Raw genomic sequence first — 456,638 nt, forward strand, 5'->3', positions numbered from 1 at the left:
ATCAGTGGCAAAGATGCAAGCTGACCCACCGGTATCGCAGGCAAGCCAGCTCCCACATTTTTGACCGTGTTCCTTCAGTCAGGCATCACCACTCGGCAAAGCTGCCGTCGGCATGGCGCCAGATCGGGTTGCGCCAGCGGTGGCCGATGGCCGCGCGTTCGATCACGTATTCCTCGTTGATCTCGATACCCAGGCCCGGCCCGTTGGGGATCTTCACAAAGCCTTGGTCGTAGTCGAACACGCCCGGGTCTTTCACATAGTCGAGCAGGTCGTTGCTCTCGTTGTAGTGAATGCCCAGGCTTTGCTCCTGGATAAACGCGTTGTAGCAAACCGCGTCCAGTTGCAGGCATGCCGCCAGGGCAATCGGGCCCAGCGGGCAGTGCAGGGCGAGGGCCACGTCGTAGGCTTCGGCCATGTTGGCGATCTTGCGGGTTTCGGTGATGCCACCCGCGTGGGAAGCATCGGGCTGGATGATGTCAACGTAGCCTTCACTGAGCACGCGCTTGAAGTCCCAGCGCGAGAACAGGCGCTCGCCGAGGGCAATCGGCGTGCTGGTCAGCGGGGCCAGCTCTTTGAGCGCTTCGTAGTTTTCGCTGAGCACTGGTTCTTCGATAAACATCAGTTTGTAAGGGTCCAGCTCTTTCATCAGCACCTTGGCCATGGGCTTGTGCACCCGGCCATGGAAGTCCACGCCGATGCCGACGTTCGGGCCCACCGCGTCACGCACGGCAGCGACGTTGGCCAGGGCCAGGTCGACCTTTTCGAAGCTGTCGACGAACTGCAACTCTTCCGTGCCGTTCATCTTCACCGCAGTGAAACCACGGGCCACGGCCTCTTTGGCGGCACGGGCAGTGTCGGCCGGGCGGTCGCCGCCGATCCACGAATACACGCGGATCTTGTCGCGCACCTGGCCGCCGAGCAGATCGCTGACCGACACGCCGAGGGCCTTGCCCTTGATATCCCACAACGCCTGGTCGATGCCGGCGAGAGCGCTCATGTGCACGGCGCCGCCGCGGTAGAAGCCGCCGCGATAGAGTACGGTCCAGATGTCTTCGATATTTCGTGGGTCTTTGCCGATCAGGTAGTCGGACAGTTCTTCAACGGCAGCCGCAACGGTGTGAGCACGGCCTTCGACCACGGGTTCGCCCCAGCCGGTTACGCCCTGGTCGGTCTCGACCTTCAGGAAGCACCAGCGCGGTGGGACGATAAAAGTCGTCAGTTTGGTGATTTTCATCTGTTATCTCTCTTATAGATGCAGCGCCTGTGGGCGCGAAACTTGATCTCAGCTCAGGGCTTTCCAGGCGGCGACGTAAGCCTGGGCACGGCTCGCAACCTGATCCACTGTCATGCCCGGTTTGAACAACCCGGAACCCAGCCCGAACCCCTTGGCGCCGGCGTCGACAAACACCTGCATGTTGTCCGGGGTGATGCCGCCCACCGGCAGCAGCAACGTGCCCGCCGGCAAGACCGCCAGCCACGCCTTGATCACCGCCGGGCCCATTTGCTCGGCGGGAAACAGCTTCAATACGTCAGCACCTTCAGCCAGAGCAGCGAAGGCTTCGGTGGGCGTGGCAACGCCCGGCGACAAAAACAGCCCCGCCGCTTTCGCTGCGCGCAGCACCTTGGCGTCGCTGTGGGGCATGACGATCACCTGGCCACCGGCCGCCTTGACCTGCTCAACCTGCTCCGGCGTCAACACCGTGCCCGCGCCGATCAGGCAATCGGCGGGCAGACTGTCGCGCAGGGTGCGGATGCTGGTGTACGGGTCCGGCGAGTTGAGCGGCACTTCGATCACGCGAAACCCGGCCTCATACAACACCTGGCCGACGGCCTGGGCTTCGTCCGGGCGGATACCGCGCAGGATGGCGATCAAACCGTTTTGTGCGAGTGCGTGCTTGAGCATGTCAGGCCTCCGATGCAGGTTGAGTGAGCCCGGCGGCCACGGCCAATTGCCACAGGCCACGTTCGCTGGCCTCCGGCGCCAGGCTGACGTGGGCGAAGCCGCAGAGGGCGAGGGCGCGTTGGTAGCGGGTGCAGAGGGCGGCGGCGCCGACCAGGATGATCGGCTGCTGCCTGGCGCGTGTCGGCAAGCCGGCGAGTTCATGACCAATCAGCAATCCGGAAAGGTAATCCGGCTGCTGCTCAGGGGCGAGTTCGCCGGTCAGGCCAAGGGTGCGCGCGCTGAACAGGGTGGACAGTACGCCACGCTGGCCGTCTTGCGAGAGCGCCACCTGCACGCCACGGTCAAAGGCCTCGGCCTGGAAATGTTCGGTCGGCAGTTGGGTGCGCCCGAGGATGCTGTGCTTGCTCAGTACCGCGAAGACTTCGCCGGTCATGAAAGTATCGAAGTGGGTAATGCAGCCATCGACCACCTCGACCCACTTGGAATGGCTACCCGGCAGGCCGATCAACACCTCGGCACCGAGGCCTTGCAGCACGCCCAACACCTGGGTTTCTTCGCCGCGCATCACATTGGGCAAACCGGCCTGCTCGATCACGCCGGGCACGATATGTACATCCACACCGCGCAAGCTGCGCACACGATGCAGCGCCTGGCCCAGGCGGGCGACATCCACCGGCGTATGGCGGTAGGCCGCTTCGCTCCAGCCCTGGGCGCTGCCGACCATGCCGCAGGCAATCACCGGCAGGCCGGGCTGGGCGTCGAGCCAATCGCCGCAGGCCGCGTCGAAAGCCAGTTCGAAGCCATTGCTGCAACGCACGCCGGCAATGTCCCGGGGTTCGCTGGGCAAATGCATGATCCCGCACGCCAGCGCGCGGTGTTCCAGCACGACGCCTGCCGGGCCGAGTTTGTAAGCACGAAGGGAGCTGGTCCCCCAATCGAGCGCGATCAATTGCGCCTGCATCGCTTCACCTGAGTTCTGAGCGGATGCAGGAATATAAACCTACGCGAGCGGAAGTCTCAATATATAAATATCAATCCCATATTTAGGGATTACATCTAAGAAAAAGCTGACAAGTTCAGTTCCCGCATCGCCCCCATCCAGACCGCGTAGTCGGTGTGATCCTTCAGGTCATCGCCGGTATCGGGGTGCAGGAACACCACCAGCCCGTTGCGATGGATCACCAACCACGGCAGCACCACGCCGATGTACTCGGGATCGAACGCCAGTTGGCAGCTCCAATCCGGGTGCGGGCCGACGGGTTTTTCGTGGACACGGCCCATGCGCAGCGGGAACAGTTTGGCGGCGTCTTCGCACAAGGTGCGCGCTTGTTCGATAGTGCTCGCGTCGAAGTAGATATGGGCGTGGTAGCCCTTGATACGTTGCATGACGGACTCCGGATCCAGTAAGCGGCAAATCCTAGACCGCAATCGACGGCAGGGCCAGCCCGGTCAACGACTGCGCACTGCTGGCTTGCTCGGCCAGCAGCCACTCGACAAAGCGCTCCACCAACTGGCCCCGGCGTTTGCGCTGGGGTTGCACCACGTAATAGCCAAACCGCGAAATCACTGTGTCGCTGACCGGCCGGCACAACCAGTTCTGCTCCAGCAGGTTGTCCACCAGATGGCGCCAGCCAATGGCCACGCCCTGGCCGGCAATCGCCGCTTGGATCAGCAAGGTGTAGTTGTCGAAGCGCAGTTGGCCGGGCGTGGGCGCGGCACTGATGCCCAGTTCGCGGAATACGCCGCTCCAGTCGAACCATTGGCTGTTGTTTTCCTGGCGCAGGTGCAGCAGGGGGAAATCATGCAAATTACGTAGCGTCAGTGGCGTGACCTGCTCTTTCAGCCACTGCGGGCTGCACACCGGGAACACTTCCTCGTTGAACAGCCACAGGCTCTCGCCTTGCTTGAAGCGCCCGTCGCCAAACAACACTGCAACATCGATATCGCTACGCAGGGTGGCGTGGTTGCGCTCGCTGGTCACCAGGCTCACATCGACTTGCGGGTTGGCCTGGTGGAAGCGGTGCAGGCGCGGCATCAGCCAATAGGCGGCGAAGGCAAAGTCGGTGGCCACTTGCAGCACTTCGTGCTGGTCCTGCTGGGTGATAGCACTCAGGCCGGCGTTGATGCTCTGCAAGCCGCCCTGCACATGGTCGAACAGCAACGCGCCGGCGTCGGTCAACTCGATGCCGCGATAGATGCGATCAAACAGGCGGATCGCCAACTGTTCCTCCAGACGCTTGATCTGCTGGCTGATGGCTGGCTGGGTGGTGCCCAACTCCATCGCGGCGGCGGTAAAGCTACGGTGTCGCGCGGCCGCTTCAAAGGCGCGCAACAGGTCGAGGGATACGTCACCAAGGGCTTCATACATAAGCTGTGCTTATCCTAGACATTGCTTTTCATGGGCTTTACCCCAATTTGCATGGGCTGCATGCTCATTCGCATAAACACCGCCTATGGAATGCCGACAACCCATGAAGCGCAAGAACATTCTTTTCATCATGGCCGATCAAATGGCCGCGCCGCTGTTGCCGTTCTACGGTTCTTCGCCGATCAAGTTGCCCAATCTGAGCCGCCTCGCCGCCCAGGGCGTGGTGTTCGACGCCGCCTATTGCAACAGCCCGTTGTGCGCGCCGTCGCGTTTTACCCTGGTCAGCGGGCAGTTGCCGAGCAAGATCGGCGCCTACGACAACGCCGCCGATTTCCCCGCCGATGTGCCGACCTATGCCCACTACTTGCGTCGCCTCGGCTACCGCACGGCGCTGTCGGGCAAGATGCATTTCTGCGGCCCCGACCAATTGCACGGCTATGAAGAACGCCTGACCAGCGACATCTACCCCGCCGACTACGGCTGGGCGGTGAACTGGGATGAACCGGACGTGCGCCCCAGTTGGTTTCACAACATGTCGTCGGTGCTGCAAGCCGGCCCGTGCGTGCGCACCAACCAACTGGATTTCGACGAAGAAGTGGTGTTCAAGGCCCAGCAGTACCTGTTCGATCACATCCGCGAGGACGGCGACCAGCCGTTCTGCCTGACCGTGTCGATGACCCATCCCCATGACCCGTACACGATTCCCAAGCCGTTCTGGGACCTGTACGACGACGCCGATATCCCATTGCCTACGACGCCAGCGCAAGCCGATCTCGACCCGCATTCCCAGCGCCTGCTCAAGGTCTACGACCTGTGGGACAAGCCGCTGCCTGTGGATAAGATCCGCGATGCGCGCCGGGCCTACTTCGGCGCGTGCAGTTACATCGACAGCAATGTCGGAAAACTCCTGCAAACCCTGGAAGACACCGGCCTGGCCGACGACACCATCATCATTTTCTCCGGTGACCACGGCGACATGCTCGGCGAGCGCGGCCTCTGGTACAAAATGCACTGGTTTGAAATGGCCGCCCGTGTGCCGCTGCTGGTGAGTGCGCCGGGGCAATTTGCCTCGGGGCGTGTCAGCCAGGCCGTGTCCACCGCCGACCTGTTGCCAACCTTGGTGGAACTGGCCGGCGGCACGCTCGACCCGCGCCTGCCACTGGACGGCCGCTCGCTGGTCCCACACTTGCAAGGGCAGGGCGGGCACGATGAAGTGTTTGGCGAATACATGGCCGAAGGCACCATCAGCCCGCTGATGATGATTCGCCGGGGCGCCTACAAATTCATCTACAGCGAAGACGATCCTTGCCTACTGTTCGATGTACACAATGACCCGCACGAGCGGGAAAACCTCAGCCAGTCACCGGAACACCGGCCGCTGTTCGAGGCGTTTTTGAAGGAAGCGCGGGCCAAATGGGACATCCCGGCGATCCACCAACAGGTGCTCGCCAGCCAACGCCGCCGTCGCCTGGTGTTTGAAGCACTGACCCAGGGCAAGCTGAAGAGCTGGGATCACCAGCCACTGGTGGACGCCAGTCAGCAATACATGCGCAACCATATCGACCTCGACGACCTGGAGCGCAAGGCACGTTATCCACAACCCTGCCAAAACCAATAAGACTGAGGGAAGGCCATGCAAAAGTTGACTGTGATACTGGGCATGTTGGCGCTCGGCAGCGCCAATGTGTACGCGGACACAAGTTGTGAGACGGTGAAAATGGCCGATCCAGGCTGGAGCGACATCGCCGCCACCAATGCCATCACCGGTTTTCTGCTGACGGGCATGGGCTACAAACCCAAGGTCGATACCCTGGCGGTGCCGATCACCTTTGGCGGGCTCAAGGATGGCCAGGTGGATGTGTTCCTCGGCAACTGGATGCCGGCGCAGCAGGGCTTCTACGACAAGTTCGTCGCCAATGGCGATGTGGTGCAGTTGGCGAAAAACCTCGACGGCACCGAATTCACCCTCGCCGTGCCGGACTATGTGTGGGACGCCGGGGTGCATGACTTTGCCGACCTGAACAAATTTGCCGACAAGTTCGACAAGAAGATCTACGGCATCGGCTCCGGTGCGCCAGCGAACATCTCGTTGCAGGAGATCATCAAGAAGAACGACTTCGACCTCGGCCAGTGGAAGCTGATCGAGTCCAGCGAACAGGCGATGCTCGCCGAAGTGTCGCGGGCGGTGAAGAAACAGCGCTTTGTCACCTTCCTCGGCTGGACGCCGCACCCGATGAACGTGCAGTTGAAAATGCACTACCTCAAGGGCGGCGAGAAGTACTTCGGTGACACCGGCAGCGTGTACACCCTGACGCGCAAGGGGTACGCACAAGCCTGCCCGAACGTCGGGAAACTACTGACCAACCTGAGTTTCACCCAGGAGATGGAGAACAGCATCATGGCCGAGGTGGCCAACAACAAGGTCAGCAATGCCGAGGCGGCGAAGGCGTGGATCAAGGCGAATCCGGCGGTGTTGGATAAGTGGTTGGAGGGGGTGAAGACCGTGGATGGCAAGGATGCGTTGTCCGCAGTTAAAGCAAAACTCTAAGACCTTTGTGGGAACTGGCTTGTGTGGGAGCTGGCTTGCCTGCGATAGCATCACCTGTGTGTACCTGAAGTACCGCGGTGTCTGCATCGCAGGCAAGCCAGCTCCCACAGGGGCCTGTGTGTGCTGATACCCTGAGTCAAACCTTTCTACCCGAGTCTGCGATGCCCCGGCCCACCCGCCACACCCTCCTCCCCTTCCTGCGCTGGCTGCCGCGCCAAACCCGCGCCAGTGTCGGCCGGGATGCCATCGTCGGCCTCAGCGGCGCAGTGCTGGCCCTGCCGCAGTCGATTGCCTACGCACTGATCGCCGGCCTCCCTCCAGAATACGGGCTGTATGCCGCCATCATTCCGGTGTTGATCGCGTGCCTGTGGGGTTCGTCCTGGCACCTGATCTGCGGCCCCACGGCGGCAATCTCCATCGTGCTCTACGCCAGCGTCAGCCCATTGGCCGTGCCGGGGTCGCAGGACTACATCACATTGATCCTGTTACTGACCTTCCTCGCCGGGGTTTTCCAGTGGTTGCTGGGCATGCTGCGCTTCGGCGCGCTGGTGAATTTCGTCTCCCATTCGGTGGTGCTGGGCTTCACCCTGGGTGCCGCCGTGGTGATTGCCCTGGGGCAGTTGCCCAACCTGCTGGGGCTGGATCTCCCGAGCCAGGCCACGGCGATCAAGAGTCTGCTGGCGCTGGTGGATCACAGCGGCGAGTGGGACCACGCCTCCCTTGCTCTCGGGCTCGGCACGTTGATAGTGGGCGCGCTGCTCAAATACCTGCTGCCACGTTGGCCGACGCTGCTGATTGCCTTGGTGCTTGGCAGCCTGGTGGCGTGGCTGTGGCCGGCGATGTTCGGGCATGTGACGCGGGTCAGTTCGTTCGTGGGCAAGCTGCCGCCGTTCAGCCCGTTGCCGATGGACCTGGACATGCTCCTGCGCCTGCTGCCCAGCGCCGTGGCGGTGGGCATGCTGGGGCTGGTGACCAGCCTGTCGATTGCCCGCTCGCTGTCGGCCCGTTCGCAACAATTGCTCGATGCCAACCAGGAAGTCCGTGCGCAGGGCTTATCCAATATCGTCGGCGGATTTTTCTCCGGGTACTTGTCAGCCGGTTCCTTTACCCGCTCCGGGCTCAGCTATGAAGCCGGTGCGTGCTCGCCCCTCGCCGGGGTGTTCTCGGCCCTGTGGGTGGCGCTGTTTGCGCTGTTTGGCGCGGCATTGATCGCCCATATCCCGATCCCGAGCATGGCCGCGAGCATCCTCCTGATTTGCTGGGGGCTGGTGGATCACCGAGGCATTCGCGCCCTGTTTCGCGTGAGCCGCGCCGAGTTTGTGGTGATGGGCCTGACCTGCGTCGCGACCTTGTTGCTGGAGCTGCAAACGGCGATTTATGCGGGGGTGCTGGCCTCGTTGTTTTTCTACCTCAAGCGCACGTCGCAGCCGCGGGTACAGCAGTGGCGCGATGGTGATGAAGATGTATTGCGGGTCGGCGGCTCGATCTTTTTTGGCGCCAGCCATTACCTGCAAGTACGCCTGCAACGGTTACAGGGCGAGCGGGTGGTGATCGAGGCGCAGCAGATCAACTTTATCGACTATTCCGGGGTGGAGATGTTGCACCAGGAGGCGCGAAGGTTGCGGGGGGTGGGGCGGAGCTTGACGTTGCGCCGGGCCAGGCCGCAGGTTGTGGAGGAATTGAAGAAACTGGAAGGGACCGACAGGTGCCCCATCCACTTCGAAGACTGAATACGGTCAAAACTGTGGGAGCTGGCTTGCCTGCGATAACGGTGTGTCAGCTTGCCTATCTGGCACTGATACACCGTTATCGCAGGCAAGCCAGCTCCCACATTGACTATGCCCACTTGGGTTGGAGTTAAGCCAACTGGCGACGCAGTTCGGCCAGCACCGGCGCCGAATCCGGGCGCACACCGCGCCACAGGAAAAACGCCTCCGCCGCCTGCTCCACCAACATCCCCAAGCCATCCATCGCCACGGCGGCACCTTGCGCCGTCGCCCAGCGGCAAAACGCCGTCGGCTCCTTGCCGTACATCATGTCGTAGCAAAACGTCTTGCCCGGCTCGATCAGGCTGCCGGCAATCGGCGGTACATCGCCTGACAGGCTCGCGGACGTGGCATTGATGATCACGTCCACCGGCTCACGCAGCCAGTCGAAACCGCTGGCAGACACCGGGCCCAGGTCGTCAAACAGCTCGGCGAGCATTTCGGCTTTTTCCACGGTGCGGTTGGCAATGACCAGCGAGGCTGGCCGCTCGGCCAGCAACGGCTCCAGCGCGCCACGTACCGCGCCGCCAGCGCCCAGCAGCAGGATGCGTTTGCCTTGCAGGCTCACCCCGGCGTTGACCGTGAGGTCGCGCACCAGGCCGGCGCCGTCGGTGTTGTCACCCAGCAGGCTGCCATCGGCGAGCTTGCTCAGGGTGTTCACCGCACCAGCACGTTGGGCCCGTTCAGTGAGGTTGTTGGCCAGGCGGTAGGCGTCTTCCTTGAACGGCACGGTGACGTTGGCGCCACGACCGTGCTGAAAAAACTCACGGGCACAGCCGGTGAAATCCTCCAGCGGTGCAAGCAAGGTGCTGTAGTCCAGTTGTTCGCCGGTCTGCTCGGCGAACATCCGGTGGATCAGCGGCGACTTGCTGTGGCCGATGGGGTTGCCGAACACCACATAACGGTCCATCAGACCGCCGCCTCTGGCGCGGCAAGGCCGAGCCAGTCACGGTCTTGCAGGAAGTAGTCGGTAAGGCGCGCCTCTTCGCTGCCGGCCTCGGCTTTCCAGTCGTAGCTCCAGCGCACTTGCGGCGGCAGCGACATCAGGATCGACTCGGTACGCCCACCCGATTGCAGGCCAAACAGGGTGCCACGGTCGTAGACCAGGTTGAACTCAACGTAGCGGCCACGGCGGAATTCCTGGAATTCACGCTGTTGCTCGGTGTAGGCAGTGGCCTTGCGGCGCTGCACGATCGGCAGGTAGGCGTCGATGTAGGCGTCGCCGATGGCACGTATGAAGGCGAAGCAGGTGTCGAAGTCCCACTCGTTCAAGTCGTCGAAGAACAAACCGCCGATGCCACGCGGTTCATTGCGGTGCTTGATGTGGAAGTAGGTGTCGCACCAGGCTTTGTAACGCGAGTACACGTCCGGACCGAACGGCGCACAGGCCTGCTCGGCGACGCGGTGCCAATGAATGCAGTCTTCTTCGTTGGCGTAGTAGGGCGTGAGGTCGAAGCCGCCGCCAAACCACCACACCGGCTCTTCGCCTTCTTTTTCGGCGATGAAAAAGCGCACATTGGCGTGGGACGTCGGCACGTGAGGGTTGTGCGGATGAATCACCAGCGACACGCCCAGGGCTTCGAAACCACGGCCAGCCAGTTCCGGGCGATGGGCACTGGCGGACGGAGGAAGACCGCTACCAAACACGTGGGAAAAGTTAACGCCGCCTTTTTCGATCACCGCACCGTCTGCAATCACACGGGTACGACCGCCGCCGCCGGCAGGCCGGGTCCAGGCGTCTTCGATAAAGCGAGTGTCCGTCTCGAAGGTTTCCAGGGCGCTGCAAATGCGGTCTTGCAGGTCAAGCAGGTAGGCCTTTACAGCCTCGGTGCGGGTAGTCATGGCATCACCTTGAATCGGGCAAAGCTACGCGAGGCCATTGGGCGTCGGCGGCAAATGGGCGCACAGGATACCACCGCACCCCGTTGCGCCGCAGTTGACGAAGATCAAGCTTAGGAGTTCGATAGCCGACTACGCGAATTCGACCAGAGGAGAAGGCAGATGGCAAAACGTATCCAGTTCAGCGCCCATGGCGGTCCCGACGTGCTTGAGTATGTGGACTACACGCCAGCGGAACCAGGCCCACAACAGGTTCGCGTACGTAACCAGGCGATTGGCCTGAACTTTATCGACACCTATTTCCGCAGCGGTTTGTACGCACCGCCTGCGTTGCCATCGGGGTTGGGTGCGGAAGGTGCCGGCTTGGTCGATGCCGTCGGCAGCGAAGTCACCCAGTTCAAGGTCGGCGACCGCGTGGCCTACGGCAGCGGGCCGCTGGGCGCGTACAGCGAACTGCATGTACTGCCGGCCGCCAACCTGGTGCACCTGCCGGACGAGATCAGCTTCGAACAAGCGGCTGGTGCCATGCTCAAGGGCCTGACCGTGCAATACCTGCTGCGCCAGACCTATGAGTTGAAGGGTGGCGAAACCATCCTGTTCCACGCCGCTGCCGGTGGCGTGGGTTCCCTGGCCTGCCAGTGGGCCAAGGCCTTGGGCGTGAAGCTGATCGGTACGGTCAGCTCGCCGGAAAAAGCCGCCCTGGCCAAATCCCTCGGCGCCTGGGAAACCATCGACTACAGCAAGGAAAACGTCGCACAGCGCGTGCTGGAATTGACCGACGGTAAAAAGGTGCCGGTGGTGTACGACGGCGTCGGCAAGGACACGTGGCTGACCTCGCTGGACAGCGTGGCACCGCGCGGGCTGGTGGTGAGTTTCGGCAATGCGTCGGGCGCCGTGGATGGGGTGAACCTGGGGATTTTGTCGGCGAAAGGTTCGCTGTACGTGACCCGGCCGACCTTGGCCACCTACGCCAACAACCCGCAGAACTTGCAGGCGATGGCGGATGATCTGTTCTCGATGATCAAGAGCGGCAAGGTGCGCATCGATATCAACCAGCGGTATGCGCTGGCGGATGCGGCGAAGGCGCAGACGGAGTTGTCGGGGCGGCGCACGACGGGGTCGACGATTTTGTTGCCGTAAGGCTTCAGGACTCTACTGATTCAAGGGCCTCATCGCGGGCAAGCCCGCTCCCACATTTGACCGAGTCTCTCCAGTTGGAACCCGATCAACCTGTGGGAGCGGGCTTGCCCGCGATGGCCGCACCTCGGTCTCAAGAGGGGCGCATCACCTTACCCGTGGCCAAATCGCGAATCAGGCTCGGGTTCTTGCGCCCACCCAGGGCGCCACCCAACACCAGGTCCACCTGGCCACGGAAATACTGCTCCACGCGAATCCGCGTGCGCGCCGCCGGGCGGCCCTGCGGGTTGGCCGACGTGGAAATCAACGGCCCAACTTCTGCACACAAATCCCGCACCAACGGGTGATCACTGACCCGCAACGCCACCGTGTCGTGCACACCGGTGACCCACTCCGGCAGCAAACCCTGGTGGGGCACCAACCAGGTGTTCGGCCCCGGCCAGGTGCTGGCCATGCGGTCGATCCAGTCTTGCGGGAAGTCTTCGAACAAAAAGTCGAACTGGTGAATGCTATCCGCGACCACGATCAAGCCCTTGTCCACCGAGCGGTTCTTGATCGCCAGCAAGCGGTCCACCGCTTCTTCATTCCAAGGGTCGCAGCCCAAACCCCACACCGCCTCGGTTGGGTAGGCAATCACCGCACCTGCGCGAATTTCTCGTGCGGCTTCCAGTACACGCCACCTGTTGACCATTGTTTACTCTCCAGACCAAAGCTCTGGGCAGTTTACCGATCTCTGTTACAAAACCTAGCAGCGCGCGAGCCAGCGCCCGCTTTCACAGGTCACGCGGCCTTCCAGCTCCAGCTCGGTGAGGGTCGCCAGCACCTGGGACAACGGCCGCCCGCTGGCAGTCGCCAGGGCTTCGCTGGTGTGGGGCGCCGCGTGCAGCAGCGCCACCAACGGATGGGTGACTGGCACCGGTGCCGGGCGCGACAACGCCTGCCAGCCGCGCAAGCCTTCCAGGATGTGCTCGATGGTTTCCACCAGCACCGCACCCTCGCGGATCAGTTGGTGACAGCCCTTGGCGCCGGGATGGTGAATGGAGCCCGGGATCGCATACACCTCGCGGCCTTGCTCGGCAGCGAGCTTCGCGGTGATCAGCGAACCGCTGGCCATGCTGGCTTCCACCACCAGCACGCCGAGGGACAGGCCGCTGATGATCCGGTTGCGCCGGGGAAAGTTGCCGGCCTGGGGCCCGGTGTCCAGCGGGAACTCGGAAACCACGGCGCTGCCTTGCTCAATCATCGCCGCCGCGAGCCGCTTGTGGCGCTGTGGATAAAAATTTTCGAGGCCGGTGCCGAGTACGCCGATTGTCTGCCCCCCGACATCCAATGCCGCCTGATGCGCCGCGCCATCAATCCCCAGCGCAAGGCCGCTGGTGATGACAAAACCAGCGCCCGCCAAACTGCGCGAAAACGCGGCAGCGGTGTCCATGCCAGGGCGTGAAGCACGGCGACTGCCGACCACCGCCAGTTGCGGTTTTTCCAGGATCCCCGGGTCGCCGGCGACGAATAACAAGGGCGGCGCGTCGTCGATCTGGGCGAGCAACGCGGGGTACTCAGGCTGGTCCCACATCAACAAATGCTGGGCCGGGCGCGCCAGCCAGGCCAATGCAGCGCTGGCGCCATCGCGCACCTCGTGGCTGCGCCGGGCATCCGCGCTGATGGCTGGCAACCCGAGGGAACGCCAGGCACTGGCGGGGGCACTGATGGCTTTTGACGCATTACCGAATGCTTCGATCAACAAGCGAAAACGCTTGGGACCTAGTTCCGGCAGCCTGTGCAAGCGTAGTCGTGCTTCCAGTTCTGCTGGGGATATTTCATGGCTGTTTGTCGGATACATCTGATCATCCTTGACCGGAATAAGCTGTGGATAACTCTGTTGGTAACTTATTTAGCAGGCTATTTATTGTGTTTGATGGGCAGTCTCGAAACGGTCCATGACCGCCAGGGGGCGTGAGGCACTGAGGACAAGGCCGTAACTGAGCTTTTCGTAGGTGCGAAACACCAGCAGAGTGCCCGCGCGCTCATCGGGAAGTTTCAACGGTGCGCCGGTGAGAGGGTCGCGTACGCTGGCTCCGGTTTTGATCACTGCCAACCGTTGCCCTTCGATCAGGCCATCGCGCCGGCCTTTATTCAGGGTCACGGCATCCAGCACGCCGATCTGGGTAACGCCTCTGGGGATGTCGATGATTTTTCCTTCAATGAAGGTCGCAGGCTCCGACACCTCCAGGCGCGTCAGATCTACGGGCGACTGGGCGCGGAGCAAACGATCGCCGGGGCGTACCTCTTGGGTCATCCGCTGCACGGCCAGGGTGGAAAGGTCGCCCGCCGTCACAAAGCGCGCGGTGCCGATGTCATCGGCGTTGATACCCAGCAGTTCGTGGGTCTGTGGATCGGTGTAGACCTTGCCGCGCCGGAATATTCCGTAGATCGGCTGGGAAGAGTCCAGGACGCCCCGCGCATGCACCTGCTCACCCGTCGCGCCCAGCACCCGACCGGCGTCCGCCGCGACGATGTAGGGCGCGTTGTCCAGGTCTTGAAGGGCATCAAGCAGGCGGTTATGCAATAAAAAACGCTGGATGGCTTGTTGCATCGGTTGATCCAGACGCTGGCCAGGCGATGGCAGCAGCGCCATGGCGAACGGGGCCCACAACAGTAAGACGAGCAGCGATTTCCTCATGGGGTGAATCTCCTTTATTATGTGCGTTCGCGTGAAATGCCTTGGCCTTCGCGGCTTTTAAGGGTTTCACACCGGTCGTTTGGGTCCATCCCAACGCCGATTTGCCTTTACCTCACATGTGCAGCAATTACGCTTATGGCTATTTTGAACATCCTCGAATTCCCCGACTCGCGCCTGCGCACTGTCGCCAAACCGGTGGCCGTAGTGGACGACAAGGTTCGTCAGTTGGTCGATGACATGTTTGAAACAATGTATGAAGCCCCGGGCATCGGCCTCGCCGCGACCCAGGTCAACGTGCATCAGCGTGTCGTGGTCATGGACCTGTCGGAAGATCGCAGCGAGCCGATGGTGTACATCAACCCAGAGTTCGAACCGCTGACCGACGAGATGGGCGAGTACCAGGAAGGCTGCCTGTCGGTGCCGGAGTTCTACGAGAACGTCGAGCGCCCGCTGCGCGTGAAGATCAAGGCCCTGGACCGCGACGGCAAGCCGTTCGAGCTGATTGCCGAAGGCCTGCTGGCGGTGTGCATCCAGCACGAATGCGACCACCTCAACGGCAAGCTGTTTGTCGATTACCTGTCCACGCTCAAGCGTGACCGGATCAAGAAGAAGCTGGAAAAAAAGCATCGCCAGCAAGCTTGATGCCCGTCTTCCAAAGGCTTGCTGCGGCAAGCCTTTTTCTTTTGTGACTGTTTTTAACCGAGACCTCCCATGACCGAGCCACTGCGCATTGTTTTTGCCGGTACACCCGAATTTGCCGCCGAACACCTCAAGGCGCTGCTCGCCAGCCCTTATGACATCGTCGCGGTGTACACCCAGCCGGATCGCCCGGCCGGTCGCGGGCAAAAACTGATGCCGAGCCCGGTCAAGCAGTTGGCGCTGGAACACAATATTCCCGTGCTGCAACCGCCGACCCTGCGCAACGCCGAGGCCCAGGCCGAACTGGCTGCGCTGCAACCGGACCTGCTGGTGGTGGTGGCCTATGGCTTGATCCTGCCGCAAGTGGTGCTGGATATCCCACGCCTGGGCTGCATCAACAGCCACGCCTCCCTGCTGCCACGCTGGCGCGGTGCGGCGCCGATCCAGCGCGCCGTCGAAGCGGGTGATAGCGAAAGCGGCGTGACCGTGATGCGCATGGAGTTGGGCCTGGATACCGGCCCGATGCTGCTCAAAGTCACCACCCCGATCACCGCCCAGGACACCGGCGGCAGCCTGCACGATCGCCTCGCCGAGCTGGGCCCGCCGGCCGTGCTCCAGGCCATCGCCGGTCTCGCGGCGGGCACCCTGGAAGGCGAAGTGCAGGACGACAGCCTGGCCACCTACGCTCACAAACTGAACAAAGACGAAGCGCGCATCGACTGGAGCCGCCCGGCCGTGGAGCTGGAGCGCCTGGTGCGTGCGTTCAACCCGTGGCCGATCTGCCACAGCACCCTCAACGGCGAAGCCCTGAAAGTGCTGGCCGCGACCTTGGCCGAGGGCAACGGCGCCCCCGGTGAAATCATCGGCGCCAGCAAGGACGGCCTGCTGGTCGCCTGCGGTGAACAGGCGCTGTGCCTGACCCGTCTGCAATTGCCCGGTGGCAAGGCGCTGAATTTCAGCGATTTGTTCAACAGCCGTCGTGAGAAATTTGCCGTCGGCACGGTTCTCGGGGTGGTCGCGCAATGAACCCACGTCTGGCTGCCGCCAAGGCTCTCGCCGCCGTCCTCAATGGCAAGGCGTCGCTGAACAGTTCGCTGCCCACGCAGATGGACAAGGTCGAAGACCGCGACCGGGGTTTTACCCAGGACCTGGCCTTCGGCACCGCCCGCTGGCAGCCGCGCTTGTCGGCGCTGGCGGCCAAGTTGCTGCAAAAGCCGTTCAAGGCGGCGGACGCGGATGTAGAAGCGTTGCTGCTGGTCGGCCTCTATCAATTGCTCTACACCCGCGTACCGGCCCACGCCGCCATCGGCGAGACGGTCGGTTGCGCCGACAAGCTGAAAAAGCCCTGGGCCAAGGCCCTGCTCAACGCCGTGCTGCGCCGTGCCCAGCGTGAAAGCGAAGCACTGCTGGCCGAGCTGGAACATGACCCGGTGGTGCGCACCGCCCACCCGCGCTGGCTGCAAAAATCCCTGAAAGCCTTCTGGCCTGAGCAATGGGAAGCCATTTGCGCGGCGAACAATGCGCACCCGCCGATGATCCTGCGGGTCAACCGTCGCCATCACAGCCGTGACGCCTACCTGCAATTGCTCACTGCCGCCGGTATCAACGCCGCGCCGTGCGTATACAGCGTTGACGGCATCGTGCTCGAAGCCGCCACCGATGTGCGCAGCCTGCCGGGCTTTGCCGAAGGCTGGATCAGCGTGCAGGACGAAGCCGCACAACTGGCTGCCGACCTGCTCGACCTGGCACCCGGCCAGCGTGTGCTCGACGCCTGCTGTGCACCGGGCGGTAAGACGTGTCACATCCTGGAGGTGGAAAAAGACCTCGCCGGTGTAGTCGCCGTCGATCTGGAAGCCAAGCGCCTGGTGCGCGTGCGCGAGAACCTCGCCCGCCTGGGCCTCAGCGCCGAGCTGATTGCCGCTGACGGCCGCGACACCGCCACCTGGTGGGACGGCAAGCCATTCCAGCGCATCCTGCTCGACGCGCCATGCTCCGCCACCGGCGTGATCCGCCGCCACCCGGACATCAAGCTCACCCGCCAACCCGACGACATCGCCGCCCTGGCCGTGCTGCAAGGCGAACTGCTCGACGCGATGTGGCCAACCCTGGAAGTCGGCGGCATCCTGCTTTACGCCACGTGCTCGACCTTGCCGACGGAAAATACCGAAGTGATCGAAGCCTTCCTCGCCCGCACCAGCGGCGCACGGGAGCTGGACCTCGCGACCTCGGCCGGCATCAAGCAGCCCCATGGCCGCCAATTGCTCGCGCAAGAAGGCGGACACGACGGCTTCTACTACGCCAAACTGATCAAGATCGCCGCCGCGCGCGGCTGAAACGGGTTTAAGGGAGTGACCGGATGAAAATCATCATCCTTGGGGCAGGGCAGGTCGGCGGCACGCTGGCCGAACATTTGGCCAGCGAAGCCAACGACATCACCGTGGTCGACACCGACAGCGAGCGCCTGCGTAACCTCGGCGACCGCCTCGACATCCGCACCGTGCAAGGCCGCGCTTCGTTCCCCACGGTGCTGCGCCAGGCCGGTGCCGACGACGCCGACATGCTGGTGGCCGTGACCAACAGCGACGAGACCAACATGGTCGCGTGCCAGGTCGCCCACACCCTGTTCCACACCCCGACCAAGATCGCCCGCGTGCGCGAAGCCGCCTACCTGACCCGCGCCGGCCTGTTCGACAACGACGCGATCCCGGTGGACGTGCTGATCAGCCCGGAACAGGTGGTGACCCACTACATCAAGCGCCTGATCGAAATCCCCGGCGCCTTGCAGGTGATCGACTTCGCCGAGGGCAAGGCGCAACTGGTCGCCGTAAAGGCTTACTACGGCGGGCCGTTGGTGGGCCAGCAACTGCGCCAGCTGCGTGAACACATGCCGAATGTGGAAACCCGCGTGGCGGCCATCTTCCGCCGGGACCGGCCGATCCTGCCCCAGGGCGATACGGTGATCGAAGCGGATGACGAAGTATTTTTCATCGCCGCCAAGGCGAACATTCGCGCGGTCATGAGTGAAATGCGTCGGCTCGACGAGAGCTACAAGCGCATCGTCATCGCCGGTGGCGGGCAGATTGGTGAGCGCCTGGCCGAGGCCATCGAAAGCCGCTACCAGGTGAAGATCATCGAGATGAACCCGGCACGCTGCCGGCATTTGTCCGACACCCTCGACAGCACCGTCGTACTGCAAGGCAGTGCCTCGGACCGCGACCTGTTGATGGAAGAAAACATCGCCGACGCCGACATCTTCCTGGCCCTGACCAACGACGACGAGGCCAACATCATGTCGTCGTTGCTGGCCAAGCGGCTGGGGGCGAAGAAGGTGATGACCATCATCAACAACCCGGCCTACGTTGACCTGATTCAGGGCGGCGATATCGACATCGCCATCAGCCCGCAGCTGGCCACCATCGGCACCTTGCTCGCCCACGTGCGCCGTGGCGACATCGTCAGCGTGCACTCCCTGCGCCGGGGCGCGGCGGAAGCCATCGAGGCGATTGCCCATGGTGACGCCAAATCCAGCAAGGTGATCGGCAAGGCCATCCGCGATATCGGCTTGCCGCCGGGCACCACCATCGGCGCGATTATTCGCGATGAAGAGGTGATCATTGCCCACGACGACACGGTGATCGAGACCGGCGACCATGTAATCCTGTTCCTGGTGGATAAAAAACATATCCGCGATGTGGAGAAGTTGTTCCACGTGGGGTTGAGTTTTTTCTGATTTGACGGAGTGACCGACATGCTCGATTCCCTGGAAAAAATGCTCGCCAAGGGTGTGGATAACTCGTTGCTGCGCTTTGGTTTGGGCAAGGGGTATCTGGACTTGAAGGACAACGCCAAGGCGGCGGAGCATTTGCAGAAATGCGTCGAGTTTGATCCGAAGTATTCGGCGGCGTGGAAGTTGTTGGGCAAGGCGCAGGCGGGTTCAGGTGATGTGGCAGCCGCGCGGCTGGCGTGGGAGAAGGGGATCGAGGCGGCCCAGGCCCATGGCGATAAGCAGGCCGAAAAAGAGATGACGGTATTCCTGAAGAAACTCGACCGCCAGCCCTGAGGTGATCCCTGTGGGAGCTGGCTTGCCTGCGATAGCATCACACCGGTGTAACTGAAACACCGAGTTGCCCGCATCGCAGGCAAGCCAGCTCCCACATTTGACCTCCATTGGCAGGGAGGTCAGCGGTTAATCAGTACCACCGCTCTTCTCCCGGCGGGCGTTTCTTGAAGCGCTTCATGCTCCACATGTATTGGCTCGGATACGCGCCGACATACCGCTCCACCACCTTGCTCATCGCCGCGCAGGACGTGGCGGTGTCGGTGCTGTACATGTCTTCCGGTGCCGCTTCCAGGATCACTTTGTAACCCGAACCGTCCGGCAGCCGCAGGGCGTGCAGGAACACGCCCACGGCCTTGTGGCCGGCGAGCATGTTCGGCACGAACTTGCTGGTGAGGGCCTGGGTGGCAAAGAACGGTACGAAGATCCCCGCGGATTCGGCCGGCTCCGGGTCGGCGGGAATGCCCACCTGGCCGCCACGGCGCACTTCCTTGATCACACTGAGAATGCCTTCCTTGGTCGACGCCGCCACGCGGTTGCCCAACTGCACGCGCTGTTTGCGCAGCAGTTCATCCACCGCCTTGAGCTTGGGTGGACGGTAGAAAATGATCGGTTTGCACTGGCTGCAATAGAAGTGGTTCAACACCTCCCAGTTGCCCAGGTGACTGGTGATGCCGACCACGCCTTTGCCCGAGGCCAGGGCTTGGTGCAGCACTTCCAGGCCTTCGACTTCGCGGACCAGGTCGATCGAGCGTTGGGCCGGCCAGATCCAGGCACACGCGCTTTCGGTGAGGGATTTGCCGATGTCCATCAGGCTCTGGCCCACCAGGCGCTCGCGGGCGGCCGGGTCCATGTCGGGGAAGCATTTGGACAGGTTGATCCGCACCGTGTCGCGGGAGCGGTTGGGGGTTTTCCACATGACCCAGCCAATGGCCGTGCCGACGGCCTGGACGGCGCGCCAAGGCAGCAGGGCAAATAACCGGAGAGCGCCTACCAGCAAGGCGCCTTTCAACTTTTCCACAGGTCACTCCTGATCGTGTGTGGTGCGCAAAGCCGGCATTCTAACCGGCGTTGGCCAGGTCCGCGTAACGGTCGCAGTCCTGGGTGTGGTCCATGACCATGCCGCTGGCCTGCATGAACGCGTAGCAAATGGTCGGGCCGACAAAGGTGAAACCGGCTTTTTTCAAGGCTTTGCTCATGGCTTCTGCCTCGGCGGTGATCGCTGGGACTTCGCTGCGGTCCTTGAAGTGATTGACCTTGGGCACGCCGCCGACAAACGACCAGAGCAAGCCAACCGGATCTTCCAGCGCCAGCCAGGCGGCGGCGTTACGGCGGGTGGCGTTGAGCTTGAGGCGGTTGCGCACGATGCCCGGGTCGAGCATCAGCGCTTCGATTTCGGCATCGGTGAGCCGCGCCAAGCGTTGTGCATCAAAACCAAACAAGACCTTTCGATAATGCTCGCGTTTGCGTAAAACGGTGATCCAGGAAAGGCCCGCCTGGAACCCTTCGAGCAAAAGCAACTCGAACAAGCCCTGCGCATCGCGCAGCGGCGTTCCCCACTCCTGATCGTGATATGCCATGTACAGCGGATCTTCAGAACACCAAAAGCAGCGTGGCATAAGGCTCCAGGGGATGGTGGCGCGGCCGAATCGGGTATACTCCCGCTCTTTAAATCGCAGCCCAAGTAACAGGTGAATTTCGTGAGCCAGCCTACGCCAGCCGTGCGTACCTTCCAAGACTTGATCCTCGCCCTCCAGCAATACTGGGCCGAGCAAGGTTGTGTGGTACTTCAGCCCTACGATATGGAAGTAGGCGCCGGCACTTTCCACACCGCTACATTCCTGCGGGCCATCGGCCCGGAAACCTGGAACGCCGCTTATGTGCAGCCCAGTCGTCGCCCGACTGACGGCCGCTACGGCGAAAACCCGAACCGTCTGCAGCACTACTACCAGTTCCAGGTGGTATTGAAGCCGAACCCGGACAACTTCCAGGAACTGTACCTGGGCTCGCTCAAGCATGTGGGCCTGGACCCGCTGGTCCACGACATCCGTTTCGTCGAAGACAACTGGGAGTCGCCAACGCTCGGCGCCTGGGGCCTGGGCTGGGAAGTCTGGCTCAACGGCATGGAAGTGACGCAGTTCACTTACTTCCAGCAAGCGGGCGGTATCGAGTGCTACCCGGTTACTGGCGAAATCACCTACGGCCTTGAGCGCCTGGCCATGTACCTGCAAGGCGTGGACTCGGTCTACGACCTGGTGTGGGCTGACGGCCCGTTCGGCAAAGTGACCTACGGCGACGTGTTCCACCAGAACGAAGTGGAGCAATCCACCTACAACTTCGAACACGCCAACGTCGAGAAGCTGTTCGAACTGTTCGACTTCTATGAAAGCGAAGCCAAGCGCCTGATCGAACTCGACCAGCCGCTGCCGTTGCCAAGCTACGAAATGGTGTTGAAGGCGTCCCATACCTTCAACCTGCTGGATGCGCGCCGGGCGATCTCGGTGACCGCGCGTCAGCAATACATCCTGCGTGTACGCACCCTGGCGCGTTCCGTCGCCCAAGCCTACCTGCTGGCTCGCGCCAAGCTGGGCTTCCCGATGGCGACCCCGGACCTGCGTGATGAAGTGTTGGCTAAGCTGGAGGCTGCACAATGAGTGCTCAAGATTTCCTGGTTGAACTGGGCACCGAAGAGCTGCCACCCAAGGCACTGAACACCCTGGCCGAGGCGTTCCTGGCCGGTATCGAAAAAGGCCTGCACAGCGCTGGCCTGAAGTTCGCCGCGAAAAAAGTCTACGCCGCGCCACGTCGCCTGGCCGTGTTGCTGACCGCGCTGGAAACCCAGCAGCCGGACCGCAGCATCAACCTCGACGGCCCGCCGCGCCAGGCGGCTTTCGATGCCGAAGGCAACCCGACTCAAGCCGCACTGGGCTTCGCCAAGAAGTGTGGCGTCGAGCTGAGCGAGATCGACCAGAGCGGCCCGAAACTGCGCTTCAGCCAGGTGATCACCGGCAAGCCGACCGCGAGCCTGTTGCCGACCATCGTTGAAGATTCCCTGAACGACCTGCCGATCCCCAAGCGCATGCGCTGGGGTGCGCGCAAGGAAGAGTTCGTGCGTCCGACCCAATGGCTGGTGATGCTGCTCGGTGACCAGGTCATCGACTGCACCATCCTCGCCCAGAAGGCCGGTCGTGAGTCCCGTGGCCATCGCTTCCACCATCCAGAAGCAGTACGCATCACGTCGCCGGCCAACTATGCTGCCGACCTGCGTGCTGCCTACGTGCTGGCCGACGCCAACGAGCGTCGCGAGCTGATCAGCAAGCGCACCGAAGAGCTGGCCCGTCTGCAGGAAGGCACCGCCATCGTGCCGCCAAGCCTGCTCGACGAAGTGACCGCCCTGGTTGAATGGCCGGTGCCGCTGGTGTGCTCGTTCGAAGAGCGTTTCCTCGACGTGCCGCAAGAAGCCCTGATTACCACCATGCAGGACAACCAGAAGTATTTCTGCCTGCTGGATGTGGACGGCAAGTTGCTGCCGCGTTTTATCACCGTGGCCAACATCGAAAGCAAAGACCCACAGCAGATCATCGCCGGTAACGAAAAAGTCGTGCGCCCGCGCCTGACCGACGCCGAGTTCTTCTTCAAGCAAGACAAGAAGCAGAAGCTGGAAGACTTCAACCTGCGCCTGCAGAACGTGGTGTTCCAGGAGAAGCTCGGCAGCGTCTACGACAAGGCCGTGCGCGTTTCCAAGCTGGCGGCCTACATTGCGCCGCGCATTGGCGGTGATGCCGCCTGGGCCGCGCGTGCGGGCCTGCTGTCCAAGTGCGACCTGGCCACCGAGATGGTCGGCGAGTTCCCGGAGATGCAAGGCGTTGCCGGCTATTACTACGCCCTCAACGACGGCGAGCCGGACGATGTGGCCCTGGCCCTGAACGAGCAGTACATGCCGCGCGGTGCTGGCGCTGAGCTGCCAAGCACCCTGACCGGTGCGGCCGTGGCCATCGCCGACAAACTGGACACCCTCGTTGGCATCTTCGGTATCGGCATGCTGCCCACCGGCAGCAAAGACCCGTATGCCCTGCGCCGTGCGGCCCTGGGCGTGCTGCGTATCCTGATCGACAAAAAGCTCGACCTCGACCTGACCCAGGCCGTGGTGTTTGCGGTTGGCCAGTTCGGTGCCAAGGTCAAGCAAGCCGGCCTGGCCGAGCAAGTGCTGGAATTCGTGTTCGACCGCCTGCGTGCGCGTTACGAAGACGAAGGCGTGGACGTGTCGGTGTACCTGGCGGTACGTGCCCTGCAACCGGGTTCGGCGCTGGACTTCGATCAGCGCGTACAAGCCGTGCAGGCCTTCCGCAAACTGCCGGAAGCCGACGCCCTGGCCGCCGTGAACAAGCGTGTGTCGAACCTGCTGAGCAAGGCCGAAGGCCTGGGCAACGCAGACGTCGACCCTGGCCTGTTCGCCGACGCCAAGGAGTTCTCGCTGAACTCGGCCATTGCCAAGGCAGAGACGGCGGTTAAACCGCTGATCGCCGAACGCAACTATGCCGAAGCACTGGCGCGCCTGGCCACCTTGCGTGACCCGGTGGATGCGTTCTTCGAAGCCGTGATGATCAATGCCGAAGATGCGGGCGTGCGCAAAAACCGCTACGCCATGCTGGCGCGCCTGCGTGGTCTGTTCGTCAACATCGCTGACATTTCGACGCTGAGCTGACCATGTTGAAACTGCTGATTCTCGATCGGGACGGGGTGATCAATTACGACTCCGACGCTTACATCAAGTCGGTGGCGGAGTGGGTGCCACTGCCCGGTTCGATCGAGGCCATCGCGCAGTTGAGCAAAGCCGGCTGGACGGTGGCCATCGCCACCAACCAGTCCGGCATCGCCCGCGGTTACTACGACATCGCTACCCTGGACGCCATGCACGCGCGCTTGCGCGCGTTGGTGGCCGAGCAGGGCGGTGAGGTGGGGCTAGTGGTGTACTGCCCCCACGGACCGGATGAGGGCTGCGATTGCCGCAAGCCCAAACCTGGCATGTTGAAAACCATTGCAGAACATTACAAGGTGCCGTTGGCTGGGATATGGTTCGTCGGGGACAGCCTCGGTGACCTGGAGGCGGCCAAAGCCGTCGATTCTCAGCCAGTTTTGGTGAAGACCGGAAAAGGCGAAAAGACCCAGGCGAAAACCCTGCCGGTGGGCACCTTGATTTTTGACGATCTGGCGGCGGTTGCCGCAGAACTTATCAACAACTAGTCGCCCTCGACATCCTGACCAAGGAGTGTTCGGGAGTGCGCTTTTAACAGGCGGGCCATGCCCCGCAACGGTAAATGCCGCCATGTCGATCTTGCAGGCCATCAGAACCTTTTTCTTTTACCTGCTGCTGGGCACCAGTTCGTTTCTCTGGTGCACCCTGAGCTTTTTTATCGCGCCCTTTTTGCCGTTCAAGGCGCGCTATCGCTTTATCAACGTTTATTGGTGCCGCTGTGCGTTGTGGCTGTCCAAGGTGTTCCTGGGCATTCGCTTCGAGATCAAGGGCGCTGAAAACGTCCCGGACCAGCCCTGCGTGATTCTGTCGAACCACCAGAGCACCTGGGAGACGTTCTTCCTCTCGGCGTACTTCTCGCCCCTGAGCCAGGTGCTCAAGCGTGAGTTGCTGTACGTGCCGTTCTTTGGCTGGGCCATGGCCATGTTGCGGCCGATCGCGATCGACCGTGACAACCCCAAGGCTGCGCTCAAGCACGTGGCCAAGAAGGGCGACGAGCTGCTCAAGGACGGTGTGTGGGTACTGATCTTCCCGGAAGGCACACGGGTGCCGTTTGGCACCGTGGGCAAATTCTCCCGGGGCGGTACGGCATTGGCTGTCAATGCCAACCTGCCGGTGTTGCCGATTGCACACAACGCCGGCAAGTTCTGGCCCAAGGAAGGCTGGGCCAAGCGCGCCGGCACCATCACCGTGGTGATTGGTGAACCGATGTATGCCGAAGGCGAGGGCCCACGGGCTATCGCTGCGCTGAATGACCGGGCTGCGGCCTGGAATGAGGCTCAGCAACGCGCCATGGGCTCGCTGCCACCGGAGCCGGTAGCGACGCAGGTCCCTGCGGCTTGAGCTTCTGTGGATAACCTGTGTACGGATTGTTGGCGAATTGGCTTTTTTGCTTCATAACAAGCTGATTTACTTACATATTTCCCGAGGTCATAAAATTCGGAAAAAGGTGCATAAGTTTTTTCCCGCATAAAAAAACCGGTCCTTGCGACCGGTTTTTTATGCACAGCGAAAAATACGTTTTTCAGTCGTCGAGCAACGGCAATTGCAGGCTGAACGTAGTGCCCTTGCCCACCGTGCTTTCGCAACTGATACGCCCGCCATGGCGTTCCACGACGGCCTTGACCATGGTCAGCCCCAACCCCAGGCCATCGCTGCCCTGGGCCGATTCAAAGCGTCGGTATTGGCTGAACAACTCCGGCAAGTCCTCGGCGGCAATCCCCGGCCCCTGATCGCTGATGCGGCATTCCAGCCAGCCCTCTGTGGTGCCGTGGCGCAACCTGACGGTGGTGCCGGAGGGCGAATACTTGATGGCGTTTTCCAGGACGTTGAACAACGCACGGGTCAGCAGCGATTGATCGGCCGACACCATGCCCTCGTCAGCTTCATCCAGGTCATGGACCAGATGAATCCCCTTGAGCTGGGCCAGCAACGCGACCTGGTCAAACGCATCCATCACCAACATGGCGAACAGCGTCGGCTGGAAGTGGTAGCCGTCCGCCTCGGCCTTCGCCAACTGCACAAAGGATTCGGTGAGGCTCAAGGCACGGCGTACCTGTTGCTCGATCTGGGCGAATACCAGCGACTCGCTGCCGTGTACATCCAACAGCGCCAGGATCGCCGAGTGCGGCGCACGCAAGTCATGGGAGAGAAAGCGCAGCATCGTCTCGCGGTGCTGCTGGGCTTCGCGCTCCTTGCTCAAGTCCGTCAGGCTCAGCAGCCAGCCCAGGGCGATGTCACCTTCTGCGGGCAGCAGCGGCGCGAGCTCCATGCGCAGGCTGCGCTGGTGGATATCCCGGAACTCGATCAGCTCCAACGCCGAGAGGGCAGGGCGCACACCATTGTGCAGCGGTGGGTAGCCAAGGTCGGCCAGTTGTTCGAGGAGGTTTTCACTGACCAAATCATTGCCGAACACTTCCCGGGCGATGCGGTTAGCCAGCAGGATATTGCCCTTGGGATCGGTAATCAGCGTCGCCACCGGCAGGCACTCCAGGCCATCGGCCATGAAGCGCCGGGTGTCGCGTGTACGGCTGACGGCTTGCTCCAGGGCAAAGATACGGCCCTGCAAGACATCGCCTTTGCTGGCGGGGGCACGACGGCGTTCGGGCAGCACTTTGGGTTCGTTGTCCAGGCGCGCCAGTTCCCAGCCGAAGTAGGCCAGGATCACGCTGAGGCGCCGCCAGTTCCAGATCAGGTAGCTGAGCAGCAAACCGATCAGGCAGGCGGCAGGCGACCACCAGTGGCCCAGGCGCAACAGTGCCAGAGACCCGATCAGCGCAGCGGCCATGCAGCCCAGCGTCATCCACAGCGCGTAACGCGGCCGATAAAGCAGCAGGCCGAGCAGCAAGGCCACCAGGGAAGTCGCCATCAGCGCCGCGAGCCACCCAGGCAGATCCACAATGCTGCGCTCTTGCAGCAAACCGTTGAGCACATTGGCCTGGATCTCGACACCGGCTGTGGTGCCAAGCGTGGACGAAATGGGTGTAGCAAACCGATCACCCATTCCAGAAGCGGTCGCCCCGACCAGGATCAGACGGTTACGCAGCAACTCGGGGGAGACTTCACCGCGCAATACGCTGACGTAGGACACACTGGGGAAGTGGCTGTGGGCCGCGATAAACGGAATGCGAATGCCATGCTCACGGTGCCATTGTTCACTGACTTTGCCATGGGATTCAGCGGGCATCGGCGTGGGCTGCTGGGTGCCCATCTGATAGGCCAGCCAAGCCAGTTGCGGTGCCATGGCATCCAACGGACCTTCACGCAAATACAGGCTGCGCACGACGCCGTCATTGTCTGCCTCGACATTGATATGCCCCACTCCCTTGGCGCATTTGAGCAGCGGCTGCATTTGTTCAGCAGGTTGGATGTAACTCGCCGGCCCTTCACGCAGCAACGGCAACAGCACGTTGCCGGCGTTGCACACCGCATCGGCCAGGCGTTTGTCATTGGCAGGGTTACCCGGCTCGCTGAAGACCACGTCGAACAGGATCGCGGCCGGTTGCGCGGCACTCAGGCGGTCGATCAAATCGGCGTGCAAGCTGCGCGGCCAAGGCCATTGCCCCAACTTCTTAAGGCTGGGGCCGTCGATGGTCACCAACAGGATGCGCGGGTCTACCGGTATGGGTGTGAGGCGGCGAAGGCTGTCGTAAAGCGGGTTGTTCAACGCCAGGCCTGGGCTCATGGACAAGTACGCGGTGATGGGCAACAACAGCAGACCAATCCACAACCACTCGCGTACCAGGCCATGGAACAGCCGTTGGGCATGGGTGGGTTGGCGTTTTTCGGGCTTGCCCCAGAGCATCATAGGTCAACGTGCCTGTGCTGTTATCGAGTAGTGGACGAGGTCATGGACCGTGGCTTTGCTCATCGTAGGACGACACTGGAGTTTACGACAGCGCACGCGTCGGCTGATCCTTTTACTTACGGTCAGGAGCCGGTATCTTTCCCACACAGGTACCGCGGACTTTCAAAGGCTTAACCGCTGATTGATCCCAGCGTACCGAGAGATCCAAGGGGTCGATGAATCTGCGCACAATTCTTCAGATTCAACGACCGGCATCTACGCAGCACGTGCCCTTATTCGAAACAGGCCAACGGCTGCCATACTTTTCAAGACGAAAGGACCACCCATGCGTGTCGCAATACTGGATGACGAACCCGCCGAACTGCGCCGGGTGGAACAGACACTGCGACAGATCCCCAGCACCGCCGAACAGCCTTGGACCCTGCACTGCTTTGAACGCGGTGAAGACCTGCTGCGCCAACTGCGCCGGGAAACCTTCGACCTACTGATCCTCGACTGGCAACTGCCGGATATCACCGGCATCGCTTTGCTGCGCTGGACCCGCGAACACATGGAGTCGCCGCCCGCAGTCATCATGCTCACCAGCCGTGATGCCGAGAGCGATATCGTCACCGCATTGAACAGCGGCGCCGATGATTACGTCAGCAAGCCCTTTCGGCCCAATGAGCTGAAGGCGAGGGTGGCAGCGGTGTTGCGTCGGCATGGCCTGCAAAAGTCGGCAACCCATGAAGTACAGAGCTTCAATGACCTGACCTTTGACGACGCCGAATTGACCGTGACCCGTGCAGGAAAACCGATCAACCTCACTGAGCGTGAATACCGATTGGCCAGTTGCCTGTTTGCCAACCTGGCACGGCCGCTGTCCCGTGAGTACCTGTATGAGCGGTTTTGGACCCATGAAGAGATGGTGTCATCGCGGCCGTTGGACACGCATATCTACCGACTGCGCAACAAGCTGGGGCTCACGGCGGACAGGGGTTGGCAGCTGTTGACGATCTACGGGTATGGGTATCGGTTGGAGAGTGTGGCGGCGACTTCGCCGTGATGTTCCACGTGGAGCATTTTCGAATGAGCTGTGTTTTCACCCAATAAAAAAGGCCAACGCTAAGCGTTGGCCTTTTAGGTTTAGCGGTGTACCAGGATCAGAAATCCAGGTTAGAAACCGCCAACGCATTGCTCTCGATGAAGTCACGGCGAGGTTCGACCGCATCACCCATCAGGGTGTTGAAGATCTGGTCTGCGCCAATGGCGTCTTCGATGGTCACGCGCAGCATGCGACGCTGGCTTGGGTCCATGGTGGTTTCCCACAGCTGATCCGGGTTCATTTCGCCCAGACCTTTGTAGCGCTGGATGGTGTGGCGCTTGGTGCTTTCAGCCATCAGCCAGTCGAGGGCTTCTTTGAATTCCTTGACCTGCTTCTTGCGTTCGCCACGCTGGATGTACGCGCCGTCGTCCAGGAGGGTGCTCAGTTGAGCGCCCAGGGTCACCACGGTTTTGTAGTCGTTGCTGCCGAAGAAGTCGCGGTTGAAAGTGACGTAGTTCGACAGGCCGTGGGAGATCAGTTCGACCTCTGGCAGCCAGACGTTACGTTCACGGTCTTCGCGCAGGCTGGCTTTGTACACCAGGCCGGACTTCTCGGAGGTGCGCAGGCGCACTTCGTACTGAGCCAGCCAATCCTGCATTGCTGCGTGATCGCCCAACTGTTCCAGGCTTACGGCTGGCAGGTAGATGAAGTGCTCGGTCAGCTCCTGCGGGTACAGGCGCGACAGACGCTTGAGGGTCTTCATCACCATGCGGAAGTCGTTAACCAGGCGCTCCAGCGCCTCACCGGAGATGCCTGGGGCTTCGTCGTTCAAGTGCAGACTGGCATCTTCCAGGGCCGACTGCGTCATGTACTCTTCCATGGCGTCGTCGTCTTTGATGTATTGCTCTTGCTTGCCCTTTTTCACTTTGTATAACGGCGGCTGGGCGATGTAGATGTAGCCGCGCTCGATCAGCTCCGGCAGCTGACGGAAGAAGAAGGTCAGCAGCAAGGTACGGATGTGCGAACCGTCGACGTCAGCATCGGTCATGATGATGATGTTGTGATAACGCAGCTTGTCGATGTTGTACTCGTCACGGCCGATACCGCAGCCCAGCGCCGTGATCAAGGTGCCGACTTCCTGGGAGGAAATCATCTTGTCGAAGCGTGCCTTCTCAACGTTGAGAATCTTACCCTTCAACGGCAGGATGGCCTGGGTGCGACGGTTACGACCCTGCTTGGCGGAGCCGCCAGCAGAGTCACCTTCCACCAGGTACAGTTCGGAGAGGGCAGGGTCCTTCTCCTGGCAGTCAGCCAGTTTGCCCGGCAGGCCAGCGATGTCCAGCGCACCTTTACGGCGGGTCATCTCACGGGCCTTACGCGCGGCTTCACGGGCACGTGCGGCGTCGATCATCTTGCCGACCACCAGCTTGGCTTCGTTCGGGTTCTCCAACAGGAAGTCGGAGAAGTATTTGCCCATCTCCTGTTCCACTGCGGTCTTCACTTCGGAAGACACCAGCTTGTCTTTGGTTTGGGAACTGAACTTAGGGTCCGGCACTTTTACCGAGATAATCGCGGTCAGGCCTTCGCGGGCATCGTCACCGGTGGTGGCAACTTTGTGCTTTTTGGCCAGGCCTTCGGCTTCGATGTAGGTGTTCAGGTTACGCGTCAGTGCGGAACGGAAACCCACCAGGTGAGTACCGCCGTCGCGCTGTGGAATGTTGTTGGTGAAGCACAACAGGTTCTCGTTGAAGCTGTCGTTCCACTGTAGGGCGATTTCCACGCCGATGCCGTCTTCACGCTGGATGTTGAAGTGGAACACCTGGTTGACCGCAGTCTTGTTGGTGTTCAGGTATTCAACGAACGCACGCAGGCCGCCTTCGTACTTGAACAGCTCTTCCTTGCCGCTGCGCTCGTCCTTGAGGACGATACCCACACCGGAGTTGAGGAAGGACAGTTCACGAATACGCTTGGCCAGGATGTCCCAGCTGAAGTGGATATTCTTGAAGGTTTCAGCCGATGGCTTGAAGTGGATCTGCGTACCGGTGGTTTCGCTGTCGCCAACGATTTTCATCGGCTCTTGTGGAACACCGTGGACGTAGGTCTGTTCCCAGATCTTGCCGCTGCGGCGAACGGTCAGAATCAACTCTTCGGACAGTGCGTTCACCACCGACACACCTACACCGTGCAAACCGCCGGAGACTTTGTAGGAGTTGTCATCGAACTTACCGCCGGCGTGGAGCACGGTCATGATGACCTCTGCCGCCGAAACGCCTTCTTCTTTGTGCACATCGACCGGAATGCCGCGACCGTTGTCGCGCACGGTGATGGACTCATCCGGGTGGATGATGATGCTGATGTCGTCGCAGTGACCGGCCAGCGCTTCGTCGATGGAGTTATCGACCACCTCGAACACCATGTGGTGCAGACCGCTACCATCATCGGTGTCGCCAATGTACATACCGGGACGTTTGCGTACGGCATCCAAACCTTTCAGCACTTTAATGCTGGTCGAGTCGTACGTGTTTTCTTCGCTCATGCCTTCACTCCCGATGGTCGTGGGTCTGGGTGATACGGCCCTGTTCCACGTGGAACAAAGCGACTGGCGTTTCCGTCTGCCAGCCTTCCCTCAATAATTCGTGGTCTACACAAGTGATAAACACCTGGCAGCGTAAGTCTTCCAACAAGCGGCATAACGCGCGGCGGTGTTGCTCGTCGAGTTCGGACGGCAAGTCATCCACCAGATAAATACACTGACCGCGTCGGGCCTGGCTAACCAAATGCCCCTGGGCGATACGCAGCGCGCACACCACCAACTTCTGCTGGCCACGGGACAAGATATCCGCGGCATTATGTGCGCCTAATCTAAGGCGCAGATCAGCCCGTTGGGGGCCGGCCTGGGTATGGCCAATTTGCTGGTCCCGCTGCAAGGACGTGGCGAGCACTGCACTCAGTTCACGCTCTTTGTCCCAGCCACGGTAGTAGCTCAGCGTCAGCCCTTCGAGATCCAACAACTCGCTCAAGGTCTGCTCAAAGACTGGTTTCAAGGCTTTGATATAAGCGCGGCGGTATTCATCTATTTCGTCGCTGGCCAGGCACAGTTCCCGGTCCCAGGCCGCTTGCGAAGCGGCGTCAAGTGTACCATGCCGCAGCCACGAGTTCCGCTGCCGCAGGGCCTTCTGCAGGCGCTGCCAAGTGGCCATGAATCGCGGTTCCACGTGGAACACTCCCCAATCGAGGAACTGTCTGCGAATTTTTGGCGCACCTTCCAACAGGCGAAAGCTGTCGGGGTTGATCAATTGCAGTGGCAGGATTTCCGCCAGCTGGGCCGCACTGCGTGCATTTTGGCCGTCAATGCGGATCTGGAACTCACCACCGCGATCACGGGATATCCCCAAGGCACTGTTGCCGCCTTCCGCCAGTTCGACTTGGCCGAATACCGTGCACGCCAATTGTTCGTACTGGATAACCGGTAACAAGCGGGCACTGCGAAAGGAACGGGCAAGCCCCAACAAGTGGATGGCTTCCAGCACGCTGGTTTTGCCACTGCCGTTGGCGCCGTAGAGGATATTGATGCGGGGGGAGGGGGAGAAGGTCACCGGGTGCAGATTGCGCACCGCGGTGACCGAGACGCGACTAAGGGACATCTAGCTTCTATTACAGGCGCATCGGCATAACAACGTAAGCCGAGTCGTCGTTGTCGGATTCCTGCACGAGGGCGCTGCTGTTGGAGTCCGACAAAATCAGGCGAACCTGTTCGGTGGTCATCACACCCAGCACATCGAGCAAGTAGCTCACGTTGAAGCCGATTTCCAGGGAGCCGCCGTTGTAGTCAACGCCCACTTCTTCTTCCGCTTCTTCCTGCTCCGGGTTGTTGGCCTGGATTTTCAGCTGACCGTTGGCCAGTTGCAAACGAATACCACGGTACTTCTCGTTGGACAGGATCGCCGTACGGCTGAACGCTTCACGCAAGGCCTGGCGGTCGCCGATCACCAGCTTGTCGCCACCCTTGGGCAGCACGCGCTCGTAATCCGGGAACTTGCCGTCAACCAGCTTGGAGGTGAAGGTGAACTCACCGGTGGTGGCGCGGATATGGTGTTGGCCCAAGACGATGCTGACGTTGCCATCCGGCTCGGTGAGCAGGCGCGCCAGTTCGAGGATACCTTTGCGCGGCACGATCACCTGGTGACGGTCCGGTTGGCCGATGTCGGCTTTCATCGAGCACATGGCCAAGCGGTGACCGTCGGTGGCCACAGCGCGGATGATGCCTTCAGACACTTCCAGCAGCATGCCGTTGAGGTAGTAACGCACGTCCTGTTGCGCCATGGCGAAGCTGGTGCGTTCGATCAAGCGACGCAGCTTGCTCTGCTCCAGGCTGCAGGTCAGCGAGCCCGGGCCTTCTTCCACGGTTGGGAAATCATTGGCTGGCAGCGTGGACAGGGTGAAACGGCTACGGCCGGCCTTGACCACCAACTTGGCGTCATCAACTTTGATATCGATCAGCGCGTCGTTCGGCAGGCTTTTGCAGATATCCATCAGCTTGCGCGCCGGCACGGTGATCTCGCCAGGTTCGGCGGGTTCTTCCAACTGCACACGACCGACCAGTTCGACTTCCAGGTCGGTACCGGTCAGGGACAATTGCTGGCCTTCGACCACCAGCAATACGTTGGAAAGCACCGGCAAGGTCTGTCGGCGCTCGACGACGCCTGCGACCAGTTGCAGGGGTTTCAACAGGGCTTCGCGTTGAATGGTGAAATGCATGGTCTAGTCCCTTGCCTTAATAAGCTGCGCTGGTGTCATCACGTAGTCAGTGTACGCAGCAGGTTCTTGTAGTCCTCGCGAATATCCGCGTCGGATTCCTTGAGTTCGTTAATCTTGCGGCACGCGTGCAACACGGTGGTGTGATCGCGGCCACCAAACACATCGCCGATTTCCGGCAGGCTGTGGTTGGTGAGCTCTTTGGAGAGCGCCATGGCCACTTGCCGTGGACGTGCCACCGAGCGCGAGCGGCGCTTGGACAGCAGGTCGGAAATCTTGATTTTGTAGTATTCGGCAACCGTGCGCTGAATGTTATCCACACTCACCAGTTTGTCTTGCAGCGCCAGCAGGTCTTTCAGGGATTCACGGATCAACTCGATAGTGATATCGCGGCCCATGAAGTGCGAGTGGGCGATGACCCGCTTGAGTGCGCCTTCCAGCTCACGCACGTTGGAACGAATGCGCTGGGCGATAAAGAAGGCGGCGTCGTGGGGCAGGTCGACCTTCGCCTGGTCGGCCTTTTTCATCAGGATCGCGACGCGGGTTTCCAGCTCCGGCGGTTCTACCGCAACGGTCAGGCCCCAGCCGAAGCGCGACTTCAAGCGTTCTTCCAGGCCTTCGATTTCCTTCGGGTAGCGGTCACTGGTCAAGATGACCTGTTGGCCGCCTTCGAGCAGGGCGTTGAAGGTGTGGAAGAACTCTTCCTGGGAACGTTCCTTGCGCGCGAAGAATTGAATGTCATCGATCAGCAACGCATCAACCGAGCGGTAGAAACGCTTGAACTCGTTGATAGCGTTGAGCTGCAAGGCTTTGACCATGTCAGCGACGAAGCGCTCCGAGTGCAGGTACACGACCTTGGCATTCGGGTTCTTCTTTAATAGGTGGTTACCCACAGCGTGCATCAAGTGGGTCTTACCCAAGCCAACGCCACCATAAAGGAAGAGCGGGTTGTAACCATGCTTGGGGTTGTCGGCGACCTGCCAGGCTGCGGCGCGGGCCAACTGGTTGGATTTACCTTCGACAAAGTTCTCAAAGGTAAAGGTGCGATTCAGGTAGCTGGTGTGCTTGAGCGCGCCTTCGACTTGCACGGTGCGCTGCTCGGCGCGAACCGGTGCTTGCTGGGAGCTGGCACCGGCCATCGGGTCGAAGCTGTCGCGTGACGGCTCTTCGTTCTCGGGCGCGCTTTTTTGCGCGGAGGGCTTGGATGGCACGGGGGCTGGAGCCGGCGCAGCCGGTGCAGTCGCAACCTGGGCTTGCGACGCGGCAGCCGCCAGCGGCGCATTCGGCGCAGCACGAGGGGCGGAGCTACGTTTGCTACCTATTAATAAGGAGAGCACGGGCGCGACGCCGTTGCCGTGTTCATCGAGCAACTCGAGAACGCGGCTCAGGTACTTCTCGTTGACCCAGTCGAGAACAAACCGATTGGGTGCGTAGACACGCAACTCGTCGCCTTCGGCTTCGACTTGTAGTGGACGGATCCAGGTGTTGAATTGCTGGGCAGGCAGCTCCTCGCGCAAAAGCTCCACGCACTGCTGCCAAAGTTCCACTGACACGGATATCCCCTAAGTTGAAAGCCGGTGAGGCAAAAACAGCCGCCATTGTAGCGGCGCGCTGCCCACTTATCCACATGTAGGTTGCGCACAAGGCAGCCAAAATCAACGCGTTAACCACAAAAAAAGCGACCAATGGTCTGTGCATAAGCTCTGTGGATAAGCGCACCTAAGCTCGTTGCACAAGTGGGGGCGAAAGTCTGTGGGTAACTGACCTGTGGATAACAACCCATTCCACCCACAGCTTATCCGACAGTGCAGCACAGGCAGAGCCCAGTTTCTCCCCCGTGTTGTCATTCTCTGTACATCAGGTGGAATATGGCCTCAAGGCAGTTATCCACAGATGATCGCCGCCCTAGCTTTTATAAGCTTTACAGAAAAGCTTTAAATAACTTCCTTCTTTATTTTTATATCTAGGGCATTGCCCATGAAAGCCGAGCGGATAGAAAAGGGCGCTTTGCCGTATAGAGATCTAATTGAAGGAAAAGCTGGTTGGAAATTGACCTAGAGGCTTGCTTTCTCTAGAATCGCCGGTCTCTTAAAACGGGGGCCATTCCGGCCCGTTGTGGACGAACCAGGTAACAACGCCATGAAACGTACTTTCCAACCAAGCACCATCAAACGCGCCCGCACCCACGGTTTCCGTGCTCGCATGGCTACCAAGAACGGCCGTGCTGTCCTGTCGCGTCGTCGCGCCAAAGGTCGTGCACGTCTGGCAGTTTGATAATCCGGTACCTGTGGTGAGTCAGGACTTCAGTCGGGAAAAGCGTCTGCTAACCCCCCGGCACTTCAAGGCAGTCTTTGACTCCCCCACCGGCAAGGTTCCGGGGAAAAATCTCCTGCTCCTTGCGCGTAACAACGATCTGGATCACCCCCGTCTCGGGTTGGTGATCGGCAAGAAGAGCGTAAAGCTCTCCGTTGAGCGCAATCGCCTCAAGCGTCTGATGCGCGAATCGTTTCGCCTCCACCAGGACACTCTGGTTGGTTGGGATATTGTTATCGTCGCGCGCAAAGGCTTGGGGGACGTAGAAAACCCCGAATTGATTCAGCATTTCGGCAAGCTCTGGAAACGTTTGGCGCGTACCAACAAGCCAGCACCAGCAGTCAGCACCGAAACTGTAGGGGTAGACAGTCCTGATGCGTAAACTGGCAATCGTTCCGATCCAGTTTTATCGCTATGCCATTAGTCCCCTGATGGCCAACCACTGTCGTTTCTACCCCAGTTGTTCCTGCTACGCGTTAGAGGCCATAGAAAATCATGGTCTTCTGCGCGGTGGCTGGCTGACCTTTCGTCGTTTAGGTCGCTGTCATCCGTGGAATGCCGGTGGTTATGACCCGGTTCCACCTATCCCTACCTCCCGTTCTTCTTCGATGGCCGAGTAATCATGGATATTAAACGCACGATCCTGATCGTCGCCCTGGCAATCGTGTCCTACGTCATGGTCCTTAATTGGAACCAGGACTACGGCCAAGCTGCCCTGCCGACTCAGAATGTTGCTGCCAATGCTGTTCCAGCGGGGCTTCCCGATACAGTGAGTGGCACCAACACTGCCGCCAGTGATGACATTCCACGCGCAGCGGGCGAAACAAACGCACCCGCCGAAGTACCAGTTGCCGCCAGCACAGACCTCATCCAGGTAAAAACGGATGTATTGGACCTGGCTATCGACCCGCAAGGTGGCGATGTCGCCAAACTGACACTTCCGCTGTATCCGCGTCGTCAGGATCACCCGGAAATTCCATTCCAGTTGTTCGATAACGGTGGCGAACGTGTTTATCAGGCCCAAAGTGGCTTGATCGGCACCAACGGCCCTGATGCGAGCCCTACCGGTCGTCCGGTTTTCTCCTCGGAGAAGAAGAGTTATCAACTGGCCGATGGCCAGGACCAGTTGGTCGTTGACCTGAAGTTCAGCAAGGACGGCGTCAACTACATCAAGCGTTTCACGCTGAAACGCGGCCTGTACGACATCGTTGTCACCTACTTGATCGACAACCAGAGCGCGCAGCCTTGGACTGGCGCAATGTTTGCCCAGCTCAAGCGTGACGCCAGCTCCGATCCGTCGTCCAGCACCGCTACTGGCACCGCGACTTACCTGGGCGCAGCCCTGTGGACAAGTTCGGAGCCGTACAAAAAAGTGTCGATGAAAGATATCGACAAGGTTGCCGAAGACAAGCAAAAGGCCCCGATCACCTATAACGTGAACGGCGGCTGGGTTGCCTGGTTGCAACACTACTTCGTGACCGCGTGGATTCCTCAGCCTGGCCAGAACAACCTGGTCGCGGCGCGCAAGGACACCAAAGGCAACTACATCATTGGCTACACTGGCCCGGCGTTGACCGTCGCACCAGGTGCCAAGGCTGAAACCAGCGCCACTTTGTACGCCGGCCCGAAAAGCCAGGCTGTGCTCAAAGAGTTGTCCCCAGGTCTGGAACTGACTGTGGACTACGGCATTCTGTGGTTCATTGCCCAGCCGATTTTCTGGCTGCTGCAACATATCCACAGCATCGTCGGTAACTGGGGTTTCTCGATCATCTTCCTGACCATGCTGATCAAAGGGATCTTCTTCCCTCTGTCGGCAGCCAGCTACAAGTCGATGGCGCGCATGCGTGCCGTGGCCCCGAAACTGGCAGCGTTGAAAGAGCAACATGGTGACGACCGGCAGAAAATGTCGCAGGCCATGATGGAGCTGTACAAGAAAGAGAAGATCAACCCGCTGGGTGGATGCTTGCCGATTCTGGTACAGATGCCGGTGTTCCTCTCGCTTTACTGGGTTCTCCTGGAAAGCGTGGAAATGCGCCAGGCGCCGTTCATCCTGTGGATTACTGACCTGTCGATCAAAGACCCGTTCTTTATCCTGCCGATCATCATGGGCGCAACCATGTTTATCCAGCAGCGTCTGAACCCGACTCCGCCGGATCCGATGCAGGCCAAGGTCATGAAAATGATGCCAATCATCTTCACCTTCTTCTTCCTGTGGTTCCCAGCTGGTCTGGTGCTGTACTGGGTAGTCAACAACGTGTTGTCGATCTCTCAACAGTGGTACATCACACGTAAAATCGAAGCGGCTACCAAAAAAGCCGAAGCGTAATTTACTCTGTGGGTAACCACTCAAGACGCCCCCTAGTGGGGCGTTTTGCTTTCCGTCACTTTTGTTCTGGAACCTGCTGATGAGTGCTCCTCGTGAAACCATCGCTGCTGTCGCTACCGCTCAAGGTCGCGGCGGTGTCGGTATTGTGCGTATTTCCGGGCCGCTTGCCGGCGTGGCTGCCCAGGCCATCAGCGGGCGGGAATTGAAACCGCGCTACGCACATTACGGCCCTTTCCTCGATGCTGACCAAAGCGTGTTGGACGAAGGCCTGGCCCTCTATTTCCCGGGACCGAATTCGTTTACCGGCGAAGATGTCCTGGAACTGCAGGGCCACGGTGGTCCGGTCGTCCTCGACATGTTGTTGCAGCGCTGCCTGCAATTGGGCTGCCGTCTGGCGCGGCCGGGGGAGTTCAGCGAACGCGCGTTTCTGAACGACAAACTCGACCTGGCCCAGGCCGAAGCGATTGCCGATTTGATCGAGGCCAGTTCTGCACAGGCTGCGCGTAATGCGTTGCGCTCGTTGCAGGGCGCTTTTTCCCTGCGTGTGCATAACTTGACCGAGCAATTGATCAGCTTGCGCATCTATGTCGAGGCGGCGATTGATTTTCCCGAGGAGGAAATCGACTTCCTCGCCGATGGCCACGTGCTGGCGATGCTGGATAAAGTCCGCGAGGAATTATCCACAGTGCTGCGCGAAGCCGGGCAGGGTGCATTGCTGCGTGACGGTATGACCGTGGTGATCGCCGGGCGGCCCAATGCCGGCAAATCCAGCCTGCTCAACGCCCTGGCCGGGCGCGAAGCGGCCATCGTCACTGAGATTGCCGGCACGACGCGGGATATCCTGCGCGAACATATCCACATCGATGGCATGCCGCTGCATGTGGTCGACACCGCCGGTTTGCGGGATACGGATGACCAGGTCGAGAAAATCGGCGTGGAACGGGCGCTCAAGGCCATCAGTGAGGCCGATCGCGTGTTGCTGGTGGTGGATGCCACCGCGCCTGAGGCGGTGGACCCCTTTGCCCTGTGGCCGGAATTCCTCGAACAGCGGCCGGACCCGGCCAAAGTCACGTTGATCCGTAACAAGGCTGACCTGACGGGCGAGGCGATTGCCATGGAAACCAGCGAGGATGGCCACGTTACCATCAGCCTGAGCGCCAAGTCAGCGGGTGATGGCCTGGAATTGCTTCGCGACCATCTCAAGGCCTGCATGGGCTACGAGCAGACCTCGGAAAGCAGCTTCAGTGCGCGGCGCCGGCACTTGGAGGCGCTGCGCCATGCCAGCGCGGCGCTGGAGCATGGTCGCGCACAGCTGACCCTGGCGGGCGCTGGAGAGCTGCTGGCCGAAGATTTACGCCAGGCGCAGCAACTGCTGGGGGAAATCACCGGCGCATTCAGCTCCGATGATTTGTTGGGGCGGATCTTCTCCAGCTTCTGCATCGGCAAATAGCCGAGTTATCCACAGCGCTTTACCAGTTATACGACACCGTACCCAGTAAGGTACGGCTGTCGCCCCAGTAGCAACGCCCCGCATCGTTGCAACCGGATACATATTCCTTGTCGAACAGGTTCTTGGCGTTCAGGTCCAGCGACCAGTGTGGGTCGATCTGATAACCCACAACCGCATCCACCAACGTGACGCTTCCAGGGTCGAGCTTGCCGTACAAGCTCGGCTTGCTGTAGGAAAACGCGCTGTCGAAGTAACGCACGCCGCCGCCAAAAGACAGCCCCTTGAGTGGGCCATCGAGCATGCGATATTTGCCCCAGATCGACGCCTGGTTGCGGGGAACTCCCGTCATCTGCCGGCCTTCTACCAGGGAACCGACCGTATCCTTGGTTATCCGAGCGTCGGTATAGGTGTAAGCCGCCGTCACATTCAGGTTCGGTGTGAGGTTGCTGTTGATCTCGACTTCCGCACCTTTGGCGCGACTCTCGCCCACTTGGCGGTACGTGTTGGTCGTGGAATCGAGGTAGGTATCGTCCTCCTTGCGCAAGTCATACACCGACAGTGTCATCGCCGTGTCCCAGCCAATCGGCTCGTACTTCAAACCCACTTCATATTGACGACTGGTGATCGGCTTGAGCGGTGAGCCTGTCACCGAGATCTGCTGCACCGGCACGAATGCAGTGGAGTAGCTGACATACGGCGTCAGGCCGTTGTCGAATTGGTACATCACGCCACCTTGGTAGGTGAACTTCTGTTCCGTGGTGCTGGAGTCGGTCGAAGGCTTCACCTTGTCGCGAAAATCACTGTCTACCCAATCCTGACGACCGCCAAGCAAGAACAACCAGTGGTCATACTTACTCTGGATCTGTGCATAAACCCCTTTCATCTGCTGTTCCAGCAGGGTGTTTTGGATAGCGAGCGGTGTGGTCGGTTCGCGCAGGTAAACCGGGTTATACACATTGATCGTTCCGGCGAAACCAGCGTCCCAGTCCTGGTTGAACGAGGTCCGGTCGTAGCTCGCGCCGAACAGCACAGTGTTTTCCAGTTCGCCCAGCTGGAATTTTCCTTCCAGTTGGTTATCCAGGGAGTACACCATCGACTTGTTGTAGCGGTCGTAGGCGTTCATGTTCAGCCGGGTGCCGAAGCCCTGATTGTTCAGGTCGCCCGGCCAGGTCTCATGGCGGTTGATTCGTGACTGCATGTAACGCGAGTTCTGGCGGAACTGCCAATCGTCATTGAAGCTGTGGCTGAACTCGTAGCCCGTACTCCAGGCTTCCCGCTCAAAGGTGTTCCAATTCGGGTCGCCGAGCATGGTGTGCTTGGATAACTTGCCATTTGGGTTGGTCAGCAAAGTACCAGCCGCGGGTAAGCCAAGCTCCAGGTTGGTGTGGTCTTTCTGGTAGTTGGCCAACAGCGTAAGGGTGTTGTAATCGTCGAAATTCAGGGTCAGGGACGGCGCGATGTAGAGGCGATCATCCGGCACATGGTCCGTCTGGGTGTCGGACTTGCGGCCAAGCATCACCACGCGGCCCAGAATGTTGCCTGCGTCAGTGAGCGGGCCGGAGATATCCACACCTAGCTGGCGACGGTTATTCGAGCCATAACCCAGTTGCACTTCGCCCTGTGGCATGGCGGTTGGATGCTTGCTCACCAGGTTCACCAGGCCGCCGGGGGCGTTTTCGCCATAAAGCAGGGACGACGGGCCACGGAAGATCTCCACCCGTTCCAGGCCATAGGGCTCGCTGGTAGTGTCGTACCGATTGCCTTGTACGCGTAGGCCATCGCGCAGCAATCCGTAGCCGTAATCGGTGGCGTTGAAACCGCGAATGAAAAACAGGTCACCCGCCAGACCATCACCGGCGGCGAACGGCGGCGCGAAGATACCGGGCACATAACCGAGCACTTCGGTCAGGGTCTGGGACTTCTGGTCCTTGATGCGCTGGCCGGTGACCACCGATACCGAACGCGGAGTTTCCGACAAAGGCGTACTGGTCTTGGTGCCGACTCGGCTGTTTTGTGCCTTGTAGCCGACGTCTGCGGCGATCTCTTGAGTGAAACCAGCCTGTTGATAAGTACTGATGGTGGTCGGGGCCAGGGTTAATTCCCCGGTAGGTGCGGCTTGTAGTACATAACTGCCCGGCGCCTGGACGACGGCCTGTAGGCCAGATTCACGCAGTAACAGTGCAAAACCTTGCTCTACCGAGTAATCCCCAACCAACCCCGGACTGCGCAATCGTGCGGTTTGCTGTGGGGAAAAAGACAGAATGATATTGGCCCTGGCGGCGAATTGGCTCAAGGCGCTGTCCAGCGGGCCGGCGGCAATGCTGTAGTGCGCAGCCATCGCACTGGAAGGCAGGAACACCCCGACCGCAGTGGCGGCGCCCAACAGTAAACCGTAGGTAATGCCGTGGCAGGAGAGTCGCTGGCGAAGCTGGTTAGGAAGGCGCATGTATGGGGAAGCCCTGAAGGTTGCGTCGTAATTACCTGTAGGGCCGCGCCAGGCAGAAAAAAGATAACCCCCTTGTGGACTATTTTTTGTCAGCCGATTCGCTGCACCAACACCCAATAGCGGGTGAAGTATTTCACCTGGATCGGCAGCGTCGCCTGCAAGTTGGCCAGCACGGCATCGGTGGAATCCAGGCGGAACGTCCCGGACACGCGCAGGCGCTGCGCAGCCCGGTCGCACTGGAGGGTGCCGGGGCGGTAACGGGCCAGTTCGTCGATGACGTCACCGAGCCGCGCGTCCAAAACGATCAACTGGCCATCAACCCAAGCCGCTTGAGTACGAAAATACTGTTGATCCGGTCCTACGTTTTGCCGATCGAAGTCAGCGCTTTCGCCGGCGACGAGCACACGCCGGTGTGTAGGCTGATCACCCGGCGACACGCTTACTGTGTCCTCCAACACACCGACCCGTGTGGAATCCGCCAATTGGCGCACGCTGAATCGCGTGCCCAATGCCTGGACCCGGCCTTGGCGAGTGTCGACATAAAAGGGCGTTTGGCCGCCCAATTTGCCGGTGTGGATAAGTACTTCACCTTCGCGCAGGCGAATCAAACGCTGGCGTCCATCGAACGCGACATCGATAGCGGTGCCGGTATTGAGGTCAATTTGCGTACCGTCGGCCAGTTCGATACGCCGCCGCTGTCCTACAGCAGTGCGGTAGTCGGCCCATACATTGCCCAGGGACGTATGTTGCTGAACATTCCAACCGAGATACCCAGCGCCGCCGAGTGCCAGCATCCACTTGAGCACCTCCCGGCGTTGTTGCGTGGTCGACAATGCTCGGCGGGTAACGTCCTGGGGCAGGGCACCGAGACTGCGCTGCAATTGTTCCATCTGGTTCCACGCAGCCTGATGGGACGGATCGCCATTGAGCCATTGTTGCCACGCGTATCGTTCGGCAGGTGTTGGCGGCTGTGACTGAAACTGCACATACCAGCTGGCAGCCGCCTCGAAGGTCTTGCGGTCAGGCGCTGCCATCAGAGGCCGGCCATGATCAACGCGCACTCGGTCAGCGCGCGGACCATGTGCTTTTTCACGGTGGTCAGGGAGACCTGCAGTTGATCGGCGATTTGTTGATAAGTCAGCCCGTCGATCTGCGACAGCATGAATATCCGCCGCGCTCGCTCCCCTAGGCCAGACAGTGCTTTATCCACAGCCACCAGGGTTTCGATGATGATTGCTTTGTCTTCTTCACTGATGGCTGTGGCTTCAGGGCGTTCGGCCAGGGTTTGCTTATAAGCCTGTTCGACGGCATGCCGGCGATAACGGTCAATCACCAGGCCTTTGGCAATGGTCGCTAGATAGTCACGCGGTTCCATGATCTGCGCGGCATGGCGCCCGCCGAGGATTCGCACGAACGTATCGTGCGCTACGTCGGCCGCATCGCAAGCGTTATGCAATTTACCTTTGAGCCATCCCTGTAGCCACGAATGGTGCTGTTCGTAGATGTGCTGGACGGCGGCCGTGTGTGAAGGAGGGGACATAGGGCGCGACAAGGCAGGTTAATGATAATCGCTATTATTAACTGCCCTGCGGTTTTCTCACAATAGGTCTCTCTTTTACGGGCCCAGCTGCGAATCGAACGATTGCGGCGGCTTCGTCACGCCCGAAATACCCAGCGATTCATCGATTTCTGTGGATTAAGCCCTGTGAATAACCGCCCCTGTGCCCAGTTGATAACAGGGCTTGAAAACTGAAGATAAACCCGTCTGTGGATAACCACCTGTTTAATCCACAGGCTTAAAGCACTTATCCAAGGGCCTCATCGGTACATGACCACAGACTTTTGAATCGCTGTACACAACGTAAATAAAGGCCTGTAGAGATCTATCCACAGAAAGAAGGCTCAGTAGAAATAAACATAAAAACAAAGATTTAATAAATTTCTCTCTTTTAATTTCTATTGTCCGTGATTCATCCACAGCTGGTTAAATTTTGTGCAAAGGGTTCTTTAGGAAGGGCTAAGTCCCTATACTTGCCGCCAAAGCTCTAAATCTCTTTCAACAGACAATTCCTGATTACCTACATAAGCAGGCACGAGGTGCGTGGTGGATTTCCCTTCCCGTTTTGAAGTGATCGTCATCGGCGGCGGTCATGCCGGTACCGAGGCAGCACTGGCGTCAGCACGCATGGGCGTAAAAACCCTGTTGCTCACGCACAACGTGGAAACCCTCGGTGCAATGAGTTGCAACCCCGCCATTGGTGGGATCGGCAAAAGCCATTTGGTTAAAGAAATCGACGCCCTTGGCGGCGTGATGGCCATGGCTACCGACAAGGGTGGTATTCAATTTCGCGTGCTCAACAGCCGTAAAGGCCCAGCCGTGCGTGCCACTCGGGCACAAGCTGACCGCATCCTGTACAAGGCGGCTGTACGCGAAACTCTGGAAAACCAACCGAACCTGTGGATATTTCAACAGGCTGCGGATGACCTGATCGTCGAACAAGACCAGGTACGCGGTGTTGTCACTCAGATGGGCCTGCGTTTCTTCGCAGAATCCGTGGTGTTGACCACCGGTACGTTCCTCGGCGGACTTATCCACATCGGTATGCAGAACTATTCCGGCGGTCGTGCCGGTGATCCGCCGTCGATTGCCCTGGCAAAACGCCTGCGTGAATTGCCGCTGCGCGTCGGTCGCCTGAAAACCGGTACCCCGCCGCGTATCGACGGGCGTTCTGTGGACTTCTCGGTGATGACCGAACAAGCCGGTGATACGCCGATTCCGGTGATGTCGTTCATGGGCTCCAAAGAGCAGCACCCGAAACAGGTGAGCTGCTGGATTACCCACACCAATGCCCGCACCCACGAAATCATCGCGGCGAACCTCGACCGTTCGCCGATGTATTCCGGGGTGATCGAAGGGATTGGCCCGCGTTATTGCCCGTCGATCGAAGACAAGATCCATCGCTTTGCCGACAAGGAAAGCCACCAGGTCTTTATCGAGCCCGAAGGCTTGACCACCCATGAGCTGTACCCGAACGGCATTTCGACTTCCCTGCCGTTCGACGTGCAAATCCAGATCGTGCAATCGATTCGCGGCATGGAAAACGCGCACATCGTGCGTCCGGGCTACGCCATCGAGTACGACTATTTCGATCCGCGTGACCTGAAGTACAGCCTGGAAACCAAAGTGATCGGCGGTTTGTTCTTCGCCGGCCAAATCAACGGCACCACCGGTTACGAAGAAGCCGGCGCCCAAGGTTTGCTGGCCGGGACCAACGCCGCACTGCGTGCACAGGGCAAAGACAGCTGGTGCCCGCGTCGCGACGAAGCGTACATCGGCGTGTTGGTGGATGACCTGATCACCCTGGGTACCCAGGAACCGTACCGGATGTTCACTTCCCGGGCGGAATACCGCCTGATCCTGCGCGAAGACAACGCCGACCTGCGCTTGACCGAAAAAGGCCGCGAGCTTGGCTTGGTCGATGATGCGCGCTGGGAAGCCTTCTGCAAGAAACGCGAAAGCATCACGTTGGAAGAGCAGCGCCTGAAAAGCACCTGGGTTCGCCCGGGTACCGAGCAAGGCGATGCGATTGCGCAAAAATTCGGTACGCCGCTGACCCACGAGTACAACTTGCTCAACCTGCTGTCGCGCCCGGAAATCGACTACGCTGGTCTGGTCGAAGTGACCGGCGGTGGCGCAGAAGATCCACAGGTTGCCGAACAGGTCGAGATCAAGACCAAGTACGCCGGTTACATTGACCGTCAGCAGGATGAGATCGCTCGCTTGCGCGCCAGTGAAGATACCAAGCTGCCTGTGGATATCGATTACACCGGGATTTCCGGGCTGTCGAAAGAAATCCAAAGCAAGCTGGGGATAACTCGGCCAGAAACCCTGGGCCAGGCTTCACGTATCCCCGGTGTCACACCGGCAGCCATTTCGCTGTTGATGATTCATTTGAAAAAACGCGGCGCGGGCCGTCAGTTGGAGCAAAGCGCTTGAGTTCGTTGGTCACCTCGCAACACGCCGAAGAGTTATCCACAGGTGCGCGCCAGTTGGGCGTCGACCTGACCCCGGCCCAGCACGAATTGCTGCTGGGTTACCTGGCCCTGTTGATCAAATGGAACAAGGCCTACAACCTGACCGCAGTGCGCGATCCAGACGAAATGGTTTCACGTCACTTGCTCGACAGCTTGAGCGTGATGCCGTTTATCGAAAACGGTCGCTGGCTCGACGTCGGCAGTGGCGGCGGCATGCCTGGCATTCCGTTGGCCATCCTGTTTCCCGAGTCGCAAGTGACCTGCCTGGACAGCAACGGCAAGAAAACGCGCTTCCTGACCCAGGTCAAACTCGAACTCAAGCTGGACAACCTGCAAGTTATCCACAGTCGCGTCGAAGCCTTCACGCCTGAACAGCCCTTCAACGGAATTGTTTCCCGGGCCTTCAGCAGCATGGAGAACTTCAGCAACTGGACTCGCCACCTCGGCGACCGTGACACCCGCTGGCTGGCAATGAAGGGCGTCCATCCAAGCGACGAGCTGTTAGCATTGCCGGCAGACTTCCACCTCGATAGCGAACACGCCTTGGCCGTACCCGGTTGCCAAGGCCAACGCCATCTGCTGATACTGCGCCGCACGGCATGATTGGGAACACAAGCAAGAATGGCTAAGGTATTCGCGATAGCGAACCAGAAAGGTGGCGTGGGCAAAACCACCACCTGCATCAACCTCGCAGCATCCCTGGTGGCTACCAAGCGCCGGGTGCTGTTGATCGATCTCGATCCACAGGGCAACGCCACCATGGGTAGCGGTGTGGATAAACACGGCCTGGAAAACTCGGTCTACGACTTGCTGATCGGCGAGTGCGACCTGGCCCAGGCCATGCACTTTTCCGAGCACGGTGGTTACCAACTGCTGCCGGCCAACCGCGATTTGACCGCGGCGGAAGTGGTGCTGCTGGAAATGCAGATGAAAGAAAGCCGTCTGCGCAGCGCCTTGGCGCCGATCCGCGAGAACTACGATTACATTTTGATCGACTGCCCGCCGTCGCTGTCGATGCTCACGCTGAACGCGTTGGTGGCAGCTGATGGGGTGATTATCCCCATGCAGTGCGAATACTACGCACTGGAAGGGTTGAGCGACCTTGTGGATAACATCAAGCGTATCGCCGAGCTGCTCAACCCGAACCTGCAGATCGAAGGCCTGTTGCGGACCATGTTCGATCCGCGCCTGAGCCTGATGAACGACGTGTCGGCACAGCTCAAGGAACACTTCGGCGACCAGCTCTACGACACCGTGATCCCGCGCAACATCCGCCTGGCCGAAGCGCCAAGCTACGGCATGCCTGCGCTGGCGTACGACAAATCCTCGCGTGGCGCCATTGCCTACCTGGCCCTGGCTGGCGAGATGGTTCGCCGTCAACGCCGCAACTCACGCACCGCTGCAGCCCAGCCAACTTAAGGAATCCCCATGGCCGTCAAGAAACGAGGTCTCGGACGTGGACTGGATGCACTGTTGAGTGGTCCGACCGTCACATCGCTTGAAGAGCAAGCGGTGCAGGCCGACGAGCGCGAGCTGCAACACCTGCCCCTGGACCTGATCCAGCGTGGCAAATACCAGCCACGCCGGGACATGGACCCCCAGGCGCTGGAAGAACTGGCCAACTCGATCAAGGCCCAGGGCGTGATGCAGCCGATCGTGGTTCGCCCGATCGGCGGCGGGCGCTTTGAAATCATCGCCGGTGAACGCCGCTGGCGTGCCAGCCAGCAGGCCGGCAAGGACACCATCCCGGCGATGGTGCGCGATGTGCCGGATGAAACCGCGATCGCTATGGCGTTGATCGAGAACATCCAGCGGGAAGACCTCAACCCGGTCGAAGAAGCGATTGCATTGCAGCGCTTGCAGCAGGAGTTCCAACTGACCCAGCAACAAGTGGCTGACGCAGTGGGCAAGTCCCGCGTGACCGTGTCCAACCTGCTGCGCCTGATCGCACTGCCGGAAGTCATCAAGACCATGCTGTCCCATGGCGACCTGGAAATGGGTCACGCCCGTGCTTTGCTGGGTTTGCCGGAAAATCAACAGGTTGAAGGGGCGCGACACGTTGTCGCACGAGGGCTCACCGTTCGTCAGACCGAGGCCCTGGTTCGCCAGTGGTTGAGCGGCAAACCTGCACCGGTCGAAACGAGCAAACCTGATCCGGATATCGCCCGTCTCGAACAGCGCCTGGCCGAACGCCTAGGCTCTGCGGTGCAGATTCGCCACGGGAAGAAAGGCAAAGGCCAATTGGTCATCGGCTATAACTCTCTCGATGAGCTGCAGGGCGTCCTTGCCCACATCCGCTGAAACATTTACTCATGTAGCGTGTGATCGGAAATCACTACCCGGCAGTTGAATAGGGGCAGAACCGCCCCTATACTCTGCGCGCATTTTGTCGGCACAAATTATGCCAAGTTATTGATTTCCGGCAGCCGACCATTGAGGAGCAAGAGTGATGGAAACCCGCACGCCAAACACGTTGCCGTTCCATCGCTTGGCCGTTTTTCCGGTTTTATTGGCGCAATTTGTCATTTTGCTGATCGCCGCTTTGGCGCTTTGGTACTGGCATGGAGTCGTAGCCGGATATTCAGGACTCTGCGGAGGCCTGATAGCCTTGCTGCCCAATATGTATTTTGCTCACAGGGCCTTTCGGTTTTCCGGCGCCCGAGCAGCCCAGGCGATCGTCCGGTCATTTTATGCCGGCGAAGCAGGGAAACTGATTTTGACGGCAGTGCTGTTTGCACTGACCTTTGCAGGTGTGAAGCCATTGGCGCCGCTGGCTGTATTCGGCGTCTTCGTGTTGACCCAACTGGTCAGCTGGTTCGCTCCCCTGCTAATGAAAACAAGACTTTCGAAACCTTAGGGCGTTTGAGGCAACCATGGCAGAAACAACCGCTTCGGGCTATATCCAGCACCACTTGCAGAACCTGACCTTCGGTCAGCTTCCTAATGGCGGCTGGGGCTTTGCCCACTCCGCAGCAGAGGCCAAAGAAATGGGCTTCTGGGCTTTCCACCTGGATACTCTGGGTTGGTCGGTCGCATTGGGTCTGATCTTCGTCCTGATTTTCCGCATGGCGGCAAAGAAGGCGACTTCCGGTCAGCCAGGTGCTTTGCAGAACTTCGTTGAAGTATTGGTCGAATTCGTCGATGGCAGCGTGAAAGACAGCTTCCATGGCCGTAGCCCGGTGATTGCACCGCTGGCACTGACCATCTTCGTCTGGGTGTTCCTGATGAACGCCGTCGACCTGATCCCGGTTGACTGGATTCCTCAGCTCGCCATGGCGATCAGCGGCGACCCGCACATCCCATTCCGTGCCGTATCGACCACTGACCCGAACGCTACCCTGGGCATGGCCCTGTCGGTATTCGCGTTGATCATTTTCTACAGCATCAAGATCAAGGGCATCGGCGGCTTCATCGGCGAACTGACCCTGCACCCGTTCGGCAGCAAGAACATCTTCGTTCAAGCTCTGCTGATCCCGGTGAACTTCCTGCTGGAATTCGTGACCCTGATCGCCAAGCCGATCTCCCTGGCCCTGCGACTGTTCGGCAACATGTATGCCGGCGAGCTGGTGTTCATTCTGATCGCTGTGATGTTCGGCAGCGGCCTGCTCTGGCTTAGCGGCCTGGGCATTGTTCTGCAGTGGGCGTGGGCTGTGTTCCACATCCTGATCATCACCCTGCAGGCCTTCATCTTCATGATGCTGACCATCGTCTACCTGTCGATGGCGCACGAAGAGAACCATTAAGACCAGTCTCGACTAGTCTGATGTCCTTCCCGGTCAAACGGGAAGGTAGGCCCTACCGGGCTATGAAACGATTTGTTTTACCGCTTTAAAATCTAAAAAACCTAAACCATACGACGTAAAAGTCGGGAGGAAAGATGGAAACTGTAGTTGGTCTAACCGCTATCGCTGTTGCACTGTTGATCGGCCTGGGCGCCCTGGGTACTGCCATTGGTTTCGGCCTGCTGGGCGGCAAGTTCCTGGAAGGCGCAGCGCGTCAGCCAGAAATGGTTCCAATGCTGCAAGTTAAAATGTTCATCGTCGCCGGCCTGCTCGACGCCGTGACCATGATCGGTGTTGGTATCGCTCTGTTCTTCACCTTCGCGAACCCTTTCGTTGGTCAACTCGCCGGTTAATCACTCGTCTTTTCGAGTGATTGGTGTGTTGTGCAACGAATGAGCGAGGTATTGGCGTGAACATTAATGCAACCATTATTGGTCAGTCCTTAGCGTTCTTGATTTTTGTCGTTTTCTGCATGAAGTTCGTATGGCCTCCGGTCATCGCAGCTCTGCACGAACGTCAGAAGAAGATTGCGGATGGACTGGACGCTGCAGCACGAGCAGCTCGCGACCTGGAGTTGGCCCAAGATAAAGCGGGTCAACAACTGCGCGAAGCGAAAGCTCAAGCAGCCGAAATCATTGAGCAAGCCAAGAAACGCGGTAACCAGATTGTTGAAGAGGCTGTTGAAAAAGCCCGTATCGACGCTGACCGTGTGAAGGTTCAGGCTCAGGCCGAGATCGAGCAGGAACTGAATAGTGTCAAAGACGCGCTGCGTGCCCAACTGGGTGCCCTGGCCGTTGGCGGTGCTGAGAAGATCCTGGGTGCCACAATCGATCAAAACGCGCACGCGGAGCTGGTTAACAAACTGGCTGCTGAAATTTAAGCGAGGGCGATCATGGCAGAATTGACCACGTTGGCCCGACCTTACGCTAAGGCAGCCTTCGAGCACGCCCAGGCCCACCAGCAGCTGGCCTCTTGGTCAGCCATGCTCGGCCTGGCTGCAGCAGTGTCGCAAGACGACACCATGCAGCGCGTGCTCAAGGCCCCGCGACTGACGAGCGCAGACAAGGCCGCCACTTTTATTGAAGTGTGCGGCGACAAGTTTGATGTGAAAGTGCAGAACTTCTTGCACGTCGTTGCCGAAAACGACCGTCTCCTGCTTTTGCCGGAGATTGCCGCTCTGTTCGACCTGTACAAGGCCGAGCAAGAGAAATCGGTAGACGTTGAAGTGACCAGTGCTTTCGCATTGAACCAAGAACAGCAAGACAAACTCGCCAAGGTTCTCAGTGCACGACTCGACCGGGAAGTGCGCCTGCAAGTTGCGGAAGACAAATCCCTCATTGGGGGCATTGTCATTCGCGCCGGCGACCTGGTTATCGATGGCTCGATTCGCGGCAAACTCGCGAATCTTGCCGAAGCATTGAAATCTTGAGTTTGAAGGGGCAGCAGAGCAATGCAGCAACTCAATCCTTCCGAAATAAGTGAAATTATCAAGGGCCGCATCGACAAGCTCGATGTGACCTCCCAAGCCCGTAACGAAGGCACTGTCGTCAGCGTATCTGACGGTATCGTGCGGATTCACGGTCTGGCCGACGTAATGTCCGGCGAGATGATCGAGTTTCCGGGCGGCGTCTTCGGTATGGCTCTCAACCTGGAGCAGGACTCCGTAGGTGCCGTTATTCTCGGCGCATACCAGTCCCTGGCTGAAGGCATGAGCGCCAAGTGCACTGGCCGCATCCTCGAAGTTCCGGTTGGTAAGGAACTGCTGGGTCGCGTAGTCGACGCACTGGGTAACCCTGTTGACGGTAAAGGTCCACTGGGCAACACCGAGACCGACGCGGTCGAGAAAGTTGCTCCAGGCGTGATCTGGCGTAAGTCGGTAGACCAGCCTGTACAGACTGGCTACAAGGCTGTCGATGCCATGATCCCTGTCGGCCGTGGCCAGCGTGAGCTGATCATCGGTGACCGTCAGATCGGTAAAACCGCTCTGGCCATCGACGCGATCATCAACCAGAAAGACAGCGGCATTTTCTGCGTCTACGTAGCCATCGGTCAGAAGCAATCGACCATCGCCAACGTGGTTCGCAAGCTGGAAGAGAACGGCGCACTGAAGAACACGATCATCGTGGCTGCCAGTGCTTCGGAATCTCCTGCGCTGCAATACCTGGCTCCGTATGCCGGTTGCACCATGGGTGAATTCTTCCGCGACCGCGGTGAAGACGCGCTGATCGTTTATGACGATCTGTCCAAGCAAGCAGTGGCTTACCGCCAGATTTCCCTGCTGCTGCGCCGTCCACCAGGTCGTGAAGCCTACCCAGGCGACGTGTTCTATCTCCACTCCCGTCTGCTGGAGCGCGCATCCCGCGTTTCGGAAGAGTACGTAGAGAAGTTCACCAACGGCGCAGTGACCGGCAAAACCGGTTCCCTGACCGCACTGCCGATCATCGAAACCCAGGCTGGCGACGTTTCCGCGTTCGTTCCGACCAACGTGATCTCCATCACCGACGGTCAGATCTTCCTGGAATCGGCCATGTTCAACTCGGGCATCCGCCCTGCAGTGAACGCCGGTGTTTCGGTATCCCGTGTGGGTGGTGCCGCTCAGACCAAGATCATCAAGAAGCTCTCCGGTGGTATCCGTACCGCTCTGGCTCAGTACCGTGAACTGGCGGCATTCGCCCAGTTCGCTTCTGACCTGGACGAAGCGACCCGTAAGCAACTTGAGCATGGTCAGCGCGTTACCGAGCTGATGAAGCAGAAGCAATACGCCCCAATGTCGATCGCTGACATGGCGTTGTCGCTGTATGCCGCTGAGCGTGGGTTCCTGACTGACGTCGAAATCGCCAAGGTTGGCAGCTTTGAACAAGCGCTGATTGCTTACTTCAACCGCGATCACGCCGACTTGTTGGCCAAGATCAACGTGAAGGGTGACTTCAATGACGAAATCGACGCTGGCCTGAAAGCCGGTATCGAGAAGTTCAAGGCCACCCAAACCTGGTAAGCCGCAGCGGGGGCCGCAAGGCTCCCGCTTGCTAACCTGATAGGTGTTACATGGCAGGCGCAAAAGAGATTCGCAGTAAGATTGCGAGCATCAAAAGCACGCAAAAAATTACCAGCGCCATGGAAAAAGTGGCGGTCAGCAAAATGCGCAAGGCACAAATGCGCATGGCTGCTAGCCGTCCTTATGCGGAGCGTATCCGCCAGGTAATTGGGCATCTGGCCAACGCCAACCCGGAATACCGCCACCCATTCATGATCGACCGCGAAGTTAAGCGTGTGGGTTATGTGGTTGTGAGCAGTGACCGTGGTTTGTGCGGTGGTTTGAATACCAACCTGTTCAAGGCCCTGGTCAAGGACATGGCGGTAAACCGCGAAAACGGCGTCGAGATCGATCTGTGTGTAGTTGGTAGCAAGGGTGCGGCCTTTTTCCGTAACTTCGGCGGCAACGTCGTAGCAGCTATCAGCCACCTGGGTGAAGAGCCGTCGATCAATGATTTGATCGGCAGTGTGAAGGTGATGCTGGATGCATACCTGGAAGGCCGGATTGACCGCCTCTCCGTGGTATCCAACAAGTTCATCAACACCATGACCCAGCAGCCAACCGTGGAGCAATTGATTCCACTGGTGGCGACTCCGGATCAGGAACTCAAGCACCACTGGGACTACCTCTACGAACCAGACGCCAAAGAGCTGCTTGACGGCTTGATGGTGCGCTACGTGGAGTCGCAGGTGTACCAGGCGGTGGTCGAGAACAACGCAGCTGAACAAGCGGCGCGGATGATCGCGATGAAAAACGCTACCGATAACGCCGGTGATCTGATCAGCGATTTGCAGCTGATCTACAACAAGGCGCGTCAGGCTGCGATCACCCAAGAGATCTCGGAAATCGTCGGCGGCGCTGCCGCGGTTTAACGGTTCAAATATTCAGAGGATCCAGCTATGAGTAGCGGACGTATCGTTCAAATCATCGGCGCCGTTATCGACGTGGAATTTCCACGCGACAGCGTACCGAGCATCTACAACGCGCTGAAAGTACAAGGCGCGGACACTACTCTGGAAGTTCAGCAACAGCTGGGCGACGGCGTAGTTCGTACCATTGCGATGGGTTCCACCGAAGGCTTGAAGCGCGGTCTGGACGTTGTCGACTCTGGCGCAGCCATCTCCGTACCGGTCGGTAAAGCGACCCTGGGCCGGATCATGGACGTACTGGGCAACCCGATTGACGAAGCTGGTCCGATCGACACCGAAGAGCGTTGGGGCATTCACCGTCCAGCACCTTCGTTCGCGGAACAAGCTGGCGGCAACGACCTGCTGGAAACCGGCATCAAGGTTATCGACCTGGTTTGCCCGTTCGCCAAAGGCGGTAAAGTCGGTCTGTTCGGTGGTGCCGGTGTAGGCAAGACCGTAAACATGATGGAACTGATCCGTAACATCGCCATCGAGCACAGCGGTTATTCCGTGTTCGCCGGTGTGGGCGAGCGTACCCGTGAGGGTAACGACTTCTACCACGAGATGAAGGACTCCAACGTTCTGGACAAAGTGGCACTGGTTTACGGTCAGATGAACGAGCCGCCGGGTAACCGTCTGCGCGTAGCACTGACTGGCCTGACCATGGCCGAGAAGTTCCGTGACGAAGGTAACGACGTTCTGCTGTTCGTCGACAACATCTACCGTTACACCCTGGCCGGTACTGAAGTATCCGCACTGCTGGGCCGTATGCCTTCCGCAGTAGGTTACCAGCCGACCCTGGCCGAAGAGATGGGCGTTCTGCAAGAACGTATCACTTCGACCAAGGAAGGTTCGATCACTTCGATCCAAGCGGTATACGTACCTGCGGATGACTTGACTGACCCGTCGCCAGCGACCACCTTCGCCCACTTGGACGCCACCGTCGTTCTGTCCCGTGACATCGCTTCCCTGGGTATCTACCCAGCGGTCGATCCACTCGACTCGACTTCGCGCCAGCTGGACCCGAACGTGATCGGCCAGGAGCACTACGACACCGCTCGCGGCGTTCAGTACGTGCTGCAGCGTTACAAAGAACTGAAGGACATCATTGCGATCCTGGGTATGGACGAGCTGTCGGAAGCCGACAAGCAGTTGGTAAACCGTGCTCGTAAGATCCAGCGTTTCTTGTCGCAGCCGTTCTTCGTGGCTGAAGTCTTCACCGGTGCCTCGGGTAAATACGTTTCCCTGAAAGACACCATTGCTGGCTTCAAAGGCATCCTCAACGGTGACTACGACCACCTGCCAGAACAAGCGTTCTACATGGTTGGCGGCATCGAAGAAGCGATCGAGAAAGCCAAGAAACTGTAATCCAAGCGCCCGGAAACGGGCGCTCATCAGGTTGAGGCAATCAGATGGCTATGACAGTCCATTGCGATATCGTCAGCGCGGAAGGGGAAATCTTCTCCGGTCTGGTAGAGATGGTGATTGCACACGGCGAACTCGGTGACCTGGGTATTGCCATGGGTCACGCGCCGTTGATCACCAGCTTGAAGCCGGGTCCGATCACTCTGACCAAGCAAGGCGGGGAAAAGGAGGTGTTTTACATCTCCGGTGGTTTCCTTGAGGTTCAGCCGAACATGGTCAAGGTACTTGCCGACACCGTGCAACGTGCTGGCGACCTGGATGAAGCCTCCGCTCAGGAAGCCGTCAAGGCTGCCGAGAAGGCCCTGAACGAAAAGGGCGCGGACTTCGACTACAGCGCTGCTGCTGTACGTCTGGCCGAGGCTGCAGCCCAGCTGCGCACGCTCCAGCAGATCCGCAAGAAGTAAGCGGCCACGCCGTCTTGTTTCATGTGCGATTGATTAAAAAGGGTAGCCTCGGCTACCCTTTTTCTTTTTCAGCCATACACTTCTCTGGTCTGACGTCGGACCGCCCAGGATTGGTAGCCATTCATGTCTCTTGAAATCGTCATTCTCGCCGCAGGCCAAGGCACCCGCATGCGTTCGGCCCTGCCCAAGGTGCTGCATCCGGTTGCCGGCAACTCCATGCTTGGCCATGTTATCCACAGCGCCCGGCAGCTCGATCCACAGCGCATTCACGTGGTGATCGGCCACGGTGCCGATGTGGTGCGCGAACGCCTGGCCGCGGACGACCTGAATTTCGTATTGCAAGACCAGCAACTCGGTACCGGCCACGCCACCGCGCAAGCCGTGCCATTCATTACCGCCGACACCGTGCTGATCCTCTACGGTGACGTGCCGCTGATCGAAGTGGAAACCCTGCAACGCCTGCTCAAGCACGTGGTGCCAGGGCAGATGGGCCTGCTCACCGTCGAGCTGGATGATCCCACCGGCTATGGCCGTATCGTGCGCAACGCCGACGGCAAGGTCGCGGCCATCGTCGAGCATAAAGACGCCAGCGAAGCCCAGCGCGCCATCACCGAAGGCAATACCGGCATCATGGCGGTGCCAGCCAACAAGCTCGCCGACTGGATGAGCCGCCTGTCCAACCACAACGCCCAGGGCGAGTACTACCTCACCGACGTCATTGAGATGGCCGTGAGCGATGGCCTGCTGGTTGCCACCGAGCAGCCCCTCGACCCCATGGAAGTGCAGGGCGCCAACGACCGCAAGCAGCTTGCCGAACTGGAGCGTCACTACCAACTGCGTGAAGGCCGCCGCCTGATGGCCCAGGGCGTGACCCTGCGCGACCCGGCTCGTTTCGATGTACGTGGCGAAGTGACCGTGGGCCGCGACGTGCTGATCGACATCAACGTGATCCTCGAAGGCCGCGTGATCATCGAAGACGACGTGGTAATCGGCCCGAACTGCGTGATCAAGGACAGCACCCTGCGCAAGGGCGTGATGGTCAAGGCCAACAGTCACCTGGACGGTGCGGTGATGGGGGAGGGCAGCGATGCCGGTCCGTTCGCGCGGTTGCGTCCGGGTACCGTGATGGGTGCCAGGGCGCATGTGGGCAATTTCGTCGAACTAAAGAACGCCCGAATGGGTGACGATGCCAAGGCCGGCCACTTGGCCTACCTCGGTGATGCGGTGATTGGTGCACGCAGTAACATTGGTGCGGGCGCCATTACCTGCAATTACGATGGCGCCAACAAATACCAGACGACTATTGGTGAGGACGTCTTCATCGGCTCCAATAACTCACTGATTGCGCCTGTCTCTATTGGTGATGGCTCGAACACCGCCGCCGGCTCAACGATCAATCAGGATGTGGATAAGTCCCAATTGGCGGTAGCCCGCGCCCGCCAACGCAACATCGACGGCTGGAAGCGCCCGGTCAAAATCAAATAGACCTGAGTTATCCACAGTCTCACCCGCAACAAACCTCCAATGTGGGAGCGGGCTTGCTCGCGAATGCGGAGTGTCAGTCACAGATGATTCGACTGATACACCGCATTCGCGAGCAAGCCCGCTCCCACATTTGACCTGCGCCGGCGCAAAAATTTGCTGCATCCCGCTTGACGATCTTTCGCCAATAGGTTTTGATTACCTTCGTTATCTTTCGGAACGAAACTTATCATCACCATGTCGAAACGAAATACACCCCAACGCCGCCACAACATTCTGACCTTGCTCAATGAACAGGGCGAAGTGAGCGTGGACGAATTGGCCAAACATTTCGAAACGTCGGAAGTGACCATCCGCAAGGACCTGGCCGCCCTCGAAAGCAACGGCCTGCTGCTGCGCCGCTACGGTGGCGCCATCACCATGCCCCAGGAATTGGTGGGCGACGCCGCACAGCCCATCTCGGTATACAAGCGTGCCATCGCCCGTGCCGCCGTGCTGCGCCTGCGCGAACACGCGCGCATCATCATTGACAGTGGCAGCACCACCGCCGCCATGATCCCGGAACTGGGCCACCAGCCCGGCCTGGTGGTGATGACCAACTCCCTGCACGTGGCCAGCGCCTTGAGCGAACTGGAACACGAACCGGTACTGTTGATGACCGGCGGTACCTGGGACCCTCACTCGGATTCGTTCCAAGGCCAGGTCGCGGAGCAGGTGCTACGGTCCTATGACTTTGACCAGCTGTTTATCGGTGCCGATGGCATCGACCTGCAGCGCGGTACCACCACCTTCAACGAACTGCTGGGCCTGAGCCGCGTGATGGCCGAGGTCGCCAGGGAAGTGGTGGTGATGGTCGAATCCGACAAGATCGGCCGCAAGATTCCCAACCTGGAACTGCCCTGGAGCAGCGTCCATACCCTTATTACCGATGATCGCCTGCCGCTTGAGGCCCGCGACCAGATCCAAGCCCGCGGCATTACGCTGATATGCGCGGCAATCATCTAGGAGAAACATCATGTGTGGAATTGTTGGCGCAGTCGCCGAACGTAACGTAACCGCCATCCTGCTCGAAGGCCTCAAGCGCCTGGAATACCGTGGCTACGACAGCGCCGGTGTGGCCGTCTTCACCAACGCCGGCAAACTGGAGCGCATGCGCCGTCCGGGCAAGGTCAGCGAGTTGGAACAGGCCCTGGCCGGCGAGCCGCTGGTCGGTCGTCTGGGCATTGCCCACACCCGCTGGGCCACCCACGGCGCGCCGTGCGAGCGTAACGCCCACCCACACTTCTCCGGCGACCTGGCGGTGGTGCACAACGGCATCATCGAAAACCACGAAGTGCTGCGCGAACAACTCAAGGGCCTGGGCTACGTGTTCACCTCGGACACCGACACCGAAGTCATCGCCCACCTGCTCAACCACAAACTCAAGGACCACAGCGACCTGACCACCGCCCTCAAGGCCACGGTCAAGGAACTGCACGGCGCCTACGGCCTGGCCGTGGTCAGCGCCAGCCAACCCGACCGCGTGGTCGCCGCCCGCAGTGGCAGCCCGTTGGTGATTGGCCTGGGTCTGGGGGAAAACTTCCTCGCTTCCGACCAACTGGCCCTGCGCCAGGTCACTGACCGCTTCATGTACTTGGAGGAAGGCGATATTGCCGACATCCGCCGTGAAAGCGTGCAGATCTGGGACGTAAACGGCAACACCGTCGAACGCGAAGCCGTGCAGTACCGCGACGGCGCCGAAGCGGCCGACAAAGGCGAGTTCCGCCACTTCATGCTCAAGGAAATCCATGAGCAACCGGCCGTGGTACAACGCACCCTGGAAGGTCGTTTGAGCCAGAACCAGGTGCTGGTCAACGCCTTCGGCCCACAAGCCGCCGAGTTGTTCGCCAAAGTGCGCAACGTGCAGATCGTCGCTTGTGGCACCAGCTACCACGCCGGCATGGTTGCGCGTTACTGGCTGGAAGAACTGGCCGGCATCCCGTGCCAGGTCGAAGTCGCCAGCGAATTCCGCTACCGCAAGGTGGTGGTGCAGCCCGACACCCTGTTCGTGACCATTTCCCAGTCCGGCGAAACCGCCGACACCCTGGCCGCCCTGCGCAACGCCAAGGAACTGGGCTTCCTCGCCAGCCTGGCGATCTGCAACGTGAGCATCAGCTCCCTGGTGCGTGAATCCGACCTGACCCTGCTGACCCAGGCCGGCCGCGAAATCGGCGTCGCCTCCACCAAAGCCTTCACCACCCAGCTCGTTGGCTTGTTGCTGCTGACCCTGTCCCTGGGCCAAGTGCGGGGCACCCTCGCCGAAGGCATCGAAGCCACCCTGGTCGAAGAACTGCGCCGCCTGCCCACTCGCCTCGGCGAAGCCCTGGCCATGGACAGCACCGTGGAAAAAGTCGCCGAGCTGTTTGCCGACAAGAACCACACCCTGTTCCTCGGCCGTGGCGCGCAATACCCAGTGGCAATGGAGGGCGCGCTCAAGCTCAAGGAAATCTCCTACATCCACGCCGAAGCATACCCAGCCGGCGAGTTGAAGCACGGCCCATTGGCCTTGGTGGACGACGACATGCCGGTGGTCACCGTTGCACCCAACAACGAACTGCTGGAGAAGCTCAAGTCCAACCTGCAGGAAGTGCGCGCCCGTGGTGGCCAACTGGTGGTATTCGCCGACGAAAAAGCCGGCATGACCAACGGCGAAGGCACCCACGTCATCAACGTTCCGCATATCCACGACATCCTGTCGCCGATCCTCTACACCATCCCGCTGCAACTGCTGTCGTACTACGTTGCCGTGCTCAAGGGCACAGACGTTGACCAGCCGCGCAACCTGGCGAAGTCGGTAACGGTGGAGTAACTCCGCCTTCCCTGGAGGCCCGCCGGGTCTCCAGGACCATCACGACGAAAGGATTCGACCTCGATGCCAACCTCTTTTTCCCCAATCGGCGAGCGTTTGCACAATCGCCGGTTTGCGGTCGCCAACAACACCCAAGGGCTCTCAGGCGCCGGTACGGTGTTCCATTATCAAGTCGAAGGCGACGCCATCTCGAGCACCTACCAAGGCGGGCGGATTCGCACCGGCCAGCAGGTCGGCCGTGTAACCGGCCCGGATACCATCGAGCTGCTCTTTCAATGCCTGACCACGGAAGGGGAGTTGCTGGCGGGTTGGTCGCGGGGCACGGTTGGTGTTGATGATGTCGGGCGTACCACGCTGGCGTTTGTATGGGGTTGGTTATCTGGTGCAACCGGAGGCGGGGAGTCCAGTTACGTGGAAGTGGTCGCGTAGTCGTCCGATCACGGCACAAACTCCACCCGCAACCCGCGCCCCGCACTGCGTCCCTGATCATCCGTAACCCGCAACCGATACTCCCCCGACTTGCCCGGCCGCCAGTTCAGCGTGGCTTGCGGCGGGCCCTGGCCGATCAGCGTTTGGTCGGCAAACCAGTACAGCGTCGCCGCATCGCTGGCCGCGTTGGCGCTCAGCGGGATGCTTTCCTGGGGTTGGGACAGGCGCAACTGATAACTCACCTGGGTCAACGGCGAGCGGATTTGCGGCGCTTCGCTTTGGTCGCCGATTCGGTTGGGCTGGCAGTTTTTCATTACGCTGGGCGGCGTGCGCCGGGGCAGGCCGGCGGCGCGGTACAGGCGCTGCACGTCGCTGGGCCAGAACTCGAAGACTTCTTCACGGGTGTATTGCGCCTCGAACGGCGGGCAGGCCGCTTTGCCGGTGCGTGTGTCGATCAGCACCGGGCGGTGCAGGTTGGATACGCGAATCGGTGAGACGCCGGGGATGTACCAGGTCTTGCGGGTTTGCGGGCACCAGCGGTTGGGCAATTCGCCGGACGCCGCGCAGACCTCGATGCGCACCAGCCCGGGCGGCGCCTTGTCGGGTTTGATCACCACGTTGGGCAAGGCCAGGGGCAGGGCGTCGGCGATGCGAAAGAACAGTGGCGCGGCGGTCTTGGCGCCGATAAACGCCGGGTTCGGCCGACCATCGAAGTTGCCCACCCACACCACCAGCACGTAAGGGCCCACCAGCCCGGCGCTCCAGGCATCGTGGAACCCCCACGACGTGCCGGTTTTCCATGCGGTGCGCCAATGGCGACCGGGCAAGCCGTCCGGGCGCGGGTTGCGGCGCAGCATGTCGCGCACCATAAAGGCGGCTTGTGGTGTGAGCAGTTGTGCACCGGTGGCTGGTGGCTGCTCCTGCAAATAGCGCAACGGCCGCAGATGCCCGTCACCGGCCAGCATTACATACAGTCGCGCCAGTTCTTCCGGGGTCATCTCGCCGCCGCCGAGGGCCAGGGCCAGGCCGTAGTGGCTTTCGTCGCGCAGGCCCTTGATGCCGGCGCGTTGCAGCAACCCATACAAGGACGGCGACTTCACCTGGCTGGCCAGCCACACCGCCGGGATATTGCGACTACGGATCAACGCATCCCGAGCCGTCAGCGGGCCGACAAAACTGCCGTCGAAGTTTTCCGGCTGGAAGTAGCCGAAGTTACTGGGCAGATCCTTGAGGATGCTCATGGGGTGGATCACCCCCTGGTCCAACGCCAGCCCATACAGGAAAGGCTTGAGTGTCGAACCCGGCGAGCGTCGCGACAGCACGCCATTGACCTGGCCGTGAATGCCTGTGGATAAGTAATCGGCCGAACCCACCAGCGCCTTGACGCGCTGGTCGCGGCTGTCGATCAGGATTGCCGTGGCGTTCTCCACCCCGGTGCTGCGCCGTTCGGCGATAAAGCCGGTGATCAGGCGTTCGAGCAATTGCTGCAAGGGCAGGTTGAGGGTGCTGTTCAGCTCGTTGCCGGGCTGGGACGCCAGCAACTGTTCGCTCAAATGCGGCGCCAGGAACGGGATCTGCTGGCGGCTGCGCGCCTCCAGGGGCAACTCCAGCAAACTGTCGTTACGCGGGTCTTGTGGATAAGTCTCGCGCCAGTCAGTCATCAAGCGCAGCCGCGCGTTTTGCAGCGACGGCCCGAAGCGCGCACGCCGCCCCGGTTGCTGCGGGATCACCGCCAGCGCCAGCGCTTCGGACAACGACAACTGCGCCGCTGCCTTGCCAAAATAGATACGGCTAGCGGCCTCGGCGCCTTCGATATTGCCGCCCATGGGCGCCAGGTTCAGGTAGGCCTCAAGGATGTCGTGCTTGCTGTAGCGCGCTTCCAGCCACAACGCCAAGGCCATCTGCTGCAACTTGCCCGGCACCTGCCGGGTGTTCAGATCCCACAGGCGCCGCGCTAATTGCATGCTCAAGGTCGAGCCGCCCTGGCGCTGGCCACCGCTGTAGGTGGCCATGGCCGCGCGCAGCAACGCCGGGGGATTGATCCCCGGGTGCCAGTAGAAATTGCGATCTTCCTTGAGCAGCAACGCCTCAACCAATGACGGCGAGATCCGCTCCAGCGGTAGCCATAAGCGGTATTGGCCGTCATCCGCCAACGTCATGCGCAGCAGCGCGCCGTCGTCGGCCAGCACCAGCCGTGACGAGGTCACGGCCTGCTCCAGCGGGGCATGGGGCCACAGCCGCAGCCCCGCGAGAAGCGCCGCCGCTATCAGCAGCGGCGGCGTCAGGCGTTTAAGGCTTGGTAATTTCAAGCTCGCCTACTTTGCCGCGCCCTTGCAGGGTGGTTTCGTACATACCTTCGGCGTAGGCCGGTGGCGTGTTGAACGTGCCGGCGTTGGTGGCGCGCACGCGGTACACGAACGTGCCGACATCGCGCAGTGCGGTGCCGTACAACACCACTCGATCATCGCGTACGTCCACATAGTCCGGCTGCCAGTTGCTCAGCTCGGTTTCGCCGATGGGCGCTTGCCAGGCCGGTTCTTCCTGGCTGTCTTCTTCGACGTATTCAGACTCTTCGCTGTCCTCGGAGCTGGCGGCTTCCGGCTCCGGCGGCAAGTTATACACAGGCTCGACGCCACCCGGCAGCAGATCCACCACGGCCACTTGCTGAACCTGGTCACGGTCGGTCGCCCGCAGGCGCAAGCGCACCAGGAACTCATCGCCCACCGCGACTTTGCTCACAGGCTCGCCTTTGAGGTCGAGGTACTCGTGGATGATTTCCAGGCCATTGCTGATCGGCTTGAGCTTGGCGCCTTTGTCGAAACCGGCCTCGCTGAGCATGTAAAAGGCGGCGGGGCCGTCGGATTTTTCCATGACCAGTTTTTGCGTGCTCCCCGGCACCGCGGCACGCGGCGGCTGGCCGGCCATCTCCAGCAATTGTTGTTGTTTGTCACCCAACCAGGCGGTGGCCTTGAGGGTCATGTCGCTTTGCGCGCGCTGGCCATAGTTGTCCAGGGCCCGCAGCAACAGCGCCGCCGACAGCGAGTTGTAGCGCTGCTCATTGAGACGCTTGCCGAGCTTATCCAGCAGCGCCACGGGTACATCGTCCAGCAACTCGGGGAAGTGGCGCGCCAGCAGGTGCAGGTGTTCGGCATCGTGCACCAGCGGGTCGTAATACAGGCCGTCGCTGCTCCACTTATCCACAAGGGAGCGCCATGGGATCTTGCGGAACAGCGCATCGGCCTGGCGATCCTGCTTGAGCAACTTGTAGCTGGCGGCCAGGTAAGCGGCGCCCAGGTCGTTCTGCCAGCTGTCCTTGAAGTAGCTCTCGTAGCGCTCGCGGATATCGCTCAAGGCACCGCTCACCAGAATCCCCTGACGGCTCAGCAGGTAACTGGCGTAGGCGCGGTTGCGCAATTCCGACAGGCCTTCGCTAGGACCGTTGGCCAGGTCTGTCAGATACGCGTTCGAGCGCACCAGCAGGTCTTCCGGCACCGGCAGCCCGCGCTCCTTGGCTTCGATCAGGAAGTCGGTGGCGTACAGGCTGGCGTACGGCGCCACATCCGGGTTGGCCGCCCACAAACCAAAGCCACCGGCCTGGTTCTGGCGTTGACGCAGCATGCGCACCGCACTGTTGAAGGCTTGCTCGGCTTGCGGTGCGTTGCCGCCCCAGATCAACGCGGGCATGGCCTTGGACACCAATTGCTCGGTGCAGGCGTAGCCATAGTCATCCAGGTAATGCTTGAGGCCGTTGGCCCACACCAGCGGCGAGGCCGCCACGCCCAGTTGCACGTCGCGCAGTTGGCTGAACAGTTCGCGGGTTGGTTTCAACTCTTTGCTGGCGCTGTCGAAGCGGCCCAGGCTCAAGGCCACGCGGTGCTCGCTGAGTGGGCGGATCGACGTGGTCTCGGCCACCTGGATGCGCTTGCCATCCGGCAACACCGCGACAAAGCGCAGGTCCGCCGAACCGAGGGTGTCGCCAACCTTGATCTTGAACTCGGCGGTGCCTTCCTTGCGCGGTTGCAGGGACAGGGTGCTGCCCTTGTCGCCCTGCACCTTGAGGCCGTCGCTGGTCTGCACTTCAAACTTCACGTCCGCCGCCGCATCGAGGTTGCTGAACACCCCGGCGCTGACGTTGAACACATCCCCCGGCGCGACAAAGGCCGGTACGTTTGGCGTGATCACAATTGGCCCGCGTACGTCGGTCGTGGCTTCGCTGACGCCCACACTGTCGCTGTCCACTGCCACCGCAAACAGGTGCAACTTGCCGTTGAAGCTGTCCGGCACCTGGTAATGCAGCACGGTTTCACCGGCCGGCAAGTCCACCAAACCGGACCACCACGCCACGGGTGGCTGATGTTTACGCTTGAACGGGTTCAGGTGATTGGCCAGGGCGCCTTCCGTATCGCCTCCGGGCGCTGCCCCACTGAGCAAGCGGCTGAATTCCGGCAGGATCAGGTCAAGGATCTGACTGGTGCGGACCTCCAGCGCCCGCTTCTGGAAGAAGAAGCCCAGCGGGTCCGGCGTCTGGTAGCGCGCCACTTGCAGGATGCCTTCGTCCACCGCGTACACCACCGCGCGGCCTGGACGGTCGGCGTTGACCTTGATATCGAGCCGTTGCCCCGGCTCGATCTTCGCCGGGCCTTCGACCTTCAGCGCCATGCGCCGCGCATCCAGGTTGATGCTGAACGGCACCACACCGTAGGACAGCGGGCTCATGTACACCTCGGCCGAGCCCATATCCCTCACGAACTGCACGTTGACGTAGGCATTGCCTTCAAGCCCCGCAGGCACGCGGATATGTTGCACGCTGTTGGTGCTGTCGGCTTTGAACCATTGCTGGGTGTAGACCTTGTCGCGCTCGATGGTGATCAAGCCGGCGCCGGTGTAGGGCGCACGGATGCTGATCGCAATCTCGTCACCGCTGGCGTAGCTGCGTTTATCCAGGCGCAGTTGCAGCTCGGCGTTGCGCTCCAGGGAGCGCGAGGTGTTGCCACGCCCGGCCACGCTGTAGTCGATCTGGTTGAGCAGGTTGCCGTTGGCATCCTTAAGTTGCAGGGTGAAATCCCCCGGCGTGGAAGTGTTCAGGGCCTGCTTGGCACCTTCTTTCGTCATCACCAGCGGTGAGGCCGGCTGGCTGATGTTCTTGATGCGCGACTCGTACTTGTAGGTGCCGTTGGACTGTTTCACCAGCACCGACACGTAGCGGTGCTCGACCACTTCGCTGGTCAGGCCGTCCACCGCCACAGGTGAAAGGTCTGGCGCGACGGCCAGCCATTGCACCTGGCGTGGCGCATCCTTGGCGACGTACGACAGCGAGTCCTGACTTTTCACACCAACCAGATAGGGAGCGGACGACACCAGCAACGCACTTTGCGCCGCCACATTGCGACCGCCCTCGGCTTCGAACACCTGGGTCATCACCTGCAAACGATAGGTGCTGTTGGCGAAACGTTGCAGGTTGAGGTCGAGCACGGCCTGGCCGTTGTCGTCCACGGTGGTTTCGGCGAGGTCTTCGGTGCTGGCGTCTTCCAGGCCGTCGTTGAGACGGAAGCGGTAGTCGGGGTAGCGCTCGAAGGCCGCGAGCGTTGGGCTCAGGGACATTTTCGCGGTCACCCGGCGACCTGCTGCCGGGGCGCCGAACAAGTGCATCGCGGTGACTTTGGCCACCACCTGGTCCGGTGCAATCCAGCCCTGCACGGGAGTGTCGTGCAGGCTCAGGCTGACCTTCATGCGGTCCGGTTCGAAGTCGCGGACCTTGAAACTCACGCTGCCCAGGTCGGTGCGGGTCTGCTTCTGGCCAATCAACTGCAAGGTCGCGGTGTACTCCCCGGCGGGGGCGACTTCGCTGCTGGAGAAATCAAAGGTCTCAAAACCGCTGGCGGACAGCTTCAGCGGCTGGCGAATCACTTCCAGGCCACGCGGGTCGGTGATTTGTAGCTCCACCGGCAGGCCTTGCAAGGCACCTTGCCAGTTGCCGCTGCGCACGATCATGCCCAGGTGCGCGGTTTCGCCCGGCCGGTACAGGCCGCGATCGGTAAACAGGTAGGCGCTGAGGCGATCAGTCGCGCCGTCCTCTTCCAAACCGCCTACGTCGAAGCGCGACAAATCCAGCTGCTGGGACTGACGGGCAATCGGCAGGAAGGATTGATCGTTGCCGCGAGTGACGACATACATCAGCGGCGTTTTCTCACGGCGCAGTTCATCCAGCTTGGCGAAATGCGCGTGGCCTTCGGCGTCGGTGCGCCCGCTGCTGACCGGCAAGCCGTTGCGGCCAATGATGTCGACTTGCGCATCCGACACCGGCGAACCGTTGCCGATGGATTGCACATACACATCATGGCTGCCGTCGCTGGAGCGCTTGGCGATGATGCCCAGATCCGTCACCACGATAAACCGCAGGTCGCTGGTGCTGCTGCGGTCGTACTCGAAGGTGCGCTCGACCGGTTCATCCTGCGGGCTGAGCTTGAGCACAAAAATGCCGCGCCGGCCGCCGTTGGCGGTGAGGTAGTGGCCGAGGTCGACGTTGTCGTACACGGTTTTCGCCGGGTCATTGGACGACAGTGGAATGTCCAGTGACTGACGTTCCACCATGCGATCGAAGTACTCGTTGCCGAAATTCGGCCGGGCAAAGCTGCCGCTGCTCTGGTCCACCAGGTGTTGCAACTGGTTGGGTAGCAGGCGGGCGATTTCCACATGGGCGCCGGGCACGCCACGGGCCATGAAGCCCAGGCGTTTTTCGCCATTGAGGCTGAGCAAGGCGCCGTCAGACAAGAACTGCAACGTGCGCGGATACGCCGGCATGCTGATCAGCGACGCCGTAGGATTCTTCGCCAAATAGCCGCCGATGGCTTCCAGGTTGGCCGGAACGCGCACGTAGATAGCGCGGCCAGCTGGCGCCTTGAACTTGAAGGCGTGCAGGGTGTTCAGCGGTTCGACGCTGGGCACGTGGGTCAGGTTGACCTTGCTGCTGCGGGCGAGCAGGGCGTCGTCGATGTCGTTGCTGTTGTAAGGGCGCGTGTCGTCTTCGGCTTTTTCCGGCAGCAGCCAGGCCTGCACCTTACCGGCGATAGTGTCATCGGCTACCGCGCTGGAGCTGCTGAACATCAGCACCGGCTCGGGTTCGCCGCGTTGGTTGTCGACAAAGCTCACTTCGGCGCCGGTAAAGGTCAGGCGATAACGCCCGGGCACGGTGACTTCGGCCACCAGCGGCGCAGTGCTGGCGTTGCCGCCGTCGCGGGCTTTGAGGCCTTCGTCTAGTTTTGCGCTGACCGGCGTGCTTTCCAGCGGGGTGGCGAGGGCGGCGGAGCGCACGTAGGCGTTGAGTTTTTTCTCGTCGAAGGTGATTTCCGGGCGGTTGGGCAACTGGGCGTCGCGGTAGGCCAGGCCTTTGCCGAGGGTGACCGTCACGCGTTTGCGCAGGCTGTCTTCATCCACCGGGTGGGAAAAGTGGAAGGTTGCCACCAGCTGTTTCAGCGTCGGGTTGGACGGGTCTTGATACAGCTCGTTTTGCGCCAGGGTGGCGCGGAATGGTTGGGTGGAGAACTGCGCACTGTATTGGTCGAGCAATACGCCGTCGGCCAACAGGTTTTTCTTCGCCAGGTCCAGGGTGTAGCCGGTGTCGATGGGCCAGTCTTTTTCCGGCACGAACAGCAAGGTGCGGTCATCGGACCAGCGCCACGTGCCCGCCACGCTCGGTTTGAGGGTGATACCTGCGCTCACCGGCTTGCCAATCGCCGCCAGCGGAGCCACGGACTCGGCGAACCGCACCTGCAGGTTATCCACAACCGGCGTGGGCTGGGTGTAGTCGGTGAGGTTGGGTTTGTGCAGCGAATAACTCACGGTATGCGGCTTGGGCAGATGGGAGTACCACTGCCAGCCATAGAAACCGGCGGCGCCCAGCAGCACCACACCCAACACGCCAGCCCCTGCCTGGCGCGGATAAGCGCGCGCCTTGCGGCCGAGCGCCAGCACGCCATCGCCGATGGCACGCAGCCAGAATGGCGGACGCCATTGGCCGAACAGGGCACCCACCACCGTCGCTAATGCACCGAATAAACGGCGGCAGATCGTTTTGAACGAGTCGAACATGGTGAGCATCCCTGGCTAAGTGCGGCGTATCTTACAGCGTCTTTGATACAAAAGATGACGCCGATACGCCGCACACCAGGGCGCAGGTCGGGAAACGCACGGCGCCAGGGCTGGCGCCGTCGATAGCCTTAAAACTTGCCGTTGACGCCGATACGGAACGAATCGTTGCGCTCGTCACTGCCCAAGGCCGTTTTGTACGAGAAGCCCATCTGCCAGGCGCGCCCGAGGTTGAAGTCCAGGCCCAGGTCGAGATTGGCAAAGTCGCTGTCCAGCGGGTCGGGCTTGAGCCGGTAGAGCAGGCCGTCCTCGCCCTGGTCGGTGTAGCGCATCTTGTAATCGCTGCTGCCGCTGAAGTTGTGGCCCCAGGCCAGGCCGATCTTGGGCGTCATCACTCCGAGGCGGGTCGCCACGTCATAACCCGTACGCAAGCCGAGGAATGAGGTGACGTTCTGTTGGCGCTGCTCCTCGTATGACAACCCATAGATGCCACCGCCTCGTTCGCGGAAGGCGTCCAGGCGTGTAGTACTGGCGTTCAAGCGGCCGTAAGGCGTGAGCGACAGCGGGCCTTGGCGGTACTCGTAGCTGGTGGTCAGCGAGGCGAACAACTGGTCGGCATCCCGCGAACCACGTGCGTAGTCGTCGTTGCTGCCGGTGATGTAGCGCCGCGAATCGAAGCTGATGCGGTTGTAGCCCAGCAAGCCATCGACGAACACCTGGGAAGCCGGGTTGAGGCTCAGGTATGTGGCGATGCCGAGGGCGTCGCCGTCGCTGCGGGTCTTGTTGTCACCGATGTCGCTGCGGTCGTTGCTATAGCCGAAGCCGATACCGGCTATTGCAGTTGGCGACAGGCGGTAATCCACCCCGGCACTCAGGCCCATGGTGGTGAAGCTGTTGTCGCGCGCGCCACGGGCGTGGGTGGAACCGTTGTTGATAAAACCGTCGCTCCAGTAGGCAATGTCGTCTTGCTTGCAGCCTTCTTCAACCTCGGCGGCGGTCTTTCTTTTTTCCTCATCGGTGCTGTTGGCCGAGCCGCCCAGGTGCTGGGTCACGGCGCTGGCGACTTCCTGCAAGGGCACGTCCTTGCCGTCCTTCTTCACGCTGGCATTGAACGAATTGCGGTTGCAGGACACTTGGTGCAACTGCTCCAGGCGACGGTTGAAGTTGTCCATCTGCGTGCTGGCAAAGCGTTCGGCGGCACGGGTCTGGGCGTTGAGCAGGCCGATTACGTCCGCATCCTTGGTCGGGTCCGGGCGGGCGGCGATGATAAAACTCACCGAACTTGTCGCGATGGAGCCACTGCCGTTCTCCAGGCTGAAGCTGACAATCGCCGTGCCGGCAAAGGCCGCCGACGGTACGAAACGCATGGAGAACGCGCCAACCCGGGTCGCGCGGCCGGCCGACGCCGGGGTGACGGTGCCCACGGTCGCCTGGGTGAATGGGCCGCCGCTGGCGCCTTGCGTCAGGTCGACGGTTGCCGATTGCCCGGCGGCGAGGACTTGGCTGGAGGGCGCTACGTTGATCGGCATGGCGGCGATGTTGAATGTGTAGGCCTGCAAACCGGTGGCGCCGTTGGCGTCGGTCACCGTGATGGTCACGTTCGCCGCCTGGGTATTGGTGGGCGTACCGCTGAGCACACCGCTGCTGGCGTTCAGGCTCATGCCGGGCGGCAGACTGCCGCTGCTGACGCTGTAGGTGTAAGGCGCGGTGCCGCCCGCAGCGCTGAGGGTGGTGCTATAGGGAGTACCTGCCATGCCGGCGCCCAGCGACGCCGGGGTTACCAGCAAGGTCGGCGCGGTGACGGCCAGTGTGACGGTGGCCGGGCTGGACGTGCCGCTGCTGTTGGTAGCGGTGTAGGTGAAGCTGTCCGCACCGGAATACCCCGCCGTCGGGGTATAGGTGATGCCGGTGCCGCTGGCCGTGGCGGTGCCATGGCTCGGTGCGCTGGCGACGGCAACGCTGGTGGCCGCACCGCCGCTGAGGTTAAGGGTGATCGCATTGGCACCGCTGTTGGCGGCGACGGTGGCACTGTTCGCCCCGGCGATGGGCGCGGCGACGTTGACGGCCCCGGAGTAGGCACGCGAACCGGTGGCGCCGTTGGCGTCGGTGACGGTCACGGTGAAGGTGTATGGGCCGGCAGCCGTGGGGGTGCCGCTGAGGGTGCCAGTGGATGAGTTCAGAGTGACGCCCGCTGGCGTTGCGCCGCTACTGATGCTGTAGCTGTAGGGCGCGGTGCCGCCGCTCGCACTGAGGGTGGTGGCGAAGGTGACGTTTGCCGTGGCAGCCCCCAACCCCGTCGGAGCGATGCCAAGGGTGGGTGCGCTGATCGTGATGGCCACCGGCGCCGGGCTGGACGTGCCGCTGCTGTTGGTGGCGGTGTAGGTGAAGCTGTCCGTACCGGAATATCCCGCCGTCGGGGTATAGGTGATGCCGGCGCCGCTGGCCGTGGCGGTGCCATGGCTCGGCGCGCTGGCGACGGCCACGCTGGTGGCCGCACCGCCGCTGAGGTTGAGGGTGATCGCGTTGGCACCGCTGTTGGCGGCGACGCTGGCGCTGAGCGCCCCGGCGATCGGCGCGGCGACGTTGACGGCCCCGGAGTAGGCGCGCGAACCGGTGGCGCCGTTGGCGTCGGTGACGGTTACGGTGAAGTTGTACGGGCCGGCCGCAGTAGGCGTGCCGCTGAGGGTGCCGGTCGCGGTGTTCAGGGCCATGCCAGTCGGCACGCTGCCGCCGGTGATGCTGTAGGCATAGGGCGCGGTGCCGTTGCTCGCACTCAGGGTGGTGCTGAAGGCGACGCTTGCCGTGGCAGCGCTCAAGACCGTCGGGCTGATGCCGATGGACGGTGCGCTGATGGTGATGGCAACGGTCGCCGGGCTGGACGTGCCGGTGCTGTTGGAGGCGGTGTAGGTGAAGCTGTCCGCACCGGAATACCCGGCTGTCGGTGTATAGCGGATGCCGGTGCCGCTGGCCGTGGCGGTGCCATGGCTAGGGACGCTGGCGACCGCAACGCTGGTGGCCGCGCCACCGCTGAGGTTGAGAGTGATCGGGTTGGCGCTGCTGTTGGCTGCGACGGTGGCACTGAGCGCTCCCGCGATGGGCAGTGGGGCCTGGATTATCCCGGAGTAGGTGCGCGAACCGGTGGCGCCGTTGGCGTCGGTGACGGTCACGGTGAAGGTGTACGGGCCGGGGACGAGGGGCGTGCCGCTGAGGGTGCCGGTCGCTGTGTTCAGGCTAATGCCCGGTGGAAGGCTGCCGCTGCTGATGGCATAGCTATAAGGCGCGGTGCCGCCGCTGGCACTGACGGTGGTATTGAAGGCGACGTTTGGCGTGGCAGCCGGCAACGCCGACGGGCTGATGCCGATGGTCGGTGCGCCGATCGTGACGGTCACGGTCGCCGGGCTGGACGTGCCGCTGCTGTTGGTGGCGGTGTAGGTAAAGCTGTCTGCACCGGAATACCCCGCCGTCGGGGTGTAGGTGATGCTGGTACCGCTGGCCGTGGCGGTGCCATGGCTGGGCGCGCTGGCGACTGCAACGCTGCTGGCCGCGCTGCCGCTGATGTTGAGGGTGATCGGGTTGGCGCTGCTGTTGGCTGCGACGATGGCACTGACCGCTCCGGCAACGGGGGGCACCGCGTTGATGGTGAAGCTATAGGACCGTGCCGCTGTCGAGACGGGGGTGCCAGCGTCGGCAGCCGTCACCGTGAAGTTGAAATTGCCGCTGACAGTGGGGGTGCCGCTGAGGGCGCCGGCAGAACTCAGGCTCAAGCCAGTGGGCAGGCTGCCGCTGGAGACAGTGTAGGTATAGGGCGCGAGACTGCCGCTGGCGCTGATGGTCTGGCTATAAGCGCTGCCTATCGTCCCGTTGGGCAAAGAGAGCGGGCTGATGCTGATGGTTGGCGCCGCCACGGTAACGCTCACAGTGGCCGGGCTGGACGTGCCGCTGGCGTTGGTGGCGGTGTAGGTAAAGCTGTCCACGCCGTTATAACCCGCCGTCGGGGTATAGGTGATGCTGGTGCCGCTGGCGGTAGCGGTGCCATGGCTGGCCGCGCTGGCCACCGCGACACTGGTGGCGGTCCCGCCGTTGATGATGAGGGCGACCGAGTTGGCACTGCTGTTGGCCGCGACCGTGATATTCAGCGGCGCGGCGATGGGTGGGCCGGCGCTGACTGTTCCGCTGTAGGTGCGCCCTGCGGTTGCCCCGTAGGTGTCGGTGACGGTGACGGTGAAGTTGTAGGCCCCGGGTACGCTCGGCGTGCCACTGAGGAGACCCGTCGACGTATTCACGGACAGGCCTGCGGGCAATGCGCCGGACGTGATGGCGTAGCTGTAGGGCGCAGTACCGCCGCTGGCACCGAGGGCGACACTGTAGGCGACGTTTGCCGCTGGGGCAGTCAGGACAGACGGGGTAATGCTCAGGGTCGGTGCATTCACCGTGAGCGTCACGGTGGCCGGGCTGGACGTGCCGCTGGCGTTGGTGGCGGTGTAGGTAAAGCTGTCTGCACCGGAATACCCCGCCGTCGGGGTGTAGGTGATGCTGGTACCGCTGGCCGTGGCGGTGCCATGGCTGGCCGCGCTGGCGATGGCGACGCTGGTGGCCGCGCCGCCACTGAGGTTGAGGGTGATCGGGTTGGCGCTGCTATTGGCGGCAACCGTGACACTGACCGCCCCGGCGTTAGGCGCGCCGGGGCTGACGGTCACGCTGTAGGCGCGTGAGCCGGATGCGCTGTTGGCGTCGGTGGCGGTCACGCTGAAGTTGTATGTGCCAGCCAGGGTCGGGGTGCCACTGAGGGTGCCGCCACTGCTCAGGCTCAAGCCTGCGGGCAGAGCGCCGGAAGTAAAGGTGTAGCTGTAGGGCGCACTGCCGCCGGTCGCACTGAGGCTGGTTGTGTAGGCGACGTTGGCAGTCGGGTTGGGCAGGGTCGTTGGGGTAATGCTGATGGTCGGCGCGGCGCTGATCGTGAAGCTGTAGGCGCGTGCTCCTGTCACGCCGTTGGCGTCGGTGGCGGTCACGGTGATGTTGTACGTGCCGCTGGCGGTGGGGGTGCCACTGAGGGTGCCGCCACTGCTCAGGCTCAAACCTGCGGGCAGGGCGCCGCTGGTGATGGCGAAGGTATAAGGTGCGGCACCGCCGCTGGCGGTGATCGTCTGGGTGCTATACGCGGTGTTCTGCGCACCGTTGGGCAGCGTGGTCGGGCCGACGCTGACGGTGGGCGTGGCGTAGGTGTAGCCATTGGTGAGGGTCGCCGTACCGCCGGGCGTGGTCACAACCACATTCACCGCGCCCGCAGCGTGGGCCGGCGTGGTGGCCGTGATAGAGGTGGCGCTGGTGACGGTAAACGCCGTGGCCGCAGTGCCACCAAGGCTGACGCTGGTGGCGCCGGTCAGGTTGGTGCCGGTCAAGGTGACCGAGGTGCCCCCAGCGGTGCTGCCGGTATTTGGCGAGACCGCAGTCAGGGTCGGCACGCCGCCGCTTGTGACGACCAGGGTGTAGAACGCCACACCCGCGTCCTGGTTATTGTCATTGAGCGAAATCGCGAACGTATAGGTCCCCGCCGTGGTGGGTGCGCCACGCAAATGGGTGGTCGAGCTGTTGGGCGATGCATCGAGTACCAGCCCGTCGGGCAAGCATTTCTCTTCACCCGTATACAGTGGGTCTGAGGCGTCGCACTCGGCCCATTGGTCCAGGGGCATCGAACCACCGCTAGAGGTGATGGTGATATTCATCGACTGGCCCACCGCTACGGACGGCAAGGTGCTGCCAGTCACCGGACTTGTGATCGTCGGGGCCGCCGCCAGGGCCTGGGTGGCCATGGGCAGGGTCGCCAGCAACAGCAAGACTGACGCCAGTCTGCGTGCCATCCGGGCACCACGGGTGGTGAGCATTGTGATCATGTGTGGGCTTCCTGCCGTACGACCCGTTGGGGTTCGTGTCCAGTTGAAATGTCGATGAGTGTCGCGTCACCATTTATGCCACTTTGCTACTCCAGGACCGGGCGCGCGGGTCGCGTCATCTGCGTGTAAATACCGGCGTCGCCGCAGGCGCTGAAGCCGAGCCGGTGGTACAAACGGCGGGCCGGACTGCCTTGTTCGACGCTCAGGGAACAGGATCGGTGGGCCGAATCGGCCTGGGACAGCACCCACTGCAACAGGTCCGTGCCTATGCCCTTGCCGTGCCAGGCGGGCAGCAGTGCGATATCAACCACGCGCACATCCTCCGGTGTGTGGTGCACACACAGCCGACCTATCGGGATGCCAGCTTGCTCAATGATCAAGAAGTCCGCCGATGCGTAGTGCTTTTCGTAATGCTGGCGCTGCAACTGCTCCTGAGCGTGCAGGAACGTTCGGCGCTGGGCGTCACTCCAGCCCGGCACACGGCTGACTTCGGCCCAGCGCCGAGCCACGAACAGCGTCTGCAAGAAGACCAGGTCATCCCCGGTTTGCACGCGCAGCCCGGCGCTACAGCCCTGGGGCCATGTGGATAACAACGTGCCAGCCATCGGCATCGTCACGGCTTTACGGGGTATTCGCCGTAGAGGCAAATGCAGTAGGCCAAGGTCAGGAACGGTTGCAGTGTGCTGCGTGCCACAGTGCTGCCCGCCGCCAGTTCCCCGGCTGAGCCAATGGTGCCGGCAGCCAGCGTCGGGCCTCCAGCAACCGGCACCGTGTTGTTGTACAGGCGCAAATTGCGTGGCTGGGCCAGATACGCGGTGCTGTTCGGCGTGTCCAGGGAGGCCGAGGCTTCGCTGCCATCCTTCACCTGCACGGTATGGCTATGCCCGGCAATATTGGCCGGTTGCAGTGTCACCTGATCAGCTCCGGCAATGTTGCCGATGGGGCGTGGCGTGAGCCCGATGCCATTGCCCGCACCCATCGCCGCACGGCCATTGAGATTGGGCAGGTTGAAGGTTTGCCCGGGTGTACCGCCGTAGGTGTTAGCGATGACCGAGTAAAGCACGGTGTTTTGCTGAACCTGTAAGGTTGAACCGTCGCAAAGCGCCCAGTTCATTGGTGCGAAATTGAACGGGAACAGTCGGATTTCGCCGGTGAAAGCATCCATGATCGGTCGCTCCTGAGGGAAGAGGGTTACGGCCGAGTCGGGTAGATGCCCGACAGGCAGATGATGTAATTGATGGCCAGTGAACCCATCAAGTTGGTGTGCGGCACGGCCACGGGTGTGCCTGACGCGGTGTCGAGGAAATTCGGGTTCAGGCTGACGGCGGCCACGGTCCCGGTCCCCGCGCTGTACAGGCCCTTGACCAGGCCTGCAGGGGTGAACTGGCCGAAGGTCTGGCTGGAAGGCAGTACAGGGGCGGGCGGTTCAGGCGTCGCCGAGGTTGCGACGGTGCTGCTGACTACAAAGTCATGAGTGTGAGGCGGCGTGTTGGCCGCCACCAGGGTCACGGCTTCGACGCCAGTGGCCTGGCCGAGCACTCGTGGCGTCAGGCTGGGGCCGGTGCCTTTGCCGATGGGCAGTCGGCCGCGGTAGTCCGGCAGGCCGAAATCGGTCATGCCGTTGCCGCCATAGACGGTACCCAACAGCGTGAACAAGGCCGGGTTAGCATCGACGGACTGTAGCGAACCGTCGCATATCGCCCAACCTTGTGGCGCGTAGTTGCCGGCAAACATGCGGATTTCTCCGAGGAAAGCTTCAGACATTTCAGTTTCCTTACTTGCGAGTCTGTAGAGGAGGCAGCTATGGGCGGGGCGGGTAGATTCCGCTGGTCGCGATGCAGAAACAGCCGACCACCGAGGGCTGCATATTCTGTATCGGGGTACCTGGAGTGGGAACGACCGTGGCACTGTTCAAGGGCACCAGGGTCGAACCGGCGGCGGTGACATAAGTGGACCGTGAGACCACGGCCGCGGCGTTCGAACACACGGCCGGAATGCCGCCCGCAGGGCTGGCGTTGCTGCCAGCGCTGTCAGAAACATGTGTGCCGTGGGTATGTTTGACGAGGGTGTTGGTGCCTAGCGCGACCGTTTCTGAACCACCGAAACTGCCCAGGGGATGGACGCCGATGGGCGGGCTCACGGAAGCTACGAAATTTTGCCCCAGGGCGGTACGGCCACGCAGGTCCGGCAAAGCGAAGGTGGTTCTGCCATCGCCGCCATAGCGATTACCCAATAGAGAGGCCAGGGCAACATAGTTGCTGAACTGCAGGATCTGGCCTTCGCAAGGCAGCCAGCCGGAAGGCGCCCAGGCCCAAGGAAACAGACGGATTTCGCCAACAAATGGGTCCATGTTTTTCATCCTTGAAAAATTATTGGCGCCGGAAATCTGCCCGTCCTATCGGGTGGTAAACGGCGTGTTTATCCACAATAAGCGCATGTGAATTTAATACGCAAATATTATTTTTTGACGCCATAGAACTTTCGCGCCAAAGCGTTGTCATGCGTTTTCATTGGGTGAATCAGCTGCGTACAAAAGCCAATAAAAGGCCGTAGTCATTGGCATCTGCGGCGCGCAGCGCTTGGATATAGCGCTGGCGTACTTCGTTTACCGTCACCAGGTTGCCGCGCCCCCAGGAAAACGGTGCGAGACCACATTGTCTCAGCAGGCAGTCGGTTATCAGGCGGGCATGTCGGCCATTGCCATTTGGGAAGGCGTGTAACCACACCAGTTGGTGATGAAAGCGCACGGCGACTTCTTCTGGCGGGAAAACGCCGTGTTCCAGCCAGTACGTAACGTTGTCGAGGAGTTGGCGTAAATTAACGGCGATCTTCGTCCAATCGCAGCCGATGTTCTTGTCGGACTTGCGAAAAGTCCCTGCCCACTTCCAGGTATCGCTGAACATTTTCGCGTGCAACTCGCGGCAGAAGTGCCCGTTAAGCACATCTAGTTTCTTCTGGCGGCCAATCCACAGGGTCGCTTTGAGGATGTTTTGCGCTTCCCATTCGTCCAACGCGCCTTGAGTCGCGATATGTCTGGGTTTCAGGCCGGCCATCTCTTCCGGGTCCAGGGGCGTCTGGCCTGGCTTGAGTTGCAGTTCTATCGCCATAAGCGCGCCCATGAGCCATCGAGCAGTTCTTTACGACGTTCATCAATTTGGCGTTGGATGAAAGCGTCCGATGGGCGTTGATCCTCAAGACTCATGGAGTGTGCTACACCGAGAATTTCTTGCTTTGCCAACAGCTCGGCGCGGTCTTCGATCACTTCGTGCAGGGGTTTCTTGGGCACAAGGCCATAGACGAGTTCGCAGTCCAGCGCTGCGGCGAGTTTTCTGAGTTGCGCGAGTGAAATCCGATCCTCGGCTTCGGAGCGCTCTGATTTGGTCAAGGTCACTGACGATATGCCGGCGATTTCGGCCTGTGCACGTAACGAGCGGCCAAGCGACTCCCTGATTGAACGCAGCCAGCCACCGGGCGGAACCGAGGCGCCTTTGACGGTAGTGAAAGGCTCAATGGCTCGTTCCACTTGAGAGAGGCGCAGCTTATAGAGATTGGAAGTACCCACGGCGGATTACCTTATGAAAGCCTATAGGCTTTCAATATTGCAATAAATGTAAGCCTATAGGTATACAAATAATCAATAAAAGTAAGCCTATAAGCAAACAAAATACCTAATTTTGTTTGCTTATAGGCTTTTAGATTGATTCAGTTTGTTAATTTGAAACGCGGCTCAGGTCCACCAGTACCGCACCAGATGAAAGAAAATCGGCGCCGCAAAACACACCGAGTCCAACCGATCCAGCATCCCGCCATGCCCTTCGATCATATGCCCCCAATCCTTCACACCCCGGTCGCGCTTGATCGCCGACATCACGATGCCGCCAGCAAACCCCAGGAGGTTGATCAACAGCGCAATCAAGAACGACTGCCACGGGTTGAACGGTGTGGTCCACCACAGCGCCGCGCCGATCAGGGATGACAGCAGAATTCCGCCGACAAAACCTTCCACGGTTTTGGATGGCGAGAGGTTGGGCGCGATCTTGTGTTTACCGAACAACTTCCCACAGACGTACTGGAGCACGTCCGACAGTTGCACCACGATCACCAGGTAGGCAATCAGCAGCAGGTTGCGGCCTTCGTAGCCGGGGATGTCGAGGGTCAGCAGGGCGGGCACGAAGGACACGCAGAACACCGCGATCATCAGGCCCCACTGCACTTTCGAGGCACGTTCCAGGAAGTGCGTGCTGTCGCCGCCCAGGGACGCGAGGATCGGCAGCAGCAGGAACACGTACACCGGGATGAAGATCGAGAACAGCCCGTACCAGTCGGCGAAGATCAGCAGGTACTGCAACGGCAGCGCCAGGTAGAACGCGGCCACCAGCGCCGGGTAGTCGCTGCGGCGGGTAGGGGTGAGGGTGAGGAATTCGCGCAGGGCGTAGAACGACACCGCGTAGAACAGCAGGATCACCGCTCCCGTGCCGAGCCAGAAGGCGATGCCGATCACCACCACCATCACCCACCAGGCGTTGATGCGCGCGTTGAGGTTGTCGATCACTGCGTTGGGCGTGCCACGGGTGCGCAGTTTGAGGATCAGGCCGATCAGCGAGGCGAGCACCAGAATCGCGCCGATGCCGCCGAACAGCATTATGGTCTGGCTGTGCATATCAGGAATGCTCCGGGGCAAGGGCGAGCAGGGCGTCGCGGGTACGGGCGAGGAAGGCGGCTTTGTCTTCGCCTTCTTCCAGGTGCAACGGCGCGCCAAAGCTGGTGGTGCACAACAAAGGCAGCGGCAATACGCGGCCCTTGGGCATGACCCGGTTGAGGTTGGCTATCCACACGGGCACCAGTTCGGCCTGTGGGTAACTTTTTGCCAGGTGGTAGAGGCCGCTTTTGAATGGCAGCAGGCCGTCTTCCAGGTTGCGCGTGCCCTCGGGAAACAGGATCAGCGAGTCGCCGCCTTCCAGCGCGGCCAGCATGGGCTGCAACGGGTTATCCACAGGGTCCTTGCGCTCACGGTCGATCAGCACGCCGTTGAACACGCGGTTGATGATGTAGCGGCGCAGAGCGCTCTTGCTCCAGTAATCGCTGCCGGCTACCGGGCGCGTGAACTTGCGCAGGTTCTGCGGCAACGAGGCCCACAGCAGCACGAAGTCGCCGTGGCTGCTGTGGTTGGCGAAGTAGATGCGCTGCACCGGCACCGGCGCGCAGCCGAGCCACAGGCTGCGGGCGCCGGTGACGGTGCGGGCCATGGAGGTTATCAGCGTGGCGACCACGGGTTCGAACATGGGGGTTCCTTATCCGGCGAAAGGCAGCCAAGGGCTGGCGAGGATTACGCTGAGGGTCAGCAGCGCTTGCGCGCCCAGCAGCCAGGCTTGTTTGCGCAGCAGTTTGAGGGCGCCGCGACGGCGCTCGGTCCACGGCCGGCCGGCGCGCTTGGGCGCTTGCAGGCCGAGGGTTTGCAGGGCCTGGTCGAGGTCGGCGGTGCGTTCGGTATCGCGGGCGAGCAGGGCGAACAGATCGGCATCGAAAGCCACGCGCAGCGCCCAGTATTTTTGCAGCAGGCCGAGGACAATCATCCACAGGCTGAGCAGCAGGCAGATTGGCGTAATACTGGCCATCAACAGTTGGGCCAGGCCGAACAGGACGCCGAGCAGCGTCAGGCCTGTGGATAACTGATCCAGCGAACGGCCACGGCGCAGCAGGCTGGCAACGACCTGGAGTTCCATATCAGCGGGCATGAGGCAAACCCTCCAAAGCTTCACGGTGAGCGGGGTGCAGGACCACATCAGTCCGCGCTGTACGAATAGTAGTCAGCGCAGCTTCTACCGTCGCGGCACGTCCTGTATGCAGCAACCACGCGGCAACCGCCGTCGCGCTGCGGGAGTAGCCGAGGGCGCAGCACACCAGTAGCGGGCCATTGGAACGCAAGCGCTCGATGGCTTGCGCGGCGTGCAGGCATTCGGCGGGCGTCGGCGCGATCAGGTCCAGCACGGGGAAGGATTGATAGGCGCGGCCTTGTGGATCAATCGGCAATTCGGCGCAGAGATCGACGATGGCCTTGAAGGGCTCCTGCTCGCGAATTGTAGGAATACGCCCAAGCCAGACGTTATCCACAATCAGGTCGGGTTGTGGATGTTTGCGTGTCCACAGGCGCGAATTGATCCAGGCCGCAGCCAGATACGGCGCATACAGCCAGCGCGCGGCGGGCGTCAGTCGACCGTCAGCGCGTTTCTGAAAGCCCGCTGCGCCCAGCACAAAGTAGTTCGCCTTGATCAAGGCCAGGGCAACCGCCGGCCACAGTAGCCACAGCCAGGCGCCGCCCATGACAAACGCCAAGACCGCCAAGACCAAAGCCCCCAGGCCGTAACGTACGCCCAGTTGCCAGCGTTTGCGGTCCCGCGTCAGTGAACCATTCAGCAGCGGGCTGGGATGCTCCACCGGCCACAACCACACACACATCCACCCCGCGAGGGCGCCTGTGGGTAAGTCGATAAAGTGATGTTGATAAGTGGTCAGCACCGAAATACCGATCAAGGCGAACCAGCCGTGCACCAGCCAGCGCCACACACCCTGGGTATGGCGCTGGTACATGACCCACAGGATCACCAGCAGGGCGATATGCAGCGACGGCGCCTGGTTGAACGGTTTGTCGAACCCGGCCAGCACGGCAAACAGCCAGCCGAACACGCCGTCCAACTCCGGCCGTTCGAAGGTGAAACGTAGCGGCCAGATCAGGAAGCAGCTCACGGCAATAAGCTGCGCAGAGAGCAGCCGCAACGCGTGCTGCTTCAGCTCATGCCGGGTGTTGGGCAGCAGCAGGGAGAACCCGTAGAGCAAGTCGATGGACCAATAGGGCACGATGGTCCACGCCCAGAAGGGCATTTGGGTTTCCCAGCCGAACACCATCGTGCCAACGTCGCTGCGCTGGCTGGTGACCCAGGTGGCAAAGCCGTAGGTGCTGAAAAACAGCGGCGCCAACAGCAGCAGCCACAGGAACGCGGGTTTCAATAAGCCGGGTTCGCGCATGCTCAGATCTTCTGTGCCAGGGACACGGTAAAGATGCCCCACTCATCCACACGCTGGGTGATCTTGCGAAAGCCCGCCGCCTCGACCAGTTGATCCATTTCCGCCTGGCTGCGCCGGCGCATGACCCAGGCCTGGCCCTGGCGATGGCTGGTCAGGGCGCGGGCGATTAGTTCCAGCTGCGGGTGCCACGGTTGCCCGGTGTAGACCAGATAGCCACCGGGCTCCACCGCTTCGGCAAGGCCGGCCAGCGAGCCGCCGACCATGGCGTTATCGGCAAACAACTCATACAGCCCGGACACCACGGCCAGCGTCGGCTTGGGTTCCAGCGCCGCCAGGTCCGCACGGTCAAACGCATCGCCTTTGACGAATTGGGCGATATCCCCCAGGCCTTTTTCGCGGATCAGCGCACCACCGTCACGCACGTTGATGTCGCTGTAGTCGCGCAGCAGGATTGATTCCGGCAGCGGCGACACACCCTGCAAGGCTTCCAGGATGTAGCGCCCGTGGCCGGCGGCGATGTCGACGATGCGCACTTCGCGATCATCCCCACGCAACTTGGCCATGGCCAGGCGCAGCAATTCCTCGACGTTCAGCTTGCGCTGGCGAATGCCGCGCCAGCCGATGGAGTTGAGGTAGTTGGTGTCGATCATCCGCCCCAGCCCGCCTTTGCCGGTGGGCTTGTTGCGGTACACGTAGTCGAGGGTGCTGCCGGAGTCGAAGCCGGTGTCGAAGCCCAGCTTCACACCGTCCGACAGGTTCTTGCCCAAGCCCATGCTGGCGCGGGTCAGGCGCCAGTAGAGGTCGCGCAGGGAGTTGCGTGGCAGCGGCGCGGCGAGGGCTTCGGATTCGGCGCAGGTGGCGCCGATCTTGTCGGCGTCGAGCAGCGAGGCGCGGTCCAGCGGGTGGGCGAAGTTTTGCAGGATAAAGCGCTTGGCGCTGCTCACGGCGGTGGCGCGGTCACGTTCGCCGAGGGTGTCGTGGAAAAAGCCGGGGAGGATATGCAGCTCTTTTTTCAGGCTGCCGAGGCGGTCGAAAAATTGCTGCTGGGGTTTGCGATGCACCACGAAGTCGGAGCCGGAGACCAGCAACTGGGTCGGCACCTGGATCGCCTGGGCATCGGCGACAACCCGGTCGGCGGCTTCGTACAGGCCGAGCAGCACATTCACCGAGATCGCCTTGGTAATCAGCGGGTCGCTGTCGTAGGACGCCACGCGTTCCGGGTCATGGCTGAGGAACTTGGCTTTTACATAACTGTTGACGAAAAAGTTGCCACGAAACTTGCGCATCAACGCCAGGCCCGGGCGGGCGAAGGGCACGTAGAGCTTGACCTTGAACGCTGGGGAGGCGAGCACCAGGGCGCGGATCTTCGGCGCGTAGTCGTGCACCCAGGTGGCCGCGATCACCGCGCCGACGCTTTGTGCGATGACCGCGAAGTTTTCTTCTTCAATGCCGTAAGTGGCGCCGATGTGGTCGCAAAAGGTCTGCACATCGCGGGCGCTGGTGGCGAAACTGGGGCTGTCGCCGCGCTCGCCGGGGGATTGGCCATGGCCGCGGGCGTCCCAGGCGAAGAAGTCGAACTGCGGCAGGTCCAGCTCATCCACCAGGTGCGCAATCCGCCCCGAATGCTCGTGGCCGCGATGGAACAACACGATGGCCTTGCGCGGCCCGTCGTTCGCAGTGGCCGGCCAGTGGCGGTAGAACAGCTCGACGCCATCGTGGGTGCTGAAGGTGTGTGCTTGTTGTTCACGCATCGCAAAATCCTTATGCAGAAGGGGAAGTCGGTTCTTTGAGACCTTGGCGCACTCGATTGACCAGGGTGTAGGCGAGCAGGGCGGCCACCAGCCACATCACCCCGTCCACCCAGCCTGCGCCCAACCAGCCCAGGGCCACGCCGGTGGCCAGCACGCCGAGCACAAAGGCGCGGTCACTCTTGCCCATTGGCCCGTCGTAGCGGCGGGATGCGCCGACCATCGGCCCGAGCACCCCGGCGTATTCACTGAACACCGCCAGCAATGCCACCAGCAGCACCGGCGCCAGGCTCACGCCGGGGATCAGCGCAAACGGCAGGATCAGCGCGCTGTCGGCGATCACGTCGCACAGTTCATTGAGGTAGGCGCCCAGGCGCGACTGCTGGCCGAATTCCCGGGCGAGCATGCCGTCGATGGCGTTGAGGGCCATGCGCAGGATCATCCACAGCGGGATCAGCGCAAACAGCCACAGGTGGTGGGCGAAGCTGGCGATCAACAGGCCCACCAGCAGGGAGATCACGCCGGCGAGCACGGTGATCTGGTTGGCGGTGGTGCCGTTGTCGTAGAGGCGCTGCACGAGGGGGCGCAGCAGGTTTTGAAAACGCGGCTTGAGCTGATAGATCGAAATCATGGGAGGTGACGCTTCCTTGTCCGTGGACCCGCGAAAAACTGGTTTGGAGTGTGCCGCTTAATCTTGGGCTGCACCAGTGATGGCTCGTGTTTATGGGGGCTTGGTCACGCTCCCGAGCACAACGAGGTACAGAGGTGGTAGTGATCAATGTGGGAGCTGGCTTGCCTGCGATTGAATCACCTCGGTTTTGCTGGAAGACCGAGTTGTCAGCATCGCAGGCAAGCCAGCTCCCACAGGGATCGGTGGTCGGGTTCGAAAGCTGCATTCAGCGGACAAAAATTTCACGCCCCGTGTTATATCGTAACTAATTGTGTGCGAATGAGCGTGTTGGGATGCAAGTGGATCTAGAAGCTGACGGCGCTTCGGTAGAGGGCCTGCCGCGTTTTCAGCAAGGGCTGTTCCATGCCCGTCGATTGCGCCAGGCCGGTATCAGCCTGACCGCTATAGCCGTGTGCGGCTGGGTGCTGGCGCTGTTTGTTGCGCTGTTTGCGCCGCTGTCGATCTGGCCGGTGGTGTTGATCAACTGTGCCTCGGCGCTGCTGTTGCTGGTGGCCGGTTTGCAATCAGCGTGGTGGGTCGCCGATTGGCGCGCCCAGGCGCTGGAAGAGCCGCCGCAGGAAGCCCCCGTAGAAGACACCGGCCGTTACGCGCGCCTGGCCGGGCGCTTCGGCAAGCAGATTGGCACCCCGGTGTTGTGGCTCGGCGGTTGGGCGCTGCTGGCGCTGATCAGCATTGTCGAGTTCTGGAACCTGGCATTGCCCGCAGCGCCCGTCGGGCAATCCGCGAGCATCGGTGCCGCGCTGGCCTTGGCGCTGGCGTTCGGCTTGCTGGTGTTCGAACGCCGCCTCGCCCAGGAAACCGCCGCGCAATGGCCGGAAGCCTCGCAACTGGCGCAATTGAGCCGGGTGGCGATTATCTGCCTGTTGATCAGCGCGATTTGCCTGCTGTTTGCGGGTGCTGAATCGGTCTGGCCGTTGCGCCTGGCGGTGTTGATCGGTCTGCTGCCAGCGCTGGTCGCCGTGGAGTTTTTATTAAGAGCTGTTCTTTCACTGTTCAGCCCGCGCCAGCCACGCCTTGAACCGCGCCTGATGGCGCAAAGCTTTATCGCCGGGTTGCTGCGCTGGCCGCCACAACCCTTGCTCGCCTTGCAGCACGAATTGCACAACCGCTTCGGTATCGACCTGCGTCAGATCTGGGCGTTTACCTACATGCGTCGGGCGTTTCTGCCGGTGTTGTTGGTGGTGCTGGCGGTAGGCTGGGCGCTGACCGGTGTGCACGAAGTACCTCTGCAAGGGCGTGGGATTTATGAGCGCTTCGGTAAACCCGTCGAGGTGTTCGGCCCCGGCCTGCATGCCGGTTTGCCGTGGCCGCTGGGTCGTGTGATCAACGTGGAAAACGGCGTGGTGCATGAGTTGGCCACCAGTGTCAGCGAAGCCGCCGCACCGGAGTTGGCCGCCGCCGAAGGCCCGGCGCCGTTGATCGCCAACCGCCTGTGGGACGCCAGCCATGTGAATGACAAATCCCAGGTCATTGCCAGCAGCAGCGGCGACAAGCAGAGCTTCCAGATCGTCAACATGGATGTGCGTTTCGTTTACCGCATCGGCCTTACCGACCACGCCGCGCTCGCCGCCACCTATAACAGCGCGGATGTGCCGACCCTGATCCGCAGCACCGCCAGCCGCATCCTGGTCCACGACTTTGCCTCGCGCACCCTCGACGAATTGCTCGGCGAGCAGCGCACGAGCCTCGCCGACGAGATCGGCCGCGCCGTGCAAGCCGACTTGCACAGCCTCGACAGCGGCGTGGAAATCCTCGCCACCGTCGTTGAAGCGATCCACCCCCCGGCCGGCGCTGCCAACGCCTACCACGGCGTGCAAGCCGCGCAGATCGGTGCGCAGGCACTGATCTCCCGCGAGCGCGGCGCGGCCAGCGAGCAAACCAACCTGGCGTTGCTGCAAGCCAGCACCGCCCGCGACCGGGCCACGGCCACGGCGCGCGAAGTGAATGCCGGCGCCCAAGCGGCCGACCTGCGTTTTGCCGCCGAACAAAAGGCCTACGCCACCGCTGGCAAAGCCTTCGTGCTGGAGCAGTACCTCGGCCAACTCAGCCAGGGCCTGGCCCACGCCAAGCTGCTGATTCTGGATCATCGCCTGGGCGCCGACAGTGCGCCGACGATCGATCTGCGTTCTTTTACCTTGCCGGCCGATCCGTCGCTGCCGCGCAAAGCCGTTCAATAAGGAGTCGGTCTGTTGAGCGCTCATTCTCACGATCACGGTCATCATCATGGCCATCACCACCACCATCATCACGGTGACGAGCAAGCGGCCGGCCCATTTCCTTGGCGGCGCATGGCCTGGGCGGCGTTGCTGGTTTTGTTTGCGGTCGCGGCGGCGAGCCTGGTGCAAGTGCGCTCCGGCGAAGCCACGGTGATTACCCGTTTCGGCAACCCGGCGCGGGTGCTGTTGGAACCGGGCCTGGGCTGGCGCTGGCCGGCGCCGTTCGAAGCGGCGATCCCAGTGGACTTGCGCCTGCGCACCACTTCCAGCGGCTTGCAGGACGTGGGCACCCGCGATGGCCTGCGCATCATCGTGCAGGCCTACGTGGCGTGGCAGGTGCAGGGCGATGCCGACAATGTGCAGCGCTTTATGCGCGCGGTGCAAAACCAGCCGGATGAAGCGGCGCGGCAGATCCGTACCTTTGTCGGCTCGGCGCTGGAAACCACGGCGGCCAGCTTTGACCTGTCGAGCCTGATCAACACCGATGCCAGCCAGGTACGCATCGCCGATTTCGAGGCGCAGTTGCGCCAGCAGATTGATCAACAATTGCTCACCACGTATGGCGTGCGCGTGGCCCAGGTCGGTATCGAACGGCTGACCTTGCCGTCGGTGACGCTCACCGCCACCGTCGACCGCATGCGCGCCGAGCGCGAGACCATCGCCACCGAACGCACCGCCGTGGGCAAGCGTGAAGCGGCGCAGATCCGCTCTGCCGCCGAGCGCGACGCGCGCATCGTGCAGGCCGATGCCACGGTGAAAGCCGCCGACATCGAAGCGCAATCGCGGGTCGAAGCCGCGCAGATCTACGGCCGCGCCTACGCCGGCAATCCGCAGCTGTATAACCTGCTGCGTTCGCTGGATACCTTGGGCACGGTGGTCACGCCGGGCACCAAGATCATCCTGCGCACCGACGCCGCGCCGTTCCGTGCGTTGGTGGATGGGCCCAAGGACGCCCAGCCATGAACGAGCGTGACAGCCCGGACAGCCCGTGGATCCAGGCCGGGCGCCTGACCTTCATGGCGCTGTACGCGGTGACCGTGTTGGCGGCGTTGGCCTGGGCGTTTTCCAATGTGCGCCAGATCGACCCGCAGAACCGCGCCGTGGTCCTGCACTTCGGCGCCCTCGACCGTATCCAGAACGCTGGCTTGCTGCTGGCCTGGCCGCAACCGTTCGAACAGGTGGTGTTGCTGCCGGCGGCCGACCGCGTGATCGAACGGCGGGTGGAGAACCTGCTGCGTTCCGAGGCAGCGATCCAGGCCGACCGCGTGGCCAGTTTCGCCACGCCGTTGAGCGATGCCCTGGCCGGCTCCGGTTACCTGCTGACCGGCGATGCCGGCGTGGTGCAGCTGGATGTGCGGGTGTTCTACAAGGTCACCGAGCCTTACGCGTTTGTGTTGCAAGGCGCGCATGTGTTGCCCGCCCTGGATCGCCTGGTGACGCGCAGTGCCGTGGCACTCACGGCGGCCCGCGACTTGGACACGATCCTGGTGGCGCGCCCCGAACTGATCGGCACCGACAACGGCGCCGCCGAACGCCGCGAACGCTTGCGTGGTGATCTGGTGCAGGGCATCAACAAGCGCCTTGCCGAGTTGACCTCGACGGGCTTGGGCTTGGGTATCGAAGTCACTCGCGTGGATGTGCAATCAAGCCTGCCGAGCCCGGCGGTGAATGCCTTCAACGCCGTGCTGACCGCCAGCCAACAGGCCGACAAAGCCGTGGCCAATGCGCGCACCGACGCCGAAAAACTCACCCAGGCCGCTACCCAGCAGGCCGACCGCGTGGTGCAAGTCGCCCACGCCAAGGCCAGCGAGCGGTTGGCCGATGCCCAGGCGCAAACCGCCACGGTCGCCAGCCTCGCCCAAGTCAAAGACCCGGGCTTGCTGCTGCGCCTGTACCGCGAACGCCTGCCGAAGATTCTCGGCCAGGCCGGTTCCGTGACCACGGTCGATCCTAAAGACGACTCCCGCTTGATCATTCAGGGAGCCGAACAATGAGCGCACCCATGCTGACCTCCGCCGAGCAGCGCAGCGCTGCGCGGCAATTGACTCTGGCCATGTTGGCCCTTGGGTTGCTGGTGTTGGGCCTGGTGTGGCGCTGGCTGGCCCCAGATCAGACCGGCGTGAGCCAGTTGTTGCTGGGTGTCGCGTCGCTCTTGGTGGCGGTGCCGGTGATGCGTTCGGCGTGGTACAGCCTGCGTTTTCCCAGCCTGCATGGCATCACCGACCAACTAATCGCCCTGGCCATGCTCGGCGCCTGGGCCACCGGTGATCTGCTGACCGCGGCGCTGTTGCCAATCATCATGATCTTCGGCCACGTGCTCGAAGAGCGCAGCGTGATCGGCTCCCAGGAAGCGATTCACGCCCTCGGCAAACTGACCCGCAGCCACGCACGCTTGGTGCAGGCCGACGGCAGCATTGTCGAGGTGGACAACGGCACGCTGCACACCGGCGATGTCGTCGAAGTGCGCGCCGGTGACCGTGTGCCCGCCGATGGCGTGGTGCTGTCCGGGCAGGCCAGCCTGGACACGGCGCCGATCACCGGGGAGTCGGTGCCGCTGGAAGCGAGTGTGGGCGTGCAGGTGTTTGGCGGGGCGATCAACCTCGACGGCCTGCTGCGCCTGGAGGTGACCCGCACTGGCAATGAATCGACCTTGGGCAAAGTCATCGCGCTGATGCAGAACGCCGAGCGCTCCAAGCCGCCGATCACGCGGCTGCTGGAGCGTTACGCCGGCAGTTATATGGTGTTGGTGTTGTTGCTGGCGGCGGTCACCTGGTTTGTCACCAACGATGCGCAGGCGATGCTGGCGGTGTTGGTGGCGGCGTGCCCGTGTGCGCTGGTGTTGTCGGCGCCGGCCACGGCGATTGCCGGGATTGCGGTCGCGGCGCGCCATGGGATTCTGATTCGCAGCTCGGCGTTCCTGGAGGAGCTGGCGGACTTGACCTCGCTGGTCGTGGACAAGACCGGCACCCTGACCTTCGGCACCCTGCGCCTGCAATCCATCGAAACCACCGCGCCGGATCGGCAGGGCTTGCTCAACCTGGCGGCCAGCCTCGGTTCGGCCAGCAGCCACCCGGTCAGCCGGGCGTTGGCGGGGTTGGCCACGCAGGAACAACGGCTGGTGCTGACGGACATTCGTGAGCGCCAGGGCCTTGGTGTGGTGGCGCACACCGCGCAGGGCGAAGCGGCGCTGGGGCGGCCGGAGTTGTTCGAGCAACTGGGGATTGTCACAACCACAGTCCCGAACCACGACGGCCCGATTGCCGGGCTGGCGCTGGACGGGCAGTTCCTCGCCTGGCTGCTGCTGGCCGACAGCGTCAAACCCGAAGCCCGCCAGGCGCTGCAAGAGCTGCGCGACCTTGGCCTGGGCCGTCAGCTGCTGCTCACCGGCGACCGCCAAAGCGTCGCCGACAGCCTGGCGCTGGACGTGGGCATCAGCGACGTCGAGGCGCAGGCGTTGCCGGAAGACAAGCTCAACCGCGTGCTGGGGGAGATCGGCAGCGGTTTCCGCCCTATGGTGGTGGGCGACGGCATCAACGATTCCCTGGCGCTCAAGGCCGGCGTGGTCGGCGTGGCCATGGGCGCGGGCGGCGCGGATATCGCGCTGGCCTCGGCGGACGTGGTGCTGATCGGCAGCGACCTGCGGCGCTTGGGCACCTGTGTGCGCTTGAGTCGCCAGTGCCGGCAGACATTGCAGGTCAATGTGATTATCGGCCTGGGCTGGACGCTGGCCATCGTCGTGTTCGCAGCCTTTGGCTGGCTGGGCGCCGCCGGGGCCATGATTGCGGCGGTGTTGCATAACCTCAGCACCCTGCTGGTACTGGGTAATGCCGGGCGTTTGCTGCGCTTTCAGGAGCCTTTGTCGAAGCTCGAAGAATAAATTTTCGCGGGTGTTGTAACGCCAGCCGGGGACCTCTCTCTAGTGGTGTGTCGAGACTGAACAATCCGTTCAGACCGACACCCCTACTGTTATGAGGAATACAACAATGAACATCAAAAACGCCGTTTCCGGTGCTGCCCTGGCTATCGCTGCCGCCACTATGTTTGCCGGTGTCGCCACCCAGGTACAGGCTGCCGATGCGAATGTTCACTGCTACGGCGTGACCTCCTGCAAAGGCATGAACGACTGCAAGACCGCTGAAAACGCCTGCAAAGGCCAGGCTGTCTGCAAGGGCCACGGCTTCAAGGCCATGACCAAGGCCGCGTGCGATGCGGCTGGCGGCAAAGTCGGCGAGTAACCGAGTGCACCCGCAGCGGTTGCCTACCGCCGCTGCGGACACTTTGCCCAGGAGTGTCTTATGTCCACTGCCCTTGCAAGCCTCGGTTACGGCCTGGGTCTGCGCAGCGAGTACTACCAGCAGATCCTTGAACAGTCGCCGGCCGTGGATTGGTTCGAAGTGATCTCCGAAAATTACCTGGTGCAGGGCGGCAAAGCCTTGTACTACCTGGACGCGATTGCCGAGCGTTATCCCCTGGTGATGCACGGCGTGTCCTTGTCCATCGGCGGGCCCCATGCCCTCGATTTGGAATATCTAAAACAGATCAAGCAGCTGGCCGAGCGTATCCAGCCGGCGTGGGTGTCCGATCACCTGTGCTGGAGCCGTGGCAGCGCGCACCAATTGCATGACCTGTTGCCCTTGCCTTACACCGAAGAAAGTCTCTACCACGTGGCTGCCCGCGTGCGCCAAGTGCAGGACGTGTTGCAGCGTCCGCTGGTGCTGGAAAATGTCTCCAGTTATGTGCGCGCCAAGGCGGATGAGTTTACCGAGTGGGAATTCCTCAATGCCCTGGCCCACCTGTCGGGCTGCCAGCTGTTGCTGGACGTGAACAATGTGTATGTCAGTTCGCGTAACCATGGCTTCGACGCCTGGACGTTTATTCGCAACCTGCCGCCGCAGAGCATCCGCCAACTGCACCTGGCCGGGCATATGGACTACGGCGACTATGTGGTCGATACCCATGACCACCCGGTGTGCGATCCGGTGTGGGCGCTGTATCAGCAGACCCTGGAACACTTCGGGCCAGTGTCGACGTTGTTGGAGCGCGACGACCATTTCCCACCCCTTGAAGAACTGCTCACCGAGTTGGGCAAGGCCCGTGAACTGGGGGCCAGTGCCCTGGCCAGGAGGCCGCTATGCGCCTGACCGATTGGCAGTTGGCCTTTGAGCAGCATTTGCTAGCCGAAACCCCGCTGGCCAACAGTGGGTTTGCCGCGACGTTATTGGGTGGGCCCACGCTGGATGTGGACACTGGCCTGGCGATTTACCACAACGCCTATCGGGCGCGTTTGCAGGAGGTGTTGCGCAATGACTTCGGCGCCCTCTGGTACTGGCTGGGGGATGAGGAATTTGCCCTGCTCTGCGAGGCATATGTGCGCCGCTACCCGTCGGCCCATTACAGCCTGCGTTGGCTGGGCGAACGCTTTGCGGTTTTTATCGTCGAGCATTTGCTGGAGGAACAAAGCGCGCCGCTGGCCGAGCTGGCGCGGTTGGAGTGGGCGTTCACCCTGGCCTTTGATGCGCCCCAGGGCGAGCCGCTGGGCCTGGATGACATGGCGCTATTGCCGCCCCAGGATTGGCCGGGTTTGCAGGTCACCCTGGCGCCCTCGGTGCAGCAGATGCTTTGCCACTTCAATACGCTGGCGATCTGGCGAGCGGCTAAGGAAGAAGCGGATTTTCCCGGCAGCGCGGCGTTGGCATCGGCGCAGATTTGCTTGGTATGGCGCCACCAGAACGTGTGCCGTTACCGCAGCCTTGAACCCAAGGAAGCCTGCGCCCTGGCAGGGATGGTGGCCACCGGCTGGAGCTTTTCAGAACTGTGCGAGCACTTGGCAATCACTTATGCCGAGGACGCACCGCTGAAGGCTGTTACATGGTTGAAACAGTGGATCGAAGAGGGATTGCTTGAGCGCCGCGGCCATAGCGATGGGCTATCGGATCGATAGCCTCCTACTTGTCTCGGGATGGTCTACCCTCTTTTCAGACGTCTGAAACAAGGGGGGACTACTCATGCTCGCGCAACTTCCACCGGCCTTACAGAATCTTCAGCTGCCGTTGCGTCTTCGACTCTGGGATGGCCATGAATTCAACTTGGGCCCCGAGCCCAGTGTGACCATCGTGGTGAAGGACCCCACGGTCGTACCTCAGCTGACCCATCCGACGCTCAATTCACTGGGCGAGGCCTTTATCGAGGGCAAATTGGAGCTGGAAGGCTCTATCAGCGAAGTGATTCGGGTGTGCGACGAGTTGAGCCTCGCCCTGATCGAAGACGACGAGGAGAGTCGTCCGGTGCGCTCGATCCACGACAAGGCCACAGACGCTGCGGCGATTTCCTACCATTACGACCTGTCCAATGAGTTCTACCAGCTGTGGCTGGACCAGGACATGGCGTACTCCTGCGGTTACTTCGAAACCGGCAGCGAATCCATCGACCAGGCCCAACAAGACAAATTCCGCCACCTGTGCCGCAAGTTGCGCTTGCAGCCGGGCGAGTATTTGCTCGACGTCGGCTGTGGCTGGGGTGGGCTCGCACGGTTTGCGGCGAGGGAGTTTGGGGTCAAGGTGTTTGGCATCACCCTGAGCAAAGAACAACTGGCCCTGGCCCGCGAGCGGGTGAAAGCCGAAGGCCTGGACGACCAGGTGGACCTGCAACTGCTCGATTACCGCGACCTGCCACAAGACGGTCGCTTCGACAAAGTGGTGAGTGTGGGCATGTTCGAACACGTCGGCCACGCCAACCTGGCGCAGTATTGCCAGACCTTGTTTGGCGCGGTGCGTGAAGGCGGCCTGGTGATGAACCACGGCATCACCGCCAAGCACACGGACGGCCGCCCTGTAGGCCGGGGTGCCGGTGACTTTATCGAGCGCTACGTGTTCCCCAACGGCGAGTTGCCGCATTTGGCGATGATGACCGCCGAACTCAGTGACGTCGGGCTGGAAGTGGTCGATGTCGAAAGCCTGCGCTTGCATTACGCGCGCACGCTGGACCATTGGAGCGAGCGCCTGGAGGACAACCTGGAAGCGGCGGCGAAGATGGTGCCGGAGCAGGCGTTGCGGATTTGGCGGTTGTATTTGGCGGGGTGTGCCTATGCATTTGCGCGGGGCTGGATAAATCTGCATCAAATTCTTGCACTCAAGCCCCATGCAGATGGCAGTCATGAACTGCCGTGGACGCGTGACGATATTTATCGCTGATGGGATTTTGGATGAGGAATGTTATCCCAGTTGAGTGGACGCGGATCGGTGATGGTATTCGGGGTCATATGGAACGTGCCGTGCTGTTTGGGAATATTGGGGTCGGTTTGCAGGTAGGCCTGTTGCCCGAATGCCTTGAGGTCTTGATTGAAGGTGAGGTCGTGGCGAGCAACGTTGCCACCCCAGTCGGCATGAGGTATCGAAAGAAAGGTTATTTCCCATCGGGTTGAAGTGATATCACCCTTGATGACGTAGACGCCGTAGTGGTTTTCGCCGGGGGAAATGATCTTGTAGACGCCGTTGCTGAAGAGGTACACGACGGCATCCTCAAAGGGTTTCGGTTCGTAAAGCACCGCGTACTGCAGATAGATAATGTAGGTGGGCTCGCCGAACTCCACTTCTATTGAGGGGGCGGGTTGTTTAGGGTTGAGGATTCGGTCGATCAGTGTGCGTTTCATGACGGGCTCCAATTGTCGGAAGTGACAGGTTTGAGCCTAGAGCACGTGTCGGGTAGGGGAAAAAGCCATCGGTCGGCTATCGAATAATCGGCCTCCAATCGACCCTGGGTCTTACAAAATCGGCGAAATCAGCCGTGCCACCCGCATGCCCAGTTGCTGCAAGCGGCGGGTCTCGCGGCTTTCTTCCTGGCTGACCTCGTGGGCCAGGGCGAAGTCGTCCAGCAGCATCTGTTCCACTTCGTGGGCAAAGGCTTCGTCCACCGTCAGCAACATCACTTCAAAATTCAGCCGGAATGAACGGTTGTCCATATTCGCACTGCCGATGGCGCTGATTTCGCTGTCCACCAACACCACCTTCTGATGCAAAAAACCTGGCGTGTAGCGGAACACACGTACGCCGGCGCGTACGGCTTCGATCGCATACAGGCTGGAGGCCGCGTAGACGATGCGGTGGTCGGGGCGTGACGGCAGCAGCAGGCGCACGTCAACGCCGCGTAATACGGCCAGGCGCAGGGCGGCGAACACCGCTTCGTCGGGGATGAAATACGGGCTGGTGATCCACACGCGTTCGGTCGCCGCGTGGATGGCTTCGACGAAGAACAGCGAGCAGGTCTCATACGGGTCGGCCGGGCCGCTGGCGAGCAGTTGGCAGAGCACGCCGTCTTCGGGGTAGGCGTCCGGCAGGATCAGCGGCGGCAGCTCCCGCGCAGCCCAGAACCAGTCTTCGGCAAACGACTCTTGCAGGCATGCCACCACCGGGCCGGTGACCTGCACATGGGTATCGCGCCACGGCGCCAGCGGCGGTTTTTTGCCGAGGTATTCATCGCCGACGTTATGCCCGCCGACAAACCCGGTAACGCCGTCTACCACGACGATCTTGCGGTGGTTGCGGAAGTTGACCTGGAACCGGTTGAGCCAGCCGCTGCGGGTGGCGAACGCCTTGACCTGCACCCCGGCGTCACGCAGGGATTGCACATAACGATGGGGCAGGGCATGGCTGCCGATGCGGTCGTACAGCACGTAAATGCTGACGCCTTCTGCGGCTTTTTCCTGCAGCAGTGCGTGCAACTGCCGGCCAAGCTCGTCGTCATGGATGATGAAAAACTGGAACAGCACCGCAGTCTTGGCGTTGCGAATCGCCGCGAAGATTGCGCTGAAGGTGGCGTCGCCATTGATCAACAAACGCACTTCATTGTTGGCCAGGCACGGCATGCGCCCCAGCTTGGGCATGGCGCGCAGGGACGCGTAGGCGCTGGAGTTGCGTGCGGCGAGGGCTTCTTCGACCCACGGGCGCCAGTTCAGCTCGGTGATGGCGGTGTGCATTTCCTGGTTGGCCTGGCGCCGCGCCTGGATGTAAGCGTCAAAGGTGCTGCGGCCAAAGATCAGGTAGGGGATGAGCGTGAGATAGGGCATGAACATCAGCGACAGGGCCCAGGCGATCGAGCCTTGGGCGGTCCTGACGGTCAGCACCGCGTGGATCGCGGCGAGCGTGCCGAAAAAGTGCAGCGTGGCGATGAAGTAGGCGAGCAGGTGCGGGCCAAAGAAATCCATGGACGACGAGACTCCAGACAATCCAATGCCTAACAGACCATGTCTGGTGCCGAATGTCGCTATTTTATTTGCCGTGCAACACTGGCGGCTTTGCGGCGTCTAACGCCCACAATTACCCAGGAGTTACCCGATGAATGCACGTCTGCTCTGTTTGGCCATGGTTACTGGTTTGGCGCTGCCCGTAGCAGCACAGGCGCAGATGCTGGCGCCGGGCTTGTGGGAATTGACCACCAGCAACATGAAAGTGGATAACCAGGACCTGCCGGACTTGTCGCTGATCCTCGGTCAACTCAAGCAACAGATGACCCCCGAACAGCGCGCCATGCTGGAAAAACAAGGCATCACCATGGCCGGTAAAGGCGTGCAGGTGTGCCTCACTCCAGCGCAGGTCGCCTCTGACTCGATCCCCCTGACCGACCCGCAATCGGGTTGCAAACAGGAAGTGACCGACAAGACCGGCAACCAGTGGAAATTCCGTTTCAGCTGCCCGAAAGCCCAGGGCACGGGCGTGGCGACGTTCCAGAGCCAGAAGGAATTCAGCACCAGCGTCAACGGCACCTTCAATGCCACCGGCATTCAGCAGAAGGGCAGCCTGGACACCCACGCCCAATGGCTGGGCAACGATTGCGGTACGGTCAAACCCCGCGCTTAACGCAGAAAATGCAGGGGCAAGCCCTGGCAACTGTTGACCACCTGGCCGTTGTGCCACGCCAGATGGCCGGACACCAGGGTGGTGCTGACGCTGTGGCGGAAGCTACGCTCGGCGAAGGGCGTCCAGCCGCAGCGGCCGAGGATCGGCTGGCTGCTCACGGGTTTGCCTTGGGGTTCGGGCTGGATCAGCACCAGGTCGGCCCAATAGCCTTCACGCAAATAGCCGCGATCAGGAATGGCGAACAGGTCCGCCACGCGGTGACTGGTCTTCGCCACCAGCGTGGTCAGGGGCATATGCCCATCGGCCACCAACTCCAATAACGCCGGCAGCGCATGCTGCACCAAGGGCAAACCCGCCGGTGCCTGGCGATACTCCAACTGTTTTTGCGCCCAGGTATGCGGCGCATGGTCACTGCCGATCACATCCAGACGATCACTCAACAAGGCCAGGCGCAGCGCGTCGCGGTCGGCGCGGGTCTTGATCGCCGGGTTGCATTTGATCTGATGACCGAGGCGGTGATAGTCGCGGTCATCGAACAGCAGGTGGTGCAGGCAGACCTCGGCGGTGATGCGTTTTTCGGCCAGGGGTTTGTCCTCGAACAGCGCCAGTTCGCGGGCGCTGGTCAGGTGCAGTACGTGCAGGCGGGTACCGTGGCGCTTGGCCAATTCCACCGCAAAGGACGACGAGCGATAACACGCCTCGGCATCGCGGATCAGCGGGTGGGCGACGGCGGGGATGTGTTCGCCGAAGCGCTCGCGCAGGCGCAGTTCGTTGGCCTGGATGCTCGGCGTGTGTTCGCAATGGGCCAGCAGGATCGTCGGCACTTCCGCGAACAGGCGCTCGAGGATGCGCGGGTCGTCCACCAGCATATTGCCGGTGGAGGCGCCCATGAACACTTTGACGCCGGCCACTTCGCGCGGATCGAGAGCGGCGACGATGTCGAGGTTGTCGTTGCTCACGCCAAAGTGAAAGCCGTAGTTGGCCACCGAGTGCAGCGCGGCACGGCGCTTTTTATCGGCGAGGGCTTCGAGGTTGAGGGTGGCCGGGTTGGTGTTGGGCATGTCCATGAAACTGGTGATGCCGCCAGCCACCGCCGCGCGGGATTCGCTGTAGAAGCTGCCTTTGTCCGGCGCGCCGGGTTCACGAAAGTGCACCTGGTCATCGATCATGCCCGGCAGCAGCCACTGGCCCTGCGCGTCGATGGACACGGGCGCATTGCAGCCTTCGATGCTGCTGGCGATCTTCTCGATGCGGCCATTGGCGACCAGCACATCGGCGTCGAATTGCTGGCCTTCATTCACCAGGCGGGCATTGCGGATCAGCAGGCGGCTCATGGTTCAGAACTCGTTTTGCAGGGCTTTGTAGCCGCGCACCAGATCGACATTGGTGCGTGCCACGTCTTCGGAAAACTCCGAGGCGCTGACACTTACCGGTGGGAATTGCGACAGGTCGGTGTTGGGCCCGATGCGGGTGGTAGAGGGCACGTAGAACGCATCCGGCAAGTCACGGCCGTCCACCACCGAGTTGTGGCGCACCACGCAGCCGTCACCCACGGCGCAGTTGAACAGCACACTGTTGAAGCCGATAAACACGCGGTCGCCGACGGTGCAGGGGCCGTGGACGATAGAGCGGTGGGCGATGGAGGTGAACTCGCCGATGGTTACGGCGGCGCCGGATTTGGAGTGAATGACCACGCCGTCCTGGATATTGGAGTTGGCGCCGATGGTGATCGGATCCATGGCGCCGCTGGCGTCGACTTCGTCGGCGCGGATCACGGCGTAGGGGCCGACGAAGACGTTCTCGCCGATGATCACCTTGCCGCAGATGATTGCGGTTTTATCGACGTAGGCCGATTCGGCAATCACGGGCAGATCGCCGGACGGGTTCTTGCGGATCATGCTGAGGCTTCCGTAATGATGTGGACGTGGTCGCCATCGATGGCGTTGTAGAAGCAGGTGGGCCGACCGGTGTGGCAGGCGGGGCCTTGCTGATCGACGATCAGCAGCACGGCGTCGCCGTCGCAATCCAGGCGCGCTTCCACCAGTTGCTGCCAGTGGCCGGAGCTTTCGCCCTTGCGCCACAGCCGCTGGCGCGAGCGCGACCAGTAGCAGACGTGGCCGCTGGCGAGGGTTTCGGTGAGGGCCTGGCGGTTCATCCAGGCCAGCATCAACACCTCGCCGCTGCCGTGCTGTTGGGCGATGGCGGCGATCAGGCCGTCGCTGTTCCACGGCAGGGCATCGAGCACGGCTTCGAGGGGGAAGCGGCTGCCCAAGGCAGCCCCTTCCAGGTCGAGCATGCTCAGGGTCATGGCTTGGCCAGGGCCGCGCACAGGGTGTTGAGGTTGTATTCGAACAGCCCGGTAAAGGTGCTGGCCGGGCCTTCGGCAGCGAGGGCGTCGGAGTACAGCGTGCCGCCGATCTGCGCGCCGCTTTCGTCAGCGATCTGCTTGAGCAGGCGCGAATCCTTGATGTTTTCCATGAACACGGCCTTGACCTTGTCTTTACGGATCTGGGTGATCAGCGCGGCGACTTCGGCGGCAGACGGTTCACGTTCGGTGGACAAACCCTGAGGCGCGAGGAACTCGATCCCGTAAGCCTGGCCCAGGTAACCAAAGGCGTCATGGGAGGTGACGATGCGGCGGTTGCCCGGCGGCAGGGCGCCGAACTTGGCCTTGGCTTCGGCCAACAGGCGGTAGATCTCTTTCAGGTAGGCTTGGCTGTTGCGCTGGTAGTCGGCCTTGTTGGCCGGGTCGGCGGCGATCAGGGCCTTGGTGATGTTGTTCACATAGATTTCAGCGTTGGCCAGGTTGTGCCAGGCGTGCGGGTCGGGGATGGTTTCGCCGTCCTCGTCCATGGTGTGGGAAATCACGCCTTTGCTGGCGGTGACTACCGTGGCTTTGGTTTCGGTGCTGGTCACCAGGCGATCCAGCCACGGCTCGAAGCCCAGGCCATTCTTGATGATGACGCGGGCCTTGAGCAGGGCCTTGGCGTCGTCCGGGGTGGGCTCGTAGGTGTGGGCATCGGCGTCCGGGCCGACCATGTTGCTGATCTGGATGTGATCGCCACCGATCTGGTGGGTGATGTCATCGAGAATACTGAAGCTGGTGACCACCTGGAGTTTGCCGGCCGCCTGGGCCATCGACAGCGGCAGCAGAAGGCTGAACAGCACGAGTAAAGCGCGCATCGGGAAACACCTCATTGGGATGACAGCAAAGGCGGGCGGCGCAGCAAACCGTGCACCGGACCGAAGACCACGGACAGCAGATACCCGGCGCCCGCCACCAGCACGATGGCCGGGCCGCTGGGCAACGAGTAGTAGAACGACAACAACAAGCCCAGCCATACCGACAGGCATCCCAGCACCGCCGATACCGCGATCAACACCGGCAAGCGCCGGCTCCAGAAACGTGAAGCGATGGCCGGCAACATCATCAAGCCGACCACCATCAGCGCGCCGATGGCCTGGAAGCCGATCACCAGGTTCAGTACCACCAGCGTCAGGAACAAGCCGTGGGCGAGTGGGCCGAGGCGGCTGACGGTTTGCAGGAACAGCGGGTCGAGGGTGTCCAGCAGCAGCGGTTTGTAGATCAGCGCCATGGCGAACAGGCTGAACCCGGTGACCCAGAGCATGCCGGTGAGGGTGGTTTCGTCCACCGCCAGGGCGGAGCCGAACAGCAGGTGCAGCAGGTCCAGGCGCTTGCCGGCGAGGCCGAGGATCAGCACGCCAGCAGCGAGGGAGATGGGGTAGATGGCGGCGAGGCTGGCGTCTTCGCGCAGGCCGGTGCGGCGGGTGATCCACGCGGACAGACCGGCCATGCCCAAGCCGGCGCCGAGACCGCCGATTGTCAGCGCGGGCAGGCTGAGGCCGGCGAACCAGAAGCCGAGGGCAGCACCGGGCAGGATGCCGTGGGCTACGGCGTCGCCGATCAGGCTCATGCGGCGCAGGATCAGGAACACGCCGAGCGGCGCGGTGCTGCATGCCAGTACTAGCCCGCCGATCAGCGCGCGGCGCATGAAGACAAAATCAACGAAAGGCATCCACAAGTGGGCGGCGAAGTGCATCAGGCCACCTGCATTTGAGCTTGTGGGCGGATCAGCTCTTTGCTGTTGCCGAACAGGCAGCCGGTGCTTTTGATCTGTACCACTTGCTGGGTGTGCTGGCGTACCGAGGCGAGGTCGTGACAGACCACGATCAATGTGCGGCCTTCGTCGTGCCAGGCGTGGATATGTTTCCAGCACAGCGCCTGGCCGTCTTCGTCGAGGGCGGCGTGGGGTTCGTCCAGCAGCAGCACCGGCGCTTCGGCCAGGCTCATGCGGGCGAGCAGGGCGCGTTGCAGTTCGCCGCCGGACAAGGCCATCAATGGGCGATGTTGCAGGCCGTTGAGGCACCAGTCTTCCAGGACCGCTTCAAGGCGTTGGCTGCGTTGTTGCGGCGAGAGCTTCGTACCCCAGAAGCCAGCGGCGACCAGTTCTTGCAGGCTGATGGGGAACTGGCGGTCGAGGTGTTGTTGCTGGGGCAGGAACGACAGGCCACCACGGCGTGAGACGTCCACGCTGACTTTGCCCGCCAACGGTTTTTGCAGGCCGGCGATGACTTTGAGCAGGCTGCTTTTGCCGGTGCCGTTGGCGCCGATGATGCCAGTGAGGCTGCCGGGTTGCAGTGTGAGATCGAGGGCGGGCGTCAGCGGTTGGCCTGGCGCGCCCCAGCGTAATGCGGTGCAGGTGATCATGCAGGGTGTCTCGTCCAGCGGCTTTCAGCCACGGCATCGTGCGCGTGCAGGCTTTCGGCGTGGATCACTTTCAAGTGGAAGGCTTTGACGGCATCCGAGCGTTTCAAGGCGAGGTTCAGGCGGCGGGCGGCGTCTTCGCAGAACATCAGGTTCTGCCCGTTGGCCAGGGCGAAGGCTTGTTCGTCCGCACGTTTTACGGCGGTTTGTACGGCGGTGCCGAGAGCGGCTTCGGCGTGGTCGATCAACTCAGTCAGTGCCAGGTCTGAGCCTTGCAATTGGATATTTAACTGCGCAGTGCTGCGCTGGCTATGAGGCGTGGCGATGATGCCGCTGGCGCTGCCCAGCCAGTTCAGTACGTCTTCATGCTTGAGCGACGTGTTGCTGAAGTCGTCGAGAAATTGCTGCTGAATCAACTGCCTGGCGAGGGCGGCGGAGCAAGGGCAGGTTGACGAGTAGGTAACGTCAATTTTTAGTTCCACGTGGAACATCTGGTTTTCCAGGCGCGCTTCGAGGCTCACCGGGTAGGCTTTCCAGCCAGCCAAAGGGCTGATCAGCGCCGGGCGTTTGAGCAGCAAGTCGGTGTGGATGCGCAGGTAAGCGTTCTTAGATAAACCTTCATGTGTGTCGAGGAAACGCTGCAGTACATTACGCAGAAGTGCAGGCGTAAGCGGCTGCTGCTCAAGCATCTCCAGCGCCAGGTACAGGCGTGACATATGAATGCCACGGGCTTCGCCGTCGTCCAGGCTGACGCCGGCATCGGCGCGGGCGCTGAGGCGTTGGCCGTCGATCAGGATCGGCAGGGCGATGCCGCACATGCCCACCCAGTCGAGTGGCAAGGCTTGGCGTGAAGCCTGCGCGGCGATATCCGGCAGAGTCAGCGCATTCATAAGCAGGTCCATCGTTGGTAATAATTAGACATGTTATAGTATAACAATAACATCGACGATGAATATTCTGCTCCAGCCTTTTTTCAGCCCTGTCGAGTACGGACGCTCCTTTATCTGCGGTATTTGTCATGCACAGACGTCAGCTCCTCAACCTGCTCCTGGTCAGCCCACTGTTCACCTTGCCGTTTGCCGCCCATGCCACGCAGATCAGCAATGCGCGCCTGTGGCGTTCGGCGGACAAGCTGCGGCTGGTGTTCGACCTCAGCGGGCCAGTGCAGTACAAGACCTTTTCCCTGACCTCGCCGGAACGCTTGATCATCGACCTGAGCGGTGCCGGGCTCAGTGGTGATTTTTCGCAGTTGGCCTTGAAGAACAGCGGCATCACGTCGATCCGCTCGGGGCATTTCGGCAAGGCGGACACGCGCATCGTGCTGGACCTGGCCGCGCCGATGCAGCTCAACAGCTTTCTATTGCCACCGCAGGATGGCCAAGGCCATCGCCTGGTGCTGGACCTGACCAGCAGCACCCACGCGCCCCGTCAGATCGCGGCTGAGCCCGCGCCCATCACGGACAAGGCGCACCCCAAGCGCGACATCATCGTGGTGGTCGACCCTGGCCACGGCGGAAAAGACCCTGGAGCCATCGGCTCCAAAGGCCAGCGCGAAAAAGACGTGGTGCTGTCCATCGCCCAGTTGCTGGCCAAGCGTTTGAAGCGCGAGAGGGGCTTTGACGTGAAGCTGGTGCGCAACGACGACTTCTTTGTGCCACTGCGCAAACGCGTGGATATCGCCCGTCAGCACAAGGCCGATATGTTCATCTCGGTGCACGCGGATGCCGCGCCACGGCTGACGGCTTCGGGGGCGTCGGTGTATGCGTTGTCGGAAGGGGGCGCGACGTCTGCCACGGCGCGCTTCATGGCGCAGCGTGAGAACGGTGCGGATTTGCTGGGCGCCACCACGCTGCTCAATCTCAAGGACAAGGACCCGATGTTGGCGGGGGTGATTCTCGACATGTCGATGAACGCCACCATCGCCTCCAGCCTGCAATTGGGCAGCTCGATTCTGGGCAGCCTGGAAGGCATCACCACCCTGCATCAGAAGCGCGTGGAACAGGCTGGATTCGCGGTGCTCAAGTCACCGGATGTGCCGTCGATCCTGGTGGAGACCGGGTTTATCTCCAATACCCGCGACGCTGAACGCCTGGTCACGGCGCGTCATCAACAGGCGGTCGCGGATGGTCTGTTCGACGGGTTGAAAAAGTACTTCCAGAAGAATCCACCGATGAACAGCTACATGGCCTGGGTCCAGGAACAGAAGGGCGGCCAGGTCTAACAACCGGTAATTCGGCTGCAGGTGAACTTGGCGCTGGAGCCACCGGAGCTGGAAAACCGGTTGATCGTGGTCCAGCCCACACGCCGCGTGTAGCCCACCCACGCCTCACCGTCCGAGGCCAGCCCGGTAAAAAACGTCAGTTGTCCATATCGGCTGTTGGTCTGTGCCCAGCGGCGTTTGCCGACCACCTCGAAACCGCGCAAATACGTGGTGCTGCCCACCGTGGCCACGCTGTAGGCATTGCCTTGCGGGTCCACGCAGGCCAGCAGGTTGGCGCTGCGCGTGCATGTCGCCAGCAGGCTCGGCACTTGCGCGCAGGCCGGGCCTGCCACGGCCAATAACAGGGCGCACGCCAGGTATTTCATAGGGTTTCTCTGGGCTGGAAAGTGCTCAAGCATTGCGCCCTTCGTCGTGGCGAGCAAGGGGGATTGGCTTATTTGTATTGTTATACTATAACATAAAAGCACAGCCTGACCCGTGAACCGCTCCCCATGAATGAACAAGACCTGCTGGCACAACCGCCTGCCGACTACATGAACGAAGCCCAGCAAGGCTTCTTCCGCGAACTGCTGTTGGCCCAGCGCAATGAGCTGCAAGCGCGCATCGACGCTGAGTTCCAGTTGCTGCGCGAGCAGGAACCCAACAGCGACCCCGCCGATGTCGGCAGCGCCGAAGAACAGCGCCAATGGCAACTGCGCCTGCTGGAGCGCGAAAAGAAGCTGCTGGACAAAATCGACGACGCCTTCGAACTGCTGGCCCGTGGCGAATACGGCTGGTGCCGTGAAACCGGCGAAGCCATCGGCCTCAAGCGCCTGCTGCTGCGCCCCACCGCCACCCTGTGTATCGAAGCCAAAGAACGTGAAGAGCTGCGCGAACGCCATAAACGGGCGATTTGACCGGCCACCTGATGAGGAACACCTGATGCCCAATCGTCTCCCCGTTACTGTGTTGTCCGGCTTTCTCGGCGCCGGTAAAAGCACGCTGCTCAACTACGTCCTGCGTAACCGCGAAAACCTGCGGGTGGCGGTGATCGTCAACGACATGAGCGAAATCAACATCGACGGCAGCGAAGTCCAGCGCGATGTCACCCTCAACCGCGCCGAAGAAAAACTGGTAGAGATGAGCAACGGCTGCATCTGCTGCACCTTGCGTGAAGACTTACTGCTGGAAGTGGGAAAACTCGCCAAGGAAGGTCGTTTCGATTACCTGCTGATCGAATCCACCGGCATTTCCGAGCCGTTACCGGTGGCCGAAACCTTCACCTTTCGTGATGAAAACGAGCAAAGCCTGGCCGACATCGCCCGCCTGGACACCATGGTCACCGTGGTCGATGGCATGAACTTCCTGCTCGACTACCAGGCCGCCGAAAGCCTCGCCTCACGCGGCGAAACCCTCGGTGAAGAGGACGAGCGTTCGATCACCGACCTGCTGATCGAACAGATCGAATTCGCCGACGTGATCCTGATCAGCAAGATCGACCTGATCAGCAGCCGCGAACGCGAGGAGCTGATGGCGATCCTCGAACGCCTCAACGCCCAGGCCGAAATCATCCCGATGGTCATGGGCGAAGTGCCGCTGCACAAGATCCTCAACACCGGGCGCTTCGACTTCGAACGCGCCGCCCAGGCCCCGGGCTGGTTGCAGGAATTGCGCGGCGAACATGTGCCGGAAACCGAAGAGTACGGCATCGCCTCCACCGCTTACCGCGCGCGCCGGCCGTTCCATCCACAGCGCTTTTTCGATTTTATCGACCGCCCTTGGGTCAACGGCAAACTGTTGCGCTCCAAGGGCTTTTTCTGGCTGGCCAGCAAGCACCAGGACGCTGGCAGTTGGTCCCAGGCCGGCGGCCTGATGCGCCATGGTTTTGCCGGACGCTGGTGGCGCTTCGTGCCCAAAAGCCAGTGGCCGCAGGACGAAGAAAACGTCGCGGCGATCATGGGCAACTGGCAACTGAGCACCGGCGACTGCCGCCAGGAACTGGTGTTTATCGGGCAGAACATCGACTTCGCCGCCATGCGCGCCGAACTGGACGCCTGCCTGCTCAACGATGAAGAAATGGCCCTGGGCGTCGAAGGTTGGCGCTTGCTGGCCGATCCTTTTGGCCCTTGGTATGAGGAGGCAGCCGCCTGATGCTCGCCCCGGTAATCCCCCTGCGTCCCGTGATTCGCCAGACCCGCGGCGAGACACCGCTGGCCCTGTCCGACATCCTCGAAGACGGCGTGAACCTGGCGCTGTGGCAGCGTCAGTTGCCCCTGCACATCGCCGAGTTTGGCGCCTTGCTCGTATCGCTCAACGAGCCGTTGGCCGATTCCATGGTGATCGAACTGGATAACGAAGATGCCGCGCCGAATTTGCAGGATTTGGCGTCCAGTTGTCGTGATCTTGAAGGCTACGAGGGCTTTATCGCCGATGTCTCGTGGCTGGTCAGCGCATTTGCCTGCCTGCTGGGCGCCAAGCGCATTGGTGTGCGCCTGCGTCTGTTGGACAAGGCCATGTGCCCGCGTTTTCACGTCGATCACGTGCCGGTGCGGCTGATCACCACCTACGCGGGGATTGGCAGCCAGTGGTTGCGCGAAGGGGTGATGGACCGCCGCCAGTTGAGCCAGGCAGACGCCGAACCCAGCGAGCGCATCGAGCAGATCCACTGCGGCGAAGTCGCGTTGCTCAAGGGCACCAAATGGCACGGTAACGAAGGCCATGGCCTGATCCACCGTTCGCCGGCATTAAAAGCGGACGAGCGCCGCTTGATCCTGACGCTGGATTGGCTCGCATAACCGCGTAGGATCAAACCCTCTACACGGCCTGAATGATGCCTTCCATGTTGCAGAACATTCCCACCCACGTGATTGCCGGCCCCCTGGGCGCCGGCAAGACCAGCCTGATCAAGCACCTGCTTGGCCAACGTCCGGCCAACGAGCGTTGGGCCGTGTTGATCAATGAGTTTGGGCAGATTGGCCTGGACGCAGCGCTGCTGACCCTGGATGACGACGGCATTGCCCTCGGCGAAGTAGCCGGCGGCTGTTTGTGCTGTGTGAATGGAGCGCCGTTCCAGGTCGGCCTGGGCCGCTTGCTGCGTAAGGCCAAGCCGGATCGGTTGTTTATCGAACCGTCGGGGCTGGGCCATCCTGCGCAGTTGCTCAAGCAACTCAAGGCGGCGCCGTGGCAGGACGTGCTGGCGGTGCAGCCGTGCGTACTCGTATTGGATGCGCAGGCCCTGGCGGCCGGCAAACCCTTGCCGCAGGCGCAACAAGAAGCGCTGGCCAGTGCCGGGTTGTTGGTGTTGAACAAGGACGAGGGGCTGGATGCCGCACAACGCCAGGCCATCGAACGGCAGTTACCCGATTGCCCGCTCTACTGGACGCGGCAGGCGCAAATGCCTCTCGAACAGTTGCCAGGCTTGAATGCCCAAGGGTACGGGGCTGTGGATAACTTCGACGTGCCCAAAGGGTTGGCGCAAATGCCGGCAATCTGGAGCGACCCTGCGCTGCCAATCTGCATGAGCCAGGCCCAGGACGGCGGCTGGAGCATCGGTTGGCGCTGGCACCCGAGCCAGATATTCAATGCCGAGCGCCTGCATCAGTGGCTCACAGGCCTTGAATGGCGCCGCGCCAAACTGGTTATCCACAGCGCCGAAGCCTGGACCAGCGCCAACGCGGTGGATAACAGCCCGCTCACCTGGCAACCCAGCGAATGGCGTCGCGATTCACGTATCGAATTGATTTTCAGCGCGCCACAGGACGTGGCAGCGCTACAGGCCGCGCTGGCCGCCTGTCGTCAGTGACGGTTTTTGCTGGCGTGGTCCTGGCGCCATTGGCTGAGCTCGATCACCTCGGCGCTGGGCAGCGGCGTCTTGATCTCGAACGGGTAGGGCGCCAGTTCGATCTGCGCGCTGTGGGCGCCGAATTGGGTGATGGTCCCCGGATGACGGCTTTCGCCGGTCACGGTGAATTCGAAATTGTAGATGCGTGCCAGGCGTCGGCGGCCCTTGGCATCCTTCACAAACCCGATGCGCTTGAGCGCTACGGCGCCGTCGAGCAGTTCGATGTCGAGCTTGGCGCAATGCTGCTTGACCCGCTCCAGCGCGCGCTCGCGCAGGCCGTGGTTGTGCCACACCCAGGCGGCGCCGGTCGCCAGCAGCATCAACACGAAGATATTTCCCAGGGTCAGCATGCGAAAAACTCCAACAAAGTGAGAGCAGCTTAACTGTGTCGCCGGTCTGTCGTACAGGCTGCGTTTAGTCGCATACTGCGCGGCCAGAATTTCAACGGCTTTACGGAAATCCCCTGCATGAAACGCACACCTCATCTGCTTGCGATCCAGTCTCATGTGGTCTTTGGCCACGCCGGAAACAGCGCCGCCGTGTTCCCCATGCAGCGCGTCGGGGTGAACGTCTGGCCGCTGAACACGGTGCAGTTCTCCAACCACACCCAGTATGGCCAGTGGGCCGGCGAAGTGTTGGCGCCGCAGCAAATTCCGGCGCTGGTGGAAGGCATTGCGGCGATTGGCGAGTTGGGCAACTGCGATGCGGTGCTGTCCGGCTACCTGGGCAGTGCCGATCAGGGCCGCGCGATCCTGACCGGGGTGGCGCGCATCAAGGCGATCAACCCCAAGGCCCTGTACCTGTGCGACCCGGTCATGGGCCACCCGGAAAAGGGCTGCATCGTGCCCCAGGAAGTCAGTGATTTCCTGCTGGACGAAGCGGCGGCCATGGCGGACTTCCTGTGCCCCAACCAACTGGAACTGGACAGCTTTGCCGGGCGCAAGCCGCAGTCGCTGTTCGATTGCCTGGCCATGGCCAAGGCCTTGTTGGCACGCGGGCCGAAGGCGGTGTTGGTTAAACACTTGGATTATCCGGGCAAGTTGCCGGAAGGTTTCGAGATGCTGCTGGTGACCAACGACGGCAGCTGGCACCTGCGCCGGCCGTTGCTGGCGTTTCCGCGTCAGCCGGTGGGCGTGGGTGACCTGACGTCGGGGCTGTTCCTGGCGCGGGTGTTGCTGGGCGACAGCCTGGTGGCGGCCTTCGAGTTCACCGCAGCAGCGGTGCATGAGGTGCTGCTGGAAACCCAGGCGTGTGCGAGTTATGAGCTGGAGCTGGTGCGGGCTCAGGATCGTATTGCGCATCCGCGGGTGCGTTTTGAAGCCACGCCTATAGATCTATAAGTACACAAAACCCAATGTGGGAGCTGGCTTGTCGGGTCGCCGCATCGCTGCGATAGCGGTGTGTCAGCTTGCACATTGGGTACTGACCCGCCGCCATCGCAGGCAAGCCAGCTCCCACATTTTGATTGGGTTTACAGGTCGAGCTTGGCCGTGTCTCAGCCTTTGATTTCCTGATACCGCTTTTCCAGCTCCTGGCGAATCTGCCGGCGCTGTTGCGCCTGCACGAAGCGGCGCTTGTCTTCGCTGTTGTGCGGCTGCAACGGCGGTACGGCGGCCGGCTTGCGTTGGTCGTCCACGGCCACCATGGTGAAGAAGCAGCTGTTGGTGTGACGCACCGAGCGTTCGCGGATGTTTTCGGTGACCACCTTGATCCCCACCTCCATCGAGGTGTTGCCGGTGTAGTTGACCGACGCGAGGAAGGTCACCAGCTCACCGACATGGATCGGCTCGCGAAAAATCACTTGGTCTACGGACAAGGTCACTACGTAGCGGCCGGCATAACGGCTCGCACAGGCGTAGGCCACTTCGTCGAGGTACTTGAGCAGGGTGCCGCCGTGGACATTGCCAGAGAAGTTGGCCATATCAGGGGTCATCAGCACCGTCATCGACAGCTGGGCGTTTCCGGGTTCCATAGCACACTCACGGTTGTAGGCATTGGTTGGGGTGCACCTCTGCGGGTGCTGGAATCTTTGCAGCGCCATCCATAACGGGACGCAGGTGGGCGGCTTGCCGTCACGCCTGGGCCGATCTGTTTCCATATATTGCACCGGCTTTCTGCCGGAAGTCGCGGTGTTAACCTGCAAAAGCCCGTCTCAGGGCATTTCTTACGATTTAGGCAGACTTTTCCTTCCGCTCTTTGCGACTTTCCAAAGGCGCGTACGGAAGTGGGAAAAGCGCCGGTACCTTCAAGGAGCCCCTCGCCATGCACGCCATCAGCTTTATCCAGGACCTGGCCGTGATCATGCTGGTTGCAGGGGTGGTCACCATCCTGTTTCACCGCCTCAAGCAGCCGGTGGTGCTGGGCTATATCGTCGCCGGCTTTATCATCGGCCCCCACACCCCGCCTTTTGGCCTGATCCACGACGAAGACACCATCAAGACCCTCGCCGAGCTGGGGGTGATCTTCCTGATGTTCTGCCTGGGCCTGGAGTTCAGCCTGCGCAAGCTGTTCAAGGTCGGCGCCACGGCGTTTATCGCGGCGTTCCTGGAGATCATCCTGATGATCTGGATCGGCTACGAGATCGGCCAATGGTTCGACTGGAACACCATGGACTCGCTGTTCCTCGGCGCGATTCTGGCGATCTCCTCCACCACCATCATCGTCAAGGCGCTCAACGACCTGAAGATGAAAAACCAGCGCTTCGCCCAACTGATTTTCGGCGTGCTGATCGTCGAAGACATCCTCGGCATCGGCATTATCGCCTTGCTGTCGAGCATCGCCGTCAGCGGTACGGTCAGCTCCGGCGAGGTGTTTTCCACGGTCGGCAAGCTCTCACTGTTCATGATTGTCGCGCTGGTCATTGGCATTTTGCTGGTGCCGCGTCTGCTGGCCTACGTGGCCAAGTTCGAAAGCAACGAGATGCTGCTGATCACCGTGCTGGGCCTGTGTTTCGGCTTCTGCCTGCTGGTGGTCAAGCTGGAATACAGCATGGTGCTGGGCGCGTTCCTGATTGGCGCGATCATGGCCGAATCCAAGCAGTTGATTAAGATCGAGCGCTTGATCGAACCCGTTCGCGACATGTTCAGTGCGATCTTCTTTGTCGCGATTGGCTTGATGATCGACCCGCAGATCCTGCTGCAATACGCCTGGCCGATTGCGGTGATCACGGTGGCGGTGGTGTTGGGCAAGATGTTGTCCTGCGGCCTTGGGGCGTTTATCGCCGGCAATGACGGCCGTACCTCACTGCGGGTGGGCATGGGCCTGTCACAGATTGGTGAGTTTTCCTTCATCATCGCGGCGTTGGGCATGACGTTGCAGGTGACCAGCGACTTCCTGTACCCGGTGGCAGTGGCCGTTTCGGCGATTACCACGTTGCTCACGCCCTACCTGATTCGCGGCGCCGACCCGTTGTCGTTGAAGATCGCGGCGGTGATGCCCAAGCGCATGAGCCGGGTGTTCGGCATGTATGGCGAATGGCTGCGCAGTATTCAGCCCCAGGGCGAGGGCGCGATGCTGGCGTCGATGATCCGCAAGATCATCCTGCAAGTGGGGGTGAACCTGGCGTTGGTGGTGGCGATCTTCTTTACCGGCAGCTTTTTTGCAAAGCGCATCGGCGGCTACCTGGAAGGTTGGATCAGCGATCCAAGTTGGCAGAAGGCATTGATCTGGGGCGGGGCGTTGCTGTTGTCGCTACCGTTCTTGATTGCGGCGTATCGCAAGCTCAAGGCGCTGTCGATGTTGCTGGCGGAGATGAGCGTGAAACCGGAAATGGCCGGGCGCCATACCCAGCGTGTGAGGCGGGTGATCGCGGAGCTGATCCCGATCCTGTCGCTGCTGGTGATCTTCCTGCTATTGGCAGCCTTGTCGGCCAGTATTCTGCCGACCAACAAGTTGCTGGTGCTGATTGCCGTGGTCACGGCGGCGGTGGCGGCCGTGCTCTGGCGCTGGTTCATCCGCGTGCATACGCGGATGCAGGTCGCCTTGTTGGAGACGTTGGATAACCATAAGGATACGGCGGAGCACTAGTGGCGGATGTCGGGGGGCTGCTACGCAGCCCAGCGGGAGCAAGCTCCCTCGCCACAAGAGCACACAAGACTCAGCTTTCCAGCCAGACGTCCCGCGCCCAGTGCCACACCGATTCCCAGGTTTCTTCGGTGACCAGCTCTTCTTCGCCGGACCACAGCACCACGGTGCCGTCTTCTTCGACGCAGTAGTAGTCGTCGCCGTCCTGGCAGATCGGGATCATGCTGCGATCAACGCCGGCATCCCAGGCGTTGGCGGCCACGTCCGGCAGGTAGGTGTGGGACTGCGGGTCGGTGACGGTCACCGGCTCCAGGCTGCCGTAGACCACGTCGCTGACGGTCAGCAGGAACTCACGGAAGACAAACGGGATGTCGATGAACAGTTGTTCTTCGATTTCCACCAGTTGGTCTTCGTCAGGCAGCTCCAGAGGAACCGGGACCGGTTCGTTGGCTTCACGCAATTGTTCGATGATTTCTTCCACGGCCGGGATCCTCTTGCTGATGGCGCGGTTTATAGGGGCGTTTTATACAGTAGCTCGCTATAAGTGCAACCGTGAAATAGATATCTCAGCGCAAGCACAATCCCTGTGACAGCGGCGGACTAGAACTGTTTCTCCAGTTTTAGGCTGATGCTGTTTTTGTCGTAGGAATAAATCCAGTCGATGTTGCTCTGTACCTTGTTGTATTTGACCGTGAGGCTGGGCACCACGTCGTACACCGCCAACCGTGGCGCACGCAGGATGAAGGTGTAGCCTTGCTCGTCTTCATTGCGTCGGCCATCGACGATTGCGCTGTAGGCATCGTATTGACGCTTGCGGTACGAGGCGAACAGCACGGCGCTCACGCCGATGTCGAAATCCTTGGCGACGCCCAGGCGCACACCTTTTTGCAGGTACGCGGCGACGCGGTCGCGGGCGTTGCGTTCGGTGATGTCGACGCCGCCGAACAGCGTCCACTGCTGGGGCAATACTTGCCACAGGGTGGCGTAGACCGAGCTGATACCGCCGTCGAGGTTGCTGTTGATCTGGTGTTTGTACGTCATGTCCTTGTACTCGCCTTCGAGCTTGAACATGCGCGTGGCCGACAGCGTGTGAATCCACTCGCCGCGCAGGCCCCAGGCGCTGTACATGGCGTTGTCGCCGATCGTGTTGAACTCGTACGACGGCCCGAAGGCGTACTGGTTGCGCGCGTCGTGGTAGCTGTAGCCGGCGTTGTTGATCACGGTGGCTTCGTTGTACTTGCTCTCTTTTTCGTACGCTTGGCCGTACAACAATGAACGCACGAACAGCCCGTGATGGCCGCTGATGGCGATGCGTTTGTTGAGCGTGGCCTCGTAATCCTGGCCGTGGGCCGACACAGCCTTGGGCAGGGATTGCTTGACCAGGTAGGTTTCTTCAGCGGTGACATAACGGTAAGTCACGCTGCCTTCGGACGACTGGTTGAGGTTGTCGCTCCAGGTCGGGCCGATGGCGAACGAGCCTTGCCAGTCTTCGCGATGGTCGAGGGCCTGGATAAAACTGTCGACGGTCTTGCCCAGGCCCATGGCCTGGGCGTCTGACGGGCTGAGGCTGCTGCTGATTTTTTCGAACACGGCCTTGGAGTCGCGGTCCTTGCGGTTCTCGAACTGCACCCGCGCCAGTTCCAGGCGCCCGGGCAGGAAGTCGGGCTGGATGGCCAGCAGGTCCTGGTAATAACGTTCGGCGCTGTCCAGGTCGCCATCGGCACGGGCCAGGCCGCCTTTGGCGTAGGCGGTGAGCATCGGGTCGTGGCCGGGCAGGGCGGTGTAGCGCTTGAGGTAGTCGCGGGCGTTCGGCCATTGCTGGCGCTGGACACTCAGGTACACCGCGCGGCCCAGCTCGTCGAGGTTGTTGCCGACGGTGTAGGTCTGGCCGTCGATGGTCAGCGACGGTGCGGCGCCGTCACTGGGCAGTTCGTCCTTGAGCAACTCGCGCTCTTGCTTGTTGGCGCGGTACTCGATGCTCTGGTTCAGACGCAGGCTGGTGTCCTGGTCGGCGGCGAATACCGTCGGGGCCGTGAACAGCAGCAGGGAAAAGGGCAAAACATGCAACGTGAGGGATCGCTTGCAGTAGGGCTGGGGCATTGCCGGGCTCTCGGGATCGCTTCAAAACGCCAAAAGCAAGTGCCTGGAGGCCAGGCACTTGCTTGGTGGTGCTACGTCAGTTCAAGCCGCTGTTACTTGGCTACGCCGCCGAAAGCGGTGTCGTAGTCGCGGTTGGTGAACTTGGTGATACCGGCCAGCGACGCAGTGGAGCCTGCGCCGTAGAAGTTGCCATTGGTCGTACCGGTGGACAGCAGCGCATTGGTTGCGGCATTGCGCGCTGTGGCGCTGCCCGCGAAGCTGGCATCGCTGGTGCTGATGTTGGCGTTCACGCCGACTCGCAGGGTGCTGTTGGCAATAGAGCCGGTCAAGGTTGGTGCGGCAGTGCCGAAGGTGGCGGTCAAGTCACCGGAAAGCACGTTAGCCCCGGAGTAGTTGTTGATGCCCTGTACCGCGTAGGTCACGCTGGTCGTTGGCAGTACACGGCCGGTGTTGTCACCGGAGTAGTACACAACGCGAGTCGGGTCGTTGTTGGTGCCGTTCTGCGACCACTCGCCGTAGTAGACCTGCTGGCTGGCGACTTGCTTGAAGTCAAAGTTGCCCAGCGCGGCGTGGGAGGCTGGCATCATGGCCGGGGTAATGGTGGTGACGCCATTGGCGTCAGTGGCGACCATGCCTTTGAGGCCGCTGAAGCCGACTTTTGCACCGCCGTAAAACGCCAGCACGCCTACGGACGGTTGGCCAGCAGTGCCCGGGTGATTGGTAGAACCCGTGCCGCTGGAGCCTTCCACGACGATAGTGCCGGTATAGCTTTGGCCAGAAGAAGTATCTGCTTGAGCAACGCCAGCCAAACCAAGAAGAGCCACTGCCAATACTGTGTAGTTGAAAGTTTTCATTTCATCATCCATTGAGTGATTTTAATTAAGTCAACACGTCAAGCATCTGCCAAGTTTTCTTTAGCCTCCCATGGAACACCTCACACGTTAGAACGTATTCAGAATGTGGTTGTAAAGGCAACTTTCAAAGTTCGACCCGGAGCCGGCACCGCCGAACGTGTCAGTGGGTCGACGTAATAAAGGTTGCTCAAGTTGGTGCCGGTCAGTTCGATAGATGCATCGTCGGTCAACTTGTAGTTCACGTAGGCGTCATAGGTCACTATCTTGTCCCACGACATCGGGGTGTTGATGTAGTAACTGACCATGGCACTGTCGGCGTAGTTACTTTCAAACTTGCTCTCGTGTTGGCGGTAATAAATGGCGCGTCCGCCGACTTCGAGCTTGCGATTGAAGAATCGCGCGCCCAAGCCCAGATTGGCTGACCATTCCGGCTGGGACATGCTCACTAGGTAACCCCCGACAAAACCATCGTCCACACAGTTTGGGGTACTGCCGTTGGCGCTGATGCTGACGGCGGAATTTTCATCACAGACTCTGTTTTTCAGTACATGGGCAATGCTCAGGTCGGTGAAGAATCCGCCGTTGTCGTAGCGTCCCTGGAGTTCCACACCGGAGGTCGTCTGCTTCTCCAGGTTGCTGAAGAATAGCGAGGGGTCACGTTCAATCACATTTTTGGTGGTGTTGTTGTAATAGGTCAGCTTGATATCCGCACGCTCACTTCCACCCCAGCCCGCGAGGTTGTGAATGTAGGCAGCTTCATAGTTATAGGCATGCTCCGGCTCAAGGCCCCAGGGATTTATGGATGCCGAAAAGCCGAGGGTGCTTTCAAACATGCTTGGATAACGGATGGCTTCGCTGTAGCGCAAATAGAATCGGCCATTTTCCGAGGTATAAAACGTGGCCGATGCACTGGGCGCCCAGCCGCTGTCTTTCTGGTGCTTGGCTTTGACGTCTTTTACAACGGGCTGGTTTGTCGAGGTGGTACAAGCAATTACATTTTCCCCCGAGTTCGCAGCAATGATGCAGGGGTCAGTGGCGCGTGAGAAACGACCTTTATCATCGCTTGCCCAGTCGGCCGTGTTGTAAGTGTCCTGAATGCTTGTGGTTGTGCGTCTGATCTCTTCTGTGACAACCGCCTTATCTTCCTCGGTAAATCCCCAGGCGTCCCAGGTGGGTTGTTGTTCAGCAATTTTTTGCGCAATCGCTGCCTCTACCTCGCTGTCGGTCAATATTTTGCGCGTGGTGTAATTCACCCTTTTTCCAGTTTCATACACTTTGGTGGTCACACCCGACGCGTCTTGGGTTTCTTTCAAATAATCATCAAACGCCCAGTAAGACGAGTAGCGCGCGCCGGCCGTGAATTTGACAAAACTGACCGGCCGCCAATCGAAGTTGAAGTTGTACTCCCTTTCGTCCCGGCGCCCAGCGCGCGGGTTCATGCGCAAGAGGTCGAAGATAATGGGGTCGTAGTAGTCGTCCTTCGAGCTTAACTTTTCGTGCTGGTAACTGGCGCCTAACGTGAGGTCCAGGCTATCCAGCATCTTGAACTTGTTGCTGAGGGTCACGCCGGCCCGGTCATGTTGCGCGTTGGCCACGGCTGTATTTCTGAATGCCGGGTTGGCCATGCTGGTGGAGTTGGGCACACCGCCACTGGTATAGGTGTCGCTTTGGGTATTGGTGGCCCAGAGGTTGGAATAGAAATCCACCCACGGGTTGCCTTCGGGCTTGAGGTTGTATTCCAGGTTGTAGGCTTTGCTCTGCACATGACTTAGCGGCCACTGCGGTACGCCGCTGGATGCGGCGTCGTACTGGTCGCCGGGGCGGAAGAACGAAATGCGTGACGGCAGGATTTCGCCGTACAGCGAATCCGTGTCGCGGTAGCCGAACTCCAGGGATTGGTCGTCGTCGATCTTCAGCTTGGCCTTGGCTAGCCACGACTCCATCTTGCTAGAGGTATTGGGCACTTCATCCCCCGGCTTATAGATGTTGGCCAGGTTGGGGATGTAGTCGAACTGGCCATTGACCTGTTTGCCGGTGGCGTAGAACCCGCTCTTGTTCTTGCCCGCGTAGTGGTTGCCCTTCTCGCGGTAGGCGTAGGCGGCGAGCAGTTCGAATTTTTCCTGGCGGGTGCCGAGTGCCAGGCGGTAGGCCGAGTCGCCGCCGGTGATCAGGCTGTTGTCGCGGCTGGTGCGCGGGTGCTTGTACAGCGACGGGTCGTAGTAGGAATTAATGGGGATGTATTGATAGTCGGCGGGCGGGCTTTGGCCGGTCATCAAGTGCGGCAACTTGGGCGACACCGAGTTGTTGCTGCCTTCCATCTTCAGCTCGCCGCCGAACTCCTGGCCTTCCTTGAGGATGTCATCCACGTTCAAGGTGTTGGCGACCACCGCGCCGCCCACGCCGCTATAGACGTTGCGCTCCAGGTTCGGTCCCTTGAGCACCTTGATGCTGCCGATCAGGTTGGGGTCGATGTAGTTACGGTTGTTGGCGCCCATGTAGCCGCGATACACCGTCAGCGCCTGTTCGGTGCCGTCGATGGTCAGCGGCACCCGGCCGGGGCCCTGGATGCCGCGCACGTTGGGGTCGAGCGCGCCGCTGTTGCGGCCGTCACCGCTGTAGACGTTAAGCATGCCCTTGAACATGTCGGCGGGGGCGGCGCCTTTGTAGCGTTCGATCTGTTCCTTGCCGGAGTACACGGAGGACACGTCCTGATCGTAGATGTCGTTGTAGCCCTTTTCGTCGCGCGACTCTTTACCGTCCAGTCCATGCACGTAGATCGGGTGCAGGTCGCCCTGCTGGATGCCGCTCATGCCCGGCGCGGGTTGCACCTGGATGATCGGCCGCTCGGGCTGGCTGCCCAGGCTGTAGGTCAGCGCCTGGTTGGCGAGCAGTTGTTGCAGCGCAGCTTCCAGGGACAGTCGACCCTTGACCGGGTTGCCGTAGGTGCCGGTGAGGTCATTACTGCCCAGATAAACTTCGACACCCGCCTGGCGCGCCAGCAGTACCAGGCCTTCGTCCAGCGACAGGGCGGGTACGTCGAAGTCGTGGTAAGCACCTTGGGGTTGCACCTGTGCAGCGCTGCTGACCGGGCGGGTTTGCACCGGGTTGATGGCGGCGGCGTCGGCGGCCAGCGCGAACACGGCGAGCTGGATGCCCAGGCTCAGTCGCGTGCGATTTGCTGCCTTGCGCTTCTTGTTGTTCTGTTGCATCTGCAAAACCGGCCTCACTAAAGCAAATAAGAGTTATTCACATGTAGTAGAAACGCAGCAGCAGCAAAAACGCGATAGATCGTTATGATCTATGTATCTTGTTTTATATATTCATGATGTTAAAAGGCCCGCAGGCGGGGCCTTTCAGTAGATCAGCGTGAGTCCAGGCAGGTCGAGAATGCGCCCGTGGGCTTGCTGTGCGAGGTGTTTGAGGGCGTCGTCGAGATTGTCCAGACGCATCACCGCGCTGATGCGCATGGCGCGCAATGTATCGCCCTTGACCACGACCAGCCCCGGCCGGTAGCGATTGATGCGCGCCACCGCGTCGCCCAGCGGTTCGCGTTGGAACACCAGGCGACCTTCCTGCCAACTGGCCAGTTCATCCGGGCGCGTGGTGAGCGGCAGCAAACCGGCCTTTGGGCTGAAGCGGAGGCTGTTGCCTTGCTCCAGCAGGGCGGAGCCGGCCGCATCATCGCGCTGGGCGGGCGTCAGGTTGACCTCGACCTTGTGCTGCAAAACCCCGACCCAGCCTTCGCGATCCTGGCCGACACCGACCAGATAACGCGTGCCGCGTGCAGTGATGTCTGCGCCGGGCGCGCGCACGGTAAAAGGGCGGCGCTCTTGTTCATTGATCGGCGATGGGGTGAACACCGCTTCGCCCTGGCTCAGGCTGACGAGGCGGGTTTGCTCGTCATAGCTGACGTTCAGGATGCTGTGGCTGCCCAGTTCAACCTGGCTGCCATCTGCCAGCGTAATGTGGCGAACCTCGCCAAACCCGGTGTGATAATCGCTGTTCAGCGCTTGCAGCCAGAAGGGCGGCGCGAGCAGCATCCAGCAGCCCAGCGCGGCAGCACCGATGGCGCTGGCGCAGGTATTGCGGGTCCAGAGCTCGCGCGGCGGGCGTTGCGGTTTTACATAGCCGGGGTGGCGTTTGAGCGAGGCGGTGGCGCGCCAGGCACGGTCAGCCCGGCCGGCGGCGGCGGCATGTCTGGGGTCGGCTTCCTGCCAACGCTGAAAAGCTTCTAGCTCACGCGCCGACAGCTGGCCTTGTCGATGACGCATCACCCAATCGGCAGCTTTGCGCTCCAACGGGTCGGTCGTTTGTGGGGGAGCATTCACGGTTCTGACTGTTTACCTTCTTGCTTTTCAAGATACCCAAGGCTTAGCCCTCTTGGTCTGGATCAAGCGCCTTGCCAATCTTGGCCAGCGCCATCGCCATGTGTTTTTGTACAGAGCTTGTGGATATCCGTAAATAGCGGGCGGTCTCTTTGTGCGTCATGCCTTCCACCCGGCACAGCATGAAAATATCGCGGGTGCGCTCTGGCATGCGTTCCAGCAGGCTTTCCAACTGCTCCAGGGCCAGGGCGTCGAGCGCTTGCTCTTCCGGGCCGCTGGCTTCGTCCACCAGGGTGTCGAAGTAGGCGGCGGCGTCGCTGTCGAAGCGCTTTTCACCGTAGCGTCGATGGTGGTCGATCATGAGGTTGTGCGCGACGCGAAACAGGTACGACGGCGCGCACAGGATGCGTTCCATGTTCTCCAGCTGGGCGATGCGCAGGAACGTGTCCTGCACCAGGTCCGAGGCCAGGCTGGGGGTGCATTTCTTCCGCAACAGGTAACGATGCAGGGCGGATGCATGTTGATTGAAGAGTTTTTCCAGCACGGCGGCACGTTCCTATGCTCGGGCAGAACCGGGAGAGGGCACGAGTATAGTGAGAATGTTTCTCATTAATCCAGTAAAAACAACAAAGCATTTCTGACAGGCAAAAAAAGACCCCGGCGGTGTATTTCACTACACCGCCGGGGTCGTTTACTGCGCGCTCAAGGCGCCAGGTGATCAGCCGTTCTGGCGGATACCGGCAACCAGCCAAGGCTGGTTTTCGCCTTGTGGGCGTTCCATGTTCCAGCTTTCGCTGAACACTTCGCCTTGGTCAAAGCGCGAGTTTTTCGACACGCCGCTGAAGGTCAGGGTGGCGATGGTCTTGTCGGCGCGGTCATCCACGCCTTCCAGTTGTACGCGCAGGTCGTCGATGTAGGTCGACTGGAATGCGTCGCCCAGCTCAGCGCGCTCGCGCTTGAGGAACTCCAGCAGTTGCGGGGTCACGAACTCGGCGATCTTGTCCATTTCGTTGGCGTCCCAGTGTTGTTGCAGGGACTGGAAGTGGCTGCGGGCCGCTTCGACGAAACGCTCTTCGTTGAACCACGCCGGTGCGTTGATCACCGGGCGGGCAGCAGCAGGGGCTGCGGAACCACCAAAGATCGAACCCATGGCAGGCTTCTGCTCGAACACTTCACGCTGCATCGGCGCGCCGGCTGGAGCCATGTGCTCTTGCTGCTTGCGGCGACGGGCGGCGATAAAGCGGAAGATCACAAAGGCGATGACCGCGAGGATCAGCATGTCGAAGATCTGCATGCCCTCGAAGCCGCCGCCCATGAACATGGAAGCGAGCAGGCCACCGGCGGCGATGCCGGCCAGAGGGCCCAACCAACGCGAAGCACCGCCGGCCTTGGCAGCAGCGCCAGCAGCACCGGCCGCGCCTGCGGTAGCGGCTGCACCGCCCATGCCGCCAGCGGACGGAGCCATCTGGCTGGTTTGGTGAGTCGGTGCTGCGCCCGAACTTTTGCCGCCACCGAAGCGCTTGGCGTTGGCGTCGAGGCTCATCGTCAGGCCGATGCACAACGCCATGGCGATGCTAAGAAAACGTTTCATAAAGGGAATTCCCATTTGTGGATTGCACGCGCGCCATGTTGCACAGGTGTCGTGACAGTGGCTAGCGACATAATGTTTCGGGCTTTTGCGTAAGACGAAATCTGAATGGTCTGTAGGACGAATTACAGATATTGGCCCGCCCTCGCTAAAAACAAGAGCAGCTCCACCGATCGTTCCCACGCAGAGCGTGGGAACGCTCAGGGTCAGATGGCTTCGAGCTTCGCGTAACCCATCATCAGCCACTTGCTGCCTTCGGCGAAGTTCACCTGCACGCGTGCCTGGGCGCCGGCGCCTTCGAAGTTGAGGATCACGCCTTCGCCGAAGATCGCATGCTTGACCTGCTGGCCGAGGCTGAACGCGGTTTCCGGGATTGCTGAGCCGGCAAACAGGCTGCTGGCGCTCTGCTGCTGGCCGCCGCCGAACGGGCGGCTGACGCTGTTGGACAGGCGCACTTCCTGGATCAGCCCCTTTGGCACTTCACGTACGAAGCGCGACACCTTGTTGTAGGTCTCGCTACCGTACAGGCGTCGGGTCTCGGCGTAGGTCATCACCAGGTTCTGCATTGCCCGGGTAATGCCCACGTAGGCCAGGCGACGTTCTTCCTCAAGGCGGCCGGGTTCTTCCAGGCTCATCTTGTGGGGGAACAGGCCTTCTTCCATGCCCACCAGGAACACATACGGAAACTCCAGACCCTTGGCGCTGTGCAAGGTCATCAGCTGGATGCTGTCTTCATGCTCGTCGGCCTGGGTATCACCGGCTTCCAGCGAGGCATGGCCGAGGAAGGCGGCGAGCGGGGTCAGCTCCTCTTCGTTCTCGGTGTTTTCGAACGCGCGGGCGGCGCTGACCAGTTCCTCAAGGTTTTCTACCCGAGCCTGGCCTTTCTCGCCTTTTTCCGCTTCGTGGTAGGCAATCAACCCGGACTGCTCGATCACCGTCTGCGTCATTAAATGCAGGGGCATTTCCGCACACTTGGCGGCGAGGTTCTCGATCAGCTCGACAAACACTCCCAACGCCCCGGCTGCACGACCGGTCAGGCCTTTATTGGCGACGAGCAAGCGCATGGCTTCCCACATCGACACATCGGCATGGCGTGCGTGATCGCGAATCGCCTCGACAGTTTTTTCGCCGATGCCACGGGCCGGGATGTTGATCACCCGCTCCAGCGCCGCATCGTTGCCGCGACCTTCCAGCAAACGCAGGTACGCCATGGCGTTCTTGATTTCGGCGCGCTCGAAGAAGCGCTGGCCGCCATAGATGCGGTACGGGATGCGTTCGCGCAGCAAGGCTTCTTCCAGCACCCGCGATTGGGCGTTGGAGCGATATAGGATGGCGATATCGCTGCGCGCCAGGCCGGTCTTCAGCGCGCTTTCGATGGTTTCCACCACGTAGCGCGCTTCATCGTGCTCGTTGAACGCGGCGTACAGGTTGATCGCCTCGCCTTCGCCGCCGTCGGTCCACAGCTCTTTGCCCAGGCGCCCGGTGTTGTTGGCGATCAAGGCGTTGGCGGCCTTGAGGATACCGGCGGTGGAGCGATAGTTCTGCTCCAGGCGGATGGTGACCGCGTCCGGGAAGTCTTCGGAATACTGGTAGATGTTCTCGATTTTCGCGCCACGCCAGCCGTAGATCGACTGGTCGTCATCGCCCACCACCATCAGGCTGTCGCCGCCCTTGGCCAGCAGGCGCAACCAGGCGTATTGCACGGCGTTGGTGTCCTGGAACTCGTCCACCAAGATGTGCCGGAAGCGCTTCTGGTAATGGGCCAGCAAGCCGGGGTTGTCGCGCCACAGGTCGAGGGCGCGCAGCAGCAGCTCGGAGAAGTCGATCACGCCGGCGCGTGCGCAGGCCGCTTCGTACGCTTCATAAATGCTGCGCATGGTGGCCAGGAACAGATCGCCGCTGGCCTGGATATGCTGCGGGCGCAGGCCTTCGTCTTTCTGGCCGTTGATAAACCACTGCGCCTGGCGCGCCGGCCAGCGCTGTTCGTCCAGCCCCAGCTCGCGGATCACCCGCTTGACCAGGCGTTGCTGGTCATCGCTGTCGAGAATCTGGAAGGTCTGGGCCAGGCCCGCTTCCTGCCAATGCGCCCGCAACAGGCGGTGCGCCAGGCCGTGGAAGGTGCCCACCCACATGCCGGCCGGGCTGATGCCCATCAACTGCTCGATGCGATGGCGCATCTCGGCAGCGGCCTTGTTGGTGAAGGTCACCGACAGGATGGAATGCGGGGACGCGTTTTCGACCTGGATCAACCAGGCGATACGGTGCACCAGCACTCGGGTTTTACCGGAGCCAGCACCGGCCAGGACCAACTGACGGCCAACGGGGGCTGCTACGGCCTGGCGTTGGGCATCGTTGAGGGAGTTCAGCAAAAGGGAGAGATCATCGCGCATCGGCGCATTCTATGGCCCTCGGGGGAGTGGGGCAAACCCCAATGCCGGATGGTCGATAATTCTGTCGGGGCGGATGACCGGTCGGTCAGAGGGTGCAGCCCCCGGACCGCCTCGCCCGAGCTGTCTGGCACCGAGGTTTGCGGGTAAATATCCACTGGTTTTTATGACGCAGAGCAGTTTGGCCCACGCGCAGGCTTGTGTATGCTCCGTGCACGTTTCGGGCTCACCATTATAAGAACACTGCCTATGACCCTCAGCACCGACCTGCTCAGCCCCTCGGCGGCGCCCGCGCAGGTTATCCGCAAGCACTACGCCACCGAGATGGCGGTCGAACGCACACGCCTGCTGTATCAGGGCTCGTTGTTGCCCACCTTATTAATGTTGGTCAACGGCCTGGTCTGCGCCTGGCTGTTGTGGAACCCCAAGCAATACCTGCTGGACAGCATCTGGCTGGTCTGGCTGCTGGCGCTGGTAGCGATGCGCGTGATCCAGGTGGCGGCCTTTGATTCGGCCATGCCCAGCCGCCAGGCCCAACCGGTGTGGCGGCGCATGTTCATGCTTGGCTCGGCGGTCAGCGGCCTGACCCTGGCCACCGCCGCCATCGCCCTGGTGCCGGTGGACAGCTTTATGCAGCAGGCCTGGGTGTTCGGCCTGATCGGCGCCGCGACGCTGTCGGCCAGCGTGGCCTACGCCGTGAGCTTGCCGGCGTTCCTGTCGTTTGCCTTGCCGTGCCTGCTGCCGGCGATCCTCTATCTGTTCTGGAACGGCGCACCGCAACAACAAGGCTGGGGCGTGCTCGGCCTGATCCTGCTGGCGTCCTTGAGTGTGGTGGCGTGGCAGGTCAACCGCCTGATCCAGCGCGGGCTGTTGCGACGCTTCCAGAACCAGGCGCTGATCGAACACTTGCAGCAGGCGCAGCAGCGCAGCGAGCAGTTGAATCAAGAGTTGGTGCGCGAAGTCGAGCAACGCCGCCAGATCGAGCAGGAATTGCGCGAAGCCCAGACCGGCCTGCAAGACCGCGTGGCCCAGCGCAGCCAGGAACTCGACGCCGCCAGCCTCGCCCTAAACAAAAGCGAAGCGCGCCTGGCCATGGCGCTGCAAGCCAGCGAACTGGGCCTGTGGGACTGGAACCTGCAAACCGACGAAGTCCACCACACCCAGCTCAAGGAATTGTTCGGCCTGGAGCCCGAGTACGTCACGGCGATGCTCAGCCACCTCAAGCCACGGCTGCACCCCGACGACCTGCCGCTGCTCAAGCGCGCGTTGGTCGAGCATCTCAAGGGCCGCAGCGAGGACTATCAGGTCGAATACCGCGTGCGTCATGGCGACGGCCACTGGGTCTGGATCGAAGACCGTGGCCGCGCCGTGGAGCGCGCGCCCAGTGGCCGGGTCACGCGCATGCTCGGCACACGCCGCGATATCAGCGCGAGCAAAGTCCTGGAAGAGCAACAACGCCTGGCGTCGACGGTTTTCGAGGCGGCCAGCGAAGGCATCGTGATTCTCGACCCGGACTACAAGCTGATCGCGGTGAACCAGGCCTTCAGCCGTGTCACCGGTTTTGACATCGATGACATGCTCGGGCGCAACGTCGTCGAACTGCCCAGCAGCCGCGACGCGCGCCGCCACTTCCCGGTGATCCGCCAGGCGCTGCTCAGCCATGGCACCTGGCAGGGCGAACTGGTAGAGACGCGCAAGAACGGCGAGTTGTATCCGCAGTGGCTGCAATTGAATGTGGTGCGTGATGTGCGGGGAAAGGTCAGCCATATCGTGGGCTTCTTCGCCGATCTCTCTGCGCGGCGCGAATCCGAAGAACGCATGCGCTACCTCACCCATTACGACGAGCTGACCGGCCTGGCCAACCGTTCGCTGTTCCGCGAGCGCCTGCGCGAAGCCCATGCACGGGTGCGCCAGGGTGGGCGCAGCCTGGCGCTGCTGCATATCAACCTCGACCGTTTCAAGCTGCTCAACGACAGCCTGGGGCATGAAGTCGCCGACCAACTGCTACAGAAAATGGCGCGTCGCTTGATCAATGCCTTGCCGGAAGCGGACACCATTGCACGCCTCTCCGGCGACGAATTTGCCGTGCTGTTCGACGCCTACGGCAGCCTGTCGAGCCTGGCGCGCGTGGCCACGCGGTTGCTGGCCAAGCTGCGCGTGCCGGTGACGGTGGACGGGCATGAGCTGGTGGTCAGCGCCTCGATGGGTGTCAGCCTGCTGCCGGACAATGCGCGGGAAATTTCCGCGCTGGTCAGCCAATCGAACATGGCCATGCAACACGCCAAGCACCTGGGCGGCAACAATTTCCAGTTCTACACCGACAGCCTGCAAGCCAGCACCCTGGAGCGCTTGCAGCTGGAAAACCAACTGCGCAAAGCCATCGAAGATCGCCAACTGACGGTGTTCTACCAACCGAAACTGTGCCTGGCCACCGGCAAGCTCAACGCCGCCGAGGCGTTGGTGCGTTGGGAGCATCCGCAGTGGGGCATGGTGCCGCCGGGCGAGTTTATCGGCCTGGCGGAAGAGACGGGCCTGATCGTGCCGCTGGGCGAGTTTGTGCTGCGCCAGGCCTGCTGGCAGGCGTGCGAATGGCAGCGCCAGGGGCTGGCGCCGATCCGGGTGTCGGTGAACCTGTCGGTGCATCAGTTGCGCCAGGGCAAGCTGGTCAGCCTGGTGCGCCAGGTCCTCGAAGAAACCGGGCTGGACCCGCAATACTTGGAGTTGGAGCTGACGGAAAGCCAGCTGCTCGACAGTGTTGAACACATCATCGCCACCTTCCAGCAGTTGCGCGACCTGGGGGTGAAGCTGGCCATCGACGACTTTGGTACTGGCTATTCGTCCCTCAGCTACCTCAAGCGCATCCCCGTGGATTACGTGAAGATCGACCAGACCTTCATCCGTGGCCTTGGCCAGGGCCGTGAAGACGCGGCCATCACCCGGGCAATCATCGCCATGGCCCATGGCTTGGCGCTGAAAGTGGTGGCTGAAGGTGTGGAAGATCAGCAGCAGTTGGACTTCTTGCGGCAGGAACGTTGTGACGAAGTGCAGGGCTATCTGATCAGCCGGCCGATGCAGGCCGAAGGGTTGGCAGATTTGTTACGGAAAAATGCAGATTTTCCTTAATGATGGCGGGGCCGCCCTGATGGCTACAAAGCGCCTGCCCTTTGAATCAGAGGGCAGCAGGGCGATTTAGTGATGCATCAGACGGGCAAAACGACAATTCTTGTAGTATAACTACAAGCTTGCTACATCCCTGGCACCTGCCAATAACAAGAGTCCTGCCCTTTGAACCTGTTGCAACATATCGCCCAGTCGCGCCACCTGTTACGTAAATCGGAACTCAAGGTTGCCGACCACGTGCTGCTTGATCCTGCGGCCGTGATGCACAGTTCCATGGCCGACCTGGCCCACAGCGTGGGCATCAGCGAGCCAACCATCGTGCGCTTCTGCCGCGCCATCGGTTGCTCCGGGTTCCAGGACCTGAAACTCAAGCTGGCCCAGAGCCTGGCCGCCGGCGCGAGCTTCGGGCAGTTTGCGATCCACGAAGACGATTCCGTCGCCGACTACAGCCTGAAAATCTTCGACACCACGTTGCACACCCTGATGGAAGTGCGCGAGAAGCTCGACCCGGTCGAGCTGCAAAAAGCCGTGACCGCGATGTCCCAGGCCCAGCGTGTCGAGTTCTATGGTTTCGGCGCATCGGGTGCGGTGGCGGCTGACGCCCAGCACAAGTTCTTCCGACTGCTGCTTACGGCAGCGGCCTACAGCGACCCGCACATGCAGGCGATGTCGGCAGTGACGTTGAAGCCCACCGACGTGGCGATCTGCATTTCCCAGTCCGGGCGTTCCAAAGACCTGCTGATCACCGCCAACCTGGTGCGTGAAAGCGGCGCGACCCTGATCACCCTGTGCCCGAGCCAGACGCCGTTGGCGGAGCTGTCCACCGTCAACCTGGCGATTGATGTGCACGAAGACACCGAGATCTACACGCCACTGACCTCGCGTATCGCCCACCTGGTGGTGATCGACGTGCTGGCGATGGGCGTGGCCATGGCCCGCGGGCCGAGCCTGGTCAACCACCTCAAGAGCGTGAAGCGCAGCTTGCGCAGCCTGCGGTTGTCGCCCAAGTCCGTCAAAGCCCTCGACGACTGACTCAAGGCCGCACTCGGATAAGAAATGTGGGAGCTGGCTTGCCTGCGATAGCGGCGGGTCAGTCACTGCAGTGGCAACTGACAAACCGCTATCGCAGGCAAGCCAGCTCCCACATGGGATTTGTGTCAACCTGGGAAGATTCATCGTCCTGTCATCCCCGCGCCGCCAAACCGTAACCCCCCAAGCCCATCCTGAACTCCCGTACTCGCATTGGGAGACTCGAAATGGCCCGTCCCTACGAAGACAGCAACAGCGCCGTCAAAACCCGCCGTCAGCAGGAAGACCAGCGCCGCATGGCGTTCCGTCGCGCAATCGAAGACCGTTGTGAAGAACGCCAACTGCTCCAGAGCATCAGTGACTACCCGGAACTGCATTGGCAGGCACCCGTGGCTGCCCAGCGAAACGCTCAGCCAACACGCTGATCTGTGCCCGTTCGCTGCGGATAAAGCCCAGGAACGCATGGGCCACCGGTGACAGGCGCTTGGCCTTGGCCTGCACCAGGCACCAACTGCGGTACAGCGGTAGCTCTTCCACTGGCAGCTCCTTGAGCCCGCCGCTGGCCAGTTCCAGGTTCACGGCGTGGCGCGTCAGCAAGGCCACGCCCAAACCTGCGCTCACGCATTCGCGCTGGGCCTCGGCCGATGACACTTCCACCGTCTGGGTGAAGTGCACGCGCTTCTCCTTGAAGTACTCCTCGCAGGCCATCCGCGTGCCGGAACCCTGCTCGCGCACCAGCAGCGTGTAAGGCTCCAGGTCTTGCAGGCGCAGCGGCCCTTGCAGGCTCAAGGGATGATCAAGGGGTGCCACCGCGACGATCGGGTTGTTGAGGAACGGCAGGAACTCCAGGCCCATGTCCTGGGGCACCATGGACATGATCACCAGGTCGTCGCGGTTGTCCGAAAGCCTGCGAATCACCTGGGCGCGGTTGACCACCGTCAGGTGCAACTGCACTTCAGGATGCTGGCGCTTGAACGCGGCAAACAGATGCGGCACGAAGTACTTGGCGCTGGATTCAATCGCCAGCTTCAACTGGCCTTGCAGCGAGCCCTGCATGTCCGACAGCTGCATGTCGAGGTTTTCCAGGCGCCCGAAAATGTCCCGACTGGCGCGCTGCAAGGCTTCGGCGGCCTCGGTCATGTAGAGCTTTTTGCCGACGTAATCGAACAATGGCTGGCCGATCAGCTCTTCCAGCTGGCGAATTTGTAGGCTAACGGCGGGTTGTGTGAGGGACATTTCCTCGGCAGCACGGCTATACGAGCGCAAATCGCACACTTCATTGAAGATCTGCAATTGACGCAATGTCATACGCATCAATGACTTACGCATTTTTACCGTCCTTTCCCCCGAGGCTGTCCGGCCAACTATAAGTCTTTACTTATGCACGACCCAATAATTATTGATTTTTGTTAATCCCTCCACGGGCTTAGTGTGTGTCTCGCGACTGTCATGAAACATTTGGTCACGCGCCGACCCGGGTCTAGCGGGTCGAAGAACGCAGCAATCGGCTCAAGGGAATTTCCAAGTGATAAAAAAGATCCTGATCGCCAACCGTGGTGAAATTGCCGTACGAATCGTGCGTGCCTGCGCCGAGATGGGCATTCGCTCGGTCGCGGTCTACTCCGACGCCGACCGTCACGCGTTGCACGTCAAACGTGCCGACGAAGCCCACAGCATTGGTGCCGAGCCTTTGGCCGGCTACCTGAACCCGCGCAAGCTGGTGAACCTGGCCGTGGAAACCGGCTGTGATGCGCTGCACCCCGGCTACGGCTTCCTGTCGGAAAACGCCGAACTGGCGGACATCTGCGCCGAACGTGGGATCAAGTTCATCGGTCCGTCCGCTGAAGTGATCCGCCGCATGGGCGATAAGACCGAAGCGCGCCGCAGCATGATCAAGGCCGGTGTACCGGTCACCCCCGGCACCGAAGGCAACGTTGCCGACATCTTTGAGGCCCTCACCGAAGGCGACCGCATTGGTTACCCGGTGATGCTCAAGGCCACCTCCGGTGGTGGCGGGCGCGGCATCCGCCGTTGCAACAGCCGCGAAGAACTTGAACAAGCCTTCCCCCGTGTTATCTCCGAAGCCACCAAGGCCTTCGGTTCGGCGGAAGTGTTCCTGGAAAAGTGCATCGTCAATCCCAAGCACATCGAGGCGCAGATCCTCGGTGACAGCTTTGGCAACGTGGTGCATCTGTTCGAGCGCGATTGCTCGATCCAGCGTCGTAACCAGAAGCTCATCGAAATCGCGCCAAGCCCGCAGCTGACCCCGGAACAGCGCGCCTACATCGGCGACCTGTCGGTGCGTGCGGCCAAGGCCGTGGGCTACGAGAACGCCGGCACCGTGGAGTTCCTGCTCGCCGAGGGCGAGGTGTACTTCATGGAGATGAACACCCGGGTGCAGGTGGAACACACCATCACCGAAGAAATCACCGGGATCGACATCGTCCGTGAGCAGATCCGCATTGCCTCGGGCCTGCCGCTGTCGGTGAAACAGGAAGACATCCAGCACCGTGGTTTCGCGTTGCAGTTCCGCATCAACGCCGAAGACCCGAAGAACAACTTCCTGCCCAGCTTCGGCAAGATCACCCGTTACTACGCGCCCGGCGGCCCCGGCGTGCGCACCGACACGGCGATCTACACCGGCTACACCATCCCGCCGTTCTACGACTCCATGTGCCTGAAACTGGTGGTGTGGGCGTTGACCTGGGAAGAAGCCATGGACCGCGGCCTGCGGGCCCTGGACGACATGCGCCTGCAAGGTGTGAAGACCACCGCCGCCTACTACCAGGAAATCCTGCGCAACCCGGAATTCCGCAGCGGCCAGTTCAATACCAGCTTCGTTGAAGCCCACCCTGAACTGACCAACTACTCGATCAAGCGCAAACCCGAAGAGCTGGCCCTGGCCATCGCCGCCGCCATCGCCGCCCACGCAGGCCTGTGAGGAATACAACAATGTCCAAGAAAATTTTCGTTACCGACACCATCCTGCGCGACGCCCACCAATCGTTGCTCGCGACCCGCATGCGCACCGACGACATGTTGCCGATCTGCGACAAGCTCGACAAAGTCGGCTATTGGTCCCTGGAAGTCTGGGGCGGCGCGACCTTCGACGCCTGCGTGCGCTTCCTTAAAGAAGACCCGTGGGAGCGCCTGCGCAAACTGCGCGCCGCATTGCCCAACACGCGCCTGCAAATGCTGCTGCGTGGCCAGAACCTGCTGGGCTACCGCCACTACAGCGACGACGTGGTCAAGGCCTTCGTCGCCAAGGCCGCAGTCAACGGTATCGATGTGTTCCGCATCTTCGACGCGATGAACGACGTGCGTAACCTGCGCGTGGCTATCGAAGCGGTAAAAGCGGCGGGCAAACACGCCCAAGGCACTATCGCCTACACCACCAGCCCGGTGCACACCGTCGAGGCCTTCGTGGCCCAGGCCAAGCAGTTGGAAGCCATGGGTTGCGACTCCATCGCGATCAAGGACATGGCTGGCCTGCTGACCCCGTACGCCACCGGCGAACTGGTCAAGGCGCTGAAAGCCGAGCAGACTCTGCCGATTTTCATCCACTCGCATGACACAGCGGGTTTGGCCGCGATGTGCCAACTCAAGGCCATCGAAAACGGTGCCAGCCACATCGACACTGCCATCTCCAGCTTCGCCTGGGGCACTAGCCACCCAGGTACCGAGTCGATGGTCGCCGCCCTTAAAGGCAGCGAATTCGACACCGGCCTGAGCCTGGAGCTGCTGCAAGAGATCGGCCTGTACTTCTACGCGGTGCGTAAGAAATATCACCAGTTCGAGAGCGAATTCACCGCTGTCGACACCCGTGTGCAAGTCAACCAGGTGCCGGGCGGGATGATTTCCAACCTGGCCAACCAGTTGAAAGAGCAGGGCGCCCTCAACCGCATGAGCGAAGTGCTGGCCGAAATCCCGCGTGTGCGTGAAGACCTTGGCTTCCCGCCGCTGGTTACGCCGACGTCGCAGATCGTCGGCACCCAGGCGTTCTTCAACGTGCTGGCCGGCGAGCGCTACAAGACCATCACCAACGAAGTGAAGCTCTACCTGCAAGGCGGCTACGGCAAGGCGCCGGGCACCGTCAACGAGCAACTGCGTCGCCAGGCCATCGGCAGCGAAGAAGTGATCGACGTGCGCCCGGCTGACCTGCTCAAGCCGGAAATGACCAAGCTGCGCGGCGAGATCGGCGCGTTGGCCAAGTCCGAAGAAGACGTGCTGACTTACGCCATGTTCCCGGACATCGGCCGCAAGTTCCTCGAAGAACGCGACGCCGGCACCCTGGCGCCGGAAGTATTGCTGCCGATTCCCGAGGCGGGCGGTGTGGCGCGTGCCGGTGGTGAAGGCGTGCCGACCGAATTCGTCATCGACGTGCACGGTGAAAGCTACCGCGTGGACATCACCGGTGTCGGTGTGAAGGCCGAAGGCAAGCGTCACTTCTACCTGTCCATCGACGGCATGCCGGAAGAAGTGGTGTTCGAACCGCTCAATGAGTTTGTGGGCGGCGGCAGCAGCAAGCGCAAGCAAGCCACTGCGCCGGGCCATGTCAGCACGGCGATGCCGGGCAATATCGTCGATGTGCTGGTCAAGGAAGGCGACGTGGTCAAGGCCGGCCAGGCCGTGCTGATCACCGAAGCGATGAAGATGGAAACCGAAGTGCAGGCAGCCATTGCCGGCAAGGTGACCGCTGTTCACGTGGCCAAGGGCGACCGGGTCAACCCGGGCGAAATCCTGATTGAAATCGAAGGCTGATCCAGCCTTCGACACTACCGCTTAATCCTCGGGGGGGCAGGTGCCCTCCTTTTTTTTGCCTGAAATAAGGACTAGAACCTCATTCGCCACTGGCCCATCAAGCCTTGGTTGCTGCTGTGGGTGCCGTTTTCACCGAGGTAGGCCAGGCCGACGGTGTGGTTCGAGGACAGCGCCAGGTCCAATCCTGCCTGTAAGCTGAGGCTATTGCGGTCCAGGGACGTGCCTTGGATGGTGAAGTCGTCAACGCCGCCATGGCGAAAGGACTGACGCACGCTGCTCTCGACATCGCCGTAGAGGTGCTTCCAGCCCGCACTTAAGTGTGGCGTGAGGCTCATCTGGTTATCGAACCGAATCTGCTTCGCCAGGCGTAGGCCAAAAGTGCTGCTCAGGTTTTGCTGGGTTTGCGCATCGATGTTCAGCGCAGCCGGCCCCCCTTGCTCTCTGAAACGGTCACGGCTGTAGCGCTGGTAACCAAGCCCGGCAAACGGCTCGATGCTCAGGCTGCCAGTGCCCAGTTGGTAGCCCGCTTCACCGAACACATTTTGGCCTGTAGCGTTGTAGCTGCCCTTGAGCGTGTCCTTGTAGCTGAGGATCTCGATGCCGCGCCGATTCTGCCCGGTATGGCTGCTGTAGATCGCCCCCAGGCGCAACGCCAACGGGCCGTCCTGACGCACGGCGTAGCCGCCCAGGTGCCAGCTGTCCAGGTCGGCGGTGAAGCGTTGAGTGTCAAAGCGGCTGCTGGATTTGGCCCCCAGCACACCGACCCGCCACGCATGATCGACAGCCCAATCCGCGCCCATCAGCACACCCTGATTCGATGTATTCAGACGGGCCGTGCCGAGCTGGCCCTCGAGGCCGCCTTCATTGCCGAGGTTCTTGACCCAGAAGTGACCGTCGGTGTCGCTGGGCAGTTCGCGCAAGGCTGCGAGCACGCGGCTGCTGAGCTGCTGGGTGGTGCTCTGTGTTGCAGCGGCGAGGTTGGCGTTCTGGCTACCGGCCAACTGTTTGAGGGCTGCGCCGAAGCCATTCGGTTGCTGCGCGAGTTCGGCGTTGAATTTTTCCAGGGCCTTGAGCTGTTCGGAGGTCAGTTGGCCGGATTCCAGCAGGCGAATCGCGGCGGGCTCCAGTACCTTCGCGACTTGCAAACCGTTGTACGAGGTGGCTTTTCGGGTGAAATAGCCGTCGATGGGCGCGCCTTCGATTTCGCCGCGTGCTTGCGCATGGGGAAGGCTGGCGGCAACCGCAAGGCTGATGAAAAATGCGATTCTGCGGGGGGTTATGGGCATGAATTCCCGACCTCTTGTGGATGAGGCCTGGAATTTAGCGAGATGGCGGGGGGATAACTGTCAGGGCATGGGTTCCCGGTTTGCGGGAGTTGTCTCTATTGGCCTGTGGTTGACCGAATCTGCATTTTATTGCGTAAAATCGTGCTGAATAGCACATTATCTGCATTTTAATGCAGTTATACAGCATGCCAAGTCAAACAATCTGCACTATATTGCATGGCAGAAGTCCCTATTCGACTTGAGAACGCATTAAATTGCAGGGCCACCTCATGCTCAGCCTGACATTGCAAATCTACGCCGAAGGAAAATGGCAGGACGCACTGCTATTGACCTTCGATACCCCACAGCAGGGTTTCGACAGTCGCTGCAGCTTTGGTTATGACCAACGCTATCTGGTCGATCATCTCGACGACCTCGCCACGCCTTTCGCGACGGCGGTGAGTGCAGGGCTGCCTTTGCAATGGGAGGGCTGCCGAATACAAGGTGCCCCAGCTTTTCTCCATGACATTGCACCAGCAGGCGCCGCCAAGCGGTTTCTGATGGCCCATATTGGCCAGGAAAAACCGGACGGCATCAGCGCAGACCTGTTTTTACTGATGCGTAGCACACCCGCTCCCATCGGCCATATGCGGATCAAAGAATCGGTTGCCGCGTGGGACAGTCGCCCACCCATGGGGTTTGCACGCCAAGAAGTGATCCAACGGGACAATCGTTTTTTGGAGTACGCCTACGAACAGGGCGCTGCCATTGGTGGCGCCACCGGGGCGGGAGGGGAAGCGCCGAAGCTGCTGCTGACGGAAAACCAGCACGGCCTGCTGTTCCCGGATGCTGTGTTGGATGACGAGCAGGTCCGGCAACACTGGTTCGTGAAATTTGCGCGCAACAAAGGCACGCAGATCGACCAAGACATCCTGCGCAGCGAGTACCACTACTACAAAGCCTTGCAGGTCTTGGGCATCGACACAGTGGCGGTGCAAGGGTTGGCCTTGGAAGAAGCCAGCAAGCCCAGCCTGTGGATGCAGCGTTTTGATCGACGCGTCGGCCGCCAGGGCGTTGAGCGCTACGCGGTGGAATCCATTTACTCGGTGTCTGGCGTCACTGTCCCAGGCAGCGCCATGGGGCATCGGGAGGTTGTTGAGCGACTGGTCGGGTTATGGGCGCAGACAGGGCAAGCCCATGAAGTGCCGGAACTGGTGGCCGAATACCTGAGGCGCGATTTGTTGAACAAGATCCTCGGCAACTCTGACAACCACGGGCGTAACACCTCAATCATTCGCCACGCCAACGCGTTGTGCCTGGCGCCTATCTACGACTTGGCGCCTATGGTGATGGACGACGAAGGGATCACGCGCACGACAAAATGGCCCAAAGAGTTGGAGCGCGCAGGCGAGGTGGACTGGCGAGGTGTATGTCATCTACTGGGTGATTTGGCCGACAGCCAGGCACTGTTCGAAAACCTCAGGGCCGCCGCGCAACAGTTCTTGGCACTGCCCGACATCCTGAGTGCCAGTGGCTTGCCAGCGGTGACGATGAACCATCCCGCCATTGCCCTGAAAAACCTGCCGCAACGCCTGCAAGCATGGGGATTGAAATGAGCCTGACCATTGAAGAGCGCACGTTGCTGATCGACAGCATCCAGACCGCATTAGCCGAGGGTACGCTGCAAATCGGCGAAGCCGTGCGCCGCCTGCGCACCGAAGTCACAGGCTTGCATCAGAGCCAGTTCGCCAGAATGTGCAAAATCTCTGTGCGCACCCTGGTGCATATCGAGCACGGCGAGGGTAACCAGACCTTGAAATCATTGAACGCTGTATTCCAACCGTTCGGCCTGCAAATGGGCGTGGTCAAGCTGCGCCGTCACTACCGCTGAGCATCAGCTACGGCGCACATACCCCTTGCCATAATGCCGCTCCATCCGCGCCTGGATCAGTTCCAGGCCCAGGGACAGCACCCAGTAAATAATCGCAGCGGTGGTCAGCATCTCGATATAGCGATAACTCGACCGGCCATAGGACTGTGCCAGGAACATCACTTCCCACACCCCCATCACCGAGATCAGCGACGAGTCCTTGAGCATCGAGATGAACTGGTTGGTCGCCGGCGGGATGATGGTGCGCATGGCCTGGGGCAGGGTCACGTGCCAGAAGATCGCACTGTCGCGCATGCCCAGCGCCAGGGCCGCTTCGCGCTGGCCGTGGGCGACGCCGAGGATGCCGGCGCGGAAGATTTCGCTCAGGTAGGCGCCGTAGTTCAGCGACAACGCGATGATCCCGGCGACGATGGCGCCCGGCACCAAACCCAACTGCGGCAGGCCGAGGTAGATCAGCAGGATCTGGATCAGCAGCGGTGTGCCGCGAAAGAACGACGCGTAGAAGCTGGCGATGCCAAAGGCTACGGCGCTTTTCGACAAGCGTCCCAGCGCGGTGACGAAACCCAGCACCGACGAAATCACCATGGAACACAGGCACAGGAACAACGTCAGTGCCGCGCCTTGCAGGAAGCCGTTGGGCGCCAGGTGCAGGCCGACCAGGTTGGGCAGCTTGTCGAGGATGATCGAGAACTTCAGGTCAAAGCTCAGGAAGAAACTGGCGAACAGGCACAGCAGCGCGGCCCAGGTGAGGTACAGGCGGGTGCGAAAGCCAAACAGGCGCTGCACGCGCGACTCGCTGACCTTGGGCGGTGTAGGAAATGCGGTCATTGGCTGATGTCGGCGCCGATCCATTTTTGCGACAGCTGGCTCAAGGTGCCGTCCTGTTTCAGCTGGGCAAAGACTTCACGCACCTTGCTGTCCCACTGGGGGTCACCTTTTTCGATGGCCACCGAGTTGGGTTCCGAATACAGCGCCTCACCGGCCAGTTTGAAGCGCTTGTCTTCGTTCAGGCGCGGTTGCGCGGTGACCAGGTTGGTGAGGATTGCGTCCAGGCGCTTGCCGGCGCCGAGGCCGAGGTCCTGGAAGGCGACGTTGTCGGTGTCGTACGGGGCGATCTGCACGTTGTCGAACGGGTACTGCAACTGGGTGTCTTCGGCGCCTTCGATCACCAGGTTTTTGTTCAGGTAGCTTTCATAACTGGAGGCGCTGGTGAGGCCGACTTTCTTGCCGCTCAAATCCTTGGCGCTGTGGATGCGCTCATCCGTGGCGTTGACCACGATCACCGCAGGCGACGCGTAGTACTTCACCGGGAAATCGAATACTTCGGCGCGGGCCTTGCTCGGGGTCATGGAGCAGATGCAGATGTCGTAGCGCCCGCTCCAGTGGCCGGCGGCAATCACGTCCCAGGACGGGGTTTCCAGGCGCAGCTGCACGCCGAGTTTTTGCGCCACGGCCTTGGCCACATCGACGTCGAAGCCGTCGAGTTGGTTTTGCTCATTGAGGAATGAGAAAGGCGGGTAGCTTTCCATCAGCACACCCACCAGTTCTTTCTTTTTCTCGACCCGGTCCAGCGTGGTGCCGCCGAAGGCTTGAGTGGAAGCAGCCAGAATCGTCAGGCCCAGGGCCAGCAGCGGTTTTAGTTTCACGAGTCGCACCCAAGTAAAAAAACAGTTGTTATGAACAGAATTGAACGTATTAAATAGTTATAAGAACGACTCTCATAGTGAGTTATTTTCATAAGCTTATGAGTAAAAAGCATATGGCCAACGCAACAGTAATTCTCGATGGCGGCATGGGCCGTGAACTGCAACGCCGTGGCGCGCCTTTCCGGCAGCCGGAATGGTCGGCGCTGGCGTTGAGCGAAGCGCCGCAGGCAGTGGAAGCGGTGCACGCGGCTTATATCCAAAGTGGCGCGAACGTCATCACCAGCAACAGCTACGCCGTGGTGCCATTCCATATCGGTGAGGCGCGCTTCGCCGCCGAAGGCCAGGCCTTGGCGGCGCTGGCCGGTGAGTTGGCGCGCCGCGCTGTTGAGGCGTCGGGCAAGCCGGTGCGTGTGGCGGGCTCGCTGCCGCCGCTGTTTGGCTCGTACCGTCCCGACCTGTTCGAGCCGCAGCGCGTCGCCGAGTTGCTGGCACCGCTGGTACAGGGGTTGGCACCGTTTGTGGACCTGTGGCTGGCCGAAACCCAGAGCTCCATTGCCGAAGCACGCGCCATCCAGGCGGGGCTGCCAAAGGATGGCAAGCCGTTCTGGCTGTCGTTCACGTTGAAGGATGAAGATACCGACGACGTTCCGCGCCTGCGTTCCGGCGAACCGGTGGCGGACGCCGCCGAAGCGGCGGCGCAGTTGGGAGTGCAGGTATTGCTGTTCAATTGCAGCCAGCCGGAAGTGATCGGCGACGCGATCGACGCCGCGCGCCAGACCTTCGAGCGCCTGGGCGCGCAGATCGAGGTGGGGGCCTACGCCAACGCGTTCCCGCCGCAGCCCAAGGAAGCCACGGCCAACGATGGCCTGGACCCGCTGCGTGATGATCTCGACCCGCCGGGCTACCTGCATTGGGCCGCCGACTGGCAGGCGCGGGGTGCCAGCCATCTGGGCGGGTGCTGCGGGATCGGACCGGAACATATTGCGGTGTTGGCGCAGCAACTGCGCTAGTTGCACCCACCCTGGCCAACGCCGTCAGTGGCGGCGGTCTTCAAGCTGTAAAAAGACGGCCAGATTGACTGGGTCTTTGAGGGTGCGCAGGCTGTTATCCAGCGCTGTGCGGTTGTTGAGCGACAGTTGTAGGTCGGCGGGGAGCGTATGCAGGTACTTTTCGTCGATTTTCAGATGGGCCGCTGTGAACTGATCGGCTGGCGTCCTAAGGCTCGGGTAATGAAAGTGGGCCACCCATAACGGCTTGTCGTGGTTGGCGGCGTCGAGAATCAGGTATTCCTGGAAGCAGTCTTGACGCTGCTTGGTCTTGATTCTGCCCGCTGCGTTACGCGTGACCCGAACCTGGCCGTTTGTGAACATCCACTGAAAGTTGAGCTGTTGGGGTTTTCGCAGTTTGATCATCTGGGCCCTGATGTTGATAGCCTCTCGACGCAAGCGCGCCGCACCCTCCCGTAGCTCGCCAGGTAGACTTCCTACCGGATAGGCGGTGCCAGCCTTTTTAGCCGCTGCGTGCAGCGGCTCGAATGCGTTAAGGGTTTGCTCCAGCTTGATGGCTTGCTGGTTGAAAATGTCCTGCATGTCCGCCGGTATTCGCCAGGATTTCTGCGCACTTTGTTTCTGCTCGCCAATAAAACTGTTGAGCTTTTGGGTCAAATCAATCCCTTGGTTGGTGATTGCGGCATAGTTGTCGGTGAGTGGCGGCGCCTGCTTCTTGAAGGCAGGGATCAGTTTCAAGGGCACCGGTTTGGGGGCGTCTTCCGGGTTTTTGGGCTGATCTTGTGGGCGGGGTTTGACCACCCTGATTTTTTTGTGCGGCTTGGACGAAGAGGGTTTCACAGGTTTGCGTGTTGACGGGGCTGCATCCTCGGCGTCCTGTTGAAGGTGCCTTCCAATATTGCTCTGGACCAATAGAAGAAATTCGCTGATGACGCTTTTCAGGTTGCCAAGGGCCTTGGGGTCTACCAAGCCTGGAAACTCAGCAGGCAAGCCGTCGACCTCACTAATTACACTCTGGTACTCCTCAAGCAGACCGGCCAGCGTTTCCAACTGTTGCTCGTGAGGTTCATCTTTTAGCAGCTGCACCATGGATCGACTGGCCGACGCCGCACGTTCCACCGTCGCGTGGACGGCACTGCGCGCCTCGGCCATGTTCTGGGCCGCTTGCTCGTGTATGCACAGCTCGGCGGCGTTGGCGATTTCGTTGGTTTTCAGTTCCCAGCGGGAGTGAAACCCACTCGCTATTCGCATCTGACGGATGCTTACCAAACCGGATGCCCCCATGCCGGACAATTTGTCCTTCGCCTGCGCCAGGTTGTTGAGTTTGGACTCGATATCCCGGCCCATCTGGTTTGCCAGGCCGATATCAGTCAGTAATTGTTGGCGCGATCCATCCTTTTCGGAGCCGCGGTTTTCCAGGATTCGTTCTACAACGGCGTTGTAAGAAGCGTGTTTGAACGCGGTCCAACTCAACAGGTAGGTGTTATAGCGTTCGTACAGTTTGGTAAGGGTTTCCATGTAGTCGATGGTGCCGCCTTGGCCCCGCCACTCCTCAAGCAGTCCCAATGCCTCCTGGCGATTGGAGATCAGCTCCTGCGCTTTGGACAGGCTCTGTTCCAGCAGGGTGTCAGTCAGAGGGGCCTTGAGTAACGTGTCCATTTGCCCCTTCAATACCGTTTCACTTTGTTCCAGCGCTGTCCTTTGCCGCTCCAGTGCTGCGCGGGTGCGAGCCTTGGCCTCGCGTGCGGCCTTCAACTTGCTTTTCAAGCTTTCACCGCTGCGCAGCAGGCGCAGTTGGGTGTTGATGCCCCAGGTTCCCTTCGGCGTCTTGGCCAGGCAAGGGCCAGTCAGCGAGGGGTCCTTGGGGTCGAGAATGTGAACCTCGCCGTCTTGATCGCCTGCCACTTGGAACCAGCGTTGATCTACCTGGGCGTAGGTGTCTTTGGCCTTGTGATAGAGCGGTGGCACTTGTTCGCCCTGGTCCTCGCCTTCCAGGTCGGGAGCTTTGACTTTGAATGCATCCAGATAGGTGTCCCACTGGCCCGGCGTTCGACGGGGCACGACACCTTCGACCGCCAGTATCGAGAACTGGCTATGGGGCAGCGCGCCCTTGCCTGAAACGGTGGCATGAATTTCTGGCGGCGCTGCTAGAGGCCGTTTCGGGCGACCCAGGCTTGGAGGCTTGGATCTGCCCCTGCGCAGTGGAGCGGCCTTGTGCGTGATAACGATGGCCATCGCCATGAGCACATCGCCTAGGCGCTGCCATGTCACCAGGCTATTACCCTGCTCATGGGCATCATGCGCTTGTTGGAGTTGATCAAAGAGTTGCCAGACCCATACCGCCGACGCGACGGCGCCGGTGAAGAAATTTGAAGCAATATTGAAGATGGCCCAGCCGCTGTCTTTCAGTAAGGCCCAGCGCCTTTCTGCGTTAGACAGCGACTCACGGTCCGCCAGCTCTGCCATGGCCTGCGCGTTGGTAGCAAACAACGCTGCAAAAATATCCCCGGTCAGCTCGGCTGCAGAAAACACCGGCTCGCTACCCCACGTCCACAATTTAAAAGGCTCCACCACCAGGTCTATCACCATCCAGGGTGAGGGCAGGCCGACCGGGAAAACGTACTGGCCGTAGTTGGCACTCAAGCTGCGGTTGGGTAGCCACGCCAGCATTGAGTCCCTGATCTCACCAGGTTGGTACAGCTCGTAGTGCAGGTTTTGCAGTGATGGGAACTGTATCAGCGGGTTTTCCAGCAGCGGGCGATACAGCAGGAACGGCCCTCTTTGCCGATCACGGGGGCCGATCACGTAGACGTTGAGTACTTCATCAAATGAATGAGGGGTCCGCAGGCTGGGCCGTATCGACAACGGACGGATAACGATCGGGGTCGGCGCATTGGGCGTTGGCTTGACCAGCTCCCGGATGCAGCGATAACCCTGTTCATCGACATTGCCTTTTTTCCTGAGCTTGCATTCCAGTGCCAGCAGTGGGAGGAGCGATCGCAGTTGTTGGGTGTAAAACTTCTTTTGCCGAGGGGCTTCGACTGGGTCGTCAATCAATTTGTCTTTGATCAGCTTCGGGTACACCTGGCCGATATCGACCTGTGCTGCTATCTGCGTCAGGTAGCTGTGGGTCAGCCAGCCAGGCACCGTTTCGCCGCCCTTGAAGCTGACCGTCGCGAGGTACGGCGGGGTGTTGCTCAGTGCATATTCGCCTAGGGTCTGCGTATAGCTTTGCAGCGGATTGGCCAAGGTAAATGGCCCGGCGGCGAGGCTGTCAGTAAGGGTGACTTGCGTATCGTCGAGAGGCAGCTTGTCGGCACCGCTGGCTTTTTTGTCGGCAATGATGGCGTTGCGCATTTTCTCCTGGGCGAAGGTCTCGATGGGTTGAATGGCGAACAGGTCCGTTGGTGTATCGCTGTACAGCGTGCTCAGGTCCAGCATGTATTGGCTGTAGTCGTTCAAGTCCTGGGGCGAGGCATCGAGCAGCCATTTGGGGATCGCCCCGTCGAGCATGTCCAGGCGCTTTGCGTCAATGTCCGCAGGTGGTTCAGCGCTGGAGGCCGGCTCCGGTTGAGCGGGGGCGGTTGTGAAGCCCTCGGTTTCGATCGCGTTGAGCTGGGTGGCGACCAAGGCCCAGGCCATGTGGTCAAAGAAATTCCCTGCCGGTTCGACCAGGCGCATGGACAGCGGGAGCTTGCTCATTGAGGCATCGAGTCTTGAACGTGCTGATGCGGCCAGGTCTTGCAGGGAGGGGAAGGTCTCATACCCGTATTCGAGGGTGTACATCATCAGGATCTGGTTGTTTTTGAACGTGCCGTGCACAACGGCGGTGCCGGCCAATAGGAGGTGCTTGAGGTTTTGGCCGTTGGGGGTGTCGATGTCGAGCACGCACACCTGGATGTGTGCCAGGTCGGGCCGCTGGGCAAGCCGTTGTTGTTTTTCGGGGTACATCGAAATCGCCCGGGCGATTTCGCAGTGGTCGGCATTCCAGCCTTCCACCTCCTGGATGTTCAGCGCGGCGGCGAGCCCGTCGGCCAGTTCTTGCCAGCGTGGCAGTAGCGTCCCTTTGGTGTTCCAGAACGCCAATTGCTGTTCTTTGAAGGCGACGAAAAACACCGAGGCCAAATCATTGAGCAGGGTGGCGATCTTCTCGATGTTGACCGGCAGTTGAAGGGGGGTGTTTGCAGAGGGTTGTTGCGTGAGGAATTGCTCGCCTGGCAAGTAGTTGACCTTGCGCTTTTCCAGGCTGATCCGCACCAGGACGTGGGTCAGGCGGGTGTATTGGATATCGACACAGGTCAGTTCATCGTCGATGACTTCCCAGAGGGGAGTACCGACCACCGTCTTGTCCAGGTCAATGCTCAGATCGGGATAGAGGATGGCCAGTTCGCTGTGCAGCAGCGCTGTGGCGACTTCATTGCTGGTCGGCCCATCCTCGGTCAGGCGGGTCAGCAATGCTTTCTCCCTGAGCGGTTTCGGGTTGAGCAGGGCGGGCTGTTGGGACGTTATTGCATTCATGCGTTTCTCCATGGTCAGGACGACGTGAGGCGCCATTGCATGGGAAGCGTAAGGGGTCGCCGGTGTAGGGCGGGTGGTAGTCAGATAGGCCAGGGGCCGCCCGCAGTGCGTGCTGCCCCTGGTGGTGGGGTTAGCGGCGACACTCCAGCAGCGTCTTCAGCTGTTGGTCTCCCTTCAGGTTGTCGGCTGACAGCCACTGTTCAAACCCGGCGCCAATCGCTGGCCATTCCGCGTCGATGATCGAATACCACGCCGTGTCCCGGTTCTTGCCCTTCACCACCGTATGCTGGCGGAACACGCCCTCGAAGCTGAACCCCAACCGCTCTGCCGCGTACTTGGAGCGGCCATTGGCGTTGTTGCACTTCCATTCCAGGCGACGGTTGCCTTGCTCGAAGGCGTACTTGGCCAACAGGTACACGGCCTCGGTGCTTTTCGGCGAACGCTGCATCGGCGCGCCAAAGGTCACGTGACCGATTTCGATGCGGCCTTGCTCGGGCACGATGGACATCAGGCTGAGGATGCCTTGCACCTGGCCGGTCGCGCGGTCGATCACGCTGAAAAAATACGGGTCGCTGTGGGCGGCATGGTTGTTGAGCCAATCATTGAAGGCGCTGCGCTCGGGAAAAGGCCCGTAAGGCAGGTAGTCCCACAACCTGGGGTCGGCACCTGGGCCTTGCATGGCCTGGAACAAATCGTCGCCGTGGCGCGCCGGGTCGAGTTTTTCCAGGCGGATAAAGCGGCCTTCAAGCAGTTGCACGGTGGGGGCCGGGACGCCTTTCCAGTCGGCGAGGGAAGTGGACATGCTGCGCTCCTTAAAGACCTTTGCGAAATTGGATAAAACCGGGACGTTCGGCGATGCGTTCGTAGAGTTGAATCGCGGTGGCATTGGTCTCGTGGGTCAGCCAATGCACCTTGCAGCAGCCGTCGGCCTTGGCGGTGGCGTAGACGAACTCGATCAGCTTGCGGCCCACGCCGGTGCCGCGCTGGCTCGGGTCTACCAGCAGATCCTGCAGGTAGCAGGCGTTCTCGATGCTCCAGTTGGAGCGGTGGTAGATGAAATTGACCATGCCCACGGCCTTGCCGTCCTGCCAGGCCAATGCCGAGTGAGTGGGTTCGTTGGTATCAATCAGGCGTTGCCAGGTGCTTTGGTTCACGGCGTCCGGCAGTTCGGTGTTGTAGAACTTCAGGTACGCCTGCCACAGCGGCAGCCAGGCGGTGTGGTCGGCGGCGGTGACCTGGCGGATATCGATCGAACTCATTCTGCAACTCCTTGGGGAATAAAGCGGGCGAGGGTCTGGTCGCGCACGTCCGGGCTGGCGGCCAGGCCTTCACGCACGCCGGCCATGTCGGCCGGGCTGCGGTTTTGGCTGAGCTTGCGCGTGCCGATCAGGCGCTCGATTGGCAGGGCGAAGCCGACGATAGCCTTGAGCATGCTGTCAATGTAGTCGGCCGGGGCGTCGCTGACTTTCCACGGCTGGGCGCGGTTGCCTTCGTGACGGTCGGTGAGGGCGCTGACCAGTGCGAGCAAACGCTCGGCGTCGGTGAACACTTCGGCTGTGCCGTAGGCGTGTACGGCGATGTAGTTCCAGGTGGGCACGACTTTGCCATGCTCGGCCTTGGCCGGGTAGAACGCCGGGCTGATGTAGGCCTCGGTACCGGCAAAGATCACCAGGGCCTCGCTGCCATTTTGCAAGTCGCGCCACTGTGGGTTGGCCTTGGCCAGGTGCCCATACAGCGTGCCGTTCGGGCCTTCATCGGGGTTGAGCAGCAGCGGCAAATGGCTGGCCAGCAGGCCCTGTTCGCCAAAGGTCACCAGCTGCGCCAGGCGAGTGTGCTGGATCAACTGATGCAGTTCGGGCAAGTCATCGAGAGCAAAGGCACGGGGTGTGTACATGGAAATATTCCTTGGCGAATGCCTGCATCCTAGGCAGGCTAATGGTTCCTGGAAAGATCCATCTGGCACCCATTTCATAGGTCCAATATGTCGCCCATTACGCCGCCGCTGTCCTTCAACCCTGCAGGAATCGAACTGGATCGCCGCCAGGGGCTGACACGCCAGCTCTATGAAGCCCTGCGCCAACGGGTACTGGACGGGCGGCTGGTCGGCGGTACGCGCTTGCCCGCCAGCCGTGACTTGGCGGCGGCGTTGTCGATCTCGCGCAATAGCGTGGTGCGTGCCTACGATCAGCTGTATGCCGAGGGGTTTATTGAAAGCCGGGTCGGTGATGGCACCTATGTGGCGCAACTGCCTGCGGCAAAAAAACTATCCACAAAACTATCCACAGGGTTTTCAACAGGCTTATCCCCAGCTTTATCCACAAAGTTGGCAAATTTGCCGGAAGATCTGGACCATGAAGTTATCCACAGCAGCGGTTTGGCGCGGATAAAAAACAACCACTTGGCGCAGCCGCCAGCGGGGCCACCACGGGCCTTTCGCGTGGGTGTGCCAGCGTTCGATCTGTTTCCCTTCGAGGTGTGGGCCAAGCTAAATGGGGCATTCTGGCGCAAGCCGGACCTGGAGCAACTGTGCTACGGCGACCCGGCCGGCGATGGCCGGCTGCGCGGTTTGATCGCTGCCTACCTGCGCAGCTCGCGGGGCATGCAGTGCAGCGCTGGACAAATTGTGATCACCAGTGGCGCACAGCAAGCGATTAGCCTTTGTGCACAGTTGCTGGTGGAGCCCGGTGATGGGGTTGCTGTGGAAAACCCGGGCTACCGCGCCGCAGGTCATGCATTCGCCCTGGCTGGCGGTAAATTGCACGGCGTGCCGGTGGATGGCGAGGGTATCGACTGCCAGGTGCTCAACCGCCTGGATGACTGCCGTGTGGCCTACGTCACCCCGTCCCATCAATATCCGTTGGGGGTGGTGATGAGCCTGGCGCGGCGCCTGGAACTGCTGGCTTGGGCGGAGCGCACGGGGGGCTGGATCATCGAGGACGATTACGATGGCGAGTATCGCTACAGCGGCGCGCCCTTATCGCCCCTGGCAGCACTGGATCGCCGCGGCCGGGTGCTCTACGTCGGCACTTTCGGCAAGGTGGCGTTTCCGGCGTTGCGCCTGGGCTACCTGGTGTTGCCGCCGGGGTTGGTGGATGCGTTTTCCCGACGCCGCGCCGTGGACATGCGCCACTCCGAAGTCAGCACCCAGGCGGTGATGGCAGAGTTTATGGCGGCGGGGCACTTTCAGCGTCATATTCGCCGCATGCGCCGGGCCGCATTGAGCCGGCGCAATGCCTTGCTCGCCGGTTGGCCCAGCGGGTTGGAGGGCGTGGGTGAACTGCCCAACGTCGCGGCAGGGCTGCACATGACGGTGCGCGTGGACAGCTTGGCTCGTGAGCAGCAATTGCTGGCGCAGGCTCACGCGGCGGGAATCGAAATCAACGGCTTGAGCAGCTACTGGCTGGCGCAATCGGCCACGCCCGTGGACCAACGCGCCGGCCTGGTGCTGGGCTTTGCCGCCGTGCCCGAAGCCGATATCGCCGTGGCGTTGGCGCAGTTGCGCCAGGCCTGGCTTACGGGCGCTTCTTCCAGAAACGCCGCTTGGTCTTGAGCGGTTCGAAGAACAGGTCCTTGGCCGGTTGCAGGCTGATTTCGCTGCGTAACTGGTTGATTCTTTGCGATTGGCTCGTGCTGCTGATGGAGTCGGCGTCGCCACTGGCTTGGTGATCTTCGACGCTTATGAGTCGGCCATCTAAATAGCGTTCGGCCGAACTCCATGTCTCGCTGTAATGAAATTGCGCGTACCAGAGAGCCTCCTTGGTCTGGAGGTCGCGGATGACGTACTCGTCCAAGTACAGAGGTTTGGCGCTTTTGACCAGCGGCTTGCGGACCCCGGTCTGTTTGATGGAGATGAGGTTGCGTTGCTTGAGCCATTCGACGCCGGTGACGGTCGGAGGAGACGCTTTGAGCGCCCTCGTCGTAAATTCATCGCTGCGTTTGTTAAGGTCGGTCACCGCATTTTTCAGCGCGCTTTCGACGGTGGTGGCGGAATGGAAGTTGATTCCTCTGAGATTGTCCTGCTTCAGTGCACGGCTGATGACGTTGCGGCTGTTTTCCAGTATCTGGGCATGTTGGTGATAGAGGTATTCGATTCCGCTGGGGGTGCGTTGCGGTGCAATGGCCTGGCGTTGGGCGCGTTCCAGGAAGGCGGGCAATTCGTCCAGCAGTGCCTGGCCTTGGCTGGCGGCGGTGAACAAATCCACTGTGGGGGTAACCGGCGCGGATTCCCAGTGCCTCAACCACACGCCGTCTTTTTGATGGTAGGTGGCAATCACTTTTTCCGTCAGCGGCGAGGTGATATCGACCAGGCCGGTGTCTTGCCAGGCTTTGTCCAGGCGCGGCACGCCGACCAGCATGCCGTCATGCAGGGTGCGGATGATTTTGCGGTGTACCGGGGGCGCAACGGGCAGCGGTGTGCCACGGCTTCGCACGACGTCTCTTTCGGCGCTGAGTACTGACAGGTTGTGGATGGCATCTCGCCGGAACCCGTTGAGGTGCTGGCGTAGCGTCTGGACGTTTTGGTCGATGGCATGCTCATGAAACTGCTCGGAAAAGTCTTCCAGGCGCTCGTCCAGTGTCTGGAACTGTTCGGTCAGGTTGCTCAGGATATCGATGCGCTCGTCCAGGCGTGATTCGCTGCGTTCATACAGCGTGTCGCGTAGGCCGAGGATGGCGAGGTCGGCGGTGTCGACGATCTGGTCAATGGCTTTCCAGGCGTGAGGTGCGCTGGCGGTGGTGCTGGCCGGCAGGCACAGGTTACGTGCCAGTGTGACTTGCAGGACCTTGAGGTCGACGCTTTTGTAGCTTGGCAGCAAGTGCTGGGTGTCTCGCCGTAGATTCGCGCCATCTTCGCCCAGTGCGCGCAACTCGTCGAGGCGGCCTTCCATGTACTCCAAGTGCTTGAACATTGCCCCGATCAAATCGTTGGTCTTCAGGGCTTCGTCAATGTAGCGCTCTTGTGGCGCTTCGGCCTGGCGTTTGATTTTGTCCAACATGTCGCTCAGTTTTGGCTGGAAGCGTGTGTTGGTTTGATTGATACCCGCCTGGGTCATTTCTGTCTGAGCCTTGAGGATCCCGAGGGTCCGCCGCAAATAGTCCGGTGTATGGGCGTGGACGGACAGTTGCTTGAGCGCCTGCAGCGCAGATTCGTACTCTATGCATTGCTGTTTCAAGGTGCCCAGGTAGGCTTGTCGGCTGGCTTCGGCGGCGGCAGCCGAAGACGTGGAGGGGCCCGCTTCCATGGCGTCGTAGGCGTCTTTGAGTTGAGTCCGAAGGGACGGTTTTTTTTGCTCGAACTCGTCCAGGCGCTTTCGCATCTGCTCTGCGCGCTCTTCCCCGAGGGAAATGGCTTTTTTGACCAAGACCTTCGGTGCTCCTCCGCGCAGGCGCAGGCGCGTATCGATGAACCATTGGCCTTGTTTGTTATGTATCAGCGGTGGGCCGGTACGCCGCGCGTCTTTCGCGTCGACAATGAAGGATTGGTCGTTCTCGTCCGGCACCACTTCGAACCAGCGTTCGCCCACCGGGGCATAGTATTTTTCCCCGCTCTGATGCAGGTATTGGTGCGGACCTTTGGTTCTGATGGGGTCGCCCAGTGTTTGCGGCTTGCTGACCTTGAAACTGTCCAGCACGGCACCCAGTTGCGTCGGTTTACGGCTGAGGGCACCGAGGGTGTGCAGGAGGCGGGGGTGTTTGTACGGCAGTTGGTCGGGTTTGAGCGTGTGCATTTTCTGAACACTGATGGGCTCGGGCTCGGGCTCGGGCTCGGGCTTGGGCTTGGGCGAGGGGAGCGACGGATCGGTTTGCTTGTCGGCTAACTCGGCCTCAGCACGAGGGCGAGGTGCCGCGCGAGCCGCAGCGTGCAAGGCGACGGCCATGCCGAGGTTGAGCAACAGATCGCAAAGGGCGGCCCAAGGCGACTGGCGTGAAGGGTTCTCGATGGCGTCGCTGAGGGCCTGCAACTGGTCCATGATCTGCCATATCCAGGCCGCGGCATTCACCGCCCGCCCCAGGAACGGCAAGACACCACTGAATATCGCCCAACCTACGCGTTTGAACGTTTCCCAGCGTGCCTCGGCATTCGACACCGACGTGCGGTCGGCCAGTTCGATCAGGGCGTTGGCATTGGCCTTGTACAGCGTGTCGAGCAGGTCGCCGGTGATGGCGTCTGTGCTTAGCCCTAGCGGTCCGCTCATGCTGATGAGTTTGAAGTTGTTCGAAATCGCATCGGCGATGGTCCACGGAGAAGGGATTTTCCCCGGAAACACATAATGGCTGTAATCGTCACGTGCGTTGTCGGGCAGCCAGGCCAGTACTGACTCGCGCAGGGTGGGAGATTGCTGGATGGCGTACACCAGATTGGCGTACGAGGGGTATTGGAGGAGGGAGACGCGGAGCAACGGGCGATACAGCAGGCACGGGCCGTCGGTCGGGTCTTGTGTGCTGATGACGTACATATTGGTGACGATGTCGGGGGTTTTATCCAGCCGTAAGCTTGGGATAAACCCCAGCGGGCGCACGACAACGGGGAAACCGTCCACCTGCCGGTCGGTCGGGTCGGGCAGGAACGCCGCAGCGGCCAGACGAACCCCGCGCTCATCTATCCCATTTTCCCCACGAAGCTTGCATTGCAGTGCCAGCAGCGGCATCTGGATGGACAGGTGCTGGGCATAGATCGTGCGGCGGCGCTCGGTTTCCGCCGGGTCACCCAGCAGCGTGTCTTTGACCAGTTGTGGGTAGGTGCTACCAATGTCGATACGCGAGATCAGCATTTCAAGGTAGTCGAAGGTCAGCCAGTCGGGCAGTGCAAAGGGTATTTGCTGTTGCAGGGTCTTGATGCCCAAAGGAGCGGAGATCAGGTTTTGCAGGGCCAGTTGCTCGACGGTATAGAAATCGGTGGTGAACTGCCCCGGCACGGGAAATAAACCCCATAACACGGGGCTCTGGACTTTTAAGCGCAGGGTGCCCAGCGATAGGCTGGCGGCATCGGGGTGGTCTTTGAGCATTTCTTCGCGCAGACGGCTCAGGGCGTATTCCTCAATAGACGGGAGGCCCTCGTCATAGGTCCTGCCCTGATTGAAGTTGTGCAGCGCCGATAGGTTCTTCAGGTAGCGTGAAAAGCTGTTCAAGTCCGAAATCGAAGCACGGGCAAGCCAATCCGGCAGGGCTCCCTGCAACCAATTCATGTTGTGCCCTGGGCTTGTTCCCGCGGATACGGAACCGGGTGGCCCGGCCAGGGCCAACTGACTGGCGCCTTCGCCGCGCAGGTCGGAAAAATTGATGGCGCCGATGGCTTCGATCTGAATCGTGACCAGGGCGCACGCCAGGTAATCGAAAAAGTCGCCGTCAGGTTCCACCAGCCGCCATTGGATTTTCTGATGGGGGATCGCGGTGTCCAGCAGCCGAGGCACATCCTTGCTCAGCTCATCGAAATTGGCGTATTTGCGAAAGCCCATGGTCAGCGAATGGGTCAGGATGACGTCGTGCTTGTCTTGCTTGGCGACCACCACGCTGATCAGGTGCTCATTGAGGTGGGTGATCTTGCCTGCATCGTCCACCTGGTCGATATCCAGTACGTAGGCATGTGTGCTGAAGGGGTCGTCGAGGGCTCGGTCCGCCAGGTCGGGCTTCAGGGCGACTTGGCGTAGCATCAGGCATTCATCGTCGGTCCAGCCGCTGATCTTGTTGACGTTCCAGCGGTTACGCAGCTCTACGGACAGCTCGTGCCAATTTGGCCCACCGTTGCCCAGGGTCTGGTTCCAGAACGCTAATTGTTGATATTGATAACCACGGAGCATGACCGGCGCGAGCACGTTGATGATCCGCGCGATTTCTTCGACGCGCACTGGCAGGTGTATGGGGGGCTCGACGATGGGGGTCTCGGTGAGGAAGTGCACGCCTTCGATAAACAGAGAGGGCACCGCGAGCACCGCCTGACGTGCCAGGATATCGGTGAGTACCTCGTAGTGCGGGGACAGGACGATCACTTCGTCCTCGATGATTTCCCAGCTCGGTGCACCGACCATGACGTTATCCGGGTCGATATTCAGGTCGGGGTAGTGTTCCCTCAACTGCAGGCGTAACAACGCGGCGGCCACTTCACGAAACGCCGGGCCGATGGACAGTTGGTTGATCATGGCCGTCGTGAGTTGCGCGCGCGGCGTGTTTTTTGTGGCGATGGGAGGCATGAGGGGGTCCTGATAAGCGTTAACAAGGGCAAGCACCCGAGGACGGGTTGCTTGCCATGCTAAAAAGCGCTCAATCAGGCAGGCGGTGCATATCTACGTGATCGGCTTAGCCCAGTTCGCCGCACAGGTTGGTTTCGACCAGGCGGCGGGTCGCTTCGAGGCCCAGGCCACTGCCGATCAAGGCATTGAGCTTGCCGAACGCGGCTTCGCGCGTCATACCGCCGCCCGACAGCACGCCGACGCCGCGCAGGCGGCTGCCGGCTTCGTACACATCCAACTCAACGCCGCCTTCATGGCATTGGGTGATTGCGACCACGACGATGCCTTGGTCCTGCGCGTGCTGGAGGCTGGCGAGGAACGCGGGGTTGTCGCTGGGGCCAGTGCCGCTGCCGAAGCATTCGAGGATCAGCGCCTGGATGCCGCTGCCAATCAGCGCCTCCAACTGCGCTGCGCCGATGCCCGGCACCAGCGGCAGTACGCCGACATTGGCCAGGGCTTTGGGCTGACGATAACCCAGGGCTTCAGGGACGGTTTCGGCACGGGCCACGCCCCCTTGGCGATTGAGTGCCGCGAACGGGTTGCGCCCAAAACTGCGGATTTTTGCGCAGGCGGTTGGCGCCATCAGCGCGCCGTGAAAGTGCAGGTGCACGCCCGGAGCGAGGCCGTCGGCCAAGGCTTGCAGCGCACCGCTGACGTTTTCCCAGGCATCACTGCCCGGCACGCCGGCGGGCAACATGGAGCCTGTGAACACCACTGGCGCCGGCAGGCCCAACAGTTGGAAACACATGGCCGCGGCGCTGTAGGCCAGGGTGTCGGTGCCGTGCAGGATCAGCACGCCGTCGCAGCCTTGGTCCACGGCGTCTATCACGGCGATGCGCAAGCGCTGCCAGTAGGCGGGGGTCATGTTGGCGCTGTCGATCAGCGGGGCCATTTCCTGGAAACGCCAGGCGGGCAGGGGCTGGCCGGCCAGCTGTTCGCGCATGCGCGCTTCGAAGCCGGAGGCCGGGGCCAGGCCGTTGGCGCTGGCTTGCATGCCGATGGTGCCGCCGGTGTAGAGCACCATCACATTGTTAGCTGATTGCATCGAGAAATCTCCTGAACGAAAAACGCCGCCGGGCCCAGAGCATGCCCAAGGCCGGGCGGCGTGTCATCTATCGATGTTTAGCGTTGTACTTGGGCGTTCAGCTCAGCCGAAGTAGCGGCGTCCGGCTTTACCGGATTGGCCGGCCAGGCCTTGCGGTCCAGGTCCAGGTCAGGGAACTGGCTGGAGTCGAACACCGGCGTCTTGATGCCCGCTGCGCGCTGGTTGTCGTAGTCGTTCAGGATGCGCATGGCGATCTTGAACAGGAACGCCAGGGCGAACAGGTTGACGAAGGCGAGCATGGTCATGGTGATGTCGGCGAACGCGAACACGGTGCTCAGGTTCTCGATCGAGCCCCAGAAGATCAGCACCAGCACCAGCGTACGGTAGCCGATCAGCACCTTGCGGTTGTTGCCCACCAGGAAGCGCAGGTTGCTCTCACCGAGGTAGTAGTTGTACATGATCGAGGTGAACACGAACAACGCCAGGGCCACGGAGATGAACATGCGGCCCCAGTCGCCCACTACCGCTGCCAGGGAGTTCTGGGTCAGGGCAATGCCGTCGCCTTCAAAGCCTGGGGTGTAGAAGCCGGAGAGCAGGATCAGCAGCGCGGTGCAGGTGCAGATCACGAAGGTGTCGAGGAACACGCTGAACGCCTGGACCACGCCCTGGGCAATCGGGTGCTCTACGGAAGCCACTGCCGCCACGTTAGGCGCACTGCCCAGACCGGCTTCGTTGGCAAACACGCCGCGTTTCACACCCATGATGATCGCGCTGCCCACCAGGCCACCGAAGGCTTGGTCGAGGCCGAAGGCGCTCTTGACGATGGTCATCAGCATGGCCGGCACGTGGTCGAATTGCAGCACGATCACGTACAGGGTCACGGCGATGTAGACCAGGGTCTTGACCGGTACCAGCAGGTCGGCAATCGAGGCGATGCGCTTGATCCCGCCGATGAACACCAGGCCCAGCAATGCTGCGAGGGCCAGGCCGGTGTAGGTGGTGTCGAGGCCGAAGGCGTTGTTCAGCGAGTGCGTCACGGCGTGGGCTTGCAGGCCGTTGAAGGCGAAGCCGAAGGTCACCAGCAGCAGGAACGCCATGACCATACCCAGCCAGCGCTTGTGCAGGCCGTGCTGGATGTAATACGCCGGGCCACCACGGTAGGTGCCCTCTGCATCGGTACGCTTGTACAGTTGGCCGAGGGAGCATTCGATAAAGCTCGACGACATGCCCACCAGCGCGGTGACCCACATCCAGAACACGGCACCCGGGCCACCCAGGGTCACGGCAATGCCGACGCCGGCGATGTTACCGGCACCTACGCGGCCAGCCAGGCTGAGCATCAGCGCCTGGAACGAGCTGAGTTGGTCGGAGCTGCTCTTGAGGCTGTCTTTGAACACCGAGAACATGTGGAAAAAGTGACGCAGCTGTACGAAACGCGAGCGAATCGTGAAATAACCGCCGAGCCCGACAATGAGCACGATCAGTACTTTCCCTGAGAGGAAGTCGTTGATGACTTCGAGCATGGAGTGTTCCTCGCTGATTTTTCTAATGGCAAACGCAGGACGGTGCGACGCCGTCGCTTAGCACCAGGCAGTGCGCGACAGTTCGACCCCAATCCTTTTGCGGGTGTTGTTATTCATGCGGTTTCGCGTGTGTATCCGGGCCTCGTTACCGACGGCCGCAGCGCGAAGAGGGGCGGCACTATACCTAGGAGCGCGTGATCCGTCTGCACGGGGCGATTAAAGGTTTCAGCAGGGCGGTGGGCTTGCAGGGCGATATTGGAGTTTTTATGGGCTTCATTTCACAACCTTGAGGCAAAAAAAAGGGCCTGAAGAACGAGCCTTCAGGCCCTCAAAAGGTGAGAGGTGTCTAGTCCCTCAACCTGGTGAGCGGTGCAACAAACGCTTAGGCCTTCAGCGGGACCAAACGTGGAGCGATCATGTTTTCCGGGCGCAGGATGTCGTCGAGCATGGCGTCGTCGAGCAAGCCTTCTTCGCGCACCAGTTCCAGCACGCCGCGGCCGCTTTCAAGGGCGATACGCGCGATGCGGGTGGCGTTTTCATAGCCGATGTACGGGTTCAGCGCGGTGACCAGGCCGATGGAGTGCTCCACCAGTTCACGGCAGCGCGCTTCGTTGGCGGTGATGCCGACGATGCAGTGTTCGCGCAGCATGTCCATGGCGCGTTGCAGCAGGCGGATCGAGTCGAAGATCTTGAAGGCGATCAAAGGCTCCATCACGTTCAGTTGCAGTTGGCCGCCTTCGGCTGCCATGGTCAGCGCCAGGTCGTTGCCGATCACTTGGAACGCTACCTGGTTCACGGCTTCCGGGATGACCGGGTTGACCTTGCCGGGCATGATCGAGCTGCCTGGCTGGCGCGCTGGCAGGTTGATCTCGTTGATGCCGGTACGTGGGCCGCTGGACAGCAGGCGCAGGTCGTTGCAGATCTTCGACAGCTTCACCGCCGTACGCTTGAGCATGCCGGAGAACAGCACGAAGGCGCCCATGTCGGAGGTGGCTTCGATCAGGTCGGCAGCCGGTACCAGCGGCTGGCCGCTGATGGTGGCCAGGCGTTGTACGGCCAGGGCCTGGTAACGCGGGTCGGCGTTGATGCCGGTGCCGATGGCGGTGCCGCCCAGGTTCACTTCGGTCAGCAGTTCTGGCGCCAGGGTTTTCAGGCGGGCCAGGTCTTCCCCGAGGGTGGTGGCGAAGGCGCGGAATTCCTGGCCGAGGGTCATCGGCACGGCGTCTTGCAATTGGGTGCGGCCCATTTTCAGCACATGACCGAACTCGACGCCCTTGGCGGCGAAGGCCTGGATCAGGCTGTCGAGGCTGGCCAGCAGCGCGTCATGGCCCAGCAGCAGACCCAGGCGGATCGCGGTCGGGTAGGCGTCGTTGGTCGACTGCGCCATGTTCACGTCATTGTTCGGGTGCAGGTACTGGTATTCGCCCTTCTGGTGACCCATGGCCTCCAGCGCGATGTTGGCGATCACTTCGTTGGCATTCATGTTGGTTGAAGTGCCAGCGCCGCCTTGAATCATGTCCACCACGAACTCTTCGTGGAAATCGCCGCGGATCAGCCGGGCACAGGCTTCGCTGATGGCAGCGTGCTTGGCTTCACTGAGCTGACCCAGCTCGCGGTTGGCGTCGGCCGCCGCTTGCTTGACCATTGCCAGACCGACCACCAATTTCGGGTAATGCGAAATCGGAACGCCCGAGAGGCGGAAGTTGTTCACCGCTCGCAGGGTCTGGATGCCGTAATACGCTTGGGCAGGTACTTCGAGTACGCCAAGCAGGTCTTTTTCGGTACGGAAAGATGCAGCGGAGGACATGACGGAAATCATCTCGATATGGACCCGGAACTGGCCGGAACGCTGCGAATGCTAGGCTTGTGTGAGTTTTTGGGCCAATGCTGTTCAGCACTGGGCTATGCATAAACGGCATAATGCAGGTGTGACCCGGCTATCATGGCGGGCGTGTGTGCCAAAATGGTGCGTACCCGTGGAGGGAAGTGATGAACCTTGAGAGCAAATGGCTGGAAGACTTCAGCGCCCTGGCGGCCACCCGCAGCTTTTCCCAGGCAGCGGAACGGCGCTTTGTCACCCAGCCGGCGTTCAGCCGCCGCATCCGTAGCCTGGAGGCTGCGCTCGGCCTGACCCTGGTCAACCGCTCGCGCACGCCAGTGGAATTGACGGCGGCGGGGCAGTTGTTCCTGGTGACCGCGCGCACCGTGGTCGAACAGCTCGGTGAAGTGTTGCGCCATTTGCATCACCTGGAAGGCGGGCAGGGCGAAGTCATGCAAGTGGCGGCGGCGCACTCCCTGGCGCTGGGCTTCTTTCCACGCTGGATTGCCCAACTGCGCAACGAAGGCCTGAACATCGCCACGCGGCTGGTGGCCACCAACGTCGGCGACGCCGTGCACGCCCTGCGCGAAGGCGGTTGTGACTTGATGCTGGCGTTCTACGACCCGGACGCGGCGATGCAGATGGACGCGGAAATCTTCCCATCCCTGCACCTGGGCAACACCGAAATGCTCCCGGTGTGCGCTGCCGATGCCGATGGCAAGCCGCTGTTTGATCTGGAAGGCGAGGGCAGTGTGCCGTTGCTGGCCTACAGCGCGGGTGCATTCCTGGGGCGTTCGGTACATTTGCTGCTGCGCCAGCGTGCCTTGCGCTTTACCACCGTGTACGAAACTGCCATGGCCGATAGCCTCAAGAGCATGGCGTTGGAAGGACTGGGTATCGCCTGGGTGCCGCAGTTGAGCGTGCGTGCCGAGTTGGCACGCGGCGAGCTGGTGGTGTGCGGCGGTCCGCAATGGCATGTGCCGCTGGAGATCCGTTTGTATCGCTGTGCGTTGGTGCGCAAGGCGAATGTGCGGTTGTTGTGGCGCAAGTTGGAGGGTGGGGCAGCGCAGGGCGCTTGAGTGCGCTGAAGATCAATGTGGGAGCTGGCTTGCCTGCGATAGCTGTAGTGAATTCACCATTGCTATCGCAGGCAAGCCAGCTCCCACATTGACCCAGTTCCCATGGGGAATGTGTGTTGTTTTCGCTGACCTGAAAGTCAATAAAACCGCCACTTTGCCCCGCTAGACAGATGGTCATCCAAGGGGCTGTTTATCTGCATTATTACGGTATACTGCGCGGCCTTCGGCCGGTCCAACCGGCCTAATTTCGTACAACAAGCCACGCCGGATTTCCCGCGTGGCTTGTTGTTTTTTGACGCGCCTGCGGGCGCCCAGAGAGAAGAGGCACGACGATGAGTGCATTGGTTGGCGTGATCATGGGCTCCAAGTCCGATTGGTCCACCCTTAGCCACACCGCCGATATGCTGGAAAAACTCGGCATTCCGTATGAAGTGAAAGTGGTCTCTGCCCACCGCACCCCGGATTTGCTGTTCCAGTATGCCGATGAAGCAGAATCCCGTGGCATCGAGGTGATCATCGCCGGTGCCGGCGGTGCAGCGCACTTGCCAGGCATGTGTGCGGCCAAGACCCACCTGCCAGTACTCGGCGTGCCGGTGCAGTCGGCAATGCTCTCGGGCGTGGATTCGCTGTTGTCCATCGTGCAGATGCCAGCCGGCATTCCGGTGGCGACCCTGGCGATCGGCAAGGCCGGCGCGATCAACGCCGCGCTGCTGTCCGCCAGTATCCTGGGCGCCAAGCACCCGCAGTTCCACGCGGTGCTGAAGAAATTCCGTGCTGAGCAGACAGACAGCGTGCTGGACAATCCAGACCCACGCATCGCCTGAGGTTGTTGACGATGAAAATCGGTGTAATCGGTGGCGGCCAACTGGGTCGCATGCTGGCCTTGGCGGGAACCCCGCTGGGGATGAACTTCGCTTTCCTGGACCCGGCGCCGGACGCTTGTGCGGCCGCGTTGGGTGAACACCTGCGGGCTGACTACAGCGACCCGGACCACCTGCGCCAACTGGCGGACGAAGTGGACCTGGTGACCTTCGAGTTCGAAAGCGTGCCGGCTGAAACCGTGGCCTTCCTCTCGCAGTTCGTGCCGGTGTACCCGAGCGCCGAAGCCTTGCGCATCGCCCGTGACCGCTGGTTCGAGAAAAGCATGTTCAAGGACCTGGGCATTCCGACCCCGGCCTTCGCCGACATCCAGTCCCAGGCGGACCTGGACGCCGCCGTCGCCAGCATCGGCCTGCCGGCCGTGCTGAAAACCCGCACCCTGGGTTATGACGGCAAGGGCCAGAAAGTCCTGCGCACGGCCGCTGACGTGGTTGGCACCTTCGCCGAGCTGGGCAGCGTCGCCTGCCTGCTGGAAGGTTTCGTGCCGTTCACCGGCGAAGTCTCGCTGATCGCCGTACGTGCCCGTGATGGCGAAACCCGCTTCTACCCGTTGGTGCACAACACCCACGACAGCGGCATCCTCAAGCTGTCCGTGGCCAGCACCGACCACCCGTTGCAGGCCCTGGCGGAAGATTATTCCAGCCGTGTGCTCAAGCAGCTGGATTACGTCGGCGTGATGGCGTTCGAGTTCTTTGAAGTGGACGGTGGCCTCAAGGCCAACGAAATCGCCCCGCGTGTGCACAACTCCGGGCACTGGACCACCGAAGGCGCCGAGTGCAGCCAGTTCGAAAACCACCTGCGGGCTGTCGCGGGCTTGCCGCTGGGCTCCACGGCCAAGGTCGGCGAAAGCGCGATGCTCAACTTCATCGGTGTAGTGCCGCCAGTGGAAAAAGTCATCGCCATCGACGACTGCCACCTGCACCACTACGGCAAGGCCTTCAAGGCCGGGCGCAAGGTCGGCCACGCCAACCTGCGCTGTAAGGACCGTGCGACGCTGCAAGCGCAGATCCTCAAGGTTGAAGCGCTGATCGCCGAGCAATAAGCCAAGTCCGACGGGAACCATTGGTGATCGTCGTCTCTCTGATTGCAGGATGCCAAAGCCTGACTAGGCTTTGGCATAGCTCACCTACATTCAGAGGGAAATGCCATGGGTATCATCGGAACCATCTTTATCGGCCTGATCGTCGGCCTGCTGGCGCGTTTCCTCAAGCCTGGCGACGACAGCATGGGCTGGATCATGACCATCCTGCTGGGTATCGCCGGCTCCCTGGCGGCGACCTACGGTGGCCAGGCGCTGGGTATCTACCAGGCCGGTCAAGGCGCGGGCTTCATCGGCGCGTTGATCGGCGCGATCATCCTGCTGGTGATCTACGGCCTGATCAAAAAGAAATGATCTAAGCGACAAAGCCCTCTGCGCTGCGCAGGCGCAGAGGGCTAGAATGCCGGCACTGTTTTCCTTGCCGAGCTGCTCCCCATGCGCCGTCTTCTGTTGACTCTTCTATTGCTGGGCTCAAGCCTGGCGCACGCCGGTGAACTGCCGGAAACCGATTGGCTGGACCTGATGCCGCTTTCTGACCAGAAAGCCCTGGAAGCCATGCCCGAAATTGACCACAACTCTCCAGAAGCACAAGGCACGTTCACCGACAAAGGCGGCCTGAAGCAGAGCAAAGGCTTGCCGGCGGTGATGTATTCGACCAAGACCGTGGCCGCCATGAACGGCAAGAACATCCGCATCGGCGGCTACCCAGTGCCGCTGGAAACCGACGCCAAGGGCCGCAGCACGCTGTTTTTCCTGGTGCCGTACCCTGGCGCATGCATCCATGTGCCGCCACCGCCGCCTAACCAGTTGGTGCTGGTGCGGTATCCCAAGGGGCTGAAGCTGGATGATATCTACACGCCGCTGTGGGTCACGGGGACCCTCAAGGTCGAAAAGGTCAATAACGACTTGGCCGACGCCGCCTATGCGCTGGATGCTGGAAAGGTACGGGTGGTGAAGGAGTCCGATCTCTAGAGCCCGGCACACATCAATGTGGGAGCTGGCTTGCCTGCGATAGCTGTAGTGAATTCACCATTGCTATCGCAGGCAAGCCAGCTCCCACAGTTTCGATCGGGTTTACCAGGCAGTAGCCGTGATGCTCAGGCCTAAGGTGTGGCTTTGGCCAGGCGCCAACTCAACAACATCATCCAGCACATTCGCCGTCTCGATGCACAGCATGCCCGTCCAACCATCATCGGCCATGTCATCAAAGGCCTTGGCGCGCTCGGTCCACGGGTTCCAGATCACGGTGGACTTCGAGCCCTCGCTGGTGAGCTGGATACGGCGCTGCCAGTCCTGATCGACGATATTCAACTGCGCCGGCGTATCCAGGTAGATGCGATCCGTCTCGGCGGTGAAGTGCAGCAAGCCGGATTGGTTTTTCTCGGTCCAGCCGTCAGCGGTGTCGATATACGCCGTGCCGTCCAGCCCTTCGACCTGCACGTTGCGCACATCGCTCACGGCGAAATAGGTGTGCAGCGCCTGGCTCAGGGTTATGGTGTCGGGGCCACGGTTGTGGCTGGTCAGGCGGATGTGCAGTTGCTCGTCCAGCAACAGGCTCAGGGTCAGGTCGACCTGATGAGGCCAGCCGGGGAAGCCACCGGCGGGCACTGGCAGTACCAGGTCAACGCGCAAGGCGTCGCCTTCAAGCTCAGTCGCGGCCAATTCCCACAACGCAGTACGCACAAAACCATGGGCACCGGCAGGCTGCTCGCTCTGGCGCATCGCCTTGACGCTTTGCGGGTTGCGCTCAAATACGCCAAACCACGGCCAGCACACCGGTACGCCAGTACGAATGCCCTTGCCCTGCTTGAACACCGCTTCGGGGTTGGGCCAGATCAGCGGCTGCTCGCCATCACGTCTGTAACTGAAGATGTGCGCGCCCTGTTGGGCCACCATCAACTCAGCGCCGTTGTGGCGGATGCGCCAGCAGTCCAGCTCATCGATTTTCACGGTTTCAACGTGGGGCACAGGCATAACAACACTCTCAATGGCAGGCAATGGGGCAATTGACCGTCAAAACCCGGCGAGGTTTAACGGGCGCGCGAGGGAACCGAGCGCGTACGGCCGCTGCCGTCGATGGCGACAAACACGAACACCGCCTCGGTGACCTTGCGCCATTCGCTGGACAGCGGGTCGTCGCTCCACACTTCAACCATCATCTGGATCGAGCTGCGGCCGATTTCCAGGGCCTGGGTATAAAAGGACAGCTGCGCGCCCACGGCGACCGGCACCAGGAACGCCATGCGGTCGATGGCTACGGTGGCCACACGCCCACCCGCGACCTTGCTGGCCATGGCGGTACCGGCGAGGTCCATCTGCGCGACCAGCCAGCCGCCGAAGATATCGCCAAAGCCGTTGGTTTCGCGCGGAAGCGCGGTGATTTGCAGGGCGAGATCGCCTTGCGGGATAGGGTCTTCTTGTTCGAGTTCGATCATGCCGGGTATGCCTCTCAAGACTGCGTGTCTGGCGCGTGCGTGGCCCGAGTATATCGACACCCTTGCGTCGCGACGACCGTCTGTAGTTGATTTGGTCGGCTATTCGCCGCTGTATCGCGGCTTTTTACCGCAACTGTGCTTGTGGTGTGCTTTTGCAAGCGATTTGCTATCTTTCCCAACCCGTCCTGGCCCTGCCAGTACAGCGGTTCTGCCGTCCTGACTACTATAAGAGAAGCCTTGCCATGTCCTCCGTGCCCGCAAGCAGTGCGCAACCTTCGCGCCCGCTGACCCGCAACGACTACAAAACCCTGTCGCTGTCTGCCTTGGGCGGGGCGCTGGAATTTTATGATTTCATCATTTTCGTGTTTTTCGCCACCGTGGTCGGAAAACTCTTTTTCCCGTTGGACATGCCCGAATGGCTGCGCATGATGCAGACCTTCGGCATCTTTGCGGCCGGCTACCTGGCGCGCCCCCTGGGCGGCATCATCATGGCGCACTTCGGTGACCTGCTGGGCCGCAAGAAGATGTTCACCCTGAGCATCTTCATGATGGCCGTACCGACCTTGATCATGGGCCTGCTGCCGACCTACGCGCAGATCGGCCTGTGGGCGCCGATCCTGTTGCTGCTGATGCGCGTCATCCAGGGCGCGGCGATTGGTGGCGAAGTGCCGGGCGCGTGGGTGTTCGTCTCCGAACACGTACCGCCGCGCCACATCGGCTACGCCTGCGGCACCCTGACCAGCGGCCTCACTGCCGGCATTCTCCTGGGTTCGCTGGTGGCGACGGCCATCAACACCCTGTACACCCCGGCAGAGGTTTCGGATTTCGCCTGGCGTATCCCGTTCCTGCTCGGCGGCGTATTCGGCCTGTTGTCGGTGTACCTGCGTCGCTGGTTGCATGAAACGCCGATCTTCGCCGAGATGCAGCAACGCAAGACCCTGGCCGCCGAGCTGCCGTTGCGCGCGGTACTGCGCGATCACCGTGGCGCCATCGTGTTGTCGATGCTGCTGACCTGGCTGTTGTCGGCCGGTATCGTGGTGGTCATCCTGATGACCCCGACCGTGCTGCAGACCGTTTATCACTTCGCGCCGACCATCGCCCTGCAAGCCAACAGCCTGGCCATCGTCACCCTGAGCCTGGGCTGCATCCTCTCCGGCGCGCTGGCTGACCGTTTCGGCGCTGGCCGCGTGCTGGTCGGCGGTTGCCTATTGCTGCTGTGCAGCTCGTGGACGCTGTACCACAGCCTGGTCCAGCACCCGGACTGGCTGTTCCCGCTGTACGCCCTGACCGGTTTGTTTGTCGGCACCATCGGCGTGGTGCCCTACGTGATGGTGAAAGCCTTCCCACCGGTGGTGCGCTTCAGCGGCTTGTCGTTTTCCTACAACGTGGCTTACGCGATCTTCGGCGGCCTGACGCCGCTGGCGGTGTCGTTGCTGATGAAAGAAAGCCCGATGGGCCCTGCCTACTATGTCGCCGCGCTGTGCGTGATGGGGATGTTGGTGGGTGGGTATCTGTGGAAGCGCTCCCGCTAAGGCCCTGATTGAGCACTGATCGTTCCCACGCTCTGCGTGGGAATGCCACGCCACCCCGGACGCTCTGCGTCCGCTCCTAACGTCGTGACGCGGAGCGTCACAGGATGCATTCCTACGCGGAGCGTAGGAACGATCACATTACAGAGTATTTCTGAAACACCTCCGCTCCTGCCCCAAACCCCCGTGTTTACGAACCTTTCCCTGCCTTGCCGCGTTTAAGGCCAATACTGGCCTTTCATCTAATTGTCATATTCCAGACATAGAGTGTTCACACGGCCTACCGATACTTGGCCCCGATCCAACTATCCCTATCTGCTAGGAGTAAGGCATGAAACTGAAGCGTTTGATGGCGGCCATGACTTTTGTCGCTGCTGGCGTTGCGACTGCTAACGCGTTCGCCGCTGTTGACCCAGCTATCCCGAGCTACACCAAAACCACCGGTGTATCGGGCAACTTGTCCAGCGTTGGTTCTGACACCCTGGCCAACCTGATGACCCTGTGGGCCGAGTCCTACAAAAAAGAATACCCGAACGTAAACATCCAGATTCAGGCCGCTGGCTCCGCCACCGCGCCACCTGCGTTGACTGAAGGCACCTCCAACCTGGGCCCGATGAGCCGCAAGATGAAGGACACCGAACTGGCTGCTTTCGAGCAGAAGTACGGCTACAAGCCAACCGCTATCCCGGTTGCCGTGGACGCCCTGGCTGTCTTCGTACACAAAGACAACCCGATCCAGCACCTGACCATGGAACAGGTCGATGCGATCTTCTCCTCGACTCGCCTGTGCGGTGGCAAAGCCGACGTGAAAACCTGGGGTGACCTGGGTGTGACCGGCGACCTGGCCAACAAGCCAGTGCAACTGTTCGGCCGTAACTCGGTATCCGGCACCTACGGCTACTTCAAAGAAGAAGCCCTGTGCAAAGGCGACTACAAGCCAAACGTGAACGAACAACCAGGCTCGGCTTCGGTCGTGCAGTCGATCAGCTCTTCGCTGAACGGCATCGGTTACTCGGGCATCGGCTACAAGACTGCAAGCGTGAAGACCGTTGCCCTGGCTAAGAAAGGCAGCACTGACTTCATCGAAGACAGCGAAGAAAACGCCCTGAACGGCAAATACCCGCTGTCGCGTTTCCTCTACGTTTACGTCAACAAAGCCCCGAACAAGCCTCTGGCCCCGCTGGAAGCTGAGTTCGTGAAACTGGTTCTGTCCAAACAGGGCCAGGAAGTTGTCGTGAAAGACGGCTACATCCCACTGCCAGCCAAAGTTGCCGCCAAGGCCCTGGCTGACCTGGGTTTGAAAGAAGGCGGCAAGTAAGCCTTCGGTAAAGCTGCCTTGAGCCGGGTTTATACCAAGGCTCAAGGCCCGGGCGGGGTCTGCAGGACCTGGGCCTCGCCTCCTAATTTTTAGTCCGCTGCCAGCTCTGCTACGCGGCGGATTTCTTGCGTCACTGCATTGTCATCTTTCTGTCATACAGGATCGCTAGGGTGTGCGCATGAATGATCTGGCCAATTCCACCATGACGACGACTTCTCCTCCCAAGCGCATTGATTTCAATACGCCTGAGCTGCAACGCAAGCGCCGCATTCGCGCGCTCAAAGATCGCCTGACCCGTTGGTATGTATTGATCGGCGGCCTCGCCGTCCTCGGTGCGATCACACTGATCTTCTTCTTCCTTGCCTACGTGGTTGCGCCGCTGTTCCAAGGCGCCTCGTTGACCAAGGAAGACGCACTGACCCCGGCCTGGATCCAGGACGCCGGCAAGCCGTTGATGATCTCGCTCGAAGAGCAGAACCAAGTCGCCATGCGGGTTTCCGACAAGGGCCAGGCACTGTTCTTCAATGTGGACACCGGCGCCGAGCTCAAGCGTGTCGACCTGCCGTTGCCGGCCGGTAGCCAAGTGGTTTCCATCGGTGAAGACCAGCCCGGCAGCCCGCTGGTGATCCTGGGCTTGTCCAATGGCCAGTCCATGGTGTTCCGCCACACCTATAAGGTGTCCTACCCGGACGGCAAGAAAACCATTTCGCCTGCGATCGAATACCCCTACGGCGAAACACCGATCGTCCTCGATGACGCCGGTCGCCCGTTGGAACACGTTGCGCTCAACGCCACTGACTCCACACTGGTGGTTGCCGGCTCCGCGGGTTCGCACCTGAACGTGCTGTCCCTGAGCCGCGAAGAAAACATGATGACTGGCGAAGTCACCAGCGAGCAGAAGCGCATCGAGCTGCCGCAGATGACCGAGCCGGTGAAGGCGATCTTCATCGACCCGCGCCAGCAATGGTTGTACGTGATCAACGGCCGAGCCCTGGCCGATGTGTTCAACCTACGGGACAAGAGCCTCAACGGTCGATACAAATTGTTGGAAAGTGGTGATGCCGAAATCACCGCCAGCACTCAGTTGGTGGGCGGTATCTCGCTGATCGTCGGTAACTCCAAAGGCGGCCTGGCCCAGTGGTTCATGGCCCGCGACCCGGATGGCGAGCAGCACCTCAAGCAGATCCGCACCTTCCAGATGGGCACCGCGCCTATCGTTGAAATCACCGCCGAAGAGCGCCGCAAAGGCTTCACCGCCCTCGACGCCTCCGGCAAGTTCGGCGTGTTCCACAGCACCGCCCACCGCACCTTGCTGGTGGACCCGGTGGTCGATGGCCAGGGCGTATTCGGCCTGTCGCCACGGGCCAACCGCGTGATCGTGGAAGCCGGCGGCAAGCTGCAACCGCTGCTGCTCGACAACCCGCACCCGGAAGTCTCGTGGAGCGCGTTGTGGAGCAAGGTCTGGTACGAAAACTACGACGAGCCTAAATACGTCTGGCAATCGACCGCCGCCAACACCGACTTCGAACCCAAGATGAGCCTGGCGCCACTGACCTTCGGTACGCTGAAGGCGGCGTTCTACGCCATGCTGCTGGCCGCACCACTGGCCGTTGCCGCGGCCATCTACACCGCTTACTTCATGGCCCCGAGCCTGCGCCGCAAGGTCAAGCCGGTGATCGAACTGATGGAAGCGATGCCGACGGTGATCCTCGGCTTCTTCGCCGGCCTGTTCCTCGCGCCGTATGTCGAGGGGCATCTACCGGGGATTTTCAGCCTGTTGATGCTGTTGCCGATTGGCATCCTGGTGGCCGGTTTCATCTTCAGCCGCTTGCCTGAGTCGATCCGCCTGCGCGTTCCCGATGGCTGGGAAAGTGCGATCCTGATCCCGGTGATCCTGTTTGTGGGCTGGCTCTCGCTGTACATGAGCCCGTACCTGGAAACCTGGTTCTTCGGCGGCGACATGCGCATGTGGATCTCCCACGACCTTGGCATCACCTACGACCAGCGCAACGCCCTGGTAGTCGGCCTGGCCATGGGTTTTGCGGTGATCCCGAACATCTACTCCATCGCCGAAGACGCCGTGTTCAGCGTACCGCGCGGCCTGACCCTGGGCTCGCTGGCCCTGGGTGCCACGCCGTGGCAGACCATGACCCGCGTGGTGATCCTGACCGCCAGCCCGGGCATTTTCTCGGCCCTGATGATCGGCATGGGCCGCGCCGTCGGCGAGACCATGATCGTGCTGATGGCCACCGGCAACACCCCGGTGATGGAGATGAACCTGTTCGAAGGCCTGCGCACCCTGGCGGCCAACGTCGCGGTGGAGATGCCGGAGTCGGAAGTGGGCGGTAGTCACTACCGTGTGCTGTTCCTCTCGGCGCTGGTGCTGCTGCTGTTCACCTTCATCATGAACACCCTCGCCGAGCTGATCCGTCAGCGTCTGCGCAAGAAATACTCGTCGCTTTAAGAAAGGTAGAAGTCTGTGAAACAGAACTCCCTGAATGGATGGTTCAAGAGCGGCGCCCCAGGCGTCTGGATCAGCGGTGGTGCGGTGTCCATCGCGGTCATCATGACCATTGGTTTGCTGGCCGTGATTGCCGTACGTGGCCTGGGCCACTTCTGGCCGGCCGACCTGATCCAGGCCAACTACAGCGTGCCGGGCCAGGCAAACCATATCGTCATCGGCGAAGTGGTGCAGAAGGAAGAAGTGCCCCGCGAGCGCCTGAAAAGCGCGGGCCTGCCCGTGCCGGACCAAGGCCCGGAATTCATGACCCGCGAGCTGATCAAGGTCGGCAACCGGGACTTGAACGGCAACGACTTCACCTGGATCGTCGGCGAGTGGCTGAAGGACCAGACCAAGCCGGTCGAGCTGATGGCCATCGAGCGTCGTGAGTGGGGTAACTTCTACGGCACCCTGGTCAACGTCAAGCAGGATGGCAAGGTCATCGCCGAAGGCGAGGCCGCGTGGCCGGAGCTGCAAGCCCGCGTCGACCGTGTGAACAAGCTGGCTGCCCAGCTCAAGAGCCTGGAAAAAACCGACATTGGCGCGATCAACGCCGGTCTCGAACGCATCCGCCTGCACGGTCGCAAGCTGGAACTGGAAGGCAAGCTCGACGCTGCCGCCCAGGCTGACATGGACGCCGACCGCGCCGAGCTGAATGCCCGTTACCAGGACATCGAAGCGCGCCTGTCCGACCTGCACACCCAGTTCAACCGTGACGCGCTGACCGCCCGTGACGGCAACGGCAAGGAAGTGGAGATCGGCATCGGCAAAGTGGTGCACGCCTACCAGCCGAACGGCATGGGCACCTTTACCAAGATCGGTTTCTACTTCAGCAAGGTCTGGGAATTCCTCAGCGATGACCCACGGGAAGCCAACACCGAAGGCGGGATCTTCCCGGCCATCTTCGGCACCGTGATGATGACCCTGATCATGGCGATGATCGTGACTCCGTTCGGCGTACTGGCGGCGGTGTACCTGCGTGAATACGCCAAGCAGAACACCCTGACGCGCATCATCCGTATCGCCGTGAACAACCTGGCTGGCGTACCGGCCATCGTCTACGGCGTGTTTGGCCTGGGCTTCTTCGTGTATGTACTGGGTGGTTCGGTGGACCGCCTGTTCTTCGCCGAAGCCCTGCCGGCGCCGACCTTCGGTACGCCGGGCCTGCTGTGGGCCTCGCTGACCCTGGCGCTGCTGGCGGTGCCGGTGGTGATCGTGGCCACTGAAGAAGGCCTGGCGCGGATTCCCCGCACCGTACGTGAAGGCTCCCTGGCACTGGGCGCGACCAAGGCGGAAACGCTGTGGAAGATCGTGCTGCCCATGGCCAGCCCGGCGATGATGACCGGCATGATCCTCGCCGTGGCCCGCGCCGCCGGTGAAGTGGCGCCGCTGATGCTGGTAGGTGTAGTGAAACTGGCGCCGTCGCTGCCGCTGGATGGCAACTACCCGTACTTGCACCTGGACCAGAAGATCATGCACCTGGGCTTCCATATTTATGACGTCGGCTTCCAGAGCCCCAACGTCGAAGCGGCACGGCCACTGGTGTACGCCACCGCCTTGCTGCTGGTGCTGGTGATCGCCACGCTCAACTTGTCGGCAGTGTGGATTCGTAACCACCTGCGTGAAAAATACAAAGCGTTGGACAGTTAACACGGCCCCCTGTGGGAGCTGGCTTGCCTGCGATGGCATCACCGCGGTTTGACTGAAACACCGCGCCGCCTGCATCGCAGGCAAGCCAGCTCCCACAGGGGCCAGCGTCAGACACAGAATTTGGGTAGATCGCCTCGGCGGTCCAACACAACGAATTGGTAGCACAGGGAGCATCCCATGCAACATGAAACCCACACCCACGGCATCAACATGTCTGCCCTGGGTCGCGACAAGCAGAGCCTGAGCCTGGCCCAGGAAACCGTGGCCATCGAAGTGCCGGGCCTGAGCCTGTACTACGGTGAAAAGCAGGCGCTGTTCGACGTCAGCATGAACATCCCCAAGCAGCGCGTGACCGCCTTCATCGGCCCGTCGGGCTGCGGCAAGTCCACGCTGCTGCGTACCTTCAACCGCATGAACGACCTGGTGGACGGCTGCCGCGTTGATGGCGCCATCAACCTCTACGGCACCAACATCTACCGCAAGGGCGAAGACGTGGCCGAGCTGCGTCGCCGTGTGGGCATGGTGTTCCAGAAGCCGAACCCGTTCCCCAAGACCATCTACGAAAACGTGGTCTACGGCCTGCGCATTCAGGGTATCAACAAGAAACGCATCCTCGACGAAGCCGTTGAGTGGGCCTTGAAAGGCGCGGCGCTGTGGGACGAAGTGAAAGACCGTCTGCACGACTCGGCCCTCGGCCTGTCCGGCGGCCAGCAACAACGTCTGGTGATCGCGCGCACCATCGCCGTGGAACCGGAAGTGCTGCTGCTCGACGAACCGTGCTCGGCACTCGACCCGATCTCCACGCTGAAAGTCGAAGAGCTGATCTACGAGCTCAAATCCAAGTTCACCATCGTCATCGTGACCCACAACATGCAACAGGCAGCGCGGGTTTCCGACTACACCGCGTTCATGTACATGGGCAAGCTGGTGGAATTCGGTGATACCGATACTCTGTTCACCAATCCGGCGAAGAAGCAGACCGAAGACTACATCACCGGTCGCTACGGCTAGTCAGCCGTGGTTCTCATTGCACTGACGCTGCGGTTCTCCGCACCTTACCGGACGCTCCAAGGACGCCAACATGATTAGCAAAGAAGGCCTTACCCACCACATCTCCGCGCAGTTCAACGCCGAGCTTGAGGAAGTGCGCAGCCACCTCCTGGCGATGGGCGGTCTGGTGGAGAAGCAAGTCAACGACGCCGTGACCGCGCTGATCGAGGCCGATTCGGGCCTGGCCCAGCAAGTGCGTGAGATCGACGACCAGATCAACCAGATGGAACGCAATATCGACGAAGAATGCCTGCGCATTCTGGCCCGTCGCCAACCGGCGGCGTCCGACCTGCGTTTGATCATCAGCATCTCCAAGTCGGTGATCGACCTGGAGCGCATTGGCGACGAAGCCACCAAGATCGCCCGCCGTGCCATCCAGCTGTGCGAAGAAGGCGAAGCCCCGCGCGGTTACGTGGAAGTGCGCCACATCGGCGACCAGGTGCGCAACATGGTGCGCGACGCGCTGGACGCCTTTGCCCGTTTCGACGCCGAACTGGCGTTGTCGGTGGCCCAGTACGACAAGATCATCGACCGCGAATACAAGACCGCGCTGCGTGAGCTGGCCACCTACATGATGGAAGACCCGCGCTCTATCTCGCGGGTCTTGAGCATCATCTGGGTGCTGCGTTCGCTGGAACGCATCGGCGACCACGCGCGCAACATCTCGGAGCTGGTGATCTACCTCGTCCGTGGCACCGACGTGCGGCACATGGGCCTCAAGCGCATGAAGGCCGAAGTTGAAGGTTCGGTCGATCAAATCCCTAATGTTCCGGGCGAAGCTGACGATAAGTAAGATTGCCCGAGAAATAAACGCCCGGCCTTTGGCCGGGCGTTTTTGTTTGTGGCCTCCGAATATTTTGCGCAGCGGAAGCAATAAAGTCCGACTGTGACTAGCGAGTTTTGGCAAAATGCCACCAGTCAGGCGTCTTGCGTGCCGAAGTTTTTATAGGATGAAGGGTCGATGAGTAAAGTCAGTGTATTGGTGGTGGATGACGCCTCGTTTATCCGCGATCTGGTGAAGAAGTGCCTGCGCAACTACTTCCCCGGGATCAAGCTTGAAGACGCGGTGAACGGCAAAAAGGCCCAGGCCATCCTGATGCGCGAGACGTTCGACTTGGTGCTGTGCGACTGGGAAATGCCCGAGATGTCCGGCCTGGAGCTGCTGACCTGGTGCCGTGAGCAACCGCACCTCAAAGCCATGCCGTTCGTGATGGTCACCAGCCGTGGCGACAAGGAAAACGTGGTCCAGGCGATCCAGGCCGGGGTTTCCGGCTATGTCAGCAAGCCGTTCACCAACGAGCAATTGCTGAACAAGGTCAAGCAGGCCCTGCACAAGATCGGCCGCCTCGACGCCTTGGTCGCCAGTGCGCCGACCAAGATGAACTCGGCCTTTGGCAACGACTCCCTGAGCGCCCTGACCGGCGGCAAAGCCGAGACCGTGCGTGCAGCCCCGGTTGCCGCCGCAGCCCCTGCGCCCAGCAAAGGCCTGCTCAACAGCCCGCCAGTGCAAGCACCCGCCGCCGCGCCAGCGGGCGGCCGTGGCCAGGGCCAACTGCGCCTGTCCAGCGGCACCCAGCAATGCGTCATCAAGGGTTTGAGCATCAAGGAAGCGCTGCTGGTGGTGCGTCGCGGTGAAGTCCTGCCGCAGGTCCTGGAAAGCGCCGTACTCGACCTGGAACAAGGCGACAACGCCGAAGTCGCGCGCCTCAACGGCTACCTGCACGCCGTTGTCGCCCACGAGCCCAAGCCCGACAGCGACTGGCTGCAACTGACCTTCCGGTTTATCGACCAGGACGCGCAGAAGCTCGACTACATCTCCCGCCTGATCGCCCGTGGTACTGCACAGAAGCATTTTGTGCCGGGTGCGTGACCCTTAAAGCAACACCGAACCAATGTGGGAGCTGGCTTGCCTGCGATAGCGGTGTATCAGTAGACACATCAGTCACTGTTACACCGCTATCGCAGGCAAGCCAGCTCCCACAGTCAGATCTGCGTTGCTGCCTACAGAGTTGTCATGATCCCTTGCTAGCCTGCCGTTTCACCTCGGCAGGTTCACACCATGCTCATGCGCTGCTTGCTGTGCTGCGGGCTGGCCACGGTTGCCATGTCGGCCCAGGCCATGACCGTCTACAAATCCGTTGATGCCAACGGCAACGTGTTCTATAGCGACCGGCAAACTCCCGGCGCGCAGGCGTTCGTGATCCAGGAGCGCAAGCCCGCGCGGCCGCTGCTCGATAGGCCCTCGCTCACTTATCCACAACAAGCCTACCGCTACCCGCTGCCCTGGCGCGGTGGTCCGTTCCGCCTGAGCCAAGGGCCCAACGGCAGTTTCAGCCATACCGACAGCAAAAGCCGCTACGCCATGGATATCGCCATGCCCGAAGGCACGCCGATCATTGCGGCGCGCAGCGGCAGGGTGGTGAAAACCGAGAACGCGCAGGCCGGGCGCGGCAGTGATGCATCGGGGAATTTTGTGCGGGTGCGCCATGATGACGGCACGGAGGGCGTGTACCTGCACCTCAAGCAAGGTTCGGTCAGCGTGCAGGTGGGGCAACGTGTGGCGGTGGGAAGCCCGCTGGCGCTTTCGGGCAATACCGGCAACAGCAGCGGGCCACACTTGCATTTCGTCGTGCAGCGCGCCACCGAGGCGGGGCTGGTGTCGATCCCGTATGAGTTCAACCAGCCGGTGGGGGCCTTGCCCAACTTTGCGTTGGGCAATTGAGGGTCAGTCCAGCAGCAGGACCTTGGCCAATACGATCTTCGGCCCTTTCATCTTCTTGATGATGATCCGCAAGCCTTCAACTTCCAGCACTTCCTCTTCTTCCGGCACTCGTTTGAGGGTGTCGTAGATCAGGCCGGCCAGGGTTTCCGCTTCGATGTGGTCCAGGTCCACGCCCAGCAGGCGCTCGACCTTGAACAGCGGCGTGTCGCCACGCACCAGCAACTTGCCCGGCTGGTAGGCGAGGATGCCGCGTTCGGCCTTGCGGTGTTCGTCCTGGATGTCGCCCACCAGCACTTCCAGCACGTCTTCCATGGTCAGGTAGCCGATGATCTTGCCGTCCGCTTCTTCCACCAGGGCGAAGTGCGCGCCGCCTTTGCGGAACTGCTCCAGCAGCTGCGACAACGGCATGTGCCGCGACACGCGCTCCAGCGGGCGGGTCAGCTCGGCCAGGTTGAACGACTCGGGGATGTGGTCCAGGGCTGCCAGTTCCAGCAGCAGATCCTTGATGTGCAGCAGGCCGACGAATTCGTTGCGCACCGCGTCATACACCGGGTAGCGGCTGAATTTATGACGGCGGAACAGCGCGAGGATTTCCTTGAGCGGGGCGTTGAAGTCCAGGGTCACCAGGTCTTCCCGGGAGTTGGCCCAGTCCACCACTTCCAGTTCGCCCATTTCCACGGCCGAGGCCAGTACGCGCATGCCTTGGTCGCTGGGGTCCTGGCCACGGCTGGAGTGCAGGATCAGCTTGAGCTCTTCGCGGCTGTAATGGTGCTCATGGTGCGGGCCAGGCTCGCCTTGGCCGGCGATCCGCAGGATGGCGTTGGCGCTGGCGTTGAGCAGGTAGATCGCCGGGTACATGGCCCAGTAGAACAGGTACAGCGGCACCGCCGTCCACAGCGACAGCAGCTCGGGCTTGCGGATGGCCCAGGACTTGGGCGCCAGCTCGCCGACTACGATGTGCAGGTAGGAAATCACAAAGAACGCCGCAAAGAACGACACGCCCTTGATCACTTCCGGCGACTCGACGCCCACGGCGCCCAGCAACGGCTCGAGAATGTGCGCAAACGCCGGCTCACCGACCCAGCCCAGGCCCAGGGAGGCGAGGGTGATACCCAGCTGGCAGGCCGACAGGTAGGCGTCGAGCTGGCTGTGTACGGTGCGCAGGATCTGCCCGCGCCAGCCGTTGGTGTGGGCGATGGCCTCGACCCGCGTGGAGCGCAGTTTGACCATGGCAAATTCCGCCGCAACGAAGAAACCGTTGAGCAGTACCAGGACCAGTGCAAAAAGAATCATGCCGAAGTCGGCGAAGAGTGTGGCGAGGGTGATACCAGGGGAAGGGTCCATGATGGGGTTTTGCAGGTTCCGTGTGTTCAATTAAGGGGTGGCAGGTGAGCCGCAAAAGCGGGCGCAAGTCGGCCAATGTAGCGGCTGATGGGGCGCTTGCCTAGTGGCTGCTGCCGGGTGGGACATGGAATGGGTCTTTGAAAACGATGCAAATCCACTGTGGGAGCTGGCTTGCCTGCGATAGCGGTGTATCAGTAAACACATCCGTCACTGATACACCGCTATCGCAGGCAAGCCAGCTCCCACAATTAGTCCTCTGTCGCCTGGGGGTTATTCGTCGGTACTGAGGACGCGCGAGCGGGTCACCTGTGACGGCGGGAAATGGCAGGTAAACGTGCTGCCATGGCCCAGCACGCTGCTGATCTCCAGGCGCGCACGGTGGCGCAGCAGCACATGCTTGACGATCGCCAGGCCGAGCCCGGTGCCGCCGGTGTTGGAGTTGCGGCTGGAATCGACGCGGTAGAAACGCTCGGTCAGGCGCGGCAGGTGCTTGGCGTCGATGCCAATGCCGGAGTCCTGCACGCTGAGGTGTGCGCCTTGTTCATCGGCCCACCAGCGGATGCGGATGGTGCCCTTGTCCTGGGTGTACTTGACGGCGTTGAACACCAGGTTGGAGAACGCACTGCGCAACTCGCCTTCGCTGCCCTTGAGCAAGACCTGCGGGTCGGCTTCCAGGGTGATCTGCTGGCCACGCTGGCCGGACAGGGCCTGGGCGTCGTTCTTGATGGTCTGCAACAGGTTTTGCGCGGCCACCGGTTGGTTGTCCGACGGGTAATCGGTCGCCTCCAGCTTGGCCAGCAGCAGCAGATCGTTGAGCAGGGTCTGCATGCGTGAACCCTGCTGCTGCATTTGTTGCAGCGCGCGGCTCCAGCGCGGGTTGATCTCGTCGACGTTGTCCAGCAGCGTCTCCAGGTAGCCGCAGATCACCGTCAGCGGCGTGCGCAGCTCGTGGGAGACGTTGGCGACGAAGTCTTTGCGCATCTGCTCCAGCTGATGGATGCGGGTCACGTCGCGCACCAGCATCAGGTGCTCGTTGTTGCCGTAGCGCGTCAGGTACAGTTGGATGCGCACGCGGTCGTTGGTGGGCGAGGGGATTTCCAGGGCTTCTTCGTAGTTGTCCTGCTCGAAGTATTCCTTGAAGCGCGGGTGGCGCACCAGGTTGGTCACCGGCTGGCCGCTGTCCTGGGGCGTCTTCAGGCCCAGCAGGGTTTCGGCGGCGCGGTTCCACCATTCCAGGTTGCCGTCGCTGTCGAGCATGATTACCGCGTCTTTCAGCGCGGCGGTGGACTCCTGCACCCGGTCGATCACCGCTTGCAGGCGCCCGCGAACCCGTTGGTCGCGGCGTTGCAGGTGGTAGATGCTGTCGAACACCTCGCCCCACAGGCCGTAGCCGTCGGGTGGTGCTTCGTCGGGTTTGTGCTGGCGCAGCCATTCATGCAGGCGCAGCAATTGCTTGAGGGTCCAGCCCAGGTACAGGCCGAGGCCGATGGCCAGGCTCCAGCCGTAGTAGCCGCTGATCAGGCCTACCAGCAAGCAGCCGGTGACCAACAGGAGCATGTGGCGGATCAGGGTGCCATGCCAGTTTTGGTTCACTTGAACATGCGTCCTTGTCAGCTGTTTAAGTCAAAAAAGCGGCTGGCTCAGCCCTTGGTGGAGAACCGGTAGCCAGTACCGCGCACGGTTTGTACCAGATTCTCGTAGGCATCGCCCAAGGCTTTGCGCAGGCGACGGATATGCACGTCCACGGTGCGCTCTTCCACATACACGTTGCCGCCCCAGACCTGGTCGAGCAGTTGGCCACGGGTGTAGGCGCGCTCCTGGTGGGTCATGAAGAATTGCAGCAGACGGTATTCGGTGGGGCCCATCTCGGCCGGCGTGCCGTCGATGGTCACGCGGTGACTGATGGGGTCGAGGATCAGGCCGCCGACTTCAATCGGCGCTTCGCCATCGGTCGGTCCGGCGCGGCGCAGCACGGCTTTCAGGCGCGCGACCAGCTCACGTGGGGAAAACGGCTTGGTGATGTAGTCATCGGCGCCGACTTCCAGGCCCTGGATCTTGTTGTCCTCTTCGCCCTTGGCGGTGAGCATGATGATCGGGATATCCCCGGTCAGCTCGTCACGCTTGAGGCGGCGGGCCAGCTCGATGCCGGACGTGCCGGGCAGCATCCAGTCGAGCAGGATCAGGTCCGGCTTGCGGTCGACGATAATGGCATGGGCCTGCTGGGAGTTCTCTGCCTCCAGGCAGTCGTAGCCGGCCATTTCCAACGCAACGGCGATCATCTCGCGGATGGGCGCTTCGTCGTCAACGATCAGAATGCTCCTGCCAACCATGCCTAAATCCTCTTGTCATTTAACTGTCTTGCGCCGCATTAGATAACGGAATTATTGCAGTCGTGTGACAGTAATTTAGTCGCTTGGGCAATTCGCGTCTCTCTGAACTACGCTTTGGGTCCGAATCCTGACAACCAAAAAAGGAAGGTTCCGATGACTTACCGCACTGTTTCCTGGAAAGCCCTGTTGGTAACGGCGGCGTTGACGCTGCCGACCCTGGCCTTCGCAATGGACCCGGCAATGACCAAAGACGGGATGTTGGTGGATCACAAAGGAATGACGCTCTACACCTTCGACAAGGATGCCGACGGCAAGTCCGTGTGCAAGGACCAGTGCGCGACGAACTGGCCGCCGCTGAAGGCTGAATCCACCGACAAGCCGATGGGCGATTGGACAGTGATCACCCGTGATGACCAGACCAGCCAATGGGCTTACAAAGGCAAGCCGGTATACACCTATAAGGATGACATGAAGGCTGGGGACAAGGCCGGGGATGGCAAGGGTGGGGCGTGGCATGTGATCAAGCCTTGAGCCCGAGGCGCGGCTAAAAGCATCGCGGGCAAGCCCGCTCCCACATTTGAAGGTGTTCGCAATTCAAACTGTGGGAGCGGGCTTGCCCGCGATGGCGTCAAAACAATCACCGCAACCCGTAATCCAACACAATCCCGACAAAAATCGCCAACCCCGCCCAATGGTTATGCAGGAACGCCTTGAAGCACTTCATCCGATCCCTGTCCCGCGTATACCAGAACTCCCACACAAAACATCCCGCCGCCGCAACCAATCCCAAGTGGAACCAGCCCCCCAGCTCAAACCGCGCGCCCGCCAGCAACAGGCACACCAGCGCGAGCCCTTGCAAGGTCAGGATAATCACGCGGTCCGCATCCCCAAACAGGATGGCCGTGGACTTCACGCCGATCTTCAAGTCATCGTCGCGGTCGGTCATGGCGTAATAGGTGTCATAACCCACCGTCCACAGCAGGTTGGCGATGTACAGCAGCCACGCAGTGGCAGGCAGGCTGCCGGTCTCAGCGGTAAACGCCATCGGCATGCCCCAGGAAAACGCCGCACCCAGCACCACCTGCGGGTAATAGGTGTAGCGCTTCATGAACGGGTAGCTCGCCGCCAGCGCCAGGCCGCCGAGGGACAGCAGGATGGTGCTGGCATTGGTCAGCAGCACCAGCAGGAAACTGATGCCCATTAGCACGGCAAAAAACACCAGGGCCTCTTTCGAGCTGATCTTGCCGCTCACCAGCGGGCGCTGTTCGGTGCGTTTCACATGGCCATCGACCTTGCGGTCGGCCCAGTCATTGATCACGCAGCCGCCGGCACGGGTCAGCACCACGCCGAGCACGAAAATCACGATGTTGAGCAGGGACGGTGAGCCCTTGCCGGCGATCCACAGCGCCCACAACGTCGGCCACAGCAGCAGGTAGATGCCGATGGGCTTGTCCATGCGCGTCAACTGGATGAAATCCCACGCCCTGGGATTCAGGTGGTTCAAGGATTTGAGCAGACGTTGATACATCAGCAGTTCTCCGGGTGGGCATGCAAGGCATGCCAGAAGCTCGGCAAGAAGATTTCTGCGACCAATACGCTCAAGGCCCCGCGATCGAAGCGCGAGCGCCGACCCCACAGCCCGTCGGCCTGATCGGCGCTTGGCAACCAGTGGCGCGGGTAATGGCACACCTCGATCGCCTGGCGGGTGAACGCCTGGTCGCAGAACAGCAATTCGCCCAGGGACCGGCTGCCCAGTTCATCCATGTGCAGCCCGTCACCCTGCAACGCGCTGCGCGACGCCACGCTGCGGGCAAACACCCAGGGTTGGCCCTGCCCGCGCAAATACACTTCGCGTACCCAACCGACCGTGGCCGGCGCGAGCCCCAGGGCGACGCATTCGTCGTCACGCAGCGGCTGCCAGCCTTCGAACAGTGGCGTCACGCTGAAACCGTCGTTGGACAGCCACGTCAGCCGGCGCGTCAGCGAGTCTTCGTTGAACAGCCAATTGACGGTCAGGGGCGCAGGCATTGGGCGCAGAAGGCTCTGGGTCAGCCATTGGCAAGCATCGGGAAGGGCGATTGAGTGCGGCACGGTGAGTCAGTATTGGCAGCAAAAGAGGCGGCGAGCTTACCATGGCACCCTGGGCTTTTGCCGGAGCGGGCCGGCTGTTTGCGTCGATCATGCTTGCATCTGCAGGCCCCGATCAGTACAAAACGCCCTGAGCCGTACGGCAACGCTGGATCTATCGACCGTCGGCCAAGAGGCCTGGACCCTGAGGAAGCAAGTAATGAAGAAGTGGCAATGTGTAGTCTGTGGCCTGATCTACGACGAGAAAGACGGCTGGCCGGATGACGGAATCCTGCCTGGAACCCGTTGGGAAGACGTCCCGGAAGACTGGCTGTGCCCGGACTGCGGCGTGGGCAAAATGGATTTCGAAATGATCGAAATCGGTTAATTCTTAAGCAACGAAACGTATTACAAGGAGAAAGGAATGAACGCACCTGTCGTGATCATCGGCACCGGATTGGCCGGCTACAACCTGGCCCGGGAGTTTCGCAAGCTCGACAGCGAGACCCCATTGCTGCTGATCACTGCGGATGACGGTCGCTCCTACTCCAAGCCCATGCTCTCCACCGGTTTTGGCAAGAACAAGGACGCCGATGGCCTGAGCATGGCTGAACCTGGCGCCATGGCCGAGCAACTCAAGGCCGAAGTGCGCACCCATACCCGCATCAGCGGCATCGACCCGGGCCACAAGCGCTTGTGGATCGGCGAGGAGGCAGTGGCCTATCGCGACCTGATCCTGGCCTGGGGCGCCGAAACCGTGCGAGTGCCGGTGGAAGGCGATGCGGCTGAGCTGATTTTCCCGATCAATGACCTGGAAGACTACGCGCGCTTTCGCGCCGCTGCGGCCGGCAAGCGCCGCGTGCTGCTGCTCGGTGCCGGCCTGATCGGCTGCGAGTTCGCCAATGACCTGATCCTTGGCGGCTACGAGATCGACCTGGTGGCACCGTGCGAGCAAGTCATGCCGACCCTGCTGCACCCGGCGGCTGCTGCTGCGGTCCAGGCTGGCCTGGAAGGCCTCGGCGCGCGTTTCCACCTGGGCCCGGTGCTCAACCGCTTGCAGCGCAACGCTGACGGCCTGGAAGCGCACCTGTCCGACGGTGAAGTGATCCACTGCGACCTGGTGGTCTCGGCCATCGGCCTGCGTCCACGGGTCGACCTCGCCGCCGCCGCCGGCTTGCAGACCGGTCGCGGGGTCACGGTAGACCGCCACCTCAAGACCTCCCACGCGAATATCTACGCCCTGGGCGATTGCGCCGAGGTCGATGGCTTGAACCTGCTATACGTGATGCCACTGATGAGCTGCGCCCGCGCCCTGGCCCAGACGTTGGCCGGCAATGCGACGGCGGTCAGCTACGGGCCAATGCCCATCACCGTGAAAACCCCGATCTGCCCGCTGGTGGTGTCGCCGCCGCCACGGGGCAGCGAAGGCGTGTGGAGCGTCGAAGGCCAGGGCGCCGATATCAAGGCTCTGTGCCGCGACGCCAGCGGTCGCCTGCTGGGTTACGCGCTGACGGGTGCGGCGGTGATGGACAAACTGGCCCTGAACAAAGAACTTCCACCGTTGCTGGCGTAAATACCGGTCGTTCTGTCGGAATCAGCACGTTCCTACCCCCAGAAAGGTCGCCGCGACACTGGCGCAGCGTCGGAGGGCATGCCATCCTCACTCCCGTCTGCCGCAGAGTAGAGCCTGCGGCGCCTTGGGCGCTGCTCCGTTAGAGAGCAGCACGGACATAACAACAAAAAACCGTCAAAGAGGCTTCACTCATGCGTAAACCAGAACTCGCAGCCGCCATCGCTGAAAAAGCGGATCTCACCAAAGAACAGGCCAACCGCGTCCTCAACGCCGTTCTCGAAGAAATCACCGGCGCCCTGCACCGCAAGGACAGCGTCACCTTGGTTGGCTTCGGCACCTTCCTGCAACGCCATCGCGGCGCCCGCACCGGCAAGAACCCGCAAACCGGCGAGCCGGTGAAGATCAAGGCCAGCAACACCGTTGCGTTCAAGCCGGGCAAGTCGCTCAAAGACAGCGTCAACCCGTAAGAGCGGTATCGCCTCGAAGGGAGGCGGGGTGGTAGAAAAAATGGGCACGCCGACTGGGTTGGGTGCCCATTTTTTGTGGCTGTCTGCTGGCCTTGCCTCAGCCGTAGAAATAGTCAAAAAAGCGTGCGTAATTGTCTGCGCCCAACAACGGGCTGACCTCCTTGTTGAGTAACTTCACGAACTTGCTGGAAAGCTCATCGTCGTCATTGTAGATATCAAAGATGTCGAATTTTCCATGGACGATCTCGACAGTCTTGGCGAATGCGAGAAGGAAGTCAGCGAGAGAGTCGGCAATCTTGAACGGTGCTATGGCATCGTAGCTCGCCAATACCGGTGTGCCTGGCATGTCGGTCACCGCGATAACTGGCTTGCCACCGCCGATGTCATCCATGAACACCAGATGTTGCGCAGGCCAGTTCCTGTTCAACTCCGTCTTGTTGGGTTCGCCTGCACACTTGTAGCCGACCTGACCTTCTTCCAGTGCGTCCAGGTGAAAAAAACAGATGGGCGTCAAACCCGTTTCGACTTCCACATCGACCGGCTCGCACAGGTTGTAAAAGTAGTCCGTCTCGGCAGAACGGGTGAGAGTTTGCGGCCATTTGGCGTTTGTCTGGGCGTTCTTTTCGAAGCTACCTTCGATATCAAATTTCTTGTGGACGCGGCGCAGTTCTTTAAATGCGTTATCAAGGGCGCTCACGTTTTTCTCCAATGAGAATGTTGACGGATTTATTTGGGCTGTAAAGATAGACAGGTGGTAAATGAATCCGTCCCATTTGCCGTTTATTAATTGGTGATGGAGGTTGTTGTTTTTTTGTCCAGATGTCCTGCACCACATCTGAATGTGTTTATAGCTGTATTTGTCAGATAATTATTTCAAACACAACTTTGTTGAAGCGATTTTTTACTTGATAGATGCCTTCATTCAGTTCTGCGCTTTTAAATAGTTCGCTTCGATCAATATAGCCGGGAAGTTCATGCATCCAGACTTTTTGCCGTGTTGAATTGTGTACTTCGCAGTACCAGCCTTCACCAATTTCAGCATTCAACGTTCTGAAGGCGTTGACTTTGTGTTTTTTATCTTTGCTGGTTTTTGAAAGTTTTTTAATTGGAGTGTCTAGCTCAAAGTGGGTTTCCAATACGGCTTCGGCAGTCGAGTTTATAAGCGCGGTCGCCGTAGGGTTGGGTTCTTTTCTTTCTGCAATCACAATGAGTGCGCGACGTAGCGTCTCTAGCAGCAGCTTGTTTTGGTTGAAACGATCGAGAGACAGAAAACGTTTGAAGTCGAAGTCTTCTACAAAGATGTTTGTCACACCCAGGACGTTATCAAATAGATCTTCGTCGCCACGTGGGCCTAGTGACACAACTATTTTGCTGCTGCCATTTATTTCGGCTTTTGGTAGCAAGGCCATGAATATCTGGGTGATGTGGTGGCTCATTTGACGTATTTGAATGCCGTCTGTCAGGGCGGAGGCGTCACTTTCTTGCAGAATAAGCATATTTAGATTCATTGCAGCGGTCACCTCAAAAAACTAACGGTTATCAGGCGTGCCGTATAATTTAAGGTAGCCATCTCTCGTGTCAACCTGCGGTAGCGGGTTTTTGTGGATCGGCGAAGGCATGTCGCCGTCGTTTCTCGCCGCATGTTTGTCTGTAATTTTCTGTTCGGTAGCTTTGGCTTGAAGTCGTGTCTTGTTCTTCTCAACAATCACCGCCTTGTAGCGCCCTGCTTGGGGTTTATTGAGCGCATTGACCTGCTGGTTGGCGCGAGGCGATGTGCCATTCTTATTTAACGGCCGCCCACTGATTCCCGGTTTCATCATTCGCCCTGTCTTCGTATCAACGATGACATAGACGTGATTAGGGTTTTTGCTCGAGTGGCTGTTGCCGTGGACTTTTCCGTTGTTTGCACACGTAAGACCTAACGGATCGACCCAGGCAAAGGGGTTGTCGGCATAAGTGTAGGCATTGATCCCCCCCGCCAACCCAATCGGATCCGGCGTAGTAAACCGCCCCACATCCGGATCATAAAACCTGAACGTATTGAAATGCAGCCCCGTCTCCCGATCCAGATACTGCCCCTGAAACCGCAGGTTCTGCTCTTCGATGTAATACGGCTCGCGCACTTCCTCCAGCGTGTTGCCCCACACCCGATAAGTCGCCCGCCAGACGTCATGCCCATCTGCTTCGGTGAGCTGCTCCGGCAACCCATTCAGGTCATTATGGTAGTAGCGGATCTTCTGCAACGGCCCCGTACCGTCAACCCGGGCCAAGGGCTCGTAGCCTTCGTCTTGATAGACATACAGACTGGTCTGACTGTGCCTGTGCTCCTGCAACAACCGCAGGCCATCCCACACAAACCGCGTTTCCCCCAGCGGATAGCCATCGCTGCCGTGTTCGGTTTTCCCGATACGCCGGCCCAACGGGTCGTAGGTCATCCGGACCACGCTGCCGTTGTCATTGTGCACTTCGATCAGTCGGCTTTCAGCGTCATAGGCAAAGCGTTGCACGCTCCGCGCGGCACTGCGTTTTTCTATCGTGCGGCCGAACGCATCGTAGCGATAACGCTTGTCCTGGTAGGTCAGCAGTTTGTTATGCACCACCAACCCAGCGCCCGCCTGCGGGCCGTCGAGCAGGTTGGCGGCGGCGTCGTAGGCGAAGGTTTCGCGCTGGCCGTGCAGGCTGTCTTGGCTGGCGATGATGCGGCCGGTGGCGTCGTAATGCAGCAGTTGGCGATGTTGCGCGGCGGGTTGCTGGTCGAGCTTGCCGATCAGGTTATCGGCGGGGTCGTACTCGAAATGTTTTTGCGCCGCAGCGGGCAGCAGGGACGGCTGGCTGGCGTGGCGGCGTTGGCGTGAGCGCAGGCGGCCGCTGCGGTCGTATTCGCTGCGGGTATTGAGCTGGCCTTGGGTGCGCAGCACTTCGCGGTGCAGGCGATCGCGTTCGAAGTCGCTGATGACCTGGCCGTCGAGGTTGATCTGGTGCAGGTGGCCGCTGCCGTAGCGCAGGCGGTTGAGCCAGCGACCGTCGGGCAGTTGGCTCTGGATCAGGTTGCCCAGCTCGTCGTAGTGGTGGTTCAGGTCGCCCGCTGCACTTTGTTCGCACAGCAGTTGGCCGAGGGCATCGTAGGCAAAGCCCAGGGCTTGGGTGTTGCCTTTCAAGTCGGTGAAGGTCACGGCGGTGAGTTGATCCACCGCATCGTAGGCGTAGTCGCTACGGCCATCGTCGGTAGTCTTGGCGATCAGTCGGCCGACCGCATCGCGTTCTAGCGCATGGACGATGGGGGCGGGCGGCGTTTCGGGGACTACCGCCAGGCCACTGCCGTGTGGCGCGGGAACGGCGGTCACCGCAATCACGTTATTCAGTGGGTCGTAGTTGTAGCGCTTGGCGCTGCCGTCAAGGTCTTGCTGTTCTGTCAGCCGATCCCCGGCATCCCAGGCAAACCGATAACGCTCGCCGTTCTCGTTGATCAGCGCTTGCAGCCGCCCATAGCTGTCATAACCGAACTGCACCTGTCGGCCGTGGGCGTCGGTACGCTGGCGGACCTGGCCGCGACGGTTGTGCTGATAGAGCGTGGTGTGCCCGGCTGGGTCAGTGTAGCCCACCAGTTGCCCGCTGATGTCGCGCTGGTACTGCTCGGTACGACCATCTGGCAGTTGGCTGCCGAGCAGGCGCCCCTGGGCGTCATAGCTGAACAAGGTGCGCTCGCCGAGGGCGTCCGTGATTACCTGCAAGTTACCGCGCGTGTCGTAGCCAAAACGGGTGGGATAGCCCGAGCAATCAACGTGTTCCACCAACTGCCCGAACGGGTTCCAGCGCAGCTTTTTGCTTTTGCCGGTGGCGTCGATGATTTCCACCGGTTGGCCGTGGTCGTCATAGCGGTAGCGGGTGACGTAGCCCAGCGGATCGGTTTCGGCGATGCAGTTGCCACGCGGGTCGTAGCGATACTGCCAGCTGTTGTCGGCCGCGTCGGTTTCCACCAGCGGCAAGGCCCAATGCTCCAGCCACAACGTCGAATCGCTGCGCCCCAACGGGTCACTCTCGCCGATCAGATTACCGGCTTCGTCATAGCTGTACGCATAACGCCCACCCTGCGGATCGGTGGCGCTGAGCAATTGGCGTTCGTCGTTCCACTCGAACAGCCAGGTCTGGCCGAGGTTGTCGCTGTACTGGATGATCTGGTGCTGCGTGTTCCACAGGCGCGTGCTGACGCGCTGCAAGCCATCGGTGATGCGCGTGAGGCCGGCCTGCAAGTCATAGTCGAACTGGTAAGCGTCGCCCTCATCGGTCCAATGCCGGACCACACGCCATTCCAGGTTTTCAACGCATGCCCACTCATAGAAGCAGCGCAACCCGGTGGGCCGTTGATGCTCCACCATCCGCTGGCCGTTGTCGTAGGCGAAACGCCGCTGCACCTGACCGGTCGCGTCGCGTACTTCAGCCAGGCTCCCGGCCGTGTCATAGCCGTAGCTGACCAGCACTTCACGACGCTGATCGGGATACACACGCTCGAGGCGCGCCAATTGGCCCTGGCCACGAACCAGCTCAACCTGCACCAGATCGAACGTATCGCGCAGCCGTACCAGATGCCCGGCTTCGTCGTAGTCGATATGAATACGGTTGTCATTGCGGTCGCCGAGCTGGCTCAGGCGCAGCCGTGCCGGGTTGGCCGTAGGCTCGAACAAGCGGTACAGGCCATCGTCGCTTTCGATCAGCAACTGCCCATTGAGATGGCGGCGCACCGCGAGCCCTTCACCGGCGCTGAATACCGCGCCGCCCAAAGGAATCGAGCCCATGTCGATGGGGCGACCCTGCTCGTCGGTGTAGACCAATGTCTCACCGCCATCGGGATGGGGCAGGCTCTCGACGCACACCTCATAAGCCACGCTCCAGCCTTTGCCGAATAGGCTGCCCGAGCGTTCATCGCGGCTGTTGTAGACCCGTTGCCAGGCAATCGGCAGGATGCCGGGCAGTACAAAATCCAGTTCCTCGACGTCGCCCAGCACTTTCGCGCCCGTGGCGGCATGCACCGGGTTCGACGAACCCATCGCCGCATTCGCCATCGCCCCCATCGCGCTGCTGACGGCCATCGATGTCGCGCCACTGATCAGCATGCACGGCAGCTTACTGAAGAACTTGCCCTTGCCACCCTTGAGCATCAACAGTGCCGTGACCGCCAGCCCGACGCCCGGGGTCTTGCCGCTGCGAATCTCACGCACCACCACCGAGCCGCCGCCAATCGTCACGTTGGACGAGATCAGCCCCGACGACACCACCGTCGCATCGCACGTACTGCGATCACCGCTGCGCACCGCAGGCTGGCCGTTGACCGTGACTTTGTCCGAACCCTCGGCCATGAACTGCGGCGGCATCGGCGGGTGCTTCATGCACACCACCAGGTCCAGCGGTTTGGGCACCGCGCCTGGCGCCGGCGTAGCGACGGTGGGGCGCCACATCTGCGAGAAGAAACTCTCGGCCATGTCCAGGTAACCGGGCTCCTGCGCGGGCTCTTCCAGCTCAGTGCCGGCCGGCGCGACGTGGGAGCTGATCGCCCCGGCAGCGCGGGCGGCGGGGATGTTATTGGTCAGGGTGTTGGTCGAGCCGGTGAGAATGTTCGCCTGCACCGTGGGCGGAAAGAGGGCGTTGCTAAAGCTCTCGCATAAATTCGACAGGCCTTTGTCCGCCCCCGTCTTGCTCATGGCCAGCCCGACAATCGTGCCCACCACCGCGCCCAGCAGGAAGCAGCCAAGCCCGCCAGTGGCCACGGTTATGCCGGTGGCGGCCACCACCGCAGCGGTCGCCACGGCGGTGATCGCAATATTGGCCGCCACCTCGAGCACACCGCCGAGGATGTCGGCCATCATCGAAGTGTGGGCGAGCGCGTCGCCCATGCGGGCCGCCCAAAGCGCGTCAGACATGCAGTCGGCTCATCACAGGGCGTCGAACGACAGCGATTGCTTGATCAATGCCCAGTGCGCCGCCTCGGCATCGCCGAGCTTTTCGGCCTTCACATAACTCAACGCGAGCATCTTGCGCGTGCCCGGCAACACCAGCGCCAATTGGTACTGGAACACCTTGTCATTGCCCTTGTTGAACTGGCTGCGCAACTCGATGCCTTCGATCTCTTGCGCCTTGCCCAAACGCACGACAGTGCTCGGCTGGCAGCGCAGATCCTGCACCTGTTGTTCCAGGCGCTTGAGTTGGTCTGCGAAGTTGCTGTGCAGGGTTTCGCCCTCGGCCAGCAAGCTGCGGCTGATGATCAAGGAGGTGCCCAACTCGGGGAACTTGAGGATATTGATCGTCGCGTCCTGCAACTCGGCGGCCGGCAGTTGGAACTGGAATTCGTTGATTCGGTACGTCATGGAAAACAGGTCTCATCAGGAGCTTTTAGGCGTTGGGAACGCGGCGTTGATATTGGCGTCGATGCTGGCTTTCACGCCCTGGCCATCGGGGGTCGCGCCCGCGCCGCCGCCGTTGTTCAGGTGCAGCACACCGCCGGTGTTGAACTCGGCATCGCCGCTGGCATAGAAGCTGATCTGCACGCCCGTCAGGTTGATCTGCCCGCTGGCATTCAACTCCAGGATGCTTTCACCGCACACCAGGCGCAGGTTTTCGCCCACTTCGATGACGTAGCTCTGGCTGATGCTGTCGGTCTTGCGCTGGCCCACCGAGAGGATGTCTTCCTGCTTGACGATGCGCAGGCGGTTGTTGCCGATGGTCACCGTCTCGTTGTGCCCGATGCTCTTGTTGCGGTCATGCCCCACCGCGTGGCTCTCATCCACCTCCACCACGATGTCCTGATTGCGCTCGGCATGGATGTACAACTGCTCCAAGCCCTTCTTGTCCTCCATGCGGATTTCATTGAAGTTGGCCGGCGTGCCGCCCTTGCTGGAGCGGCTTTTCATGCCGCTTTGCGTGGCGTTTTCCGGCAGGTCGTAAGGCACCGTCTGCTCAGCGTTGTACACGCGCCCGGTGATGATCGGCCGGTCGGGATCACCTTCCAGGAAGCTCACGATCACTTCCTGGCCGATCCGTGGGATCTGCATCGAGCCCCAGTTCTTGCCGGCCCAGGATTGCGACACGCGAATCCAGCACGAGCTGTTTTCGTTGGATTGGTCGTGACGATCCCAGTAGAAATGCACCTTCACGCGGCCGTACTGGTCGGTCCAGATTTCCTCGCCTTTGGGGCCTACCACCAGCGCGGTCTGCGGGCCTTTGACGATGGGCCGATGGGTGCTGGCCAGCGGGCGGAAGCTTTGCTGCGCATCGATGCAGTTCAGGCTGCTGCTGAACTGCGCCGCGCCCGAGCCGCCGCCGCTTTCCAGGCTCTCCTGGGTGATGTGGTAGCGGATGCCGACGATCAGGTATTCGCGGTTCTGGTCCTGGCGACTGAAGCCGGTGAGGCTGAACAAATGCCCCGAGCCCAGGCCCCGCGCATTGCCGCTGAACTCGATCTGTTCATGCAGGGTTTGCAGGGCTTCGATGCGGGTGCGCGCGTAGTGTTCGCCGTCCTGGCTTTGCACGTAGGTGCCGGGGTAGTCGTACAGCGGATAGTCGCCGGCGGTGTGCGGGCGCGGCATCGCCGAGCGCACGTCGATGCTCGCGCTGGGGCGCTGGAAGTCGTAGTCGTTGAGCTCCAGCGAGCCCGGCTGCACTTGCTGCGCCAGGTGCCAGTTGTGCATATGGTCGCGTTCGCGCTGTTGCTCGTCCTTGGGGTAATACGGGATCGACGCGTAGCCCGGCACCGTGGTGTGGGCACCGTAGGCGTCGGCCAGCACCAGCACATGGCGGTCCTGTTCATGGCGGAAGAAGTAGTAGATACCTTCCTGTTCCATCAGGCGGCTGACGAAATCGAAGCTGGTCTCGCGGTACTGCACGCAGTATTCCCACTCGCGATACGGGCGGCTGAGGGCGTCTTCGAAATCGGAAAAACCGAGGTCGCGAAACACCTGCTTGATGATCTGCGGGATGCTCAGGTTCTGGAAAATCCGGCAGTCCGACGTGCGACTCAACAGCCAGAACCACGGGCGCAGCACCACCTGGTAACTGGCGAACTGGCCCTGGTCGATGTCCTGGCTGCACCGCGCGACGATGCCGTGGAAGTGCCGCTCACCGCCGTCCGCCAGTTGCAGGCCGACGCTCATGGGTTTGCCGAGCAACTGGTTGAGGTCGATGTTGGCGTCCAGGGACGTCAGTTGCAGCTCATAGTTGAACAGCCGGCCCAGCTCCTCGCCGCCGCCCATGGCATTGAGCAGCAGCACATCCGGCCCGAGGGGGCTGGTGATCTTGGCCAGGCGTGAGGCTTGGTTGAATAGCATCGGTTGTCCTGTAATACCTTTTCCACTGACGGAACTGGATCAAATGTGGGAGCTGGCTTGTGTGGGAGCCGGGCTTGCCCGCGATGCAGGCACCTCGGTGTGTCAGTCACACCGCGGTGATGCTATCGCAGGCAAGCCAGCTCCCACACAAGCCAGCTCCCACACTGACCGCATTTCACCAATAGTTATTCGTTGTCGCTGAAGGCGTAGTGCAACTCGTTATCCCGGCTACTGATCCGCACCCCCGCCAACGCCTTGCCCTCCAGCATGCGCGTGAGGAACTCTCGGCTCATGTCCGGCAGCAAACTGTTGGTCAGGATCGTATCGATCATGCGCCCGCCGCTTTCCGTCTCGGTGCAGCGCGAGACGATCAGGTCGACCACCGCGTCGTCATAGTCGAAGGCCACCTTGTGCGTGCTCTCCACCCGCTTCTTGATGCGGTTCAGCTGCAAGCGGGTGATCGCCTTGAGCATCTCGTCGCTCAGCGGGTAGTACGGAATCGTCACCAGGCGCCCTAGCAGTGCCGGCGGGAAAATCTCCAGCAACGGCTGACGCAACGCCTTGGCGATCTCCTCCGGCTGCGGCACGTTCGCCGGGTCTTTGCACACGCGGGAAATCAGCTCGGTACCGGCGTTGGTGGTCAGCAGGATCAGGGTGTTCTTGAAGTCGATCACCCGGCCTTCGCCGTCTTCCATCACGCCCTTGTCGAACACCTGGAAGAAGATCTCGTGCACGTCCGGGTGGGCTTTTTCCACCTCGTCCAGCAGTACCACGCTGTAGGGTTTGCGCCGTACCGCTTCGGTCAGCACGCCGCCTTCGCCGTAGCCGATATAACCCGGTGGCGCGCCCTTGAGGGTCGACACGGTGTGGGCTTCCTGGAACTCGCTCATGTTGATGGTGATGACGTTCTGCTCACCGCCGTACATGGCTTCGGCCAGGGCCAGGGCGGTTTCGGTCTTGCCCACACCCGAAGTGCCGGCCAGCATGAACACGCCAATCGGCTTGCTCGGGTTGTCGAGGCCGGCGCGGGAGGTCTGGATGCGCTTGGCGATCATCTGCAAGGCATGGTCCTGGCCGATGATGCGTTTTTTCAGGTGCTGGTCGAGGTTGAGCACCGTCTCCAGTTCGTTGCGCGCCATGCGGCCCACCGGGATGCCGGTCCAGTCGGCGACCACCGAGGCCACGGCCTGGTAATCCACGGTCGGCAGGATCAACGGGGTTTCGCCTTGCAGGGCGCTGAGGCGTTGTTGCAGGTCCACCAGTTGGGCGCGCAAGGCATCGTTGCCGCTGTCGACCACGCCTGCGGTTTCGCGCAGGGTTGCGCGTGTGGCGAGCAGTTCGTCCACCAGGGTTTTCTCTTCGGCCCAACGGCTTTCCAGGGTGGCAAGACGCTCACGTTCAGCATTCAACAGCGCTTCGCTATTGGTCTGGCGCGCACCAATGGCGATGCCGATGGCGTGCTCGCGGGCGATGATTTGCAGCTCGGTTTCCAGGGCTTCGATGCGGCGGCGGCTGTCGTCCACTTCCGCCGGCACCGCGTGCAGGCTGATGGCGACGCGGGCGCAAGCGGTGTCCAGCAGGCTCACGGATTTGTCCGGCAACTGGCGCGCGGGGATGTAGCGGTGGGACAGCTTCACCGAGGCTTCCAGGGCTTCGTCGAGGATCTGCACCTGATGGTGTTTTTCCATGGTCGATGCCACGCCGCGCATCATCAGCAACGCCTTGTCTTCCGACGGTTCGGCCACCTGCACCACTTGGAAACGGCGGGTCAGCGCCGGGTCTTTCTCGATGTGTTTCTTGTACTCGGCCCAAGTCGTGGCAGCCACGGTACGCAAGGTGCCACGGGCCAAGGCGGGCTTGAGCAGGTTGGCCGCGTCACCCGTGCCGGCAGCGCCACCGGCGCCGACCAACGTATGGGCTTCGTCGATAAACAGGATGATCGGCTTGGGCGACGCCTGCACATCCTCGATGACCTGGCGCAGACGCTGTTCGAACTCGCCTTTCATGCTCGCACCGGCTTGCAGCAGGCCCACGTCGAGGCTGCGCAGTTCCACGTCTTTCAACGCTGGCGGCACGTCACCGGCGACGATGCGCAGGGCGAAGCCTTCGACCACGGCGGTCTTGCCCACGCCGGCTTCGCCGGTGAGGATCGGGTTGTTCTGGCGGCGGCGCATGAGGATGTCCACCAGTTGGCGGATCTCTTCGTCGCGGCCGACAATCGGGTCGAGCTTGCCGCTGCGTGCCTGTTCGGTCAGGTCGACGGTGAAGCGCTTGAGGGCTTCCTGCTTGCCCATGGCACTCGGCGCCATCGCGCCGCTGGCTTCGCCCGGAACGGCGCCGGCATTAAAACCATCGCTGGCGCTCAGGGCGTTTTCCGGCGAGTCGCCGACGTATTCGTCAAAACGCTCGCTGAGGGCTTCGGCCTTGATCTTGTCGAACTCCGCCGACAAACCCAGCAGCGCATGGCGCAGGCTCGGCGTCTTCAAGATGCCCAGCACCAGGTAGCCGGTACGCACCTGGCTTTCGCCAAACATCAGGCTGCCGTAGACCCAGCCGCGTTCCACGGCTTCTTCCACATGGGACGACAGGTCAGTGATCGACGTCGAGCCGCGCGGCAAACGGTCCAGCGCTTCGGTGAGGTCACGGGCCAGGCGCGCCGGTTCCACGTTGAACTGGCGGATGATGCGGTGCAGGTCCGAGTCCTGCAGTTGCAGCAACTGGTGAAACCAGTGCGCCAATTCCACATACGGGTTACCGCGCAATTTGCAGAACACCGTGGCGGCTTCGATGGCCTTGTAGGCCACGCTGTTGAGTTTGCCGAACAGCGCGGCGCGACTGATTTCACCCATGCTCTGGATTCCTTGAGGTGGTGGCGTGATCGGCGTAATGCCGGGCCAGGATTAGGTCGTTGGCGTCTCGCTCGGGTTGACCGAGCCAGGTGTTGAAGCCCAGGCGGAACTGCCCATTGAGTTGCAGCGCCGGTACTTCGGGTTGTTGCAAAACCAGGTTCAAGTCCCAGTCCAATTCATGGCCCAGGTACTCGGCGACCCACGCCACCAGCTCGTTGAACGGCTGTTGGCCGGGCAGCATGCCCATGTAGTCATCGAGGCTGAGGGGGCCGAGGCGGATGCGGAATTTATGCTGGCGGTCCCACACATGGCTGCCCAGGCAAAAGTCCACGCCGAGGCGGTTGGCGCTCACGCCGACGCGGCTGCGCTCGGGCAGCTCCAGCCATTGGCCGACGTATTCTTCAATCGCCACCGGCAGGCCGAAGTATTCGCCGAGGATCGCCTTCAAGCCGTCCGGGTAGCGGGTTTGCGCCGACAGGTGGCCGCTGTAATGCAGCTTCGCGGTGTCGGGGATCAAGCCCTGATTGAGCAGGCTCGGCATGCCGCGGCCACTCAAGGCGGCGAGGCGGGCGGACCAGTAATCATCGTGTGGGCGGTCGTGGCTGACCGTCGGCCGCGCCTCGGCCCAGGCCCGGTAAAACAGGCTGAGCAGGCGATGGTGGAACACGTCCAGAAACTGCTTGCTGGTGCTGTCGGCGTTGTTGCGCTGACGCTCGCGCACGTACTCGGTGATGTGCAGCGGCAACGGGCCGTTGGGGCCGCCGAGGCCGAAGAAGAACTGCTCCAGGCGCGCGGGTTTGCCGTCGCCGCCGGGATCGACCGACGCCAGCGTGGCCGGGGCGAAGGTGCAATCGGCTTGTTGACCGAGGCGCAGCGGATCGTCCGCCAGGCGCAGGGAATGGCCCAGGCGCGGCAGGTCCGGCGATTCGCACTCGATCCGCCGCAATGCCTGGAAGAAATCGTATTCCCAGGGCTCCTGGTGCATCGCGTCCAGGGTCTTCACAGGGTTGGCCGCCGCCCGGGCTTGGCTTTCCAGCGCATGATCTCGCCGCGTTCGGTGGTGCGGATCACCGTTTCGGTAAAGCTGTTGATCGACACGTAGCGCGCGAGGAAGCGTTCCAGTACCGCGCCGAGGAGGAACACGCCGGTGCCGCGAAACGCGTTTTCATCAAACTCCAAGGTGATCTCCAGGCCGCGACCAAACACAATCGGGCCGGGCATCGGCAGGCGGCGGGTCACGGCTTTGCTGCTGACTTCGCGCAGGCCTTCGATCTGCAATTGCAGCGCGGCGTCGTTGCTGTCGCCGTACAGGCGCAGCAGTTCGCGCAAGGCGCCGGCGCCCTGGCCTTGTTCGCTTAGCGAGAGGTAGTTGAGCGACAGCTGGCTGATCAGGCGCCAGGCCTTGGCGTCATGCGCATGGCTGGCGCGCGGGCGGCTCGGCCCGGCCACGCAAAGCACGGCCAACACCGGCGCGCTGTCGGCCAGGGTGAAGTCGGTCTTGCCGTTGCCCACGCTCATGAACAGCGGCAGGTCGCGGTTGGTGCACAACGCGGTGACGCCGAGCTGACGCAAATCGTGGCCGTACGGCGCCTGGCGGCTGTCCACCAGGCTGACAAAGGTTTCGCTGCCCACATAGGTGGAGCGCGGGCCGTTGCGGCGCTGGTCGCTGGACAGCACGCGGGGTTCGCGGCGCACTGTGTAATACGCCTGGTCGCGGCCGTAACGTGACGGATCGCGCACCGCATAGAACGGCAAAAACGGCTGCTCCGGCCCGGTGCCGTGGCCGGTGAGGCCGCTGAGGGAATGAATTTCGAAATCCATCGGCCGCGTGCGGTCGGCGATCACATGGTGTTCGTTGACCCGGTCGGACAGGTGGATACGGTCCACGCGTTTCGGGAACAGGTTGATCGCTGGCGTGCAGAACGGCAGGAACTGCGCCGCGCCGACGCTGCCTTCCAGGCTCGGCTCGTGGCGGTCGAACAGCACGATCAGTTCCAGTTCCTGGCCGTCGCAGCGTTTGACCGCGCGGCTCAACTCGGCGAACTCGACGAACAGATAGCGATGGGGCAGGGCGAAGTATTCCTGCAACAGGCGATAGCCCTGGAACGCGCGCGCCACCACTGGCATGGCGGCGTCGGCGTCGTCAAAACCACGGGAGCGCAGCGCGTCTGGCGGCAAGCGCTCGACCCAGTCGCCACCGGGTTTGCGCGCGAATACCGCGCAGGCATTGCCGAGCAATTGTTCGTAGAGGCGGAACGGTTGCTCATCGGCGCCGCTGAGGTACAGCGGCAGCGTGTCCAGGTCGAGGCTGTTGAACGGCAGTTCGGCGCCGGTGCGCAGGGTCAGGCGCAGACCGGCCTTGGCTTTTGGCTCGCTGGCGGCCAGGCGCCCGAGCACGGCGGCAGGGTTGCCGAAGTACTCGGCGTTGCTCACTTGCAACGGCCACAACGTCACCGGGTGCGCGGTGCGGTACTCGCAGCAGGTCTGGGTTTCGCGGCCCAACGCGGCACGCAGGACGGTATCACGGGGCAGGGGGAAACCGCTGGCCAGGGAGCCTTCGTCCGGGTCGGTCTGCAATTGCACCACGGTCATCGACGGCGTTGGCGCCAGGTAGTGCGGGTAGGCGATTTCCAGCAGGTTGTGGGTGAAGGTCGGGTACTCGGCGTCGAGCTTGAGCTGCACGCGGGCAGTCAGGTAGGCAAAGCCTTCGAGCAAGCGTTCGACGTACGGGTCGGCGCAGTCCATGCCGGACAGGGTCAGCCGACTGGCGATCTTCGGGTATTCCTTGGCGAACTCGGCGGCGCTTTCGCGCACGTGGTGCAGTTCCTGGTTGTACAGCTCCAGCAGGCGCGGGTTCATGGGCGTCTCCGCTGGTCGGCATTGACCACGCGCACGTGGCCGGATTCCAGGTCGAGGTCGGTTTGCAGCAACAGGCGCAACGGCACCGGCTGCGCCCACAGGTCGCCTTCGATCTCGAAACTCAGCGCGTTGTGGTTCATCTCGCCATGGCCGACGCGGGCTTTGACCCGCAGGGTGTGGCGCAGGATGCGCGGTTCAAAGGTGGCGATCGCCTGGTAGATCAACGCTTCCAGGGCCTTGATATCGACGCTTGAAACGCTGTTGCCCGCCAGCGCCGGCAGGCCGTAATTGACCACCGACGTCCCGGCCGGGGTGTGCAGCGTGGCATCGGCATCCAGCAACGACGTGGTGTTGAGCAGCCACGCCAGGTCGCGCAGCACCGAGGCTTTCAATTGGGTCAGGGACAGCACGCGTTTGTCGGCGCTTTCCTTGGGATTGGTTGGATCGTCATCGGTCAACCGGTCCAGCAGGGACGGTTGCAGACGGTCGCGGGAAGCGATTTCAGTGACCACCAAAGCAGCTCCACGGACGGGTTGTGAGAGGGACAATTGAATGGAGACCGTGGCGCGTAGCCACGGCCTCAAGGGCTATCAGCGCTTGGTGTTGGAACGGATATTCCAGCCAAACTTGATCGCGCCGCCGTCTTTGGTGCCGTCGGCTTTCTGCGGCTGGTAGTCGACCATCACCTGGGCGAAGTTCAGGGTGACGTTCTCGGTCAGGCGATCATCGGAACCCGAACCGCCGGTGCTCAGGGACGTAACCAGCACTTCTTCCAGGTTGATCACCATGTACTCGACCTGGCTTTCACCACCGGCCTTGCGCACGGTGAGCTTGACCTTGTCGATGTGCTTGCCGCTGGCGCAGTGCATCATCAGGTTCGGCGAGGCCTTGTCGACGTACTTGGTCAACGACAGGTCCTGGATATTCACCTTGCCTGCGCCGCCGCCACCGCCCACGTGCATGTTGCCGGACTGGGCCATGCCCCAGCTCCAGTTCAACACGTCGATTTCGTCCTTGTGGGCCTTGTCCATGGACTCGCCCTTGATGTCGCCGATCTTGATGAAAATATCAACAGCCATGTTTTCTCCCTGTGTGGCCCAAGCCACGAAATTTGTTTAAGCCCGATGGGGCTTTGCTTTTCTGTGGGAGCTGGCTTGCCTGCGATAGCCTCACCAAGGTGTGACTGACACACCTCGGTGCCTGCATCGCGGGCAAGCCCGGCTCCCACAGAAGAGCCGGTTCACCAGCTACTTACGCGCTTTTTGCCGAAGGCAGCTTCGATACCAGACGCAGCGACACGGTCAGCCCTTCCAGCTGGTAGTGCGGGCGCAGGTAGAACTTGGAGTTGTAGTACCCCGGGTTGCCTTCGACTTCTTCGACGATCACTTCGGCCGCTGCCAACGGGTGCTGGGCCTTGGTGGTTTCGGTGGAGTGGGCCGGATCACCGTCCACGTAGTTCAGGATCCAGTCCTGCAACCAGCGCTGCATCTCGTCCTTCTCTTTGAAGGAGCCGATCTTGTCGCGCACGATGCACTTCAAGTAGTGGGCGAAGCGGCATGTGGCGAACAGGTACGGCAGGCGCGCGGCCAGGTTGGCGTTGGCGGTGGCGTCCGGGTCGTCGTATTCGGCCGGTTTCTGCAACGACTGCGCGCCGATGAACGCGGCGAAGTCGGTGTTTTTCTTGTGCAGCAGCGGCATGAAACCGTTCTTCGCCAGCTCCGCTTCACGACGGTCGCTGATGGCGATTTCGGTCGGGCACTTCATGTCCACGCCACCGTCATCGGTCGGGAACGTGTGGGCCGGCAGGTTTTCCACTTCACCGCCGGACTCCACGCCACGGATGCGCGAGCACCAGCCGTAGTGCTTGAACGAACGGTTGATGTTCACCGCCATCGCGTAGGCAGCGTTGGCCCAGGTGTACTTGGAACTGTCGGCGCCGTCGGTGTTTTCTTCGAAGGCGAAGGCTTCCACCGGGTCGGTCTTGGCGCCGTACGGCAGGCGCGCGAGGAAGCGCGGCATGGTCAGGCCGATGTAGCGCGCGTCTTCCGACTCACGCAGGGAGCGCCAGCCGGCGTATTCCGGGGTGGTGAAGATCTTGGTCAGGTCGCGCGGGTTCGACAGTTCCTGCCACGAGCCCATGCCCATCACAGTCGGCGAAGCCGCAGCGATGAACGGGGCGTGCATGGCGGCGCAGACTTTCGACAGCTCGCCCAGCAATTCCACATCCGGTGGCGACTGGTCGAAGTAGTAGTCGCCCACCAGGCAGCCGTAAGGTTCGCCGCCGAACTGGCCGTATTCTTCTTCGTACATCTTCTTGAAGATCGGGCTCTGGTCCCACGCGGTGCCCTTGAATTTCTTCAGGGTCTTGTGCAGGTCCGGCTTGGAGATGTTGAGCACGCGGATCTTCAGCTGCTCATCGCTCTCGGTGTTGTTGACCAGGTAGTGCAGGCCACGCCAGGCGCTTTCCAGCTGCTGGAAATCCTGGTGGTGGATGATCTGGTTGACCTGGGCGGTGAGCTTGGCGTCGATGGCGGCGATGATCGATTCAATCGACTTGATCGCGTCGTTGGACACCAGGTCCGTCTGCGCCAGGGCCTGTTCGGCCAAGGTGCGCACGGCGGTTTCCACGGCTTCGCGGGCGCGCTCGGTCTTGGGCTTGAACTCTTGCAGCAGCAGGTTGGCGAACTCGCTGGCTTCCTCGGTGGCACCCAGGATTGGCGCGCCTTCGCGGGCGGTATTGTCACTCATGATTACTGCTCCCCTGCAGGCTTGGGCGCGCTGGCAAGTGCTTGCAGCAATGCCGGGTCCTTGATCGCCTTCATGATGATTTCTTCGGCGCCGGTCTTGCCGTCCATGTAGGTCAGCAGGTTGGCCAGTTGAGTACGGGCTTCGAGCAACTGGTTCAGCGAATCGACCTTGCGGGCCACGGCGGCCGGGCTGAAGTCGTCCATGCTTTCGAAGGTGATGTCCAGGCTCAGGTTGCCTTCGCCGGTCAGCTCGTTGGGTACATGGAACGCCACGCGCGGCTGCATGGCCTTGAGGCGCGAGTCGAAATTATCCACGTCCACTTCAAGGAACTTGCGGTCGGCCACCGGCGCCAGAGGCTCGGCGGGCTTGCCGGCGAGGTCGGCCATCACGCCCATCACGAAGGGCAGCTGGACCTTTTTTTCGGCGCCGTAGAGCTCGACGTCGTACTCGATCTGCACCCGAGGCGCGCGGTTGCGCGCGATGAATTTCTGAGAACTTTGCTTCGCCACGTTGCTGCTCCTGGTCGCTTGAGCGACGGTGTTGTTACTGCACGGCCGGGCGGTTTACTCGCCGTCCGGGCCGCGCAGGTTTTCAAATTGGGACATGCCGTCGGGAATCAGATTGCGCACGATCGCCGCAAAGTCGGCGTGCACCAGATGCTTCGCCCGGTTCAACAGCACCGGCAGCGGGCTCGAAGGCTCGTGCCGGGTGTAGTACGCAAGGATCTTGTCGAGGCTGCGCAGCACGTCATCGCGGTTGGCGATATCGCCCAGGGGGCGCGGTGCTGCGGGGGCAGCGGCGGATTCGACCGAGGGGGCATTGTCTTCACTGACGGCCTCGGGAACGCTGCTGCTATCGGTGCCGGGTACGGCTTGATTGAGGATTTGCAACGCTTGCTTGAGCGGTTGCTTCAAGGCGCTGAGGTCCACGCCCTGGGCGGAACCGACCTGCTCGTTGACCTGTTGCTCGATGGCTTCGCAGGCCGCCCGCGCGGCGCTCAACGCATCGCGGGTGGCTTGCAGCTGCTCGGGGTCGCTGTCGAGGAACGCGGCGTTGAGCTGCTGGGCACCGAGTTGTTCATCGGCAAACGACTGCAGGCCGCTGGCGTTCAGCGCCGCGCGCAGGCTCACCGGGCCGAAGGTGCGCGAGCGCGTGAGGATGCTTTCGCGCAGCAGGCGGATGTTGGTGTCGCAGGTCAGGCCGGTGAGGGCGTTGATGCGCACGGTGGGGTCGTTATCGTCGTCGGCGTCCAGGCGCGGATGCAGCTCGGCCCAGTAGTCACGCAGCAGGGCGTTGATCAACGAGAGGGCTTGCGCCAACCCGGCCACACCCTGGAGGGCAAGGGCACTTTGCAACAGGAAATGGGTGATGCGCAGGTCTTTGCTGCGCTGCAGCAAGTCGAGGCTCTGCTGCTGGATGTCGCGCCATTGCGGTGGCTCAGCGGGCAGGATCGAGTCGCCCATGCTGCGCTCGGGTTGGCCCTTGGCGGCACGCTCTAGTTGAAGAAAGTCCGCGTCATATTCCATGTCTTCGCCACACGGCGAATTCGCGGAAACGGCGGCGAGCAGCAACGGCACATCCACTGAATTTGATCTCCTTATCAGCCCGTTAGATGGCGGGCAATGCATGCATTAGTTGCGCGAGGAACTTTGCATGTTTTCTCGGTCTTATAAGCAAGATGCCACTGGTGTGCCATCACGCCTATCTGAGAAGTTGTGCATTTTTGGTGTAGTACTTACGCCTTGTCAAGGTAAGCTATTCGCCCTCTGTGACAGATGTGCGGTGCTTAACAACTCTGCGCGACTGGTGGGTCTAACGACATACCGGGACAGGATTTTTGTCATGGAGCCCGGTTAAGATCAGCAATTGTGCGGGTGTTGCAAGGTTTTACGGTGAGTTGCACGACCTTATGGAGAGACTTTCTGGAACTAACGTCCAGGAAGTAGAGCGCGCGCGAAGTATCAGCAAGGAGGCAAGATGTCGCTGTGTTTGACTATCACTAGTTATCACAAGATTACCCCAGGGCAATGCGCCGAAAAGTCCATGGATCAGGGCGTGATGGCTATTGGCCGCAGTTTGGATAATGACTGGGTATTGCCTGACCCTGAGCGCCTCGTCTCCTCGCAACATTGCGTTATTCAGTACAAAGATGGCCGTTATTATTTAACCGATAACAGCACCAACGGCGTGGAGTTGGTGAACGCCGGTATTCGCCTGCGCCGGGGCAACAGCGAGCCCCTGCAAAATGGCGAGTTGATCCGCATCGGTGACTACGAGATCCAGGCGCGTATCGACTTCAACGTGCAGGCCAGCGACAGCCAGCCCTTTGCCGCCGATGCCGCGAACAGTTTTGAAGCGCTGATGGGCGCCGTGGTGAACAAGCCAGTGATCGCGCCGCAGTTCCAGAGCGCGTCGTCGATGGACACCCTGCCGGACCTGTTCGACTTCCTCAGCCCCAGCGCCGTACCGCCGCCGACCGTGGCCGATCATGTGCCCAGCGAGCAACACGACTTCCGCCCGCCGACCCCGGTAGCCGTCGAAAAGCCCGTGGTGTCAGGCGCAGTGATCCCGGATGACTGGGACTTGTTTGCCGACGCCCCCGCGCCCGTCGTCGCGCCGGTTATCCAGCCGCCACCGGTGGCCGACACCGCGCCACAAGCCGACCTGCTGCAAGCCTTCCTGCGTGGCGCCGGTCTCGATCAGTTGCGCCTGGACACCGCCGATGCCGCTGCCCAGATGGAAAATATCGGCCGCAGCTACCGCCTGATGGTCGAAGGCTTGATCGACGTGTTGCGTGCCCGCGCCAGCCTCAAGGGCGAGTTCCGCATGCAGCAGACGATGATCCAGCCCGCCGAAAACAATCCGTTGAAATTCGCCCCCAACGCCGACGAAGCATTACTGCTGCTGCTTCGCCACGGCAACCAGGCGTTTATGGCGCCGGACGCGGCAGTGCGTGACAGTTTCAACGACCTGCGCGCCCACCAACTGGCGGTGATGGCCGGGGTGGAAGCGGCGATCAAGCACCTGCTCACGCGCTTTGAACCGGCGCAACTGGAAGAGCGCATGGGCAAGCCCGGCGGCTTGTCGAGCCTGTTCAACGGTTCGCGCCAGGCCCAGTACTGGCAGCAGTTCACCGAGCTCTACAGCAATATTTCCCGCGAGGCCCAGGACGATTTTCAGGACCTGTTCGGCCGCGAATTCAGCCGCGCCTACGAAGACCACAGCGCACGACAGCGTCGCTAAAAACCGCACCACATGGATTTAACGGATAGCTAAGTACGTCATTGAGGACGCAGGATGATTCCCAGGTTTTTACTCGCAGTCGCCACCGTGCTGCTGCTGACGGCGTGTGCCAAAGACGCCGTCGCGCCCGCTGCGGCCCCTGCGGTTGAAGCGGACACCGCTGCCATCGAATTGCACTTCCACGCGATCAGCGGGCTCAACCCCGGAGCCAATGGTCAGGCCGCCCCGGTGCGGGTGCGCATCTTCGAACTGAAAAACGCCGCCACCTTTGCCCGCTCCGATTACTTCGCCCTGGCCGACCGCGCCCAATCCACCCTCGGCCTGGATTTGCTCGACCAGGACGAAGTGGTGCTGCAACCCGGCCAGCAACTGAGCATCCAGCGCGACCTTGACCCGTCCACTCGCCAGATCGGTTTGCTGGTGGGCTACCGCGAACTGGACCGCGCGCAATGGCGCACGGTGATCAACGTGCCCGCGCGCCAATACACCGAATACCAGATCAGCCTCGATGTGCGTGCCGTGCGCGCTGACGTCGTGGTTTCCCCATCCAGCCCAGCCCAATAACAAGCAATCGGAGCCCCCATGTCCTGGAACAATCGCGTGGTCTGGTCGGAAGGCATGTTCATCGGAACGCAGCACTTCCAGCAGCATGACCGTTACCTGGAAAACCTGATCGACGCCCGCAGCCGCCCATTGTCCGCCGGCAGCTGGGGCTTCTCCGAGCTGCTGATCGACCAGGGCCTGCTGGCCCAGGGCAAGCTGGCCATCGTCTCGGCACGCGGCCTGTTGCCCGATGGCACGCCGTTCAATATCCCCCAGGATGACCTGGCGCCGAGCCCGCTGAATATCGACGACAACCTGCGCGACGGCCTGGTCTACCTGGCCCTGCCGCTCAAGCGCGCCGGCGCGCGTGACACCGTGGATGAGGGCGAAGCCCTGGAAGCCGCGCGTTATGTGAGCCAGGTGCGCGAAGTGCGCGACGACAACGCGCCGTTCGAAAACCGCGCGCCGGTGGCGGTGGGCTCTCGCGCCCTGCGTTTGCTGACTGCGCAAGACGGCATCAGCGATTACGCCGCCATTGGCCTGGTGCGTATCAAGGAAAAACGCGCCGACCGCGCCCTGGTGCTCGACGACACTTACATCCCACCGGTCCTGGACGTGGCTGCGAGCAAGCCGCTGGCGGCCTTTCGCAGCGAACTGCTGGGCCTGCTGCACCAGCGTGGTGAGGCACTGGCTGGCCGCGTGGTCGCCTCGGGCGCCGGTGGTGCGTCGGAGATTGCCGACTTCATGCTGCTGCAACTGGTCAACCGCGCGCAGCCGCTGATCCAGCATTTCAACCAGCTGAGCCCGCTGCACCCGGAGCGTTTTTTCAGCGAACTGGTGAGCCTGGCCGGCGAGTTCTCGACCTTCTCCACTTCTGGCCGGCGCCCGCAGGAATACCCGCAGTACCAACACGACGACCTCGCCCTGAGCTTCGCCCCGGTGATGCTGGCGTTGCGTGAAGCCCTGTCGATGCTGATCGACAGCAAGGCCACGCCGATCCCGATTGTGGAGAAGGCCTACGGCATCCACGTAGCGATGCTGGCCGACAAAACCCTGCTCGACAGCGCCAGTTTCATCCTGGTGGTGCGCGCCGACGTGCCCGCCGAAACCCTGCGCGCGCGCTTCGGCCAGCAAAGCAAAGTCGGCTCGGTGGAGCACATCCGCGACATGGTCAACCTGCAACTGCCGGGCATCAGCCTGCTGCCGTTGCCGGTGGCGCCACGGCAGATCCCGTATCACGCCGGTTCCACCTACTACGAGCTGGATCGCGGCAGCGAGCATTGGCAGCAACTGAACAATTCCGGCGGTTTCGCCTTCCATATCGCCGGGCAGTTCCCGGGCTTGAACCTGGCCTTCTGGGCGATCCGAGGATAAACCGCGATGCACCCCAACGATGACGACCGCACCCAGTTCATGCCGCGCCCCGGTGGCCGTGCGCCGGAACCTGCGCGTGCCGAGCCTGCGCCTTTGTCGGTGCCGGCCGCGCCGATGCTCACCGGCAAAAGCCAAGGCCTCAACCCGCTGGAAAGCGCCGCCGGCCCGTTGCTGGCGCTGCTGACGCGCCTGCGCAACACCATCGCCCACCCGGCGCCGGCCAGCCTGCGCGCGCAATTGCTGGCGTACCTGCGCCAGTTCGAAGAGCGCGCCGAAGCGGCCGGCGTCGCCCGCAACGAAGTGCTGCTGGCGCGTTACGCGCTGTGTACTGCCCTCGATGAAGCGGTGTTGAGCACGCCATGGGGCAGCACCAGCGATTGGGGCAAGCAGAGCCTGTTGATCACCGTGCACAACGAAGCCTGGGGCGGTGAAAAAGTCTTCCAGTTGCTCGACCACTGCCTGCAAAGCCCATGGGAACGCCTGTACCTGCTGGAGCTGCTGTACCTGTGCCTGTGCCTGGGTTTCGAGGGCCGTTACCGCGTGATGAGCGACGGCCGCAGCCAGTTGGAAGCCTTGCGCGAGCGCACGGCGGCGGCGATTCGCAGCGCCCGTGGCGAACACGAGCGCGAACTGTCGCCCCACTGGCGCGGCGTCAGCGTGGCGCGCGATCGCCTGGCGCAATTCATGCCGCCGTGGATCACCGTGGCCATCGGCGTGGCGTTGCTGCTGGCGCTGCTGTTTGGCTTGCGCCTCAAGCTGGCGGCGGATGCCGAGCCGGTGTTCAAGAATATCCATGCCCTGGGCGAGATCCCGGTGCAGGCCATCGACCGCCCCGTGGCGCAGCCGAAAGTCATCGAGCGGCCACGCCTGGCGGGCTTTTTGGTGGACGACATCAAGGCCGGTCGGGTGGCCGTGGAAGATGCGGTGGACCGCTCCGTGGTGACCATTCGCGGTGACGAACTGTTCGCCTCCGCCAGCGCCAGCATTGTCGATGACTACCAGCCGCTGATGCTGCGCATCGCCGATGCCATCCGCAAAGTGAAGGGCCAGGTGCGCGTCACCGGACACAGCGACAACCGTCCGATTGCCACGCTGCGCTTCCCGTCCAACTGGGCGCTGTCCGAGGCGCGGGCCAAGTCGGTGCTGGATATCCTGGCGGCCAAGACCGGCCAGGGCGAGCGCTTCAGCGCCGAAGGGCGCAGCGACACAGAGCCGGTCGCCACCAACAGCACAGCCGAAGGCCGCGCCCGCAATCGTCGGGTTGAAATCACCGTATTGGCGGAGGGCGTCGAGTGAAGGCGTTGTTCAGTTTCATGATTCGCTGGGTGATCCCGTTGCTCGGGCTGATCGCCTTGAGCCTGATCATCTGGTTTGTCGGGCCGTTGCTCGACGTGTTGGTGCCCGAAGGGCGCCGTTGGGCGCTGATTATTCTGGTGTTCGGCGTGTGGCTGGCCTACCGCGTGTGGCGCATCGTCCAGGCGCGCCGCCAGGCCGCCGAAGTGATGCGCAGCCTGGCCGCCGAAACCCCGGCTGATCCCAACAGCGTGGCCACCGCCGAAGAACTCAGCACCCTGCGCCAGCGCATGGACGAGGCCCTGGCCCTGCTGAAAAAAGCCAAGCTCGGTGGCGATGAGCGGCGCAACCTCTACGAACTGCCGTGGTACGTGATCATTGGCCCACCGGGTTCGGGCAAGACCACGGCGCTGGTCAATTCCGGCCTGCACTTCCCGCTGGCCGCGCAGTTGGGCGCCGGCGCGGTGCGTGGTGTCGGCGGTACGCGCAACTGTGATTGGTGGTTCACCGACCAGGCCGTGCTGCTCGACACCGCTGGCCGCTACACCACCCAGGACAGCAACTCCACGGTGGATAAAGCCGCGTGGCTGGGCTTTCTCGACCTGCTGAAAAAGCAGCGTTCGCGCCGCCCCATCGATGGCGCCTTTATCGCCATCAGCCTGTCGGACCTGCTGCTCGGCACCGACGCCGAGCGCGCCGCCCACGCGGCGGCCATCCGCCTGCGTATTCAGGAGTTGTACACCCAGCTGGGCGTACGTTTCCCCATCTACCTGATGCTGACCAAGCTCGACCTGGTGCCGGGCTTCATGGAGTACTTCGACAACCTGAGCAAGGAAGAGCGCGCCCAGGTGTGGGGCATGACCTTTGCCCTGGACGACGGCAAACACGGCGACAGCCCGCTAGCCCAGCTGCAAAGCGAATTTGCCGGGCTGGAACAGCGCCTCAACGAACGCCTGGTGGAACGCTTGCAACAGGAGCGCGACCCGGCGCGGCGCGACCTGATCTACGGTTTCCCGCAGCAGTTCGGCGCATTGAAAGATTGCCTGCAAAGCTTCCTCGAAGGCGTGTTCAAACCCAACGCCTTTGAAGAACGCGTGTTGCTGCGCGGCGTGTACTTCACCAGCGGCACCCAGGAAGGCAGCCCGATTGATCGCCTGATCGGTGCCATGGCGCAGAGCATGAACCTCGACCGCCAGCACCTGGCACGCCAGAGCGGCACCGGGCGCAGTTACTTCATCGAAAAACTCTTCACCGCCGTGGCGTTTGCCGAGCGCGGGCTGGTGGGTGTGAACCCCAAGGTCGAGCGGCGGCGCAAGTGGATTGCCCGTGGTGTGCTCGCGGCCACCGTGGCGTTGGTCGTGGTGGTCAGCGGCCTGTGGTGGGTGAGTTACCGCGCCAACCAGGCGTATATCGCCCAGGTCGATCAGAAGGTTGCGCCGTTGGGCCAGGCCGTGCAGAACCTCAGCCCGGCCCAGCGCGAAGTGCTCGCCGTGCTGCCGCTGCTCAACGCGGTGAGGAACCTCGCAGGGGACTCGCCGAATATGTCCGAAGGCTTGGGCCTGTATCAGGGCGACATGCTTGAAGCCGAGTCGGCCAGCGTCTACCGCAAGCTGTTGATCGCCGTGTTCGCGCCGCGTTTGGTGACGCGCATCGAGGAACAACTGCACGGCGGCGGCAATTCCGACTTCCTCTACGAAGGCCTCAAGGCCTACCTGATGCTCGCCGACAGTGAGCATTACGACCCGGACTTCATCAAGGCCTGGATCGCCCTCGACTGGGACCGCAACCTGCCCCGCGACTTGCCCGCTGACCAGCGCCAAGCCCTGGCCGGGCACTTGCAGGCGCTGTTCGAGCGCCATCCGCCGAATGCGCGGCTTGATCCGCGCTTGATCGACGACCTGCGCCGCCAACTGCAACAACTGCCGGTGGCCCAGCGCGTGTACGACCGGGTCAAACGCCAGAAGCTGCCCGAAGGCATCGCCGATTTTCGTCTCAGCGAAGCAGCCGGTCGCGATGCGGCGCTGGTGTTCAGCCGTAAAAGTGGCAAGCCGCTGGGCGAGCCGCTGAGTGGCTTCTTCACCGCCAAGGGTTATCGCCAGGCGTTCCTGTTGAGCAGCCTGAACCAGACCGGCACCCTCGCCGAAGAGCAATGGGTGCTGGGCCATGAGCAGGCCGACCAGCAGAACGTGCTCAGCCTCGCCGGGGATGTGCGCCGCCTGTACTTCCAGGATTACCAGCGCCAGTGGGACGCGCTGCTCGCCGACATCGACTTCGTGCCCATCACCAGCGTGGCCCAGGCGGCCGATGTGCTGCGGGTGATTTCCGGCCCGACCTCGCCGCTGAAAAAACTGCTGGTGGCAGTGGCCAAGGAAACCGATCTGCAAGCCGAAGAACGCCAGTTGGCTGCCAAGGGCGTGCCGGTCGAAGGCGGCGTGGACAAGCTCAAGGAGCGCCTGGGCAACCTGCTCGGCCAAGAGCAGCCAAGCGCCAATGCACCCCAGGCGACGGATGATCCGGTGACGGCGCACTTTGCCGAACTCAACAGCATCGTCAGCAAGAACGACGGCGAACCAGCGGCCATCGATGGCTTGCTCGCGGACATGAACGCGCTGTACGTGCAGGTCAGCGCCATGGTCGGCGCCAGCGGCGATGCATTGCTTGGCGAGGCGAAGAACCAGGCGGCAGCTGCGGCCACGCGGGTCAGCCTGAATGCCGAACGCCAGCCACCGTTGGTGCAGGGCATGGTCAAGTCGGTGGTCAACTCCACCACCAACAGCATGATGGGCGGCGTGCGCAACCAGTTGAACGCGGCGTGGGTGAGCGAAGTGGTCAACGTGTATCGCCAGTCGCTGGCGGGTCGTTACCCGATGTCGCCGGGCAGTGCGCGGGACGCGACGCTGGATGATTTCGGCATGTTCTTCGGCGTCGGCGGGGTGATGGACAACTACTTCCGCAAGTACTTGCAGCCCTACGTGGACACGTCCGCGCAGACCTGGCGCTGGCAGCCGGGCGCGGCGCAGAAGCTGGGGATTGCGCCGGGTGTGCTGCAAACCTTCCAGCGTGCCGCGACGATTCGTGATGCGTTCTTCCGCGCAGGTGGCACCCAACCCATCGTGCGTTTCGAACTCAAGCCGGTGTCGATGGACCCGACCATCACCCAGTTCCTGCTCGACCTCGACGGCCAGCAACTGAGCTACGACCACGGCCCCAGTCGCCCCGTCGCCATGCAATGGCCGAACCCCGGCAGCATCGGCGTGGTGCGCCTGTCGATCATGCCGCCTGCCGCCAGTGGCCGTTCCGGCGTGACCCTGGACGGCCCGTGGGCGTGGTTCCGCCTGCTGGAGCAGTCGGACCTCAGCGCCGGCAACTCGCCGGACCGCTTCAACCTGCGCCTGCGCGTGGATGGCGCGAGCATCGCCTACGAGTTGCGCGCCAACAGCGCGTTCAACCCGTTCAAGAGCCGTGTGCTCAGCGGCTTCAGCCTGCCGGAGCGGTTATGACCACGTTGGGCTTCTACGGCAAGTTGGCCAGCCGTGGCGACTTTGTCAGCCGCGCCTTGCCCCAGAGTTTTGTCGGCCCCTGGGACAGCTGGCTGGCGGCGGGTCTGCTCGCCAGCCAACAGCGCCTGGGGGGCGACTGGCTCAACGTGTACCTGGTCAGCCCGCTGTGGCGCTTTGTGCTGGCGCCGGGCGTGTGCGGGCCGGACGCGGCGGCGGGCGTGGTGATGCCGAGCATTGATCGGGTCGGGCGCTATTTCCCGTTGGCGGTGGTCACGTTGCTCGACCACGACACCAATCCGGCGTCCCTCGTAGGGGGGTCGGACACCTGGTTTGAACAGGCCGAAGAGCTGCTGCTCAGCACCCTCGACAGCGGCGCGACCTTTGAAGGGTTCAATGCCGGCATCGACGCACTCGGCGTGCCGCTGACCGAACCGCGTGCGGTGGACAGCCGTTTCGCCGGCCTGCAACGGGTGCCCGCGACCTTGCCCCACGGGCGCATGACCGCGCTCGCCGAACAGGCCTGCGAAGGCGCGAGCCTGTGGTGGGGACGGGGTTCTGAACGGATTGCCCCCGGTTTACTGCGGTGCCAGGGTTTGCCTGCCACCGACGATTTTGCGCAGTTTTTGCTCGGACAAGAAGGTGTGGTGTAGATGGGCGCGACGTACAAATCCGCGAGCAAAAGCCATGTGGGCATGGTGCGCCAGGTCAACGAAGACGCTTGCCTGGACCTGCCGGAAAACCGTCTGTGGGTGGTTGCCGACGGCATGGGCGGGCATGCGGCGGGGGATTACGTCAGTAGCCTGATCGTCGACAGCCTGCGCACGGTGCCGCTGGGCCGCTCCCTCGACGAATACGCGGCGGCGCTGCGCAACGACCTGATCCGCATCAACGCCGCCGTGCGTGAAGAAACCGCCAACCGTGGCGTTACCCTGATGGGCAGCACCGTGGTGTTGCTGGCCGCACGTGGCTTGCGCGGCGTGTGCGTGTGGGCTGGCGACAGCCGCCTGTACCGCCTGCGCGACGGCGTGCTGGAGCGCATCTCCCGCGACCACAGCTATGTGCAAGACCTGCAAGACAGCGGCCTGCTCAGCGAAGCCGATGCCCGCGTGCACCCGCGCGCCAATATCGTCACCCGCGCCGTCGGCGTCGAAGCCCAGCTGGAGTTGGCGGTAGTCGACCTGCTGATCGCCCCTGGTGACAGCTACCTGCTGTGCAGCGACGGCCTCAACAAGACCGTCGAAGACCACGAGATCCACGAGGTGCTCAGCCACGACGCGCCGGACGAAATCGTGCGCAGCCTGGTGCACCTGGGGCTTAACCGGGGCGCACCGGACAACATCACCACGATCGCCGTGAAGGTCTGCCCATGAATATCCTGATCCCCGGCTACGACATCCACGGCGAGATCGGCGAAGGCGCCATGGCCAGCGTGTACCTGGCGACCCAGCGTTCGCTGGAACGCAAGGTGGCGTTGAAGGTAATGGCGGCGGCGCTGGCAGCGGACCCGCAGTTCTGCGAGCGCTTCCTGCGCGAGGGCAAGACCCTGGCGCGCCTGTCGCACCCGCACACGGTGACCATCCATGACATCGGCAACGTCGGTGAGCTGTATTACATGGCCATGGAATACCTGCCCAACGGCACGCTCAAGGAGCGCATCGCCGCCGGCATGACCCCGGAGCAGGGCGTGACGCTGATTCGCCAGATCGCCTCGGCCCTGGGTTATGCCCACGCGCAAGGCTTGGTGCACCGTGACGTCAAGCCGGCGAACATTCTGTTCCGCGCGGACGGTACGGCGGTGCTGTCGGACTTCGGCATCGCCAAGTCCCTGGACGACCGCACCCAGTTCACCCAGGCTGGTTTTGCCGTGGGCACGCCGAGCTATATGAGCCCGGAACAGGCGCGGGGCCAGGAGATCGACGGCCGCGCCGACCTGTATGCGCTGGGTGTGGTGCTGTATGAAATCCTTGTCGGCAAGCTGCCCTACAGCGGCACCGACGCGCTGTCGACGGCGCTGGCGCACCTGACCGAGCCGCTGCCGGAATTGCCAGTGCACCATGGCCGTTATCAGAACGTGCTGCGCAAGCTGTTGGCCAAAGACCCGGCGGAGCGTTTCCCGGATGCGGCGGCGTTGTTGCTGGCGCTGGATCAATTGCCCATGGATTCGCCGGAGGCCACCTTGGTGCGGCCGCTGCCGATTCCGATGAGTTTTGACTTGGCGGGCATCACCCCGGAGTCCATCGAGATCCCCACCGACAAACCCCAGCCGCTGCGCCAACCGGTGGTGCCGCCGACCCAGCACAGCGAACAGCGCCGTGGCCCGGTGTTGGCGCTGGCGGCGGTTGCCGTGGCGGTGGCGTTGGCGATTGGCGGTGCGAGTTATTGGTGGTTGAGCGGTAGCGATGCACCGGTTGCCAAATCACCGGTTGCAGCCGTGCCCGTCGTGACCCCGCCGCCCGCTGCCGAAGTGGACGGCGGCCAGCGCCCGCTGCTGATGGCGGGCAAGAAAACCCTGTTCCAACGTGTGCTGAGCAAGCCCGGCGCCAAGCTTTCCAGCGACGCCGGCAGTGCGCCGGGCAAAGCTTTGCCGGCGTTCTCCGTGCTCTACGTGTACCAGCGCAAGGACGTCGACGGCAGCCCATGGGTGCGCGTCGGCGCCGCCACTGATGGCCGCAGCGAAGGTTGGTTGCCGGCGGCCCAGGTCAGCGACTGGAAGCAGAGCCTGGTGCTCAAGTTCACCGAGCGCTCGGGCCGGGCGCCGGTGATGTTCCTGCGCCAATCCGCTGAGGTGGAAAAGCTCTTGGCAGATCCGGCTGCGGCCAAAGGTGCCTTGGCCAAGGCGCAGAAAAACAGCGACGACAACAGCCAGGTCCTGGCCCTGGAGCCGACTGCCAGCGCCGTGCCGCAGAACCAGTTCTACTTGTTGCCGATCTTCGACTCCAAGGAGAGCTTTGACGAAAACGGCCAGCCGGTGCAGTTGCTCAATGTCGCGTCCATCGACCCGGGCACCCGCGCCGCCAAGCCTGTGGCGAATGCCGATGCGTTCCGCACCGCCGTGGTGTTGGTGGTCGATACCACCGTGTCGATGCAGCCCTATATCGACCAGGTCCGCGACGTGGTGCACGAACTGCAAACCCGCATCGCCGAGCGTGGCGAGTTGGACAGTGTGAGCTTCGGCATGGTCGGTTTCCGTAGCAGCACCAAGAAGACGCCGGGCCTGGAGTACGTGTCCAAGACCCTGATCACCCTGGATCAAGGCCGCGATCCGCAACGCTTCCTCGACATGGCGCGGCAGGTCAAGGCGTCCACCGTCTCCAGCCATTCCTTCAACGAAGACGCGTTTGCCGGCGTGATGCAGGCCGTCGATGGCATGGATTGGTCCGGCTACGGCGGGCGCATCATCCTGCTGGTCACCGATGCTGGTGCGCTGCGCAAGAACGACCCGTTCGCCGCCACCCAGATGAACGAAGCCGAAGTGCGTCAGGCGGCGTTGGGCAAGCAGATCAAGATCTACGCCCTGCACCTGCGCACCGACGCCGGCAAGGCCACCCACGCCGGCGCCGAGAGCCAGTACCGCATCCTCACCGCCGACGCCAACCCGCAGATCGGCGACCTCTACACCGCGGTGCCGGGTGGCGACGTGCGCAAGTTGGGCCAGCGCGTGGATGAGATCGGCACGGTGTTCGCCAACCTCGTGCACCAGGTGCGCAGCAACACGCCACAGCCGTCGCCGTTGCTGGGCAGCGCGCCGAGCCTGGCGGACAAATCCGCTGCCGTCGGTTATGCCATGCACATGGATTTCCTAGGCCGCAAAACCGCGAGCCAGGCACCGCAACTGGTCAGCGCCTGGACCGCCGACCGCGACCTCACCAACCCGGCGCTGCCGGCGTTCCAGGTGTGCGTGATGCTGACCAAGTTGCAGCTCAACGACTTGCAGCAGTCGCTGAAACTGATCGTCGACGCGGCGCGCAAAACCCAGTCCTCGCCGAAGGATTTCTTCCAGGAAATCGCCAGCGCCTCCGCCTATATGAGCCGCGACCCGCAAGCCTTGCGCAAGGGCGGCAACCTGGCGGATGGCGGCCTGCTTGGCGAGTACCTGGAAGGCCTGCCGTACCGCAGCAAGTCGCTGAACATGAGCCAGGACTTGTGGCTGTCGTTGAGCGTGGCCGAGCAGGAAGACTTTATCGATGAGCTGGAGTCGAAAATCCGCCTCTTTGAGACCTTCCACAATGACCTGGCCAACTGGGTGCGTTTCGGCGACGCCGAGCCGGGTGACGCGTTGTACCGCGTGCCGCTGTCGACGTTGCCGTGATGCTGGACCTGAGCGCGGTGCACAAGAGCCGGGGCGTCGGTCGCCAGCGCTATAGCCTGGTGATTCCGGCGCTGCACCTGCGTGCGGGTGAGCAAGTGGCGATTGTCGGGCCGAGCGGCTGCGGCAAGAGCACCTTGCTGGATGTGCTCGCGCTGGTGTTGGCGCCGGATCAGGTGGGGCGGTTTGAATTCCATCAGCAGGACATTGCCGGGCTGTGGCGTGCGGATCAGCAATCGGCCCTGGCGGCGCTGCGCAGCCGGCACCTGGGGTATGTGCTGCAAACCGGTGGCCTGCTGGGCTTTTTGGATGTGCGCGCAAATATCGCCTTGTCCCGGCAACTGCTGGGGTTGAAGGACGACGGCAGCGTGGCGCGCCTGGCGGAACAGCTGGAAATCAGCGACCAGTTGGCGAAAAAGCCCGCCGCATTGTCGGTGGGCCAGCGCCAGCGCGTGAGCTGCGCACGCGCCCTGGCCCACGCGCCGCAGCTGCTGCTGGCTGATGAACCCACCGCGTCCCTTGACCCGTTGAATGCCGAACGTGTGATGCACGCGCTGTTGGCCCAGGCCCGCGAGCATCGCGCCGCCTGTGTGATCGCCACCCATGACGAACCGCTGGCCCGTGCCAGTGGCTTGCAGGTACGGCGCATCAGTTGCCGCCGCGATGCCGACGGCGGCGTCACCGCCACCCTTGGGGAGGTGTGCTGATGCGCATCGCTCTGGTGGCGTCCCTGGCGTGGCAGGACTACCGCAACGACGCGTGGCTGTCGGCGTGTTCAGTGCTGGCATTGGTGGCGGTGATCGCGCCGTTGCTGGTGTTGTTCGGCCTGAAATTTGGACTGGTTAGCAGTTTGACCGAACGTTTGGAAAGCGACCCCGCCACCCGTGAAATTATTCCGCTGGGCGGTGGTCGATTCAGCAGCGCATTTATCGAGCAGTTGGGTGAGCGCAGTGAAGTGGCCTTCGCGGTCCCGCGTACGCGGCAGATTGCGGCGACGGCGCAGGTGGGGGCGTTGACGTTGGAGATGCTGCCGACGGCGCCGGGTGATCCGCTATTGAGCGGTCTGCCGATGCCCAAGGGCCTCGACCAGATCGTGCTGAGCCACACCGCTGCCGAGAAGCTTGCGGCGCGGCCCGGGGATTGGCTGGAAACGCTGTTTGCGCGGCAAGTGGCGGGGCATGTCGAGAGCCAGCGCACACGCGTGCAAGTGCTGGCGGTGTTGCCGCTGGCCGCCTTTGCCCGGGACGGTTTGTTTGCCGGCTTGGGCCTGCTGGAAGCGGCGGAAGATTATCGCGACGGCCGAGCAGTGCCGGCGTTGGGTTGGACGGGAGAGGCGGTGAGCGAGCAGCGGATCTATCCGGCGTTTCGCTTGTACGCCCGCAGCCTCACCGATGTTGAGCCATTGCGGGTGTTTTTCGCCGGGCAGAACCTGTTGGTGTCGACCCAGGCGCACACCATCGCCCAGGTGCAGTCGTTGAGCCGCAACCTGTCGATTGTGTTCTGGGTGATCTGCGGTTTGGCGTTGGCGGGGGCGTTTGCGGCGATCTTCGCCGGGGCGCTGGCGGCCGTGGCGCGCAAGCGCCGGGAATTGTCGGTGTTGCGCCTGTTGGGGTTTTCCACGGGTGGGCTGTTGCTGTTCGTGGTGCTGCAAGCGCTGTACAGCGCAGGTTTTGCCGCCGTGCTCAGTGCCGGGCTGTATGGCCTGGCCGAGGCGGGTTTGAATCAACTTTTCGTGCAGGTGCCGGGCGAGTACGCCAGCCACCTGTTGGCGCGTCATTACGGCCTGGCCCTGGTTGCAGTCATGGGCGTCAGCGCCGTAGCGGCGCTGTGTGGTGGTTGGCGAGTGGCGCGGATCCAGGCTTCTGAAGGAATCAGAGATGTATAAGTTACTGGGCGCCTGTGTTGCGCTGAGCCTGGCCTCGATGGCCTGGGCCGATGAGGCGAGTGACAAGCTCGACAATCCAAAACCCTTGGAAGGCGACGTCAGCCTGCCGTTGCCGTGCGACGGCAATATGCTGTTCCGCTACGCCTATGTACTGGCCCAAGGCACCCTGGATGATCGCGAGATCAGCCTCGGCTACCCCTTCGCCGAGGGCGAGGCGGGTTATCAACAGTCGTTTATTTCCGGCTACCGCCGCGACTTTATCAATGGCCAGTTCACCCTCAAGGATCTGCCCAAGGCGTGGAGCAAAGTCATCACGCCCTTGATGCCGAAGACCGACGCCAAGACCCCGCTCAAGCCGATGCTGTACTTCATCGGCAAGTACGAAGTGACCGCCCGCCAGTACGCCCAGGTCATGGCCCAGGCGCAGTCGTTGGCCAGCGGCGAACCGGCGCCGGCGTGCGATGTGCCCAGCGGCATGGCCGGGCGGTTGCCCAAGGTGAAGTTGTCGCGCTTTGAAGCCGAGCGCTTCTCGGCGGTGTATAGCGCCTGGCTGCTGAAATACCACCGTGACCTGCTGCCGGTGAGCGGGCGCGGTGCGTCGGCGGAGGATGGCGGCGTCGGTTTTGTGCGTTTGCCGACAGAAGTCGAATGGGAATTCGCCGCGCGTGGCGGCCAGGCGGTGAGCCGTCAGGACCTGGAAGGCCGCCTGTTCCCACGCCGCGCCGAAGGCAGTGACAGCGACGGCCCGCTGGGCGATTACGCGGTGTTCAACCAGGTCGCTGGTGGCACCGGCCAGGCAGCACGCCTGATGCCCATCGGCACCAAATTGCCCAATCCCATCGGGATGTTCGACGTGATCGGCAACGCTGCCGAGATGGTCCAGGAATCCTTCCAGCTGGTGCACGCCGGACGTCGCCAAGGCACCTACGGCGGCTTTGTGGTCAAGGGCGGCAACTATCTGGAAGGCGAGGGCACGCTGTTTACCGGCATGCGCCGCGAGTACCCGTTGTTTGGCGCCGACGGCACCGAGCAAAGCAACGAGACCACCGGTTTTCGCGTGGCGATTGGCGCGTTGTCGGCGCCGCGTTCGCGCTACAAGGAACTGTTTGCGCAGTGGCAGAAAGAGGGCCGCCTGGCCGCCCTGACCGACGCCATCGACGACGCCCAGGACCCGACCAAGCGCCTGGACAGCATCATCGCCGCCAGCGCCGATCCCAAGCTGCAAGCCGAGCTGGGGCTGGTCAACGAAGAGCTCAAGCGCAACGTCTCGCTGATTGCCCAGCAACGCGAAGAAGCGGCGGGCAACCTGATCCAGTCGGCGGCGTTGGTCGCCGAGACCATCGGTAACTACAACATCCGCCTGGCCAATTTGCAGAAGAGTCGCCAGCAGGCCGTGGACAACAAGGATGAAGCCAGCGCGCAGCTGTTTGCGATGGCCATTGCCAACGGCCGCAGCGCCCTCGACGGTGCGGTGGCGATCTATATCGACAACCTGGCCACCGGCACGCGCTACACCGATGCGGTGATCCAGGCGCAGTTTCAACGGATCAAGGAAGAGTTGGATCGCAAGCCGGTGCTCGGCAAGAGCCTGGTGACGCGCGCGACACTGTTCGTCCGCCATGTCGGCAACTACCGCAAGCAACAGCGGGCCGACCCGGCGACGATCTTGAAGGAATTGCTCGCAGCGAGCGGTCAGCGATGAGCGCTGGCTGTATGGCGAGCTTGGAAGGGACTCAGGCGGCGTTGGGCCGTGCTGGGCAAGTCAAACTAAAAGAGAACACACCTATGCTTTTTTCCCGTAAGGCGGTTTCCAAGCGTCACTTGTTGTTGATCGCGGCCGGCTTCAGCACCGTGCTGACTGGTTGCGCCACGTCGCCGGCGTCCAAGGTCGCGTCGAGCACCAAGGTCGAGTACTACCCGAACTGCTATGAGCCGGTACAGCACCTGCGCAGCACCGATTCGGACATGACCAAGTCGGTCGTCACCGGTGCCGCCCTCGGCGCAGCCGGTGGTGCACTGCTGGGCGCACTGACCGGCGACTCCGACAAGCGCGGCCGCAACGCGGCAATCGGCGCAGCGGGCGGCGCCCTGGCGGGTGGCGCGGCGGGTTACTACACCGAGCGTCAGAAGCAGATCAGCGATGACAACCAGCGCATTGCGTCCTACGCCACCGACGTCAACAAAAGCGCGTCCGACATCGACCGCAGCACCGCCTACGCCAAGGCGTCGCAGCAGTGCTACCAGAGCGCGTTCACCAAGCTGGTCAATGACCGCAAGGCCAAGACCGTCAACGACACCGAAGGCCGCAAGCGCCTGGCGGAAATCGTCGCGGGCCTGAAGGAATCCAACGACCTGATCGTTGCGGTCAACGGCAAGGCCGCCGAGGACCTGAACAACTACAACCAGGCGTACGAAAAAGACCTGCAACAAGTCAGCGTGCAGCGTGCTGACGTGGTCACCGTGGCCACGGCCGACACCGCAGCGGTGGTCGCACCGGCGGGTAAAGCCAACAAAGGCAACAAAGTCGTCAAGCCACCAAAAAAGCCACCACTGCCAGTGGTGCCGCGTGAAGCGGTCGATACCGAGAAAAGCTTCCAGACCGTGAAAGTCAGCCAGGCTGAAAGCAAGAAGGTCGCCAGCGCCGGTAAAGCGCAGATCGAAGGCACTTGCCGCGATCCGAACCTGACCGACTGGGCGCCGGTCCCTTGCCCTAACGTTTAAGTAACATGCTGCTATAAGCGTCAAACGCCTGCCGATCTTCCGTTAAAGCGCTAGATCGGTGGCGTTCTTTTTGCAAATCGTTAAACTGCTGCGGCCACTCAATAATTACCCGAGGCCGTGTGCATGAAATTTCGTCTTCTCCTGTGGGTGCTGGGCCTGATGATGGGCAAAGCCAGCCGCACCAACCCTGCCTTCCAGCAACAGCTGGGCGATAAAGACCTGGCCTTCCAGTTGCAGACCCTCGACGGCAAGGTTGCCCGTCACTTCATCGTCAAAGACCAACGCATCACCAGCCGTTCGGGTGTTCACCCGTCGCCGGCGTTTGCGATTGCGTTCAAGGATGCCGCCTACGGCTTCGCCACTATGCAGGCGAAGAACAAGCAACTGGCGTTCATGACGGGGATTCAGGACAAGTCGATCCAGATCAAGGGCAACCCGGCGCTGGTGATCTGGTTCCAGGGGTTGACCAAGTATTTGAAGCCGAAGAAAAAGAAGTAGGCTTTCAGGTAGACCGAGGTGGATTCTTCGCGAGCAAGCCCGCTCCCACATTCGACCGCATTCTCATGTTGGAACTCGGTTAAATGTGGGAGCGGGCTTGCTCGCGAAAGCGGTCTGACAGGCTACAGAATTAGGCCTGGCTGAACTGGGAGGCCAGTTCGCGCAACAGCACCTCGGCATCCAGCACCTTGCCCACCACTTCCTCCGCCTTGTCCCGGGTCAAGCCCAGGCGCTCAAGCAGTTCATCGGGAATGGCTTCGTCCGGCCCGGAACCGATGCCCCGGCTACGCAACAAGCGCACCGCCAGGCACACCAGGTTCGGGTATTCAGCGTATTGGCCGTCATAGGTCGGGTCGTGCTGGAAGCGCAGCGCCGTGGACAACTCGTCCGGCATGTCCCAGTAACGCATCAGCCAGGCGCCGATCTGTTCGCGGCTGATGCCCAACAAGTGCTGTTCCACGTAGCTGTGGCACAGGTGCGGGTTGACCTCCAGGTGACGGCAGATCAGCGAGAAGTGCGGCGGGAACACGTGGGCCAGCAGCAGGTAGCCAAAGTTGTGCAGCAGGCCGGCGAGGTAGGTCAGGCCGGCTTCCGGGCGCTGGGCGCGGGGCATGGCGCGGGTCAAGCCTTCGATCACGGCGGCGGTGTAGATCGACTGGTGCCAGTAAGGCGTGGACTGGTGCGGGTGGTCCTTGGGCAGGCTCAGGGTCTTGCCCAGGGCCAGGCCCAGCGCGAGGTTGATCACCAAGTCGAAGCCCAGCACGCGGACGATGGCGTCTTCCACGGAACGAATCTTGCCCGGCGAGGCGTAGTACGGCGACGCGGCCCAGCTCACCACTTGGGCGGCGAGGGCGGGGTCGGTTTCCACCACGCCAGTGATGTCATCGATGGTGGCATTGGGGTCGACGCGCAGCTTGATGATCTTCTGCGCGGTGTCGGCCAGCGGCGGAATCTCGATGGTCGCTTCCAGGCGCTGCTGGATGCGGCGGGCAGTGAATGCCTGCATCGCCTGGGTGATTTCCTCACGGTCATCATTGGGGCGGTCGAGGTTCGGGCGGATGTTGCTCAGGGGCTCGCCGAACTGGGCGGCGCTGGCCTTGGTGAGCATGCTTTTGAAGTGCTCGCTGGCGATCTCCAGCAGCAACCCGGCTTCACCCGAATGCACCAGCAGGCTTGGCTCGTTGAGCAGGCTGCCTTCGTACAGGCACGGCGAGCTGGTCAGCGCCGGCAAGCCGGGCAGCAGGGCCAGGTCGTGCTTGCCGAGCATGCGTTCGACACGCTCTGGCGACACGGCTGTCAGGCGGCGCCCGGTGAGTTCGGCGAGGCGGTTGAGGTCGAGCAGTTGGTTCTGCGGGAACAGCACCATCAGAGCGCCCACAGCATCTTCCAGCAACACCGCCTGAACCTTTCGTGCAGGGTTCAAGCCCGGGTGTTCGGCGACTTCCGTGTAGGGGATGGCGAGCTTTGCGAGCAGAGCCTGAATGACCGGCGGGGCGGTCAGTGGGGCTGTGGCGAGGGCTACTTCTGACATGGCCTGATCCAATTTCTTACAGTCAACGGAGTATAACCAGCTTGGTACAGCTGTTGGTCGTATAAGTGAGTCAGGCGTCACACTTGGCCGTATTGCTGCCCATGTCGGAGCCAGCGGTCCAGCAGTGGGCTGACATGTTCCGGCCAGCGTTCCAGCAAGGCTTGCGCGGCATCGCGCACCGCGGGCAACAGGTCGGCGTCGCGCATCAGGTCGGCGACCTTGAATTGCAGCAGGCCGGTCTGGCGGGTGCCAAGCATTTCGCCGGGGCCGCGCAGCTCGAGGTCTTTTTCGGCGATGACAAAACCGTCGTTGGTCTCGCGCATGATGCCCAGGCGCTGGCGACCGATTTGTGACAGCGGCGGGTGATACAGCAGCACGCAATGGCTGGCGGCGCTGCCCCGGCCAACGCGGCCGCGCAATTGGTGCAGTTGGGCGAGGCCCAGGCGCTCGGGGTTTTCGATGATCATCAGGCTGGCGTTGGGTACGTCCACACCGACTTCGATCACGGTGGTGGCCACCAGCAGTTGCAGGTTGCCGGCCTTGAACTCGGCCATCACGGCGGCTTTTTCCGCAGGCTTCATGCGACCGTGGATCAGCCCGACCTTGAGTTCGCCGAGGGCGCTGGTGAGGTCTTCATAGGTGGTCTCGGCGGCCTGGCAGGTCAGCTCTTCGGACTCTTCAATCAGCGTGCACACCCAGTACGCCTGGCGGCCTTCGGCACAGGCGCCGCGCACGCGTTCGATCACTTCGACGCGGCGGGTGTCAGTGACCAGCACGGTGTTGACTGGGGTCCGGCCGGGGGGCAGTTCGTCGAGGATCGAGGTGTCGAGATCGGCGTAGGCGCTCATCGCCAAGGTGCGTGGGATCGGCGTGGCGGTCATGATCAGCTGGTGCGGGTTCATGCGCCCGCCCACGCCTTTCTGGCGCAGGGCCAGGCGTTGTTGCACGCCGAAGCGGTGCTGTTCGTCGATGATCACCAGGGCCAGGTTCTTGAACTTTACTTCGTCCTGGAACAGCGCGTGGGTGCCCACCACCATCGGTGCGCCGCTGGCGATTTGCTCCAGTGCCGCTGCGCGGTTCTTGCCCTTGAGCTTGCCGGCCAGCCACGCGACTTCCAGGCCCAGGGGTTCGAGCCAGCGCTTGAAGGTGATGAAGTGCTGCTCGGCGAGAATCTCGGTCGGCGCCATCAAGGCGACTTGGTAACCGGCTTCCAGTGCTTGCAGGGCGGCGAGGGCGGCGACCACGGTTTTACCCGCGCCCACGTCGCCCTGGATCAGGCGCAACATGGGTTCTTTCTGGCTGAGGTCGTAGGCGATTTCATTGCCGACGCGCTGCTGCGCACCGGTCGGCGCAAAGCCGAGGTTGGCCAGGTATTGCGCGGGCAGCTTTGTGGCCTTGGGCATTGCGGGCGCACGCAGGGAACGCATGCTTTCGCGCAGGCGTTGCTGGGACAGTTGGTGCGTCAGCAGTTCTTCAAAGGCCAGGCGGTGCTGGGCCCAGTGGTGACCGAGGGCCAGCTCGTCCACATCGGCGTCGGCCGGCGGGTGATGCAGGTAGCGGATCGCATCGTCCAGCGGCGCCAGTTGATAGTCGCGGGCCAGCTCCAGCGGCAGCCAGTCGGGCAGGCTTTTCGGGCCGAGCATTGTCAGGGTCTGCGTGCACAGTTGGCGCAGGCGCTGTTGGGTCAGGCCTTCGGTGAGCGGGTAGATCGGCGTGAGCGTGGTGTCCACCGGTGGCGGTTCGTCGCCGGTGATGGCGCGGTATTCCGGGTGGTAGATCTCCAGGCCCGAAGCACCGGGGCGCGCTTCGCCGTAGCAACGCACGCGGGTGCCGCGCTTGAGGCCTTCCTTCTGCGCATTGCTGAAATGGTAGAAGCGCAGGCTCAGGCCGCCGGTGCCGTCTTGCAGGCGTACCACCAGGCTGCGGCGCTTGCCCATGACGACATCGGCGCCGCTGACGGTGCCTTCGACCACCGCATCCTGCCCAGGGCGCAAATGGCCGATGGGCACCACGCGGGTGCGGTCCTGGTAGCGCAGGGGCAGGTGAAACAGCACGTCCTGGAGATTCTCCAGGCCAACCTTGGCCAACTTCTCCGCCATGGCTTCACCGACACCCTTGAGTGCCGTCACCGATACCTGCGACAGCTCAGTCATACGCGGGCTTAGCTCGCAACGGGCGGCTTGGCCACCGAGCACAGGCGGATCGAGTCGGCGAGGATCTCAATGGCTTTGGGCCGTGGGAAGCTGGCACGCCAGGCGATGGCCACGGTGCGGAACGGCACTGGCGGCGTCAGCGGGCGCACTTCGATCACGCCGGGGGCGTAGTGATGGCTGTCCACTGCCGACAAGGGCAGGATCGAAATGCCCAGGCCGGAGGCGACCATGTGGCGAATGGTTTCCAGGGAGCTGGATTCCACGGTGGTGTGCTTGGCGCCGTCGTTGCCCTTGGTCAGGGTCGGGCAGGCTTCCAGTACCTGGTCGCGGAAGCAGTGGCCTTCGCCGAGCAGCAGCAGGCTCTTGTCGTTGAGCAGGGCGGCGTCAATGGAGGCTTTTTGCGTCCACGGGTGGTTGGCCGGCATCAGCACCTGGAACGGCTCGTCGTAGAGCGGCAGGGTCAGCACGTCAGCCTCGTGGAACGGCAGGGCGATGATGATCGCGTCCAGCTCGCCGTTGCGCAGTTTGTCGCGCAGCACGTGGGTGAAATTTTCTTCGATATACAGCGGCATCTGCGGCGCGACGCGGTGCAGTTGCGGGATCAGGTGCGGAAACAGGTACGGGCCGACGGTGTAGATGGCGCCGACTTTCAGCGGTGCGGTCAGCTGGTTCTTGCCGGCCTGGGCCAGCTCGCGAATGCTCTGCGCCTGCTCCAGTACTTTCTGCGCCTGGGCAACGATGCCTTCACCGACGGGAGTGAGGCGCACGGCGCTTTTGCTGCGCTCGAAAATCAGCACACCGAGTTCGTCTTCAAGCTTTTTCACACCCACCGACAGCGTCGGCTGGCTGACGTGGCAACGCTCGGCCGCGTGGCCGAAGTGCTGTTCTTGGGCGAGGGTCACGATGTAGCGTAATTCTGTAAGAGTCATAGCGGGCGTCCATGAGGTTGCGGGCCAAGCATAACGGCTGCAATCGATAGACGCACGTTATCAGAAGTTTGCTGGGGATTGAGCGGGGAATGGCGGGGATTTTGTGGGAAAGGGATTTTATGCGGTGATGAAATCAAATGTGGGAGGGGTTTGCCCCCTCCCACATTGTCTTAGCGGCGTTTCTCGATGTTGTACACGAACGGTGCAACGATCTCGATGCTGCCACCCTTGAGCATGTCGGCCGGCGGCTTGGGCAGTGGCTGGGCACGACGGATCATGTCCAGGGTCGCACGGTCCAGGTCGGCGTTGCCGGAGCGGCCCACCAACTCGTAGGACAGCACGTTGCCTTCACCATCGACCACGAAGCGCAGGCGGTTCAAGCCTTCCTTGCCACGGGCCTGGGCGCCGGGCGGGTACTTCTTGTACTTCTGCAAGTGCGCTAGCAGGGTGCCTTCCCAGGAGGCCTTGGCTGCCACCTGTTGCGGCGACGGGCCAGGTACGGGCTGGGCCGATTTCTCCGCAGGCACGTTGGTCGGTGGAGCGTCGCTCGGCGGCTCTTCGGAAGGTTTCTCCTTGGGCGGCTCGACTTTTTTCTCTACCGGCTTGGGCGGCTGCGGTTTCGGTTTGGGCTTGACCGGCTTGGGCACCTGGATCGTCGGCTTGGGTGCTTCGGCCAGTTTCGGCAATGGCAGTTCTTCTACCGGCGTCGGCGGTTGCGGCGGCGTGATCACCTTCGGCGGGGCCGGAGGTGGCGGCGCGGGCATCGGTGCCAGGTCGATGACCATGGCCGCCGGCGGCAACTGCACCGTGTGCGGCGCGGACCATTGAAGCGCGATGATAATCGCGACGGCATGCACGCCCAGCACGACAGCGAGGCTTGTGCCATAACGCGTCAGTTTGTGGCGCGTCGTGATCATTTCTTGGCTGCCGTCTCAAGTCCGACCAGGCCTACCTTGAGGTAGCCGGCTGCCCGCAGGGCATCCATCACGCTCATCAGGTCGCCGTAGTCCACGCCCTTGTCGGCCTGGAAGAAGATCGTCGTGTCTTTCTTGCCCTGGGTCTTGGCGTCGAGCACCTGGCCGAGGGTTTCGGATTTGACTTCTTCTTCGCCCAGGAACAGACGCTGGTCCGCCTTGACGCTGAGGAACACCGGTTTCTCTGGCCGCGGCGCCGGCTTGGCGCTGGAGGCGGGCAGGTCTACCTTGATGTCCACGGTTGCCAGCGGTGCGGCCACCATGAAGATGATCAGCAGCACCAGCATCACGTCGATAAACGGCGTGACGTTGATTTCGTGGTTCTCGACGAGTTCGTCGTCGCCTTGATTCAAATGCAGGCCCATGGCCGATTACCCCACTTTCACCATGTGCGGTTGCGAGCTGCGCTCGGTAGGCAGGTGATCGAGGTCGCGGCTGACCAGCAGCAGGACTTCCGCCGACGCGTCCGATACCTGGGCCTTGTAGCCGGCAATCGAACGGGCGAAGACGTTGTAGATCACTACCGCAGGAATCGCAGCAACCAGGCCCAGGGCGGTGGCCAGCAGGGCTTCGGCGATGCCAGGGGCAACGACGGCGAGGTTGGTGGTCTGGGTTTTGGCGATGCCGATGAAGCTGTTCATGATGCCCCACACGGTGCCGAACAGGCCGACGAACGGTGCGGTGGAACCGATGGTTGCCAGCACGCCGGTGCCGCTGCTCATGTTGCGACCGCAGGCGGCCACCAGGCGCTCAAGACGGAAAGCCACACGTTCCTTGATGCCTTCTTTTTCGCGGGTGTTGGCCGATAGGCGCATTTCTTCCAGCGCGTCGTGCACCAGGGTGTTGGCCAGGGTGCCCTTCTTGGTCGCGCTTTCGCTCGCTTCCTTGAGGGTGGTGGCTTTTTTCAGGTGGACGATTTCAGTGCGCAGGCGACGCTTGGCGCCCAGCAGCTCGAAGCCCTTGGCGATCCAGATGGTCCAGGTGATGATCGAGGCGATGGCCAGGCCGATCATCACGGCCTTCACGACGACGTCAGCATTCTGGTACATGCCCCACGGCGACAGGTCATGGGCCATGCCCAGGGTGTTGTCTTCTTCCAGGACGACGCCGGTTTCGTCAGCGGCTGCCGGATCTGCGGCCAGGGCCGGATCGGTGGCGGCTGGGGCAACTGCTGGAGCTGCGGCAGGCGCTGCGGCAGGCGCTGCAGTGCTGTGTTCGGCAGCGGCAGGAGTGGCCGGGGCGGTGGCGTCGGCGAAGGCTGCGGTCGGAGCCAGCAGGACGCTGAACAACAGCGCGGCAATCGCGCGCCAGGCGCGGGACGTGGTTGGCGAAGCGGGGGTTGTATTACGTGTCATGCTGGCCGGACCTGAGAAGAAAAAATGGGTGATCGTCCATCAAGACCCAGGGGGCCGAGGACAAATGGGGGCTTATTATTGCAAGTAATTCTTGTTAACAGAAGTAATACAGTAACTTTATTTGTCCTTTTTCTGGCCGCCGGTCAGCTGTGAGGGCTAATCTAGACCTTTGAGAACGGAGTTTTGTGATGTCTGCGCCTTCTGTTGTGATTGCCGGTTGCGGCGATGTGGGTAGTCGGCTGGCTAGCCAATTGCTGGCCTCGGAATGGGAGGTCCATGGCCTGCGTCGCGATGTTTCGCGCCTGCCCGATGGGGTGATCGGCATTGCCGGCGACCTGTTCAACAAGGACTGCCCGGATACCTGGCCGATTGGCGGAGTGGATTACCTGGTGTATTGCGCTGCCGCGACGGACCACGACGAGGCCGGGTATCGCGCGGCTTACGTGCAGGGCTTGAAGCATGTGCTGGAGTGGCTGGACGACTACGGGCAGGCGCCGAAACACCTGCTGTTTGTCTCCAGCAGCAGCGTGTACGGGCAGCAGAACGGTGAGTGGGTTGATGAATCGTCCGACACCCAGGCACAGGGCTATTCCGGGCAAGTGATGCTGGAAGCCGAGCAAGTGGCGCTCGATAGCGGCATCCCGGCAAGCATCGTGCGCTTGACCGGCATCTACGGCCCGGGCCGTGAATGGCTACTGACCCAGGTGCGCCAGGGCTACCGCGTGGCAATCGACCCACCTTTATATGGCAACCGCATTCATGCCGACGACGCGGCGGGCTTGCTGGCCTTTTTGCTGCGGCATGTGGAGCAGGGCGGCCAGTTGGATAAGGTCTACATCGGCGTTGACGATGCACCGGCGCCGTTGGCGGAGGTGGTGGGTTGGTTGCGTGAGTATCTGGGCGTGACGGAATGGGCGGATGACGCCAGTGTGAGGCGTGCGGGGAGTAAGCAGTGCAGTAATGCGCGGGTGAAGGCTCTGGGCTGGAAACCAACTTACCCGAGCTATCGTGAAGGTTATGCGGCCATCCTAAAGGGCTGAAACGCGGTCAAAAATGTGGGAGCGGGCTTGCTCGCGAATGCGGAGTGCCAGTCACTGAAGATGTCGACTGATCCACCGCATTCGCGAGCAAGCCCGCTCCCACATTTAGATCTGTGTTTGGCCGCCTATTGTTTTTCCAGCAACCATTGGCGCGGGCCGGGCGTGAACTGGGGTACTTCATCGGCCTGTGCCGTATTCAACGCCTGGAAAATTCCCATCCGCTTACCTTTGCGCACGAAGATCCATGTGTCGCTAGCGCCAGCGCCGCTCAGGACCAGGGTCTCATTGCCAGAGCCCTGGGATCGGCAGTCACCGTCCAGGCACAGTGTGTACCTGTCTGCTTTCCCAAGCCCTGAAACACGACCCCCGGCGGTGAACATCGCCGTCGTGCCTTTCCCAGGGCCCTCGACGATACTCCACTCTCCCGCCATATAGGCTGCATTGAGGGCGTTCACGAAGGTGTTGACCCAGTTGCCCCCTGTTTTAACTATTTCGGGTGGGCGATTGAACGCATGCTGCGATGTGTGCTGGCTGGCCTCTTGGGTCAGCTGCTTGCCGTCCAGTCGCAGTTCGTCGGTAAGACCATCGCCGTAGTCCACAGTCCACGTGTCAGCAGCTTTTCTCAGCAGTTGGCCCTCAGCCATCTCAAAGCCGTTACGCACTTGTGCCTTGCCCATCCGAGTGTCGATGTGCCATTCCAGGGGTGTGCCGTGGATGTTCAATGGTTGGCCCAGCGAGGTGGCGTCAATGATCGGCTGGTTGATCCATATCCCATCGATATCCGTTTCTGGCGGTGTATGCACACAGCCACCCAGCAGCAAAAGGCCGATGGTAAGTAATGCGCGCATGGGGCAATCCTCTGGTGGGCTAACCAGGGCGCAGACTAAAGAAAAAGGAGCCCGCGGGCTCCTTTGTTCTGTATCACTGTCTTTCCAGCAGCCACTGCCGAGGCCCCGGGGTAAATGAAGGCACTTCATCCGCCTGCGCGGTATTCACCGCCTGGAAGATTTCCAACTGCCCACCCTTGCGCACAAAAATCCACGGATTGCCCTGGCCATTCAGTTGCAGCCAGATGCTGTCATAGCCGCCGCTCATGGAGGCGCAATCACCCGCCAGGCACAGCGAGTACTGATCAGCGTTGGGCAGGCCGACGACCTTGCCGTTGGCCTGGAACTGCACGATGGCGCCGTTGCCGAAGCCGTCGGTGATCTTCCAGTCGCCACCCAGGTATGCCGCATACAGCGCCCGTTCGAAGTTGGCGCCCAGTGGCGCACCTTCCGGGGCTGGCTCTGCGGGGCGGGCGAACAGCTGTTCAGGCTCATTGTCGTTGGCCGCTTGCAGCAGTTGTTTGCCTTTGCGCTTGAGTTCGGTGGCGGAGCTGCCATAGAAATCCACGCTCCAGGCGCCCGATTGCTCGCCGAGCAACTTGCCTTCCGCTACTTCAAAACCGTTGTAGTAGCGCGCCTGCGCCGCCTTGGTGTTGACCTGCCATTCGAGGTTCGGGCCAAAGCTTTGCAGGGCTTCGCGCAAAGGGCCGCCCTTGGCTGCCGCATCGATGGCGACCTGGTTGATCCAGGTGCCGCTCACATCCAGGTCGGCGGGGTTGCTGGCGCAGCCGCCGAGCAGCAGGGTGAGCAATGATGTGGCTACAAGCGCTTTGCGCATTACGAAATCCTTCTGAAACGGAGTCGGCGCAGCCGGTGGAGGCTGCGCCGGGTGTTTTACTCGATGACCAGAATTGCGTCCATCTCAACCTGCGCGCCCTTTGGCAGAGCGGCCACGCCGATGGCGGCGCGGGCTGGGTAAGGTTGTTCGAAGTATTTGCCCATGATCTCGTTGACCTTGGCAAAGTGGCTCAGGTCGGTGAGGAAGATGTTCAGCTTGACGATGTCCTTGAACGAACCGCCGGCGGCCTCGGCAACGGACTTGAGGTTTTCGAAGACTTGCACGGTCTGTGCTTCGAAGCCTTCAACCAGTTCCATGGTCTTTGGGTCCAGCGGGATCTGGCCGGACATGTAGACGGTGTTGCCCGCCTTGATCGCCTGGGAGTAGGTGCCGATGGCGGCCGGGGCCTTGTCGCTGGTGATAACAGTCTTGGTCATTTATGACTCCTTGTAAGAGACAATGGCTGATTTGAAGGGCTATGCCCGCATACGGGTGATACGAATCACACCAGTCAAGGCGCGCAGCTTCTTGATCACGCGGGCCAGATGCACGCGGTCGTGCACGCTGACCACCAGCTGGACCACGCTGATGCGGCCATCGCGTTCGTCCATGCTGATTTTTTCGATATTGCCGTCGGCCGCATTGACGCTGCTGGCCAGCAGGGCGATCAGGCCGCGCTGGTGTTCCAGCTCGACGCGCAGCTCGACGTTGAATTCGCCGGTGACGTCCTTGGCCCACGAGAGCTGGATGCATTTTTCCGGGTTGTGGCGGATTTCGGTGATATTGCGGCAGTTGTCCAGGTGCACCACCATGCCTTTGCCCGCCGACAGGTGCCCGACAATCGGGTCGCCCGGGATCGGCGTGCAGCACTTGGCGTAGCTGAGTACCAGGCCCTCGGTGCCGCGAATCGCCAGCGGGCCTTCGGGGCTCGGCAGTTGCTCGCCTTCGCCCAGCAGGCGGCGGGCGACCACGTAGGCCATGCGGTTGCCCAGGCCGATATCTTCCAGCAGGTCTTCGATGGTTTCCTGGCGGTACTCGTGGAGCATCGCTTGCACGCGCTCGGCCGGGATCTTGTCGAGGGCGCTGTCGAAACCGTTGAGCACCTTGTTCAGCAGGCGTTCGCCCAGGCTGATGGACTCGGAGCGGCGCTGCAGCTTCAGGGCGTGGCGGATATGGGTGCGCGCCTTGCCGGTGACCACGAAGTTGAGCCAGGCCGGGTTCGGGCGTGCGCCCGGTGCGCTGACGATCTCTACCGTGGAGCCGCTTTGCAGCGGCTCGGACAGCGGCGCGAGACGGCGATTGATCCGACAGGCGATGCAGCTGTTGCCCACATCGGTGTGCACCGCATAGGCAAAGTCGACCGCCGTGGAGCCTTTGGGCAGCTCCATGATCCGGCCTTTGGGCGTGAACACGTAGACCTCGTCCGGGAACAGGTCGATCTTCACGCTTTCGATGAATTCCAGGGAGTTGCCGGCACGTTGCTGCATCTCCAGCACGCCTTTGACCCACTGGCGCGCGCGGGCGTGGGTGCCTTTTGGCTGCTCGTCGCCGCTGGACTTGTACAGCCAATGGGCGGCGATGCCGTTGTTGGCCATCTCTTCCATCTCGCGGGTGCGGATCTGGATCTCGATCGGCACGCCATGCATACCGAACAGCGTGGTATGCAGCGACTGATAGCCGTTGGCCTTGGGAATCGCGATGTAGTCCTTGAAGCGGCCCGGCAGGGGTTTGTACAAATTATGTACAGCGCCCAGCACGCGGTAGCAGGTGTCCACCTTGTCGACGATGATCCGGAACGCGTACACGTCCATGATCTCGTTGAAGGCTCGGCGTTTGCCGCGCATCTTCTTGTAGATGCCGTAGATGTGCTTCTGCCGGCCGCTGACCTCGCCTTCGATCTCGTCGATCGCCAGGCAATGGCTCAGGGACTCTTCGATCTTGTTGACGATTTCCTTGCGGTTGCCCCGGGCGCGCTTGACCGCCTGGTAGATGCGCGCGGAGCGCATCGGGTGCATGGCCTTGAAGCCGAGGTCTTCGAATTCGATACGAATGGCGTGCATGCCCAGCCGGTTGGCGATGGGCGCGTAGATTTCCAGGGTTTCCTTGGCGATGCGCCGGCGTTTTTCGCCGGACAGCACTTCCAGCGTGCGCATGTTGTGCAGCCGGTCGGCCAGCTTGACCAGGATCACGCGGATATCGCGGGCCATGGCCATGGCCATCTTCTGGAAGTTTTCCGCCTGGGCTTCGGCCTTGGTCTCGAAGTTCATCTGGGTCAGTTTGCTGACCCCGTCGACCAGTTCGGCCACGGTTTCGCCAAATTGTGCGCTGAGCGCTTCCTTGGCGATGCCGGTGTCTTCGATCACGTCATGCAGCATCGCGGCCATCAGGCTCTGATGGTCCATGTGCATGTCGGCAAGAATATTTGCCACCGCAAGAGGATGGGTGACATACGCCTCGCCACTGCGGCGGCGTTGGCCGTCGTGGGCTTGTTCGGCGTAGAAATACGCTCGGCGGACCAGGTTGACCTGGTCTGGGCCGAGGTAGGTCGATAAGCGATCGGCGAGGGCGTCTATGCTCGGCATAGGAATGACTCCTGCCGCATGCGTTGACCCCGCGCCGTGCTACGTCGACCAGGCATAGGCTTAGACGGCCTCGTTGGACTCGTCCTCGAACGCTGCAAACAGCGGTTCGTCTTCAACGATTTCAGCGTTGGCGATGAACTCGTAGCTCATCAGGCCTTCAGCGATTTCACGCAGGGCTACAACGGTAGGCTTGTCGTTTTCCCACTGAACCAGGGGCTCTTTGCCGCCAGTGGCCAGTTGACGGGCACGCTTGGTAGAGAGCATGACCAGCTCAAAGCGGTTTGCCACGTGGTCTAGGCAGTCTTCAACGGTTACGCGGGCCATGATATTCCTCGGAGCGGATGCAAGATGCGCGCTGCCCGGTTGGGCGAGCGGACTGAACAGTTTAAAAAATCACCAGCGTTTAGGGAAGCGCTGATTTTTCGCAAGCCTTGGTAAAACCGCTGCAAGTGCCAATGTAAAGCCCTTGCAGCCGTTTTGGGAAGAGCCAATCAGCCGAGCAGTTCAGCCAGCAATTTGCCGAAACGCTGCTGCTGGCGCTTTTGCTGGAGCTGATTGGTGCGGAAAATCGCCTTCAAATCATCCAGTGCGTGGGAAAAGTCGTCGTTGATGATCAGGTAGTCGTAGTCGACGTAGTGGCTCATTTCGCTGACGGCTTCACGCATGCGGCCTTCGATGATCTCGTCACTGTCCTGGCCACGGTTGGTCAGGCGCTGGTGCAAGGCTTCGAGGGATGGCGGCAGGATGAAGATCGAGCGCGCCTGGGGCATCAGCTTGCGCACTTGCTCGGCGCCCTGCCAGTCGATTTCCAGGATCAGGTCGTGGCCTTCGTCCAGGGTCTGCTGCAGGTGGCTTTGCGAGGTGCCGTAGAGATTGCCGAATACTTCGGCGCGCTCCAGGAAGTCGCCGTGCTCGATCATCTTGACGAACTCGGTGCGCTCGACGAAGTGATAGTGCTCGCCGTTCACCTCACCCGGGCGCATGGCGCGGGTGGTGTGGGACACCGAGATGCGGATCTGCTCGTCAGCGTCGGTCAGGGCCTTGACCAGACTGCTCTTGCCCGCGCCCGAAGGGGCGGAAATGATGTAAAGGGTGCCGGTGCTGTGGGTCATGGAGGTTGCCTTACTCAATATTCTGTACTTGTTCGCGCATCTGCTCGATCAACACTTTGAGGTTGACCGCAGCCGTGGTGCTGCGCGGGTCAAACGCCTTGGAGCCCAGTGTATTGGCTTCGCGGTTGAGTTCCTGCATCAGGAAGTCCAGGCGCCGACCGGCGGCACCGGCGGACTTGAGTACGCGGCGTACTTCAAGGATGTGGGTGCTCAGGCGGTCGAGTTCTTCGGCGACGTCGCTCTTTTGCGCCAGCAGGACCATTTCCTGCTCCAGGCGCGTCGGGTCGAGGTCGGCCTTCATGTCGGCGAAGCGGTCGAGGACCTTCTGGCGCTGGGTCGCGAGCATCTGCGGCACCAGTTCGCGCAGGGTCACCACGTCTTCTTCGATCGAAGTCAGGCGCTCGTTGATCAGGCGAGCCAGTTCGGCGCCTTCACGCTCGCGGCCGGCCTTGAGTTCCTTCAAACCCTGGGTGAACAGGGCGAGGGCTTCGGCGTTGAGGGCTTGCGGGTCGGTGGCATCGGCCACCAGCACGCCGGGCCAGGCCAGCACTTCCAGCGGGTTCAGCGCGGCGGATTGCTTGATCAGGCCGGCAATGGTTTCGGCGGCGGCGACCAGTTGCGCAGCGCGGTCGCGGTCGATCTGCAAGGCTTTGCCGGTGGTTTCCTCGGTAAAGCGCAGGGTGCATTCCAGCTTGCCACGGGAGATGCTCTGGCGCAGCGCTTCACGAACGGCGCCTTCGAGGTCGCGGAACGATTCCGGCAGGCGCAGGTGCGGTTCCAGGTAGCGGCTGTTGACCGAGCGCAGTTCCCAGCTCAGGGTGCCTTGGACGCCGGCTTTTTCGACGCGGGCAAAGGCGGTCATGCTGTGCACCATGGAGGTACCTCGCGTTGCAGGTTAAGAATGCGCAGGATTGTAGCGCAGTGGGGCGAGCACGCCCAAACAATGGGCGACAGCGTGATCATTCGTAACCGAATTTTTAGAAGTGCCCCGAATCGGCCCACGGCTCTATAATGCTCGGCAGTTTTTCGTCCTCAGTACAGGTATCCCTTATGAAACGTCCAAGTGGTCGCGTTGCCGATCAGCTCCGCTCGATCCGCATCACCCGCAACTACACCAAACACGCCGAGGGATCTGTACTGGTCGAGTTTGGCGATACCAAGGTGATCTGCACCGTCAGCGTCGAAAACGGCGTGCCGCGTTTCCTTAAAGGCCAGGGCCAGGGTTGGCTGACCGCCGAGTACGGCATGCTGCCGCGCGCCACCGGCGAGCGTAACCAGCGTGAAGCCAGCCGTGGCAAGCAAGGCGGGCGTACCCTGGAAATCCAGCGCCTGATCGGCCGTTCCCTGCGCGCAGCCCTGGACATGTCCAAGCTGGGCGACGTGACCCTGTACGTCGACTGCGACGTGATCCAGGCGGATGGCGGCACCCGCACGGCATCCATCACCGGCGCCATGGTGGCCCTGGTCGATGCGCTGAAAGTGATCAAGAAACGTGGCGGCCTGAAGGGCGGCGACCCGCTCAAGCAAATGATCGCCGCCGTATCGGTGGGCATGTACCAGGGCGAGCCTGTGCTGGACCTGGACTACCTGGAAGACTCGGCCGCCGAGACCGACCTCAACGTTGTAATGACCAGCACCGGTGGTTTCATCGAAGTGCAGGGCACCGCCGAAGGCGCGCCATTCCAGCCAGCCGAGCTGAACGCCATGCTGGCCCTGGCCCAGAAAGGCATGACCGAAATCTTCGAACTGCAGAACGCCGCACTGGCTGACTGACACCTGCCTCAAGGAGAAGCGCCATGAATGACAGCCAAATGCCGGTGCCTACGCCTTCCTACGAAGTGCGCCAGGGTGCGATGTTGTGCCATCTCGCGGCGTTTCTGGGGTTTGTATTCCCCTTCGGCAGCGTCGTCGGGCCGCTGATCCTGTGGCAGATGAAGAAGGAGTTGGACCCGTTCATTGATGATCAGGGCAAGGAAGCGCTGAACTTTCAGATCACCGTGGCCATTGCCTGGATCGTGTGCATCGTGCTGGCCTTCGCGGTCATTGGGTTCTTCCTGATGACGGCACTGGCCATCGCCGGTGTGGCGCTGACGATCATCGGTGCGATCAAGGCCAACAAGGGGATCGCCTATCGCTACCCCTTGACCTGGCGACTGATCAAATAATGAGCGCCCACAAAAAAACCGACAGCGATGTCGGTTTTTTTGTAGCTGGAAAAAGACCTCAGATGGTCAGTGTCCAGTCGTAGTCCACGATCAGCGGCGCGTGCTGCGAGAAGCGCGGCTGGCGCGGCAAGCGTGCGCTGCGCACGAACCGGCGCAGACCCGGGGTCAGCAGCTGGTAGTCGAAACGCCAACCCAGGTTGAGCATCTCAGCCTGTTCGTTGTCTGGCCACCAGCTGTACTGGTCGCCTTCGCGGCTGACTTCGCGCAGGGCATCGACATAACCCATGTTGCCGACAATCTCGTCCATCCAGGCCCGTTCCGGCGCCAGGAAGCCCGGGGATTGCTGGCTGTCGCGCCAGTTCTTGATATCCAGCTTCTGTTGCGCCACGTACAGCGAGCCACAATAAATGTACTCGCGACGTTTGCGTCGCTGTTTATCCAGGTAACGGGCGAAGTCGTCCATTAGCTTGAACTTCTGGTTCAAGTCTTCATCGCCGTTCTGCCCCGAAGGAAGCAGCAAGGTCGCGATGCTGACCTTATCGAAATCGGCTTGCAGGTAGCGCCCGTAGCGGTCGGCTGTCTCGAAGCCGAGGCCGCTGATGACCGCCTTGGGTTGCAACCGCGAATACAAAGCCACGCCACCTTGGGTGGGCACTTCGGCATCGCAGGCATAAAGGAAGTAGCCATCCAGTTGGAAGGCTGGGTCGTCCAGTTCAAAGGCGGAGGCGCGGGTATCCTGCAGGCAGATGACGTCGGCATTCTGGGCTTGCAGCCAACTGAGCAAACCACGCTCGACTGCAGCCTGAATACCATTAACGTTCACACTGATGATCCGCATAAATGGCCCCAAAAATCGCGTGCGTGTATGATACACGCCGTCTAACTAATTAGCTAAATCCGTGGTATCTGAGGCTTTTTTCATGCAGGCGTATCAACGCGATTTCATTCGTTTTGCCATCGATCGCGGCGTTTTGCGCTTCGGTGAGTTCACTCTCAAGTCCGGGCGCACCAGCCCGTACTTCTTCAACGCAGGCCTGTTCAACTCGGGTTCGGCCCTGGCTCAGCTGGGTCGTTTCTACGCGGCGGCCATCGTTGAAAGCGGTATTTCCTTCGACGTGCTGTTCGGCCCGGCCTACAAGGGCATCCCCCTGGCCGCCGCAACCGCCGTGGCGTTGGCGGAACATCATGGGCAGGATCTGCCGTGGTGCTTCAACCGCAAGGAAGCCAAGGCCCATGGCGAAGGCGGCAGCCTGGTGGGCGCGCCGCTCACCGGCGATGTGCTGATCATCGACGACGTGATCACTGCTGGCACTGCGATTCGTGAAGTGATGCAGATCATTGCTTCCCAGGATGGCGCCAAGGCTGCTGGCGTGCTGATCGCGCTGAATCGCCAGGAGCGTGGCAACGGTGAGTTGTCGGCGATCCAGGAAGTGGAACGCGATTTCGGCATTCCGGTGGTGAGCATCGTGTCGTTGAACCAGGTGTTGCAGTTCCTGGAAGATGATCCGCAGCTCAAGCAGCATTTGCCGGCGGTCAAGGCGTACCGCGAGCAGTTTGGCGTCTGACACCGGTCCCTCTGTGTAAGAGGGCTTGTGTGGGAGCGGGCTTGCTCGCGAATGCGGTGGGTCAGAAACATATCCAGTGACTGACACTCCGCATTCGCGAGCAAGCCCGCTCCCACATTTGGACCGTGTACAAATAAAAAGCCCCCGATCAATTCAATTGAGCGGGGGCTTTTTGGTTTTCGGTGTTTAAGGACGCTTGCGGTTACTGATCAGCGTACCCACACCGGTGTCGGTGAAGATTTCCAGCAGGATTGCATTCGGTACCCGGCCATCGAGGATCAGCGAGCTGCCCACGCCGCCTTGCACTGCTTCCAGCGCGCAGCGGATCTTCGGCAGCATGCCGCCGTAGATGGTGCCGTCGGCAATCAGCTCGTCCACTTGTTGCGTGGTCAAGCCAGTCAACACCTTGCCTTCCTTGTCCATCAGGCCAGCGATGTTGGTCAGCAGCATCAGCTTTTCAGCCTTCAGCGCTTCCGCCACCTTGCCGGCTACCAGGTCGGCGTTGATGTTGTAGGACTCGCCGTTGGCGCCCACGCCGATGGGCGCGATTACCGGGATGAAGTCACCCTTGACCAGCAGGTTCAGCAGGTCGGTGTTGATGCCGATCACTTCGCCCACCTGGCCGATGTCGATGATTTCCGGCTGGGTCATCTCCGGCGTCTGACGGGTGACGGTCAGTTTTTTCGCGCGGATCAGCTCCGCGTCCTTGCCGGTCAGGCCGATGGCGCTGCCGCCGTGGCGGTTGATCAGGTTGACGATGTCCTTGTTCACCTGGCCACCGAGGACCATCTCCACCACGTCCATGGTCTGCGCGTCGGTCACGCGCATGCCATCGATGAAGTGACTCTCGATCGACAAGCGCTTGAGCAGGTCGCCGATTTGCGGGCCGCCACCGTGGACCACCACCGGGTTGATCCCCACGGCTTTCATCAACACGATGTCGCGGGCAAAGCCGGTTTTCAGCTCTTCGCTTTCCATGGCATTGCCGCCGTACTTGATCACCAGCGTCTTGCCGACATAGCGTCGAATGTAAGGCAACGCTTCGGAAAGGACCTTGGCGGTGTTGGCAGCGGCTTCGCGTTCGAGGGTCATTCAGGGCTCCGGTGCAAAAAAAATCAGAACGGTAATTGGAGATCAGGGGCAACACGTTTCAACTGGGCGTGGAACACGTCCTTGATGCGCTGCAACTCGGCCTCGGTATCCGCCTCGAAACGCAGGACCAGCACCGGTGTGGTGTTGGACGCGCGAACCAGGCCCCAGCCCTTGGCGTAGTCGACTCGCACACCATCAATGGTGGTCAGGTTGGCGCCTTCGCCCCATTGCGCATCGTGCAGTGCGTCAATGATGCTGAATTTGCTCTCCTCGGTCACATGGATATTGATCTCTGGCGTAGAAATATCATTCGGGAAGGTCTGAAACAGCTCTTCAGCCGTGGATTTTTCCTTGCTGAGGATCTCCAGCAGACGAGCGGCGCTGTAAATGCCGTCGTCAAAGCCGAACCAGCGCTCCTTGAAGAACACGTGGCCGCTCATTTCGCCGGCCAACAGGGCGCCGGTTTCCTTCATTTTCTTTTTGATCAACGAGTGACCGGTCTTCCACATTAGCGGGCGGCCGCCATATTCCTTGATCAGCGGGGTGAGGCGGCGGGTGCACTTCACGTCAAAGATGATCTCGGCGTTGGGGTTGCGCGCCACCACGTCACGGGCGAACAGCATCAGCAGGCGATCGGGGAACACGATCTCGCCGGTTTCGGTCACCACGCCCACGCGGTCACCGTCGCCGTCAAAGGCCAGGCCGACGTCAGCCCCGGTTTCCTTGACCTTGGCGATCAGATCCACCAGGTTCTCTGGCTTGCCCGGGTCTGGGTGGTGGTTGGGGAAGTTGCCGTCAACGTCGCAGAACAGCGGGATCACTTCGCAGTTCAGCGCTTCGAGCAGTTGCGGGGCGATCACGCCGGCCGCGCCGTTGCCGCAATCCACCACTACTTTGAGGCGGCGTGCGAGTTTGACGTCGCGGGTGATTTCATCCGAGTAGCGCTGCAGGATGTCGACCTTGGTGATGCTGCCCTTGCCACTGGTCAGGTCGTTGGTCTTCAGGCGCGTGTGCAGGGCCTGGATCTGCTCGTTGGCGAGGGTATCGCCGGCGATGACGATCTTAAAGCCGTTGTAGTCCGACGGGTTATGGCTGCCGGTGAGCATGACCCCGGACTTGCCGGCCAGTACGTTGGCGGCGTAGTACAGCGCAGGCGTTGGCACCAGGCCGACGTCGCTGACGTGGCAGCCGCTGTCGGCCAGGCCCTGGATCAATTGCTCGACCAGCTCAGGGCCGGACAGGCGGCCGTCACGGCCCACCGAGACGTTCGGCTCATCCTGGGCCAGGCTCTGGGCGCCGATGGCACGGCCGATCCAGTAGGCGGTTTCGGCGGTCAGGGTCTTGGGCACTACGCCACGGATGTCATAGGCGCGAAAGATGCTGTCGGGAAATGCTGGGGCTACGCGGGCTGCGGTACTCATCGCGGGGGGGAACTCCATCTGAAGGGGGCAATGCTGGCCGTAAAGCGGCTGACCGGCAGGTTCAAACTGAAGGGTATGACGGCTTTTTTGGCGCAGAGTTCGTGGTGCAAAAGTGCCATCGGCGCAGTGGCTCCGTGCTTTTCTCTGCGTAATGCATTGATTTCGCTGGGGAAATCTCGCTGATTAGAACCGCGCATTCTTCATCCTGAAAAGCCATGCGGTGGCGTCGGACCGGGCTGGGGTGCCCGGCCTGATTCAGCTTAGTCAGTGGCTGCCGGAATGGCCAAAGCCGCCTGCGCCGCGTTGTGTTTCAGCAAATTCCTCGACCAGTTCGAAGTGCGCCTGCACCACTGGCACCAGTACCAGCTGGGCGATGCGCTCGCCAACGACGATGTTGAAGGCGGTCTGGCCACGGTTCCAGCACGACACCATCAGCTCGCCCTGGTAGTCCGAGTCGATCAGGCCGACCAGGTTGCCCAGCACGATGCCGTGTTTATGGCCCAGGCCCGAGCGCGGCAGGATCAGTGCCGCCAGGCCAGGGTCGCCGACGTAGATCGACAGGCCCGTCGGAATAAGAATGGTCTGGCCCGGCTCGAGGACGGTGTCTTCCTTGAGCATGGCGCGCAGGTCCAGGCCGGCGGAGCCTGGAGTGGCGTAGGCCGGCAGCGGGAAGTCGGTGCCGATGCGAGGGTCGAGGATCTTGGCTTGCAAAGCGTGCATGGAAATTAAACCTGGTTCAGCCGTTGGGCGATAAAAGAGATCAGTTGGCGGGCAATCTTGCCCTTGCTGGTCTGGGCGAAAAGGGTCGCGTGCAGTTCGCGGTCGATCACGCTGCAAGCGTTTTCCTCGCTGTTGAAGCCGATGCTCGGGTTGGCGACATCGTTGGCAACGATCAGATCGAGGTTTTTGTCTTTCAATTTGCGTGCGGCGTAGTCCAGCAGGTGCTCGGTCTCGGCGGCGAAGCCGACACTGAACGGGCGGTCGGGACGCGTGGCGATGGTGGCCAGGATGTCCGGGTTGCGCACCATTTGCAGGAGCAGGCCGTCACCGCTCGTAGGGTCTTTCTTGAGCTTTTGCGGGGCGACGACTTCCGGTCGGTAGTCCGCAACCGCTGCCGAGGCGATAAACAGGTCGCAGGGAATGGCCGCTTCACAGGCCGCAAGCATGTCGCGGGCGCTGACCACGTCGATTCGCGTGACCCGATCAGGGGTTGGCAAATGCACTGGGCCGGTGATGAGGGTGACGCGAGCGCCTGCCTCGACCGCCGCTTCTGCCAAGGCAAAGCCCATTTTTCCTGAGCTATGGTTGGTGATGTAGCGCACCGGGTCGATGTTTTCCTGGGTCGGGCCGGCGGTAATCAACACGTGCTTGCCGGTCAGGGCCAGGTGCTGGAAGCATTCCGCCGCGCACAGCGCCAGGTCGGTGGCTTCCAGCATGCGGCCCATGCCGACGTCGCCGCAGGCTTGGCTGCCGGACGCCGGGCCGAACACTTTGAGGCCGCGGCTTTGCAGGAGTTGGGTGTTGGCCTGGGTCGCCGGGTCGCGCCACATGGCCTGGTTCATGGCCGGGGCGATGGCCACGGTGGCGTCGGTGGCCAGTACCAGGGTGGTCAGCAGGTCATCGGCGATGCCTTGGGCCAGGCGGGCGATCAGGTCGGCGGTGGCCGGGGCGATCAGCACCAGGTCGGCCCATTTGGCCAGCTCGATATGGCCCATGGCGGCTTCGGCTGCCGGGTCCAGCAGGTCGAGGTGAACCGGGTGGCCGGACAGCGCTTGCATGGTCAGCGGGGTGATGAACTCACTGCCGCCGCGTGTCATGACCACGCGCACTTCGGCGCCCTGGTCCAGGAGCCTGCGAACCAGTTCTGCGCTCTTGTAGGCGGCAATGCCGCCGCCGACGCCGAGAACGATGCGTTTCCGATACAGACGCTGCATTGGTTTGCCTTTCCAGTTCAGTGATGCCAGTTCAGTGACGCCTGCGATGCCCCCTCCCCAGGGGAAATCACATGCAAAAAAGAGGGCTTACGATAACACAGCGCCCGTCGGGCAACAGCGGCGCACATGCGGAGAGGGAGGTGGGATGAGTATTCGAGACTGGCCTGTGGCGGAACGGCCACGGGAGAAACTGTTGGAGTGGGGCGCGGCAAGCCTGTCTGACGCCGAGCTGTTGGCGATCTTCCTGCGCACCGGGGTTTCCGGCAGGAGTGCGGTGGACCTGGCACGGCACCTGTTGGCACAGTTTGGCGGCTTGCGCCCGCTGCTGGAGGCTGGCCAGGCGTTGTTCAGCCAGCATCTGGGGTTGGGGCCGGCGAAGTTTGCGCAGTTGCAGGCGGTGCTGGAGATGGCTCGACGGCATATGGCAGAGCGCTTGCGCAGTGAATCGGTGCTGGAAAGCCCGGTCGCCGTACGTGATTACCTCAAGGCGTTATTGCGTCATGAGCCCCATGAGGTCTTCGGCTGCCTGTTTCTCGATTCGAAGCATCGGGTGCTGGGGTTCGAGGCGTTGTCCCAAGGCACTATCGATACCGCCGTGGTCTACCCTCGGCAGGTGGTCAAGCGGGCCCTGGCATACAACGCCGCGGCGTTGATTCTGTGTCACAACCATCCTTCCGGTAGCCTTGAGCCCAGTGCCGCTGATCGAAAACTGACCAAGTTGCTGCAAAAAGCCTTGGAAGTGGTGGATGTGCGGGTGCTGGATCACATCATCGTCGGGGACGGAGACCCGTTGTCGATGGCGGAATACGGCTGGATGTAACCCCGCCCCAGGAGGGCGGGGCGAGTGCTCAAGGCTTGACGCTGACCTTCGAGAAATCCTGGCGGCCGAACGGGCTTACCTGGTAGCCCTCGACAGCTTTGCTTGCGAGGGCAAACGCGGTCGGGTGCGCCAGCGGCAGCCACAACGCCTGCTGCTGGATCTGCACCTGGGCCTGCTGGTACAGCTTGCTGCGCACCCCTTGCTCGTTGGTGGTCTTGCCGGCGCTGATCAGCTTGTCCAGGGCCGGGTCGCAGTAGCGGGCGAAGTTGGTGCCGGACTTCACCGCCGCGCAAGAGAACTGCGGCGTCAGGAAGTTATCCGGGTCGCCATTGTCGCCGGCCCAGCCCATGAACAGCAGGTCGTGTTCACCGGCCTTGGCGCGGCGAATCAGTTCGCCCCATTCGATCACGCGGATCTCGGCCTGGATGCCGACTTTAGCCAGGTCGGCTTGCAACAATTGCGCGCCGAGGTTGGGGTTGGGGTTCAGCAGGCTGCCGGTCGGGCGCGTCCAGATGGTGGTCTTGAAGCCGTCCTTGAGCCCGGCACGGTCCAGCAAGGCCTTCGCTTTGGCGAGGTCCTGTGGATAACCCGGCAGATCCTTGGCATAGCCCCAGGTGTTGGGCGGGTAGGGGCCGTTGGCGGCTTCGGCGGTGCCTTCAAACACGGCCTTGAGGTAGCTAGCCTTGTCGAAGGCCAGGTTGATCGCCTGGCGTACTTCGGGCTTGTCCAGCGGCGGGTGCTGGCTGTTGATGGCGACGAATGCGGTCATGAAGGCCGGGGTTTTCTCGACCTTGAGCGCCGGGTCCTTTTCGGCCTCGCCCACATCCAGGGGCTTGGGCGACAGGGCGATCTGGCATTCATCGCGGTGCAGTTTCTGCAGGCGCACGTTGGCGTCCGGGGTGATGGCGAAGATCAAGTTATCCACAGGCGGTTTGCCGGCGAAGTAATCCGGGTTGGCCTTGTAGCGCACCACGGCGTCTTTCTGGAAGCGGCTGAAGATGAACGGCCCGGTACCGATCGGCTGGCTGTTGAGCTTCTCCGGCGTGCCGGCCTTGAGCAGTTTGTCGGCGTATTCGGCCGGGTAGATCGAGGCAAAACCCATGCTCAGGGCGGCGAGGAACGTGGAGTCGGCGTGGTCCAGGGTGAAGCGCACGGTCAGCGGGTCGAGGGCATCGATCTTCTTTACCAGCGTCGGCAGTTGCAGCGACTGCGCGTGTGGGAAGCCGCTCTGGGCGATCTTGTGCCACGGGTTGGCGGGGTCGAGCATGCGTTCGAAGCTGAAGCGCACGTCTTCGGCGGTCAGGGTGCGGCTGGGGGTGAAGTATTCGGTGCGGTGGAATTTCACGTCCGGGTGCAGCTTGAAGGTGTAGGTCAGGCCATCTGGCGACACCTCCCAGCTGTCCGCCAGGCTCGGCACCAGCTTGCCGCTGGCGGCGTCGTAGTCCACCAGGCGGTTCATCAGCACGTCGGCCGAGGCGTTGGTGGTGGTCAATGAGTTGTATTGCACCACATCGAACCCTTCGGGGCTGGCCTCGGTGCAGACGCTCAGGTTGCTGGCGGCAGAGGCCAGCGGGGCGATAAAGAGAGGGGCTAGCAATAGCGGTAGGGCAGCGAGGCGCATGTTCGGTTTCCTTTGCAGATCGAAGGCCCATCTGCGAGTGCAGTCTGGAAAAGTCCTACCGTAGAGGTCTGATTGATAAATGACTAGCCCATTTTTGCCTGTGCTTTTGCTTCAAATGCTGTTTTCATGGCGCCTCAGCGCGTTCCGCTGCGCACTTTGCCGTGCGCGTGGGCGCTGTAAATCATTCGGTGCGACGAGCGGTCGGCTGTGACAGCGGCCCCTCCTGGCAACGGTTCAGGTGTGTTTTGCCTAGATTTACGCCGGTAAAAACACACGGGCTGTTGTTGCACTAGGGTCTTTCTGGTATAAAGCAGCGCTCTTTTCTAGGGGCCCGGTTCCTTCGCTTGTAGGTGTAGCCGGTAAGACCCTAAAGAAACGCGGCGCCTGGCGCCAAATGACTGAGAGATTAAGCGGCCAACCCATGCCGGGTTGGGCATGTGGTTTTAGAGGGCTGAGGCATGTCGAGAGTATGTCAAGTTACCGGTAAGGGTCCGGTGACTGGGAATAACATTTCCCACGCAAATAACAAAACCCGTCGTCGTTTCCTGCCAAACCTGCAGCATCACCGCTTCTGGGTTGAAGAAGAGAAACGTTTTGTTCGTCTGCGCGTATCTGCTAAAGGCATGCGCATCATCGACAAGCGTGGCATCACTGTCGTGCTGGCCGAAATCCGCCGCGCTGGCAAGATCTAAGGAGCTCTATCATGCGTGAATTGATTCGAATGATCTCTAGCGCCGGTACTGGTCACTTCTACACTACCGACAAGAACAAGCGTACTACCCCGGACAAGCTCGAAAAGAAAATGTTCGACCCGCGCGTTCGCAAGCACGTGATCTACAAAGAAGGCAAAATCAAGTAATTGATTTTCTTCCTTGTGAAAAAAAGCCCGTATCTCACGATGCGGGCTTTTTTTTGCCTGATCGTTCCCACGCTCTGCGTGGGAACGCCGCCTCGGACGCTCCGCGTCCCGCCGTCTTGATCAGGCCTTCTGTTCAAACACCACGTAGATCTTGCGGCACGGCTCCAGTACTTCCCAGGTGCCGCTGAAACCGGCCGGGATCACGAAGCGGTCGCCGCTGCGTAAGGTCTTGGCGTTGCCGTCCCCATCGCGTAGCACCGAAACGCCCTGCACAATCTCGCAGTACTCGTGCTCGGTGTAGTTGACCTTCCACTGCCCGACTTCACCTTCCCAGACGCCTGCGCTCATCTGGCCGCACGGGCTGTTGTAGTGGTTGTAGATCGTTTGCTCGGGGTCGCCCTTGAGGATTTTCTCGGCGGCGGGGCGGTAACGGTCGGCGGGGGTCTTGGCTTGGCTGAAGTCGACGATGTCCTGGATGCTCATGTGCGTGTCCCGTCTGGCCTGCGGTTGGGGAGCCCAAAGTCTATGTTTATTAAAATGAACATCGCAAGGGCGTTTGCCGGCGTTATGTCAAATATATTGAAACATCCCCAGCCGCTGGTTTAGGGTGGCAGCTGCCTTGAGCCGAACAGCAGGCTGGCCGGGCAAGAATTCTTTGAGGCTGCCGGGGGATATCGCCTGGCCCTTGTATTCAATAAGAGGAGGACACTCGCATGACCACCCTGACCCGTGCCGACTGGGAACAACGCGCCAAGGACCTGAAGATCGAAGGTCGCGCCTACATCAATGGTGAATACACCGCTGCTGCTGCCAATGGCACCTTCGAATGCATCAGCCCGGTCGATGGCCGCCTACTGGCCACTGTTGCCAGCTGTGACGACACTGACGCCCAGCGCGCCGTGGAAAATGCCCGCGCCACTTTCAATTCCGGTGTCTGGTCGCGCCTCGCGCCGGCCAAGCGCAAAGCCACCATGATCCGTTTCGCCGCGCTGCTCAAGGCCAATGCCGAAGAGCTGGCGCTGCTCGAAACCCTGGACATGGGCAAGCCGATCAGCGATTCCCTGAACATCGACGTGCCCGGCGCCGCCAACGCGTTGAGCTGGAGCGGCGAGGCCATCGACAAGATCTACGATGAAGTCGCGGCCACCCCTCATGACCAGCTTGGGCTAGTGACGCGTGAGCCAGTCGGCGTTGTCGCCGCCATCGTGCCGTGGAACTTCCCATTGATGATGGCCTGCTGGAAGCTCGGCCCGGCGCTGTCCACCGGTAACTCGGTGATCCTCAAACCGTCCGAAAAATCCCCACTGACCGCCATCCGCATCGCTGCCCTGGCCGTTGACGCGGGTATTCCAAAAGGCGTATTCAACGTGCTGCCGGGCTATGGCCACACCGTGGGCAACGCGTTGGCGCTGCACATGGATGTCGACACCCTGGTGTTCACCGGTTCCACCAAGATCGCCAAGCAACTGTTGATCCGCTCCGGCGAATCGAACATGAAGCGCGTGTGGCTGGAAGCCGGCGGCAAGAGCCCGAACATCGTGTTCGCCGATGCCCCGGACCTGCAAGCCGCCGCCGAATCTGCCGCAGGTGCCATCGCCTTCAACCAGGGCGAAGTCTGCACCGCCGGTTCGCGCCTGCTCGTCGAGCGCTCCATCAAGGACAAATTCCTGCCGCTGGTGATCGAAGCCCTCAAGGGCTGGAAGCCAGGCAATCCGCTGGACCCGGCCACCAATGTCGGCGCGCTGGTGGACACCCAGCAGATGAATACCGTGCTGTCCTATATCGAAGCCGGCCACGCTGACGGCGCCAAATTGGTCGCGGGCGGCAAGCGCACCCTGGAAGAAACCGGCGGCACCTACGTCGAGCCGACGATTTTCGACGGCGTGACCAACGCGATGAAGATCGCCAAGGAAGAGATCTTCGGGCCGGTCCTGTCGGTGATCACCTTCGACAGCGCCGAAGAAGCCATCGCCATCGCCAACGACACCATCTACGGCCTGGCCGCAGCGGTGTGGACGGCGGATATTTCCAAGGCGCACCTGACCGCCAAGGCCCTGCGCGCCGGTAGCGTGTGGGTCAACCAATACGACGGCGGCGACATGACCGCACCGTTTGGTGGCTTCAAGCAGTCGGGTAATGGCCGCGACAAGTCGCTGCATGCGTTCGATAAGTACACCGAGCTGAAATCTACCTGGATCAAGCTGTAACTTTCAGGGCTCACCGCAAGTAAAAATGTGGGAGCGGGCTTGCTCGCGAATACGGTGTATCAGTACCAGATGAGCTGGCTGACCCACCGCATTCGCGAGCAAGCCCGCTCCCACAGTGTTTTAGGTGTTCTTGAGAATTATCCACAGGAGCGTGGCAATGCGTTGGGCGACTTATTTCGCCGTCCTGGCGTCGGTACTCAGCGTCGGCCTGGCCCTGGGTGTCAGCATGCCGCTGGTATCCCTGCGCCTTGAAGGCTGGGGCTACGGCAGCTTCGCCATCGGTGTAATGGCCGCGATGCCGGCCTTTGGCGTACTGCTGGGCGCGAAGGTCTCCAGCCGCATGGCCTCCTGGCTGGGCACTGCCAACCTGATGCGCCTGTGTTTGTGGGCCGGCGCGGTGTCCATCGGTTTGCTGGCAATCCTGCCCAGCTACCCGGTGTGGCTGGTGCTGCGGCTGATGATCGGGGTGATCCTGACCATCGTGTTTATCCTCGGCGAAAGCTGGATCAACCAATTGGTGGTGGAGCAGTGGCGCGGCCGGCTGGTGGCGTTGTACGGCTGCAGTTACGCCCTGAGCCAGCTGTCCGGGCCGTTGCTGTTGGGCGTGATCGGCACCGACCATGATTACGGCTTCTGGGTCGGCGTTGGCCTGTTGGTGGTCGCGCCCGTGCTGTTGCTGGGGCGCTCCGGCGCGCCGACCGCCGAGTCGTTCAGCGTGACCTTTGCCGACCTATGGCGCTTCTGTCGGAGCCTACCGGCGATTGCCTGGGCGGTGGCACTGTTCGCCGCGTTCGAGGCGATGATTCTCACGCTGCTGCCGGTGTATTGCCTGCAACAGGGATTCACTGCCGAGATTGCCTTGGCGATGGTCAGCACCGTGGTGGTGGGGGATGCGTTGCTGCAATTGCCCATTGGCGCACTGGCTGACTACCTGCCGCGACGCTCGCTGTTCCTGGCGTGCGCGGTGCTGTTGCTGGTGTCGAGCCTGGCCATTCCGCTGCTGCTGCACACGCCGCTGATCTGGCCGGTGTGGGTGGTGTTCGGTGCCAGTGCTGGCGGCTTGTTTACCTTGTCGCTGATCCTGATCGGCGAGCGTTACCGCGACGATGCGCTGGTGCGGGCGAATGCCCATGTGGCGCAGTTGTGGGGCATCGGCTGCCTGATCGGGCCGTTGGTCGCGGGTGCGGGGAGCCAGTGGATCAGCGGGCATGCGTTGCCGTGGTTGATGGCGGCGGGAGCATTGGGCTTGGTGCTGTTGTTGCTGCGCCAAGGCGCGTTCGGGGTCACGCAGCCAGCCTGATTTGAAATGCGGTCAAAAATGTGGGAGCGGGCTTGCTCGCGAATGCGGTGTTTCAGAAGCACATTCAGTGACTGACACTCCGCATTCGCGAGCAAGCCCGCTCCCACATTGGATCCTCGCTGTTTTTAGAGCATGCGTTCCAGGCCGATAGATGTGGCAAACCATGCGTTGAACCGACGCCACCAACTCCCTGGCTCCCGGGTCAGGGTGTGCAATTGGCCGTCATCCTCCGTCACCCATACCACCTGCCCATCCTGCAACTTCGCCTCATAACTCAACGCCGGCGCCATGCCCTGCAACGCCAGGTTGCGCACGTGTTCCGCCAATTCAGGACTGTCCACCAGCACACCCACCTCGGTGTTCCACAGCACCGAACGCGGGTCGAAATTGAACGAGCCGATGAAGGACTTTTCCCGATCAAAGATCATCGCCTTGCTGTGCAGGCTCGAATCCGAGCCTCGGTAGGTGCCGCGTCGAAACAGGTGCGGCCCGCTGCCGCCGCCATCTCCCGGCTGGCGGCGCAACTCATAGAGCTTCACCCCATGTTCCAGCAGCGCCTTGCGGTACGGCGCATAGCCCCCGTGCACGGCCGGTACGTCGGTGGCTTCCAGGGCGTTGGTCAACAGGCTCACCGACACCCCCGCGTCCGCGCGACCGGTCAGGTACACCAGCCCGGGCTCGCCCGGCACAAAGTACGCCGAGATCATCATCAGCTCGTGGTTGACCCCTTCCAGTTCCGGCGCCAGTTGGGTGGTCAGCAGCAATCGAGGGTCGGGCTCGGCGGTGGCCAATACTTTACTCGGCGCATCCCACAGCGCCTGGTTCCAGGCCCAGATCAGTTCGCGCCGCCAGGTGTCCATGCGTGGCTGGGTCTGGTAGGTGCGCAGACGGTTGTACAGCGCGTGGTTCTGCTGGCGTGATTCGGCCAGCGACGCTTCCAGGCGCTCGCGCACGGCGCTCAGGTCGCCTTTGGACGGGCTGATGGAGACAAAGTCATCAATCGGCTTGCTCAGGGCGCTGTTCCAGTACTGGTCGAAGCTGTGCCCGAGCTGCTCGGCCACCGGGCCCACGCTGAGCATGTCGATGTCGGTGAAATTCAGGTTGGGTTCGGCGTCGAAATACTCATCGCCCAAATTGCGCCCGCCTACGATGGCGACACTGTTGTCGGCCAGCCACAGCTTGTTGTGCATGCGCCGGTGTTGCAGCGACAGGTTGAACAGGCGCCCCATCGCCCGCGTCACGCCGGTGCTGCGCCCCAGGTGCAGCGGGTTGAACAGGCGAATTTCGATCTTGGGGTGGGCGGCAAGGGTGGCGATGATCTGGTCGAGGCCGTCGCTGGTGGTGTCGTCCAGCAGGATGCGGATGCGTACGCCACGGTCGGCGGCCTTGAGCAGCTCATCCACAAGCATGCGCGTGCTGATGCCGTCGTGGACGATGTAATACTGCAAATCGAGGCTGGTCTGGGCGTTGCGGATCAATTCGGCGCGGGCCATGAAGGCTTCGCTGCTGTTGGGCAGCAGGCGAAACCCGGAGCGGCCCTGGTAAGGCGCGGCCTGGGCATGGATCGAGCGGCCGAATGACGATTGCGCGGCGGGCAGGGCGTCGCTGGGGATACGCGGTGTGGTCACCGTGGCGCAGCCGCCCAGGGCGCCCAGCAGGAGAAGCGGGAGTAGCCGTCGAATCATCAAGGGAGTCGCTTCCGGGTCAGGGCGGTTGTAGGCATATGACGACCATTTCCCGCGAAAGGTCAGTCCACCGTGTCGGCCAGCAGCTTGATCGCGGCGGCGCCGACCTTGCGCACGGCTTCTTCAATCTGCGGGGTTGGCTTGGCAGCGTAGTTCATGCGCAGGCAGTTCCGGTATTTGCCGGAGGCCGAAAAGATGCTGCCCACGGCCACCTGTACGCCTTGTTCCATCAGCACCCGGTTGAGCTTCAGCGTATCGAAGCCGTCTGGCAGCTCGATCCACAGCATAAAGCTGCCTTGTGGCCGACTGGCCCGCGTACCCGCAGGGAAGTAACGGCTGACCCAATCGAGCATCAAGTCGCGATTGCGCTGGTATTGGGTGCGCATCCGCCGCAAATGCGGTTCGAAATGACCGCTTTTGAGAAACTCGGCAATGGCGATCTGCGGTTGGGTCGCGGTGGAGCCGGTGCTGATGTATTTCATGTGCAGCACCCGTTCCAGGTAACGCCCCGGCGCTACCCAGCCAATGCGCAGGCCCGGGGCCAGGGTTTTCGAGAACGAACTGCACAGCAGCACGCGGCCATCTTCGTCGAAGGATTTGATCGTGCGCGGGCGCGGGTAGCTGTAGGCCAATTCGCCATACACATCGTCTTCGATGATCGCCACGTCAAAGCGCTGGGCCAGGGTCAGCAGTGCCCGCTTGCGCGCTTCCGGCATGATGTAGCCCAGGGGGTTGTTGCAGTTGGGGGTCAGCTGGATGACCTTGATCGGCCACTGTTCCAGGGCCAGTTCCAGGGCTTCGAGGCTGATACCGGTGATGGGGTCGGTGGGGATTTCCAGGGCTTTCATGCCCAGGCCCTTGAGGGTTTGCATGGCGCCGTGAAAGCTCGGCGAGTCCACCGCGACGATATCCCCGGGCTCACAAATGGCGTGGATGCTGGCGGACAGTGCCTCGTGGCAGCCGGTGGTGATCACGATGTCGTCGGCGTTCAGTTGGCAGCCGGAATCCAATGACAGTCGGGCGATCTGCTCACGCAATTCCATACAGCCCATGATGTTGTCGTAATACAGCCCCGGCAGATCCTGGCGACGGCTCACGCGGGCCAGGCTGCGCAGCAGGGGCTTGAGGGTCGGCGACAATACATCCGGCATGCCTCGGCCCATCTGTATGACATCTTTGCGCGGGACAGCGCGAATCAGTTCCAGCACCTGGTCCCACTGGGAAATATCCACCGGGCGTTGGGCCGGGCGCCCGATCTCTGGCAGGGCCGGCAGCTCGCGGCCGACCGGCACAAAGTAGCCGGACTTGGGCTTGGGCATCGCCATGCCGTTGTCTTCCAGCAAACGATAGGCCTGTTGCACGGTGCTCAGGCTGACCCCGTGTTCCACGCTCAAGGCCCGTACGGAGGGCAGGCGATCGCCGGGGCGATAGAAGCCTTGTTCGATACGGGTGCCCAATAGTTCGGCGAGGTTCACATAGAGGGTCATGGTGGTCGCTCCCAGGAGACCGGTACAGATGCAGCGAAAATACAGGATTCAGCCCCCTATAGGCAGTGTCTGTATGGATTTAATAAAAAATGATTGAATCTGTAATGGTTTTGCCCGCGCGCCCATCCTAGTCACTCATGGCAACAGGCAACTGAGGGGCAACACAATGAGCGGCATGAGCGATGTGCGGTTGGCGTTACGGGGTCAGGAATTGGAAGCGGGGCAGGGACGCGCGCTGGCGGCGCCGGCCAGCAGCCGCTGGAGTCTGTTCTGGCATCGCCGCCACACCCGCAAGGCCTTGCTGGAGCTGACCGTCGAGCAACTGCGGGACATTGGCCTCAGCGCAGAACAGGCGCGCCAGGAAGGGGTTAAACCGTTCTGGCGCGGCTGATCACACCAGCTCTTTGAGCCGGTGCCAGAGCATGCCCAAGGCCAGCAGCGGCGAGCGCAGATGCTTGCCGCCGGGGAAGGTAATGTGCGGCACCTGGGCGAACAGGTCGAAGCGCCCCTGTTGCTGGCCGCTGATGGCTTCGGCCAGCAGCTTGCCCGCCAGGTGCGTGGCGTTGAGTCCGTGGCCGGCGTAGGCCTGGGCGTAATACACGTTGGGTTGGTCGGGCAGCCGGCCGATCTGCGGCAGGCGGTTGGCGCCGATGCCGATCATGCCGCCCCACTGGTAGTCGATCTTCACCTCGGCCAGTTGCGGGAACACCTTGAGCATTTTCGGACGCATATAGGCGCCGATGTCCTGCGGATCGCGGCCGGAATAGTGACAGGCACCGCCGAACAGCAGGCGTCGGTCGGCGGACAGGCGGAAGTAGTCCACTGTCACCCGCTGGTCGCACACAGCCATGTTTTGTGGCAACAGTTGGGCGGCCTGGGCTTCGCTCAACGGTTCGGTGGCGATGATGTAACTGCCGGCCGGCAGCACTTTGCCACTGAGTTGCGGGTTCAAGCCATTCAGATAGGCGTTGCAGGCCAGCACCAGGGTCTTGGCGCGCACGTTGCCGTGGGCGGTGTGCACGTTGGCCTCGGGGCCGTAGTCGATACGGGTGACTGCGGATTGTTCGAACAACTGCACGCCGAGTTGCTGCGCGGCGGCGGCTTCACCCAGCGCCAGGTTCAGCGGGTGCAGATGGCCGGAGCCCATGTCGATCATGCCGCCCACGTAACGGTCGGAGCCGATCACGCTGTTCATCTCGCCAGCGCTCAGCAGCCGTACTTCGTGGCGATATCCCAGGCTGCGCAACTCGTCGGCGTCTTCGGCCAGGCCGTGCAGGTCGCGGGGCTTGTTGGCGAGGTCGCAGTAGCCCCAGGTCAAATCGCAGGGGATCTGGAAGCGCTCGACGCGCTCGCGCACGATCTCCACGGCTTCCAGGCCCATCAATTTCATCTGGCGCACGCCGTCGGTGCCGATCACGTTGGCGAACTGGTCCAGGCCGTGGCCGACGCCACGGATCAACTGCCCACCGTTGCGCCCGCTGGCGCCCCAGGCGATCTTGCGTGCTTCCAGCAGTACCACGCGAAAACCCCGTTCGGCCAGTTCCAGGGCGGTGTTCAACCCGGAAAACCCACCGCCGACCACGCACACATCGGCCGTGATTTCGCCGGTCAATGCCGGGTAATCGGGTTGCGGCACGCTGCTGGCTGCGTAGTAGGACGTGGTGTGCCGGGCGCTGGCGGTCATGGGGAGCATCCCTGTTTGGAAAATTTGACGCAGGATACAGCGGTCGGACGAAGCTGTCTGCGCAGGGCGTTTTGCGGCAGAATCCACGTCTATTCGCCGTTCGGTACGTGTTTCGATGAGTTGCAACAGTCAGAAAATCAGTGCGCTGCGCCGGCAGATTCCTTCGTTCGAGTGCGTCCCGGGTTGCCATGATTGCTGTGGGCCAGTGACCACCTCGCCCGAGGAAATGTCGCGCCTGCCGCGCAAGACCGCAGCCGAGCAGGACGCGGCCATGGACGAGCTGAACTGTGTGCACCTGGGGCCCAACGGCTGCACGGTGTATGACGAGCGGCCGTTGATCTGCCGATTGTTTGGCACCACCAAGACCTTGCCGTGCCCCAATGGGCGGCGGCCGGTGGAGCTGATTCATCCGCGGGTGGAGAAGCAGATTCATGAGTACATGGCGAGCACCCGGCAGGTGTTGGTCTAGCGGGTGTACGCGGTTAAAAAATGTGGGAGCTGGCTTGCCTGCGATGGCGGTGGATCAGTCACCACCGCTATCGCAGGCAAGCCAGCTCCCACAGTTGACCGAGTTTTATCTGGTTAATCAGGGATCGGCAGGTTCAGGCTCTCCTTCACCTCTTCCATCACGATATAGCTCTTGGACTCCCGCACATGGGGCAACTTGAGCAAGATATCGCCCAGCAGTTTGCGGTACGAGGCCATCTCGGAAATCCGCGCTTTCACCAGGTAGTCGAAGTCCCCTGACACCAAGTGGCACTCCAGCACGTGGGGCAGTTTCAGCACCGCGCGGCGGAACTCCTCAAAGGTGTCGCCGGACTTGTAATCCAGGCTGATCTCGACAAATACCAGCAAACTCCCCTTCAAATGCTGGGGGTTGAGCCGCGCGTTGTAGCCCATGATGATCCCTTCACGCTCCAGCCGGCGCACGCGCTCGGTGCACGGCGTGGTCGACAGCCCGACCTTTTCCCCCAGCTCAGTGAACGAAATGCGCCCGTCGGTTTGCAGGATGCGCAGGATGTTGCGGTCGATCTTGTCCAGCTCCCGCTTGGTCTGGGTGTTGGTACGCATAGGGGATACGCCTCTGTGAAAAGGGTTTTTGCCGAGAATTGTCGCCAAATATAGGCGGTTATATAGTGAAATGCACTGGCAATAGTTTTTTACACTGCGCTCATCATTGCTCGAATAACACACGTCGGCGGTCAAGCCGCGATGAGGATATAAAAATGCGCGTTCTGGTCTTGGGTAGCGGCGTCATTGGGGTGACCAGTGCCTACTATTTGGCGCGGGCCGGCTTTGAAGTGGTCGTGGTCGACCGTCAGCCCGCCGCTGCGATGGAAACCAGTTTCGCCAACGCCGGCCAGGTGTCCCCAGGCTACGCCTCGCCATGGGCCGCGCCAGGCGTGCCGCTCAAGGCCATCAAGTGGTTGCTGCAGCGCCACGCGCCGCTGGCGATCAAGGCCACCGCCGATATTGATCAATACCTGTGGATGGCGCAGATGCTGCGCAACTGCACCGCCAGCCGCTATGCCGTGAACAAAGAGCGCATGGTGCGCCTGTCCGAGTACAGCCGTGACTGCCTCGACGAACTGCGCGCCGAAACCGGTATTGCCTACGAAGGCCGCAGCCTGGGGACTACCCAACTGTTCCGCACCCAGGCCCAACTGGATGGCGCCGCCAAGGACATCGCCGTACTGAAAGAGTCCGGCGTGCCGTTCGAACTGCTCGACCGCGCCGGCATTGCCCGTGTAGAGCCAGCCCTGGCCAGTGTCACCGACATTCTCGCCGGTGCCCTGCGCCTGCCGAATGACCAGACCGGCGACTGCCAGATGTTCACCACGCGCCTGGCCGAAATGTGCAGGCAGCTGGGCGTGGAGTTCCGCTTCGAACAAGACATCCAGCGCCTCGACTACGCTGGCGAACGCATCAACGGCGTGTGGATCGACGGCAAGCTGGAAACCGCCGACCGCTACGTGCTGGCCCTCGGCAGCTACTCGCCGAAGCTGCTCAAGCCGCTGGGGATCAAGGCGCCGGTGTACCCGCTCAAGGGTTACTCGCTGACTGTGCCGATCACCAACCCGGCGATGGCACCGACGTCGACCATTCTCGACGAGACCTACAAGGTTGCGATCACCCGTTTCGACAACCGCATCCGCGTCGGCGGCATGGCGGAAATCGCCGGTTTTGACCTGTCGCTGAACCCGCGCCGACGCGAAACCCTGGAGATGATCGTCAACGACCTTTATCCTCAGGGCGGCGATTTGAGCGAGGCCACCTTCTGGACCGGCCTGCGCCCGACCACACCCGACGGCACGCCGATTGTCGGTGCCACGCCGTTCAAGAACCTGTTCCTGAACACCGGCCACGGCACCCTCGGTTGGACCATGGCCTGTGGCTCGGGCCGCTTGCTGGCCGACCTGATGGCGAAGAAAACCCCACAGATCAGCGCCGCAGGCCTCGATATTTCCCGTTACGGCAACCACCAGGAGTCCGCACAACATGTCAATCCAGCGCCAGCTCACCAATGAGCACATGAGCCAGATCGTTGTCCACAGCGGTACCGTGTATCTGGCCGGGCAAGTCGGCGACGACATGAATGCCGGGATTGAACAGCAGACCCGTGAAACCCTGGCCAATATCGAGCGTTTGCTGGACCTGGCCGGCACCGACAAGACCCGGTTGCTGTCGGTGACGATCTACTTGAAGGACATCGATGCCGATTTCACCGGCATGAACGCGGTGTGGGACAAGTGGCTGCCCAAAGGCGTCGCCCCGGCCCGCGCCACGGTTGAAGCCAAGCTGTGCGAACCGGAAATCCTGGTAGAGCTGTCCGTCGTGGCCGCACTGCCGTAAACCCAGATCCTCTCCCGGTGCCGACGATATTGGGCGGCACCGGTTTTTCTTCACTCTGCCGCCTAGAAGCCTGCCGCCATGCGTCCTGCCCGTGCCCTGATCGATCTCCAAGCCCTGCGCCACAACTACCAATTGGCCCGTGAAGTCACGGGGGCCAAGGCCCTTGCCGTGGTCAAGGCCGATGCCTACGGCCATGGCGCCGTGCGCGTGGCCCAGGCGCTGGAAGCCGAAGCCGACGGCTTTGCCGTGGCGTGCATCGAAGAAGCGTTGGAGCTGCGCGCTGCCGGTATTCGTGCGCCGGTGTTGCTGCTGGAAGGTTTTTTCGAAGCCAGTGAGCTGCCGCTGATCAACGAACATGATCTGTGGTGTGTGGTGCATTCGCTGTGGCAGTTGGACGCGATCGAGCAAGCCCGCTTGAGCAAGCCGCTGACCATCTGGCTCAAGCTGGATTCGGGCATGCATCGCGTCGGCCTGCATCCCAAGGACTACCACGAGGCGTACCAGCGCCTGCTGGCCAGCGGCAAAGTCGCCAAGATCGTATTGATGAGCCACTTCGCCCGCGCCGATGAACTCGATTGCGTGCGCAGCGATGAGCAAGTGGCCGTATTTGAAGCGGCGCGTCAGGGCTTGTCCGCTGAGGTCAGCCTGCGCAACTCTCCGTCGGTGATGGGCTGGCCGAACGTAACCAGCGACTGGGTACGCCCCGGCATCATGCTGTATGGCGCCACGCCGTTTGGCGAGGACCAGGCCGTGGCCGCACGTTTGCAGCCGGTAATGACCCTGGAATCGAAAGTGATCTGCGTACGCGAACTGCCGGCCGGCGAGCCGGTGGGTTACGGCGCGCGGTTCATCACGCCCAAGCCGATGCGCATCGGTGTGGTGGCCATGGGTTATGCCGACGGCTACCCGCGTCATGCGCCGACCGGTACGCCGGTGCTGGTGGCCGGGCAGCGCAGCCAATTGCTGGGTCGCGTGTCCATGGACATGCTGTGCGTCGACCTGACGGACGTGCCCCAGGCCGGCCTCGGTGCAACGGTGGAGCTGTGGGGCAAAAATATCCTTGCCAGCGACATCGCCGTGGCGGCGGAAACCATTCCCTACCAGATCTTCTGCAACCTGCGCCGGGTGCCAAGGCTCTATTCCGGCGACTGAGCGCCAGGCACGAACGTCGCTACCCGGGATTTAGGCCCAAGTGTTGTAAATACTGAACGCTGTCGCCATGATAACGCTCAATTACAACAAAGCCTGAATCCTAGGAGGCTCCTGCATTGGACGTCGGCGAACGACTGCAATCCATCCGTAAACTGAAGGGTCTTTCCCAGCGCGAGCTCGCCAAGCGCGCGGGTGTCACCAACAGCACCATTTCGATGATCGAAAAAAACAGCGTCAGCCCCTCGATCAGCTCCTTGCGCAAGGTGCTGGGCGGCATCCCCATGTCCATGGTCGAGTTTTTTTCCGAGGAGATCCTCCAGGAAATACCGACGCAGATCGTCTATAAAGCCAATGAGCTGATCGACATCTCTGACGGCGCCGTGACCATGAAACTGGTAGGCCGGGCGCACCCAAGCCGGGCGATTGCGTTTCTCAACGAAATCTACCCGCCGGGCGCCGACACGGGCGAAGAAATGCTCACCCACGAAGGCGAAGAAACCGGGATTCTGGTGGAGGGCCGCCTGGAATTGGTGGTCGGTCTTGAAACTTTTGTGCTCGAAGCGGGCGATAGCTACTACTTTGAAAGCACCAAGCCCCATCGTTTTCGCAATCCGTTCGACGTGCCGGCGCGACTAATCAGCGCAGCCACACCCGCGAACTTTTAAGAAAAGAGGCGTGCTGCCAGCGTTGCAGACACACCCGCAGCCGTATCCGTGAAGCCGAATCTCCCTTTATTTAATAGGGTTGTTTCGGCCAGGCGGGCTAACCGTTATACTTTCGCCGCCTGCGAAACCGTGGCCGCAGGCGTGAATAGCCACCATTGAGGGTGAACGCGTGAACCTAATTATGAAAATGCTGGCTGCACCAGCAACCGTACTGGCCCTATGGGCTGTCAGCGCTCAAGCTGCGACCAATGACGACATTGCCAAGCGCCTGGAGCCTGTCGGCCAAGTCTGCGTCCAGGGCCAGGAATGCAAGGGGATGGAGGTCGCGGTTGTCGCTGGCGGCGGCGGGGCGAAAACCCCGGATGAGATCATCGCCAAGCACTGCAACGCCTGCCACAGCACTGGCCTGCTGGGCGCGCCGAAAATCGGCGACACCGCCGCCTGGAAAGAGCGCGCCGATCACCAGGGCGGCCTCGACGGCATCCTGGCCAAGGCGATCACCGGTATCAACGCCATGCCGCCGAAAGGCACCTGCGCTGATTGCTCGGATGACGACCTGAAAGGTGCCATCAAGAAGATGTCCGGGCTCTAATCCGCCGATCTTCGTCAAAAATGCCGCTTACGAGCGGCTTTTTTGTGCCCGCGATTTTTGTTTCAGGGCTGTTCTTTGCAGCAAACACACGCCACTCTCTGTCCAACCCCTAATCACGGAATGTTCAGGAGGGTCGGATGGTGCAGTTGTGTTCAATCGAGCAAGCAGTTGACGACGTATTGGCGCGCTTGCCGGCGCATATCCACATGGGCATGCCCCTGGGTCTGGGTAAGCCGAACCTGTTCGTCAATGCGCTGTACCGGCGCATCGCCCAGCTGCCGGAGCGGGCGCTGACGATCTACACCGCGCTCAGCCTCGGCCGCCCACCGCTGGGTGACGGCTTGCAGAAGCGTTTTCTCGAACCCTTTATCGAGCGGGTGTTTGGTGATTATCCCGAGCTGGATTTCCTCGCCGCCCTGCGCAAAGACAGCCTGCCCAAAAACATCCATGTGCAGCAGTTCTTCATGCAGCCCGGCAGCCTGCTCCACAGCACCTCGGCCCAGCAGGACTACGTGAGCAGCAATTACAGCCACGCCGCCCGCGATATCAACGCCGCCGGCCTGAACCTGGTGGCGCAACTGGTGGCCAGCAGCAGCGAACACCCCGATCGCCTGAGCCTGAGTTGCAACCCGGACATCACCCTCGATCTGCTGCCGATGATCACCAAGCGCCGCGATGCCGGCGAAACTATCCTGATCGTCGGCCAGGTCCATACCGATCTGCCCTACATGCCCGGCGATTCCGAGCTGGGTATGGACGCGTTCGATTACCTGATCGACGCAAAAGACAGCACCACGCTGTTCTCCACGCCAAATATGCCGGTGGGCTTCCAGGATCACTTTATCGGCCTGCATGCCAGCACCCTGGTGCGCGATGGCGGCACCTTGCAGATCGGCATCGGCTCCATGGGCGATGCGCTGACCGCTGCACTGTTGGCGCGCCAGGCCGACAACGAAGCTTATCGCTTGCTGCTGACCGACCTCGATGTGTATCAGTGGGCGCCATTGATCAGCCATGAAGGTGGCGTCGATCCCTTCGCCCGTGGCCTTTACGGTTGCAGCGAAATGTTCGTCAACGGCCTGTTGGTGTTGGCGGATGCCGGGATTGTGCGGCGTAAGGTCTACCCGGATGTGGCGACCCAGGAGCAAGCCAATGCTGGCCTGCTCGATGAGGCGGCACAACCCGATGGCGTCTCGATCCACGGCGGTTTCTTCCTCGGTCCGCGCAGTTTTTACCAGCGCCTACAGGAAATGACCCACAGCAAACGCCTTGAATTCAACATGACCCGCATCAGCTACATCAACGAGCTGTACGGCCAGGAACAACTCAAGCGCCTGCAACGCCTGGATGCGCGGTTTATCAACAGCGCGATCATGGTGACCTTGCTCGGCGCCGGTGTGGCTGACCAATTGGAAGATGGCCGCGTGCTTAGCGGTGTCGGCGGGCAATACAACTTCGTCGCCCAGGGCCATGCGCTGGAAGGTGCGCGGTCGATCCTGATCCTGCGCAGCTGGCGCGAATCGGCGGGGGAGGTCAGTTCCAATATCGTCTGGGACTACGGCCACTGCACCATTCCCCGACACCTGCGGGATATTGTCATCACCGAGTACGGCATCGCCGATTTGCGCGGTCAGACCGATGCCAAGGTGATCGAGGCGTTGCTCAATATCACCGACTCACGTTTCCAGGGCGATTTGATCGAGCAAGCGCAAAAGGCCGGCAAGTTGCCCAAGGATTTCCAGTTGGATGTGCGCTTTGCCGACAATACGCCGGAGCGCCTCAAGGCGATTCAGGCGCGGCATTCGCGGTTGTTCCCGGAGTATCCGCTGGGCAGCGATTTCAGCGATGAAGAGCGGGATCTGTTGCGCGCGTTGAACTGGCTCAAGAGCAAGTTCAAGCTGACGGAGATTTTGGAGTTGGGCAAGGCGGCATTGGATGCGCCGGAGCCGGAGGTGTTTCCCGGGCACTTGAAGCGGATGGGGTTGGATACCCCGGAGGGGCTCAAAGAAGATCTGTATCAGCGGCTCTTGCTCGCCGGCCTACAGGCCACCGCACACTAACAAACACCACAAAACCAACTGTGGGAGCTGGCTTGCCTGCGATAGCGGTGGTACAGCGACATTGATGTCGCCTGACACTCCGCTATCGCAGGCAAGCCAGCTCCCACATTTAACTGTGCCCACTTGAGAAGTGCAGTGTTGCCACTTACTCGATGAAGGTCACCACACCACCCGCCAGCGACTTCACCCGCGCCAGCGATTCAACCCGATAACCCTGCGCATCCAGCTCCGCACGGCCACCCTGGAACGACTTCTCGATCACTATCCCCAAGCCGGCGACGGTCGCGCCGGCCTGCTTGATGATCGAAATCAGCGCCTGGGACGCCTTGCCGTTGGCCAAAAAGTCGTCGATCACCAGCACGCGGTCGCTGCTGGTGAGGTGGCGCGGGGAGATCGCCACGGTGCTTTCCACCTGCTTGGTGAACGAGTAAACGGTCGCCGACAGCAGGTTTTCAGTCAGGGTCAGGGATTGGTGCTTGCGCGCAAAAATCACCGGTACGCCCAGGTTCAGGCCGGTCATGATCGCCGGCGCAATGCCCGAAGCTTCGATGGTGACGATCTTGGTGATGCCCGAGTCCTTGAACAGCGCAGCGAATTCGTCGCCGATCAGTTTCATCAGCGCCGGATCGATCTGGTGGTTCAGAAAGGCGTCGACCTTGAGTACCTGATCGGAAAGCACGATGCCTTCTTCGCGAATTTTCTTGTGCAGTGCTTCCACGAAAGCTTCCTCTGTTGACGCAATGCGCGCCGAAAGTAGATTAAAAAGTAGTCGATTCTAGCGCTTTAACATCGCGCGTATGTCCGCCAAGGCGGTGTTGCCGCGAACGGCCTTCACCTCGGTCGGGGTGTCGTCATTGCCTTCCCAGGCCAGGTCGTCCGGCGGCAGTTCGTCGAGGAACCGGCTGGGGGCACAATCGATGATCTCGCCGTATTGCTTGCGCTTGGCGGCAAAGGTGAAGGCCAGGGTCTGGCGGGCGCGGGTGATGCCCACGTAGGCCAGTCGGCGTTCTTCTTCGATGGTGTCAGCTTCGATACTGGAGCGGTGTGGGAGGATTTCCTCTTCCATGCCCATGATGAACACGTAGGGGAATTCCAGGCCCTTGGACGCATGCAAGGTCATCATCTGCACACCTTCGGCGCCGTCTTCCTCTTCCTGCTGGCGCTCCAGCATGTCGCGCAGCACCAGCTTGCCGATGGCGTCTTCGACGGTCATCTCGCCGTCTTCGTCTTTTTCCAGGGTGTTCTTCAGCGCTTCGATCAGGAACCAGACGTTGCCCATGCGGTAATCCGCGGCCTTGTCGCTGGAACTGTTGGTGCGCAGCCAGTTTTCATAGTCGATGTCCATGACCATGCTGCGCAGGGCGCTGATCGGGTCTTCGCCGGCGCACTGCTCGCGGACCTTGTCCATGAAGCGCTTGAAGCGCGACAGGCGGTCGGTGAAACGGGTGTCCAGGTGTTCGCCGAGGCCGATTTCGTCGGTGGCGGCGTACATCGAGATCTTGCGCTCGGTCGCATAGTTGCCGAGCTTTTCCAGGGTGGTGGAACCGATTTCGCGGCGCGGCACGTTGATCACGCGCAGGAAGGCGTTGTCGTCATCCGGGTTCACGATCAGCCGGAAGTACGCCATCAGGTCTTTCACTTCCTGGCGTCCGAAAAAGCTGTTGCCGCCCGACAGGCGATACGGAATCTGGTGATGCTGCAGCTTCAGCTCGATCAGCTTGGCCTGGTAGTTGCCGCGATACAGGATCGCAAAGTCGCTGTAGGGCCGGTCGGTGCGCAGGTGCAAGGTCAACAACTCGACGGCCACGCGTTCGGCTTCGGCATCTTCGTTGCGGCAGCGGATCACACGGATCTCGTCGCCGTGGCCCATCTCACTCCACAGTTGTTTTTCAAACTCGTGGGGGTTGTTCGAGATCAGCACGTTGGCGCAGCGCAGGATGCGGCTGGTGGAGCGGTAGTTCTGCTCCAGCATCACCACTTTCAGGGACGGGTAGTCGTCCTTGAGCAGCATCAGGTTTTCCGGGCGCGCACCGCGCCAGGCGTAGATCGACTGGTCGTCGTCGCCCACCACGGTGAACTGGTTGCGTTTGCCGATGAGCATTTTCACCAGCAGGTACTGGCTGGCGTTGGTGTCCTGGTATTCGTCCACCAGCAGGTAGCGCACCTTGTTCTGCCATTTTTCGAGGATGTCGGCGTGTTCCTCGAACAGCTTCACGGGCAGCAGGATCAGGTCGTCGAAGTCCACCGCGTTGAACGCCTTGAGCGTGCGCTGATAGTGGGTGTAGACGATGGCGGCGGTCTGTTCCTTGGGATTGCGCGCGTTTTCCAGGGCCTGGGGCGGCAGGATCAGGTCGTTTTTCCAGGCGCCGATCATGTTCTTGATCTCGTCCACGCCGTCGTCGCCTGCGTATTCCTTCTGCATGATGTCGGTCATCAGCGACTTCACATCGGTCTCGTCAAAGATCGAGAAGCCTGGCTTGTAGCCCAGCCGCACGTGTTCCTTGCGGATGATGTTCAGGCCCAGGTTGTGGAAGGTACACACGGTGAGGCCACGGCCCTCGCCACCCTTGAGCAGGGTGCCGACGCGCTCTTTCATTTCCCGCGCCGCCTTGTTGGTAAAGGTCATGGCGACGATGTACTGGGCACGGATGCCGCAGTTCTGGATCAGGTGCGCGATCTTGCGGGTGATCACGCTGGTCTTGCCGGAGCCAGCACCGGCGAGCACCAATAGAGGGCCGCCGACGTAGTTCACGGCTTCTTGCTGCCGGGGATTGAGTCGGGACATACAGAATTTTAGGAGTCGTTATTCAAAAGGGCGGGCATTTTAACAGGCTGGCAGGATTCTGCTCTGTCAGAACGACAGTGTGACGTACCACTCGATCTAAATTTGCCGGTTTTGCTACTTTGCCGCAGGATGTCAGGGCAATTGAGACTAATGTTTACAACCTGCGTGTTTGATAACCCCTATCATTGGTGATTATCAGGCCGCACGTCATAATGCCCGCCGCCAACGAATTCTTGCAGAGTCTAGGGAGCTAGCTTGTCTACGCCTGTCGAACCCTTGCGTTTGCTGCTGCTGGCCGATGAGCCCGCGTGGGCAGCGTTGTTGCGCGAGTGCCTGGCGCCGATGGGCGATGGGGCTGTGCTGATCAGCGCGCCAAATTGGGATTCCGTAAGTCGTCTGTTCGATGACGACCACGGTGCCGTGCTATTGACCACGCCAGGCCTGCAACCTGGCCCTGGCCGTTGCAGCTTGCCGTGCGTATTGCTGCTGGAGCAGGAACCGCTGGTTTCACCGCTGGGGGTCAGCGACTGGCTGGTGCAGACCGCCTTGGACGCCGACACCCTGCGCCGCTGCCTGCGCCACGTTCGCGAACGCGGCGTGCTGGAAACCACCCTGCAACGCCTGGCCGAACAGGACCCGCTCACCGGTATCGCCAACCGCCAGGGTTTCCAGACCCTGCTGGCGGCGCGGCTGGCCGAGAACGAAGGGCGCGGCCTGGCCCTCGGTCATCTGGACCTCGACAACTTCCGCCATGCCAACGACGCCCTCGGCCACCAGGCCGGCGACCGGTTGATCCTGCAAGTGGTCTCGCGGCTCAAGAGCCAGCTGGAGGCCGGTGATCAACTGGCGCGCCTGGGCAGCGATGAATTCGCCTTGCTGATCGACACCCGCCGTGCGCCCCAGCGAGCCGAGTGGATGGCCGAGCGCATCACCGAAGTCATGGCCGAACCCTATTGGGTCGATGGCGAAAGCCTGCTGATCGGTTGCAGCCTGGGCGTGGCACACGCCCGTGCCAGCGCCGGCGCCGACCCGCTGATGTGGCACGCGCATATCGCCATGCAGCAAGCCAAAAGCACCCAAGGCTGCACCTTTCATATCTTCAACGAACGCATCAACCGCAACGCGCGCAGCCTGGCCGACCTGGAAAGTGAGCTGCGCCGCGCCTTGCGCCGTGATGAACTGGAACTGCACTACCAGCCGCGCCTGGACCTGGACGACGGGCATATCGTCGGCCTCGAAGCCCTGGTGCGCTGGCGCCACGGCGAACGTGGCCTGTTGCCGCCCAGCGAGTTCGTGCCCCTGGCCGAACAAAGCGGCCTGATCGTACCGTTGGGCTACTGGGTGATTTCCCGCGCCCTGCGCGACATGCAGGACTTGCGCGAACGCGGCCTGCCGCCGCTGCACATGGCGGTCAACCTGTCGTTCCGTCAGTTCCAGGACAGCCAATTGCTCTCCACCCTCAGCCGGCTGATTGCCGAACGTGGCGTGGAAGCGCAATGGCTGGAATTCGAACTGACGGAAACTGCGGTGATGCGCCGTAGCGACCTGGTCAAGCAGACCATGGACGCCCTTGGCCGCCTCGGCGTGCGGTTTTCCCTGGATGACTTCGGCACCGGCTTCTCATCGTTCGTGCACCTCAACAGCCTGCCGATAGCGTTGTTGAAGATCGACAAGAGCTTTGTCGGCGGCATGGAAGAGCGCGAAGAGAACCGCAAGCTGGTGCACGCGATGATCAACCTGGCCCACAACCTCAACCTGGAAGTGGTGGCCGAGGGTGTGGAAACCCCTGAGCAGCTGGCGTTGTTGCGCTTGTTTGGGTGTGACCAGGCCCAGGGGTATCTGATCAGCAAACCGTTGCCGTTGCCGGAGTTGGTGGAGTACCTCACCTATGGCAAAGGCCGGGAAGCACTGCTTGGCTGAATTGCAAACCCGGTTAACTGTGGCAGCTGGTTTGTGTGGGAGCTGGCTTGCCTGCGATTGAATCACCTCGGTTTTGCTGGAAGACCGAGTTGTCAGCATCGCAGGCAAGCCAGCTCCCACACTGACCGCGTACATTTCCTAGTCAGGCTGCATCGCCTGGAACTCAGCACGAACCTGCGGCTCCCGCCGAATCATCCGCTTCATCTTCGCCTCAAACGCCCACGTCAGGCTCACCGCCGCACACGCCAGCCCCAGCGCCAGGCCCCACCACACACCGGTCGGCCCCCAGCCCAGGGTGAACGCCATCAACCACGCCGCTGGCGCACCGATCAGCCAGTAGCAACCCAGGCCCACCAGGAATGTGGTCTTGGCGTCCTTCAGCCCACGGATACAGCCCATGGCGATGGTCTGCACACCGTCGAACAATTCAAACCACGCTGCCACGGCCAACAGGCTGACGGCCAGCACGATCACGTCGTGGAACGCCGGGTCATTGTGGTCAAGGAACAGCCCGATCAGCGGGTCGGACAACAACCAGAACACGGCGGCAAACCCGAGCATTACCGTCGCCCCAAAACCGATACCGACCCGGCCAGCCAGGCGCGCCTGCAGTAACTGCCCGGCGCCGTAATGCTGGCCGATGCGCATGGTCACCGCGTAGGACATCCCCGCCGGCACCATGAACGCCACCGAGACAATCTGCAGGGCGATCTGATGCGCCGCCAACTGCGTGCTGCCCATGGTGCCCATGCACAGCGCCGCGAAGGCAAACAACCCGACCTCCACCGCATAGGTGCCGCCAATCGGCAGGCCCAGGCGCCACAGCTCGCGCAGGTAGGTGGTATTGAGGCGCAGCAGGCCCGTGCCCAGCGGGTAAGCGGCATAGGCACGGTTGCTGCGGATGTACCACATCAGCGCCAGGGCCATGCCGTTGGCGACGATGGCCGTGACCAGGCCGATGCCCATCAAGCCCAGTTTCGGCAGGCCGAACATGCCCTCGATCAAGGCATGGTTGAGCAGGTAGTTGATGACCGTGCCGCACAGGCTGATGACCATCACCGGCGTGGCTTTGCCGATGGCGCTGGTGAAGCCGCGCAAGGCCATGAAACTCAGGTAGCCGGGCAGGGCGAAGGGCAGGATCGTGAGGAATTGCCCCGCCGCCTGCACGTTGGTTTCGGTCTGGCCAAACATCAGCAGCACGGGCTTGAGGTTCCACAGCAGCAACGCCGCCGCCAGGGCCATCAGCATGGCGAGCCACAGCCCGGCCTGGGTCAGGCGGGTGGCGCCTTCGATATCGCCCGCGCCGTGACGAATCGCCACCAGCGTGCCCACGGCGGCAATCACGCCGATGCAGAAAATCGCCACGAACGAGTAGCTGGCCGCACCCAGGCCACCGCCGGCCAGGGCTTCGGGGCTCAAGCGGGCCATCATCAGGGTGTCGGTCAACACCATCAGCATGTGCGCCAACTGTGAGGCAATCAACGGCCCCGACAGCCGCAGAATGGCCCAGAGTTCGGTACGTGCCGGATGCTGCATGATCATCACGCTCAAATAGTCAGAGGGTTGTGGAAGGGTTGATTCTCGGCGCTCTCGGCCGATTGCACAAAGGGATAAAAGCGATCATTCGCATGATTAAAACTCATGCCTGATTGATTCTGGTAGGGTTTCGCCATCCTGCTGTCGGAGCTTTCCTCATGTCCCGTCGTCTTCCTCCTCTTTACGCCCTGCGGGCCTTTGAAGCCGCGTCCCGGCACAACTCCTTCACCCGCGCGGCAGAAGAACTGTCGATTACGCAAAGTGCGGTGAGCCGACATATCCGCACCCTGGAGGATCACTTCGCCTGCCGCCTGTTCCAGCGCAGCGGCCGCACCTTGCAGCTCACGGAAGCCGCACGCCTGTTGTTGCCCGGCGTGCGTGAGGGGTTTGCGGCACTGGAGCGCGCCTGCCATACCTTGAACGCCGAAGATGACATCCTGCGCATGAAGGCGCCTTCCACCCTGACCATGCGCTGGCTGCTGGCGCGGCTCAGTCGTTTCCGCGCCTTGCAGCCGGGCAACGAGGTGCAACTGACCAGCGCGTGGATGAACGTGGATGAAGTGGACTTCAACCAGGAGCCCTTCGACTGCGCGGTGCTGTTGAGCTACGGGCATTTCCCGGCGGATTGGGACGCGTGCTATCTCTATCCTGAGTTGCTGATCCCGGTCGGCGCGCCGAACCTGCTGGACGACGGCCCATGGGACGCCGCACGCCTGGCGACGGCCGAGCTGTTGCATCCCACGCCCGACCGTCGCGACTGGCGCAGTTGGCTGGGGCGCATGGGCTTGTCGTCGCAGGTCTCGCTCAAGGGCGGGCAGGTGTTCGACACCCTTGAGCTGGGCATGATCGCCGCCGCGCGGGGTTACGGCGTGTCCATGGGGGATTTGTTGATGGTGGCCGAAGACGTGGCCCAGGGGCGATTGAGCCTGCCGTGGCCTACCGCTGTGGCCAGTGGGGAAAGTTACTACCTGGTGTGGCCGAAAACCCGCCCCGGCGGTGAGCGATTGCGGCGCTTGGCGGACTTCCTGCAAAGCGAGGTCAAGGCCATGGAATTGCCCGAGGTCGAGCGCCTGTAAGCATGCGTGCACTACCGTTAGTGCAATCGTTTGCGCGATAACCCTGTGAATCGCTCAAGTATTGCCCGCGCACGCCGAAGTAGGTGTGTTGGAACCATCGTGCCCCAACGCTTCCCACTAGATAAATTGCCGAGCAGCGCTATGAGATCAGGATGATCCTGGCCTCGGCCAGGAGCTGTCATGTCTCAACCTCGCGCCCGGATTGCCTCCCAGCTAGGCCTCGCACTCGCCGTGATTCTGGCTGTCGTCATCAGCGGCAGTACCGTGTTTGCCTTGCGTTCCCTCGACTCTGCCAACCTCGACACCCGCGAGGAACACCTGGCCAGCGAAGCACGTCTGCTCGCCGACCAACTCAACACTTTCCACAGCACCTTGCGCGAAAGCACCCAGCGATTGAGCGGGCTGTTCGAAAAGCGCTTCGGTGCCGGTTTGAGTGTACGTGCCGACCAGCCGGTGACTGTGGCCGGCGTACAGACCCCGAGCCTCTACCTGGGTAGCGACCTGTTGAACAACGATTTCGCCGAAGTCGATGAGTTCAAGGACACTTCGGGCGGCGTGGCCACGGTGTTTGTGCGCAACGGCGAGGACTTTATCCGCATCAGCACCTCCCTGACCAAACAGGATGGCAGCCGCGCCATCGGCACAGCGCTGGATCACCAGCACCCGGCCTATCAACGCCTGCTGGCCGGGCAGAGCTATGTCGGCCGTGCGGTGTTGTTCGAACGTTCCTACATGACCCAGTACACGCCGGTACGCGACGCTGCAGGAAAAGTCATTGCCGTGCTGTTCGTGGGCTTCGATTACACCGACGCGCAGAACGCCCAGTTCGACAACCTCAAGCGCTTCCGCATCGGCCACACCGGTTCCCTGGCGTTGCTGGATGAGCAGAAGAAGTGGCTGGTGCCACCGGCAGGCGTGCAGGCGCTGGACCAGGCGATCCCGGTAGTGCTCGACCTGGCGAAAAAGCCGGGTGCCGGGCGCTTCTGGAGCGACAAGAACGAAGACTTCTACAGCGTCGCGGTGCCGTTCGAGGGCGGCCCGTGGTCGGTGGTGGCAAGCATGCCGAAGGCAGAGATCCGTGCAGTCACCTGGGCCGTGGGGATTCGCCTGGTGATCGGCAGCGTGCTGGCGATGTTGCTGGCGGTCGGCGCGGCTGTCTGGCTGTTGCGCAGCAAATTGCAGCCATTGAGCGACCTGGTGCGCCAAGCCGAGGCCTTGGGCGCCGGTGATCTGAGCGCGCGCTTGAACGTGTCCAGCCATGACGAAATCGGCCAACTGGCGCGCAGCTTCAACCAGATGGGCGAAGCGTTGTCGACCATGGTTTCGCATATCCGCAAGGCGGCCGAAGAGGTCAACAGCCGGGCGCAGGCGTTGTCCGGGTTGTCTGGCGGTGCCTATGAAGGCATGGAGCAGCAGTCGGGCGAGATCACCAGCATGGCCGGCGCCGTGGAAGAATTCAGCGCCACCTCGTTGAACATCGCCGACAACATGGGCAACACCGAGCGCCTCGCCCAGGAAAACGCCCAGCAGACGCGCATCGGTCGCAACTCGATGCAAGAGGCCTCGTCGTCCCTGGAACATATCGCCACCGCGCTGAACAGCACGGCCACGGTGATCAACACCCTCGGCCAGCGTTCCCAGGAAATCGGCGGAATTGTCGGCACGATTACCTCCATTGCCGATCAGACCAACCTGCTGGCACTCAACGCCGCCATCGAAGCCGCCCGCGCCGGTGAGCAGGGCCGTGGGTTTGCCGTGGTCGCCGATGAGGTGCGCAACCTGGCGTCGCGCACCCGCCAGGCCACCGACGAGATTTCCGGGATGATCCAGAGCATCCAGCAGGAAACCGGCAACGCCATCACCACCATGGAGCACGGCAATGTGCTGATGCAGGAAGGTCTGTCGCGCAACGCCGACGTGGCCTCGGCCCTCGCGCGTATCGACGAGCAAAGCCGCTCGGCGGGGCAGCAGTTTGCCGCGATTACCACGGCGACCCAGGAACAGAGCAGCACGGCGACGTTGCTCAGCAGCAACTTGCAGAGCATTGCGCTGGCCAACAGTGAGCAGCGTGAAGTGGTGTCGAACCTGGCGATTACGGCCAAGGAGCTGGAGACGTTGGCGGCAGGCTTGCGCCAAGAGGTCGACCGCTTCCGTTGATACGCCACAGTTCAAATTGTGGGAGCGGGCTTGCTCGCGAAGGCGCAGTGTCAGTCACCGGTTTTATTGACTGACCCACCGCATTCGCGAGCAAGCCCGCTCCCACATTTTTGATGTGCGTATGGCTTAAGTAATCGCCGCTGGCCGATACTGCAGGGCCTCTTGCAGATGGTGACGAGCGATTGCTTCCGTCTGCTCCAGATCTGCCAGGGTCCGTGCCACCTTGAGCAAGCGGTGCGCCGCCCGTAGCGATAGCGTCAGCCGTTCGCAGGCAGTCTCCAGCCAGCCTTCATCGATCTTCGACAGTTGGCAGTGCTTGCGCAATCCCTGCAGATCCAGAAAGGCATTGGCGCAGCCCTGGCGCCGTTGTTGGCGCTCGCGGGCTTCGGCGACTTGCCTTGATGCGCTCGCTGTGTCGTCGCCGGCTTGAGGCGTTGGATTCAGCGCGGTGCTTTCCCGCGCAACCGTCAGGTGCAGGTCAATCCGGTCCAGCAGCGGCCCGGAGAGTTTGTTGCGATAGCGCTGGACTTGCTCCGGCGTACAACGACAGCGCCCGCTGGGTTCGCCCATGTAGCCACAGGGGCAGGGGTTCATCGCGGCCACCAATTGAAAGCGCGCGGGGAAGCTCACCCGGTCGCGGGCACGGGAGATGACGATGTGCCCCGACTCCAATGGTAGGGGGTTATGTCACACATTTTGTGATCGTTCTGTCGGTCAGTGATTGAAGCGTTGTAGGAACCGTCGAAGCTCACCCTCTGGGTTGACCCCTTTAAGGGATACCAGCATGAATACACCAACTAAACGAGCTTCGGATGCAGCCAATTCTCGCTCATCAATAACGTTCACTACATTAGGGAGTGCATGCTCGAACCACTCATTAACAATTTTCATGGGGTCTTCTTTCATTGAGCCTGCATCAAGCTCCTTCTTTTCGCTTTGACTAAGAACTCCAAACTCGGCTGCAAGATGGAAGGTTTGGAGAATCAACGCTCTTGCCATTCCAAGTGTTTCGGGCATCTGACTAGATGAATAAACAGAGTGCCAAGCGGGGAATGGAAGTCGAGATAACTGGTTGAAGCTATCTGTTTTCCTTTTGACAATGAAGAGAAAAATGAGAATGCCGGCAATTGCTGCCCCGATTAAGTATTCCATCTTAAAAGCTCCTGAGGTGAAAATAAATTGTATCTTATAGATGGTTGTGGTTCAAATAGCAAAGGTCGATTTTTGTGCTTGAACTTGTTCAAGCATAAAAATTGAGCAGTTATTAAAAATCAAAAGAGAAATTCGTCGTAAACTCAAATTGTAATTTTTTGAGAGATTTTGATGAGGTCTCATAAATTTTATAGTCCGACGCTATTCTTAATAAAAAATCAAAATATTTTTATGGGATTATATAATTTTTTTGATAATCTGTTTTTTTGAAGCACGAAATTATGGCTTAAATACGGTAAAAAACAGTGTCAATAGCAAATCAAAAATATATTTACCGTCCAACCTTAATTGCGATTATGGTCCGACCCTAATCGACATTTATGGAAATTCTCTTAGTTGTGTTTTGCAACTAACTCGCGAAAAAAATCATCGAAAAATTCAAAAAAAACGCTCTCAGTTTAATTTCAACTCCAGACGTATGGGTAGGGTCAAGTCAAAAAAAGAAAATTTCCGAACCCTGCCTCTTGTTTGAAAAAAAACCAATAAGCATAAAAAGGCTCACGGGAACATGCCTTTAAAGCGTTTTCTTATCTCGTTGGTGTTTTACTATCATCTAAGAAAGACACACTCATAAATGACCGTTTTTTGAGGTTGGAGAAAATAATAGGTTTGAGTGTGATAGGTAAGTGTGTTGTGGATAGGTGTATGCGGGCATGACACGGGTATGTGTACGTGTGTGCCCATACGTGTGCGTGTCTTGAAAACCCTAAGGGGTTTTCGCTTTTATCTTTTCCAGCCTTGCCCTTCGCTTTTATTCTTACCAGAATAAAGCTCGGGCAAAGCTGGTCTTCCTGACTTTATGATTTAAAATCAGTATCGCTCTACCTGAACTTTTTAGCTCGGGGTCTAAATATGTAATACTCATTTTAGACTTTGAACACTTAATGGCTGTATTAGCACCACACTGAAACCCTGTTCAACATATATTGCTATATGGCTGGCGGGTTGAGAAATTTTCAGTATCCCCGTTTTACTTCTCTTCGCTTGAACAACGAAACAATCACTGTATTTCCTACATTGTCCAAGGTGTGAATACTGAAATTTATTATTATGATTTGAGATTTTTGCGGCAGGTTGACTTGAATAAGTTAATTTGTATGTTATAACTTTAATTGCAAGTTGAAACTGCTGCTATCAGTATCAACACCGAACCCTGAATACTAACCGTATTCGGGGTTCACTTATTCTTAGTTATACCATTTGAATATTGAAAGTCAAATCCGTGGCCTAATATGTGTTTCGCGTGGGTTGAAGTTTAAAGCAGTGCGACAAACTAAATGCCACGGCTTTGCTTTTGCTTTCGCTTTTATGCTTCTGTCTCAACGACCAGTTGCCTGCGGAGCACCCACACACTCGCAGAGTGTTTTAGTGGGCTAAAACACGCTTTTGCTTTTTGCCTTTGCTTGTGAAAACAGACGCTTTGCAAGCGTGAGAATTTTAAAGCACTTAGAAGATGATGATGCTTTAAAGCACCACTTGAAATAATATTATTGTGTGTTAAAACATAAGTGACGAACAATTAAATTGCTTATGAATAACTACGTTTCTTTTAATGCCAAGTACTACAAAAACAGTCAATCCGAAGGTGAAATAGGACACGTTCAGCGTGTCTTTGCTGAGAATAAAAACTCAATTAAAGAGTTGCAGAAAAATAATTTTGATTGTGGATATTCAATTACAGATAAATACAAAGATATCTATGCACAAGCAGAGCAGCACAAAGGAAAGAAGCTACAAAAGAACGCTAACACTTTTATCGATGGTGTTTTGGCATTCTCCCGCGATCAATTTGAATTGTTAATGGAAAACCCGCAATACAAGCGTGTTGTATCCAATCACATCGATGATTTTATGGAGCAGGTTAAGGTTCAAACTGGGCTAGAGCCTGTTGGTTGGGCATTTCACGCGGATGAAGGTTATAAAGACCCAGAAACGGGGGAGTTGAAGATCAATTACCACGCTCAGTTGATTTTCTTTAATCACGATTTTAAGACCGGGAAAGCCCCGTTGCGTGAGCTCCAGCAGCGTGGATCTGAATCTGCTTGGTCAAAGCTTCAGGATCTGGCTGGTCAGGTTTTCCAGCCGTTGGGATTTGTGCGTGGCATATCCAAGGATATGACGCATCAAAAGCACGCTGAAAAAGACGATTTTATTGCTCAAAAGCAAGCCGAGATCGAACGCCTTCAGGCTGAGTTAGAGAATGAAAAAAACCACCAGAATCGAGCCTTACAGAGCAATATAGAGCTATTGGAGGCGGCAGCTATTGCCACAGATGAAATTTTGAAAGATGTGAACGGTGCTATCGATCTGATTAATAGAATGGAAAGTAAAAGAGAGGCTGAAAAAGAGTTAAGAGAGCAAATATTGATCAATATCAGAGGTGCAACTGAGATTTACAATAAAACACCATCATTACAAGCAGCGGCAAAAGCTTTTTCCGAGCAGTTTCCTAATTTTACCAAGGGGCTTAAAAAGACCTATCAAAAGCTGCTTGATTTTTTTAATATAGACACCGGTGGAGATCCTGTGTATATGCTTAAAGATGCACAAGAAAATATAGCAAAAGTAGAGCAGCAAAATACCGAGGTAAAAAGAAGGCTGTTAAAACTCAAATAAGGCCGATTTCCGGCCTTAATTTTGTCAATTGAAATATTTGTTGAGGTTTTTGATTCCGAACTCACTCAATGGGTTATGCAAATTAAATCGTTTGGCAATTTTATCAATCATCATTCCCTGATAGTTTATCTTGCAATAGAGGGTTCGGGTTTCCTTTTCAAAGTTGAACCTGAATACAATGTCATTTGCAATGAAAAATTGGTTTATTTTCAATCTACCTTCTTCAGTGCTGTAAAGTTCAATAATGTCTTTTTCTGAGTAGATATTGATTGAAGTCTTACGAGTGTTAATTTCTGCGTGAAGCTTAGAAAGCTCGCCTTCAATATCATTGATTTTTAATTCTGTGCTGCTAACGACTGCTAAAAACTCTTGGGGTATTACTCCATTAGTAAAGCCCGCAAATGATTTTAGTAGATTATCTTTGTAGCTTTTCTGTTCAAGCAATGTATTTCGAAGCTCAACAAGCTTTTTGTTGTCTGATACTTGACGTTTTTTATTCGATAACAAGCTGATTAGCAACTCACGGAAGCTTTCGATTTTTTCTTCGATTTCAATATCATGTTGAGTTGCGAATGAATAGCGAACTCCATTTTTAATGTAGTGCTCGCGGTCTTGTTTCTCTTCTTCAAGTTCCAAGGCTTGCCAAGGATGAACGTCGAAATCTTCTTCTGTCGTTGCCTGATAGATTAATTCTAAAAATAGACCATACGCTAAATCAAAACGAAATCTCGGTTGGTTGCAATTCGTCTTTAGCTCTTTTCTGGTGAAACAATGGAAATATCCATAGCAAACACCTTTGGGGTTTGTTTGCTTTTCAAAGAGCATGGAAGCATTACAGCAGTCACATTTGATTGAGTGTCTAAAAATGTTCAAGCTGCCGACTGTTTGATTGCCGTAATGTTTTCTATGTGCTCGCAATTTCATTGCTTCAAGAGCTTCATTGAATAGCTCATATGAAACAATCTGCGGATAATATCCTTCGATAAAACGTTCGAAAACCTTGTTTTTATTTTCGTCTCTGCGTTGAGCCATATAAGAGCCAAGAACATACTTTGTTTGGAATAGCAAGTGGATGTTCTTGTTGGTCCATTTTCTTTTAGAGTAGGTGTTGATTTTTCTGATAGTTAAAGATACACCGACATATTTTAGACTTTCAAAGATATCTCTAATTTCTTGGGCTTCGCCTTCAACTATTTCAAAGCGGTTTTCTTCTTTGTTGTATGAAATGCCATATGGTGGGTTATGACCATTAAATATAGCTTTTTCATCATCTGCTAATTTTTTGGCTCTATTCCATGCAGATTTACGACGAACTGATTTTGTTTTGCTTTCTTCATGAGCACGTTTTGCAATGACACTCAATAGGATATCTTGTTGGAGATCATCAATTCGATTCGTCTCGTTAGGTTTTTCATATCGCTGACCATCAATGGTAGTGATTAGAATTACACCTTTTTCAAGGATGCCATTCACAAGCTCTTTTGCTTGTAGCAGACGCTGACGACTTAATCGGTCGATACTCTCAACAAAAATATAATCACCCGGTTTGATATGAACGTCAGTTATCATATCAATAAGGTCTTTGAGTTTTCCCTTCTTTTTGTTGCTCCCATCATGAGCCGATACGCCCGTATCTGAAAAGATGTTCTCTGGCAGTAGCTCAACATCATGATGCTTGGTGATGGCCTGTATTGAAGCCATTTGACGGTCTACTGAGTCCTTCCCTGCTTCACCCTGAGCTTTGGATGAGTAACGGATGTAAGCGTATGCGGTAGGCATTCCGGGCGTCCTGCGATGATTCTGGAAGTGTGAGAATACCATCCACTGCTCTCCAATGGCTCGCGCAGTACCTCCAGCACCTTGCGATCAAATTCCGACAACTCATCCAGAAATAGCACCCCGTGATGGGCCAGGGTGATTTCCCCCGGTTGCGGCTTCGATCCGCCGCCCACCAAGGCCGGGCCTGACGCCGAATGATGGGGCTGACGAAACGGCCGGTGCGGCCAATGACTCAGGGGCGCCAGGCTGACCACGGATTGAATCGCCGCCACTTCCAATGCTTCCTGCTCACTCAGTGGCGGCAACAAGCCGGGCAGGCGGCTGGCGAGCAAGGTCTTGCCCGTTCCGGGAGGCCCGCTGAACAGCAGGTTGTGTGCACCCGCTGCCGCAATCAACAGCGCGCGCTTGGCCGCGAGTTGGCCCTGCACTTCGCTCAAGTCCGGGTAGGGCTTGTTCAAGTACAGCAAGCCATCGGACTTGTAAGGCTCAATCGGCTGGTGCCCGTTCAGGTGCGCCACGACCTGCAACAGGTGATCCACCGCAATCACCTTCAAGCCTGACGCCAGGCACGCTTCCTCGGCATTCGCCCTGGGCACTATCACGGTGCGCCCGGCCTTGCGTGCCGCCAATGCTGCTGGCAATACACCCTTCACCGCACGTACCGCGCCGGACAGCGCCAGTTCGCCCAGGCATTCCACCTCATCAAGCATCAGCGCCGGCACCTGCACACTGGCGGCCAGGATGCCCAGGGCAATCGCCAAGTCAAAACGCCCGCCGTCCTTGGGCAGGTCAGCGGGCGCGAGGTTGAGGGTGATACGGCGGGCAGGGTATTGCAGCGCGCTATTGAGGATGGCGCTGCGTACGCGGTCCTTGCTTTCCTTGACGGCGGTTTCGGGCAGGCCCACCAGGGTGAGCGACGGCAAACCATTGGCCATATGCACTTCGACGGTGACCGCCGGGGCTTCGACGCCGACCTGGGCGCGGCTGTGGACGATGGCGAGGGACATGATCGTTCCTTGAAATGGAGAGGCCGCTTCCTGCGGGTTTTTCAAGGGTAGACGAGGTGGGGAAGAGCGAGGCGGGGGAGGTTTTACAGAACGTATCCAGAGAGCAACACAGAACAAATGTGGGAGCTGGCTTGCCTGCGATAGCGGTGTATCAGATACACCGCTATCGCAGGCAAGCCAGCTCCCACAGGGATCGCGTTTATTCAGCAGGTGGCGGGGTCAATCGCGCTTCCAGTTCGGCGACTTTCGCTTCCAGGCTCTCAAGCCGCGCACGGGTGCGGGCCAGCACAACCATCTGGCTGTCAAACTCTTCCCGGCTCACCAGGTCGAGCTTGCTGAAGCCGCTTTGCAGCAGCGCCTTGAACTGGCTTTCGATTTCGTTGCGGGGCAGCGGGGTTTCGCCGCTGAACAGGCGAGAGGCGTGGCCGCTCAGGGCGTCGAGGAGGTCTTTGGGCGCGAGCATGGGAAATATTCCGAGAAACTGTTGGCCGGCAGTGTATCACGCGGCGTCTATAGTCTTTTTTAGCGCCGCCAGCGCACGCTTTTCGCGCAACGTGCCGTACAGCGACGCACTGTTTTTGTGCGCATTGCCGTCGCCAAAACACCCCGCAGCTGGGCAAACGTGGGCAAAGGACTGATTTCAGTGATTTTTACGGAGCTGGCAAGGTTTCTGCTTAGACGATCATGACCCATGCACTGATGCAGTCGCTGTGACGAATGCAGTGCGCCGACGGATCAGGGGTACAGGTTTCGTCACCAGTGGATCGCTGGCGTCACAAAGGCAATTGCCTTCGCGACGACGCGTTACAAAGCCAGGCACTGCGCTTAGACTTGAGACGGGTTTGTTTTCCTGGGGCAAGTCCACCAATTCGGGAGAGAGTTTTCATGAAGCTAGTCACTGCCATCATCAAGCCGTTCAAGTTGGACGATGTACGCGAGTCGTTGTCCGAGATCGGCGTGCAGGGCATTACCGTCACTGAGGTCAAAGGCTTCGGTCGGCAGAAGGGTCACACCGAGCTGTATCGCGGCGCGGAATACGTGGTCGATTTCCTGCCGAAGGTGAAGATTGATGTCGCCATTGACGACAAGGATCTTGACCGGGTTATCGAGGCGATAACCAAGGCGGCCAACACCGGCAAGATCGGTGACGGCAAGATCTTCGTGGTCAATCTGGAACAGGCTATTCGCATCCGTACCGGCGAAACCGATACCGACGCAATCTAAGCCGCCAAACCCCAACGCCCCAGGAGAAAACAATATGACTCTGCGTAAATTCGCAGGGCTCGGAGCCCTGTTGTCCATCGTAATGCCAAGCCTGGCCATGGCGGCAGACGAAGTGGCTGCTCCAGTCCTCAACTCCGGCGACACCGCCTGGATGCTGACCGCCACCGCACTGGTGCTGTTCATGACCATCCCTGGCCTGGCGCTGTTCTACGGCGGCATGGTCCGCTCCAAGAATATTCTGTCGGTGATGATGCAGTGCTTCGCCATCACTGGCCTGATCAGCATCCTGTGGGTTGTCTACGGCTATAGCATCGCGTTCGATACCACCGGTATGGAACAGGGCGTGGTCAACTTCAACTCCTTCTTCGGCGGCATGGGCAAGGCGTTCCTGGCGGGCGTGACCCCGGCCAGCATCACCGGGCCTGCGGCGTTGTTCCCGGAAGCGGTGTTCATCACCTTCCAGATGACCTTCGCCATCATCACTCCGGCACTGATCGTCGGTGCGTTCGCCGAGCGCATGAAGTTCTCCGCGATGCTGATCTTCATGGCTATCTGGTTCACCCTGGTCTATGCGCCGATTGCGCACATGGTCTGGAGCGGCAACGGTGGCCTGATGTGGGACTGGGGCGTGCTGGACTTCGCCGGCGGCACCGTGGTGCACATCAACGCCGGTGTGGCTGGCCTGGTGGCGTGCATCGTGCTCGGCAAGCGTAAAGGCTTCCCGACCACCCCGATGGCGCCGCACAACCTCGGTTACACCCTGATCGGTGCAGCCATGCTGTGGATCGGCTGGTTCGGCTTCAACGCCGGTTCCGCCGCTGCGGCCAACGGCACTGCTGGCATGGCGATGCTGGTTACCCAGATCGCTACCGCTGCGGCGGCGCTGGGCTGGATGTTCGCCGAGTGGATCACCCACGGTAAGCCAAGCGCACTGGGCATTGCCTCGGGCGTGGTAGCCGGCCTGGTGGCAATCACTCCGGCCGCTGGCACCGTTGGCCCGATGGGCGCCCTGGTGATCGGCCTGGTGGCCGGTGTGATCTGCTTCTTCTGCGCCACCAGCCTCAAGCGCAAGCTGGGCTACGACGACTCCCTGGACGCATTCGGCGTGCACGGTATCGGCGGTATCGTCGGTGCGATCCTGACCGGTGTATTCGCCGCTCCGGCCCTGGGTGGCTTCGGCACCGTGACTGACGTGGCTGCACAGGTCTGGATCCAGTGCAAAGGCGTCGGCTTCACTGTGATCTACACGGCGATCGTGACCTACGTCATCCTCAAGGTGCTGGACATGGTCATGGGCCTGCGGGTCACCGAAGAGGAAGAGGCTGTCGGCCTCGACCTGGCGCAACACAACGAACGCGGCTACAACTTGTAAGTACGCGGAAAAAAGATGCCCGGCTTGCCGGGCATTTTTTTGTCTGGTGTTTGTGAGAGAGAGCACACGGCGCGTCCCTGCATGCGAATGTCTTACAGGCATGTAGGCGTATTCGGCACTTTGTTTTTTCCCAGAGCGCGCTAGAATGCGCGCCGATGGGCGCAAAACTGTATTTATCTGGGCGAGCAGCGTGATCATGGCGCTGCTTGTGAAGTCCTCGCCACCGCTTACGGTGATGGGGCATAAGCCACTGGTTATCCAGTGGATGTTGATTTTTTTCCGGCGGCCTCGACAGAGGATGAAGCTGGGCTATAACTAATCTGCTTTTCGCAAGTCATGAGGTAGAACATGAGCGACGATGATCTGGAAAACGACGACCTCGAAGTAGGTGATGACGACGAGACCGATGAAGGTCTTGACGCAGCAGCCGTTGACGACGGTGCCGATGAAGCCGAGGACAGTGGCGACGGCGACGCAGCACCCAAAGCCAAAGGCAAGGCCAAGGCCGCTGTTTCGGTAGACGAACTGCCGAGCGTTGAAGCCAAGAACAAAGAGCGCGATGCGTTGGCCCGTGCGATGGAAGAATTCCTCGCTAAAGGCGGCAAAGTGCAGGAAGTCGAGGCCAACGTGGTGGCTGATCCACCGAAGAAGCCGGATAACAAGTACGGCAGCCGACCTATCTGAGGTCAGCCACCTGCTTGTAAGAAAAAGCCCGCCGTCGCTGCGGGCTTTTTCATGCCTGGAACAAACTCATCAGGGCACAGCAATACCCTGTGGGAGCTGGCTTGCCTGCGATGGCGGTCTGTCAGTTAGCCCTGTGGTGCCTGGCCCACCGCTATCGCAGGCAAGCCAGCTCCCACATTGGGCCCGGTGTTAATTCCAGCTTTTGAGGAGCGCTGGAAGTTCAGCCAAGTTGCGAATCTGTGCATCAGGGTTTTTTTCCCCATCCCACACCTTACCCGTCGGGTTAAACCACACCGCCCGCAGCCCCGCCTGTTGCGCCCCGGCAATATCATCCCCCGGATGATCGCCAATATGCACCGCCGCACTGGCCTCCACGCCACCGCGCTTCATCGCCTCCTGGAACAATCGCGCATCCGGCTTGGCAATGCCGATATCTTCGGCGCGCAGGGCAAAATGGAAGTAATCGGCCAGCCCGACGCGCTGCACATCGGCATTGCCATTGGTGATCACCCCCAACAGGAAGTGCTGGCGCAGCGCTTGCAACATCGGCTCGGCTTCAGGGAATGGGGTGAGCTGATGGCGCGCATGGATGAACGCTTCAAAGCACACATCGGCCATTTGCGTGGCCTCGGGCTGTGGATAACCGGCTTCTTCAAACGCGTGGGTCAACACCCGCTGGCGCAGGATGCTGATGCGGTGTTTCAGCTCGGGATCGCGCGCCAGCACCTGCTGGCGCAGGTTGGCGAAATGCGCTAGCGGCAACTCGCCGACCTTGGGTGCATGGGTGGCCAGCCATTCGCGCATCGATGCTTCGGCGTTGATGATGACGGGTACGTTGTCCCAGAGTGTGTCGTCCAGGTCGAAGGTGATCAGCTTGATACTCATGAGTCGCCGCCCTTGATGCGTTTGGCCCGTGGATGGGCGCTGTCGTACACCGTTGCCAGGTGTTGGAAATCCAGATGGGTATAGATCTGCGTGGTCTTGATGTCGGCGTGGCCGAGCAGTTCCTGCACGGCGCGCAGGTCCTGGGACGACTCCAGCATGTGGCTGGCAAACGAGTGCCGCAGCATGTGCGGGTGCAGGTTCTGCCCCAGCTCGCGCTCGCCAGCGGCCTTGACGCGCAACTGGATGGCGCGCGGCCCCAGGCGCCGGCCCTGCTGGCTGACAAACACCGCATCGTCGGCCGGGTTGGTCAGCAGACGCAGCGGCAGCCACAGCTGCAAGGCTTCTCGGGCTTTGCGGCCCACCGGCAACACGCGGGTCTTGCTGCCCTTGCCGAGTACCTGCACCAGGCCGTCCGCCAGGTCCAGTTGATCCAGGTTCAGGCCGGTCAGCTCCGACAGGCGCAGGCCCGAGGAATAGAACAGCTCCAGGATCGCCTGGTCACGATGGGCGAGGAAGTCATCTTCGACCGCACCATCCAGCAGTTGCAGGGCGCGGTCGGTGTCGAGGGTCTTGGGCAGGCGCCGTTCGCCCTTGGGCGGCGACAGGCCGTTGGCCGGGTCGTGGTCACACAAGCCTTCACGATTGAGGTAGTGATAGAGGCCGCGCACCGCCGACAGCAGGCGCGACAGGCTGGGAGACGATTGGCCGGCCTGGTGCAGGCGTGCGACCAGGCTGCGCAGGCTCTGGATATCCAGGGCTTTCCAGCTGCTGATCTGTTGTTTTTCGCAGAACGCCAGGACCTTGTTCAAGTCCCGCCGGTAGGCTTCCAGCGTATGGGGCGACACCTGGCGCTCGTTGCGCAGGTGAGCGCAATAAGCGTCCAGTTGCCGTTCCATGGCTAGCGCACCGCGCGCAGGGCGGTGGTGAAACGTGGCAGGACGCGGCCCAGCACTTCGGCGATGTAGGTCAGGAACAACGTGCCCACCGAGCTTTTGTAGTGCGCCGGATCACGGCTGGCGATGGCCAGCACGCCATGCAGGCCTTGATGGCTGAGGGCGACCACGGCGGTGGAGCCGATCTGCTGGCGCTGTTCGGCACCGAAGAGGAAGTCCAGCTCATGCTCGCGCAAGGTGCCGCTGATGGTCTTGCCTTCGGACAGCAGGCCACCAATGGCGGTCTGCGCATCGCTGCCGTTGACCCAACGGCCCACCGGCATGGGGTTGTCGCTGAACAGGATCAGGCTGACAAAGGGCACCTGGAAATCCTGGCGCAGGCTGTCTTCCACGGCGATCACCGTTTCTTCCAGGCTGGTGGCATCCATCAGCGCGAGGATCAGGCGACGGGTTTTCTCGAACAGGCGGTCGTTGTCGCGTGCCACGTCCATCAAGTGCGAGAGCTTGTGGCGCATTTCGATATTGCGCTCGCGCAGGATCTTCATCTGTCGCTCCACCAGCGACACGGTGTCGCCACGCTGGTGGGGGATGCGCAGGGCCGGCAGCAGTTCTTCGTGCTGGACGAAGAAGTCCGGATTAGCCTCAAGGTACGCCGCGACGGCAGCGGCCTCCAGACTGTCGCTCGGGGATGCTTGTGCGGGTACTTGAGGCTTATCGGTCATTAGCTGGGCTCACTCATAGACGGACCTGTCCTTCGTATACACGCGAGGCCGGCCCGGTCATCAGCACCGGGTGGCCTGGGCCTGCCCATTCGATGGACAAACGTCCACCGGGCAGGTCGATCAGCAGCGGCGAATCCATCCACCCCTGGCTGATCGCGGCTACGGCCGCGGCGCAAGCACCGGTGCCGCAAGCCTGGGTTTCGCCGGCGCCGCGTTCCCAGACGCGCAATTGCGCGCGGGAACGGTCGATCACCTGTAGGAAGCCTACGTTGACCCGCGCCGGAAAGCGCGGGTGGTGTTCGATCTGCGGCCCCAATTCATGCACGGGCGCGTTATTGATGTCGTTGACCCGCAGCACCGCATGGGGGTTACCCATGGACACGGCGGCGATATCGACGGTCTTGCCATCAACGTCCAGCGCGTAGCTGGTCGCTTGCTCGGTGGCCTGGAACGGAATGTCCGCCGGCACCAGGCGTGGCGCGCCCATGTTGACGCTGATCTGGCCGTCGCTGCGGATGTCCAGCTCGATCACGCCGCTCTTGGTCTCGACGCGGATCTGCCGCTTGGCGGTCAGGCGCTTGTCCAGCACAAAGCGGGCAAAGCAGCGCGCACCGTTGCCGCACTGTTCCACCTCGGAACCGTCGGAGTTGAAGATCCGATAACGGAAATCCACCTCCGGGTTGCTCGGCGCTTCGACGATCAGCAACTGGTCGAAACCGATGCCGGTGTGCCGGTCACCCCATTGCTTGGCGTGCTTGGGCAGGATGTGCGCGTGCTGGCTGACCAGGTCGAGGACCATGAAGTCATTGCCCAGCCCGTGCATCTTGGTAAAACGCAGCAGCATGGCTTACTCCGGCAGCAGGCTTTCGCCAGCATACAACTCGGCTACCGTCTCGCGGCGACGCACTTCAAACGCTTGATCACCGTCCACCAGCACCTCGGCGGTACGGCCGCGGGTGTTGTAGTTGGAACTCATGACAAACCCGTAGGCACCGGCCGAATGCACGGCCAGCAGATCGCCTTCTTCCAGGGCCAGCTGACGATCCTTGGCCAGGAAGTCGCCGGTCTCGCAGATCGGGCCGACGATGTCGTAGGCGCGGGCTGCGCTGTTGCGCGGCGCCACGGCGGTGACATTCATCCAGGCCTGGTACAGCGCCGGGCGGATCAGGTCGTTCATCGCCGCATCGACGATGGCGAAATCCTTGTGCTCGGTGTGCTTGAGGTACTCGACCTGGGTCAGCAGCACGCCGGCGTTGGCGACGATGTAGCGGCCCGGCTCGAACATCAGCGTCAGGCCGCGGCCTTCGATGCGCTCGCGCACGGCCTGGATATAGTCGGCGATCAGCGGCGGCTCTTCGTCGCGATAACGCACGCCCACGCCGCCACCGAGGTCGATGTGGTGCAGGTAGATGCCGCATTCGCCGAGACGATCGACCAGTGCCAGCAGGCGGTCGAGGGCATCGATGAACGGTGGCAGGGTGGTCAGTTGCGAGCCGATGTGGCAATCGACGCCCAGTACTTCCAGGTTTGGCAGTTGGGCGGCGCGGATGTACACGTCCTCGGCGTCGGCAATGGCGATGCCGAACTTGTTCTCTTTGAGACCGGTGGAAATGTACGGGTGGGTGCCGGCATCGACGTCCGGGTTGACGCGCAGGGAGATCGGCGCGCGAACGCCCATCTCGGCGGCGACGACTTGCAGGCGTTCCAGCTCGTCGGTGGACTCGACGTTGAAGCAATGCACACCCACTTCGAGGGCGCGGCGCATGTCTTCGCGGCTCTTGCCGACGCCGGAGAACACGATCTTGTCAGCCTGGCCGCCGGCGGCCAGTACACGTTCCAGCTCGCCACGGGAGACGATGTCGAAACCAGCGCCCAGGCGCGCCAGGACATTCAGTACACCCAGGTTGGAGTTGGCCTTGACCGCGTAGCACACCAGGCTCGGCGTGCCTTCCAGCGCGTCGGCAAAGCTGCGGTATTGGGCTTCGATGTGCGCACGGGAGTACACGTAGGTCGGGGTGCCAAAACGTTCGGCAATCGCGGACAGCGCCACGCCTTCCGCGAACAGCTGGCCGTCCCGGTAGTTAAAAGCGTCCATGGATTTCCCTTAGTAGGTGTCGTGCTTATGCGCTTTGGCAGGCTTTTGCGACGATTGCGCCTGTTCATTCGGGTCTTTGCTGTCATCGGGCAGGTACAGCGGGCCTTTTTGACCACAGGCACTAACGAGGCAAGCGACCGCGACGAGCGCAGCAAGGGAAGAGATCAGGCGCTTCATGGCGAAATCCTTGAATATGCATTAATTGCGCCCGAGTATACCGACCACCTGCCAGCTTGCCTATGCGCCGAAATACCCGTCCGACGGGGGTTTGCCGAGACGGCTGTGAAGCGGACTACGCTGGCTGGGGATATTTCATACCGCCAATCGCGATGGGATCGGTATCCTTTGCAATCGGCCGGGCTCGCCCGTATCGTGCGGCGCTTGAGCAAAACCAGACACTTTTGAGGTTGCCACAATGAGTTTGACCGAAGCCCGTTTTCACGACTTGGTGGATGCTACCCAGCAGGCGCTGGAAGATATTTTCGACGACAGCGGCCTGGACGTGGACCTGGAAAACTCGGCGGGCGTGCTGACCGTCAAATTCGAGACCGGCCAACAGCTGATCTTCAGCCGCCAGGAGCCTCTGCGCCAGCTGTGGCTGGCCGCGCGTTCCGGTGGCGTGCACTTCGACTACGACGAAGAAAGCGGCAAATGGCAGTGCGACAAGAGCGAAGAGCTGTTGGGCGAAATGCTCACGCGCCTGGTCAGCGAATATACCGGCGAAGAGCTGGATTTCGAAGAGATCTGATCGTGACGCAGCCCACACCCGTACGCCCGCCCAAGCCGCTGTTCAGTAATGTCAGCCCGGCGGTGCCGTCACCTTGTATCAGTTTGTGTCGCCTGGACGAGGAAAAAGTCTGCCGCGGCTGCTTCCGCCACGTCGAAGACATCCGTGAATGGCGCTCTGCCGACGATGCCCGGCGCCGGGTGATCTGCGCCCAGGCCGAGCAGCGCAGGGCCAGCGCCTGAGGTCGTCTTGTTTATTTGTGACGCTGTGGTAGTGTCCGGCTACGCCTCAACTCATCGAGGCCCGTGAGAACCCCGCCTTTTTCTGGCGGGGTTTTGCTTTTTTGTGCAGAAAAAAGGAGTCTGCCTGAATCATGACCACCGCACCGTCCATCATCCTCACCCGTCTTGACGTGCAGCGTCTGGAGCAACTGATCGACCGCCTGGGCGACGAGTCTCCTGGCGTCGCCGCGTTGCAAGCCGAACTCGATCGCGCCGAAGACGTGGTTGGCCACGATGAAGTGCCTGCGGGTGTCGTGACCATGAACTCCAGCGTGCATTGCCGTGAACAAGGCAGCGGCAAGGACTACCACCTGACCCTGGTCTACCCGAAACACGCGAATGCCGATGAAGGCAAGATCTCGATCCTCGCGCCGGTGGGCAGCGCGTTGCTCGGCCTGCAAGTGGGCCAGCACATCGATTGGCCAGCACCGGGTGGCAAGACCCTCAAGCTGGAATTGCTCAGCGTTGAAGGCCAGCCCAAAGATGGCGGCCCTTTCCCGCTCTAAACCTGGTTCAGCGCCGCGTTGAGCGATAGCTCCAACTCGGCCTTGTAGCGCAGGTACAGATTGCTCGGGCTTTGCCCATCGCCGAGCAGGCCTGACAGGTCCAGATCCGTGATGTAGCAGCGGTAGCGCTCGGTTTCCCGGCGCTGCCCGATGATCTCCTGGGCGACCACGGCAAACAGCTGGTCGCCAAATTCCAATTCGCAAAACTCCCGCTGATTGCAGTACAGGGTCACGCCCACCTGGCCGGGTGCGGCCTTGCCGATAATCGCCTGCACGTCATAGAACGGTTTGTTCGCCGAGTTCTGCGGTGCCGGCCGGGGCTCGACGGTGCGCGCGCGGTTGCTGCCCGACGGTAACAGTTGGTAGTACAAGACCTGCACTTCACCCAAGGGTTGTTGTGTGTCCAGCGGTGCCAGTGCTTCGCGGCGGAAGAGGATCGATTGCAAGAAACGCTGCAACGGCGCCAGCAGGCTCTGCTCATCATGGAACGGCAAGCGCTGCTGCCAGAGCGCATTGAACTCATCCAGCACATACAACTCGGCAACGCCTTCGTTGATCCGGTAGAACACCTGCACGCAATCGGCCATGCCCATGGGCAGCAGCAAGGCCAGGTCGTGGTCCTGCAGGGCCATGGCGTCCAGGTGCAGCGGGCTGTAGCTCGCCAGCTCTTCACTGAGGTAGGTGATCAGCGCGTCCTGGGTGGGCAGCGGTACGTGAGTGGCCTGGCCTGGGACCAGTTCCATCACGTGGTAGTGCTGCTGCACCTGCAGCAGGTAGCGGTGGTTGCCCTGGCCGAGCAGCAGGTTCTGTGCGGTGTCGAAGATTTCTTCGACGCGCTGGGCAATGAACTGCGCACGGTTGTGGCAGAAACAACGTACCCGCAGGCGCGGCAGGTGGTCCGATGGCAACTGGTTGAGGTAGTCGCGCAGGCAATCGAGCAGGGCGTGGGGACCGTCGTAGCGGCTGACCAACACTTCGTTCCAGCTGTTGAGCGTGACCTGGTCCAGGGTCAGTACCAGGTTGTCGCGCACCCCGGCGTAGCTCAAGGAGTCGGTGCGCTCGGTGGTCATCAGGATGTTCAAGTCACGGTGATGCTTGAGCGGGTCGACGCCGACGTTGATCAGCAACAACACTTCTTCCGGCACTGCCGCGCGCAGCAGGCGTTCTTCATCAACGCTGGCCAGGGGCAGGGCGATGCTCTGTTGCAGGCTGCCCAGCAGGTTGAATAGCTCGAATTCGGTCATGTCGCTGGTGCCTGGGTGCAGGGCCAGGCGGGTGCTGCTGTCGATCACGCCATTGCGATGGCACCAGGTGAGCATTTCCAGCAGGTCGCGGCTGCGCTTGATCGGCGCGAAGTGCTCCGACTCCTGGGCTGTCAGGTTGCCGTTGTACAGGCCCCAATAGTGCTGGCCGGGTTCCTTGCGGTTGGGCGATTGCACCAGGGTCAGGGTGTCTTCGGCCAGGTCCGGGGCGATGCCGGGGTTGATGAACTCGACTTTGCCGGCCTTGCGCTCAAAGGCCGCATACAGGCGGCGGCCCAGCACATTGAGGTCGCGTTTGTTGACCAGGCTGGCGGTTTGTTCGGTGCGGGCGAACTGGGTGAGGAAGCGGTAGCTGTAGTTCAGCTCGCTGACCAGGGCGCGGCGCTCGGAGGCAACCTGGCGCACTTTCCATTGGCTGCGGCTGTCCAGCAAGGCCAGTTGGCGCTGGTCCCAGCCCCATTCCTGGGCCAGGCGCTCCAGCAGCAGGCGTTGCCAACTGGTGGTGCGCTGGCCGGCGCTGAGCTTGCGGTTGACCTTGAGGTACAGGGCGCGCCGCACCAGTTCCAGGCGCTCGGGTTCGTTGCGCGCCTTGAGGTATTCCTCGATGCGGCGGTAGACCACGATGTACGGGTCGAGCTCATCCAGGTCCATCTGGTTGGCGAACACCGCCCGCTTGAAACGCAGGCTCAGGCAGTGCACGCGGGGGTGTTCGCTGGCGTAGACCTCGGTCAGCAGCAGCTTGAGCACGGACTTGTAGGGCGATTCGATGCCCTTGAACAGCTGCCATAGCCCGGCGCCGATGAATTCTCCGGGGGGAATGCGCGCCAGGTGGCCCAGGTCGAGGGTTTCATCGGCGCGGATAAACCGCTTGGAGATCAACGTGTGGGTGAACTCGGCGTAACGGGCTTCTTCGTACACCGGCACCAGCCACCAGATCGGCGTGCGCCCGGCGAGCCAGATGGCGGTGCGGTAGAACTCGTCCAGCAGCAGGTAATGCTGGGTGGTGCCGCAGTCGTCGGAACTGAGCTGGGCGTCGCGCTCGCCGAGCACAAAGCGGGTCGGCTCGATCAGGAAAAAGTGCGCCTCGGCCCCCATGCTCAGGGCCCAGGTTTCCAGCAGCTGGCATTTCTTGCGCAGCTCGGCCAGTTCGTGTTCGCCGAGGTCCGGTGCGTGGCACACCCACACGTCCATATCGCTCTGGTCAGCCTGGGCCAGGGTGCCGAGGCTGCCCATCAGGAACAGGCCGTGGATCGGTTGCGGCGGGTTGCCGTGGCGCGGCTTGTAGGAAAACGAGCGGGTCAGGCGCTGGGCTTCGGTCAGGGCCTGGGCGTCGGGTTCGAAATTCGACAGCCCAGCGGGCGTGCTGCCGGAGACATAGCCGGGCAGCAGCGGATGATTGACGTGAAAAAACAGCGGCAACAGGGTCAACACGCTTTGTTGGCGCGGGGTCAGCCCTTCGATGGCCCGGGCCATGCGGCCTGTGTTGAGGGCCATGAAACGCGCGCGCAACTGGGCCAGCACCTTGCGGTCGATGCCTTCGTCCAGGTCTGGGCGGATTTCGTGGGTGCGGGTCATGTCGGACTCGGTGGCGCGCAGGGCCCGACGTGGGCGGCCGTGTTGGAGTTTACAGCCAGTAGCGTAGGAGGCTTAGAAGGTAATCGGTTTTTGGCGTCAGAACTTTAACCCGTTCACAGCAACGCCCCCGGAATCCGCATTGGGCGGACTCCATGGGCGGGATCAGGTGTCAGGCGGCTTCTTTGGTGCTGGCAGTGGTCAGGATGGTCAGCAGGGTTTGGGCCTGCTCCGCAGCGTCACGACCAAGGCTGGTCAGGTAACCGCCGTCCGGCTGGTCGATAAGACCTTTCGCGTGGAGGCGCTTGGCAGCGGCGATAGCAGTGGGGGCGGCGGTCTGGTGGACTTTCAGACCTTCCTTGGTGCTGTCTAATGGGAAGAGTACAAGGATTTCCAGTTCGGCAACCAACTCAGGGGTATACGACATACGGACTCCAGACTTTCTAAGAATTTATTAGAGGCTAGCAGGCCATAAGGTGAACGCACTTTGCCGAACTGTCCAGTGTGTTGCCGCGTGTTGGATTTATTGCTTTTCGGGCGGCAGTTCCGGCAGGGCGCGCAGCGCAGTTTCATACCATTCGGTATTGAAGGCGCGGTCCTCTTCCAGCAGGGCATCGATCTCGACGGCAAGCACGTGGGCCATCAGTTGCAGGATCTCTTCACGCTCGTAGCCGACCAGGGTCAGCTTGTTGAAGGTGGCCTTGGCCGCGGGTGGGTTTTCGCTTTCGATCTGGTTTTCGATGGCTTCGATCAGGGTGGTTTCGGCGAATTCTTCTTCGTCGTTGTCGATATCGGTCGGCTCGCTCATGGCAGGCTCCTCAAGGAAAGGGCATCAGTCTACCCCCATTCAGGCGGGTGATGCTGCTGGTCAGGTGGGGCCTTCGGATCTATAACTCATGCAGCCAACCCCCACACTCGGCCTGGAGGCAGTCGCAATGCTCAAGCTCTACGGATTTTCGGTCAGCAACTACTACAACATGGTCAAGCTGGCGCTGTTGGAGAAAGGCCTGGCTTTTGAAGAGGTGCCTTTCTACGCGGGCCAGACGCCTGAAGCACTGGCCGTGAGCCCCCGAGGCAAGGTGCCCGTGCTGGGGGTCAAGCAGGGTTTTATCAACGAGACCAGTGTGATCCTCGAATACATCGAGCAAACCCAGGAAGGCCCGGCGCTGCTGCCGGCGGACCCGTTCCAGCGCGCCCAGGTGCTGGCACTGTGCCGGGAAATCGAGCTTTACATCGAATTGCCCGCCCGGGCGTGTTTCGCCGAGGCGTTTTTTGGCATGCCGGTACCGGAGGCGATCAAGGACAAATCCAAGGCCGAGCTGTTGCTGGGAGTGGGGTCTTTAGGTCGGCACGGCAAGTTCGCGCCTTATGTGGCGGGGGAGAGCTTCACGATTGCGGATCTGTATTTCATGTACAGCGTGAACCTCGCCTGTGCGGTGGGCGAGAAGCTGTTTGGCTTGGATTTGTTGGCTGAAATGCCGGCGGCCAAGGCGTTGCTGGACAAGCTGCATGCACTGCCCAATGCCCAGAAGGTTGCGGCGGACAGGGAAGCGGCGATGCCGGCGTTCATGGCGATGATTGCTGCCAAGAAGTAGATGTTTGGTGCTTGGGAGGCCGTCATCGCGGGCAAGCCCGCTCCCACAGTTGACCGAGGTATCTGGTAGTCCTCGGTCCCTGTGGGAGCTGGCTTGCCTGCGATGCTTTTAGCGGCTGGCGAGCAGGGCCTGGCCACGCACGACGGCGGCCTTCACCTGCGCCGGCGCAGTCCCGCCGATATGGTCACGCGCATTCACCGAACCTTCCAGGGTCAGCACGGCAAATACGTCTTGCTCGATCTGGTCGCTGAACTGGCGCAGTTCTTCCAGGCTCATTTCCGCCAGGTCCTTGCCGGTGTCCACGCCGTATTTCACGGCGTGGCCAACGATTTCGTGGCAGTCGCGGAACGGCAGGCCACGGCGCACCAGGTAGTCCGCCAGGTCGGTGGCGGTGGAGAACCCGCGCAGCGCCGCTTCACGCATGATCGCGTGCTTGGGCTTGATCGCCGGGATCATGTCGGCAAACGCGCGCAGCGAGTCGCGCAGGGTGTCGGCAGCGTCGAACAGCGGTTCTTTGTCTTCCTGGTTGTCCTTGTTGTAGGCCAGGGGTTGGCCTTTCATCAGGGTCAGCAGGCCCATCAGCGCACCGAACACGCGGCCGCTCTTGCCACGTACCAGCTCCGGCACGTCGGGGTTTTTCTTTTGCGGCATGATCGAGCTGCCGGTGCAGAAGCGGTCCGGCAGGTCGATGAACTGGAACTGCGCGCTGGTCCACAGCACCAGCTCTTCGGAGAAGCGCGACAGGTGCATCATCGCGATGCTGGCGGCAGCGCAGAATTCGATGGCGAAGTCACGGTCGGACACGCCGTCCAGGGAGTTGCCGCCCACGGCGTCGAAGCCCAGCAGTTGCGCGGTGTATTCGCGGTCGATCGGGTACGTGGTGCCGGCCAGTGCGGCGCTGCCGAGCGGCATGCGGTTGGCGCGCTTGCGGCAATCCACCAGGCGCTCATAGTCGCGGCTGAGCATTTCGAACCAGGCCAGCAGGTGGTGGCCGAAGGTCACAGGCTGTGCGGTTTGCAGGTGGGTGAAGCCGGGCATGATGGTGCCGGATTCACGCTCGGCCTGCTCCAGCAGGCCTTTTTGCAGGCGAGTGATCTCGGCCAGGATCAGGTCGATCTCATCACGAATCCACAGGCGGATATCGGTCGCGACCTGGTCGTTACGGCTACGCCCGGTGTGCAGTTTCTTGCCGGTCACACCGATACGGTCGGTGAGGCGGGCCTCGATATTCATGTGCACGTCTTCCAGGTCGACGCGCCAGTCGAACGTGCCGGCTTCGATCTCACCGCGGATGGTGGTCAGGCCATCGATGATGCTGTCGCGCTCGGCGTCGGTCAGCACGCCGACCTTGGCCAGCATCGTGGCGTGGGCGATCGAGCCCATGATGTCGTGGCGGTACAGGCGCTGGTCGAAAGTGACGGAGGCGGTGAAGCGGGCGACGAAGGCGTCGACGGGTTCACTGAAGCGGCCGCCCCAGGACTGGTTGGTCTTGTCGGTGCTCATGGATTCGCTCGTGATCTGCTTTAAAGAGGCTTGGAGGTGTGCCGGCGATAATAACAGGGTTGCCCGTGGAGGCGGTGCTACGGGTGGTCGGCATTTTTATTTGCACGAAGGATGGCAAAGTGCCTTGCCGCCGGACGCGTCCGGGAAGAGACTGGACTCGGGTGTTTATTGAAACGATATTTGACGATAGAGCAATGTCGTCGCAGTGAGCGTCTACAGTTGCACTGATAGAGCGTGAATGCACCAAAGCCGGGTGATGCGGTCAGAGCCCAGGCTATTCATTCAGAAGGGGGTATTCGGATTGTGTATCAGCAAACCCTACGACGATGCCCGAAGTCAGAAGGTCTTGGGCGCAATTGAACAGGTCCGGGTAAATATGGGTGCCACTCTCAGGGCACTTTTTGCCGCTCGCGCTAGTCTTAGCGTGGATCGCTGTGACGCAAGTCACCGCACCTGTCTACGCTATCCTTGTGCGAGACTCACGCAGGAATCCAGCGCAATATGAATGTCCTGATCGTTGAAGACGAACCCCAAGCCCGCGAGCGACTGAGCCGTTTGGTCAGTGAACTCGAGGGTTATACAGTCCTTGAACCGAGCGCCACCACGGGCGAAGAAGCGTTGACGCTGATCGACAGCCTCAAGCCGGACGTGGTGTTGCTTGATATCCGCCTGCCGGGCCTTGATGGCCTGCAAGTCGCCGCCCGCCTGAGCGAACGCGAGTCGCCGCCGGCGCTGGTGTTGTGCGCGGCGCCAGAAGATTTCCCCGCGCAGACCCTGGAAGCCAGTGGTGTGAGCTTCCTCGTCAAACCGGTCGAAGCAGGCGCCCTGCTCAAGGCCCTGAAAAAGGCCGAGCGCCCCAACCGCAGCCAACTCACTGCCTTGACCCAGCCGGCTGCCCAAAGCGGCAACGGGCCGCGCAGCCATATCAGTGCACGTACGCGCAAAGGCATCGAGCTGATTCCCCTGGACCAGGTGGTGTACTTCATTGCCGACCACAAGTACGTGACCCTGCGTCACGAGGCTGGTGAAGTGCTGCTCGATGAGCCGCTCAAGGCCCTGGAAGATGAGTTCGGCGACCGTTTCGTGCGTATCCACCGCAACGCGCTGGTTGCCCGTGACCGTATCGAGCGGCTGCAACGCACGCCGCTTGGGCACTTTCAGTTGTTCCTGAAGGGGCTAAATGGCGATGCCTTGATCGTCAGCCGACGCCATGTCGCCGGCGTGCGCAAGATGATGCAGCAGCTTTAGCCCAAGGGCTTTGGCGCTGCCTGCAATCCTTATCCCGGTGCGACGCGGCCAGGGAGGCCCCGCACTTGCTGATTCAAATCAAAGCGTATTTGCCTGAGCTGTTATTATCTGCCGTATCTATTCAGTACGGATTGATCCATGTCCTCTCGCGAAATCCGCATCGCCACCCGTAAAAGTGCCCTGGCCTTGTGGCAGGCCGAATACGTCAAAGCACGCCTTGAGCAGGCCCACCCAGGCCTCGTGGTGTCCCTGGTACCCATGGTCAGTCGCGGCGACAAGCTGCTCGACTCGCCGCTGTCGAAGATCGGTGGCAAGGGCTTGTTCGTCAAGGAACTGGAAACCGCGCTGCTGGAAAACGAAGCCGACATCGCCGTGCATTCGATGAAAGATGTGCCCATGGACTTCCCCGAAGGCCTGGGCCTTTTTTGTATCTGCGAGCGCGAAGACCCGCGCGATGCCTTCGTCTCCAATACCTACGCATCCCTGGATGAATTGCCCCTGGGCAGCATCGTCGGCACCTCCAGCCTGCGTCGCCAGGCGCAGTTGCTGACCCGTCGCCCGGACCTGCAGATCCGCTTCCTGCGCGGCAACGTCAACACGCGCCTGGCCAAGCTGGATGCCGGCGAATATGACGCGATCATCCTGGCTGCCGCCGGGTTGATCCGCCTGGGCTTCGAAGACCGCATCACTTCGGCCATCAGCGTCGAAGACAGCTTGCCAGCCGGTGGCCAGGGCGCCGTGGGCATCGAATGCCGCACCGCCGACAGTGAGATTCACGCACTGCTCAAGCCTCTTGATCATCACGATACCGAAGTGCGCGTCACCGCCGAACGTGCCTTGAACAAACACCTCAATGGCGGTTGCCAGGTGCCCATCGCCTGCTACGCCGTGCTTGAAGGGGACAACCTGTGGCTGCGCGGCCTGGTGGGCGACCCGGACGGTGGCACCCTGCTGACCGCCGAGGTACGTGGCCCGCAACGTGACGCGGCGGCGCTGGGTATTCAGGTCGCCGAAGCGCTGCTGGACAAAGGCGCCGGCGCCATCCTCGAAAAAGTCTACGGCGAGGCCGGCCCGCAGTGACCGAGTGGCGTGTGCTGCTGACGCGGCCTGCCGAGGAGTCGTTGTCCTTGGCGGCGTCGTTGTCGGCAGCCGGGATTTTCAGCAGCAGCCTGCCGTTGCTGGACATCGAGCCGTTACCCGTCACACCCGAACAGCAGGCCATCTTTCGTGACCTGGGCGGCTTTTGCGCGGTGATCGTGGTCAGCAAGCCCGCCGCCCGCCTGGCGTTGCAACAGCTGGACCAGGCCTGGCCGCAGTTGCCGTGGTTCAGCGTCGGCGCGGCTACGGGCCAGGTACTGGCCGATCACGGGCTCAACGTTCACTATCCCGAAACCGGCGACGACAGTGAGGCCTTGCTTGCACTGCCGGCCTTGCGCGAGGCTATTGCGCGGCCCGATGCCCGGGTGCTGATCCTGCGTGGCGAAGGCGGTCGCGAGTTGCTCGCTGAGCGTTTGCGCGAGCAAGGTGCTAGTGTCGTCTACTTGGAGTTGTACCGTCGCTTCCTGCCGAGCTATGCCGCCGGGACGCTGATGCAACGCATCCAGTTGGAACGCTTGAACGGCCTGGTGGTCAGCAGTGGGCAGGGTTTTTTGCACCTGCAAGCCCTGGCCGGTACCGATTGGCCAGCGTTGGCACAGTTGCCGTTGTTCGTGCCGAGCCCGCGAGTCTATGAGATGGCGCGGGCTGCCGGCGCAGAAAAAGTTGTGGATTGTCGCGGTGCGAGTGCCGCGGCTTTGTTAGTGGCACTGCGCAGCCATCGCGCGACCACTCTCTGATACGCAAAGGACGGATACGTGAGCGAAACAGCCTTGCCCAAAGAAGAAACCCAACCCGCAGTTGATGCGCCGGTTGAGTCAGCGGCCACCGCGCCACGCCGTGGCAATGGCCTGGCGGTCGTGGCCTTGTTGCTTGGCGCTGCCGGCGTTGCCGCCGGCGGCTGGGGCGTCTGGCAGGTCCGCGCCTTGCAAGCCAGCAGCCAGCAGCAGCTGAGCCAGGTGCGCACGCTGGATGACCAGGCCCAATCCCTCAAGCAGAGCCAGCAACAGTTGGCCGCACGCCTGGCGCAGTTGCCCGGCGCCGAGGAGCTTGAAGAGCGGCGCCGCCTGGTGGCCCAGTTGCAGGGCGATCAGCAGCGCCTCAGCCAGCGTCTGGAAACCGTCCTGGGCGCCAGCCGCCAGGATTGGCGCCTGGCAGAAGCCGAGCACCTGATCCGCCTGGCCAGCTTGCGCTTGTCGGCCTTGCAGGACATCAACAGTGCCCAGTCGCTGGTCCAGGGGGCCGACGAGATCCTGCGCGAGCAGAGCGATCCGGGCTCCTACGCCGCGCGTGAACAGCTGGCCAAGAGCCTTGCGGCACTGCGCAGCACCGAGCAGCCGGATCGCACCGGGCTGTACCTGCAACTGGCGGCACTGCGCGACCAAGTGGTGCAATTGGCCGCGATCGCACCGGAATACCAGCTCACCGAGCCGGCCTCCCAAGGGCGTCCGACCACGGATACCGAAAGCCGCTGGAGCCAATGGTGGGAGCAGATCTCGCGCTACTTCCGCATCGACTTCAACCCTGACGACAACATCCGTCCATTGCTGGCCGGCCAAGGCTTGAACCAGGTGCGCCTGGCCCTGAGCCTGGCGCTGGAGCAGGCGCAATGGGCTGCGCTCAACGGCGAGACGGCGGTCTACAGCCGCTCGCTGGGTGAGGCGCGCAGCGTGCTGCAAGACAACTTCAACCAGGACAACCCGCAAAGCAAAGCGATGCTGGCGCGTATCGCCGAGCTTGAGCCCAAGGCCGTGTCGGTGGTGACACCCGACCTGGCGGCGAGCCTGGCCGCGGTGCAGGCTTACCTTGAGCGTCGCCACTTGTCTGCTGACGAAGCCAAGGCGTCGGCCGGCAAGCCGGCCACCCAGGAGTAAAGCCGATGAAGCGTTTCTATGTGGGCCTGGTGCTGGCGATTGCAATCGCCCTGGCACTGGCGGTGGGCATCTCGAAACACACCGGCTACGTGTTGATTACCTATCCCCACGTGCTGCATTACGAATCGAGCCTGTGGGCGACCCTGGTGGCGGTGTTTGCCATCGGCCTGGCGATCTACCTGGTGCGCCTGCTGTTGAGCCTGGTGACCACCTCCGGTGGCGTGGTCAACCCATGGTCGCGCCGCAACCGCAGCCGCCGTGTGCAGATCGCCATCGAGCAAGGCCAGATGGACCTCGCCGAAGGCCGTTGGGCCAGTGCCGAGCGCCACTTGCACCGTGCTGCCGAAGCGGAACGCCAGCCATTGCTCTATTACGTGGGTGCCGCGCGTGCGGCCAACGAGCAGGGCCGCTATGAAGAGGCCGACGGCTTGCTGGAGCGCGCCCTGGAGCGCCAGCCCCAGGCCGAACTGGCCGTCGCCTTGAGCCATGCGCAATTGCAACTGGACCGTGGCGACACCGAGGGCGCCCTCGTCACCTTGCAGGCCATGCACGAACGTCACCCGCACAACGCCCAGGTGCTACGTCAGTTGCAGCGCTTGCACCAGCAGCGTGGCGATTGGTCGTCGGTGATCCGCCTGCTACCCGAGTTGCGCAAGGACAAGGTGCTGCCCGCCGCCGAACTGGCCGAGCTGGAGCGTCGCGCCTGGGGTGAGAACCTCAGCCTGGCGGCCCAGCGTGAAGAGCAGGGCGAAGCTGGCTTGCAATCCCTTGAGCGGGCCTGGCAGCAATTGACCTCCGCCCAGCGCCAAGAGCCGCAGTTGGTCCTGGCGTATGCCGAGCAATTGCGCCAATTGGGCGCCGACGCCAAGGCCGAAGAGGCGCTGCGCGGCGCGATCAAGCGCGGTTACGACAGCCACCTGATCCGGCTTTATGGCTTGCTGCGTGGCAGCGACCCGGCGCGGCAACTGAAGTTTGCCGAGGGCTGGCTCAAAGACCATCCGGGCGATGCCAGCCTGCTGCTGACCTTGGGCCGCTTGTGCCTGCAAAACAGCTTGTGGGGCAAGGCGCGCGACTATCTGGAAAGCAGCCTGCAAGTGCAGCGCAATCCCGAAGCCTGTGCCGAACTCGCACGCCTGTTGGCCCAACTGGGCGACACCGAGCGCAGCAACCAGCTGTTCCAGGAAGGCCTGGGCCTTTTGGACAATCGCTTGCTGGCCTCGCCGCTGCCCGTACCTGCTCGGGTCTGATGTAGGAAAGGATGTAAGGGTTGGCGCAGATGCTTCTGACAGCCAACCCTTCAAGCCTGCGTAATTCCTCGGTGCAGCGGGATTCGTAACAAACTCCTACGTAGCGCTACGTTATGTCCTCCACGCTCTGGCGGGATGTCTTCACGCTTTCGCGGAATCGTCTGCTCTAGCGCGTATTGAAAGGGGTCAGGCCTTTCCTCTACCGTAACGACCTATCTTCTGCGGTACGGATAAGCAATGTCTTTGGCCCCCTCACGCACCTTGTTTTTCCTGGCGTTCATCGCTGGCGCGCTGACGTTGGGTGTGTCTTTTTACCTGGAATATGGTGCGCTGCTGCGCCCCTGCTTCCTGTGCCAGGTACAGCGGGGGTTTCTTGCCACGTTCATGCTGATCAACTTGATCGCAGCCATCCATAACCCCAGACGCTCCGGTGCTGGCCTGTATGGGTTGGCGGGCATGGGCTGCGCCTTGCTGGGGGCCTTCACCGCTGCGCGTCAGGTGTTGCTGCAAAGCATTCCGTCGGGCGCGTCTCCAGAGTGTTGGCCGAGCCTGCAGGACATGTTGGAGAAGTTGTCCATGTGGCAGGCAGTCCAGGCTATTTTCAATGGCACGGTCGATTGCGTGGAGATCAACTGGACGCTGTTCGATTTGAGCCTCCCGGAGTGGAGCCTGTTGTTCTTCGTCGTGATGCTTATCCTGGGTGTCATACCGTTTTCGCGGCTGTTGTCCTGCCTGCATTTGCGGCAGGGCTAGCACCTAAATCAGTTCAGTGGTTGTAGGACGGGATTAAACACTTGTATGAACTTTCTCTCCTGCGTACCTTGAAGCCATAGTCATGCGGGCATAATCTGGCCCGCACGCGTTATCGAAACCGTTTGTCCGATGTGGCCTTGTCCGGCTGCGGCTTTATCCTTGAAGTGTTGCGCGGGCACCAGGCGGCAGCGCCCCTATAGGGAAGAGAGATCATCATGCTGGAAAGTTGTCAGAATGCTCAGGAACGCTGGGGTGGGGTGCACAAGCTGATCGACAGCTGGTTGAAGGCACGTCATGAACTGGTTCGGGCCTTCGATGCGCTGGGCGCCAAGCCCGAGGCGTTGGCTGAGAATCGCGAGCCGTTGCAGGACTTCTGTGGTGTGTTGGTGGACTACGTGTCGGCCGGCCATTTCGGCGTCTACGAGCAACTGACCAAGGAGGCGGAAGCCTTCGACGATCAGCGTGGTCTGGATCTCGCTGACACAATCTACCCGCGCATCGATGCAATCACCGAGAAGCTGTTGGCGTTCACCGACCTGTGCGATGCCGGCAATTGTGTGGCCGAGAAATTCAAAGAGTTGGGCGGCCTGCTTCACGAGCGTTTCGAGCTGGAAGACTGCTTGATCGAAGTGCTGCACAACGCCCACAAGGAAGAACCCGCTACCCAGGCTTGATCCCGGATGGCGAGATAAAAAAACGGTGCACATTGTGCACCGTTTTTTATTGCCTCAATGGCGGGTGGCGAGCAGTTCGATCTCAAAGACCAACGGCGTGTAAGGCGCGATCAACTCGCCGGCACCGTCGGCGCCATAGGCCTGGGCAGACGGGATGACCAAGCGCCATTTCGCGCCGGTAGGCATCTGTTGCAGTGCGCTGGTCCAGCCACTGATCACGCTGTCCAGGCGAAACCATTGGGGCTGTGCGCTCTGATCGAACACCGTCCCATCGGGCAGCCGCCCCACATACTTCACTTGCACCTCATCCGTTGCCAGCGGCTTGGCGCCACTGCCGGGTGCCAGCTCTGTAAGCAGGATGCCATTGGCCAATTCGCGCACGCCGCTGGCGGTTTTTTCCTTGGCTAGAAACTGCTGTTCTGCGGCGAGGGCTTTTTCACTTTGCGGTGCCTGTGCATCGGCTTCGTTTTGCGTTTCGTGCTGGGCGAGAAGCTGTTCGATGCGCGCGTTGTCGAGCGCCAGCGGCTTGCCTTGATAGGCTTGCTTGAGCCCGTCGAGCAAGGCCTGGATCTGCAGGTCGGGGACTTCCTGGCGCAAGCGTTCACCGAGGCTGGCGCCCAGGCTGTAGGCGAGGTCGTGCTGGTTCTGGTCCGTGGTTTTGGGCGGCGATTGTTCGCTCGCATGGGCCACCGAAATCGCCAGGCCAAGCACAAGAAAAAGGTAACGCGACATGGGCATCCTCCCGCCGAAAGTGCGACGGATTATGCCAGTGTGAACGGGTAAAAAGTGCCGCGTATTTTCGTTATAACGATAAGAATTTTCGCACCGTGCAACGCCAGGCAAACGATACTGTCAACATGCCCTAGCGGCGGTAAGAGCAGAGGGCTAGTATGAGCCGCACCCACGTCAGCCAGGAGGTAAACCATGTCGGCCAAACAGAAGCCTGTAAATACCCCGTTGCATTTACTCCAACAACTTTCGGGCAGCTTGCTCGAACATCTGGAAAGCGCTTGTTCCCAAGCCCTGGCCGATGCAGAAAAACTGCTCGCCAAGCTGGAAAAACAACGCGGTAAAGCGCAAGAAAAGCTGCACAAATCCCGCACCAAACTGCAAGACGCCGCCACTGCCGGCAAGGCCAAGGCACAAGCCAAAGCCAAAGACGCTGTCAAAGAACTCGAGGACCTGCTGGACGCCCTCAAGGATCGCCAGGCTGAAACCCGCGGCTACATTTCCCAACTCAAAAAAGACGCTCAAGAAAGCCTGAAACTGGCCCAGGGCGTTGGTCGTGTGAAAGAAGCCGTGGCGAAAGTCTTGGGTGCTCGCACACCTGCAAAAGCCGTTGCGGCAAAGGCGCCCGCTAAAGCTGCTGCCAAGCCAGCTGCTAAAACCGCTGCTGCAAAACCAGCCGCCAAGCCAGCTGCCAAAACCGCTGCTGCAAAACCAGCCGCGAAGCCAGTTGCCAAAACTGCTGCTGCAAAACCAGCCGCCAAGCCAGCTGCCAAAACCGCTGCTGCAAAACCAGCCGCCAAGCCAGCTGCCAAAACCGCCGCTGCGAAACCAGCCGCTAAGCCAGCTGCCAAAACCGCTGCTGCGAAACCAGCCGCTAAGCCAGCTGCCAAAACCGCTGCTGCGAAACCAGCCGCGAAGCCAGCTGCCAAAACCGCTGCTGCGAAACCAGCCGCGAAGCCAGTCGCTAAAACCGCTGCTGCGAAACCAGCCGCGAAGCCAGTCGCTAAAACCGCTGCTGCAAAACCAGCTGCCAAGCCAGTCGCTAAAACCGCTGCTGCCAAACCAGCTGCCAAGCCAGTTGCCAAAGCCGCTGCTGCCAAACCAGCCGCTAAGCCAGCTGCCAAACCTGCTGCTGCAAAACCAGCTGCCAAGCCAGTTGCCAAACCAGCCGCCAAACCCGCTGTTGCAAAGCCCGCCGCTGCCAAACCAGCACCGGCCAAGCCAGCTGCACCTGCTGCTACCGCGGCCACCGCTCCAACCGCATCGGCTAGCAGCACGCCTGCACCGGTAGCGCCAAGCACCACCCCAACCAGCGCTTCCTAAGTGCCGGTGGCCATGACGCGCAGCTGCTGCAGCGCGTCATGGTCAAGGTTGGCGGCATCCTCAGCCGCCAGTCCTTCCAGCCACTGTTGTTGACCTTCCCCTATCGGCCATGCCTGCGCCAACGCTTCCAGGCGTGTCAGCAGTTCCCGCTCGGCCTCCAATTCCAACACCTTGATCCGTTCGCGCAGCGCCGCCAATGGCTGATCCTGCTGCGCCATGGCGCGCCATTGCACCCGCACCTGTCGTAACGGTTCGATCACCTGCGTGCGCCATGGGCGAGCCAGTTGTTGCAGGGCCTGCACGCGCTCAGGCGCAGCCGCTACACCGCGCTGCTCCAGCCAGGCACCACAGAGCAACAGGCACACATCCGCGCCTTGTGCCTGCAAGCGCAGGCAAGCGGCTTCGACGCCCGGCCGGGCGTAAGTCGAAAGGGCAAAGCTCCACAGGTCAGCGCACATATTCACACCCAAGCCAGCGGCCAACGAAGCTGGTAGACTCCGCCGCCATTATGATCCGACTTCAAAGCCTAACATTACAGCGTGGCCCGCAACGTCTTCTTGAAGACGCCGAGCTGACCCTGCACGCCGGTCACAAAGCCGGCCTGATCGGTGCCAACGGCGCCGGCAAATCCACGTTGTTCGCCCTGTTGCTGGGTGAGCTGACCCCGGATTCCGGGGACTGCTTGCTGCCCGCCGACTGGCGCATCGCCCATATGCGCCAGGAGATCGACACCCTGGACCGCATCGCGATCGACTACGTGCTCGATGGCGACCTGCGCCTGCGCCAGGTGCAACACGACCTCGCCGAGGCCGAGAAAGCCCAGGACGGCGCCGCCCAGGCGCGCCTGCATTCGGAACTCGACAGTGCCGACGGCTACACCGCCGACGCCCGTGCGCGCAAGATGCTCGCCGGCCTGGGCTTCACCAACGAGCAAATGGACCGCCCGGTCGCCGATTTCTCCGGCGGCTGGCGCATGCGCCTGAACCTGGCCCAGGCGCTGATGTGCCCGTCCGACCTGCTGCTGCTCGACGAACCGACCAACCACTTGGACCTCGATGCGATCCTGTGGCTGGAGGACTTCCTCAAGAGCTACCAGGGCACCTTGCTGCTGATTTCCCACGACCGGGATTTCCTCGACGCCGTGGTCGACAACATTGCCCACGTCGAACAGAAGAAAATCACCCTCTACCGTGGCGGCTACACCGCATTCGAGCGCGCCCGTGCCGAACGCCTGGCCCAACAGCAGCAGGCGTTCGAGAAGCAGCAGGCGCAACGTGCGCACATGGAAAGCTACATCGCCCGGTTCAAGGCCCAGGCCACCAAGGCCCGCCAGGCCCAGAGCCGGATCAAGGCCCTGGAGCGCATGGAAGAACTGTCGGCGGCCCACGTCGATTCGCCGTTCGACTTTGTGTTCCGCGAGTCGGTGAAAATCTCCAGCCCGTTGCTGGACCTCTCGGATGCGCGCCTGGGTTATGGCGAAAAAACCATCCTGGAAAAAGTGAAGCTGCAACTCACGCCGGGTGCGCGCATCGGCCTGCTCGGGCCTAACGGCGCGGGCAAGTCCACGCTGATCAAGAACCTGTCCGGCGAGCTGCAACCCCTGGCCGGTCGCCTGACCCGTGGCGAGAACCTGGTGGTGGGCTACTTCGCCCAGCATCAGTTGGACTCCCTCGACGCCAAGGCCAGCCCGCTGTTGCACCTGCAACGCCTGGCGCCGACCGAGCGCGAACAGGTGCTGCGCGACTTCCTCGGCGGGTTCGACTTCCGTGGCGCGCGCATCGATGAGCCGGTGCTGAATTTCTCCGGCGGCGAAAAAGCCCGCCTGGCCCTGGCGTTGATCGCCTGGGACCGGCCGAACCTGTTGCTGCTCGACGAACCGACCAACCACTTGGACCTGGAAATGCGCCTGGCGCTGACCATGGCCTTGCAGGAGTTCAGCGGTGCGGTACTGGTGGTGTCTCACGATCGCCACTTGCTCAAGAGCACCACCGACAACTTCCTGCTGGTGGCCGACGGCAAAGTCGAAGAATTCGACGGCGACCTCGACGACTACGCACGCTGGCTGACGGATTACCGCCTGCGCAACGCACCGGTCAGCAACACGCCGGTCAACCCGGACAAGACCGACAAGAAAGCCCAGCGCCAGGCCGCTGCTGCCTTGCGCCAACAACTTGCGCCGCACAAGCGTGAAGCCGACAAGCTGGAAGCCGAACTGGGCAAGGTGCACGAGCGCCTGGCCAAGATCGAAGCCAGCCTGGGTGACAGCGCCGTGTACGAAGCCGCGCGCAAGGATGAACTGCGCGACCTGCTGGCCGAACAGGCCAAGCTCAAGGTGCGTGAAGGGCAATTGGAGGAAACCTGGATGGAAGCCCTCGAGTTGCTCGAAACCCTGCAAGCGGAGCTGGAGGCGCTGTCCTGATGGAAGCCTTGCAGTTGCCGCTGCCGCCGCAGTGGGTCGAGCCGATCTGGATCGGCGTGCAGATCCTGCTGATCCTGCTGATCCTGCTGGCCGGCTACCTGGCGCAGCGTTTTGTCGCCAAGGGCCTGACGCGCCTGGGCGAGCGCTACCCGTTCCCGCCGCAACTGCTGATGCCGCTGCGCGGTGGCTTGCGCTGGTTGATCATGGGCAGCGCGCTGATCTTTGTGCTGGAGCGTGTGGGCGTGTCCGCCACGGTGCTGTGGACCGCGCTGTCGGGCTTTGTCGCCGTCGCGGCCGTGGCGTTTTTTGCCATGTGGTCGGTGCTGTCCAACCTGCTGTGCGCGATCCTGATCTTTACCGTCGGGCCGTTTCGCATCGGCGACATCGTCGAACTGGTGGACACCGTGGACAAACCGGGCGTGAAAGGCCGGGTGGTGGCGATCAACCTGCTGTACACCACGCTGATCGAAGTGGCCGAAGCCGGTACCGACAGCGCGATGGTGCAGGTGCCCAACAGCCTGTTCTTCCAACGCTCGGTGCGCCGCTGGATCAGCCCCGCGTAAAAATTCTATAGCCAGGCCTCGGTGCTCGGAGTTAGCTTAACGCTCACGACGAATTTGAAACGAGGTGTGTAATGGCACTCGATACATGGCTGGCCTTTTTCGTGGCCAGTTGGGTCATCTCCCTGTCCCCTGGTGCAGGCGCCATCGCCTCGATGTCCAGCGGCCTGCAATACGGTTTTGCGCGCGGTTACTGGAACGCCATTGGCCTGCAAATCGGCCTGGCGATGCAGATTGCCGTGGTCGCCGGCGGCCTGGGTGCGATTCTGGCGACGTCGTCTACCGCGTTCTATGCGATCAAATGGTTTGGCGTGGCGTACCTGGTTTACCTGGCCATCAAGCAATGGCGCGCCTTGCCCATGGACATGTCCGACGACGCGGCCGTGCGCCCGATCGGCAAACCGATGGCGATGATGTTCCGCGGTTTCCTGGTCAATGCGAGCAACCCCAAGGCCTTGGTGTTCATGCTGGCGGTGCTGCCGCAGTTCGTGAACCCGCAGGCGCCGCTGGTGATCCAGTACGTGATCCTGGGCGCGACGATGATCTGCGTGGATATGATCGTGATGGCCGGGTACACGGGGTTGGCGTCGAAGGTGTTGCGCTTGTTGCGTACGCCGAAGCAGCAGAAGCGTATGAATCGTACGTTTGCCGGGTTGTTCGTGGGGGCCGCTGGCTTCCTCGCCAGCCTGCACCGCGCCACTGCATAACTGACGAAACCGGATCAAAACTGTGGGAGCTGGCTTGCCTGCGATAGCATCACCTCGGTGTCCCTGATGTACCGAGGTGTCTGCATCGCAGGCAAGCCAGCTCCCACATTGGTTTTTTGGTGTTTGTGAAATCGAGGATCAGCGCAGGATCTTCGGCGCTTCATCCCTCGGCAAGTTATTGCGCAACACGGGTTGGCCGGGTTCTTGATACCCGCCACCCAACTGCTCCGCCAGCTGCCGCACCACATCCTCCCCCAACGTTTTCGACACGTCCTTCACCACCCGTGGCCGGTTCAGGTTCACGCGTACGTCGCGGCTGTTCACCAGCTTGGTGTCTTGCCCTTCGCCCATGGCGGTAAACGCCGAGGTGATCTCGAAGGTGCGCGTGTTGATCAGGCTGAAATCCGCCACCAACGTCAGGCTCAGCACTGCCGAGTAGCTGTTGGTGCGGTCGATGGCGTTGAGGTCCTGGGTGAAGTCGATGTCGGACAGGGTGCCGAACAGCACGTAGTCCGCGCCCTTGAAGTTACCGGCCTTGATGCGCTTGATCACGTCATACACGTCACCCTTGGCGTCGGCGGTGTACGGCGTGCCCTGCACCAGCTGGAACTGGCGCGACTTGAGGATCTCGCCCTTGATGTCACCGCTGAATTTGCGCAACTCAAGCTGCTCGATGTAGCTGGAGCGGCTCTCGAACTCGGCGTAGCTGGACGCGCCACTGGCGTGGTAGCCGCTGGCCTGGAAGTTGTTGCTGGCCGAGACCGCGTGGATGTATTCCTCGACCCGCGCCTGATAGGCCAGGTCGGTCACCGCGATTTTCGGTGCGGCCGAGGCGCCAAAGGCGCACAGCAGGCCGATCATGCCGATCCAAGTACGCATGGCTTAGCGCTCCGTGGTCTTGCGGATTTCTTTTTCGTCCATCCACTCGGCCAGGCCGCTTTCCACGTCCACCAGTTGCAGGCTGAACTTGTAGAACACGTCCTTGTAGTCCGAGCTGCGCTTCACGATGGAACTGATGGAGCCTTCCAGGCGGTACTTGGCGGCGACCATGTTGCCGGTCTTGCTCACCGTGGACTTCTTGTACAGGCCGCTCTGGTTTTGCAGCTTGAGCTGGTCGACCTGGCTTTGCATGTCGGTGTTGTCGCTGGCGAAGCGTGCGGTGCCGGTCTTCATCAGCTGGGTCTTGATCGACGTGGTGATCTCGCGGGTGTCGATGTACTCGCTGGTCTTGTTCTTCACGTCATACACCTGCACCACCGGGCGGCCTTGCAGGATGCCGGATTGGGCGAGGGAGCGGGTCATGGTTTCGGCGATCATCTGCAGGTCGGTGGAGCCGAACTCGTTGGTCACGGTTTCCACGGCCTTGGTGTCGCCGTAGCTGATGTTCTTGCTGCCCAGTACCGGCGAGGTGTTGGAGCAACCGCTGGCCAGTACGGCAACTACGGCAAGGATCGAGAAGCGTGCAAACATGGGGAAATCTCTCCAGAGCTGAATAGGGGTGGGCGTCAAGGCGTCTTCACTTCAAGGCGGAAGTCCGCGGCTTGAGGCAAATTGGCAATGGCCGGCAGGAAGGTCGCCTGGTTGGCGTACAGGTTCAGCACTTTCCAGGTGTCTTCGTCGCCCACCGGGAAGCCGTCGGCACCCAGCCAGGCGAAGCGGTAATACATCGTCTGGTTGCTGCTGGTGATATTGCTCAGCTGCACCTTGGCGGTGAGGAAGCCGTTCTCCCGCGCCACACGGATGGCGCCGACGGCGATGCCCTTGAACTTGCCCATCACCACGATCTTGCTCGCCGCGCTGCCAGGTTCCGGTGGCGGCGGGGTGGCGCAGCCGGCCAGCAGGACCAGCGCCAGGGCGCCGAGGATGAAATGACGCATAACGTGCTCCTTAAGGTTGTTTGAGGGCGATGGCCTGGGTGGCCGGGCTCGGCACCACGTGGGCCGCCAGGCCGCCGGCGAACACCTGGTTGCCGACCACGCGCAGGGTGATTACTTGGTAGCGCTGGTCGGCCTTGACGGTGACCCGCGTGCCGCCCAGGGCGTTGGGCAGACTGACCTGGTGCTCGCCGTGCTTGAGGCGCAGGCGCGAGACTTGGGTCAGGTCCGGCAGGGTGCGCCAGGTGCGTGTGTCGGCGCCTTCGGTGACGGCCGAGGCGATGCCCAGCACCAGCCCGGCCATGGGGTTGGTCTTGTTCAGGTTGTTTTGCGTCACGCCACGGGTCACGGCGCGCACGGTGGTGCGCAGGATGATCCCTGGCATGTCATCACGCAGGGCGCGGCGCGACATGGCGGTGGTGCTGTTGAGTGCGGTGAGGTTCTGTTGCTGGCCGTCGACGCCGATCTGCGCGAAGTGCGCGGTGGAGGTGTCGGCCTTGATCACCGGGAACGACAGCGGGGTGATCACCAGATGGCCGTCGATCGGGATCGGCAGCGGCAGGCGGATCGAATCACGCGCCGGCGCCAGGCCGCTTTGCACCACGATCAGTACGTCGGTTTCATCGGCGCCGAGGCTGCTTTTGTCGAGGTCGAGCAGGGCTTGTTCCAGCAACGGCGTGTTGGGGCGCAGCTCGGCGGCCTTGCGATAGCCGGGGGCGGCCAGGTCTTTTTCGCCAAGGGCTTCGTAGACGAAACCGGCGAGGTAATGGCTGAACGCGCTTTGGTAGCTGTTCTTCAGGCCGACCACTTCCGGCGCGTCGAGGGCTTCCACGGGGTAGCCACGCAGGTCCTTGAACTGTGTCGTCACGCCTTGGCGTTCGGCTTCGTTCTCGCGCTTGAGGTATTCCTTGTCGCGCAGGTCGGCGATTACCGCTTCGCGTTCGTGGGTCTTCTTGATCTCGGTGCGGGCGCCGTCGAAGTCGTTGAGGGCCAGCAGGTTCAGGGCCATCTGCGTGGTCAGCATGACTTTTTCGTAGTCATAGCCTTCGTAGCGCCGCACCTTATCGTTGGCGAGGAAACTGCCAAACTGGGCGAGGTAGCGTTCGCTGTCGAACTTGACCGACTCTTCCCACTTGTAGACTTGCAGGTCGGCGCTGCGCCAGGCGGTCTGGCTGCCGCTGAGGTCGCCCTTGGCCCGCAGCAATTCGCCCTTTTCGAAGAAATACAGCAGGTCCTTGTCTTCGCCGCTGTTGTTTTTCTCCAGCAGGGTCAGTGCGCCCTCGACATTGCCGCTGACCAACTGCTGGTTGGTGGCTTGCAGCTCGGTGTCGTAGCTGCGAAACATCGAGCAACCCGACAGCAAGGTGACCGCCGCGAGCGCAAGCGGGGTAACGGCGCGAAATGCCATGCAGACTTCTTCCCTGAACGTAACCAGCTGATGTGCCAATTCCTCATTAAAACGAGGAAATAAAGACCCTTTCGCGATAACAGGGCGCGGCATTATAGGCGCCGTTGCTGGCAAAACAATGGCTTTTTGCCTGGAGGATAGAGGAGGGCGCCATCACTGATTCGACGCTATTCCCTGCATCGAATCACTAACGCCTTGAGTCAAAGCGCTTAACGTTAAACAATATGTTACTTCGTATTTCCCTTTGAGATTCATTCATGACTGCCCTCTTCCGTTTTCTCGCCTGGCTGATGCTGCCGGCGTTGATGTCGTGCAGCTTCCATCTGCTGGCCGCGACGACCGAGGGCGCGCCGCAAGCCCTGCATTTGTTGGACTACATTGGCGCCGACTACCCGCCGACGGTGGAGGCGGGCAAGGTTGTCGATGACTCCGAGTACCGCGAGCAGTTGGAGTTTCTTGGGGTGTTGCAGGGTTTGGTGGCGGATTTGCCGGCCAAGCCCGAGCGTGCCGAGTTGATCCAAGGCGTCGATGAATTGCTGGCGGCAGTCACTGCCCATGCGGAGGGCGCGACTGTCGCCCGCCAGGCCCGGCAGTTGGGCGCCAAGCTGGCGGTGGCTTATGAAGTCAGCCAGGCCCCGGCGATCACTCCCGACCCAGTACGCGGCGCGCCGCTCTACGCCCAGCAGTGCTCGGTGTGCCACGGCGCTGCCGGCGCCGGTGATGGCCCTGCGGGCACCGGCATGACGCCGCCGCCCGCCAACCTGACGGACGCCACGCGCCTGGATCGCCTGAGCCTCTATGCGATCTACAACACCCTCGGCCTGGGCGTCGAAGGCACCGACATGCCGTCCTTCGCCGACCAACTGGACGACCGTCAGCGCTGGGACCTGGCCACCTACATCGCCGGCTTCACCGCCGACCCGGCGGCGGCCAAGAGCGAGCAGCCGTTCAACCTCGCCGACCTGGCCCGCCAGACCCCGAACGAAGTGTTGGCGGCCAGCGGCCCAGCCGCCGCCGCGACCTTCCGCGCCCAGCGCGCGCAACCGCCGCAGGTCAAGCGTGGCCCGGCGCAGTTGCTCGACTACACCGCGAGCACCCTGGACAAGAGCCTCGCGGCGTTCCGCAACGGCGATCACGAGCAGGCCTACGACTTATCCGTCGCCGCCTACCTGGAAGGCTTCGAGCTGGTGGAAAGCTCGCTGGATAACGTTGACGCCAACGTGCGCAAGGACACCGAGAAAGCCCTGATGGCCTATCGGCAGTCGTTGCAGGACGGGCTGCCGATCGAGCAAGTGCAGCAGCGCCTGGATGTGGCCAAGGGCAAGCTGACCGAATCCGCTGGCCTGCTGGGCAGCGACGGCCTGAGCTGGTCGCTGAGTTACATCTCCGGTTTGCTGATCCTGCTGCGCGAAGGCCTGGAAGCGATCCTGGTGCTGGCGGCGATCCTCGCGTTCCTGCGCAACACCGGCCAGCAGTCGGCGGTGCGCAGTGTGAACGTCGGCTGGGGCCTGGCGCTGCTGGCGGGCTTGGCCACCTGGGCGCTGGCGGCGTATGTGATTGATGTCAGCGGCGCCCAGCGCGAACTGCTGGAAGGCTGCACGGCGCTGTTTGCCAGCGTGATGGTGCTGTGGCTCGGCGTGTGGATGCACGACCGCCGCCATGCTGCCGCGTGGCAGGACTACATCAAGAGCAGCCTGGTGGGCGGTGGTGGGCGTTTCGGTTTTGCGATGCTGGCGTTCTTCTCGGTGTACCGCGAGTTGTTCGAAGTGATCCTGTTCTACGAAACCCTGTGGCTGCAAGCCGGCCCGGCCGGGCACAACGCGGTGTTGGCCGGTGGTGCGACCGCGCTGGTGTTGTTGGTGGGCCTGGCGTGGGTGATCCTGCGCGGCTCGGCGAAGCTGCCGCTGGCGCTGTTCTTTGGCATCAATGCTGCGCTGTTGTGCGCGTTGTCGGTGGTGTTTGCCGGGCATGGTGTGAAGGCATTGCAGGAAGCCGGGATCTTCGGCACACGGCCGGTGGCGTTCTTTGACTTCGATTGGCTGGGGATTCATGCCGATGCGTACTCGTTGAGTGCGCAGGCGGTGGCGATTCTGGCGATTGTGGTGTTGTATGGCCGCAGTCGGTTGGCGGAGAAGCGTCGCGCCACTGCTTAAGTCTTGAGTGGGCACAGTTAGTGTGGGAGCGGGCTTGCTCGCGAATGCAGTCTGTCAGTCACAGATGTTTTGTCTGATCCACCGCTTTCGCGAGCAAGCCCGCTCCCACATTTTGAACTGTGTTGTGGATATGAGGAGTGTTTATGCGCGTATGGATCGATGCCGACGCCTGCCCTCGGGCAGCCAAGGACCAGGTGGTCAGGTTCGCCCTCAAGCGCCAGTTTGAAGTGGTGCTGGTGGCCGGGCAGAGCCAGATCAAGCCGAGCTTTTCATGCGTAAAGCTGATCGTGGTGCCCAGCGGCCCGGATGCGGCGGATGACTACCTGGTGGAGCACGCCGTGCCCGGTGAGTTGGTGATTTGCAGCGATGTGCCGCTGGCGGATCGCCTGGTGAAGAAGGGCGTCACCGCCCTCGACCCACGGGGCAAGGAGTTCAGCCCGGCGAACATGAGCGAACGCCTGGCGGTGCGCAACCTGTTCACCGATCTGCGCGAACAGGGCCAGATGGGCGGCGGGCCACCGCCCCATGGCGAGAAGGACAAGCAGGCGTTTGCCAATGCCCTGGACCGCATCCTGACCCGGTTGATGCGGGCCGGTTAGTCGTTCTCGTGGGTCAGCTCCAGCACCCGATCCACCAGCTTGTTGATGCCTGACGCCACCTCGCTGATGCTCTTGCCCACCATATAGGCCGGCGTGCTCACCAGCTTGCGCGCCTTGTCTTCAACGATATCGTCCACCGCGCATTCCTGGTGGGTGGCGCCCATCTTGTCCAGCGCCGCCGCCGTGTCGGCGCAGTTGCCGATGGTGCAGGTCACGCCGGGGCCGTAGATCTTTGCCGCCAGGGCCGGGGAGATGCAGATCAGCCCCACCGGCTTGCCCGCTTCGGCAAAGGCTTCGGCCAACGCCAATACCTGCGGGTTGACGCTGCACCCCGCGCCTTCCACGGCAAAGTTGGACAGGTTCTTCGCCGCCCCAAACCCGCCTGGCACGATCAGCGCATCGAAGTCGTCGGCGTTGGCTTCGCCAATGTCCTTCACCTCGCCACGGGCGATGCGCGCCGATTCCACCAGCACGTTGCGCGTCTCGGGCATCTCCTCGCCGGTGAGGTGGTTGATCACGTGCAGTTGCGCAATGTCGGGGGCAAAGCATTGGACCTGAGCGCCGCGCTGGTCCAGGCGCAGCAGGGTGATCACGCTTTCGTGGATCTCTGCGCCGTCGTACACGCCACAGCCGGAAAGGATCACTGCAATCTTTTTGCTCATGGGCATTTCTCCTGGGTTCATGGCGTTAAATGTCTACTAATTTGTCACCTGTTGCCAATGGGCTCTTGCGCCGCTACACCTACTCTAGATGTAACAAAAATAGACCGGACTAGCCCATGGACTTCGTGCCTTACGCGGTACCGTTTTTCATCGCCTTGATCGTGGTGGAGCTGCTCGCCGACCGCTGGCGTGGCGAGCGCAACTATCGGGTGGCGGATGCCATCAACAGCCTTAGCACCGGTGTGCTGTCCACCACCACGGGGTTGTTGACCAAGGGTGTGGGCCTGTTGACCTACGCCTTCGCCCTCAAGCACCTGGCGCTGTTTGAATTGCCCGCCCAGAACCCCTGGACCTGGGTGTTCGCCTTTGTCTTCTACGACTTCTGCTACTACTGGCTGCACCGCATGGGGCATGAGCGCAATATCCTCTGGGCCGCGCACTCGGTGCATCACCAGAGTGAGGACTACAACCTCAGCACCGCCCTGCGCCAGACCAGCACCGGCTTCCTGTTGAGCTGGATCTTCTACCTGCCGCTGGCCGTGGTCGGCGTGCCGCTGGTGGTGTTTATCAGCGTGGCTTCCCTCAATCTGCTGTACCAATTCTGGGTACACACGCGTCACGTGCCAAAGCTGGGCTGGTACGAGTGGTTCTTCGTCACGCCGTCCAATCATCGGGCGCACCATGCACAGAACGCTCTCTACATGGATCGCAACTACGGCGGGGTGTTCATTATTTGGGACCGGCTGTTCGGCACCTTCCAGGAAGAAGACGACAACGAACCGGTGATTTTCGGTGTGACCACGCCCCTGGCCAGCTGGAACCCGCTGTGGGCCAACCTGCAGTTTTATGCACAGCTGTGGAGCGATGCGCGGCGCACCGAGCGTTGGTGGGACAAGCTGCGCATCTGGTTCATGCGCACCGGCTGGCGCCCCGCGGATGTGAAGGCCAAGTACCCGTTGGCCAAGCACGACTTGAGTCAGTTCCGTAAGTTCGAGGTGGCGCTGGACGTGCGCCAGCAGGTGTACATCGCCCTGCAATTTGCCGCGTATGTGGGCTTTGGCAGCTACCTGATGAATTTCGGCGAGGGTTTGCCCACGGCCGCGCTGATCCTGGGTTGGAGTGCGATGGCGCTGGGCTTGTTTACCCTGGGTGTGGCCCTGGAGAACCGCCCGTGGGCGCTGAAGGCCGAACTGGCGCGGCTGACGCTGAACGTGCCGCTGGTGTGGCTGGCGCCGCAGGTGGGGTTGTGGCCGGCCAGCAACCTGGGCTGGCTGGGCCTGCTGAGCTACAGCCTGCTCAGCGTGATCGGCCTCTACTGTTGCAGAGACCGGCTTACTCGACTGGCGTCTTAGTCGTTTCGACCGGGGCCGGCTCGGCGGCGAGCCGGGCCTTGGCGTCGGCACACGCCTCGCGGGCGATGCGGGCGTTCTTGATGCGGCGGCGCAGCCACAGACCAAAGCCCAGTACCAGCAAGGCGCCGAGCACCCACAGCTCGTACTTCTTGACGCTGCCCAGCATGCCTTCCAGCACCGCGCCGAAGTGGTAGGCCGCAGCCCCCAGCGCAGCAGCCCAGATCGCCGCACCAATCCCGTTGAGAATCAGGTAGCGCAAGGGTGGATAGCCGGAAAGGCCAATCGCGACCGGCATGACCGTGCGCAATCCGTAAACGAAGCGGAAGCTCAACACCCAGAGATCCGGATGCTTGCGGATATGCCCCAGGGCCTTGTCGCCCATCAGTTGCCAGCGGGGCTTGCGTGCCAACAATTTGCGCCCGTGTTTGCGGCCCATGTAATACCAAAGCTGGTCGCCGGCGTAGCTGCCAAAAAAGGCCACGACCACCACCAGGTTGATATCCATGTACCCACGGAACGCCAGGAAGCCTGCGAGAACCAGGATGGTCTCGCCTTCAAAGAAGGTGCCCAGGAAGAGCGCAAAGTAGCCGAAGTCATGCAGAAATTGTTGAAGCATGGTCTGGGGGTGCTGGCGAAATGAACGCGCAGCCTACGCCTTCGTGAACATTCGTGAAAGTATCGAGATGTGTCACGAAGTGAACAATTCCTACATAAACTGCGAATGCGGCTACAGGTCGCACCGATAAGCACAACTGTCATTCATTCGTCATAATGCCCGCTTATAACTGCAACGCTCGCCCGTAAACGCGGGCTCAGGAGTCTGTCGTGAGCTTTACCCCTGCCAATCGCCTGTTCCCCGCTACCCGTCTGCGTCGCAATCGCCGTGATGATTTTTCTCGCCGCCTGGTCCGTGAAAACGTGCTGACGACGAATGATCTGATCCTGCCGGTGTTTGTGCTCGACGGCGAAAATCGCCGGGAAGCAGTGGCCTCGATGCCGGGTGTAGAGCGCTTGACCATCGATCAACTGTTGATCGAAGCGGCAGGCTGGGTCGAGTTGGGCATTCCGGCGCTGGCGCTGTTCCCGGTCACCCCGCCTGAACTCAAGTCCCTCGACGCCGCCGAAGCCTGGAACCCGGAAGGCATCGCCCAGCGCGCCACCCGCGCCCTGCGCGAGCGTTTCTCGGAGCTGGGCGTCATCACCGACGTTGCCCTTGATCCGTTCACCACCCACGGCCAGGATGGCATTCTTGACAGAGACGGCTATGTTCAGAACGACATCACCGTCGATGCGCTGGTCAAGCAAGCTTTGTCCCACGCAGCGGCGGGTGCCCAGGTGGTTGCACCGTCGGACATGATGGACGGGCGCATCCAGGCGATTCGTGAAGCCCTGGAGCTGGCCGGCCACGTCAATGTGCGGATCATGGCCTACTCGGCCAAGTACGCCAGCGCCTATTACGGCCCGTTCCGCGATGCGGTGGGTTCGGCGCTGAACCTGGGCAAGGCCAACAAGGCCTCGTACCAGATGGACCCGGCCAACAGCCACGAAGCCCTGCACGAAGTGGCGGCCGACCTGGCCGAAGGCGCCGATATGGTGATGGTCAAGCCCGGGATGCCGTACCTGGACATCCTTTACCGGGTCAAAGAGGAATTCAAAGTGCCGACCTTTGTCTATCAGGTCAGCGGTGAATACGCCATGCACATGGCCGCGATCCAGAATGGTTGGTTGAGTGAAGGGGTGATCCTTGAATCCCTGACTGCCTTTAAACGTGCCGGCGCTGATGGCATTCTGACTTACTTCGCCGCCCGCGCTGCCCAATTGCTTAGAGAGCAACAATAGCCCTCACAGGAACACTCGATGAATACCGAAGGACTCACAGAAGTTGCCGTAAAAGACGCTCACCCGGTGGTTGAACAGGTCACTGAGACCCCGCCCGAGCTGGAACCGGCACCGCCTGCCGTGGTGGCCGAAGTGCCAGCGCCGGCGCCGGTGGTCGCGGTGACCAACCTGGATGACAGCAGCCTGTACATCCACCGCGAGCTGTCACAACTGCAATTCAACATCCGCGTGCTGGAACAGGCGCTGGATGAGTCCTACCCGTTGCTGGAGCGGCTGAAGTTCCTGCTGATCTTCTCCAGCAACCTGGACGAGTTCTTCGAGATCCGCGTCGCCGGCCTCAAAAAACAGATCACCTTCGCCCGTGAACAAGCCGGTGCCGATGGCCTGCAACCCCATCAAGCCCTGGCACGCATCAGCGAGCTGGTACACGGCCATGTGGACCGCCAGTACGCGATCCTCAACGACATCCTGCTGCCGGAACTGGAAAAACATCAGGTCCGCTTCATCCGTCGCCGTCACTGGACCACCAAGATCAAGACCTGGGTGCGCCGCTATTTCCGCGACGAGATCTCGCCGATCATCACCCCAATCGGCCTTGACCCGACGCACCCGTTCCCGTTGCTGGTGAACAAGAGCCTGAACTTTATCGTCGAGCTGGAAGGCATCGACGCCTTCGGCCGCGATTCCGGCTTGGCGATTATCCCGGCGCCGCGCTTGCTGCCACGGATCATCAAGGTACCGGAAGAGGTGGGGGGCGCTGGCGATAACTATGTATTCCTCTCGTCGATGATCCACGCCCACGCCGATGACCTGTTCCAGGGCATGAAGGTAAAAGGCTGCTACCAGTTCCGCCTGACCCGAAACGCCGACCTGGCGCTGGACTCCGAAGACGTCGAAGACTTGGCCCGCGCCCTGCGCGGCGAGCTGTTCTCGCGGCGCTACGGTGACGCGGTGCGTCTGGAAGTGGCAGATACCTGCCCGAAACACCTGTCGGACTACCTGCTCAAGCAGTTCAACCTGGCGGAGTCCGAGCTGTATCAAGTCAACGGCCCGGTGAACCTGACGCGCCTGTTCAGCATCACTGGCCTGGACAGCCACCCGGAGCTGCAATACACGCCGTTCACCCCGCAGATCCCGAAGTTGCTGCAAAACAGCGAGAACATCTTCAGCGTGGTGAGCAAGCAGGACATCCTGCTGTTGCACCCGTTCGAGTCCTTCACCCCGGTGGTCGACCTGCTGCGCCAGGCCGCCAAGGACCCGCATGTATTGGCCGTGCGCCAAACGCTTTACCGCTCCGGCGCCAACTCGGAAATCGTCGATGCGTTGGTGGATGCCGCGCGTAACGGCAAGGAAGTCACCGCCGTGATCGAGCTGCGCGCGCGCTTCGACGAAGAGTCCAACCTGCAACTGGCCAGCCGCCTGCAAGCGGCGGGCGCGGTGGTGATCTACGGCGTGGTCGGCTTCAAGACCCACGCCAAGATGATGCTGATCCTGCGCCGCGAAGCCGGTGAGATCGTGCGCTACGCCCACTTGGGCACCGGCAACTACCACGCCGGCAACGCCAAGCTCTACACCGACTACAGCCTGCTGACGTCCGACGATGCCTTGTGCGAAGACGTCGGCAAGTTGTTCAGCCAGTTGATCGGCATGGGCAAGACCCTGCGCATGAAGAAGCTGCTGCACGCGCCGTTCACCCTCAAGAAGGGCATGCTCGACATGATTGCCCGCGAGACCCAGTTCGCCCTCGACGGCAAACCGGCGCACATCATCGCCAAGTTCAACTCGCTGACCGATCCGAAGATCATCCGCGCGCTGTACAAGGCCAGCCAGTCCGGCGTGCGCATCGACCTGGTGGTGCGTGGCATGTGCTGCCTGCGCCCGGGCATTGTCGGCGTGTCGCATAACATCCATGTGCGTTCGATCATCGGCCGCTTCCTGGAGCACACGCGGGTGTTCTACTTCCTCAATGGTGGCGAAGAGCAGATGTTCCTCTCCAGCGCCGACTGGATGGAGCGCAACCTCGACAAGCGTGTGGAGACCTGCTTCCCGGTGGAAGGCAAGAAGCTGATCATGCGCGTCAAGAAGGAGCTGGAAAGCTACCTCACCGACAACACCCACAGCTGGAGCCTGCAATCGGACGGCCGCTACGTGCGCAACACGCCAACCGGCAACCAGAACCCGCGCAGTGCGCAGGCGACGTTGTTGGAGCGGTTGGGTAGCCCGATTCTCACCGTGAATTAATTCAGGCTTGCACGGACCCCATGTGGGAGCGGGCTTGCCCGCGATAGCGGTAGGTCAGTCAACGATGCATTGACTGACACTCCGTCATCGCGGGCAAGCCCGCTCCCACATTTGTTTTGCGGTGTTTTTAGATCGGGATCAGGCTGGTCCTGATGGGGCTTCGGTTAATGACTCAGCAATAAATTTTTGTGATGGGATCTCGAGGGTTTTCGCGTCCCATTCGGAAGCCGCCTCTACAGGTGGCAGCGTCAGGTGCGTTGCGCTCCTTGACCGAATTGCCCCGCCCTGGATTCGAGTCTCCCGTTGCCTTCGGATTGCTTCGATCCAAATACCATGAGCCCCCTGGGTAAAACGTACCGTTTTTCCAAGTTCCGGCATCGGCGGACGTCGGCATCGTGGCTTGGCTGACGGCCCATATACACAGGAATGTCCTGACGAGCATTGTGCATTTCATGCGCATAACTCCTTCGTTTCAAGGGAGCGGGGTCGTTACCGAAACAGCGGTTTGCGTGGCGTCCATGACAACACCCGCCATATACGCTCCGTTTTTGGACATGACCGTCACCTCGCTGTTTTTGCCGCCGCCAATCGACGGCAGGCATACGGTCCCGGCTGTTTGCGTCCAGGTGCACGCCTGTGAGTATTGGTCGCTGGTGAGGATGTTCAAACCCACGACATTGCCATTGGCAATCGCCCCGGCCTGGCCCCATACGCTTCCACTTGGGAAAAGAATGATCGCGATGATGGGAATGGGCAGCGGCGAGGGCAGCCAGGTCATGAACTGCTGTCGTCCATCTGCGGTGTTCTGTGCGACGAGCACCGTGCCCGCCTCGTTGAGATTGATAGCTTTGTTTTTAGAGCCTGAAGACAAGGTCAGCACCAAGGGCACGGCGGTTTTGCTGCCCCAGAAGGCACTTTTTGCCACGTTCACTTCCGAGTCTGGATAAACGCATGTCCCGATAAATTTAGCGGTGTTAGTGACGGTGCCGACGGTGCAATAGCTGGCGCCAGCAGGCAGGGCCAGATCCGTCAGGGCGTACGACAGGCCGGTTTTTTCCGCGACGCGCGGGGTGGTATTGCCAGCATTGTTCGGGCAGTTGAGCGCGATGTGTGGGGTGCCGGTACTGGGCAGGTTGATGCCCGCGACTGTGCAATTGTCGCCCCAGCCGGACACGCGTTCCGGGGTGCCGCTGCCAGCGGCATAAAACACCACGGTTCCGCGGTTATTGGCGTCGTAGCTTGAGCCCGCCACGTCGCCTTGGTCATTGATCGCAGCACCGTTGGTGGCGACATCTTTGGGACGCAGCAGTGGAATTAACAACGTAGCGGGCAGGGGATCGAGTTTGGTGGGCGGCGCTGCTGGGGTCATAGCGTTCCAGACCGTCCCAAAGTCAGCATTGTTGGCATCCCTGCAATCGCCCACCACTTTTCCGTTGTTGGACACTGCCCAAACGCTGCACGGTTGTCCGCTCGCCAGGGAGGGTAATGCCGTCTGGGCACCGTGCGCTGCGCCATCGGCGACCCATGGAACGTTGTTGGCGGTAGCGCTGGCTGGCCTGCAGTTGCCTACGGTGAGGCCGCTGTCATTGATGTCGATCGGCGCGCATTGCGCTCCTGCAGTGGTGGAGAAGGGTGTCCATGCGGCTGCGTGAGCGACGCTCAGGCCTGTCGCGTAGAGGCCGATGCCCAGAATGGTGACAGCCGATAATGTCATGACGAGCCCTTCCCTGGGACAGATGCGATCTGTTGGTCCTCTGCGTGAATGCCTGTTAAACGAGAGGGCTGGGCGGGAGTAAAGACTGATCGATAGAGGTGCACAACTGTCATATTTGACAGGTCTGTACGAGTGACTAACGAAAGGGCGGGGGTGTTTTGACAGGCGGGGTTGTGTGGGAGCGGCGGTGCGACGATTCGACTTGCCCGCGATAGCGGTAGGCCAGTCAACGATGCATTGACTGACACTCCGTCATCGCGGGCAAGTCGAATCGTCGCACCGCCGCTCCCACATTTGTTTTTGCAGTGTTCTTTAGAACGTCTTAGCGCACGTTCAGCGTGAACCCAACCCGTGTCAGCCAATCCGCTTCCTGGGCGAAGTCCGCCTGGGTCAGTTGGTTCTCATCCAGCCAGCCTTTGGGGAACACCACGTCCAGGCTCTCGCCGTTGGCGCGCAGGGTCACCTGGGGCATTTCCTGGGTGCCACGGATGTGGTGGAACAGGATCGCGAAGCGCAGCAATACGCACAGGCGGATCAGCTTGCTGCCTTCATCGCCGAACTCGGCAAACTTGTCCTTGGGGATGTTGCGGCGATGACCGCGGACCAGCAGGGCGAGCATTTGTTGGTCTTCGCGGGAGAAACCGGCGAGGTCGGAGTGCTCGATCAGGTAGGCGCCGTGCTTGTGGTAATGGTAGTGGGCGATATCCAGGCCCACTTCATGCACCTTGGCTGCCCAGCCGAGCAGTTCGCGCCAGACGCCGTCTTCCAGGTCCCAGTCCTCGGCCACCTGGTCGAAGGCGTGCAGGGCTTTGCGCTCCACGCGGGCCGCTTGTTCAAGGTCGACGTGGTAACGCTCCATCAGCGAGCTGAGGGTGCGCTCGCGCACGTCTTCGTGGTGATGGCGGCCGAGCAGGTCGTAGAGCACGCCTTCACGCAGGGCGCCGTCACAGTGGTCCATGCGTTGCAGTTCGAGGGCGTCGAAGATCGCCTCGAGAATCGCCAGGCCCGCAGGGAAAATGGTGCGACGGTCGGGCTTGATGCCGTCGAAGTCGATCTTCTCCGCATCCCCCAGCTTGAACAGCTTGCGCTTGAGCCACGCCAGGCCTTCGGCATTGACTTCGCCGGTGCCATGGCCGCCAGCCTTGAGGGCCAGGCCGATGGCGCGGATGGTGCCGGATGAGCCGATGGCTTCATCCCACGTCAGGCGGTGCAGGGCGTGCTCGATGCTCATGATCTCCAGCCGCGCTGCCGTATAGGCCTGGGCGTAGCGTGCCGGTGTGATCTTGCCGTCCTTGAAGTAGCGCTGGGTGTAGCTGACGCAGCCCATCTGCAGGCTTTCGCGCAGCAACGGCTCGAATCGCTGCCCGATGATGAATTCGGTACTGCCGCCGCCGATGTCGGCGACCAGGCGCTTACCCGGCGTGTCGGCCAGGGTGTGGGACACGCCGAGGTAGATCAGGCGCGCTTCTTCACGGCCGGAGATGACTTCTACCGGGTGCCCGAGGATTTCCTCGGCGCGGCGGATGAATTCGCCACGGTTGCGCGCTTCGCGCAGGGCGTTGGTGCCGACGATGCGTACGGCGCCCAGGGGCATGCCGTTGATCAGTTGGGCAAATCGCTTGAGGCAATCGAGGCCGCGCTGCATGGACTCTTCATTGAGCTGGCGCTCGTCGTCGATCCCGGCAGCCAGTTGTACTTTCTCGCCGAGCCGCTCAAGGATGCGGATCTCACCGTTCTGGGCCTTGGCCACGACCATGTGAAAGCTGTTGGAGCCCAGGTCGATGGCGGCGATCAGGGACAGATTCTTGGCTTGGGATTGCGGCATGGTTTGGGGGTCTCGGTCGATAACCTTGCCATCGTGCCACGATCGACCGCTGGAGCCAACGCGTTGTGCTCGGGTAATTTCCCGGATGTTGTCTGCGGGGAAATGCCGTGGGATATGTAGGATGTTGTTTCGCGTGCCGACTGAGTTTAACTAGCTTGTAGTAAGGGAACTGATCTAAATCTTCCAGGGTGTAATGAGTGAACTTTCCTACAGGCTAGTGGTTGGTGTTCTATGTGTTATTTGGTGTTGTACTACCGTTGAACTCTGCTTGGGTAGCGCTCTATGTTTATCGATCCCACAGTGATTGAGGTGTAGGCTTATTTTTTAGTTGGGCGGCTTGGCGGCAGACTGTCACTCGGCGATTTTGCCGTGGTGTTATTTATTTATGATTTTTACCGATCAACACAAAATAAATGCACTTTAGAACTTTCAGTGATAGGTCGAATATGAAGAAAATTATTGGCTTGACCCTCGGTATCGCATGCTTGACCGCAGCTCTCGGCGCTCATGCAACCACTGCTGCCGAGTTGAGCGTCAGGGGGACGATCAAACCTGCCGCCTGCAACCTCGCCCTGACCGGGGCGGGCGTTGTGAATTACGGCGACATTCCCTCGGGCACACTGCAGCCGGGAGCGTTCACCCCACTTCCGGAAAGGACCCTGCCCCTGAGCATCACCTGCGGCAGTGGCGCGACCAAGTTTGGGCTGACCTTCAAGGACCTTCAGTCCGCCAGCAAGGTGTCGGGCATTCTGAACGCCCTTGGCGCAGGCTATACCGAGGCGCATAACTACGGTTTGGGGATGGTGTCGGCCCGCAAAACCGGCGGTTTTGCGATCACCCTCAGGGACCTCAAGTCGTCGGGGACAGCGTTGTTCCCCATCATGCGTGCGAGCGCCAGCACGACCAGCTGGCAGACCAGCGATGGCAAGGTCGCTCAGTTCCCTACCCAGCACTCCTGGCGCAGTGGCACGTCACTTACACCGGCCACAATCTCTCAGTTGAGCGGCACTATCGCCGTGAGGGCAGTTATCAATAGACCCCAGGACCTGGACCTGAGTCGCGACGTTACTCTTGATGGCCGCGCGTCGCTTGAGTTGAATTACATCTAAGCGATTTAAATACAGCCGATCGAAACCCCAGGGTTTTTTTATCGGCTGTTTTTACGTGGGCGAATGGGTGTCAATAGTTCACTCAATGGTCGTGGGGAATACTGAGTGCGTAGACTTTCGGTTTTAAATAGTGTTCTGTTGTTGAGTGTAAGTGGTTACTTGTTTTTTGTCGGTGTAGCCGTCGCGGACGGTATGTTGCCGGAAACTTCGGTGGTCATACTTCATGAAGACCAGGGCGAGGCCACGATAAACATCACAAATACCGATGAGGCACCCGCGCTGCTTCATTCGGTTGTTGAGAACGTGCCCGAGGACGTTGAGCCGCTATTGATTGTCACGCCGCCCATTACCCGGGTGGAGGCGGGTGAAACCCAGCTGGTGCGTTTTATCGCCACGCTGAAGGCGCCGCTGACGACCCAGCGTCTGAAGCGCGTGACGTTCGAGGGTATTCCCCAGGCGCGTGCCGCTGGGGGAGCGACCATTGGTATCACCCTTCGACAGAATTTGCCGCTGATCCTGCATCCAAAGGGCCTGCCTCGGCACGATGCGCCCTGGGAGTTGCTGACCTGGAGGCGGTCGGGTGAAGGCCTCGCGGTGCATAACGACAGTGCTTATGTGGTGCGTCTGGCGGCAGAGGTGCAATTGCTGCCCCAGGGGCGCATGGCAACGTTGCCGCGCACCTACATCTTGCCGGGGGAGACCTTGGCAGCAAGGGTGGAGGGGGCCCTGGGCGACTTGACCGACGTCGAGATCCAGCCCGCGACGGTCTATGGGTTTTCGGTGGATAGCTACCGAGCCGCGGTCAATGCTGATGGAAGGTGATCGGATCATGAACCATCAGTCGAGCAACAGGCTTCCGGTTCCCACGCTGCTCATGGGGTTCGCCACGCTATGGGGCGCCCCGGGCTTCGCCTGCGCGCTGGAGTTGGGGGAGGGTTTTGACCTGGCGGCACTTACCACCTACGGCATTGACCCCAAGGTCTCCGACTACTTTCGCAGTGCAGCGCGTTTTCGCGAGGGTGCCCATGTGGTGGGGCTACGGGTCAATGGCAACCCGCTCGGGTTGGTGGATGCGCAGTTCGATGCACAGGGGCAATTGTGTTTCACCCCAGGACTGTTGGAAAAAGCCGGGTTGGTGCTGCCCCGGGAGATCGTTCGTAAAGGGGCCACTGCGGACTTGTCCTGCCACGACTTCCTCGGTGCCTTCCCGACAACGATGGTGCGGTTGCGCCCAGGTATCGATGAAGTGGCGTTGGTAGTGCCGACCCAGTCTTTTCGTGAACCGCAATGGGAGGCGGGGCACTTTTCCCAGGGCGGCATGGCGGCCCTGTTCAACTACGACGTGTTGGGCTTCGACAGCCGTTCACGCGGCGGGCCCAATCGGTTTTTGTCGGCCTACAGCGAGGCGGGCTTCAACTTGGGTGATTGGATTGTGCGCAGTCGCCAGTTCTATGTGTCTGACAATGGCGACACCCGCACTGAACACCTGTATGCCTATGCCCAGCGAGATATCGCCGCGCTGCGTTCGACGTTCCAGGTGGGCCAGATTTCCAGCAACAACCCGTTGTTTGGTGGCGTCCAGCTGTCGGGCGTGCAGTTTTCCCCCGATGGCCAGTCACGTGCGCCGGCAGGCAGTAATAATGCCGTGGTGGAGGGGCTGGCCCAAAGTCAGTCGCGGATTGAAGTGCGCCAGTCCGGTGTGTTGATCCACAGCACGCTGGTGCCAGAAGGGCCTTTCCGGTTGACGGGGCTGGCATTGCTCAATGGCACCAGCGACCTGGACGTCAGCGTGATCGATGTACAGGGTGCCAAGCGCAGTTTTGTGGTGCCCGCAGCTTCGTTCGCGGGCGCTGCTCCGACGGCACCGGGTTACTACTTCTCCCTTGGCAAGGTACGGGAAACCATGGGGGAAGAGGGACCCTCGCCGGTGGTGGCCATGGGCAGTGGCACCTGGGGCCTGGGGCGTGATTCGTCTGCGGGCTTTGGTTTGTTGAGCACCGATGAATATGCGTCTGCCGGTGGCACGCTGAGCAGTGTGTTTTTCCAGCGGGTTTCCGTGGGCGCCCGCCATAACCTGTCCCGGGATAGTCGCAACGCCGTATCCGGGGCACGCAGCAGCGTGACCGTGAGCAGCCCGGTGGTTGCCAATATCGACGTCAATCTCAGCGCAACCCTCCAAAGCCAGGGCTATCGTGAGGTATTCGAGGCGGGCCGTTCGGCCAGGGCCGATGAGCTGGGTTCGCGCTTCAAGCACCAATACACGGCGGGGTTGAGCTGGTTGGACCCTACGCTGGGTGGCTTCTCTGTGGGTTATACCCGCAGCGCCCAATTCGACGGACAAATGACCGAGCATGTATTTGCCTCATGGAACAAGACGTTCCGCTACGCCGATGTCGCGCTGATCGCCGATTCGCAGGTGGGCGGGACCTCTGTTCGCCGTGACGCCCCGCTAGCCAGGCGTGGGCGCGACGCCGCGATGGACGACGACCTGTCACTGCGGCTGCAAGTCAGCGTGCCCCTGGGTGCGGATCGTCGTGTGAGAAGCTATATCAGTCGTCGTGGAGACCAGTCCCGCGCCGGTACAGACCTTAGTGAGCGGGTCAATGACTATGTGAATTACGAGGTGGGGGTTGAGCGCAATCTCAGTGCCCAGGAGCAATCGACGCGTGGTCAGATCGACCTGATGCCGCGTTATGCCCGGGTTGGCCTTGGCGTCAGTCACGCCCCATCAAGCACCAGTTACACGGGGCAACTGCAAGGAGGTGTCGTGGCTCACGAAGGTGGGCTGACATTCTCGCCCTATCCCGTGGGGGACACGTTCGGCATCGTGTCGGTGGGGGATGTCGGCGCCGCCAAAGTTGATACCCCGCAAGGGCCGGTGTGGACTGACTTTACCGGGCAGGCGGTGATTGCCAGCTTGCCCGCCTACACCAACAGCCGTGTCGAAGTGCAGACCCAGTCCTTGCCCAAACGCGTCGACTTGAAAAACGGCACCCACGTGCTCGCCGCTGGCCGAGGGTCTTTTAATACCGTGGCGTTCGATGTGGTGAAGGTGCGCCGGGTCTTGCTCAATGCCAGTGATCAACAAGGTCGGCAACTGCCCCAGGGCGCCTCGGTGTTCGGCAAGGATGATCGTTTCCTGACCAGCGTGGTGGGCGAGGGCATGATTTTCCTGAACGACGCCAATGAAGCGCAAACGCTGCGGGTTTCATTACCGGACTCTTCCACCTGCCTGATCAGCCTTGATCCCGGGACCCAGCCTAACAATGACATGTTCTATGAGACCCAGTCGGCGGTGTGTCATGGTCGGTAACCTGAAACGCATGGGTTTTGTGCTGGTTTTTGCGATTGGGATGGTTACGCAGGTGCAGGCCGAGAATTGCCGGTTATCCGTGAGCCAGCCGCGAATCGACTATGGCGTTATCGGTCGGGAAGCTCTAGTTGAGAAGCCCATCTTGGCGCTTGGCACTCGCACAGTGCAGTTGAACGTAACCTGCGCAGCGCCTGCGGCAATGGCGTTGCGGTTCATCGGGGCGGCAGACGGCAGAGGTTTTCTGTTTGGCCGCCAGGGGCGCTTCCACCTGAGGCTCAAGCACGCTCAGCTGGATGGGCGCACCGTTGAGTGGCAGGTGGCTCATCTGCCCGGTGAGGCGGCCAGCGGTGAGCTGTTGCCGGGCCAGATCCTGGTGGCCCGCGCCGCTGGCGGCCCGGTGACTGGGCAGCGGTTGAGCGCCCAGGTTGAGGTTGAAACCCGCCTGCCGTCCGCGGCCCTACAAGTGCGCAATGAAGAGCGGCTGGAAGGGCAGGGTACGTTCGAACTGGTCAACCCGGCTGCTCCGTAGAGCCGATGAAGTTGGCCAGCTCGACGGTTTGCGGGTTGGCGAACAACACCTTGGGGTCGCCCACTTCATGCACCTTGCCCTGGTGCATGAACACCAGCTTGTCGCCGACTTCCCGGGCGAAGCGCATCTCGTGGGTCACCATGATCAGGGTCATGCCGTCCTTGGCCAGCTGGCGCACCACGCTGAGCACTTCATTGACCAATTCCGGGTCCAGGGCCGAGGTGATTTCGTCGCACAGCAGCACCTTGGGCGACATGGCCAGGGCGCGGGCGATGGCGACACGTTGCTGCTGGCCACCGGACAGGCGATCAGGGAACGCGTCGAACTTCTCCCCCAACCCGACCCGTTCCAGCATCTGCCTGGCCAGTTGTGCGGCCTTGGCCTTGGGTACTTTTTGCACCACCTGCGGCGCCAGCATGACGTTTTCGCCCACCGTCAGGTGGGGGAACAGGTTGAACTGCTGGAACACCATGCCGACTTTCTGCCGCAGGCTGCGCAGGTCGGCGCGGGCGGCGTCGAGGTATTCACCGTCGACTTCGATCACACCGTCGTTGATGGATTCCAGGCCATTGAGGGTGCGCAGCAAGGTGGACTTGCCCGAGCCGCTGCGGCCGATGATTGCCACCACCTGGCCTTCTTCAACCGTCAGGTCGATGCCCTTGAGTACATGGTGATCGCCGTAATACTTATGCAGGGCGGAAATTCTAAGCAGAGGCATGCAGTCTCCTTTCCAGGTAGCGCGCACTGAGGGACAAGGGGTAGCAGAGCAAAAAGTAACCAAGGGCCACCAGGCCGTAGACCATAAAGGGCTCGAAGGTGGCGTTGGCGAGCATGCCGCCGGTCTTGGTCAGTTCGGTGAAGCCGATGATCGAGGTCACGGCGGTGCCTTTGACCACTTGCACCGAGAAGCCCACGGTGGGCGCCACGGCAATGCGCAGGGCCTGGGGCAGGATTACGTAGCGCAGCTGTTCCAGCGGGTTCAACGCCAGGCTGGCCGAGGCTTCCCATTGCCCATGGGCGATGGAATCGACGCAGCCGCGCCAGATTTCGGCGAGGTAGGCGCTGGTAAACAGGGTCAGGGCAATCGCGGCGGCGAGCCACGGCGAGATATCCACACCGAGCAGGGCGATACCGAAAAACACCAGGAACAGCTGCATCAGCAGCGGTGTGCCCTGAAACAGTTCGATATAGGTGCGCGCGAGATTGCGCGCGAAGGCCTTGCTGCTGATGCGCATCGTCATCACCAGCAAGCCGATCACGCCGCCGCCGATAAACGCCACCAGCGACAGCAACAGCGTCCATTGCAGGCCGGTGAGCAGGTTGCGCACGATGTCCCAGAACGAAAAATCACTCATCGGCTATTCCTCATCACGAAGCGGCGGCCGATCCAGTTGAGCAGTTGGCGAATCATCAACGCCATGCACAGGTACACCAAGGTGGTCAGGGCGTAGGTTTCAAAGGCGCGGAAGTTGCGCGACTGGATAAAGTTGGCGGCAAAGCTCAGCTCTTCGGTGGCGATCTGCGAACACACCGCCGAGCCGAGCATCACGATGATGATCTGGCTGCTCAGGGCCGGCCACACCTTGCCCAGCGCCGGCAGCAGGACCACATGGCGGAACGCTTCGAAGCGCGTCATCGCCAGCGCCGCCGCGGCTTCCAGCTGCCCGCGCGGGATGGCCTGGATGCCGGCGCGGATGATCTCGGTGGAGTAGGCGCCGAGGTTGATCACCATCGCCAGCACGGCGGCTTGCCACTCGGTAATCTTCAGCCCCAGGGACGGCAGGCCGAAGAAGATGAAAAACAGCTGCACCAGGAACGGCGTGTTGCGGATCAACTCGACGTATACGCCAAAGCACCAGGCGAACGGCTGGATCTTCCACGCCCGCACCACGGCGCCGACAGTACCCAGGGCCACGCCGAGGACGGCGCCGATGGCCGTCAGCTCAAGGGTGAACAGCGCGCCGCGCAACAGCAGGTCGGTATTGGCCAGCACCGGCACAAAGTCGAATTGATAGGCCATGGGTCAGCTCCGCTTCAGAGGTCAGCCGGCAGCGGCTCTTTGAGCCATTGCAGCGCGTTCTTTTCCAGGCTGCCGTCTGCCTTGGCGGACACCAGGATCTGGTTGACCTTCTCCAGCAGCGCCGGCTCGTTCTTGTTCACGCCCACGTACACCGGCGAGTCCTTGAGTTTCACTTTCAGCGCGGGCACGCGTTTCGGGCTGCGCTCGCTGATCGCCACCATCACCACGTTGCCGCTGGCGATCAGGTCGACCTGACCGGCCAGGTACGCGGCGATGGTGGAATTGTTGTCTTCGAAGCGCTTGATCGTGGCTTCCTTGGGCGCGACGGCGCTCAGCTCGATGTCTTCGATGGCGCCACGGGTCACGCTGATGGTCTTGCCCTTGAGGTCATCGAGGCCGGTGATAGGCGCATCAGGCGGGCCGAACACCGCCAGGTAGAACGGCGCGTAGGCCTTGGAGAAGTCGATGACCTTTTCCCGCTCAGCGTTTTTGCCCAGGCTGGAGATCACCAGGTCAACCTTGCCGGTGGTCAGGAAGGGGATGCGGTTGGTGCTGTTCACCGGCGTCAGTTCCAGCTTGACCTTGAGCTGCTCGGCCAACAGCTTGGCGGTGTCGATGTCCAGGCCGCGCGGCTTCATGTCCGGGCCGACCGAGCCGAAAGGCGGGAAATCCTGGGGCACGGCGACCTTGAGGGTGCCACGGGCGACGATATCGTCCAGACCGTTGGCCTGGGCGGGTGCCTGGCTCAGCATCAGGCTGGCAAACAGGGCAGTGAGCAGGGCGCTGTAGCGCTTGGTCATGGCAACTCTCCGGGGGGCGAAGGGATTTTCTGGATTTGGCTCATGGGGTGATTGCACAGCCCATGCCATGACCCGCAGGATTGGCTGGAACCCAGGGTTTTGTTGAGTTGCGGTGGTCTTACTGGTCTGAACAGTGGGCGCATTTTTCGCACCCTTTTCGAGCGCCGCGAAAACCCCGCGAGCCCCTTTGGGGCGTGGCTTGCCGCCCGTTGCGAATAGCTTTACAACTAGTCACTCAGTTGACTGGAACCTTGAGTTTTTTATGAATTCCATCGCCCAAGCCGTACCGGAAGCGGCCCTGCAGGCCATTCGCAAACTCATCAAGGAGCAAGGCTTCGGGCCGGGCGATGCATTGCCCTCCCAGCGCGATCTGGCGGTGCAGTTGGGGGTGAGTCGGGCGTCGTTGCGCGAGGCGCTGTCGTCATTGAGCGCCTTGGGCGTGGTCAGTGTGCAGCCGGGCAAAGGTGTGTTCGTGCAGGCGACCGACGAGGCACCGGGGTTTGCCTGGCCCTTTGCGGCGCAGGCCACGCCGTTGGACATCTTCCAGTTGCGCTACGCCCTTGAAGGTTTTGCGGCGGGGTTGGCGGCGGTGACGCTGAGCACCGCTGAACTGGACAGCCTTGAGGATAATGTCGAGGCGATGCGCAAAGTGCTCAAGGCGGGCGACTTTGAAGCAGCGGCGCGGCTGGACTTTGAATTTCACCAACGCATCCTGCTGGCCAGCGGTAACCAGGCGATGGTGAGCATTCTCAGCGCCAGTGCCGAGGTGTTCCTGGAGAGCCAGAAACTACCGTTCATCCGGCCGGAGCGGGCCATGGAAACCTGGCAGGAACACCGCAAGATCCTGCGCGCCCTGGCCCGGCGTGCCAGCGCTGCGGCGCAGAAAACCATGCAGGAACACGTGCGCAATGCCGCGCTGCGCACCGGGATTGCCTTCGTCACGCCCGTTACACCTTGAGTTGGGCTATACCGGTCATAGCAAGACTCAATCAGAGGCGGCTTCCTGAACGGTGGAAGGGCGGCTATGATGGGCCACGTTTTTTTTGCTTACAAACCGGAGACATCCATGAGCAACGATCTTATCAAGCACGTCACCGACGCGACCTTTGAGGCCGAAGTACTCAAGGCTGCCGGCCCGGTGCTGGTTGACTACTGGGCTGAATGGTGCGGCCCATGCAAAATGATCGCGCCTGTTCTGGACGACATTGCGACTGCTTACGAAGGCAAGCTGACCATTGCCAAGTTGAACATCGACGACAACCAGGAAACCCCGGCCAAGCACGGCGTGCGTGGTATCCCGACGCTGATGCTGTTCAAGGATGGTGACGTTGCAGCCACTAAAGTCGGCGCACTGTCGAAGTCCCAGCTGCAAGCTTTCCTCGACGCGAACATCTAAACGTCGTCAAAAAAGCCCCGCAAATTGCGGGGCTTTTTCGTGAAACAGGGCTAGACGCTCCGAAACTCAGGTGGTACATTCGGCCCCGCACTGGTTTCTCCACTGCCCCCTGCATGCCGTCGCCGACGCACTCCTTTTCGATTAGTACGCGATCCTGTCGCCTTCTCTGCGGCGCGGCCTCATTAAGCCAAAAGCTTAATTTCCCCCCTCCATAAATGATTACGTCATTCCTATATGAATCTGACTGAACTCAAGCAAAAGCCGATTACCGACCTGCTCCAGCTGGCCGAAGAAATGGGCATAGAAAATATGGCCCGTTCGCGCAAGCAGGACGTGATTTTCTCCCTGCTGAAAAAGCACGCGAAAAGCGGCGAGGAAATCTCCGGTGATGGCGTGCTGGAGATTCTCCAGGACGGCTTCGGCTTCCTCCGCTCTGCTGACGCCTCCTATCTCGCCGGCCCAGACGACATTTACGTCTCGCCGAGCCAGATCCGTCGCTTCAACTTGCGCACCGGTGACACCATCGTTGGCAAGATCCGCCCTCCAAAGGAAGGCGAGCGTTATTTCGCCCTGCTCAAGGTCGACACGATCAACTTCGATCGTCCTGAGAACGCGAAGAACAAGATTCTCTTCGAGAACCTGACGCCGCTGTTCCCGACCGTGCGCATGAAGATGGAAGCCGGTAACGGTTCCACCGAAGACTTGACCGGCCGTGTGATCGACCTGTGCGCGCCGATCGGCAAGGGCCAGCGTGGCCTGATCGTCGCACCGCCGAAAGCCGGTAAGACCATCATGCTGCAGAACATTGCAGCGAACATCGCGCGTAACAATCCTGAAGTTCACCTGATCGTGCTGTTGATCGATGAGCGCCCGGAAGAAGTGACCGAAATGCAGCGCACCGTGCGCGGCGAAGTGGTTGCCTCGACGTTCGATGAGCCGCCAACCCGCCACGTGCAGGTTGCCGAAATGGTGATCGAGAAGGCCAAGCGCCTGGTCGAACACAAGAAAGACGTGGTGATCCTGCTCGACTCCATCACCCGTCTGGCCCGTGCCTACAACACCGTGATCCCGAGCTCCGGCAAGGTATTGACCGGTGGTGTCGATGCCCACGCCCTGGAGAAACCGAAGCGTTTCTTCGGCGCTGCGCGGAACATCGAAGAAGGCGGCTCGCTGACCATTATCGCCACCGCACTGGTTGAAACCGGTTCGAAGATGGACGAAGTGATCTACGAAGAGTTCAAGGGTACCGGCAACATGGAACTGCCCCTGGACCGTCGCATCGCGGAAAAACGCGTGTTCCCGGCGATCAACATCAACCGTTCCGGCACCCGCCGCGAAGAGTTGCTGACCGCCGACGACGAACTGCAGCGCATGTGGATCCTGCGCAAGCTGCTGCACCCGATGGACGAAGTCGCCGCCATCGAGTTCCTGGTCGACAAGCTGAAAACCACCAAGACCAACGACGAGTTCTTCCTGTCGATGAAGCGCAAGTAATACAGCGTTTCAGGTCCGAAAGAATGGCGCCCTCAGGGGCGCCATTTTTTTTGCGCCCGCTTTTTCAGCGCCCGGCAGCCAAATGCCCCTCGGAGCAGGTAGGATGTACGCCTATTTTACGGGTGGCATGGTTAATGAAATTCAAGGATCTTCGGGATTTCGTGCAGCAACTTGAGCAGCGCGGAGAGTTGAAACGTATCCAGATGCCGGTGTCCCCGGTGCTGGAAATGACTGAGATTTGCGACCGCACCCTGCGCAACAAGGGCCCGGCGCTGCTGTTCGAAAACCCGACCGGCTATGACATTCCGGTGCTCGGCAACCTGTTCGGCACGCCTGAGCGCGTGGCGTTCGGCATGGGCGCCGAGTCGGTCAGCGAGCTGCGTGAGATCGGCAAGCTGCTGGCCTTCCTCAAGGAGCCCGAGCCGCCCAAGGGTCTGAAGGATGCCTGGTCGAAGCTGCCGATCTTCCGCAAGATCATTGCCATGGCGCCCAAGGTGGTCAAAGACGCGGTGTGCCAGGAAGTGGTCATCGAAGGCGATGACGTCGACCTCGCCATGCTCCCGGTGCAAACCTGCTGGCCCGGCGACGTCGGCCCGCTGATCACCTGGGGCCTGACCGTCACCAAAGGCCCGAACAAGGACCGCCAGAACCTCGGCATCTACCGCCAGCAAGTGATCGGCCGCAACAAGGTGATCATGCGTTGGCTGAGCCACCGTGGCGGCGCGCTGGACTATCGCGAGTGGTGCGAGAAACACCCGGGCCAGCCGTTCCCGGTTTCGGTCGCCCTCGGCGCCGACCCGGCGACGATCCTCGGCGCCGTGACCCCGGTGCCCGACAGCCTGTCCGAGTACGCCTTCGCCGGCCTGCTGCGCGGTAACCGCACCGAACTGGTGAAGTGCCGTGGCAACGACCTGCAAGTACCGGCCACCGCCGAAATCATCCTTGAAGGTGTGATTCACCCGGGCGAAATGGCCGATGAAGGCCCCTACGGCGACCACACCGGCTACTACAACGAAGTCGACAGCTTCCCGGTGTTCACCGTCGAGCGCATCACCCACCGGATCAAACCGATCTACCACAGCACCTACACCGGCCGTCCACCGGATGAGCCGGCCATTCTGGGCGTGGCGCTCAACGAAGTGTTCGTGCCGATCCTGCAAAAGCAGTTTCCGGAAATCACCGACTTCTACCTGCCGCCCGAAGGCTGCTCGTACCGCATGGCCATCGTGACCATGAAGAAGTCGTACCCGGGCCATGCCAAGCGGGTAATGCTGGGTGTGTGGTCGTTTTTGCGACAGTTCATGTACACCAAGTTCGTTATTGTCACAGACGACGATATCAACGCCCGCGACTGGAACGACGTGATCTGGGCCATCACCACGCGCATGGATCCCAAGCGCGATACGGTGATGATCGACAACACGCCGATCGACTACCTCGACTTCGCCTCGCCGGTGTCAGGCCTGGGCTCGAAGATGGGCCTGGACGCCACCCACAAGTGGCCGGGTGAAACCACCCGCGAGTGGGGCCGGGTGATCGTCAAGGATGAAGCTGTCACTGCCCGTGTCGATGCCATGTGGAAAGAATTGGGAATAGATTGATGCGTGTAACCCTGCAACCTTCCGGCGCCATCCTGGAGCTGGTCCCCGGCGAGCGAATCCTCGAAGGCGCGCGGCGCCTGGGCTACGAATGCCCCCAGGCCTGTCGCAACGGCGTGTGCCACGTATGTGCCGCGTTGCTGGTGGAAGGCCGGGTGCAGCAAGCCGGTGAGGTGCGCGACCACGGTGAGTTCTACACTTGCATTGCCGAGCCGCTGGAAGATTGCATCGTGCTGTGGGATGGCGTGCTGGCACCGGGAGAGTTGCCGTTGCGCAAGTTGTCGTGCCAATTGAGCGAGTGCGTGGACGTCGGTGGCGACGTGTGGCGCGTGCGCCTGCGCGCGCCGGCCGGCAAGGTGGTGCGTTACCACGCCGGGCAATACCTGATGATCGAACGGGAGAATGGCGAGAAGTCGGCGTTCTCCCTGGCGTCGGCGCCCCACGGCGGGCGCGAGCTGGAACTGCATGTGCTGGCCCGCGAAGACAGCGCCCGCAGCCTGCTGGCGCAACTGCAGCGCGACCAGATGGCGCGCATCGAGCTGCCCTTTGGCGACACCCACCTGGCCGAACTGCCGGACGGGCCGCTGGTATTGATCGCCGCGGGCACCGGCATGGCGCAGATGCACAGCCTGATCGAACACTGCCGTGCCACCGGCTTCAAGCACCCGGTGCACCTGTACTGGGGCGTGCGTCGCCCGGAAGACTTCTACGAGATCGAACACTGGGACCAGTGGCAGCAACTGCCCAACCTGTTCCTGCACAAGGTCGTCAGCGTTCTGTGCGGCTGGGAAGGGCGTTGCGGGTTGCTGCATGAAGCGGTGTGCGAAGACATCAGCGACCTCAAGGCCGTGCACGTCTACGCCAGCGGTTCACCGGCGATGATCTACGGCACCTTGGATGCGTTGGTCGAGGCGGGGATGGATGCGCACCAGATGCGTGCCGACGTGTTTGCCTACGCCCCCCGTCCCTGAAGCCTTGCGCTGAACCCCTGTGGGAGCTGGCTTGCCTGCGATAGCGGTGTGCCAGCCGGCCCATGTTTTCCTGACCCACCGCTATCGCAGGCAAGCCAGCTCCCACAGTGATTTGCAGTGTTTTCAGAAACGCACGCCAGTCGTCACCATCGCCGCATTGAACCCCAGCAACACCAACTCAGCCGCCACCGGCCCGTAATGGGCGCCCACCGACGGAATGATCACCGGCGCCACGCCAAAACGGTTCAACGGGATCTTGTCGCGGTACTTGCCGCGGTAACCCTGGATCGCGCCGCCTGTCAGCTTCAAGTACACCGGATAGTCGGCCATGTCGTAGCGCTTGCCCGCATACGCGTAGTACGAGCGCTGCCTGAACGAGTTGCGAAAGGTCGCTGCGCCATACACAAAACCTGACGCTTCGTTGCGCTCCAGGCCAATCAGGTCCTGGTTGTTGTTGTGCTCAGGGTCGGGCGCGAAGTGCCGGGTGTAGACGCTGGTCTGCGCGTACCAGAAGCCTTTGTCATCGTCGGTAACCGGCGCTTCGCCCGCCAGTGCCGTGGTGGCCTGGGCCAGGAACAGCAGGCCAGGGATTCGGAATTTTTTCATGGGTGCGACCTCGATAGTCGATTTGAAGGGCGGCTAAGTGGGTCGTTGTGTGCACGCTATTTTGACGGTTTGACGCGCTCCCAGGCTGAACCGGGGCTGAAAGTAGCGGGATTGGCGCGTGCAATCCTGACGAGTGGTGCGGTTTGCTTATGCATTCTCTTATGCTTTAAAGGTATTTAATTTGTTACATAAATATCATTAAGCTATATCACAACGGACTACCGACTCACTCACAACCACCAACAACTGACCGCCACCGCCCGCCAGCCGGATCGATCGTACGCATTCAGAGCATGAAGTTCTGACAGATGATTCCAAGGGGAGCGGTATGGGGAGCTACAAGAAACACGCGCTGTACTCGGCGATTTTGTCGGCCAACTTGCTGACCGCCGTAGGCTTAAATCCAGTCTTTGCCGCCGAAACGTCGGCCACTGATGCACCTAAACTCGACACCGTGATTGTCACCGGCACCCGCGCCCAAGAGCGCACGGCCAGCGCTTCGCTGTCGCCGGTGGATGTGATCTCCGGCGACACCCTGCGCAGCACCGGCTCCGATGAGTTGGGTGCGGTATTGGCGCGCCTGATCCCGTCGATCAACTTCCCACGCCCAAGCCTGGTGGACGGCGCCGAACTGGTGCGCCCGGCGCAGTTGCGCGGGCTGTCGCCGGATCAGGTGCTGGTGCTGGTCAACGGCAAGCGCCGTCACACCAGCGCCTTCGTCAACCTTGGCGGCGCGGTGGGCCGTGGCTCGGCACCCGCAGACCTGAACGCGATCCCGCTGTCGGCCGTCGACCATATCGAAGTGCTGCGCGACGGCGCGTCCGCGCGCTACGGTTCGGACGCGATTGCCGGGGTGATCAACGTGATCCTCAAGCACGCCGACCATGGCGGCTCTATCTCCAGCAAGTTCGGCCAGTACAAGAAGGGCGACGGCATCCAGCGCAACATCAGCGGCAACACCGGGCTGGCGCTGGGCGACAACGGCTTTATCAGCCTCTCCGGCGAAGGCGCCGACAACGATTACACCAACCGTGCCGGCAAGGATTACCGCGCCGCCAGCATCGGCTCCACCACCTACGGCCAGCAGGTGTTCCGCCAGGGCGAACCGGCAACCAATGAAGGCAAATTCCAGTTCAATTCCGAATATGCCTTCAACGATGCGGCCGAGTTCTACAGCTTCGGCGGCTACAGCAAGCGGCGCGGCGAGACGGCGGCGTTCTACCGCGCAAGCAATGCGTCCAACAACATCGCGGCGCTCAACCCCAATGGCTACTTGCCGCTGATCAAGGGCAACCTCGAAGACACCTCGCTGGTGGTAGGCCTGCGCGGGTTGCTGGCCTATGACTGGCATTACGACTTGTCGGCCAACTACGGCAAGAACCAGTACGAACTCAGTACCGAAACCATCAACACCTCCCTGGGCCTGGCCACGCCGCGCAAGTTCGACAACGGCACCCTGAGCAACGACCAGAAGCAAGTCAGCCTCGACCTGTCCCGTGAATTCGACGTGGGCTTCCTGCCGTATCCGGTGTCCGTCGCTTTTGGCGGCGAATACCTGCGCCAGGGTTATGAAATCGAAGCGGGCGACGCCGCGTCCTACTACCAGAGCGGCAGTTCGGGCCTCGGCGGTTTCCGTGAGGCTGACGCCGGCACCAGCTCACGCCACAACTGGGCGCAGTACCTGGACCTGGAAACCAACTTCACCGAAAAACTCAGCGCCTCGGCCGCCGTGCGGCATGAGGATTACAGTGATTTCGGCTCCAACGTCAGCGGTTCGCTGTCGGCACGCTACGACTTCACCCCGCAGGTGGCCTTGCGCGGCAGTATTTCCAACGGCTTCCGCGCGCCGTCCCTGGCCCAGCAGAACTTTGCGTTTACCTCGTCGCAACTGATCGGCAGCGAAATCCGCGAGGCCGGCACGTTCCCAGCCTCCAGCCAGGTCGCGCGCCTGCTCGGCGCAGAAGACCTGAAGGCCGAGAAGTCGCGCAACTACAGCCTGGGCCTGGTGCTGGAACCCGCCGATGACCTGACGCTGACGGTGGATGTGTACCGCATCGATATTCGCGACCGCATCAGCCTGTCGTCCAACCTCAACCTGAGCCCGGCGACCCAGGCCTACCTGCAAGCCAACGGCGTCGGCAACATCAACTACACCACCGCCCGCTACTTCACCAATGCCACCGACACCAGCACCGACGGCGTCGACCTGGTGGCCAATTATCGCTACCAGTTCGATAACGGCATCCGCTGGAACAGCACCGTGGGCTACAACTACAACCACACCAAAGTCACGGACGTGAAGGCCAACCCGGCGATCCTCGACAGCCTCGGCGCCAACTTGGTGCGCGTAGACCGTCGCGAGAAAAGCGGTTTGCTCGGCGACACCACGCCGGAACACAAGCTGAGCCTGGGCAACGACTTCACCTTCGGCAATTGGGCGCTGCACAGCAATTTGGTGCGCTATGGTGAATTCACCAGCTATCAGGCGGACAAGGTCAACGACCAGACCTTCAAGGCGGCGTGGGTGCTGGACCTGTCGGCGGACTACAAATTGCAGAACTGGACTTTCACCCTGGGCGGCGACAACGTCACCGACAAGTACCCGGAAAAGGTCAACGCGTTCGCCAGCAGCGGCGGCAACCTCGCCTATAGCACTTTTTCGCCGTACGGTTACAGCGGTGCGTTTTATTACGGTAAAGTTGCTTACAACTGGTAACAAACAGGAGACCTAAGCGATCTGCCATGACCGTTATTGAATCCGATCTTATGCAATTGGCTTACCCTCCGCGGCTCGATCTGGGGCCGCAACTCACTCACGAACAGTTGATGAGCTCGATGCAGGCCACCATGGGCCGGCACAAGGGGGGGCCGGTCTGGCTGTTTGCTTACGGTTCGCTGATCTGGCGCCCGGAATGTTCCTCGACGCAACGGGTGCGGGCACGGGTCCACGGTTATCACCGCGGCCTGTATCTGTGGTCCCACGAGCATCGGGGCACGCCGGAAGTGCCGGGGTTGGTGTTTGGCCTGGATCGCGGCGGCTCGTGCAGCGGGTTTGCCTACCGCTTGCCGGAAGATCAGTTGGAAGCCTCGCTGTACGCACTGTGGTGCCGCGAAATGCCCTATCCCTCGTACCGGCCACACTGGCTCAGCTGCCGTCTCGAAGATGGCAGTCAGGTGCAGGCGTTGGGGTTTGTGTTGGAGCGGCACTTGCCCAGCTACGCCGGCAATTTGCCGGACATTGTGCTGAACCATGTGTTGCAAAGCGCTTGCGGGCGTTACGGCACTACGCGCGATTATGTCGAGCAGACCGTCAACGCCCTGCGTAGCCACGCCATGCCAGATAAAAACCTGGAGGCGCGGCTCAAGCGTTGTGCGAAGGATTGTTCAGGCGGTTAACGCGCCGAACTGACGCTGTTGGTGTGCCACAGCGTGGGGATCAGGAACGCAATCGCCAGCACACACGCGCCGATCAGCAGCACAAAACCACCGTCCCAGCCGAAGTGGTCCACGGTGTAACCCATGGCCGCACTCGCTGCCACCGAACCGCCCAGGTAACCGAACAGGCCCGTGAAGCCCGCAGCCGTACCGGCGGCTTTCTTCGGTGCCAGTTCCAGCGCCTGCAGGCCGATCAGCATCACCGGGCCGTAGATCAGGAAACCGATGGAGAACAGCGCGATCATGTCGACCATCGGGTTGCCCGGCGGGTTGAGCCAGTACACCAGGGTCGCGACGGTCACCAAGGCCATGAACACGATGCCGGTCAGGCCACGGTTGCCACGGAAGATCTTGTCCGACATCCAGCCGCACAGCAGCGTGCCCGGAATGCCCGCCCACTCGTAGAAGAAGTACGCCCACGACGACTTGTCGACGGTGAAGTGCTTGGCTTCCTTGAGGTACGTCGGCGCCCAGTCCAGCACGCCGTAGCGCAGCAGGTAGACGAAGACGTTGGCGAAGGCGATGTACCAGAGCATTTTGTTGCGCAGCACGTACTTGACGAAGATTTCCTTGGCGCTGAATTCGTCTTCGTGGCTGGCGTCGTAGCCTTCCGGGTAGTCGTTCTTGTACTTCTCGATCGGCGGCAGGCCGACCGATTGCGGGGTGTCGCGCATGGTGATGAAGGCAAACGCCGCTACGGCCAACGCCACGGTAGCCGGCACGTAGAACGCCGCGTGCCAGTCGTTGAACCACGCCATGCCGAGCAGGAACAGCGGGCCGATCAGGCCGCCGCCGACGTTATGCGCCACGTTCCACACGGACACCACGCCGCCGCGTTCTTTCTGCGACCACCAGTGCACCATGGTCCGCCCACTGGGCGGCCAGCCCATGCCTTGGGCCCAGCCGTTGATGAACAGCAAAATGAACATCATGGTCACGCTGGACGTTGCCCAAGGTGCGAAACCGAAAATGAACATCACACCCGCTGAAACCAGCAGGCCGAAGGGCAGGAAGTAGCGTGGGTTGGAGCGGTCGGACACCAGGCCCATGAGGAACTTGGACAGGCCGTAGGCAATCGCGATGGCCGACATCGCCAGGCCCAGTTCGCCACGGGTATAACCCTCGTCGATCAAGTAGGGCATGGCCAGGGAGAAGTTTTTGCGCAGCAGGTAGTAGCCGGCGTAACCGAAGAAAATACCGGCGAAGATCTGCCAGCGCAGGCGTCGGTAGGTGCTGTCTATTTTTTCTTCAGGCAGGGGCGCCTGATGTGCGGCAGGACGAAAGAAAGCAAACATTCAAGAGCTCCAAATTTCTTGTTTTGACTGCGGATGCGAATGTTACAGTTTCGTTACCGAAAATAGCATCGCCTCTTATCTGCAAACACAGGAAATGAGCGCAAGTGCATGTTCTCTTACGAACATGTCGCGAATGGATAAGTGTGGGTCGTTATTAATTCTTGAGATCAAAGCAGATCAAAGGTGGGAGCTGGCTTGCCTGCGATAGCGGTCTATCAGTAAAAAATGTGTTAGCTGACCCACCGCTATCGCAGGCAAGCCAGCTCCCACATTGAACGCATTGCAAATGTTCTACCGGGTTTGGACGACTACCTTACCCACCGCCCGACGCTGCCCCAAATCATTAATCGCCTGAGCCGCCTGCTCCAGCGCATACACCTGCGACACCAACGGCTTCAACTTGCCCTCGCCATACCAGGTAAACAGCTGCTGGAAATTCGCCGCATTGTCCTGCGGCTGGCGCTGGGCAAACGAGCCCCAGAACACGCCGACCACCGCCGCGCCCTTGAGCAACGCCAGGTTCACCGGCAACTCGGGGATGCGCCCGCTGGCAAAGCCCACCACCAGCAAGCGCCCGTTCCAGGCGATGCTGCGGATGGCCTGGTCGAACAGGTCGCCACCCACCGGGTCGTAGATCACATCGGCGCCGTTGCCGTCGGTGAGGCGCTTGATCTCGTCTTTCAGGCTGGTTTCGCTGTAGTTGATCAACTCATCGGCGCCGGCCGCCTTGGCCACCGCGAGTTTGTCGGCGCTGCTGGCAGCGGCGATCACGCGGGCGCCCATGGCCTTGCCGATTTCCACGGCGGCCAGGCCCACGCCACCGGAGGCGCCGAGCACCAGCAGGGTTTCGCCGGGTTGCAGGTGGGCGCGTTGTTTCAGCGCGTGCATCGAGGTGCCGTAGGTCATGCTGAACGCGGCGGCGGTGTTGAAGTCCATGCTCGGCGGGATCGGCAGTACGTTGTAGCCCGGCACCGCGACCTGCTCGGCAAAGCTGCCCCAGCCGGTCAGGGCCATGACCCGGTCGCCGACCTTGAGGTGGCTGACCTTCTCGCCGACTTCACTGACCACGCCCGCCGCCTCGCCACCCGGCGAGAACGGGAAGGGCGGCTTGAACTGGTACTTGCCCTCGATGATCAAGGTGTCGGGGAAATTGACCCCGGCGGCATGCACGTCCAGCAGGATCTCGTTCTTCTTGATCGCTGGGCTGGCGACCTCTTCCAGCACCAGGGTTTCGGCAGGGCCGAAGGCTTTGCACAGCACAGCTTTCATCGGACTATTCCTTTGGGCGTCGTGGCCGATAAGTGTAGAAGGGCAGGTCTGTGGGTCAACGAGCATGCTCGTGCCTGATAAGTCGCCATAAGCTTGTGCTCAGCGTTGCTAGCGTTATGCTAGCGCGCAACCGAATGTGAGGAATGAACTGTGAAAGCGTGGATCCTGTTGATGCTGGCCCTGACCCTGCCGATGGCAGCCCAGGCCGAAGAAGCCAAAGAAGGCGAGGCGCCGAAAGTCAGCTACATCAGCCTCAGCCCGCCGTTCGTGGGCAACTATGGCCTGGACGGCACGGCCAAGCTCAAGGTGTTCAAGGCCGACATCGCCCTGCGCGTGACCGGCACCGAAGCCGCCGCAGCGGTCAAAGCCAATGACGCGCTGATCCGCAACCAGTTGGTGGCGCTGTTTACCCAGCAGACCAACGAGACCATGAGCACGGTCGAAGGCAAGGAGAAGCTGCGCCAGGAGGCCCTGAAGCAGACCCAGCAAGTGATGAATGACGAGACCGGCAAGCCGGTGGTGGAAGACCTGTTGTTCAATAACCTCATCATTCAGTAATCGCGGCGCGGCCATCGCAGGCAAGCCAGCTCCCACAGTTTGACTGCATTCCAAAGCTGGAACTCGGTCAAACTGTGGGAGCTGGCTTGCCTGCGATAGCAATCTACCAGTCACCTCAAGACGCCAAACTCTTCCTGAATCGCCCTAACGCCACCAAGAAAAACACCAACCCAATCCCCGCCAACGCCAGCAAATCCGGCCACACCACCCCCACCCCCGCATCCCGAAACAAAATCGCCGCACTCAAACTCACAAAATGCGTCGACGGCGAGCCCTGCATCACCCACTGCAACCATTCGGGCATGCTGTCCAACGGTGTACTGCCGCCGGACAACAACAGCATCGGGATAATCACGGGAATCGCTAGCAAGCCAAACTGCGGCGTCGAACGCGCCAGCGTGGCGAGGAAGATCCCCAGCGCCGTACTGGCAAACAGATACAGCGCCGTCACAAACAAGAACAAACTCAGCGACCCCGCCAGCGGCACGCCGAGCAAACCCTTCACCACCACCTCCAGCGAAATCCACGTACACACCACCACCACCAGCATGTTGCTCCAGATTTTCGCCAGCATGATCTCCAGCGCCGTCAGCGGCAGCACCAGCAAATGGTCGAGGGTGCCGTGTTCGCGTTCGCGCAGTAGCGCGGTGCCGGTGAGTACGATGGCGAGGATGGTGATGTTGTTGACGATCTGGATCACCGCCAAAAACCAGCCACCTTCGAGGTTGGTATTGAACAGCGCCCGCGTCGTCAGCAGCGCCGGCGCCTGGCTGGCAGCGTCGGTCTGGCCGCGGTAGGCCAGCAGTTCGCGCTGGAAAATCCGCCCGATGTAACCGGCGCCCATGAATGCCTGGCTCATCGCCGTGGCGTCCACATTCACCTGCACGCCGGGCTGGCGACCGGCCAACAGGTCGGCCTGGAAGTTCGCCGGCACGTTGATCACGAAGGTGTACTCGCCGCTGTCCATGACTTTGTCCAATTGGTCGTAGGGCAACGGCACGGGCGCCTGGAATTCGGGCGGTTGCAGGGCCTCGGCCATTTGCCGCGAGAGCGCGCTGTGGTCTTCATCGACAAACGCCACGCTGGCGTTGTGCACGCCAATCACCGAACCGGCGGCGGGCATATAGATGGCCACGGTGAAGGCGTAGAACAGAAACAGCAGCAACACGCTGTCATGGCGCAGGCTGGTGAGTTCCTTGATTCCCAGGCGCAGGATGTGCGCGAACTTGTGCATCAGGCCTCCTGCTTCTTGAGCATGATCAGGCTCAGCCCGGTAAACCCGACAAAGAACCCGAACAGCGCCAGGCATTGCGGCCACAACTGGCGCAAATCCAGGGCTTTGGTGAAGGTGCCCACGGCAATGTCGAGGAAGTGCCCCGCCGGAAACAGCATGCCCATCATCGCCGCCGCACCTTCCAGGGACGAGCGCGGCACGATCAGCCCGGAGAACTGGATGGTCGGCAGGCTGGTGATGATCATGGTGCCGAGGATCGCGGCGATCTGGGTGCGGGTGAACGCGGAAATCAGCAGGCCCATGCCGGTGGTGGCCAGCACATACAGCAGGCCGCCAAACGCCAGGGTCAGGCCGCTGCCTTTGAAGGGCACGCCGAACAGCCAGCGGTTCATCGCCACCAGCAGCGCCAGGTTGACCAGGCTGACGGCCAGGTACGGCGCCTGTTTGCCCAGCAGGAATTCCAGGCGTGTCAGCGGCGTGGCGTAGAAGTTGGTGATCGAACCCAGCTCTTTTTCCCGCACGATGCCGAGGGCGGTGAGCATCGCCGGGATGAACGCCAGGATCAGCGCCATCACGCCGGGGCCGATGGCGTTCACGCTGACCACGTCCTGGTTATAGCGAAAGCGCGTTTCCAGCTTGGCCGCCACCTGGGTGTGTTTTGGCTGGCTGCTCAGTTCGCCCAGTTGCTGGAGGTTGGCCTGGTGCACGGCTTCGACATAGTTGCGGCTGGTTTCTGCGCGAAACGGCATGCCGCCGTCGAGCCACGCCGCCACGGTGGGCTGGCGCCCGGCGTAGAGGTCGCGGCCAAAGCCCGGTGGAATCTCCAGGGCCAGTTTGATTTCCGAGCGTTGCAGGCGCCGGTGCAGTTCGTTCGAGTCCTGGATCGCTGGCTGCTCGGCGAAGTAGCGTGAGCTGCGGAACGCTTCCAGATAGGCGCGGCTCTGGGGCGTCTGGTCCTGGTCGTAGACGGCGAAGGCGAGGTTTTCCACATCTAGGGAAATGCCGTAGCCAAAGATCACCATCATGAACATCGCCCCCAGCAGGGCAAACGCCATGCGCACTTTGTCGCGCAGCAGTTCCTTGCCTTCGCGGCTGGCCACCGCCAACAGGCGCGTCAGGCTGAAGCCGCGTTTGCTCACGGGCGGCGCGGCGGTTTCGCTGACGGTGGCGGTGGGTGCGCTGGGTTCGGGTTCGCCCTGGGCCTGTTCCAGGCAGGTGACGAAGGCGGCTTCCAGGGTGTCGCCGTGGAATTGCCGTTGCAGTGCGTCCGGCGTGTCGCAGGCCAGCACCTTGCCCGCGTGCATCAGCGAGATGCGGTCGCAGCGCTGGGCTTCGTTCATAAAGTGCGTGGACAGGAAGATCGTCACGCCCTGTTCGCGGGACAGTTCGATCAGCAAGCGCCAGAAATCATCCCGCGCCGCCGGGTCAACGCCCGAGGTCGGTTCATCGAGGATTAGCACTTCCGGGCGATGTAGCACCGCCACGGCCAACGACAAGCGCTGGCGCAAGCCGAGGGGCAGTTCGCCGGAGGGTTGCTCGGCCACGTCACCGAGGTCGAAACGCTGGATCAGCTCATCAATACGCGGGCCGCTGTCGGCCTTGGGCAGGTCGAACAGTTGCGCATGCAGCACCAGGTTCTGGCGCACGCTGAGTTCGCCGTACAGCGAAAAGCTTTGTGACATGAACCCCACGCGCTTGCGGGTGGCCAGGTCCTTGGCGTTCACCGGGTTGCCCAGCAGCTTGGCGCTGCCTTCAGTGGCCGGCATCAGGCCGGTGAGGACTTTCATGGTGGTGGTCTTGCCGCAACCGTTGGAACCGAGAAAACCGAAGATCTCCCCGCGACCAATGGCGAAGCTGACCTGGTTCACCGCCGTGAAATCACCAAAACGCAGGGTCAGGTTGTGGGCTTCGATGGCGATGTCGCTGTTGTCGCTCTCGCGCGGCGGGATCACCAACGGCTGGTTGTTGTGGGCACTGTCGCCCTGGAAGTGGGTGAAGGCCTCGTCCAATTTGCCGCTGGGTGTGACGGCGGCCAGCTCGCGGCTGAGGCCGTCGGCGATCAGCTTGCCGCGATCGAGCATCAGGCAGTGTTCGAATTGTTCGGCCTCTTCCATGTAGGCCGTGGCCACCAGCAGCGTCAGTTGCGGGCGTTCGCTGCGTACGGTTTCGACCAGCTCCCAGAAGCGGCGGCGCGACAGCGGATCGACGCCGGTGGTCGGCTCGTCGAGAATCAACAGATCCGGGTCATGGATCAGCGCGCAGCACAGGCCGAGCTTCTGCTTCATCCCGCCGGACAGCTTGCCCGCCGGGCGTTCGGCAAAGCGTGCGAGGTCGGTGGCCAGCAGTAGGTTGTGCATGCGCTGGTCGCAATCGGCTTTGGACAGGCCGAACAGGGTGGCGAAGAAACGGATGTTTTCGCTGATGGACAACTCGGGATACAAGTTGCCGCCCAGGCCTTGGGGCATAAAGGCGATGCGCGGGTACAGGCTGTTGCGGTGGCGGCGGTCCTGGATCGAGCCTCCGAGCACTTCCAATTGCCCGGCCTGGAGCTTTTTGACCCCGGCGATCAACCCCAACAGGCTTGACTTGCCCGCACCATCCGGGCCGATCAAGCCGCAGCGCGTGCCGGCGGGCAGGCTGAAGGCGATGTCGAGCAGGGCCTGTTGCTGGCCGTAGCGATGGTTGATCCCGGTGGCGTGCAGCGCCAGGCCGGTCATTGCAGGTTGGCCGGCCAGTCGATATCAGCTGTGCGCACGTAGCCGGCGCCGGGCATGCCCGGTTTGGCTTGGGGCACGGCGTCGGGGTGGGTCAGGCGCAGTTTGACGCGGAACACCAGTTTCTGGCGTTCGTCGCGGGTTTCCACTTCTTTGGGGGTGAACTGCGACTTGGCGGCGACAAAGCTGATCTTGGCTGGCAGCGGTTGCTGGGGCAGGGCGTCGAGCAGGATGCGCGCTTCGCTGCCGACGGTCAGGCGACCGGTGACGGAGGCGGGCAGGTAGAGGTTCATGTATTGGTCATTCGGATCGATCAGCAGCAGCACGCGTCCGCCCGCGCCGAGCACTTCGCCGGGCTCGGCCAGGCGCAGTTGGATGATCCCGTCGATGGGCGCGCGCAGGCTGCTGTCGTCGATTTCGCTGTTGAGCTGGGCAACCTGGGCCTGGGCGGCGCCGATGGCGGCTTTTACCGAATTGACCTGGGCTTGCGCAGCGATCACCGCCGCGTTGCCGGTGTTCTGCCGGGCTTGCTGCTGGTCGATCAATTGGCTGCTGGCGAAGCCGCGCTTGTACAGCTCCTGGGTGCGCTTGAGTTCCTGGTTGGCCAGCAACTGCTCGCTTTGGCGCAGTTGCACATTGGCCTCGGCGGCGGCGAAGTTTTCCTTGGCGCGCAGCACTTCGGCTTCGGCCTGGGCGCGTTGGGCTTCGAGGGTGCGGGTGTCCATGCGCGCCAGCAGTTGGCCCTTGAGCACCTTGTCGCCTTCATCCACACGCACTTCGGCCAGGCGCCCGGGGATCTTCGCGGCGATCTGCACTTCAGTGGATTCGAGGCGCCCGTTGCCCATGCTCAGGCCTTCGGGCAGGCGGTCCTGGGTGGAGCGCCAGTAACCGAAGCCACCGGCGCCGAGCAGCAGGGCGATCAAGGCGATGGCGAAAATACGGGAGGTGTGGTTGTTCTGCGACATGGCGGCTTCCTGCGGCATTAGCGTCCTAGTTTGACCGGCTGGCGCCCAGAGGCGGTTGATACCGGTCAAATGAAGCGCAAGCCTAACGCGCTTGGCGCACAGATGCATGCGCCAGGCACGTGACCGCCGGGTTCTGCCCCGTTAACCCAGGGCCAGCACCGCCGCCCATTGCTCGGCAGTCACCGGCATCACGGACAACCGGCTGCCTTTTTGCACCAGCGGCAACTCGGCGAGGGCGGTTTGTTGTTTCAGGTAACCCAGGCCCAGCACCTTGGGAAAGGTTTTGACGTGGGCCACATCGATCGCGCTCCACGGGTTTTTCTCCGGGGTGGCCTTGGCGTCGAAGTAGTGGCTTTCTGGATCTAGCGCTGCGGGGTCCGGGTAAGCCGCCTTGATGATTTTTCCGATGCCGGCAATCCCCGGCTCCGGGCAGCTGGAGTGGTAGAAGAAAAACTCGTCACCCTCGGCCATGGCGCGTAGGAAATTGCGCGCCTGATAGTTGCGCACCCCATCCCAGCGGGCTTCGCCGAGCTTTTCCAAGCCCTTGATGGAGAGCTCGTCGGGCTCGGATTTCATCAGCCAATAGGCCATTTTTGCGCTCCTGAAAATGGGATTGGGCAAGTTGTCAGGCAATTAAATGACAAACCGACAGTCGGTTGGCGTCAAGGTTTGCGTGTTGGTTCACGTTACCGCAGAATGCCCGCCTTTAAGCTTGACGCCGCTGCAACGGACTACTTTGGAACGTTGTTGTCATCGTGTACGAGGTGCCTGAAGGGGGGCAATCGATGCAACGTAAGCCGGATTTACTATGGATTTTGGTTATTTTGTTTGGTCTGGGCGTCGTGACCACCGGGTATGCCCAAAGCCTCTGGTCGAACAAGACCGATGCACCCATTGAACTGACTCAGCAACAGCCGCAACCGTTCAAGCGCTGACCCTTCTTCCAGACGCCGCTGTTTACTGCGGCGTCTGCGCGATATACCACTGCTTGTCCGTGACGGTGCCAGCCAATGGCACATCCCAGCTCGCCTGCGCCAATCGTTCGACCTTCTGACATTCATGGGCCAGGCCCAGCAGCGTCGGCTTGCGCCAGCTCTTGCGGCGCGCGAGGTAAGCGAGGCTGCGGTCGTAGAAACCGCCGCCCATGCCCAGGCGTCCGCCCACATCATCGAAACCGACCAACGGCAATAACACCAGGTCCAGCGCCCAGACCTTGCGCTGCTGGCCGATGTTCACCCGTGGCTCGAGGATGCGGAAGCGATTGGGCAGCAGCTTTTCCCCGGGCCGCACGCGCTGAAACACCATCTTGGTCCGCGGCCACGCGCTGAGCACCGGCAGGTAAGTGGCCTTGCCCCGGCGCTGGGCAGCACGCAGCAGCAGGCGCGGATCGATTTCACCGTCCGTCGGCAGGTATAAGGAAATATGTTTGGCCCGGCGAAACAGCGGCTGCTGTGCCAGTTGCCGATACAGGCCAAGGGCGGCCTTGCGCTGCTCGCTCGGCGAGAGTTCGCGGCGGGCTTTGCGCAACATGCGTCGAAGTTGCGGACGGGAAAGCGGCGCAGGTTCGGTCATGGTTTCGGCTCATAAAACAATGCCAGTCCGAGGACTGGCATTGAGTTTGGGAATTCAGGCTCCCCGACAGAGCCGCTGTCGACTTAGCCCTTGAACCCGAAAGTTCAAGGTGGAAGAAGCAGTAGGCTTTAAGGCTTTCCGTCTAGCGGACATGCACACCAGCCCAACGTGCAACTTCCAGGGTAGTGCGAATCGGCTCAGGGACATCGCCGACTGGCAAACACGCCAGGGAGTGGGGCGAGTATACCTTAAACGTCGGCGGCAATCAGCCCTTGGGTGCGTCTGAATCGCTGGAAAGCACCAGATCCACACGTTCCAGCAGGTCGCGCACCTGCTCGCGCGTCGAGCCGCTGGCCTGTACGTCAGGGCGTTCCTGCTTGTGCAGCAGATCGTGGGTGATGTTCAGCGCGGCCATCACGGCGATACGGTCGGCGCCGATGACTTTGCCGCTGCTGCGGATTTCACGCATCTTGCCATCCAGGTAGCGGGCGGCGCTCACCAGGTTGTTGCGCTCTTCCTGGGGGCAGATGATCGAATATTCTTTATCCAGGATCTGCACGGTGACGCTATTGCTTGAACTCATGAGTCTTGCTCCAGGGCCTTCAGGCGCGAAATCATCGATTCGACCTTACGCCGGGCGATTTCGTTTTTTTCAATGAGGTGAGCGCGTTCCTCGCGCCAGGTTTTTTCCTGAGCTAGTAGGAGTCCATTTTGACTCTTAAGTTGCTCGACCCGATCAATTAGCAATTCGAGTCTGGCCATCAGCGCTTGCAGGTCGGTGTCTTCCATTGGGTTCCACTGGATTTGTCTGATGAATGGCAACTGCAGGATAAACGATCTGACGCCCTTGATAGTCTTGGTACGTCTGCCGGTGCTAGGATACAGCGCTCCATTCTAGACATTGCGCCGTCTGGCGCCTAGCTCACCATGCCTATTCAGAACTCCCCGTACGATGCTTTCTCCAAACTGCTGAGCACCAGCGGCCACCCTTGCTCGCCGGCCGAATTGCACGGCGTGTTGCTGGGCCGCAGCTGCACTGGCGTAGGCTTTGATGCCGACAACTGGCTGGCCGATGTGGCTGAGCTGCTGGAAACCGAGCCGACCGAGAACGTGCGAAACGCGCTGATCGGCCTGCAGGAAATGGTCAAGGGCGAGCTGACCGGTGACGACGTCACCGTGGTCCTGCTGCTGCCGACCGACGACGCGCCACTGACCGAACGCGCCGCCGCGCTGGGCCAATGGTGCCAGGGCTTCCTCCACGGTTTCGGCGTCAACGCCGGCGGCCTGGAACTGAGCACCGACGCCAAGGAAGTGTTGCAGGATTTGGCCGCGATCTCCCAGGTGCAAGACGCCCTGGAAGAGTCCGAAGACGGCGAAGGCGACTACATGGAAGTCATGGAATACCTGCGCGTCGCGCCGCTGCTGCTGTTCACCGAGACCAAGAAGTCCGCTGAGCCCGCCGCACCCAAGCCGTCGCTGCACTAAGAAAGGACACCCATCTGCCCATGATTCATATCCCCAGAGCGGAATACACCCGGCGCCGCAAGGCGCTCATGGCGCAGATGGAACCCAACAGCATCGCGATCCTGCCGGCCGCCGCCGTGGCCATTCGCAATCGCGATGTCGAGCACGTCTACCGCCAGGACAGCGACTTCCAGTACCTGAGCGGTTTCCCCGAGCCCGAAGCGGTGATCGTGCTGATGCCCGGTCGCCTGCATGGCGAGTACGTGCTGTTCTGCCGCGAACGCAACGCCGAACGCGAACTGTGGGACGGCCTGCGCGCTGGCACCGAAGGCGCGATCCGTGACTTTGGCGCCGACGACGCGTTCCCCATCACCGATATCGACGACATCCTGCCCGGCTTGATCGAAGGCCGCGACCGGGTGTATTCGGCCATGGGCAGCAATGCCGAATTCGACCGGCACCTGATGGAGTGGATCAACGTTATCCGCTCTAAAGCGCACCTTGGCGCCCAGCCGCCGAACGAATTTGTTGCCCTGGATCATCTGCTCCACGACATGCGCCTGTATAAATCGGCGGCAGAAGTGAAGGTGATGCGCGAGGCCGCACGCATCTCCTGCGCCGCTCATGTACGGGCGATGCAGGCCAGCCGCGCCGGTTTGCACGAGTACAGCCTGGAAGCCGAGCTGGACTACGAATTCCGCAAGGGTGGCGCGAAGATGCCGGCTTACGGTTCTATCGTCGCCGCTGGACGCAACAGCTGCATCCTGCATTACCAGCAGAATGACGCGCTGCTCAAGGACGGCGACCTGGTGCTGATCGACGCCGGTTGCGAGATCGACTGCTACGCCAGCGACATCACCCGCACCTGGCCGGTCAACGGCAGGTTTTCGCCCGAGCAAAAGGCGATCTACGAGATTGTGCTGGCCTCCCAGGAAGCCGCCTTTGCCGAGATCGCCCCCAACAAACATTGGAACCAGGCCCACGAGGCCACGGTGCGCGTCATCACCGCCGGTCTGGTCAAGCTGGGCTTGTTGCAGGGCGACGTCGGCGAGTTGATCGCCAGTGAAGCCTATAAAGCCTTCTACATGCACCGCGCCGGCCACTGGCTGGGCATGGATGTGCATGATGTGGGCGAGTACAAAGTGGGCGGTGAATGGCGTGTGCTGGAAGTCGGCATGGCGTTGACCGTGGAGCCGGGGATCTACATCGCGCCGGACAACCCGAACGTGGCAAAGAAATGGCGTGGCATTGGCGTACGCATCGAGGACGACGTGGTAGTGACCAAGCAAGGCTGTGAAATCCTGACCGGCGGCGTGCCCAAGACCGTCGCCGACATCGAAGCGCTGATGGCGGCTGCCCGATGAGCCGGGTCAACCTGGCGATTATCGGCGGCGGCCTGGTGGGCGCCAGCCTCGCGCTGGCCTTGCAGGCCGGGGCCAAGGCCCGTGGCTGGAAGATCCTGATGATCGAGCCGTTCGCCCCTGGCGACAGCTACCAGCCGAGCTACGATGCGCGTTCGTCGGCGCTGTCCTACGGCGCCAAGCAGATCTATCAGCGCCTGGGTTTGTGGCAGGACATTGCCCGCCGCGCCGAGCCGATCAAGCAGATCCATGTGTCGGACCGTGGGCGTTTCTCCACGGCGCGCCTGTCCGCCATGGAAGAGGGCGTGCCGGCGCTCGGCTATGTCGTCGAGAACGCCTGGCTCGGCCAATGCCTGTGGCAAGGCCTGGACAAGGACGTGGTCAGCTGGCGTTGCCCGGCCGAAGTCACGCGCATGGAACCGCTGCCCGACGGCTATCGCCTGACCCTCAACGATGAAACCGTGCTGGAATGCGACCTCGCCGTGCTCGCCGATGGCGGCCGCTCCGGCCTGCGCGAGCAACTGGGGATCGGCGTGAAGACCCGCCCGTACAACCAGAGCGCGCTGATTGCCAACATCACCCCCAGCGAAGCGCACAACGGCGAGGCTTTCGAGCGCTTCACCGATGACGGCCCCATGGCCCTGTTGCCGCTGCCGGACAACCGTTGCGCACTGGTATGGACGCGCATCGGAATGGACGCCCAGCGTCTGGCCAACCTCGATGAGCGCAGCTTCCTCAGCGAATTGCAGGGTGTGTTCGGCTACCGCCTGGGCACGCTGAAACAAGTCGGCGCGCGCCACCTGTATCCGTTGACCCTGGTGGAAGCCGAAGAACAAGTGCGTTCCCACCTGGCGATCCTCGGCAATGCCGCCCACAGCCTGCACCCGATTGCCGGGCAGGGCTTCAACCTGTCCCTGCGCGATGCCGTTGCCCTGGCCGAAGCCTTGCTGGCCGGGCCGCAAGTGCCGGGTGACCTGGCGACCTTGCAGGGCTATCGCGAGCGTCAGCGCCTGGATCAGAAATTGACCGTGGGCTTCTCCGACCAGGTCACGCGCCTGTTTGGCAGCGCCCAGCCGCTGGTCGCCCTGGGCCGCAACATGGGCCTGCTCGGCCTCGACTTGCTGCCGCCGGCCAAACGCTGGTTCGCCCGTCAGGCCATGGGCCTGGGCACGCGTCCCGATGCGTAAGTGGTTGATCGAGCGCCTGGGTAAGGCGCGGCTGTTGCGTTGGATCATGACCCTGTACCCGCCCTACCTGGGTGCGGGGGTGAGCGTGCAGCAGATGAGCGCCGATTTTCGTCACGTCAAAGTGCGCATGGGCCTGGGCTGGTACAACCGCAACTACGTCGGCACGCAGTTCGGCGGCAGCCTGTATTCGATGGTCGATCCGTTCTACATGTTGATGCTCATGGAGAACCTGGGCCGCGACTACATCGTCTGGGACAAGGCCGCGAGCATCGATTTCATCTCTCCGGGCAAAGGCCCGGTGTTTGCCGAGTTTTCCATCGACGACGCCTTGCTGGACGAGATCCGCCGGCAGACCGAAGGGGGCGAGAAGTACTTGCCCCACCTCAAGGTGCAGATCTATGACGGCGCCGGCACCCTGGTGGCGCGCGTCGATAAAACCCTTTACGTGCGGCGCAAGCCGCCAGCGAGACAGGCTTAAACCATGGACATGCGCGCAGATGTGCTGATTGTCGGGGCCGGAATGGTCGGAAGCGCCCTGGCGCTGGCGTTGCAGGGCAGTGGCCTGCAAGTGCTGCTGCTGGACGGCAGCCCGCTGAGCGTCAAACCCTTCGACCGTGACGCGGCCTTTGAACCCCGTGTGAGCGCGTTGTCGGCGGCCAGCCAGCGCATCCTCGAACGCCTTGGCGTGTGGGACGGCATTGTCGAGCGCCGCGCCAGCCCTTACGGCGAGATGCAGGTGTGGGACGGCAGCGGCACCGGGCAGATCCATTTTTCGGCGGCCAGTGTGCATGCCGAAGTGTTGGGGCATATCGTCGAAAACCGTGTGGTCCAGGATGCCTTGCTCGACCGTTTGCACGACTGCGACCTGGGCCTGTTGGCCAATGCGCGCCTGGAGCAGATGCGCCGCTCCGGCGATGACTGGCTGCTGACCCTGGCCGACGGCCGCACCTTGCGCGCGCCGCTGGTGGTGGCGGCCGACGGCGCCAACTCCGCCGTGCGCCGCCTCACCGGCACCGCGACCCGCGAATGGGATTACCTGCACAACGCCATCGTCACCAGCGTGCGCAGCAGCCAGCCGCACCAGCGCACGGCCTGGCAACGCTTTACCGACACCGGGCCACTGGCGTTTTTACCGCTGGTGCGTGATGGGCAGGAGGACTGGTGTTCAATCGTCTGGTCGACCACGCCGGCTGAATCCGAACGCCTGATGGCATTGGATGATGAAAGCTTCTGCCGCGAACTGGAGCGCGCCTTTGAAGGCCGCCTGGGCACGGTGATCAGCGCCGACCCGCGTGTCTGCGTGCCCTTGCGCCAGCGCCACGCCAAACGCTACGTGGCCGAAGGCCTGGCGTTGATTGGCGACGCGGCCCACGTGATCCACCCGTTGGCGGGGCAGGGCGTGAACCTGGGCTTCCTCGACGCGGCGACACTGGCCGAAGTGCTGTTGTCGGCCACCGAACGCGGCCAGCGCCTGGCGGATTTAAAAGTGCTGAGTCGCTACGAACGCCGGCGCATGCCGCACAACCTGGCCCTGATGGCGGCGATGGAGGGTTTTGAGCGCTTGTTCCAGGCCGACCAACTGCCGCTGCGCTGGTTGCGCAATGCCGGGCTCAAGATGGTCGACCAGATGCCCGAAGCCAAGGCCGTGTTCGTACGCCAAGCCCTCGGCCTGACCGGCGACCTCCCAGACCTGGCCAAACCCTGACTTGAAAATGCGATCCCCTGTGGGAGCTGGCTTGCCTGCGAAGAGGCCATCAGCCCCACCGCAAAACTTTTCCCATGCAACATCTGGTAACGCCTCCACCAAGCGCCAGCAAATGTGAGTCCTTATCATTTGCCCTCTTTTTGCAAATGAGAGACCGCCCCCATGTTGGCACCCAAGCGCCTCCTGACTGCCCTGGCACTCACCCTGATCGGCAGCACCACCGTGCAGGCAGCCGACGAAGTGGTGGTCTACTCCTCGCGCATCGACGAACTGATCAAGCCGGTGTTCGACGCCTACACCCAAAAGACCGGCGTGCAGGTGAAGTTCATCACCGACAAGGAAGCCCCGCTGATGCAGCGCATCAAGGCCGAGGGCGAAAACGCCACCGCCGACCTGCTGCTCACCGTCGATGCCGGCAACCTCTGGCAGGCCGAGCAAATGGGCATCCTGCAACCGTTCACCTCGCCGGTGATCGACAAGAATATTCCCCTGCAATACCGCTCCTCCAACCACGCCTGGACTGGCCTGAGCCTGCGCGCGCGGACCATCGCCTATTCCACCGACCGGGTGAAGCCGGGTGACCTGACCACCTACGAAGCCCTGGCCGACAAACAGTGGGAAGGTCGCCTGTGCCTGCGCACGGCGAAGAAGGTCTACAACCAGTCGCTGACCGCCACCCTGATCGAAACCCATGGCGCGGCCAAGACCGAAGAAATCGTCAAGGGTTGGGTCAACAACCTGTCCACCGACGTATTCTCCGATGACATCGCGGTGCTCGAAGCGATCAACGCCGGGCAATGCGACGTGGGTATCGTCAACACCTACTACTACGGGCGCCTGCACAAGCAGAACCCGAAGCTGGCGGTGAAGCTGTTCTGGCCCAACCAGGGCGACCGTGGCGTGCATGTGAACCTGTCGGGCATCGGCCTGACCCAACACGCACCGCACCCGGAAGCCGCCAAGGCGCTGGTGGAGTGGATGACCACGCCTGAGGCGCAGAAGATCTTTGCCGACGTGAACCAGGAGTTCCCGGCCAACCCGGCGGTACCGCCGTCGGCCGAAGTGGCGAGCTGGGGCAAGTTCGTCGCGGACACCTTGCCAGTGGAAGTGGCGGGCAAGCGCCAGGCTGAGGCGATTCGCCTGATGGATCGCGCTGGCTGGAACTGATACAAATCCAGAGAACACAGCAGTTCAAATGTGGGAGCTGGCTTGTGTGGGAGCTGGCTTGCCTGCGATAGCATCAACTCGGTATCTCAGACACACCGAGTCGTCTGCATCGCGGGCAAGCCCGGCTCCCACACAAGCCAGCTCCCACATTGGTTAGCGTCGACTTCAAAATATTCATTCACTGAGAACTGACTTTGGCCCACCCCGCCCAACGCCGCTGGTACCTGCCGGTCTTCACCGTCGCCGCCCTGGTGCTGCTGCCGCTGAGCGTGCTGTTGCTGTCCTGGCAAAGCATCGATGCGCAAATCTGGTCCCACCTCTGGGAAACCCAGATGCCGCGCCTGCTGGGCAACACCCTGACCCTGGTGCTCGGCGTTGGTGTCGGTGTGACCGTGCTCGGCGTCAGCCTGGCGTGGCTCACCAGCCTGTGCGAGTTCCCCGGGCGGCGCTGGCTGGATTGGGCACTGATGCTGCCCTTCGCGATTCCGGCTTATGTGCTGGCCTTTGTGTTTGTCGGCCTGCTGGACTTCGCCGGCCCGGTGCAAACCCTCTTGCGCGAGTGGTTCGGCAGCGGCCTGCGCCTGCCGCGTGTGCGGTCCACCAGCGGTGTGATCATCGTCTTGGTGCTGGTGTTCTATCCCTACGTGTACCTGCTGGCGCGCACCGCGTTCCTCGCCCAGGGCAAAGGGCTGATGGAGGCCGCGCGGGTGTTGGGGCAGTCGCCTTGGCAAGCGTTCTGGCGCGTCGCCCTGCCCATGGCGCGTCCGGCGATCGGGGCGGGTGTGGCGTTGGCGCTGATGGAGACCCTGGCGGATTTCGGCGCGGTCTCGGTGTTTAACTTCGACACCTTCACCACCGCCATTTATAAAACCTGGTACGGCTTTTTCAGCCTGTCGAGTGCGGCGCAGTTGGCCAGCCTGTTGCTGCTGGTGGTGATGCTGGTGCTGTACGGCGAGCGCCGTGCCAGGGGCGCGAGCCGGCCCAGTAACGAGCGGCCACGGGGCAAGGCGCTGTACCACCTGCGCGGGTTCAAGGCCGCAGCGGCGAGCAGTTGGTGTGGGTTGGTGTTTGCCTGCGCGTTTGTCATCCCGATGCTGCAACTGGTCGCCTGGTTCTGGCAGCGCGGCCGTTTCGACCTGGATGAGCGCTATTCGGGCCTGATCGTCCATACCCTTTACCTGGGCGGCATCGCGGCGTTGATCACGGTCTGCGTGGCGCTGGTGCTGGCGTTCGCCAACCGCCTGGCGCCGACCCGGGCGATCCGCTCCGGCATTAGCCTGGCCAACGTCGGCTACGCTTTGCCGGGTTCGGTGCTGGCGGTGTCGATCATGTTGGCGTTCAGCTACCTGGACCGCGAACTGGTGGTGCCGCTGTCCGGCTGGTTGGGCGGTGCGGGCAAGCCATTGCTGCTGGGCAGCCTGTCGGCGCTGGTGCTGGCGTATCTGGTGCGCTTTTTGGCGGTGGCCTATGGACCACTGGAAAACAGCCTGGCGCGCATCCGCCCGTCGTTGCCGGAGGCTGCCCGCAGCCTTGGGGTGAGTGGGCCGCGACTGTTTTGCAAAGTGTATCTGCCGTTATTGCTGCCAGGGACGCTGAGCGCGGCGTTGCTGGTGTTCGTCGACGTGCTCAAGGAAATGCCCGCGACCTTGCTGATGCGCCCGTTTGGCTGGGACACCCTGGCGGTGCGGATCTTTGAAATGACCAGTGAGGGCGAGTGGGCGCGGGCGTCATTGCCGGCGCTGACGCTGGTGTTGGTCGGCCTGCTGCCGGTGATCGGCTTGATTCGGCGCTCTGCTCGACAAATCGCTTAGGTGCCAGGCCCACGGCTTGCGGCTACAATGCGCGGCATTCGGTGCGCTCCGCCTTTCTGGTTGGGTTGCTGTATGTCGCTACAGGCCTTGTAAAACGGGGCATTCAGCGCGCATGGCAACGCTGCGCACCTTCGCCAAGCCCGGAAGGAGAAACCCATGGGACAGCGTACGCCTCTGTATGACCTGCATCTCGCCCTCGGCGCGAAAATGGTCGATTTTGGCGGTTGGGATATGCCTCTGCACTACGGCTCGCAAGTTGAAGAACACCATCAGGTGCGACGCGACTGCGGGGTGTTCGATGTATCTCATATGACCGTAATCGATGTCACCGGTCCCCAGGCCAAGGAATGGCTCCAGCACCTGCTGGCCAATGATGTCGAGCGCCTGCATGGCTGCGGCCGTGCGTTGTACAGCGCCATGCTCAACGACAAGGGCGGCGTGGTGGACGACATGATCGTCTACCGTACCGACGCGGGTTACCGGCTGGTGGTCAACGCCGCCACCCGCGACCAGGATATGGCCTGGATGCAGGCGCAACTGGGCAGCTTCCACGTGCAACTGCATGAGCGGCCTGAGTTGGCCATGCTCGCCATTCAAGGCCCCCACGCCCGGCAGAAGATCGCCGAGCTGGTCACCCAGTCCCGCAGCGCCCTGATTCACCAACTCAAGCCTTTCGAAGGCCTGGCCGATGGCGATTGGTTTATCGCCCGCACCGGTTATACCGGCGAAGACGGCCTGGAGATTGTGTTGCCTGCCGATCAGGCCCCGGGTTTTTTCAACGACCTGGTGGGCGCCGGCATTTCCCCCATCGGCCTCGGTGCCCGCGATACCCTGCGCCTTGAAGCCGGTATGAACCTGTACGGCCAGGACATCCACCAGGACGTTTCCCCGCTCGCCGCCAACATGGCCTGGAGCATTGCCTGGGAGCCTGCCGGGCGCAATTTCATCGGCCGCGCCGCGCTGGAAACCGAATTGGCGGCCGGTGTGCAGTTCAAATTGGTCGGGCTGGTGCTGGAAGAACGCGGGGTTTTACGCGCTCACCAGGTGGTTCGTATCGCCAATGTTGGCGAAGGAGAGATCACCAGTGGTAGTTTCTCTCCTACGTTGAGCAAATCCATTGCCTTGGCGCGAGTACCGACGGCGACGGCCGATCGGGCCGAAGTGGAAATCCGCGGCAAGTGGTATCCGGTTCGAGTGGTCAAGCCGACCTTCGTGCGCCATGGCAAAACCTTGATCTAACCTATTTCCGGCAGGCCGAAGGCCGCTGACATTACTTCTTGAGGACACAGACTATGAGCGATATCCCTGCCGACCTGCGTTTTGCCGAAAGTCACGAATGGGCCCGACTGGAAGCTGACGGCACCGTGACCGTCGGTATCTCCGACCATGCCCAGGAAGCGTTGGGTGATGTGGTGTTTGTCGAGTTGACCGAAGTGGGCAACGTGTTTGCCGCAGCTGATCAGGCGGGTGTGGTTGAGTCGGTGAAAGCCGCTTCGGATATCTACTCGCCAATTGCTGGCGAAGTGATTGCGGTGAACGAGGCCCTGAGCGGCGAGCCTGAGCTGTTGAACTCCGACCCGTATGGCGCCTGGATCTTCAAGCTCAAGCCAAGCAACCCGGCTGACCTGGATAAACTGCTGGATGCTGCTGGCTACAAAGCCGCTATCGGCGAGTAAACGCAAAGAGTTGCAACAATACAAATCAGTGTGGGAGCTGGCTTGTCGGGTCGCCGCATCGCTGCGATGCAGACACCTCGGTGGTTCAGTCACACCATGGTGATGCTATCGCAGGCAAGCCAGCTCCCACATTTGATTGGGGTGAGCCAGGTTTTTCAGCTCGCTTTCAATACGGCTTTCACTGCCGCCACCGACCGCTCCACATCCGCCTCTGTCATCGCCGTAAACATCGGCAACGACACGATCAAGCGCCCAACCTTTTCCGCCACCGGGAACATGCCTTCGTTGAATCCCTGTGCCCGATAAAGGCTGAGCAGGTGGATCGGCGGGTAGTGATAGCCAATGCCAACGCCGTGGGCCTGCATCTGCTCCATGAACGTGGCCCGCGCCGGCAGGCCGTCCTGACGTTCCGGCAGCACCAGTTGGAACAGGTGCCAGTTGCTGTTTTCGAAATCCGCCGGTGGCAGTTGCGCGCCGTATGTCTCTTCAAAGTCGCTGCCGAAGCATTTGAAATAGTGCCGCGCCAGGTTCTGGCGATGGGCGGTGATCTTCTCGATATGGGCAAACTGCCCCAGGCCGATGGCCGCCGCGATATCGGTCATGTTGAACTTGCCGCCCAACACATCCACATCCAGGCCGTCGAAGCCGGTGCGGGTTACGCCTTGCAGGCGGTACTTCTCCGCGAGGCGCGCTTCTTCGGCATTGTTCAGCACCAAGCAGCCGCCCTCGGAAGAGGTGATGTTCTTGTTCGCCTGGAAGCTGAACGACACGAAGTCCCCGGTGGCGCCGATGCGTTCGCCATCCCAGCTGGAACCCAAGGCCTGGGCGGCGTCTTCGATGATGCGCAGGTTGTACTTGTGGGCCAGCGCGTAAAGCATCGGCATATCCAGCGGCAAACCAGCCAGGTAAACCGGGATGATCGCCTTGGTGCGCGGGGTGATCGCGGCTTCGACTTGGGCCAGGTCGATATTGCGGGTAACCGGGTCGATATCGGCGAACACCGGCGTAGCACCCACTTCCAGGATTACGTTGGCCGTGGCGACCCAGGATATCGGCGTGGTGATGACTTCATCACCCGGGCCGACCCCGGCGATGCGCAGGGCAATCTCCATGGTGCAGGTGCCCGAGTTGAACGTGCGCACCGGCCGGCCGCCGAAATATTCCGACAGCTGGGCTTCGAATGCCTGCACTTTTGGCCCGCTGGTGATCCAGCCCGAGCGCAGTACATCGCCGACTGCCGAGATAGTGGCTTCGTCGATGGTGGGTTTGGAAAACGGCAGGAAGGGCTGTTGGCTCATGACGACGAAGGCATCCGTTTCAGATTGGCGATGAGAAAAGGCTTATCAGAACCGGCATGGTTGCACGGCTCGACTGAATATAGCCTGTCGCCCGTGAATGAATCGTCATGATGACGGCGAAAATGCCGCTTTATGAGCGGCATTCCTTGTGGCAAATCAGAAAGACAGACGCGCCTCCAGAAACACATTTTGCTCCTTGAGTTTGCCTTTGAGCTGTTCGTCCCGGGCATTTATTCGGTTGGCGAAGGTGTTGTAGCCGGTTTCTACATCGCCCATGGCGACGTATCGGTATCCGGCGCCCAGGGTGAGTTGTTCGGTGGCCTTGGCTTCCAGGCCCATGCCCACACTGTAGGCGAAATTATGCTGGCGGTTATTGGCGAAACGGCGGGTATCAACGGTTTGGTAGCCCTCGGCTTCAACCCGTGCAACCCCCATCCCAGCCATACCGTAAAACGACAGCCAATGGTTGATCGGGATGTCTTTGTAGCCATTGAGCATCAAGCGCTGGCTGTTGACCTGCAGGTTGTTGACGTTGGCATTGAAGGGCGCCCAGTAGGATTTGAACGCAGAGCTGTTTGGCATCGTGTATTCCCCTTCCACGCGCCAGCCATCGGTAAAGGCATAACCCACTGCAAACGAGGCGACGAGTGACTTGGTGGTATCGGGGGCTTGCACTCGCTCGGTGACGCGGGGGCTGGTCAGCAACGCACTAGAGAGGTTTTGGCGAGCGTTATTGAGTTTTGCCGACCCGTACCAGCTTTCTGCTTGAGCGTGGGGGGTTGTGAATGCAACGAGAAGTATCGCGTAGACAAGCTTGTGCATGGGCGGTGATTCGCTTTGTATAAAAGGAATCCATAGCTTGTGAGCTGGCCCACGCCTTTCACGACAGGACCTATCTCGATCAATTGGGGAAAAGCAGAACGTATGTGTAGTTATCAGCACTGATGGCTGTAGGAACGAATACAAAAATGCCGCTTAAGAGCGGCATTTTTTATGGGCCGAGGGTTACTCGGTGACGGCGTTTTTCGCCAGGATGGCGTTGGCCAACTCCATGTCCGTGGCCTGCAGGCCAGGGTTGTCGGCGCGGACTTTCTGCATTGCGGCCTCCAGGTACGGACCGCGGATGCCGCCGTCGCTGGCAACAAAGCTGCCCGCGTCATCTTGCGCAGCGACCACCAGCTTGTGGTCCTTGAAGGTCAGGTACGTCGAGCCGGTAGTGGCGCCCGACGAGATGACATTGCGCCAGAAACTGTCGGCCATGGCTGAACCGACAGGGAGGGAAAGCACAGCGAGGGTTGCGACAGCATATTTGAGACGCATGATGGGTGACTCCGGGTGGTTATCTGTACTTTATGATTGTAGTCAGGCCTCCCGAGTTCCATCAGTGACTAAACAGTTTCAACCTTCAAAATCACCCCGTCCTGGCCAATCACCCGGACTTGAGCGCCCGCAGGGCTGTCAGGACCGGTCACCATCCACACACCATCGCCGACTTTGACCTTGCCCCGGCCATCGATAATCGGCTGATGCACCACGAAGATGCGCCCAACCAGCTCCGACCCCCGTTCATTCAGCCCGGGCTGGTCGCTGGGCTTGGCGCTGCTGCGCAGGCGTTTCCACCAGGCCACTGCTGTCAGTAACGACAGCACCGCAAACAGCAGCAGTTGCCATTCCAGCCCCAGGGACGGCACCAGAAACTTGATCACACCCACGGCAGCCGCGGCGATACCCATCCACAACAGGTAACCGCCGGCACCGAAGACCTCAAGAATCAGCAGCACCGTGCCCAGCGCCAGCCAATCCCAAAACGACAGATGCTGCAGGAAATCCCACATGGTGGTCGCCTCAGCCTTTCTTGCTGTCGAAGGTCGCCTTGACGATCTCGCCGATACCGCCGACCGCGCCGATCACCTGGCTGGCTTCCAGCGGCATCAGGATCACCTTGCTGTTGTTGGCCGAGGCCAGTTTGCCGAGGGCGTCGATGTATTTTTGCGCGACGAAATAGTTGACCGCCTGCACGTTGCCCGAGGCGATCGCTTCCGACACCACTTGTGTCGCGCGCGCTTCGGCTTCGGCCTGACGCTCACGGGCTTCGGACTCGAGGAACGCTGCCTGGCGGCTACCTTCGGCCTCGAGGATCTGCGCCTGCTTCTTGCCTTCGGCTGTCAGGATCGCCGACGCCCGCAGGCCTTCGGCTTCAAGGATCTGTGCACGCTTGATCCGCTCGGCCTTCATCTGGCCGGACATGGCGGCCATCAGGTCCGCTGGCGGGCTGATGTCCTTGATCTCGATCCGGGTGATCTTGATGCCCCATGGCGCGGTAGCTTCATCGACGGTACGCAGCAGTTTCTCGTTGATACCGTCACGCTGGCTGAGCATCGCATCCAGCTCCATGGAGCCGAGCACGGTACGGATGTTGGTTTGCAGCAGGTTGCGAATGGCGTGTTCGAGGTTGTTGACCTCGTAGGCAGCCTGGGCGGTATTGACCACCTGGAAGAAGCACACGGCGTCGATCTGCACGGTAGCGTTGTCGGCGGTGATGACTTCCTGTGGCGGGATATCCAGCACGCTTTCCATCACGTTGATCTTGCGACCGATGCGGTCCATGACCGGAATGATGATGTTCAGGCCGGGCTTGAGGGTGTTGGTGTAGCGGCCGAAACGCTCGACCGTCCATTGGTAGCCCTGGGGCACCACCTTGAAGCCCATGATGAGCAAGGCCACGGCCAAGCCCACGAAAATAAGCAGTACGGTTCCGATCTGCATAGCGATTCCCTATCCGATGTTGTCAGTGAGCGGAGTGTAACGGTGTTGCCACTGATAAGAACGGTTTCACGCCGCAACAATACAAAGGATGTGTTTCTGAATCCCCGGGCGTGACCCGCAGCACTTCGGCCAGGGTTGTCAGGCCGGCGCTGGCCTTTTCCGTGGCGGCCATGCGCAGGCTGCACATGCCTTGGGCTATCGCGCTCTGGCGCAGGGCCTGCACGTCGGTGCCGGGGGTGATCAACGCCTTGAGGCTTTCGTCCAGCACCATGATTTCATAGACGCCGGCACGGCCCCGGTAACCGCTGTTTCGACATTCCCCGCAGCCAACGGCCTCATGGGCGTCTTCGCGCATTCGTTTGCAGTGGGTGCACAACAGTCGCACCAAGCGTTGCGCCATCACCCCTATAAGGGTAGCCCTGATCAAATAATGAGCAATCCCCAGCTCCTGTAGGCGGGCGACCGCGCTGGGGGCGTCGTTGGTGTGCAGGGTGGCCAGCACCAAGTGCCCGGTCAGCGCCGCCTGGATCGCCATTTCTGCGGTTTCCTGATCACGGATTTCGCCGATCATGATGATGTCCGGGTCCTGGCGCAGCAGTGCGCGGATGCCGCTGGCGAAGGTCAGGTCGATATTGTGCTGGACCTGCATCTGGTTGAACGCCGGTTCGACCATCTCGATAGGGTCTTCCACCGTGCACAGGTTGACCTCGCGGGTCGCCAGTTGCTTGAGCGTGGTGTAGAGCGTGCTGGTCTTGCCGGAACCGGTCGGGCCGGTGACCAGGATGATGCCATGGGCCTGGCGCGTCATGGTGTGCCAGCGCCGTTGGTCCTCGGCGGATAAGCCCAATTGGTCGAAATCCTTGAGCAGCACCTGCGGGTCGAAAACGCGCATCACCAGTTTTTCGCCAAACGCGGTGGGCAGGGTTGAAAGGCGTAATTCCACTTCGCTGCCTGTTGGGCTTTTGGTCTTGACCCGACCGTCCTGGGGTTTGCGTTGCTCCGCCACGTTCATCCGGCCCAGGCTTTTCAGGCGGCTGACGACCGCCACCGTCACCTGGTGCGGAAATTGATAGACGTCGTGCAGCAGCCCATCGATGCGAAAGCGCACGCGGCCCTGTTCTCGGCCCGGTTCTATATGGATATCGCTGGCGCGCTGGGCAAAGGCGTACTGCAACAGCCAGTCGACGATATTGACGATATGGGCGTCGTTGGCGTCGGGCTCCTGGTCGCTGGCGTTGAGGTTGAGCAGCTCGAAAGGGCCCGGTGCCGTCATCTTTTGATCGGCACCGCTGACGGACTTCGCCAGCCGGTAAAACTCGCCGATGCAGCGCTGGATGTCCTGGGGATTGGCCACCACGCGTTTGATCGAGCGCTTGAGGACCTGGGCCAACCCCGCTTCCCAACTGGTGACGAACGGCTGGGCACTGGCGATGGTGACGGTGTGCGCATCCACCGCCACGGCAAGAATGGCGTGGCGTTGGGCGAAGGCGTGGGACATCAAGGGGACGACGGCGGCGACGTCGATCTTCAGCGGGTCGATACGCCAATACGGTTGCCCGGCATGGCCGGCCAGCCACTGGGTCAGACTCTCCAGCGATGGCCCCAGGGCGGCGATGCTTTCCAGGGGATGCAGGGTGTTGCTGGTCGCAAGCGCAGACAGGCGCTTTGCCATGTCGGCAGTCACCAGCCCCGCGTCGATCAAGGGCGGCAACAACGGCAGCAATTCCAAGCGTTGATCAGCAGGCATCAAGGGTTTCCTGGGAGGTGGTGGGCGTAATTCGAGGCTAGCCAGCCCCGGCAAATCTGCCTCCCAGGGTGTATTGCAGATTTTTACTGAGCCGCCGCCACCAGCGCCGCAGCCCGCACGGCATCAGCCGGCCACAGTTCCAGCGAACACACGCTGATCAGGTTTCGAATCTTTTCACCGATCACCTGGGCACGGTGCCAGCTCAGGCCGTCCAGGGTGATGTCGATCGTCAGCAGGTCGTGTTCGCGGTTCACCGTCACCTGTTGTGGTGTGAGGAATTGCAGGGCGAAATAGTTGAGCACCCGGCACAGCACATCCGGTTCCGCTTCGGCGACGATTTGGTAATGCGCCTGGCAGTGGGCGCTGTTGACGGCCCACACATCGGCGCGGGTAACAGAGTGGCTGGTTTCGACGGCGTGCATGGGAATTCTCCAGATTCGACTGGAGAAATTTTTACATTCGACAACGGAGATTTCTTATCTAAGATGAGCCGATATTTCGATATTTCGAATCATTCAATTCAAGATTAGCGCCATAGAAGGTATTTATATGCACAGTGAGCTGGACGCCTACGACCGTCGCATCCTGGCCTTGCTGCAAGAGGATGCCTCGCTCTCCAGCGCGCAGATTGCCGAACAGGTCGGCCTGTCCCAGTCGCCGTGCTGGCGGCGCATCCAGCGGCTCAAGGAGGAGGGCGTGATTCGCGCGCAGGTGACATTGCTGGATCGGAAAAAGATCGGCCTTAACACGCAGATCTTCGCCGAGGTCAAACTCAACGCCCACGGGCGCTCCAACTTCACCGAATTCACCGACGCGATTCGCGGGTTTCCAGAAGTCTTGGAGTGTTATGTGCTGATGGGGGCGGTGGATTTTCTGCTGCGCATCGTTACGGCGGATATCGAGGCGTACGAGCGGTTTTTCTTTGAGAAGTTGTCGATGGTGCCGGGGATTCAGGAGGTCAATTCGATAGTGGCGTTGTCGGAGATCAAGTCCACGACCAGCTTGCCGGTGTTGCGCTGACTGGGCTGGCCTCATCGCGGGCAAGCCCGCTCCCACACTGACTGTATTCACAAATAGAAATCTGTGAACCCAGTCCCATGTGGGAGCGGGCTTGCCCGCGATAGCGTCCTTACAGACGCAGCAGAGTCTTCCACGCCCGGTTCTGATACACCGCAATCGCCTGATGCATGCGCGCATCCAGCGACTCATCGGTGATCGGCTGGTTGGCCAGTTGTGCCAGCTTGTTCAGCTCGCCGTACAAACGGTCCATTTCCGGGATGTCCACCACATGACGGGCATGGTGCAGCCACGCCTGGATGCGTTCGATGCGCGGCAGTTGCTCGGCGAGGTCTTCCGGTTGTTGCTGGTAGCGCGGCAGTTGCAGGGCGACGGCGTCGTCGGCCAGCAGGCGCGGCAGCCAGTTGGTGATTTGCGCTGCGCCCTGGCGGTTGCCGCGCACGTTACGCTCGGCGGTCCAGGTGCGGGCCAGCAGCCAGCGCGAGGTGTTCAGTGAGAACAGGCCCCAGCGCACGTCGTCCAATTCTTCAACGAATTGCTCAGGTGCGGCTTTGCGGATGTCTTCGTCGTCATCACCGGCTTGTACCAGTGGGCGCCAGTCTTCCAGCAGGGCATCCAGTGCGCTGCGCAGTTCGCTGGTGGATTGGCGCGGTGCGGCCTGGCCGAGGCTGCCGATCAGGGCGCGCAGTTCGCCGAGGTTCTCGACCCAGTCTTGCAGCAGGCGCCAGTGGCCATTGAAACGGTATTGCTCGGCCAGGCGCTGGCTGCTGCCGAGCAGGTGCCACATGATTGCGGCGAACGCGTCGTCCAGCGGCATTTCGGCGTGGATCTGCGGCGCCGGCAGGCTCAGGGAGTAGCTGCTGGCGTCATACAGGCGGTAGCCGCGCTCGGCCTTGCTGATGTCACACGGCATCAGCGCCAGGGTCGCGGCCAGTTCGGCAGCCAGTTCCAGCAGGGCGGCCGGTTCACCTTCGCGCAGTTCCAGTTCCAGCTCGCAGATTTCTTCTTTCTGCTTGCCGACGACAACGTGGCCCAGGTCCAGGGCGGCTTCGATGACGACTTTGGCCTTGCCACGGCCCCAGGCGATTTCGGCGCGTTCACGCACGAAGTCGGTGGTGAAGATCGGCTTGAGGGTCTTTTTGTCCAGCTCGGCCAGTTGCTCGGGCCAGCATTCGCCGTCGAGTTTCTTCACGTCCAGCTTGGCTTTGGGCAGGTCCCAGTTGTACTCGTTGCGTTCCGACAAGCCGGCGACGCTCTGGCCACGGGTCTTGAGGGTCTGGATGATCTCGTCACCGTCCTTGCGCAGGCGCAGGGCGACTTTGGCCTGGGCCAGGTCGCGCTCGGGGGTGTCGAAATACTGGTTCATCAACTCACGGCGTTCCCAGCCACTTTTGTTGCGTTTTTTCAGTAGCGGGTGCTCACGCAGCGCGGCGAGGGTTTCGCGGCTGACGCGGAGCTTGATTTCGGTTTCTTTCTGCATGGCCGGAAAATCCAGGATCGGGAGCGCAGCCGGGAAAAAGAGTGGCTGCCAAGGCCGTGCAGTGTACAGGACTGAGCCCGGCAACGCGCCGCAACGGTTTATTGTGTCGTGCAGATGGCTCTATAGTGGGCTTCATCCGGGAAGTTGAGAGACCGCGCATGCCATTACCCATCATGAAAGAGCAGTTCGCCGCGTTGATTGCCGCGCCGTCGGTCAGTTGCACCCAAGCGTCTCTCGACCAGACCAACCGCCCGGTGATCGATTTGCTCGCCAGTTGGCTGGGGGACCTGGGTTTCGCCATCGACATCCAGCAGGTCAGCCCCGGCAAGTTCAACCTGCTCGCCAGCTTTGGCAGCGGCCCCGGCGGCCTGGTGCTGGCGGGGCATAGCGATACCGTGCCTTACGACGCGGCGCTGTGGAAGACCGATCCGCTCAAGCTGACGGAAGTTGACGGCCGCTGGGTAGGATTGGGCAGTTGCGACATGAAGGGCTTTTTCGCGCTGGCGATTGAAGCCGTGCTGCCGCTGCTGGATCAGCCGTTCAAGCAACCGTTGCTGATCCTCGCCACCTGCGATGAAGAAAGCTCCATGTCCGGCGCCCGCGCGCTGGCCGAAGCGGGGCGCCCGCTAGGCCGTGCGGCGGTGATCGGCGAGCCCACCGGCCTCAAGCCGATCCGCCTGCATAAAGGCGTGATGATGGAGCGCATCGACATCCTCGGCCGCAGCGGCCATTCGTCGGACCCGAGCCTGGGCCACAGCGCCCTGGAAGCCATGCACGATGCCATCAGCGAACTGCGCGGCTTGCGCCAGGTGTGGCAAGGCCAGTACCGCAACCCGCAATTCAGCGTGCCGCAGCCAACGATGAACTTCGGCTGTATCCACGGTGGCGACAACCCTAACCGCATCTGCGGCCAGTGCTCCCTGGAGTTCGATCTGCGCCCGCTGCCGGGCATGGACCCCGAGGTGTTGCGCGCCGCCATCCGCCAGAAGCTCGAACCCCTGGCCGAGCGCCATCAGGTGCAGATCGACTACGCGCCGCTGTTCCCCGAAGTGCCGCCGTTCGAGCAGCCTGAAGACGCCGAACTGGTGCGGGTTGCGGAACGTTTGACCGGTCATCGTGCCGAAGCAGTAGCGTTCGGCACCGAAGCGCCTTATCTTCAGCGCCTTGGTTGTGAAACCCTGGTGCTCGGCCCTGGCGATATCGCCTGCGCCCACCAACCAGGCGAGTACCTCGAAATGTCACGCTTGACGCCTACAGTGCGTCTATTGCGGGAACTGATCGAACACTACTGCCTGAAACCCGCATAAATTAACCCCTGCCTGTTCGTACATATTGAGGAGAGTGAGCGTGTCGCCAAGCCTGTTCCGACGATAACCATCAGCCCGCTGTGCGCTTTCACGATTGATCCTTTTTCGGCTGCTTTTTATTACAGGCCCAGGTGTTATGCCCGACTACGTTAATTGGCTTCGTCACGCTTCTCCTTACATCAACGCCCACCGCGACTGCACTTTTGTGGTCATGTTGCCCGGCGACGGCGTGGAACATCCCAACTTCGGCAATATCGTCCACGACCTGGTGCTGTTGCACAGCCTGGGCGTGCGGCTGGTGCTGGTGCACGGTTCGCGCCCGCAGATCGAAACCCGTCTTGAAGCCCGTGGCCTGACCCCGGCTTACCACGAAGGTCTGCGCATCACCGATGCGGCGACGCTGGAGTGTGTGATCGACGCGGTCGGCCACCTGCGGATCGCCATCGAAGCACGCTTGTCGATGGACATGGCGTCCTCGCCGATGCAGGGCTCGCGCCTGCGCGTGGCCAGCGGCAACCTGGTGACCGCGCGGCCGATAGGCGTGCTGGAAGGCGTGGACTACCACCACACCGGCGAAGTGCGCCGGGTTGACCGCAAGGGTATCGGCCGCCTGCTGGACGAGCGCTCCATTGTGCTGTTGTCGCCGCTGGGTTATTCGCCCACCGGTGAAATCTTCAACCTGGCTTGCGAAGACGTCGCCACCCGCGCCGCCATCGACCTGGGCGCCGACAAGCTGCTGCTGTTTGGCGCGGACAAGGGCCTGATCGATGAAAACGGTCGCCTGGTGCGTGAGTTGCGCCCGCAACAAGTGCCGGCGCATCTGCAACGCCTGGGCAACAACTACCAGGCCGAACTGCTCGATGCCGCCGCCGAAGCGTGCCGTGGCGGGGTAGGGCGCAGCCATATCGTCAGCTACGCCGAAGATGGCGCGCTGCTCACTGAATTGTTCACCCGCGACGGCGGCGGCACGCTGGTGGCCCAGGAGCAATTCGAGCAGGTGCGTGAAGCGGCGATTGAAGACGTCGGCGGCTTGCTGGATTTGATCAGCCCGCTGGAAGAGCAGGGCATTCTGGTGCGCCGTTCGCGGGAAGTGCTGGAGCGCGAGATCGAGCAGTTCAGCGTGGTCGAGCGTGAAGGCATGATCATCGCCTGCGCGGCGCTGTATCAGATCGCCGATTCGGACGCTGGCGAGCTGGCATGCCTGGCGGTGAACCCGGAATACCGTCACGGCGCACGCGGCGATGTATTGCTGGAGCGCATCGAGACCCGTGCACGGGCGCAAGGCTTGAAGACTTTGTTCGTGCTGACGACGCGCACTGCGCACTGGTTCCGTGAGCGTGGTTTTGTGCCGAGCAGCGTAGACCGCCTGCCGTCGGCGCGGGCGTCGTTGTACAACTACCAGCGTAATTCGAAGATCTTCGAAAAGGCCCTCTGAGCAAGCCCGGGCCTGGCTTCTGTGGGAGCTGGCTTGCCTGCGATGGCATCACCTCGGTTTTGCTGAAAGACCGAGTTGTCAGCATCGCAGGCAAGCCAGCTCCCACATTTGAACTTCATCACATCCCAATCGCCTTCGCCGTGCAGCCTTTAAAACAGGCATCGGTTTGCTGCGCCTCGGCATCCGGGGTGCGTCAATGTGGCTGCCGTTACACACCACCCCTGCTTCAGAAGTATTGATCTGCGCCGATAAGTTAAACGCGACGACGGGTAGATTGCGTCCAGCGGTTACAACTCGCCGTCTCGGTAGCTGAAACCGCAAAATAAAATATAAGCGATACAAAAACTGTAACAAATTGACGGGAGGATGCGCGTTTGGCCATGATGGCGTCGCCTTTTCGAACGTGGGTGACGTATGAAACCCTACGGCCACACTAGGCGATCTAAAAAAGCGCGAACAAATACCCTTTAGGAATTAGCTTACGGAGTGGGGCGTCTACCCTGACCCATCCGTGCCATGCAAAGGCTTATTCCCAAATCGTATGAAAAAGGATGAAACAATTCTTTTTGGGTGTATGAAAAACTCATTACCCTGCAGGGACCAAATCTAACTGCTGTTAGACGAAGGTAGTAGACACACAAGGTTACGATTGACTTGTCAGTCACTATCCGGTGCTAATCGCGCATCTGTGGATCGAGGGCGTCAGACCCGAGACCAAAGAAATACAAAAATTAGAAATGAGAGGAGCGGTACATGAATAAGTCCACCTTGGCTTTGGCTGTAGCTTTGGGCGCAATCGCCCAGCAAGCAGGCGCTGCCGGTTTCATCGAAGACAGCAAGGCGAGCGTGACTGCGCGCAACTTCTACATCAACCAAGACAACCGTGACGGCACCGCCAAGCCGAACAAGCAAGAAGAGTGGGGCCAAGGCTTCATCTTCAACTTCGCTTCCGGCTACACCCAAGGCACCGTTGGTTTTGGTGTTGACGCCATTGGCCTGTACGGCGTGCGTCTGGACTCCGGTAAAGGCACTGCCTACAACAACAATAGCGCCAACAAGGGCGGTATTGTGTTCCCAAGCGACAGCGACGGTCGTGCGGTGAATGATTTCGGCAGCATCGGCCTGACCGGCAAGGTCAAGATCTCCAAGACTGAATTGAAGCTGGGCACCCTGCAGCCAAAACTGCCGGTTGTGACCTCCAACGACGGTCGTCTGCTGCCACAAACCTTTGAAGGTGGCCAGATCACCTCCAACGACATCGACAACCTGACCCTGGTTGGCGGTAAGTTGGAACACGCCAAAGGCCGTAACTCGTCGAACAACGACTCGCTGACCATCGCTGGCTCCAACGGCGCTACCCGCACCGCTACCGCCAACGCCCGCAGCAACGAGTTCTACTACGCCGGTGGTGACTACAAGATCACCAAGGACCTGACTGCCCAGTACTACTACGGCAACCTGTCCGACTTCTACAAGCAGCACTTCCTGGGCCTGACTCACAACTGGGCATTGCCAGTGGGCGTGATCAAGACCGACCTGCGTTACTTCAACAGTGACTCTGACGGCAAGAACGCTACCCAAGAAGGCCGCATTGCGGGCTACAAGGCTTCTGGCTATCAGAACAACAACGAAGTAGACAACCGCACCTGGAGCGCCAAGTTCACCTACGCCCTGCAAGGCCACGCGATCAGCGCCGGCTACCAGCGCGTAAACGGCACGAGCGACTTCCCGTTCCTCAACCAGGGTGACGGTGCTTCTTCGTACCTGATCACCGACGTGCAGATCGGCAAGTTCCAACGCGCCGGCGAGCGCACCTGGTTGGCCCAGTACGCCTACGACTTCGCAGCTATCGGCTTGCCAGGTCTGACCACTTCCGTCATGTACCTCAAGGGCGACAACATCGCTGCTGCCACTGGCGAGAAAAGCGAGTGGGAGCGTGACTTCAACCTGGGCTACGTAGTCCCGGAAGGCACTTTCAAAGGCCTGGGCGTTGCCTGGAAAAACGCTTCGCTGCGTTCCGAAGTGGCTAACCAGCGTAACCAGGACGAAAACCGTCTGATCGTCAGCTACACCCTGCCGATCCTGTAAGACTGTTGTTAAACCTTGCCCGGCGCGATGCCGGGCAAGGTGTCTTGCATTTCAAGTCGGGCTAAACCCCCGCAAGCCCTTCCTGAACCCCTCTTTGTACAGCGTCTCAAGGCCTTCTCGAACCTTGAAGCGGATGGTGCTCCTCGTCCGTTGTGGCGTCCAATGAACAGATTTTTAATATTCCTTTATCGTCTAGATAAATCGATATTTATTCTTTTTAAATAATCTGCAACCCATGCACAGTAGGCTCCATAAGCACTCACCAGGAGCCACACCATGAGCCTAAGACTGGGCGACATCGCCCCCGACTTTGAACAGGATTCCAGCGCCGGCAAGATTCGTTTCCACGAATGGCTGGGCGATAGCTGGGGCGTGCTGTTTTCCCATCCGGCGGATTTCACTCCGGTGTGCACCACTGAGCTGGGCTTCACCGCCAAGCTCAAGGACGAGTTCGCCAAGCGCGGCGTCAAGGCCATCGCCCTGTCCGTCGACCCGGTAGATTCGCACCACAAGTGGATCGAAGACATCAACGAAACCCAGAACACCGTCGTCAACTTCCCGATCCTGGCCGATGCCGATCGCAAAGTGTCGGACCTCTACGACCTGATCCACCCGAACGCCAGTGACACCCTCACCGTGCGCTCGCTGTTCGTGATCGATCCGAACAAGAAGATTCGCCTGACCATCACCTACCCGGCGAGTACTGGGCGTAACTTCCATGAAATCCTGCGGGTCATCGACTCGCTGCAGCTGACCGACAACTACAAAGTTGCCACGCCGGCCAACTGGCAGGATGGTGATGAAGTGGTGATCGTGCCGTCGCTCAAGGATGAGGACGAGATCAAGAAGCGCTTTCCGAAGGGGTATCGTGCGGTGAAGCCGTACCTGCGCCTGACCCCTCAGCCTAATCGTTGATGCTGATATCGCCATCGCGGGCAAGCCCGCTCCCACAGGGGAATGCGGTCACCTGTGGGAGCTGGCTTGCCTGCGATAGCGCCATCACAGACACCCCATCCATCAAGCAGCACCCGTCTCACAATGCAGGGGTTTTCAGGCCGTTTTCACGGCCTTTTTTTTCGCCCGGCGTTTCATAAAGCCCATATGCATTTAAAGAATAAACACATGAAAAAATAAGATTTAAAGATATATAAATCTGCTGATATGGTCTGTCCCATCTTGGCGCCATCGCCACACAGCGAACCGCCGGCACTTGCTCAAGGAATTCCTGCATGTTGGTCGTAACACTTGGAGGCAGTCCCAGCCAGCGTTCCCGCTCCGGGGTCTTGCTGGAAAAAACCCGTCAGTGGCTACAAGACAAAGGCGTGGAAGTGGTGAGTTACCAGATACGGGACTTCCCGGCTGAAGACTTGCTGCACGCCCGCTTCGACAGCCCCAAGGTCATCGACCTGTTGCAGCAAGTCGCCAACGCCGATGGCCTGGTGATCGCCACGCCGGTGTACAAGGCGTCGTTCTCCGGCGCATTGAAGACCGTACTCGACCTGCTGCCCGAGCGCGCCCTGGCCCACAAGATCGTCTTGCCAATGGCCACCGGCGGCAGCATCGCCCACATGCTCGCGGTGGACTACGCCTTGAAGCCGGTGCTGTCGGCGCTCAAGGCCCAGGAATTGCTCCACGGCATCTTTGCCGAAGACAGCCAGATCGCCTACGCCGAAGGCAGCGCCCAGGCGCAGTTGGTGCCGGTGCTCGAACACCGTTTGCACGAGGCCCTGGAAACGCTTTACGGCGCCATGGCCCGCCGCCCGAAACCGCTGGACCCCCATGTGTTGAATGAACGTTTGTTGAGTGCTCGCTGGAGCATTTAAGCCACATCGAAACCTGGAAGTACTCACCTTACTCAGCCGCCAACGGCCAAGCAGGTGCAGCCAACCCCCTAAACGCATAATTTGGAGAGAGCGCCATGCGCACTGTCATCTTGCGTCGTGGTCTGGTCGCACTGTTTGCTGCGGCTGTGTCCTTCGGCGCCATTGTTCAAGCCCAAGCCGCCGAAACCCTGCGGATCGGTTACCAGAAATACGGCACGCTGGTGCTGCTCAAGGCCAAGGGCACGCTGGAGAAGCGCCTCGCTGCGCAGGGCGTGAACGTGCAATGGACCGAGTTCCCAGGCGGCCCGCAATTGCTCGAAGGCCTCAACGTCGGCTCCATCGACTTTGGCGTCACCGGCGAAACCCCACCGGTGTTTGCCCAGGCGGCTGGCGCCGATCTGCTCTACGTCGCCTACGAGCCGCCTGCGCCGACCAGCGAAGCGATCCTGGTGCCGAAAGACTCGCCGATCAAATCGGTGGCCGAGCTCAAGGGCAAGAAAATCGTGCTCAACAAAGGCTCCAACGTGCACTACCTGCTGGTACGTGCGCTGGAAGATGCCGGCCTCAAATACACCGACGTGCAGACCGTCTTCCTGCCGCCCGCCGATGCCCGCGCCGCGTTCGAACGTGGCAGCGTGGACGCCTGGGTGATCTGGGACCCGTACCAGGCCGCCGCCGAGAAGCAACTGCAAGCGCGCACCCTGCGTGATGGCACCGGCATCGCTGACAACCATCAGTTCTACCTGGCCACCAAGCCCTACGCGGAAAAACACCCGGAAGTGGTCAAGGCCCTGATCGAAGAAGTGCGCGCCGTGGGCGAATGGTCCAAGGCCAACCCGCAGGAAGTCACCGATCAAGTCGCACCGCTGCTCGGCCTGCCCGCTGACATCACCCTGACCTCGGTGAAACGCCAGGGCTACGGCGCGCTGTTCCTGACCCCGGCCGTGGTCGCCGCCCAGCAGAAAATCGCCGACACCTTCTACCAACTCAAATTGATCCCGAAACCCTTGAGCATCAAGGACGTGATCTGGACGCCACCCGCCGCCGTTGCCAAAGCGCCGTAATCCGACTACTTCAGGAGACAACTCCATGAGCCTCAATATTTTCTGGTTCCTGCCTACCCACGGCGACGGCCATTACCTTGGCACCGCCGAAGGCGCTCGCGCCGTTGATCACGGTTATTTGCAGCAAGTGGCCCAGGCCGCTGATCGCCTGGGCTTCGGCGGGGTGCTGATCCCCACCGGACGTTCCTGCGAAGATTCGTGGCTGGTGGCTGCGTCGCTGATCCCGGTGACCCAGCGCTTGAAATTCCTGGTCGCCCTGCGCCCCGGGATCATTTCCCCGACGGTGGCCGCGCGTCAGGCCGCGACCCTCGACCGTCTGTCTGGCGGGCGTGCGTTGTTCAACCTGGTCACCGGCGGTGACCCGGAAGAACTGGCGGGCGATGGCTTGTTCCTCAGCCACGAAGAGCGTTATCAGGCCTCGGTGGAATTCACCCGCATCTGGCGCCGCGTGCTGGAAGGCGAAACCGTGGATTACGACGGCGAGCACATCAGCGTCAAAGGCGCCAAGTTGCTCTATCCACCGATCCAGCAACCGCGTCCGCCGCTGTACTTCGGTGGCTCCTCCGAAGCGGCCCAGGATCTTGCGGCTGAACAGGTGGAAATGGTGCTGACCTGGGGCGAGCCGCCAGCGGCCGTCGCAGAAAAAATCGCCCAGGTACGGGCCAAGGCCGAGAACCTCGGACGCACCCTGCGTTTCGGTATCCGCTTGCATGTGATCGTGCGCGAAACCAACGAAGAGGCGTGGCAAGCCGCCGACAAACTGATCTCCCACGTGGACGACGACACCATCGCCCGTGCCCAGGCCTCGCTGTCACGCTTTGACTCGGTGGGCCAGCAGCGTATGGCGGCCTTGCACGGCGGCAGCCGCGACAACCTCGAAGTCAGCCCCAACCTGTGGGCCGGCGTCGGCCTGGTGCGTGGCGGTGCCGGCACGGCGCTGGTGGGCGATGGCCCAACCGTAGCAGCGCGGGTAAATGAATACGCGGCGCTGGGTATCGACACTTTTATCTTCTCCGGTTATCCGCACCTGGAAGAGTCGTATCGCGTCGCCGAGTTGCTGTTCCCCCACTTGGATATCGAACGTCCCGAGCTGCCCAAGGGCGCCGGGTATGTGAGCCCGTTCGGCGAAATGGTCGCCAACGACATCCTTCCCAAAGCTGCGTCGGCGAGCTGAGGCAGCCCATGAACTATGAAAAATTAAGCCATCGCGTGGCGCCTTGGGTGCTGCCGATTCTGTTGCTGGCGATATGGCAGTTGTCGGTGTCTGCCGGTTGGTTGTCCACACGCATTTTGCCGGCGCCGAGTGCGGTGATTGCCGCTGGCGTCCACTTGGTGGCCAGCGGCGAGATCTGGACGCACCTGGCCATCAGTGGCTGGCGCGCGGGCCTGGGTTTTGTGATCGGTGGCAGCATCGGCCTGGCCCTGGGCTTTATCACCGGCCTGTCGAAGTGGGGCGAGCGCCTGCTGGACAGCTCGGTGCAGATGATCCGCAACGTGCCGCACCTGGCGCTGATTCCGCTGGTGATCCTGTGGTTCGGCATTGATGAGACGGCGAAGATTTTCCTCGTCGCTCTGGGCACGCTGTTCCCGATCTACCTCAACACCTACCACGGCATCCGCAACGTCGACCCGGCGTTGGTGGAGATGTCGCGCAGCTACGGCTTGTCTGGCTTCAGCCTGTTCCGCCAGGTGATCCTGCCGGGTGCGCTGCCGTCGATCCTGGTGGGCGTGCGCTTTGCCCTGGGCTTTATGTGGCTGACGCTGATCGTGGCGGAAACCATTTCGGCCAGTTCCGGTATCGGTTACCTGGCGATGAACGCCCGGGAATTCCTGCAAACCGACGTGGTGGTGCTGGCGATTGTCATGTACGCCATCCTCGGCAAGCTCGCCGACCTCGCCGCCCGCGGCCTGGAGCGTGTGTGGCTGCGCTGGCATCCGGCGTATCAAGTGAATAAAGGAGGTGCGGCATGACCGCTCAACAACCTCCGCGCCTGCTCAAGGGCATCCCGTTGGCGGTGCGCAAACTGCGCAAGGCCTTTGGTGCGCGGGAAGTGCTCAAAGAAATTGATCTGCATATTCCGGCGGGCCAGTTCGTGGCCGTGGTCGGTCGTAGCGGGTGCGGCAAAAGTACCTTGCTGCGCCTGCTCGCCGGGTTGGACAAAGCCAGCGGCGGCGAGCTGCTGGCCGGCTCCGCGCCGTTGAGCGAAGCGCTTGAAGACACGCGGTTGATGTTCCAGGAAGCGCGCCTGCTGCCGTGGAAAAAAATCATCGACAACGTCGGCCTGGGCCTCAAGGGCAACTGGCGGCCGAAGGCCTTGGAAGCCCTGGAAGCCGTCGGCCTGGCCGAGCGTGCCGATGAATGGCCGGCGGCCTTGTCCGGTGGCCAGAAGCAGCGTGTGGCCCTGGCCCGCGCCTTGATTCACCAGCCGCGCCTGCTGTTGCTCGATGAACCGTTGGGCGCACTGGATGCCTTGACCCGTATCGAGATGCAGCAACTGATCGAAAACCTGTGGCTCAAGCACGGTTTCACCGTGTTGCTGGTGACCCACGACGTCAGCGAAGCCGTGGCCATTGCCGACCGGGTGATCCTGATCGAAGACGGCGAAATCGGCCTCGACCTGCTGGTTGACCTGCCACGTCCAAGGGCCCGTGGCTCGTACCGCCTGGCGGCGCTGGAAGCCGAAGTGCTCAACCGTGTGCTGTCGCTGCCCGGCACGCCACCGGAACCCGAACCTGTTTCACCGCTGCCGACGCAATTGCGTTGGGCTCAATAACTCACGCGTCCCACGAAGAGAGAACGACATGACTATTAAAGCGATCAACGTGCGTAACCAGTTCAAAGGCACCATCAAGGAAATCGTCGAAGGCGACGTGCTGTCGGAAATCGATGTGCAGACGGCGTCTGGCATCGTGACTTCTGTGATCACCACTCGCTCGGTCAAAGAGCTGGAACTGGTGATTGGCAGTGAGGTGATTGCGTTTGTGAAATCCACTGAGGTGTCGATTGCCAAGTTGTGATTGGCGGCGCACTTGAGGCCGTCATCGCGGGCAAGCCCGCTCCCACATTTTGATGTGTGAATACAGTCAAATGTGGGAGCTGGCTTGCCTGCGATGAGGCCAGCCCAGGTTCAACGCTTAGGCAGATAAGCCGGCAAATACAGCCCCACGTAAGCATCAAACACCCGCATCCCTTCCTCCGCCATGCGCGGGGTAATCAGCCCATGCTGATGCACCGAGCGCGCATACACGCGGTCGCTCAGCTCCAGCGCCAGCGCAAACACATCCACATCGCTTGGCAGTGTCGGCACGTCAAAGTGGCGGTTGAACACGGTCAGCATCAGGTCGCCTAATTCCAGATCATGCTGACGATCCGCCTGGGTCACTTCTGTCAGCCCATGCTGCGCCAGGATCAACTGGCGTGCGGCGGCGTCGTGGTCATAGATGGTCAGCATGCGCTGTTCAACGATGTAGGACAGGTCCCGCCAATGCTTGAGTGAAGCATGGTCGATGGGCGCCTGAATCGCCGCGCGGAAGGCGGCGTGGACATCCGCCGTCAACGCCTCCAACAGCGCCGGCACGCTGGCGAAAAAGTGATACACCGACGACGGCGGAATCTGCGCGCGCTCGGCCACGCTGTAGATCGACAAACTGGCCACGCCTTCGGCGGCCAGCAAGGTGCGGGCGGCGTCGAGGATCGCGTCGATCCGTGCCTGGCTGCGGGCGCGGGGTTTGCGAGGGGCGGCGGGGCGGGTGGTCATGGATGTCTCCTACAAGGCAGGGGGCATTGTATGAGCAGGAATGGGCGTTGTCTTCAAGGCCGCCATCGCAGGCAAGCCAGCTCCCACAGTGGACTGCATTTCAACGTTGGAACTCGGTCAACTGTGGGAGCTGGCTTGCCTGCGATGAAGTCACCTCGGTCTACCTGAAGAAACCCATAAAAAAACGCCCCAGACCAAAAGCCTGCGGCGTTCTTTTAATGCAACCACCGTTTAGACGGTATGCAGGTACCAGTTGTACTCAAGGTCGGAGATGGAGTGTTCAAACTCTTCCAGCTCACTTTCCTTACAGGCGACGAAGATATCGATGTACTTAGGATCGATGTACTTGGCCATCACCTCGCTGTCATCCAACTCGCGCAATGCATCGCGCAGGTTGTTCGGCAGGCTTTGTTCGTTCTGCTCGTAGCTGTTGCCTTCCACCGGTGCGCCTGGCTCGATCTGGTTGGTCAGGCCGTGGTGCACGCCTGCCAGGACCGAAGCCATCAGCAGGTAAGGGTTGGCGTCGGCGCCGGCGACACGGTGTTCGATACGTACGGCGTCGGACGAGCCGGTCGGTACGCGAATCGCCACGGTGCGGTTGTCCAGGCCCCAGCACGGCGAGTTCGGCACGTAGAACTGTGCGCCGAAACGACGGTAGGAGTTGACGTTGGGGCACAGGAACGCCATTTGGGCGGGTAGGGTCTCCAGCACACCGCCGATTGCGTGGCGCAATGCGGCGTTCTGCTCGGGATCCTCGCTGGCAAAGATGTTCTTGCCGTCCTTGTCCAGAATGGAGATGTGTACGTGCAAACCGTTGCCTGCCTGGCCTGGGTAAGGCTTGGCCATGAAGGTGGTGTCCATCTCATGGTCGTAGGCGATGTTCTTGATCAGGCGCTTGAGCAGTACCGCGTAGTCGCAGGCCTTGATCGGGTCGGCGACGTGGTGCAGGTTCACTTCGAACTGCGCCGGCGCACTTTCCTTGACAATGGCGTCGGCCGGGATGCCTTGCTCCTTGGCACCTTCCAGGATGTCCTGGAGGCAATCGACATATTCGTCGAGGTCGTCGATCAGGTAGACCTGTGTCGAGTGCGGGCGTTTGCCGGAGATCGGCGAGCGGGGCGGTTGTGGGCGGCCGTTCACGTTCTCCTGGTCGATCAGGTAGAACTCAAGCTCGAAGGCGGCGCAGATGGTCAGACCGAGGTCGTCAAATTTGCTTACAACTTGGCGGAGCACTTCGCGCGGATCGGCGAAGAAAGGTTCACCTTCAAGTTCGTGCATGGTCATCAGCAGTTGCGCGGTTGGGCGCTTTTGCCAGGGTTCATTGCACAGGGTGTCAGGGATCGGATAACAGATTCGGTCAGCATCACCGATGTCCAGACCCAGGCCGGTGCTTTCCACCGTCGAGCCGTTGATATCCAGGGCAAATAAAGAGGCAGGCAGGTTAATGCCCTTCTCGTAAACCTTGTGGAGGCTGGTGCGTTCGATGCGCTTGCCGCGCACCACACCATTCATATCCGCAATTAGAAGGTCTACGTACAGAACCTCAGGATGATCCTTAAGGAACGCGTTCGCTTCGTTAAGCTGAACGGCACGCGGGGGTACCGACATGATGCAACACCTTTGTTGTTAAAAATATCAATCATTGATCTTTTCTGGTTTCAGTCAACCCGAACGGCATGCCGAAGTCAAGCGAGGCCTTTTTTGCCCTAAAAAAGCGCCACGAGGGCTTTTTTGCGGCGTTTTGGGGCGGTTTTATCGGTTTGAAGCGAGTAGGACTCGCGGGCTTGAGCGGGCCGTGTTGTATTTTTTACGGGGGTGTTGTGTAAAAAAATGAACAAGGCTAAGCTCGATTCAAACCCATAACAGCAATAATACCGGGGTGCTTCATGTCTCGCCTGCCGTTAATCGGCGTCACCGCCTGCTCCAAACAGGTCGGTCTGCATGCTTATCACATCAGTGGCGACAAATACGTCCGTGCAGTGGCCACCGCTGCCAAGGGCTTGCCATTGATCATTCCGTCCCTTGGGGATTTGCTCGAACCGGCCAATATTCTTGACGGTCTGGACGGCATTCTATTTACCGGCTCCCCCTCCAATATCGAACCCTTTCACTACGACGGTCCGGCCAGCGCGCCCGGGACCGCTCATGATTCTGCACGGGACCAAACCACGCTGCCGTTGCTGCGTGCCGCGATTGCGGCGGGCGTGCCGGTGCTGGGCATCTGCCGGGGTTTCCAGGAGATGAACGTGGCCTTTGGCGGCAGCCTGCACCAGAAGGTTCATGAAGTGCCGGGCATGATGGACCACCGCGAAGACGACACCCAGCCGCTGGCGGTCCAGTACGGCCCGGCGCACGCCGTGGCGATCGCACCGAATGGCGTATTGGCCAGCCTGGGCTTGCCGCCGACGATTCAGGTCAACTCGATCCACAGCCAGGGCGTTGACCGCCTGGCGCCCGGTTTGCAGGTCGAAGCCACCGCGCCGGATGGCTTGGTCGAAGCTTTTTCTGTTACAGCGGGCAAGGCTTTTGCTTTAGGAGTGCAATGGCACCCCGAATGGCAGGTAAGCTCTAACCCGCACTATCTCGCGATCTTCCAGGCATTTGGCACCGCCTGTCGAAAGCGGGCGATGCAACGCGACGCGGATGCTGCGTCAACCAACGCCTGACCTTTAATGGATGTCAGGAAACCCAGCCCAGAGGCATTTATGAGTAACAACCTCGACCAGCTCACCGATTGGTTGAAAGACCACAAGATCACAGAAGTCGAATGCATGATTGGCGACCTCACGGGCATCACCCGGGGCAAGATCTCGCCGACCAACAAGTTCATCGCCGAAAAAGGCATGCGCCTGCCCGAGAGCGTTCTGTTGCAGACCGTGACCGGCGACTATGTCGAAGACGACATCTATTACGAATTGCTCGACCCGGCCGACATCGACATGATCTGCCGCCCCGACCAGAACGCGGTGTACCTGGTGCCGTGGGCCATCGAGCCGACCGCCCAGGTGATCCACGACACCTACGACAAGCAAGGCAACCCCATCGAGCTGTCGCCGCGCAACGTGCTCAAGAAAGTCCTCCAGCTCTACGCCGACAGAGGCTGGCAGCCCATCGTGGCGCCGGAGATGGAGTTCTACCTGACCAAGCGCTGCGAAGACCCGGATTTCCCGCTGCAACCGCCGATCGGCCGTTCCGGGCGCCCGGAGACCGGTCGCCAGTCCTTCTCTATAGAAGCGGCGAACGAGTTCGACCCGTTGTTCGAAGATGTCTACGACTGGTGCGAATTGCAGGAGCTGGACCTCGACACCCTGATCCACGAAGACGGCACCGCGCAGATGGAAATCAACTTCCGTCACGGCGATGCACTGTCCCTGGCCGACCAGATCCTGGTGTTCAAGCGCACCATGCGTGAAGCCGCACTCAAGCACAACGTGGCCGCCACCTTCATGGCCAAGCCGATGACCGGCGAGCCCGGCAGCGCGATGCACCTGCACCAGAGCATCATCGACATCGCCACCGGCAAGAACGTCTTCTCCAATGAAGACGGGACCATGAGCCAGCTGTTCCTCAACCACATTGGCGGCCTGCAGAAATTCATCCCGGAATTGCTGCCGCTGTTCGCCCCCAACGTGAACTCGTTCCGCCGCTTCCTGCCCGACACCTCGGCGCCGGTCAACGTGGAATGGGGCGAAGAAAACCGCACCGTCGGCCTGCGCGTACCGGATGCCGGCCCGCAGAACCGTCGTGTGGAAAACCGCCTGCCGGGCGCCGACGCCAACCCGTACCTGGCGATTGCCGCCAGCTTGTTGTGCGGCTACATCGGCATGGTCGAAGGCCATAACCCGAGCGCACCGGTAGTCGGCCGTGGTTACGAGCGACGCAACCTGCGCCTGCCGTTGACCATCGAAGACGCCTTGGAGCGCATGGAAAACAGCAAGACCATTGAGAAATACCTGGGTCAGAAATTCATCACAGGCTACGTCGCGGTCAAGCGGGCCGAGCATGAAAACTTCAAGCGCGTGATCAGTTCGTGGGAGCGGGAATTCCTGCTCTTCGCCGTCTGATGCGCCGGGCGCGCCCTTTGAACGGCGCGCCCTTCACTGAAAAGTCTAGGAGATTGGTATGTCCAGCAACAACCCGCAAACCCGTGAATGGCAAGCCTTGAGCAGTGAGCACCACCTGGCGCCGTTCAGCGACTTCAAGCAATTGAAAGAGAAAGGCCCGCGCATCATTACCAAAGCCCACGGCGTTTACCTGTGGGACAGCGAAGGCAACAAGATCCTCGACGGCATGGCCGGCCTGTGGTGCGTGGCGATCGGTTACGGTCGCGATGAACTGGCTGACGCCGCCGCCAAACAAATGAAAGAACTGCCGTACTACAACCTGTTCTTCCAGACCGCTCACCCGCCGGTGCTGGAATTGGCCAAGGCCATTTCCGACATCGCGCCTGCCGGCATGAACCACGTGTTCTTCACCGGTTCCGGCTCCGAAGGCAACGACACCATGTTGCGTATGGTCCGCCACTACTGGGCGATCAAAGGCCAGCCGAACAAGAAAACCATCATCAGCCGCAAGAATGGCTACCACGGCAGCACCGTGGCCGGCGCCAGCCTGGGCGGTATGACTTATATGCATGAACAAGGCGACTTGCCGATCCCAGGCATCAGCCACATCGCCCAGCCGTACTGGTTTGGCGAAGGCGGCGACATGAGCCCGGAAGAATTCGGCGTGTGGGCCGCCAACCAGCTGGAAGAGAAAATTCTGGAGCTGGGCGTGGACAACGTCGGTGCCTTTATTGCCGAGCCGATCCAGGGCGCCGGTGGCGTGATCGTGCCGCCCGCCACCTACTGGCCGCGCATCAAGGAAATCCTCGCCAAGTACGACATCCTGTTTGTGGCGGACGAAGTGATCTGCGGTTTCGGCCGTACCGGTGAGTGGTTCGGTAGCGATTTCTACGACCTCAAGCCCGACATGATGACCATCGCCAAGGGCCTGACCTCGGGCTACATCCCCATGGGCGGCCTGATCGTGCGCGATGAGGTGGTGGCCGTGCTCAATGAAGGCGGCGATTTCAACCACGGCTTCACTTATTCCGGTCACCCGGTGGCCGCAGCGGTGGCCCTGGAAAACATCCGCATCATGCGTGATGAAAAAATCGTTAAGCGCGTGCACGACGAAACGGCACCGTATTTGCAGAAACGTCTGAGGGAACTGGCGGATCACCCGTTGGTGGGTGAAGTGCGCGGTGTGGGCATGTTGGGCGCAATCGAGCTGGTGCAGGACAAGGCCACGCGCAAGCGCTACGAAGGCCGCGGCGCTGGCATGATCTGCCGCACGTTCTGCTTCGAAAATGGCCTGATCATGCGCGCCGTCGGCGACACCATGATCATTTCGCCACCGCTGGTGATCAGCAAGGCGGAAATCGACGAGTTGGTCACCAAGGCTCGCCAGTGCCTGGACCTGACTTTGGCGGCATTGCAGGGCTAAGTGCTAGGCTCAGGAGGCGCTGCTTCCGGGCAGTTATAAATGTAGGGGCTTTGGTTGAAAGCCGGCCCCTGAACTTGCCAGACTGTCGCCCTGTTTTGTTGCCCTTTAGACGGGCCGCAGAACTTAGTAAGAATGTGGCCCAAAAAAGAAAAATTGGAGCATCACCAAATGAAGGCATTAGGTTTGAAGAACGCTGGCAAGACCCTCCTCGCCTTGTCCCTGATGGGCGCAATGGCGGGCGCGGCCCAGGCCGACGATAAAGTGCTGCACGTCTATAACTGGTCCGACTACATTGCACCGGACACCATTGCCAACTTTGAAAAAGAGTCGGGCATCAAAGTGGTGTACGACGTTTTTGACAGCAACGAAACCCTGGAAGCCAAGTTGCTGGCAGGCAAGTCCGGCTACGACATCGTCGTGCCGTCGAACAACTTCCTCGCCAAGCAGATCAAGGCCGGTGTCTACCAGGAGCTGGACAAGTCCAAGCTGTCCAACTACGACAACCTGAACAAATCCCTGCTCAAAGCCGTGTCGGTCAGCGATCCGGACAACAAGCACGCCTTCCCGTACATGTGGGGTTCGATCGGTATCGGCTACAACCCGGAGAAGGTCAAGGCTGCGCTGGGCGTGGACAAGATCGACTCGTGGGACGTGCTGCTCAAGCCTGAGAACATCGCCAAGCTGAAAAGCTGCGGCGTGAGCTTCCTCGATTCGCCAACCGAAATGTTGCCAATCGCCCTGCATTACCTCGGTCTGCCGACCGACAGCCAGAAGAAGCCGGACCTCAAGCAAGCCGAGGACCTGTTCCTCAAGATCCGTCCTTCGATCGGCTACTTCCACTCGTCCAAGTACATCTCCGATCTGGCCAACGGCAACATCTGCGTCGCCGTGGGTTACTCGGGTGACATCCAACAGGCCAAGTCCCGCGCGGCTGAAGCCGGTGGCAAGGTCAAGGTGGCCTACGACATTCCGAAAGAAGGCGCTGGCAGCTTCTTCGACATGGTCGCCATCCCTAAAGATGCCGAAAACGTCGACGCCGCCTACAAGTTCATGAACTACCTGCTCAAGCCGGAAGTCATGGCTTCGATCACCAACAGCGTGCGTTTCCCGAACGGTAACGAGAAAGCCACCGCGCTGGTCGACAAAGACATCACCAGCGACCCGGGCATCTATCCGTCGGCAGAGGTGCAAGCCAAGCTCTACGCGATTGCTGACTTGCCAGCCGCTACTCAGCGTGACATGACGCGCAGCTGGACCAAGATCAAGTCGGGTAAATAACCCGTAGGACCTGTAGGAGCGAGGTTGTGTGGGAGCGGGCTTGCTCGCGAAGACGGTGTGTCAGCCAGCGAATGTATCAACTGATACACCGCCTTCGCGAGCAAGCCCGCTCCCACATAAAGCCGCTCCCACACATTAAATGACAGAAAGTTTTGCCGGATCGGTTTATCGAGGGTAAGTTGCGCGCCGGTTTTGTTGCCGGGCAACAACTTCAAGGCCCAACTATTTAAGAGGACCTCCACTTGCCAATTTCTTTATTTCGCCAAGCCATGCTGGTGGGTGCAGGTATCACGCTGACGTTGAGCGTGCAGGCCGCACCGACGGTGCATATTTATAACTGGTCGGACTACATCGGCACCGACACCCTGGCCAACTTTGAAAAGGCCAGCGGCATCAAGCCCGTGTATGACGTGTTTGATTCCAACGAAACCCTGGAAGGCAAGTTGCTGGCCGGGCGCACCGGTTATGACGTGGTGGTGCCGTCCAACCACTTCCTGGGCAAGCAGATCAAGGCGGGCGCGTTCCAGAAGATCGACAAGGCGCAGTTGAGCAACTACTCCAACCTCGACCCGGCACTGCTCAAGCGCCTGGAAAAGAACGACCCGGGCAACCAGTACGCCGTGCCGTACCTGTGGGGCACCAATGGCATTGGTTACAACGTCGATAAAGTGAAGGAAGTGCTGGGCGTCGACAAGATCGACTCCTGGGCCGTGCTGTTCGAGCCGGAGAACATGAAGAAGCTGGCCACCTGCGGTGTGTCGTTCATGGATTCGGCGGATGAAATGCTGCCGGCGGTGCTCAACTACATGGGCCTGGACCCAAACAGCACCAACCCGGACGACTACAAGAAGGCCGAAGAAAAGCTGCTGAAAGTGCGGCCCTACGTGACCTATTTCCATTCTTCGAAATACATCTCCGACCTGGCCAACGGCAATATCTGCGTGGCCGCCGGGTTCTCCGGCGATGTGTTCCAGGCCAAGGCCCGCGCGGCCGAGGCGGGCAAGGGCGTGAACATCGCCTACGCGATTCCGAAAGAAGGCGGCAACCTGTGGTTTGACGTGCTGGCGATCCCCAAGGATGCCACCAACGTCAAGCAAGCCCACGCCTTCATCAACTATTTGCTGCAACCTGAGGTGATCGCTCAGGTCAGTGATTACGTCGGTTATGCCAACCCTAATCCAGGGGCGGACAAACTGATGAAGCAATCGATACGCACCGACGAAGCGGTTTACCCACCGCAGGCGGTTCTCGACCGGACTTTCGTCAACTTCGAGCTACCCCCGAAAGTGCAGCGTTTAATGACCCGTAGCTGGACCAAGGTCAAGACGGGCAAGTAAAGCCCAAACTATCCAAAGTTCGCCTGCTTCGGGCGAACAGACATTTTTGTTGGGAGTTTCGTAAATGGCAGTTGCCTCCGGCGCCTATAAGAAAGCCCTCGAGGGCGACCAGACACCTAAGAAGGTGCTGGTCAAAATCGACCGGGTCACGAAGAAGTTCGACGAGACGATTGCCGTGGACGATGTGTCCCTGGAAATCAAGAAAGGCGAGATCTTCGCCTTGCTCGGCGGTTCGGGTTCGGGCAAATCCACTTTGCTGCGCATGCTCGCAGGTTTTGAGCGCCCGACCGAGGGCCGCATCTACCTCGACGGCGTGGACATCACCGATATGCCGCCCTACGAGCGGCCGATCAACATGATGTTCCAGTCCTACGCCTTGTTCCCGCACATGACCGTGGCGCAGAACATCGCCTTCGGCCTGCAACAGGACAAGATCCCCAAGGCCGAGGTCGATGCCCGCGTGGCCGAGATGCTCAAGCTGGTGCAGATGAGCCAGTACGCCAAGCGCAAGCCGCACCAGTTGTCTGGCGGCCAGCGTCAGCGTGTGGCCCTGGCCCGCTCCCTGGCCAAGCGCCCGAAACTGCTGCTGCTCGATGAGCCGATGGGCGCCCTCGACAAGAAGCTGCGCTCGCAGATGCAACTGGAGCTGGTGGAGATCATCGAACGCGTCGGCGTGACCTGCGTGATGGTGACCCACGACCAGGAAGAGGCCATGACCATGGCCGAGCGCATCGCGATCATGCACCTGGGCTGGATCGCCCAGATCGGCAGCCCGATCGACATCTACGAGACGCCAACCAGCCGCCTGGTGTGCGAGTTCATCGGCAACGTCAACATCTTCGACACCCAGGTGGTGGACGACGCCGAAGGCCACGCGGTGCTCAAGTGCCCGGACCTGGACCGCGACATCTACGTGGGCTACGGCATCGCCACGGCGGTGGAAGACAAGTCGGTGACCTACGCCATCCGCCCGGAAAAGCTGCTGGTCACCACCGAAATGCCGACCTGCGAGCACAACTGGTCCAGCGGCAAGGTGCATGACATTGCTTACTTGGGTGGCCACTCGGTGTTCTACGTGGAGCTGCCGAGCGGCAAGCTGGTGCAGTCCTTTGTCGCCAACGCCGAACGCCGTGGCCAGCGCCCAACCTGGGGCGACCAGGTGTACGTGTGGTGGGAAGACGACAGCGGCGTGGTACTGCGCTCATGAACACAAAAAAACTCAAGCGGCGCTTGCAGCGCATCGTCCCCAGCGGCAAGCAGGTGGTCATCGGGATTCCCTTCCTGTGGCTGTTCCTGTTCTTCGCCTTGCCGTTTTTCATCGTCCTGAAAATCAGCTTTGCCGAAGCCGACGTAGCGATCCCGCCGTACACCGAGATCTACACCTACGTTGAGCAGAAGCTGCAAGTGGTGCTGAACCTGGCGAACTACAGCTTGCTGGCGGGCGACGAGCTGTACATCGCGGCCTACCTGGGCTCGCTGAAAATGGCGTTCTTCAGCACGCTGTTGTGCCTGCTGATCGGCTACCCGATGGCCTACGCCATTGCCACGGCGCGCAAAGAGATGCAGACCGTGCTGGTGCTGCTGATCATGATGCCGACCTGGACCGCGATCCTGATCCGCGTGTATGCGTGGATGGGCATCCTCAGCAACAACGGTTTGCTCAACGGTTTCCTGATGTCCATGGGGTTGATCAACGAGCCGCTGCAGATCCTCAACACCAACATCGCGGTGTATATCGGCGTGGTCTATTCGTACCTGCCGTTCATGATCCTGCCGCTGTACGCCAACCTGGTGAAACACGATCAAAGCCTGCTGGAAGCCGCCTCCGACCTGGGTTCGAGCACCTTCAACAGCTTCTGGAAAATCACCGTGCCGCTGTCCAAGAACGGCATCATCGCCGGCTGCATGCTGGTGTTTATCCCGGTGGTGGGCGAGTTCGTGATCCCGGAACTACTGGGCGGCCCGGAAACCCTGATGATCGGTAAAGTGTTGTGGCAAGAATTCTTCAACAACCGTGACTGGCCGGTGGCCTCTGCCCTGGCGGTGGTGATGCTGGCGATCCTGATTGTGCCGATCATCCTGTTCAACCGCAGCCAAGCCAAAGAGATGGAGGGCAAGATATGAAGCGCGTCAGTTTCTCAAGCTTCATGCTGGTGGCGGGGTTGGTGTTCATCTACCTGCCGATGCTGATCCTGGTGATCTACTCGTTCAACGAATCCAAGCTGGTGACGGTGTGGGGCGGTTGGTCGATCAAGTGGTACGTGGGCCTGCTGGACAACACCCAGTTGATGGGCTCGGTGATGCGCTCCCTGGAAATCGCCTGCTACACGGCGGTGGCAGCGGTGGCGCTGGGTACGTTGGCGGCGTTTGTGCTGACGCGTATCAGCCAGTTCAAGGGCCGCACGCTGTTCGGCGGCCTGGTGACGGCGCCGTTGGTGATGCCCGAAGTGATCACCGGTCTGTCGCTGTTGCTGCTGTTCGTGGCGATGGCGCAGATGATCGGCTGGCCGCAAGAGCGTGGCATCGTCACTATCTGGATCGCCCACACCACGTTCTGCGCGGCGTATGTGGCGGTGGTGGTGTCGGCGCGTTTGCGTGAGCTGGACCTGTCGATCGAAGAAGCGGCGATGGACCTCGGTGCGCGGCCGTGGAAGGTGTTCTTCCTGATCACCATCCCGATGATCGCGCCGTCGTTGGCGGCGGGCGGCATGATGTCGTTTGCGCTGTCCCTCGATGACCTGGTACTCGCCAGCTTCGTGTCGGGGCCGGGTTCGACCACCTTGCCGATGGAAGTATTCTCGGCGGTGCGCCTGGGGGTTAAGCCCGAGATCAACGCCGTGGCCAGCTTGATTCTGTTGGCGGTGTCGTTGGTGACCTTCCTGGTGTGGTTCTTCAGCCGTCGTGCCGAAGAGAAGCGCAAGAAAGCGATCCAGCAAGCGATTGAAGAAGCGGCGGCAGATGGCTGGCAACAGCCGGACAAGCGCCGGGCGCCTGCGCCGGTCTAATCAGGTCTACCTGAAGAAACCGGATAAAAATGTGGGAGCTGGCTTGCCTGCGATAGCGGTGTATCAGTAAAAAATTCAGTAACTGATAGACCGCTATCGCAGGCAAGCCAGCTCCCACAGGGTTTTTTTGGTGTTGATAAGGTTGTGTTTTAGGCAGCCCAAGGCGATTTGCGAATCACCTCCACAAAATTCATCGGCCTGAACCCAGGCTCCTGATCCACCAATACATCCGTCTTCACATTCCCAAACGTAGTCTGCGGACGATGGCGCAAGCCGTCGGCAAACGCGCAGATGATGCACTCCTTGAACCCTTCACCCCGTGGATGCGCATGCACCACCGCTTCGCGCTGCACGCTGGAAAACGCTGCGTAGTCCATGCCCAGCACGTCCATCTCGACGCCCGCCGTCACCAAGGCCACGGTCGGGCGCAGATGCTGCGGCACGCCCGGCGTAGTGTGCAGGGCGATGGACAGCCACACCTGTTCGATATCGTCATCGCTCAGCCCGTAAGGCTTGAGGAAGGCCGCCGCCGCATTGGCGCCGTCCACTTCAAAACGCTCGTTGTCACTGCGATGCCCGGCGACCAGGCCGAGGTCGTGGAACATCGCGCCGACGTAGAGCAACTCGGGGTTGTAGGCCAGTTGCTTGCGCTCACCGCTCAACGCGCCGAACAGGAATACCCGACGGGAGTGGTGGTAGAGCAGGTCGGACTCGACGTCGCGGATGTATTCGGTGGTGGCCTTGGCGAGGGCGCTGTCGGGGATCTGGATGCCGGCGATGGTGGTCATGGTGGTTCTCCTGTGGAAGGATTCCAGTCTGGTCGCGCATCCGTGGCGGGGCCATCGCCGTGAGGGCGTGATCCCGGCCAATGTGGTTGTACATCGCGCCAAGGGTGTACACCGTCCAATGTGGGAGCTGGCTTGCCTGCGATAGCATCACCTCGGTATACCTGATGCACCGAGGTGTCTGCATCGCAGGCAAGCCAGCTCCCACAGGGGTTTTGTGTTTTTCCAGTTAGAGAAGGTGTGCCTTTTCATGAGCAAAACCATCGCCATCCTGATCTTCCCCGGCGTCCAGTCGCTGGATGTCACCGGGCCCATGGATGTGTTCTGCGAAGCCAACCGCTTCCTGTCTACCCAAGACCATTACCAGCTGGAAGTCATCGGCCTCGCTCACGGCACCATGCCCGCTTCCAACGGCCTGTCATTGCAAGCCCATCGGCATTACAGCGAAGCCCTGCAAGCCTACGACCTGCTGCTGGTCGCCGGTGGCCCGCAGTTGCCCTTCGAAGACTTTGGCGCGCCGTTCGACGACTGGCTGCGCGGCGCCAGCGAAAGGGCCCGGCGCTTCGGCTCCATCTGCAACGGCGCCTTCATGCTCGCCCGCGCCGGCTTGCTGGACGGCAAAACCGTCACCACCCACTGGAACGATGCCGCCGACCTGGCGCGCCTGTGCCCTACGGCCCAGGTCGAGGCCGACCGGCTCTACGTGCAGGACGGCAACCTCTACACCTCGGCGGGGGTCACGGCGGGTATCGATTTGTCCCTGTATCTGCTGGCCCAGGACCATGGCCCGGAAGTCGCGCTGAGCGTGGCCAAGCGCCTGGTGGTGTTTACCCAGCGCGCGGGCGGGCAGTCGCAGTTCAGCCCGTTTCTGACGCCCCACGCCGAAACCACCTCGGCGGTGGCGCTGGTGCAGTTGTATGTGTTGGCGAACCTGACCGGGGATTTGACCATCGCCGACCTGGCCAAGGCGGCCAATATGAGCGCGCGCAATTTCTCCCGGGTGTTTGCCCGCGAGGCGCGCATCACCCCGGCAGAATTTGTGGAGCGGGCGCGGGTGGATGCGGCGCGGGTGATGCTTGAAAGCAGCCATGCACCGCTCAAGACGGTGGCCTATCAGTGCGGTTTTCGCGATGCCCAGCATATGCGCAGTGTGTTCAACCGCCGGCTTGGGGTGACGCCGCAGCAGTTCCGGCTCAATTTTGCCGCACCGGTCTGAAGCTCCACGCGGTCAAAAATGTGGGAGCTGGCTTGCCTGCGATAGCGGTGTGTCAGATACACCGCCATCGCAGGCAAGCCAGCTCCCACACTGATTGGGTTTGCAGATGATTATCGGGCGGGCAGCAGTTTCAAGGTGCCACGGGTATTGGCGGTGATTTCTTCATCGGTGAAGTGTGCCTGTTCGTAACCGCCCTCGATATACGTCTCCGCCTGGTCCCCATAATGCCGGTCAAACGGCACACCGCTTTGCCCCACCGGGTTGATGGTCAGGGCGTGGGCCACGTCGGCAAAGTCGATCAGACGGCGGGTGGATGGCCCGTAGGTCACCGGCCAGGGCGCCGGGCCGATGTTCGCCGATTGGTTGTTCGGCACCTCGTGGCTGCCCGGTGCCGGGAACGGGCCGACGTTGAACACGAGGTCCAATGGCTTCTGCATGCCCAATGGATGGCCGTGGGTCAGGGTGTGGGCCTTGCCCCATTGCCACTGGCTTGGGTCATCGCCGAAGGTGCTCTTGAGGTGGGCGAGGCTGTTGTCCCAGGCGCGCTTGACGGTCTCGGCGCGCTGGCCGTTCCACCACGGTGAGTCCGGCGCTGCCGCCAGGCGTGGCAGCGCGGCATCGATTACGCGGGTGCTGAGCAGGGTCTTGAACATGCCGTCGCCGAGCTTGGGGTGGAACGCCGCGTCGGCGAGGTTGAACAGGAACTGGTTGAACAGCGTGGCGCTGGTGGAATCCAGCGGGTAGTCGCCTTTCCAACTGGCCAGTTGCTCGACCAGCTGCAATTGCGCCGGGTCCTTGACCACCTCGCGCAGCACCGGCAACAGCGGTGCCAGCAGGCGTGGGCCAAAGGCCGTGGTGGTGCCCAGTTGCAGGGCCTGGCTGTTATTTACATCCCACTTCACGCTGTTGTCGCTCAACTGCGCATTCAACTGCTGGCCGCGGTCGGCCAGGTTGTAATAACCGGGGATCTCCAGGCCGATGGGCGACACCGGCTGCGCGTTCGCCGACACCACATAACCGCGCGCCGGGTTCTCTTCCTGCGGGTTGGCGCTGAACGGGTAGAAACCCAGCTTGTCGGCCTGGGCCGTGCTGCCATCAAGGATAAACCCGGCGTTGACCCCGGCCGGGCGGATCGGCAACTGCGCCGCCGCCCACCAGCCGATGTCGCCCTTGGCGTTGGCCCACACGATGTTCAAACCCGGCGCCGAGACCTTGGCTGCCGCCGCGCGCGCCTTGGCCAGGGTGTCGGCGCGGTTGAGCTGGTAGAAACCTTCGAGGATCGGGTTCTGCGTGTCGAGGAACGCCCACCACATGGCAATCGGCGTCTTGCCGGCGTTGTCGCCGAGCACGTCATTGATGATCGGGCCGTGGGGCGATTGGCGCAGGGTGAGGCTGACCGGGGCCTGGCCCTTGACCTTGATCTGTTGCTCAGTGCGGGTCATGTCGACCCAGGCGTCGTGATACCAGACCTGGTTGGGATTGTCCGGGTTGACCTTTTCGGCGATCAGGTCGAGGTCATCGTTCTGGAACATGGTCAGACTCCAGCCAAAGTCCAGGTTGTGCCCCAGGAACGCCACCGGCACCAACGCGTTGTGATAGCCATACAACTCAAAGCCTGGCGCCGATAGCTGCGCCTCGTACCACACCGACGGCACCGAAAAGCGGATATGCGGATCGCCCGCCAGCAGCGGCTTGCCACTTTTGGTGCGATTGCCGCTGATGGCCCAGGCGTTGCTGCCCTCGAACTGCGGCAGGCCGTTGTCGGCCAGCGCTTGTTCGCTCAGGGATGCGAGGGCGCCGAGGGTCTGCCAATCGCTGGCGGCGAGGTTGAGCGCGCCCTTGGGTTGCCAGTCGAGGTCGAAGACTTTGAGGTAGTCGCTGCCCAGTTGGTCGCGTACGTAAGTCAGCAAGGGTTCGGTACGAAAGGCAGCGGCAAAGCTGTAGGCCATGTACCCGGCGACGCTGATGGTGTCTTCGGCGGTAAACGGCCGCTTGGGGATGCCCAGCACGTCGAACTCCACCGGGCTGGCGTGGCTGTCCTGATATTGATTGATCCCATCCAGATAGGCCTGCAGGGCCTTCCAGTGCGCGGATTCATGGTCCAGCTGCGCGACGTAAGTGGCGGCGCGGTCGCGAATGCGCAGGCTGCGGAACAGCTTGTCAGTCTCCAGTACCTTGGGTCCGAGCACTTCGGCCAGCTCGCCACGGGCCAGGCGCCGCATGATTTCCATCTGGAACAGGCGGTCCTGGGCATGCACGAAGCCCAGGGCGCGATACAGGTCGGTCTCGTTTTCGGCGCGGATATGCGGCACGCCACGGTCGTCATAGCGCACCGTGACCGAACCTTGCAGGTTGGCCAGCGTCACCGTGCCCTGGCGGGTCGGCTGCTTGCTGTAGAGGTACACGCCGGCGCCAACGGCGACCAACACCAGCAGAACCGCGAGAACCTGCAAGACGCGCTTCATGAACTTTCCTTAGCCAGAATGGGTAACGGACTACTGCTCTTTAGGCCACGAACAATAGCAGCCCACCGCCAGGGTGTGCGTGGCATTCACCTCGCGGCCGTCTTCCAGCGCCTGCAGGATCGGCTCGATAAAACTGTTGCTGGAATTGCACGTCAGCCCCTCGCTGTAAGGCCCGAAATACGCGAGTTTGCCCGTGCGATCCCAGATCCCCACGGCGGGGCTGGCCGGCACTTGATCGGCGCCGGGCAGGGCGGTGAGGATTTTCATCTGGCGCAGGTTGTCGGGCAATTGGCCGTGGCTGCCGGTTTTTTGCAGGGCGTAGAACTCGACGCCCTGGGGCGCGTAGTGCTCGATCAACTCGCCGAGGTGTTGCTGGTTGCCGACGTTGCACGGGCAGGCCGGGTCCCAGAAGTGCACCAGGCGGATCGGGCCGGGGCCGGCGAGGTCGGCGGGCAGCTTCAACGGGTCACCGGAAAACACCGCCGTGTGTTCGCTGAAGGCGCGCAGGTAGCGGCCCTGGAACCAATCATACGCCGCCCACAGCACGCCGGCGCAGAGGACCAGGAGCAGGCTGGCGAACAGGGCGGAACGGTAGGGCGGTCGCATTCAGATGTATCCTCGAAGGTCGCGTAGCTTGCCATGCTTGTCCTGACAGATGAATATCGCAGCTCGATATTCATCCGCGCCGTAGTCTGGAAGCCTTTATGCCCGTCACCTTTGACCCCGATCATCTGCGCGAAAGCTTGCGGCTCTTGGTTGACGCTCAACCGCTCTCTGTGGAAGCACGGGTCTACCAGCGTTTCTACGGGCTTGATCAGGCCGTGAGTCGCCTGGGGCGTTTCGAGGTGGCGGGGTTTCAGGTGGTTGCGCAAGTGTGGTGGCCGGCTGCGCCGGTGGCGACGATGTTCATGTACCACGGTTTTTACGACCACATGGGGCTGTATCGCCATGTGGTGAAGTGGGCGCTGGACCAGGGCTTTGTGGTGATCGCCTGCGACCTGCCGGGACACGGCCTGTCCAGCGGCGTGCGCGCCAGCATCGACGATTTTGCGGTGTACCAGCAGGTCGTGCAGGCGCTGTTTGCCGAGGCGAAAGCGCTGCAACTGCCGCAACCCTGGCACCTGTTCGGGCAAAGCACCGGTGGCGCGGTGGTGGTGGATCATCTGCTCAACCATGGCGCTGACAGTCCGGCCCAGGGCAAGACGTTCCTGCTGTCGCCACTGGTGCGGCCACGGGCGTGGGGTTGGTCGCAACTCAGCTATTACCTGCTGCGCCCGTTCGTCAAAGGCATCGCGCGGCGGTTCAGCGATAACACCCACGACCCGGCATTCAGGCCGTTCCTCGAAGCCGACCCGTTGCAGCCCCGCCAGTTGCCCACCGCCTGGGTCGGCGCCTTGGCGCGCTGGATCAAACGCATCGAAGCCGCACCACGCAGCCCACGGCGGCCGGTGATCGTGCAAGGCGAGGAAGATATGACGGTGGACTGGCAGCACAATTTGCAGGTGCTGCGGGGCAAGTTTGATCAGCCCGAGGTGTTGATGCTGGCGCGGGGTAGGCATCATTTGGCGAATGAGATTTCGGAGATTCGCGAGGAATACTTCAAGTACCTCACCGACCACCTGAAGTAACTCGGTCAAAAAATGTGGGAGCTGGCTTGCCTGCGATGGCGGTCTATCAGTTACTGATTTGTTTACTGATACACCGCCATCGCAGGCAAGCCAGCTCCCACAGATTTTTACTGTGTCAGGCTTGAAGTACTTTGGCCGACTGCCAAGCCCGCTCGGATCGCTGCCAGCGCCGCCTGGTAATACGCCTTCCCCTCCGCCGACTCCGCAAACGTGGCGAATTCTTCCAACTCCGGGTCCGACAAATCCCGATAGACATACAGCAACGTATTGTTCAGATCATTGCCAATCTGCTGCATCAGCCGCTCACGCTGGCCATTCAACATGCCTTGCGCCTGACCGCCGCCGAGCAGGCCGGGAATCATCTGGCTGAGGCTGTCGGCCGCCACGCCGGCAATCGCCAGGCTCACTTCCGCCCCGGCTTCACGTGCAGGCAACGCTTGCGCCAAATGACCAATGATCAGGCTACGCGTCGCGTCGGCTTCGATTTTCGGCAGGCCCTGGGCGTTTTTCGCCAACTGGTCGCGGCGCGTGGCCAGCAACTCGGCGGCGACGATCTTGCGGCCCAACGGCGATTGGAAAAAGGCCAGGGCCGGTGCCGGGTCCGCCAGGTTCTTGCGCAATTGCGCTTCGGCACGCTGGTCCATCGCCTGGGCGGCAAAGCGTTTATTGCTGTTGTCCACCAGCGCCTGGTACACCGCCGGCGGCAAGCTATTGCGGTAGCGTTGTTGGGCGGCGCTGAGGGCGTCGTTGAAATGCGCACGTTGTTCGGCCCAGCCGGCGACCTTGTACAACTGGTCATGGCCGTCTGCCCAGGCGGGCAAAACGCAGAACATCAGCAAGGATAAAAACAAACGACGCATTAGGGACTCCTGTCAGTCGGCCACTATTGTCCGTGTCGGGCGTAGGATTTGTCGAGAAGTCCTATCGGTCACCTGACTAAAGTGTATTCAGACGCTCGGCGGCTCTGTCGGATTCACAGGCGTATGGATACTATGCGCGCCATGCAAATACCCTTCGATCACCCGCTGTTGCAACGTATTGTCGACGACCTCGCCGAAAAGGGCTGGTCGCGTCAGGACGGCTTCCTGCCCCAGGCTCTGACCCTGGAACTGGCGGCTGAGTGCCGTAAACGTGCAGCCGAAGGTGAATTGGCTCCGGCGGCGGTAGGGCGCGGGCCGGCCCAGGAGATTCGCGAGGGCATTCGCGGTGACCATATCCAGTGGCTGGAAGAGGGCGACGCGGCCGTCTGCGGCACTTACATGGGCCTGATGGACAGCCTGCGCCTGGCGATGAACCGCGGACTGTTCCTCGGCCTGGAAGACTTCGAAAGCCACTTCGCGATGTACCCACCGGGGGCGTTTTACCTCAAGCACCTCGACCGTTTCCGCGACGATGACCGGCGCATGGTCTCGGCGGTGATCTACTTGAACGACGCCTGGCTGCCCGAGCATGGCGGCCAGTTGCGCATGTACCTCAAGGACGCCGTCGAATACGACGTGGTGCCCACCGGTGGTTGCCTGGTGGTGTTCCTGTCCGGCGAAGTGCCCCACGAAGTCATGCCCGCCACGCGCGAACGCCTGTCCCTCACCGGCTGGTTTCGCCGGCGCGGCAACGAGCCGTTTTGACCATGGAAAAGATTCTGATCAGCCGCTGTTTGCTCGGGCACAAGGTGCGCTACGACGGTGGTGCCAGCGGGCCGTTCGATCAACTGGCGGCGTGGCAGGTCGAAGGGCGGGTGGTTGCGATCTGCCCGGAAGTGTCTGGTGGTTTGCCGACACCGCGTCCGCCTGCGGAGATTCCCGGCGGGCAGGGCGTGGCGGTGTGGGAGGGGCGTGCGCAGGTGTTGACGGCCGAGGGCGAGGACTTCAGCGCGGCCTTTCTTGACGGTGCACGGCAGGCGTTGGCGTTGGTGCAGCGTCACGGTATCCGCATTGCTGTGCTGAAGGCGAATAGCCCGTCTTGTGGGAACTTGCTGACGTACGATGGCACGTTTAGTGGCGTGAAAGTCAGCGGCGAAGGCGTGACGACGGCGCTGCTCAGACAGCATGGGGTGCAGGTATTCAGTGAGCTGGAGTTGCCCGAAGCGGCAGCGGCCTTGGCCCATCTCTCAGAAAATGTGTAGTTCAATGTGGGAGCTGGCTTGCCTGCGATAGCGGTGCATCAGTCCCACATCAGTTACTGACCCACCGCAATCGCAGGCAAGCCAGCTCCCACATTTAAAATCACTCGGCTTTGGGTGCGGGCTCGGTCTCAAGCCACTTCTGCGCCAACGCCTTCAACCGCCCATCCTCCTTCACCCGCTGCAACGCCTTGTCCAAGCTCGCCTTGAACGCCGGGTTGCCCTTCTGGAACGGTATCGCCAGCTCCGGCTTCTCGTTGTACGCCTCACTGAAATCGAACCGATCCTGCAACAGGGCAGTCATAGCGATATGGTTGATGGCCACGTCGTACTTGCCGGTTTCCACCCCCGGCAGCAGATCGGCGTCGTCGGTGGTGATAAACGAGGGGCGTACGTCCATCTCCTTGGCCAGTTGCTCACCCAGTTCCACTTCAAACCCGGTGAGTTTGTCGCCTTCCTTGAAGTTGAACGGCGGGGTGTTGGCTTCAAGGGCGATACGCAGTTCGCCACGGTCAAATACGTCATCGACCAGTTCGGCGTGAGCCAAGGGGCTCATCAGGGGCAGCACAAGTAACAGGCCAGGCGAAAAGCGCATGGTCACTCCTAGAGAATTTTTATGTGCGAGGCGCCGTTCAGCATCGCTTTGCTATGGTGTTGAGTGCCTTGGACAGCAATTTGTCGCGAAGTTGTCATAACCCTACAGATTTCACCGAAAAACTGGAGAAGCGAATGAAAGCCCTTTTGTCCCGTGCAACGATTGCCAGCCTGCTGCTGGGCGCCTCGATGATGGCCAGCGCCGCAGACCTGCCGCGTACCCCTGCACCTGCAGGTGCCGAAGTGTTTATCGTCTCGCCTAAAGACGGCGCGACCGTCGACAAGACCTTCACCGTCAAATTCGGCGTCAAGGGGCTGGACCTGGAGCCCATTGACAAGCAAGTGCATGGCGCTGGTCACCATCACCTGCTGGTAGATCGCGATGTGCAGTCGCTCAAGGCTGATGAGCCGATTCCGGCCGATGCCACCTCGATCCACTTCGGCAAGGCCCAAACCGAAACCGAACTGACCCTCACCCCAGGCAAGCACACCCTGCAACTGGTGGCTGGCGATAACGTGCACCGCCAGTTCGAGCCTACTGTAGCCTCGAAAGTGATCACGGTTAACGTTAAGTAAGATTTGTTCAGATGCAAAAAAAGGGAGCCCCGAGGGGCTCCCTTTTTTATGGTGCCGTTGAAACCTTAGAACAACACGCGGCTACGAATCGTGCCTTTGATGTGCTGCAGCTTCTCTTGCGCCAGGTCCGAGTATTCGGCGTCGACGTCGATTACCACGTAGCCGACCTTCTCGTTGGTCTGCAGGAACTGACCGGAGATGTTGATGCCGTTTTCCGCGAAGACCTTGTTGATCTCCATCATCACGCCAGGGATGTTCTGGTGGATGTGCAGCAGACGGTGCTTGCCAGGGTGAGCCGGCAGGGCCACTTCCGGGAAGTTCACCGACGATACCGAGGTACCGTTGTCGCTGTACTTGACCAGCTTCTCCGACACTTCCAGGCCGATGTTGGCTTGGGCTTCGGCAGTGGAACCGCCGATGTGCGGGGTCAGGATCACGTTGTCCAGGCCACGCAGCGGGCTTTCGAAGATGTCGTCGTTGGAGCGTGGCTCCACCGGGAACACGTCGATTGCCGCGCCGATCAGGTGCTTGTCCTTGATCGCGTCGGCCAGGGCGTCCAGCTCGACCACGGTGCCGCGTGCAGCGTTGATCAGGATGCCGCCTTTCTTGATGGCGCGGATTTCCTTCTCGCCGATCATCCACTGGGTCTCAGCGGTTTCCGGGACGTGCAGGGTGACGATGTCGGACATGCCCAACAGCTCGGTCAGGCTGGCCACTTGCGTGGCGTTGCCCAATGGCAGCTTGGTCAGGGTGTCGTAGAAGAACACCTGCATGCCCAGGCCTTCAGCCAGGACCGACAACTGAGTGCCGATCGAGCCGTAACCGACGATACCCAGCTTCTTGCCGCGGATTTCGAAGGAGTTGGCTGCGCTTTTGATCCAGCCGCCACGGTGGCAGGAAGCGTTCTTCTCAGGAATGCCGCGCAACAGCAGGATCGCCTCGGCCAGCACCAGCTCCGCAACGGAACGGGTGTTGGAGTACGGTGCGTTGAACACCGCGATGCCGCGCTCGCGCGCTGCGTTGAGGTCGACCTGGTTGGTGCCGATGCAGAAACAGCCGACTGCCACGAGTTTCTTGGCGTGATCGAAGATCTCTTCGGTCAGCTGAGTGCGGGAGCGAATGCCGATGAAGTGCGCGTCGGCGATCTTTTCCTTGAGTTGGGCTTCCGGCAGAGAACTGGTGATGTACTCAATGCTGGTGTACCCGGCGGCTTTCAGAACGTCGACAGCCGATGGGTGGACGCCTTCCAGAAGAAGGAACTTGATCTTGCTCTTATCGAGAGAAGTCTTGCTCATCTGCGTAAACCTGTATCCCGGAGAAAAATGGCAGGGAATCGGATCGCGTAAGCTGACCCGGACGGCAGGAAAGCCGTCACCGCAGAAACGCCCTTGGGCTCTGTCCTGCGGGGGCGGTATGCTAGCATACGCGCCCCGCTAAACACCTATTCCTGCGACGTGAAGCGTTCTCAGGATGACCATGAATTGTTCGAGAGTTCTGTCGATGACCCATCCTGCCCTGATTGATGAGCTGAAGACCCTGGTTGAGCCTGGCAAAGTGCTGACCGATGCAGACTCCCTGGAGGCTTACGGCAAGGATTGGACCAAGCACTTCGCACCCGCGCCGACCGCCATCGTCTTCCCCAAGACCATCGAGCAGGTCCAGGCCATTGTGCGTTGGGCCAATGAGCACAAGGTGGCACTGGTGCCATCCGGTGGCCGTACCGGCCTGTCCGCCGCCGCCGTGGCCGCTAATGGCGAAGTGGTCGTGTCGTTCGACTATATGAACCAGATCCTCGACGTGAACCTCACCGACCGCACCGCCGTGTGCCAGCCGGGCGTGGTCACCAAGCAATTGCAGAACGTCGCCGAAGAAAACGGCCTGTACTACCCGGTGGACTTCGCGTCGTCCGGTTCCAGCCAGATTGGCGGCAATATCGGCACCAATGCCGGCGGGATCAAGGTGATTCGCTACGGCATGACCCGCAACTGGGTGGCCGGCATGAAGGTCGTCACCGGCAAGGGCGACGTGCTGGAGCTGAACCGCGACCTGATCAAGAACGCCACCGGCTACGACATGCGCCAGCTGTTTATCGGCGCGGAAGGCACCCTGGGTTTTGTGGTGGAAGCCACCATGCGCCTGGACCGGGCGCCGAAAAACCTCACCGCGATGGTGCTCGGCACCACCGACTTCGACTCGATCATGCCGGTGCTGCACGCGTTCCAGAACAAACTCGACCTGACCGCCTTTGAGTTCTTCTCCGACAAGGCTCTGGCCAAAGTCCTCGGCCGTGGCGACGTGCCGGCGCCGTTCGAAACCGAGTGCCCGTTCTACGCCCTGCTGGAATTCGAAGCCACCACCGAAGAAGTCGCCAACCATGCGCTGGAAACCTTCGAGCATTGCGTGGAGCAGGGCTGGGTGCTGGACGGCGTGATGAGCCAGAGCGAAACCCAGCTGCACAACCTGTGGAAACTGCGCGAGTACATCTCCGAGACCATTTCCCACTGGACCCCGTACAAGAACGACATCTCGGTCACCGTGTCGAAAGTGCCGGCGTTTTTGAAGGAAATCGACGCGATCGTCGGCGAACACTACCCGGACTTCGAAATCGTCTGGTTTGGCCACATCGGCGACGGCAACCTGCACCTGAACATCCTCAAGCCAGAAAACCTGAGCAAGGACGAGTTCTTCGCCAAGTGCGCCACCGTGAACAAGTGGGTGTTTGAAACCGTCGAGAAGTACAACGGTTCGATCTCCGCCGAACACGGCGTGGGCATGACCAAGCGCGATTACCTGACCTACAGCCGTTCGCCGGTGGAAATCGAGTACATGAAAGCCGTCAAAGCCGTGTTCGACCCGAACGGGATCATGAACCCTGGCAAGATCTTCGCTGTTTAATCGCCCCTGAAGGAGTCGTTCCATGAGCTACCAGCACAAGTATGTCGACGGCACCAACATCCACTTTCCGGTGGGCAAAGTGGTGTGCATCGGGCGTAACTACGCCGAACATGCCAAGGAACTGGACAACCCGGTGCCCACCGAACCGTTGCTGTTCATCAAGCCAGGCAGCTGCGTGGTGGCACTGGAGGGCGGTTTTGCCATCCCTACCGAGCGCGGTTCGGTGCATTACGAAGCGGAAATCGCGGTCCTGATCGGCAAGCCGTTGTCGACCAAGCCGAGCCGTGAAGAAGTGCTGGATGCCATCTCCGGCTTCGCCCCGGCGCTGGACCTGACCCTGCGCGACAAGCAAGCCGAGCTGAAAGCCAAGGGCCTGCCGTGGGAAATCGCCAAGTCCTTCGACGGCGCGGCAGTAATCGCACCGTTCGTGGTCAGCAGCACCTTCCCGGACGTGACCGACATCGGCATTCGCCTGACCATCAATGGCGAAGTGCGCCAGGACGGCAACAGCGCGATCATGCTTAACCCGATCGTGCCGATGATCCAGTACATGGCCGGCTGCTTCTCGCTGCAAGCGGGCGACGTGATCCTCACCGGCACCCCGGCCGGCGTGGGCCCGCTGAATGTGGGCGATGAGCTGGTGTTGGAGTTGTCGGGCGTTAACCGCTTCGAAAGCAGCGTTCGCTGACCCAAGACCTGTGAGGTCAAAATGTGGGAGCGGGCTTGCCCGCGATGGCGGTCTATCAGTTACAGATATGTTGTCTGATCCACCGCTATCGCGGGCAAGCCCGCTCCCACCCAAGCCCATTCCCACATTGGTTTTGTGTGTGTCGGCAATTTCCGCGGCTTTGCATTTTTTTCACACCCCATCCGGATAATCCTCAGCCTCTTGCGCGCGGGCTTCCTGATCCTGTGCTATCACCTAACGCTGACTTTCCGGAATAAGCGCCCCATGGCCGTCACCCTGCCCAGCAGTACCTCCAAGCCGCGTTCCCGCTTTGCCCTGCGCTGGTATTCCTGGCTGCTATTGGCTGGCGTGATTTCCTACGGCGTGGCCTGGGCCATGCACTGGGACGATCGCGGTGTGCTGTGGGTGCTGGAGCGCTTTGAAACCCCCGCCGAACGCCAACAAAGCGTGTGGCTGCCGGACTATCACGCGGTGATCGATGGCAAGCTGTTGCCGGGGATGGAGAAGGATGAGGCTTCGGACGTCTCTTACAATCCGCAGACCAAAACCCTGTTTTCCGTCATGGGCAAGAACCCGTTTCTCGTCGAGTTGAGCCTGCAAGGCGACGTGCTGCGCAAAATGCCGTTGAACGGCTGGAGCAACCCGGAGGGCGTGACCGTCCTGGAAAACGGCCTGATCGCCGTGGTCGATGAGCGCGAACACAGCCTGACCATCGTCAAGCTCGATGCCAGCACCACCCAACTGAACAAGGCCGACTTCCCGAGCTATGACCTGGGCCCGTCGAAAAACCAGAACAAAGCCTTTGAAGGCATCACCTGGGACAAGCGCAACCAACAGATCGTGCTCGGCGAAGAACGCCCACCGGCGCTGTTCACCTGGAAAAGCGACGGCAGCCAGACCCTGGCAGGTGACAAACAAAAGCTGACCAGCACCGAATTGGACATGCGCAACCTGTCGGCCCTGGCGGTGGACCCACGCACCGGGCACCTGCTGGTGCTGTCGGCCGATTCCCATCTGCTGCTGGAACTGGATGAAAAGGGCGAGCAAGTCAGCTTCATGACCCTGCTGGGTGGTTTCAACGGGCTCAAGGACACCATTCCTCGGGCGGAAGGCGTGACGATGGATGAGGATGGCAACTTGTACATGGTCAGTGAGCCGAATCTGTTCTATCGCTTCGAAAAACAGAAATAGCACACCGGTTACGTCGGATAGTTCTCTAAGAACGGCGTTCTCCAGACAATAGAGCGTGTTTAAGTTTAAATTCAGACGGGCGTGATATTCATGCGCCACTTTTGACTTTGAGCACGCCCGATGCGCCGACTTGTCCGCCCCAAACCTATTCTTTTCATGCTTGTGCTGATCGCCCTGGTCAGCGCCGGGGTGGTTGCGCAACACTTTCGCCTGTTCGAGCGCGCCTGGTTCAACCTCCAGGCGTGGCGCCAGCCGGTCGGCGAGGCCTCCATTGGCCTGGCCGATTACCGCGTAGTGCTTGAAGCCCAGGTCATCGAAGGCCTCGACAGCGATGTGTCGGCTCTGACCTTCGACCCGGTGCGCAAAAGCCTGTTTACCGTCACCAATAAAAACCCCGAGCTGATCGAGTTGTCACTGGACGGCAAGATCCTGCGGCGCATTGCCCTGGTGGGCTTTGGCGATGCCGAGGCGGTCGAGTTCATCAGCGAAGGCATCTATGTGATCAGCGATGAGCGCGAGCAGCGGCTGATCAAGGTGCACGTGGACGACGATACCCAATTCCTCGATGCTGCGGATGCGGAACAGATGACCTTGGGCTTGCATGTCGGCAGCAACAAGGGCTTTGAAGGCCTGGCCTATGACTCGGTGGGCAAGCGCCTGTTCGTGGCCAAGGAGCGTGACCCGATGCTGATCTACGAGATCCACGGGTTTCCCCACTTCAAACCGGAAAAAACCTACTCGGTGCACGTGGTCAACAACCCCAAGCGTGATGCCGGGTTGTTTGTGCGTGACCTGTCGAGCCTGCAATACGACGAGCGCAGCGGCCATCTGCTGGCGCTGTCGGATGAGTCGTTCCTGGTGCTGGAACTGGATATCGACGGTCGCCCGTTGAGCAGTTTGTCGCTGCTCAACGGGCGCCATGGCCTGAAAAAACGTGTGCCTCAGGCCGAAGGGATCGCCATGGACGATGACGGTACGTTGTACCTGACCAGTGAGCCGAACCTGTTCTACGTGTTCAAGAAGCCCTGATCAGAACATCCATTGCACACCCAGCGAGTAGCCGGTCTGGCTGCCTTCGCTGTGGCCCAGGCGGCCGTTGACCTCGGCAAATACCCCCAGTTGCGGGGTGATCGCCAATTGGCTGCCGACTTGCGCGCGACCAAAGCTCTTGTCGGCTGAACCCAGCTTGGCCGTGCGCACCTGGCCGTCGGCACGGGCGGTCAGTTGCAGGTCGTCCAGGCGGCCGTCGCCCAATTCCTTGACCCAGGCGATGTCGCCGTAAGGCATCAGGTTCAGGCCGTAGGGCAGAGCGACGGCGCCGCGCACACGCCAACCGAGGCTGGCTTCCAGGGAGTCGAAAGACTGTTCCTCATACGTCAGGGCCGTGCGCAGGTCCTGCTTTTCGCGGAACTTATCGATACGCGAGTGGCTGTAGTCCAGGCCCGCAAAAGGCCCGCTCTTGATGGCGCCGAAGTCAAAGTCATAGCCGCCCAGCACGCGTGCGCCCAGGGTCAGGGCGTCGGTGTCACCGGTCAGTTGCTGGTTGAGCAGGATCGGTCCGCCATTTGCCTGGATCAGCAGGTTGCGCTTGGACTCGAAGCGGCTGTGGCCGATGCTCAGGTCGCCGGCCAGCCAGCTCGGCCCACCATCGTTGAGCAGGGCGTAGGCCGCGGCTTGCCAGGTGTCGCTGTCGAGTTTGCCACGGTGCTCAAGTTTGTCGCGGCCATTGAGGTAGCTGAGGCTGGCGCCGATGTTCAGGCTCGGGGTCAGTTGATAGTCGCCCAGCGCATGCAGGCCCACGCGTCGCGCTTCGGGGTTGGGGGCGTTGTCGAAGCCGCTGTCCGGGTTGTATTCGCCGTCCACGCCGATCTCGCCATCAAAGCTGCCAACCTCGCGGCTGGCCGACTGCAAGGTCAGCCAGCGCCGGTCATGCAGGCGCACCATGGCTTGGTGCTGGCGTTGCAGGTTGTCCTGCATATTGCGTGCGACGGCGCCGCCCGAGGCGGTGGAGGCCATCAGGTCGGCGTTGGTCAACTCCAGCACCAGGCGGCTGAGCAGGCGCGAATAGTCGCGCAGGCGCTGGTCGATGCGCGCCTGGCCGAAGGCGTCGGTGAGCACGGCCTTGTTGTCTTCGGCGGGGTCGTGCCAGGTCGAGCCACCGGGGATCTTCGGATTGTCGGTCTGGGTGTAGCCGTCGAGGTCGCCCAGTTCCCAGTTGGTGGCTTCTATATAAAGGATCGGGATGTTCAGCGGCTCGAAGGGCTCGCCATCGCTGCAGCAGCCGGTGCCTTTGGGGTATTGCGGGTCCAGGCCTGGGTTGGTGAACAGCGGGATGTTCAACTCCTTGGCGATCTGGAAGGTGTGCTCGCGCAACGACGCCAAGGCCGGGTTGGCGGTGCTGTTCTGGCCAGCATGGGCGTACATCATGTCGCCGGTAATCAGGCTGTCGAGGTTGATCATTGCCAGCATGTTCGCGCGCTGGCTGGCGCTCAGCGAGTCGACGAAGGCCCGGGATCCGCGCAAGCCTTCCTCTTCGGCGCCAAAGCCGACGATCTGCAAGCCGTTTTCCAGTTGCAGGCCGCCAAGGTTCTTCGCCACTTCCGTCAGCACGCTGGCGCCGGAGCCGTTGTCGTCCAGGCCTTGCAGGGTCGGGCGGCCGAAGAAGGTGTCGAAGTGTGCGCCAATCACCACGTACTGCGGTTTGGTGCCGGCGGCGTAGGCCACCACGTTTTGCGACGCGCGACTGCCGCTGTTCCAGGTGAAGTCTTGGCGACTGATGCTGTAGGCCGTGCCCATCTGGCTCTGCATCCAATCGGCGGCTCCGGCGAAGTTGGCCGTGCCGCGATAACGGCCGGGGTAGTCGTTGATGAGTTTTTCCAGGGTGGTGTTGGCGTGCTCGCCGTAGTCGTAGGCCAGGAGGTGGGTCGGCAACAGGGCGCAGGCCGCGCTGATAGCAAGGGCTAGGGGCTTTATCACAAGGTCTTCCTTGAGGTGATGGGGATTTTCAAGCCGAGACCCTTTGCACAATGTGCGCCTCATTCCGTGGGCGATTGTGAATTGGCGCATTGTTAAACGGGCGAGTCGCCTGGCTGTAATTTGTAACGGATTTGATACCAGCGGCGGTGTTGAGTGTCGTGACTTGGCGCACGATTTTGGCGAGGGGTGCTGCGAAAAGTAGCGTTTTTGTTACACAGAACTTTTGGGCAATGGAAACAAATGTGGGAGCTGGCCTGTGTGGGAGCTGGCTTGCCTGCGATAGCATCACCTCGGTTCTACTGATACACCGAGTTGTTTGCATCGCAGGCAAGCCAGCTCCCACATAAGCCAGCTCCCACACTCCCAGCAAGGCAGTGAGCCTTAGGCCTTGAGGGTTTTCACACCTTCAGCAGTGCCCAGCAGCAACACGTCAGCCGGACGCGCAGCGAACAAACCGTTGGTGACCACGCCAACGATGGCATTGATCTGGGTTTCCAGCTCTACCGGGTTGGTGATCTGCATGTTGAACACGTCGAGGATGATGTTGCCGTTATCGGTCAACACGCCCTCGCGGTACACCGGGTCGCCGCCCAGTTTCACCAGCTCGCGGGCCACGTGGCTGCGGGCCATCGGGATCACTTCCACCGGCAGCGGGAAGGCACCGAGGACGGGCACCAGCTTGCTGGCGTCGGCGATGCAGATAAAGGTCTTGGCCACGGCCGCGACGATCTTCTCGCGGGTCAGGGCCGCGCCGCCGCCTTTGATCAGGTTCAGGTGCGCGTCGCTTTCATCGGCGCCGTCGACGTAGAACTCCAGGTCGCTCACGGTGTTGAGCTCATACACCGGAATGCCATGGCCCTTGAGGCGCGCGGCGGTGGCTTCGGAGCTGGCCACGGCGCCGTCGAATGCGCCCTTGTGCTGGGCCAGTGCATCGATGAAGCAGTTGGCGGTGGAGCCGGTGCCGACACCGACGATGCTTTTGTCGTCGAGTTTGGGAAGGATTAAATCGACGGCGGCCTGGGCCACTGCCTGTTTGAGTTGATCCTGGGTCATGCGGGCTCCGGAACGGGCGGGGAGTTATCGAGGGGCGCGAGTATAACCCAACAAAACCTCGGGATTCGTGTGGTCGCCCGGCCAAAAGCCGGGTTAGACTCCTTGGCCCTGCCAAACCGTGAAAGTAGATGCCCGCCGATGCTTGAACAGTACGTCAAAAAGATCCTCACCTCGCGCGTTTACGACGTTGCCGTAGAAACCCCCTTGCAGACCGCGCGCCAGCTCTCCGAGCGCCTGGGCAATACGGTCTGGCTCAAGCGCGAAGACTTGCAGCCGGTGTTCTCGTTCAAGATTCGCGGCGCCTATAACAAGCTGACCCAGCTCACGGCTGAAGAGCGTGCGCGCGGCGTGGTCACGGCCTCGGCGGGCAACCATGCCCAGGGCCTGGCCCTGGCGGCCAAGGTGCTGGGGGTGAAAGCCACCATCGTGATGCCCAAGACCACCCCGGAGATCAAGGTCGAAGGCGTGCGCTCCCGTGGTGGCAAAGTGGTGCTGCATGGCGATTCCTTCCCGGAAGCCCTGGCCTACTCGCTGAAACTGGTCGACGAAAAAGGCTACGTCTACATTCACCCCTACGATGATCCGCACACCATTGCCGGGCAGGGCACCGTGGCGATGGAGATCCTGCGCCAGCATCCGGGGCCGTTGGACGCGATTTTTGTCCCGGTGGGCGGCGGCGGGCTGATCGCCGGGATTGCGGCGTACGTGAAATACCTGCGCCCGGACATCAAGATCATCGGCGTCGAGCCGGACGACTCCAACTGCCTGCAAGTCGCCCTGGCGGCGGGTGAGCGCGTGGTGCTGCCGACGGTGGGGATCTTTGCCGACGGCGTGGCGGTGGCGCAGATCGGCCAGCACACGTTTGATATCTGCAAAGACTATGTCGACGAAGTGATCACCGTGAGCACCGATGAAATCTGTGCGGCGATCAAGGACATCTACGACGACACCCGTTCCATCACCGAGCCTGCGGGCGCGCTGGGCGTGGCGGGCATCAAGAAATACGTGGAAACCCGTGGCGTGACCGGGCAGACCCTGGTGGCCATCGACTCCGGCGCCAACGTCAACTTCGACCGCCTGCGCCACGTGGCCGAGCGCGCCGAGCTGGGTGAAGGCCGCGAAGCGATCATCGCCGTGACCATTCCCGAGAAGCCGGGCAGCTTCAAGGCGTTCTGCGAGGCCGTGGGCAAGCGCCAGATCACCGAATTCAACTACCGCTTCCACTCCGGCAGCGAGGCGCACATCTTTGTTGGCGTGCAGACCCACCCCGACACCGACCCACGCAGCGCGCTGATTGCCAGCCTGACCGAGCAGGGTTTCCCGGTGTTGGACCTGACCGAGAACGAACTGGCCAAGCTGCACATCCGCCATATGGTCGGCGGCCATGCGGCGCACGTCAGCAATGAAGTGGTGTTTCGCTTCGAATTCCCGGAGCGTCCGGGGGCCTTGTTCAACTTTCTTAACAAATTAGGCGGGCGCTGGAACATCTCGATGTTCCACTATCGCAACCACGGCGCAGCTGACGGCCGTGTGGTCGCTGGCCTACAAGTGCCGGCGAACGAGCGTCACCTGGTACCGGCAGCCCTCGAAGCCATCGGCTACCCGTACTGGGATGAAAGCGATAACCCGGCCTACAAACTGTTCCTCGGTTGAGCGACTACGCTGATTGGGGCGGCCTTTAAGGAATACGAGAGATGGAAACCCTGATCACCCTGAAAGTTATCCACATCGCGGCGACGGTGTTGCTGCTGCTCAGCGGCCTGGGCCTGGCGCTGCTGGCCTGGCGCAAACGCAGCGCCGGCCCGGCGGTCACCGTGCAGCGCCCGTGGGTGTTTGTGTGGTTGTTGATGGGGATTTGCGTGGTCAGCATGCCGTTTACCGGCTGGTGGCTGGTGCATTTGGTTGGCTGGCCGCTGGGGCAGACGTGGATTCTGGGTTCCAGCATTCTCTACACCGTGGCGGCGCTGGCCTGGTTCTGGCTGGTGGCGCGGCTTAACCGCCTGCGTAAAGGCGAGGGCGGTAGCCTGAATTTCACGTTGGTGCTGGCGGTGGTCAGCCTGGTGGGGTTTGTGGCGATTGCCGGGTTGATGGGCGCCAAGCCGGTTTAGGGCTCTGGACCGAGTCGTCTGCATCGCAGGCAAGCCAGCTCCCACATTTGACTGTGTTCACAAATCAAAATGTGGGAGCTGGCTTGCCTGCGATAGCGCACTTAGCTACGCAGCGTAATCACCGGCCACCCCCGCTTCTGCGCCTCAGCCCGCAAATTCGGGTCCGGGTCCACGGCCACTGCATGCGTCACCTGCTCCAACAACGGCAGGTCATTCATCGAATCGCTATAGAAATAACTGTCTTCCAGGCTGAACCCAGTCTCTGCCAACCAACGATTCAAACGCGTCACCTTGCCCTCGCGGAAGCACGGTACATCCGTGCTGCGCCCGGTGTAGCGGCCGTTTTCCATCTCGCACTCGGTGGCGATCAGGGTTTCCACGCCCAGGCGTGCGGCAATCGGCGCGGTGACGAAACGGTTGGTGGCGGTGATGATCACCAGCGTGTCACCGGCAGCGCGGTGCTTGGCCAGCAATTCCACGGCTTTTGGCAGCATCAGCGGCTCGACGCAGTCGCGCATGAAATCGCGGTGCCACTCGTCGAGTTGGGCCATCTCGGTGCGGCCGAGGATTTCCAGGCTGAAGTTCAGGTAGGCGGCGTTGTCCAGCTTGCCGGCCAGGTAATCCTGGTAGAACTCGTCGTTGCGGGCCTTGTAGGCGATCGGGTCGAGAATCCCGCGTTCACAGAGGTAATCGCCCCACGCGTGATCGCTGTCACCGCCGAGAAGGGTGTTGTCCAAGTCGAATAAAGCCAGGCGCATTGCAGTTACTCGCTGAAAAGTCTGTAAAAAGGCGTCCAGAATACGGTCTTTTCACAAGAGTGCACATAAGGTAAGAAGCCTCGTTGCCGCTGCAACAACCTTTGTGGAACAATGCGGCGACATGCGTTTGCGAGGTTGTTGCCGTGATCGACCCCGATGGTTTCCGTCCTAATGTCGGGATTATTCTTACGAATGATGCCGGACAGGTGCTATGGGCTCGCCGAATCAACCAAGATGCCTGGCAGTTTCCTCAAGGTGGAATCAACCCCGACGAAACCCCTGAAGACGCCTTGTACCGTGAGTTGAACGAAGAAGTCGGCCTTGAGCGCGAAGATGTACAGATTCTGGCCTGCACCCGTGGCTGGTTGCGTTATCGTTTACCGCAACGCCTGGTGCGTACCCACAGCCAACCGCTGTGTATCGGCCAGAAGCAGAAATGGTTTCTCCTGCGCCTGATCTCCAACGAGCAGCGGGTGCGGATGGATTTGACCGGTAAACCGGAGTTCGATGGCTGGCGCTGGGTCAGCTATTGGTACCCGTTGGGCCAGGTGGTGACATTCAAGCGCGAGGTTTATCGTCGCGCTCTCAAAGAGCTTGCCCCGCGCCTTTTAGCGCGCGACTGACGACGGAGTTCGACCCCGAGCCATGCTCAATACGCTGCGCAAGATCGTCCAGGAAGTTAACTCCGCCAAGGATCTCAAGGCGGCGTTGGGGATTATTGTGTTGCGCGTCAAGGAAGCCATGGGCAGCCAGGTCTGCTCGGTTTACCTGCTGGACCCCGAGACCAACCGTTTTGTGCTGATGGCCACCGAGGGCTTGAACAAGCGCTCCATCGGCAAGGTCAGCATGGCGCCCAATGAAGGTCTGGTGGGCCTGGTGGGGACGCGTGAAGAACCCCTGAACCTTGAAAACGCGGCCGATCACCCGCGTTACCGCTACTTTGCCGAAACCGGTGAAGAGCGTTACGCCTCGTTCCTCGGTGCGCCGATCATTCACCACCGCCGCGTTGTCGGCGTGTTGGTCATCCAGCAAAAAGAACGCCGCCAGTTCGACGAAGGTGAAGAAGCCTTCCTCGTGACCATGAGCGCGCAGCTCGCCGGCGTTATTGCCCACGCCGAGGCCACCGGTTCGATCCGCGGCCTGGGGCGCGAGGGCAAGGGCATCCAGGAAGCCAAGTTCGTCGGCGTACCCGGTTCCCCGGGCGCGGCGGTCGGTACGGCGGTGGTCATGTTGCCGCCGGCAGACCTGGATGTGGTGCCGGACAAGACCGTCAAAGACATCGACGCCGAAATCAAACTGTTCAAGACCGCCCTGGAAGGCGTGCGCGCCGACATGCGCAACCTGTCGAACAAGCTGGCCACCCAGTTGCGCCCCGAAGAGCGTGCGCTGTTCGACGTGTACCAGATGATGCTCGACGACGCGTCCCTGGGCAACGAAGTCAAGACTGTGATCAAGACTGGCCAGTGGGCCCAGGGCGCGTTGCGCCAGGTGGTTACCGATCACGTCAACCGCTTCGAAATGATGGACGACGACTACCTGCGCGAGCGCGCCTCGGATGTACGCGATCTCGGCCGCCGTCTGCTGGCCTACTTGCAGGAAGACCGCACCACCAACATGGTCTTCCCGGACAACACCATCCTGGTCAGTGAAGAGCTGACGGCCACGCAGCTGGGCGAAGTGCCGGAAGGCAAGCTGGTGGGCCTGGTCTCGGTATTGGGTTCGGGCAACTCCCACGTTGCGATCCTGGCCCGGGCCATGGGTATCCCGACGGTGATGGGCCTGGTGGACCTGCCGTACGCCAAGGTCGACGGCATCGACATGATCGTCGATGGCCATCGCGGCGAAGTCTTTACCAACCCCAGCGACGTACTGCGCAAGCAATACGCCGAAGTGGTGGAAGAAGAGAAACAACTGGCACTGGGCCTGGATTCATTGCGCGAATTGCCGTGCGTGACCACCGACGGCCATCGCGTGCCGCTGCTGGTCAACACCGGCCTGCTGGCCGATGTGGCCCGCGCGCAACAGCGCGGCGCCGAAGGGGTGGGGCTGTACCGCACCGAAGTGCCGTTCATGATCAACCAGCGTTTCCCGAGTGAGAAGGAGCAGCTGGCGATTTATCGCGAGCAACTGCAGGCCTTCCACCCGTTACCGGTGACCATGCGCAGCCTGGATATCGGCGGCGACAAGTCACTGTCGTATTTCCCGATCAAGGAAGACAACCCCTTCCTCGGCTGGCGCGGCATCCGCGTGACCCTCGACCACCCTGAAATTTTCCTCGTCCAAACCCGCGCCATGCTCAAGGCCAGCGAAGGCCTGAACAACCTGCGCATCCTGCTGCCGATGATCTCCGGTACCCATGAGCTGGAAGAGGCGCTGCACCTCATTCACCGCGCCTGGGGCGAAGTGCGCGACGAAGGCGCCGACGTGCCGATGCCGCCGATTGGCGTGATGATTGAAATTCCCGCAGCGGTGTACCAGGCCAAGGAATTGGCGCGCCAGGTGGACTTCCTCTCGGTGGGCTCCAACGACCTGACCCAATACCTGCTGGCCGTGGACCGTAACAACCCACGGGTGGCCGACCTCTACGACTACCTGCACCCGGCGGTGCTGCAAGCCCTGCAGCACGTGGTGCGCGACGCCCATGCCGAAGGCAAGCCGGTGAGCATCTGCGGTGAAATGGCCGGCGACCCGGCGGCGGCGGTGCTGTTGATGGCGATGGGGTTTGACAGCCTGTCGATGAACGCCACCAACTTGCCAAAGGTGAAGTGGATGCTGCGTCAGGTTGACCTGGGCATGGCCAAGGACCTGCTGGCGGAGTTGATGACCATCGACAACCCGCAAGTTATCCACAGCTCGTTGCAATTGGCGCTGAAGAATTTGGGGCTGACGCGGATGATAAACCCGGCTTCGGCGAAGACCCTCTAGACCGCTATCGCAGGCAAGCCAGCTCCCACATTTGAATGGGTTCACAAATCAAAATGTGGGAGCTGGCTTGTCGGGTCGCCGCATCGCTGCGATAGCGCCAGCCCAAACACCGCTAAATCCTCAGTTCTACCTCACCGAGCCGCCCACCATGTGGCCCAAAACTACGCTCCACCATCCGCCGCGTCCCGTCGGCATTCACAATCAACGCTGTACTCGCCCGCGTCCCATAACTGGGGCTGGCAATAAACACACTGGATAACAGACTCTCCGTCGCCAACCCCACCCCGGTATCCGGCAAGTCTGCAAACGGCGCCGTCAGCGGATCACTCAAAATCGCCAGCAACGCCTCCGGCTGCGGATCATCCAGCAGCGCACTCAGCGCCGCCTTGGCCTTGAGCAACTTGGGCCACGGTGTATCCAGCCCTGCGTTGGATAATCCATATACGCCGGCTTGCAACCGCGTCGGCTCGGTGTGATTGGCGTTGTAGTGCCACAACTCATCCCGCGTGCCCACCAGCAGGTTAAACCCGGCATATTCAATCGAACGGCCGTTAACGTCGGCTAAATAGTCGTCAATCGGCAGGGTTCCATTGAGAAAGCGCGCCACCAGCTCCCCACGGGACTTGCGTGCTGGCGGCTGGTGCGGGTCGCGGATGTTGGTCAGGGCGGCAAAGCGCCCATCGGCATTTACCCCCAGCCAGGTACCGCCGGCTTCCTGATCCCGGCCGGCGTAGACCTCGGGCGCATCCGGCCACTGGGCCAGCGGCAGGCTGGGGCGGGCGTAGAACTCGTCACGGTTGGCCGCGACGATCAGCGGCTGGGCATGCCCCGGCCGCCAGGCGAAAACAATCAGGCACATCAGGCGATCCCTTTTGTGTTTTTTGCCACTCTACGCACTCAAGCGCAGGCGTTCCATCGTCACCAGTTGGGTCGCATGCCTTCCATCCGTTAACATGCCGGACTTGTTTGGGGGGCTCCCATGGAATTTTTGCTGTATTTGGCGCTGGGCGCCTGTGCAGGCGTACTCGCCGGGCTGTTTGGCGTGGGCGGCGGCATCATCATCGTGCCGGTGCTGGTGTTCAGCTTTACCTTGCAGGGCTTCGACCCGCAGGTGCTGACGCACCTGGCCGTGGGCACGTCCCTGGCGACCATCATCTTTACCTCGATCAATGCCGTGCGTGAGCACCACCGGCGTGGCGCGGTGCGTTGGCCGATCTTTGTGTGGATGACCGTGGGCATCCTTATCGGTGCCGGTTTCGGCGCGCTGACCGCCGAGGCGATCTCCGGCCCGCACTTGCAGAAGGTCATCGGTGTGTTTGCCCTGGTGATCGCCCTGCAACTGGCCCTGGAGGTCAAGCCCAAGGCCAGCCGCACGGTGCCCGGCAAGCTCGGCTTGACCCTGGCCGGCACGGTGATCGGCTGGGCTTCGGCGATTTTCGGGATTGGCGGCGGTTCGCTGACCGTGCCGTTTTTGACCTGGCGCAGCGTGCCGATGCAACAGGCGGTAGCCACGTCCTCGGCGTGCGGCCTGCCGATCGCCCTGGCAAGTGCATTAAGTTTCATGATTCTGGGCTGGCATGACCCGCTGCTGCCCGCTCATAGTCTAGGGTTCGTGTATTTGCCGGCGCTGCTGGGCATTGCCCTGACCAGCATGGTGTTTGCCCGCTTCGGTGCGCGCTTGGCGCACAAGTTGTCGCCGCGTCTGCTCAAGCGGTTGTTCGCCGCTTTGCTGTTTTGCGTCGGTTTGAATTTTTTGCTGTAACGCAGGCTTAATCGCAGCCCGGCATGGTCCGGGCGCTATAACGAATGATTAACGAGGAGTCGCAATGCTGCCTTACCCGCAGATCGACCCGGTGGCCCTGGCCATCGGTCCGCTGAAAATCCACTGGTACGGGTTGATGTACCTGATCGGCATCGGCGGTGCCTGGTTCCTGGCTTCTCGGCGCCTGAACCGCTTCGACCCGACCTGGACCAAAGAAAAGCTCTCGGACCTGATTTTCTGGTTATCGATGGGGGTGATCGTCGGCGGGCGACTCGGTTATGTGTTGTTCTACGATCTGTCGGCGTACATCGCCAACCCGACGCTGATCTTCGAAGTATGGAAGGGCGGCATGGCGTTCCACGGTGGGTTTATCGGCGTGATGATCGCCGCCTGGTGGTTCGGCCGTCGCAACGGCAAGTCGTTCTTCCAGTTGATGGATTTCATCGCACCCATGGTGCCGATTGGCCTGGGCGCCGGGCGTATTGGTAACTTCATCAACGCCGAGCTGTGGGGCAAGCCAACCGACGTGCCATGGGCGATGGTGTTCCCACCGTTCAGCGACCCGGCGCAACTGCCGCGCCATCCGTCGCAGCTCTACCAGTTCGCGTTGGAAGGCGTCGCACTGTTCCTTATCCTCTACATCTTCTCGCGCAAGCCACGCCCAACCATGGCCGTGTCGGGCATGTTCGCGCTGTTCTACGGGATCTTCCGTTTCATCGTCGAATTCGTGCGCGTGCCAGATGCGCAATTGGGCTACCTGGCGTTCGGTTGGGTGACCATGGGTCAGATCCTCAGCCTGCCAATGATCCTCGGCGGCCTGGGCCTGCTGTGGTGGGCGTACAATCGCCCGCAACCGCTGAAGAACACCGCGCTTTAAATTCGAATGCCGAGACCCCGGGGGTCTCGGCTTCAAACGATACGGGTACTCAAATGAAGCAATATCTCGAACTACTGAACGACGTCGTGACCAATGGCCTGACCAAGGGCGATCGCACCGGCACCGGCACCAAGGCCGTGTTCGCCCGTCAGTATCGGCATAACTTGGCCGACGGCTTCCCGCTGTTGACCACCAAGAAGCTTCACTTCAAAAGCATCGCCAACGAACTGATCTGGATGTTGAGCGGCAACACCAACATCAAGTGGCTGAACGAAAACGGCGTGAAGATCTGGGACGAATGGGCCACCGAAGACGGCGACCTCGGCCCGGTGTACGGCGAGCAGTGGACCGCCTGGCCCACCAAGGACGGCGGCAAGATCAACCAGATCGACTACATGGTCGAGACGTTGAAGACCAACCCCAACAGCCGCCGCATCCTGTTCCACGGCTGGAACGTCGAGTACCTGCCCGACGAAACCAAGAGCCCCCAGGAAAACGCGCGGAACGGCAAGCAAGCGCTGCCGCCGTGCCACCTGCTGTACCAGGCTTTCGTGCACGACGGTCACCTGTCGATGCAGCTGTATATCCGCAGTTCCGACGTGTTCCTCGGCCTGCCGTACAACACTGCGGCGCTGGCGTTGCTCACCCATATGCTGGCCCAGCAGTGCGACCTGATCCCCCACGAGATCATCGTCACCACCGGCGACACCCATGCGTACAGCAACCATATGGAACAGATCCAGACCCAGCTGGCGCGTACGCCGAAGAAGCTGCCGGAGCTGGTGATCAAGCGTAAGCCTGCGTCGATCTATGACTACAAGTTCGAAGATTTCGAGATTGTGGGGTATGACGCGGATCCAAGCATCAAGGCTGACGTCGCCATCTAAAAGGCTGCCTCGGTCGTAAGCCATAAACTGTGGGAGCTGGCTTGCCTGCGATAGCGGTGTATCAGTGACAGATGTGCAAGCTGACACACCGCTATCGCAGGCAAGCCAGCTCCCACAGTTTGATTGGGTTTTCACCCCAGGTTAGTGGCCGTGGCTTCTGCCCACATGGGAAGGCTCGGCCTCACTGGCTGCCACACTGCCGCTGACCTCCAGCCGCTGCAAAATCCCGCACTGCTCCCCACCGCCGCAGCGCTGGCGCAAGTCCAGCAACTGCTCCTGTAACGCCAGCAACCCATCGATCCGCGCTTTCACATGGTGGATATGCTCGTCGATCAGCGCATTCACGCTTTCACACTGGTCCTGCGGGCTATCGCGCAGCCCCAGCAAGCTGCGGATTTCTTCCAGCGTCATGTCCAGACTGCGGCAGTTGCGGATAAAGACCAGCCGCTCGGTGTGCGCCTGGGTGTACACGCGGTAGTTGGCGTCAGTACGCGCCGGAGGTGGCAGCAGGCCTTCCTTCTCGTAGTAACGGATGGTTTCCACCGGGCAGTCGGTCAGTTTCGCCAGTTCGCCGATCTTCATCGCAGCAATCTCCAAATGGGTGCTTGACCCTATAGTGGCTACAGGGTCTTTACTTGGCAACAGGCACCTCTACGGACGCGACAGAATGAGCGATTCCATCCACACCCCGCACAAACACGACCACGACCATGATCACGGCGAGAAAAAACTCACGCCTGTGCATAACCACGCCCACGCGGGCGCCTGCTGTTCCGGCAGCCCGGCCCCGGCAAAGGTCACGATCAACGAAGCGCCCACTGCCGGCTCGCGCCTGAGCACGTTCCGCATCGAAGCCATGGACTGCCCCACCGAGCAGACGCTGATCCAGAACAAACTGGGCAAGCTCGCCGGTGTGCAGCAGCTGGAATTCAACCTGATCAACCGCATCCTCGGCGTCACCCATGACCTGCCGAGCACTGCACCGATCATCGACGCAATCAAGGCCATCGGCATGCAGGCCGATCCCATCGAAGAAGGCACCCCGGCTGCCGCGCCACCGGCCAAGAAGCACTGGTGGCCGCTGGCATTGTCCGGCGTCGGCGCGTTGGGTGCCGAAGTGCTGCACTTCACCAACGCCGCCCCGACCTGGGTGATTGCGCTGGTGGCGCTGGTGTCGATCCTCAGCGGCGGCCTCACCACCTATAAAAAGGGCTGGATTGCCCTGAAAAACCTCAACCTGAATATCAACGCGCTGATGAGCATCGCCGTCACCGGCGCGGTGTTGATTGGCCAGTGGCCGGAAGCGGCCATGGTGATGTTCCTGTTTACCGTTGCCGAGTTGATCGAAGCCAAGTCCCTGGACCGTGCGCGCAATGCCATCAGCGGCTTGATGCAGATGACCCCGGAACAGGCCACGGTGCAGCAGGCGGACGGTTCGTGGGTTGAACAAGAGGTCAAAAGCATTGAATTGGGCGCCATCGTGCGGGTAAAACCCGGCGAGCGCATCGGCTTGGACGGTGAAGTCACCGCCGGCCAATCCACCATCGACCAGGCGCCGATCACCGGTGAAAGCCTGCCGATTGAAAAGACCGTGGGCGATAAAGTCTTCGCCGGCACGATCAACCAGGCGGGTTCCCTCGAATACAAAGTCACCGCTGCGGCCAACAATTCCACCCTGGCGCGCATCATCCACGCTGTGGAGCAGGCCCAAGGCGCCCGCGCGCCGACCCAGCGTTTTGTCGACAGCTTCTCGAAGATCTACACCCCGGCGGTGTTCCTGTTTGCCCTCGGTGTGGCGCTGATTCCGCCACTGTTCATGGCCGGCGCGTGGTTCGACTGGATCTACCGCGCCCTCGTGCTGTTGGTGGTCGCCTGCCCGTGTGCGCTGGTGATCTCCACCCCGGTGACCATCGTCAGCGGCCTCGCGGCAGCGGCGCGCAAAGGCATCCTGATCAAGGGCGGCGTGTACCTGGAGGGCGGCTACAAGCTCGACTACCTGGCCCTCGACAAGACCGGCACCATCACCCACGGCAAGCCGGTGCAAACCGATTACCTGCCGTTGTTCCCCAACGTCGAAGACAGCGCACCGGCCCTGGCCGCCAGTTTGGCCGGGCGCTCCGACCACCCGGTGTCCCTGGCCATCGCCAACGCGGCTGTGGATAAAAACCTGCCAAGCCACTCTGTGGATAACTTCGCGGCCCTGGCCGGTCGTGGTGTGCGCGGCGATATCAACGGCGAAACCTACCACCTGGGCAACCACCGCCTGGTGGAAGACCTCGGCCTGTGCTCGCCGGCGCTGGAAGAAAAACTCTTCGCCCTGGAAAAACAAGGCAAGTCCGTGGTGCTGCTGCTCGACAAATCCGGCCCGCTGGCGCTGTTCGCCGTGGCCGACACGGTCAAGGACAGCAGCCGCGAAGCCATCCAGCAGCTGCATGAGCTGGGGATCAAGACCCTGATGCTCACCGGCGACAACACCCACACCGCCCAGGCGATTGGTGCCCAGGTCGGCATCGACCAGGCCCGTGGCGACCTGCTGCCCACCGACAAACTGCAAGCCATCGAAAGCCTCTACGGCCAAGGCCATCGCGTCGGCATGGTCGGCGACGGTATCAACGACGCCCCGGCCCTGGCCCGCGCCGAGATCGGTTTTGCCATGGCCGCCGCGGGTACCGACACGGCTATCGAGACCGCCGACGTGGCGCTGATGGACGATGATTTGCGCAAGATCCCGGCATTCATTCGGCTCTCCAGGCAAACGTCGAGTATCCTCAAGCAGAACATCGCCCTGGCGCTGGTGATCAAGGCGATCTTCCTCGCCGTCACCTTCCTGGGCATGGCCACCATGTGGATGGCGGTGTTCGCCGACATGGGCGTGAGCCTGCTGGTGGTGTTCAATGGCCTGCGCCTGCTGCGCAAATAGATGATGAGAGGGTGGTGTGCTGAGTGCTGAGCTAAAGGCGTTTTTCATGGTCGCGCGACTGGGCAGCATTACCCAGGCGGCGAAAAAACTCGGCCTCAGCCAGCCCACCGTCACCACGCAGATCCGCAACCTGGAAAGCCAGTACGGCGTCGAGCTGTTCTACCGCGGCGGGCGCCGCCTCACCGTCAGCGACGAAGGCGCGCGGCTGCTGCCGATGGTCAAGGCGCTGTTGCAGCAGGAAGCGGACATCGAGTTTTTCCTGCGCAACAACGGCCAGGTCCAGGGCGCCTTGCGCATCGCCGCGACGGCGCCGTATTACATCCTCGACCTGGTCAAAGCCTTTCGCGAACGCCTGCCGCAAGTGGAAGTGTCGGTGGAAATCGGCAACTCCCAGCAGGTGCTGGAAGCGCTGGACGACTACCGCGTGGATGTCGCCGCGTCCTCGCAACTGCTGGAAGACCCGCGCCTGGTCCGCCGCGTGCTCGGCACCGACCCGCTGGTGCTGGCCGTACATCGCGACCATCCCCTGGCCAAGCTCGACCATGTGCCCCTCAGCGCGCTGGCCGGGCACACCTTGTTGATGCGCGAAGCGGGTTCGACCACACGGCGGTTGACGGAAGCGATGTTGCACGGCGCCAACGTGAGCTACGGGCCGCTGCTGGAAATCGGCAGCCGCGAGTCGATCCGCGAGGCGGTGTTGCGCAATATCGGCATCAGCATCATTGCGCGCCAGGAAGTGCCCCATGACCCGCAGTTGCGCGTGCTGACCATCGAGAATGCGCCGCAGATCCCGGAGTATTTGTACTGCCTCAAGGAACGCAAAGGCGCGCGATTGCCGGCGGCGTTTCTGGGGTTGGCGCAGGAAATGTCGCCCCTCTGAAACTGGTTGGTGGCCTTCAGGCCGCTATCGCAGGCAAGCCAGCTCCCACAGGGTGATGTGTGAACCCGGTCAAATGTGGGAGCGGGCTTGCCCGCGATGAGGCCCGCCCAGACAACCCATCTCCCCAACCCCTACCCAAATCCACCAATACCACTATCACCACCTTTTGCCTTCCTGCCACACCAGCGACGCATTCCCTACCTAGCATGGCCTTCATCCGTTTGATGAGGTGCCTTGCATGAACACTGCCCTGACCCAACCCGGCGCACCGATGAAGGTGCGCAATGTGCAGAAACGCTTCGGCGCCTTCACGGCGCTGGACAACGTGTCCCTGGACGTCGCCGCCGGTGAGCTGGTGTGCCTGCTGGGCCCATCCGGCTGTGGCAAGACCACTTTGCTGCGCTGCATCGCCGGCCTGGAGCGTCAGGACAGCGGTGAACTTTACCTGGGCAACCGCGACGTTTCCCTGCTGCCGCCCCAGGCGCGGGACTACGGCATCTTGTTCCAGTCCTACGCGCTGTTTCCCAACCTGACCGTCGAAGCGAACATCGGCTACGGCCTCACCGGCAGTGGCCGCGACGAAGTGCGCCAGCGCGTCGGGCAGATGCTGGAACTGGTGGGCCTGCTGGGCAGCGAAAAGAAATACCCCGGCCAACTCTCCGGTGGCCAGCAACAACGTGTGGCGTTGGCCCGCGCCTTGGCGCCGGCCCCTTCGTTGTTGCTGCTGGATGAGCCAATGTCGGCCCTCGACGCCCGGGTGCGTGAGCATCTGTGCACCGAGCTGCGCCAACTGCAGCGGCGCCTGGGTATCACCACGCTGATGGTCACCCACAACCAGGACGAGGCCATGTTGATGGCCGACCGCATCGCTGTGATGAACAACGGCAAGGTCGAGCAATACGCCACGCCCCAGGAAATCTACGACCGCCCGGCCACGCCGTTTGTGGCGGAGTTTGTCGGCCAGGGCAATTGGCTGCCCTTCAGCCGCAACAGCGCCAGCCATGCTCAGGTCGGCGGGATGAATATGCGCCTGGCCGATGATGCCGGCGTGGCCAAGTCCGGGCGTTTGTTCTGCCGCCCGGAAGCCATCAGCGTCAACCCGCCGGTGCATGAAGAAAACCTGTTTCCGGCCAAGGTCCGCGAGATCACCTTTCTCGGCAATCGCTGCCGCATGAGCTTTGAATTGGAGCAACTGCCGGGTCATGCGCTGCTGGCCGAACTCGCGCCCGAAGCCATGCCACGCCTGGGCGCCCAGGACATCTGGGTGGCCCTGCCGCCGCGCAGCCTGCAGGTGTTTGCCTGAGATGGGCGCTGTCATGACCTTGCCGGCCGCGCGCCAGGCTTCCCGTGCCGAACTGGGCGACCGACTGTTTGTGGTCGGCGGCAAACTGCTCTGGCTGTGCTTGCTGGGCGTCGCCGTCTTGCTGCCATTGCTGGCGATCTTCTGGCGCGGTTTCAGCAGCGAGGCCGGGCAGGGCGGCGGTCTGGTCGCTGCTCAAGAATTAATCGCCAGCGCCAACTTCCACTGGCTGCTCGGCAATAGTCTGAAAGTTTCCCTCAGCGTCGCGGCAATTGTCGTACCGTTGGCCTACCTGTTTGCCTACGCGCTGCAACGCACGCTGATTCCCGGCAAGGCGATCTGGCGCGGCCTGTCGCTGCTGCCGTTGATGGCGCCGTCGATGCTGCCGGGGATTGCGCTGGTCTATTTGTTCGGCAACCAGGGCATGTTGCGCGGCTTGCTCTCGGACAATATCTACGGCTTCTGGGGGATTGTTCTGGGTGAGGTGATCTACACCTTCCCACACGCCCTGATGATCCTGCTGTCGGCGTTGTCCCTGGCGGATGCGCGCCTGTTCGACGCCGCCTCCAGCATGGGCGCCAGCCCGGCCCGGGCGTTTCGTAGCATTACCTGGCCGGCCACGCGCCAGGCCGTGTTCGCCGCGTTCTGCCTGGTGTTTACCCTGACCATCACCGACTTCGGCGTGCCCGTGGTGGTGGGCGGTGATTATCAAGTGCTGGCACTGGAAGCCTACAAGGCTGTGGTCGGCCAGCAACAGTTCGGTCGCGGCGCGTTGATCGGCATGGTGTTGCTGCTGCCGGCACTGTTCAGCTTTGGTGTGGATGCGTGGTTGCGCCGTCGCCACGGCGATGCCATGAGCGGCCGCGCGCAAGTGTTCCAGCCGGTGCCTTCACGCGTAAGAGACGCCTGCTACCTGGCCATCGTCCTGCTGATCTGCGCGGTCTTGCTGCTGGTGTTCGGCATGGCGGTGTACTCCTCGCTGGTAAAATTCTGGCCGTACAACCTGTCGCTGTCGCTGAACCACTACCAGTTTGAAGACACCGCCGGCGGCGGCTGGCTGGCCTATCGCAACAGCCTGACCATGGCCTTGTGCACCGCGTTGATCGGCAGCGTGCTGATCTTTACCGGCGCCTACCTGATGGAAAAGACCAAGGGCCAGAAGGGCCTCAACCTCGCGCTGCGCATGCTCAGCTTCGTGCCGATGGCCGTGCCGGGGTTGGTGCTGGGCCTGGGCTACGTGTTCTTTTTCAACCTCAACGGCAACCCGCTGCATGTGTTCTACGGGACCATGACCCTGCTGGTGGTGTGCACCATTGCGCACTACCTGACCACCGCACAGATGACCGCCACCACCGCGTTGCGCCAACTGGACGCCGAGTTCGAAGCCGCCGCGCTGTCCCTCAAGGCGCCGCTGTACCGCCACTATCTGAAAGTCACGGTGCCGATCTGCCTGCCGGCCTTGCTGGACATCGTGCGCTACCTGTTTGTGTCGGCGATGACCACGGTGTCCGCCGCAATCTTCCTCTACAGCCCCGACACCATCCTCGCCGCCGTCGCCGTGCTGAACATGGACGACGCCGGCAACGTGGGCGGTGCGGCGGCCATGTCGACCCTGATCCTGTTCACCTCGGCCGGCGTCTCGCTGCTGCTGGCGTGGGCTTCCCGTGGCGCCCTGCGTCGCTCCCAAGCCTGGCGCCAGACCGCGCCCGGCCAATAATCCCGATAGGAGGTGTTCCATGTTCAAGCCCCTGGCGCTGGTCGCTGCCGTACTGTCTGCATTCAGCCTGAATGCCTTCGCCAAGACCGACCTCACCGTGTACACGGCCCTCGAAGCCGAGCAGTTGAAGACCTACAAGCAAGCGTTCGAAAAGGCCAACCCGGACATCGAGATCAAGTGGGTGCGCGACTCCACCGGCATCATCACCGCCAAGCTGCTGGCCGAGAAAGACCGCCCGCAAGCCGATGCGGTCTGGGGCCTGGCGGCGTCCAGCCTGGCGATCCTCGACCAGCAAGGCATGCTGGACAACTACGCACCCAAGGACCTGGACAAGATCGGCAAAAACTACCGCGACCCGGCCAACCCACCGGCCTGGGTCGGCATGGACGTCTGGGCCGCGACCATCTGCTTCAACACCGTCGAAGCCGAGAAGCAAGGCCTGAGCAAACCCGTGAGCTGGCAGGACCTGACCAAGCCCGAGTACAAAGGCAAGATCGTCATGCCCAACCCGGCCTCGTCCGGTACCGGCTTCCTGGATGTGAGTGCGTGGTTGCAGACCTACGGCGAGAAGCAAGGCTGGCAGTACATGGACGACCTGCACCAGAACATCGGCCAATACGTTCACTCCGGCTCCAAGCCGTGCAAGCTGGCGGCGTCGGGTGAATTCCCGATCGGCATTTCCTTTGAATACCCGGCCGTGCAGCTAAAACGCCAGGGTGCGCCTCTGGACATCATCCTGCCCAAGGAGGGCCTGGGTTGGGACATCGAAGCCACGGCGATCATGAAGGGCACGACCCATGCGGACGCGGCCAAGAAGCTCGCCGACTTCTCTGCCAGCGCCGCTGCGATGGATTTGTACAAGGACAACTTTGCCGTCCTCGCCCAGCCGGGGATTGCCAAGCCGCAGACCGAATTGCCGGCGGACTACGAGCAGCGCTTGATCAAGAACGACTTTGCCTGGGCGTCGAAGAATCGCGACAGCATCCTGACTGAGTGGCGTAAGCGCTATGACGGGAAGTCGGAGAAGGTTGCTGGTCAGTAAGGTTTTCGTTAGGGCAGATGGCCCTATCGCAGGCAAGCCAGCTCCCACACTGGATCGGGTTCACACGGTCAACATGTGGGAGCTGGCTTGCCTGCGATAGCGGTCTCAAGTACAGGAACATCACTTCATGACACACCAAACCGACCTGCTGGTCATCGGCGCCGGCATCCTCGGCCTGTCCCATGCCTATGCCGCCGCCAAGCGCGGCCTCAAGGTCAAGGTCTTCGAACGCAGCGCCACACCACTGGGCGCCTCGGTGCGCAACTTCGGCCAGGCCCTGGTCACCGGCCAACCACCGGGCCCGATGCTTGACCTGGCCCGGCAAAGCCGCGAGATCTGGGGGCACTGGGCCCAGGTCGCCGGCCTGCAACTCAAGCGCAACGGTTCCTACCTGTTCGCCCGCACCGAGGCCGAAGAGCATCTGCTGGAAGCCTTCTGCGCCGGTCGCGCCAAGGAGCACGGCTACCACGTCGAGCTGCTGCAAGGCGCCGCGCTGAATGACCTGTACGCCGGCCAGTTCCGCCATCACCGCGCTGCGCTGCATGGCCGGGACGACCAGCAGCTGTATTCGCGTGAAGCGATCCCGGCGTTGATCCACTACCTGCGCAACGAGCTAAAGGTGGAGTTCCACTTTTCCACCCTGGTGCGCGACGTCGAACCCGGCCGGGTGCACACCACGGCGGGCAGCTTTCATGGCGAGCAGATCATCGTCTGCTCCGGGCATGACTACCAAACCCTGCTGGCCGACGCGATGGCAGAGCTCAACCCGAGCATCTGCCGCCTGCAAATGCTGCGCGCGCGGCCAGCGGCGAACTTGAACCTGCAACATGCGTTGCTCACCGGTTTGAGTTGCGTGCACTACGGCGCCTTCGCCGACCTGCCCGAAGCGGCTGCGGTGCAGGCGCAAATCCTGCGTGAAGCACCGCACTTGCATGAACACGGTATCCACCTGTTGATCAGTCCCACGCCCCATGGCGAACTGATCATCGGCGACTCCCACGACTACGGCAGCGATGCCTCGCCGTTCAATGCCGAGCAGGTGGATGATTGGATGATTGAGCTGGCGGAGCAGACCTTGGGGTGCAAGATTCAAGTGGTCGAACGCTGGCAGGGCGTGTACGGCTCACGTGGGCCGGGGCCGTTTTCGTTCCTGCGCGCGGCGCCGGGGGTGAATGCTGCGTTGATGCATACGGGTGTGGGCATGAGCGTCGGGCCGGCGCTGGCCGAGCGCAATATCAGTCTGTTGTGGGGGGCGGCGTGATGAGCCCGGAACAGGCGATTGGCGAGGTGTTCGGCTTGTATGAACAGCACGGCGCGGCAGATTACATCGGCGAGCCGGTATCGCAGATCGAGCACATGTCCCAGGCCGCGCAGTGGGCGATGGCCGAAGGCTTCGATGATGAAGTGGTGCTGGCGGCGTTCTTCCACGATATCGGCCATCTGTGCGGCCAAGGCGGCGCGAACATGGGCGGTTATGGCGTGGTCAGCCATGAGCGGCTGGGGGCGGATTACCTGCGCCGCGCAGGGTTCAGCGAGCGCCTGGCCAAGCTGGTGGAATACCACGTGCAGGCCAAGCGTTATCTGACGTTCAGCCAGCCGGATTACTACGCGCGCCTGAGCGAAGCCAGCCGCCGCACGTTGGGCTATCAAGGCGGTGTGATGAGCGCCGAAGAAGCCCATGCGTTCGAACAAGACCCGCTCTGCGCCGTCAGCCTGCGCATGCGTTATTGGGATGAGCAGGCCAAGGCAATGCACGTGCCGGTGCTCGACCTTGAACTGCTCAAGGCCAAGGCGCGGCAGGTGTTGGCGGCTTAGGTTTCGTCGAGGCGCTGGGCCAAGGCTTCGACCTGTTCCTGGCGCTCGGCCTGGCTGAGCTTGGCGTGGGGGTTGAGGGATGACCATTGCGGGTGGGCACGCGCCTTGTGCAGTGCGTCCGGCAGCTTGCCTTCGCGCCAGCTTTTGTCCTGGGGCGTGTCGACCTTGATGCTGTGCATCGCCGCATGCCCGCGCTGGTTCAATGCCTTGAGCAACTGGCGCTGGCGCAGGGCGAGCAGGCGCAGCACGCTGTCGTCGACGGTCAGCTCGCGTTGCCCTTTGATTTTGCCCAGCAACCGGCTGCCATAGCTGCGCGCGGTTTGCAGCGCGCCACCGGCAATCGCACCGGCCAGGGCGGCGGCGCCCAGCGTTAATCCACCGACCAACAAATCCACGCCCGCACCGGCCGCCGCCCCTGCGGCGATCCCACCACCGACGCGCACGCCCAGTTGTTTGAGGGTTTCCGGGTTGAACAGGTCATCGCCCCAGCGCCCGTCGAGCAGGGGCAAGTCGCTGGCGGCGGCGTCCTGCGGTCGGAAGCCGAAGAGTTTGAGCAGGGCTTCCACGCATTTCTGTTCACGTTGGCGCACGGCTTTGCGCAGGTCGCCGATGGCTTGTTGCTCATCTTCGGTGACCACACTGCGACGACAGGCGGCGCAGTCGATCAGCAATTCTGCGATCAGTCGCGCAGCACTTTGCTGGCGGGCCTGGCGCTGGGCCTCCTGATCAAGAATCAAGCGTTCCAACTGTGGCCGCGCGCTTTCCAGCAGCAGGGCGAGGCTTTCATACAGGCGCCGCTCGCCGTCTTCCGGTGGCGCGACGCTGTCGAAACGCACCAGCGCATGCAGGCCCAGGCGGGCCAGGGCTTCACGCCAGTCCGGCTCGCGGTGGTCGCTGCTGCTGACAAAGTTGAGCACCGGCAGCAACGGCTTGCCGCAACTGGCCAGCACTTGCAGCTCGTCGCGGTACTTGGCCAGCACCGGCTCGCGGGCGTCGATCACATACAGGCCGGCGTCCGAGGCCAGCAGTTGGCGCAGCACCTTGGCTTCCTGTTCGAACCGCTGGCGCGCTTCGCTGCCTTCCAGAAAGCGGGCCAGGCGCGCCGGGCCGTCGAGGCGTTCGCCCGGGCGATCCAGGCGTTCCAGGTAGTCGAGCAGGGCGATGGCATCTTCCAGGCCCGGCGTGTCGTACAGCTCCAGCAGCGCTTCGCCATCCACCGACAGGCGCGCACCTTCGACATGCCGCGTGGTGCTGGGGCGATGGGACACTTCGCCAAAGCCCACGTCGCGGGTCAGCGTGCGCAGCAGCGAGGTCTTGCCGACATTGGTGTGGCCGACCACGGCGAGTTTCAGCGGTTTAGTCATGCCCGGTCTCCAGCCAGTTCAGCGGCGCGCAGTCGGCGAAGGGCAGTTCCAGCTGTTGCAGCGCGGTGTGCCAGTCGCCCAGGCGCTCGGCATCCAGCGCCTGGCCGTGGGGTGCTTGCAGCAGCCACACGCGGGTTGCGCTGGCGCTGCGCGCAAGTTCGGCGATCAACGCGAGGCTGCCGCGATCCGGTGAGCGCCGTGGGTCGCAGGCGATGGCCAGGCGTGCGGGCGGGAAGCGCGTGAGTTGTTCCAGCAGTTTGTGCCGCGATTCGCGGCTGTCGAGGATGCCGGCGTCTTTGACGTTGGCCGGCAGCTTGGGCGGCCATGGGTGTTGATCGTCCAGTTCGATGGCCACGAGCAAGGCGCCGTCGCTTTGCAGTTCGCTGACGCCACTGCTGACGTGGTGCAGTTGGTCCGGGGCGGCGTCGCTCACGCCAAGGCGTTCGCTGCTGGGCATCAGGCGCTCACGCAGTTGGCTGTAGCCGGGCAGGTTGAGGTCCAGGCGCAGGGCGGCGCGCCCGCGTTTCCAGCGCCACAGGCACAGCAGGGCGAGGATCAGGCGCGGCAGCAGGCCGTACACCAGCAACACGCCGACCAGCCACGCGGCCCAGGCTTGGCGGGCGCTTTCGATGTTCAGCGCGGAATCGCCGCTGGCGCGGATCATCTCGACAGTGGGCACGTTGAAGCCGAGCAGGGCGGGCAGGCTGCCCAGGGCTTGGGTGGCGGCGACGAAGGTGTCGGCGCTGAGAATGGTGGTTTCCCACACGAAACCGTAGCGGCGGGTTGCGAGCAGCGTCAGCAGAATCACCAGCGCACTGAGCAATGCCAGCAGCCACAGGCCGTTGACCAGCACACCCACGGCCCAGCGATTGAGTTTCTGGCGTTGCAGCAGCAACAGCAGCGCCGGCGCCAGTTGCGCAGCCTTGGCGTCACGGGCGAGTTTTTCGCTGAGCCACAACCACAAGCGCCCGAGGCTGGCGCCGTGTTCGCCGGCAAACAGCAGGCCCAAGGCCCAGCTGATCAGCAGGATCAGGTTCAAGCCGAGCAGGCTGCCCAATGCCCAGAACACATTCACCGGCGCCAGGCCGTTGCCTAGCGCGGCGAAGGCGAGGCCCGCGCCGCTGAGTACGGCGACGACCGCCAGCAATACCAACGCCAAGCGTGCGCCTTGCAGCCAGCGGGTCAGGGCGACGGTCAGGCCATCGCGCTCGGCCAGGTGCAGGGCACGCTGCTGGATGCGCGTCGGCAGGTCGCCACCGGCCGCGCGGGCCAGGCGGTTGGCTTCCTGGTCTTCCAGGGGGCCGGCGTGTTCTTCACGCAGGCGTACTGTTTCCGTCAGCCAGAGTGTGTGCAGGGGAGTCACGCGCCGTCCTGTTGTGTTGGTGAGCCTGGAGCATAACCCCTGGCTCGTGGCTCTGGTATTCTCGTCGCCATGAAAAAAACTCTCCCTTTAAGCCTGATCGCAGCCCTCGGTGAAAACCGCGTGATCGGCATCGACAACAGCATGCCCTGGCATTTGCCGGGGGATTTCAAATATTTCAAGGCCACCACCCTCGGCAAGCCGATCATCATGGGGCGCAAGACCTGGGATTCCCTCGGTCGACCGTTGCCGGGGCGCTTGAACCTGGTGGTCAGCCGTCAGACCGATCTTGAGCTTGAAGGTGCCGAGGTTTTTCCGTCGCTGGAAGCGGCGGTTGAGCGCGCTGAAGAGTGGGCGTTGGCTCAGGGCGTGGATGAGCTGATGCTGATCGGCGGTGCGCAGTTGTATGCGCAGGGGCTGGAGCAGGCGGATCGCCTGTATTTGACGCGGGTGGGGTTGAGTCCGGAAGGGGATGCTTGGTTTCCAGCGTTTGATTTGAACCAGTGGAAGCTGGTGTCGAATGTTGAGAACCCGGCTGAAGGTGACAAGCCTGCTTACAACTTTGAAGTCTGGGAAAGAGCTTAAGAGCATCGCAGGCAAGCCAGCTCCCACAGTTGAATGTATTCACAAATCAAAATGTGGGAGCGGGCTTGCTCGCGAATGCGGTCTATCAGGCCTGCGCTAACTCAGCATGCTCATCCGCATCCAACAACGCCTTATCCGTCTGCCCCATGATCTGGCTGGTAATCGCCCCCGCCGTCATCGAACCGTTCACGTTCAGTGCCGTGCGGCCCATGTCGATCAGCGGCTCCACGGAAATCAGCAACGCCACCAGTGACACCGGCAAGCCCATCGTCGGCAGCACGATCAGCGCGGCAAACGTCGCGCCGCCGCCCACGCCGGCCACACCGGCCGAACTCAAGGTCACAATCGCCACCAGGGTCGCGATCCACAGCGGGTCCAGCGGGTTGATGCCGACGGTCGGCGCTACCATCACCGCCAACATCGCCGGATAAAGACCCGCGCAACCGTTCTGGCCGATGGTCGCGCCAAACGAGGCGGCGAAGCCGGCGATGGACTGCGGGATACCCAGGCGACGGGTCTGTGCCTCGATGCTCAACGGAATCGCCGCCGCGCTGGAGCGGCTGGTGAAGGCAAACGTCAGCACCGGCCACACCTTACGGAAGAAGCGCAGCGGGTTGATCCCGGCCAGGGACAGCAGCAGGCCGTGCACCACAAACATCAGGCCCAGGGCCAGGTACGACACCACGACGAAACTGCCGAGCTTGATGATGTCTTGCAGGTTGGAGCCGGCGACCACCTTGGTCATCAGCGCCAATACACCGTAGGGCGTGAGCTTCATCACCAGGCGCACCAGGCGCATCACCCAGGCTTGCAGGGTGTCGATGGCGTTGAGGACTTTCTGGCCTTTTTCCACGTCATCCTTGAGCAGTTGCAGTGCGGCAACCCCCAGGAACGCGGCGAAAATCACCACGCTGATGATCGATGTCGGCTTGGCCCGCGCCAGGTCGGCGAACGGGTTGGACGGCACGAACGACAGCAGCAGCTGCGGGATATTCAGGTCGGCGACCTTGCCCGCGTAATCGCTCTGGATCACTTGCAGGCGCGCCATTTCCTGGGTGCCGGCCACCAGACCTTCGGCGGTGAGGCCGAACAGGTTGGTCAGGCCGATACCGATCAGCGCCGCAATCGCGGTGGTGAACAGCAGGGTGCCGATGGTCAGGAAGCTGATCTTGCCCAGGGACGCTGCGTTATGCAGGCGGGCCACAGCGCTGAGGATCGAGGCAAATACCAGCGGGATCACGATCATTTGCAGCAATTGCACGTAGCCATTGCCGACCAGGTCGAACCAGCCGATGGACGCCTTGAGCACCGGGTTGCCGGCGCCGTAAATGGTATGAAGCGCCACACCAAACGCCACGCCCAAGGCCAGGGCGAACAGCACCTTCTTGGCGAGGCTCCAGTTGGTGCGGCGGGTTTGTGCCAGGCCCAGTAACAGGGCCACGAACACCAGTAAGTTGAGAATCAGGGGCAGATTCATTGAAGCTCCGTCAGAGGCTGCCAATCGCGTGAGCCTGCGATTGCGAACCGGAAAGCCTAACAGCTTGAAATATATTGATTTAATACCGATATGGAATGGTGACTGTCGTTTTTGGAATAAGCGTTTGACGCTCAGGCATATGCGGTTGGCGGGATCAGGACGCAAGCGGTCGCGCTCGGGCGGTAACTGTCACAGGGATTTGTTAGCGTCGAGGTTTTTCACTCAGGGAGAAAACGCATATGAAGCTCGCGTCGAGACTGTTTGCCGCCGCACTGTGCCTGGGCCTTGCCGGCCACGCCATGGCCGCCACCGAGTTGAAACACTGGCCCGCCCCGGCGGCCAAGCAACTAGACGAGATGATCGCCGCCAACGCCAACAAGGGCAACTTCGCGGTGTTCGACATGGACAACACCAGTTACCGCTACGACCTTGAAGAATCCCTGCTGCCCTACATGGAAAACAAGGGCCTGATCACCCGCGACAGCCTCGATCCGTCGCTCAAGCTGATGCCGTTCAAAGACACCGCCGAGCACAAAGAGAGCCTGTTCAGTTACTACTATCGCCTTTGCGAAGTGGACGACATGGTCTGCTACCCGTGGGTCGCCCAAGTGTTTTCCGGCTTCACCCTCAAGGAACTCAAGGTCCAGGTCGACGAGCTGATGGCGTCCGGCAAGCCGGTGCCGGTCAGCTATTTCGAAGGCGAGGTGGTGAAAAAGTCTGAAGTGCAGCCGCCGAAAATCTTCACCGGCCAGCAGGAGCTGTACAACAAACTGATGGAAAACGGCATCGACGTGTACGTGATGACCGCCGCCTCGGAAGAGCTGGTGCGCATGGTCGCGGCTGATCCGAAGTACGGCTACAACGTCAAACCCGAGAACGTCATCGGCGTGACTACCCTGCTCAAGGACCGCAAGACCGGCGAGCTGACCACTGCACGCAAACAGATCAGCGCCGGTAAATATGACGAGAAGGCCAACCTTGGCCTGGAACTTACGCCCTACCTGTGGACCCCGGCGACCTGGATGGCCGGCAAGCACGCGGCAATCCTTACCTACATCGACGAATGGAAAAAACCGGTGCTGGTGGGCGGCGACACGCCAACGAGCGATGGCTACATGCTGTTTCACGATGTGGACGTGGCCAAGGGTGGCGTGCACTTGTGGATCAATCGCAAGGACAAGTACATGACCCAGCTCAATGGCATGATCGCCAAGCACGCGGCGGCGCAGGCCAAGGAAGGGCTGGCGGTGACGGCGGACAAGAATTGGGTGATTGTGAAGCCTGAGGAGATTCAGTAACACCGAGTTGCCCTTATCGCAGGCAAGCCAGCTCCCACACTTGATCGGGTTCACACGGTCAAAATGTGGGAGCTGGCTTGCCTGCGATAGCTCCCTCAAGAACACCGCATAACCCACAGTAAAAAATAGATATCAATTGCGAACCAATCTCATCCTCTGCTAGCGTGCACACCTCCTGAACCTCTCGTTCATCTCAAGGTAGTGCCGTGCTCTCCTGGAATTCGCAGATCGCGCGCCTGTTCGCGGAGCAGAAGAAAGCCCTCGAAGCCTTCGTTACCCGCCGCACCGGCAGCGCCCAAGTGGCCGCCGACCTGACCCAGGAATCCTTCCTGCGCCTGGCGCGCCTGGACTCCGGCGAGAAGATCGACAACCTCCCAGCCTTTCTCTTCACCATCGCCAGCAACCTGGTGCGCGATCACCAGCGCCAGGCCATCCGCCGTGAGCGCCTGGACGCCGGCGAGCCCAGCGAAGAGCTGCCGTGCAGCAACCCTGGTGCCGACGAACAACTGGCCGCCTACCAACAGGAACAATTGATGCAGGACGCGATCCTGGCGTTGCCCGAAGCGACTCGGCAGATCTTCCTGCTCTATCATGTCGACGAACTTTCCTACCGCGAGATTGGCGAACGTCTGTCGATCACCCCGCGCAGTGTGGAATACCAATTGCGTCGCGCCTTGATTGAATGCCGCGCGTACATCAAGACGCGGCTTGCCTGCGATGCACAAGGACGTCGGACATGAGCGCCACACCCACTGCCGACGCGCTGTTTGAACAGGCGTCCGGCTGGTATTTCCGCCTACAGGCCGAGGACGTGACACCGGCTGAAATGGACGCCTTCGCCGCCTGGCTCGGGCAAGGCCAAGCCCAGGATGACGCCTGGCAGGAAGTGCAAGCGCTGCTCGGCGGCCTGCGTGAGCCGGCCCGGGTGATCCGCCGCGCCGAACAGGCCGCCTGGCGCAAACCACTGCGGCGTTGGGCGTGTGCCGCCGCGGTGTTGCTGGCGGTTGGGCTGACCGTGCAAAACACGCCCTGGCTCGACCGCCTGCGCGCGGACTACGCCACCGGCACCGGCGAGTCGCGCACGGTGGAATTGGCCGATGGCTCCCAGCTGCAACTCAACACCGACAGCGCGATTCAAGTGCGCATGAGCGGCGGTGAGCGTCAGATTCGTCTGCTGAGGGGCGAAGGTTTTTTCAGCGTGACCAAGGACCCGACGCGGCCGTTCGTGGTGCAGTCCGGTGATGGCTGGGTCAAGGTGGTCGGCACCCAGTTCAGCGTGGCGCGCCGCGATGCACAGACGCGGGTGCAAGTGGCCCAGGGCAAGGTGCAGGTCAGTGCGGGCAGCGGCACGCTGGTGTATCTGGAGCCGGGGCGGGCGGTGGAGTATCAGGGTCAGCACCTTGCCGAGGTTCACGGCTTCGACCCGGCCAGCGGTTTTGCCTGGCGCCAGCGGCAACTGGTGTTTCGTCAGCAGCCTTTGTCGGAAGTGGTCAGCGAGTTGAATCGCTACTGGCCTGGCAAGACGCTGGTGCTCGGTGATGCGCTGCGCAATCGCGTGGTCTCCGGCGTGTTTGAAATCGACAAGCCCGACGCGGTGATCAAGGCGCTGGAATACACCCTCAACCTGCGCGCCGAGCACTACACCCCGTATTTGCTGGTGTTGCGCGAAGGCAAAGCGTCCTGAGTGCAACTTTCTCAAAATATTTTCAGGGTTTTCCCACAGGGCATCGTCCTTGATCACTGAGGCGTAAATAGTAAGCACTCTCAAGTAGTGCGGCGCCGATCACCGACTTTTTTTGCACCGGGGAGCACCAACCATGGCACACCGATACGCCACACGGCCCTTGCTGGCACTGGCCATTTCCATGGCCAGCGGCATTGCGCCGCTGTACTTGCAGGCCGCTGAGACCACGCAGGCCCAGACTTACCGCTTCGATATTCCGGGGCAAAGCCTGGACGGCGCGTTGGCGGCGTTTTCGGCGGTGACGCGGATTCAGGTGTTGGTGTCCGGTGAGTTGACCCAAGGTGTGACATCCCCAGGTGTGCGCGGCAACTTGGGCCAACGCGAGGCCCTTGGCTTGCTGTTGGGCGGCACGGGGTTGAACGCGGCGTTTATCAATGCCGATACCGTGACCCTGGAAAAACCCGTGGCCAGCGGCGGAGCCCTTGAAGTCGGCGCCACCACCATCAGCGCCGAACGCCTCGGGGCTACCACTGAAGGTACGGGTTCCTACACCACCGGCGCGGTGACCCTGGGCAAGGGCGAGCAGAAACTCAAGGACATCCCGCAATCGGTCAGCGTCATGACCCGCAAGCAAATGGATGACCAGAACACCACCAAACTGTCCGAAGTGGTCAAGCGCACTCCCGGCCTGACCGCGACCAAATCCCCCGGTCCCGGCATGTTTATCTTCTCCCGGGGTTTCGAGATCGGCACCCTGCAATACGATGGCGTAGGCATCCCGCGTAACACCTACACGCTGGGCAGCTACCTCACCGAAAACATGGCGATCTACGACCGCGTCGAAACCCTGCGTGGCCCGGCCGCGTTGCTGCAAGGCGCCAACAGCCCCGGCGGCACCATGAACCTGGTGCGCAAACGCGGCCAGCAGGCGCCCACGGTGACCATCACCGCCAAGGCCGGTTCGTGGGACCACTACGGCACTCAAGTCGACGTCGGCGGCCCGATGAATGCCGAAGGCACCTTGCGCGGCCGCTTTGTGGCGGATTACGACACCACCGACTCCTTTGTCGACTACGCCGGCGGCTGGAATCAGACGGTCTACGCGGCGGTGGACTACGACTTCACGGCAGACACCACCGTCGGCGTCGGCATCAGCAACCAGAAAGGCCATTCGCGGCCCAACTTCATGTCGTTGCCGCGTTACGCTGACGGCAGCGACATCGGCCTGCCGCGCTCGACCTTTGTCGGCGCCAGCTGGAACCGCAACGTCAACAACCAGACCCAAGTCTTCGCTGACTTGGAGCATCGCTTCAACGATGACTGGAAGGTGAAGGCCGCGTTGGTGGCCATGGACGAGCACAACGACGCAACCTACCAGGCGACGTGGGATACCATCCCCAACGGCGGCGGCAGCGTGCGCTATATCGATTGGGTCACCGACTTCAACACCAAGAGCCGCGGCGCGGATGTGTACGTCGATGGCAAGTTCGACGGCCTGGGTTTCCAGCAGGAAATGATCCTGGGCGCCAACTATTCCAAGCTCACCACCGACGACCTGTGGGCGCGGGCGGCAACGCCGGGTGCGGATATCTTCAACATCGACCACAACCGTCCGCAGCGCGACAAATACCAACTGTTCAGGGACGGTTGGGGGTCCAAGAGCTGGTATGACGTTCGCCAGAAAGGCATCTATGGCACCTGGCGCGTGAAGCTGCTGGACCCGTTGACCCTGATCGTCGGCGCGCGCACCAGCTGGTATGACTTCTCCTACATCGGCCAGAGCGGTATCAAGGGGACTTATGGCGCGCCTGAAGCCAGCACTACCCAAACCAACGGCAAGGTCACGCCGTACACCGGCCTGGTCTATGAACTGAACGACCAATGGTCGGCCTACGCCAGCTACGCCGACGCGTTTGAACCACAGACCAACCAAACCACGTCCCACGCGATCCTCAAACCCATCGAAGGCAAGAACTATGAGCTGGGGATCAAGGGCGAATTGGCCGATGGCCGCCTCAACACCTCGTTTGCGATCTTCCGCTACGACCAGGAAAACCGCGCTGCCCAGGACCTGCAAGGGCCGCAAAACTGCAACGGTTGGTACTGCTCGGTGGCCTCGGGCAAAGTCCGCAGCCAGGGTTTTGAAGCCACGTTGAGCGGCGAAGTACTGCCGGGGTTGCAGCTCAATTCCAGCTACACCTACAACACCACCAAATTCCTCAAGGACGACGACTACGAAGGCAAGATCTTCAGCACCTGGACGCCCAAGCATTTGCTCAAGGTCTGGGGTGATTACCAGTTGCCGGGTGACTGGCAGAAATTCAGCGTCGGCGCCGGCGTGACCGCGCAAAGCAGCACCGAGGCCTACGACCGCACGTTCAGCGTGCCGGGCAACGCGCTGTGGGATTCGCGGGTGGCGTACAAGATCAACCAGGAATTCACCGTGGCGGCGAACTTGAACAATATGTTCGACAAGAAGTACTACATCCCGGCGTATAACGCGAATTGGGGCAGTAACTACTATGGTGACCCGCGTAATGTGATGTTCACCATGACCTACACCCCGCAGTTTTAAAGCCTTACAGCCAACCCCCAACCCCTGTGGGAGCGGGCTTGCCCGCGATGGCGGAGTGTCAGGCGATACATGTGTTGGCTGACCCACCGCTATCGCAGGCAAGCCAGCTCCCACAGTTTGATCCTCATTGTTGTTGGGGGTTGGGCCAGGCAAAAAAATGCCCCGCACTTGGCGGGGCATTTTTTATGGGCGGGGCTTACAGGCCGTCAAGCATCGCCTTGTTACGCACAGCACCCTTGTCGGCGCTGGTAGCCAGCAGGGCGTAGGCTTTCAGCGCGGTGGTGACTTTGCGCGGACGCTTCTCCACCGGCTTCCAACCCTTCTTGTCCTGCTCGACCCGGCGCGCGGCCAGTTCTTCATCGCTGACCAACAGGTTGATCGAACGGTTCGGAATGTCGATCAGCACCTTGTCGCCATCCTGCACCAGGCCAATCGCGCCACCGGCAGCGGCTTCTGGCGAAGCGTGGCCGATGGACAGGCCCGAGGTGCCGCCGGAGAAACGGCCGTCGGTCAGCAAGGCGCAGGCTTTGCCCAGGCCTTTGGACTTCAGGTACGACGTCGGGTAGAGCATCTCCTGCATACCCGGGCCGCCTTTCGGGCCTTCGTAGCGGATGATCACGATGTCGCCTTCTTTCACTTCGTCGGCGAGGATGCCGCGAACCGAGCTGTCCTGGCTTTCGTAGATCTTGGCGCGGCCTTCGAAGACGTGGATGGATTCATCCACACCGGCGGTTTTCACCACACAGCCGTCGAGGGCGATGTTGCCGTACAGCACGGCCAGGCCGCCTTCTTGCGAGTAGGCGTGCTCGACACTGCGGATGCAGCCGTTTTCACGGTCGTCGTCCAGGGTGTCCCAACGGGTCGACTGGCTGAACGCGGTTTGCGTCGGGATGCCGGCCGGGCCTGCCTTGAAGAAATGATGCACGGCTTCGTCGTCAGTCTGGGTGATGTCCCATTTGGCGATGCCTTCAGCGAGGGTCTTGCTGTGCACGGTTGGCAGGTCGGTGTGCAGCAGGCCGCCACGGGCCAGGGAGCCGAGGATCGAGAAGATCCCGCCGGCGCGGTGCACGTCTTCCATGTGGTACTTCTGGATGTTTGGCGCGACTTTGCACAGTTGCGGCACGTTGCGGGACAGGCGGTCGATGTCGCGCAGGTCGAAATCGATCTCGGCTTCCTGGGCCGCAGCCAGCAAGTGCAGGATGGTGTTGGTGGAACCGCCCATGGCGATATCCAGGGTCATGGCGTTTTCGAACGCCTTGAAGTTGGCGATGTTGCGCGGCAGCACCGACTCATCGTTGTCGTGGTAGTAACGCTTGCACAGCTCGACGATGGTGCGGCCAGCCTGCAGGAACAGCTGCTCGCGGTCGCTGTGGGTGGCGAGGGTGGAACCGTTGCCCGGCAAGGCCAGGCCCAGGGCTTCCACCAGGCAGTTCATCGAGTTGGCGGTGAACATGCCGGAGCACGAACCGCAGGTTGGGCATGCGCTGCGCTCGTATTCCGCGACTTTCTCGTCAGAAGCGCTGGAATCGGCGGCGATGACCATGGCGTCCACCAGGTCGAGGCCGTGGGAGGCCAGTTTGGTCTTGCCGGCTTCCATCGGGCCGCCGGAGACGAAGATCACCGGGATGTTCAGGCGCAGGGAGGCCATCAGCATGCCGGGGGTGATCTTGTCGCAGTTGGAGATGCAGACGATGGCGTCGGCGCAGTGGGCGTTGACCATGTACTCCACGGAGTCGGCGATGATCTCGCGGCTCGGCAGGGAATACAGCATGCCGTCATGGCCCATGGCGATGCCGTCGTCCACGGCGATAGTGTTGAATTCTTTCGCTACACCGCCAGCGCGTTCGATCTCGCGGGCGACCAGTTGGCCCAGGTCCTTGAGGTGGACGTGGCCCGGTACGAATTGGGTGAACGAGTTGGCAATCGCGATGATCGGCTTCTTGAAGTCGTCATCTTTCATCCCCGTGGCACGCCACAGTGCGCGGGCGCCGGCCATGTTGCGGCCGTGGGTGGATGTTTTCGAGCGGTAATCTGGCATGGAGCACTCCGGGCGGCTAATCGGTATCAAAGGGGAGTGAGCTTCTATTGACGTCTGGAACACCCGAAAAATGGCCGTGTGTCCGGAAGTTGCCGCAAACGTTACGGGATCGCCGTGCGCATTGGCCTTGAGCTCATAAACCCGCCGGGGGATGACTGGCGATGAATAGGGCCGATTCTACACCGCTGGCGGCTGGAGGGAACGGGGCATTACAGGGCCTGTGGCTTTGTTTAGACTGGCGGCCTTTTGCCCTCCCCCCCACTCCAAAGGAACTGGAATGCCCGGTCTCAATCGTTTTCTTGGGTTCTACCTGCTGATCGGCCTGGTCCAGGGAATCGCCTTCTATTATTCCGACCAGCTTTATCGCGTAAACGAAGCGCTGTTTTTTGTCACCTACACCCTGGTCCTGGTAGGCGGCACCACCTTGCAGTTGCTCGGGGAAAAAGCCCGACACTGGCGTTCGTTGTTGCCGACGCTGGTGTTCACCCTGCTGATGGGCGGCATGACGCTGTGGGTGTGTTATGGCGTCGAGCATATCGGCGACAAGCGTTGGGCGATCAACTCGTGGTTTATCAGCGTGGTGGTGCTGAGTTACGTCTGCGCCAGCTTCCTGTTCGCCTGGCCCTCGGCCAAAGGCCAGCGCTGGCGCTATGAAGACCTGTTCCAGCAAGCCTGGAACAGCGTGTTCATCGTGCTCTACGCGCTGATCCTGGTGGGGCTGTTCATGGCCTTGCTCAAACTGTGGAGCCGCCTGTTCCTGATGTTGGGCATCGAGTTTTTCGAGCGGCACTTCTGGAGTGAGTTGTTCCTGTGTTTCGCCCTGCCGCTGGTGTTCGCACTCGGCATGTACCTGGCGGCGCGCAGCGAAAAGGTTATCGGCCAGATGCGCAGCATGCTGCTCAGCGCCTGTGGTTTGTTGCTGCCGTTGATCGCGTTGATCAGTGTGCTGTTTACCTTGGCCCTGCCGTTCACCGGGCTCGGGCGGATCTGGGCCACGGGCTACTCCACGCCGATTCTGCTGGTGTTGGCCGGGGCGCAGTTGTTCCTGCTCAATGGCGTGTTCCAGGATGGCCGGCAGCCTCGGCCCTATCCCCAGTGGCTGACGCGCTTTATCGAGCTGAGCCTGTTGTGCCTGCCGGTCCTTGCGGCGCTGGCGTTTTATTCGAGCTGGCTGCGGGTCGAGCAATATGCCTTGTCGCCGCAGCGCTTCATCGCGTTGGCGGCGGCGTTGTTGTGCGGTTTGTACGGCCTGGCGGCGGTGTGGGCGGTGGTGCTGCGTTCGCCTGTGTGGCTGGGCAACTTGCGCGTGACCAACCCGGCACTGGCGTTGCTGTTTTGTGCGCTGGTGGTGTTGATCAACACGCCGCTGCTCAACCCGGTACAGATCAGTGTGAATGATCAGGTGCAACGCTTGCTCGACGGGCGCACCAAGGCCGAGGCCTTTGATGCGCACTACCTGCGTTTCGGCCTGGAGAAGGCCGGCGAAGAGGCTTACGCCAAGTTGCAGGACGATCTGGATAAAGAGCGCATTCTCGACGCGGATTCGCGCCGCGTCTTGCGTGAGCGGATGGACGACACGGCGCTGAGTTTCAGCGAGCAGTACGCCAAGGAACGCGCCCAGCGGCCCAAGGCCGAACTGGAATGGATCGGCCCCAAGCCCAAGGGCAGCGAGCAGTTTGCCGAGCTGAGCCTGGACACCGACTCACCGTGCGAGACCAACTGTGTGTTGTGGGCCGTGGACCTCGACCTGGATGGCCAGCCCGAAGTGCTGGCTATTCCGAACACCGGCTACCGCCACGACTTCAAGCCACCGCGCATCTTTGCCCTGGACGAGAAGGGCAAATGGGACGATCGCGGCCCGTTGGTCTGGACGCAACTGCCGGACGGTTATGTGGACACCGAGACGCTGATCCACGACATCCGCATAGGCCGGATCGAGCTGGTCAAGCCGCGTTATCGGCAATTGCAGACCAGTGACATGCTGCTCACGCCGGTAATGCGCGAGCCATAGTCTGCCGGTTGGTCAGCAGCCCCCAGAGGCTGAGCACGATCAAACTGAGGGCGATGGTCAGCAGCAGATGTTCGCCCGCCTGGGCCAGCGCCGCGCTGCTGACGGCGGCGGTGAGGAACATGATGCTGTTGCCCGCCGACGCCGCCGTGCCGGCGCTGCTGGAAAACAGCAGCATCGCCGCGGAAATGGCTGCGGGTCGCACCAAGGTCACGGCCAGCGCGCTGATCAGCATCGGGATCAGCAAGGTCACCGTGGTGATGGCGTGCAGGCTGACCATCAATGTCAGCAGTAACCCGGCGATGCTCAGCAAGCCGAGGCCGATGTTGATCTGCCGGGACAGCGTGATGCGCTTCTGCAAATACGACGCCGCGACGCCGCCGAGCAGGTAGGCCACGCCGTACACCATCAGCACCAGCGCGTATTGGTATTCGGAGAGCTTCAGCGTGTCCATGAAGATCAGCGGTGTCACGCTGATCAGCGCGAAGTAGCAGGCGAACACCAGCGCGGCGATCCACCAGTAGCGTAGGAAATCACGATTTTTGCCGACGGCTTTCAGTGTGCCGATGATGGAAACGGCGGCGCGCTGCGGGCTGGCGGCCTTCGACGGCAGGATGCAGGCCGCGTGGATCAACATGCCCAGCGCCATCAGGGCAAAGCCGTAGAAACTGCCTTGCCAGTCGAAGGTGGTTTGCAGCCAGGAGCCGATCAGCGGTGACAGCGCGACAAACGAGCCGCTCAAGGTCATGTAATACAGGCGCACGCGGGCGCGGTCCTGTTCGTCGAACAGGTCCTCCACCAGCGCGTGGCCCAAGACGAAAAACCCACAGCCCATGGCCTGCACGCTGCGAAACAGCAGGAAGCTCAGGTAATCCGGCGCCCAGGCGCAACCGATGGCGCCGAGGATCGACAGGCTGATGCAGCCGATCAGCACTTCCTTGCGCCCCCATTTGTCCGACAGCGGGCCGGCCACCAGTTGCGAGACTGCAAAGACCAGCGTGAACAGGCTGATGGACAGCGCGACGTCGGCGGTGGGCGTATCGAAGTGGGCAGACAGGGCGGGGAAGGAGGGCAGCAGGATATTGATCGGGAAGAAGCTGATCAGGGAGATGCAGGTGATGAGGATGAAGCGCGAGAGGGTGGGCCCAGACATTGTTTTTGTTTTCCGGAGTTGAACCAGAAACCGATACTAGTCTGCGGGAAATGGAATTCAACCAAATTCCTGACACACCACACACAAGTGTGGGAGCTGGCTTGCCTGCGATAGCGGTGTGTCTGATACACCGCTATCGCAGGCAAGCCAGCTCCCACATTGACCCTGCCAGCATTTTGAACTGTGCGCGACTTAGCTATTTGGCAGCAGGCGGCACGTAATGCTCTTGATGTAGCGCGTCTCGGCAATCGCCGGGTGCACCGGATGGTCCGGGCCCTGGCCGCCACGTTCCAGCATCTGGATATTGCGGTCCAAATGACGGGCGCTGGTCAGCAGGATGTTTTGCAGGTCGTCTTCCGGCAAGTGCATGGAGCACGAAGCGCTGACCAGGATGCCGTCCTTGCTCAGCAGGCGCATGGCTTGCTCGTTCAGGCGGCGGTAGGCGCCTTCGCCGTTCTTCATGTCTTTTTTGCGTTTGATGAAGGCCGGTGGGTCGGCGACGATCACGTCGAAGCGTTCTTCGCTGGCTTTCAGTTCTTTCAACGCTTCAAACACGTCGCCTTCGATGCAGGTCATCTTCTCGGCAACGCCGTTCAGTGCCGCGTTGCGCTCCACGCCGTCGAGGGCAAAGGCGGAGGCGTCGACGCAGAACACTTCACTGGCGCCAAAGGCCGCGGCTTGCACGCCCCAGCCGCCGATGTAGCTGTACAGGTCGAGCACGCGTTTGCCTTTGGCATACGGGGCCAGGCGGGCGCGGTTCATGCGGTGGTCGTAGAACCAGCCGGTTTTCTGGCCCTGGATCACCGGGGCTTCGAATTTCACGCCGTTTTCTTCCAGCGCCACCCACTCCGGCACCAGGCCGAACACGGTTTCGACGTAGCGGTTGAGGCCTTCGGCGTCGCGTGCGGCGGAGTCGTTCTTGAACAGGATGCCGCTCGGCTTGAGCACTTGGGTCAGTGCGGCGATCACGTCTGCTTTATGGGCTTCCATGGTCGCCGAAGCGATCTGCACCACGAGAATGTCGCCGAAACGGTCGACTACCAGGCCCGGCAACAGGTCGGAATCGCCGTAGACCAGGCGGTAGAACGGCTTGTCGAACAGGCGGTCACGCAGGGACAGGGCGACGTTGATGCGGTGCACCAGCAGCGACTTGTCCAGCGGCAACTTGATGTCGCGCGACAGCAGGCGCGCGCAGATCAGGTTGTTCGGGCTCATGGCCACGATGCCCAGGGTCTTGCCGCCGGCTGCTTCCAGGATAGCCTGGTCGCCTGCCTGGAAGCCGTGGAGTGGGGTGGCGGCCACGTCGATTTCGTTGCTGTAGACCCACAGGTGGCCGTTGCGCAAACGACGATCGGCGTTGGCTTTGAGACGCAGGCTTGGCAGGGACATGACGTCGCTCCGGAAAAAAGAGCGGGAGTATACCTGTTGCGGCGCGGTTCATGTGGGAGCTGGCTTGCCTGCGATGCAGACGGCGCGGTGTATCTGACGTACGGCGGTGAGGCTATCGCAGGCAAGCCAGCTCCCACATTTGATCCTATTTCAGTTCGGGTTTTTGAGGTGTCGGTCAGGTTCCCATAGAGGTTAGAATCCCCGCCTAGTCCAGAGTAAGTACTTATGTCCCAAGAGCTATCCGCCGAACAGATCCAACAGGCCCTGCAAGGCATCAGTGTGCCGCCCCAGCCGCAGATCATGGTGGATCTGCAGATGGAGCAGTACATGCCTGACCCGGATCTGGAAGTGATCGCCCGGCTGATCGCCCAGGACCCGGGCCTGTCCGGTGCACTGCTGAAGGTCGTCAACTCGTCGTACTTCGGCTTGAGCAACAAGATCGCCTCGATCCAGCGCGCAGTGAACCTGTTGGGCAGCCGTTCGGTCATCAACCTGATCAACGCGTTGTCGATCAAGGGCGAGATGAGCGATGACACCATCGTCACCCTCAACCGTTTCTGGGACACCGCCCAGGACGTGGCCATGACTTGCCTGACCCTGGCCAAGCGCACCGGCGCCCAGGCGGTGGACGAAGCCTACGCCCTGGGCCTGTTCCACGATTGCGGCGTGCCGCTGATGCTCAAGCGTTTTCCCAATTACATGGCGGTGCTCGAAGAGGCCTATGCCAGCGCCGGCCCGGACTGCCGCGTGGTGGACACCGAGAACAACGCGTTCAATACCAACCATGCGGTGGTGGGCTACTACACCGCCAAGTCCTGGCGCCTGCCGCAGCATGTGACCGACGCCATCGCCAACCATCACAACGCCTTGGCGATCTTCAGCGATGAGTCGTCGCGCAATTCCCAACTGAAAAACCTGCTGGCGATCCTGAAAATGGCCGAGCACATCTGCTCGTCCTACCGCGTGCTGGGCAACCAGACGGTGGACCATGAGTGGAATGCCATCAGCCACCTGGTGCTGGACTACGTGGGCCTGTCGGACTACGACTTCGAAAGCATGAAGTTGTCGATCCGCGAACTGGGCGCACACTGACCCTTCCGTTTACGAGGTACCTATGCCCGAGTTGCCCGAAGTCGAAACCACCCGGCGCGGTATTGCTCCGCACCTGGAAGGCCAACGCGTCAGCCGCGTGATCGTGCGCGAGCGGCGCCTGCGCTGGCCGATTCCGGAAGACCTCGATGTGCGCCTGTCCGGGCAGCGCATCGTGTTGGTGGAGCGGCGGGCCAAGTACCTGTTGATCAACGCCGAAGTGGGCACGCTGATCAGCCATTTGGGCATGTCGGGCAACCTGCGGCTGGTGGAGGTCGGGCTGCCAGCGCTCAAGCATGAGCATGTGGATATCGAACTCGAATCCGGCCTGGCCCTGCGCTACACCGACCCACGACGTTTTGGCGCGATGCTCTGGAGCCAGGACCCGCACAACCACGAACTGCTGATCCGCCTGGGGCCGGAGCCGTTGACCGACCTGTTTGATGGTGAGCGTTTGTTCAAACTGTCCCGTGGCCGTTCGATGGCGGTGAAGCCGTTCATCATGGACAACGCGGTGGTGGTGGGCGTGGGCAATATCTATGCGACCGAAGCGCTGTTTGCGGCGGGGATCGACCCGCGGCGTGAGGCGGGCGGTATTTCGCGGGCGCGTTATTTGAAGCTGGCGATTGAGATCAAGCGCATCCTGGCCGCCGCGATCGAGCGGGGCGGTACGACATTGCGCGACTTTATCGGTGGGGATGGGCAGCCGGGGTATTTCCAGCAGGAGCTGTTCGTTTATGGCCGGGGGAATGAGGCGTGCAAGGTTTGTGGGACTGAGTTGCGCAATGTGATGCTGGGGCAGCGGGCGAGTGTGTTTTGCCCTAGGTGCCAGAGCTGATTGCTGTGTGAGGGCTGATATCGCTATCGCAGGCAAGCCAGCTCCCACATTTTGACCGTGTGAACCCGATCAAGTGTGGGAGCTGGCTTGCCTGCGATGAGGCCCTTAAGCCTTGCCAGTAATCTTGCGGTACTTGTCCATCAACTGCTCTTCCGTCTCCGGATGCGCTTCATCCAACGGAATGCAATCCACTGGGCAGACCTGCTGGCACTGCGGTTCGTCATAGTGGCCGACACACTGCGTGCACAGGTTCGGGTCGATCACGTAGATCTCTTCACCTTGGGAAATGGCAGCGTTCGGGCACTCGGGTTCGCAGACGTCGCAATTGATGCAATCGTCGGTGATGATCAGGGACATGGAAACTCCTGCCAGGGCTGTCAGCCAGGGCATCTGAAAACTAATGCGCGCAATTGTGCCGCATTGGCGCCCGCAGTGCGAGCGGGCGCCGAGTGAGCGGTCTTACTTCTTGAAGCGCAACGTCAGCGCATCGGCCACGGCTGGGTGGACGAACTTGGTGATATCTCCGCCCAAAGCGGCGATTTCACGGACCAACGTCGAGGAAATGAACGAATAACGTTCCGACGGCGTGAGGAACAGGCTTTCCACGTCCGGCGCCAGTTGGCGGTTCATGTTGGCCAGCTGGAATTCGTATTCGAAGTCCGACACCGCGCGCAGGCCGCGCAGGAATACATTGGCGTTCTGCTCTTTGGCGAAGTGCGCAAGCAGCGTGGAAAAGCCCACCACTTCCACGTTGGGCAGGTGCTTGGTGACCTCGCGCGCCAGTTCCACGCGCTGTTCCAGGGGAAACAGCGGGTTTTTCTTGGGGCTGGCTGCGACCGCGATGATCACATGGTCGAACAAGCGCGAGGCGCGTTCGACCAGATCGCCATGGCCTTTGGTAATCGGGTCGAAGGTACCTGGGTACAACACTCGGTTCATCGCGTCGTCCTGGCGGAGTCCGTTGGGGAACCGGATGGTATCGCAGCCATCCCGGTCGGCCAAGTCGACTTATGTAGATAGACGCCGCGTATCTGCGGTTTTTTCACGCTGTTTTCAGACGTTCGGCCAACGCGGTCGCCAGTTGCGCGGTCAATCCGTACACCGACAATTGCGGGTTTGCCCCAATGCTGGTGGGGAATAGCGAGCCGTCGTGGATCGACAGGTTGCGCAATTGATGATGGCGCCCGAGGCTGTCGGCCACCGCATTTTTCGGGTCTTCGCCCATGGCGCAACCGCCCATCACATGGGCACTGCCCAGGCAGGTGCGGTGCAGTTCCAGGTTCAGGTCGTCGATCATTGCGCGGGCTTCGCCCAGGGTTTTCACGTAGCGCGCATCGTGGTGCAGCGGCTTGACCGACTTGGCGCCCGCCGCGAACTGGATCTCGGCCATGCTGTGGAAGGCCCGGCGCAAGCCGTCCCAGGCGTAGTCCGAGACCTGATAGTCGAGCACCGGCGTGCCGTCACCACGCAAATCCACGGTGCCACCGGGGCTGTCGGGGTGAAAACCGTCCCGCAGCAGCGCCAGCATGGCGTGGGTGTTGGGTAATTGGCTCATGTCCAGGGCGTTCTGTTCGCCGTAGCCGCCCAGCAGGGTGCTGGCCAACGCCGGATGTAGGGGCGGCGCTTCGAGCTTGTACGACATTTTGCCGGTGGTGCCGTCCTGCCATTGGAAATGGTCGGAGTAGATCGACTGCGGCGCGCCGTAGAACGGGTTGATCACTTCGTCGAACAGCCCCGCAGAGAAATTCACCAAGTGCAGAAAAGTGCGCTTGCCTACCCGCGAATGCGGGTCGGGGGCATCCGAGCGCATTAGCAGTGCCGGGCTGTTGATACCGCCGCCCGACAGCACATAGTGCTTGGCCTTCACCGTGATCTTGCGGCCGGTCGGCGCCACGCACAGGTCGTCCATGGCCACGCATTCCAGGCTGCTGATGGTGTCGCCGCTGAATTTCAGGCGTTCGGCGCGGGCCAGGTAGAGCAACTCGCCGCCAGCTTCCAGGGTGGATGGGATGGTGGTCACCAGCATCGACTGCTTGGCGTTGACCGGGCAACCCATGCCGCAATACCCCAGGTTGAAGCAGCCACGCACGTTGCGCGGGATGACATGCCAGCTGTAGCCGAGCTTTTCGCAGCCTTTGCGGATCACGTCGTTATTGGGGTTGGGCGGCATGGCCCACGGCGCGATGCCCAGGCGTTGCTCCATTTTTTTGAACCACGGCGCCATCTCGGCGCTGCTGTGGCCCTTCACCGCGTATTCGCTGGCCCAGTGGGAAAGGGTGGCGTCCGGCGTGCGAAAGCTCGACGTCCAGTTGATCAACGTGGTGCCGCCCACGGCCCGGCCTTGCAGGATGGTGATTGCGCCGTCCTTGCTCATGCGGCCGATGCCTTCCTGGTACAGGCTGGTGTAGGCCTCGTCTTCCAGCAGCTTGAAGTCGCTGCTGGTCTTGAGCGGGCCTTCTTCGATCAGCAGCACCTTGTAGCCGGCGGCGCTGAGGATCTCGGCGGTGGTACCGCCGCCGGCGCCGCTGCCGATGATGGCGACGTCGGCTTCCAGGGTCAGGTCGCTGTCGAGGGCGGCGCCGTTGTGGGTTTTCCAGCCACGGGCGAGGCCATCACGGAACAGATCGGGTACGGGCATAGGGATGCACTCTTGTTGTTATAGGTGTCGGTCGCTACGGAGTTGCAATCTAAATGTGGGAGCGGGCTTGCCCGCGATAGCGGTGGGTCAGCCACTACAACCTTCACTGATGTACCGCTATCGCAGGCAAGCCAGCTCCCACAGGTTTGATTGGGTTATCAAAGGCTAGATCTTGGGTGGCCCGGGGTAGCCGCAATGGGCCCAGGCCGCTGGCTGGAAGTACCACGCCATGATCACCAGCTTGAGCAACGAACCCTGGCCCATGCGCAGCAGGTTCAGGTAGCTGTTCTCCCAGCGATGCAGGAAGGTGCGGATCTGTTCGCTGCTGGCGTTTTCCCAGCTGCCCCAGATCCCGGTCAGCGGCCCACGGGTGATGCCCATGCCCAGCACGTCAAACAGTTGCTGGGTGAGCTTGAACATCTCCGGCGACAGGCGTTGCAGGCTGAAATCGAGCTTTTTCAGGGTGTCCTCGACTCCGCTGGCGACGGCCTCGGCGCTGGCCACGCCCTCCAGCAGCACCGGGATCACGGCGCGCAGGAACGGCAGGTCGCTGCTGCGCAACATCACAAAGCCGCTGGCCGGCGTGCTGCTGGAGCAGCCGCTGAGGCTGGCGCCAAGCCCGGCGGTGGCCAGGAAGGCGCTGGCGCACAGGCCGATTTTCAAGACGCCGCGCCGTGACAGCGCGGGTGTTTCAGTCAGGCTGGGGTTCATTTTTATTGTTATCCCGAGAGTGGTGTTATCAGCGGATAAACAGCTTCTGGATCAACGTCTGGATCGCCTTGCCATAAGGCGGGTAGATCAACTTCGCGGCGTTCAGGCGCTGTTTCACCAGCACACCCTTGGCTTTGCTGAACGTGAGGAAACCTTCGTGGCCGTGGTAGTGGCCCATGCCCGAGGGGCCGATGCCGCCAAACGGCATGTCGTCCTGGGCTACGTGCAGCAGGGTGTCGTTCAGGCACACACCGCCGGAATGGGTCTCGTGGAGTACGCGGTTCTGTTCGCCCTTGTTGTAGCCGAAGTAATACAGGGCCAGCGGGCGAGGGCGCTGGTTGATGTAGGCAAACGCCTGGTCAAGGCCGCGATACGGCACGATCGGCAGCAGCGGGCCGAAGATTTCGTCCTGCATCACCGTCATGTCATCGCTGACATTCAGCAGCAGGCTGTGGGCCATGCGCCGTGCCTGGCCCTGATCAAACAGCGGGATCAGGGTGGCGCCTTTGTCTGTGGCGTCCTTGGCGTAGGCATTGAGCCGCGCCAATTGCCGTTCGTTGATGATGGCGGTGTAGTCCGGGTTGTCGGCCAGGGTCGGGTAAAACCCGCGAATCGCTTGGGTGTAGGCCTCGACGAAGCCTTCCACGCGATCTTCTGGCACCAGCACGTAGTCCGGCGCCACGCAGGTTTGCCCGGCGTTCAAGGCCTTGCCGAAGGCGATGCGTTCGGCGGCGTCCTTGAGCGGCACATCGGCGGAGACAATGGCCGGCGACTTGCCGCCCAGTTCCAGGGTGACCGGCGTGAGGTGTTCGGCGGCCGCGCGCATCACATGCTTGCCGATGCTGGTGGCGCCGGTGAACAGCAGGTGGTCGAAGCGCAGCCTGGAAAACGCGATACCCATATCGGCCTCGCCGAGCACCACGCACACCAGGTCTTCGGGGAAGATCTTCGCCAGCAATGTCTTGAGCAACTCGCCGGTGGCGGGCGTGGATTCGCTGAGCTTGAGCATCACCCGGTTGCCCGCCGCCAACGCCCCGACCAGCGGGCCAATGGCCAGGTACAGCGGGTAGTTCCACGGCACGATCACCCCGACCACGCCCAGCGGTTGGTAGATGACTTTGGCGGACGCGGGCTGGAAGGCAATGCCTACAGCGCGGCGCGAAGGTTTCATCCAGCCTTTGAGGTGTTTGCTGGCGTAATGAATGCCATGCAGGCTGGGCATCAGTTCGGCGAACAGGGTTTCGTCGGCACTGCGGTGGCTGAAGTCCTGGCTGATGGCGTTGATCAACGCCTGGCGTTCGTCGCTGAGCAGATCACGCAGGGCCTTGAGCCATTGCTGGCGTTGGCCGGCTGGCGGCATCGGGTTGGCCGCGTAGGCGCGTTGTTGGGCGTCGAACAGGTCCTGGAGGTGTTCCAGCGCCTGGGAATCTTGCAGGTAGGCAACGTTGGCAGACATGGCGCAGTTCCCGGTTGTTATTGGTCTGCCTGGATTTTTAGAGTCATTGCTCTAAATTGTCAAATAACATTGCAGCAACATGCAGTTTTATCCGGGCCGGGATAGGCCGTAAGATGCCCCATCACGTGTATAGAAGCTGATTCCCCTATGGCACCACGAGTAAAGACCAGCGAGCGCATTGTGCAAACCAGCCTGGAGCTTTTTAACCAGCAGGGCGAGCGCAGTATCAGCACCAACCATATTGCTGCCCATATGGAAATTTCCCCGGGCAACCTGTACTACCACTTCCCCAACAAGCAGGCGATCATCGCCGTGCTGTTTCGCGAATACGAAGCCCTGGTGGACAGTTTCCTGCGCCCACCCGAGGGGCGCGCCGCCACCGTCCAGGACAAGCGCTTCTACTTGCAGGCCTTGCTGGCGGGCATGTGGCGCTATCGTTTCCTGCACCGCGACCTTGAACACCTGCTGGAAAGCGACCCGGAACTGGCCACCGGCTACCGGCGTTTTTCCCAGCGCTGCCTGATCCAGGGCAATGCGATCTACCGGGGGTTTGTCGACGCCGGCATCCTCAATATGGACCCGATCCAGACCGAAGCCCTGACCCTTAACGCGTGGATCATTCTCACGTCGTGGGTGCGCTTCCTGTGCACCACCAATGAAAACTCCGCCCACCTGAGCGCCGAGGCGATCAAGCGCGGGGTGTATCAGGTGCTGGTGTTGGAGGCCGGGTTTGTCACGCCCGAGGCCAAGGACGCGGTCGACGCGTTGTTCAAAGAGTTTTACGTGCCGTTGAATCAGGCACTGGAAGAAGTGAAGTAGGACCTTTCCCGAATTTGTCCACAGGAGTCCGTCATGCCGCTTGCCCAACTGATCCGACCCCAGCAACTGGCCGAGCGCCAGCAGTCGCCCGGGCTGGTGATCCTCGATTGCCGATTTGCCCTTGAAGACCCGGATTACGGGCGTTGCAGCTATGCCGAAGGGCATATCGAGGGTGCGCAATACGCCGACCTGGAGCGCCATCTCAGTGGCCCGGTGACCAAGGGTGTGACCGGTCGTCACCCGTTGCCAGTCGCGGAGACGCTGGCGCAGCAACTGCGGGCGTGGGGCATTCATGCCGACACCGACGTGGCGCTGTATGACGACGGCCCCGGCGCGTTTGCCGCCCGGGCGTGGTGGTTGCTGGCGTGGTTGGGCAAGCGTGACGGTGTGTTTATCCTCGATGGCGGCCTCAAGGCCTGGCACTCGGCGGGTTTGCCGTTGAGCCTAGATGCGCCAGTGATCGAGCCAGGGACTTTCGCCGGCACGCCGGATAACCACTTGTTGCTGGACGCTGAGCACCTGCAAAAGCGCCTGGGCCAGCCGGGCCTGACTTTGCTCGATGCCCGCGCCCAGCCGCGTTTTCGCGGTGAGGTGGAGCCGATCGACCCGGTCGCCGGGCATATTCCGGGGGCGCAGTGTGCGGCGTTCAGTGAAAACCTGGGCAGTGATGGGCGCTTCTTGCCGGTTGAGCAGCTTAAGCAGCGTTTTGCGGATCAGTTGAACGGCCGTTCACCGGATGAGTTGGTGGCGTATTGCGGTTCGGGGGTGACGGCGTGTCATAACCTGTTCGCCTTGAGCCTGGCGGGGTACCCGTTGGGTAAGTTGTATGCGGGGTCTTGGAGTGAGTGGATTACTGATCCCCAGCGGGCGATTGCCACTGGTGACTGAGTTTTTCGACCTGCAAACACGGTCGAAATGTGGGAGCTGGCTTGCCTGCGATAGCTTTGTGACTGACACACCGCTATCGCAGGCAAGCCAGCTCCCACATTTTTAACCGTGTTGTGCCAGTAGCCATTGGGGGATGCGGCGTTCGAGGTAGTAGCTTGGACGCTTGAGCGAGCCGTCGACAAATCCGACATGCCCGCCTTTGGCCGTCAATTCAAACTCCGTGCAATCCGACAACTCACCGGCCTCCGGCAAGCTATGGGCAAACACAAACGGATCATCCGCCGCATGAATGATCAGCGTCGGCGTTCGAATCTCACCCAGGTAATAGCGACTCGACGCGCGGCGATAGTAATCCTCGGCACTGAGGAACCCATGCAACGGCGCGGTCACCCGCCCATCGAAATCCCAGAATGTGCGCATCTTCTCCAGTGAACCCAAGGCCTCCAGGGTTTTCAGCCCGTCCGCGCGGCCGTCCTGCAAGAACCGGCGCTGCTTGACGCGGATGTACGCGAGCATTTCACGCATGAAGTGCTTCTGATAGACCCGCGAAAAGCCCAGGCCGATACGATCCGCGCATTGATCCAGGCGAAACGGCACCGACACCGCCGCCGCACCCTGCAAGCCCGATGCCCCGCCGGTTTCACCCAGGTGCTTGAGCAGCACATTGCCCCCCAGCGAATAACCCACCGCATACAGCGGCGCCAACGGTCGTTTGGCGCGCAGATGGGCAATCGCCGCTGCCAGGTCTTCGCTGGCGCCGGAGTGATAGCTGCGCGCCAACAGATTCGGCTCCCCCGAACAGCCACGCCAGTTCAGCGCTGCGCTGGCCCAACCTTGGCCGGCGAGGGCTTTTTGCAGGCCGGCCACGTAGGGCGAGTTGGATGAACCGGTCAGCCCGTGCAACACCAGCACCAACGGCGCTTGCGCGTCGTGGGGGCCATGCCAGTCGAGGTCGAGGAAGTCACCGTCGTCCAGCCACAGGCGTTCGCGTTGGCGTTCGATGTGGGTGGTGGGGCGCCACAGCGGCCCCCACAGCGTTTGCAGGTGGGGGTTGCCGAGGCCGAAGGCGGGTTTGAATGTTTCAGCACAAGGCTTCATGAAGCTCTCTACGGTCACTCGACCAAACGGTGCCACAACGCGTAATACACCCGACCGGACTTCTGTTCCCGGTGCAGGCGCCAGGCACCCGGCAGGCCGAGGGTGGAAGGCGCGGTCTCGCTTTCAGTGTAGATCCACGCATCCGGCGCCAGCCATTGGCGTTCTTCCAGCAGCGCACACACGGTCGGCAGCAGGTTCTGGTTGAACGGCGGGTCGAGGAACACCACGTCGTACTCGCTGGCCGGCTGGGTTTCCAGGTAGCGCAGGGCATCGGCGGTTTGCACCTGGCCGTTGGTGCAGCGCAGGGTGCCCAAGTGTTCCTTGAGGCTGGACACCGCGACGTTGCTTGCATCCAGCGCCTGGGCCTGGGCCGCGCCACGGGACAGCGCCTCCAGGAACAGCGCGCCGCTGCCCGCGAACGGGTCCAGCACCTTGGCGCCGCCGATGTACGGCGCGAGCCAGTTGAACAGGGTTTCACGCACGCGGTCGGGCGTGGGGCGCAGGCCCACGACGTCGGGGAAGCTCAGCTTGCGGCTGCCCCATTCACCGCCAATGATGCGCAGTTGGCCCACACCGTTATGCACGTTGTGGACGGGTTTTTTCGGGCGAGATGAACTGGCCATTAATGCTCCGGGACCCCGAGCGGCTGCTCGGCGGGTTTATCAGTAGGGGGCGGTAGTGGCTTTTGCGCAGTGGTCGGGCCGGCGGTCACGATGACCATCTTGTCGGCGCTCAAGTGTTTGTTCATTGCAGCCTTGACCTGCTCTACGGTCAGGGCCTGGGATTGTTTCATGAAATCTTCCAGATAGCTCAGCGGCAGGTTGTAGAAACCCATCGCGCCCAGCTGCCCGACGATATCGGCGTTGCTCGCGGTAGACAGCGGGAAGCTGCCGGCCAGCTCGCGCTTGGCATCATCCAGTTCCTTTTGGGTTGGGCCGGTCTTCAAGTAGTCCGCCACTACATCCTCAACCAGGCGCAGGGTGCCGCCGCTCATTTCGGCGCGGGTCTGCAGGTTGATCATGAACGGGCCGCGCACCTGCATCGGTGAGAAACCGGAGTAGACGCCGTAGGTCAGGCCGCGCTTCTCGCGCACTTCACTCATCAAGCGCGTGCCGAAGCCACCGCCGCCGAGGATCTGGTTGCCCAGGGACAAGGCCGCGTAGTCCGGGTCGGCGCGGTCGATGCCGAGTTGGGCGAACAGCAAGTGCGTCTGCTTGGACGGAAACTCGATATGGCTCAGGCCGGCTTTAGGCTCGGTGGGCTGGGCGATTTTTGCCATTGCCGGGCCTTTGGGCAGCGATGCCGACACCTTGGCCGTCATGGCTTCGGCTTCGGCGCGGGTCAGGTCGCCGACCACCGCAATCACCGCATTGCCAGCGGCATAGGCCTTGGCGTGGAAGCCCTGCAACTGCGCGAGGCTGATCTTCGGCACGCTTTCCGGTGTGCCTTCGCTTGGGTGCGCGTAAGGGTGGTCACCGTACAGGCGCTTGAACAGCTCCAGGCTGGCCAGCTTGGCCGGGTTCTGCTTCTGGTATTCGAAGCCGGCGAGGATCTGGTTCTTGATACGTGCCAGGGAGTCGGCCGGGAAGGTCGGCTTGCCGATCACGTCGTCAAACAGCGACAGGGCCGCGTCGCGCTTGTCGCCGGCGCTCAGGCTGCGCAGGGACACCAGCGCCATGTCGCGGTAGGCGCCATTGCCAAAGTCGGCGCCCAGGCCTTCGAAGTCGCGGGCGATCTGGCTCACATCCTTGCCCGGCACGCCTTCGTTGAGCATGGCGTTGGTCATCAGCGCCAGGCCCGGCACGGCGCCGTCCTGGCTGCTGCCGGCGGCGAACAGGATGCGCAGGTCGAACATCGGCAGTTCATGGGCTTCGACGAACAGCACCTTGGCGCCTTCGGCGGTGGTCCAGGTTTGCACGTCGAGCTTGCGGTTGGTTGGCGCCTTGCCATCCAGTTCCGCCAAGGATTGCAGGGTGCTGGCCGATTGGGCCTTTTCCAGCGCCGGGCTGGCGATGGATTCGCTCGGGCGCAGGAAATACACGGCGCCGGCGGCGAGCAGGGTGACGGCGATCAGGCCGGGGAAGATCAGGCGGCTGCTTTTGCGATCACTCATGAGCGGTCTCCTCAGGCAGGACATGGGCGACGCTGAGGCGTTCGCGGGTGAAGTAGGTGCGCGCGGCTTTCTGGATATCTTCCGGGGTCACGCTTTGCAGGTCGGCAAGCTCCGTGTCCATCAGCTTCCAGGACAGGCCGACGGTTTCCAGCGAGCCGATGGCCGTGGCCTGGCTGGTGATGGAATCACGCTGGTAGACCAGGCCGGCGATGACCTGGGCGCGGATACGTTCCAGCTCGGCGGCGGTGGGTGGCTTGGCCTTGAGTTCATCCAGCAGGCGCCACAGGCCGGCTTCGGCTTGGGCGATGGTCTTTTTCTTCTGCTGGTTCGGCGTGGCCGAGAGGGTGAACAAGGTGTCGCCACGGGTGTAGGCGTCGTAGTTGGTAGAGGCGGCAGAAACCAGCTCTTCACCGCGCTCCAACTGCTCGGAGATACGTGCGCTGTAGCCGCCATCCAGCAGGGCGGAGATCAGGCGCAGGGCCTGCACCGAACGTTTGTCTTCGGCGGTGACCAGGCCGGGCACGTTGAAACCGAGGATCACGCTGGGCAGTTGGGTCTGCACTTTCATGGTCAGCAGGCGTTCGCCGGGCTCGGCCAGCTCCATCGGCACCTTGGCCGGCGGCACGTCACGCTTGGGGATCGGGCCGAAGTAGCGCTGGGCCAGGGTCTTCACCTCGTCCGGGGTGACGTCGCCGACCACCACCAGGGTGGCGTTGTTCGGCACGTACCAGGCTTGGTACCAGTGGCGCAGCTCTTCGACCTTCATGCGCTCCAGGTCAGCCATCCAGCCGATGGTCGGCGTGTGGTAGCCGCTGGCGGGGAAGGCCATGGCCTTGAAGCGCTCGAAGGCCTTGGACATCGGGTTGTCGTCGGTGCGCAGGCGGCGTTCTTCTTTGATGACCTCGATCTCGCGGCTGAACTCGTCAGCCGGCAAGCGCAGGCTGGCCATGCGGTCGGCTTCGAGTTCGAAGGCGACGCCCAGGCGATCACGGGCCAGCACTTGGTAATAAGCGGTGTAGTCGTCGCTGGTAAAGGCGTTCTCTTCGGCGCCGAGGTCGCGCAGGATCAACGAGGCTTCGCCGGGGCCGACCTTGGCGCTGCCCTTGAACATCATGTGCTCCAGGGCGTGGGACAAACCGGTCTGGCCCGGGGTTTCGTAGCTTGAACCGACCTTGTACCAGACCTGCGAAACCACCACTGGCGCGCGATGGTCTTCGCGTACGACGACCTTGAGGCCGTTATCCAGGGTGAATTCATGGGTGGGTTGTGGATCGGCAGCCAAGGCTGAAAGAGGCAGACAAACTGTGCTGAACAGCAGGCCTGCGGCGCGGCGGGCTAGAGCATTCATTCGTTTTTAAACCTGTTGGGCTGCCCGCTTGGTCTTAGCGTCGGCGGGCGAGGAGGTGCTAGGATACTGGTCGGATTTACGGACGGCCACTGCGGCAGTCCTGTTAAGGCCCGATTTAGGCCTTACAAGATGTTGCGCATGAACGAGCTGGCTAAAAAACAGTCTGTTACGCATCGAATTTTATTTACCGACGCGCCTACTGGCGCGTCGCTACCTTGAGATAGCCGTCTCCATGTTTGGTTCCAACGACGACAAGAAGACCCCAGCTGCGGCTGGCGAGAAGAAAGGCCTGTTCGGATGGCTGCGCAAAAAGCCGCAGGAAACCGTCGACGAACAGCCACAGGTTCAGCCTGAGCCGATCCCAGAGCCAATAGTAGAAGCCGAACCGGTTGCCGAAACCCCGGCCCCCGTGGTGTTGCCGATGGCCGAGCCAGTGTTGCAGCCGGTGGTCGAGGCTGTGCCGGAGCCAGAGCCAGAGCCAGAGCACAAGCCATGGCCCGAGCTGCCAGTGGCCGAAGAGCCCGTGGCGCTGGTTGAAGATGTACAAGCTGAACACATCGCACCACCGATCCCTGCCGTGGTTGAACCGGTGGCCGTGGTGGTTGAAGCCGCGCCAGTCGTCGAAACAGCCGTTCCTGCTGTGGTCGAGCCAGAACCCGTTGCCGTAGAAACCAGCAAGACCGGGTTCTTCGCCCGCCTCAAGCAAGGCCTGAGCAAGACCAGCGCCAGCATCGGCGAAGGCATGGCCAGCCTGTTCCTCGGCAAAAAGGTCATTGATGACGAGCTGCTGGAAGACATCGAAACCCGTCTGCTCACTGCCGACGTGGGCGTCGAAGCCACTGCCGTGATCATCCAGAGCCTGACGCAAAAGGTCGCGCGCAAGCAGCTGACCGACGCCGACGCCCTGTACAAATCCCTGCAAGCCGAGCTGGCCGCCATGCTCAAGCCGGTGGAAGCACCGCTGGTGATCACCCCGAACAAGCCGTTCGTGATCCTGGTCGTTGGCGTCAACGGCGCCGGCAAGACCACCACCATCGGCAAGCTGGCCAAGAAGCTGCAACTGGAAGGCAAGAAAGTCATGCTGGCGGCGGGCGACACCTTCCGCGCCGCAGCGGTGGAACAGCTGCAAGTGTGGGGCGAGCGCAACAAGATCCCGGTGATCGCCCAGCACACTGGCGCCGATTCCGCTTCGGTGATCTTCGATGCCGTGCAAGCCGCCAAGGCGCGCAACATTGATGTGCTGATCGCCGATACCGCCGGTCGCCTGCACACCAAAGACAACCTGATGGAAGAACTGAAGAAAGTCCGCCGCGTGATCGGCAAGCTCGACGCAGACGCTCCGCACGAAGTGTTGCTGGTGCTCGACGCCGGCACCGGGCAGAACGCCATCAGCCAGGCCAAACAATTCAACCAGACGGTGCAACTGACCGGCCTGGCATTGACTAAGCTCGACGGCACGGCCAAGGGCGGCGTGATCTTCGCCCTGGCCAAGCAGTTCGGCCTGCCGATTCGTTATATCGGCGTCGGTGAAGGTATCGACGACTTGCGTACCTTTGAAGCCGAACCCTTTGTCCAGGCACTTTTCGCCGAGCGGGAGCGTCCATGATTCGATTCGAACAGGTCGGTAAACGCTATGCCAACGGGCATGTGGGCTTGCATGAGCTGAGCTTTCGAGTGCGTCGCGGCGAATTCTTATTTGTTACCGGCCATTCCGGCGCCGGTAAAAGCACCTTGTTGCGCCTGCTGCTGGCCATGGAACGCCCGACCACTGGCAAACTGCTGCTGGCCGGCCAGGACCTGGCCACCATCAGCAATGCGCAGATTCCGTACCTGCGCCGCCAGATCGGCGTGGTGTTCCAGAACCACCAGCTGCTGTTCGATCGCACGGTGTTCAACAACATTGCCCTGCCGTTGCAGATCCTCGGGCTGTCCAAGGCCGAGATCGTCAAGCGCGTGGATTCGGCCCTGGAGCGCGTGGCGCTGTCGGACAAGACCGACCTCTACCCCGGCGACCTGTCCACCGGCCAGCAACAGCGCGTCGGCATTGCCCGCGCCATCGTCCACCGCCCGGCCTTGCTGCTGGCGGACGAACCCACCGGTAACCTCGACCCGCGTTTGGCGGCAGAAATCATGGGCGTGTTCGAAGACATCAACCGTCTGGGCACCAGCGTGTTGATCGCCAGTCACGACCTGGCACTGATTGCCCGCATGCGCCACCGCATGCTGACCCTGCAACGCGGCCGCCTGATCGGTGACGGGGAGGCTGGCGTATGAGTGCTACCCGCAGCCCTAAAGTCTCCGAGCGCGTGGCGCCGAAACCGGCCGACCCGCAACCGCAGAAAAAGAAAAAACACGACGAAGACGACGGCCCGGATTTCGCCACGTTGCTGCGCGCCTGGATCGAAAGCCACCGCGCCAGCCTGCTGGACAGCCTGCGTCGCCTGGGCAAGCAGCCGATCGGCAGCTTTTTCACCTGCCTGGTGATGGCCGTGGCCCTGAGCCTGCCGATGGGCTTGTCGCTGCTGCTCAATAATGTGGAGCGCCTCGGTGGTTCCTGGCAGCGTGCGGCGCAGATTTCGCTGTACCTCAACATCGACGCCAGCACCAAGGAAGGCGAAGGCCTGCGTGACGACATCAAGAACCTGCCGGGCGTAGCGGATGCCGAGTACATCAGCCGCGACCAGGCCCTTGAGGAGTTCCAGCAACAATCCGGCCTGGGCGAGGCACTCAAGGAGCTGCCGCAGAACCCGCTGCCGGGCGTGGTGCTGGTGACGCCGAATGAAGTCGACAAGCCGGCATTGGAAGCCCTGCGACAAAAACTCGCAGAGATGCCCAAGGTGCAACAGGCGCAACTTGATCTAGTCTGGGTGGAGCGCCTGGCGGCGATCCTCAAGCTGGGCGACCGCTTTGTGTTCGGCCTGACGGTGCTCTTGGTGTCTGCATTACTTTTGGTGATAGGTAATACCATTCGTCTTCATATTGAAAACCGTCGCACCGAGATAGAAGTGATTAAACTGGTCGGCGGCACGGACAGCTATGTGCGTCGGCCTTTTCTGTACATGGGCGCGCTTTATGGCTTCGGCGCTGGGATTTTGTCCTGGGGCGTGCTGGCATTTGGCTTGGACTGGCTGAACGACGCGGTTATCGGCCTGGCTGGCTTGTACGGCAGTGATTTCGCCCTGGCGGGCGTGCCGGTAGCCGATGGTCTGAGTCTCTTGCTTGGCGCGGTGCTGTTGGGGTATATCGGTGCTTGGATTGCGGTCGCTCGTCATTTACGCGAGCTGGCACCGAAGTAGTTAATGTCAGATTAATGTGGTTTCGTTTGTATTGACCGTATCAGCGGTTTAGGGAACTTGTCCTACGGTTCCCGGTCAATTTTCGCAGTGCTGAACTGCACGAGTTATGTAAGTCGGAGGTTTCGTATGACCACTTCTTTGCAACCTGCTTATGCTCTGGTCCCAGGTGCAAACCTGGAGGCGTATGTGCACACGGTCAACAGCATTCCATTGCTGACGCCCGAGCAGGAGCGTGAACTGGCCGAGAGTCTCTACTATGAGCAGGATTTGGGGGCGGCTCGGCAGATGGTGCTCGCCCACCTGCGTTTTGTCGTACATATCGCCCGTAGCTATAGCGGCTACGGCCTGGCGCAGGCTGACCTGATCCAGGAAGGCAACGTTGGCCTGATGAAGGCGGTGAAACGCTTCAACCCTGAAATGGGCGTGCGTTTGGTATCGTTTGCCGTGCACTGGATCAAGGCGGAAATCCACGAGTTCATCCTGCGCAACTGGCGCATCGTGAAAGTCGCGACCACCAAGGCCCAGCGCAAACTGTTCTTCAACCTGCGCAGCCAGAAAAAACGCCTGGCGTGGCTGAACAACGAGGAAGTCCACCGCGTGGCCGAAAGCCTTGGCGTGGAGCCCCGTGAAGTGCGCGAGATGGAAAGCCGCCTGACCGGCCATGACATGGCCTTCGACCCAGCCGCCGAAGCGGATGACGACAGCGCCTTCCAATCGCCGGCCAACTACCTGGAAGACCACCGCTACGACCCGGCGCGTCAACTGGAGGATGCGGACTGGAGCGACAACTCCAACCACAACCTGCACGAAGCGCTGGAAGTGCTGGACGACCGCAGCCGCGACATCCTCTACCAGCGCTGGCTGGCAGAAGACAAAGCCACGCTGCACGACCTGGCGCAGAAGTACAACGTGTCGGCCGAGCGGATTCGTCAGCTTGAGAAGAGCGCGATGAATAAGCTGAAACTGTCGATCGCTGCCTAAAACGCTGCGAAAAGACAAAAAAATGCCCCGATCGAAAGATCGGGGCATTTTTGTTTATCTTCCAGATCGGCGCGGGCCTTGTGGGAGCTGGCTTGCCTGCGATAGCGGTCTGTCAGATACAGATGTGCTGGCTGATAGACCGCTATCGCAGGCAAGCCAGCTCCCACAGTTGGTTTTGCAGTGTGTCAGTCGGACCAGGGGGCTTTGCGGGTGTTGTTGAGTTCGAGCAGATAGCCATCACCCCCCAGCTGACTCATCTGCTGACGAATCCACGCCGCGCGCCGTGCCACATACGCCGTCGGATGGCTGGCACTCCACACCCTTGGGTTGGGCAATACCGCCGCCAGATAGCTGGCCTGTTGGCGGGACAGCACCTTGGCACTCACGCCAAAGTGGTGCCGCGCCGCCGCTTCTGCGCCAAACACGCCTTCATCCCATTCCACGCTGTTGAGGTACACCTCAAGAATCCGCTGCTTGGGCCACAGGATTTCGGTCAGCCCGGTAAACCAGGCCTCCAGGCCTTTGCGCAGATAACTGCGGCCGGCCCACAGGAACAGGTTTTTCGACACCTGCTGGCTCAGGGTGCTGGCGCCGCGAATCGAGCCGCCGCGCTCGTTGTGCAGGATTGCCGCCTGGATCGCACCGAAATCAAAGCCCCAGTGCTGCGGGAAGCGCTGGTCTTCACCGGCCATCACCGCCACTTTCAGCTCGTCGGAGATCTCATCCCACGGCACCCAAGTGCGTTGCAGGTCAATCGGTTCGCCGTCGAACCAGGATTCAATCTTGCGCTCCACCATCAGCGCCGTGAACGGCGGCGGCACGACACGCAACAGCAGCACCAGCAGGACACTGCCGATGGCAAACCATTTCACGACTTTGAGAAAACGACTGAAGAGGAGACGCAGCATAGAGATGGCTTGGCCGAACCCGTTGAGCGGGCCATTATACAGACCCTGCCCCTTGTGACTGGAGTTCCTCATGCTGCGTGGCTTTCTGATGTTGGCTGCCTTTTTCGGCTTCACCGGTGTCGCCCTGGGCGCCTTCGCCGCCCATGGCCTGAAAAACCGCCTGAGCGCCGAGTACCTGGCGATCTTCCACACCGGCGTCACCTACCAACTGGTGCACACCCTGGCCCTGTTCGGTGTGGCCCTGCTGGCGGCGCACTTGCCGGGCCGCCTGGTCACCTGGGCGGGCGTCTCGTTTGTGGTCGGTATCCTGCTGTTCTCCGGCAGCCTGTATGTGCTGACCATGACCGGCATCAGCAAGCTCGGCATCATCACCCCGTTTGGTGGCCTGGCGTTCCTGCTCGGCTGGTTCCTGCTGGGCCTGGCGGCGTTCCGCTTGCAAGCCGCCTGACCAAGGGACTTGGGTCAGCCACGTTGATCGGGCTAGAATGCTGGCCCCTAAAAACGATGGCGGCCCGCGGCATGCGCATTCAGTTGAACGGCGAACCCTTTGAACTGCCCGACGGTGAAACCGTTGCGGCCCTGCTGACCCGCCTGGACCTGACCGGGCGTCGCGTCGCAGTGGAGCTCAACCTGGATATCGTCCCGCGCAGCCTGCACGCCGAGACCGCGCTCAGCGAAGGTGACCAGATCGAAGTGGTCCACGCCATCGGCGGCGGCTAGTCGCGCAACTTCCTGAATTCTGCAGAACCTCACCCCATTCCGAGGATTTCCCATGAGCATCGTTCGTAGCGACAAGCCCTTCGTCCTGGCCGGTCGTACCTACCAGTCCCGTCTGCTGGTCGGCACCGGCAAGTACCGCGACATGGAAGAAACCCGCCTGGCCATCGAAGCCTCGGGCGCCGAGATCGTCACCTTCGCCGTGCGCCGCACCAACCTGGGCCAGATCGAAGGCGAGCCGAACCTGCTTGAAGTGCTGTCGCCGGATCGCTACACCTTCCTGCCGAACACCGCCGGCTGCTACGACGCCATCGAAGCCGTGCGCACCTGCCGCCTGGCCCGTGAGCTGCTCGACGGCCACAACCTGGTGAAGCTGGAAGTGCTGGCCGACCAGAAAACCCTGTTCCCCAACGTGATCGAAACCCTCAAGGCCGCCGAGACGCTGGTCAAGGAAGGCTTCGACGTGATGGTCTACACCAGCGACGACCCGATCATCGCCCGCCAACTGGCAGAAATCGGCTGTATCGCCGTGATGCCGCTGGCCGGTCTGATCGGCTCCGGCCTGGGGATCTGCAACCCGTACAACCTGCAGATCATCCTCGAAGAAGCCAAGATCCCGGTGCTGGTGGATGCGGGCGTGGGCACTGCCTCCGACGCAACCATCGCCATGGAGCTGGGCTGCGACGCGGTGCTGATGAACTCGGCCATCGCCCACGCCCAGCAACCGATCATGATGGCTGAAGCCATGCAACATGCGATCGTCGCAGGCCGCCTGGCCTACCTCGCCGGGCGCATGCCGAAAAAACTCTACGCCAGCGCCTCTTCGCCGCTGGATGGTCTGATCAAGTAAGAGCCATGATGACTGAATCAAACGAAACGCCGAACACCGTGGAAGAGGGCGACGAGTCCAAGCACCGCCGCATCAAGAGTTTTGTGATGCGCGCCGGTCGCATGACCGAAGGCCAGCAAAAGGGCCTGGAGCAAGGTACGCCGCTGTTCGTGTTGCCCCTGGCGGATGCGCCGGTGGATTACGACCAGGTGTTCGGCCGTTCGGCCCCGCGTTCCCTGGAAATCGGCTTCGGCATGGGCCACTCCCTGCTGGAAATGGCTGCGGCCTCGCCGGAGCAGGATTTCATCGGCGTTGAAGTGCACCGCCCGGGTGTCGGCGCGCTGCTCAATGGCGTGCTGACGCAAGGCCTGACCAACCTGCGGGTCTACGACTGCGACGCGATTGAAGTGCTCAACCGCTGCATCGCCGACAACAGCCTTGACCGCCTGATGCTGTTCTTCCCGGACCCATGGCACAAATCCCGCCACCACAAGCGCCGCATCGTCCAGGCCTCCTTCGCGGAGCTGGTGCGCAGCAAGCTGAAAGTGGGCGGCATCCTGCACATGGCCACCGACTGGGAACCGTATGCGGAATACATGCTGGAAGTGATGGATGTAGCGCCTGGCTACCGCAACCTGGCCGAAGACGGCAAATGCGTGCCACGCCCGGCCGAGCGGCCGATCACCAAGTTTGAGCGTCGCGGCGAGCGACTCGGGCATGGGGTGTGGGATTTGAAGTTTGAGAAAGTCGACTAAGTAGAACACGGTCAAAACTGTGGGAG

Annotated in this window: 405 protein-coding genes, 1 other RNA gene and 4 pseudogenes; 217 read left to right on the forward strand and 193 right to left on the reverse strand. The window is 61.4% G+C overall.

Translation table 11 applies throughout. The features are described from left to right. Positions 1-85: 85 nt before the first annotated feature. From dgoD to J1G37_RS03515, 5 genes are all read right to left on the reverse strand, one after another. Positions 86-1,234: a galactonate dehydratase gene (dgoD, locus tag J1G37_RS03495; RefSeq protein ID WP_017734735.1), complete on the reverse strand. Its 1,149-nt coding sequence runs from the start codon at positions 1,232-1,234 to the stop codon at positions 86-88. 48 nt (positions 1,235-1,282) lie between these two features. Then, positions 1,283-1,903 (reverse strand): 2-dehydro-3-deoxy-6-phosphogalactonate aldolase, encoded by a 621-nt coding sequence (locus tag J1G37_RS03500; RefSeq protein ID WP_207040216.1) that lies wholly within the window; start codon positions 1,901-1,903, stop codon positions 1,283-1,285. Between the two features lies 1 nt (position 1,904). Continuing rightward, the gene (locus J1G37_RS03505) at positions 1,905-2,864 is read right to left on the reverse strand and encodes a 2-dehydro-3-deoxygalactonokinase (protein ID WP_207040217.1); all 960 of its coding nucleotides are present in this window, start codon (positions 2,862-2,864) and stop codon (positions 1,905-1,907) included. Between the two features lie 95 nt (positions 2,865-2,959). Next, the gene (locus J1G37_RS03510; RefSeq protein WP_017734738.1) at positions 2,960-3,289 is read right to left on the reverse strand and encodes a DOPA 4,5-dioxygenase family protein; all 330 of its coding nucleotides are present in this window, start codon (positions 3,287-3,289) and stop codon (positions 2,960-2,962) included. 31 nt (positions 3,290-3,320) lie between these two features. Continuing rightward, the gene (locus tag J1G37_RS03515; protein WP_207040218.1) at positions 3,321-4,271 is read right to left on the reverse strand and encodes a LysR family transcriptional regulator; all 951 of its coding nucleotides are present in this window, start codon (positions 4,269-4,271) and stop codon (positions 3,321-3,323) included. Between the two features lie 103 nt (positions 4,272-4,374). Between J1G37_RS03515 and betC the strand changes: the two genes are divergently transcribed. The 3 genes from betC (at position 4,375) to J1G37_RS03530 (ending at position 8,549) form a co-directional block, all read left to right on the forward strand. Next, positions 4,375-5,889: a choline-sulfatase gene (gene betC, locus J1G37_RS03520; protein ID WP_207040219.1), complete on the forward strand. Its 1,515-nt coding sequence runs from the start codon at positions 4,375-4,377 to the stop codon at positions 5,887-5,889. Positions 5,890-5,904: 15 nt separating this feature from the next. Beyond that, entirely contained in the window at positions 5,905-6,819 is a 915-nt protein-coding gene (gene choX / locus J1G37_RS03525) for a choline ABC transporter substrate-binding protein (RefSeq protein WP_207040220.1), read from the forward strand. Between the two features lie 161 nt (positions 6,820-6,980). Continuing rightward, positions 6,981-8,549 (forward strand): SulP family inorganic anion transporter, encoded by a 1,569-nt coding sequence (locus J1G37_RS03530; protein ID WP_207040221.1) that lies wholly within the window; start codon positions 6,981-6,983, stop codon positions 8,547-8,549. A 127-nt stretch (positions 8,550-8,676) separates the two neighbouring features. Here the strand turns inward: J1G37_RS03530 and aroE are convergent, their stop codons facing one another. Together aroE and hemF are read right to left on the reverse strand one after the other, a co-directional pair. Next, on the reverse strand, positions 8,677-9,495 hold the full coding sequence (gene aroE / locus J1G37_RS03535; RefSeq protein WP_207040222.1) for a shikimate dehydrogenase: 819 nt from the start codon (positions 9,493-9,495) through the stop codon (positions 8,677-8,679). Next, positions 9,495-10,427, reverse strand: coding sequence for an oxygen-dependent coproporphyrinogen oxidase (gene hemF, locus J1G37_RS03540; protein ID WP_207040223.1), 933 nt, complete (start codon positions 10,425-10,427; stop codon positions 9,495-9,497). The genes aroE and hemF overlap by 1 nt, the downstream gene beginning before the upstream one ends. Before the next feature lie 159 nt (positions 10,428-10,586). Between hemF and J1G37_RS03545 the strand changes: the two genes are divergently transcribed. Then, positions 10,587-11,564 carry an NADPH:quinone reductase gene (locus J1G37_RS03545; RefSeq protein WP_124527040.1) on the forward strand — a complete coding sequence of 326 codons (978 nt, stop codon included), beginning with the start codon at positions 10,587-10,589 and terminating at the stop codon, positions 11,562-11,564. 130 nt (positions 11,565-11,694) lie between these two features. Here J1G37_RS03545 and J1G37_RS03550 read toward each other — a convergent pair whose 3' ends face one another. The 3 genes from J1G37_RS03550 to J1G37_RS03560 all read right to left on the reverse strand — a co-directional run bounded on the left by J1G37_RS03550 (position 11,695) and on the right by J1G37_RS03560 (position 14,241). Continuing rightward, a complete protein-coding gene (locus tag J1G37_RS03550; RefSeq protein WP_017736262.1) occupies positions 11,695-12,252 on the reverse strand; it encodes an L-threonylcarbamoyladenylate synthase in 558 nt (185 codons plus the stop codon). A gap of 54 nt (positions 12,253-12,306) precedes the next feature. After that, a complete protein-coding gene (dprA, locus tag J1G37_RS03555; RefSeq protein ID WP_207040224.1) occupies positions 12,307-13,401 on the reverse strand; it encodes a DNA-processing protein DprA in 1,095 nt (364 codons plus the stop codon). Positions 13,402-13,464: 63 nt separating this feature from the next. Further along, a complete protein-coding gene (locus J1G37_RS03560; RefSeq protein ID WP_207040225.1) occupies positions 13,465-14,241 on the reverse strand; it encodes a peptidoglycan-binding protein in 777 nt (258 codons plus the stop codon). A 135-nt stretch (positions 14,242-14,376) separates the two neighbouring features. Here J1G37_RS03560 and def point away from each other — a divergent pair, with 135 nt between their 5' ends. The 5 genes from def to J1G37_RS03585 all read left to right on the forward strand — a co-directional run bounded on the left by def (position 14,377) and on the right by J1G37_RS03585 (position 18,940). After that, positions 14,377-14,883, forward strand: coding sequence for a peptide deformylase (def, locus tag J1G37_RS03565; RefSeq protein ID WP_207040226.1), 507 nt, complete (start codon positions 14,377-14,379; stop codon positions 14,881-14,883). A 69-nt stretch (positions 14,884-14,952) separates the two neighbouring features. Then, on the forward strand, positions 14,953-15,906 hold the full coding sequence (gene fmt, locus J1G37_RS03570; protein WP_017736258.1) for a methionyl-tRNA formyltransferase: 954 nt from the start codon (positions 14,953-14,955) through the stop codon (positions 15,904-15,906). Continuing rightward, positions 15,903-17,213 carry a 16S rRNA (cytosine(967)-C(5))-methyltransferase RsmB gene (gene rsmB / locus J1G37_RS03575; RefSeq protein ID WP_207040227.1) on the forward strand — a complete coding sequence of 437 codons (1,311 nt, stop codon included), beginning with the start codon at positions 15,903-15,905 and terminating at the stop codon, positions 17,211-17,213. The genes fmt and rsmB overlap by 4 nt, the downstream gene beginning before the upstream one ends. A 23-nt stretch (positions 17,214-17,236) precedes the next feature. After that, positions 17,237-18,610, forward strand: a complete 1,374-nt coding sequence (gene trkA, locus J1G37_RS03580; protein WP_017736256.1) for a Trk system potassium transporter TrkA — start codon at positions 17,237-17,239, stop codon at positions 18,608-18,610. 18 nt (positions 18,611-18,628) lie between these two features. Continuing rightward, positions 18,629-18,940 carry a hypothetical protein gene (locus tag J1G37_RS03585; RefSeq protein ID WP_207040228.1) on the forward strand — a complete coding sequence of 104 codons (312 nt, stop codon included), beginning with the start codon at positions 18,629-18,631 and terminating at the stop codon, positions 18,938-18,940. Positions 18,941-19,070: 130 nt separating this feature from the next. On the opposite strand, the gene J1G37_RS03590 is transcribed toward J1G37_RS03585, so the two are convergent. After that, positions 19,071-19,958, reverse strand: a complete 888-nt coding sequence (locus J1G37_RS03590; protein WP_207040229.1) for a lysophospholipid acyltransferase — start codon at positions 19,956-19,958, stop codon at positions 19,071-19,073. 40 nt (positions 19,959-19,998) lie between these two features. Further along, the gene (gene tag, locus J1G37_RS03595; protein WP_207040230.1) at positions 19,999-20,556 is read right to left on the reverse strand and encodes a DNA-3-methyladenine glycosylase I; all 558 of its coding nucleotides are present in this window, start codon (positions 20,554-20,556) and stop codon (positions 19,999-20,001) included. Positions 20,557-20,637: 81 nt separating this feature from the next. Between tag and glyQ the strand changes: the two genes are divergently transcribed. The 4 genes from glyQ (at position 20,638) to J1G37_RS03615 (ending at position 25,034) form a co-directional block, all read left to right on the forward strand. After that, positions 20,638-21,591, forward strand: coding sequence for a glycine--tRNA ligase subunit alpha (glyQ, locus tag J1G37_RS03600; RefSeq protein WP_003213601.1), 954 nt, complete (start codon positions 20,638-20,640; stop codon positions 21,589-21,591). Beyond that, positions 21,588-23,642: a glycine--tRNA ligase subunit beta gene (glyS, locus tag J1G37_RS03605; RefSeq protein WP_207040231.1), complete on the forward strand. Its 2,055-nt coding sequence runs from the start codon at positions 21,588-21,590 to the stop codon at positions 23,640-23,642. The genes glyQ and glyS overlap by 4 nt, the downstream gene beginning before the upstream one ends. Before the next feature lie 2 nt (positions 23,643-23,644). Further along, entirely contained in the window at positions 23,645-24,181 is a 537-nt protein-coding gene (gene gmhB, locus J1G37_RS03610; RefSeq protein WP_207040232.1) for a D-glycero-beta-D-manno-heptose 1,7-bisphosphate 7-phosphatase, read from the forward strand. 82 nt (positions 24,182-24,263) lie between these two features. Continuing rightward, positions 24,264-25,034 carry a lysophospholipid acyltransferase family protein gene (locus J1G37_RS03615; protein ID WP_207040233.1) on the forward strand — a complete coding sequence of 257 codons (771 nt, stop codon included), beginning with the start codon at positions 24,264-24,266 and terminating at the stop codon, positions 25,032-25,034. Positions 25,035-25,215: 181 nt separating this feature from the next. On the opposite strand, the gene J1G37_RS03620 is transcribed toward J1G37_RS03615, so the two are convergent. Continuing rightward, positions 25,216-27,498, reverse strand: a complete 2,283-nt coding sequence (locus J1G37_RS03620; protein ID WP_207040234.1) for a CHASE2 domain-containing protein — start codon at positions 27,496-27,498, stop codon at positions 25,216-25,218. A gap of 325 nt (positions 27,499-27,823) precedes the next feature. On the opposite strand from J1G37_RS03620, the gene J1G37_RS03625 reads away from it, so the two are divergent. Continuing rightward, positions 27,824-28,543, forward strand: a complete 720-nt coding sequence (locus J1G37_RS03625) for a response regulator transcription factor (protein WP_017736248.1) — start codon at positions 27,824-27,826, stop codon at positions 28,541-28,543. Positions 28,544-28,640: 97 nt separating this feature from the next. Here the strand turns inward: J1G37_RS03625 and gyrB are convergent, their stop codons facing one another. From gyrB to dnaA, 4 genes are read right to left on the reverse strand one after another with little or no spacing between them, the layout of a single operon-like run. After that, positions 28,641-31,058 (reverse strand): DNA topoisomerase (ATP-hydrolyzing) subunit B, encoded by a 2,418-nt coding sequence (gene gyrB, locus J1G37_RS03630; RefSeq protein WP_017736246.1) that lies wholly within the window; start codon positions 31,056-31,058, stop codon positions 28,641-28,643. Between the two features lie 4 nt (positions 31,059-31,062). Then, positions 31,063-32,166 (reverse strand): DNA replication/repair protein RecF, encoded by a 1,104-nt coding sequence (gene recF / locus J1G37_RS03635; RefSeq protein ID WP_207040235.1) that lies wholly within the window; start codon positions 32,164-32,166, stop codon positions 31,063-31,065. Between the two features lie 10 nt (positions 32,167-32,176). Continuing rightward, positions 32,177-33,280: a DNA polymerase III subunit beta gene (gene dnaN / locus J1G37_RS03640; protein ID WP_017736244.1), complete on the reverse strand. Its 1,104-nt coding sequence runs from the start codon at positions 33,278-33,280 to the stop codon at positions 32,177-32,179. A gap of 38 nt (positions 33,281-33,318) precedes the next feature. Beyond that, positions 33,319-34,830, reverse strand: a complete 1,512-nt coding sequence (gene dnaA, locus J1G37_RS03645) for a chromosomal replication initiator protein DnaA (RefSeq protein WP_207040236.1) — start codon at positions 34,828-34,830, stop codon at positions 33,319-33,321. A gap of 586 nt (positions 34,831-35,416) precedes the next feature. On the opposite strand from dnaA, the gene rpmH reads away from it, so the two are divergent. The 5 genes from rpmH to mnmE all read left to right on the forward strand — a co-directional run bounded on the left by rpmH (position 35,417) and on the right by mnmE (position 39,366). Beyond that, positions 35,417-35,551: a 50S ribosomal protein L34 gene (gene rpmH / locus J1G37_RS03650; protein WP_003213577.1), complete on the forward strand. Its 135-nt coding sequence runs from the start codon at positions 35,417-35,419 to the stop codon at positions 35,549-35,551. 16 nt (positions 35,552-35,567) lie between these two features. Next, entirely contained in the window at positions 35,568-35,972 is a 405-nt protein-coding gene (rnpA, locus tag J1G37_RS03655; protein WP_207040237.1) for a ribonuclease P protein component, read from the forward strand. Further along, on the forward strand, positions 35,965-36,210 hold the full coding sequence (gene yidD, locus J1G37_RS03660) for a membrane protein insertion efficiency factor YidD (RefSeq protein ID WP_192298133.1): 246 nt from the start codon (positions 35,965-35,967) through the stop codon (positions 36,208-36,210). The genes rnpA and yidD overlap by 8 nt, the downstream gene beginning before the upstream one ends. A 2-nt stretch (positions 36,211-36,212) precedes the next feature. Beyond that, the gene (gene yidC, locus J1G37_RS03665) at positions 36,213-37,916 is read left to right on the forward strand and encodes a membrane protein insertase YidC (RefSeq protein WP_124527025.1); all 1,704 of its coding nucleotides are present in this window, start codon (positions 36,213-36,215) and stop codon (positions 37,914-37,916) included. Between the two features lie 79 nt (positions 37,917-37,995). Further along, positions 37,996-39,366, forward strand: a complete 1,371-nt coding sequence (mnmE, locus tag J1G37_RS03670) for a tRNA uridine-5-carboxymethylaminomethyl(34) synthesis GTPase MnmE (RefSeq protein WP_017736240.1) — start codon at positions 37,996-37,998, stop codon at positions 39,364-39,366. 19 nt (positions 39,367-39,385) lie between these two features. Here the strand turns inward: mnmE and J1G37_RS03675 are convergent, their stop codons facing one another. The 3 genes from J1G37_RS03675 to J1G37_RS03685 all read right to left on the reverse strand — a co-directional run bounded on the left by J1G37_RS03675 (position 39,386) and on the right by J1G37_RS03685 (position 43,352). Then, entirely contained in the window at positions 39,386-41,812 is a 2,427-nt protein-coding gene (locus J1G37_RS03675; RefSeq protein WP_207040238.1) for a TonB-dependent siderophore receptor, read from the reverse strand. 89 nt (positions 41,813-41,901) lie between these two features. Beyond that, a complete protein-coding gene (locus J1G37_RS03680; protein ID WP_207040239.1) occupies positions 41,902-42,846 on the reverse strand; it encodes a FecR domain-containing protein in 945 nt (314 codons plus the stop codon). Beyond that, positions 42,846-43,352 (reverse strand): sigma-70 family RNA polymerase sigma factor, encoded by a 507-nt coding sequence (locus J1G37_RS03685; RefSeq protein WP_207040240.1) that lies wholly within the window; start codon positions 43,350-43,352, stop codon positions 42,846-42,848. The genes J1G37_RS03680 and J1G37_RS03685 overlap by 1 nt, the downstream gene beginning before the upstream one ends. Before the next feature lie 564 nt (positions 43,353-43,916). Between J1G37_RS03685 and mnmG the strand changes: the two genes are divergently transcribed. The 17 genes from mnmG to J1G37_RS03770 all read left to right on the forward strand — a co-directional run bounded on the left by mnmG (position 43,917) and on the right by J1G37_RS03770 (position 60,159). Then, positions 43,917-45,809, forward strand: coding sequence for a tRNA uridine-5-carboxymethylaminomethyl(34) synthesis enzyme MnmG (gene mnmG, locus J1G37_RS03690; protein WP_207040241.1), 1,893 nt, complete (start codon positions 43,917-43,919; stop codon positions 45,807-45,809). After that, entirely contained in the window at positions 45,806-46,450 is a 645-nt protein-coding gene (rsmG, locus tag J1G37_RS03695) for a 16S rRNA (guanine(527)-N(7))-methyltransferase RsmG (RefSeq protein ID WP_071494728.1), read from the forward strand. Before mnmG ends, rsmG begins: the two co-directional genes overlap by 4 nt. Positions 46,451-46,468: 18 nt before the next feature. Further along, positions 46,469-47,266, forward strand: a complete 798-nt coding sequence (locus J1G37_RS03700) for a ParA family protein (RefSeq protein WP_017736233.1) — start codon at positions 46,469-46,471, stop codon at positions 47,264-47,266. A gap of 9 nt (positions 47,267-47,275) precedes the next feature. Further along, positions 47,276-48,148, forward strand: a complete 873-nt coding sequence (locus J1G37_RS03705) for a ParB/RepB/Spo0J family partition protein (protein ID WP_124527020.1) — start codon at positions 47,276-47,278, stop codon at positions 48,146-48,148. A 148-nt stretch (positions 48,149-48,296) separates the two neighbouring features. Beyond that, positions 48,297-48,704 carry a F0F1 ATP synthase subunit I gene (locus J1G37_RS03710; protein ID WP_010565865.1) on the forward strand — a complete coding sequence of 136 codons (408 nt, stop codon included), beginning with the start codon at positions 48,297-48,299 and terminating at the stop codon, positions 48,702-48,704. A gap of 16 nt (positions 48,705-48,720) precedes the next feature. Then, entirely contained in the window at positions 48,721-49,590 is an 870-nt protein-coding gene (atpB, locus tag J1G37_RS03715) for a F0F1 ATP synthase subunit A (RefSeq protein ID WP_017736231.1), read from the forward strand. A gap of 134 nt (positions 49,591-49,724) precedes the next feature. Continuing rightward, entirely contained in the window at positions 49,725-49,982 is a 258-nt protein-coding gene (gene atpE, locus J1G37_RS03720; protein ID WP_002555987.1) for a F0F1 ATP synthase subunit C, read from the forward strand. 56 nt (positions 49,983-50,038) lie between these two features. After that, positions 50,039-50,509 (forward strand): F0F1 ATP synthase subunit B, encoded by a 471-nt coding sequence (locus tag J1G37_RS03725; protein WP_017736230.1) that lies wholly within the window; start codon positions 50,039-50,041, stop codon positions 50,507-50,509. 12 nt (positions 50,510-50,521) lie between these two features. Then, the gene (locus J1G37_RS03730; protein ID WP_017736229.1) at positions 50,522-51,058 is read left to right on the forward strand and encodes a F0F1 ATP synthase subunit delta; all 537 of its coding nucleotides are present in this window, start codon (positions 50,522-50,524) and stop codon (positions 51,056-51,058) included. Positions 51,059-51,079: 21 nt separating this feature from the next. Then, positions 51,080-52,624 (forward strand): F0F1 ATP synthase subunit alpha, encoded by a 1,545-nt coding sequence (atpA, locus tag J1G37_RS03735; protein ID WP_010207686.1) that lies wholly within the window; start codon positions 51,080-51,082, stop codon positions 52,622-52,624. Positions 52,625-52,674: 50 nt separating this feature from the next. Then, positions 52,675-53,535: a F0F1 ATP synthase subunit gamma gene (gene atpG, locus J1G37_RS03740; protein WP_010565870.1), complete on the forward strand. Its 861-nt coding sequence runs from the start codon at positions 52,675-52,677 to the stop codon at positions 53,533-53,535. 27 nt (positions 53,536-53,562) lie between these two features. Beyond that, a complete protein-coding gene (gene atpD / locus J1G37_RS03745; protein WP_010207684.1) occupies positions 53,563-54,939 on the forward strand; it encodes a F0F1 ATP synthase subunit beta in 1,377 nt (458 codons plus the stop codon). 44 nt (positions 54,940-54,983) lie between these two features. Beyond that, the gene (locus tag J1G37_RS03750; protein ID WP_003177061.1) at positions 54,984-55,400 is read left to right on the forward strand and encodes a F0F1 ATP synthase subunit epsilon; all 417 of its coding nucleotides are present in this window, start codon (positions 54,984-54,986) and stop codon (positions 55,398-55,400) included. A gap of 123 nt (positions 55,401-55,523) precedes the next feature. Next, the gene (glmU, locus tag J1G37_RS03755) at positions 55,524-56,885 is read left to right on the forward strand and encodes a bifunctional UDP-N-acetylglucosamine diphosphorylase/glucosamine-1-phosphate N-acetyltransferase GlmU (protein WP_207040242.1); all 1,362 of its coding nucleotides are present in this window, start codon (positions 55,524-55,526) and stop codon (positions 56,883-56,885) included. 234 nt (positions 56,886-57,119) lie between these two features. Next, positions 57,120-57,887 carry a DeoR family transcriptional regulator gene (locus J1G37_RS03760; protein ID WP_124527017.1) on the forward strand — a complete coding sequence of 256 codons (768 nt, stop codon included), beginning with the start codon at positions 57,120-57,122 and terminating at the stop codon, positions 57,885-57,887. A 10-nt stretch (positions 57,888-57,897) separates the two neighbouring features. After that, on the forward strand, positions 57,898-59,730 hold the full coding sequence (gene glmS, locus J1G37_RS03765) for a glutamine--fructose-6-phosphate transaminase (isomerizing) (protein WP_207040243.1): 1,833 nt from the start codon (positions 57,898-57,900) through the stop codon (positions 59,728-59,730). Positions 59,731-59,793: 63 nt separating this feature from the next. Beyond that, positions 59,794-60,159, forward strand: coding sequence for a hypothetical protein (locus J1G37_RS03770; RefSeq protein WP_207040244.1), 366 nt, complete (start codon positions 59,794-59,796; stop codon positions 60,157-60,159). Between the two features lie 8 nt (positions 60,160-60,167). On the opposite strand, the gene pbpC is transcribed toward J1G37_RS03770, so the two are convergent. From pbpC to J1G37_RS03845, 15 genes are all read right to left on the reverse strand, one after another. Further along, on the reverse strand, positions 60,168-62,468 hold the full coding sequence (gene pbpC, locus J1G37_RS03775; protein WP_207040245.1) for a penicillin-binding protein 1C: 2,301 nt from the start codon (positions 62,466-62,468) through the stop codon (positions 60,168-60,170). Then, on the reverse strand, positions 62,449-68,247 hold the full coding sequence (locus J1G37_RS03780; RefSeq protein WP_207040246.1) for an alpha-2-macroglobulin: 5,799 nt from the start codon (positions 68,245-68,247) through the stop codon (positions 62,449-62,451). The genes pbpC and J1G37_RS03780 overlap by 20 nt, the downstream gene beginning before the upstream one ends. Positions 68,248-68,375: 128 nt before the next feature. Then, the gene (locus tag J1G37_RS03785) at positions 68,376-74,102 is read right to left on the reverse strand and encodes a putative Ig domain-containing protein (protein WP_207040247.1); all 5,727 of its coding nucleotides are present in this window, start codon (positions 74,100-74,102) and stop codon (positions 68,376-68,378) included. 119 nt (positions 74,103-74,221) lie between these two features. Beyond that, on the reverse strand, positions 74,222-74,740 hold the full coding sequence (locus J1G37_RS03790; protein WP_207040248.1) for a GNAT family N-acetyltransferase: 519 nt from the start codon (positions 74,738-74,740) through the stop codon (positions 74,222-74,224). Positions 74,741-74,748: 8 nt separating this feature from the next. Then, positions 74,749-75,300 (reverse strand): tail fiber protein, encoded by a 552-nt coding sequence (locus J1G37_RS03795; RefSeq protein ID WP_207040249.1) that lies wholly within the window; start codon positions 75,298-75,300, stop codon positions 74,749-74,751. A gap of 26 nt (positions 75,301-75,326) precedes the next feature. Continuing rightward, positions 75,327-75,899, reverse strand: a complete 573-nt coding sequence (locus J1G37_RS03800; RefSeq protein ID WP_207040250.1) for a tail fiber protein — start codon at positions 75,897-75,899, stop codon at positions 75,327-75,329. Between the two features lie 37 nt (positions 75,900-75,936). Next, positions 75,937-76,485 (reverse strand): tail fiber protein, encoded by a 549-nt coding sequence (locus tag J1G37_RS03805; RefSeq protein WP_207040251.1) that lies wholly within the window; start codon positions 76,483-76,485, stop codon positions 75,937-75,939. Positions 76,486-76,654: 169 nt separating this feature from the next. Beyond that, a complete protein-coding gene (locus J1G37_RS03810; protein ID WP_207040252.1) occupies positions 76,655-77,242 on the reverse strand; it encodes a mobile mystery protein B in 588 nt (195 codons plus the stop codon). Next, complete coding sequence (locus J1G37_RS03815) at positions 77,233-77,697, reverse strand: helix-turn-helix domain-containing protein (RefSeq protein WP_207040253.1); 465 nt, start codon at positions 77,695-77,697, stop codon at positions 77,233-77,235. Before J1G37_RS03815 ends, J1G37_RS03810 begins: the two co-directional genes overlap by 10 nt. 165 nt (positions 77,698-77,862) lie before the next feature. After that, positions 77,863-78,795, reverse strand: a complete 933-nt coding sequence (locus J1G37_RS03820) for a phosphatidate cytidylyltransferase (protein ID WP_207040254.1) — start codon at positions 78,793-78,795, stop codon at positions 77,863-77,865. A gap of 1 nt (position 78,796) precedes the next feature. After that, a complete protein-coding gene (locus J1G37_RS03825; protein ID WP_124527013.1) occupies positions 78,797-79,417 on the reverse strand; it encodes a lysophospholipid acyltransferase family protein in 621 nt (206 codons plus the stop codon). Between the two features lie 9 nt (positions 79,418-79,426). After that, positions 79,427-79,870 carry a hypothetical protein gene (locus J1G37_RS03830; protein ID WP_207040255.1) on the reverse strand — a complete coding sequence of 148 codons (444 nt, stop codon included), beginning with the start codon at positions 79,868-79,870 and terminating at the stop codon, positions 79,427-79,429. Further along, the gene (locus J1G37_RS03835) at positions 79,860-81,158 is read right to left on the reverse strand and encodes a phosphatase PAP2/dual specificity phosphatase family protein (protein ID WP_207040256.1); all 1,299 of its coding nucleotides are present in this window, start codon (positions 81,156-81,158) and stop codon (positions 79,860-79,862) included. Before J1G37_RS03835 ends, J1G37_RS03830 begins: the two co-directional genes overlap by 11 nt. A 2-nt stretch (positions 81,159-81,160) precedes the next feature. Next, a complete protein-coding gene (locus J1G37_RS03840) occupies positions 81,161-82,909 on the reverse strand; it encodes a bifunctional alpha/beta hydrolase/class I SAM-dependent methyltransferase (RefSeq protein WP_207040257.1) in 1,749 nt (582 codons plus the stop codon). A gap of 10 nt (positions 82,910-82,919) precedes the next feature. Continuing rightward, positions 82,920-83,537 (reverse strand): CDP-alcohol phosphatidyltransferase family protein, encoded by a 618-nt coding sequence (locus tag J1G37_RS03845; RefSeq protein WP_017737609.1) that lies wholly within the window; start codon positions 83,535-83,537, stop codon positions 82,920-82,922. Positions 83,538-83,869: 332 nt separating this feature from the next. On the opposite strand from J1G37_RS03845, the gene J1G37_RS03850 reads away from it, so the two are divergent. The 8 genes from J1G37_RS03850 (at position 83,870) to cfaB (ending at position 93,003) form a co-directional block, all read left to right on the forward strand. After that, the gene (locus J1G37_RS03850; protein ID WP_207040258.1) at positions 83,870-85,774 is read left to right on the forward strand and encodes a protease modulator HflK; all 1,905 of its coding nucleotides are present in this window, start codon (positions 83,870-83,872) and stop codon (positions 85,772-85,774) included. A gap of 12 nt (positions 85,775-85,786) precedes the next feature. Next, positions 85,787-86,776, forward strand: a complete 990-nt coding sequence (locus J1G37_RS03855) for a protease modulator HflC (RefSeq protein WP_207040259.1) — start codon at positions 85,787-85,789, stop codon at positions 86,774-86,776. Beyond that, positions 86,773-87,807, forward strand: a complete 1,035-nt coding sequence (locus J1G37_RS03860) for a protease modulator HflK (RefSeq protein ID WP_207040260.1) — start codon at positions 86,773-86,775, stop codon at positions 87,805-87,807. Before J1G37_RS03855 ends, J1G37_RS03860 begins: the two co-directional genes overlap by 4 nt. Then, a complete protein-coding gene (locus J1G37_RS03865) occupies positions 87,804-89,690 on the forward strand; it encodes a cation-translocating P-type ATPase (protein ID WP_207040261.1) in 1,887 nt (628 codons plus the stop codon). The genes J1G37_RS03860 and J1G37_RS03865 overlap by 4 nt, the downstream gene beginning before the upstream one ends. A gap of 106 nt (positions 89,691-89,796) precedes the next feature. Then, complete coding sequence (locus tag J1G37_RS03870; protein ID WP_207040262.1) at positions 89,797-90,048, forward strand: hypothetical protein; 252 nt, start codon at positions 89,797-89,799, stop codon at positions 90,046-90,048. A gap of 60 nt (positions 90,049-90,108) precedes the next feature. Further along, positions 90,109-90,954, forward strand: coding sequence for a DUF692 domain-containing protein (locus J1G37_RS03875; RefSeq protein ID WP_207040263.1), 846 nt, complete (start codon positions 90,109-90,111; stop codon positions 90,952-90,954). Further along, positions 90,945-91,754 (forward strand): DNA-binding domain-containing protein, encoded by an 810-nt coding sequence (locus J1G37_RS03880; protein ID WP_207040264.1) that lies wholly within the window; start codon positions 90,945-90,947, stop codon positions 91,752-91,754. Before J1G37_RS03875 ends, J1G37_RS03880 begins: the two co-directional genes overlap by 10 nt. Positions 91,755-91,818: 64 nt before the next feature. Next, a complete protein-coding gene (gene cfaB, locus J1G37_RS03885) occupies positions 91,819-93,003 on the forward strand; it encodes a C17 cyclopropane fatty acid synthase CfaB (protein ID WP_207040265.1) in 1,185 nt (394 codons plus the stop codon). Here cfaB and J1G37_RS03890 read toward each other — a convergent pair. Both J1G37_RS03890 and cls read right to left on the reverse strand, forming a co-directional pair. Next, positions 92,994-93,461 (reverse strand): hypothetical protein, encoded by a 468-nt coding sequence (locus tag J1G37_RS03890; RefSeq protein ID WP_207040266.1) that lies wholly within the window; start codon positions 93,459-93,461, stop codon positions 92,994-92,996. The two genes, cfaB and J1G37_RS03890, sit on opposite strands and share 10 nt — an antisense overlap. A gap of 111 nt (positions 93,462-93,572) precedes the next feature. Continuing rightward, on the reverse strand, positions 93,573-95,012 hold the full coding sequence (cls, locus tag J1G37_RS03895; RefSeq protein WP_207040267.1) for a cardiolipin synthase: 1,440 nt from the start codon (positions 95,010-95,012) through the stop codon (positions 93,573-93,575). Positions 95,013-95,142: 130 nt separating this feature from the next. Here cls and J1G37_RS03900 point away from each other — a divergent pair, with 130 nt between their 5' ends. Further along, positions 95,143-95,664, forward strand: a complete 522-nt coding sequence (locus tag J1G37_RS03900) for a DUF3617 domain-containing protein (RefSeq protein ID WP_124526999.1) — start codon at positions 95,143-95,145, stop codon at positions 95,662-95,664. On the opposite strand, the gene J1G37_RS03905 is transcribed toward J1G37_RS03900, so the two are convergent. Genes J1G37_RS03905 through folE2 form a run of 7 tightly spaced genes read right to left on the reverse strand, consistent with a single transcriptional unit; the run spans position 95,661 to position 101,280 of the window. Further along, positions 95,661-96,998 carry a dihydroorotase gene (locus J1G37_RS03905; protein ID WP_207040268.1) on the reverse strand — a complete coding sequence of 446 codons (1,338 nt, stop codon included), beginning with the start codon at positions 96,996-96,998 and terminating at the stop codon, positions 95,661-95,663. The genes J1G37_RS03900 and J1G37_RS03905 overlap by 4 nt on opposite strands. Positions 96,999-97,001: 3 nt before the next feature. Beyond that, complete coding sequence (locus J1G37_RS03910) at positions 97,002-97,562, reverse strand: DapH/DapD/GlmU-related protein (protein ID WP_017737597.1); 561 nt, start codon at positions 97,560-97,562, stop codon at positions 97,002-97,004. Then, positions 97,559-97,972, reverse strand: coding sequence for a phosphoribosyl-AMP cyclohydrolase (gene hisI / locus J1G37_RS03915; protein ID WP_207040269.1), 414 nt, complete (start codon positions 97,970-97,972; stop codon positions 97,559-97,561). The genes J1G37_RS03910 and hisI overlap by 4 nt, the downstream gene beginning before the upstream one ends. Then, positions 97,969-98,847 (reverse strand): metal ABC transporter substrate-binding protein, encoded by an 879-nt coding sequence (locus tag J1G37_RS03920; RefSeq protein WP_207040270.1) that lies wholly within the window; start codon positions 98,845-98,847, stop codon positions 97,969-97,971. Before J1G37_RS03920 ends, hisI begins: the two co-directional genes overlap by 4 nt. An 11-nt stretch (positions 98,848-98,858) precedes the next feature. Then, a complete protein-coding gene (locus tag J1G37_RS03925; protein ID WP_207040271.1) occupies positions 98,859-99,725 on the reverse strand; it encodes a metal ABC transporter permease in 867 nt (288 codons plus the stop codon). Continuing rightward, a complete protein-coding gene (locus J1G37_RS03930; protein ID WP_207040272.1) occupies positions 99,725-100,393 on the reverse strand; it encodes an ATP-binding cassette domain-containing protein in 669 nt (222 codons plus the stop codon). The genes J1G37_RS03925 and J1G37_RS03930 overlap by 1 nt, the downstream gene beginning before the upstream one ends. Further along, entirely contained in the window at positions 100,390-101,280 is an 891-nt protein-coding gene (folE2, locus tag J1G37_RS03935) for a GTP cyclohydrolase FolE2 (protein WP_207040273.1), read from the reverse strand. The genes J1G37_RS03930 and folE2 overlap by 4 nt, the downstream gene beginning before the upstream one ends. 128 nt (positions 101,281-101,408) lie before the next feature. On the opposite strand from folE2, the gene J1G37_RS03940 reads away from it, so the two are divergent. Then, entirely contained in the window at positions 101,409-102,611 is a 1,203-nt protein-coding gene (locus J1G37_RS03940) for an N-acetylmuramoyl-L-alanine amidase (RefSeq protein WP_207040274.1), read from the forward strand. Here J1G37_RS03940 and J1G37_RS03945 read toward each other — a convergent pair. Next, positions 102,608-102,976 carry a glutamine synthetase gene (locus J1G37_RS03945; RefSeq protein ID WP_124526991.1) on the reverse strand — a complete coding sequence of 123 codons (369 nt, stop codon included), beginning with the start codon at positions 102,974-102,976 and terminating at the stop codon, positions 102,608-102,610. The two genes, J1G37_RS03940 and J1G37_RS03945, sit on opposite strands and share 4 nt — an antisense overlap. A 126-nt stretch (positions 102,977-103,102) precedes the next feature. On the opposite strand from J1G37_RS03945, the gene dksA reads away from it, so the two are divergent. From dksA to J1G37_RS03965, 4 genes are read left to right on the forward strand one after another with little or no spacing between them, the layout of a single operon-like run. After that, positions 103,103-103,507 carry an RNA polymerase-binding protein DksA gene (gene dksA / locus J1G37_RS03950; protein WP_207040275.1) on the forward strand — a complete coding sequence of 135 codons (405 nt, stop codon included), beginning with the start codon at positions 103,103-103,105 and terminating at the stop codon, positions 103,505-103,507. A gap of 25 nt (positions 103,508-103,532) precedes the next feature. Next, a complete protein-coding gene (zigA, locus tag J1G37_RS03955) occupies positions 103,533-104,741 on the forward strand; it encodes a zinc metallochaperone GTPase ZigA (protein WP_026136887.1) in 1,209 nt (402 codons plus the stop codon). Beyond that, on the forward strand, positions 104,741-105,385 hold the full coding sequence (locus J1G37_RS03960; protein ID WP_207040276.1) for a DUF1826 domain-containing protein: 645 nt from the start codon (positions 104,741-104,743) through the stop codon (positions 105,383-105,385). Before zigA ends, J1G37_RS03960 begins: the two co-directional genes overlap by 1 nt. A gap of 44 nt (positions 105,386-105,429) precedes the next feature. After that, positions 105,430-106,392, forward strand: a complete 963-nt coding sequence (locus tag J1G37_RS03965; protein WP_207040277.1) for a CobW-like GTP-binding protein — start codon at positions 105,430-105,432, stop codon at positions 106,390-106,392. Here the strand turns inward: J1G37_RS03965 and J1G37_RS03970 are convergent. Then, positions 106,386-106,781: a DUF3301 domain-containing protein gene (locus tag J1G37_RS03970; protein ID WP_207040278.1), complete on the reverse strand. Its 396-nt coding sequence runs from the start codon at positions 106,779-106,781 to the stop codon at positions 106,386-106,388. The genes J1G37_RS03965 and J1G37_RS03970 overlap by 7 nt on opposite strands. 117 nt (positions 106,782-106,898) lie before the next feature. Here J1G37_RS03970 and pdxY point away from each other — a divergent pair, with 117 nt between their 5' ends. Next, positions 106,899-107,771 (forward strand): pyridoxal kinase PdxY, encoded by an 873-nt coding sequence (gene pdxY, locus J1G37_RS03975; protein WP_207040279.1) that lies wholly within the window; start codon positions 106,899-106,901, stop codon positions 107,769-107,771. A gap of 155 nt (positions 107,772-107,926) precedes the next feature. Here the strand turns inward: pdxY and J1G37_RS03980 are convergent, their stop codons facing one another. Continuing rightward, positions 107,927-108,403: an acyl-CoA thioesterase gene (locus tag J1G37_RS03980; RefSeq protein ID WP_017739034.1), complete on the reverse strand. Its 477-nt coding sequence runs from the start codon at positions 108,401-108,403 to the stop codon at positions 107,927-107,929. A gap of 290 nt (positions 108,404-108,693) precedes the next feature. Between J1G37_RS03980 and J1G37_RS03985 the strand changes: the two genes are divergently transcribed. After that, positions 108,694-110,457 carry a cation:proton antiporter gene (locus J1G37_RS03985; protein WP_017739033.1) on the forward strand — a complete coding sequence of 588 codons (1,764 nt, stop codon included), beginning with the start codon at positions 108,694-108,696 and terminating at the stop codon, positions 110,455-110,457. 70 nt (positions 110,458-110,527) lie between these two features. Here J1G37_RS03985 and J1G37_RS03990 read toward each other — a convergent pair whose 3' ends face one another. The 8 genes from J1G37_RS03990 to uvrD form a co-directional block, all read right to left on the reverse strand. After that, positions 110,528-110,935 (reverse strand): SMI1/KNR4 family protein, encoded by a 408-nt coding sequence (locus tag J1G37_RS03990; protein WP_017739032.1) that lies wholly within the window; start codon positions 110,933-110,935, stop codon positions 110,528-110,530. Positions 110,936-111,054: 119 nt separating this feature from the next. Then, a complete protein-coding gene (locus J1G37_RS03995) occupies positions 111,055-112,512 on the reverse strand; it encodes a porin family protein (protein WP_242551420.1) in 1,458 nt (485 codons plus the stop codon). A gap of 134 nt (positions 112,513-112,646) precedes the next feature. Further along, positions 112,647-113,408 carry a Slam-dependent surface lipoprotein gene (locus J1G37_RS04000; protein WP_207040281.1) on the reverse strand — a complete coding sequence of 254 codons (762 nt, stop codon included), beginning with the start codon at positions 113,406-113,408 and terminating at the stop codon, positions 112,647-112,649. 98 nt (positions 113,409-113,506) lie between these two features. After that, positions 113,507-116,617 (reverse strand): TonB-dependent receptor, encoded by a 3,111-nt coding sequence (locus J1G37_RS04005; RefSeq protein WP_207040282.1) that lies wholly within the window; start codon positions 116,615-116,617, stop codon positions 113,507-113,509. 144 nt (positions 116,618-116,761) lie between these two features. Next, on the reverse strand, positions 116,762-117,736 hold the full coding sequence (locus J1G37_RS04010; protein WP_347402333.1) for a FecR domain-containing protein: 975 nt from the start codon (positions 117,734-117,736) through the stop codon (positions 116,762-116,764). A gap of 43 nt (positions 117,737-117,779) precedes the next feature. Then, on the reverse strand, positions 117,780-118,277 hold the full coding sequence (locus J1G37_RS04015) for an RNA polymerase sigma factor (protein WP_124526981.1): 498 nt from the start codon (positions 118,275-118,277) through the stop codon (positions 117,780-117,782). Positions 118,278-118,451: 174 nt separating this feature from the next. Continuing rightward, the gene (locus J1G37_RS04020) at positions 118,452-119,324 is read right to left on the reverse strand and encodes a Tim44 domain-containing protein (protein WP_207040284.1); all 873 of its coding nucleotides are present in this window, start codon (positions 119,322-119,324) and stop codon (positions 118,452-118,454) included. Between the two features lie 203 nt (positions 119,325-119,527). Continuing rightward, positions 119,528-121,711 (reverse strand): DNA helicase II, encoded by a 2,184-nt coding sequence (gene uvrD / locus J1G37_RS04025; protein ID WP_207040285.1) that lies wholly within the window; start codon positions 121,709-121,711, stop codon positions 119,528-119,530. 246 nt (positions 121,712-121,957) lie between these two features. Here uvrD and J1G37_RS04030 point away from each other — a divergent pair, with 246 nt between their 5' ends. From J1G37_RS04030 to J1G37_RS04040, 3 genes are all read left to right on the forward strand, one after another. After that, on the forward strand, positions 121,958-124,831 hold the full coding sequence (locus J1G37_RS04030) for an EAL domain-containing protein (protein ID WP_207040286.1): 2,874 nt from the start codon (positions 121,958-121,960) through the stop codon (positions 124,829-124,831). A 162-nt stretch (positions 124,832-124,993) separates the two neighbouring features. After that, entirely contained in the window at positions 124,994-125,860 is an 867-nt protein-coding gene (gene hexR, locus J1G37_RS04035) for a transcriptional regulator HexR (RefSeq protein ID WP_010168370.1), read from the forward strand. Positions 125,861-126,084: 224 nt separating this feature from the next. Next, on the forward strand, positions 126,085-126,282 hold the full coding sequence (locus J1G37_RS04040; protein ID WP_122485268.1) for a hypothetical protein: 198 nt from the start codon (positions 126,085-126,087) through the stop codon (positions 126,280-126,282). On the opposite strand, the gene J1G37_RS04045 is transcribed toward J1G37_RS04040, so the two are convergent. Continuing rightward, positions 126,212-127,186: a LysR family transcriptional regulator gene (locus J1G37_RS04045; protein ID WP_207040287.1), complete on the reverse strand. Its 975-nt coding sequence runs from the start codon at positions 127,184-127,186 to the stop codon at positions 126,212-126,214. The genes J1G37_RS04040 and J1G37_RS04045 overlap by 71 nt on opposite strands. A 196-nt stretch (positions 127,187-127,382) precedes the next feature. Between J1G37_RS04045 and J1G37_RS04050 the strand changes: the two genes are divergently transcribed. Together J1G37_RS04050 and oadA are read left to right on the forward strand one after the other, a co-directional pair. Then, complete coding sequence (locus J1G37_RS04050) at positions 127,383-128,798, forward strand: acetyl-CoA carboxylase biotin carboxylase subunit (protein WP_124526976.1); 1,416 nt, start codon at positions 127,383-127,385, stop codon at positions 128,796-128,798. An 11-nt stretch (positions 128,799-128,809) separates the two neighbouring features. Continuing rightward, positions 128,810-130,618 carry a sodium-extruding oxaloacetate decarboxylase subunit alpha gene (oadA, locus tag J1G37_RS04055; protein ID WP_017739020.1) on the forward strand — a complete coding sequence of 603 codons (1,809 nt, stop codon included), beginning with the start codon at positions 128,810-128,812 and terminating at the stop codon, positions 130,616-130,618. A 71-nt stretch (positions 130,619-130,689) separates the two neighbouring features. Here oadA and J1G37_RS04060 read toward each other — a convergent pair whose 3' ends face one another. Further along, positions 130,690-131,904 carry an autotransporter outer membrane beta-barrel domain-containing protein gene (locus J1G37_RS04060; RefSeq protein ID WP_207040288.1) on the reverse strand — a complete coding sequence of 405 codons (1,215 nt, stop codon included), beginning with the start codon at positions 131,902-131,904 and terminating at the stop codon, positions 130,690-130,692. A 269-nt stretch (positions 131,905-132,173) separates the two neighbouring features. On the opposite strand from J1G37_RS04060, the gene J1G37_RS04065 reads away from it, so the two are divergent. Further along, positions 132,174-133,499: a HipA domain-containing protein gene (locus tag J1G37_RS04065; protein ID WP_207040289.1), complete on the forward strand. Its 1,326-nt coding sequence runs from the start codon at positions 132,174-132,176 to the stop codon at positions 133,497-133,499. Continuing rightward, entirely contained in the window at positions 133,496-133,774 is a 279-nt protein-coding gene (locus J1G37_RS04070; RefSeq protein WP_207040290.1) for a helix-turn-helix transcriptional regulator, read from the forward strand. Before J1G37_RS04065 ends, J1G37_RS04070 begins: the two co-directional genes overlap by 4 nt. Before the next feature lie 3 nt (positions 133,775-133,777). On the opposite strand, the gene J1G37_RS04075 is transcribed toward J1G37_RS04070, so the two are convergent. After that, positions 133,778-134,602: an amino acid ABC transporter permease gene (locus J1G37_RS04075; RefSeq protein WP_207040291.1), complete on the reverse strand. Its 825-nt coding sequence runs from the start codon at positions 134,600-134,602 to the stop codon at positions 133,778-133,780. Then, entirely contained in the window at positions 134,599-135,420 is an 822-nt protein-coding gene (locus tag J1G37_RS04080; RefSeq protein ID WP_207040292.1) for an ABC transporter substrate-binding protein, read from the reverse strand. The genes J1G37_RS04075 and J1G37_RS04080 overlap by 4 nt, the downstream gene beginning before the upstream one ends. Positions 135,421-135,533: 113 nt before the next feature. Here J1G37_RS04080 and J1G37_RS04085 point away from each other — a divergent pair, with 113 nt between their 5' ends. Then, the gene (locus tag J1G37_RS04085) at positions 135,534-136,430 is read left to right on the forward strand and encodes a homocysteine S-methyltransferase family protein (RefSeq protein WP_207040293.1); all 897 of its coding nucleotides are present in this window, start codon (positions 135,534-135,536) and stop codon (positions 136,428-136,430) included. A gap of 24 nt (positions 136,431-136,454) precedes the next feature. Here the strand turns inward: J1G37_RS04085 and J1G37_RS04090 are convergent, their stop codons facing one another. From J1G37_RS04090 to J1G37_RS04105, 4 genes are all read right to left on the reverse strand, one after another. Continuing rightward, entirely contained in the window at positions 136,455-140,945 is a 4,491-nt protein-coding gene (locus J1G37_RS04090; RefSeq protein ID WP_207040294.1) for a DUF6543 domain-containing protein, read from the reverse strand. 130 nt (positions 140,946-141,075) lie between these two features. Next, positions 141,076-141,747 carry a GNAT family protein gene (locus J1G37_RS04095; protein WP_207040295.1) on the reverse strand — a complete coding sequence of 224 codons (672 nt, stop codon included), beginning with the start codon at positions 141,745-141,747 and terminating at the stop codon, positions 141,076-141,078. Between the two features lie 10 nt (positions 141,748-141,757). After that, positions 141,758-142,204, reverse strand: coding sequence for a GNAT family N-acetyltransferase (locus J1G37_RS04100; RefSeq protein WP_207040296.1), 447 nt, complete (start codon positions 142,202-142,204; stop codon positions 141,758-141,760). Next, entirely contained in the window at positions 142,201-142,839 is a 639-nt protein-coding gene (locus J1G37_RS04105) for an FMN-binding negative transcriptional regulator (RefSeq protein WP_207040297.1), read from the reverse strand. The genes J1G37_RS04100 and J1G37_RS04105 overlap by 4 nt, the downstream gene beginning before the upstream one ends. 87 nt (positions 142,840-142,926) lie before the next feature. Between J1G37_RS04105 and J1G37_RS04110 the strand changes: the two genes are divergently transcribed. Continuing rightward, positions 142,927-144,495, forward strand: coding sequence for a PLP-dependent aminotransferase family protein (locus J1G37_RS04110; RefSeq protein WP_207040298.1), 1,569 nt, complete (start codon positions 142,927-142,929; stop codon positions 144,493-144,495). Here J1G37_RS04110 and J1G37_RS04115 read toward each other — a convergent pair. The 4 genes from J1G37_RS04115 to aspA all read right to left on the reverse strand — a co-directional run bounded on the left by J1G37_RS04115 (position 144,458) and on the right by aspA (position 153,545). Then, positions 144,458-149,131, reverse strand: coding sequence for a hypothetical protein (locus tag J1G37_RS04115; protein WP_207040299.1), 4,674 nt, complete (start codon positions 149,129-149,131; stop codon positions 144,458-144,460). The genes J1G37_RS04110 and J1G37_RS04115 overlap by 38 nt on opposite strands. 106 nt (positions 149,132-149,237) lie before the next feature. After that, positions 149,238-150,215: an asparaginase gene (locus tag J1G37_RS04120; RefSeq protein ID WP_207040300.1), complete on the reverse strand. Its 978-nt coding sequence runs from the start codon at positions 150,213-150,215 to the stop codon at positions 149,238-149,240. 77 nt (positions 150,216-150,292) lie between these two features. After that, positions 150,293-151,738, reverse strand: a complete 1,446-nt coding sequence (locus tag J1G37_RS04125) for an alanine/glycine:cation symporter family protein (RefSeq protein ID WP_207040301.1) — start codon at positions 151,736-151,738, stop codon at positions 150,293-150,295. 382 nt (positions 151,739-152,120) lie between these two features. Further along, the gene (aspA, locus tag J1G37_RS04130) at positions 152,121-153,545 is read right to left on the reverse strand and encodes an aspartate ammonia-lyase (protein WP_017739004.1); all 1,425 of its coding nucleotides are present in this window, start codon (positions 153,543-153,545) and stop codon (positions 152,121-152,123) included. Between the two features lie 182 nt (positions 153,546-153,727). On the opposite strand from aspA, the gene J1G37_RS04135 reads away from it, so the two are divergent. From J1G37_RS04135 to J1G37_RS04155, 5 genes are all read left to right on the forward strand, one after another. Then, positions 153,728-154,636, forward strand: coding sequence for a LysR substrate-binding domain-containing protein (locus J1G37_RS04135; RefSeq protein WP_192298058.1), 909 nt, complete (start codon positions 153,728-153,730; stop codon positions 154,634-154,636). Positions 154,637-154,968: 332 nt separating this feature from the next. Then, on the forward strand, positions 154,969-155,460 hold the full coding sequence (gene purE, locus J1G37_RS04140; protein WP_003176980.1) for a 5-(carboxyamino)imidazole ribonucleotide mutase: 492 nt from the start codon (positions 154,969-154,971) through the stop codon (positions 155,458-155,460). A gap of 11 nt (positions 155,461-155,471) precedes the next feature. Then, positions 155,472-156,557 (forward strand): 5-(carboxyamino)imidazole ribonucleotide synthase, encoded by a 1,086-nt coding sequence (locus tag J1G37_RS04145; protein ID WP_015886586.1) that lies wholly within the window; start codon positions 155,472-155,474, stop codon positions 156,555-156,557. A gap of 105 nt (positions 156,558-156,662) precedes the next feature. Next, complete coding sequence (locus J1G37_RS04150; RefSeq protein ID WP_017739000.1) at positions 156,663-156,908, forward strand: GlsB/YeaQ/YmgE family stress response membrane protein; 246 nt, start codon at positions 156,663-156,665, stop codon at positions 156,906-156,908. Between the two features lie 81 nt (positions 156,909-156,989). Then, the gene (locus J1G37_RS04155; protein WP_207040302.1) at positions 156,990-157,526 is read left to right on the forward strand and encodes a DUF3299 domain-containing protein; all 537 of its coding nucleotides are present in this window, start codon (positions 156,990-156,992) and stop codon (positions 157,524-157,526) included. A 102-nt stretch (positions 157,527-157,628) separates the two neighbouring features. On the opposite strand, the gene J1G37_RS04160 is transcribed toward J1G37_RS04155, so the two are convergent. Together J1G37_RS04160 and J1G37_RS04165 are read right to left on the reverse strand one after the other, a co-directional pair. Next, positions 157,629-158,528, reverse strand: coding sequence for a D-hexose-6-phosphate mutarotase (locus J1G37_RS04160; protein WP_207040303.1), 900 nt, complete (start codon positions 158,526-158,528; stop codon positions 157,629-157,631). Positions 158,529-158,584: 56 nt separating this feature from the next. Then, positions 158,585-158,989: an acyl-CoA thioesterase gene (locus J1G37_RS04165; protein WP_003176975.1), complete on the reverse strand. Its 405-nt coding sequence runs from the start codon at positions 158,987-158,989 to the stop codon at positions 158,585-158,587. Between the two features lie 242 nt (positions 158,990-159,231). On the opposite strand from J1G37_RS04165, the gene J1G37_RS04170 reads away from it, so the two are divergent. From J1G37_RS04170 to J1G37_RS04205, 8 genes are all read left to right on the forward strand, one after another. Next, positions 159,232-160,521 carry an MFS transporter gene (locus J1G37_RS04170; protein ID WP_207040304.1) on the forward strand — a complete coding sequence of 430 codons (1,290 nt, stop codon included), beginning with the start codon at positions 159,232-159,234 and terminating at the stop codon, positions 160,519-160,521. Positions 160,522-160,849: 328 nt separating this feature from the next. Next, positions 160,850-161,836: a phosphate ABC transporter substrate-binding protein PstS gene (locus J1G37_RS04175; protein WP_017738996.1), complete on the forward strand. Its 987-nt coding sequence runs from the start codon at positions 160,850-160,852 to the stop codon at positions 161,834-161,836. A 430-nt stretch (positions 161,837-162,266) separates the two neighbouring features. Then, the gene (locus J1G37_RS04180) at positions 162,267-164,300 is read left to right on the forward strand and encodes an ABC transporter permease subunit (protein WP_177325359.1); all 2,034 of its coding nucleotides are present in this window, start codon (positions 162,267-162,269) and stop codon (positions 164,298-164,300) included. A 15-nt stretch (positions 164,301-164,315) separates the two neighbouring features. Next, positions 164,316-165,986 (forward strand): phosphate ABC transporter permease PstA, encoded by a 1,671-nt coding sequence (gene pstA, locus J1G37_RS04185; protein ID WP_207040305.1) that lies wholly within the window; start codon positions 164,316-164,318, stop codon positions 165,984-165,986. A gap of 177 nt (positions 165,987-166,163) precedes the next feature. Beyond that, complete coding sequence (gene pstB / locus J1G37_RS04190) at positions 166,164-166,997, forward strand: phosphate ABC transporter ATP-binding protein PstB (protein ID WP_017738993.1); 834 nt, start codon at positions 166,164-166,166, stop codon at positions 166,995-166,997. 70 nt (positions 166,998-167,067) lie between these two features. Next, positions 167,068-167,829: a phosphate signaling complex protein PhoU gene (gene phoU, locus J1G37_RS04195; RefSeq protein ID WP_017738992.1), complete on the forward strand. Its 762-nt coding sequence runs from the start codon at positions 167,068-167,070 to the stop codon at positions 167,827-167,829. A gap of 168 nt (positions 167,830-167,997) precedes the next feature. Continuing rightward, positions 167,998-168,906 carry a response regulator gene (locus J1G37_RS04200; RefSeq protein WP_017738991.1) on the forward strand — a complete coding sequence of 303 codons (909 nt, stop codon included), beginning with the start codon at positions 167,998-168,000 and terminating at the stop codon, positions 168,904-168,906. 189 nt (positions 168,907-169,095) lie between these two features. Then, complete coding sequence (locus J1G37_RS04205) at positions 169,096-169,758, forward strand: M23 family metallopeptidase (protein WP_207040306.1); 663 nt, start codon at positions 169,096-169,098, stop codon at positions 169,756-169,758. A 3-nt stretch (positions 169,759-169,761) separates the two neighbouring features. Here J1G37_RS04205 and J1G37_RS04210 read toward each other — a convergent pair whose 3' ends face one another. From J1G37_RS04210 to phoB, 3 genes are all read right to left on the reverse strand, one after another. Beyond that, complete coding sequence (locus J1G37_RS04210; protein WP_017738989.1) at positions 169,762-171,102, reverse strand: hemolysin family protein; 1,341 nt, start codon at positions 171,100-171,102, stop codon at positions 169,762-169,764. 270 nt (positions 171,103-171,372) lie between these two features. Continuing rightward, positions 171,373-172,659, reverse strand: a complete 1,287-nt coding sequence (gene phoR, locus J1G37_RS04215; protein ID WP_242551437.1) for a phosphate regulon sensor histidine kinase PhoR — start codon at positions 172,657-172,659, stop codon at positions 171,373-171,375. An 83-nt stretch (positions 172,660-172,742) separates the two neighbouring features. Next, positions 172,743-173,432 carry a phosphate regulon transcriptional regulator PhoB gene (gene phoB / locus J1G37_RS04220; RefSeq protein WP_003231714.1) on the reverse strand — a complete coding sequence of 230 codons (690 nt, stop codon included), beginning with the start codon at positions 173,430-173,432 and terminating at the stop codon, positions 172,743-172,745. 153 nt (positions 173,433-173,585) lie between these two features. Between phoB and J1G37_RS04225 the strand changes: the two genes are divergently transcribed. After that, positions 173,586-173,963: a hypothetical protein gene (locus J1G37_RS04225; RefSeq protein ID WP_207040308.1), complete on the forward strand. Its 378-nt coding sequence runs from the start codon at positions 173,586-173,588 to the stop codon at positions 173,961-173,963. Between the two features lie 106 nt (positions 173,964-174,069). On the opposite strand, the gene ubiA is transcribed toward J1G37_RS04225, so the two are convergent. Both ubiA and J1G37_RS04235 read right to left on the reverse strand, forming a co-directional pair. Continuing rightward, positions 174,070-174,960: a 4-hydroxybenzoate octaprenyltransferase gene (gene ubiA / locus J1G37_RS04230; RefSeq protein ID WP_207040309.1), complete on the reverse strand. Its 891-nt coding sequence runs from the start codon at positions 174,958-174,960 to the stop codon at positions 174,070-174,072. Beyond that, positions 174,960-175,523, reverse strand: a complete 564-nt coding sequence (locus J1G37_RS04235) for a chorismate lyase (RefSeq protein ID WP_207040310.1) — start codon at positions 175,521-175,523, stop codon at positions 174,960-174,962. Before J1G37_RS04235 ends, ubiA begins: the two co-directional genes overlap by 1 nt. Positions 175,524-175,719: 196 nt before the next feature. Here J1G37_RS04235 and J1G37_RS04240 point away from each other — a divergent pair, with 196 nt between their 5' ends. The 3 genes from J1G37_RS04240 (at position 175,720) to J1G37_RS04250 (ending at position 177,539) form a co-directional block, all read left to right on the forward strand. Beyond that, positions 175,720-175,887: a rubredoxin gene (locus tag J1G37_RS04240; RefSeq protein ID WP_015886569.1), complete on the forward strand. Its 168-nt coding sequence runs from the start codon at positions 175,720-175,722 to the stop codon at positions 175,885-175,887. Positions 175,888-175,923: 36 nt separating this feature from the next. Next, positions 175,924-177,072, forward strand: coding sequence for an FAD-dependent oxidoreductase (locus J1G37_RS04245; RefSeq protein WP_207040311.1), 1,149 nt, complete (start codon positions 175,924-175,926; stop codon positions 177,070-177,072). Positions 177,073-177,263: 191 nt separating this feature from the next. Further along, complete coding sequence (locus J1G37_RS04250) at positions 177,264-177,539, forward strand: HU family DNA-binding protein (RefSeq protein WP_003213368.1); 276 nt, start codon at positions 177,264-177,266, stop codon at positions 177,537-177,539. A 97-nt stretch (positions 177,540-177,636) separates the two neighbouring features. Here J1G37_RS04250 and J1G37_RS04255 read toward each other — a convergent pair whose 3' ends face one another. The 13 genes from J1G37_RS04255 to tssA form a co-directional block, all read right to left on the reverse strand. Then, a complete protein-coding gene (locus J1G37_RS04255; protein WP_207040312.1) occupies positions 177,637-178,236 on the reverse strand; it encodes a hypothetical protein in 600 nt (199 codons plus the stop codon). Between the two features lie 163 nt (positions 178,237-178,399). Next, positions 178,400-179,035: a hypothetical protein gene (locus J1G37_RS04260; protein WP_207040313.1), complete on the reverse strand. Its 636-nt coding sequence runs from the start codon at positions 179,033-179,035 to the stop codon at positions 178,400-178,402. 33 nt (positions 179,036-179,068) lie between these two features. Continuing rightward, the gene (locus J1G37_RS04265; protein WP_207040314.1) at positions 179,069-183,454 is read right to left on the reverse strand and encodes an RHS repeat-associated core domain-containing protein; all 4,386 of its coding nucleotides are present in this window, start codon (positions 183,452-183,454) and stop codon (positions 179,069-179,071) included. A gap of 12 nt (positions 183,455-183,466) precedes the next feature. Continuing rightward, the gene (locus J1G37_RS04270; protein ID WP_207040315.1) at positions 183,467-183,898 is read right to left on the reverse strand and encodes a DcrB-related protein; all 432 of its coding nucleotides are present in this window, start codon (positions 183,896-183,898) and stop codon (positions 183,467-183,469) included. 15 nt (positions 183,899-183,913) lie between these two features. Beyond that, positions 183,914-185,854, reverse strand: a complete 1,941-nt coding sequence (locus J1G37_RS04275; RefSeq protein WP_207040316.1) for a type VI secretion system tip protein VgrG — start codon at positions 185,852-185,854, stop codon at positions 183,914-183,916. Positions 185,855-186,039: 185 nt separating this feature from the next. Continuing rightward, positions 186,040-188,703, reverse strand: coding sequence for a type VI secretion system ATPase TssH (gene tssH / locus J1G37_RS04280; protein WP_207040317.1), 2,664 nt, complete (start codon positions 188,701-188,703; stop codon positions 186,040-186,042). Continuing rightward, positions 188,696-189,739, reverse strand: a complete 1,044-nt coding sequence (gene tssG, locus J1G37_RS04285; protein WP_207040526.1) for a type VI secretion system baseplate subunit TssG — start codon at positions 189,737-189,739, stop codon at positions 188,696-188,698. The genes tssH and tssG overlap by 8 nt, the downstream gene beginning before the upstream one ends. Further along, positions 189,703-191,562, reverse strand: coding sequence for a type VI secretion system baseplate subunit TssF (gene tssF, locus J1G37_RS04290; RefSeq protein ID WP_207040318.1), 1,860 nt, complete (start codon positions 191,560-191,562; stop codon positions 189,703-189,705). The genes tssG and tssF overlap by 37 nt, the downstream gene beginning before the upstream one ends. Next, the gene (gene tssE, locus J1G37_RS04295; protein WP_005792513.1) at positions 191,559-192,074 is read right to left on the reverse strand and encodes a type VI secretion system baseplate subunit TssE; all 516 of its coding nucleotides are present in this window, start codon (positions 192,072-192,074) and stop codon (positions 191,559-191,561) included. The genes tssF and tssE overlap by 4 nt, the downstream gene beginning before the upstream one ends. Before the next feature lie 78 nt (positions 192,075-192,152). Continuing rightward, on the reverse strand, positions 192,153-192,641 hold the full coding sequence (locus J1G37_RS04300) for a type VI secretion system tube protein Hcp (protein WP_017735732.1): 489 nt from the start codon (positions 192,639-192,641) through the stop codon (positions 192,153-192,155). A 172-nt stretch (positions 192,642-192,813) separates the two neighbouring features. Next, complete coding sequence (gene tssC / locus J1G37_RS04305; RefSeq protein WP_017735733.1) at positions 192,814-194,310, reverse strand: type VI secretion system contractile sheath large subunit; 1,497 nt, start codon at positions 194,308-194,310, stop codon at positions 192,814-192,816. 2 nt (positions 194,311-194,312) lie between these two features. Next, positions 194,313-194,819, reverse strand: a complete 507-nt coding sequence (tssB, locus tag J1G37_RS04310) for a type VI secretion system contractile sheath small subunit (RefSeq protein ID WP_003195557.1) — start codon at positions 194,817-194,819, stop codon at positions 194,313-194,315. A gap of 54 nt (positions 194,820-194,873) precedes the next feature. Further along, the gene (gene tssA / locus J1G37_RS04315) at positions 194,874-195,893 is read right to left on the reverse strand and encodes a type VI secretion system protein TssA (RefSeq protein ID WP_207040319.1); all 1,020 of its coding nucleotides are present in this window, start codon (positions 195,891-195,893) and stop codon (positions 194,874-194,876) included. Positions 195,894-196,287: 394 nt separating this feature from the next. On the opposite strand from tssA, the gene tagH reads away from it, so the two are divergent. From tagH to J1G37_RS04380, 13 genes are all read left to right on the forward strand, one after another. Continuing rightward, on the forward strand, positions 196,288-197,553 hold the full coding sequence (tagH, locus tag J1G37_RS04320; RefSeq protein ID WP_207040320.1) for a type VI secretion system-associated FHA domain protein TagH: 1,266 nt from the start codon (positions 196,288-196,290) through the stop codon (positions 197,551-197,553). 54 nt (positions 197,554-197,607) lie between these two features. Then, positions 197,608-198,117, forward strand: a complete 510-nt coding sequence (gene tssJ, locus J1G37_RS04325; protein WP_207040321.1) for a type VI secretion system lipoprotein TssJ — start codon at positions 197,608-197,610, stop codon at positions 198,115-198,117. 18 nt (positions 198,118-198,135) lie between these two features. Next, positions 198,136-199,470, forward strand: a complete 1,335-nt coding sequence (gene tssK / locus J1G37_RS04330) for a type VI secretion system baseplate subunit TssK (protein WP_207040322.1) — start codon at positions 198,136-198,138, stop codon at positions 199,468-199,470. A gap of 6 nt (positions 199,471-199,476) precedes the next feature. Further along, positions 199,477-200,766, forward strand: a complete 1,290-nt coding sequence (locus tag J1G37_RS04335; protein WP_207040323.1) for a DotU family type VI secretion system protein — start codon at positions 199,477-199,479, stop codon at positions 200,764-200,766. Beyond that, on the forward strand, positions 200,763-204,263 hold the full coding sequence (tssM, locus tag J1G37_RS04340; protein ID WP_207040324.1) for a type VI secretion system membrane subunit TssM: 3,501 nt from the start codon (positions 200,763-200,765) through the stop codon (positions 204,261-204,263). Before J1G37_RS04335 ends, tssM begins: the two co-directional genes overlap by 4 nt. Further along, entirely contained in the window at positions 204,260-204,913 is a 654-nt protein-coding gene (tagF, locus tag J1G37_RS04345) for a type VI secretion system-associated protein TagF (protein ID WP_207040325.1), read from the forward strand. The genes tssM and tagF overlap by 4 nt, the downstream gene beginning before the upstream one ends. Then, entirely contained in the window at positions 204,914-205,633 is a 720-nt protein-coding gene (locus J1G37_RS04350) for a protein phosphatase 2C domain-containing protein (RefSeq protein WP_207040326.1), read from the forward strand. It begins immediately after the preceding gene. Continuing rightward, positions 205,630-208,572, forward strand: coding sequence for a serine/threonine-protein kinase (locus J1G37_RS04355; protein WP_207040327.1), 2,943 nt, complete (start codon positions 205,630-205,632; stop codon positions 208,570-208,572). Before J1G37_RS04350 ends, J1G37_RS04355 begins: the two co-directional genes overlap by 4 nt. Beyond that, a complete protein-coding gene (locus J1G37_RS04360; protein WP_207040328.1) occupies positions 208,572-209,276 on the forward strand; it encodes an ABC transporter ATP-binding protein in 705 nt (234 codons plus the stop codon). The genes J1G37_RS04355 and J1G37_RS04360 overlap by 1 nt, the downstream gene beginning before the upstream one ends. Then, entirely contained in the window at positions 209,276-210,454 is a 1,179-nt protein-coding gene (locus tag J1G37_RS04365) for an ABC transporter permease (protein ID WP_207040329.1), read from the forward strand. Before J1G37_RS04360 ends, J1G37_RS04365 begins: the two co-directional genes overlap by 1 nt. Further along, entirely contained in the window at positions 210,447-212,156 is a 1,710-nt protein-coding gene (locus tag J1G37_RS04370; protein ID WP_207040330.1) for an SUMF1/EgtB/PvdO family nonheme iron enzyme, read from the forward strand. Before J1G37_RS04365 ends, J1G37_RS04370 begins: the two co-directional genes overlap by 8 nt. Before the next feature lie 83 nt (positions 212,157-212,239). Continuing rightward, complete coding sequence (gene tagQ, locus J1G37_RS04375; protein ID WP_207040331.1) at positions 212,240-213,175, forward strand: type VI secretion system-associated lipoprotein TagQ; 936 nt, start codon at positions 212,240-212,242, stop codon at positions 213,173-213,175. Positions 213,176-213,298: 123 nt separating this feature from the next. Then, positions 213,299-213,673, forward strand: a complete 375-nt coding sequence (locus tag J1G37_RS04380) for a hypothetical protein (protein WP_010207528.1) — start codon at positions 213,299-213,301, stop codon at positions 213,671-213,673. Positions 213,674-213,803: 130 nt separating this feature from the next. Here the strand turns inward: J1G37_RS04380 and J1G37_RS04385 are convergent, their stop codons facing one another. The 6 genes from J1G37_RS04385 to exbB all read right to left on the reverse strand — a co-directional run bounded on the left by J1G37_RS04385 (position 213,804) and on the right by exbB (position 220,615). Continuing rightward, positions 213,804-215,204: an aminoacyl-tRNA deacylase and HDOD domain-containing protein gene (locus tag J1G37_RS04385; protein WP_207040332.1), complete on the reverse strand. Its 1,401-nt coding sequence runs from the start codon at positions 215,202-215,204 to the stop codon at positions 213,804-213,806. Positions 215,205-215,281: 77 nt separating this feature from the next. Continuing rightward, entirely contained in the window at positions 215,282-217,357 is a 2,076-nt protein-coding gene (recG, locus tag J1G37_RS04390; protein WP_207040333.1) for an ATP-dependent DNA helicase RecG, read from the reverse strand. Between the two features lie 8 nt (positions 217,358-217,365). Continuing rightward, positions 217,366-218,286: a hydrogen peroxide-inducible genes activator gene (locus tag J1G37_RS04395; RefSeq protein WP_017735750.1), complete on the reverse strand. Its 921-nt coding sequence runs from the start codon at positions 218,284-218,286 to the stop codon at positions 217,366-217,368. Positions 218,287-218,456: 170 nt separating this feature from the next. Then, positions 218,457-219,203 carry an energy transducer TonB gene (locus J1G37_RS04400; RefSeq protein ID WP_207040334.1) on the reverse strand — a complete coding sequence of 249 codons (747 nt, stop codon included), beginning with the start codon at positions 219,201-219,203 and terminating at the stop codon, positions 218,457-218,459. Next, on the reverse strand, positions 219,200-219,625 hold the full coding sequence (gene exbD / locus J1G37_RS04405; protein WP_017735752.1) for a TonB system transport protein ExbD: 426 nt from the start codon (positions 219,623-219,625) through the stop codon (positions 219,200-219,202). Before exbD ends, J1G37_RS04400 begins: the two co-directional genes overlap by 4 nt. A gap of 6 nt (positions 219,626-219,631) precedes the next feature. Then, positions 219,632-220,615, reverse strand: coding sequence for a tonB-system energizer ExbB (exbB, locus tag J1G37_RS04410; RefSeq protein ID WP_207040335.1), 984 nt, complete (start codon positions 220,613-220,615; stop codon positions 219,632-219,634). 188 nt (positions 220,616-220,803) lie between these two features. On the opposite strand from exbB, the gene J1G37_RS04415 reads away from it, so the two are divergent. Then, complete coding sequence (locus J1G37_RS04415) at positions 220,804-221,655, forward strand: SDR family oxidoreductase (RefSeq protein ID WP_207040336.1); 852 nt, start codon at positions 220,804-220,806, stop codon at positions 221,653-221,655. A 125-nt stretch (positions 221,656-221,780) separates the two neighbouring features. Here the strand turns inward: J1G37_RS04415 and J1G37_RS04420 are convergent, their stop codons facing one another. From J1G37_RS04420 to J1G37_RS04450, 7 genes are all read right to left on the reverse strand, one after another. After that, positions 221,781-222,503 (reverse strand): hypothetical protein, encoded by a 723-nt coding sequence (locus tag J1G37_RS04420; protein ID WP_207040337.1) that lies wholly within the window; start codon positions 222,501-222,503, stop codon positions 221,781-221,783. A gap of 73 nt (positions 222,504-222,576) precedes the next feature. Beyond that, a complete protein-coding gene (locus tag J1G37_RS04425; protein WP_207040338.1) occupies positions 222,577-223,320 on the reverse strand; it encodes a hypothetical protein in 744 nt (247 codons plus the stop codon). A 56-nt stretch (positions 223,321-223,376) separates the two neighbouring features. Continuing rightward, positions 223,377-223,757: a RidA family protein gene (locus J1G37_RS04430; RefSeq protein WP_003176922.1), complete on the reverse strand. Its 381-nt coding sequence runs from the start codon at positions 223,755-223,757 to the stop codon at positions 223,377-223,379. A 39-nt stretch (positions 223,758-223,796) separates the two neighbouring features. Next, positions 223,797-225,902 (reverse strand): bifunctional GTP diphosphokinase/guanosine-3',5'-bis pyrophosphate 3'-pyrophosphohydrolase, encoded by a 2,106-nt coding sequence (gene spoT, locus J1G37_RS04435; RefSeq protein WP_017735756.1) that lies wholly within the window; start codon positions 225,900-225,902, stop codon positions 223,797-223,799. 60 nt (positions 225,903-225,962) lie between these two features. Next, positions 225,963-226,226: a DNA-directed RNA polymerase subunit omega gene (gene rpoZ, locus J1G37_RS04440; RefSeq protein WP_017735757.1), complete on the reverse strand. Its 264-nt coding sequence runs from the start codon at positions 226,224-226,226 to the stop codon at positions 225,963-225,965. A gap of 167 nt (positions 226,227-226,393) precedes the next feature. Further along, positions 226,394-227,014 (reverse strand): guanylate kinase, encoded by a 621-nt coding sequence (gene gmk, locus J1G37_RS04445; RefSeq protein WP_207040339.1) that lies wholly within the window; start codon positions 227,012-227,014, stop codon positions 226,394-226,396. Positions 227,015-227,024: 10 nt separating this feature from the next. Then, a complete protein-coding gene (locus J1G37_RS04450; RefSeq protein ID WP_207040340.1) occupies positions 227,025-227,888 on the reverse strand; it encodes a YicC/YloC family endoribonuclease in 864 nt (287 codons plus the stop codon). A 176-nt stretch (positions 227,889-228,064) separates the two neighbouring features. Here J1G37_RS04450 and rph point away from each other — a divergent pair, with 176 nt between their 5' ends. Further along, positions 228,065-228,787: a ribonuclease PH gene (rph, locus tag J1G37_RS04455; protein ID WP_017735760.1), complete on the forward strand. Its 723-nt coding sequence runs from the start codon at positions 228,065-228,067 to the stop codon at positions 228,785-228,787. A gap of 23 nt (positions 228,788-228,810) precedes the next feature. Beyond that, positions 228,811-229,179 (forward strand): DUF4870 domain-containing protein, encoded by a 369-nt coding sequence (locus tag J1G37_RS04460; RefSeq protein WP_017735761.1) that lies wholly within the window; start codon positions 228,811-228,813, stop codon positions 229,177-229,179. A 58-nt stretch (positions 229,180-229,237) separates the two neighbouring features. Here J1G37_RS04460 and J1G37_RS04465 read toward each other — a convergent pair whose 3' ends face one another. Further along, positions 229,238-230,017 (reverse strand): exodeoxyribonuclease III, encoded by a 780-nt coding sequence (locus J1G37_RS04465; protein ID WP_003195493.1) that lies wholly within the window; start codon positions 230,015-230,017, stop codon positions 229,238-229,240. A gap of 82 nt (positions 230,018-230,099) precedes the next feature. Between J1G37_RS04465 and pyrE the strand changes: the two genes are divergently transcribed. Then, entirely contained in the window at positions 230,100-230,744 is a 645-nt protein-coding gene (gene pyrE / locus J1G37_RS04470; RefSeq protein WP_057723313.1) for an orotate phosphoribosyltransferase, read from the forward strand. A 186-nt stretch (positions 230,745-230,930) separates the two neighbouring features. Here the strand turns inward: pyrE and argB are convergent, their stop codons facing one another. The 4 genes and pseudogenes from argB to coaBC all read right to left on the reverse strand — a co-directional run bounded on the left by argB (position 230,931) and on the right by coaBC (position 235,191). Then, complete coding sequence (argB, locus tag J1G37_RS04475) at positions 230,931-231,836, reverse strand: acetylglutamate kinase (RefSeq protein ID WP_017735763.1); 906 nt, start codon at positions 231,834-231,836, stop codon at positions 230,931-230,933. A gap of 23 nt (positions 231,837-231,859) precedes the next feature. After that, a pseudogene (locus J1G37_RS04480) lies at positions 231,860-233,275 on the reverse strand (phosphomannomutase/phosphoglucomutase); the annotation flags it as partial. Positions 233,276-233,521: 246 nt separating this feature from the next. Continuing rightward, positions 233,522-233,977 (reverse strand): dUTP diphosphatase, encoded by a 456-nt coding sequence (gene dut / locus J1G37_RS04485; RefSeq protein WP_124526915.1) that lies wholly within the window; start codon positions 233,975-233,977, stop codon positions 233,522-233,524. Positions 233,978-233,982: 5 nt separating this feature from the next. Next, positions 233,983-235,191: a bifunctional phosphopantothenoylcysteine decarboxylase/phosphopantothenate--cysteine ligase CoaBC gene (coaBC, locus tag J1G37_RS04490; RefSeq protein ID WP_015886530.1), complete on the reverse strand. Its 1,209-nt coding sequence runs from the start codon at positions 235,189-235,191 to the stop codon at positions 233,983-233,985. A gap of 145 nt (positions 235,192-235,336) precedes the next feature. Here coaBC and radC point away from each other — a divergent pair, with 145 nt between their 5' ends. Further along, positions 235,337-236,011 carry a DNA repair protein RadC gene (gene radC, locus J1G37_RS04495; RefSeq protein ID WP_207040342.1) on the forward strand — a complete coding sequence of 225 codons (675 nt, stop codon included), beginning with the start codon at positions 235,337-235,339 and terminating at the stop codon, positions 236,009-236,011. A 28-nt stretch (positions 236,012-236,039) separates the two neighbouring features. Here the strand turns inward: radC and J1G37_RS04500 are convergent, their stop codons facing one another. Continuing rightward, positions 236,040-237,632, reverse strand: a complete 1,593-nt coding sequence (locus J1G37_RS04500) for an ABC transporter substrate-binding protein (RefSeq protein WP_207040343.1) — start codon at positions 237,630-237,632, stop codon at positions 236,040-236,042. A 458-nt stretch (positions 237,633-238,090) separates the two neighbouring features. Here J1G37_RS04500 and rpmB point away from each other — a divergent pair, with 458 nt between their 5' ends. Together rpmB and rpmG are read left to right on the forward strand one after the other, a co-directional pair. Next, a complete protein-coding gene (rpmB, locus tag J1G37_RS04505) occupies positions 238,091-238,324 on the forward strand; it encodes a 50S ribosomal protein L28 (protein ID WP_019410280.1) in 234 nt (77 codons plus the stop codon). Positions 238,325-238,335: 11 nt separating this feature from the next. After that, positions 238,336-238,491, forward strand: coding sequence for a 50S ribosomal protein L33 (gene rpmG / locus J1G37_RS04510; RefSeq protein ID WP_003176906.1), 156 nt, complete (start codon positions 238,336-238,338; stop codon positions 238,489-238,491). A gap of 120 nt (positions 238,492-238,611) precedes the next feature. On the opposite strand, the gene J1G37_RS04515 is transcribed toward rpmG, so the two are convergent. After that, positions 238,612-238,974: a cupin domain-containing protein gene (locus J1G37_RS04515; RefSeq protein ID WP_207040344.1), complete on the reverse strand. Its 363-nt coding sequence runs from the start codon at positions 238,972-238,974 to the stop codon at positions 238,612-238,614. A 230-nt stretch (positions 238,975-239,204) separates the two neighbouring features. Between J1G37_RS04515 and J1G37_RS04520 the strand changes: the two genes are divergently transcribed. Both J1G37_RS04520 and J1G37_RS04525 read left to right on the forward strand, forming a co-directional pair. Continuing rightward, positions 239,205-240,698, forward strand: a complete 1,494-nt coding sequence (locus J1G37_RS04520; protein ID WP_207040345.1) for an aldehyde dehydrogenase — start codon at positions 239,205-239,207, stop codon at positions 240,696-240,698. Between the two features lie 157 nt (positions 240,699-240,855). Beyond that, positions 240,856-241,998: an MFS transporter gene (locus tag J1G37_RS04525; RefSeq protein ID WP_207040346.1), complete on the forward strand. Its 1,143-nt coding sequence runs from the start codon at positions 240,856-240,858 to the stop codon at positions 241,996-241,998. Positions 241,999-242,123: 125 nt separating this feature from the next. Here J1G37_RS04525 and J1G37_RS04530 read toward each other — a convergent pair whose 3' ends face one another. Together J1G37_RS04530 and J1G37_RS04535 are read right to left on the reverse strand one after the other, a co-directional pair. Beyond that, positions 242,124-243,683: a phospholipase D family protein gene (locus J1G37_RS04530; protein ID WP_207040347.1), complete on the reverse strand. Its 1,560-nt coding sequence runs from the start codon at positions 243,681-243,683 to the stop codon at positions 242,124-242,126. A gap of 62 nt (positions 243,684-243,745) precedes the next feature. Beyond that, positions 243,746-245,170 (reverse strand): PLP-dependent aminotransferase family protein, encoded by a 1,425-nt coding sequence (locus J1G37_RS04535; RefSeq protein ID WP_017735773.1) that lies wholly within the window; start codon positions 245,168-245,170, stop codon positions 243,746-243,748. A 166-nt stretch (positions 245,171-245,336) separates the two neighbouring features. On the opposite strand from J1G37_RS04535, the gene J1G37_RS04540 reads away from it, so the two are divergent. Then, positions 245,337-245,561 (forward strand): DUF1127 domain-containing protein, encoded by a 225-nt coding sequence (locus J1G37_RS04540; RefSeq protein ID WP_207040348.1) that lies wholly within the window; start codon positions 245,337-245,339, stop codon positions 245,559-245,561. Here the strand turns inward: J1G37_RS04540 and J1G37_RS04545 are convergent, their stop codons facing one another. Then, entirely contained in the window at positions 245,562-246,854 is a 1,293-nt protein-coding gene (locus J1G37_RS04545) for an FAD-binding oxidoreductase (RefSeq protein WP_207040349.1), read from the reverse strand. It lies immediately after the preceding gene. A gap of 115 nt (positions 246,855-246,969) precedes the next feature. Between J1G37_RS04545 and J1G37_RS04550 the strand changes: the two genes are divergently transcribed. Continuing rightward, the gene (locus J1G37_RS04550) at positions 246,970-247,323 is read left to right on the forward strand and encodes a YkgJ family cysteine cluster protein (protein ID WP_016975913.1); all 354 of its coding nucleotides are present in this window, start codon (positions 246,970-246,972) and stop codon (positions 247,321-247,323) included. A 113-nt stretch (positions 247,324-247,436) separates the two neighbouring features. On the opposite strand, the gene J1G37_RS04555 is transcribed toward J1G37_RS04550, so the two are convergent. Continuing rightward, positions 247,437-247,925 (reverse strand): Lrp/AsnC ligand binding domain-containing protein, encoded by a 489-nt coding sequence (locus tag J1G37_RS04555; protein WP_003176896.1) that lies wholly within the window; start codon positions 247,923-247,925, stop codon positions 247,437-247,439. A gap of 155 nt (positions 247,926-248,080) precedes the next feature. Between J1G37_RS04555 and dadA the strand changes: the two genes are divergently transcribed. The 6 genes from dadA to J1G37_RS04585 all read left to right on the forward strand — a co-directional run bounded on the left by dadA (position 248,081) and on the right by J1G37_RS04585 (position 254,176). Further along, positions 248,081-249,382: a D-amino acid dehydrogenase gene (gene dadA / locus J1G37_RS04560; protein WP_207040350.1), complete on the forward strand. Its 1,302-nt coding sequence runs from the start codon at positions 248,081-248,083 to the stop codon at positions 249,380-249,382. Next, the gene (locus J1G37_RS04565) at positions 249,354-249,707 is read left to right on the forward strand and encodes a RidA family protein (RefSeq protein WP_207040351.1); all 354 of its coding nucleotides are present in this window, start codon (positions 249,354-249,356) and stop codon (positions 249,705-249,707) included. The genes dadA and J1G37_RS04565 overlap by 29 nt, the downstream gene beginning before the upstream one ends. A gap of 78 nt (positions 249,708-249,785) precedes the next feature. Beyond that, the gene (alr, locus tag J1G37_RS04570; protein ID WP_207040352.1) at positions 249,786-250,859 is read left to right on the forward strand and encodes an alanine racemase; all 1,074 of its coding nucleotides are present in this window, start codon (positions 249,786-249,788) and stop codon (positions 250,857-250,859) included. 116 nt (positions 250,860-250,975) lie between these two features. Beyond that, positions 250,976-251,524, forward strand: a complete 549-nt coding sequence (locus J1G37_RS04575) for a cupin domain-containing protein (protein WP_003176893.1) — start codon at positions 250,976-250,978, stop codon at positions 251,522-251,524. A gap of 181 nt (positions 251,525-251,705) precedes the next feature. Next, positions 251,706-252,116 carry a c-type cytochrome gene (locus J1G37_RS04580; RefSeq protein WP_026136673.1) on the forward strand — a complete coding sequence of 137 codons (411 nt, stop codon included), beginning with the start codon at positions 251,706-251,708 and terminating at the stop codon, positions 252,114-252,116. A 137-nt stretch (positions 252,117-252,253) separates the two neighbouring features. After that, positions 252,254-254,176, forward strand: a complete 1,923-nt coding sequence (locus tag J1G37_RS04585) for an acetyl-CoA hydrolase/transferase family protein (RefSeq protein WP_207040353.1) — start codon at positions 252,254-252,256, stop codon at positions 254,174-254,176. Positions 254,177-254,321: 145 nt separating this feature from the next. On the opposite strand, the gene J1G37_RS04590 is transcribed toward J1G37_RS04585, so the two are convergent. After that, positions 254,322-254,894, reverse strand: coding sequence for a xanthine phosphoribosyltransferase (locus J1G37_RS04590; protein WP_124526902.1), 573 nt, complete (start codon positions 254,892-254,894; stop codon positions 254,322-254,324). Positions 254,895-254,951: 57 nt separating this feature from the next. Further along, positions 254,952-256,961: a DNA helicase Rep gene (gene rep / locus J1G37_RS04595; RefSeq protein ID WP_124526901.1), complete on the reverse strand. Its 2,010-nt coding sequence runs from the start codon at positions 256,959-256,961 to the stop codon at positions 254,952-254,954. 255 nt (positions 256,962-257,216) lie between these two features. Between rep and J1G37_RS04600 the strand changes: the two genes are divergently transcribed. Then, a complete protein-coding gene (locus J1G37_RS04600; protein WP_207040354.1) occupies positions 257,217-258,881 on the forward strand; it encodes a bifunctional diguanylate cyclase/phosphodiesterase in 1,665 nt (554 codons plus the stop codon). Positions 258,882-259,019: 138 nt separating this feature from the next. Here J1G37_RS04600 and J1G37_RS04605 read toward each other — a convergent pair whose 3' ends face one another. Continuing rightward, positions 259,020-260,423, reverse strand: a complete 1,404-nt coding sequence (locus J1G37_RS04605) for a NorM family multidrug efflux MATE transporter (protein WP_207040355.1) — start codon at positions 260,421-260,423, stop codon at positions 259,020-259,022. A gap of 152 nt (positions 260,424-260,575) precedes the next feature. Between J1G37_RS04605 and J1G37_RS04610 the strand changes: the two genes are divergently transcribed. Beyond that, on the forward strand, positions 260,576-261,493 hold the full coding sequence (locus tag J1G37_RS04610) for a LysR substrate-binding domain-containing protein (RefSeq protein ID WP_207040356.1): 918 nt from the start codon (positions 260,576-260,578) through the stop codon (positions 261,491-261,493). 180 nt (positions 261,494-261,673) lie between these two features. Further along, on the forward strand, positions 261,674-263,650 hold the full coding sequence (locus tag J1G37_RS04615; protein WP_207040357.1) for a methyl-accepting chemotaxis protein: 1,977 nt from the start codon (positions 261,674-261,676) through the stop codon (positions 263,648-263,650). A gap of 126 nt (positions 263,651-263,776) precedes the next feature. Here J1G37_RS04615 and J1G37_RS04620 read toward each other — a convergent pair. Together J1G37_RS04620 and J1G37_RS04625 are read right to left on the reverse strand one after the other, a co-directional pair. Next, positions 263,777-264,325, reverse strand: a pseudogene (locus J1G37_RS04620) (ATP-binding protein); the annotation flags it as partial. Between the two features lie 39 nt (positions 264,326-264,364). Further along, positions 264,365-264,802 (reverse strand): hypothetical protein, encoded by a 438-nt coding sequence (locus tag J1G37_RS04625; protein WP_106735045.1) that lies wholly within the window; start codon positions 264,800-264,802, stop codon positions 264,365-264,367. Between the two features lie 1,590 nt (positions 264,803-266,392). Between J1G37_RS04625 and J1G37_RS04630 the strand changes: the two genes are divergently transcribed. Next, complete coding sequence (locus J1G37_RS04630) at positions 266,393-267,478, forward strand: hypothetical protein (RefSeq protein WP_207040359.1); 1,086 nt, start codon at positions 266,393-266,395, stop codon at positions 267,476-267,478. Positions 267,479-267,502: 24 nt separating this feature from the next. Here J1G37_RS04630 and J1G37_RS04635 read toward each other — a convergent pair whose 3' ends face one another. The 3 genes and pseudogenes from J1G37_RS04635 to J1G37_RS04645 all read right to left on the reverse strand — a co-directional run bounded on the left by J1G37_RS04635 (position 267,503) and on the right by J1G37_RS04645 (position 270,727). After that, positions 267,503-269,257: a recombinase family protein gene (locus J1G37_RS04635; protein WP_207040360.1), complete on the reverse strand. Its 1,755-nt coding sequence runs from the start codon at positions 269,255-269,257 to the stop codon at positions 267,503-267,505. Between the two features lie 47 nt (positions 269,258-269,304). Next, positions 269,305-270,264 (reverse strand): annotated as a pseudogene (locus J1G37_RS04640) (YifB family Mg chelatase-like AAA ATPase); the annotation flags it as partial. Positions 270,265-270,463: 199 nt separating this feature from the next. Continuing rightward, positions 270,464-270,727: an accessory factor UbiK family protein gene (locus tag J1G37_RS04645; protein ID WP_124526893.1), complete on the reverse strand. Its 264-nt coding sequence runs from the start codon at positions 270,725-270,727 to the stop codon at positions 270,464-270,466. 422 nt (positions 270,728-271,149) lie between these two features. Here J1G37_RS04645 and glnK point away from each other — a divergent pair, with 422 nt between their 5' ends. From glnK to sutA, 3 genes are all read left to right on the forward strand, one after another. Beyond that, on the forward strand, positions 271,150-271,488 hold the full coding sequence (gene glnK / locus J1G37_RS04650) for a P-II family nitrogen regulator (protein WP_002555808.1): 339 nt from the start codon (positions 271,150-271,152) through the stop codon (positions 271,486-271,488). Between the two features lie 34 nt (positions 271,489-271,522). Further along, entirely contained in the window at positions 271,523-272,860 is a 1,338-nt protein-coding gene (locus J1G37_RS04655) for an ammonium transporter (protein WP_010207459.1), read from the forward strand. A 348-nt stretch (positions 272,861-273,208) separates the two neighbouring features. Further along, a complete protein-coding gene (sutA, locus tag J1G37_RS04660; RefSeq protein ID WP_017736991.1) occupies positions 273,209-273,544 on the forward strand; it encodes a transcriptional regulator SutA in 336 nt (111 codons plus the stop codon). 189 nt (positions 273,545-273,733) lie between these two features. On the opposite strand, the gene J1G37_RS04665 is transcribed toward sutA, so the two are convergent. Genes J1G37_RS04665 through J1G37_RS04690 form a run of 6 tightly spaced genes read right to left on the reverse strand, consistent with a single transcriptional unit; the run spans position 273,734 to position 278,316 of the window. Further along, positions 273,734-274,429: an HAD-IA family hydrolase gene (locus tag J1G37_RS04665; protein ID WP_207040361.1), complete on the reverse strand. Its 696-nt coding sequence runs from the start codon at positions 274,427-274,429 to the stop codon at positions 273,734-273,736. Beyond that, the gene (gene xerC / locus J1G37_RS04670) at positions 274,426-275,325 is read right to left on the reverse strand and encodes a tyrosine recombinase XerC (protein WP_207040362.1); all 900 of its coding nucleotides are present in this window, start codon (positions 275,323-275,325) and stop codon (positions 274,426-274,428) included. The genes J1G37_RS04665 and xerC overlap by 4 nt, the downstream gene beginning before the upstream one ends. A 2-nt stretch (positions 275,326-275,327) precedes the next feature. Then, positions 275,328-276,044, reverse strand: coding sequence for a DUF484 family protein (locus J1G37_RS04675; protein ID WP_207040363.1), 717 nt, complete (start codon positions 276,042-276,044; stop codon positions 275,328-275,330). 13 nt (positions 276,045-276,057) lie between these two features. Beyond that, positions 276,058-276,888, reverse strand: coding sequence for a diaminopimelate epimerase (dapF, locus tag J1G37_RS04680; RefSeq protein WP_207040364.1), 831 nt, complete (start codon positions 276,886-276,888; stop codon positions 276,058-276,060). Between the two features lie 3 nt (positions 276,889-276,891). Next, positions 276,892-278,139, reverse strand: a complete 1,248-nt coding sequence (gene lysA, locus J1G37_RS04685) for a diaminopimelate decarboxylase (RefSeq protein ID WP_207040365.1) — start codon at positions 278,137-278,139, stop codon at positions 276,892-276,894. Between the two features lie 9 nt (positions 278,140-278,148). Further along, positions 278,149-278,316: a lipoprotein gene (locus J1G37_RS04690; protein WP_017845169.1), complete on the reverse strand. Its 168-nt coding sequence runs from the start codon at positions 278,314-278,316 to the stop codon at positions 278,149-278,151. A 238-nt stretch (positions 278,317-278,554) separates the two neighbouring features. Here J1G37_RS04690 and cyaY point away from each other — a divergent pair, with 238 nt between their 5' ends. The 3 genes from cyaY (at position 278,555) to rnk (ending at position 279,653) form a co-directional block, all read left to right on the forward strand. Continuing rightward, positions 278,555-278,887, forward strand: a complete 333-nt coding sequence (cyaY, locus tag J1G37_RS04695; RefSeq protein ID WP_207040366.1) for an iron donor protein CyaY — start codon at positions 278,555-278,557, stop codon at positions 278,885-278,887. A gap of 2 nt (positions 278,888-278,889) precedes the next feature. Beyond that, positions 278,890-279,108, forward strand: coding sequence for a DUF1289 domain-containing protein (locus J1G37_RS04700; protein ID WP_124526886.1), 219 nt, complete (start codon positions 278,890-278,892; stop codon positions 279,106-279,108). Positions 279,109-279,239: 131 nt separating this feature from the next. Next, entirely contained in the window at positions 279,240-279,653 is a 414-nt protein-coding gene (gene rnk / locus J1G37_RS04705) for a nucleoside diphosphate kinase regulator (protein ID WP_124526885.1), read from the forward strand. Here rnk and J1G37_RS04710 read toward each other — a convergent pair. From J1G37_RS04710 to J1G37_RS04720, 3 genes are all read right to left on the reverse strand, one after another. Next, positions 279,650-282,490, reverse strand: coding sequence for a class I adenylate cyclase (locus J1G37_RS04710; RefSeq protein WP_207040367.1), 2,841 nt, complete (start codon positions 282,488-282,490; stop codon positions 279,650-279,652). The two genes, rnk and J1G37_RS04710, sit on opposite strands and share 4 nt — an antisense overlap. A gap of 169 nt (positions 282,491-282,659) precedes the next feature. Next, positions 282,660-282,914: a TIGR02647 family protein gene (locus J1G37_RS04715; protein WP_003195403.1), complete on the reverse strand. Its 255-nt coding sequence runs from the start codon at positions 282,912-282,914 to the stop codon at positions 282,660-282,662. Positions 282,915-283,010: 96 nt separating this feature from the next. Continuing rightward, the gene (locus J1G37_RS04720) at positions 283,011-283,295 is read right to left on the reverse strand and encodes a hypothetical protein (protein WP_010207441.1); all 285 of its coding nucleotides are present in this window, start codon (positions 283,293-283,295) and stop codon (positions 283,011-283,013) included. A gap of 127 nt (positions 283,296-283,422) precedes the next feature. Here J1G37_RS04720 and J1G37_RS04725 point away from each other — a divergent pair, with 127 nt between their 5' ends. Next, positions 283,423-284,082 (forward strand): glutathione S-transferase, encoded by a 660-nt coding sequence (locus J1G37_RS04725; RefSeq protein ID WP_207040527.1) that lies wholly within the window; start codon positions 283,423-283,425, stop codon positions 284,080-284,082. Between the two features lie 108 nt (positions 284,083-284,190). On the opposite strand, the gene argH is transcribed toward J1G37_RS04725, so the two are convergent. Then, on the reverse strand, positions 284,191-285,585 hold the full coding sequence (gene argH / locus J1G37_RS04730) for an argininosuccinate lyase (protein WP_207040368.1): 1,395 nt from the start codon (positions 285,583-285,585) through the stop codon (positions 284,191-284,193). 501 nt (positions 285,586-286,086) lie between these two features. Here argH and J1G37_RS04735 point away from each other — a divergent pair. The 7 genes from J1G37_RS04735 to rsd all read left to right on the forward strand — a co-directional run bounded on the left by J1G37_RS04735 (position 286,087) and on the right by rsd (position 292,476). Further along, positions 286,087-286,833 (forward strand): LytTR family DNA-binding domain-containing protein, encoded by a 747-nt coding sequence (locus tag J1G37_RS04735; protein WP_207040369.1) that lies wholly within the window; start codon positions 286,087-286,089, stop codon positions 286,831-286,833. Positions 286,834-286,971: 138 nt separating this feature from the next. Then, a complete protein-coding gene (gene hemC / locus J1G37_RS04740; RefSeq protein ID WP_207040370.1) occupies positions 286,972-287,913 on the forward strand; it encodes a hydroxymethylbilane synthase in 942 nt (313 codons plus the stop codon). Then, positions 287,910-288,668 (forward strand): uroporphyrinogen-III synthase, encoded by a 759-nt coding sequence (locus tag J1G37_RS04745; protein WP_207040371.1) that lies wholly within the window; start codon positions 287,910-287,912, stop codon positions 288,666-288,668. Before hemC ends, J1G37_RS04745 begins: the two co-directional genes overlap by 4 nt. 18 nt (positions 288,669-288,686) lie before the next feature. After that, positions 288,687-289,802 carry a uroporphyrinogen-III C-methyltransferase gene (locus tag J1G37_RS04750; protein ID WP_207040372.1) on the forward strand — a complete coding sequence of 372 codons (1,116 nt, stop codon included), beginning with the start codon at positions 288,687-288,689 and terminating at the stop codon, positions 289,800-289,802. Positions 289,803-289,807: 5 nt separating this feature from the next. After that, a complete protein-coding gene (locus J1G37_RS04755) occupies positions 289,808-291,049 on the forward strand; it encodes a heme biosynthesis protein HemY (RefSeq protein WP_207040373.1) in 1,242 nt (413 codons plus the stop codon). 237 nt (positions 291,050-291,286) lie between these two features. After that, positions 291,287-291,802 carry a disulfide bond formation protein B gene (locus J1G37_RS04760; RefSeq protein WP_207040374.1) on the forward strand — a complete coding sequence of 172 codons (516 nt, stop codon included), beginning with the start codon at positions 291,287-291,289 and terminating at the stop codon, positions 291,800-291,802. Between the two features lie 215 nt (positions 291,803-292,017). Further along, positions 292,018-292,476, forward strand: coding sequence for a sigma D regulator (gene rsd, locus J1G37_RS04765; RefSeq protein ID WP_207040375.1), 459 nt, complete (start codon positions 292,018-292,020; stop codon positions 292,474-292,476). A 54-nt stretch (positions 292,477-292,530) separates the two neighbouring features. Here the strand turns inward: rsd and J1G37_RS04770 are convergent, their stop codons facing one another. Beyond that, positions 292,531-293,208: an FKBP-type peptidyl-prolyl cis-trans isomerase gene (locus J1G37_RS04770; protein WP_207040376.1), complete on the reverse strand. Its 678-nt coding sequence runs from the start codon at positions 293,206-293,208 to the stop codon at positions 292,531-292,533. A gap of 192 nt (positions 293,209-293,400) precedes the next feature. Between J1G37_RS04770 and J1G37_RS04775 the strand changes: the two genes are divergently transcribed. Next, complete coding sequence (locus tag J1G37_RS04775; RefSeq protein WP_207040377.1) at positions 293,401-294,528, forward strand: AlgP family protein; 1,128 nt, start codon at positions 293,401-293,403, stop codon at positions 294,526-294,528. Here the strand turns inward: J1G37_RS04775 and J1G37_RS04780 are convergent. Further along, positions 294,525-294,986, reverse strand: coding sequence for a TIGR02444 family protein (locus tag J1G37_RS04780; RefSeq protein ID WP_207040378.1), 462 nt, complete (start codon positions 294,984-294,986; stop codon positions 294,525-294,527). The genes J1G37_RS04775 and J1G37_RS04780 overlap by 4 nt on opposite strands. A gap of 50 nt (positions 294,987-295,036) precedes the next feature. Between J1G37_RS04780 and J1G37_RS04785 the strand changes: the two genes are divergently transcribed. From J1G37_RS04785 to J1G37_RS04795, 3 genes are all read left to right on the forward strand, one after another. Next, a complete protein-coding gene (locus J1G37_RS04785; RefSeq protein ID WP_124526877.1) occupies positions 295,037-296,947 on the forward strand; it encodes an ATP-binding cassette domain-containing protein in 1,911 nt (636 codons plus the stop codon). Further along, positions 296,947-297,510, forward strand: coding sequence for a mechanosensitive ion channel family protein (locus J1G37_RS04790; protein ID WP_207040379.1), 564 nt, complete (start codon positions 296,947-296,949; stop codon positions 297,508-297,510). The genes J1G37_RS04785 and J1G37_RS04790 overlap by 1 nt, the downstream gene beginning before the upstream one ends. Positions 297,511-297,581: 71 nt before the next feature. Then, the gene (locus J1G37_RS04795) at positions 297,582-298,214 is read left to right on the forward strand and encodes a LysE family transporter (RefSeq protein WP_124526875.1); all 633 of its coding nucleotides are present in this window, start codon (positions 297,582-297,584) and stop codon (positions 298,212-298,214) included. 138 nt (positions 298,215-298,352) lie between these two features. Here J1G37_RS04795 and J1G37_RS04800 read toward each other — a convergent pair whose 3' ends face one another. From J1G37_RS04800 to J1G37_RS04815, 4 genes are read right to left on the reverse strand one after another with little or no spacing between them, the layout of a single operon-like run. Beyond that, positions 298,353-299,093, reverse strand: a complete 741-nt coding sequence (locus tag J1G37_RS04800; protein WP_207040380.1) for a penicillin-binding protein activator LpoB — start codon at positions 299,091-299,093, stop codon at positions 298,353-298,355. A 3-nt stretch (positions 299,094-299,096) separates the two neighbouring features. Next, positions 299,097-299,684: a penicillin-binding protein activator LpoB gene (gene lpoB, locus J1G37_RS04805; protein WP_124526873.1), complete on the reverse strand. Its 588-nt coding sequence runs from the start codon at positions 299,682-299,684 to the stop codon at positions 299,097-299,099. A gap of 35 nt (positions 299,685-299,719) precedes the next feature. Beyond that, the gene (locus J1G37_RS04810) at positions 299,720-300,091 is read right to left on the reverse strand and encodes a YcfL family protein (protein WP_017530843.1); all 372 of its coding nucleotides are present in this window, start codon (positions 300,089-300,091) and stop codon (positions 299,720-299,722) included. A 10-nt stretch (positions 300,092-300,101) separates the two neighbouring features. Then, positions 300,102-301,496 (reverse strand): hypothetical protein, encoded by a 1,395-nt coding sequence (locus tag J1G37_RS04815; RefSeq protein ID WP_207040381.1) that lies wholly within the window; start codon positions 301,494-301,496, stop codon positions 300,102-300,104. A gap of 257 nt (positions 301,497-301,753) precedes the next feature. Here J1G37_RS04815 and J1G37_RS04820 point away from each other — a divergent pair, with 257 nt between their 5' ends. Continuing rightward, the gene (locus J1G37_RS04820) at positions 301,754-303,649 is read left to right on the forward strand and encodes an FTR1 family protein (RefSeq protein WP_207040382.1); all 1,896 of its coding nucleotides are present in this window, start codon (positions 301,754-301,756) and stop codon (positions 303,647-303,649) included. 143 nt (positions 303,650-303,792) lie between these two features. Continuing rightward, the gene (locus J1G37_RS04825) at positions 303,793-304,248 is read left to right on the forward strand and encodes a YaiI/YqxD family protein (protein ID WP_207040383.1); all 456 of its coding nucleotides are present in this window, start codon (positions 303,793-303,795) and stop codon (positions 304,246-304,248) included. On the opposite strand, the gene elbB is transcribed toward J1G37_RS04825, so the two are convergent. Further along, positions 304,245-304,910, reverse strand: a complete 666-nt coding sequence (gene elbB, locus J1G37_RS04830) for an isoprenoid biosynthesis glyoxalase ElbB (RefSeq protein ID WP_207040384.1) — start codon at positions 304,908-304,910, stop codon at positions 304,245-304,247. The two genes, J1G37_RS04825 and elbB, sit on opposite strands and share 4 nt — an antisense overlap. Before the next feature lie 116 nt (positions 304,911-305,026). On the opposite strand from elbB, the gene J1G37_RS04835 reads away from it, so the two are divergent. Next, entirely contained in the window at positions 305,027-306,262 is a 1,236-nt protein-coding gene (locus J1G37_RS04835) for a sterol desaturase family protein (RefSeq protein ID WP_207040385.1), read from the forward strand. On the opposite strand, the gene J1G37_RS04840 is transcribed toward J1G37_RS04835, so the two are convergent. Continuing rightward, complete coding sequence (locus J1G37_RS04840) at positions 306,243-306,878, reverse strand: DedA family protein (RefSeq protein WP_124526867.1); 636 nt, start codon at positions 306,876-306,878, stop codon at positions 306,243-306,245. The two genes, J1G37_RS04835 and J1G37_RS04840, sit on opposite strands and share 20 nt — an antisense overlap. A 209-nt stretch (positions 306,879-307,087) precedes the next feature. Between J1G37_RS04840 and hemB the strand changes: the two genes are divergently transcribed. Next, complete coding sequence (gene hemB, locus J1G37_RS04845) at positions 307,088-308,101, forward strand: porphobilinogen synthase (RefSeq protein ID WP_207040386.1); 1,014 nt, start codon at positions 307,088-307,090, stop codon at positions 308,099-308,101. Positions 308,102-308,119: 18 nt separating this feature from the next. Beyond that, positions 308,120-310,342 (forward strand): polyphosphate kinase 1, encoded by a 2,223-nt coding sequence (gene ppk1 / locus J1G37_RS04850; protein ID WP_124526866.1) that lies wholly within the window; start codon positions 308,120-308,122, stop codon positions 310,340-310,342. A 472-nt stretch (positions 310,343-310,814) separates the two neighbouring features. On the opposite strand, the gene J1G37_RS04855 is transcribed toward ppk1, so the two are convergent. Next, the gene (locus J1G37_RS04855; protein WP_207040387.1) at positions 310,815-312,056 is read right to left on the reverse strand and encodes a hypothetical protein; all 1,242 of its coding nucleotides are present in this window, start codon (positions 312,054-312,056) and stop codon (positions 310,815-310,817) included. Positions 312,057-312,378: 322 nt separating this feature from the next. Then, entirely contained in the window at positions 312,379-313,881 is a 1,503-nt protein-coding gene (gene ppx, locus J1G37_RS04860; RefSeq protein WP_207040388.1) for an exopolyphosphatase, read from the reverse strand. Positions 313,882-314,327: 446 nt separating this feature from the next. Between ppx and J1G37_RS04865 the strand changes: the two genes are divergently transcribed. From J1G37_RS04865 to J1G37_RS04880, 4 genes are all read left to right on the forward strand, one after another. Then, complete coding sequence (locus J1G37_RS04865) at positions 314,328-314,990, forward strand: DUF1120 domain-containing protein (protein WP_207040389.1); 663 nt, start codon at positions 314,328-314,330, stop codon at positions 314,988-314,990. Positions 314,991-315,125: 135 nt separating this feature from the next. After that, on the forward strand, positions 315,126-315,812 hold the full coding sequence (locus J1G37_RS04870) for a fimbria/pilus chaperone family protein (RefSeq protein WP_207040528.1): 687 nt from the start codon (positions 315,126-315,128) through the stop codon (positions 315,810-315,812). Positions 315,813-315,819: 7 nt separating this feature from the next. Continuing rightward, positions 315,820-318,303: a fimbria/pilus outer membrane usher protein gene (locus tag J1G37_RS04875; protein ID WP_207040390.1), complete on the forward strand. Its 2,484-nt coding sequence runs from the start codon at positions 315,820-315,822 to the stop codon at positions 318,301-318,303. Further along, positions 318,293-318,832 (forward strand): hypothetical protein, encoded by a 540-nt coding sequence (locus J1G37_RS04880; protein ID WP_207040391.1) that lies wholly within the window; start codon positions 318,293-318,295, stop codon positions 318,830-318,832. Before J1G37_RS04875 ends, J1G37_RS04880 begins: the two co-directional genes overlap by 11 nt. On the opposite strand, the gene J1G37_RS04885 is transcribed toward J1G37_RS04880, so the two are convergent. From J1G37_RS04885 to J1G37_RS04900, 4 genes are read right to left on the reverse strand one after another with little or no spacing between them, the layout of a single operon-like run. Beyond that, complete coding sequence (locus J1G37_RS04885) at positions 318,813-319,550, reverse strand: amino acid ABC transporter ATP-binding protein (RefSeq protein ID WP_207040392.1); 738 nt, start codon at positions 319,548-319,550, stop codon at positions 318,813-318,815. The genes J1G37_RS04880 and J1G37_RS04885 overlap by 20 nt on opposite strands. Then, the gene (locus J1G37_RS04890) at positions 319,537-320,187 is read right to left on the reverse strand and encodes an amino acid ABC transporter permease (protein ID WP_124526860.1); all 651 of its coding nucleotides are present in this window, start codon (positions 320,185-320,187) and stop codon (positions 319,537-319,539) included. Before J1G37_RS04890 ends, J1G37_RS04885 begins: the two co-directional genes overlap by 14 nt. Continuing rightward, a complete protein-coding gene (locus J1G37_RS04895; protein WP_207040393.1) occupies positions 320,184-320,852 on the reverse strand; it encodes an amino acid ABC transporter permease in 669 nt (222 codons plus the stop codon). Before J1G37_RS04895 ends, J1G37_RS04890 begins: the two co-directional genes overlap by 4 nt. A 14-nt stretch (positions 320,853-320,866) precedes the next feature. Further along, positions 320,867-321,652 (reverse strand): transporter substrate-binding domain-containing protein, encoded by a 786-nt coding sequence (locus J1G37_RS04900; protein WP_207040394.1) that lies wholly within the window; start codon positions 321,650-321,652, stop codon positions 320,867-320,869. Positions 321,653-321,914: 262 nt separating this feature from the next. Between J1G37_RS04900 and J1G37_RS04905 the strand changes: the two genes are divergently transcribed. The 5 genes from J1G37_RS04905 (at position 321,915) to J1G37_RS04925 (ending at position 327,111) form a co-directional block, all read left to right on the forward strand. Further along, a complete protein-coding gene (locus J1G37_RS04905) occupies positions 321,915-322,610 on the forward strand; it encodes an FCD domain-containing protein (RefSeq protein WP_124526858.1) in 696 nt (231 codons plus the stop codon). A gap of 108 nt (positions 322,611-322,718) precedes the next feature. After that, positions 322,719-323,048, forward strand: a complete 330-nt coding sequence (gene trxA, locus J1G37_RS04910) for a thioredoxin TrxA (protein ID WP_017736946.1) — start codon at positions 322,719-322,721, stop codon at positions 323,046-323,048. Positions 323,049-323,282: 234 nt separating this feature from the next. Beyond that, positions 323,283-324,542: a transcription termination factor Rho gene (gene rho / locus J1G37_RS04915; protein ID WP_016973082.1), complete on the forward strand. Its 1,260-nt coding sequence runs from the start codon at positions 323,283-323,285 to the stop codon at positions 324,540-324,542. 134 nt (positions 324,543-324,676) lie between these two features. Then, positions 324,677-326,143 carry a 4-hydroxy-3-polyprenylbenzoate decarboxylase gene (gene ubiD, locus J1G37_RS04920; protein WP_124526857.1) on the forward strand — a complete coding sequence of 489 codons (1,467 nt, stop codon included), beginning with the start codon at positions 324,677-324,679 and terminating at the stop codon, positions 326,141-326,143. Further along, positions 326,143-327,111: a CDP-6-deoxy-delta-3,4-glucoseen reductase gene (locus tag J1G37_RS04925; protein ID WP_207040395.1), complete on the forward strand. Its 969-nt coding sequence runs from the start codon at positions 326,143-326,145 to the stop codon at positions 327,109-327,111. The genes ubiD and J1G37_RS04925 overlap by 1 nt, the downstream gene beginning before the upstream one ends. A 123-nt stretch (positions 327,112-327,234) precedes the next feature. On the opposite strand, the gene J1G37_RS04930 is transcribed toward J1G37_RS04925, so the two are convergent. Then, the gene (locus J1G37_RS04930) at positions 327,235-327,717 is read right to left on the reverse strand and encodes a sn-glycerol-3-phosphate transporter (protein WP_207040396.1); all 483 of its coding nucleotides are present in this window, start codon (positions 327,715-327,717) and stop codon (positions 327,235-327,237) included. 328 nt (positions 327,718-328,045) lie between these two features. Here J1G37_RS04930 and J1G37_RS04935 point away from each other — a divergent pair, with 328 nt between their 5' ends. Continuing rightward, positions 328,046-330,433, forward strand: coding sequence for a TonB-dependent receptor (locus J1G37_RS04935; RefSeq protein ID WP_207040397.1), 2,388 nt, complete (start codon positions 328,046-328,048; stop codon positions 330,431-330,433). A 26-nt stretch (positions 330,434-330,459) separates the two neighbouring features. Next, positions 330,460-331,113, forward strand: a complete 654-nt coding sequence (locus J1G37_RS04940; protein WP_124526853.1) for a gamma-glutamylcyclotransferase — start codon at positions 330,460-330,462, stop codon at positions 331,111-331,113. Here J1G37_RS04940 and glpT read toward each other — a convergent pair. Further along, positions 331,110-332,447, reverse strand: a complete 1,338-nt coding sequence (gene glpT, locus J1G37_RS04945) for a glycerol-3-phosphate transporter (protein WP_005792400.1) — start codon at positions 332,445-332,447, stop codon at positions 331,110-331,112. The two genes, J1G37_RS04940 and glpT, sit on opposite strands and share 4 nt — an antisense overlap. Before the next feature lie 291 nt (positions 332,448-332,738). Beyond that, positions 332,739-333,716 carry an NADPH:quinone oxidoreductase family protein gene (locus J1G37_RS04950; RefSeq protein ID WP_207040398.1) on the reverse strand — a complete coding sequence of 326 codons (978 nt, stop codon included), beginning with the start codon at positions 333,714-333,716 and terminating at the stop codon, positions 332,739-332,741. Between the two features lie 150 nt (positions 333,717-333,866). Between J1G37_RS04950 and J1G37_RS04955 the strand changes: the two genes are divergently transcribed. After that, a complete protein-coding gene (locus J1G37_RS04955; protein WP_099585937.1) occupies positions 333,867-334,274 on the forward strand; it encodes a flagellar basal body-associated protein FliL in 408 nt (135 codons plus the stop codon). A gap of 115 nt (positions 334,275-334,389) precedes the next feature. On the opposite strand, the gene J1G37_RS04960 is transcribed toward J1G37_RS04955, so the two are convergent. From J1G37_RS04960 to J1G37_RS04975, 4 genes are all read right to left on the reverse strand, one after another. Further along, entirely contained in the window at positions 334,390-335,508 is a 1,119-nt protein-coding gene (locus J1G37_RS04960) for an ABC transporter permease (protein WP_207040399.1), read from the reverse strand. Further along, positions 335,508-338,225: a ribosome-associated ATPase/putative transporter RbbA gene (gene rbbA / locus J1G37_RS04965; RefSeq protein WP_207040400.1), complete on the reverse strand. Its 2,718-nt coding sequence runs from the start codon at positions 338,223-338,225 to the stop codon at positions 335,508-335,510. The genes J1G37_RS04960 and rbbA overlap by 1 nt, the downstream gene beginning before the upstream one ends. Further along, positions 338,222-339,187, reverse strand: coding sequence for an efflux RND transporter periplasmic adaptor subunit (locus J1G37_RS04970; protein WP_017739075.1), 966 nt, complete (start codon positions 339,185-339,187; stop codon positions 338,222-338,224). Before J1G37_RS04970 ends, rbbA begins: the two co-directional genes overlap by 4 nt. Before the next feature lie 141 nt (positions 339,188-339,328). Then, positions 339,329-339,778 carry an EVE domain-containing protein gene (locus tag J1G37_RS04975; RefSeq protein ID WP_207040401.1) on the reverse strand — a complete coding sequence of 150 codons (450 nt, stop codon included), beginning with the start codon at positions 339,776-339,778 and terminating at the stop codon, positions 339,329-339,331. Between the two features lie 194 nt (positions 339,779-339,972). On the opposite strand from J1G37_RS04975, the gene J1G37_RS04980 reads away from it, so the two are divergent. After that, positions 339,973-340,122, forward strand: a complete 150-nt coding sequence (locus J1G37_RS04980; RefSeq protein ID WP_085986534.1) for a hypothetical protein — start codon at positions 339,973-339,975, stop codon at positions 340,120-340,122. A gap of 22 nt (positions 340,123-340,144) precedes the next feature. Here J1G37_RS04980 and J1G37_RS04985 read toward each other — a convergent pair whose 3' ends face one another. The 4 genes from J1G37_RS04985 to J1G37_RS05000 form a co-directional block, all read right to left on the reverse strand. After that, entirely contained in the window at positions 340,145-340,759 is a 615-nt protein-coding gene (locus J1G37_RS04985; RefSeq protein ID WP_207040402.1) for a 5-formyltetrahydrofolate cyclo-ligase, read from the reverse strand. Positions 340,760-340,815: 56 nt separating this feature from the next. Then, positions 340,816-340,994: non-coding RNA, 6S RNA (ssrS, locus tag J1G37_RS04990), on the reverse strand. Positions 340,995-341,024: 30 nt separating this feature from the next. Further along, positions 341,025-341,342 (reverse strand): cell division protein ZapA, encoded by a 318-nt coding sequence (locus J1G37_RS04995; RefSeq protein ID WP_003176812.1) that lies wholly within the window; start codon positions 341,340-341,342, stop codon positions 341,025-341,027. Then, positions 341,339-341,548, reverse strand: a complete 210-nt coding sequence (locus J1G37_RS05000; RefSeq protein ID WP_003177365.1) for a TIGR02449 family protein — start codon at positions 341,546-341,548, stop codon at positions 341,339-341,341. The genes J1G37_RS04995 and J1G37_RS05000 overlap by 4 nt, the downstream gene beginning before the upstream one ends. A 138-nt stretch (positions 341,549-341,686) precedes the next feature. On the opposite strand from J1G37_RS05000, the gene J1G37_RS05005 reads away from it, so the two are divergent. The 9 genes from J1G37_RS05005 to gcvH all read left to right on the forward strand — a co-directional run bounded on the left by J1G37_RS05005 (position 341,687) and on the right by gcvH (position 351,130). Further along, positions 341,687-342,244 carry a YecA family protein gene (locus J1G37_RS05005; protein WP_017739071.1) on the forward strand — a complete coding sequence of 186 codons (558 nt, stop codon included), beginning with the start codon at positions 341,687-341,689 and terminating at the stop codon, positions 342,242-342,244. A gap of 20 nt (positions 342,245-342,264) precedes the next feature. Further along, positions 342,265-343,587 carry a Xaa-Pro aminopeptidase gene (pepP, locus tag J1G37_RS05010; RefSeq protein WP_026137093.1) on the forward strand — a complete coding sequence of 441 codons (1,323 nt, stop codon included), beginning with the start codon at positions 342,265-342,267 and terminating at the stop codon, positions 343,585-343,587. Beyond that, positions 343,584-344,771, forward strand: coding sequence for a 2-octaprenyl-6-methoxyphenyl hydroxylase (gene ubiH, locus J1G37_RS05015; protein ID WP_207040403.1), 1,188 nt, complete (start codon positions 343,584-343,586; stop codon positions 344,769-344,771). Before pepP ends, ubiH begins: the two co-directional genes overlap by 4 nt. Next, on the forward strand, positions 344,764-345,249 hold the full coding sequence (locus tag J1G37_RS05020) for a DUF4442 domain-containing protein (protein ID WP_017739068.1): 486 nt from the start codon (positions 344,764-344,766) through the stop codon (positions 345,247-345,249). Before ubiH ends, J1G37_RS05020 begins: the two co-directional genes overlap by 8 nt. 9 nt (positions 345,250-345,258) lie before the next feature. Continuing rightward, positions 345,259-346,476 carry a 2-octaprenyl-3-methyl-6-methoxy-1,4-benzoquinol hydroxylase gene (locus J1G37_RS05025; protein ID WP_207040529.1) on the forward strand — a complete coding sequence of 406 codons (1,218 nt, stop codon included), beginning with the start codon at positions 345,259-345,261 and terminating at the stop codon, positions 346,474-346,476. Positions 346,477-346,638: 162 nt separating this feature from the next. Then, on the forward strand, positions 346,639-347,643 hold the full coding sequence (locus J1G37_RS05030; protein WP_207040404.1) for an extracellular solute-binding protein: 1,005 nt from the start codon (positions 346,639-346,641) through the stop codon (positions 347,641-347,643). Positions 347,644-347,837: 194 nt separating this feature from the next. Then, on the forward strand, positions 347,838-349,454 hold the full coding sequence (locus J1G37_RS05035; protein WP_207040405.1) for an iron ABC transporter permease: 1,617 nt from the start codon (positions 347,838-347,840) through the stop codon (positions 349,452-349,454). 156 nt (positions 349,455-349,610) lie between these two features. Continuing rightward, on the forward strand, positions 349,611-350,693 hold the full coding sequence (gene gcvT / locus J1G37_RS05040; RefSeq protein ID WP_207040406.1) for a glycine cleavage system aminomethyltransferase GcvT: 1,083 nt from the start codon (positions 349,611-349,613) through the stop codon (positions 350,691-350,693). Positions 350,694-350,746: 53 nt separating this feature from the next. Next, positions 350,747-351,130 (forward strand): glycine cleavage system protein GcvH, encoded by a 384-nt coding sequence (gene gcvH / locus J1G37_RS05045; protein ID WP_124526840.1) that lies wholly within the window; start codon positions 350,747-350,749, stop codon positions 351,128-351,130. 155 nt (positions 351,131-351,285) lie between these two features. Here gcvH and J1G37_RS05050 read toward each other — a convergent pair whose 3' ends face one another. The 7 genes from J1G37_RS05050 to J1G37_RS05080 form a co-directional block, all read right to left on the reverse strand. Next, a complete protein-coding gene (locus J1G37_RS05050; protein ID WP_207040407.1) occupies positions 351,286-352,428 on the reverse strand; it encodes a DegT/DnrJ/EryC1/StrS aminotransferase family protein in 1,143 nt (380 codons plus the stop codon). 156 nt (positions 352,429-352,584) lie between these two features. After that, complete coding sequence (locus tag J1G37_RS05055; RefSeq protein ID WP_207040408.1) at positions 352,585-353,250, reverse strand: outer membrane beta-barrel protein; 666 nt, start codon at positions 353,248-353,250, stop codon at positions 352,585-352,587. Positions 353,251-353,433: 183 nt separating this feature from the next. Then, on the reverse strand, positions 353,434-353,748 hold the full coding sequence (locus tag J1G37_RS05060) for a DUF2388 domain-containing protein (protein ID WP_003176799.1): 315 nt from the start codon (positions 353,746-353,748) through the stop codon (positions 353,434-353,436). A 68-nt stretch (positions 353,749-353,816) separates the two neighbouring features. Next, positions 353,817-354,263, reverse strand: coding sequence for an NfeD family protein (locus J1G37_RS05065; protein WP_207040409.1), 447 nt, complete (start codon positions 354,261-354,263; stop codon positions 353,817-353,819). Positions 354,264-354,273: 10 nt separating this feature from the next. Next, a complete protein-coding gene (locus tag J1G37_RS05070) occupies positions 354,274-355,194 on the reverse strand; it encodes an SPFH domain-containing protein (protein ID WP_017739057.1) in 921 nt (306 codons plus the stop codon). 22 nt (positions 355,195-355,216) lie between these two features. After that, positions 355,217-356,941 (reverse strand): GspE/PulE family protein, encoded by a 1,725-nt coding sequence (locus tag J1G37_RS05075; protein WP_207040410.1) that lies wholly within the window; start codon positions 356,939-356,941, stop codon positions 355,217-355,219. Positions 356,942-357,024: 83 nt separating this feature from the next. After that, entirely contained in the window at positions 357,025-357,363 is a 339-nt protein-coding gene (locus tag J1G37_RS05080) for a hypothetical protein (RefSeq protein ID WP_207040411.1), read from the reverse strand. Positions 357,364-357,490: 127 nt separating this feature from the next. Between J1G37_RS05080 and J1G37_RS05085 the strand changes: the two genes are divergently transcribed. After that, on the forward strand, positions 357,491-357,961 hold the full coding sequence (locus J1G37_RS05085; RefSeq protein WP_017739054.1) for an Lrp/AsnC family transcriptional regulator: 471 nt from the start codon (positions 357,491-357,493) through the stop codon (positions 357,959-357,961). Between the two features lie 109 nt (positions 357,962-358,070). Here J1G37_RS05085 and J1G37_RS05090 read toward each other — a convergent pair whose 3' ends face one another. After that, on the reverse strand, positions 358,071-359,438 hold the full coding sequence (locus J1G37_RS05090; RefSeq protein ID WP_207040412.1) for a CYTH domain-containing protein: 1,368 nt from the start codon (positions 359,436-359,438) through the stop codon (positions 358,071-358,073). A 158-nt stretch (positions 359,439-359,596) separates the two neighbouring features. Here J1G37_RS05090 and argE point away from each other — a divergent pair, with 158 nt between their 5' ends. Together argE and argA are read left to right on the forward strand one after the other, a co-directional pair. Beyond that, entirely contained in the window at positions 359,597-360,745 is a 1,149-nt protein-coding gene (gene argE, locus J1G37_RS05095) for an acetylornithine deacetylase (RefSeq protein WP_207040413.1), read from the forward strand. Between the two features lie 136 nt (positions 360,746-360,881). Continuing rightward, positions 360,882-362,180 carry an amino-acid N-acetyltransferase gene (argA, locus tag J1G37_RS05100; protein WP_026137088.1) on the forward strand — a complete coding sequence of 433 codons (1,299 nt, stop codon included), beginning with the start codon at positions 360,882-360,884 and terminating at the stop codon, positions 362,178-362,180. A 186-nt stretch (positions 362,181-362,366) separates the two neighbouring features. On the opposite strand, the pseudogene tauA reads toward argA, so the two are convergent. After that, positions 362,367-362,562: pseudogene (gene tauA, locus J1G37_RS28940) on the reverse strand (taurine ABC transporter substrate-binding protein); the annotation flags it as partial. Between the two features lie 371 nt (positions 362,563-362,933). On the opposite strand from tauA, the gene J1G37_RS05105 reads away from it, so the two are divergent. Beyond that, the gene (locus tag J1G37_RS05105) at positions 362,934-364,268 is read left to right on the forward strand and encodes an OprD family porin (protein WP_207040414.1); all 1,335 of its coding nucleotides are present in this window, start codon (positions 362,934-362,936) and stop codon (positions 364,266-364,268) included. Between the two features lie 276 nt (positions 364,269-364,544). After that, positions 364,545-365,183, forward strand: coding sequence for a peroxiredoxin (locus tag J1G37_RS05110; protein ID WP_207040415.1), 639 nt, complete (start codon positions 364,545-364,547; stop codon positions 365,181-365,183). A gap of 118 nt (positions 365,184-365,301) precedes the next feature. Here the strand turns inward: J1G37_RS05110 and J1G37_RS05115 are convergent, their stop codons facing one another. After that, a complete protein-coding gene (locus J1G37_RS05115; RefSeq protein WP_207040416.1) occupies positions 365,302-365,499 on the reverse strand; it encodes a hypothetical protein in 198 nt (65 codons plus the stop codon). Here J1G37_RS05115 and ssuE point away from each other — a divergent pair. The 6 genes from ssuE (at position 365,498) to J1G37_RS05145 (ending at position 370,173) form a co-directional block, all read left to right on the forward strand. After that, positions 365,498-366,091, forward strand: a complete 594-nt coding sequence (gene ssuE, locus J1G37_RS05120) for an NADPH-dependent FMN reductase (protein ID WP_124526829.1) — start codon at positions 365,498-365,500, stop codon at positions 366,089-366,091. The two genes, J1G37_RS05115 and ssuE, sit on opposite strands and share 2 nt — an antisense overlap. Positions 366,092-366,186: 95 nt before the next feature. After that, positions 366,187-367,155 (forward strand): sulfonate ABC transporter substrate-binding protein, encoded by a 969-nt coding sequence (locus J1G37_RS05125; protein ID WP_124526828.1) that lies wholly within the window; start codon positions 366,187-366,189, stop codon positions 367,153-367,155. Between the two features lie 25 nt (positions 367,156-367,180). Further along, on the forward strand, positions 367,181-368,329 hold the full coding sequence (gene ssuD / locus J1G37_RS05130) for an FMNH2-dependent alkanesulfonate monooxygenase (protein WP_017739046.1): 1,149 nt from the start codon (positions 367,181-367,183) through the stop codon (positions 368,327-368,329). Between the two features lie 8 nt (positions 368,330-368,337). Beyond that, entirely contained in the window at positions 368,338-369,126 is a 789-nt protein-coding gene (gene ssuC / locus J1G37_RS05135) for an aliphatic sulfonate ABC transporter permease SsuC (RefSeq protein ID WP_017739045.1), read from the forward strand. Continuing rightward, positions 369,123-369,929: an aliphatic sulfonates ABC transporter ATP-binding protein gene (gene ssuB, locus J1G37_RS05140; protein WP_124526827.1), complete on the forward strand. Its 807-nt coding sequence runs from the start codon at positions 369,123-369,125 to the stop codon at positions 369,927-369,929. The genes ssuC and ssuB overlap by 4 nt, the downstream gene beginning before the upstream one ends. A 28-nt stretch (positions 369,930-369,957) precedes the next feature. Beyond that, positions 369,958-370,173, forward strand: a complete 216-nt coding sequence (locus tag J1G37_RS05145; protein WP_003213899.1) for a TOBE domain-containing protein — start codon at positions 369,958-369,960, stop codon at positions 370,171-370,173. Positions 370,174-370,283: 110 nt separating this feature from the next. Here the strand turns inward: J1G37_RS05145 and J1G37_RS05150 are convergent, their stop codons facing one another. Both J1G37_RS05150 and J1G37_RS05155 read right to left on the reverse strand, forming a co-directional pair. Further along, positions 370,284-370,913 (reverse strand): TetR/AcrR family transcriptional regulator, encoded by a 630-nt coding sequence (locus J1G37_RS05150; protein WP_207040417.1) that lies wholly within the window; start codon positions 370,911-370,913, stop codon positions 370,284-370,286. 231 nt (positions 370,914-371,144) lie between these two features. Next, the gene (locus J1G37_RS05155) at positions 371,145-372,521 is read right to left on the reverse strand and encodes a glutamine synthetase family protein (RefSeq protein ID WP_026137087.1); all 1,377 of its coding nucleotides are present in this window, start codon (positions 372,519-372,521) and stop codon (positions 371,145-371,147) included. A gap of 278 nt (positions 372,522-372,799) precedes the next feature. Here J1G37_RS05155 and J1G37_RS05160 point away from each other — a divergent pair, with 278 nt between their 5' ends. The 8 genes from J1G37_RS05160 (at position 372,800) to J1G37_RS05195 (ending at position 382,020) form a co-directional block, all read left to right on the forward strand. Continuing rightward, positions 372,800-373,579 (forward strand): gamma-glutamyl-gamma-aminobutyrate hydrolase family protein, encoded by a 780-nt coding sequence (locus J1G37_RS05160; RefSeq protein WP_207040418.1) that lies wholly within the window; start codon positions 372,800-372,802, stop codon positions 373,577-373,579. Between the two features lie 39 nt (positions 373,580-373,618). Beyond that, complete coding sequence (locus tag J1G37_RS05165) at positions 373,619-374,977, forward strand: glutamine synthetase family protein (RefSeq protein ID WP_017739040.1); 1,359 nt, start codon at positions 373,619-373,621, stop codon at positions 374,975-374,977. A 58-nt stretch (positions 374,978-375,035) separates the two neighbouring features. After that, positions 375,036-376,400 (forward strand): aspartate aminotransferase family protein, encoded by a 1,365-nt coding sequence (locus J1G37_RS05170; protein ID WP_207040419.1) that lies wholly within the window; start codon positions 375,036-375,038, stop codon positions 376,398-376,400. Positions 376,401-376,583: 183 nt separating this feature from the next. Beyond that, on the forward strand, positions 376,584-377,678 hold the full coding sequence (locus J1G37_RS05175) for a polyamine ABC transporter substrate-binding protein (RefSeq protein ID WP_124527116.1): 1,095 nt from the start codon (positions 376,584-376,586) through the stop codon (positions 377,676-377,678). 242 nt (positions 377,679-377,920) lie between these two features. Then, a complete protein-coding gene (locus J1G37_RS05180; RefSeq protein WP_207040420.1) occupies positions 377,921-379,015 on the forward strand; it encodes a polyamine ABC transporter substrate-binding protein in 1,095 nt (364 codons plus the stop codon). A 64-nt stretch (positions 379,016-379,079) separates the two neighbouring features. Beyond that, entirely contained in the window at positions 379,080-380,222 is a 1,143-nt protein-coding gene (potA, locus tag J1G37_RS05185; RefSeq protein ID WP_003176776.1) for a polyamine ABC transporter ATP-binding protein, read from the forward strand. Next, complete coding sequence (locus J1G37_RS05190; protein WP_105697207.1) at positions 380,219-381,139, forward strand: ABC transporter permease subunit; 921 nt, start codon at positions 380,219-380,221, stop codon at positions 381,137-381,139. The genes potA and J1G37_RS05190 overlap by 4 nt, the downstream gene beginning before the upstream one ends. Then, positions 381,136-382,020: an ABC transporter permease subunit gene (locus J1G37_RS05195; RefSeq protein ID WP_124526823.1), complete on the forward strand. Its 885-nt coding sequence runs from the start codon at positions 381,136-381,138 to the stop codon at positions 382,018-382,020. The genes J1G37_RS05190 and J1G37_RS05195 overlap by 4 nt, the downstream gene beginning before the upstream one ends. A 149-nt stretch (positions 382,021-382,169) precedes the next feature. Here J1G37_RS05195 and J1G37_RS05200 read toward each other — a convergent pair whose 3' ends face one another. Continuing rightward, positions 382,170-382,808, reverse strand: a complete 639-nt coding sequence (locus J1G37_RS05200; RefSeq protein WP_207040421.1) for an HD domain-containing protein — start codon at positions 382,806-382,808, stop codon at positions 382,170-382,172. Positions 382,809-383,055: 247 nt separating this feature from the next. On the opposite strand from J1G37_RS05200, the gene J1G37_RS05205 reads away from it, so the two are divergent. Then, positions 383,056-384,021, forward strand: coding sequence for a GlxA family transcriptional regulator (locus J1G37_RS05205; protein ID WP_207040422.1), 966 nt, complete (start codon positions 383,056-383,058; stop codon positions 384,019-384,021). 110 nt (positions 384,022-384,131) lie between these two features. On the opposite strand, the gene J1G37_RS05210 is transcribed toward J1G37_RS05205, so the two are convergent. Together J1G37_RS05210 and J1G37_RS05215 are read right to left on the reverse strand one after the other, a co-directional pair. Beyond that, positions 384,132-386,486, reverse strand: a complete 2,355-nt coding sequence (locus tag J1G37_RS05210) for a penicillin acylase family protein (protein ID WP_207040423.1) — start codon at positions 386,484-386,486, stop codon at positions 384,132-384,134. 30 nt (positions 386,487-386,516) lie between these two features. Next, positions 386,517-387,092, reverse strand: a complete 576-nt coding sequence (locus tag J1G37_RS05215; protein WP_207040424.1) for a DUF6436 domain-containing protein — start codon at positions 387,090-387,092, stop codon at positions 386,517-386,519. A gap of 98 nt (positions 387,093-387,190) precedes the next feature. On the opposite strand from J1G37_RS05215, the gene J1G37_RS05220 reads away from it, so the two are divergent. After that, positions 387,191-388,114, forward strand: coding sequence for an alpha/beta hydrolase (locus tag J1G37_RS05220; protein WP_207040425.1), 924 nt, complete (start codon positions 387,191-387,193; stop codon positions 388,112-388,114). A gap of 107 nt (positions 388,115-388,221) precedes the next feature. Here the strand turns inward: J1G37_RS05220 and J1G37_RS05225 are convergent, their stop codons facing one another. Then, a complete protein-coding gene (locus tag J1G37_RS05225) occupies positions 388,222-388,974 on the reverse strand; it encodes a DUF2059 domain-containing protein (RefSeq protein WP_124526817.1) in 753 nt (250 codons plus the stop codon). Positions 388,975-389,106: 132 nt separating this feature from the next. On the opposite strand from J1G37_RS05225, the gene J1G37_RS05230 reads away from it, so the two are divergent. Together J1G37_RS05230 and J1G37_RS05235 are read left to right on the forward strand one after the other, a co-directional pair. After that, entirely contained in the window at positions 389,107-389,739 is a 633-nt protein-coding gene (locus J1G37_RS05230) for a 2OG-Fe(II) oxygenase (RefSeq protein WP_207040530.1), read from the forward strand. A 2-nt stretch (positions 389,740-389,741) separates the two neighbouring features. Continuing rightward, positions 389,742-390,236: a DUF523 domain-containing protein gene (locus J1G37_RS05235; RefSeq protein WP_207040426.1), complete on the forward strand. Its 495-nt coding sequence runs from the start codon at positions 389,742-389,744 to the stop codon at positions 390,234-390,236. Positions 390,237-390,336: 100 nt separating this feature from the next. On the opposite strand, the gene J1G37_RS05240 is transcribed toward J1G37_RS05235, so the two are convergent. Next, positions 390,337-390,828, reverse strand: a complete 492-nt coding sequence (locus J1G37_RS05240; protein ID WP_207040427.1) for a transporter substrate-binding domain-containing protein — start codon at positions 390,826-390,828, stop codon at positions 390,337-390,339. Positions 390,829-390,962: 134 nt separating this feature from the next. Here J1G37_RS05240 and J1G37_RS05245 point away from each other — a divergent pair, with 134 nt between their 5' ends. Beyond that, on the forward strand, positions 390,963-391,403 hold the full coding sequence (locus tag J1G37_RS05245) for a DUF4399 domain-containing protein (RefSeq protein WP_207040428.1): 441 nt from the start codon (positions 390,963-390,965) through the stop codon (positions 391,401-391,403). A 65-nt stretch (positions 391,404-391,468) separates the two neighbouring features. Here J1G37_RS05245 and serA read toward each other — a convergent pair whose 3' ends face one another. Then, complete coding sequence (gene serA / locus J1G37_RS05250) at positions 391,469-392,698, reverse strand: phosphoglycerate dehydrogenase (protein WP_017736698.1); 1,230 nt, start codon at positions 392,696-392,698, stop codon at positions 391,469-391,471. A 205-nt stretch (positions 392,699-392,903) separates the two neighbouring features. Between serA and J1G37_RS05255 the strand changes: the two genes are divergently transcribed. From J1G37_RS05255 to J1G37_RS05270, 4 genes are all read left to right on the forward strand, one after another. Then, entirely contained in the window at positions 392,904-394,298 is a 1,395-nt protein-coding gene (locus J1G37_RS05255; protein ID WP_207040429.1) for an FAD-binding oxidoreductase, read from the forward strand. 22 nt (positions 394,299-394,320) lie between these two features. Further along, positions 394,321-394,986, forward strand: a complete 666-nt coding sequence (locus J1G37_RS05260; protein ID WP_207040430.1) for a fumarylacetoacetate hydrolase family protein — start codon at positions 394,321-394,323, stop codon at positions 394,984-394,986. A gap of 264 nt (positions 394,987-395,250) precedes the next feature. Continuing rightward, on the forward strand, positions 395,251-396,177 hold the full coding sequence (locus tag J1G37_RS05265; RefSeq protein WP_207040431.1) for an SdiA-regulated domain-containing protein: 927 nt from the start codon (positions 395,251-395,253) through the stop codon (positions 396,175-396,177). A 120-nt stretch (positions 396,178-396,297) separates the two neighbouring features. Continuing rightward, a complete protein-coding gene (locus J1G37_RS05270) occupies positions 396,298-397,206 on the forward strand; it encodes an SdiA-regulated domain-containing protein (protein ID WP_207040432.1) in 909 nt (302 codons plus the stop codon). On the opposite strand, the gene J1G37_RS05275 is transcribed toward J1G37_RS05270, so the two are convergent. Together J1G37_RS05275 and rpiA are read right to left on the reverse strand one after the other, a co-directional pair. Next, positions 397,207-399,153, reverse strand: a complete 1,947-nt coding sequence (locus tag J1G37_RS05275) for an autotransporter domain-containing protein (RefSeq protein ID WP_207040433.1) — start codon at positions 399,151-399,153, stop codon at positions 397,207-397,209. It abuts the gene before it with no gap. Between the two features lie 381 nt (positions 399,154-399,534). Continuing rightward, entirely contained in the window at positions 399,535-400,206 is a 672-nt protein-coding gene (gene rpiA, locus J1G37_RS05280; RefSeq protein ID WP_017736692.1) for a ribose-5-phosphate isomerase RpiA, read from the reverse strand. Between the two features lie 138 nt (positions 400,207-400,344). Between rpiA and ilvA the strand changes: the two genes are divergently transcribed. After that, a complete protein-coding gene (gene ilvA / locus J1G37_RS05285; RefSeq protein ID WP_207040434.1) occupies positions 400,345-401,859 on the forward strand; it encodes a threonine ammonia-lyase, biosynthetic in 1,515 nt (504 codons plus the stop codon). A 41-nt stretch (positions 401,860-401,900) separates the two neighbouring features. After that, positions 401,901-402,314: a DUF2269 family protein gene (locus J1G37_RS05290; protein ID WP_124526807.1), complete on the forward strand. Its 414-nt coding sequence runs from the start codon at positions 401,901-401,903 to the stop codon at positions 402,312-402,314. Positions 402,315-402,415: 101 nt separating this feature from the next. On the opposite strand, the gene J1G37_RS05295 is transcribed toward J1G37_RS05290, so the two are convergent. Beyond that, a complete protein-coding gene (locus J1G37_RS05295; protein WP_207040435.1) occupies positions 402,416-403,072 on the reverse strand; it encodes an HAD family hydrolase in 657 nt (218 codons plus the stop codon). A gap of 143 nt (positions 403,073-403,215) precedes the next feature. Between J1G37_RS05295 and J1G37_RS05300 the strand changes: the two genes are divergently transcribed. Together J1G37_RS05300 and ptsP are read left to right on the forward strand one after the other, a co-directional pair. Beyond that, positions 403,216-403,695 (forward strand): RNA pyrophosphohydrolase, encoded by a 480-nt coding sequence (locus J1G37_RS05300; protein WP_003176750.1) that lies wholly within the window; start codon positions 403,216-403,218, stop codon positions 403,693-403,695. Between the two features lie 22 nt (positions 403,696-403,717). Continuing rightward, entirely contained in the window at positions 403,718-405,997 is a 2,280-nt protein-coding gene (gene ptsP, locus J1G37_RS05305; RefSeq protein WP_017736688.1) for a phosphoenolpyruvate--protein phosphotransferase, read from the forward strand. A gap of 112 nt (positions 405,998-406,109) precedes the next feature. Here ptsP and J1G37_RS05310 read toward each other — a convergent pair whose 3' ends face one another. Further along, positions 406,110-406,856 carry an NRDE family protein gene (locus tag J1G37_RS05310; RefSeq protein WP_207040436.1) on the reverse strand — a complete coding sequence of 249 codons (747 nt, stop codon included), beginning with the start codon at positions 406,854-406,856 and terminating at the stop codon, positions 406,110-406,112. Positions 406,857-406,976: 120 nt separating this feature from the next. Between J1G37_RS05310 and J1G37_RS05315 the strand changes: the two genes are divergently transcribed. The 3 genes from J1G37_RS05315 to J1G37_RS05325 all read left to right on the forward strand — a co-directional run bounded on the left by J1G37_RS05315 (position 406,977) and on the right by J1G37_RS05325 (position 409,523). Then, positions 406,977-407,759 (forward strand): sulfite exporter TauE/SafE family protein, encoded by a 783-nt coding sequence (locus J1G37_RS05315; RefSeq protein WP_124526803.1) that lies wholly within the window; start codon positions 406,977-406,979, stop codon positions 407,757-407,759. Positions 407,760-407,823: 64 nt separating this feature from the next. Further along, entirely contained in the window at positions 407,824-408,636 is an 813-nt protein-coding gene (lgt, locus tag J1G37_RS05320) for a prolipoprotein diacylglyceryl transferase (protein WP_207040437.1), read from the forward strand. A gap of 53 nt (positions 408,637-408,689) precedes the next feature. Further along, positions 408,690-409,523: a thymidylate synthase gene (locus J1G37_RS05325; protein WP_071485350.1), complete on the forward strand. Its 834-nt coding sequence runs from the start codon at positions 408,690-408,692 to the stop codon at positions 409,521-409,523. A gap of 141 nt (positions 409,524-409,664) precedes the next feature. Here J1G37_RS05325 and cadR read toward each other — a convergent pair whose 3' ends face one another. Next, positions 409,665-410,105 (reverse strand): Cd(II)/Pb(II)-responsive transcriptional regulator, encoded by a 441-nt coding sequence (gene cadR / locus J1G37_RS05330; RefSeq protein ID WP_185709741.1) that lies wholly within the window; start codon positions 410,103-410,105, stop codon positions 409,665-409,667. Between the two features lie 85 nt (positions 410,106-410,190). Here cadR and J1G37_RS05335 point away from each other — a divergent pair, with 85 nt between their 5' ends. The 7 genes from J1G37_RS05335 (at position 410,191) to J1G37_RS05365 (ending at position 419,197) form a co-directional block, all read left to right on the forward strand. After that, positions 410,191-412,443 carry a heavy metal translocating P-type ATPase gene (locus tag J1G37_RS05335; protein WP_207040438.1) on the forward strand — a complete coding sequence of 751 codons (2,253 nt, stop codon included), beginning with the start codon at positions 410,191-410,193 and terminating at the stop codon, positions 412,441-412,443. A 16-nt stretch (positions 412,444-412,459) separates the two neighbouring features. Further along, a complete protein-coding gene (locus J1G37_RS05340; protein WP_124526798.1) occupies positions 412,460-413,323 on the forward strand; it encodes a LysR family transcriptional regulator in 864 nt (287 codons plus the stop codon). A gap of 238 nt (positions 413,324-413,561) precedes the next feature. Continuing rightward, the gene (locus tag J1G37_RS05345) at positions 413,562-414,626 is read left to right on the forward strand and encodes a putative 2-aminoethylphosphonate ABC transporter ATP-binding protein (protein WP_017734749.1); all 1,065 of its coding nucleotides are present in this window, start codon (positions 413,562-413,564) and stop codon (positions 414,624-414,626) included. A 1-nt stretch (position 414,627) separates the two neighbouring features. Beyond that, the gene (locus J1G37_RS05350) at positions 414,628-416,340 is read left to right on the forward strand and encodes a putative 2-aminoethylphosphonate ABC transporter permease subunit (protein WP_207040439.1); all 1,713 of its coding nucleotides are present in this window, start codon (positions 414,628-414,630) and stop codon (positions 416,338-416,340) included. A gap of 19 nt (positions 416,341-416,359) precedes the next feature. Next, positions 416,360-417,382, forward strand: a complete 1,023-nt coding sequence (locus tag J1G37_RS05355; protein ID WP_207040440.1) for a putative 2-aminoethylphosphonate ABC transporter substrate-binding protein — start codon at positions 416,360-416,362, stop codon at positions 417,380-417,382. 127 nt (positions 417,383-417,509) lie between these two features. Then, entirely contained in the window at positions 417,510-418,643 is a 1,134-nt protein-coding gene (locus tag J1G37_RS05360) for a TIGR03364 family FAD-dependent oxidoreductase (RefSeq protein WP_207040441.1), read from the forward strand. After that, positions 418,643-419,197, forward strand: coding sequence for a phosphonate degradation HD-domain oxygenase (locus J1G37_RS05365; RefSeq protein ID WP_207040442.1), 555 nt, complete (start codon positions 418,643-418,645; stop codon positions 419,195-419,197). The genes J1G37_RS05360 and J1G37_RS05365 overlap by 1 nt, the downstream gene beginning before the upstream one ends. On the opposite strand, the gene J1G37_RS05370 is transcribed toward J1G37_RS05365, so the two are convergent. Further along, positions 419,194-420,561: a DUF3482 domain-containing protein gene (locus tag J1G37_RS05370; RefSeq protein ID WP_207040443.1), complete on the reverse strand. Its 1,368-nt coding sequence runs from the start codon at positions 420,559-420,561 to the stop codon at positions 419,194-419,196. The two genes, J1G37_RS05365 and J1G37_RS05370, sit on opposite strands and share 4 nt — an antisense overlap. After that, positions 420,554-421,924 carry a DUF2868 domain-containing protein gene (locus J1G37_RS05375; protein ID WP_207040444.1) on the reverse strand — a complete coding sequence of 457 codons (1,371 nt, stop codon included), beginning with the start codon at positions 421,922-421,924 and terminating at the stop codon, positions 420,554-420,556. Before J1G37_RS05375 ends, J1G37_RS05370 begins: the two co-directional genes overlap by 8 nt. Positions 421,925-421,993: 69 nt before the next feature. Here J1G37_RS05375 and J1G37_RS05380 point away from each other — a divergent pair, with 69 nt between their 5' ends. Beyond that, complete coding sequence (locus J1G37_RS05380) at positions 421,994-422,506, forward strand: dihydrofolate reductase (protein ID WP_207040445.1); 513 nt, start codon at positions 421,994-421,996, stop codon at positions 422,504-422,506. Positions 422,507-422,591: 85 nt separating this feature from the next. Here the strand turns inward: J1G37_RS05380 and J1G37_RS05385 are convergent, their stop codons facing one another. After that, positions 422,592-423,983, reverse strand: a complete 1,392-nt coding sequence (locus J1G37_RS05385) for an L-cystine transporter (RefSeq protein WP_207040446.1) — start codon at positions 423,981-423,983, stop codon at positions 422,592-422,594. A gap of 299 nt (positions 423,984-424,282) precedes the next feature. Here J1G37_RS05385 and J1G37_RS05390 point away from each other — a divergent pair, with 299 nt between their 5' ends. The 4 genes from J1G37_RS05390 to J1G37_RS05405 all read left to right on the forward strand — a co-directional run bounded on the left by J1G37_RS05390 (position 424,283) and on the right by J1G37_RS05405 (position 429,540). Beyond that, positions 424,283-425,281, forward strand: a complete 999-nt coding sequence (locus J1G37_RS05390; RefSeq protein ID WP_207040531.1) for a haloacid dehalogenase-like hydrolase — start codon at positions 424,283-424,285, stop codon at positions 425,279-425,281. 206 nt (positions 425,282-425,487) lie between these two features. After that, on the forward strand, positions 425,488-426,021 hold the full coding sequence (locus tag J1G37_RS05395; protein WP_124526787.1) for an RNA polymerase sigma factor: 534 nt from the start codon (positions 425,488-425,490) through the stop codon (positions 426,019-426,021). Continuing rightward, on the forward strand, positions 426,018-426,965 hold the full coding sequence (locus tag J1G37_RS05400; protein ID WP_207040447.1) for a FecR family protein: 948 nt from the start codon (positions 426,018-426,020) through the stop codon (positions 426,963-426,965). The genes J1G37_RS05395 and J1G37_RS05400 overlap by 4 nt, the downstream gene beginning before the upstream one ends. A gap of 133 nt (positions 426,966-427,098) precedes the next feature. After that, positions 427,099-429,540, forward strand: a complete 2,442-nt coding sequence (locus J1G37_RS05405) for a TonB-dependent siderophore receptor (RefSeq protein WP_207040448.1) — start codon at positions 427,099-427,101, stop codon at positions 429,538-429,540. 196 nt (positions 429,541-429,736) lie between these two features. Here J1G37_RS05405 and ilvD read toward each other — a convergent pair whose 3' ends face one another. After that, positions 429,737-431,578: a dihydroxy-acid dehydratase gene (ilvD, locus tag J1G37_RS05410; RefSeq protein ID WP_207040449.1), complete on the reverse strand. Its 1,842-nt coding sequence runs from the start codon at positions 431,576-431,578 to the stop codon at positions 429,737-429,739. Positions 431,579-431,855: 277 nt separating this feature from the next. Here ilvD and J1G37_RS05415 point away from each other — a divergent pair, with 277 nt between their 5' ends. Beyond that, complete coding sequence (locus tag J1G37_RS05415; RefSeq protein WP_207040450.1) at positions 431,856-433,589, forward strand: DUF4153 domain-containing protein; 1,734 nt, start codon at positions 431,856-431,858, stop codon at positions 433,587-433,589. On the opposite strand, the gene J1G37_RS05420 is transcribed toward J1G37_RS05415, so the two are convergent. Beyond that, positions 433,564-434,739: an MFS transporter gene (locus J1G37_RS05420; RefSeq protein WP_207040451.1), complete on the reverse strand. Its 1,176-nt coding sequence runs from the start codon at positions 434,737-434,739 to the stop codon at positions 433,564-433,566. The genes J1G37_RS05415 and J1G37_RS05420 overlap by 26 nt on opposite strands. A 192-nt stretch (positions 434,740-434,931) precedes the next feature. After that, positions 434,932-436,128, reverse strand: a complete 1,197-nt coding sequence (locus tag J1G37_RS05425; RefSeq protein WP_017734765.1) for a class I SAM-dependent rRNA methyltransferase — start codon at positions 436,126-436,128, stop codon at positions 434,932-434,934. A gap of 279 nt (positions 436,129-436,407) precedes the next feature. Here J1G37_RS05425 and J1G37_RS05430 point away from each other — a divergent pair, with 279 nt between their 5' ends. Both J1G37_RS05430 and mutM read left to right on the forward strand, forming a co-directional pair. Then, complete coding sequence (locus J1G37_RS05430; protein ID WP_207040532.1) at positions 436,408-437,220, forward strand: HDOD domain-containing protein; 813 nt, start codon at positions 436,408-436,410, stop codon at positions 437,218-437,220. 22 nt (positions 437,221-437,242) lie between these two features. Continuing rightward, positions 437,243-438,055 carry a bifunctional DNA-formamidopyrimidine glycosylase/DNA-(apurinic or apyrimidinic site) lyase gene (gene mutM, locus J1G37_RS05435; protein WP_207040452.1) on the forward strand — a complete coding sequence of 271 codons (813 nt, stop codon included), beginning with the start codon at positions 437,243-437,245 and terminating at the stop codon, positions 438,053-438,055. Positions 438,056-438,160: 105 nt separating this feature from the next. Here mutM and J1G37_RS05440 read toward each other — a convergent pair whose 3' ends face one another. The 5 genes from J1G37_RS05440 to J1G37_RS05460 all read right to left on the reverse strand — a co-directional run bounded on the left by J1G37_RS05440 (position 438,161) and on the right by J1G37_RS05460 (position 442,860). Further along, positions 438,161-438,412: a YfhL family 4Fe-4S dicluster ferredoxin gene (locus J1G37_RS05440; protein ID WP_017734768.1), complete on the reverse strand. Its 252-nt coding sequence runs from the start codon at positions 438,410-438,412 to the stop codon at positions 438,161-438,163. A 102-nt stretch (positions 438,413-438,514) separates the two neighbouring features. Then, positions 438,515-438,994 (reverse strand): pantetheine-phosphate adenylyltransferase, encoded by a 480-nt coding sequence (gene coaD, locus J1G37_RS05445; protein ID WP_003176711.1) that lies wholly within the window; start codon positions 438,992-438,994, stop codon positions 438,515-438,517. A 103-nt stretch (positions 438,995-439,097) separates the two neighbouring features. After that, positions 439,098-440,693, reverse strand: coding sequence for a GMC family oxidoreductase (locus tag J1G37_RS05450; RefSeq protein WP_207040453.1), 1,596 nt, complete (start codon positions 440,691-440,693; stop codon positions 439,098-439,100). A 165-nt stretch (positions 440,694-440,858) separates the two neighbouring features. Continuing rightward, positions 440,859-441,404: a twin-arginine translocation pathway signal protein gene (locus J1G37_RS05455; protein WP_207040454.1), complete on the reverse strand. Its 546-nt coding sequence runs from the start codon at positions 441,402-441,404 to the stop codon at positions 440,859-440,861. Positions 441,405-441,432: 28 nt separating this feature from the next. Further along, positions 441,433-442,860 (reverse strand): coniferyl aldehyde dehydrogenase, encoded by a 1,428-nt coding sequence (locus J1G37_RS05460; protein WP_124526775.1) that lies wholly within the window; start codon positions 442,858-442,860, stop codon positions 441,433-441,435. A 147-nt stretch (positions 442,861-443,007) separates the two neighbouring features. Here J1G37_RS05460 and J1G37_RS05465 point away from each other — a divergent pair, with 147 nt between their 5' ends. Next, positions 443,008-443,679, forward strand: a complete 672-nt coding sequence (locus tag J1G37_RS05465; protein WP_017734772.1) for a TetR/AcrR family transcriptional regulator — start codon at positions 443,008-443,010, stop codon at positions 443,677-443,679. A 33-nt stretch (positions 443,680-443,712) separates the two neighbouring features. Beyond that, positions 443,713-444,567: a sulfurtransferase gene (locus tag J1G37_RS05470; protein ID WP_207040455.1), complete on the forward strand. Its 855-nt coding sequence runs from the start codon at positions 443,713-443,715 to the stop codon at positions 444,565-444,567. A gap of 102 nt (positions 444,568-444,669) precedes the next feature. Here J1G37_RS05470 and J1G37_RS05475 read toward each other — a convergent pair whose 3' ends face one another. The 4 genes from J1G37_RS05475 to J1G37_RS05490 are packed head-to-tail and all read right to left on the reverse strand — an operon-like array spanning position 444,670 to position 449,126. Next, the gene (locus J1G37_RS05475; RefSeq protein WP_207040456.1) at positions 444,670-445,665 is read right to left on the reverse strand and encodes a hydrolase; all 996 of its coding nucleotides are present in this window, start codon (positions 445,663-445,665) and stop codon (positions 444,670-444,672) included. Positions 445,666-445,679: 14 nt separating this feature from the next. Further along, on the reverse strand, positions 445,680-446,288 hold the full coding sequence (rsmD, locus tag J1G37_RS05480) for a 16S rRNA (guanine(966)-N(2))-methyltransferase RsmD (RefSeq protein ID WP_207040457.1): 609 nt from the start codon (positions 446,286-446,288) through the stop codon (positions 445,680-445,682). Beyond that, on the reverse strand, positions 446,288-447,778 hold the full coding sequence (locus tag J1G37_RS05485) for a pitrilysin family protein (RefSeq protein ID WP_207040458.1): 1,491 nt from the start codon (positions 447,776-447,778) through the stop codon (positions 446,288-446,290). Before J1G37_RS05485 ends, rsmD begins: the two co-directional genes overlap by 1 nt. Further along, positions 447,771-449,126: a pitrilysin family protein gene (locus J1G37_RS05490; protein WP_207040459.1), complete on the reverse strand. Its 1,356-nt coding sequence runs from the start codon at positions 449,124-449,126 to the stop codon at positions 447,771-447,773. The genes J1G37_RS05485 and J1G37_RS05490 overlap by 8 nt, the downstream gene beginning before the upstream one ends. 232 nt (positions 449,127-449,358) lie before the next feature. On the opposite strand from J1G37_RS05490, the gene ftsY reads away from it, so the two are divergent. The 4 genes from ftsY (at position 449,359) to rpoH (ending at position 453,403) form a co-directional block, all read left to right on the forward strand. Next, entirely contained in the window at positions 449,359-450,732 is a 1,374-nt protein-coding gene (gene ftsY, locus J1G37_RS05495; protein ID WP_207040460.1) for a signal recognition particle-docking protein FtsY, read from the forward strand. Continuing rightward, positions 450,729-451,400 (forward strand): cell division ATP-binding protein FtsE, encoded by a 672-nt coding sequence (gene ftsE / locus J1G37_RS05500; protein WP_017737950.1) that lies wholly within the window; start codon positions 450,729-450,731, stop codon positions 451,398-451,400. Before ftsY ends, ftsE begins: the two co-directional genes overlap by 4 nt. After that, a complete protein-coding gene (gene ftsX / locus J1G37_RS05505; RefSeq protein WP_207040461.1) occupies positions 451,397-452,422 on the forward strand; it encodes a permease-like cell division protein FtsX in 1,026 nt (341 codons plus the stop codon). Before ftsE ends, ftsX begins: the two co-directional genes overlap by 4 nt. A 126-nt stretch (positions 452,423-452,548) precedes the next feature. Continuing rightward, positions 452,549-453,403, forward strand: coding sequence for an RNA polymerase sigma factor RpoH (gene rpoH, locus J1G37_RS05510; protein WP_016972967.1), 855 nt, complete (start codon positions 452,549-452,551; stop codon positions 453,401-453,403). Positions 453,404-453,588: 185 nt separating this feature from the next. Here the strand turns inward: rpoH and mtgA are convergent, their stop codons facing one another. Beyond that, positions 453,589-454,311 (reverse strand): monofunctional biosynthetic peptidoglycan transglycosylase, encoded by a 723-nt coding sequence (gene mtgA / locus J1G37_RS05515; protein WP_207040462.1) that lies wholly within the window; start codon positions 454,309-454,311, stop codon positions 453,589-453,591. 70 nt (positions 454,312-454,381) lie between these two features. Between mtgA and J1G37_RS05520 the strand changes: the two genes are divergently transcribed. The 4 genes from J1G37_RS05520 (at position 454,382) to trmB (ending at position 456,612) form a co-directional block, all read left to right on the forward strand. After that, entirely contained in the window at positions 454,382-454,759 is a 378-nt protein-coding gene (locus tag J1G37_RS05520; RefSeq protein ID WP_207040463.1) for a DUF423 domain-containing protein, read from the forward strand. Between the two features lie 71 nt (positions 454,760-454,830). Continuing rightward, positions 454,831-455,031 (forward strand): sulfur carrier protein ThiS, encoded by a 201-nt coding sequence (gene thiS, locus J1G37_RS05525; RefSeq protein ID WP_026136943.1) that lies wholly within the window; start codon positions 454,831-454,833, stop codon positions 455,029-455,031. 52 nt (positions 455,032-455,083) lie between these two features. Then, the gene (locus J1G37_RS05530; RefSeq protein WP_003234615.1) at positions 455,084-455,878 is read left to right on the forward strand and encodes a thiazole synthase; all 795 of its coding nucleotides are present in this window, start codon (positions 455,084-455,086) and stop codon (positions 455,876-455,878) included. Positions 455,879-455,886: 8 nt separating this feature from the next. After that, positions 455,887-456,612 (forward strand): tRNA (guanosine(46)-N7)-methyltransferase TrmB, encoded by a 726-nt coding sequence (trmB, locus tag J1G37_RS05535; protein ID WP_017737956.1) that lies wholly within the window; start codon positions 455,887-455,889, stop codon positions 456,610-456,612. Positions 456,613-456,638: the final 26 nt, after the last annotated feature.

The sequence above is a fragment of the Pseudomonas sp. Marseille-Q1929 genome, assembly GCF_017316265.1.
Taxonomy (GTDB): domain Bacteria; phylum Pseudomonadota; class Gammaproteobacteria; order Pseudomonadales; family Pseudomonadaceae; genus Aquipseudomonas.

What these genes read in the sequence shown, in the direction of transcription:
- dgoD (WP_017734735.1), bottom strand. Translation starts at nt 1,234, where the DNA reads ATGAAAATCACCAAACTGACGACTTTTATCGTCCCACCGCGCTGGTGC.
- J1G37_RS03500 (WP_207040216.1), bottom strand. Translation starts at nt 1,903, where the DNA reads ATGCTCAAGCACGCACTCGCACAAAACGGTTTGATCGCCATCCTGCGC.
- J1G37_RS03505 (WP_207040217.1), bottom strand. Translation starts at nt 2,864, where the DNA reads ATGCAGGCGCAATTGATCGCGCTCGATTGGGGGACCAGCTCCCTTCGT.
- J1G37_RS03510 (WP_017734738.1), bottom strand. Translation starts at nt 3,289, where the DNA reads ATGCAACGTATCAAGGGCTACCACGCCCATATCTACTTCGACGCGAGC.
- J1G37_RS03515 (WP_207040218.1), bottom strand. Translation starts at nt 4,271, where the DNA reads ATGTATGAAGCCCTTGGTGACGTATCCCTCGACCTGTTGCGCGCCTTT.
- betC (WP_207040219.1), top strand. Translation starts at nt 4,375, where the DNA reads ATGAAGCGCAAGAACATTCTTTTCATCATGGCCGATCAAATGGCCGCG.
- choX (WP_207040220.1), top strand. Translation starts at nt 5,905, where the DNA reads ATGCAAAAGTTGACTGTGATACTGGGCATGTTGGCGCTCGGCAGCGCC.
- J1G37_RS03530 (WP_207040221.1), top strand. Translation starts at nt 6,981, where the DNA reads ATGCCCCGGCCCACCCGCCACACCCTCCTCCCCTTCCTGCGCTGGCTG.
- aroE (WP_207040222.1), bottom strand. Translation starts at nt 9,495, where the DNA reads ATGGACCGTTATGTGGTGTTCGGCAACCCCATCGGCCACAGCAAGTCG.
- hemF (WP_207040223.1), bottom strand. Translation starts at nt 10,427, where the DNA reads ATGACTACCCGCACCGAGGCTGTAAAGGCCTACCTGCTTGACCTGCAA.
- J1G37_RS03545 (WP_124527040.1), top strand. Translation starts at nt 10,587, where the DNA reads ATGGCAAAACGTATCCAGTTCAGCGCCCATGGCGGTCCCGACGTGCTT.
- J1G37_RS03550 (WP_017736262.1), bottom strand. Translation starts at nt 12,252, where the DNA reads ATGGTCAACAGGTGGCGTGTACTGGAAGCCGCACGAGAAATTCGCGCA.
- dprA (WP_207040224.1), bottom strand. Translation starts at nt 13,401, where the DNA reads ATGTATCCGACAAACAGCCATGAAATATCCCCAGCAGAACTGGAAGCA.
- J1G37_RS03560 (WP_207040225.1), bottom strand. Translation starts at nt 14,241, where the DNA reads ATGAGGAAATCGCTGCTCGTCTTACTGTTGTGGGCCCCGTTCGCCATG.
- def (WP_207040226.1), top strand. Translation starts at nt 14,377, where the DNA reads ATGGCTATTTTGAACATCCTCGAATTCCCCGACTCGCGCCTGCGCACT.
- fmt (WP_017736258.1), top strand. Translation starts at nt 14,953, where the DNA reads ATGACCGAGCCACTGCGCATTGTTTTTGCCGGTACACCCGAATTTGCC.
- rsmB (WP_207040227.1), top strand. Translation starts at nt 15,903, where the DNA reads ATGAACCCACGTCTGGCTGCCGCCAAGGCTCTCGCCGCCGTCCTCAAT.
- trkA (WP_017736256.1), top strand. Translation starts at nt 17,237, where the DNA reads ATGAAAATCATCATCCTTGGGGCAGGGCAGGTCGGCGGCACGCTGGCC.
- J1G37_RS03585 (WP_207040228.1), top strand. Translation starts at nt 18,629, where the DNA reads ATGCTCGATTCCCTGGAAAAAATGCTCGCCAAGGGTGTGGATAACTCG.
- tag (WP_207040230.1), bottom strand. Translation starts at nt 20,556, where the DNA reads ATGCCACGCTGCTTTTGGTGTTCTGAAGATCCGCTGTACATGGCATAT.
- glyS (WP_207040231.1), top strand. Translation starts at nt 21,588, where the DNA reads ATGAGTGCTCAAGATTTCCTGGTTGAACTGGGCACCGAAGAGCTGCCA.
- gmhB (WP_207040232.1), top strand. Translation starts at nt 23,645, where the DNA reads ATGTTGAAACTGCTGATTCTCGATCGGGACGGGGTGATCAATTACGAC.
- J1G37_RS03615 (WP_207040233.1), top strand. Translation starts at nt 24,264, where the DNA reads ATGTCGATCTTGCAGGCCATCAGAACCTTTTTCTTTTACCTGCTGCTG.
- J1G37_RS03620 (WP_207040234.1), bottom strand. Translation starts at nt 27,498, where the DNA reads ATGATGCTCTGGGGCAAGCCCGAAAAACGCCAACCCACCCATGCCCAA.
- J1G37_RS03625 (WP_017736248.1), top strand. Translation starts at nt 27,824, where the DNA reads ATGCGTGTCGCAATACTGGATGACGAACCCGCCGAACTGCGCCGGGTG.
- gyrB (WP_017736246.1), bottom strand. Translation starts at nt 31,058, where the DNA reads ATGAGCGAAGAAAACACGTACGACTCGACCAGCATTAAAGTGCTGAAA.
- recF (WP_207040235.1), bottom strand. Translation starts at nt 32,166, where the DNA reads ATGTCCCTTAGTCGCGTCTCGGTCACCGCGGTGCGCAATCTGCACCCG.
- dnaN (WP_017736244.1), bottom strand. Translation starts at nt 33,280, where the DNA reads ATGCATTTCACCATTCAACGCGAAGCCCTGTTGAAACCCCTGCAACTG.
- rpmH (WP_003213577.1), top strand. Translation starts at nt 35,417, where the DNA reads ATGAAACGTACTTTCCAACCAAGCACCATCAAACGCGCCCGCACCCAC.
- yidD (WP_192298133.1), top strand. Translation starts at nt 35,965, where the DNA reads ATGCGTAAACTGGCAATCGTTCCGATCCAGTTTTATCGCTATGCCATT.
- yidC (WP_124527025.1), top strand. Translation starts at nt 36,213, where the DNA reads ATGGATATTAAACGCACGATCCTGATCGTCGCCCTGGCAATCGTGTCC.
- mnmE (WP_017736240.1), top strand. Translation starts at nt 37,996, where the DNA reads ATGAGTGCTCCTCGTGAAACCATCGCTGCTGTCGCTACCGCTCAAGGT.
- J1G37_RS03675 (WP_207040238.1), bottom strand. Translation starts at nt 41,812, where the DNA reads ATGCGCCTTCCTAACCAGCTTCGCCAGCGACTCTCCTGCCACGGCATT.
- J1G37_RS03680 (WP_207040239.1), bottom strand. Translation starts at nt 42,846, where the DNA reads ATGGCAGCGCCTGACCGCAAGACCTTCGAGGCGGCTGCCAGCTGGTAT.
- J1G37_RS03685 (WP_207040240.1), bottom strand. Translation starts at nt 43,352, where the DNA reads ATGTCCCCTCCTTCACACACGGCCGCCGTCCAGCACATCTACGAACAG.
- J1G37_RS03700 (WP_017736233.1), top strand. Translation starts at nt 46,469, where the DNA reads ATGGCTAAGGTATTCGCGATAGCGAACCAGAAAGGTGGCGTGGGCAAA.
- J1G37_RS03705 (WP_124527020.1), top strand. Translation starts at nt 47,276, where the DNA reads ATGGCCGTCAAGAAACGAGGTCTCGGACGTGGACTGGATGCACTGTTG.
- J1G37_RS03710 (WP_010565865.1), top strand. Translation starts at nt 48,297, where the DNA reads ATGGAAACCCGCACGCCAAACACGTTGCCGTTCCATCGCTTGGCCGTT.
- atpB (WP_017736231.1), top strand. Translation starts at nt 48,721, where the DNA reads ATGGCAGAAACAACCGCTTCGGGCTATATCCAGCACCACTTGCAGAAC.
- atpE (WP_002555987.1), top strand. Translation starts at nt 49,725, where the DNA reads ATGGAAACTGTAGTTGGTCTAACCGCTATCGCTGTTGCACTGTTGATC.
- J1G37_RS03730 (WP_017736229.1), top strand. Translation starts at nt 50,522, where the DNA reads ATGGCAGAATTGACCACGTTGGCCCGACCTTACGCTAAGGCAGCCTTC.
- atpA (WP_010207686.1), top strand. Translation starts at nt 51,080, where the DNA reads ATGCAGCAACTCAATCCTTCCGAAATAAGTGAAATTATCAAGGGCCGC.
- atpG (WP_010565870.1), top strand. Translation starts at nt 52,675, where the DNA reads ATGGCAGGCGCAAAAGAGATTCGCAGTAAGATTGCGAGCATCAAAAGC.
- atpD (WP_010207684.1), top strand. Translation starts at nt 53,563, where the DNA reads ATGAGTAGCGGACGTATCGTTCAAATCATCGGCGCCGTTATCGACGTG.
- J1G37_RS03750 (WP_003177061.1), top strand. Translation starts at nt 54,984, where the DNA reads ATGGCTATGACAGTCCATTGCGATATCGTCAGCGCGGAAGGGGAAATC.
- glmU (WP_207040242.1), top strand. Translation starts at nt 55,524, where the DNA reads ATGTCTCTTGAAATCGTCATTCTCGCCGCAGGCCAAGGCACCCGCATG.
- J1G37_RS03760 (WP_124527017.1), top strand. Translation starts at nt 57,120, where the DNA reads ATGTCGAAACGAAATACACCCCAACGCCGCCACAACATTCTGACCTTG.
- glmS (WP_207040243.1), top strand. Translation starts at nt 57,898, where the DNA reads ATGTGTGGAATTGTTGGCGCAGTCGCCGAACGTAACGTAACCGCCATC.
- J1G37_RS03770 (WP_207040244.1), top strand. Translation starts at nt 59,794, where the DNA reads ATGCCAACCTCTTTTTCCCCAATCGGCGAGCGTTTGCACAATCGCCGG.
- J1G37_RS03780 (WP_207040246.1), bottom strand. Translation starts at nt 68,247, where the DNA reads ATGTTCGACTCGTTCAAAACGATCTGCCGCCGTTTATTCGGTGCATTA.
- J1G37_RS03785 (WP_207040247.1), bottom strand. Translation starts at nt 74,102, where the DNA reads ATGGCACGCAGACTGGCGTCAGTCTTGCTGTTGCTGGCGACCCTGCCC.
- J1G37_RS03790 (WP_207040248.1), bottom strand. Translation starts at nt 74,740, where the DNA reads ATGGCTGGCACGTTGTTATCCACATGGCCCCAGGGCTGTAGCGCCGGG.
- J1G37_RS03795 (WP_207040249.1), bottom strand. Translation starts at nt 75,300, where the DNA reads ATGGATGCTTTCACCGGCGAAATCCGACTGTTCCCGTTCAATTTCGCA.
- J1G37_RS03800 (WP_207040250.1), bottom strand. Translation starts at nt 75,899, where the DNA reads ATGTCTGAAGCTTTCCTCGGAGAAATCCGCATGTTTGCCGGCAACTAC.
- J1G37_RS03805 (WP_207040251.1), bottom strand. Translation starts at nt 76,485, where the DNA reads ATGGACCCATTTGTTGGCGAAATCCGTCTGTTTCCTTGGGCCTGGGCG.
- J1G37_RS03810 (WP_207040252.1), bottom strand. Translation starts at nt 77,242, where the DNA reads ATGGCGATAGAACTGCAACTCAAGCCAGGCCAGACGCCCCTGGACCCG.
- J1G37_RS03820 (WP_207040254.1), bottom strand. Translation starts at nt 78,795, where the DNA reads ATGCACAGCCAGACCATAATGCTGTTCGGCGGCATCGGCGCGATTCTG.
- J1G37_RS03825 (WP_124527013.1), bottom strand. Translation starts at nt 79,417, where the DNA reads ATGTTCGAACCCGTGGTCGCCACGCTGATAACCTCCATGGCCCGCACC.
- J1G37_RS03830 (WP_207040255.1), bottom strand. Translation starts at nt 79,870, where the DNA reads ATGCCCGCTGATATGGAACTCCAGGTCGTTGCCAGCCTGCTGCGCCGT.
- J1G37_RS03835 (WP_207040256.1), bottom strand. Translation starts at nt 81,158, where the DNA reads ATGCGCGAACCCGGCTTATTGAAACCCGCGTTCCTGTGGCTGCTGCTG.
- J1G37_RS03840 (WP_207040257.1), bottom strand. Translation starts at nt 82,909, where the DNA reads ATGCGTGAACAACAAGCACACACCTTCAGCACCCACGATGGCGTCGAG.
- J1G37_RS03845 (WP_017737609.1), bottom strand. Translation starts at nt 83,537, where the DNA reads ATGATTTCGATCTATCAGCTCAAGCCGCGTTTTCAAAACCTGCTGCGC.
- J1G37_RS03850 (WP_207040258.1), top strand. Translation starts at nt 83,870, where the DNA reads ATGCAAGTGGATCTAGAAGCTGACGGCGCTTCGGTAGAGGGCCTGCCG.
- J1G37_RS03860 (WP_207040260.1), top strand. Translation starts at nt 86,773, where the DNA reads ATGAACGAGCGTGACAGCCCGGACAGCCCGTGGATCCAGGCCGGGCGC.
- J1G37_RS03865 (WP_207040261.1), top strand. Translation starts at nt 87,804, where the DNA reads ATGAGCGCACCCATGCTGACCTCCGCCGAGCAGCGCAGCGCTGCGCGG.
- J1G37_RS03870 (WP_207040262.1), top strand. Translation starts at nt 89,797, where the DNA reads ATGAACATCAAAAACGCCGTTTCCGGTGCTGCCCTGGCTATCGCTGCC.
- J1G37_RS03875 (WP_207040263.1), top strand. Translation starts at nt 90,109, where the DNA reads ATGTCCACTGCCCTTGCAAGCCTCGGTTACGGCCTGGGTCTGCGCAGC.
- J1G37_RS03880 (WP_207040264.1), top strand. Translation starts at nt 90,945, where the DNA reads ATGCGCCTGACCGATTGGCAGTTGGCCTTTGAGCAGCATTTGCTAGCC.
- cfaB (WP_207040265.1), top strand. Translation starts at nt 91,819, where the DNA reads ATGCTCGCGCAACTTCCACCGGCCTTACAGAATCTTCAGCTGCCGTTG.
- J1G37_RS03890 (WP_207040266.1), bottom strand. Translation starts at nt 93,461, where the DNA reads ATGAAACGCACACTGATCGACCGAATCCTCAACCCTAAACAACCCGCC.
- cls (WP_207040267.1), bottom strand. Translation starts at nt 95,012, where the DNA reads ATGGATTTCTTTGGCCCGCACCTGCTCGCCTACTTCATCGCCACGCTG.
- J1G37_RS03900 (WP_124526999.1), top strand. Translation starts at nt 95,143, where the DNA reads ATGAATGCACGTCTGCTCTGTTTGGCCATGGTTACTGGTTTGGCGCTG.
- J1G37_RS03905 (WP_207040268.1), bottom strand. Translation starts at nt 96,998, where the DNA reads ATGAGCCGCCTGCTGATCCGCAATGCCCGCCTGGTGAATGAAGGCCAG.
- J1G37_RS03910 (WP_017737597.1), bottom strand. Translation starts at nt 97,562, where the DNA reads ATGATCCGCAAGAACCCGTCCGGCGATCTGCCCGTGATTGCCGAATCG.
- hisI (WP_207040269.1), bottom strand. Translation starts at nt 97,972, where the DNA reads ATGACCCTGAGCATGCTCGACCTGGAAGGGGCTGCCTTGGGCAGCCGC.
- J1G37_RS03920 (WP_207040270.1), bottom strand. Translation starts at nt 98,847, where the DNA reads ATGCGCGCTTTACTCGTGCTGTTCAGCCTTCTGCTGCCGCTGTCGATG.
- J1G37_RS03925 (WP_207040271.1), bottom strand. Translation starts at nt 99,725, where the DNA reads ATGCACTTCGCCGCCCACTTGTGGATGCCTTTCGTTGATTTTGTCTTC.
- J1G37_RS03930 (WP_207040272.1), bottom strand. Translation starts at nt 100,393, where the DNA reads ATGATCACCTGCACCGCATTACGCTGGGGCGCGCCAGGCCAACCGCTG.
- folE2 (WP_207040273.1), bottom strand. Translation starts at nt 101,280, where the DNA reads ATGAATGCGCTGACTCTGCCGGATATCGCCGCGCAGGCTTCACGCCAA.
- J1G37_RS03940 (WP_207040274.1), top strand. Translation starts at nt 101,409, where the DNA reads ATGCACAGACGTCAGCTCCTCAACCTGCTCCTGGTCAGCCCACTGTTC.
- J1G37_RS03945 (WP_124526991.1), bottom strand. Translation starts at nt 102,976, where the DNA reads ATGAAATACCTGGCGTGCGCCCTGTTATTGGCCGTGGCAGGCCCGGCC.
- dksA (WP_207040275.1), top strand. Translation starts at nt 103,103, where the DNA reads ATGAATGAACAAGACCTGCTGGCACAACCGCCTGCCGACTACATGAAC.
- zigA (WP_026136887.1), top strand. Translation starts at nt 103,533, where the DNA reads ATGCCCAATCGTCTCCCCGTTACTGTGTTGTCCGGCTTTCTCGGCGCC.
- J1G37_RS03960 (WP_207040276.1), top strand. Translation starts at nt 104,741, where the DNA reads ATGCTCGCCCCGGTAATCCCCCTGCGTCCCGTGATTCGCCAGACCCGC.
- J1G37_RS03965 (WP_207040277.1), top strand. Translation starts at nt 105,430, where the DNA reads ATGTTGCAGAACATTCCCACCCACGTGATTGCCGGCCCCCTGGGCGCC.
- J1G37_RS03970 (WP_207040278.1), bottom strand. Translation starts at nt 106,781, where the DNA reads ATGCTGACCCTGGGAAATATCTTCGTGTTGATGCTGCTGGCGACCGGC.
- pdxY (WP_207040279.1), top strand. Translation starts at nt 106,899, where the DNA reads ATGAAACGCACACCTCATCTGCTTGCGATCCAGTCTCATGTGGTCTTT.
- J1G37_RS03980 (WP_017739034.1), bottom strand. Translation starts at nt 108,403, where the DNA reads ATGGAACCCGGAAACGCCCAGCTGTCGATGACGGTGCTGATGACCCCT.
- J1G37_RS03985 (WP_017739033.1), top strand. Translation starts at nt 108,694, where the DNA reads ATGCACGCCATCAGCTTTATCCAGGACCTGGCCGTGATCATGCTGGTT.
- J1G37_RS04000 (WP_207040281.1), bottom strand. Translation starts at nt 113,408, where the DNA reads ATGAAAACTTTCAACTACACAGTATTGGCAGTGGCTCTTCTTGGTTTG.
- J1G37_RS04005 (WP_207040282.1), bottom strand. Translation starts at nt 116,617, where the DNA reads ATGCAACAGAACAACAAGAAGCGCAAGGCAGCAAATCGCACGCGACTG.
- J1G37_RS04020 (WP_207040284.1), bottom strand. Translation starts at nt 119,324, where the DNA reads ATGAAACGTTTTCTTAGCATCGCCATGGCGTTGTGCATCGGCCTGACG.
- uvrD (WP_207040285.1), bottom strand. Translation starts at nt 121,711, where the DNA reads ATGCGCGATGATCTCTCCCTTTTGCTGAACTCCCTCAACGATGCCCAA.
- J1G37_RS04030 (WP_207040286.1), top strand. Translation starts at nt 121,958, where the DNA reads ATGACCCTCAGCACCGACCTGCTCAGCCCCTCGGCGGCGCCCGCGCAG.
- J1G37_RS04040 (WP_122485268.1), top strand. Translation starts at nt 126,085, where the DNA reads ATGGCCCGTCCCTACGAAGACAGCAACAGCGCCGTCAAAACCCGCCGT.
- J1G37_RS04045 (WP_207040287.1), bottom strand. Translation starts at nt 127,186, where the DNA reads ATGCGTAAGTCATTGATGCGTATGACATTGCGTCAATTGCAGATCTTC.
- oadA (WP_017739020.1), top strand. Translation starts at nt 128,810, where the DNA reads ATGTCCAAGAAAATTTTCGTTACCGACACCATCCTGCGCGACGCCCAC.
- J1G37_RS04060 (WP_207040288.1), bottom strand. Translation starts at nt 131,904, where the DNA reads ATGCCCATAACCCCCCGCAGAATCGCATTTTTCATCAGCCTTGCGGTT.
- J1G37_RS04065 (WP_207040289.1), top strand. Translation starts at nt 132,174, where the DNA reads ATGCTCAGCCTGACATTGCAAATCTACGCCGAAGGAAAATGGCAGGAC.
- J1G37_RS04070 (WP_207040290.1), top strand. Translation starts at nt 133,496, where the DNA reads ATGAGCCTGACCATTGAAGAGCGCACGTTGCTGATCGACAGCATCCAG.
- J1G37_RS04075 (WP_207040291.1), bottom strand. Translation starts at nt 134,602, where the DNA reads ATGACCGCATTTCCTACACCGCCCAAGGTCAGCGAGTCGCGCGTGCAG.
- J1G37_RS04085 (WP_207040293.1), top strand. Translation starts at nt 135,534, where the DNA reads ATGGCCAACGCAACAGTAATTCTCGATGGCGGCATGGGCCGTGAACTG.
- J1G37_RS04090 (WP_207040294.1), bottom strand. Translation starts at nt 140,945, where the DNA reads ATGAATGCAATAACGTCCCAACAGCCCGCCCTGCTCAACCCGAAACCG.
- J1G37_RS04095 (WP_207040295.1), bottom strand. Translation starts at nt 141,747, where the DNA reads ATGTCCACTTCCCTCGCCGACTGGAAAGGCGTCCCGGCCCCCACCGTG.
- J1G37_RS04100 (WP_207040296.1), bottom strand. Translation starts at nt 142,204, where the DNA reads ATGAGTTCGATCGATATCCGCCAGGTCACCGCCGCCGACCACACCGCC.
- J1G37_RS04105 (WP_207040297.1), bottom strand. Translation starts at nt 142,839, where the DNA reads ATGTACACACCCCGTGCCTTTGCTCTCGATGACTTGCCCGAACTGCAT.
- J1G37_RS04110 (WP_207040298.1), top strand. Translation starts at nt 142,927, where the DNA reads ATGTCGCCCATTACGCCGCCGCTGTCCTTCAACCCTGCAGGAATCGAA.
- J1G37_RS04115 (WP_207040299.1), bottom strand. Translation starts at nt 149,131, where the DNA reads ATGCCTCCCATCGCCACAAAAAACACGCCGCGCGCGCAACTCACGACG.
- J1G37_RS04120 (WP_207040300.1), bottom strand. Translation starts at nt 150,215, where the DNA reads ATGCAATCAGCTAACAATGTGATGGTGCTCTACACCGGCGGCACCATC.
- J1G37_RS04125 (WP_207040301.1), bottom strand. Translation starts at nt 151,738, where the DNA reads ATGCTCGAAGTCATCAACGACTTCCTCTCAGGGAAAGTACTGATCGTG.
- aspA (WP_017739004.1), bottom strand. Translation starts at nt 153,545, where the DNA reads ATGTCCTCCGCTGCATCTTTCCGTACCGAAAAAGACCTGCTTGGCGTA.
- J1G37_RS04135 (WP_192298058.1), top strand. Translation starts at nt 153,728, where the DNA reads ATGAACCTTGAGAGCAAATGGCTGGAAGACTTCAGCGCCCTGGCGGCC.
- purE (WP_003176980.1), top strand. Translation starts at nt 154,969, where the DNA reads ATGAGTGCATTGGTTGGCGTGATCATGGGCTCCAAGTCCGATTGGTCC.
- J1G37_RS04145 (WP_015886586.1), top strand. Translation starts at nt 155,472, where the DNA reads ATGAAAATCGGTGTAATCGGTGGCGGCCAACTGGGTCGCATGCTGGCC.
- J1G37_RS04150 (WP_017739000.1), top strand. Translation starts at nt 156,663, where the DNA reads ATGGGTATCATCGGAACCATCTTTATCGGCCTGATCGTCGGCCTGCTG.
- J1G37_RS04155 (WP_207040302.1), top strand. Translation starts at nt 156,990, where the DNA reads ATGCGCCGTCTTCTGTTGACTCTTCTATTGCTGGGCTCAAGCCTGGCG.
- J1G37_RS04160 (WP_207040303.1), bottom strand. Translation starts at nt 158,528, where the DNA reads ATGCCTGTGCCCCACGTTGAAACCGTGAAAATCGATGAGCTGGACTGC.
- J1G37_RS04165 (WP_003176975.1), bottom strand. Translation starts at nt 158,989, where the DNA reads ATGATCGAACTCGAACAAGAAGACCCTATCCCGCAAGGCGATCTCGCC.
- J1G37_RS04170 (WP_207040304.1), top strand. Translation starts at nt 159,232, where the DNA reads ATGTCCTCCGTGCCCGCAAGCAGTGCGCAACCTTCGCGCCCGCTGACC.
- J1G37_RS04175 (WP_017738996.1), top strand. Translation starts at nt 160,850, where the DNA reads ATGAAACTGAAGCGTTTGATGGCGGCCATGACTTTTGTCGCTGCTGGC.
- pstB (WP_017738993.1), top strand. Translation starts at nt 166,164, where the DNA reads ATGCAACATGAAACCCACACCCACGGCATCAACATGTCTGCCCTGGGT.
- phoU (WP_017738992.1), top strand. Translation starts at nt 167,068, where the DNA reads ATGATTAGCAAAGAAGGCCTTACCCACCACATCTCCGCGCAGTTCAAC.
- J1G37_RS04200 (WP_017738991.1), top strand. Translation starts at nt 167,998, where the DNA reads ATGAGTAAAGTCAGTGTATTGGTGGTGGATGACGCCTCGTTTATCCGC.
- J1G37_RS04205 (WP_207040306.1), top strand. Translation starts at nt 169,096, where the DNA reads ATGCTCATGCGCTGCTTGCTGTGCTGCGGGCTGGCCACGGTTGCCATG.
- J1G37_RS04210 (WP_017738989.1), bottom strand. Translation starts at nt 171,102, where the DNA reads ATGGACCCTTCCCCTGGTATCACCCTCGCCACACTCTTCGCCGACTTC.
- phoR (WP_242551437.1), bottom strand. Translation starts at nt 172,659, where the DNA reads ATGCTCCTGTTGGTCACCGGCTGCTTGCTGGTAGGCCTGATCAGCGGC.
- phoB (WP_003231714.1), bottom strand. Translation starts at nt 173,432, where the DNA reads ATGGTTGGCAGGAGCATTCTGATCGTTGACGACGAAGCGCCCATCCGC.
- J1G37_RS04225 (WP_207040308.1), top strand. Translation starts at nt 173,586, where the DNA reads ATGACTTACCGCACTGTTTCCTGGAAAGCCCTGTTGGTAACGGCGGCG.
- ubiA (WP_207040309.1), bottom strand. Translation starts at nt 174,960, where the DNA reads ATGTATCAACGTCTGCTCAAATCCTTGAACCACCTGAATCCCAGGGCG.
- J1G37_RS04240 (WP_015886569.1), top strand. Translation starts at nt 175,720, where the DNA reads ATGAAGAAGTGGCAATGTGTAGTCTGTGGCCTGATCTACGACGAGAAA.
- J1G37_RS04245 (WP_207040311.1), top strand. Translation starts at nt 175,924, where the DNA reads ATGAACGCACCTGTCGTGATCATCGGCACCGGATTGGCCGGCTACAAC.
- J1G37_RS04250 (WP_003213368.1), top strand. Translation starts at nt 177,264, where the DNA reads ATGCGTAAACCAGAACTCGCAGCCGCCATCGCTGAAAAAGCGGATCTC.
- J1G37_RS04260 (WP_207040313.1), bottom strand. Translation starts at nt 179,035, where the DNA reads ATGCTTATTCTGCAAGAAAGTGACGCCTCCGCCCTGACAGACGGCATT.
- J1G37_RS04265 (WP_207040314.1), bottom strand. Translation starts at nt 183,454, where the DNA reads ATGTCTGACGCGCTTTGGGCGGCCCGCATGGGCGACGCGCTCGCCCAC.
- J1G37_RS04270 (WP_207040315.1), bottom strand. Translation starts at nt 183,898, where the DNA reads ATGACGTACCGAATCAACGAATTCCAGTTCCAACTGCCGGCCGCCGAG.
- J1G37_RS04275 (WP_207040316.1), bottom strand. Translation starts at nt 185,854, where the DNA reads ATGCTATTCAACCAAGCCTCACGCCTGGCCAAGATCACCAGCCCCCTC.
- tssH (WP_207040317.1), bottom strand. Translation starts at nt 188,703, where the DNA reads ATGGGTGAAATCAGTCGCGCCGCGCTGTTCGGCAAACTCAACAGCGTG.
- tssF (WP_207040318.1), bottom strand. Translation starts at nt 191,562, where the DNA reads ATGAACCCGCGCCTGCTGGAGCTGTACAACCAGGAACTGCACCACGTG.
- J1G37_RS04300 (WP_017735732.1), bottom strand. Translation starts at nt 192,641, where the DNA reads ATGGCTGTTGATATTTTCATCAAGATCGGCGACATCAAGGGCGAGTCC.
- tssC (WP_017735733.1), bottom strand. Translation starts at nt 194,310, where the DNA reads ATGAGTGACAATACCGCCCGCGAAGGCGCGCCAATCCTGGGTGCCACC.
- tagH (WP_207040320.1), top strand. Translation starts at nt 196,288, where the DNA reads ATGTCGCTGTGTTTGACTATCACTAGTTATCACAAGATTACCCCAGGG.
- tssJ (WP_207040321.1), top strand. Translation starts at nt 197,608, where the DNA reads ATGATTCCCAGGTTTTTACTCGCAGTCGCCACCGTGCTGCTGCTGACG.
- tssK (WP_207040322.1), top strand. Translation starts at nt 198,136, where the DNA reads ATGTCCTGGAACAATCGCGTGGTCTGGTCGGAAGGCATGTTCATCGGA.
- J1G37_RS04335 (WP_207040323.1), top strand. Translation starts at nt 199,477, where the DNA reads ATGCACCCCAACGATGACGACCGCACCCAGTTCATGCCGCGCCCCGGT.
- tagF (WP_207040325.1), top strand. Translation starts at nt 204,260, where the DNA reads ATGACCACGTTGGGCTTCTACGGCAAGTTGGCCAGCCGTGGCGACTTT.
- J1G37_RS04350 (WP_207040326.1), top strand. Translation starts at nt 204,914, where the DNA reads ATGGGCGCGACGTACAAATCCGCGAGCAAAAGCCATGTGGGCATGGTG.
- J1G37_RS04355 (WP_207040327.1), top strand. Translation starts at nt 205,630, where the DNA reads ATGAATATCCTGATCCCCGGCTACGACATCCACGGCGAGATCGGCGAA.
- J1G37_RS04360 (WP_207040328.1), top strand. Translation starts at nt 208,572, where the DNA reads ATGCTGGACCTGAGCGCGGTGCACAAGAGCCGGGGCGTCGGTCGCCAG.
- J1G37_RS04365 (WP_207040329.1), top strand. Translation starts at nt 209,276, where the DNA reads ATGCGCATCGCTCTGGTGGCGTCCCTGGCGTGGCAGGACTACCGCAAC.
- J1G37_RS04370 (WP_207040330.1), top strand. Translation starts at nt 210,447, where the DNA reads ATGTATAAGTTACTGGGCGCCTGTGTTGCGCTGAGCCTGGCCTCGATG.
- tagQ (WP_207040331.1), top strand. Translation starts at nt 212,240, where the DNA reads ATGCTTTTTTCCCGTAAGGCGGTTTCCAAGCGTCACTTGTTGTTGATC.
- J1G37_RS04380 (WP_010207528.1), top strand. Translation starts at nt 213,299, where the DNA reads ATGAAATTTCGTCTTCTCCTGTGGGTGCTGGGCCTGATGATGGGCAAA.
- J1G37_RS04385 (WP_207040332.1), bottom strand. Translation starts at nt 215,204, where the DNA reads ATGTCAGAAGTAGCCCTCGCCACAGCCCCACTGACCGCCCCGCCGGTC.
- recG (WP_207040333.1), bottom strand. Translation starts at nt 217,357, where the DNA reads ATGACTGAGCTGTCGCAGGTATCGGTGACGGCACTCAAGGGTGTCGGT.
- J1G37_RS04395 (WP_017735750.1), bottom strand. Translation starts at nt 218,286, where the DNA reads ATGACTCTTACAGAATTACGCTACATCGTGACCCTCGCCCAAGAACAG.
- J1G37_RS04400 (WP_207040334.1), bottom strand. Translation starts at nt 219,203, where the DNA reads ATGATCACGACGCGCCACAAACTGACGCGTTATGGCACAAGCCTCGCT.
- exbD (WP_017735752.1), bottom strand. Translation starts at nt 219,625, where the DNA reads ATGGGCCTGCATTTGAATCAAGGCGACGACGAACTCGTCGAGAACCAC.
- exbB (WP_207040335.1), bottom strand. Translation starts at nt 220,615, where the DNA reads ATGACACGTAATACAACCCCCGCTTCGCCAACCACGTCCCGCGCCTGG.
- J1G37_RS04415 (WP_207040336.1), top strand. Translation starts at nt 220,804, where the DNA reads ATGTCTGCGCCTTCTGTTGTGATTGCCGGTTGCGGCGATGTGGGTAGT.
- J1G37_RS04420 (WP_207040337.1), bottom strand. Translation starts at nt 222,503, where the DNA reads ATGCGCGCATTACTTACCATCGGCCTTTTGCTGCTGGGTGGCTGTGTG.
- J1G37_RS04425 (WP_207040338.1), bottom strand. Translation starts at nt 223,320, where the DNA reads ATGCGCAAAGCGCTTGTAGCCACATCATTGCTCACCCTGCTGCTCGGC.
- J1G37_RS04430 (WP_003176922.1), bottom strand. Translation starts at nt 223,757, where the DNA reads ATGACCAAGACTGTTATCACCAGCGACAAGGCCCCGGCCGCCATCGGC.
- spoT (WP_017735756.1), bottom strand. Translation starts at nt 225,902, where the DNA reads ATGCCGAGCATAGACGCCCTCGCCGATCGCTTATCGACCTACCTCGGC.
- rpoZ (WP_017735757.1), bottom strand. Translation starts at nt 226,226, where the DNA reads ATGGCCCGCGTAACCGTTGAAGACTGCCTAGACCACGTGGCAAACCGC.
- gmk (WP_207040339.1), bottom strand. Translation starts at nt 227,014, where the DNA reads ATGACCCACAGCACCGGCACCCTTTACATCATTTCCGCCCCTTCGGGC.
- J1G37_RS04450 (WP_207040340.1), bottom strand. Translation starts at nt 227,888, where the DNA reads ATGGTGCACAGCATGACCGCCTTTGCCCGCGTCGAAAAAGCCGGCGTC.
- rph (WP_017735760.1), top strand. Translation starts at nt 228,065, where the DNA reads ATGAAACGTCCAAGTGGTCGCGTTGCCGATCAGCTCCGCTCGATCCGC.
- J1G37_RS04460 (WP_017735761.1), top strand. Translation starts at nt 228,811, where the DNA reads ATGAATGACAGCCAAATGCCGGTGCCTACGCCTTCCTACGAAGTGCGC.
- J1G37_RS04465 (WP_003195493.1), bottom strand. Translation starts at nt 230,017, where the DNA reads ATGCGGATCATCAGTGTGAACGTTAATGGTATTCAGGCTGCAGTCGAG.
- pyrE (WP_057723313.1), top strand. Translation starts at nt 230,100, where the DNA reads ATGCAGGCGTATCAACGCGATTTCATTCGTTTTGCCATCGATCGCGGC.
- argB (WP_017735763.1), bottom strand. Translation starts at nt 231,836, where the DNA reads ATGACCCTCGAACGCGAAGCCGCTGCCAACACCGCCAAGGTCCTTTCC.
- dut (WP_124526915.1), bottom strand. Translation starts at nt 233,977, where the DNA reads ATGCACGCTTTGCAAGCCAAGATCCTCGACCCTCGCATCGGCACCGAC.
- coaBC (WP_015886530.1), bottom strand. Translation starts at nt 235,191, where the DNA reads ATGCAGCGTCTGTATCGGAAACGCATCGTTCTCGGCGTCGGCGGCGGC.
- radC (WP_207040342.1), top strand. Translation starts at nt 235,337, where the DNA reads ATGAGTATTCGAGACTGGCCTGTGGCGGAACGGCCACGGGAGAAACTG.
- J1G37_RS04500 (WP_207040343.1), bottom strand. Translation starts at nt 237,632, where the DNA reads ATGCGCCTCGCTGCCCTACCGCTATTGCTAGCCCCTCTCTTTATCGCC.
- rpmB (WP_019410280.1), top strand. Translation starts at nt 238,091, where the DNA reads ATGTCGAGAGTATGTCAAGTTACCGGTAAGGGTCCGGTGACTGGGAAT.
- rpmG (WP_003176906.1), top strand. Translation starts at nt 238,336, where the DNA reads ATGCGTGAATTGATTCGAATGATCTCTAGCGCCGGTACTGGTCACTTC.
- J1G37_RS04515 (WP_207040344.1), bottom strand. Translation starts at nt 238,974, where the DNA reads ATGAGCATCCAGGACATCGTCGACTTCAGCCAAGCCAAGACCCCCGCC.
- J1G37_RS04520 (WP_207040345.1), top strand. Translation starts at nt 239,205, where the DNA reads ATGACCACCCTGACCCGTGCCGACTGGGAACAACGCGCCAAGGACCTG.
- J1G37_RS04525 (WP_207040346.1), top strand. Translation starts at nt 240,856, where the DNA reads ATGCGTTGGGCGACTTATTTCGCCGTCCTGGCGTCGGTACTCAGCGTC.
- J1G37_RS04530 (WP_207040347.1), bottom strand. Translation starts at nt 243,683, where the DNA reads ATGATTCGACGGCTACTCCCGCTTCTCCTGCTGGGCGCCCTGGGCGGC.
- J1G37_RS04535 (WP_017735773.1), bottom strand. Translation starts at nt 245,170, where the DNA reads ATGACCCTCTATGTGAACCTCGCCGAACTATTGGGCACCCGTATCGAA.
- J1G37_RS04540 (WP_207040348.1), top strand. Translation starts at nt 245,337, where the DNA reads ATGAGCGGCATGAGCGATGTGCGGTTGGCGTTACGGGGTCAGGAATTG.
- J1G37_RS04545 (WP_207040349.1), bottom strand. Translation starts at nt 246,854, where the DNA reads ATGACCGCCAGCGCCCGGCACACCACGTCCTACTACGCAGCCAGCAGC.
- J1G37_RS04550 (WP_016975913.1), top strand. Translation starts at nt 246,970, where the DNA reads ATGAGTTGCAACAGTCAGAAAATCAGTGCGCTGCGCCGGCAGATTCCT.
- J1G37_RS04555 (WP_003176896.1), bottom strand. Translation starts at nt 247,925, where the DNA reads ATGCGTACCAACACCCAGACCAAGCGGGAGCTGGACAAGATCGACCGC.
- dadA (WP_207040350.1), top strand. Translation starts at nt 248,081, where the DNA reads ATGCGCGTTCTGGTCTTGGGTAGCGGCGTCATTGGGGTGACCAGTGCC.
- J1G37_RS04565 (WP_207040351.1), top strand. Translation starts at nt 249,354, where the DNA reads ATGTCAATCCAGCGCCAGCTCACCAATGAGCACATGAGCCAGATCGTT.
- alr (WP_207040352.1), top strand. Translation starts at nt 249,786, where the DNA reads ATGCGTCCTGCCCGTGCCCTGATCGATCTCCAAGCCCTGCGCCACAAC.
- J1G37_RS04580 (WP_026136673.1), top strand. Translation starts at nt 251,706, where the DNA reads ATGAAAATGCTGGCTGCACCAGCAACCGTACTGGCCCTATGGGCTGTC.
- J1G37_RS04585 (WP_207040353.1), top strand. Translation starts at nt 252,254, where the DNA reads ATGGTGCAGTTGTGTTCAATCGAGCAAGCAGTTGACGACGTATTGGCG.
- rep (WP_124526901.1), bottom strand. Translation starts at nt 256,961, where the DNA reads ATGTCCCGACTCAATCCCCGGCAGCAAGAAGCCGTGAACTACGTCGGC.
- J1G37_RS04605 (WP_207040355.1), bottom strand. Translation starts at nt 260,423, where the DNA reads ATGATCATGCAGCATCCGGCACGTACCGAACTCTGGGCCATTCTGCGG.
- J1G37_RS04610 (WP_207040356.1), top strand. Translation starts at nt 260,576, where the DNA reads ATGTCCCGTCGTCTTCCTCCTCTTTACGCCCTGCGGGCCTTTGAAGCC.
- J1G37_RS04615 (WP_207040357.1), top strand. Translation starts at nt 261,674, where the DNA reads ATGTCTCAACCTCGCGCCCGGATTGCCTCCCAGCTAGGCCTCGCACTC.
- J1G37_RS04625 (WP_106735045.1), bottom strand. Translation starts at nt 264,802, where the DNA reads ATGGAATACTTAATCGGGGCAGCAATTGCCGGCATTCTCATTTTTCTC.
- J1G37_RS04630 (WP_207040359.1), top strand. Translation starts at nt 266,393, where the DNA reads ATGAATAACTACGTTTCTTTTAATGCCAAGTACTACAAAAACAGTCAA.
- J1G37_RS04635 (WP_207040360.1), bottom strand. Translation starts at nt 269,257, where the DNA reads ATGCCTACCGCATACGCTTACATCCGTTACTCATCCAAAGCTCAGGGT.
- J1G37_RS04645 (WP_124526893.1), bottom strand. Translation starts at nt 270,727, where the DNA reads ATGCTCGCGCCCAAAGACCTCCTCGACGCCCTGAGCGGCCACGCCTCT.
- glnK (WP_002555808.1), top strand. Translation starts at nt 271,150, where the DNA reads ATGAAGCTAGTCACTGCCATCATCAAGCCGTTCAAGTTGGACGATGTA.
- J1G37_RS04655 (WP_010207459.1), top strand. Translation starts at nt 271,523, where the DNA reads ATGACTCTGCGTAAATTCGCAGGGCTCGGAGCCCTGTTGTCCATCGTA.
- sutA (WP_017736991.1), top strand. Translation starts at nt 273,209, where the DNA reads ATGAGCGACGATGATCTGGAAAACGACGACCTCGAAGTAGGTGATGAC.
- J1G37_RS04665 (WP_207040361.1), bottom strand. Translation starts at nt 274,429, where the DNA reads ATGAGTATCAAGCTGATCACCTTCGACCTGGACGACACACTCTGGGAC.
- xerC (WP_207040362.1), bottom strand. Translation starts at nt 275,325, where the DNA reads ATGGAACGGCAACTGGACGCTTATTGCGCTCACCTGCGCAACGAGCGC.
- J1G37_RS04675 (WP_207040363.1), bottom strand. Translation starts at nt 276,044, where the DNA reads ATGACCGATAAGCCTCAAGTACCCGCACAAGCATCCCCGAGCGACAGT.
- dapF (WP_207040364.1), bottom strand. Translation starts at nt 276,888, where the DNA reads ATGCTGCTGCGTTTTACCAAGATGCACGGGCTGGGCAATGACTTCATG.
- lysA (WP_207040365.1), bottom strand. Translation starts at nt 278,139, where the DNA reads ATGGACGCTTTTAACTACCGGGACGGCCAGCTGTTCGCGGAAGGCGTG.
- J1G37_RS04690 (WP_017845169.1), bottom strand. Translation starts at nt 278,316, where the DNA reads ATGAAGCGCCTGATCTCTTCCCTTGCTGCGCTCGTCGCGGTCGCTTGC.
- cyaY (WP_207040366.1), top strand. Translation starts at nt 278,555, where the DNA reads ATGAGTTTGACCGAAGCCCGTTTTCACGACTTGGTGGATGCTACCCAG.
- rnk (WP_124526885.1), top strand. Translation starts at nt 279,240, where the DNA reads ATGACCACCGCACCGTCCATCATCCTCACCCGTCTTGACGTGCAGCGT.
- J1G37_RS04710 (WP_207040367.1), bottom strand. Translation starts at nt 282,490, where the DNA reads ATGACCCGCACCCACGAAATCCGCCCAGACCTGGACGAAGGCATCGAC.
- J1G37_RS04715 (WP_003195403.1), bottom strand. Translation starts at nt 282,914, where the DNA reads ATGTCGTATACCCCTGAGTTGGTTGCCGAACTGGAAATCCTTGTACTC.
- J1G37_RS04720 (WP_010207441.1), bottom strand. Translation starts at nt 283,295, where the DNA reads ATGAGCGAGCCGACCGATATCGACAACGACGAAGAAGAATTCGCCGAA.
- J1G37_RS04725 (WP_207040527.1), top strand. Translation starts at nt 283,423, where the DNA reads ATGCTCAAGCTCTACGGATTTTCGGTCAGCAACTACTACAACATGGTC.
- argH (WP_207040368.1), bottom strand. Translation starts at nt 285,585, where the DNA reads ATGAGCACCGACAAGACCAACCAGTCCTGGGGCGGCCGCTTCAGTGAA.
- J1G37_RS04735 (WP_207040369.1), top strand. Translation starts at nt 286,087, where the DNA reads ATGAATGTCCTGATCGTTGAAGACGAACCCCAAGCCCGCGAGCGACTG.
- hemC (WP_207040370.1), top strand. Translation starts at nt 286,972, where the DNA reads ATGTCCTCTCGCGAAATCCGCATCGCCACCCGTAAAAGTGCCCTGGCC.
- J1G37_RS04755 (WP_207040373.1), top strand. Translation starts at nt 289,808, where the DNA reads ATGAAGCGTTTCTATGTGGGCCTGGTGCTGGCGATTGCAATCGCCCTG.
- J1G37_RS04760 (WP_207040374.1), top strand. Translation starts at nt 291,287, where the DNA reads ATGTCTTTGGCCCCCTCACGCACCTTGTTTTTCCTGGCGTTCATCGCT.
- rsd (WP_207040375.1), top strand. Translation starts at nt 292,018, where the DNA reads ATGCTGGAAAGTTGTCAGAATGCTCAGGAACGCTGGGGTGGGGTGCAC.
- J1G37_RS04770 (WP_207040376.1), bottom strand. Translation starts at nt 293,208, where the DNA reads ATGTCGCGTTACCTTTTTCTTGTGCTTGGCCTGGCGATTTCGGTGGCC.
- J1G37_RS04775 (WP_207040377.1), top strand. Translation starts at nt 293,401, where the DNA reads ATGTCGGCCAAACAGAAGCCTGTAAATACCCCGTTGCATTTACTCCAA.
- J1G37_RS04780 (WP_207040378.1), bottom strand. Translation starts at nt 294,986, where the DNA reads ATGTGCGCTGACCTGTGGAGCTTTGCCCTTTCGACTTACGCCCGGCCG.
- J1G37_RS04785 (WP_124526877.1), top strand. Translation starts at nt 295,037, where the DNA reads ATGATCCGACTTCAAAGCCTAACATTACAGCGTGGCCCGCAACGTCTT.
- J1G37_RS04790 (WP_207040379.1), top strand. Translation starts at nt 296,947, where the DNA reads ATGGAAGCCTTGCAGTTGCCGCTGCCGCCGCAGTGGGTCGAGCCGATC.
- J1G37_RS04795 (WP_124526875.1), top strand. Translation starts at nt 297,582, where the DNA reads ATGGCACTCGATACATGGCTGGCCTTTTTCGTGGCCAGTTGGGTCATC.
- J1G37_RS04800 (WP_207040380.1), bottom strand. Translation starts at nt 299,093, where the DNA reads ATGCGTACTTGGATCGGCATGATCGGCCTGCTGTGCGCCTTTGGCGCC.
- lpoB (WP_124526873.1), bottom strand. Translation starts at nt 299,684, where the DNA reads ATGTTTGCACGCTTCTCGATCCTTGCCGTAGTTGCCGTACTGGCCAGC.
- J1G37_RS04810 (WP_017530843.1), bottom strand. Translation starts at nt 300,091, where the DNA reads ATGCGTCATTTCATCCTCGGCGCCCTGGCGCTGGTCCTGCTGGCCGGC.
- J1G37_RS04815 (WP_207040381.1), bottom strand. Translation starts at nt 301,496, where the DNA reads ATGGCATTTCGCGCCGTTACCCCGCTTGCGCTCGCGGCGGTCACCTTG.
- J1G37_RS04820 (WP_207040382.1), top strand. Translation starts at nt 301,754, where the DNA reads ATGACTGCCCTCTTCCGTTTTCTCGCCTGGCTGATGCTGCCGGCGTTG.
- J1G37_RS04825 (WP_207040383.1), top strand. Translation starts at nt 303,793, where the DNA reads ATGCGCGTATGGATCGATGCCGACGCCTGCCCTCGGGCAGCCAAGGAC.
- elbB (WP_207040384.1), bottom strand. Translation starts at nt 304,910, where the DNA reads ATGAGCAAAAAGATTGCAGTGATCCTTTCCGGCTGTGGCGTGTACGAC.
- J1G37_RS04835 (WP_207040385.1), top strand. Translation starts at nt 305,027, where the DNA reads ATGGACTTCGTGCCTTACGCGGTACCGTTTTTCATCGCCTTGATCGTG.
- J1G37_RS04840 (WP_124526867.1), bottom strand. Translation starts at nt 306,878, where the DNA reads ATGCTTCAACAATTTCTGCATGACTTCGGCTACTTTGCGCTCTTCCTG.
- ppk1 (WP_124526866.1), top strand. Translation starts at nt 308,120, where the DNA reads ATGAATACCGAAGGACTCACAGAAGTTGCCGTAAAAGACGCTCACCCG.
- J1G37_RS04855 (WP_207040387.1), bottom strand. Translation starts at nt 312,056, where the DNA reads ATGACATTATCGGCTGTCACCATTCTGGGCATCGGCCTCTACGCGACA.
- ppx (WP_207040388.1), bottom strand. Translation starts at nt 313,881, where the DNA reads ATGCCGCAATCCCAAGCCAAGAATCTGTCCCTGATCGCCGCCATCGAC.
- J1G37_RS04865 (WP_207040389.1), top strand. Translation starts at nt 314,328, where the DNA reads ATGAAGAAAATTATTGGCTTGACCCTCGGTATCGCATGCTTGACCGCA.
- J1G37_RS04875 (WP_207040390.1), top strand. Translation starts at nt 315,820, where the DNA reads ATGAACCATCAGTCGAGCAACAGGCTTCCGGTTCCCACGCTGCTCATG.
- J1G37_RS04880 (WP_207040391.1), top strand. Translation starts at nt 318,293, where the DNA reads ATGGTCGGTAACCTGAAACGCATGGGTTTTGTGCTGGTTTTTGCGATT.
- J1G37_RS04885 (WP_207040392.1), bottom strand. Translation starts at nt 319,550, where the DNA reads ATGCCTCTGCTTAGAATTTCCGCCCTGCATAAGTATTACGGCGATCAC.
- J1G37_RS04890 (WP_124526860.1), bottom strand. Translation starts at nt 320,187, where the DNA reads ATGAGTGATTTTTCGTTCTGGGACATCGTGCGCAACCTGCTCACCGGC.
- J1G37_RS04895 (WP_207040393.1), bottom strand. Translation starts at nt 320,852, where the DNA reads ATGGCCTATCAATTCGACTTTGTGCCGGTGCTGGCCAATACCGACCTG.
- J1G37_RS04900 (WP_207040394.1), bottom strand. Translation starts at nt 321,652, where the DNA reads ATGACCAAGCGCTACAGCGCCCTGCTCACTGCCCTGTTTGCCAGCCTG.
- J1G37_RS04905 (WP_124526858.1), top strand. Translation starts at nt 321,915, where the DNA reads ATGAATTCCATCGCCCAAGCCGTACCGGAAGCGGCCCTGCAGGCCATT.
- trxA (WP_017736946.1), top strand. Translation starts at nt 322,719, where the DNA reads ATGAGCAACGATCTTATCAAGCACGTCACCGACGCGACCTTTGAGGCC.
- rho (WP_016973082.1), top strand. Translation starts at nt 323,283, where the DNA reads ATGAATCTGACTGAACTCAAGCAAAAGCCGATTACCGACCTGCTCCAG.
- ubiD (WP_124526857.1), top strand. Translation starts at nt 324,677, where the DNA reads ATGAAATTCAAGGATCTTCGGGATTTCGTGCAGCAACTTGAGCAGCGC.
- J1G37_RS04925 (WP_207040395.1), top strand. Translation starts at nt 326,143, where the DNA reads ATGCGTGTAACCCTGCAACCTTCCGGCGCCATCCTGGAGCTGGTCCCC.
- J1G37_RS04930 (WP_207040396.1), bottom strand. Translation starts at nt 327,717, where the DNA reads ATGAAAAAATTCCGAATCCCTGGCCTGCTGTTCCTGGCCCAGGCCACC.
- J1G37_RS04935 (WP_207040397.1), top strand. Translation starts at nt 328,046, where the DNA reads ATGGGGAGCTACAAGAAACACGCGCTGTACTCGGCGATTTTGTCGGCC.
- J1G37_RS04940 (WP_124526853.1), top strand. Translation starts at nt 330,460, where the DNA reads ATGACCGTTATTGAATCCGATCTTATGCAATTGGCTTACCCTCCGCGG.
- glpT (WP_005792400.1), bottom strand. Translation starts at nt 332,447, where the DNA reads ATGTTTGCTTTCTTTCGTCCTGCCGCACATCAGGCGCCCCTGCCTGAA.
- J1G37_RS04950 (WP_207040398.1), bottom strand. Translation starts at nt 333,716, where the DNA reads ATGAAAGCTGTGCTGTGCAAAGCCTTCGGCCCTGCCGAAACCCTGGTG.
- J1G37_RS04960 (WP_207040399.1), bottom strand. Translation starts at nt 335,508, where the DNA reads ATGCACAAGTTCGCGCACATCCTGCGCCTGGGAATCAAGGAACTCACC.
- rbbA (WP_207040400.1), bottom strand. Translation starts at nt 338,225, where the DNA reads ATGACCGGCCTGGCGCTGCACGCCACCGGGATCAACCATCGCTACGGC.
- J1G37_RS04970 (WP_017739075.1), bottom strand. Translation starts at nt 339,187, where the DNA reads ATGTCGCAGAACAACCACACCTCCCGTATTTTCGCCATCGCCTTGATC.
- J1G37_RS04975 (WP_207040401.1), bottom strand. Translation starts at nt 339,778, where the DNA reads ATGGCCTATTGGCTGATGAAATCCGAGCCCGACGAGCTCTCCATCAAG.
- J1G37_RS04980 (WP_085986534.1), top strand. Translation starts at nt 339,973, where the DNA reads ATGCAACGTAAGCCGGATTTACTATGGATTTTGGTTATTTTGTTTGGT.
- J1G37_RS04985 (WP_207040402.1), bottom strand. Translation starts at nt 340,759, where the DNA reads ATGACCGAACCTGCGCCGCTTTCCCGTCCGCAACTTCGACGCATGTTG.
- J1G37_RS04995 (WP_003176812.1), bottom strand. Translation starts at nt 341,342, where the DNA reads ATGAGTTCAAGCAATAGCGTCACCGTGCAGATCCTGGATAAAGAATAT.
- J1G37_RS05000 (WP_003177365.1), bottom strand. Translation starts at nt 341,548, where the DNA reads ATGGAAGACACCGACCTGCAAGCGCTGATGGCCAGACTCGAATTGCTA.
- J1G37_RS05005 (WP_017739071.1), top strand. Translation starts at nt 341,687, where the DNA reads ATGCCTATTCAGAACTCCCCGTACGATGCTTTCTCCAAACTGCTGAGC.
- pepP (WP_026137093.1), top strand. Translation starts at nt 342,265, where the DNA reads ATGATTCATATCCCCAGAGCGGAATACACCCGGCGCCGCAAGGCGCTC.
- ubiH (WP_207040403.1), top strand. Translation starts at nt 343,584, where the DNA reads ATGAGCCGGGTCAACCTGGCGATTATCGGCGGCGGCCTGGTGGGCGCC.
- J1G37_RS05020 (WP_017739068.1), top strand. Translation starts at nt 344,764, where the DNA reads ATGCGTAAGTGGTTGATCGAGCGCCTGGGTAAGGCGCGGCTGTTGCGT.
- J1G37_RS05025 (WP_207040529.1), top strand. Translation starts at nt 345,259, where the DNA reads ATGCGCGCAGATGTGCTGATTGTCGGGGCCGGAATGGTCGGAAGCGCC.
- J1G37_RS05030 (WP_207040404.1), top strand. Translation starts at nt 346,639, where the DNA reads ATGTTGGCACCCAAGCGCCTCCTGACTGCCCTGGCACTCACCCTGATC.
- gcvT (WP_207040406.1), top strand. Translation starts at nt 349,611, where the DNA reads ATGGGACAGCGTACGCCTCTGTATGACCTGCATCTCGCCCTCGGCGCG.
- gcvH (WP_124526840.1), top strand. Translation starts at nt 350,747, where the DNA reads ATGAGCGATATCCCTGCCGACCTGCGTTTTGCCGAAAGTCACGAATGG.
- J1G37_RS05050 (WP_207040407.1), bottom strand. Translation starts at nt 352,428, where the DNA reads ATGAGCCAACAGCCCTTCCTGCCGTTTTCCAAACCCACCATCGACGAA.
- J1G37_RS05055 (WP_207040408.1), bottom strand. Translation starts at nt 353,250, where the DNA reads ATGCACAAGCTTGTCTACGCGATACTTCTCGTTGCATTCACAACCCCC.
- J1G37_RS05060 (WP_003176799.1), bottom strand. Translation starts at nt 353,748, where the DNA reads ATGCGTCTCAAATATGCTGTCGCAACCCTCGCTGTGCTTTCCCTCCCT.
- J1G37_RS05065 (WP_207040409.1), bottom strand. Translation starts at nt 354,263, where the DNA reads ATGTGGGATTTCCTGCAGCATCTGTCGTTTTGGGATTGGCTGGCGCTG.
- J1G37_RS05070 (WP_017739057.1), bottom strand. Translation starts at nt 355,194, where the DNA reads ATGCAGATCGGAACCGTACTGCTTATTTTCGTGGGCTTGGCCGTGGCC.
- J1G37_RS05075 (WP_207040410.1), bottom strand. Translation starts at nt 356,941, where the DNA reads ATGCCTGCTGATCAACGCTTGGAATTGCTGCCGTTGTTGCCGCCCTTG.
- J1G37_RS05080 (WP_207040411.1), bottom strand. Translation starts at nt 357,363, where the DNA reads ATGCACGCCGTCGAAACCAGCCACTCTGTTACCCGCGCCGATGTGTGG.
- J1G37_RS05085 (WP_017739054.1), top strand. Translation starts at nt 357,491, where the DNA reads ATGCACAGTGAGCTGGACGCCTACGACCGTCGCATCCTGGCCTTGCTG.
- J1G37_RS05090 (WP_207040412.1), bottom strand. Translation starts at nt 359,438, where the DNA reads ATGCAGAAAGAAACCGAAATCAAGCTCCGCGTCAGCCGCGAAACCCTC.
- argE (WP_207040413.1), top strand. Translation starts at nt 359,597, where the DNA reads ATGCCATTACCCATCATGAAAGAGCAGTTCGCCGCGTTGATTGCCGCG.
- argA (WP_026137088.1), top strand. Translation starts at nt 360,882, where the DNA reads ATGCCCGACTACGTTAATTGGCTTCGTCACGCTTCTCCTTACATCAAC.
- J1G37_RS05105 (WP_207040414.1), top strand. Translation starts at nt 362,934, where the DNA reads ATGAATAAGTCCACCTTGGCTTTGGCTGTAGCTTTGGGCGCAATCGCC.
- J1G37_RS05110 (WP_207040415.1), top strand. Translation starts at nt 364,545, where the DNA reads ATGAGCCTAAGACTGGGCGACATCGCCCCCGACTTTGAACAGGATTCC.
- ssuE (WP_124526829.1), top strand. Translation starts at nt 365,498, where the DNA reads ATGTTGGTCGTAACACTTGGAGGCAGTCCCAGCCAGCGTTCCCGCTCC.
- J1G37_RS05115 (WP_207040416.1), bottom strand. Translation starts at nt 365,499, where the DNA reads ATGCAGGAATTCCTTGAGCAAGTGCCGGCGGTTCGCTGTGTGGCGATG.
- J1G37_RS05125 (WP_124526828.1), top strand. Translation starts at nt 366,187, where the DNA reads ATGCGCACTGTCATCTTGCGTCGTGGTCTGGTCGCACTGTTTGCTGCG.
- ssuD (WP_017739046.1), top strand. Translation starts at nt 367,181, where the DNA reads ATGAGCCTCAATATTTTCTGGTTCCTGCCTACCCACGGCGACGGCCAT.
- ssuC (WP_017739045.1), top strand. Translation starts at nt 368,338, where the DNA reads ATGAACTATGAAAAATTAAGCCATCGCGTGGCGCCTTGGGTGCTGCCG.
- ssuB (WP_124526827.1), top strand. Translation starts at nt 369,123, where the DNA reads ATGACCGCTCAACAACCTCCGCGCCTGCTCAAGGGCATCCCGTTGGCG.
- J1G37_RS05145 (WP_003213899.1), top strand. Translation starts at nt 369,958, where the DNA reads ATGACTATTAAAGCGATCAACGTGCGTAACCAGTTCAAAGGCACCATC.
- J1G37_RS05150 (WP_207040417.1), bottom strand. Translation starts at nt 370,913, where the DNA reads ATGACCACCCGCCCCGCCGCCCCTCGCAAACCCCGCGCCCGCAGCCAG.
- J1G37_RS05155 (WP_026137087.1), bottom strand. Translation starts at nt 372,521, where the DNA reads ATGTCGGTACCCCCGCGTGCCGTTCAGCTTAACGAAGCGAACGCGTTC.
- J1G37_RS05160 (WP_207040418.1), top strand. Translation starts at nt 372,800, where the DNA reads ATGTCTCGCCTGCCGTTAATCGGCGTCACCGCCTGCTCCAAACAGGTC.
- J1G37_RS05165 (WP_017739040.1), top strand. Translation starts at nt 373,619, where the DNA reads ATGAGTAACAACCTCGACCAGCTCACCGATTGGTTGAAAGACCACAAG.
- J1G37_RS05170 (WP_207040419.1), top strand. Translation starts at nt 375,036, where the DNA reads ATGTCCAGCAACAACCCGCAAACCCGTGAATGGCAAGCCTTGAGCAGT.
- potA (WP_003176776.1), top strand. Translation starts at nt 379,080, where the DNA reads ATGGCAGTTGCCTCCGGCGCCTATAAGAAAGCCCTCGAGGGCGACCAG.
- J1G37_RS05190 (WP_105697207.1), top strand. Translation starts at nt 380,219, where the DNA reads ATGAACACAAAAAAACTCAAGCGGCGCTTGCAGCGCATCGTCCCCAGC.
- J1G37_RS05195 (WP_124526823.1), top strand. Translation starts at nt 381,136, where the DNA reads ATGAAGCGCGTCAGTTTCTCAAGCTTCATGCTGGTGGCGGGGTTGGTG.
- J1G37_RS05200 (WP_207040421.1), bottom strand. Translation starts at nt 382,808, where the DNA reads ATGACCACCATCGCCGGCATCCAGATCCCCGACAGCGCCCTCGCCAAG.
- J1G37_RS05205 (WP_207040422.1), top strand. Translation starts at nt 383,056, where the DNA reads ATGAGCAAAACCATCGCCATCCTGATCTTCCCCGGCGTCCAGTCGCTG.
- J1G37_RS05210 (WP_207040423.1), bottom strand. Translation starts at nt 386,486, where the DNA reads ATGAAGCGCGTCTTGCAGGTTCTCGCGGTTCTGCTGGTGTTGGTCGCC.
- J1G37_RS05215 (WP_207040424.1), bottom strand. Translation starts at nt 387,092, where the DNA reads ATGCGACCGCCCTACCGTTCCGCCCTGTTCGCCAGCCTGCTCCTGGTC.
- J1G37_RS05220 (WP_207040425.1), top strand. Translation starts at nt 387,191, where the DNA reads ATGCCCGTCACCTTTGACCCCGATCATCTGCGCGAAAGCTTGCGGCTC.
- J1G37_RS05225 (WP_124526817.1), bottom strand. Translation starts at nt 388,974, where the DNA reads ATGCGTCGTTTGTTTTTATCCTTGCTGATGTTCTGCGTTTTGCCCGCC.
- J1G37_RS05230 (WP_207040530.1), top strand. Translation starts at nt 389,107, where the DNA reads ATGCGCGCCATGCAAATACCCTTCGATCACCCGCTGTTGCAACGTATT.
- J1G37_RS05235 (WP_207040426.1), top strand. Translation starts at nt 389,742, where the DNA reads ATGGAAAAGATTCTGATCAGCCGCTGTTTGCTCGGGCACAAGGTGCGC.
- J1G37_RS05240 (WP_207040427.1), bottom strand. Translation starts at nt 390,828, where the DNA reads ATGCGCTTTTCGCCTGGCCTGTTACTTGTGCTGCCCCTGATGAGCCCC.
- J1G37_RS05245 (WP_207040428.1), top strand. Translation starts at nt 390,963, where the DNA reads ATGAAAGCCCTTTTGTCCCGTGCAACGATTGCCAGCCTGCTGCTGGGC.
- serA (WP_017736698.1), bottom strand. Translation starts at nt 392,698, where the DNA reads ATGAGCAAGACTTCTCTCGATAAGAGCAAGATCAAGTTCCTTCTTCTG.
- J1G37_RS05255 (WP_207040429.1), top strand. Translation starts at nt 392,904, where the DNA reads ATGACCCATCCTGCCCTGATTGATGAGCTGAAGACCCTGGTTGAGCCT.
- J1G37_RS05260 (WP_207040430.1), top strand. Translation starts at nt 394,321, where the DNA reads ATGAGCTACCAGCACAAGTATGTCGACGGCACCAACATCCACTTTCCG.
- J1G37_RS05265 (WP_207040431.1), top strand. Translation starts at nt 395,251, where the DNA reads ATGGCCGTCACCCTGCCCAGCAGTACCTCCAAGCCGCGTTCCCGCTTT.
- J1G37_RS05270 (WP_207040432.1), top strand. Translation starts at nt 396,298, where the DNA reads ATGCGCCGACTTGTCCGCCCCAAACCTATTCTTTTCATGCTTGTGCTG.
- rpiA (WP_017736692.1), bottom strand. Translation starts at nt 400,206, where the DNA reads ATGACCCAGGATCAACTCAAACAGGCAGTGGCCCAGGCCGCCGTCGAT.
- ilvA (WP_207040434.1), top strand. Translation starts at nt 400,345, where the DNA reads ATGCTTGAACAGTACGTCAAAAAGATCCTCACCTCGCGCGTTTACGAC.
- J1G37_RS05290 (WP_124526807.1), top strand. Translation starts at nt 401,901, where the DNA reads ATGGAAACCCTGATCACCCTGAAAGTTATCCACATCGCGGCGACGGTG.
- J1G37_RS05295 (WP_207040435.1), bottom strand. Translation starts at nt 403,072, where the DNA reads ATGCGCCTGGCTTTATTCGACTTGGACAACACCCTTCTCGGCGGTGAC.
- ptsP (WP_017736688.1), top strand. Translation starts at nt 403,718, where the DNA reads ATGCTCAATACGCTGCGCAAGATCGTCCAGGAAGTTAACTCCGCCAAG.
- J1G37_RS05310 (WP_207040436.1), bottom strand. Translation starts at nt 406,856, where the DNA reads ATGTGCCTGATTGTTTTCGCCTGGCGGCCGGGGCATGCCCAGCCGCTG.
- J1G37_RS05315 (WP_124526803.1), top strand. Translation starts at nt 406,977, where the DNA reads ATGGAATTTTTGCTGTATTTGGCGCTGGGCGCCTGTGCAGGCGTACTC.
- lgt (WP_207040437.1), top strand. Translation starts at nt 407,824, where the DNA reads ATGCTGCCTTACCCGCAGATCGACCCGGTGGCCCTGGCCATCGGTCCG.
- J1G37_RS05325 (WP_071485350.1), top strand. Translation starts at nt 408,690, where the DNA reads ATGAAGCAATATCTCGAACTACTGAACGACGTCGTGACCAATGGCCTG.
- cadR (WP_185709741.1), bottom strand. Translation starts at nt 410,105, where the DNA reads ATGAAGATCGGCGAACTGGCGAAACTGACCGACTGCCCGGTGGAAACC.
- J1G37_RS05335 (WP_207040438.1), top strand. Translation starts at nt 410,191, where the DNA reads ATGAGCGATTCCATCCACACCCCGCACAAACACGACCACGACCATGAT.
- J1G37_RS05345 (WP_017734749.1), top strand. Translation starts at nt 413,562, where the DNA reads ATGAACACTGCCCTGACCCAACCCGGCGCACCGATGAAGGTGCGCAAT.
- J1G37_RS05350 (WP_207040439.1), top strand. Translation starts at nt 414,628, where the DNA reads ATGGGCGCTGTCATGACCTTGCCGGCCGCGCGCCAGGCTTCCCGTGCC.
- J1G37_RS05355 (WP_207040440.1), top strand. Translation starts at nt 416,360, where the DNA reads ATGTTCAAGCCCCTGGCGCTGGTCGCTGCCGTACTGTCTGCATTCAGC.
- J1G37_RS05360 (WP_207040441.1), top strand. Translation starts at nt 417,510, where the DNA reads ATGACACACCAAACCGACCTGCTGGTCATCGGCGCCGGCATCCTCGGC.
- J1G37_RS05365 (WP_207040442.1), top strand. Translation starts at nt 418,643, where the DNA reads ATGAGCCCGGAACAGGCGATTGGCGAGGTGTTCGGCTTGTATGAACAG.
- J1G37_RS05370 (WP_207040443.1), bottom strand. Translation starts at nt 420,561, where the DNA reads ATGACTAAACCGCTGAAACTCGCCGTGGTCGGCCACACCAATGTCGGC.
- J1G37_RS05380 (WP_207040445.1), top strand. Translation starts at nt 421,994, where the DNA reads ATGAAAAAAACTCTCCCTTTAAGCCTGATCGCAGCCCTCGGTGAAAAC.
- J1G37_RS05385 (WP_207040446.1), bottom strand. Translation starts at nt 423,983, where the DNA reads ATGAATCTGCCCCTGATTCTCAACTTACTGGTGTTCGTGGCCCTGTTA.
- J1G37_RS05390 (WP_207040531.1), top strand. Translation starts at nt 424,283, where the DNA reads ATGGCCGCCACCGAGTTGAAACACTGGCCCGCCCCGGCGGCCAAGCAA.
- J1G37_RS05400 (WP_207040447.1), top strand. Translation starts at nt 426,018, where the DNA reads ATGAGCGCCACACCCACTGCCGACGCGCTGTTTGAACAGGCGTCCGGC.
- J1G37_RS05405 (WP_207040448.1), top strand. Translation starts at nt 427,099, where the DNA reads ATGGCACACCGATACGCCACACGGCCCTTGCTGGCACTGGCCATTTCC.
- ilvD (WP_207040449.1), bottom strand. Translation starts at nt 431,578, where the DNA reads ATGCCAGATTACCGCTCGAAAACATCCACCCACGGCCGCAACATGGCC.
- J1G37_RS05415 (WP_207040450.1), top strand. Translation starts at nt 431,856, where the DNA reads ATGCCCGGTCTCAATCGTTTTCTTGGGTTCTACCTGCTGATCGGCCTG.
- J1G37_RS05420 (WP_207040451.1), bottom strand. Translation starts at nt 434,739, where the DNA reads ATGTCTGGGCCCACCCTCTCGCGCTTCATCCTCATCACCTGCATCTCC.
- J1G37_RS05425 (WP_017734765.1), bottom strand. Translation starts at nt 436,128, where the DNA reads ATGTCCCTGCCAAGCCTGCGTCTCAAAGCCAACGCCGATCGTCGTTTG.
- mutM (WP_207040452.1), top strand. Translation starts at nt 437,243, where the DNA reads ATGCCCGAGTTGCCCGAAGTCGAAACCACCCGGCGCGGTATTGCTCCG.
- J1G37_RS05440 (WP_017734768.1), bottom strand. Translation starts at nt 438,412, where the DNA reads ATGTCCCTGATCATCACCGACGATTGCATCAATTGCGACGTCTGCGAA.
- coaD (WP_003176711.1), bottom strand. Translation starts at nt 438,994, where the DNA reads ATGAACCGAGTGTTGTACCCAGGTACCTTCGACCCGATTACCAAAGGC.
- J1G37_RS05450 (WP_207040453.1), bottom strand. Translation starts at nt 440,693, where the DNA reads ATGCCCGTACCCGATCTGTTCCGTGATGGCCTCGCCCGTGGCTGGAAA.
- J1G37_RS05455 (WP_207040454.1), bottom strand. Translation starts at nt 441,404, where the DNA reads ATGAACCCCAGCCTGACTGAAACACCCGCGCTGTCACGGCGCGGCGTC.
- J1G37_RS05460 (WP_124526775.1), bottom strand. Translation starts at nt 442,860, where the DNA reads ATGTCTGCCAACGTTGCCTACCTGCAAGATTCCCAGGCGCTGGAACAC.
- J1G37_RS05465 (WP_017734772.1), top strand. Translation starts at nt 443,008, where the DNA reads ATGGCACCACGAGTAAAGACCAGCGAGCGCATTGTGCAAACCAGCCTG.
- J1G37_RS05470 (WP_207040455.1), top strand. Translation starts at nt 443,713, where the DNA reads ATGCCGCTTGCCCAACTGATCCGACCCCAGCAACTGGCCGAGCGCCAG.
- J1G37_RS05475 (WP_207040456.1), bottom strand. Translation starts at nt 445,665, where the DNA reads ATGAAGCCTTGTGCTGAAACATTCAAACCCGCCTTCGGCCTCGGCAAC.
- rsmD (WP_207040457.1), bottom strand. Translation starts at nt 446,288, where the DNA reads ATGGCCAGTTCATCTCGCCCGAAAAAACCCGTCCACAACGTGCATAAC.
- J1G37_RS05485 (WP_207040458.1), bottom strand. Translation starts at nt 447,778, where the DNA reads ATGAGTGATCGCAAAAGCAGCCGCCTGATCTTCCCCGGCCTGATCGCC.
- J1G37_RS05490 (WP_207040459.1), bottom strand. Translation starts at nt 449,126, where the DNA reads ATGAATGCTCTAGCCCGCCGCGCCGCAGGCCTGCTGTTCAGCACAGTT.
- ftsY (WP_207040460.1), top strand. Translation starts at nt 449,359, where the DNA reads ATGTTTGGTTCCAACGACGACAAGAAGACCCCAGCTGCGGCTGGCGAG.
- ftsE (WP_017737950.1), top strand. Translation starts at nt 450,729, where the DNA reads ATGATTCGATTCGAACAGGTCGGTAAACGCTATGCCAACGGGCATGTG.
- ftsX (WP_207040461.1), top strand. Translation starts at nt 451,397, where the DNA reads ATGAGTGCTACCCGCAGCCCTAAAGTCTCCGAGCGCGTGGCGCCGAAA.
- rpoH (WP_016972967.1), top strand. Translation starts at nt 452,549, where the DNA reads ATGACCACTTCTTTGCAACCTGCTTATGCTCTGGTCCCAGGTGCAAAC.
- mtgA (WP_207040462.1), bottom strand. Translation starts at nt 454,311, where the DNA reads ATGCTGCGTCTCCTCTTCAGTCGTTTTCTCAAAGTCGTGAAATGGTTT.
- J1G37_RS05520 (WP_207040463.1), top strand. Translation starts at nt 454,382, where the DNA reads ATGCTGCGTGGCTTTCTGATGTTGGCTGCCTTTTTCGGCTTCACCGGT.
- thiS (WP_026136943.1), top strand. Translation starts at nt 454,831, where the DNA reads ATGCGCATTCAGTTGAACGGCGAACCCTTTGAACTGCCCGACGGTGAA.
- J1G37_RS05530 (WP_003234615.1), top strand. Translation starts at nt 455,084, where the DNA reads ATGAGCATCGTTCGTAGCGACAAGCCCTTCGTCCTGGCCGGTCGTACC.
- trmB (WP_017737956.1), top strand. Translation starts at nt 455,887, where the DNA reads ATGACTGAATCAAACGAAACGCCGAACACCGTGGAAGAGGGCGACGAG.